A 461,373-nucleotide genomic window follows, 5' to 3' on the forward strand; every position below is an offset into this window, starting at 1 on the left:
ATTAGACCCTATAAAAAGTTCCTCCAAACCGTCTGACCCGTGCGACCCCATAACCACAAGGGAAGCATTGTGTTTTTCGGCAACCTCGTTTACTTCACTGAATACCTTAAAATGTTTAATGACAGGGGTAATCTTGACCCCTTTTAAAAATGGTTTATCGAGGAATTCTGAAAGTCTCTTTTCTGCAAGTTTCAACAGGAATACGGTATGCTCCTGGTAATACCCTTCCGTAGAAGAAATAATGGCCTGGTTGAGTTCTAACATATGCAAGACCAGTATTTCTGAATCGTGTTTCCTGGCTAAAGAAGCAGCAACTTGCAGGGCATTCTCACTTTGTTCGGAAAAATCTAATGGGACTATTATAGTTTTCATATTGTCGATTTTATTACACAAATTTAGTTTTTAGTCATATCCCCGAACATGACCATAATCATCAGATCCGGTTGTAGGAGTCATTCATCCAGGGATAAGGCTTCCTTTTCATCCATAATCCCCTGGTAAAGTCAGGGAAGTCCTGTGGCGCACCGTTATTCTCAATAGACACCTCCGAAAGCGGGGTTACGGCACTCCAACTGGCCGCGTCGTAAACATCTATAGGAGGCGCTATCCCGGCTTTGGCAGATTCGACAAAAGCCTGGAGCACAAAGAAATCCATCCCACCATGGCCTGCTCCTTCTGCATATTCACCGTATTTTTTCCATAAGGGGTGATCGTATTCTGCTAACCATTCCGAGGCGTTCTCCCACTGATGGGCAGGAGATTTATCTTCAATATATATACGATTGCCATCAACCTCCCAGATGCCATTGGCCCCCTGCACCCTGAATCCAAGGGAGTACGGCCTTGGCAGGTTACAATCATGGGTAACGATTATGGTTTCACCATTGGTGGTTTCTATGGTAGAGGTGATCACATCGCCTTGCCTGAACTTCACCTTGGCATTGGGATGTTGCTCTCCCCCGTGCTTTACCACGTAATTATGCAGCCCAATTCCCTTAGTGGCTGTCGAAGTTATAGAGCGTAAACGGTTTCCCCTGTTAATATTGGCCATGACCGCGATAGGCCCCAGGCCGTGGGTAGGATACACGTCTGCATTCCGCTTAACGGAATGCCAGGTTCGCCATCGGGCTTCGGAGATCGCTTTCTCGCCAAATTCCACTCCCCCGCCATAGGGTTGTTTCCCATCGTTGAACTTTACATGCCTCAGGTCGTGTTGGTATCCACATCTAAAATGTACCAGTTCCCCGAATACATCTTGCCGAACCATATTTAATACCGCCATGATATCCCTGCGGTAGTTTACATTCTCCAGTAACATCAGGTGAGTCCCGCTTTTCTCATGAGCTTCTACCAGGTCCCAGCATTCTTCCAGGGTATTGGCTGCAGAAACCTCCAACCCTGTATATTTGCCCGCTTCCATGGTATCTACAGCCATTCGGGTGTGCCATAACCAGGGCGTGGAAATGATCACGGCATCTACCTCCTCCAGGTTGAGGAGCTCCCTGTAATGATACTCGCTCTCACTAAATATTTTTGGCGAATCAGAGCCTTTTTTAAACATCTCTTTCGCTATTTCTATACGGGTCGGATCTATGTCACATAGAGCGGTTACTAAGACATCCTCACGGGCAAGTAGATTTTTTAAGTGATTGGTACCACGGAGTCCCAGGCCGATAAGGCCTACTTTAAGAATTTCTTTTTTGGGAGGGGTCGCTGCATGCAGCATTCCCGGGAGAACATAGATCCCTGCTCCCATCAAGGTGCCATTCCTGACAAATTTTCTTCTGCTTATCATTACGGATCAGATAAATAATTCAGTTTATTAAATTATGAAAATCTCCTGCACAGCAACAGCTATCCTCAATAAAATCCTATTTTTGCAAGCATTAAACACACATTATGACACTTCTATTAATGGCCGCGGGACGCGGTAGCCGATACGGTAAATTAAAACAGTTTGACGGATTTGGTCCTAAGGAAGAATTCCTGATGGAATTCAGTATATACGACGCTTTAGAAAACGGTTTTGAGCACATCGTAGTAATTACTCAGAAAGACAATGTGAACTACCTGAATGAATACCTGAGCTCTCGCCTGCCCAGTGACATTAAATTAGATGTGATCCCCCAGGAATTATCGGATCTTCCGGAAGGAAGCAGTTATTCCGGTGAACGTCCTAAGCCTTGGGGAACTGCCCATGCAGTTTGGTCTGCCAGGAATGTCATCGACAATCCATTCGCAGTAATCAATGCCGATGACTATTATGGTAAACAAGCATTTGAGAATGCGGCGAGATTCATCAGGGATGGTGCCGGGAAGGACAATTATGGCCTGGTAGCTTATACCCTTAGTGATACCTTATCTCCTTTCGGAACTGTTTCCAGGGGCGTATGCCAAACCAAAGGACATATGCTCGAGTCTGTACAGGAACGAACCAAACTACAGCAAGAAGGAGCTGTCGTAAAGGACCATGAGAGTGGAAAGGAATTTACCGGGGAAGAAATGGTCAGCATGAATTTCTGGATCTGCCATCCATCTATATTCAGTCATATCGAATCCGATTTCCGGGAGTTTCTTAAAGACGAAAAAAATATCCAGGGTAGTGAGGTTTACTTACCCTTTGTAATACAGGAAATGCTGCAGGCCGGTGAGGTCTCTGTAGAAGTCATCCCTTCGCAGAGCCAGTGGTTCGGGGTTACATATTCTGAGGACAAAGAATCTGCGGTCAGTCTTTTGCAGGATATGACAGCTACGGGAGGTTACCGATCTCCTTTATGGAATATGGAACAATAGTAATGGACAAGCCGGGCATCCAGGAAATATTTTCAAAGTTTTCAGGTTGCCCGGCTATTTCTGTAAAACCAGTCAACCAGGGCCTTATAAATGCCACTTTCCTGGTTACAGACCAGGATAATAAACAATTCATTCTTCAGCAGGTCAACCGTGAAGTGTTTCCTGAACCCCTGCAGCTAATGCAGAACATTGCAAGGACACTTCCCCTCCTTTCAGACCCGGATTACCATGCCCTGAAACTTTATCGCACCCTTGGGGATGAGCTACTCTACCAGGATCGCCATAAGAATTATTGGCGCCTTTTTTCTTACGTACCCGGTAGCGAGGCTTACGATCTGCCCCCGGAATTAAAAGTTGCTGAAAAGGCAGGCTGGTTAGTCGGTAAGTTTCACTGTTTATTGCAACATGCAGATCCCTCTCAATACCATGTGGTTATTCCGGACTTCCACAGTCTTCAACACCGGTACAGGCAATTTGAAGAGGCCCTGTTACAGGGCAAGGAGGAACGGCTGTCAAAGGTTAAACCCTTGCTTGGCTTCATCACTCATACTGCGGCCATCCTCCAGGAGTATATGTCTGATGAGTTACCAGTGCGGTTATGCCACAACGACACCAAGCTGAATAATATGTTGTTTAGTAGCGATGACAAGAAACCCCTATGCCTCATAGACCTGGACACCCTGATGCCGGGATTCCTTCGTTATGATCTTGGTGATGCACTTCGGACAGTAGTCAACACTGCTGCTGAAGATGAACAGGCGCTTGAAAACATCAGCTTTTCAAAAGAACATTTCACCGCTTTTATTGAAGGTTTAGGACAGCATCCCGTTTTTATGACCGAAGAAGAGAAAAAAGAGATTGCGAATAGCGTTGCCTATATGCCGTTTCTACACGGGTTACGGGCATTGACCGATTACCTAATGGGCGATGTATACTACAAGGTGAAATCTCCGGAACAGAATTTAGACCGGTCCCTGTCCCTATTCCGGTTTGCGGAACTGGCCCTGGCGGAAAGATTATTTATGCAAGGGGTGGTACAGCGAATACTCAGATAAAAATGGTATCACTCTTGGGATAAATAGGCTTTCAGCCCCAGGTATACCCCGTTGCTCCAGCCAAATCCATCCTGTACGGGGTATTCTCCTCCACCGGCTTCAAGAGTCATATCCTCCACATTGTATTTTTCTACGAACTTACCCGTATTAGCATATACTTTTTCATTGAGTGCCACCCAGCGTTCAGCAATAGTCCGGGCAAGATCATCATGGCCATAACGCTCCAGGCCCATAACGGTCATCCATTGTAAGGGAGCCCATCCATTTGGAGCATCCCATTGTTGACCACTGTGGTTAAGGCTGGTCACCACTCCGCCTGCTTTGAGGAAATTCTGACGAATGTAATTAGCTATCTTATCCGCCTGCTCTTGTGTAGCCATGCCCACAAATAATGGATAAACGGTTGCAAGGGAACTAACCGAAGTCGGTTTTTTATCTACCCAGTTGTAGTCTAAAAAGATGCCTTTTTCTTCGTTCCAGAAAACTTCGTTCAGGAATTTTTTCCTGTCCTCCATCCGGTTTTCCAACAGCTGGACGAAAGCGGTATCTTCCGGGAAGGATCGTACTAAAACAGTTTCCATTCCATACATCAACGCATTCAGATCAACCGGTATGATATCTGTAGTTTCTATAGTAGCCATGTTCTTAGCATCGGCAAACCAACGAGTGCTGTAATCCCAGCCGGATTCGGCCCCCGATCGCAGATCCCTGTACATCTTTTCACCCCCTCCTGCTTGTTCTACCAATTCGTAATCTTCACGATAAGACTCTTGCCTTGGGATATGGCTGGCGTCGTAATACCTGTTCATTATCCCATGTTCTGTATTAACACAGTGTAGTATAGGTTTGGAATCTTCACTACACCCTTCCATCCAGAAATTGTATTCTTCACGTAAGGCGTCTCGGTATGTTTCGTAGACCTCATCACCCTTGTGAGCAGCATATAGATTGATCATAAAGGCAAAAAATGGTGGCTGCGAACGGCTGACGTAGTAAGTCCTGTTCCCATTAGGGATGTGCCCTATAGTCTCTACGAGGTAAGCAAAATTATCGAGCATGGACCCGACCAGGTCCAGTTTTCCACTCTCCGCCAGGCCTAGCATGGTAAAGTAGCTGTCCCAGTAATACACTTCACGAAATCGGCCTCCCGGTACAATATAGGGCTCCGGTAGGGGTAACAGTGTACTTCCCTTTTCATCCTTGTCGGCCTTTCGCTCTAAAACAGGCCATAGTGCTTCTACATGTTCGCTGGCAGTTCTGTCCGGATCCGACTTAAAGTCTGTGCTTATCAAGGGTGGAGTCTCAAAATGTTCCAGGATAAATGCCTCGAGGTCAAATCCGGGATCATCTTTTTGCTCCTTGTAGCGTGAAACAATTTCATCATAAGGATATTTTGCGGTGCAATCCACGAAAGTCTTGCCGTCCTCGAACACCTGCTGTAGCTGGACCTCCGCAAAAAGATCTCCTAAAAGCTCATCCGGCGTTTTAATTTCCGGTTGCTCCGCAACCTCTGTAAGTACATTTTGGACTGCGTGGTCAACCTTCTTATCGGTCTCGGTTTTGCACTGGACAAATACTAGAAGTAAGAAGAATAGGTATAGGGATCTCATAGGACATTTCCGTAATGGTTATTCCCTACAAAGTACAGTATTTTTTGACAATGTAATTAGTTAAAAGCGGGGATCCCGGTAATATCTGCCCCGGTAATCAGCAAATGAATATCATGCGTCCCTTCGTAGGTGATTACACTTTCCAGGTTCATCATATGACGCATAATACTGTATTCACCGGTAATTCCCATCCCACCGAGAACTTGCCTGGCCTCACGAGCGATCTTGATCGCCATTTCTACATTGTTCCGTTTGGCCATGGAGATCTGGGCGGTCGTGGCCTTGCCTTCATTTTTCAGTTGTCCCAAACGGAAGGCCAGTAATTGCGCCTTGGTGATCTCAGTGATCATTTCGGCCAGCTTCTTCTGTTGTAATTGTGTGGCAGCAATAGGCTTTCCAAATTGCACTCTTTCTTTGGCATATCGCAGTGCGGTATCATAACAATCCATAGCTGCACCGATAGCACCCCACGCAATACCGTATCGAGCAGAGTCCAGGCACCCAAGCGGTGCACCTAAACCGTTCTTGCCGGGAAGCAGGTTATCCTTGGGCACTTTTACGTTATCAAAGATGAGTTCGCCGGTGGCCGAGGCTCTTAATGACCATTTATTATGTGTTTCCGGAGTACTGAACCCTTCCATACCCCGTTCTACGATAAGCCCGTGAATACGTCCTTCTTCGTTTTTTGCCCAGACTACGGCTATATCTGCAAACGGTGAATTGGAGATCCAGAGCTTGGCTCCGTTAAGGAGGTAATGATCTCCCTTATCCTTAAAATTAGTGACCATCCCACTGGGGTTAGAACCGTGATCGGGCTCAGTAAGTCCAAAGCATCCGACGAGGTCCCCAGTGGCTAGTTTAGGGAGAAACTTCTTCTTTTGTTCCTCTGTACCGTAGGTGAATATGGGGTACATTACCAGGGAGGATTGTACGGAGGCTGTAGAACGGATCCCACTATCTCCCCTTTCAATCTCCTGCATGATCAGCCCGTAACTGATCTGGTCTAATCCTGCCCCTCCATATTCCTGTGGAATATAAGGCCCAAAAGCTCCGATCTCGGCCAGACCTCCCAATAATTCTTTCGGAAATTCAGCTTTTTGCGCATATTCTTCAATAATGGGAGAAACACTTCGTTTCACCCATTGCCGGGTTGCATCCCTGACCAGCTTATGCTCTTCGCTAAGAAGGTCGTCCAGGTTAAAATAATCGGGAGATTCAAAAAGATCGGGCTTCATGTTCCTTGGTTTTTCTCAAAGGTAGCTAAAGAAATATCACATATACAACCCCGCTTGTTAGATTTTAGTATTGAGTTTAGCTTCGCAGGTATTGTGACAGAAGGAGGTGAAAATGATGTACGCCTTTCTCCTTTGTAGGGGAGAACCGGCCATGAGAGTACAAGCCGGATTGAATACCTTTCTGAACACTTTCCACAACGGCTTCGTCCTCCATTTCTACCGTGTCAAGACCAGATCCTGCACCCTGATCTAGTTTGCTCTCATCATAGACATAAGTTCTGAAACTCACTTTACTCTGATCTTCGGAAACAGGCTTGACCACATTTACAGAAAGACCCCAGGGATAAAAGTTAAACATGAGGTTAGGGAACACCCAGAAATAATATGCAGCCACCTTCTTCCCGTGATCCACATGGTCTATGGGTATGTCGAACACCAGCTCTTCATCAGATGAAGCATAGCCAACCTGCAGGGAAATATGATCAAACAATAGGGTATCATAGCTACCGTACTCCAGTACGGAGTCTAATGCCTTATGGACGAAAGGAATATGGAACCCTTCCAGGTAATTATCACAGTACAAAGCCCAGTGTGCGTTTATCACGTAATCACTGGAACGCTCTTTTTTAAGATGAAAATTCTTGATCCCCATATGACCGATACGTTCTTCCATGACCAGCAGTATTTCGCGTAAATCAAAAGCAGGGTCAAGGGATGTAAAGAGATGGGGACCCCAATGGTAGAGATGCAGCTTGGTCAGGTGATCACACTCTGAAGGAAAGGATTTCGCCTGTTCAAATTCGGGCATATACTCAAAAGTACCATCCAGTGCAAATCTTCGGCCGTGGTAGCCGCACACCAGTTTCCTGCTTTTACATGCTTTGTCTATCAGCAGGTTGCCCCTATGGGTGCAGACATTGCTCAGGCAATAGACCTCACCGGTAGCATCTTTGGTGAGTATCAAGGGTTCCGGGAGAAACCCATCCAAAAGGAAAAAGGGATATACCCTGTGTGGGACGGGAACAAGAGATTCATCTCCTATCCACTGCCAGGACCTCCTGAGTATTTTATTCTTAAGCGCTTTAAACACTTTCGGGTCGCGGTAAAAAGAAGCCGGCAGCGTCTTTGCTTTTGTAATATCCGGATCGATATAATAATCGTACAGCATAACCGATTGTTTTTGTACTTTAGGAGAACAACCCACTCAAATGTAACCAATTAATCCCGATTTTTCCGGGGTGATGTAAATGGCTGAAACATCGGAAGAAAAGAAAATGGGATTATGGATGAGCACCTCGCTCGTCGTTGGAAATATGGTAGGAGCGGGTATATTTTTAATGCCCGCTGCGCTTGCTACTTATGGAGGGATCAGCATCCTTGGATGGATCGCTTCGGCTTTTGGTGCCCTTGTCCTGGCCAAGATCTTCAGTAAACTCAGCACACTGATCAGTGACAAAAGTGGTGGGCCCTATGCCTACACTCATATAGCCTTTGGCGATTTCATGGGGTTTATGATGGCATGGGGTTACTGGATTTCTATCTGGGTGAGCAATGCAGCTATCGCCATCGCTTTTGTCAGTGCACTGACCGTTCTTTTCCCCATCCTTGGTGAAAATTCATTACTGGCAGTACTTACCGGGTTAAGTGCAATCTGGTTCCTTACCTGGATCAATACTAAGGGCGCAAGATCCTCGGGTACCATGCAACTGGTCACCACCATCCTGAAAATTGTACCGATCACTGTGGTCATCATTGGTGGATTTTTTTTCTTTGATATCGCTAATTTCAGTCCTTTTAATCCCAGTGAAGAAAGTGGTTTTGGCGCCTTTGTCATCACAGCCAGCATGACGCTTTATGCCTACCTGGGAATTGAAAGTGCAACAGTGTCATCTGGGACTATCCGTAATCCGGAGGTCACCATTCCGAAGGCAACAATGCTGGGTACTGTTATCACCACCCTTTTATATGTTTTCAGTACAGTGGTGATCATGGGGATGATCTCACTGGATAAATTGGAAACTTCCCCTGCACCTTTTGCTGATGCCATGGGGATCATGACCGGGGAATGGGGAAGGCAAGTGGTAGCCGCCGGAGCTGCCATCAGCGCCTTTGGCGCCCTTAATGGATGGATCTTACTGGTTGGGCAGGTCCCCCTGGCTGCAGCACAGGACCGGCTTTTCCCACCGGTATTCGGTAAAACCAATAGCAGCCAGACCCCCTTCCTGGGCGTATTAATTGGAAGTGTACTTACTTCATTAGTGATGTTGATGAATTTCACGGAAGGCTTGGTAGACCAGTTTAAATTCCTGATCCTGCTCACTACAGTCTGTATGCTGGTTCCTTATCTTTTTACCACAGGGGCATTCGTAGTCATTATGATGAAGCGTAAAGTACCCAAAGCACCGTGGTGGCCGATTATAAGTTTAGCCGGCATTGGGTTTATATACTCCCTGTGGAGTATCTATGGTACAGGAGAAAAATCCGTTTTCTGGGGGTTCCTGCTGCTGATGAGCGGCGTTCCTCTCTATGTCTGGTTAAAATGGAAGAGCATTAAAAAATAACTCACATTTTAAGGTAGAAATCAGCGGTTAAGTCGCGATAGGCATCGGTATATACATGTCGTTCTACTTCAATGACTAATTCCTCGGAATGGACAACTTCTTTTAAACGGCTTAGCGAGATCAGGCTCCGGATTATGGGACGGTCCGCCCTTCCTTTTACCCGGCAAATTCTTAGCGGCCATAAACCCAAATCTGCAGCCAGGGAGAGAAAATGTTCTTCGCTCTGATAGGGAATTACAAAAGAACTCTGTCCTGTACCGGATAATAATCGGGAACAACTTTCTAACAGTTCTTCAAAGGACAAGGAACCCGTTTGCCTGGCCTTCATCCTGGCTTCTCCTTTTGTCTTGTCCCCTGTTCCGTGACCACTATGCGGTTCAAAAAATGGTGGGTTACAGACGATCAGGTCGTAAGTCTCCTCCATCTGGTCTACAAATTCGTCCAATCCGGCATGGTAGCAGAACAATCTGTCGCCCCATGGGGATGCTTCAAAATTTTCCACACATTCCTCGTAGGCGTCACCATCTAATTCTATGGCATCGATCAGTTCCGCATCAGAGCGTTGAGCCAGCATTAGTGCGACCAGGCCAGTCCCGGCTCCTATATCGAGGATACTCCGGGGATTATGGTCTAACGAGGCCCACGCTCCTAAAAGCACCCCATCGGTCCCCACCTTCATAGCCGAACGCTGCTGTCTTACACTAAAACTTTTAAAGTGGAAAGGTTTATCCATAGGCGGTCAAAGGTCTTATTTCTCCCGGAATTATAAAAACTCAAAGCGTTCAAGTTTTGACGGATTAACGTTTAACAAAATATTATAAAAACCGAGATAGAAATTCTCCGTAAGTACCCCTAACTTATAGGGACTAAACAAAAATTACCGCTATGAAAGAACAAATCAACATTTTAAGCAAGCTAGGACTAGCCCTGTGCTTTTTATTCGTGCTTGCTTGTAACAACGATGATGGGAACGACCCGTTTGAAGAGACAGATCCTGTAAACCTGGAATCGACTACTTATGACCTCGGGTCCGTAAGTAATCCGGATATTACTGGAACAGCGACGTTCACAAAGAACGAAGACAACACCGTGACCATAGACCTGGCCTTACAGAATACCCCTGACGGTGGGCAGCATCCTGCACATATTCACTTTAACACTGCTGCAGAAGGAGGGGATATTGCCGTGACCCTGGGAACTGTTGACGGTGGCAGCGGGGAAAGCAGCGTAACCATTTCTGCCCTTGATGATGGAACCGCTATTTCCTATGATCAATTACTGGAGTTTGACGGATACATCAATGTGCACCTTAGTGCAGATGAGCTGGGAACCTTGGTGGCCCAGGGAGATATCGGGCAAAACGACCTCACAGGAAACAGCAAGACCTATGAACTGGACAGTAAAGATGTTCCAGATATTTCGGGAACGGCAACCTTTTCAGAACGTATAAACGGGGAAGCCCTGGCAGTTATCGAACTACAGAACACACCTGACAATGGAGAGCACCCAGGGCATATTCACGCCAATACTGCTGCAGAAGGAGGAGCCATACTATTCACCTTTAACCCGGTTGACGGGAATACAGGGGTTAGTGCAACCAATGTTGCCGCATTAGACAGCGGGGTAGAATTTGGCTATGCGGAAGTGCTCGATGTTGATGGGTATATCAACATCCACTTAAGCGCCCAGCAACTTGGGATCCTGGTAGCACAGGGAGACATCGGACAGAACGAATTAACCGGTCAGAGTACAACCTATGACTTAGAAAGTGTTGATGTGCCTGATATTTCAGGTTCTGCCACTTTCTCTCAAAGAGTGAATGGCGAGACCTTAGCGATCATCGAACTGGAGAATACTCCTGATGGAGGATTGCATCCGGGACATATACATGAAAACACGGCTGCTGAAGGCGGAGATATCGCCTTTACTTTCAACCCCGTAAATGGCGACACGGGAATAAGTGTTACGAATATTGCTGCGCTTGACAATGGGACTGCAATCACCTATAGCGCCTTGTTGGAATATGACGGGTATATTAATATCCATCTAAGTGCTGAAGAACTGGGAACATTAGTCGCCCAGGGGGACATAGGGCAGAATGATTTAACAGGAACCACCGTGGTCTATACTTTAGACAGTGTGGATGTCCCTGATATTTCCGGCACCGCTACCTTCTCGGAGCGGATTAATGGCGAAGCATTGGCCGTCATAGTACTTATGAATACCCCGGCAGGTGGAAGTCACCCAGGGCATATTCATATGAATTCCGCAGCAGAAGGCGGAGATATTGCTTTTACCTTTGTTCCTGTGGATGGGGATACCGGGATCAGCCAAAGTAATGTTGCTGCCCTTGACGACGGAACTGCCTTTGGGTATGCTGATGTGCTGACCTATGACGGTTATATCAATATCCACCTAAGTGCCGAGGACCTTGGCACCTTGGTTGCCCAAGGGAATATAGGAAGCAATGTCGGGCATAACGGTGATGGCGTGGTAAACTTTGACGTCACCAATTCCGGTGTAACCGATTATACTTTTAATGGAGGCGGACTGACAGATGCCTTAGATCCGGAGCTGACCCTTACCCGCGGAGCCACCTATACTTTCACGGTGAATGCTTCCGGCCATCCCTTCTTTATTAAGTCAGTACAAGGGAACACCAATGCCAATGCGTATAATGATGGGGTGACCAACAACGGGGAAGAAAATGGAACAGTGACATTTACGGTTCCGATGAACGCACCAGATATATTATACTACAACTGCCAGATCCACTCTGCAATGACCGGAGTGATCAATATAGTTGACTAAGACATGACTAAATAAAAGTAAAAACCCCGGTGTAGACCGGGGTTTTTTAATTCTTAGCAATTAATTATCGAGATAAAGTGCGACCAGGCCATCAGGTGTGCGGACATGGATCTCTTTCTTCTCCCGATCTATACGGGTAATGATCTCGTCACTGACGGGAATCAGCAGTTCTTTGCCTTTATGTTCGGCAACGAACAAGGCTTGAGCAGCCGAATCATTTACTCCTTTAATGGTACCTACGGGACCTAATTCTTCATCCACCAAACTAAAACCAACAACCTCGTGGTAATAGAATTTCTTGCCGGATAATTTTGGAAGCATGGTAAGTGGTAAGTACAATTCGGCCCCAAGGATGGCATTGGCACCCGCTTCGTCATCAATCTCTTCGAACCGGATTCGCAGCAAACTGGATTTCTGTAACAGGGATTTTTCAATAAAAAATGGAACCAGGCTATCTCCCATTGAGATAAACACTGATTCCATTTCTTCGTAAATTTCAGGCTCGTCAGTATCTAGTTTAACTAGAACTTCTCCCCTGAAACTATGTTTTGAAACTACTCTGCCCAGATAGAAACATTCTTCCTTACTAAGCATCGCAATCCTTATTCTTCTTCAGATGAAGCTTTAGTTTCTTCTGCAGCAGGAACATCTTCTGATTGCTCTACCTTGGCCTCTGGCTTAGGAGATTCTTCAACAGCTTCTGTTTCTTCAGTTGCGTCTACTGCTTCTTCAGCCTCAGGAGTTTCAGCTTCTGCAGCAGCCTGTGCTCTTTTCTCGTTCACTTCTTTTTCAGCCTCAAGCGCCTTAGCCCTAGCTTCAGCTTTCGCTTTCTCTAATTCTTCTTCACGCTGGCTAACAGATTTACCTTTCTCTTCTAACCAAGCATTGTATTTCTCTTCTACCTGCTCTTCAGTAAGAGCTCCTTTACGAAGACCTCCCATTAGGTGGTGCTTCAGTAAAACTCCTTTGTAAGAGAGAATCCTCTTCGCTGTTTCTGAAGGCTGTGCTCCATTATCCAACCAACGAACCGCGTCATCAACATTGACGTCTATAGTAGCAGGATTAGTGTTTGGATTGTAGATTCCTAATTTCTCAAGAAATTTACCATCTCTTTTTGCACGCGCATCGGCGGCTACGATCCAATAAAAAGGTTTTCCTTTTTTACCGTGTCTTTGTAATCTGATTCTAACTGGCATATCACATTAATTTGTAGGGTGCCCGACCCAGGGTTATTAATTCTTTCATTCCGCTTTTGAAGGCTACGGTCTGCCAAGTTCTTTAAGCACAGAGTTCCATGCATTTAAGAGGGTGCAAATATAAGTTTTAAAATTAAAGTGTACCTCATGAAATTGAAAGAAATTAGCCAGAGAATTAATTTCGTTTTAACAATTGGCGGAATAAGCTGTTAAATCTATGTAAAACCCCCGTATTTACTTGTGTTTCCGTCATTATCTTTTATCTTATATACAGTGACTGTTGAGAAACAACAGCTAGAATAGAAAGATAAAAATGAAGATAGATAGTATGAAGTATTCAGAAAAGATTACAAACAAATTAAACGACTTATTAGAGAAAACATATGACGCTAAAAAGGGATACGCCTTGGCAGCAGACAAAATTGATACACCAACCGTGCACCGTTTTCTGTATGACAAAGTGAGCCAGAGAGCAAATTTTGCACAGGAATTAGAAAACGAAATGCGAGAACACGGTGAGGTGAAAGAAGGCAGCAGCAGTTTTAAAGGCGATATGCACAGAACCTGGATGAACATTACTTCCAGCTTGTCCGGTGATGACACCGAACGCATACTGGAAGAAGTAGAACGTGGAGAAAAGGCTAGTTTAGAAGAATACAACGACATTCTTTCTGACGAAGAATACAGCTTACAGCCTTCAACCAGGAACCTGCTCACCAAGCAGCGTAACGCCATACAAAGCGCCTTGAATACCGCCAAGGTATATGAAGAAATGGTATCCTAGTCATAAGATACACGACCAATTGATTAAAAATCCGGGAGTTATATTCCCGGATTTTTTATTAGTTGATAACTACTGACAATTCACTTTCTTCAACTTAGGGCAATTATGTAATTTTATAGCCTGCATTACACCCTCTAAGCTTGTATTCATGTACCTGATTTTTGATACCGAAACCACGGGATTACCCAAACGGTGGGACGCCCCTTTCCACGACACTGATAACTGGCCCCGCTGTGTACAGATTGCCTGGCAATTACACGACAATATGGGCCGCCTGGTGGAACACCAGGATTTCCTGATTCGCCCTGACGGTTTTGATATTCCTTATGACGCGGAGAAAATTCACGGCATATCGACCGATCTCGCCAGGGAACAAGGTATACCCCTCGGTGAAGCCCTTGATAAATTTAATGCCGCCCTTGCCAAGGCAAAATTTATAGTGGGTCAGAATGTAGGGTTTGATGTGAACATCATGGGGGCGGAATTCCACAGGGAGGCCATTGAAAACCCTTTGCAAGAACTTCCCGTTCTTGACACCTGTACGGAGGCAACTGCAGAATTATGCCAGATTCCCGGGGGACGTGGCGGAAAATTTAAACTCCCCACCCTAACAGAACTCCACCAGCACTTGTTTGGAGAACCGTTTTCTGAGGCTCACAATGCAACGGCCGATGTTGAAGCAACAACCCGCTGTTTCCTCGAACTCCTGCGCCGAAGACAATATTCGTTACAAACACTGCAGCAAGCCCCGGGTTACTACGAACAATACGAAGAAGTTAACCCCACCGAGATCCCTAAGATCGGGCTGAGACATGTCAACCTGAAAAAGGCTTCCAAAAAAATCGCGGACAAGCTGGGAACCCACGAAGGGCCAAGTATTTCTAAAGAAGAGATACGGGAAAACCTGGAACACCTGGAAGAGGCTCCTTTTGTTCACCTGCACAACCACTCCCAGTTCTCCGTTCTGCAATCCACCATTAAGATCAAGGACCTCGTACAGACAGCCGGGGAAATGGGCATGCCTGCCGTAGCGATTACGGATCACGCGAATATGATGGGAGCTTTCCATTTTGTTCGTGAAGTAAAAGCGTACAATAAAAACGTACAGGAACAAGCCGCAGGAGAAGGAGAAGAAACGACTTCAAAAGAACTTGTGCCTATTATCGGGTGCGAATTCTTTGTCTGCGAAGATCACACCAACAAAAATGTCAAAGACATAGGCTACCAGGTGGTCTTTCTTGCCAAGAATAAAAAAGGATACCACAACCTGGCCAAAATGTCCTCCCTGGCATATACTGACGGGTTCTATTACGTGCCACGGATAGATCGAAAAATTGTGGAGCAATACAAGGACGACATCATCGTCCTTACCGGGAATATTTATGGAGAAGTTCCATCCAAAATTCTGAACGTAGGTGAGAACCAGGCCGAGGAAGCTTTGCTTTGGTGGAAATCCGTTTTTGGAGAAGACCTTTACGTAGAGGTCATGCGTCACGGGCAGGAGGATGAAGACCGCGCTAACCAGGTGCTGATCAGTATGGCCAAGAAGCATAACGTGCCCCTGGTTGCGACCAACAATACGTATTACATGCAGAAGGAGGATGCCGAGGCGCATGATATCCTCCTGTGTGTGAAAGATGGCGAAAAGCAGTCTACTCCAATAGGCAGAGGACGTGGCTACCGCTACGGCCTTCCCAACCAGGAGTACTACTTTAAATCTCCCGAGGAGATGAAAACGTTATTCAAGGATCTGCCGGAGTCTATCCTCAACATCGCAGACCTCGTTGAGAAGATTGAACCCTATGACCTGGCCAGGGATGTGTTACTCCCGGCATTTGAGATCCCCGAAGAATTTAAAGTAGCAGAAGACGAAGAAGACGGGGGTAAGCGAGGAGAGAACGCCTACCTGCGCCACATCACCTTTGAAGGCGCTAAGAAAAGGTATGGCGAGATCACGCCAGAGATAGAAGAGCGGCTGAACTTTGAATTGCAGACCATTGAAAACTCCGGTTACCCGGGATATTTCCTTATTGTAGAGGATTTCATCCGGGAAGCCAGGAATATGGACGTATCTGTAGGACCCGGAAGAGGATCCGCTGCAGGATCGGTGGTCGCATACTGCCTCAAGATCACCAATATAGACCCTATAAAGTACGACCTGCTTTTTGAGCGGTTCCTGAACCCCGACAGGGTATCCATGCCCGATATTGATATCGACTTTGATGATGAGGGAAGAAGCAGGGTTATGGATTACGTTATTGAAAAATACGGAGCTAACCAGGTAGCGCAGATCATTACCTATGGAACCATGGCTGCCAAATCATCTATCAGGGATACTGCCAGGGTACTGGACCTGCCACTAAGTGACGCGGACCGGATCTCGAAGCTGATACCGGCTATGTCTAAGCTTGGAAAGATTTTTGGCATCCCGGAATCCGATCTGAAGAAGAAGTTCCGTTCTGACGATATGGAAAAAGTAAATCATCTTCTTAATATCTCTGAAGGTGACGACCTGGAAGCCCAGACGGTAAACATGGCCAGGATCCTGGAAGGTTCGGTAAGGAATACGGGGATACATGCTTGTGGAGTGATCATTACCCCGGACGACATCACTAAATTTGTACCGGTTTCCACTGCTAAGGATTCCGATCTCTACGTAACTCAATTTGACAACTCGGTTGTAGAAAGTGCCGGCCTGTTAAAAATGGATTTCCTGGGCCTTAAAACTTTGACCCTGATCAAGGACACGGTAAAGATCGTAAAGGCCAAGCACGGTATTTCCCTGGTGCCGGATGATTTCCCGCTGGACGATACAAAAACCTACGAACTCTTCCAGAGGGGAGAAACCGTTGGTGTATTCCAGTATGAATCGCCCGGGATGCAGAAGCACATGAAGGACCTTAAGCCTACGGTGTTTGATGACCTGATAGCCATGAACGCCTTGTACCGGCCGGGACCTATGGAATACATCCCAAGTTTTATTGCTCGGAAGCACGGGAGGGAAGAGATCAGTTATGACCTACCGGAAATGGAAGAATACCTGCAAGAGACCTACGGGATAACCGTGTACCAGGAGCAGGTGATGTTATTATCGCAGAAACTTGCCGGATTTTCAAAAGGTGAAGCGGATGTTCTGCGGAAAGCTATGGGTAAGAAGATCTTTGCCCTGCTTGAAAAACTAAAGCCCAAATTCCTGGATGGAGGGGAAGAGAGAGGACACCCGAGGAATGTCCTTGAAAAGATATGGAAAGACTGGGAAGCCTTTGCGTCTTATGCCTTTAATAAAAGTCACTCTACCTGTTATGCTTATATCGCCTACCAGACAGCTTACCTGAAAGCCCACTACCCGGCAGAATACATGGCTGCAGTGCTTTCTAATAACATGAATGATATTAAGCAGGTGACCTTTTTCATGGAAGAATGCCGCCGAATGGGATTAGAGGTATTAGGACCGGATGTGAACGAATCCTATTACAAGTTCGCGGTAAATAACCAGAATGCCATCCGCTTTGGGATGGGCGCCATTAAGGGCGTGGGCAGGTCTGCCGTAGAAACTATCGTAGCAGAGCGAAAAGAAAACGGGCATTTCCTATCTGTTTTTGATCTGTCCAAGCGAATCGATCTCAGGGCAGCCAACAAGAAGGCGTTTGAAAACCTGGCCTTAGCCGGGGGCTTCGATTCTTTCGGAGACACCCACAGGGCCCAGTATTTCCACGCGGAAGGAGATGGGATCACTTTCCTTGAAAAAGTGATCAAGTACGGCGCCAGGGCCCAGGAAAGTGCAAATTCGTCCCAGGTGAGCCTTTTTGGCAGTGCCAGTGAAGTACAGATTCCCGAACCCGAAGTACCCCCTTGTGAACCTTGGGGAACCATGGAAAAGTTACGAAAGGAAAAAGAGGTAGTGGGGATCTATATCTCCGGGCATCCATTAGATGACTTTAAGATAGAGGTTAAAACCTTCTGTAATGCTGACCTCTCTTGCTTCCAAAACCTACCGGAATACGTGAATCGTGAATTATCATTTGCAGGTGTAATTACTGATGTACAGCACAGGGTTTCCAAGAATGGCAAAGGATGGGGCTTATTTACCGTGGAAGACTATAACGAATCTTTCGAATTCAGGATATTTGGCGAAGAATACCTGAAGTTCCGCCATTTCCTGATGATCAATTCATTCATCTACATCAAGGCCTATGTTCGTGAAGGTTGGACCAACCGGGATACAGGTATGAAAGGCGACCCAAGATTACAGTTCAACAGTTTTATGTTGTTGCAGGACGTCATGGAAAACTTCGCCAAAAAACTAACCATCAACCTGGACATCAACAGGCTGGAGGAGAGTCGCATTCATAAACTGAAGGACATCCTGGTATCTTTCCAGGGGAACCACCCACTTAACTTCTCTATCTATGAGATGGAGGAATCCATAAAAGTGAACCTCTCCAGCCGGAAGCAGAAGATCGGGATAAGCAGTGAATTACTGCAATTACTGGAGGAACAGGAAGTGCATTTTAAACTGAATTGATTAGCAGGGAAGCTCAAATCGCACAGATCCTAATTAACAGCTAAAGCCCTCTCATTAACAATGTCTTAATAGCATAGGAAGAATTGATGGTTATATAGGTAAAATGTATTTGTTTGGAGTAAGAAAAAGCCCGAATATTTGACTAAATTTGCATAATTCGAAAAACTAGATAAAATGGCTTTAGAAATAACAGACGCTACTTTTGACGAGGTAGTATTGAAAAGTGATAAACCCGTAGTTGTAGATTTCTGGGCGGCTTGGTGCGGTCCTTGTAGGATGGTAGGCCCCATCATTGATGAGGTCAGCGAAGAATACAAAGACAAAGCGGTAGTCGGCAAAGTAGACGTCGATGCCAACCAGGAGTTCGCAGCCAAGTATGGCGTGCGTAACATCCCCACAGTTTTAGTCTTCAAAGACGGTGAAATCGTGAACAGACAAGTAGGTGTATCCCCTAAGAAGGTTTACACGGACGCTATTGACGCGGTTCTATAGAACTACGAAATAGCATTTAATATAGGAATCCGGCCGATTGGCCGGATTTTTTTATGCTCGCTCACCCGATGTAAATAACACCCATAAGTTCTTTATATTCGTGCTATGGACCTTTCTAAGGAATTACATAAGGCGGCTTTATTCCCCAACCTTGAACTTTTGGCGAAGCAGATCGTTGAGGGATATATCAGCGGCATCCATAAAAGTCCTTTTCATGGGTTCTCTGCGGAGTTTGCAGAACACGCCATCTACAATACTGGCGAAAGCACAAAACACATCGACTGGAAGCTCTTTGCGCGTACAGATAAGCTTTATACCAAAAAGTACGAGGAAGAAACCAACCTCAGGTGTCATATGATTCTGGACAATTCGGCCTCCATGTATTACCCGGAAATGGAACAGCCTGCGTTAGAGAACTTGAACAAGATGGGGTTTGCGGTACTTGCCATAGCCGCTTTGATGGAACTTTTGAAGAAACAAAGGGATGCTGTGGGTTTGAGCATATTCTCCGATAACTACCATTACTACGCCCCGGACAAAGGAAGTGAACGGCACCGCCAGATGTTACTGAATAAGTTAGGCGAAATGGTCAATACCCCTCAACCTGGTAAAGAAACTGAAATCTATACCTACTTACACCAGATCGCTGAGAAAATTAAAAGGCGTAGCCTGGTATTTTTATTTACAGATATGTGGCAAACCGGGGAGGATGACGAGAAGCTATTTGAAGCACTCCGCCATTTAAAGTACAACAAGCACGAAGTGGTAGTATTCCACTTGCTGGACAGGGACACAGAAGTAGGGTTTAATTTTGGGAGTGGACCTAAGCGATTTCTCGACGTGGAGACGGGTGATTATATCGACCTGTATTCGGATAATGTTAAAGAGGCCTATGAGCGCAAGGTGAATGAATTTTTTCAGCATATAAAATTGCAATGTGCCCGATACCGGATTAAATATGTAGAAATTGATGTAGGGGAATCATTTGCCAAGGTCCTGAATACCTTTATGATAGAAAGGCAGCAATTCGGGTGATAAAATCTTTTTGTGGTTTTTGAATAAAATTGTTTGTCAAATTGAAATAGCAATGTATATTTGCACACGCTAAACGCCACGGTCTGGTAGTTCAGTTGGTTAGAATACCTGCCTGTCACGCAGGGGGTCGCGGGTTCGAGTCCCGTCCAGACCGCAAGAAGCAAAGCCCTTTACACGCAGTGTAAGGGGCTTTTTTCGTTCAGAGCGTTAAAAGCTTGCTTTTATAAGCGAAGGAACGGAAAAAGCCCAACCCAACGCAGTTGGGAAAGGGCTTTGCTCTTGCAGGGCCACCCCCCCAGGGCCGATTTCCGAGCCTGCGAGGAAATGAATCCCGTCATGGTTCGAAGCCTGCCAGGGGCCCATCCTACCGGCACGGGCAGGTAAATTCGAGGTTCGAGGTTCGAAACACGTTATATAAATTTAAACCTCAACGCAGTTGGGAAAGGGCGTGCTAATTGCAGGGCCACCCCATTGGGCCGATTTCCGAGCCTGCGAGGAAATCAATCCCGGGATGGTTCGAAGCCTGCCAAGGGCAGGTAAATTCGATGTTCGAGGTCCGAAACACTTTATAATTTAAACCTCAACGCAGTCGAGCAAAGGGCTTTGCTCTTCCAGGGCCACCCCATTGGGCCCACAGTGGAGCGAAGCGATCACTGTAATCCCGTCCCATAAAAATATAAGCCACTCCCAACGCAGTTGGGAAAAGACTTTGCCTTGCAGGGCCACCCCCAGTGCCGATTTCCGAGCCCGCAAGAAAATTAATCCTGAATGCCCTGATCAATTTAAATGCAGCGGGAAGCATGGGGGGAGCCCCCCGCCCCAATCGCAAGATAGTCGTCCCCACTGCAGGAAACAAGCAGCTAAAAATTGTACCTCAGTGCAAGTTTATTGCAGGGGGAAAAGCGAACTTAAAGGTGGGTGGGGGGGGCGGGTTAAGCCACCCCAGGAATCCATTGGTAGTATATGCTCAAATCACCACTTACAGGACTAATGGTTTCAGGTCCTATATGGGTCCCGAAAGATTGTCTTTAATAGGAATACGTTGGAATTATCGTAAATTCATAAAAGCTAAAACCTAACTTAGAATGAAAATCCCACGATTCATTTATTTCCTTACAGTTTGCGTGATAATGGCCTGCAATCAGGGTACAGAACAAAAGAAAGATGTCACCATAAACAGTGATGAAAATCCAACCCCTACAGTAGTCACTGCTGATATCGAAGCGGGTATTAAAGCCAATATTGCCAGGAAAGTTGAGGAAGACGGGGGGTACTTTCTATTACCGACAGACGAGAAGATCCTGAAGCTGGAGCTTGTTCGTGTACATACCGAATACCTTTCTAATCTGGGTCCTAACCGGCATTTTGCCTGTGTAGACCTGGCCGATGTAAGCGGTGACGTTTACGATGTTGATTTTTTCCTCGAAGGAGAGCCGGGGAGCATGAAAGTTACGGAAACCACCCTCCATAAACTCAATGGCAAACCCATGTATACCTGGAAACAACGCGAGGACAAGACCTGGTACAGGGTGCCCTTAGAAAACGCCTCTTCCGATTTACTTGGCGTAATCGAAGGCGAAGATAGTTTCCGGTTTAATTACGAACTTACACTTCCTGAAATCAAGGCACCTGCCAAACTGTGGCTTCCAGTACCACAAAGCGATCGTTTCCAGGACGTGAAATTGGTATCGCTAACAACCCCAGTTGCTCATCAAATGCTCGAAGAGAGCACCCATGGAAATACCATATTATACATGGAATTCGCACCGATACACAGCGGAAAGAAAATAGAAGTGAATTACGATGTTAAAAGACTGGAGAAACAGCCCTATCTGGAAGATGAATCTCCAACGCGCTATCTGAACGCAAGTGCTCTGATGCCTGTGGGCGACCGCTTCCAGATCCTGGCAGATTCTATCATCGGGGATAAACGCAACGGTGGAACGATTATGCAGGCAAGGGCATTATACGACTACGTTATTGATAATATGCGCTACATTAAAGCCGGAAAATACGGAACCGGAGATGCGGTTTACGCCTGCGATGCCCTCACCGGTAATTGCACGGAATTCCATTCGCTCTTTATTTCCCTGGCCAGGTCAGCGGGAATCCCGTCCCGATTTGCAGTAGGAGCCTCCATTCCCTCAGATCGGGATGAAGGAGGTATTGATGGATATCATTGCTGGGCCGAATTTTACGCGGAGGAAAAGTGGTGGCCAGTCGATATCAGCGAAGCCAATAAATACACTGCGCTTGCCACCTATTACTTTGGCAGGCATCCGGCAAATCGCATAGAATTCAGCCGAGGGCGCGATCTACAGGTTGACCCTGGTCCCCAATCGGGTAGCATCAATTTCCTGGCATACCCGGTTATGGAAATCGGCAATACGCCCGCTTTCCCTGAGACCTTTTTCTCATTCAGCAGGAATGCCGGAACTGGAGATGTAATCAAATGATTAACCTTATCCCTGGACGGAATCTTTAGTTGGATGCTCCTCTCCTTTAGGATGCTCGTCCCCCTCCTTAGAAGGGTGCTCCTCCCCTTTCGGGTGTTCGTCTTTAGCAGGGTGCTCTTCGCCAGTGGGATGTTCTTCCTCAGTAACAGCAGCTTCTTCAGTAGTCTGCTCCTCCCCATCTTGCTTCTTTTGATCCCTGCAGGAACTTAAAGAACCAACAGTGATGAATCCCAGTAGAAGTAAGAATGTGGTAATGGACTTAAGGTTTTTTAGTCGGTTCATTTTGTATATGTTTAGTTGGTTAGTAATGAATCAGTCCGAGTTAATAGTCGTTGCATCTAATAAATATAATGAATTTTGAACCAAATGCATTGGCTCACTTAAGGACAGAATAACTTTTATAATCAATTTTAAGATAGTGAAGTTTCGCGCTGTAGTCAGCGATGGGAATCCGGAAAAGCAGCTTAAATATCCAGAAATTAATCAATCTAATCGATCAACTATACTTAGAGCGTTCCTATTGTCTGTCCAAAATCCGGGGTATCCACCCCGCCCCGATTTCAAGATACTACCACCCACTGCAGGAAAAAAGCAGCTAAAAAAATGCACTTCAGTGCAAGTTTATTGCAGCGGGGAAATCGAACTTAAAAGCGGGGCGGGATCAAACATCCCCCGCGTTAAATTTGCGATTAAATATTCGACCTATTAATGATAAAGTCGAAGCATAAACCAAAAGTCTTCTACGAACGAAATATGCATTAAAGTGATTATCCTGCAGGGATACTCCCATGCTCCTGAGTAGGCGAGGCCATCACCACAATATTCTATCAGAAAACTATAATATTCCGGTAGCCCTGAGAATCCCAATTATTCCAACCCCGATCCAGAAGATATTCAAAATAGTATAAGCCCTGTCCTTTTTGAGGACTGCGGTCCATGACAGGATGAGAGCATCCAGGGTATTTAATGACCATACAAACAAAAATGGACTTTGGTCACCCATCCAGCTCACCAGGGAAAAGCTGAAAATTCGCATCAGAACACCAACCAGCTCAATGACACGGACATATCGCAAAACAAAATTATTAATCAAGTTCATCCATCATTGTTTTCATAATATAATAAATGAGTTCATATCTAATTATTAATCTAGATTCAAAGTGGTAAATATTGCTGCGGTTCATCTAGTCCTCAACATTTTTAAAACTTGGAACAGGAACGGAAGCATTGTAAGGACGACTAAGCCCAGGAATATGAGTCCGTAATTTTCTTTAACCCATGGAATTTCCCCGGTGAAAAATCCTGTAAGGCAGAAAATACTGACCCAGAGGACACCCCCGACGAACGTCTGCCGACGGAAAACACCATAGTTCATTTGCACGACTCCCGCAACAAAAGGAACATAGGTCCGAACAATGGGAAAAAATCTTGATATTATAACCGCCTTTTGCCCATGGTCCTTCATAAAAATCTCCGTTTTTGAATAGGCCCTCCGGATTGTCTTGTAATCCCTTTCTAATATCCAACGCCCGAAAGAGCGCCCAAGGTGGTAATTAAACAGGTAGCCCAGGATCGCTGCAAGTGATAGTAATGGAATAACGATATAAATATTCAGAGGTGAAACTGTGGCTACAACCCCGATTGAAAACAAGAGACCGTCTCCTGGCAGGAAGGGGCATAGAATGATTCCCGATTCTGAAAAAATAATAGCGAAAAGGATTAAATAGGTCAAAACGAGGTTTGCGGTAACCTGTTCAATCAGGTATTCATCTGTATTACCGATCAAATCGATCAAATCCATAACTCACGTATTTTTGGTAAAATATTATTCTTAATATTTACTCATCTAATATAACAGGCAAGAGGAATAAAATACTCAACCTTTATATCATTCAATTCTGAAATTCACTGTCACTATTTTTTGTTGCCTGCAAGTTTTATGCAGTGAATCACTTTAACTTGATACCGGGGTGGGGTTAAGCACCCCCCTTTCCTATCTACTTGAATTTTAAAAAACAATTATTGAACATCTCGAGCGCATTACCAATACAGCCCGGTGGATTAGGTGAACCTTGGTCAAATCTTAACTGTATCTTTTCCCCGGATTCATAGGGTGCGTTATGGCTAATAAATATTACCGTGGAACTTTGATGCCAAATCATTCACTACTCTGGTCTTAGGTTCAGATCACCGAATAAATAAGCAGCAGGTTTAATCCAATAAAAAGAGTTGCCGGCACATGGTAATCAAGGTCATACTGGCGTACTATTTTTTTTAAAACAGCTTTTTTTATGAATACCGGGAATCCTGTCTTAGGTTTCCTGCCCATAGGATATGAGCTCGATGGAAGCGCTTTTAAAGAAAATTGTCTGGTCATCATTCACTAAATAAGGTGTTATAGGAGTACATCAAGGTTACGCTTCGCAGGATGTTGACCGATCAACGAATCCAGAAATTGTAGTGTACCAGCTGTACCATTTCTATATACGTATAGCTTGCAATTTTAGATAAATAAAATCGATATTTATTTTTCGAGTGAAATAAGGAGCTAGTATTGATATTGGCGCATTTATTCTTTAATTCACCGGCAAGTGAAGATCGATAAACTGGTTGATCTGCTCCTGTATATCTTCCAGGTCATCAGTGCTCCAATCATCGCCGTGGCCGCCTTGGTAAACTGTCAAATTGTGCTCAATACCAAAATCTGTCAGTACTTCATCCAACACAATCCCGTTAGACAAGGGAACCAAGGGATCTTCATCACCATAAAATAAGGCGACCGGGCTACTTGAGCTCCTGACATTATAAACAGGGCTGACCGCTTCAGCATAATTGGTGCCTTGGGGATACTGAGATTCATCTACGAAAACGGACAGCGCCAAATTAAAATTCGGGTCCTCTGTATAGAAAGGATCTGTAAAATCTGTAGGCCCTACTATATCCACAACAAATTTTACCTGATCTTCAGTGTCGTAAACAAAATCATACATCAGAGACAAATGAGCACCGGCACTGGTTCCGATCATACCAAATTGCGGCAAAATCTGGTATTCGCTCTTCGCCTCTATAATTTGATTTATTACGCGTCCAATATCCTGAAATTGATTCGGAAATGCCGGAACAAAGGAAGGTCCTATCTCTGCCAAAACATAGTTCATATTGACAATAGCATGATCCGGATGATGTTCCTTGATAAGCTCGATGAATGGTGTCATACTTTCCTTATCTCCTTCAATCCACCCTCCTCCGTGCACCAGAATGATCACCTTGGTCTTTTCAGCGTTTCGATTAAAAGGCAGGTAGATATCGTATTTCTGCAGGGGATGTGACCCGTAGCTGATATTCATTAAAGTTGCTTTCTCTAAAGGAGGTCGCTCCGGTGAATCGGATCTATCCTTCTCTATTCCCCCAATTTCCTCAAAAGAGGAATTACATGAGAAGAAAACTAGACTAAGAATTGTGGTGCAGAATACCGCCAGCTTCCGGTAAGACATAGCATATAGATTTACAGAGAGGTTATTATTAATATAATAATTAAAGATATTCAATCTTTCAACAGTCTCTAAGACAAGTCGATTAAACTGGAGAATTTAACCATTAACAGTAAATAATCGACACAAAGTTCTTGAAATACGCTACATCGAAATCAATCCATTTACGGCTATCATAAACTACTGTTTCGCTATTATATCCATCCGATTTTTGACCAATAGCACCTTTTTGAATAACTGAATTACAGTATTTTTATACAACAGAGCTTTCCCCTACCTAAAAAGGTCCGATTTATATGCCTTCCAAAAGAAAAAATTTTGATGAATTATGGGAGACCATACTGGAAAATCCTGAAAAAGCCATTTCGGAATTTAACCTGGTCTATGTCTACCAGGATCAATTACCCATTGTTAGAAAGCGACTTTCCAAAGATTTTAAGTACCTCATAAATGGACGACCTTTAAAACTGAAAGACCATCTTGAACGGATAGAAAAACTTGTAATTCCTCCAGCATGGCAAGAGGTAAGAATATCAGATCTAGCCAATGGTCACTTGCAAGCCGTAGGCAAAGACAACAAGAAAAGAAAACAATATAAATACCATGAACTCTGGTCAAAGATCAGGAACCAGACCAAGTTTTACAAAATGGCTTCTTTTGGTGCTTCATTACCAAAAATACGTAAACATGTAGATGAGGATCTGGACCAGGAAAACTGGACAAAAACCAAGGTTCTGGCCTTGGTGATCCGGCTTATGGAAGAGACTCATATAAGGATAGGAAGTGAACAATATGCACGTAAAAATAAAACATACGGATTATCTACGCTTAGAGACCGCCATGTGAAAACCTATAAAAATGGTTTAAAATTCGAGTTTACCGGTAAGCGAGGTAAAAAGCATAAGATTACCCTGAGGAATAAGAAATTAATCCGGCTTGTTAATCAATGCGAGGAAATACCGGGATGGGAACTATTCCAGTATTTTGATGTAGACGGAAATAAACACGCTATAGAAAGCGAGCAGGTAAATGATTATATTCAAGATATCAGCGGGGAATCCTATACAGCAAAAGATTTCAGGACCTGGGCGGCTACCATCGTTTTCTTTGAAAGCTTAAAATCATGCGACTATCCGGAGAAAGAGGATGCTAAGCAGAGGAAGATTCTAAAAGCCTATGACGATGCAGCCAGGGAACTTGGTAATACAAGGAATGTCTGCAGGAAATATTATATTCACCCTGCCATTCCATCCAGTTATAATACAGGTGAACTGTTACCCTATTTTAAATTAGCTGACCAGGATACCCAGTCTCAGGATTATTTCACTTCTTCAGAAAAAGCGGTTTTGAAGTTAGTTAGAAATTACCGGCCTGATTTTACGACGAAGTCCTGATTATTTTATTCTACTTCTCACTTCTCTTCGAGACACAAGCATGAAGACCCAATCATTTTACTGAATTTCTGGTAATTTAATATGATGATGCGTTCATTCTGGCTCTGCTAAAATCATCATAGATCTTAACACAAAAAAACCCCTTAGTCTCCTAAGGGGTCAGTTTTTCAGGGATAATGGTCTATTCTACGTTAGACCCAATGTTGCCCTGTACCAGAATTGTTTCCATCTTAGTGTCACTTAAATGAACTTTTACATGACCGTTAAAGCGCAACAGGTCCTCGTAAGTCAGTCTAATGCCAGTTGCTAATTTAGATACCTCTGTTGTACTGGACTGGCAGGAACAGTCTATGGACTTCAGGGTTACCGCTACCTCACCTCCCTTGGCTTCATCATTATAATAAATAAAGGCCGGGTGCACATCTGTGGATGAGTTGTTCAGAGCAACCAACACACTGGTGGTCCCGTCTTTCTTCTCTGTAAAGGTTACGGTACCGGAAACCTTACTGCTACCTACTGGACGTAAAGTATATTCTTTGGATCGAAATACCTCTACAGGTTCATCATCTTTTTGACAAGAACTAAATACAGCAAATACAATAAGTGCTAATACAAGAGTATAGTGTTTCATATTTTAAATGCGAAATTGAATTTTTAATTCGCGCAGTAAATGTCCATGAAAAAACGATGCGATCTTATTCATAATATGTTAAATATTATAGCGAGACGCTGATTAACACACCTATGAATCCATATAGTAATATTTTGGCTGATCATCGGTAAATCATGGTTGTTTTCCATGAGTAATTGCTTAGTTTAAACTTACCCTTATTTATAAATCATTCCCCAATTGTTAAAACTGGCTATAAAGAGGTGGATTAATCTTCCCTTAACCATTAAAATCTTGATTTCTCCTTGCAGCTCTTACTACAAGACCATTATTTTGGATTAACCGCCTAGTAATGGGTCAACTATTGTATAAATTTTCAAAATTTAATCGTATTTTACAGCTACCGTTTCCGATAATTCCATATCTGTTGCTAACCGGATTAAAATTCAGATTGAGATTTTGGTATTTTTATGACTAATGGTTTATTCGGACAAAACCAAACGAACTACTAAATAATTAAGGCTAAATGGTAAGGCAACCTCTATTTATTGGCCTGACCGATGATGATCCGGACGACCGAGAAATTTTCGAGGACGCCCTGGCCCAGATACGACCTCAATCAGAGCTAATCACTTTTCAGCATGGTGGGGAATTGCTGGATTATTTAAAAGACCCACCGGAAATATTACCCGATATTATGTTCCTGGATCTTAATATGCCGGCCATCAGCGGAAAACAATGTCTGAAGGAGATCAGGTCCAGAGAAGAATTCGATAAAATGATTATTGCGATCTACAGTACTTCTACGGCCCAGGATCATATTTCTGAGACATTTGAGATGGGTGCAAACCTTTACATCAACAAACCCAACAGTTTTCACCACCTCATCAAAATCCTTGAAAGGATCCTTGTCACTGATTGGCAGCAGCATGCGGAAGAGGTAAACCGGCAAAATTTTGTATTCAAAGTATAGAGTTTTCTATAGCAGGGATCACTTTAAGGCATAAAAAAACCCCGCAAGCTCTGCGAGGTTTCTTATTTTTTTAGATGGACTTAGTTAACGTTTGACCCAATATTTCCCTGGGCAATAATGTTTTCCATGTCAGTTGCACTCTGGTGCACTTTTAGATGCCCGTTGAAATTAACGAGTTCCTGATAGGTAATCCGTACTCCGTTGTCTAATTTAGATACTTCTGTAGTAGCAGACTGGCAATCACAATCGATAGTGTTCAGCGTGATAGCAACCTCTCCTCCTTTAGCTTCATCGTTGTAATAGATGAATACTGGATGTGGAGTCCTGTCAGCCAGTTTGCTGATTTCAACAAATGCACTCGCTGTACCATCGGATTTTTCCGTAAAAGTAACACTACCGGTTACTCCATCCGGGCCTATGGCTCTTAAAGTATATTCTTCTGATTGTGCTGGATCTTTATCCGCTGCAGAGTCATCTTTGCTGCACCCGGCAAAAACCAAAAGTAACAGCATCAGTAAATAAGGGGCTTTGGTAATTTTCATAATCAAGTTTATTTATTAGCAATTCTCGTTTCAAAAATACGTCAAAAACGATAGTAACCTACAGATCAGGCGTGTATTCACGTATATAATCGATGAACCGCTTCAAAATTACCTCTATACATAATTAACAATGTTCGTTATCGCTAAAAAGAATGCTCTGCAAGCCGAATTTAATATGCACTTCACCGCCAAAAACCCATAGATAACTACTAATCAGCACACTACAATAGAGCTTAATCTTGATTTTTAGTACGCAGGGGCAACAATCGGCTGGCTGTTTTCATTTCCGCGTAGCGAGGATCCTGTATGTAATCCTGTTTCAGCATTTTCACTACCTCTATGCTTAAAAACCCAAATTCACTGACCACTTTTCCATAAATACGGTAAATACCCCTCCCACGAAAATAGAATTTGGCGGCTACGGGAGGAAAAAGCACCACGTCAAAGACGGCTCCTTCCCTGTCCACTAAGGTTGCAAAGAACATTTTTTGACCCTTATGGGTGCGGGTATTCTTCACAGCCACCAGGTAACCGTATATATCGATATGGCGATCCAGGTATTGGGGGAGATCCCGGGTGGTATGTTCATTTTTAGGCATATCCTTCAGAAGTGAAAAAGGACTGCACAGGCAGAAGCCCAGCAATTCTAACTGGGTAAAGGCTAACTCCGGTGCAGTGGTGTGTAAATCAGGTATACGGAAATCCCGCTGCCTTGGCGGGAACAACTTAGGGTGTTCCGGCAAAGGACCTTTAGAAAGGAATAGATGGGCCTGCCACAAGAGTTCGTGCTGGTTCTTAGCTGTAAACCGGAAGGCTTCAATCCGGATCAAGATGCTTAGCTGCTCTACAGATATCGGCACCCTGTCCAGGAAATCTTCAAGAGAACCAAAAGGCCCCTCCTCTGAACGGGCTGCCAGGATCCGGGTCATCACACGAGATTCCAGGTCCTTCAGGTAGATAAAGCCCAGGTAAATATCGGTTCCGTAAATGCAGACCCCTGCCCTGCTCTTATTGATACAGGGACCGTGTACGGTAGCCCCTAACATCTTAGCCTCGTGAACATAGAACTCCGGCCTGTAAAAACCTCCCCCGTTATTGAGCACTGCCACCATATACTCCAATGGGTAATACGCTCGTAAAAAAAGACTTTGATAACTCTCCACGGCATAGGAAGCAGAATGCCCTTTGGCAAAGGCGTAACCGGCAAAACTGGCGACCTGCTTCCATATCTCCTGGATCAACGCTTCATCATATCCTTTCTTACGGCAATTTTCAAGGAACTTATCCTGCACTTTTTGGAACTCTTCACGTGAACGGAATTTACCGCTCATCCCCCTTCGCAATACATCAGACTCACCAAGGCTCAGTCCCGCAAAATAATGCGCCACTTTTATTACATCTTCCTGGTAGACCATCACCCCGTAGGTCTCCGGCATAATCTGCAACATCACCGGGTGGGCCTCTTTCTGTGCCCGCTCTTTATCCCTGTGCCGCAGTATGTATTCGCGCATCATCCCGCTTTTAGCAACACCCGGACGAATGATGGAGCTTGCCGCTACCAAACCCAGGTAGGTGTCCACTTCCAGCTTTTTCAACAACATTCGCATAGCAGGCGATTCTACATAAAAACATCCCATACACTGGGCTGTTTTTATAAGCTTATTGATAACCGGGTCCTGCTTAAAGCTTTTAATATCGTGTATGTCTACCTCCAGCGCCGTTTCCGGTTGATTCTCCCGGGCGATCTCCAGGGCCTCCTTAATCTTGGCTAGCCCCCTCTGGGCAAGTATATCAAATTTATAGAGCCCCACATCTTCTGCGATCACCATATCAAATTGAGTAGTGGGAAATCCTTTAGGAGGCAAATGGGTAGCAGAAAAATAGTGCAATGGTTTTTCACTGATCAGGATTCCGCCCGCATGGATGCTCAGATAATTGGGCATATCCATGATAAGGGAACCGTACTTTAGCACTAGCTGCGACATCTCATCCAGCTGTGCAACATTAAAACGCCCCTCACTGAGGAGATCGATCTCTGCTTTGGGCAAGCCGAACACCTTCCCCAGCTCCCGTATGATTCCCTTTTGTTTAAAGGTTACATAGGTTCCCAGCAGGGCCACATGCCTGAAACGGTTAAATATATACCGGGTCATTTCCTCTCGATCACGCCAGGAAAAATCGATATCAAAATCAGGAGGATTTACCCGGTACAAATTGATAAAGCGTTCAAAATAGAGGTCGAGTTCTATGGGATCCACATCCGTGATCCGCAACAGATAGGCGACGATGCTGTTGGCACCACTCCCCCGCCCTACATAGAAGAAATTCCGTTTCCTGGCATAGCTTATAATATCCCAGTTGATCAGGAAATACGAGACAAACCCCTTTTCCCGTATCAGTGCCATCTCTTTTTCCAAGCGGGCTCTTACCACCTTGTCGGCTTCCGGGTAACGGTACGGCAGGCCTTCCTCGCAGAGTCTTTCCAACAGGGCTTCATCCGCTTCGCGCGATTCCAGGTAAGTCTGCTGGTTCTGAGGTTGCCTGTCCTCGGAAAAATCAAAATGGATACTGCACGACCGCATTAAGCGGTCGGTGTTTTCAAGGATATGAGGAAATTCAGAGAAAGCTGCGGCAAGGTTAGCAATGGGAAACATCTTTTCATTCTCATCCGCCACCTCGTCCCCGGGAAGCTTACTGAGCAAAACGTTATTGTCTATAGCCCTGAGGAGACGGTGCGCGTTAAAATCTCGTTTGTTACGAAAAGTGACGGGTTGTAAAACCACCAGTTTGTCTTTCTCTTCCCTGAGCCGGGAAAACGGCAGTCGCCTCAGGTCGTTTACCGAAATCCCGATAAATTCATTTTCCCGGAATTCGTACTGCTCATTTAACACCACTTTTTCAAATGGGTAAACTACGTAGGCATCAGGAAAAACAGGTGCCCTGCATGGGATAGGTTTACTTGCATGCAGTTGTGCCGATAAAAAATCATTTAACTGTCGGTATCCTTCATTATTTCTTGCAATCCCTACAAAACAAGGATCTACCCCGTTCCTGAAATCGATCCCCAGTAAAGGGCGTATATCAAACTCCTTCGCTTTCCTGATAAAATTGAGTCCGGCCGAGGTGTTATTGATATCGGTCAATACCATTTGAGTTACCTGGTTCTCCTCCGCCAGCCGCAACAGGTCCAGTTCGGAAAAGGTTCCGTAGCGCAGGCTGTAGTATGTATGGCAGTTCAGGTACATAACATGCTTATTGTTTTCGGTGTGCCAGCACAACGGGTGGCTGCCCGTTAAAAGGATTCTGCATTCTCCCGATGGTTTTTGCTCCCATACCGGCGGCTCGTAATACGCTTTTATCACCAAAACGTTCACGGATCCTGTCCATGGCTGCGTAAAGGTTCAGCGCCTCTTCCGTATCCTCGAACAGGTTGATCTGGTAATTTCCCGGAACCAGGTTACTGAAACGGATCCCCACCAGCCTCACCAATAAACGCCTGTTGTAAAGGTTATTGAACAACTCCAGTATCCTGGGGATAAGGATATGATCTGCACTGGTGTAAGGAATCCTGAGTTGCTTGGAGTAAGTATTAAAGTCCGAATAACGGATCTTAACCGAAATACAAGCGGTGAGTTTCTCCCCCCTTCGCAACTGGAAAGCCAGGTTCTCTGTCATTGCTACCAGTATTCCCTTAAGGCGGACGACATCAATGGTATCTTTGTCAAAGGTACGCTCGGTGGAAATCGATTTCCTTTCGTGGAAAGGGATTACAGGACTATGATCTACCCCGTTGGCCCTTTTCCATATCAGCTCCCCGTTAGCACCCAGCACCCGCTGCATAATATCCATCGGCATCTCTTGTATGGTCTTCACCTGCCGGATCCCGAGGTTTCTCAAGGTCTGGTAGGTTTTATCACCTACCATGGGAATCTTCTTGATCGAGAGAGGAGCCAGGAAAGGTTTTTCATATCCCAGGTCTATTTTCAGCTGGTTATTGGGTTTAGCTTCGTTCGTCGCAACCTTAGATACCACTTTATTGACCGAGAGACCAAAAGAAATAGGCAGGCCTGTTTCACGGGTGATGGTTTTACGGAGTTCCGAAGCATATTGGTAACATCCAAAAAATCGGTCCATCCCGGAGAGATCTGCATAAAATTCATCTATGCTCGACTTTTCAAAAAGCGGGACTTTTTCCCGGATGATGTCCGTCACTAATTCTGAATGCTTGGTATAAGTGCCTGCATTACCCCTGATGACTACCGCCTCAGGACAAAGTTCCCGCGCCATTTTCATCGGCATCCCGGAGTGTACTCCAAAACCTCGGGTCTCGTAACTGCAGGCAGCGACTACTCCCCGATCACTGGTGCCCCCTACCAGCAAGGGCTTATTGCGTAATTCGCTGTGAAGCAACCGCTCTACGGATACAAAAAAGGTATCGAGGTCCAGATGTAAAATTGTCTTTTGCATAACCAAAGAAATGGGAGAGCTAAATTATGGAATATTTCCAATTTTATGGATTATTTCCATGTTAAAGTTATGCCGTGGGGAATTGACCTGCAGCTACAAAAAAGAAGGCCCCCGGATTTGTTCCGGGGGCCTTCAAACTACGCTAAACAAAATATTACATTCCTGGAAGTACCACGGCATCTACAACGTGGATGACTCCGTTTGATTGGTTCACATCGGCAATCGTCACTTTTGCAGTGTTACCGTTTGCGTCTTTAAGCACTACATTCTCACCTTTTAACATAGCACTGATTTTTCCACCATTCACCGTGGTGAACTCAGCTTTGCCCATTCCTTTCTTTATAGCAGCGACGATATCTGCTGCACTGAATTTCCCTGCCAGTACATGGTAGGTAAGCACTCCCTGCAGTTTTGCTTTATTCTCTGCCTCTAATAAAGTAGCCACGGTACCTTCCGGCAGTTTATCAAAAGCATTATTGGTAGGAGCAAAGACCGTGAAAGGTCCGGGGCCTTGTAAAGTTTCCACCAAATCCGCTGCCTTTACGGCTGCAACGAGGGTTGTATGGTCTTTGGAATTAACGGCATTAGAAACGATATCCTTGCTCGGATACATTGCGGCACCACCGACCATTTTGGTCATTTCTTCTTTCATGTCCATGCTGTTGCTCATGTTATCCTGTTGAGCAGACAGGGTACTACCGATCATAAATAGAGCGAGAACAGTAGTTTTGTTTAAAATGTTGATGAGTTTCATAATGATAGAATTGTTTTATTGTTACACCCACACTTACGGAAAGTGATAGGGTGAGGTTTTATAAAAACAACTCTTAGGATTAATTTAACATTATGACCCCTGGCATCAATCAAAAGCGAAACCCGTACTGACTCTGAATACAAAAGCGTATACCGCAACCAGGTACATGATAAAACTGAACCAAGCGAAGAATTTGAAATAATGGGTCAATAAAAAATGCCCCAGGTCTCTGAATCCCTCGATATAGATCTCCTTGATAAGTAACATCGTTTTCATAATTATAGGTTTTAAGGCTATAACAACAAAGGCGGTTCCAGAACCTACTGTAAGTGAGGTTTATTTGTTTAAGCGTACAGAAAAACGGGTAAGTGGTAAAAGGAGTATGGAAATCTTTAGATATAGAATGCCGGTAACCAATAGTAGTTTTAAGCACTATTTCTCCCAGACCATTCAGAAGTGTTCTAGCGAAATAAGATGACCAGGATCACAGCAGCAATATAGCCGATGATGGCCAGGAAGCTTACAAATTCGATACTCATGGAATTGCTGAGCTGGGATATAAATTGGAAGATAGTTGTTTTCATTTTTCGTGGGGGTTCTCAATCCTACTGGAACAAAGCTGGTTATACTTCTCAAGATATACTAAGTTTATCGGTAAACGGCATCTAAAAACAGGATGAAATGCGCAATCAGTCGATCTGTTGCTTATTTTTACCGCTTCAATTGCCAAAATGGGGAAAAACGATCCATACGCAGCCCTGCGTTTCAGGGAGTTCAATATTTTTCTGGGAGTTAGGTTTGCCATGGTCTTTGCCTGGACCATGCAGTTTGTTGTTATTGAATGGGAAGTTTACAGCCTTACCAAAAATCCATTGTCACTCGGTATCATAGGCCTTGTAGAAGTGATTCCCGCGGTTTCCCTTGCCCTGGTAGCCGGTCATGTGGTAGACCAGAAAGAAAAAAAGGGATTGTTGCAAAAATGCATCCTGGGCTTTTCAGTGATCAGCCTGGGACTGTTCCTGTTAACCTGGCCTAAGATCACCGAAGGACTGTCCCAGGATCTTGTACTGTACGCCATTTATTTCCTGGTCTTCCTGGGTGGAATTGTCCGTGCCTTCCTGGGGCCAACCATATTTGCTTTATTCTCCCTGCTCATCCCAAAGAAATTTTATCCCAACGCGGCCACCTGGAGCAGTTCTGTATGGCAGATGGGCGCCGTAATAGGTCCTGCTGTAGCCGGTTTTTCTATCAGTTTAATCGGTGTACACTGGTCTATGTGCCTGATCGCGGTGTGTTCGGTTATTGCCTTTCTCCTGTTGGTCCAAATTCCTAAAAAACCCATTCTCAATCCTAAGATTGGGGAACCCATGCGCAAGAGCCTTCGGGAGGGAATCAAATTTGTATGGAATACCAAAATTATTTTAGGGGCTATTACCCTGGATATGATCGCGGTACTGTTTGGTGGAGCCGTGGCCTTGTTACCCATCTTTGCCCAGGATATCCTTAAGGTTGGTGCAGAAGGTTTTGGTATACTCAGGGCTGCCCCGGCCGTGGGAGCTTTCCTGATCATGTTTACCTCGGCCTATTTCCCCCTGGACAGAAAAGCCGGTATTAAGCTGCTGGTAGCGATATTCGGATTTGGTATGAGCATTATTGTTTTTGGGCTCTCCACATGGTTCTGGCTATCCGTATTTGCGCTCTTTATGAGCGGGGCGACCGATGGGATATCGATGATTATCAGGCAGACCATTCTACAACTTAAAACCCCGGATCATATGCGCGGACGCGTGGCTTCTGTCAACTCGATGTTCGTGGGCTCCTCTAACGAGCTCGGCGCCTTTGAAAGCGGGCTTACTGCAAAACTGATGGGGACAGTCACCGCAGTGGTCTTCGGGGGTTGTATGACCGTCGCGACGGTAATCACTACCGGCTTTGCATTCCCTACATTCCGCAAGCTGGACCTTAGGGATGATATGGAGAAAAATTCACAATCCTAAAAATTCCTGGTTTTTTAATATCACGAGGAATACTGCTTCTTTTATTGCTTTAAACCCATTTGAACGTTAATAAATAAATTGCCCGGTCTTCAAGCGAGAGGCAGTTCTCGTTATCTTCTTATGGATTCGGACCTTAGGTTCTCTATACCCTTGAAAGATATTTTGAATCCGGGTAAAAAATAAATAACCCGGATAATGATATCCGGGTTTGTATTCCATATTTTTCAGATTCTTAATCGTCTAATAGATCGATTACCTCCCGCATTTTATTACGGATAGCCTGGGCAAGCTCATTGTTTCCATCTTCATCGCTGGGGGAAATTTCTATAGTCCCGTCATTATTCCCATCCTGGGCCTGGGAAAGATCAATTCCTGCCGCGTCAAAAAATAAGGCGGAAAGATTAAAGTCGATTAACAGGTTCGTTGTAGCATCATTAATGGTCACATCCATCGTAGGATCTTCAAAATCAACTTCAATTTCATCCATAAAGTCATTCCAGTAAATAAATGGGATGTCATTAATGGTACCTTTTATAAGAACAGACTTTTCAAATAATTCACTTGAGCTGTCTGTACTCTTATTAATTTTAAATTCCATTTCTTCATAACGTCCATTGGGCACAGTTACATTAAGAAAAGATATTTGCCCTGCCATTAAATCTAAAGCAAATGGTCCCTCCAGTTCAATTTCATCTTCAGAATCGAAGAAACCGTCATCATCCCACTCTTCATCTTCAACACCTTCCATGTCTGGTTCTTCTACATCTATTTCTAATTCAAACTCAACAAGATTGATAAGGAAATTAGTGATGACCAAGCCGGAATTGGATTGTTTTAACGTGGAAGAGGATTTGTTTGAAGCAGGGTCATTAATAGTTGATTTAGCACTTACGGCCATTTTGCCTTCGCCGTTTCCGGTTTCTTCTTTAGAACATGAAATGAACAGCAGGGTTGAAAGCAACGCAAGACTAAGAGTTTTGTAATTGTTTTTTAATGATAACATTTAGTTTGGGGGATTAATTAATATTAGTTTTATTGAGAAGTAACAACTGTAGTTCAAATTACCCTACTTTTTATTCTTCCTTTTCTTTAACGACCTTAAAATGGATAAAGTATTTATTAGCCTGATAATCTGCATATAAAGACATTTCTGCTCTCCTTTTTACCCATTGCATTATTGACTATGAAAGAAGCTTTTAATATAAATTTTACCGTTAAAAACTCTGGCTGGAATAAGGTAGTGTTCACCTTGGTATTACTTATTATATCGATTTGCTCTTGTACGAATAAAATAGCTCTAAAACCGGTTACCATACAAGAATTTGCATCCTTCGTTGATGAGACCGGGTATATCACGGACGCTGAAAAATACGGGTGGTCCGTGGTACAGACCAGTGTATTCGGGTATAAAGTAGTGGAAGGGGCTAACTGGCGTATGCCCGACGGAAGACACCCGGCTTCCCCCGAGCTCCCCGTAACACAGGTAAGTTACAATGATGCCATGGCCTATTGTGAATGGGCCGGGGTACGTTTACCGACCTACGAGGAATACTGGGCTGCAGTGCAAGAGGATGAAAGGACAATTGTCTCCAACCAGGTACGGCCGATTTCCCCTGTAGACGAAGTAAATATCGTTGGCAATGTATGGGATATCACAAAGACCATTAAAAAGGAGCAGGTAAGGCTGGCAGGCGGCTCCATATTTTGCTCAGAAAATACCTGCCATGGAACCCAACCGGAAAGGGAATTCTTTGTGGATAGAGAGACGGGTAACATTCATATAGGATTTAGTGTGTTCGCGACCAGGGCATTGCCCTAGCCTATTCTGATTCTGAGCTAGTTCGCATACGCCAGAGATTTTTCTCGAAGAGGGTGATTTACAGGGAATCCAACCTTATTCAGCGTTGCTATCCACCTAGGATCACTATATACTGACCTGAAACCAGGATTGTTCATTATGGCTGTAAGTGATGGCTCCTTTATTCTTACGGCATGATCTAACCATTTGAAAACTAAATCAGGCTCCTCTCTTAAAGCATAAATTTCCGCAATATTAGGGGACCCGAAATCAGGATAAGAATTAATCAATTCTGTAAGAATTTCATTCGATTCTTTCTTTTTACCAAGGGCGAATAATACGGGTGCCTGGGCATAAAGCCGCCAAAAATCGTCTGGCTCTTTATTAGCCTCTTCCAGAGCTTGCTCCAATTCCCCCTTATGCAGGAATACCATGCTTAAGGAATGATGGCTAATTGCAGCATTCGGATTATATAATATGTATTTCTTAAGGGCTTCTTCTGCTTTATCGAGATCCATATTAATTAAATATAGGGATCCAAGACTATTATAAATATCAATATTCAATGGGTCAGTTTCAAGGGCCTTCTTTACATTCTGAATGGCCGTCTCGAACAACCCTAGATCTACATAAGTATACGAGGATTTACTTAATACTATAGGGTCATTGGGCTGTACTTCAATAGCTTTTCCCAAGTAGTCCTGAGCTTTCTCAAAATCCCAGTCCATCATGGCCATAAATGCGAGCTTCACATATACCCTTCCATTCTTAGGATCCAATTCCAAAGCTTTAGAATATGACTGATCGGCTAATGCTTTTTTCTGATCAATAGCAGATAAATGGCCGGTAAAAGTCATGATTTCCATCAAATAGGTATTTCCCAATAGCAGCCAAGCCGGAGCATACTCACTATCTATATCCAGAGATTTTCTGACAACTTCTTGGGATTTTAAGATCGCTGCTTTAGTATGCTGACGGTACAAATCCATAGCACTCAGGTAAAGAATATAAGCATCGCTTTTAGCTTGCGGAGCCTTTGGGTCTCCCAATAAATTTAACTGCAGCCGCTTGGTCACAAGCTTAGCAATATCATCCTGTATTTTAAATATGTCGTCCATTTTTCGGTCAAATGTTTCAGACCAGACATGGGCACCGGTTCTAGTATCCACCAATTGAGCAGTAATTCGCACCTGGTCCCCGGCTTTCCGCACACTACCCTCCAGAATATAAGCAACCTTCAGCTCTTCACCAATAGCCTCTATAGTTTTATCACTGTCTTTAAAAGAGAAAGAAGAAGTGCGGCTGATCACTCTTAATTCGGGTATTTGTGCCAGGAGGTTTAAAAGCTCTTCGCTTATTCCGTCTGAAAAGTATTCCTGGTCCCTTTTAGGGCTCAAATCTGCAAAGGCCAGTACTGCGATTGATTTATCAATTCCGGTTTCAACTACACTATGGTGAAGTGCATCGGAAGCTGCATTCACGGGCTGGGCCCTGAACAGGTCGAACAACAAAAGACTTGCAACGAGTACCAGCCCCCCTATAATGATCTTATCTAAGCGGTTGCTGGTGTGACTTGTAATGGATTTTCCAGGAGCAATATTGGAGGTTTTCTTAATACCATCCGGGGTGATCTCGTAAACCCATGAAAATATTAGCCAGACCGGAAATCCTATACCTAAGCAAATTATGATGGATTTCAGTATGTAGGAAGGTGCTTCAAACGTGGCTAGCAGGATAGAGAGTACCTGGACAATGATCCATGAAAAGACCAGGTAAGCCAATGCGGCTTTAAAAACATTCCTGCGCTTTAGTTCCGATAGGTAATTTTTCAAATCCATGCCTAACTAATTTAAGAGAATTTTTTATCAATTGCCTGATAATGAGTTAGAAAAATTACTATAATCGAATTGCGATTACCCAACAAGTCTTTTAATTCCTCACCCATATACTTTATGGAAGTATCACAATTTTTTAATTCCTCCCCTGCATAAATCCTTCGATCAATTGTTAAATATAATTTAATGTTTAATTTTTTCTATAATCTATTAAACATAATGTGTAATTTAGTCCTCATACCGGATACGGGATTTATTATCACAAGGGAAATCAATTGCTATGAAAAATCCTTGCCCGTATCCGTTTCATCAAAATCTTCCCCCGTTTTAATCACTTGCTGATGTCCTTAAATATTTTTGAAAAACCGTTGCAACCCTGTTGCACTGATCCCATGACCGGGTATTTCAGGGATGGGTATTGCAGAACGATGGCAGGAGACACCGGGACTCATGTAGTTTGTGCTAAAATGACAGAGGAGTTTTTAGACTTCACTGCGAAACGCGGGAATGACCTCAGGATTTCGATTCCCCAGTGGAAGTTCCCGGGCCTGAAGGCCGGTGATCGCTGGTGCGTATGTATCAGTAGGTGGCTGGAAGCAGAAGAAGCCGGACTTGCCCCTCCTGTTTTCCCTGAATCAACACATATGAAAGCCCTTGAATACACCACCTTGGGAAAGTTGATGGAAAACGTAATCAGGGAATAGTCTAAAAAACTGCATAAAAAACCCTATCCACTTGTCATGAATAGGGTTGTTGTACCTCGGGTGGGAATGCATTGTGATGCTTCCCTTCGATGTCGTCTTGAAAACCATAAAAGCAAACACTTCGCTTTACTCCAAAAAGAAAGCGAGCTTTCTTTTAAGAAGCTCGCTTGTATTTCCACTCTTTTGTGGTTTATTCGTACCTCGGGTGGGAATCGAACCCACACTCCTTGCAGAACCGGATTTTGAATCCGGCGCGTCTACCAGTTCCGCCACCGAGGCAATTGGGACTGCAAAACTATAAAAAAATTTATTTGCCATCCTAAAATTCGACACCTATTTCCTTTAGCAACACAAATAAATTCCTAAATTTGCACCTCCTTTAATAAAAGGACTTCTAAGGAAGTAAAACTCAAGACCTTAAGTATGCCGTATCAAGTACCGGAACCTAAGATTTTTGGATGTACCCAGAGCACCGTCCTGGCAGAGAAAATCGCTGCCGCTTACGGGGCCGAGTTGGGCAATGTAATCTTCTCGCGCTACAGTGACGGAGAATTTCAGCCCTCTTTCGAGGAATCTATTCGCGGTACCCGGATCTTCATTATTGGTTCTACCAACCCGAGCTCGGAAAACCTGATGGAGATGCTTTTAATGATCGATGCCGCCAAGCGCGCTTCGGCCAGGCATATTACAGCAGTTATGCCCTATTTTGGTTGGGCACGGCAAGACAGGAAAGACAAACCCAGGGTTCCTATCGCAGCGAAGTTAGTTGCGAAAATGCTTGAATCTGCCGGGGCTACCAGGATCATTACCATGGACCTGCATGCAGACCAGATACAAGGCTTCTTTGAAAAACCGGTAGATCATCTCTATGCTTCCACCTTGTTTTTACCATACCTGGAATCCTTAAACCTGGATAACCTCACTATCGCATCCCCGGACATGGGTGGTTCTAAAAGAGCCTATGCCTATTCCAAAGCGCTGGAAAGCGACGTAGTTATTTGTTACAAGCAGCGCGCGAAAGCCAACGTGATTTCCCATATGGAATTGATCGGTGATGTACGCGATAAGAATGTAGTCCTGGTTGACGATATGGTAGATACTGCGGGAACACTGACGAAAGCGGCAGACCTGATGATAGAACGTGGTGCAAAAAGCGTGCGAGCTATCACAACTCATGCCCTGCTCTCCGGCAATGCCTATGAGCGGATTGAAAAATCACAATTGGCGGAATTGATCGTTACAGATTCAATTCCCCTGAAACAACAGAGCGAAAAGATAAAAGTACTTAGTTGTGCAGATCTTTTTGCCGATGTGATGCACCGTGTGCATCACAATACCTCCATCGCATCTAAATTCCTAATGTAGGTACGAGGAGACAAATACGTATTTTAACTATTATATATACATAATGAAATCAATTTTAATCAAAGGATCAGAAAGAGAAAGCGTGGGCAAGAAGGCAACGAAGGCCCTACGTAATGCTGGAAAGGTTCCTTGCGTGGTATACGGAGGGGATAAACCAATACACTTTGCAGCAGATGAAATCGCATTTAAAGATTTAGTGTACACCCCTAACGCCCACACTGTTGAGGTTGATTTAGATGGTGGCGGTAAGATCAATGCCGTTATGCAAGATATTCAGTTCCACCCGGTAACTGACCAGATCTTACATATCGATTTCTACCAACTATTCGATGACAAAGAAGTTACCATGAGAATTCCTGTAAGATTACTAGGAAATGCTCCCGGTGTTCGTAACGGTGGACGTCTACTGTTCAGAAAGCGTAAACTTTCTATCAGGGCGCTACCTAAGGATCTTCCCGATTTCTTCAACGTGGATATCTCCAAGTTGAAAATCGGTGAGTACATCACCGTAGACTCATTGAAACAGGACAACTTTACCATCCTGCACCCGGATTCTACCTTGGTAGTCCAAGTTAAGACCGCAAGAGCAGCGATCGTAGTGGATGACGAAGAGGACGAAGAAGGACTTGAAGGTGAAGAAACCACTGCAGAAGGTGAAGAAACTGCCGAAGCCGCAGCTGGAGAAGCCGCAGCAGAAGGACAGGAGTAAGCCACTGCTCACAATTTTAAAAGCATCCTGGACAGACCATAATTAATGTGTCTGCTTTCAGGATGCTTTTTTATTTTTGCACCTATTAAGACCACTCAATGCGTTCAATTCTTAATTGGCTTTTCAGACATAAAAAGTCGGAAATAGAAAGTACACCACCCATGAAAAAATATCTCTTTGCCGGACTTGGCAATATAGGGGAAGAATACGCCCTTACCAGACACAACATTGGATTCCAGATCATTGACGCACTCGCAAATCAACAAGGTTTCAGCCTGGAAACGGCAAAACTGGGTGAAGTAGGAAGCTTTAAACTTAAAGGACGTACTATTATCGCCCTGAAACCATCTACCTATATGAATCGCAGTGGAAAAGCTGTAAAATACTGGATGGACAAGGAAAACATCCCACTAGAAAACGTTTTGGTCATCACCGATGACCTCAACCTTCCTTTCGGTACCCTTAGATTAAAAACCAAAGGCAGTGATGGCGGTCATAACGGCCTAAAAGACATACAGCAGCTACTGCAGACGACCACCTACAACCGGCTTCGTTTCGGAGTGGGGTCCGATTTTCAAAAAGGACAGCAGGTAGACTATGTCCTGGGAACCTGGAGTGAAGAAGAGGCTAAGGCATTACCCGAACGTATAGACCGCTGTGTGGAACTAGTACAATCATTTGTCAAAGCCGGTGTAAAAAACACCATGAACGAATATAACAACACCTGAATTAAAGGGATTTAAATCCGAATACTCCTGATTCCGAGCGGTTTCCTTCCCGGTCTATGGTGACCACCTTCCAGTAATACACCGTATCAGCTGCGACCGAAACCTTATAACTGGAGGTAGAAGGCCCTAAGGATGCCTCTAAAGTTTCAGGCGGATCGGTATCCGAAAAATAAATCTCGTACAAGGATATGTCGTTGTCCACATCGGCTCCATCCCACTGTAAGGTCACTTCATTATTGATATCACGCACCACAGAAGCTCCTGATTTTGGACTGATTACCGCAGCAGGGAAAGGCGCATAGTTGGTCTGGGATCCTGCATTATAGAATTTCCAGGTGGCACTTGTCGCACTTTCATCAGTCTGGGTATTCCTTGAAATAATAACCCAGGAATAGGGCGTGCCCTTTAATATGGGTAGTTTGGCAGACAGTTGTTCCGTTCGCAACGATTGCCCCACATTGGTCAACAAATTAACCACTCTTAATTCGTAGTCCTTAGTGTTCGCCCCGGCTGCCCAGCGAAACTCTACCTCACTGGTAAGATCAGATAATACTCTCCCTTCCGTACATTCACTATTCTCTAATGGGAACAATAGCGTAGCCGCTTTTGGGGGTTTTGGATCGTCCTTGCCGCAAGCAAAGAGGATAATTGCCAAAAAGAGCATTACCATCTTTTTCATCGCTTTACAATTTTAAATGTTCTGGATCCAGACTGGTCTTCTACCCTGACCAGGTATATCCCGGCAGGCCAACCTGTCAGATCTACTTTCACCTCTCCATCCAGAACCGGGTAAAAGGCTTGTTTAAGAAGGCTACCGCCGGCATCAAAAATGGAGAGCTGTTGCCTCTGCTGTGTTCGGCCTATATAGATTGCCGTCTCGTTAATGAATGGGTTAGGATAGACCAGGTCCGGCCCGGGAACAAATATTTCTTCCTCGTAAATGCCCTGGCACGCCTTATTGGTACTAACCCTTATAAGATTATTCCCTTTCTTAAGTTCAACACTATATTGATCGCCTGTCACTTGGGTCAGCAGTCCGTTCAATTCTATATTATACAATTCGGCTCCGCCCAGCGTTAAATTTAAACGACTGGCATCTGCATTCAGTTGGGAGAAAACAGACAGTGGAGGTGGTTCATCCACCACGACCTCAAAACAGTACGTTTCGTATTCAATTGGGCCATCCGTAGCCTGGATACAAATCTCGTAAGTACCTGAGGACAGTGAGCCCAGCTCATAGTTCGTCATAAAGGATGCACTTTCATTAAGTCCGTTGCCCACCACGGTAACCTGGTAGTCCAGTACCGCTTCTGCCGTGATAAATACCCTGCCGTCATTACTGTTGATACAACTTTCACTATCGACAGAAATTCTGAAGTTTTCCTGTGGTAAACGATAAACGGCACAGCCGTCCGTATCTACTTCCACACCAGGCGGGGTGCCGAGGCAAAGATCGTCTCCATCGTCAAAGATACCGTCTCCATCTGCATCAGGTCTAAAATCTCCTTCTACGCACATATCCAGTGTAAAAGAATTCAATGCACCGCCATCAGCAGGAGCACTGTCAAAAACCGTAAGTTTCCAGGTTCCCACGATAGACTCCCCCTTAAACGAAGAAAGTGAACCCAGTGGTTTCACCCTACCGCTGATTGCAGGGTTATTGCCGCATACCAGGGTTTCCCCATCGTCGTCAAAGACAGCATCCATATTCCTTAATTCACCGCATGTATTAGAAACGAGAACTACGGTGGTTCCTCCCGGTGATTCCAGGCTGACGATCAGATCCCCAAGGAAAGTATGATCAATGTCCAGGGAGACGTCAACATCAGAAACCGGGAGATCTTCAAAGAAGGTAATGGTCGATGTTACGGTAGGCGTACCTGAAGATGAAATGCTCAGGGGCAGGCCAGTAGCCGATTTGCTTTTACAGGATATTGATATGGTAGAAAAACTAAAGGCTGGACCAAAGTTGCCTTCACCACACGAGTTTTTACCTTTAACTCTCCAATAATATGTTTCAGAGGGAATTAAATTCTGCGGCAAGTAGCGCGGAAATATAACCTCTGCCGATTCAACAATCGTAGAAAAACCTGCATCAGTGGCAATCTGTAGCTCGTAACTCGAATTTCCCGGGTCTGCAACCCATTCCAAAGGTACCTGTACGCTTGTTCCGGTGGCACCATCCAATGGTGAATTGAGCGTAATATCGGCGTAGGTATCATTGAGTACCCGGAGCTCCAAGTCTACGCTCCTATTAAGGCTGGCCGATGTACCCGTCACTGTAAAAGGATATGTCCCCGTATTCACCCCGGCTACATTTGTAATATTCAGGGTAACTGCTGTGCTATCCGCTGTTGCGCTTAGTGGCGTAAATACCGCGTTTAATTCCGGAGGAAGTCCACTGGCTGAAAAGCTAACTTCTTCATTGAAGCCGCCAAAATTGAAATAATCAAAAGGGATCTGAAGATCGTCAGGCAGACAAACCTCGTAGGCAAGAGAATCAAATGATAACACGAACTGGGATTCTATTATGTTAAAATCTGCGGCGTTGATAGCAAAGAATATATTGTCATCTGCCTTGACCATGAACCTGCCCTGGCTCGTACTAAGCCCGGGAAGCAGCACTTCGTGATTGCCGTCGTTGGGGACCGCATCTGCAAGCTGGTAAGGATAAGTAAGTCCGCCGTCTAATGATAAGAAAATATCAACAGATTGTGCGTTGACCATCCCCGTATTAGTTCCTGCCACATCCCAGTTAATGGTCTGAACGGATCCGGCCAGGTAAGACTGCTCACTCGCCTGGGTAAGTACGGCAAACGGGCCTGCATCACTGCTCACAGAAATGTTTACGAGATCTGATGCCACTTGGCCTCCCCCCTCGGCATTATCCCGGACCGTCAGGGCAAAATTCAATTCCCTTTCTATACTGGAGACGGTTTCCCAGGCCGAGTTAATCCCCGGGTTTGTCTGTGTAAGGTTCCCCTGCACCACTTCGGTAAGTCGGGGAAAATACCGTGAAGGTTCCGTGGATGGGGGCCGGGATCGAAAATTGGCTCCTCCGGGATTCGTAGGACCAAAGGTGATCGCGGTAACCACACCATTATCGATCTGCTCCCAGGCGTAGGTCAGCACATCGTTCATATCCGGATCCGAGGCGTTTCCTGTCAGTACAAAAGCAGTAGATTTCGGGATCACGAAATCACCGCTCGAAGTAATAACGGGAGGATTATTCGCCAGTGAAGTCAGTACTCCACAGCTCACAGTTTTCAGGTAATTTGTGATCTGAAGGATGCTGTAATAATGAAAATAATCATCGCCATTTCCCTGGACGTTGTTCCCTGCCACGATCCCGGCATAGCCCATGATGGTAGTTCCACTTCCGGGTTCGGCCTGCACTAGCGTGCCTTCAGATTCGAAAGACCAGGTATGGTTTGCGCCAAATTGGTGTCCCAGTTCGTGAGACACGAAATCCAAATCAAATACCGGGCCTTCAGGCATCAATGCCGAAGAATACGCACTTCCTTTCTGATTATCCTTGCACACGGAACCAATAAAACCTGCATTCCCGGAATCATTGTCCCTGTGAAACAGATGCCCGACGTCATAGTCTCCTTCACCTATTAGGTTGCTCAGGGTATTTTGGACTTCAATGTTGAGATTGGATCCATAGGGATCTTTTTCAGGATCATTATAAATCACAAGGTCAGTATCAGCAACCAGTTCGAGGTGCACCGCCAGATCGGTTTCAAAAACTTCGTTTACTGTCGTCAGGGTAGCATTGATCGCCGCAAGCGCATCCTCTATGGTTCCCCCGTGATATTGGGTGTATTCTCCTGTTGCGGAAACAGCGATCCTGAAAGTTCGTAACTGTCCATCATCGACGAGCTTAAAAGCATTCCCTTGTTGTTTGCTGAATTCATCCGTTGTAAAACATAGAAAATCCTGTTCCTGCCCCGCCATATCATCCCGATTATAAACCAGGTATTTATCTGCCGAACCCCGGACCTTTTCCAGGAAAACGTATTTATTAGTATCCGTGTCTATGATCATCCCCTGCATCCCCTTGTGAGAGAAACTGAACCTTATCCTTTCATGATCATTATCCATGTTCTGACCAATAAAAGACCGAATCTCCGGGTACTTTGCCGCGAGGGAAGGTGCCAATACCGAGTTCTCTCTTACCCTGAACCGTGCAAGTTCTCCTTGTGCTGTAGGGATATGGAGAATAAGGCTACTGTTTTTAGCGGTATTCAGCTGCTGCAGTTCATTGCGGAATTCTGATTCAGACAAGCTGAAAAGCTTCGTGCTATCCCCTTTAAACTTCTGTTGTGCTGATGGAAGTGCTTCCATGCCTCCCTCTGCCTGTTTCCAATAACCCTGCTGCGCAGACCCGTAAAAGGAAAGAAATAGTATGGTTATTGATAAAACAAGCCGTAATTTTGTGTTCATCAAGGGAATTTTGAGAGTTTAAAAGTAAGTCTTTTTTATTTTTTCTTAGGTGGTTACAGTCCAAAGCATTTCTAAATACGATAAAGCGCACGCGACCGCCATTACAATTGGCACTTTCGACGGGGTGCATATCGGCCACCGAAGAATCCTTGAAAGACTGATTAACTCGGCAAAAGCCCAGCAACTCAGGTCTACCGTTCTCACCTTTTTTCCTCACCCGAGGATGGTTTTACAAAAAGATGCCGAAATACAACTGTTAAATACCCTGGATGAAAAGATCCAGATCATGGAAAGCATAGGTCTTGATTACCTCATTATCCATCCGTTCACTAAAACCTTTTCCCGTTTATCAGCCACAGCATTTGTACGCGATATCCTGGTTAACGACCTGAGGGCGAAAAAGGTCATTATTGGGTATGATCACCGGTTTGGAAGAAACAGGACAGCAAACATCAACGACCTGATCGCTTTTGGAAATGCACTGGATTTTGAAGTAGAAGAAATCTCGGCACAAGAAATTGACGAAGTATCGGTAAGTTCGACCAAGATTCGAAAAGCCTTGTCTGAGGGAGATATTAAGACGGCAAACGCCTTTCTGGGGTACGAATATATGCTTACCGGGATTGTAAAAAAAGGCAAGGGACTCGGCCGGGAATTGGAATTCCCAACCGCTAACCTGCATATCCCGGAAACTTACAAATTGATTCCTAAAAACGGGGTCTATGTAGTGAAGGGGACTATTGGGGAAAGGACGATTTTTGGAATGATGAATATTGGGTTCAATCCTACGGTAGATGGCACTTCTAAAAGTATCGAGATCCATTTTTTCGATTTTAACGAAGACCTCTATGAAAAGCGGCTACAGGTCGTCATCCTGGACAGGATCAGGGACGAACACAAATTTAAGTCCCTCGCAGAGCTCAAGAAACAACTGGCTGAGGATAAGAAAACTTCCCTCGCCATAATTTCTGCATAAAATGCTGAACAGGCTCTTGTTTCAGAAAATTGACAATAGCCCCCTGATCATCTTCAGGATCTTTTTCGGCATACTCATTAGCGTAGAATGCTACGGCGCTATCCTGACGGGCTGGGTCCGCCGGACCCTGGTTGAACCTGAATTTACTTTTTCATTTATAGGTTTTGAATGGCTGCAACCCTTACCGGGCAACGGTATGTACATCTATTTTTTTGTGATGGGCACCTTAGGCCTTCTTATTACCCTCGGATATCGTTACCGTTGGAGTATGATTGCCTTTACTATCATGTGGACCGGGGTCTACCTGATGCAGAAATCGTCTTATAATAATCATTACTACCTGCTGATCCTCATTTCATTCCTGATGTGCTTTTTCCCGGCCAGCAGAAGTCACTCCTTTGATGCCCGACGAAACCCGGAAATCGAAACGGATTCCATGTATGCCTATGTAAAATGGATCTTTGTGTTTCAGCTGTTGATCGTTTATACCTACGCGGCCTTGGCCAAGTGTTACGCCGACTGGCTGGACCATAGTTTTATCGAGATCCTGATGCGTTCTAAAAAATCATACCCGGTCATAGGCGAAAGCCTACAGCATCCATTCGTTATACAATCCATCCGGATTTTCGGGATTGCATTTGACCTCCTGATCATCCCGGCACTCCTTTGGCGAAAGACACGGGTATTTGCATTTATATGCGCCATCTTTTTTCACCTCTTTAACTCTATAGTCTTCCAGATCGGGATATTCCCTTACCTGGCTCTTGCCTTTACCGTATTTTTCTTTGATGCCGAAACCATCCGCAAGCTGTTCTTCCCAGGAAAAGTGGCATATTCCCTTAAAGATATACGTATTCCGAATAGAAGTTCATGGATGCTGATCGGTGGTATCGTTTATTTTACGATTCAGGTATTGCTGCCGCTCAGGCACCACTTTTTTAAAGACAATGTGCTCTGGACCGAAGAAGGTCATAGGTTGAGTTGGCGGATGATGCTCCGTAGCAGGAGTGGTAATATAAGTTTCAAAGTGGTCAATAAACGCAGCGGGGAGTCTACAACCATTTCGGTGGAGGATTATGTCACCAGGAAGCAAAAGAGGATGCTCGCCACTCACCCTGATTTTATCTGGCAATTTGCACAAAGACTTAAAAAAGAATACGCTGCCAAAGGTGAAGATGTAGCGGTATATGCAAATGCCCTGGTCAGTGTCAATGGAAGGCCGATGCGCAGGCTGATAGACCCAAATACAGACCTTGCAGCTGAAAAATGGTCTCACCTGCAGCACCACGATTGGATTTTACCTTCCAAACTACATTATAATAGGGTTAAAAACAGCAATTAATCTACAATCGGCATGGAGATCGGCTAACGAAGAGCTGTTCTAGCTATTTGATACTGTTTAAGATTGAATTCTACGGGAATTAAAGCTAAATTTGCCGTCAAAATCAGGAAAGATGTTACAATTACAGGTCATACGTGAAGACCAGGGCGACTTAGTAAAAGCTTTTAAAAAAAGAAACCTGGATGCCGCTCCGCTACTGGAGAACGTAAAGAAACTTGATGAAGAACGCAGGAGTCTCCAAACCAGGTTAGATGCTGTACTAGCGGAGTCTAACAGTCTTTCCAAATCTATCGGGGAACTCTTTAAGAAGGGCGAGGTAGAAAAGGCCAATGCTATGAAAGCCAGGACTTCCGAACTTAAAGAGGAGTCAAAATCCCTGAATGAAAGCCTGGGTCAGGCTGCATCCGATTTAGAGGCTGCCCTTTACCTGATTCCCAATGTTCCTCATGAAAGTGTGCCCGCAGGTACATCAGATACAGATAACGAAGAGATTTTCAGGGAGGGAGACATTCCTGTCCTTGGCGAACATGCACTCCCCCACTGGGAACTTGCTAAAAAATACGACCTGATCGATTTTGAGTGGGGCGTTAAGATCACCGGTTCCGGGTTTCCGGTGTACAAGGGGAAATGCGCCCGCTTGCAACGCGCCCTGATCGCGTATTTCCTGGATAAGAATACGGAAGCGGGGTATACAGAATTACAGGTGCCTCACCTGGTAAACGAAGCCTCCGGGTTCGGGACCGGACAATTGCCCGATAAGGAGGGACAGATGTACGAACTGGCCTCAGATCCTCTTTTCCTGATACCGACTGCAGAGGTTCCTGTTACCAACCTGATGCGCGACACCATATTGGACAATAGTGATTTCCCTGTCCGCTATACTGCCTACACCCCTTGTTTTAGACGTGAGGCCGGAAGTTACGGGGCACATGTCAGGGGGTTGAACCGACTTCATCAATTTGATAAAGTAGAGATTGTACGTGTTGAACACCCCGATAAGTCTTACGAGGCCTTGGACGGTATGGTAGAACATGTAAAAACAATTCTCAGGGAACTGCAACTGCCGTTTCGTATACTTAGATTGTGTGGGGGCGACCTGGGATTCACCTCGGCACTTACCTATGATTTTGAAGTGTTTTCTACAGCGCAGGATCGCTGGCTGGAGATCAGCTCGGTATCAAACTTTGAGACTTACCAGGCCAATCGCTTAAAACTGCGTTTCAGGGATGAAGACAAAAAGACAAGACTGGCTCACACCTTAAATGGTAGTGCGCTGGCCCTGCCGCGGGTATTGGCAGGCATCATGGAAAATTACCAGACCGAAGAAGGAATCCGTGTTCCCGAAGTTCTTATTCCTTATACTGGTTTTGATATGATCAATTAAATTTGTCGGCTGCATTCTGCCCGGCCTTTTTATTGTCCTTAACAAACACTTGCTCCAATCTGTGTATCTTTGGAAAAAAGAGCTTTTGCGATTTATTCTCCTACTCATTACCCTATTGCTGATCCAAGTGAGCACTGCCCAGGATGACTTCCTGGCCAAGCAGTATTTCAATGAGGGGAAATTTGAGAAGGCATTGGTATTCTACAAAAAACTGGTAGAGAAGAACTCGCGCCGTACGGATTACGCCGAGGGACTTATTGCCACATACCAGCAATTAGAACGTTACGAAGAAGCAGAAAATTTCTTGTTAGAACTGATCAGAAAAGGCCCTCCATACCCCACCATGTATATCGATCTCGGCTATAATTACCTGCTGCAGGAAGATCAGGAACAAGCCCAATTATATTTTGACAGAGCACTGGGAACGATTGAGAACAATCCAAACTACGGCTACGGGGTTGGACTCCGATTTCAACGCTATACCATGCTGGATAATGCCTTAAAGGCCTATAGCAGGGCTATGGAATTAAACCCCCAGTTAGATTATAAATTCCAGATGGCGCGCATATATGGAGAGCAGGGCAATATAGAAGAGATGTTTGGGGCCTACCTCGACATTGTCGCCAAAGGCAGGGCAGCTAAGACTAATGTACTCAGGAATGTGGAAGATTTTATCAATTCTGACGGGGACAACCAAAATAACCAGATCCTGAAAAAGTTATTATTGAAAAGAGCCCAGCAAGAACCGGATATTCTTTGGAACGAACTCCTGAGTTGGCTGTTTGTACAACAACAGCAATTTAAAAGTGCATTCAGCCAGGAAAAAGCCATCTATAAAAGAGCGGAAGGCGGAACCTTGGAACGCTTGGAAGGATTGGGGAGACTGGCCCTGGAGAAAGGAGCCACCGAAGAGGCAGGCGAAATATTCGAATATATTGAAAAGAACAGCAATGACCCGGTAGAGGTCCTCAATGCCAGGTTATTTCTTATAGAGATCGCATTAGAAAATGCAGACCCTAAAGAACTGAATACCATAGAGGCTCAATTTGAGTCACTGCAATCTGTCTACGGATACCAAGGACACACACTGCAATTACAGGTTGCCTATTCCAACTTCCTTGCCTTCAGGAGAGATAAGCCCCAGCAGGCCATTACCATGTTAAAAAATTGTCTTGAAATTCCCATGGCAAAATATGCCCAGGCATATGTAAAAATGGCTCTTGCAGACATATTGGTTTTTGACCGCAGGTTTAACGAGGCCCTCATCCAGTATTCCCAGGTTCAGAAAGGACTTAAGAATGACGTATTGGGACAGGAAGCCCGTTTTAAAGTGGCCCAGACCAGCTTCTATAAAGGGGATTTTGAATGGGCCCTGACACAACTTGAAGTATTGCGTGGATCTACCTCACAATTGATCGCGAATGATGCCATGCAATTAAGTTTATTGATCTCTGATAATTCCCTGGAAGATTCTACCCAGACGGCGCTTAAAAAATATGCACGTGCAGATCTGCTGGCTTACCAGAACAAAGATCCGGAAGCTATTAAGGTCCTGGACGAGATTCTTACCGACCATAAGGGCGAAAGCATAGAAGACGAAGCCCTTTTTAAACAGGCTGAACTCCTGGAGAAGGCCCAATCCTATGACGCGGCCCGTTTTAATTATGAAAAAATAATCGAATTCTATGGGATGGACATCCTGGCTGATGATGCCATATTTGCGTTGGCCGAACTCTACCGAACGCATTTTGAAAAACCGGAAGTAGCGATGTCACTTTATGAAAAGATCATCTACAACCACCAGGACAGTTACCATTTCCCCGAAGCCCGGAAGAAATTCCGTATGTTGCGGGGAGATCCCGTCAATTAACCTTAACTCTATACTATGTATATCTATAACGTAACTGTGAATGTAGCGGAAGACGCTCACCAAAATTGGCTGCAATGGATGCAGGAAACACATATCCCCGATGTCCTTGCAACCGGTAAATTTACCAATGCCAGGATGTGTCGCGTTTTGGTGAGCGAAGAAACCGGGGGGTTTACTTATGCTATACAATACACCACCAAGGATAAAGCCACCCTTCAGCAATATTACCTGGAAGATGCAGAGAGATTACGCATGGATGTAAACCGGCTTTACGGAGAAAAAGTTGTGGCCTTCAGAACAGAATTGGAAATTATCAGTGATCACCAACATTGAACAAGACCCACTACATCTTCAGTTACGGCACCTTAACCGACAAAGAAATTCAACAGGCACTTTTTAAACGGAAACTTAAGGAAATCCCGGACCAGCTGACAGGATTTCGTATCGCTGAAAGAAAAATGTATGGGCAATACCTGGTCGTCGAAAGAACCGGCGACCTGAAGGACTCTATATCGGGTTCTGCCCTGGTGCTTAAGGAGGAAGAACTGCCGATAGCCGATGCTTACGAAGGTGAGTCCTACAAAAGGATATTGGTAAAACTCAAATCAGGAATTAACGCGTGGGTCTATGTGGAAACCGGGACTCAATAATACTTAATCTCATGGCGGCAAAGGGCAAGAATAAAAAATCACCTAAGCGGTTCAAAACGTATAAGAATAAAGAACCGCAAAGTCCGGTTAAAGCCAAGAAATACCTTGGTCAGCACTTTCTCAAAGACGAAGAGATCGCAGGCAAAATAGCCCACACCCTGGAATTGGAGGGCTACAACAATGTTCTTGAAATCGGGCCCGGTACCGGGGTGATGACCAAGTACCTTTTAGATAGAGATGTTGCATTGGTGGCCATGGATATTGATGAAGAGTCTATTGTATACCTGAACCACAGTTTTCCCCTGGAACATCCAAATTTACTTGCAGGAGGAAAAGATTTCAGGGTAATACAAGCTGATTTCCTTAATTATGATCTGTCCCAATTATTCGGTCAAGAACCCTTTGGGATCACTGGCAATTTTCCTTACAACATTTCTACACAGATCGTATTTAAACTCCTGGAATGGAGGGATCAGGTTCCTGAATTTTCCGGCATGTTCCAAAAGGAAGTAGCCGAGCGCATCTGTGAAAAAGAAGGCAGTAAGACCTATGGGATCCTATCCGTTCTTGTACAGGCCTTTTACGAAGCCAGCTACCTGTTCACTGTACATCCGGAGGTTTTTGACCCTCCACCAAAAATACAATCGGGAGTCTTACGACTTGTTCGCAAGGATAACGAGGCACTGGATTGTGACGAGAAGTTATTCTTCAGGGTGGTAAAAACCGCTTTTAACCAAAGAAGAAAGACCCTGAGGAATAGTTTAAAAGTTTTTGAGCTTTCCGATAATCTCAAAGAAGATATTATCTTTGATCGGCGCCCTGAACAACTGTCAGTAGCAGAATTCATTGCGCTTACCAATAAGATCGCGAATGACACCCTTTAAACTCACAGACGAACTGGTCCTTGAGATCCAGCTACTGATAGACAATCAAAAGGACTCAGAACTTTTGTCGTTGCTGGAGGAGGTGCATTATGCAGATGTTGCAGAGATCATCAACGAACTCAATCCCGAGGAAGCCACCTACCTGATTAAATTACTGGACAGTGACCAGACTTCGGATGTGCTTACCGAACTGGACGAAGATGTCAGGGAACGGATCCTGAACAAACTTTCGGCCAAGGAGATCGCAGGCGAGCTTGAAGAATTGGACACGGATGATGCGGCAGACATTGTTGCCGAACTCCCCAACGAGATTATACAGGAAGTCATCTCAGAGATCGAGGACAGGGAACACGCCAAAGACATCGTGGACCTGTTACGCTACGATGTGAATTCTGCCGGAGGGCTCATGGCGAAGGAGCTGGTAAAAGTGAACGAGAACTGGAACGTATTAACCTGTGTCAAAGAAATGCGGGCACAGGCAGAAAATGTCACCCGGGTCCATTCCATTTACGTAGTGGATGATGACGACAAGTTAAAAGGAAGGCTATCACTTAAAGACCTTCTTACCACGGCCACCACTACCCACATCAAAGATGTCTATATCCCGAAGGTTGATTCGGTGAATGTGAATGAAAAGCCTGAGGATATTGCCAAGATCATGTCTAAATATGATTTGGAGGCTATTCCGGTGGTAGACGAAATAGGGCGCCTGGTAGGCAGGATTACCATTGATGACATTGTTGATGTCATCAAAGAAGAAGCAGATAAAGATTACCAGATGGCTGCGGGTATCTCCCAGGGGGTCGAGGCAGATGACAGTATATGGGAACTCACCAGGGCACGTCTGCCTTGGTTATTTCTTGGGCTGCTGGGCGGGGTCTGTGCTGCGGCTATCATGGGCGGTTTTGAAGAACTGATCAATCAGCATGCTTTACTCTTCTTTTTCACCCCTCTGATTGCCGCCATGGCAGGGAATGTAGGGGTGCAATCCAGCGCTATAATCGTTCAGGGTTTGGCCAATGACGATCTTAAAGGCAGTATCAGCCAGCGACTGATCAAGGAAATGCTCCTTGCCGCTCTTAATGGCGCCGTACTCGCCATAGTACTCTTGTTTTTTACCTGGATCTGGCAAGGAAGTTTTATTACCTCCCTGGCGATTTCCGTTTCCTTGATCGCAGTGATCATCGTTGCAGGTATTATAGGCACTTTCACTCCCTTGTTTCTTCACAAAAGAGGGATAGATCCAGCCATTGCCACCGGCCCGTTTATCACTACCAGTAACGATATTTTTGGGATTCTGATCTATTTCACCATCGCCAAATTGCTATTAGGCATTTAGCCAAAAAGAAAACTCTTATTTTAGAGGCTCTATCCGTCCAGGATGTAAAAACCAATTGCTATTATGAAAGTAAAGGTGGCTGTGATACAGGATGCACCAGTATTCTTTGATAAGGAAAAAACGCTGCAGAAAATTGAATCCCTGGCCGGTGAACAAGCCGATAAGGGTTGCCAGCTATTGTTATTCCCGGAATCTTTCATCCCCGGGTATCCCAGGGGTTTTACCTTTGGAGCATCCATCGGCAGCCGTAGCCCGGAAGGTAGGAAACTGTATGCAGAATACCTGGATAACAGCATAGACCTGGATAAAGACCGGGACAGGCTGGAAAAGATTGCTGCTAAGCATAAGGTTTACCTGGTTATAGGTGTTACGGAACGTGATAAGAACGGAAGGAGCCTCTTCTGTTCCATGCTCTATATATCACCCCATGCCGGTCTACTGGGAGTTCACCGCAAAATTAAACCCACGGGTACGGAAAGGGTGGTATGGAGCGAAGCTGGAGGTGAAAGCCTGGTTTCGTTTGACACCAAAATAGGTAAACTGGGTGGTCTTATCTGTTGGGAGAATTACATGCCGCTAGCCAGGATGGCTATGTACCAACAGGGAGTTGAAATCTACCTGGCCCCCACAGCAGATGCCAGGGAATCCTGGGTGACCAGCATGCAGCATATAGCCCTGGAGGGTCGTTGCTTTGTAATGGGTTGCAACCAATATTTTAACCGGCAGATGTATCCCGAGAAATATCGAGATTTACTCCCGGAAACGCCCGAGGAAATCTGCCCGGGGGGCAGCGTGATCATATCACCCACCGGTCATATCATAGCGGGTCCCCTCTGGAATAAAGCCGGGGTGCTGATCGCAGAATTGAACCTGGACGAGATCAAGGAAGTGAGTTTGGATTTTGACGTCACCGGGCATTATGCACGGAAAGATATATTTAACTATAGCGTGGAAGGACAACCAGCAATGATAAAAGAACCGGATGAAAGCAATTAACCTATCCGAGAAATTCCAAAAATTTAATGCCCAATGGCATCCACACCAGGTCGCGGTCGTTGATGGTATGCAGGTGTTATTAGCCCGATTACAAGGGGAGTTCGTGTGGCATGTACATGAAGAGGAAGATGAACTCTTCCAGGTGATCAAAGGAACCCTTTATATACAATTCAGGGACCGGACAGCCGTAGTAAGGGAAGGAGAGCTTATCGTAGTGCCTAAAGGCGTTGAACATTGCCCAATGACAAAAAACAATGAAGAGGTACAGGTCCTTCTCTTTGAAAAGCTAGGCATTGCCCATACCGGGCAAATTAAGAATGAACGCACTGTCTCTGATTACCCCAAAATCTGATTCTTATGAAAATACTTCACCTGGATACTAATCATCCATTAATGATTGCAGAGTTTGCCAAGATGGGCTATGAAAATCACGAAGATTATACCGGCAACAAAGAAGAAATTGAATCAAAAATAGATCAGTATGACGGCCTCATCATTCGGAGTCGGTTTACTATAGACCGAAACTTCCTGGATAAAGCGAATCGCCTGAAATTTATCGGGAGAGTTGGCGCCGGGCTGGAAAACATTGATACGGAATACGCAAAGTCTAAAGGGATATTCCTGGCTGCCGCACCTGAAGGAAACAGGAATGCCGTAGGAGAACACAGCCTTGGGATGTTGCTTTCACTCTTCAATAAACTGAATAAAGCCGACCGGGAAGTACGAAATGGCAGCTGGGACCGGGAAGGTAATCGAGGGTTAGAACTGGACGGGAAATGTGTGGGGATCATTGGATATGGCAATATGGGCAAAGCCTTTGCGAGGAAATTGAGAGGCTTTGAGGTTGAGGTTATCTGTTACGATATAAAACAGGGCGTAGGTGATGAAAATGCCAGGCAGGTCAGTCTGGACGAGTTGCGTCGCAAGGCAGAAGTAGTCAGTCTGCATGTACCCCAGACACCGGAGACAGTAGGTATGGTCAATGCTGATTTCATCCGCGGCTTCAGGCATCCCATTTGGATCATTAATACGGCAAGAGGTAAATGCATCGTTACTCAGGACCTGATCACGGCGATTGAAAACGGACGGGTGTTGGGTGCAGGCCTGGACGTCCTGGAATACGAAAAAGCCTCTTTTGAAAAATTATTCCAGGACGGTGAAATGCCCGAGGCATTTCGTTACCTGGTGGCTTCAGAAAAAGTACTCCTCACCCCCCATGTAGCCGGATGGACCGTTGAAAGCAAGGAAAAACTTGCCCAGACCATAGTAGATAAGGTGCAACAGCATTTCGCTTCCTGATCTCACGCTACAGCACATGAATTACAGTTTTCCCAGACGCATACCTTTGATGAAAATTTGGTATCTTGGTTAAGCACCCCCTGTTCTATTTTGAACAGGCAACCAACACCAAATAACCAATGAAGATAAAATCAATAATCATCAGGTACGGTATGTATGGCTTAATCACGGGCATCGTGCTATTCCTGCTAGTCCTGGGACTGGGATCCGGCCTGAGTTTCGGCGCCCAGGAAATGGTTGGTTATTCGGTGATCCTGATATCACTGGCATTCATTTACCCCGGCGTAAAGAAATACAGGGATGAGAAACTGGGAGGCTATATTGGCTACCGAAAAGCCACCCTGGTAGGCCTGTTGATCGCGACCTTCAGTGGTATAGGAATCGCCGTTGCCGATTTTATCTATCTCACACTGATCAATCCCGACTTTTTCACTGAATATTCATCCAACATAAGAGCCCAGGGCTATAAAGGGGAAATTCCTGATTATGGCAGTGGTTTTATGGCAGCAATTATGTTCCTGACAGTTATGGCAGCAGGGATCATCGTCGCGGTAGGCTCTGCAATACTGTTGCGAAAAAAAAGACCCAGATGACTTCAGACGCCAAAACACCGGAAGAGTATATCTCTGAAGTTCCTAAAGAAAGAAAACCGTATATGCATAAGCTACGGGAGACAATCTTACAGAATTTACCTGAAGGATTCAGGGAAGAGATGAGTTACGGAATGATCGGGTATGTTGTACCCCATGAGCTATACCCCCCGGGCTACCATGTTAATCCACAATTGCCATTACCGTTCCTTAGTATTGCATCCCAGAAGAACAATCTCGCTCTTTATCATATGGGTATCAACGCCAATCCCGAATTACATGACTGGTGGGTAGCAGAATATAAAAACAGGGTGTCTTCCAAACTGGATATGGGCAAAAGTTGTATCCGTTTTAAAAAACCGGAACTGATCCCGTTTGAACTTATCGGTGAATTGTGCTCCAAGGTGAGTGTAGAGGACTGGATATCTACTTATGAAAACAAAATAAAGAACAACAGGAAAAAATGAAAAACAGAGTTACTGGACTAGGGGGATTCTTTTTTAAATCAAAGGACCCGGATAAGATAAAATCATGGTATAAAGAACACCTGGGACTACCCGTAGATAATTATGGCTGCTCTTTCTGGTGGAAAGATAAAGAGGGTAATGACTGCATGACACAATGGAGTCCTATGGACCAAGAAACTGAATATTTCAAACCCAGCGAAAAACAATTCATGATGAATTTCAGGGTTGAGAACCTGGTAGAATTATTAGAGGTGCTCAGGAAGGAAGGAGTAACAGTGGTCGGGGAAATTGAAGAATACGACTATGGGAAATTTGGATGGGTACTGGATCCGGAAGGCAATAAAGTGGAGTTGTGGGAACCCGTTGACAAAGCCTTTCTCTAATCGAATTTTTTCCTACATTTAATTCATTATTAACCAACTAAACATAACCACCATGTCTGAAGATAACGAAGATAAAGCCAAAAAAGCAGCAGAGGAAGCTAAAGCAAGAGCAGAAGAAGCCGCCAAGGACACAAAAGAATCAGCTGAAAATTTCAAAGAAGAAGCAAAGAAAACTGCTAACGAATTTACCGAAGGATTTAAAAGTGCCACTGGGGACAACAAGAAGATTGTAGCCGGTATCCTGGCTATAATCCTGGGTGGGTTCGGTATTCATAAATTTATCCTCGGCTACCAGAAAGAAGGAATCATTCTATTGGTGATCACCCTGATCGGGATCGTACTCTCTTGCGTGGTGGTCGGGGCCTTTATCTGCATGGCCACAGGATTAGTGGGGCTGATCGAAGGTATCATTTACCTGACCAAATCTGATGAAGAGTTTTACAACACATACCAGGTAGGAAGAAAACCCTGGTTCTGATCATACGGCCGGGAAAATAATTCTCCCGGCTTTTTTTGAAATATTTATTATCGTAATATTGCAATATATAAATACAACATGGGTATTTCCAAAACACAGATCTTTTCATCTCCACAGAACCGGCTGGCCAGTCAGTTTAAAGCACTTGCCCACCCGGCCAGGATTGCCATACTGCAATACCTCAGTAAGCAGCAGGCATGCATCTGCAATGATATTGTGGAGGAGATCGGCCTGGCACAACCAACCATCTCGCAACATCTTAAAGAATTAAAGCAGGTGGGACTGATACAGGGAACTGTGGAAGGAAAGAAAATCTGTTATTGTATAGACCTGCAAGCCTGGAAGGAATTGCAACGCGAATTTCACGCATTTTTTGAAACCGGCGGGTCCTCCTGCTGTTAATGAATTAACGTTATGAATACTAAAGAGTTCTTAGATTTATTATCCAAACACCAGGATAAAAGCCTGCTATTTGAATACTCCCCGGGCCGATTGGTCGGTGCTAATTACCACATCACGGAGGTTAAAAATATTACTGTAGACTCTGTGGATTGTGGTACGGGAACGGATCGCTGGAATGAAACGGTGATCCAGCTCTGGGAGAGCCCGTCAGAGATCGGGAAAACCGATTATCTTACGGTATACAAGGCCAACGGAATCCTGAAGAAGGTAGACCGTTTACGGAAAATGGACCGTGAAGCTGCCGTGAAATTTGAATATGGCAACCAGAATTTCCATACGGCACAGCTCTTTGTCAATTCATTTACGGTCCAAGGTACAGAATTGCGCATTCACCTAAGCGTAACCCAGACAGATTGTAAGGCTAAAGAAAGTTGTGGTATACCGGTAGAGACAGTTACTACCGAGGATAATAGTTGTGCCCCCGGCAGTGGTTGTTGTTAAAGAGAGGAATTATGAATATCCGTTCTATGACCCCTGGAGATTGGCAGCATGTAGCCGAGATATACCGCCAAGGTATCGCTACCGGTGTTGCTACCTTTGAAACGGTTGTTCCAGAATATGATGATTGGGACAGCAAGCACCTTACTGAATGCCGGGTCGTAGCCGAGGATCAGGGCAAGATAATGGGATGGGCGGCCTTATCCCCCGTCTCCAGCAGGTGTGTTTACGAAGGAGTAGCCGAAGTCAGCGTTTATGTAGGGGAAGCTGCACGCGGAAAAGGAATTGGTCGTCTGCTGTTGGCCCTATTAATCCGGGAGAGCGAATCCTGCGGTCTTTGGACCCTTCAATCGGGAATATTTCCGCAGAATACTGCCAGTATTCGCGTGCATGAAGCACTCGGTTTTCGCCTGATCGGGAAGAGAGAAAGAGTAGCTAAACTTAACGGAAACTGGTTTGACAACCTGCTCTTTGAAAAAAGAAGTCAAACAGTGGGTATAGAGTAGCCCTCGGTATGAGGCATCAATTCGCACTGCTAGGCCGTGCCCGGGTTCTCTTGCAGCTTACGCTCCAGTTCTGCCTGGAATTCCTCCATCACAGGTTTCACTGTACTTTCCGGCAGATCGGCAATCTTGATATACATAAGCCCGTCTACCGCGTTATTAAATAAAGGATCCACGTTGAAAGCAACCACTTTGGCGTTCTGCTTGATATATTTTTTGATCAGTACAGGTAACCTCAGCGCACTGGGTTCTATTTCTTCAATGATGCGATCAAACTTATTGAGGTCTGCTTCGGTCTCGTCAAAGACAAATTCTTTATCCGCGTCTTTCAGCTTAACCTTGAATTCCTTTTTGGGCCTTACGTACTGAGCCACATAGGGGTCCCAATAGTTCGATTTCATGAACTCTATCATCAGTGACTTGGAAAAGTTGGAGAACTGGTTGCTGATAGAGACTCCCCCGATCAGGTATTTATGATTGGGATATCGCAAAGTGGTGTGAACAATTCCTTTCCACAAAAGAAATAAAGGCATAGGCTTTTGCTGGTATTCTTTCACGATATAAGCCCTTCCCATTTCGATGGATTGGGACATCATTTTATAGAGTTCCGGTTCAAAGCGAAATAGGTCCTGCAGGTAGAACCCATCTATTCCGTATTTTTCAAAGATCTCTTCCCCCAGTCCCATCCGGTATGCCCCTACTATCTCCTGTGCATCGGCATCCCACAGGAAAAGGTGGTAATAAAATGAATCAAATCGATCCAGGTCTACCGCGTTATTGGTCCCCTCTCCTATAGCCCTGAAAGTTACTTCGCGCTGCCTTCCGATCTCCTGGACGATAAAAGGCATATCCTTCTCCTGTGCAAAGAAAACTTCGTAATTCTTACTTTGCAGTAAGCGACAGTCTTTTTCACGTAATTTTTCGATCTCTCCGAGAATCACTTCTTTTCGAATGGCCGCTGCAATCTTCCTCGGTGGCTTTGGTATTTTAAGCGTAGTGGGCACTTTATCTATCAGGCGTTCCTTCTCGTAAGCATTAGAGAGGATATAGGTCTTTCTTCTCAGGAGTTCTGTGAATTCCTCCAGGTTTTCCTGTTCCTGCTGAACTTTGATCGATATCGGATGGCCGATGCGCACCTTGATGGAGCGGTTGCGTTGGGAGGTCAGTTCTGATGGAAGTTTGGCGGTGCGGAAAACGTCATCAATCTTAGACAGGTAATAAAACAGGCGGCTGTTCCGGGCATGGAAATATATAGGCACTACCGGCACCTCGGCCTTACGGATCAGCTTAAGGGCCGATTCTTCCCAGGGCCTGTCCACGATCAGTTTACCATCCCTGTATGTAGACACTTCTCCTGCCGGGAAGATCCCTAGGGGATGCCCGTCCCTTAAGTGGGTTAAAGCACTCTTGAACCCTGCCACACTGCTTTTAGCTTCCTTATGATTCTCAAAAGGATTAACCGGCATGATATAAGGAGCCAATGGCTCTACGCGGTGAAGCAAAAAATTGGCGATGATCTTGTAATCCTCACGATTCTGCAACATTAATTTCAGGAGCAGCACACCATCTATCCCTCCGAGCGGATGGTTGCTTATGGTTATAAATGCACCGTCTTTGGGTAACCTTTTAAAGTCTTCCTCCGGGACTTCGAACTTAATTTGGTAGTGCTCAAGGATAGCATCCAGGAATTCCTGCCCCTGTAAATGCTTGTGCTTGTCGTAAAAGCTATTGATAGTAGCGATCTTGGTGACCTTCATCAATATCCAGCCCATTAAGGTTCCGATGAACCCATAACGATCCAGGTTGATGGTTTTGGCTACTTCTTTTGCTGAGACTAAACCCATTGATTGCTGTTGCTGTTTCACCAGTAAATATAGGAAAATCACTATAAGGGCTTTCCTAAGTCTGCCACTAATTAAGAATAGTTAGCTATTTGACCACTAATTGGATAGTTTCCCTTCCACGCTGCTCTAAGAGCACTTCTTTCCCATTCTGCAGCGAACTGATGGCTTCAGCATCAAAATGCCTTATGGTATAAAGCGATACCGCTTCATGGCAAGTGATCTTGAATTTTCCCTGCAGCTGTTCCAGGAGTTCCGGAAGACGCCCAAATTTGTTATCGACACAGACCGAAAAGCTGATCGCGGAGTTCTGTATCAGGTCTACCTTCATTTTGTGATCATGTAGCAATTTAAAGAGATCCCCAATACTATCTTCCACGATAAAGGAAAAATCCAGGGAAGATAATCGCATAAGAACCTGGTCTTTTTTCACGATAAAACAAGGGACTTCGGGTTCAATGCCTTCACCTTTCCCTACCATGGTTCCCGGATCTGTAGGATTCAGAAACGATTTTACATGCAGCGGGATTTCCTTACGCTGTAAGGGTTGTAGTGTTTTAGGGTGAATCACAGAAGCTCCGTAAAACGCCAATTCTATGGCCTCCCGGTAAGAGATCCGGTTTAATAAACTGGCCTTTTCAAAATACCTTGGATCTGCATTCAGTACCCCCGGAACATCCTTCCATATGGTGACCGAGGTGGCATTAAGGCAGAAAGCGAGTATGGCCGCAGTATAGTCCGATCCTTCCCTTCCCAGGGTGGTCGTAAAATTATTATCATCACTGCCCAGGAAGCCTTGGGTAATATACAGCTTCCCTTTCTCTATACGATCATTGACCCTTTGTTGGGTTTTGTCCCACTGAACATTGACGTCCCTGTAATTAGAATCGGTCTTTATGTAATCACGCACATCGATCCAGGAATTGGTTATGCCCGATTCGTTCAGAAAGGCACTGACGATGGTAGAGGATATCAATTCTCCGTATCCCACGACCTGGTCATATACAAAATTGTACTTGGGCGATTTATTCCACATTAAAAAACCCTGTATCTCATCAAACAGCGCTTTTACCTCCTTGTAGATCCTATGGTTCATCGTCGGGAAAAGATCGTTGATGATCTCCTGGTGATAATTATGAACCTCAGCCAGTTCGGCCGCAACAGAATCCTTATCCTGGAAATAGGCATCGACTACCCTTTCCATGGCATTGGTTGTTTTCCCCATAGCGGAAATCACCAGGAAAATATTCTCATGCCCGGTAGTTTCCAAGACCTTCAGTAGGTTGCGAACACCATTGGCGTCTTTTACTGACGCACCACCAAATTTAAAAACCCTCATATTCTGTCAATGTAATTTTTAATCCCTTCTTCATCCAACTGTACCACGTCCCAATCGCGCATTACCCGAGCCCCTTTACTTTCATAAAAATCAATTGCCGGATCATTCCAATCCAGGACTTCCCAGCTAATTCGTTTTACGCCCATGGAATGCCCGTAGTTGACAACTGCATTCAGGAGAGCCGTTCCGGCACCACCACCTCGTTCTGCTTCCGTAATAATCAGGTCCTCCAGGTGCAACACCTCCCCTTTCCAGGTCGAATACCGGGGATAGACCAAAGCCATTCCAATAATATCAGACCCTCTTTCGGCTACAAAACAGTGAAATTTTGGATGATTCCCAAAACCATCCTCCTGCATCTGCGCTACACTGACCTCCACGGCCTCCGGTTCTTTCTCATATTCAGCCAGTTCCTGCACAAGGCCGAGGATAGCAGGAATGTCTGATCGATTTGCTTCGCGTATAGTGTACTTCATAATTGTTACAAACATAACACAAAGTTATATTCTGAAAAAAACTTAATCCGACGAAAACGATATAGTTTCACAAAATACCCGATATTTGTGCCCAAAATAAACAAGCCTGCATGGAAAAGAAGAACAAAACTCTTGGTGAATTTATTATTGAACACCAGGCACAGTTCCAGTACTCTTCCGGAGAACTCTCCAAACTTATTAACGCCATACGACTGGCAGCAAAGGTCGTCAACCACGAAGTAAATAAAGCCGGACTTATAGATATCCTGGGTGCTGTGGGCGATACCAATGTCCAGGGAGAAGAACAGCAAAAGCTTGATGTGATGGCGAACAATAAGTTTATCCAGACCCTGAAAAACCGTGAGATCGTCTGCGGGATTGCCTCTGAAGAAGAAGATGATTTTATTCAGGTGAATAGCAACAACCAGCAGAACCAGAATAAGTATGTGGTCCTGATTGACCCACTTGATGGTTCTTCGAACATCGATGTGAATGTATCCGTAGGAACCATATTTTCTATCTATCGACGTGTTACCCCAATCGGCAGCCCGGTAACAATGGAGGATTTCCTGCAGCCCGGCGTTAACCAGGTCGCTGCCGGCTATATTATTTACGGGACCTCTACCATGTTGGTCTATACTACGGGTTATGGTGTGAATGGCTTTACACTGAACCCGGCTATAGGAACTTTCTACCTATCACACCCGGATATGAAATACCCGGAGACGGGAAATATATATTCTATAAACGAAGGGAATTATTCCCATTTCCCTCAAGGGGTTAAGGATTACATCAAATATTGCCAGAAGGAAGAGGGCGATCGCCCTTACACTTCGCGCTACATAGGATCCCTGGTATCCGATTTCCACAGGAACATGATCAAAGGAGGAATTTATATGTACCCCAAAAGCAGTGTAGCCTCTAACGGCAAACTGCGATTGCTGTACGAGTGCAACCCAATGGCCTACCTGGCCGAACAGGCAGGGGGTAAAGCCAGTGATGGTTATAAAAGGATACTGGAAATTCAGCCCAAAGAATTACATGAAAGAGTACCTTTTTTCTGTGGAAGCAGGAAAATGGTAGAGAAAGCCGAAGAATTCATGGCAGCTCACACCTGATTACCCTGTAAAATTTAAAGGACTAAGCCTTAGTGGTTCATAAATCTGATCTCCTGAGTAAAGGTATCCAGGTCTACCCCGGCCTGCACCAGTTTTAGTGCCTTATCAACTACATAACCTACATTAGCGGGTGTAAAACCAAGTCCTACACCAAGGCGTTTCAGCATGCCGGTCTGTTTATCTCCCAAATTGTGATCTGCATAAACCATCCTGGCCAAATCATAGAGTCTTTCCAATCGCTCATCATAGCTGTTGGGTGGGTTTATGGGATGGGAAGCGTAATCTTCAAGAATTTTATTGTACTCATCCTCAGAGATATGAAGATTCGCAGCAAGCCGGTCGAGAAACATCTTTTCCTCCCCGGATATAATTCCATCACTCATGGCAACTCTAACGATCGCGGCAAAATGATCCTGGTTACGTTTTCTGAAACCACTGTCAAACAAATCTAAAAAACCCATATGTACCGTGTTTTAACGAGGTAAATATAATTTTTTTACCAGTCTTGCCGGCCAATTTCATTGAATAAATTAGTCAACGGTAAACCGTCAAGAATTTCTTAGCGTGCACATTTGCCTGCTTCAGTTTAAAGAGATGTAACACACACCCCGTTTGCGGCATATCCCTGGAATAGAGAATTATTGCTTATTTTCATGATGCTATGAAAAACCCTCTTTTAGAATTTACAGATACCGGGATTTATTGCTCCCGGGCCGATATATATCTGGATCCATGGAAACCGGTGAAGCGTGCAATCATCACCCATGGACATGCAGATCACAGCAGGTATGGACATGGGGCGTATATCACCCATCATAAAAATGTCCCCATCATCCGCCATCGACTCGGAGATATTTCCGTGACCGGTGTGGAATGGGGAGAGTCCTTTTCCCGGAACGGGGTACAATTCAGCCTGCACCCTGCAGGTCACATCATAGGTTCATCACAGGTCAGGGTTACTTACAAGGATGAAATATGGGTTTTTTCGGGCGATTATAAGACCGAGGATGATGGCCTGTCAACTCCATACGAGAATATTCCCTGCCATACCTTTATTACCGAATGCACCTTTGGACTACCTGCTTTTAAATGGCTTCCCCAGGAGGAAGTTTTTAAAGATATTAACCATTGGTGGTCACAGAATAAGTCTGAAGGTAAAACATCCATACTATTCGGATACAGCCTCGGGAAAGCACAACGATTACTGAAACACCTGGATACCGGTCTGGGCACCATTTATACCCATGGCGCCATTGAGAATATGAATGAAGTGATCCGTGAGATAACCCACCTCCCCCCTACGAAACGTATTACCCGGGATACCACGAAACAAGAACTTTCCGGCAACCTGGTGTTAGCTCCACCTAGCGCACATGGCAGTCCCTGGATCCGGAAAATGGTACCCTATGTAACCGCCACGGCAAGTGGATGGATGGCCTTCCGCGGAGCCAGGAGACGCAGGGCTGTAGACCGGGGATTTGTACTCAGCGACCATTGTGATTGGCAGGGCTTATTAAGTAGCATAAATGCCAGTGGAGCCGAAAAGGTGATCTGTACACACGGTTACTCCGAGATCTTTTCACGGTACTTGAGTGAACAGGGATTTGACGCGAGGACGGCCGAGACACAGTATGAAGGAGAACTGGCAGAAATGGGAAACAGCAGTACAGAAGAAGACAAGGAAACCCTCGCAGCAGGCGATCAAAATTGATTGCATTTATATTAACAGCTATTACCGGATGAAAGAATTTGCCGCACTTATTAAAGCATTGGACAGCACTAATAAAACCACACTCAAAGTAAGTGCACTGGCAGAATATTTCAATGCGGCGACAGATCCGGATAAGGTATGGGCCATCGCAATTCTTTCGCATAGGCGGCCTCCAAGGCCTGTTAATACCACTTTACTCCGGGAGTGGGCTTCAGAATTAGCGGATATCCCGTTGTGGCTCTTCGAAGAAAGTTATCATATCGTAGGTGATCTTGCAGAGACCATTGCCTTGGTAGCACCTCCCGGCAAAGACACTGTGGATAAACCCCTGCATGAATACCTCCGGGACATGATCTGGCTGAAAGCACGTACGGAAGAAGAAAAAAAAGAATACCTGCTTACTCACTGGACCCAGATGGACTACTACCAGCGTTTTGTGTTTACCAAACTCATAACCGGTGGTTTCAGAATTGGTGTCAGTCAGAAATTAATGACACGGGCACTGTCCCAATCAACCGGCATAGAGGAAGATCTGCTGGCCTATAAATTAATGGGCAACTGGGATCCAGCAGAGATCAGTTTCCGGGAATTGATCCTGGAAGAAAAAGAAGGGGACCGCTTATCAAGACCATATCCTTTTTACCTGGCCTACGCATTGGAAGATGAAATTTCTACGTTGGGAGATATACAGGAATGGTCTGCTGAATATAAGTGGGACGGAATCCGATCACAAGTCATCATCAGGGAGGAGCAATTATTTACCTGGACCAGGGGTGAGGAATTGGTGACCGACCGCTACCCTGAATTTGAACAATTCATAGGTCTCATTCCGGATGGGACGGTATTTGACGGGGAAATACTGGCCTATGATAATGGGGAAATCGGCGATTTTAACCTTTTACAGACCAGGATAGGAAGGAAAAACATTACCGCTGCCTTATTGAAAAAAGTGCCGGTAATCCTCAAAGTATATGACTTGCTGGAATGGCGGGGAGAGGATATCCGGAGATTACCTTTCTCTGAAAGGCGGAATCTTATGGAGAATCTATTGAAGAGCCCGGAAATTGTCGAGGCCAGGGAAAACGGATTGCCCTTACAATTATCAGAAACACTGCCTCTGGATTCCTGGGAAGCTGTTGCAGAAGCCAGGAAGCATTCTCGTGAGATGAAAAGTGAAGGCCTGATGCTAAAACACAAGCATTCGCCTTACCTCGTAGGCCGTAAAAAAGGAGACTGGTGGAAATGGAAGGTAGACCCATTAACTGTTGATGCAGTACTCACCTATGCTATGCGAGGCCACGGCAGGCGCAGCAATCTTTTTACCGACTATACGTTTGCCCTCTGGGACGAGAATGAGGAAGGCGAACGCGAACTGGTAACTTTCGCCAAAGCTTATTCCGGTCTGACCGACGCTGAATTCCGCAAGGTGGATGCCTGGATCAAGAGAAATACCTTAGAGCGTTTTGGACCCGTGCGCAGTGTGACCCCTCATCACGTATTCGAGATCGCATTTGAAGGTATCGCCAGGTCATCACGGCATAAAAGCGGCGTTGCCACGCGTTTCCCACGGATCTTCAGGTGGCGAAAAGATAAAAAGATAGAAGAGGCTAATACGCTGGATGATCTTAAAAACCTTATTCCCTGATGGCTACTAAAAGTACAGACCGGGATAAGGCCTTGTACGCTCTTGCGGAAAACTGGTTCCGGCAACAGCAGTGGAAACCATTCCCGTTCCAGACCAAAGCGTGGAAAACTTTTTTAGAGGGAAAGCACGGTTTACTAAACGCCCCTACTGGTAGTGGTAAGACCTACGCCCTGTGGTTTCCAATCGTATTACAATACCTGAAAGACAATCCCGATTATAAAAATAAACATCCAAAAGGCCTGAAGGCCATATGGATCACACCCCTCCGCGCTCTTTCCCTGGAGATCAAACAATCTGCGGAGCGTGTGATCAGGGACCTGGGTACGCCGCTCACTGTAGGCATCCGTAGTGGAGATACGTCAACTAAGGAGAGGGCGCAGCAAAAACGAAATATGCCCGACTTGCTCATCACCACTCCTGAAAGCCTGCAATTGTTGCTGGCTTCCAAGGGTTACGATAAGCAATTCCGAAATTGTTCAGCCATAGTGGTGGATGAATGGCACGAACTCTTAGGAACTAAAAGAGGGGTGCAGATGGAATTGGGCTTGTCTCGCTTAAAAACGGTAGCACCACAACTTCGAATATGGGGAATCTCTGCAACCATTGGAAACCTGGAGCAGGCCCGCGAAGTATTACTGGGACCGGCTTCAAAAGCCTTGGAGAATTCGGTCCTTATCCGTGCCAGCATCCCCAAGAAAATCAAAGTACAGAGTATCATTCCCGATAAGATGGACAACTTTCCCTGGCGTGGTCACCTGGGTTTGCATCTTATGGAAGACGTAGTTCCCATTATTGAGCGTAGCCGAACCACGCTACTGTTCACCAACACCAGGGGACAGTGCGAGATCTGGTACCAGCGGCTGTTGGAAAAGCACCCGGAACTGGCAGGCCTGATGGCCATGCACCACGGAAGTATCGGTAAGGAAACCCGTATCTGGGTAGAAGAAGCTATCAGGGACGAACGCCTGAAGGCCGTGGTCTGTACCTCCAGCCTGGATCTCGGTGTAGATTTTGCCCCGGTAGAAACCGTAGTACAAATAGGCGGTCCCAAAGGAGTTGCTCGTTTTATGCAAAGGGCGGGAAGAAGCGGGCACAGACCGGGAGAAGAAAGTGTAATTTATTTTTTGCCTACCCATGCCCTTGAACTGGTCGAAGCTTCAGCCTTGAAAAAAGCTGTGGAAACCCAAACGGTAGAGGATCGACTTCCGTTCCTCTATAGCTATGATGTGCTACTCCAATACCTGACCACCCTGGCTGTATCTGACGGCTTTGTACCGGGGGAGATTTTCCACGAGGTAAGAGGGACATTCTGCTTCCAGGACTTGCCTGAAGAACAGTGGCAATGGCTTTTAAACTTCCTGGTGATGGGGAGCCAGAGCTTAAAATCATATGACGAATACAAGAAAGTAGAAGTTGAAGACGGAATTTTCAAGGTCACCAACCGGGGGGTTGCCATGCGTCACCGATTGCAGATAGGCACCATTGTCAGTGATGCCCAGATATCCGTTAAATACCAGAAGGGAGGGTATATTGGTACCATAGAAGAATCCTTTATCTCTAAGCTGAAGCCGGGGGATGTATTTACATTTGCGGGCAGGACACTGGAATTTTTAAGGGTAAAGGAAATGCAGGCGATGGTGCGAAATTCCAGGTCAAAATCAACCAAAACCCCTAGCTGGATGGGAGGGAGATTAACTCTAACCTCGCAGATGTCCGAGTTGCTCCGGGAAGCGTTGTATACGGCCGGAGAGCCTGTTGACCAACAGACGGAAGAAATCCGGGCCCTGGAATCCCTATTCAAGCGACAACGGAAAGAAAGTATTGTCCCCAAACCGAGCGAATTCCTGATAGAAACCTTTAAAACCAGGGACGGGTATCATCATCTCTTCTATCCTTTTGAAGGGCGGTTTGTCCATGAGGCTATGGGCAGTCTACTGAGCTACCGGATCAGCCTCTTAAACCCTATAACATTTTCATTGGCTTTTAACGACTATGGTTTTGAATTACTTTCGGATCAACCCATAGACATGCAGCAAGTGTTAGATAATGATCTTTTCACTATAGAATACATGCACGAGGACCTGCAGAACAGCCTGAACTCCACAGAAATGGCAAGGCGGAAATTCCGGGATATTGCTGTGATCAGCGGGATGGTATTCACCGGTTACCCCAACAAAGGGATTAAAATGAAACACCTGCAAAGCAATTCGCAGTTATTATTTGATGTCTTCCGGGATTATGAACCGGAGAACCTTTTATTTCAACAGGCTTTCCGGGAGACATTTGAACACCAGTTAGAAGAAGGACGGCTAAGGATGGCCCTGGAACGGATCGCTGAGCAGGAAGTGGTCTGGAAAGACTGTAAACAACCCACTCCCCTCTCCTTCCCTATTATCACTGACGGTCTACGTGAAAAATTATCCAGCGAGAAACTAGCCGACCGTATTCAGCGCATGATCGCGAAACTACAGAAATGACTCCGGCAGAATTCGCGAACATTTTTGGTTGCAGGGTTCCCCTTACTACCATAATTTTGCCACATGACCCGCTCACTGCCCATCCAGCAATCCAATTTTGAACTACACCCCAGCGGTGCGCTATATTGGGTAGACCAATCAATGCTACTTATCAGTGATGTACACCTGGGAAAAGTATCCCATTTTCGGAAATATGGCGCGGCGGTTCCGCAGAATGCTATCGCGGCCAATTTCCGCTTACTCGATGCTACAGTCCAGGATTTCCACCCTGAGAAAATATGTTTCCTGGGAGACCTTTTCCATTCCTACCTCAATGGGGAATGGGAGCTTTTCAGCGAATGGGTATCCAAGGTGAAATCAGAGATCATACTGATTGCGGGAAATCACGATATCATCTCTCCTTTAAAATATGAAGGCTTGGGGATAAAAGTGGTTCCCGAACTCGTCATCGGCCAATTTTTACTGACCCACCACCCTGAAGAGCGGGAGGGTCTCTTTAATTTTGCCGGACATATTCACCCTGCCGTTAAGATCAGGGGTCAGGGGAGACAATCCATGAGATTACCCTGCTTCTTTAAAAGTCCCCGGCAGATGATCCTGCCCGCTTTTGGCACCTTTACAGGAATGCATACGCTGGAACAGAAAAATGAGGACGAGGTATTCGCCATTGCAGAGGATCAAGTCATAAAATTATGATATAGCGCTTTGGAACCCCTTGTTTAGCAGTTATATTTGCACAAATTTTCTCCGTTGACCCAGTCCAGTATCAAGGAATTATACTACAAGTCCCCCGAGCTCGGGTTACTCAAGGATGCCATAAGCCTGCCGGTACACCCTATACGGATAAAAGGGTTAACCGGGTCTTCCCTATCGTTCCTCAGCGCAGCACTTTACAAAGAGAGTGATTTACCCTTTTTGTTCATCTTTAATGACAAGGAGGAAGCTGCTTACCACCTCAATGACCTGGAACTGATGGTGGGCAAGAACGAGGTATTATTCTACCCGGGCAGCTATAGGCGCCCATACCAGATAGAAGAAACAGACAATGCCAACGTACTGCTCAGGGCAGAGGTTCTGAACAGGATCAATTCCCGTAAAAAGCCGGCCATCATTGTATCTTACCCGGACGCCTTGTTTGAAAAAGTGGTCACCAGGAAGGAACTGGACAAGAACACCCTGAAAATAAAGCTGGGAGACCAGCTATCACTGGATTTCCTGAACGAGGTGCTTTTTGAATACCACTTTCAAAGGGTGGACTTTGTATCCGGACCGGGTGAATTCTCCGTAAGGGGAGGAATTGTTGATGTCTTCTCATTTTCACATGACGAGCCCTACCGCATAGAATTCTTCGGGGATGAAGTAGATAGCATCCGCACCTTTGACGTCGCCACTCAACTCTCTACAGAACCGGCGAAGAAGATCACCATCATTCCTAACGTTGAGCACAAACAACTGACAGAATCACGGGTTAGTTTCCTGAAATATATATCGGCCAAGACCGTGATTATGATTCAAAGGCCACAGGCGGTATTTGAGCGAATAGATGATTTCTACAAAAAGGCAGAGGCATCTTATAAGGAACAGGACGGAGAAGTACGCCGGCTTTCCCCTTCAGAATTATTCCTGAATTCAGATCTACTGAAGAAGGAACTAAGGGAATTTAAGCATATACAGTTTGGCGATGCCACCCCAGGGGAAACCAAAAGCATGAAGGCCGAATGGGAAGAGCTTGGACAATCGATGACCGAGGTGGAATTCCGCACCAAACCTCAACCCTCATTCAATAAGAAATTTGATCTGCTGATCGCCAACCTGAATGAGAATGAGGAGAAAGGCTATCGCAATTATATATGCTGCGCTTCGGAACAACAAGCCAAGCGACTCCACGATATTTTCGAAGAAGTAGACGGTCGGGTGCATTACCAGACCCTCGTTTTCCCGATTTACCAAGGCTTTGTTGATGAGGACTTGCAAGTGGCCTGCTATACCGATCACCAGATTTTTGAACGTTACCATAAATTCCACCTGAAGAATGGGTACGCTAAGAAACAGGCCATTACGCTGCAGGAATTAAATAAACTGGAGATAGGAGATTACGTGACCCACATTGATCACGGGATAGGGGTGTTTGGCGGCCTGCAGAAAATACAAGTGGAAGGTAAAATGCAGGAGGCCATCAAACTGCAGTACAGCGACCGTGATATCCTCTATGTAAGCATACATTCCCTCCACAAAATATCTAAATATAACGGCAAGGACGGAACCAGTCCGAAGATCTATAAATTAGGATCGGCGGCATGGAAGAACCTGAAACAGAAGACCAAATCCCGGGTTAAAAAAATCGCTTTTGACCTCATACAGGTCTATGCCAAGCGACGATTGGAAAAAGGTTTTCAATACCACCCGGACAGTTACCTGCAGCACGAGTTAGAGGCTTCCTTTATCTATGAGGACACCCCGGATCAAAGTAAAGCCACGGAGGACATCAAGAGCGACATGGAGAGCCAGCGTCCCATGGACAGGCTGGTGTGTGGAGATGTAGGTTTCGGCAAGACAGAAGTAGCCATCCGTGCAGCCTTTAAGGCAGTAGATAACGGTAAACAAGTTGCCGTCTTAGTTCCAACGACCATCCTGGCATTCCAGCATCACCGGACTTTTTCGGAACGTCTTAAGGAGATGCCGGTAACCGTGGATTACCTTAACCGTTTCCGGACCGCCAAAGAGAAGAAAGATGTTTTGGAGCGCCTCACCGAAGGAAAGGTGGATATTATCATAGGTACGCATCAACTGGTTAACAAACAGGTGAAATTCAAAGATCTTGGACTGTTGATCGTGGATGAAGAACAGAAATTTGGGGTATCTGTCAAGGACAAATTAAAATCGATCAAGGAGAACGTAGATGTACTGACCCTTACCGCTACACCAATTCCCCGTACTTTGCAATTCAGTTTGATGGCTGCCAGGGATTTGTCGGTAATCAACACCCCTCCCCCTAACCGTTACCCCATAGAAAGCCAGGTTATCGGCTTTAGTGAAGAAACTATCAGGGATGCTATCAGTTACGAGATCGAAAGAGGCGGACAGGTTTATTTTATCCACAACCGGATAGAAAACATTAAAGAGGTTGCCGGAATGATACAACGGTTGGTGCCCCACGCCAAGGTTGGTGTCGGCCACGGGCAGATGGAGGGCAAGAAGCTGGAGACCCTGATGCTGGCATTCATGAATGGCGAATTTGATGTTCTTGTGTCCACTACAATTGTGGAAAGTGGTCTTGATGTCACCAATGCGAATACCATTTTCATCAATAATGCCAATAATTTTGGTCTGAGCGACCTGCACCAGATGAGAGGACGTGTCGGGCGGAGTAATAAAAAGGCGTTCTGCTACTTTATTACTCCACCTTACGAGGCTATGACAGCCGAAGCCAGGAAACGTATACAGGCATTGGAGCAGTTCACGGAACTGGGTAGTGGATTCAATATCGCCATGAAGGATCTGGAAATCCGTGGTGCGGGTGACATCCTGGGAGGAGAACAGAGCGGTTTTATCAATGATATCGGTTTTGAAACCTACCAGAAGATCCTCGCCGAGGCAATAGACGAGCTTAAGGAAAATGAATTCAAGGACCTTTATGAAGAAATGGAAGGCCCTAAGCGAGATTATGTCAAAGATGTACAGATCGATACGGATTTTGAACTGTTATTCCCAGACGATTATGTGAATAGCACTACAGAACGCCTTAACCTGTATACCCAACTAAACAACATCGAGGATGAATCAGCACTGTCTGAATATGAACAACAACTGGTAGATCGCTTTGGTGAAATACCTTCCCAGGTTGAAGACCTGTTGAATTCTGTCAGGATTAAATGGATCGCTAAGGAAATCGGCCTTGAAAAGGTAGTGATGAAAAAAGGCAAGCTGATCGGCTATTTTATCTCGGACCAACAATCCGGTTTTTACCAATCTGACCGATTCACAAGGGTATTACAATTTGTACAATCACATCCCCAGCAGTGCAAGATCAAAGAAAAAGATACCCGTAAGGGCCTTAGGCTTTTACTTGTTTTTGAAAAAGTGTCTACCATCTCCAAAGCACTCCAGGCCATCAGGCCATTGGAGGCCAGCGCCATGGCAAGTACCGCAGGTTAAAGCATTTTAAGATCCTTGATGGTCTTGAACGCCACATCTACCTGGTCATCATTCACCAGGATGGTAAATTCATTGGTGGTAGAGATCACTTCGTATAAAACAATTCCCTCCCAGGCAAGCCTCTGGAAAATGAAGTAATAGATCCCGGGCACCTGGGTGTTCTCTGCAGGAAGCTTTACGGTTATGGATGAGAGATTTTCGGACTTCTGGGTACATTTCTCATTCTTGAACAATTGCTCCACGGTATCATCAAGCGTATTGCTAACCACGATATTTAATTCGTTAACCCCTCTCGAGGAGGTATAGAAGACATCTTTATTCTTGTTTACCGTCTCTAACAATTCCGTTTGATTTTCAAGGATACTGTCTGAAACCAGGAAAGTAAAATCTGTCAAGGAAGATCGTACGGTAATCTCCCCAATTTCTTTGAGCACTTTTATGATCCGGTGGGTAGCCCGGAATTCCATATCTCCTGAAAGCCGTTTCAGGGCCATTACGATAGCACCATTCCTAACCTCCTTTCCCAATTCCTCCTCGATCTCGGGTTTTACGATTCGCGATAGGGAAGTCAGGTTAATAATTCCCTGGGCCAGGGCACTCTGGAGAAATGGTTTTTTCTTGATATACTGCTCAACAACAGAGGATATTGTTTTCATAGGTTTGCCGGTAAAAGAGCAAAAATAACATTATGTTACAAATAAAACAAACTTTTAAAAATGATAGAAGGCATCCTGCAGGTGTTGCATTTCTGTTTTATCAGCTCTTTCCAGGTAGGTAATAATATCAAATCGGGTTTCCAGGTCTAATTGGTGCTCCTGTATATAATGATCAGCGGCCATGACCAATAATTTAATTTTTTTAGGAGTAACGCTTTTAACCAGGTCATCAAAATAGTCAGAACTTCGATATTTGACCTCCACTATGGCGAGCACCTCGGCCTTTCTTGCGATGATATCAATTTCTGCCTTGCGGTAATAATAATTGGTGGCCAGGATGGTATACCCCTTATCTTTAAGATATTGTACCGCCATAGCTTCTGCCCGGCTTCCTATTTCCCTGTTTTTCATGTTCAGAATTGTTGAAATGATAAAAATGGCGGTAGTTCATCGAAAAAATCAGCATTTAGTCGACCTAATTTATACTAAGATGCTACTTTCATTCGCTCTATACCATAAGATACGCATATTGCTGTAAAAACTCAATACTCAACGCATTTAAGAATTCACCCCATCCTAAACACATGAAGGTTCTTAAAGCCAGAGATTCTATGGAGTATTTTATTAATTGTAATACTGCAACCTTAGCTCTTTACACAACACCCCTGGATGCGACCCGGGCGGCCCACTTGTACAGGAGACTGGGTTTCAGTGCCTCAAAACAAACAATAGACCAGGCCACGGGGCAGAATGCTGCCGTCCTGGTAGACAACCTGGTCACTGAAGCCCTGGCCATGCCCCCACTGGCGGCACCTCCATGGGCTAACTGGAACCGTGACAATTATCCTGCAGACGATGATGCTGCCGGGCAATTGGTGCGATCTCAGCGGCAAGAATGGGCCGTGAGCTATACCGGCGCATTGTTAAATAACAACCTAAGGGACCGTCTTAGTTTTTTCTGGAGCAACCATTTTGTTACCGAACTGGATATCTACGAATGTAATTCTTTCCTCTACGGTTATATCAACTGCCTTCAGCGGAATGCCATCGGCAATTTTAAAACCTTTGTCAGCGAGATCGGTCTTACCGATGCCATGCTGTACTACCTGGACGGGGTATACAACAACGGAAACAACCCCAACGAGAATTATGCCCGGGAACTCTACGAACTCTTTACATTAGGTGAAGGAAATGGGTATACGGAGCAGGATATCATCGAAACTGCCCGTGCCCTGACCGGCTATGTGGAACGGGGCGAGGTTGGATGCTCTGCGGTCACCTTTAACCCTGCGCGCTTTGATGGTGGCAGCAAAACAATCCTGGGCAGAACCGGGAATTGGGGGTATGATGATGTCATTGATATTCTCTTCGAGGAAAGGTCACAGCAAATTGCCGACTTCATCTGTAAGAAATTGTACGAATTTTTTGTACACCCGGACAGTGACGACGACGCAGGGAACGCACAACTTATTATCTCCGGGATGGCTTCAACCTTCCTGTCCAATAATTTTGAAATCGCCCCCGTACTCTCAGAGCTTTTTAAAAGTCAGCACTTCTTTGATGAAGAAGCGCTCGGGGTAATTATAAAAAGTCCTTTTGACATTTACCTCAACTTGCTGAACGAAACCGGTTTTTCTTATGATGACAATGTTTTGATCAATGTTGTTGACGCCAGCGGTCTTTTAGGACAGACCCTGTTTGATCCTCGGGATGTTGCCGGTTGGCAGCGAGACCGCAGTTGGATCAACACCAATTTCATGATCGGAAGGTGGCTTACGGTAGAAGTATTCCTGCAGGCTGCTTTCCAGGCCAACCCAGAACAGTTCAGGGCCTATGCGGTAGCAGCGGTAGGTAATTCCAACAGCAACACCAGTAATCCGCAAATAGTGGTACAGGCCATTGTAGATCACCTACTCCCTAAAGGACTACTGACAACTCAGGATTTTGAGAATGCCCTTTCCGTTTTTAAGATCGAAGATGTTCCGGAAAATTACTACGGTTCAGACTATATACCTGGCGGACTCGGTTTATGGATGCTATCCATAAGTCCTGAAGTTCCTCAGCAGGTTTTTCTTCTCCTGATGCATATCTCCAGACAACCCGAATTTCAACTTAAATAAGCCTACCATGTGTAATCATCCCAAAAACAACAAAGAGGCACACGATGCAGAACATAAGAAATGGAGCAGGCGCTCTTTTTTACAGGCTTTAGGTATTGCCGGGTCCGGATCTATGATGTTGGGTAGCAACCTGCTTTCCGCATCTGCCCCATCCCCACTGACTTCTGCAATTGCCAATGCCGAATCTGATAACATACTGATACTCATCCGCCTCTCCGGCGGGAATGATGGTCTGAGTACAGTGATCCCGATACAGCAATACGATTTATACGCCAATGCCAGGCCCAATATCTATATCCCCGAAAGCAAGGTACTTAAACTGACTGACGATTTTGGGATCCCCACCTATATGAATTCCCTGGAGTCCATGTGGGGCAACGGCCAATTCAAGGCAGTACATGGGGTTGGATATGAGAATCAAAGCCTTTCCCACTTTACAGGATCAGACATCTATGCCAATACAGACCTGACCACCACGGGATTCAGCGGGCTGGATACCGGATGGATGGGTCGCTATTTCGAGAACCTGTACCCGGATTACCTAATCAATCCTCCTGCATCCCCTGCGGCGATACAGATAGGCAATTTTGGCAGCCTGATCTTTGAAGGGGAAGAGACTAATTACGCCTTTGTTACCTCGAATATTGATCAACTGGAACAGATCGCTGAAACAGGGGTGCAATACAGCCTGGACCCTTCATTGTTCAACGATTGCATGTACGGGGACCAGCTCAAATTCCTAAGAGGTGTTGCCAATACTACCTATGAATACTCGGGTCTTATACACGAGGCTTACGAACGTGGTCAGAACCAGGTACAATACCAGGATAATGGTTTTGCGAGGCAACTGGCATTGCTGGCAAGGCTGATCAAAGGAAACCTGGGCACTAAGGTATATATGATCTCTATGGGCGGTTTTGATACTCATGGAAATCAACCCTTGGCCCATGAACGCCTGATGTCTAACCTCTCTATAGCAGTTCATAATTTCTACGAAGACCTGGCTTTTACCCAACAGGATGAAAAGGTGCTTAGCATGACCTTCTCCGAATTTGGCCGACGTATCTATGAAAATGGTTCTAACGGTACGGATCACGGAAAGGCAGCCCCTACACTCTTTTTTGGGTCGGGCTTGCAGGGCAGTGCCTTTGTGGGTGAGCACCCCAGCCTGGATGCACCCAATAGCAGGGGAAATCTGGAGTACACCATGGATTTCAGGGACCTTTACGCCACTGTTTTGGCTGAATGGCTCTGCGTTCCCATCCCACTGGTAGAGCAGCACCTGCTCGATCATCCTTATGCCCCCGTGAACTTAGGCTTTAATTGCAGCGGTGTCCAATTCCCGGATATTGCCTATGACGATGATCCGCCTACGCCACCAAGCAGGGACGAGCCTACGGAAGAGGCGGCCAGCCCGGAGATGCTGGATGCTATTGTTCACAAGCCTTTTTATCCAAATTCTGCCTCACCGAGAATCTATGTAGAAATGCCCTTTAGTGCACACGTCGATATACAGTTGTATAATATTCTCGGTCAGAACGTCGGGACCATATACAACGAGTTCATGTTTGAGGGAACAGCAGAGATCGATATCCGGGCACGCATGCCCATGGGCCTGTCTACAGGGAAATATATTTACAGGATACAAGTACAGGACCGGAAAATGTCCAAGTCGGTCCTGATCTCCTAAACCCTTCCTACTTAACATTACATGCCCCTGTGCTCCGCAAAGGTTTCCCCCAGAACCGCAGCGGGCATGGGGGTTTTTAAATTCATCCTTAAGCTTGGTTCAAGGCCTGAAAAATTGGTTATTTTTGTGCCTTAATCGAAAATAGATGTCCCAGGAAGCAAAAACTCCAAAAAGATATACCATTACAGCAGCATTACCGTATACCAATGGTCCGATACATATAGGGCATTTGGCCGGGGTGTATGTACCCGCTGATATTTACAGCCGGTACCTGCGTTTAAAAGGTCGCGATGTAGCCTTTGTCTGCGGAAGCGACGAACACGGTGTAGCCATCCCCATGAAAGCCAAAAAGGAAGGTGTTAGTCCACAGCAGCTTATCGATAAGTACCATGGGATCATTGCTAAATCCTTTGAAGATTTCGGTATCTCTTTTGATAATTATTCCAGGACTTCTGCAGAGGTGCACCACGAGACCGCCTCAGAATTCTTTAATAAACTCTACAAGGAAGGTGATTTCATTGAAGAGACTACGGAACAGCTCTATGACGAACAGGCGGGGCAATTCCTAGCCGATCGATTTGTTACCGGTACCTGTCCTAAGTGCGGGAACGAAGAAGCCTATGGAGATCAATGTGAACGATGCGGATCTTCACTGAATGCCACGGACCTGATTAACCCAAAATCGACTCTCAGTGGTGGCGTTCCTACTTTGAAAAAGACCAGGCACTGGTTTCTACCCTTAGACCAGTACGAATCATTCCTGAAAGAATGGATACTGGAATCGCATAAGCACGACTGGAAGCCCAATGTGTATGGCCAATGTAAATCATGGATTGACGAAGGATTAAAACCAAGAGCGGTTACCAGGGACCTGGACTGGGGAATCCCGGTTCCTGTAGAAGGTGCAGAAGGAAAAGTTTTATATGTCTGGTTTGATGCCCCCATTGGTTACATCTCTGCAACCAAGGAATGGGCTGCACGGGAAGGGAAAAACTGGGAGACCTACTGGAAGGATGAAGACTCCAAGCTTGTACATTTTATTGGTAAAGACAATATCGTATTTCACTGTATCATCTTCCCTGCCATGCTTAAGGCACACGGGTCATATATTCTACCGGATAACGTGCCCGCCAACGAGTTCCTGAACCTGGAAGGTCAGAAATTATCGACCAGTAAGAACTGGGCGGTCTGGCTGCATGAATACCTGGAGGAATTCCCGGATATGCAAGATGTACTTCGGTATACCCTTACCGTAAATGCTCCTGAGACAAAGGATAACGATTTTACCTGGAAAGATTTCCAGGCGAGGAATAACAATGAGTTGGTCGCCATTTTCGGGAACTTCATCAACCGGGTATTGGTACTCAGCCAGAAATATTACCAGGGAGTTGTTCCCAAGCCGGGTACGCTGAGCGAAACAGATAAAGAAGTATTACAAACCCTGAATACCTTCCCGGTGACCTTGACCGATTCCCTGGAACGTTATCGCTTCAGGGAAGCTTGCCAGGAGTTGATGAATATGGCCCGAAGCGGGAACAAATACCTGGCCGATCAAGCCCCTTGGACAGTAATTAAAGAGGATGCAGAGCGCGTAAAAACCATCATGTACGTAGCCCTGCAGGTAGCAGCCGGGTTGGCAGTTCTCTCTGAGCCATTCTTGCCTTTTACAGCGACTGCATTAAGAAGAATGCTGAATTTTGATAGCCGAGACCCCGGTTCCAATCTATGGGTGGCAGATGCTTCTCCTAAGGAATTGCTCCCTCCCGGCCACCAACTGGGTAGCCCTGAATTGCTTTTCAGAAAGATCGAGGACAAGGAGATACAGGAACAAGTAGATAAACTGGAAACGACCAGGAAAAAGAACGAAACCGAAGAAACAGAAGTGATACCAGAAAAAGACACCATTCAGTTTGAAGACTTCTCAGCACTGGATCTCCGCGTAGGAACCATCCTGGAAGCTGAGAAAATGCCTAAAACAAAAAAGTTACTTGTACTGAAAGTAGATACCGGTATAGACACCAGGACAATTGTTTCCGGAATTTCGGAGAGTTTTGCCCCTGAAGACATCATCGGGAAACAAGTGACTGTTTTGGTTAACCTTGCCGCTAGAAAATTACGGGGTGTTGAGAGCCAGGGAATGATCCTGATGACAGAAAATCAAGAAGGCAAGTTGGTGTTTGTCTCGCCGTCGGAAGCCGGAGTAGGTAACGGGACAACCATAAACTAATGGCGAAAATGGCAAAAATATCCTGGCTACTGATCTTCTTCATGGCCTTTTCATCACTTGGCCTCGCACAGGAGGACACGACCGATGTCAGGGACACGCGCTGGAAGATGCTGACTTATGATGTCGGCAATGTATTCAGGAGTATCGGGTATGCTTATTCCAGGCCCCTGCATTGGGAGAAGAAGCAACTGCTCACCATGGGAGGCATCACCGCCGGAACGGGCCTTATATACCTTGTAGACGATGAAACCTCTCGCTTTGTAAGCAACCAAAGGGAAAGCATCCCCAGGCTCGTCAGGGATTACGGGGAATTATATGGCAGCCCGGAGAACAACTACCTGCTAACCTCCGGGGTATACCTTGCGGGTTTAATTGCCAAGGACGATAAACTGAGGAGAACAGGTGTATTGCTTATCGCTTCCGCCAGTGCAGCCGGGGTATTACAGCAGGTCGCGAAATCGCTCGTAGGGCGTGCAAGGCCAATCAGTGGCTTAGGTAAAGACACCTTTGACCCCTTTAACAGCTCTCGGAATTTTCACTCCTTCCCTTCTGGCCATACCATCCTGGCATTCACCAACGCTTATGCCATTGCAAAGCAATTCAAAAGTCCTTGGGTTAAGGCGGGATTTTATGCCATTGGCCTGGTTCCCGGTGCAAGTCGACTCTGGGATCAGCAACACTGGTTAAGCGACATCGCCTTCGGGGTAGCACTAAGTATTGTGACGGTCGAGTCTATAGATCGATACCTCGACAAACGATATGATAAGAAATATAATGAGCAGGATAAGGAGCTGAGTTGGGACCTGCAGTTCGGTCCAGGGAATGTAGGGGTGATTATTACATTCTGACCGGATGATTAAAATAAAACCAAAGAAGCTCAAGAAAAAATGCTGCGAAAAGTACAAGAAATCGGAAAAGAAGAGATGTAAGCGCTGTCCGTGTTTTGATCTCACATAAAAAAATCGCCTCTTCGGGCGATTTTGTTTTTTGTTAAAGTCCGATCCGGACACTGGGTGTCCCTATCCGGATGCCCGTATTAACCCTGGTTCTAGATGGCCTGTCGTAAGAGCGGTAGTACCCATGGTAATAAAAGGTGGCATGGCTGTAGTAATGGGAACCGTGATGGCAGTGATGATCACAGTATGCGTAATGCTCTTTATAAGCATCCCGTTTACCTTTCATATAGGCGCGATGTGCTTTACGGTCCCGTGCTTTTAATTCCTTTTCATACGCTTCCTGGTCTTCCCAGAAATCGGCCTCGTCAGCCTCTTCTTTGGTAGTAAGGTTCTGCTCGTAAAGTGCATCTTCCCTTCCTCGTTCTTCGTAATACGATATACGATCCTCTTCTGTTTGTTCCTGTGCCATGATCGGGGCCTGGTATCCTATTAGAAGAAGTGCGAGCGGCAGAAGATTTTTTAAATTGATGATCTTATTCATGTTCTTAATTTTTTTAGATTCTGATGTATTAAGAACAATCATAAGGCCTAAAACCCTACTGTAATTTTTTATCTAAAATGTAAGTGCTTGGTAATTAAAGTAGTGAAGCGATCTAATATGGCTTAGCGGCGTTCGTGTCCAGTGGCTACTGCCGGGGTCTTTCCTTTTCCGCTAACTGCGTCGGCAAGGTTCTCCCCTCCTTCGCTGTACTGTATATAAAAATCAGACTGTATATTGTAGATCCTGCCGTGTTCACAGGCATCTGTACACTGGGTTTGCTGGTAATCATATGCCAGTCTTTTACCAGTCATATATACGTGGTAACTTATTGGGTTTTCTGCCTTAAGATCATTTTCGAAATTGCGCTGATCTACCCAGAAATCCCTCTCATCCTCCTCGTGCTTCCAATTCAGTTGGTGTTCCAGCGCTGCATCTGCAGCTGCGCGTTCCCGGTAGAATTCCTCTGTAGGAGCTTCGTCAGGAGTTGCCTGCGCATCCATGTTAGCCGGTGCAACCATAAACACAATAAATAGCAACCAGGCTCCGAGGTGAAGGGATTGGAATTTATTGGTCATATGGGATACGCGGTAATTCATGATGGCAAAAGATGTCTATATAAGTTACAAAAAATCAGTGATTTATACTTGCAAATCAGGCTAAATGTCACTGTTGCCTGTTAAATTACACCATCGTACAAGAATCTGTAATTTGAACTGTTTTTCCGGGAATTGAACGATCATCCTGTTGGAGATAGGCCTTCCGGAAGAAGCGGGGGATTTCTCCTGACCTGCACTACAAAAATACGGGGACAGTCATCAAAAAGTGTGCTATATAAAATAGCTTCTTGGCCCATACCCCCGTAGCGACATCAGATTGCGTTAAAATACTGTTAAGCCCTATAATCATTAGCTTCAGAGGCTAATCATCCACTGATAATTTTGTTGTTTTATCAAATAAAAAGAGGACTCCCAAGGGAACCCTCTTTTGAGATGCAAATTATGCTTTCCCGAGCATTAACAGTTCACTGCATCGCACTTCGGTGACATACCTTTTGACTCCTTCCTTGGTTTCGTAAGTGCGGTGCATCAGCTTACCTTGTACAGCAACTTCACTCCCCTTATGAAGGTAATTTTCCACTATTTCTGCGGTCTTTCCCCAGGCCAACACCTGGTGCCATTGTGTATCCGTCACCTTCTCTCCTTTCCCATTCTTGTAAGACTCATTCGTGGCTACTGAAAATTTAGCCAGTTTACTTCCATTTTCCAGGGCTACGATCTCAGGATCCTGCCCCAGGTTACCAATCAATACTACCTTGTTTCTCAATGCGTTCATCATCTCATTTTTATTAAATTAAACTTCAGCTGTTTCCGCCAGGACCTTCCCGACAATGCAAACCTAAGGCGATGATTTCCCTGCATTTGCATAAGACACATTTACTTACGTCTGTATACGTTTAGAAATAATTGAAAATGTTTAACGCCTGCTATAATAGGCTACTACTCAATATCCTTATATTTTACCCGGGTTTAATTTTTAACTTTGAGCTCAATTAATTTTTGCTAATGAAACAGGAGCTGATCGCTGAAAAACACTTTGCCGGTGAAAATTTCCGGGAAGCAAGACTGCCCAAGGCAGAATATGAGCTATGTACCTTTGATAATTGTGATTTCTCTTCGGGCTACCTGGACAATGCCCGTTTCCTGGAATGTACCTTTATCGATTGTGACCTTAGCAATGCTAACCTCAGCTATTCCCAATTCCAGGAAGCTAATTTTGTACGCTGTAAGATGATGGGGTTGCAGTTCCAGGATTCCGACCCCTTCCTGCTAAGGATTTCTTTTGAAGACTGTGCCCTACGTATGTCCTCGTTCTACGGCCTAAACCTGAAAGGATGGATTTTTAATCGTTGTAAACTAATAGGCGCTGATTTCACAGAAGCAGATCTTAGCTCGGTAAAATTTGACCAATGCAACCTGGATAAAGCTCTTTTTGAGCAGACCGTATTACATCACACCAATTTTGAGACTGCGATCAATTACAGGCTGGATCCCGCACGCAACAAGCTAAAAAAAACGAAATTTTCTCGTGATGGACTTCCCGGCCTACTGCATGTTTATGACATTGTAGTCGTTTAAATTAGTCCTATGACAGGACGAAAATGCAAAGAGTGTTCTACTGCAATCGCCGGCAGGGCCGACAAGAAATTCTGTTCCGATTACTGCCGAAATGCCTATCATAATCAACTAAACAAGGACTCTAATAACTTGTTGAGGAATATCAATAACCGCTTGAGGAAAAATTACCGGATACTCGAGAGTTTCTCCCTTAGGGACGGAAAGACCAGGACCACAAAAAATCGGCTCTTGGACAAGGGTTTTGATTTTGAATATATCACTAACCTTTACACTACAAAAAAAGGTGCAATCTATTACTTTGTTTACGATCTTGGTTATTTACCACTGGACAATGACTTTTTCATGATTGTTAAAAGGGAATAAGCGCTTATGAAGCCTAGATAAAATAAAACCCGGCACTAGGGCCGGGTTATGTTTAAAACTGAGTCTGTACTATTTCCAATTGTGAGAATTTAATTTTAATGCAGCAATCACTATATCTTTCCTGCTTATTTGCCCTACGAGCAATCCTTCACGCATCACGGGCAATCTACGCCTGTTGTTTTTGTGAAATACCCCCGCAGCATCAAATATGCTGATATCGTGTTCAATGGTCTCTACATTCTCAGTCATAAATCGCTCCACGTTCTTATCCAGGATCGGTTGATTAAAATACCGGCTTTCGGATATCTGCTTCATACAATCGGCTTCAGAAATGATCCCAACAAGGAAGCCATTATCATCGAGAACAGGCCCCCCGGAAATATGATGTTTTGCAAAGAGCTCCATAACCTCCAAAATAGATTGATCCGGCCTGAAGGTAACCAGTTTTGTAGTCATATAGTCAGCTACCAATATGGGGGCGTCATATTCTTTTTTCGCTTCTGCCTTGGCTCTACGGCCCTGAAAACTTTTGATTCCCATAGTTGTTTGTTTGAAATTCAGTTAATTTTAAATATAGACAAATTCTGCGGATAATTTAAATAAAGTCGCCAAACAGCTAAAGACTATCATAATTTTATACATTTATCGAATAATTTGACAAGGATGAAGCGATATATCCCATTGCTCAGTCTCCTCCTGCTTTTACTGGCTTTCCTTACCGTGTTCAGCACCCGTATGCCTTCGGACAACTATGGAAATCAGGCTGGGGAGACCGGGTTTTCCACGGAACGAGCATTGAAGCACGTCAAGGCCATGAGCACAGCACCCCATGCCGTAGGCTTCCCTGCGCATAAGGAAGTCCGTAACTACCTTGAACAGCAATTACAATCCCTTGGGCTGCAACCCGTATTACAACAGGGCTACACCGCGGGTGACTGGGGGAATTTAAGCAGGGCCACTAATATTATCGCAAGACTCAATGGATCCGGAAACGGGAAGGCCCTTTTGCTACTATCTCATTATGACAGCAACCCTCACTCTTCTTTAGGTGCCAGCGATGCTGCAAGTGGCGTGGCTGCAATCCTGGAGAGCATGAGGGCGTTTCTGGCCTCAGGGACCACCCCTGTAAACGATATCATTGTTCTCTTTACAGACGCCGAAGAACTTGGACTCAACGGTGCCGATTTATTTGTCAACCAACACCCATGGGCTAAAGATGTTGGCCTCGTACTTAATTTTGAGGCCAGGGGTAGCGGGGGGCCATCCTATATGTTCTTGGAAACCAATGGAGGTAACCAGGCCCTGATACAGGAATTTATGAAAGCCGAGGTCGAGTTCCCTGCTGCGAATTCACTGGCTTACAGTGTTTATAAATTATTGCCCAATGATACGGACCTGACTGTCTTCAGGGAAGATGGGAATATACAGGGCTTTAATTTTGCTTTTATAGACGATCATTATGATTATCATACAGCACTGGATCGCTATGATCGCCTGGACCCTTCTTCGCTTGCACACCATGGAAGTTATCTTTTCCCCTTGCTTCATCATATGAGCCAGGTCGATCTCTCCACCCTAAATGAGGATTCGGATATGGTGTACGTGAATATTCTATTCTTTGGGTTGATCACTTATCCCTATTCATGGATCTGGCCTATGTACTTCCTTGCTGTGTTAACCTACATTTTATTGCTCTCTTTTGGACGGAAAAAACAGCTGCTCTCCTGGAGAGCCATGGCAAAAGGATTTACACCGGCTTTACTGAGCCTCCTGGTTAACCTGCTTATCGGCTATTTCAGTTGGACGGTCATCCTATGGATATACCCGGAATACCGGGACATATTACAAGGTTTTCCCTATAACGGCTATTGGTATATAGGAGCATTGGGAGCCCTGGCAGCATCTTTATGTTTTATTATCTACAGCAAATTTGACACCATCAGTGTCGCAAATAAACTACCCTCTGTTATCCTGATCTGGCTGCTATTATGCGGAGCCTTATCCTATTTTCTTGCAGGTGCAGCTTTTTTTATTTTACCGGTCTTTGCCCTCTTGGCAGGGTTCTTTATTATTCTCCACCCCAAAGAAACCGACCCTATTGTCCTCGCCCTGCTCTGCGTACCGGCAATTTGGATTGTAGCACCCTTTATCGAAGCCCTTCCTGTCGGACTCGGATTAAAATTGTTGATCACCACAACCTTATTTGTAACCCTATTGTTCTATCTGCTGTTACCGCTACTGGATTCTCTTAAACTACATCGGAATTTGGCTTTGCTCGGGTTCATTCTGTTCCTGGGAATGATTGTTGCCGCACATTTAAGGTCCGGATTTTCAGAAGAACAACCGCATCCAAGCAGCTTGGTATATTTATTGGATGCCGATACCGAGGAAGCCTATTGGGCGTCCTATAACCACCACTTAAGCTCCTGGAATACCTCTTACTTTACCCAGACACAGGTGGATGATGCGACAGAAATTCCGATCTTCCCCAGTAAATACCAATCCGGTTTTACGCAGGTTGCTGCAGCACCGGCAAAAAACCTTGGCGTACCCCTGGTAGAAAAACTGATGGATACCCTGGTAAATGGCGAGCGAAAACTCAAAATACTATACCGTCCGCAAAGAGCCGTGAACAGGTTAGATCTCTATACTAACCCGGTACAACTGAACCGGGTTAAGGTCAATGGAGTTTCCCTGGAGGAGCATTATCTGGACAGGCGGGGAAGCCGACTTTTAACCCACTACATCAGTGAGAATGATGTAACCCAGCTAGAGATTGAGCTGCCTGCAAATGCAGTACTGGAACTTTCTTTCTTTGAATCGGCGAACAACCTGTTAACACACCCGGAATTCTCTGTACCTTCCAGGCCGAAAAAAGAGATCCCCATGCCATTTGTATTGAATGATGCCACGGTGATCATGAAAAAAGTGTTGTATGAGTAGCACCATTGCTATAATGGGTTGTGGATGGTTAGGTTTACCTTTGGCCGAAGCTTTGCTGAAAAACGGATGGACCATTCACGGGAGTACCACATCTGAAGATAAAATACAGTCGCTCCTAAATGCTGGGATCACACCCTTCTTACTTCAATTGAGTCCTGACCATATCAAAGGAAATATCGGGCAATTCCTGCAAGGCTCAGAGGTACTCGTAATTAATGTTCCTCCCAGGCTTCGGGCCGAGGACAGTGAAAGCTATTTTGACAAGATGAAGGTGCTTCATAGCGAGATTAAAAAGTCTGGGGTTAGAAAGATCATTTTTGTCAGCAGCACATCGGTATATGGAGATCAAAGTGGAGTATTGGATGAAAAAAGTAAGGCCAGGCCGAATACAGAATCCGGGAGGCATTTACTGGCCTCAGAACAACTCTTTATACAAGATCCCGGTTTACATACTACGGTGGTCCGTTTTGGCGGTCTGATCGGTGGCGACAGGCACCCCGTTTCGCATTTATCCGGTAAAACCGAACTTCGGAATGGAGAGCACCCCGTAAACCTTATCCACCGAACTGATGCTATTTCCCTGGTACAAATCATTATTGAAAAGGAATACTGGAATGCCATCGTCAATGGTGTGGCTCCGGAACATCCTGAAAAGCAGGATTATTACCGGTCTGAAGCCTTGAAACGCGGGCTTACACCTCCTGATTACCAGCAATCTACAGGAGCAAATCCCGGGAAATTAGTTGAATGTAAGTATTTTCCTTATAAAAGGTCCGTATTTTTAACATCGATTTTTAGTTAATTCACAACACTTTTCTACCTTTTCACAACAAACCTTTATGCAAAATCTTAAATAAGGTCCCTTTTTACGGGCATCACGCTATTTCTTCCGTAATTTTAAGTGAATCACAAATTCTACTAGTATCATGGAAAGATTAAATATAAAAGGGAAAATACTTACAGAAATTAAAGTCTTAATTGATCGCAGTTGTCAAAGAGGAAATAAAACGGAAAGGGACAGGGAACTACACCAGGTGCTTATTAAAAAGCATTATAATGCTACTGATGTAAAAATCGATTACCATCGGAAAAGAGTATCTATGGATATCGTCATGGATGATACCACATATAACCCTAAGAAGGTAAATGTGAAATTACCCCTGCTACACGCGAACCTTCTATTCCAGAACCTTCGGGAGTTTTTAAATTCATGTCTTGAGAGCGATCGAAACAGTCTCTCTTTCTACGCTTGGCTATTACGATCGTATTCCGGCAAGGATATGCCGCTTACCACGGTCTGAGGAATAATATCACTACAAAAACTAAAAGGATACCATGCGGGTATCCTTTTTTATTTGACCCCTAGCGATTTAAAGTGATTTTGGGGCAGACTTATTAAAAAAAATAATAGTTTTGGCGCACAAAATTCAGGTAAATGAAAAGGATACTATTCGGATTAATGCTGGCTATAAGCCTAAGTACGTATGCCCAAAGCACTACAGATCTTCAAAATCACTACGAGGCGTTTTATAACGAAATGAAGTTGCAGGGGGATATCAATGGCGTTATAAACGCACTGACCCACCTGAATATTCTCGCGCCAAGCCAGGAGCGCCGGGATACCCTGGCCTATGTATATGCCAACAACAATCAGCATATGCAAGCTCTGAATACTATCGGGATAGAGACCGATGAGAATGATTCAGACCTAGCCGTGCAAGTCAAAGCGATTTCACTTAAGGCTCTGAACCAACCCAAGCGTGCACTGGAGCAATACAGGATACTATACCAACGAGAAGCAGATCCCTACCTGGCTTACGAGATTGCTGACCTGAGGATACAGACCGGAGGGGATGGTGAGGCACTGGAATACATTACTTATGGTATTGCGAATGCAACTGATGATATGATGTATGCTTTTTACGAACGTCAGCAGCCCTACCAGGTACCTCTGAAAGCAGCATTCCTTCATTTAAAAGGACTGGTACAGTATAACATGAATAAGAATAACATTGACAAGGCCATTGCCCTTATGGACGAAGCTTTGGCTATTGATCCTAACTTTAACCTGGCAAGCCTGAGCAAGCAGGCCTTACTGTCCAGGAAAGAAAAAGCAGAGAATCCCGAGGAGTAATTAATCGGTTCAGGGTTTGCGCAACTTCTCGGTCAGCAGACTGTCCTTTTCTTTTTTCAGCAGGATGAGTTTATCCACGACTTCATTCGGAACCGCAATAGAGAGGACGTAATGTGCAATTTTCCATTGCCCGTCCTCTTGCCTCAACACGCCTGAGCCACGGCATAATTTCATTTGGGTATCCAGCAATTCGTCAAACCAGGCGATTTTTCCATCCGGTCCGAGGTAAATATTTCGCTCGAGGGAAGTGAAATTCCACGCTTTACCCCTGTCAAAATAGGGCTTTGAGAATTCCTTAAAGGCCTGATTCCCCCAGAGCTCTGTCGCATCGGTCCCGATGAAGACCGCATCATCGGTCATCAGATCAAAATATCCTTCAAAATCAGCATCGGATGCAGCCTGGTGCCATCGGTCCAATATTTTCCCAATAGCATCTTCAGGATTCATTTGACCAAAGGCCTGCCCACAGGCGAAGATCAAGGCGAGTATTATGACATTTCTATTCATCTAGGAGTAATTCGCTTTCTAAATTATTGTTTAAGATCACATCAAATTGTTCACGCATGGCGTTATAAGAATTAAGCATATCCCTGGTAGGCTTTACTAGGTCTTGCCGGTAGATCAGGGCTGCTTTCACCTTCAGGATATAGGTCTTAAGTACTTTTTGCCTGCTTTTAATTTTTGGGGTATCAAATTGTATGGGATAGGTAGAAGTTTCAAGGGCTTTTTGCTTTTCAATAAGCTCGTCAACGGTCAAAACCAGGTCTTCCCTGTTCTCGGTCTGGTACACCCTCTTGAAAGCCGACTCCATTTCCTGGAACTCCGGCCAAGTTTGTAAAATAACTTCCACCTCCCGGTTTACCGTGTTTATACGGGGCAGGGAATCAGTGGGAAAAGAAGTGAGTTCCTCTCTGTGAGGGAGTGTGGTTTCTTCCCCTTCTTTACAACTTAAGAGCGAGAGAAGACACAAGCAGATCAGTAATATCTTTGGCATGGAACGAAGGTACAAATTTTAATAAAGGCTATCTTTGGGCTCTATTAATAATTACAATATGCATAAATCTATACTCATCTTAGGTGCCTGCGGACAAATTGGCACAGAACTCACCCTGGCTCTTCGTGAGCGATATGGCAACGAACAAGTGATTGCCAGTGACATACGTGAAGGCAGTGGACAATTGATGGATTCCGGACCGTTTGAAATGCTGGATGCCACCAACTATGGAGCTCTTGAAGATATAGTTATGCATTACGAAATTGACGAGGTTTACCTGATGGCCGCGATGCTTAGTGCTACGGCGGAAAAATTTCCGATGAGAGCCTGGAACCTGAATATGAACTCGTTATTTAACGTGCTTAACCTAGCCAAGGATAAAAAGATCAGTAAGGTTTTCTGGCCTTCCAGTATTGCCGTTTTTGGCCCCAACACCCCTAAAGAGAACACCCCTCAACACACCATCATGGAACCAAGCACCGTATATGGTGTCAGTAAGCAATCCGGGGAGCGCTGGTGTGATTATTACCATAAGAAATTCGGCGTAGATGTTAGAAGCGTCAGGTATCCGGGGCTCATCAGCTGGAAAACTGCTCCGGGTGGGGGTACAACCGATTTTGCCGTAGATATTTACATGCAGGCCATAAAGGATGGTACCTATACCTGTTTTGTGTCCGAAGACACCCGTCTTCCAATGATGTATATGGACGACGCTATCCGTGCGACGCTGGCTATCATGGATACGCAACCGGAAAATATCAAAGTGAGATCGTCCTATAACCTGGCAGCCATGAGTTTCAGCCCTGCTGACATGGCGGACAGCATCCAAAAGCATATCCCCGACTTTACTATTGATTACGAACCGGATTTCAGGCAGGCCATAGCGGACTCCTGGCCGAGCAGTATTGATGACAGTAACGCACAGGAAGACTGGGGCTGGTCTCCGGAATTTGACCTGGAGAAGACCACCCGGGAAATGCTTTCCAACCTGAAATAGACTTACTGGGCGAAGATATCAGCAAAATTTTTGAAGCACTTAAACTCCACCATGTACCCGTTAGGGTCCGCGATGAAGAAAGATCGGTGTTCTCCTTTTTTATTTGTTAGGAAAGTTGTTTCTGAGCTGATCTCTTCTTCGCTTAATTCCAGTTTCCTGTAAAGGGAGTTCCAGGTGGATAAATCCACTACTACCCCAATATGGAATGCCGGCAGAACAGAATCTTCGAATTTGTAGGACTTATATGAGAAATTATAGTCTCCGCACTTTGTAAAGGTAATCTGGTTCCCAAAGAGGTCTATATCTAACCAGGTAGTAGTATTGCGACCCTGCCGGGCCCCAAGGGTTTGAACATAGAAATCCCTAGTCTTACTGATGCTGTGACAGGGAAGTGAAAGGTGGAAAGGAAAGTTTTTCATCACTGCTCGTTTTAAATTATCCTTCCCGGGAAGAGCAGAACCGGAAACTCTAAATGGAGATCCGGTGTACTGCTTTATTCTCCTGGAATATATTATGTGTCGTCCGAATCCTCGTCCTGGACTTCAAAGTCAGGGATCGCTTCCGGATCGTCTTCATCGTAATCCTCGTAATCGTCCTCGTCATAATTGGCCATGGTGATCTCTAGCTTCTGACTGATTTTTACCAGGTACTTGGTGTCTTCGGTCAGGACTTCTACAGCTTGTATCCGTTCACCCTGGGCATTCTTAAAAGTTATGATATTGCGGTCGTCATATCCATCCGGATATCGCTCTACCAGTAGTTTTAATACCTCCGGGGTAAGTTTCTTAAAATCTACAATTACTCTTTTTAAATTATCCATAATTACATATCTAAAAGATAAGCAAAAATTAAGGGCGCTACAATAGTTGCATCGCTCTCGATTATAAATTTCGGGGTGTCAAGATCCAGTTTTCCCCAAGTAATCTTTTCGTTGGGCACAGCACCGGAATAGGAGCCATAACTGGTTGTACTATCACTGATCTGGCAGAAATAGCTCCAGAATGGAGTGTCTGTACGCTCCATATCCTGGTAAAGCATAGGTACCACACAAATAGGGAAATCACCTGCAATTCCTCCGCCAATCTGGAAGAATCCAATTCCATTTTCAGAATTATCCGTGTACCAGTCGGCCAGGAAGGTCATATACTCAATCCCGGACTTAACGGTACTTGCTTTCAGCTCACCTTTTAAAACGTAAGAAGCAAAGATATTACCCATGGTGCTGTCTTCCCATCCCGGGCAAATGATAGGCAGGTTCTTTTTGGCTGCCGCATACATCCAGGAATCCTTAACATCTATTTCGTAATGTTCTTCCAGTACACCAGACAGCAGTAGTTTGTACATATACTCATGTGGAAAATAACGCTCCCCTGCTGCTTCAGCATCTTTCCAGATCTTAACGATATGTTCCTGTATTCTCCGGAAGGCTTCTTCTTCTGGAATACAGGTATCGGTAACCCGGTTAAGTCCTTTTTCCAGCAATTCCCACTCGTCCTGTGGTGTCAGGTCCCGGTAATTGGGCACTCGCTTGTAATGTGAGTGAGCCACGAGGTTCATAATGTCTTCCTCCAGGTTGGCCCCCGTACAGGATATGATTTGCACTTTATCTTTCCGGATGATCTCTCCAAAGATCTTCCCGATCTCTGCAGTACTCATAGCCCCTGCAAGGGACACGAGCATTTTTGCCCCCTTATCCAGCTGCTCTTCGTACGCTTTGGCAGCATCTACTACAGAGGCTGCATTGAAATGCAGGTAGTAGCGCTCCATAAATCGAGTGATCTCGCCTTTATTCTTCGTCATTATCGGTGAACTTTTTTATTGTATTTCCGGAACCGCTCCCGGCAATATACGTGTTGTCATAATCATCCTCAACAGCCTCTTCTTCAAATTTATAGCTCAACATTTTATAATAGAGCTTGGCAGCGAGGAAGTCGGAGGACTTCTCCTGTGGGTTAGGACATAATTCCACGATGTCAAAACCAACTACATTCTTTTCTTCAAAAACCCTTTTCAGGAAATCCAGGGTCTCATAATAGAGAAGGCCACCCGGCTCTGGCGTACCGGTAGACGGCATAATGGACGGGTCCAGTGCATCGAGGTCAAAGGTGATGAAAACCTGGTCTGTCATTAATTCGATGACCTTATCCATCCAATATTCATCGCTTACCATCTCGTGGGCAAAAAAGGTTTTTTCCTTATCCATGATGGTAGTCTCGATGCTATCCATACTACGGATTCCCACCTGTACCAGGTTAGTCGTCTGGCTAGCCTCGTATACAGCGCAAGCGTGGTTGTACGGGGTTCCCTCGTAGGATTCCCGTAAGTCTGCATGTGCGTCTATATGCAGGACTGTAAGATCGTCAAAGCATTCATTGAATGCTCTTATACTTCCTATAGAAACTGAGTGCTCACCACCAAAAAGGGTGACGAATTTATTGCGCTTAATATAGTCCTTGGTGGTTGAGTAAACCGCCTTAACCATAGCTTCCGGGCTGGTATCTTCATCGATAGCAGGAGCGAGATAAATACCTTGCTTGTAAACCTCGGTATCGGTTTCTATATCGTATAGCTCCATGTTTTCTGAAGCATCCAGGAAGGCATCCGGCCCCTTGTCTGCTCCTTTGCCCCAGGTACTGGTACCATCATAGGGTATAGGTATTAATACTACTTTGGCTTTCTCCAGTTGTGCGAATTCTTCCGGGATCCCGGCGTAATTCCGAGTTGTTTTCATAACCTAAAATTTGAAGCAGTTCTTCTGCCTTCTGTTGTTCACTAAATACACTTGTTACTAAATTCCCGTCCTTGTCCCGGTCTATTAGGATATGCTTGGGATGAGGGATCAGGCAATGCTGCAATCCACCAAAACCACCAATAGATTCCTGGTAGGCCCCGGTATTAAAAAACCCGATATACAAGGGTTTGTCTCGCCTGTACTTGGGTAGGTAAATAGCATTCATATCCTGCAGACTGTTGTAATAATCGTCACTGTCGCAGGTAAGGCCACCGAGTAAAACACGTTCGTATTCATCATGCCAACGGTTGATAGGCAAGAGGATAAAACGTTTATTGATGGCCCAGGAATCCGGAAGGGTAGTGATGAAAGATGAGTCGATCATATTCCACTTCTCCCGGTCATTCTGTTGTTTCTGGTAGAGCACCTGGTAGATAGCGCCACCGCTTTCTCCAACGGTGTAACTACCAAATTCTGTAAATATATTAGGCACTTCCACGTCTGCCTCCTTACATGTGATATTGATCTGGTTAACAATTTCATCAATCATATAGGCGTAGTCGTACTCAAAAGAAAGTGAATTCTTGGTAGGAAATCCTCCACCGATATTCAGGCTATCCAGGGAAGGACATATCTTTTTAAGACGCACATAGACCCTGAGGCATTTATGCAATTCGTTCCAGTAATAGGCGGTATCCTTAATCCCAGTATTAATAAAGAAATGAAGCATTTTCAGGGTAGCCTGGGAATGTTCCTTGATCTGTCTCTCGTAGAAGGGGACAATGTCCTTATATCCTATACCCAACCTGGAGGTATAGAACTCAAATTTCGGTTCTTCTTCAGAGGCGATACGAATACCTACTTTGTAATCTCCTTCAATCACGTCTGAAAGCAGATCGATCTCCTCGTAATTATCGATGATCGGGATACAGTTGCGATGCCCGCCGTTAATAAGTTTACCGATATTTTCAACGTACTGCGACCTCTTGAAACCGTTGCAAATAACATAGGTATCATCCTTGATCCTGCCTTCAGCTTTCAGATTCTGTACAATATTGAGATCAAAGGCAGAAGAGGTCTCTATATGGATATCATTCTTCAATGCCTCGTTCAGCACATACTGGAAGTGAGAACTTTTGGTACAGTAGGCGTAGTAGTATTTGCCCTTGTAATCGTGCTTTTCTATGGCTTTGGCAAACCAGCCCTTGGCATTCTGTATATTCGTGGATATTTTGGGCAGGTATGTAAATTTAAGCGGACTCTGATATTTCTCAATCAGTTTCTTTAATGGAATATCGTGGAATAACAGGTTATCCTCTTCCAGGCGGAACTCCTCCTGTGGAAAATAATAGGTCTGATCTATCAGATCGCTGTATTTGACGTTCATAGTATTTTTTATTTCCTTTCACCTCCATCTTCATTTCCCACCGGAAACCCGGGAAGCATTAATTATTATATTAAATGATTGGTCAAAGACCAAACTTTCTATGTGCTCATTAATTTTAATGTTGCCCTGATCCATTAAAGTTTAGTACTACTTAATTCACTGTAGTACACACATTTCCCTAAATTAGGAAAAAACCGAGGGATTCCCGTTTTCGGGGCGTAAATGAAATCAAAAAAAATGGAAAAAAGCTTAAATTGAAAAAAATTTAACCGCCGCTTTATAAAGGAATTATCCCGTAGTCATATAAATCCGCTCAGAACCAAAGATCATGAAACAGAACAAGACCAAAAATACCGGTAAAAAAAATATTTGCCAGGGCATTTCCAGGATTATAGTCCTTCTTTTCTTGTCAGTGCTTTCCGTTCCTGCCCTGGCACAGCTAACACCCGGGGTATATTTCTCCAAACAGGGTCATGCCGGGGACAGTATAATCCATGAACTAAAAATAGCAGATGGATATATGGTTCATAGTGTTTATGAACTGGAGCCGGCTAAATTCATTAAAACCCTTGGCGGCCCTTATACGATAGAAAATGAGGTTATAGAGTGGGACCTGGACTTTAATTCTAACCATCCTAATGATGGAATTGAAAACCGAGTTATTCCATTCCGTTTGAGAAATGGAAAACTGAATTTTGAAGGAGAGCTGCCATTGTCTTTCCATCGGGTCAAAACAAAAGAACAGTCCCTTGACGGGACCTGGCTTTTCGCCACCAGGGGTCCGGATACAGGTCAGGAACGAAGGGGGGAGTCTAACCCCAGGAAGACGCTTAAAATCTTGAAGGATGGTCACTTCCAGTGGATCGCTTTCAATAGCCGTACATTTGAATTCTTTGGAACCGGCGGGGGGACCTACCGGGCAAAAGATGGGAAGTACATGGAGCTGATTCGCTATTTTTCAAGGGATCCTGATCGCGTTGGTGCACGGCTCGATTTCACTTTTGAAATTAAAGGTACTGACTGGCACCACACCGGAAAAAATAGCCGGGGGGAACCGCTTTACGAAATATGGGCAAAAAGGAAGTGAGGTTTAATCCCTACGGTTAATATCTGATTTTCCACCGGTTTTCTCCAGGAGACGGATGTTCAGTATTTCTACCTCCTTATCGATAGGTTTAAGCATATCGTACATGTTGAGGGCAACGACACTTGCCCCGTGCATGGCCTCTACCTCTACCCCGGTCTTATAATGCGTTTTTACAGTGATCAGCACTTTTATCTCCAGGCCAGTAATCTCATAGTCGATCCGGGTATGCTCTATGGGCAGAGGGTGACAGTCCGGCAATAACAAAGCGGTATTCTTCACTCCGAGGAACCCGGCAGCACGACTCATAGCGAAGACATCACCTTTAGGCACCTTGCCGTTCTCAATTGCCGCTATAGTGTCCTGGGAACCTACTTTCACTACGGCTTGCGCCAGTGCAGTTCTCAGGGTTACGGCCTTAGCTGTTATATCTACCATGATCTATACTATCTATTAACTTTCCATTGATAAGAATCGTCCTCAAAACACTCCTTTCCAAATACAGGGGCCTTAGCCTTCAATTCTTCAACCACCTGTTCCAATGCTTTAAAAACCGCCTTTCGATGCGGAGCTGAAACAAAAACAAAAAGGCAGATTTCCCCGGTCTTCACTTTACCGATACTGTGATAAATATGAAGGCAGCTTAGTTCAAAATCTCGGAAAGCCGCTTCTTTGATCTCGTGAAATACCTGGTTGGCCATCTCTTCGTAAGCACTGTAATCTATGGCCGTAACGGTCTTCCCGTCAATCTCATCAGCTCTAACCTGCCCCAGGAAAATGTCATGCGCCCCGATCCCGGTCTTGCTCTGGTGTTTGGCAATAGATCCGGCGATAAACTCAGGGCTAATCGCTCCTTTTACAAAGACATTCTTTACGGTGGTCTTTTTCATTTCAGGATTGTTTCTTACGAAGGTAAAGAAGATTTTAGGTTTGCCCTATGGCTAGTTCCAGAAAACCGATAACACCCATAGTAATTAGGTTAATAAAACTTTTGATATTCACAGGCAAGCAAGAGGGACTACACTATATTAAAGACCTAAATATAACTTATGAAAAAGCCGGAACTGATTGTTTTTGATGTCAATGAGACCCTCCTGGATCTTTCTGTGATGAAGTCTGAAATAAATACCGCAGCAGGGGATCAAAACGCCTTTGATCAATGGTTTTCCCAATTGCTCCAATTTGCTATGGCAGAAAGTCTGAGTGGCAATTATATAGATTTTGGCGAGGTTGGAAAGCACACCCTGGAAATGACCTTTACACGACTCGGGAAACAAATTTCGGAAACTGAAATAATTAATCTTCTAAGCATGATTACATCCTTAGATCCACATAAAGAAGTTCCTGCAGCTCTTGAAAAATTAAAAGAAGCAGGCTATAGAATGGTAACCCTTACCAATGGCGGACTTCAAACCCATACACGACAGATGGCGCATTCCGGCCTGGAGCAATACTTTGATGCCCTATACAGTGTAGAAGCCGTCCGGAAATTTAAACCGCATCCGGAAACCTACAATTATGTCCTGGAAAAGGAAAAGTGCAAAGCTTCTGAAACTATGCTGATCGCAGCACATGCCTGGGATTTACTGGGAGCCCAGCGTGCAGGATATAAAACAGGATTTATCAAACGCCAGGGAAAAGTATGGTACCCGGGAGGGATACATCCGGATATGAGGGGAGAGTCACTGGAAATACTGGCGTACCAGTTAACGACATAAAAAAAGCACAGCTTGGGGCTGTGCTTTGAGCGGGAGACCGGGTTCGAACCGGCGACATTCAGCTTGGAAGGCTGACGCTCTACCAACTGAGCTACTCCCGCCTTTGGTTTGTTAACCGGGTGTAAAATTATTGAATCTTTTGAATGTGGCAAGGCTTTTTTGATGCATTTTTTTTAATTACACCTCTTTGAAACTTCTTAGTTGCCGCTGAATAATCTAAGCCGCTTGGCCGAAGGTATTTAGCGTTCGGCAGCCTCCGCTGGTGGCATCTGAACTATCTTGAATGATGCTCATCCTGAAAATACAAAACACCGCTATTCCATAGCCGTATTTATTACCGCCGCCGGGACTGTTCGTAAATAACAACCTAACTCCGGGCAAGAGATAGCTGCGCTGTTCTTGAGAAAGGCTCAGTCTGAAAATACAAAATACCGGCTACGCTGTAGCCGGGTTTTATTACAGCCAGCCGGGGCATAATCAGTAAACCCAAAATCCAGGAAAATGAAGTGGCAAGAGATAGCTCCGCTGTTCTTGACAAAGGCTCAGTCTGAAAATACAAAACACCGGCTACGCTGTAGCCGGGTTTTATTACAGCCAGCCGGGGCATAATCAGTAAACCCAAAATCCAGGAAAATGAAGTGGCAAGAGATAGCTCCACTGTTCTTGACAAAGGCTCAGTCTGAAAATACAAAACACCGGCTACGCTGCAGCCGGGTTTTATTACAGCCAGCCGGGCTCAATCAGTAAACCCAAAATCCAGGAAAATGAAGTGGCAAGAGATAGCTCCGCTGTTCTTGACAAAGGCTCAGTCTGAAAATACAAAACACCGGCTACGCTTTAGCCGAGTTTTATTACAGCCAGCCGGGATTAATCAGTAAACCCAAATCCAGGAAAATGAAGTGGCAAGAGATAGCTCCGCTGTTCTTGACAAAGGCTCAGTCTGAAAATACAAAACACCGGCTACGCTGTAGCCGGGTTTTATTACAGCCAGCCGGGCCTAATCAGTAAAGCCAAAATCCAGGAAAATGAAGTGGCAAGAGATAGCTCCGCTGTTCTTGACAAAGGCTCAGTCTGAAAATACAAAACACCGGCTACGCTGTAGCCGAGTTTTATTACAGCCAGCCGGGATTAATCAGTAAACCCAAATCCAGGAAAATGAAGTGGCAAGAGATAGCTCCGCTGTTCTTGACAAAGGCTCAGTCTGAAAATACAAAACACCGGCTACGCTGTAGCCGAGTTTTATTACAGCCAGCCGGGATTAATCAGTAAACCCAAATCCAGGAAAATGAAGTGGCAAGAGATAGCTCCGCTGTTCTTGACAAAGGCTCAGTCTGAAAATACAAAACACCAGCTATTCCATAGCCGTATTTATTACCGCCGCCGGGACTGATCAGTAAACTGATCTCCCCGGCTCAGCGGTAATAAAAAACGCCTTTGCTGATCGCAAAGGCGTTTTGTGTTTATCTGTAGCCTCGGCAAGAATCGAACTTGCATCTAAAGTTTAGGAAACTTCTATTCTATCCATTGAACTACGAGGCCGCTAAAATGGGAGCACAAAAATAAGATTTTTTTCCAAGTGCAAAGTACTGTCCGGGATAATTTCTCTGCCACTTCCCTATTCGGGTTCAACTTCCACGATCAATTCGATTTCCACCGCGATGTTTCCGGGCAGTGAGCCCATCCCTACGGCTGCCCTGGCATGTTTCCCTTTTTCCCCGAAAACGGCAACCATCAGGTCAGAGAAGCCATTGATTACCGAGGAATGCTCGGTAAAATCAGGTTGGGCATTCACCATCCCCAACACTTTCACAATGCGCTTCACTTTACTTAAATCCCCTAGTTCTGTTTTTAAAACCGACAATTGAGCAACACCTACCCTTTTTGCCGCTTCATAGCCCTGCTCAATGGTTAGTTCTGCTCCTAGCTTGCCCCTGATCGTATTTCCCGCTTCATCCCTGGGACCCTTCCCGGCTAAGAACAGTAGGTTTCCCGTACGTACCACATGCACAAAATTTGCGGCAGGGGTTCCCGGATCTGTTAAGTTGATTCCCATTTCCGCAATCCTGCTTTCAGGATCTGTTCCCGGCTGCCCAAATAGAGGGGAAATAATGCAGAGGAAGCAACAAATACACGAGAGTAGAAGATATCTCATAATTCTAATATTTTTTATCAGGTCCAGCCAAGGTAAAACAGTTCTGCATACCAATCAAGACCACCCGTTAATTCGTCCAATATAAGGGTCTTATGGTGGGATGATTAAATAATTGCCAAATTATTTTTCGATCTGTCACACCAATCATTTTATGCACTATATTCGCCCGCTTTTTTAAAATTCCGAGCACGAAAAATTCATTGACAAGTCAAGACTCCCCCATCGGGAATTTTTTATCCATAATACTATTGATCTTATGAAAAAAATACACAAAGGCTTTACCATGCCAAGCGCAGCCTATTCTGTGCCCCGCAAAGCTATTAAGCGCTACAAACCCATTGATCGCCCACCACAGATCGGGGATGTACTCTATGGGGTTGTAGAGACTATAGGCCAACACAAATCACTGGAAAATAAAGAAGGTCGTATCCATACTATACACCATGGCACCCATGCAATCTTTGTATTTGGAAACCGTTATGCCCCGGACTACTATGAGGGGGTAATACCTGTTGAAAGTGATTTTACCGAAGTAGATCTTCTTGCCCGTTCTGGCGTGGTAGGACAAGTACTATCCAAAAGTGGTATGGTGATCTCTCCTACCCGGATTAAACCTTTGGGATATGCCTGTGACAGTGAAGGGAAGGTGATCAACACCAAAGATTACAGCCTTATCAACCCTAAAGCCACCGAGAAAAAATCTCCCAGGGCCAAACTTATACTAAACATCGGCACTGCGATGAATGCCGGGAAAAGCGCGGCGGCCACGGCTTGTGTCTATGCACTTTCTGTACATGACAAGGAGGTAAGAGCTTCTAAAGTAACCGGAACGGCAAGTCTTAAGGATATCCTTAGCATGAATGATGCAGGTGCTGCCCATTATTCAGATTTTACATTCCTGGGTTATCCTTCAACTTACCTCATCGAGGAAGAGGAAATCCTGGACATCTTCAATAAACTGGATCTTAAATACGCCAATAATAAAGACAACTATTGGGTAGTGGAATTTGCGGATGGTATTAATCAACGTGAAACGGCCATGCTGTTACAATCTCCGGCTGTCAGGGAACGTATTCATAAACTGATCTTTTGTGCAGCCGATTCTTTCGGTGCCATCGGAGGACTACACGTCTTAAAAAATAAGTTCAACCTTGTGCCGGACGCTATTTCCGGGGTGTGTTCCAGCTCTCCTTTGCACATCAGGGAATTGAGTGAATACACGGACATCCCGGTTTTTAACAGCCTGAATGTAGACCCTAAGGAATTGTTCGATATCTTATCTACCCCAAGGAAGAGAAACAAAAAACGACTGGCAGCAGTATGAAAAATTACGGAATAGCAATTCATGGAGGAGCCGGTACCATTTCCAAGACCAATATGAGTAAATGGAAGGCCGAGGCTTATCGGCAGGTACTCAAAAGAGCTTATACCGTGGGGTACCTCACCTTGCACAAAGGAGGGTCTTCCCTGGATGCTGTGACCGAATCTGTTATTGTCATGGAAAACAGCCCCCTGTTCAACGCCGGCAGGGGCGCCGTTTTCACCCATGATGGAGAACATGAAATGGATGCTGCCATCATGGAAGGCAAAAAACTGAAAGCCGGGGGTGTAGCCGGGGTCAGCGGGATAAAAAATCCCATTCTTTTATCCAGGGCAGTCATGCAACACTCCAAGCATGTGATCATCAGCGGGGTACAAGCCCAGGAATTTGCAAGGGAGCACGGCTTAGAGTTTGCCCCAAAGGATTACTTCTACGACGAATACCGCTATAAACAATGGCAAAGGGTTGCTTCTAAAGACCAGGTTACCCTGGACCACGACGAAGAACTGAATAAAAAATTTGGTACGGTCGGAGCGGTGGCCCTGGATAAAAAAGGAAATCTTGCTGCTGCTACCTCAACAGGTGGGATGGTCAATAAAAAATACGGTCGTATTGGCGACAGCGCCTTAGTGGGTATAGGAACCTATGCTAACAATAACAGTTGTGCAATTTCCTGTACCGGTCATGGTGAATATTTTATTCGGGCCGTAGTAAGTCACGAAGTTTCTGCACGAATGCTCTACAAGCACGAATCCCTTAAGGAAGCCTCGGAGCACGTGGTGATGCATGTGTTGCCAAAGATGGGCGGTAAAGGCGGACTTGTGGGTATTGATCAACAAGGTAACATAGTAATGCCATTCAACACCAAAGGCATGTACAGGGGATTCAGGAATTCCCGGAACGAGGAGTACGTCAATATCTTTAAATAAATATGACCATATTACCTTAGGTGGGTATTCTACCGGAAAGCGCTGCCAAATATTGGTCTACATAGAGCGACATTTGCTTGGATTTGTATTGCGCTATATACCTGGGATGGTCAAATACAACCAATTCCCGGAATAGCTGTTCCTCTTTATTAATTTCGTGAAGGAACTTTGCGTTCTTCTTTCCGAGCACAAAACATTTTTCCCGGGATACACCCAGATCTATCATGGCCTTCAGATGCTCAATGACCGGAGTTCTAAGCGCATTGTATAAATCAGCAAAATCGTAATAATTACAGTTTACCCAGTTGCCTTTTTTATTCTCGATCACAAATCCTAGTGGGTACATGGAGTTGATGAAAAACTTCTTATAGAACGCTACCGGGCCTCCATATGCGCGAATCACTTCGTACACGAATACAGAGGAGGGCTCGTGCGAGTTAAAAGAGTCTATTTGTATCCCGCAATCCGAAGCCAGTCTTTTAGTATCGGTGAACGGAATCCCCGTAGCACCGGCGCCCAGCCTTCCAGGGTTTATCCCCAGGATGAGTTCCCTTTCTTCCGCGTCATTGTAGAATTTACGGTAGAACTTTCCTGCGATCTCTCGTATCTCGGGGTTTTCCTTGAAAGGATTCATCACCCTGATACCCCTTGGCAATGATACATCCGGGTCCAGTGAATTGTTATAACGGTTTACACCGTCGGCAAATGTCTGCATGCTCAATATGGCTTTGCCCAAAAATACGGGTTTCGCATTAATCCTCCTTGTGAATGTTCGCGATCAGGTTTGCCACCAGGGCCGTCCACCCGGTTTGATGAGAAGATCCGACTCCACGACCATTATCCCCATGGAAATATTCATAGAATGGGATATAGTCCTTAAAATGCTCTTTCCTGTATTGTTCAGGGTGCAATCCATTTACAGCGCGCTCTCCCTGTTGATCAGCCTTGAATATCCGCACCAGCCTGTTACTGATCTTATGAGCGATCTGCTCCAGGTTTAGTTCTTCTCCTGATCCCGTAGGGTATTGAAATTTTAAATTTTCCCCGCCATATGAATGGTATTCCCTGAGTGCATTGATAAAGAGGTAATTCATCGGGAACCAGACGGGGCCCCTCCAGTTAGAGTTGCCCCCGAAAAGAGGCACCGAAGATTCTGCCGGCTCGTAGTTGATACTGTAATTGTTGCCATCAATATTAATGGAATATGGCTGTTCGTGTTTTTTAGAAAGGGAGCGAATTCCGAAAGGACTTAGAAACTCGGATTCATCGAGCAGTACTTTGACCAGGATAGGCATTCGGTCTTTAGGCACCAACGACAACAAAAGATCATCGCCATCCACATATTCCTGTATCACCGGGAATTTCATGGTTTCCATCCTGTAGCGTTTAAACCATCCCACGCTGGCCTTGAACTTCGGCAGTTTATCCAGGGTCTGTTTCTTAATACAAAGTACCGCCGCCAGGGATAACATACCGGCAATGGAGCGTATCTTGATCGGTACAAACCGACCATCCGGCAATATGAGTTTATCGTAAAAGAACCCTTGTTCCTCATCCCAGGTCCCCACGTTTTCCTGGCTCCGTTTATTAAGGGCTTCCGCAATGAAGACGAAATGTCCAAAATATTTGGTGGCCATATCCTCATAAGCATCATCTTCCAAGGCGATTTCCAGGCTCATCTCTAACATGTTCAGGCAATAGAGTGCCATCCAGGATGTGCCGTCTACCTGTTCCAGGATCCCACCTCCGGGTATCCCTGTGCTGCGATCAAAGACCCCAATATTATCCAAACCAAGGAATCCACCCTCGAAGACATTCTTCTGGCTGCTGTCCAAACGGTTTACCCACCAGGTAAAATTCAAGGCCAGCTTATTGAACATTCTTTTCAGGAATTTAATGTCTCCCTTGCCCGTTTTTTGTTTCTCTATTTGGTAGATCTCGATGGCAGCCCAGGCCTGCACAGGTGGGTTTACATCACTAAATGACCATTCGTAGGCCGGGATCTGCCCATTGGGTTTCATGTACCACTCCTTGGTAAACAACAACAATTGTTTCTTGGCAAATTCAGAATCGATCATCGCCATGGTGACACAATGAAAAGCCGAGTCCCAGGCAGCATACCAGGGATACTCCCAGGCATCCGGCATCAGCATGATATCATGACTCCTCAGGGTTTTCCAGGTATGGTTACGACCGTACCATCGCTCTGGAGGTGGCACAGAATTTTTTTTATCGCCCTCCAACCACTTTTCCACCTCGTAATTATAATATTGCTTGGTCCAGAGCATTCCAGCGAATGCCTGTTTTTGGATCAGGAATTCTTCCCCATCGCAGTTCCCGGCAACCTTTGCATAAAATGAATCACATTCCTTTTGCCTTTCAGCGATTACTGCTTCAAAGTCCTTTCCAAAGGGATCATCAATACTATCTTTACTTAAGCGGAGACGTACTGTGGTACTCTCGCCCGCAGCTAGTTCCCGCTGGTAGTGGGGAGCAAACTTGGTTCCTTTTTTGTTCTCGGTCGCCAGGGAATAGTCTCCTTGTACTACGGCATCGTGGAAAAGGTCTTTTTTATATGGGTGATCGTTTTTATCTCCATAAACTCGTTCCCGGTTAGACTCGTTTTCGGTGAACAGCACATGATCCGGTTTTTCAAAATAAAGGTGATATTCCCCGACATATTCATGGGAGATGGCCACGGTATTGACCGAATCTTTATCCAGGCTGATCAGGGGTTTCTCCTTCATTTCCCTGAAACTCCAGAAGTTCCTGATCCATAAAGTAGGAAGAAGGTGAATAGGCGCGGCCTCCTTTGCGCGGTTAATTACGGTAATTTGAACCAGAAGGTCTTCGGGGCCACTCTTGGCGTATTCGGTAAACACGTCAAAATATGCATCATGATTAAACACCCCGGTATCGAGTAATTCGTATTCCAGTTCATGCCTCCCTCTTTTCTTATTTTCTTCTACCAATTGGGCATAAGGAAATTCTGCCTGTGGGTATTTATAAAGATGTTTCATATAGGAGTGGGTAGGGGTATTCTCCAGGTAGTAGTACAATTCTTTTACATCCTCTCCATGGTTCCCCTGTGGCCCGGTTAATCCAAACAATCTTTCTTTAAGGATAGGGTCCTTGCCATTCCAGAGAGCAACTCCAAAACAGATATTACAATAACGATCGGAGATGCCGGCCATGCCATCCTCTCCCCAACGATAGGTTCTGCTCCGGGCATGATCGTGGGGAAAATATCCCCAGGCATCACCGTTGGCACTATAATCCTCCCGCACAGTACCCCATTGGCGCTCACTGAGGTAGGGCCCCCAATGTAACCAGTCTTCTTTACCATCGTTATAGGCCTGTAATCGCTGGTCCTCTTCAGTGGTTTCTATCATTTGTTTATCCGTTTGTTGTGAAGCCGGGGTAGCAGGTCATTCCACCGTCCACGTATATGGTAGTGCCATTAATGTATTCCGATTCATCTGATGCGAGCCATGCAGCAGCACTTCCAATATCTTCCGGCACCCCGATTCGTTTATAAGGTATTAATTTAAGGAGTTTATTCAATGCCTCTTCCGATTCCCAGGCAGACTGATTTATTTTTGTTTTAATAGCCCCGGGAGCAATGCTGTTACAGCGAATCTTTTGCGAAGCATATTCCTGGCAAATGCTTTCCATCAGCATAACGATGGCCCCTTTAGATGCCGCATAGTTGGCATGGCCAGCCCAGGGGATAATTTGGTGTACCGAACTCATATGAATGATTTTACCCAGGGATTTAGAGACGTCGGGACGCATACCGCGACTCAAAAATTCCCTGATGGCCTCCCGTGCACATAGAAACTGACCGGTAAGATTAACGTCTATCACCTTCTGCCAGTATTCAAGGCTCATTTCGTGCAAGGGTGCATCTTTTTGTAAGCCTGCATTGGGTACACAGATATCTACCGTACCAAAATGACTGATCGCTTTTTTAAACATAGCCTGGACCTGGTCTTCTTTAGAAACATCACATTTGATGGCTATGGCATCCCCACTTATATTATCCTTGCCGATTTTATGGGCAATCTCCTCTGCATCCTCAGGTCTTGAGTGGTAATTTACCACTACGTTAGCGCCATCCTGGCCCAATGCAAGGGCCACGGCCTCCCCTATCCCGGAATTGGCCCCGGTAACGATACAAGTCTGCCCTACCAGTCTTTTATTTGGTTTCTGCATATCTGGAAATTTGAATTAAAGTTAGGAGTATAATTGTTCTCTTTTACAGAAATTTATCGCATATACCCATCAAATCCCCCTCTATTTTAATCATCAGAATTATGAACATAAGATTCATTATATTCACCTGCTCAATGTAACACCCATGGCAAAAGGACTACTGCTTTTTGTAATTGTCTTTATCGTAATTACGCTGCTGCATTCGACCATGATGACGATCTATGACCTAAACCCCATCAAGCGAAGATGGTACCAGAGAATCTTCTGGCATTTTTATTTTGTTTACATGATCATCATGGGCGTTTACCAATGGACGCTTGAGGGAATAGGATGGCTGGCCATTGCCCTGCTGTTCGTTGGGGCTGCGGGAACCTTAGCCATTCTTACGGGGATGTTCAGACCTACAGGGAAATAAAAACTTTCAATTCTTTTCTAAATTGACCGGACCCGGTCAGCATCTTCCCTGTTCTTAGCTGTGCCCCCATTACCCTCCTAAAAATTGGGGAGATCTCCAAGATATCGAAGGTTTAGTTACAAAGCCTCGCACGAAGTTTGGTTCTGAATATATAATAGGGGGGGGACGATTAACCCCTCCCCGGTTTAAATTTAATCTGCTCCCCTGCAGGAAACGTGCAGTATGCTGTTTAATTTTTTAAACAGAAGTCGTGCTGGAAATTTAAGTCCATTTAAGCAGGAGTGTTAAATCGCATCCAATCTCCATTTCTCTAAAACTTAAGTTAAAAAACTACTACAGGGATGTCAAAACATGAAGAAATATATCATGATGGCCTAAATTGGGCAACTTAAACCAAAAAACCCAGCAATGAAGAGATGCATTCTCCTATTCCTGGCACTACTTTGCGGAGTTGTACAAGGGCAGGACAAAACAAAAAAAGACGAAAAAGAAAGTAAAGAAAAGAGTTACGAAGAAATCATCACCAAAGAGGCCAAGACAAAGACCGGCCTGTTTACCGTTCACCAGGTAGACGAAAAGTATTATTACGAGATTCCGGACTCATTGCTAGGACGTGAAATGCTGATGGTCACCCGAATTTCCAAGACGGCAAATGGCCTTGGTTTTGGAGGAGGAAAGCAGAATACCCAGGTGGTCCGATGGGAGAAAAAAAATAAAAAGGTACTGCTGAGACTTGCACAATACGAAAACGTTGCATCAGATAGTCTTCCCATTTATGAAGCAGTAGTGAATTCTAATTTTGAACCTATTATTGCAGCTTTCGAGATCGCTGCGCCACCAAAGGACAATGAGCAGAAGACCTCGCTTATCGAAGTTACTCCATTATTCACAGAAGATGTAAAATCACTGGGGGTATCAGATCGCTACCAGGAGCGGTATAAGATCGGGAAGGTGGATACCAAGCGTTCTTATATTGAAAGCATTAGGACATTTCCCTTGAACATAGAAGCAAGGCATGTAAAGACCTATGAGGCAAAAGAACCCCCTTCTAATGAAGATCTCGGGGCATTTTCCGTAGAGATCAACAATTCAATGGTCCTTCTTCCCAAAGAGCCGATGGAGCGGAGATATTTTGACCAGAGGGTCGGTTGGTTTTCCAGAAGCCAGGTCGATTATGGTTTGCCGGATCAGAAGAGTAAGGAGGTCACTTACCTGGACCGCTGGCGCCTGGAGGTGAAGGATGAGGATAAGGAAAAATTTGAACAAGGAATCCTGGTGGAACCTAAAAAACCTATCGTTTATTATATAGACCGGGCTACTCCTGAAAAGTGGCGCTCTTATATCAAGGATGGAATTGAAGACTGGCAGGTTGCTTTTGAAGCAGCAGGTTTTAAGAATGCCATCCTGGCAAAGGATGCGCCTAGCCCGGAGGAAGACCCGGACTGGTCTCCCGAAGACGTGAGGTATTCCGTGGTCCGCTACCTGGCCTCCCCTATCCCCAATGCCAATGGCCCACATGTCAGCGATCCCCGTAGTGGTGAGATCCTGGAGTCTGATATTAACTGGTACCACAATGTGATGACCTTGCTGCGCAACTGGTATTTTGTACAGACAGCAGCCATTAACCCGGAAGCACAGGGAGTTGCCTTTAAGTACGAGATCATGGGGAGACTGATCCGTTTTGTTTCTTCACACGAAGTGGGCCATACGCTGGGATTGCCACACAACATGGGGAGCAGCGTGGCGTACCCGGTGGATTCACTGAGGTCGGCTTCCTTTACCCAGAAGTACGGAACTGCACCTTCCATAATGGATTATGCCCGCTTTAATTACATCGCCCAACCCGAGGATGAAGGAGTAGCCCTGATGCCTAACGTAGGACCTTATGACTTACATGCTATTAAATGGGGATACAGGCCTATCCCGGATAAAAACCCGGAAGAGGAGAAAGAGATCTTGAACCAGTGGATCCTGGAACGTGCAGATAATCCCATATATCGATTTGGCGCTCAACAATTCTCGGTTATCGACCCATCATCCCAAACGGAAGATTTAGGGGATGATGCTGTAAAGGCCAGTCAGTATGGTATCGCCAACCTAAAACGAATTGTTCCCAACCTCTTAACCTGGACCGCGGAAGATGGTAAAAATTATGAGGATCTGGAAGATTTGTACGATCAGGTTTTCAACCAGTTCAACCGCTACATGGGGCATGTCTCAGCTAATGTGGGAGGAGTTTACAGGTACAATAAGACCTATGAACAAGATGGTGCTGTATTTACTCACGTACCTAAAGCACGTCAGCAGGAGAGCCTGGCATTTTTACAAGAAGAACTCTTTAGAACCCCGAAATGGATGCTGGAAAAGGATATACTGAATAAGATCGATTTTACTGTAGCGGTAGAGAAAATCAGGAGACTGCAATCCAGGACTCTGGATAATCTTTTAAGTTTTGGACGCCTGGCACGTATGATGGAAAACGAAGCGATCAATGGAAGTGAATCCTATAATATTCTCATTTTTATGGATGCTCTTACTAAGGGATTATGGTCTGAACTTGGAACCACTTCGCAGATGGATACTTATCGTAGAAACCTGCAGCGTGCCCATGTAGATCGCTTACATTATTTACTGACTGAAGAACAGGAAGAGATTAGCGGAAGAAGGGGGCGAGGAAGAACCGAAGTGGAGGTAAGCCAATCGGATATCCGGGCTGCTGCAAGGGACCAGTTAAAGAAATTACATAACAGGATCCGTTTAAATAAAAGTAAGGCTACCGGACTGTCAGGAATTCATCTTGAAGATATGCAACAGCGAATTGAAGTTATCCTGGATATGAACGCCTGATATTGATATCGATAATGTTAAGAGCCGGCTACTCAGCCGGCTTTTTTTATGCAATCAATTCGAGAAGAGGCTTCACCAAAAATTGTTAATGAATTGTTAATCCCACTGAATTTTCGTAACTTATCCATCTAGAATAATTTGATCATGAGCCCATCCGATAGACTCTACTATTTCCGACTTCTTTATATGGTCATTGCCATTTGTCTGCTGATGCTTACTTATGCGATATACTCAGCACATGCCCGTGAGATCAAGGAAGAAGTGCGTGTTGCCCTTACTAAGGCCTTGTCCGATACTTTAGCAGACCAGGATAAAGGTTTGGCACGAAAGTAAGGCTATTTATTAATGCTTTGATCTTGTAGTGCTAAGTACGGCCTTAGCTTTCAAGGTCCAGACAACTGAATTCAATTGCCCGTAGTTAAATGACCGGGGATTGCTTAATCCCACCCCGTTTTTAAGTTACTTGCACTCCCTGTAGGAAACGTGCAGAATCCATTAAATAGTTACAAGGTTACATAGGAACATAGGTACAGAGTGAAATAAGGACAACCCATCTCATATATAGTCTGGCAAGGACATACTGCAGACTGCCGACTGTGAACTGCTGACTTTTTCTCCCGGGGGTTCCTAACCCCACCCCGGTTAAAAGATATGTGTGCCCACTGCAATATACTTGCACTTATAATAAAACATCACAGGAGCTATCCCAGTGCATAAACAAACCGGCTGTTCTCCCTAATTAACATTACACCTTCTGTTCCGAAACAACAGCTTTCCATTATTCTTAATTGTTGTAGATTTAGTGGAAATTTTCTATCATGATCACTATCCCATACTGCCGAAGAATTCTCTTCTCCCTATTTTTATTTGCCATTCTCGGCATCTTTAGCCTGACCGCTCAGCATAACTTGCCCGAAGACAACCCCTTGGTAAAGGAACTTACACAGATCGCAATTGTAGAACAGAAAGTAATGATGCCCATGCGTGATGGGATCCGCTTGGCCACGGATATTTACAGACCTAAGACCGACGAAAAAGTAGCGATCATCTTTTCTCGTACTCCTTATAATTTTAATTCCTGGCAGGATGGTGAATTCAAGGATAGACATATTAAAAGTGCTTTAGAAGCGGTAAAGCGGGGCTACGCCTACGTGGTACAAAACGAACGTGGACGCTATTTCTCTGAAGGCGAATGGGATATTCTTGGAATGCCACTTACTGATGGGTACGACGCCTTCAGTTGGATGGCCGAGCAGGAGTGGTCCAATGGTAAGATAGGCACCCTTGGCTGCTCTTCAACAGCCGAATGGCAGATGGCCGTTGCTGCTCTTGACCATCCTTCCCATGCTGCCATGGTACCCCAGGGATTCGGAGCGGGAATTGGTAAAGTGGGCGACTTTACCGAGCAGGGAAACTGGTACCGGGGCGGAGCCGAGCAGCTGCTTTTCTTTGCCTGGTTATACGGGGTAGAGCACGACATCTATAAACCCCGCATTCCCAGAGGAGCAACGCAGGAAGATCTGCTCCGTATCTCCAGATTTTATGACCTGGCACCGGAGAATCCGCAAATCGATATGTCTGAAGCATTATGGCATCTTCCAATAACAGATATGCTTAAAAACATGCATGGTAAGAAAGAGATCTTTGATAAAATGGTAAGGCGCAAGCCCAACGACCCGGCCTGGTATGAAGGCGGACTCTATCATGATACGATGGAATTTGATGTTCCCAGTTTCTGGTTTGCCTCCTGGTACGACGTGTCTATTAGTCCCAACCTTGCTTTGTTTAACCACGTCCGCGAGAATGCTGTATCTGAAGAAGCCCGGGACAACCAGTACCTGGTCATTGCCCCTACCCTGCATTGTTCCTACACCCGTGCTACCGAAAATACTGTAGTTGGTGAACGTTCCGTTGGGGATGCAAGGCTTAATTATGACGAACAGATCTACGCCTGGTTCGACCTCTGGCTCAAGGGAGCAGATAATGATTTTAAAGAAACCACTCCACGGGTACAATACTATACCATGGGTAAGAACACCTGGCAATCGGCTGAAACCTGGCCTCCCAAAAATGTAAAACCACAAGTTTATTACCTGGAATCCGGAGGAAATGCAAATACACTGGATGGCGATGGTACTTTAAGCACTAAGAAACCATCGAAGACCGACAAGGCAGACAGTTTTACTTACGATCCGATGAACCCGGTCACCTCTTATGGTGGAAACGTTTGTTGTACCGGGAACGCTGTTCAAGGTGGTGCTTTTGACCAGCAGGAAATGGAAACCCGGGAGGATATACTGGTCTATACTTCTGAGCCTTTGTCTGAAGGTATGGAAGTGACCGGTTTTATCGAGTCAACTTTATATGTATCCTCGGATGCCAAGGACACCGACTTTACGATTAAACTGATTGATGTTTATCCTGACGGCCGCGCCTATAACCTGGATGAGACCATACAGCGGGCACGTTATCGCGAAGGCTACGATAAGGAAGTTTTTATGGAGGAAGGAGAAATCTACGAGATAAAAATGCCAGACATGGCTACTTCCAATTACTTTGAAAAGGGCCATAGGATCCGTATAGAGATCAGCAGTAGTAATTTCCCTCGTTTTGCCAGGAATCTCAATACAGGCGGGGATAATTTTGATGAATCAGAAGGAGTGACGGCTCACAATAAGGTTCACCACAACAGGAAGTTTTCATCGAAGATCGTGCTACCGGTCAGGAAATAAAAAGTTTGTATTTACTTTCTTTAAAATAGGAAAATAATAAGATATAGCCCCCGGGGTAGCGCTCTGTTACCCCCTGCTATCAATTTAATCGGTTCCACTGCAGTATCCTTGCATCTCCTCTTAAATAATTAGCTCAAGGCCTTGATGATCTAGATAAATCGGCCGTTTAAGAAACGGGGGGCAAACCCCACCCCGTTTTCAAGATAACGGCATTCACTGCACAAAACATGCAGTGGTTTCCTTTGAAATTTGAAACTCTTGAGGCAAGTTGTCAGCTCAAGTATTATGTTAACACTACAATAAAAAGATTCTGCCGGTAGAGTCACCTCGGATCCTTCCTAACCTACATCGTACTTATCAGCAATCCTGAGTACAATTTATGAATATCCATGAAATACCACTGCTTTTCCCGAATCGCTATGCTCTCGGGACCGTAGCGCGTTGGCTTTTTCTTTCTATGCTCCCCCTTCCCGGATCGCAGTGCTCCCGGGATTTCACTTGGGGCTCCCTTCGCCTACGCCCAGGATAGACTTCTCGCCCACCAAACTCCGGGAAAAGAAAAAGCCACTCTTACAAGTGGCTTTTCTATTTTGTTTCCCTCTCGGCTCGAACCAAGGACCCTCTGATTAATCCCGCAGCTGCGGGACTCTAACCAACTTCGCTAATTTTCCATCCGGAATAAAATCAGGGTCGATCAACTTTGTGAGTAATGCCCTGCTTTTTTGACGCTTGATAAATCGTTCCAATTGTTGCGAGTCTCCTCTACTAAGATTTGTCCTAAACACTGCTCTCAGAATCCATGGTCTGTATTTGGAAGTAAAAGAGGTTAAGGGAGTATGATTATGTTGCACTAGTCGCCTCCATGGGTCCTGACTTGAACCTACGTAATACTTATCTGCAATCTCTGAATACAATATGTAGATATAATATGCCATAAAAAAAGCCACTGCTTTTCCCGAATCGCTATGCTCTCGGGACCGTAGCGCGGTGGCTTTTTCTTTCTATGCTCCCCCTTCCCGGATCGCAGTGCTCCCGGGATTTCACTTGGGCTCCCTTCGCCTACGCCCAGGATAGACTTCTCGCCCACCAAACTCCGGGAAAAGAAAAAGCCACTCTTACAAGTGGCTTTTTCCGTTTTTGCTCCCCCTCTTGGGCTCGAACCAAGGACCCTCTGATTAATCCCGCAGCTGCGGGACTCTAACCAACTTCGCTAATTTTCCATCCGGAATAAAATCAGGGTCGATCAACTTTATGAGTAATGCCCTGCTTTTTTGACGCTTGATAAATCGTTCCAATTGTTGCGAGTCTCCTCTACTAAGATTTGTCCTAAACACTGCTTTCAGAATCCATGGTCTGTATTTGGAAGTAAAAGTGGTTAAGGGAGTATGATTATGTTGCACTAGTCGCCTCCATGGGTCCTGACTTGAACCTACGTAATACTTATCTGCAATCTCTGAATACAATATGTAAATATAAAATACCATAAAAAAAGCCACTGCTTTTCCCGAATCGCTATGCTCTCGGGACTGTCGCGCGGTGGCTTTTTCTTTCTATGCTCCCCCCTTCCCGGATCGCAGTGCTCCCGGGATTTCACTTGGGGCTCCCTTCGCCTACGCCCAGGATAGACTTCTCGCTTACCAAACTCCAAAAAATGAAAAAAGCCACTGCTTTCGCGGTGGCTTTTTCTTTCTATGCTCCCCCTCTTGGGCTCGAACCAAGGACCCTCTGATTAACAGTCAGATGCTCTAACCAACTGAGCTAAGGAGGAGTGTTTCCTCATTTTTCAGGTTGCAAATATAGGAGTTTCTATACAATACCCCAATAAAAAATTAAATTTTTAGACCCTATAAAAACTTCTTGATGATGTTCCAGATATCGTTCCCGAAAACAACGACCATCAGTCCCATCAGTATCACAAAACCGATGATCTGGCCGGTCTCCAACACCTTTTCACTAGGCTTTCGCCCGGAGATCATTTCGTATAACAGGAACATCACATGGCCCCCGTCTAATGCAGGGATCGGCAAAACATTCAAAAATGCAAGCCATACTGAGAACATAGCCATAAAACTCCAGAAGAACGTCCAGTTCCAGGTCTGGGGCATCATCTCAACGATCCCTATGGGTCCCTTTACCTGCTTGTAAGCACCAGTACTGGTGTTAAAAATAACCTTAAACTGTTTTACCTGGTCTGTCAGCACCTGTATAGACCTGGAAAAACCGGCCGGGATGGCTTCAAAGAATCCGTATTCTTCTGTCACCCGTAAATCGTCAAAATCCAGGTAAACTCCAATTTTTCCTTCTTCAGGAACTACCAGGGTGGTTTGCTCTATACGGCCATCCCTGTTATAACTGATCGTAAGTTCTTCATTGGGAGATGAGCCAACAACCTTCATAAACTCCTGCACATACTGCACTGGCTCCCCGTTGATCCCTACAATTTCATCACCAGCTTGCAAACCTGCTTTGCTGGCAGCAGAATTTTCAACAATCTCTAACAATCGGGCCTTGGTGCGGTAGGTCATAAAATTCCTGCCTTGTGTCGCAAACACCTCCGCCTTACCTTCGTCAGATAATGGAATCGTCATTTCCTGTCCGTCACGTTTCACGGTGACTTCATCACCTAAGATGATACCAAGGGTGGCCTCGTTGAACTTCTTGGTCCTTTTCCCGTCAACCGCCAGGATCTGGTCCCCTGTCCTTAATCCTAATTTCTCCCCGACACTGTCTACCTGTATCCCGTATTTTAAGCTGTCTGCCGGGATGTAGGTGTCCCCGTTGTTAAAAAGTAAGGCCGAGTAGATAAGCCATGCCAATAAGAAATTCACCGTTACACCTCCCAGCATAATGATCAGGCGCTGCCAGGCCGGTTTGCTCCTGAATTCCCAGGGTTCCGGATCTTTGGCCATCTGCTCCGTATCCATGCTCTCATCGATCATCCCGGCTATCTTCACATATCCCCCTAAAGGCAACCAGCCGATTCCATACTCCGTTTCCCCGATCTTTTTCTTGATCAACGAAAATTTTACATCAAAAAACAGGTAGAATTTCTCCACCTTGGTCTTGAAATATTTGGCTGGCAGAAAATGTCCAAGTTCGTGAAGGATCACCAATATTGAGATGATTAAGACGAACATGACAATTTGTGTGAACAATCCCATGAAACGGTTTTTATATTTTAACGCACAAAAGTACACTTTTACACCCGCTTACAAAAGCATAAAATCTGTACTTACAGGGATTTTATGAAACATTTGGCAGCTACCGCCTGAAAAGAATTTGACCCTTACTGCCACCTGCTGTACCTTTGTAAAAAATTTCAATGCGGGCGTTTTTTGCCAAATACAAGACCTTTGCCCTAGTGATGATATTGCTCTCCGCTGTTATCGTCATCCTTTTCTACAATGCCCTTAAGCCGGAAGAGACCCTGCCGGTCTACCAACCCGCCGATTTTGATGCCCAATTGGTAGACAGCACCATACAGCTGGTCCGGAAATATCACACCATAGCTGACTTCTCCCTGACCAACCAGAATGGGGAAACCATCACCCAGGAAGATTACAAAGACAAAATCTATATCGCAGATTTCTTCTTTACCACCTGCCCCAGCATCTGCCCTATCATGACCAAGAATATGGCCGGGCTGCAGCAAGAACTACAGGATAAGCCCGAAGTTATGCTGCTCTCACATTCGGTGACCCCTGAGATCGACTCCGTACCCAGACTAAAAGAATACGCCCTGGAAAACGGGGTAATTGACCAGAAATGGAACCTGCTGACGGGCCCTAAAAAAGAAATTTATGAACTGGCCCGAAAATCCTACCTGGTTGTACAGGAAGACGGCAACGGTGGGCCATTTGATATGATCCACACAGAAAATTTTGTCCTGGTAGATAAGGAAAGAAGGATTAGGGGTACCTATGATGGTACAGATTCCGAAGATATGAAGAGATTGCTAGCCGATATTGAAATTTTGCGGGAGAGCTATAATGACTGATCTCAAAATAGGAACAGCTAGTTATCGGTATACTTTTCGACCAAATTGGCGTGTATCTTCATCTTTTTCCTGTATTTTTGCCCTTAATTAAATTCAATCTAAATAAGAATTGGAAATCACTGTCGCAGATCTGAAACGTGGAGAGAGAGGCATCATCAAGGATTTTGCCATGGATATTCTTCCCATTAAACTCCTGGAGCTGGGTTGCCTGCCCGGGAACGAAGTAGAGCTAGTGCAACAAGCTCCCTTCAGGGATCCGCTCTATATCAACGTGAATGGTTCGCATATTGCCATTCGCAGATCAGTGGCCCGCCATATAGCGCTGGATCTCCTTGAAGACTTCTCGGCCAGATGAGTAAAAACATCAATGTAGCCCTTATTGGGAATCCGAATACCGGTAAAACCTCCGTCTTTAACCAACTTACAGGATTAAAGCAAAAAGTTGGGAATTACCCCGGAATCACCGTAGAAAAAAAAGAGGGTATCTGCAAACTCCCAAGGGGGGTTAAGGCACATATACTGGATCTTCCCGGCACTTATAGTCTTAACACTACTTCCCTAGATGAAAGTGTTGTCGTTGAATTATTACTGAATAAAAACGATAAGGATTACCCCGATGTAGCGGTCGTTGTAAGTGACGTAGAAAACCTGAAGCGAAACCTCCTGCTCTTTACCCAGATCAAGGATTTAAAGATTCCCGCTATCCTGGTCATCAATATGGCAGACCGGATGTCGCGAAAAGGAATCAGCCTGGATATCGAGTTGATGGAGGAAAAGCTGAACACCAAAATCGCACTGGTAAGTACGCGTAAGAACATCGGCATAGACCGCATTAAAGAACTAATAGCCGATTATAAGAACCTGGATAGTGAGCCTAATGTAAATGCCTCCCTGATCGCACCGGACTATTTTGAGCGGCTTAAAAAGACCTTCCCCAACGAAGACCTGTATAAACTCTGGTTGGTTATCACCCAGGATGTGAATTTTATGCCCATCCAGAAAAAAAGGTTTAAGGAAGAGACCTCGTTCGAGATAAAATCCAAGTCAGAATTAAAAAGGCTGCAACAAAAAGAAACCATCCTCAGGTACCAATTCATCAACGGTATCCTCAAAGAGACTTATAAAGTAGACCTTAAGGCAGCCAAAGGATTCAGAGCTACTTTAGATAAGATCCTCACCCATAAAGTTTTTGGCTACATCATCTTCTTTATGATACTGTTACTGATCTTCCAGGCCATATACGACTGGAGCAGTTACCCAATGGATTTTATCGATGAACAATTTGCGGCGGCCAGTGAATGGGTTAAAGCAACATTGCCCCCGGGCGTATTTACAAACCTAATAGCCGAAGGGATACTTGCGGGTATAGGTGGTATCGTGATCTTCATCCCACAGATCGCATTCCTATTCCTTTTTATTGCTCTCTTGGAAGAGTCAGGTTATATGAGTCGAGTCGTTTTCCTGATGGACCGGGTGATGCGACCGTTTGGCCTGAGTGGAAAAAGCGTGGTTCCCCTGATCTCCGGTACGGCCTGTGCTATTCCAGCGGTCATGGCGACCAGGAATATTGAAAACTGGAAGGAACGACTAATTACCATCCTGGTGACCCCGTTTACCACCTGTTCTGCACGCTTACCGGTATACCTGATCATCATAGCCCTGGTGATCCCCGAAGGCAGGCTTTTCGGGCTTGGCTACCAGGCACTGACGCTTATGGGACTCTACCTGATCGGATTTGCGGCCGCCATTTTCTCGGCCATGATCCTCAATAAAGTGCTTCATATCAAGAGCCGGTCATTCTTCGTTGTAGAAATGCCCAATTACAAGATCCCGCTATTTAAAAATGTGTTTTATACGGTTATCGAGAAGACCAAGAGCTTCGTATATGGTGCCGGAAAGATCATCTTAGCTATTTCTATCGTTCTCTGGTTCCTGGGTTCTAATGGATATTCAGACGATTTCCAGGATGCTGAATCTATCGTCACAGAAAGGATTGTAAAAGAAGGCCTATCAGATCCCAGCAAGGCATATATTGATGAAAAACTGGCCTCATACCAGCAACATTTAAACGATAGCTTACCCGCTGCAAACCCTATGGTCGTCAACCTGGCCCTGGAAGAAAAACAAGATGATTTGCAGGAACGCGTCATCGGGCAGGAAATTGCCAGTTATAAGTTAGAGCACTCCTATATTGGTTACCTCGGCAAAGCTATTCAACCTATTGTGAAACCTTTGGGCTATGACTGGAAGATCGGGATTGCGGTTCTTACTTCCTTTGCTGCCCGGGAAGTTTTTGTAGGTACCCTGGCCACCATCTACAGCGTGGGGAGTGATGAAGAAGAGACGATTAAAAACAGGATGGCAGCCGAAAGATGGCCCGATACAGGGAAACCATTATTCAACCTGGCTTCCGGGATTTCCTTACTCCTGTTCTATGCATTTGCCATGCAGTGCATGAGTACCCTGGCTATTGTTAAACGGGAGACCAACAGTTGGAAATGGCCTATGTACCAGTTGGTGTTTATGAGTCTTTTTGCTTATATTGTAGCGTTAATCGCCTATCAAATCTTAAAATAAATTATTGTGATACAGACGATTCTGATGTACGTAGTTGTAGGCCTTTCGGCCGCTTACCTCACCAAGAAGTTTATTCTTCCAAGATCTGTGTTTGCCTCAAAGAAAAATAGTGGAGGTAAATGCGGAGACAGCAACTGTGGATGCCACTGATCTATACGATATGGGCAATAAATGTGAAGAGTAATAAAGCCCAACCCACTACCAGCAGCAAGCCTCCTAAAGGGGTGACAATTCCAAGGTAATTTTTTTTCGTCCCTATGTGAACACCCAGGGAGAGAGCGTAAATGCTAAATGAAAAAAGCACTGTACCTAATATAAAACAGTAGGCCATATAGGTCTCTACGTCCGAATTAAACCCAAGGTTGAATCCCAGCATCAATAGGACCAGCGCGTGGTAGAACTGATATTTTACTCCCGTTTCAAAGTTCTTCATTGCCGTAGCATCCAGTCGATCCTTTAAACGATGGGCACCAAAAGCGCCAAAAATTACCCCTAACATTCCCAGCAGTGCCCCTGTAAACTGAACGAGCAAAATCATAATCCCATTTTTTAAGCAAGATACAATTCCCTCCGAATTGTACATGAGGAATCACAACTTAGGCAGGCACGGTATTTGGATGATAGAAAAAACCATATTTATAAATTAATTGAAATCCATTTAATGAAAATGCGCATCACGATAACCTTAGCTCTTGCCTCCATACTTATTATCCTGTCAGCTTGCGGCAACAGCAAAAGAACTACTACGAATACTACGGAAGTAAAAGAGACCTTGATTGCGAAGAACCGGATGACGGTATCGTTGCTGGAACAGCTTCGCAGGTTACCCGGGGTGGTGATCAGAAACGGGGTGCCGGTCTTTGTTAAGGCCAGCTCAGAAATTAGTGGAGCAAGGACCTCTGAACCCCTGTACATTTTGGATGGGTATACCGTGGGCAATTCCTTTGCGTCCCTCAACGGGCTGGTAGATAATATAAATATCCACAGCATTGAAGCCCTGTCAGGATCGGATGCTTCGTTCTACGGATCCCGTGGAGCTAATGGTGTTATTATTATAGAAACTCGCTAATCAGAAGGAAATACGGACCTCTTGGTCTGACTGTACACTTAGCACACAATCCTTGAATTTTGGCGGTCCAAATGTTCTCATTTTCCCTTTAGAAAAGGCAAAAGGTTCTTTAGGCACCCCCAATATATTAGTGTCTAACTGGTTGTTCCCATTTTCGTCATGAAAGATAGCCAGGGCGTATTCCCCTGGAGGCAGATCATCTATATCAATTTTAGTGGTCCCTTTTTTGGCCCTTGTACTATCACTTTTGAAAACATGGTCAAATTTGAGAAAACTCTCGGACCGGTCGTAAACCGCTACACTAATATGACCGTTAGAGGTTTTAACTCCGTCTACGGTAATAGAAAGTTTGTTCTGGGAAAATATAGAGATAGGCAGTAAGAATAGAATTGGGATCAAAATTCTCATGTATAGGAATTTCTATGGTTCAATTATCTAAAAGTTATTCTTTATCAGGCAATTCGTTTTGCTCTTTTGCTAATTTTTCGAGTAAGTATGAATAATATTTCCGGGTTTCGACAGTGTCCTTGAAATTCAGAAACATCAAAAGTGAATCCCTGTGAACCACCCTTATCTTCGGATACCTGAGGTTATCAACAAAAACACTGATTTCATTATCAGGATGAATAGAATCCAGGAAGATTCCCTTTTCCACACTCCCGGCTGAAAAACCGTGAAGACGCTCTAATTCGGGTAATCGGTCCACCATGACTACGCTGTCCATCTCTGAAAATGGAAGTTCCCGGTAATATATCCCGGAAAGCACGGTTAGCTTTTCCGGCTTTACGCGAACCCAGTTTTTATAATGCAGTATAAAAGCCCCGATACACAAAAGTATCGAGACGATAATCAGTACATTCCACCCCCAATGAATTTTTCTTCCTTGCATCCCTTTTTACATACGAATTTTTGAGCATCACGGATGCCGATATTGTATCCTGTTCTACTCTGCTGTTTCTGCTTTAGCATATTTATCAAACCAGGCCACTGTATGAGCAATCTTAGTGATGAGGTTACTCGGTTTATTCGCAATCCCATGGCTGGCACCCGGTATTTCTACCAAAACGGTTTCCACCTTCCTCAATTTTAAAGCATGGTATAACTGCTTGGCTTCACTGGGAGGGGTCCTCAGATCATCCATTCCTACCATGACCATAGTCGGTGTTTCCACATTAGCAACGAGAGAAAGGGGAGAAAATTTCCAATAAGCCTCAAAATTTTCCCATGGCTGTCCCGGGAAACGGGTATTGGCATAACCAAAATAGTTGTCGGCCACTAAAGTTTTGCTGATCCAGTTCATTACAGGCTTAGCAACTACTGCAGCTTCAAAACGATCATTTTTCCCAATGATCCAGGCCGTCATGATCCCCCCGGCACTACCCCCGGTGACATAGAGTTGGTCCTCGTGGGCAATTCCTTTAGAAATACAGTAATCCACCCCATCCATCACGTCGTTATAGTCCTCCCCCGGGTAATTGTGATAGAGCAGGTTCCCGAATTCTTCTCCATAACTGGTACTCCCCCTCGGATTTGGATAAAAAACTATATAGCCGGCTGCCGCATAGAGCTGCATCTCTGCAGAAAAGCGGTCGCCATAATTGGCAATTGGCCCCCCGTGATTTTCCACCATGAAGGGATATTTTTTTGCAGCATCGTAATGAGGTGGATAAACCACCCATCCCTGTATCTTGCGTTGGTCAAAAGAAGAGGTGTACCAGATCTCCTCTACTTTTCCAAGCTCAACGGACTGCATCAGGGATTTATTCAGGGAGGTTAGCTTTTTTACTGACTTCCCTTTTTCAAGAATGGCTAATTCTGCCGGGTGTTCCGGGGTCGTATAGGTATAGACGATATCGCCTTTTCCCGAAACACTGAAGGAGCCTCCACCATAGGGCCTGCCTATCGAGGTTCCTCCCAGGTTATCCGCTAACTTATTAATCTTTCCCTGTAAGGAGAGGTAGGCGATCTTACTGTTCCCCTTATCGTCATATCCGATAAACAATCCCTTACTGTCGGCAGCCCAACTCAGCTGGTCAATGCTCCTATCCAGTTCTACAGCAAGCTCTGAAACGGCATTACCGGCTGTATCCATGATACGCACTGTTCTTACCTGGTAGGTCTGCACCTTATCCTTGTATCCCACATAAGCAATATATTTCCCATCGGGTGACACCTGTACGTCGTGATCAGGACCTGCCTGATCCGTCAGGGCTTTTATGCTGCCATCTGCAAGGCTTAGCGCATAAACTTCGCTGTTCCTGAAGTCGTACTCCCAGTCTTCATTCCTATTTGCCGAGAAATAAATGGTTTTTCCATCGGGAGACCAGGAGAGACTGCTCCGGTGCTGGAAATCTCCTGAAGAAACCTGCCGTGCGGGACCCCCGATAGATGGAATCACGAAGATGTGATTGTATCCGGGATCAATATAACCCCTTCCATCAGCTTCATGATACAGACGGTCCGTGATCCGCGGACTCTCAGCCCATTTAGCACCTTCCGGCTTTTTAGGCATTTTTGCGATCACCGGGGCATCTGATTTTACGAACATGGTGAACGCTATTTCATCTCCTGAAGGGGACCAGCTTATTGAGCTTGGGGAAGACGCTAATTGAGAAATCCGCGCTACTTTCCCGCTGTCGATCCAGTAGATAAACAATTCGGCTCCTTCATCGTTACTGCTTACAAAAGCAATACGGTCTCCCGAAGGCGACCAACGAGGGCTGGATTCATTCGTATCGCGCGAGGTGAGTTTCTGATGTGCGCTGCCATCTGTATTGAGAATCCACAGGTCTCCGGCAGCCCTGTCATTCATGATATCCATCCGCATCCTACGGTAAACCACTTGTTCACCATCCGGTGATATCTGTGGATCGGAAACATATTGAAGATCAAAAACATTTTCATAGGAAAAAGCCGGCTTTTCGGCCTGGCCATAGGAAAAAATGAACATCAGGCCAAAAAGGAAAAAGAGTCTAAGGTGCATGGGTTTAATCTTTAATTACAAGAGATAAACATACACAAATGCCGGGCTATATACAAAGCTAATATGTACTGTAGCTGAAAGCCGAAAGGTTTAACCCAGACCGACATCCAAGGTCATCATGATAATAAACCCTCCGATGAATCCCATGGTTGCGAGATCTGTATACTTGTCCTGCTGGGTTTCCGGAATCACCTCCTCTACTACGACGAAGATCATGGCACCTGCAGCAAAAGAAAGCGCGTATGGGAGGATGGGTTCAAAAGTAAGAACAGCCCATGCACCCAGTACTGCCGCAATAGGTTCTACCAGTGCAGATGCCTGCCCGTAAGCAAAACACTTGAACCTGCTTAAACCATGACGCCTTAAGGGCATGGCCACTGCGAAACCTTCAGGGAAATTCTGGAGGCCAATTCCCATGGCCAGGGCCACGGCCCCACCGATACTGGCTCCCTCAAAACCTGCAGCAACACCCCCGAACAACACACCTACAGCTAAGCCCTCAGGGATATTATGAAGAGTGATAGCTAGCGTAAGTAGGGTGGTCCTTCTCCAGGGAGTTTTAATTCCTTCCTTCTCACTTTCCTTAAAATTGATATGCAAATGTGGAAGCACTTTGTCCAGGGCAAATATAAATGCTGCCCCCAGCAAGAAGCCCACGGCAGCAGGGATTACTTTTACAAAGCCTTCCCCCTCGCTCATCTCGATTCCCGGGGCCAACAGGCTCCAGAAACTAGCAGCCACCATAACACCCCCGGTAAAACCAAGCATGGAATCCAGTAGCGCCCTGTTCATCCCTTTGAAGAAAAATACCAGTCCAGCCCCTGCAGCTGTTAATCCCCATGTAAAAAGAGTTGCCAGGAAAGCGGCCAGGATGGGATCAATGGATTCGAAATAGTCTATTATTACGTTCATGATTCTTCAGAAGGTTTTAGGTATAAGTTAGAGGCGATCTGGTGAGAGACCAGCAGTTGTTCCTCGCCGATGCGGATATGCATAGAATTATCAAATTCTTCCTTGTCCAGCACTTCAATCTCCTGCCCCAGGGCAATCTGGTTTTTATCCAGGAATTTTAAAAAGGTAGCGGACGAATCCTTAACTCCTACACACACGCCTTTACCTCCTACCGGCATTTTACTGAGTAACTCCTTATCCCTTTCTTTAAATTCACCGTTCTTCCCGGGGATAGGATCCCCATGAGGGTCAAATTTGGGATGACCCAGCAAGGCATCCAGTCTATCGATCAGTTTTTCACTGTTAATGTGCTCTAACTGCTCGGCGATCTCGTGTACCTCGTCCCAGGTAAAATCGAGTTTTTCCACTAAAAAAACCTCCCAGAGTCGGTGCTTCCGGATGATGGCAAGGGCGCTGTAACGCCCCGTTTCAGTAAGGGATACACCCTGGTATCTTTTATAATTCACCAAATCCTTATCCGACAGCCTTTTCAACATATCAGTAACCGAAGACGGCTTGGTATCCATCTGTTCAGCAATGGCATTGGTCGATATGGTACCCGTCCCCTGCCTTGAAAGATGAAATATCGCTTTCAGATAATTTTCCTCGGAATGCGTCACTGGATTTTAGAATTTATACAAAAATACATTTTTCATCCATAAAACAAATTTTTAGAATCGCCTAAAAATAATCCACTAGCTATATTTATTGGTGCTAATCGAAGATCAGGGATATGAAGCGGAACAAGAATTATTCTGATTGTTCGTTTTTGCTGGCGCCTGCCATATGCCTCTTCTTTGTACCTTTATGGTTTTGCGCGTTCAGCTTATGGATACTTATGATTTTATCATTATTGGCGCAGGTGCCGCCGGACTACTCCTGGCCGATGCTCTCGGGAAAGATCCCTATTTCCGGGAAAAGAAAATATTGTTGCTGGACAAGGACCCTAAAGATCAGAACGACAGGACCTGGTGTTTCTGGGAAAAAGGCGATGGTAACTTTGATACTATCCTCCATAAACGCTGGGATCATATATATTTCGGTGGACAATCTTACGTGCAAAAGCTAAGTCTTACCCCCTATAGTTATAAAATGATCAGGGGAATCGACTTCTACCGGGAATATCTTTCGCGCTTGCAGCACTATGACAACATCACTTTTCTACCGGCTACTGTGGATAAGGTCGTTGAGCAAAAAGATGCTATAACCGTACATACTGATCGTGGAACCTACAGGGGGCAACAGCTGTTTAATAGTATTTTAGAGGCCGATGCCATGTCTTCCCAGCAAAAGTTCCCGGTTTTAAAACAACATTTCCTGGGCTGGGTAGTGAAAACTGAAAGGCCCGTTTTTGATCCCGGGACCGCAACTTTTATGGATTTCTCCATTCCCCAGGAAGGGAATACACGATTTATGTATGTTTTGCCATTCTCCACTACTGAGGCTTTGGTAGAATACACCCTGTTCTCCAGCGAGTTGCTGCCTAAAGCAGAATACGAGAAAGCCCTCAGGGAATACCTGGAAGATAATCTGGAAGCAGGGAATTATACGATACAGGAAAAGGAGTACGGGCAGATCCCAATGACCTCATATGAATTCTGGTCTAAGAATACAGACAGGCATCTTTATATTGGAGTCGCCGGGGGATGGGCCAAAGCGAGTACCGGCTATACCTTTATGCGGACTTACAAGAAGGTGAAGGAATTGATCAACTACCTGAAGACCGACTCCCCGCTGTCTGATTTTGCTCAAAAAGACCGCTATTGGTATTACGATCTTTTACTGCTGGACGTGCTTTATAAGAATAATGGTAAAGGCCACCTGCTGTTCGAGAGCCTGTTCCGGAAATGCGAAACCGATCTTATCTTAAAATTTCTCGATGAGGACACTACTGTTGCAGAGGACCTTAAAGTTATCGCTGCCTGTCCGAAAACTCCCTTTATAAAAGCCCTGTTCGGCCGACTTTTTTTTAGACGGTCCTGAACATCAATTCTTCCCCTACGGCCCTCAGTGATTGTAGTGAATCCCCTTTTATCCCCGATGACAGTAGTTGTTCAAAAGCCAGCTCTGTATAGTTCTTGATCTCTTTTTTAATATTATCCGCCGCCCCACTCTCCAGGTAAATATCTTTAACCGCTCTCACTTTAGGATCTGGCTTGCCCGGTTTTATGGAGAACCAGTGTTGAAGTTCTGTTCGCTGTTCCTGGTCGGACAGTTCGAGTGATTTTAGATAGAGGTAAGTTTTTTTATTTGCAATGATATCTCCGCCAACTTGTTTTCCGAAAGTTTTTGGATCGCCAAAAGCATCCAGGTAATCATCCTGTAACTGGAAGGCAATCCCCAGGTTTAAACCATAGTGATAACAGGCGTCCTGCACTTGTGGAGAAGCTCCGGCCAGGATGGCTCCCATCTTCATTGCAGTACCCACCAGTACGGCAGTTTTGTTGGCTATCATCGTCAGGTAAAGGCTTATGGGCACCTCATCCTGCAATTCAAATTCCATATCGTACTGCTGCCCCTCGCAAACCTCTCTAGCCGTTTGACTGAAAAGCGCTACGAGCAATTTAAATTTTTCCGCGTCATATTTCTCAAAGAGCTGGTAAGATAATATCAGCATGGCATCACCGGAGAGTATGCCCGTCGCCAGGTCCCATTTTTCATGAACGGTCACCTGCCCTCTCCTTACCGGGGCATTATCCATGATATCATCGTGCACCAGGGAAAAATTATGGAATAATTCTAAAGCCACTGCCGCATCCATGGAATCTTCCACATCACCACCCAAAGCTTCCGCTGCCATCAGGGTAAGTGCAGGCCGCAGGCGTTTACCCCCAAGACCCAGGATATAACGCATTGGTTCGTAGAGACCATCAGGCTCACCCGTCTTTATCCCGGTTTGCAGGAAGTCATCAATTGAACTTTTATACTGTAATAGGCTTTCCAAGGCTGCAATTTTTTATCAAAAATACACTAAATGCCTGCAATCAAAAAGGTGAAAATCATTTCCTGTCATCTTCGTAATGTTAACATATTGTAAAACCCTGGAAACTATTTTTGTTTTTATAGTTTCCTGGGCTATATTTGCTGCTTCTATGAAAGAACAAATACTTGAAAAAGCGACCGAATTGTTCCTAAGCAGGGGGTTTAAGAGCGTTACCATGGACGACCTGGCACAGGAAATGGGGATATCAAAAAAAACGATATACACTCATTTCAGTAATAAGACCCAGATTGTCAAGGATAGTGTAATGCAACTTTTTGACCAGATCTCTGCGGGGATAGAGCACATCTGCAGTCTTGGTAAGAACCCGATCGAAGAATTATACGAGATCAAGAAATTCGCCATGACACATTTAAAAGATGAACAGTCCTCTCCCCAGTACCAACTCCAGAAATATTACCCGGCAATCTTTGAAACCATTCGCAAAAAGCAGTTTGAACTGATGCAGGATTGCGTGGTAAAAAATCTGAAAATTGGTATTGAAGAGGGTATTTACCGTGAGAATATCAATATAGAATTCGTAGCACGAATCTATTTTTCTGGGGTAAACAGCATTAAAGATCCCAACCTTTTCCCAGCGCAATTGTTTACCGCGAGAGAAATCATGGATATATACCTTGAATACCACCTCAGGGGGATTGTTACCCCGAAAGGACGGACTATTTTAAATGAAATAATCAATTCTAATCAATTATAATGCAGCGATTTCTCCTATTACTAATCAGCCTCCTCTTCGGACTACTCTTACAGGCACAAGAGGCTACAACCTCCTTTACCCTGGATGAGGCGATAGCTTTTGCTATTGACCATAACTACAGTAGCCTGAATGCGAGTTTGGAAATTGAAGATGCCCAGAAACAAAAATGGGAAACCATTGCCACGGGGCTACCACAGATCAGCGGAAGTGTTAGTTACCAGAACCAGTTAAAACAACCGGTTTCGCTTATCCCGGCCGAATTTTTCGGAGGGGAACCCGGTACTTTCCAACCCATCGTTTTTGGACAGCCGCAACAGGCAACAGCTACGGCGACCCTGAAACAACAGATCTTTGATGGTTCTTACATCGTAGGGGTACAAGCGACCAAGGCTTTCCTGAGTTACAGCCAGAACAACAAAGAAAAAACGGAGCAGGAAGTCCGTAAGGCGGTAGTAGACGCCTACGGGAATGTACTCCTGGCCAGGCAAAGCGTTGATATCCTTGCCAAGAATGCAGCTACCCTGGAACGGAATCTTTTTGAAACCCGGAAAATATATGAAAACGGACTTGGGGATGAAGAGAGCGTAGAGCAGTTACAGATCACCCTGTCCACCATTCAAAGCCAGTTAAAAAATGCTGAGCGATTACAGGAAATCACCTTGCAGATGCTTAACGTGGTGATGGGGCTCCCACTGGACCACCCTACAGGTCTTACCCAGGACCTGGACGACCTGGTTGAAGCCGGTATAGCTCCGCAGCTCCTTGAAAGCGAACTTACTTTAGAAAACAACGTAGACTATAAGTTGGCCAACAACCTCAACCAACAGCGTTATTACGAGTGGAAGCTGGCCAGAAGTCGTGCCCTCCCTACCCTGAATGCCTTTGTCAATTACGGCTCTTCTGCTTTCAGTGAAGATTTCAGTTTTTTTGACGATGAGCAGCAATGGTTTGATTCCTCTGTACTGGGATTCGACCTCAGCATTCCAATTTTCAGTTCCTTTAAAAGGAGCGCAAGCACCCAAAGAGCAAAGATCGCCCTGGAACAGGCTAAGAACCAGCTAAAAGAAACCTCTTCGCAGCTAAAGCTTCAGCTGGATAAAGCCAAAAGCGATTACATCCTCGCTATAGAAAATTACCAGACCAATAAGAAGAACCTGGCACTGGCCGAACGTATAGAGGATAAGAACCAGGTTAAATACCAGGAAGGGATCGCCTCCAGTTTTGAATTGCGACAGGCCCAACTACAATTATATACTACCCAGCAGGAATACCTGCAATCCATGGTAGACGTGATCAATAAAAAAATAGAATTAGAAACAATACTGAACCTTTGATACATAAACTTTCCAACATGAAAAACGTATTATATATACCCCTAGCCCTCCTGCTTCTGGCCGCTTGTGGTGATACTAAAGACCAATCTGTAGACGATATGATCTCTGATGCCAATCTTGAAACCCTACGTACTCGCCGCAGTAGTATTTCAGAACAGCAAAGATCACTGGAGGCAGACATTGCTAAATTGGATTCCGCGATCGCACTGCTGTCTGATGAGGAAAACTATCCATTGGTATCTACAATAGAGGCGACTGTTGCGCCATTTAATCATTTCCTGGAATTACAGGGAGATGTAAAAACAAGGCAGAACGTCCTGGTTTACCCGGAAATGGGAGGAACCCTGGACCGAATCCTGGTTGCGGAAGGTCAGCGGGTTCAGAAGGGACAAGTACTGGCCAGGATCGATGATGGAGGAATGTCGAGCCAGCTTGGCCAACTCCGGACCCAGGCAGAATTAGCCAAAACAACTTTTGAGCGTCAAAAGAGGTTATGGGACCAGAAAATAGGATCGGAGATCCAGTACCTGCAGGCCAAAGCTAATTACGAAGCCCAGAAAGATGCCGTAACACAGGCAGAAAGTCAGTTAGGAAAATCTACCATTCGCGCTCCTTTTTCAGGCATCGTGGATGATGTGATCAAGGATGAAGGAACCGTTGTAGCCCCAGGACCAGGATCTGAAGTTTTCCGTATTGTGAACCTGTCTGATATGTATATAGAAGTAGAGGTGCCTGAACGCTATGTAGGAAGTGTTACCGAGGGGAAGGAAGTAAAAGTCTTCTTCCCGGTTCTCGGTGACAGTATCACCACCCGGGTGAGGACTACCGGGAATTTTATAAACCCCAACAACCGTTCTTTCACCGTAGAGATCCCAGTTCCCAATAAGCAAGGCAAGATCAAACCCAACCTGACGGCCAGGGTAATGATCAATGATTACACTAATGAAGAAGCCATCCTAATCCCCCAAAGTATCATTTCTGAAAACGCGGAAGGCGAGCAATATACCTACCTGGCGGCCGATCCTGAGAATGGGAATGCCATTGCTAGAAGATCGATCATCACCACCGGGCTAACCCAGGGCAATGAAGTGGAGATTCTCAGTGGTTTAAAAGCCGGAGACCGGTTGATCAAAGAAGGAGCACGTAGTGTAAAGGACGGGCAGAAAGTAGAATTATTAAACCAGGAATAGATGAGCAAACAACAAAAGAATGCGAACAAGGAATTCTGGCTGTCTTCCTGGGCCATCGATAACCCTTCGGTTATCTATGTAATGATCGGTTTGTTCCTGTTTATCGGGATCAGTTCATACAACGCGTTACCAAGGGAAGATTTCCCGGAAATCGTAGAGACCAAGGTGTACATCAGCACACCCTACCCAGGGAATACCGCAGAAGACATAGAACGATTAATTACAGATCCCCTGGAAGAACGACTGAAGAATGTCAGTAACCTGGTAGAGATCACCTCCACATCACAGGAAGATTATTCGGTTATCACCGTAGAGTTTGACGAGGATATCTCTGTGGATGCAGCCAAACTGAAGGTCAAAGATGAAGTAGATGCGGAAAAGGCAAGCGAGGATTGGCCCACCTTTAACGGGGCTAAGGTAGAACCCAATGTGTTTGACCTGAACCTGTCTGAAGAATACCCCATCATGAACATCAACTTTACCGGTGATTACCCGGTGGAGAAACTCAAGGAGTTTGCCGAATACATGGAAGATGAGATCGAGGATATGCCAGAGATCAAAAAGGTAGATATTCGTGGTGCCCAGGAAAAAGAAGTAGAAGTAGCGGTAGATATTTATAAAATGATGGCCGCCAAGGTCAGCTTTAACGATGTTATCCAGGCCATTGCCAATGGGAACATGACCATGTCTGCAGGCAACCTGAAAACCGCCAGCCAGAGACGAACCATCAGGGTGCTGGGCGAGATTGAAAATCCTGCCGCCCTGGAGAATTTCGTGGTAAAATCAGAGAATGGTAATGCCGTTTACCTGAAAGATATCGCCACTGTATCTTTTGACGAGGAAGATAAGACCACCTATGCGAGAGAATTTGGTGAGAGCGTAGTCATGCTAGATATTAAGAAGCGAGCCGGGAAGAATGCTATTGCCGCCGCAGACCAGATCAAAGCACTGGTCAAGGACTTACAGGAAAATTATTATCCGGCAGACCTACACATCTCAATTGCAAACGATTCTTCTACACGTACCCTTAACCAGGTAGACGACCTGGTCAACAATATCATCTTTGGGATTCTGCTGGTCGTCACTGTACTGATGTTCTTCTTAGGATTCAGGAATGCGCTCTTTGTAGGGTTCGCTATCCCGATGTCTATGTTCATGTCCTTTATGATCTTATCGGTATTGGGTTACACCCTGAACACCATGATCCTTTTTGGAATGATCATGGGACTTGGGATGTTGGTAGATAATGGTATCGTCGTGGTAGAGAATGTATATCGTCTTATGGAAGACGAAGGCATGTCCAGGATAGAGGCCGCTAAAAAAGGAATTGGAGAAATTGCATTTCCCATCATTATTTCTACCCTGACCACGGTAGCCGCCTTTGTGCCCCTTGGCCTGTGGCCCGGGATCTTTGGGCAGTTTATGATCTATTTCCCCATCACCTTATCCGTAGTACTGGGATCTTCCCTTTTTGTGGCCATTTTCATGAACTCCATGCTGGTCTCCCAGTTTATGGACACCGGGGAGAAAGAACTCACTCGTAAACAATTGATTCGCGTAAGTATCATTCTCGTCGGGCTTGGAGCCTTTATCATGGTTCTCGGTGGCCCCGTAAGAGGGTTTGGTACGGTTATGATCCTTACCGCCATCATGTTCTGGGTTTATAAATATTTTATCAAACGATGGGCAAGTAATTTCCAGAACAATACCATGAGCCGTTTTGAGAATTGGTATGAAAAACGCCTGAAGCATGCGCTTAGGGGCAAAAACGTATACTGGTATTTTGGGGTGACCTTCTTTATGCTTATCGCGGTGTTTATGCTCTTTGGCATGTCTGTGGGAAGCGGACGGACCAAGATCGAATTCTTTCCGGATAATATCCCGAACGAGATATACGTGTATATCGAATATCCGCAGGGTACTTCTATTGAGAAGACTAACGAGATCACCCAGGATATTGAGAGAAGGGTGTACGCTATCGCTAACCGGGATAAGTACACAGACGGCGATGAGAATTACCTGGTGGCCTCAGCGGTTTCACAGGTCGGTGAAGGTGCAGGTAACCCCTTTACAGATGGGGGATCTTCAGCAGAAATGCCCCACCGGGGTAAGGTGACCTTGTCCATGCGCGAATTTAAATACAGGAACGGACTGGATACGGAAAACCTCAGGGCAGAGATACAGCAGGAATTGCAAGGGATTTACCCCGGTGTCGCGTTATCCGTTGAAAAAGACGCTGCAGGTCCTCCTGCGGGCTACCCCATCAATATTGAGCTGGAAGGAAAGGATTACAACCAGCTGATCAACACTGCTGAAGATATCAGGAATTTTATCAATGCTGAAAATATCGCGGGGATAGAAGAACTGAAGATCGATGTCAATAAGGGGAAACCGGCCATGGAAGTGGTAGTAGACCGTGAAAAGGCAGGGGAACTCGGTGTGGCCGTTGGCCAGGTGGGTTCACAGCTCAGGCGTTCTATCTTTGGAGAAAAAGCAGGTGTCTATAAAGAAGAAGGTGAAGATTACGATATCAATGTCCGTTTTAATGAAGACCTGCGGTATAACAAAAATGCCCTTTTTAACCAGAACATCATCTTCAGGGATCCCGCTAACGGGCAGATCAAAGAAATCCCGATCTCTGCCGTTGCATCCCAGCGTAATACCTCTGCCTTCAGTGCCATCAAGCACCGTGACAACGAGAGGGTAGTTACCATATATTCCGGTTTAAAACCGGGCTTTACGGATGCTGCCGCCATCGTAGAAGAGATTAAAAAGGAAATGGAAAGTTTTAAGGGGATCCCGGAGGGAGTAGCCATAGACTACACCGGGCAGATCGAGGAACAGAACAAACAGATGAACTTCTTAGTAGGTGCCTTTTTTGGTGGTCTTGGACTTATACTTTTAATCCTTATCTTCCAGTTTGGCGGAATTTCCAAACCACTGATCATCATGATCGCCATTTTCCTGAGTTTTATCGGGGTCTTTGGCGGATTGATGCTGACCGGCTGGTCTTTCGTGATCATGATGACCATGATGGGAATTATTTCCCTGGCGGGGATCGTGGTGAATAACGGAGTAGTTCTACTAGACTATACCCAGATCCTGATCGATCGTAAAAAGCTTGCCCTGGGTATGGACGATTCGGACATGTTAAGCCGGGACGAGGTAAGGCAGGTCATCGTTCAGAGTGGAAAAGCGCGTTTAAGGCCTGTGGTCCTGACCGCGATTACTACGGTCCTTGGACTGATCCCGTTGGCCATAGGGTTAAACATTGACTTTTTCTCACTGTTCACGAATTTTGACCCAAACATATATGTCGGTGGAGACAACGTGATCTTCTGGGGGCCATTGGCCTGGACGGTGATCTTTGGCTTACTGGTCGCCACTTTCTTAACCCTGATCATCGTACCGGTATTATTCAATATCAGTTACCGGATCAAGATCGGGATGCGGAGAAAGGTCAATGCCCTAAAAAGTGACACTTCATCACTGCAGGATGCCGCATAAGGTTATGGAACACTAAAATAAAAGCCCCGTGGATATCCACGGGGCTTTTTAGGTTTAATTGGTTAGTTAGTGTTCTATTCGTTCTCCGATAATGGGATCGGGAAAACATTGAATATCAGGTCTCCCGTTCTGTCTGTAGGCAGAGTACTGGACAGGTTGTACCTTCTTAGGTCAAACATCCTGTGATTCTCAGCCCAAAGCGAGTAACGCCTTTGCTGTAGCATCTCTGAGGTAAGTCCATCAGCAGTTACAGGACCAGCATAGGCACCCAACCCGGCAGAAGCACGGATAATGTTCAGTGCGGTTTCAGCATCACCAAGGTTACCGGCACCAATACTGGCTTCGGCGTATAATAAGATAAGCTCTTCGTTCCTGATGATATCAATAGGAGAAACGTTAGACTCGTATAAAGCCGTCTGGTAGTCTCCTCCAAGTCCATCCTGGGTTGTAGGGTTTGCACGAAGGGAGGTTTTTTCATCTACCCTTGTATCCCCTGCTTCTGCATCTGCAATCCATGATGGGTGTACAATGATCTGGTCCCCGTTATTATCCTGGATCTTGAACAAACCATTGGTGGCGTCACCGCTGGCCAGGCTGAAAACATGCTTAGGTCCAACATTCAGATCACCATTAAGGTCAAGGTAAGAGTTAGACAGAGCGGTCAGTGCTGCCCCGCTATCTCCGTCGTAAACGGCTGCAAGTGCTGCAACTGCCCTGTTGAACTCGGCAAAGGTTGCCGGAGTATTAAATCCGTCAAATCCTGCCAATGGGAAATTGAACTCTGCTCCTGCGCTGTTCAGATCGCCCTGGGCTTCGTCAATTAGCGCCCGTACCTGGTCCATAGCCGGACCAAAATCCAGGATAGGCCCTAAATTATCAGGATCAGACACATCTATTCGTGCCCTCCCGTAAGATTTAAGTACCTGTATCAGTTCATAAGCCTGTATGGTCTTAGCAAAACCCCTGTATCCGGCTTTTTCAGCCTCGGTCACAGATTCCGTATTCTCCAATGCTTCTAGCAGGATGTTCGCATTCTTATAGCAAGTATAGCGCCCATCCCAAGGAGCCGTGGTATAGAAGGAGTTGTTATCAAGTCCACTACCATTCTTTCCTAGCAGGTCTCCCGTGTTTCGAGGATCTGCATCAAAAAGATAGAGTTCCCTTGCCATGGTACCTGATCCGGTGGTCTGGATCGCTAAGGAGTTTCGCATACTTGCTTCCACTCCTACTACAAGGTTATTTAATTGGTTTTCCGACGCATTGGTCAGGATCCCTGAAAGGCTGGGCCTGTTCGGGTCTACCTGGTCATCAAATGAGCAGGAGACGGTCAGGGTCGCCACCACCCCCATTACTAACAGGGTGGTCTTGGATATATATAAATTAAGTTTCTTCATCGCGATTTTTTAAAAGTTAACATTCAGATTCAGGTAGAACTGCTTGGTGCTTGGGTAAGGTGTTACCTCTATCCCTGAAGAAAGTCCTGCTCCACCATTGGTAGATACTTCCGGATCGTAGCTGCTGTAATCCGTGATCGTAAAGATGTTCCTTCCGGACACCCCTATCTTAACTCCCTCTACAGTATCCCCGAAGAAATCCAGGGCACTTTGTGGAAGACGATAGCTGATCGCAGCTTCTCTTAATCTCAGGTAGCCCGCTGGCTCGATAAATCGAGAAGCGACAAATCCAAGACCTGATCGCTCTATTCCTGCCGGTGTATCCAGGTCAGGAGAAGTTCCCCCTAAATCTGTAAGCAGTGTGGACAGGTTGATATTCTCTCCACCTTTTTTCCAGTGTAATAGGAAAGAAACATCCCATTGCTTATGTATTGTCATCTGGTTAGCAAAACCCATTTGGAAGTCGGGCTCGGCATTACCCAGCTGAGTTGGAGTACCGTCTACGTTCCCCACTAATTGGGTAACAGGCCTTCCTTCTTGTATGTAATAAGTTCCAAGACCTAATCCAAATCCGGCTCCCGGCTGTGGGAAGGCAGGCACTTCTAGCCTGGTCACTTCAGAACGGTTGAACCAGAAGTTCACGTTAGAATTCCAGGTAAAGTTTTCATTGGTGAAAGGATAGGTATTCAATCCTACTTCCAGACCGTAGTTCTTAAGGTCTGCAAGGTTGGTAGTTTCTGTATTGAATCCTGTTGATGTCGGTAGCGCACGGCTTAATAGCAAGTCGCGTACATTACGGTTGTAGTAAGAAACTTCTAAACTCACACGGTCTCCGAAACCTGCGTCTATACCTACCTCGAATTCTGCCGAAGTTTCCGGCTGTACGTCTGGATCACCTTTCAGAGCTCCGATAGAGGATCCTCCGTTTCCACCGATAGACACCTGGTTAAGTCCTGTAAAAGCAGATCCGAAGGTCGCCGGTGTACCAGTCTCTCCGTATGCTGTCCTTAGCTTTAAACGATCTACTAATCCTGGTGTCCAGAATTCAAAGTTATGCAGGTTAACCGCTAAAGATGCCTTTGGAAAACCAAAGAATTCATTAGGGTCCCCGTTCAGGGTAGACTTATCTAGCCTGTACCCTACGGTCCCGATGAACTGGTCGCGATAATTACCTTCCAGCTGTCCAAAATATCCAAACTCTTTTACGGTAGAAGTAGTCTGGTTAATCTGTTGTGCCGCTCCTTGGGAAAGATTCGTCTGGTTAGGGATCAACTGGGTCGCCTGGTTAAAGATCAGGTCGGCCTGTTGCTCCACGTAAGATATACCGGCCTGTGAGGTCAGTGAAAGATCACCATCCATGGCTTCCCTGTTCCAAACAGCGATTCCCTGGTAGTTGAAGTTGGTGAAGTTATTCCTACCCTCACCGATAAATCCATTCTGGTTTCCTCTTTGTGCCTGGTGAATCTCAGGAACGTATACATAGGTTTCGTTTGCCAGGTAATCCAGTCCACCGTTAAAGATGAATCTCACATTATCCCTGTCTGTTTGCAGGAAATTCGTAGTAAAACGAAGTCCCTGGATAAAACGGTTGTTATTGTCTTCGTTCAGGGCAAGATCTCTTACCAGGATAGGGTTTCCTGAATAGTTCGGGTTATCCGGGTAATTCCCTGTATCGTCCGGGAAAAGGTTGATCCATGGACGGGTAAAGGCCAGGGTATAACCGTAGCTCAGTCCACCTTCGTTCTCGTTCCCCGTAAAACTACGGCTGGATCCACTCCTTACATAGTTCGAAGAAATGGAGAAGTTGAACGTCTTAGAGATATCGTGATCAATATTGGCACGAACATTAAAACGGTCGAAGCCTGTATTTTTAATGATACCCTCTTCATCCCTGTAGGAAGCCCCAACATAAAAACGAGTTTTTTCACTACCTCCTTTTGCACTGATCTGCGTATCTGTGATCAAGCCGGTTTCCCCGTAGATCTCGTCCTCGTAATCGATCAAACCGCCGTTGGCAATTGCCTGGTTATAAAGAGCAACCTCGGCAGCTCCGAATGTAGACTCTACATTGGCAGCCGTCCATGGGCGCATGCCCAGCTTATTAATTATGGTGTTGAAACCGGTATCCTGGCTAAAGCTGATATCGGTCTTTCCTAATTTACCACGCTTGGTAGTAATAATTACTACCCCGGCGTTAGAACCGGAACCGTAGATGGCCGCAGCAGAGGCTCCTTTAAGGATCTCGATATTTTCAATGTCGTTCGGATCAAGGTCGGCAATACGGTTGGCCGAGTTTTCTTCGTTCCCCCTGTTTGCACCGGAGGCAAAACGTAATCCAGAAGGAATTTCCCTGTTATTGACAAAGACCCCGTCAATAATATATAATGGCTGGTTATTACCGTTAATAGAAGAGATACCCCGTAAACGAAGTGCGATTCCTCCCCCGGGCGCTCCCGAAGAAGAGGTAATGTTCACCCCTGTTACTTTACCGTATAAGGCTCCATCCAGCGTACTCTGTCCTGTTGTACCTACGAGTTCCTCTGAAGATACTGTAGCCACAGCGTTGGCCAGGTTCCTTCTTTTGATCGAAGTACCCAGACCGGTTACTACTACTTCATCCAATCCTGTTGCGGATTCACCCATCTCTACATTCAGCGTGGTAGCGCCGTTTACCGGGAATTCACTGGTTTCATATCCCAATGAAGAAAAGACTAGTGTTGCAGGAAAGTTTTGCACTACCAGGTCGTAATTTCCATCAAAGTCAGTAGTGGTTCCTGTGGTAGTACCCTTTATAATCACATTGACCCCGGGTAAAGGCTGTCCATTCACGGCATCGGTCACCGTTCCGCTGACCGTCCCCTGTGCAAGGGCGAGGACCGGCAGAAAAAACAGCAGCCCAAGGCACCATTGCAATAGTTGATTTTTGTTCATAATCGTTGATTTGTTATAGTTATTCGCCTACCAATGTAGCGAAGTTTTCGATTATCCAAAAATTTCATTTGTTAATTACATCGTTTGAGAATAGGCGGATACCAGGATAAAATGCCGGTGAAAATTAGCCTTGAGTCCTAGGGGGTGCCAGCAGTTCTTCTTACATTTGCGCCGGTAAATTAAGAAAGCCATTATGTTCAGAAACCATACATGCGGGGCGCTGAGAGCGTCCGATATCGGAAAAGAAGTCACCCTGTCAGGATGGGTACAGAAGCTGAGAGATAAGGGATTCGTGGTTTGGGTAGACCTCCGCGACCGCTATGGAATCGTACAATTAGTATTTGATGAGGAGCGAACTCCGGCCGAATTATTGGACAAGGCCCGGCACCTGGGACGCGAATTTGTCCTTAAAGTACAAGGAAAAGTCATAGAGCGGACCTCTAAGAATCCTAATATTCCTACCGGGGATATCGAAGTACTTGTAAGCGAACTGGAGATTCTGAACAAAGCGATGGTACCTCCTTTTACTATTGAAGACCAGACCGATGGCGGGGAAGACCTCCGTATGAAATATCGTTACCTGGATATCAGGAGAAACCCGGTGAAGAATAACCTTATCTTTCGGCATAAGGTCACCATGGAAGTGCGGAATTACCTTTCAGAACAAGGCTTCATCGAAGTGGAAACCCCTTACCTTATAAAATCCACACCTGAAGGTGCCAGGGATTTCGTAGTCCCCAGCCGGATGAACGAAGGGCAGTTCTACGCCTTACCACAATCGCCCCAGACCTTTAAGCAATTGCTGATGGTTGGAGGCATGGATCGTTATTTCCAGATCGTAAAATGTTTCAGGGATGAGGACCTCAGGGCAGACCGTCAACCGGAATTCACCCAGATTGATTGCGAGATGGCCTTTGTGACCCAGGAAGATATACTGCAGGCTTTTGAAGGACTGACGCGTCACCTGCTGAAGGCCATAAAAAATGTTGATGTTCCTTCTTTCCCCCGTATGACCTATGATGAAGCCATGAGCAAATACGGTAACGATAAACCGGACATCCGTTTTGGAATGGAGTTCGGGGAACTGAACGATGTTGCCCAGCACAAGAATTTCAATGTCTTTAACAGCGCTGAACTGGTGGTAGGGATCGCAGTTCCGGAAGCGGCCTCTTACACCCGTAAAGAGATCGATGCCCTTATTGACTGGGTCAAAAGGCCCCAGGTAGGCGCCAAAGGAATGGTGTATGTAAAATGTAACGAAGACGGAAGTTATAAATCCTCTGTTGATAAATTCTATAACCAGGAAGACCTGGCCGCATGGGCGGATGTCACCGGAGCAAAGCCCGGAGACCTGATCTGTGTACTCTCCGGTGACAGCCATAGTACACGTACACAGCTTAGTGCCCTGCGGATGGAACTAGCCGGCAGGCTCGGGCTGCGTAAAGCCGATGAATTCGCCCCGCTGTGGGTCATTGACTTCCCCCTGCTTGAATGGGACGAGGAAAGCGGTAAGTACCACGCCATGCACCACCCGTTCACCTCTCCTAAACCCGGGCAATTGGAAATGCTTGACAGCGACCCGGCAGCAGTGAAGGCCAACGCCTATGACTTAGTCCTTAACGGGAATGAAATTGGCGGTGGCTCTATTCGTATCCATGACAAGGCCACACAGGAAATCATGTTCAGACACCTTGGATTTACCCCTGAAGAGGCCAAAACCCAATTCGGTTTCCTTATGGATGCCTTCCAATACGGAGCACCACCACACGGGGGGATCGCCTTTGGATTAGACCGATTAGTTGCCATCCTTGGCGGACAGGAAACTATCAGGGATTTTATCGCCTTCCCGAAAAATAACAGTGGAAGGGATGTGATGATCGATGCGCCTGCTAAACTGGATGATGCCCAGTTGGCGGAGCTTCACCTGAAATTGGATACCTAATCGCGGAAAACCTTTAGCGGTTGCGGCAATTTTAATACCTTTAATCGTATAGCCCAAGAATGCCCAATCCGACCAATAAAAGGCTCACCCAATTCCTTAAGTGGAGATATAAGAAAATCTCTGATAAGACCTTTACCCATGTGATGAGCGTTGTGGTAGGTTTTCTTGCCGGGCTGGCTGCGGTTACCATAAAGAACATTACCTATTTTATTGAATCCCTACTGGAGCGAGGTATCGTTTTCTCCAGTAACCAGCTCTATTTTATCCTGCCCGTGATCGGGCTTACCCTGGTATTTCTCTACGTAAAGTATGTACACCGGGAAAGACTGGAACACGCCATTTCCTCTATCCTGTTTGCACTTTCACGAAAGAAAGGAGTAATTGACTTGAAGAAAGTGTATACCCCGCTGATCACCGCTCCCCTGACCGTAGGTTTTGGCGGATCTGTAGGATTACTGGGGCCGGCCGTTGCCTCCGGGGCGGCCATCAGTTCTAATATTGGCAGGTTGGTGCATATCAACACCAAGACGCGATCCCTGCTTATCGCATGTGCCTCCGCCGGGGCTATCGCCTCTATCTTCCAGGCGCCTATCGCAGCGATCATTTTTGCTGTCGAAGTATTTAGCCTGGACCTTACTATGGTCTCCCTTCTCCCTATGCTGCTGGCTTCCATATCAGGTGTGCTTACCTCCTATTTCTTCCTGGGGGATGAGAACCTGTTCAGTTATATCATCACCGAGAAATTTGCCATCGAGGACACCTTTTTCTACATCCTATTGGGGGTAGGTACCGCGATCTCTTCTATCTATTTCACCAAGATGTATTTTGGGATACTGCATCTTTTTAAACCATTGAAAAGCCCTAAGTACCGGTTATTGGCCGGGGGATTAGCCATAGGTGTTATGTTGTACTTTATTCCACCACTCTACGGGGAAGGTTTTGGTTTTATCAATGACCTGCTGATGGGGAACCACGTCTCGGCCCTGGGCGATAATCCCTTTGAACCTTTTATGGATAATATCTGGGTAGTGATCGCTTTGTTATTCGGCATAACCATCTTCAAGGCGGTTGCCATGACCACTACCTTTGCGGCAGGAGGTGCCGGGGGAATCTTTATCCCAACAATGGTCATGGGAAGTGCATTGGGTAATGCCGTAGCCAAGGTGATCAATAATATAGGTCTGAGTTTCGAGGTCAGTGAGAGCAATTTTACCCTGATCGGGATGGCCGGACTTATTGCCGGGGTATTACATGCCCCGTTAACCTCTATCTTCCTGATCGCGGAGATCACCGGGGGCTACGAATTATTCGTCCCGCTGATGATCACTGCGGCTATTTCTTACCTCATCACTAAGAATGCCATTGACTATTCTATTTATACCAGGGAGCTTGCAGAACAGGGAGCGCTGCTCACCCACAACAAGGACCAGACCGTACTTACGCTGATGCAGCTCGACGATGTGATAGAACGCGATTTTAAAAGTGTTCACCAGGAAATGACCCTGGGGCAGATGCTGCATGATACGGTGGCAAAATCGACCCGGAATCTTTATCCGGTGGTGAGTGATAAAGGAGTTATGACCGGAATCGTATTTCTGGACGATATCAGGGAATTTATGTTTGATACCAGCATGTATGAAAAGATCACCGTTTCTACCTTGATGCACCAAGCGCCCGCCTATATATATTATGAGAAGGACTCCATGCAGCAGGTGATGCAGAAATTTCAGGACAGTGGTGCCTGGAATCTGCCGGTAATACGGGAAGGAAGATACCTGGGTTTTGTCTCAAAATCAAAATTGCTTACTGCATACCGCCGAAAGTTGATTAATTTTACGCGATAATATGAAAAAATATACCCGTTACATCATTGCGGCAATCCTCCTGGGCTCCCTGGGGCTGATCATTTACGGATTTACCATCATTGAAGATGATCCGCTCATTGCCAATAAATGTATTGGGTTCGGGACCGTTGGTATCTTCCTCGTGGCCATGCCCCTTTTCCTTATTACGGAAAGCAAAGGGAAGAAAATGAAAGACTATATGCTGACCGAAGAGAACATCCGGAGAATGCAAGGACGAAAGGACAAACAGGCTGAGGATCAGTAATTTCCTCGAATTTATTCTTGCCGCTGCGCTTTTAAAGCCAAAAAATCATACATTCGTATAGTACATTTTTTAATCAATTATTTTTTTACCATGACTGGAACAGTAAAATTTTTCAATGAATCTAAGGGATATGGGTTCATTACAAACGACGACACCGGAAAAGACATTTTTGTTCACGCGACCGCCCTTAACGGTGTAGAATTGAACGAAGGAGACAAAGTAGAATACGAGGAAGAGGAAGGAAGAAAAGGAATCGTAGCTGCACAAGTGCAGGTTATAGGATAAGCATATTTTATTTTGAAAGCATCAGGACCCCGGCATTCAGCCGGGGTTTTTTTATTCCCATCAGTTCAGGTTTCGCTTTTCTATAAAAAACTGCTTCATCAGTGTTGCGGCTTCCTGCTCTAATACCCCACCGACGATCTCGGTTTTCGGGTGTATTTGCCCACCCATTGCAGCGAATCCACGTTGAGGATCATGGGCAGCGAAGACGATCCTTGGGATCTGGCTCCAATAAAGGGCTCCGGCACACATCTGGCAAGGCTCAAGAGTGACGTACAAGGTACAGCGATGAAGGTATTTGCCACCGAGGAAATTGGCTGCAGCCGTAATTGCCTGCATTTCGGCATGGGCCGTAACATCGTGCAGCCTTTCCGTCAGGTTATGTGCCCTGGCTATGATCCTGCCCTGGACCACGATCACCGCACCCACAGGGATCTCTCCAAGCCCATAAGCGACTTCTGCTTCCTGCAGGGCTTTTTTCATAAAATACGTATCGTCCAGGATTCCGTCCATGATGGCAAAAATACATAAATAGGCCTATTTTGCCTTATCCTGAAAAAATGATTTTAATGTACCTTTACGTCTTAACATGGAACTACTGCCCAACATAAATTCGCCCGAAGACCTGAGACAATTAGACCAGGATCAGCTACCTGCACTGGCGGCGGAAATGAGAGCGTTTATTATAGAGGTAGTAGCAGCCAAGGAAGGGCACCTTGGTGCAAGCCTAGGGGTAGTAGAACTCACTATCGCACTGCATTATGTCTACAACACTCCTGATGATCGGTTAATCTGGGACGTCGGCCACCAGGCTTACGGACACAAACTGCTCACCGGAAGGCAAGCAACATTTATCACCAACCGTCAATATGGTGGTTTAAGCGGATTTCCCAAACGCAGCGAGAGTCCCTATGACGCATTTGGAACCGGACATAGTTCCACCTCCATCTCGGCCATTCTCGGGATGGCCATCGCTTCCAGGCTCAGTGGGAAAAAAGATCGCAAACATATCGCGGTGATCGGTGATGCATCTATAGCGAGCGGGATGGCTTTTGAAGGGCTGAACCATGCCGGGGAATCCCCTGCCGATGTGCTGATCATATTGAATGACAATGCCATCGGGATCGACCCAAGTGTAGGTGCTTTAAAAAAATACCTCACTAACGTAAAACAGGGAAGCGCAAAGGATGAAAATATCTTCGAATGCCTGAACTTCCAGTATACGGGGCCTGTAGACGGTCACAACTTACCCCTGCTGATCAAAACCCTTGAACAACTTAAGAAAGTTAAAGGTCCCAAATTACTGCACCTGATCACTACCAAGGGAAAAGGCCTGAAGAAAGCCGAAGAAGAACAGGTGACCTACCACGCCCCGGGAAGGTTTGATAAGCATACGGGAGATTTGATCCGGGGCAGTAAATCTGAAGGACCTCCAAAGTTCCAGGATGTTTTTGGACTGACCTTACTGGATCTGGCCCGTGAAAATGAGCGCATTGTAGGGATAACCCCGGCCATGCCAACGGGCAGCTCCATGAAATACATGATTGAGGCCCTGCCCGACAGGGCTTGGGATGTGGGAATAGCGGAACAACACGCGGTCACCCTGGCAGCAGGAATGGCTGCAGACGGACTTATTCCTTTCTGCAATGTGTATTCTACTTTCCTTCAACGAGCTTACGACCAGGTGATACACGATGTGGCTTTGCAAGACCTGCCGGTCATTTTCTGCTTGGATCGTGCCGGATTAGTAGGCCAGGATGGGGCTACCCATCATGGATTGTACGATATGGCCTACTTGCGTTGCATCCCCAACCTGTACATCTTTGCACCCATGAACGAAATTGAGCTGCGCAACATTATGTATACCGCCCAATTAGGATTACCCCATCCCATCGCTATAAGGTACCCCCGGGGAAAAGGAGTCATCACGGATTGGCAACAAGCCTTCGAAAAGATAAAGATCGGTAAAGGTCAATTACTAAAAGAAGGGAAACAAATTGCCTTCCTGAGCATTGGTGCCGCCGGGAATACAGTAAGCGAACTGCTATCCGGTTACGAGGCAGGAAGCACTCCGGCCCATTATAACATGAGGTTTGTAAAGCCCTTGGACACGGAAATGTTGCACCAGGTTTTCGGGCAATATTCATACGTTATCACCGTTGAAGACGGTTGCAGGGCCGGTGGATTTGGAAGTGCTGTGCTCGAATTCGCCAATGAAAACGGATATAAGAACCCGGTAAAGATCTTTGGCGTTGAAGATCGTTTTATTGAGCAAGGCACAGTAGCAGAATTACAGGCCGAGGCCGGCTTAGACCTGGACACGATAAAGAAATATGTTGAGCAATTACTAGAAATAACTCGCTAGTTAAATGAGAATACTACCAACCCTCCTATTCTGCTTATTTTGCATTATGCTATCCGCCCAGGATACAATCCCGACAGAATCAGAGCCAGATACCACTATTCGCGGAACTATTGTTATTCGTTCTTTCCAGGATAAAGTACGGATTGTACCCAGGGGCGTACGGCTCGGCAATCCCGCCATCAGTTACAAAAAGACCAAACCTCTGTTAGAAAAGGAGAAAAGGTTTCGGGTACCCTCATTCTGGGAAAAGAAGAACGAAATGAGCCTGGGGATGAGCGAGGTCGCTTTTGTTAACTGGAACGCAGGGGGAGATAATGCGATCACCGCCCTGGGAAGAATGAAATTTGAACGTAATTACAAGTTCCGCTACGTCTCCTGGAAGAACCTTTTAGAGATGCGTTTTGGCTGGAATGCACAGGAGGGCAGAAAATGGAGGAAAACAGAAGATGCGATCCGTTTCAGTTCCACCTTTGGCTATCGCCGGGATACGCTAACTAACTGGTATATCACGGTCCGAACCAACTTTAACACCCAGTTTGCGGATGGTTTTAAGTACCCCGATCGCAGCACTCCTATCTCGCGCTTTATGGCACCGGGCTATCTCTTCCTGGGGGGTGGGGCGTCCTATATTTCTGAAAGCGACAATTTTAACCTCTATATTTCCCCCTTAACCCACAAAAGTACCTTTGTGCTGGACAGGGAACTGGCGAATAAGGGAGCGTTTGGTGTGCAAAAAGCAGTCCTTGATTCGGAAGGTAACGTGATTGAACCCGGCAGCAGGTCGCTCACTGAATTTGGTTTCCTGGTGACCAACTCCTGGAAGACCCCGGTTATCAAGAATGTAAATCTAGACCATAGAGTCAGTTTCTATACGGATTACCTTAACGACTTTGGTAATATAGACGTGGACTGGGAAATGAGCTGGGAACTGATCGTCAACGAATACATCAAAACCTCTATAGGCACACATATCATCTATGATGATGACATACTGTTTGATGTAGTTCAGGACGGTGATGGAAACATCATTGATCCGGGCCAACCCAAAATTCAGTTCAAGCAGCTGCTAACCGTAGGAGCCGTCTATATCTTCTGATCAGAGCTGTTTTCCACTAATCTTATTGTGGATATCTACAGCCCCGCTATCTGATAGGCTCGCTACATAAGTACTGGCATTCAGCAAAAGCTCATAATAAGAGCCGGATGTAGACCTGATCGCAGAAGGCAGTGTTCTCAACACCAGTTTATCATAATTACTGGCTCTATCTTCCTTGGTCCGTACCAATGCACCGGTGTAGACTTCTAGTAGATCTGACAATATCTTAAATCCGGCGATCTCTTTTTCTACCACCTCCTTGGATTGGTAGATCCTTTCAACACTCAGGTCAATGATGTCGCTGATCTGGGCCTTGTACTTACTCTTATCAAGGAGAGATACACTGAGATCTCCCTTGAGGATAGCTTCCTCGTTCTCCATAAAGATCCTGGCTGCATCTTGTATCAGGGTATTGATGGCGAGAGCCCGAAGGTAACTGATGCGATCCTCCATAAACGGCATCCTCTGGTATTTCTTGGTATTGATGGTATCCTTAACCAATTTGATCAGGTATTCCAGGGCGTAATCCTCGGGGATAAGTCCAAGGTTGATCCCATCCTCAAAGTCGATAATGGTATAACAGATATCATCGGCGGCCTCAACCAGGAAGGTCAGCGGATGCCTGGAATAGGAAATATCGTCCCCTTTACCCGTGAATCTTAACCCGAGTTCCTCTGCAACTTCCTGAAAGAATGAAGCATCGGACTGGAAAAACCCAAATTTCTTATCTGCGATATGTGTGGTCGGTTTTTTGGGTAGCGACTCTTTGGGGTATTTCATAAATGCGCCGAGCGTGGCATAACTTAACCTGAGGCCGCCGGTCACACCTTCCCGGGAGGCAGTCAGCAATCGGAAACCGTTGGCATTCCCTTCAAAACTCACCAGGTCCTGGTATTTCTTTTCGGTCAGCAGTTCGCGGTATTCTTTTCCCTGTCCGTTCTTAAAAAATTCACCAATGGCTTTCTCCCCACTATGACCAAAGGGCGGGTTCCCAATATCATGTGCCAGGGCAGCAGCAGCTACGATAGCACCCATATCGTTAAAACGGTATCCATGGGTGTCTTGCAGTTGCGGGTGCTTTTTCAGCAATGCCTGACCTACCATTCGGCCAAGACTCCTCCCCACTACGGATACTTCCAAACTGTGGGTAAGCCGGGTATGCACAAAATCGGTTTTGGATAAGGGAATGACCTGTGTCTTATCCTGCAGGCTTCTGAAAGCCGAGGAGAAGATCACCCTGTCGTAATCCACTTCGAAGCCCAAACGCGCCTCATCCTGTTCTGTACGTAAGCGTTTACCGGTATCCCCCTGCCTTCTTAGGGAGAGAAGTTGTTCCCAATTCATAGGTGTTAATTAAGGTCGCAATATACATTAAATCAATGGCAGGTTAAGGAGCAGGTAATATACAAGTAACGTTAAGTTAACCCCATAACCTTTCCCTAACATAATGGTTATAGGGATTTAAAATAGAGCTAACCCCACAGTTACAATGGTGGCTGTTCTTTGCAGCTTGAAAACAATTATGTTGATGAGAAGATTTTTTGTGTTGATGCTGTTGTTAACAGCCGTGCAGATGAGTGCCCAATCTACCGGTACTATTACAGGAAAATTAATTGATAAAGAAGTAAATGATGAGCCCCTGGCGTTTGCCAATGTACTTTTAAAAGGAACTACAAAAGGTACGACGTCAGATTTTGACGGACTCTTTGAAATAGGCAATTTAGAACCCGGTAATTATACCGTGGTATTCAGTTACCTGGGATATGAAACTGTAGAAATGGCCGATGTCCTGGTAGAGGCAGGAAAAGCGACTTCCCTGGAGGTTCCCATGTCTGCTACAGAAGGTGTTGCACTGGACGAGGTAGTTCTCACCACGGTGGCCCGGAAAGATTCAGAAACCGCTCTTTTATTAGATCAGAAAAAAGCTGTTGAGATCAAGGAGAGTATTGGTGCTCAGCAACTGGGAAAGATCGGGGTGTCTGATGCCGCTACCGCCACGACCAAGATCTCGGGTGTTACCACCAGTGAGGCTTCCGGCGATGTTTTTGTCCGAGGGCTGGGAGATCGTTATCTCTCCACTACTCTGAATGGACTTCCCGTTCCGTCAGACGACGTAGAACGCAAAAATATAGACCTGGGATTGTTCCCCACCAGGGTGATTCAGAATGTGAGTGTCAGTAAGACCTACGGGGTAGAATCTACAGCGGACCAGGCGTCAGGAACTGTAAATATCAGCTCCAGGGAATTAGCAGGATCCAATGAATTCAGTATTGGGGTAAATACCGGGATAAATACCAATGTTGCCCAAAATGGCGTCTATGACAATTTTAAATTGTCTCCCAATTCGGCAAATACCGATTTCGGATTTTACGACCAGAGCAGGAACACCCTGCAATTGATCACTCAACAGGGATGGAACACAATTAAGCAGGAAAATCCCGTAGATTACGGTTTTAACCTGGTAGCCGGTAAAAAATTCAAGGACAAGCTTGCTGTATTAGCCACCGCATCTCACAGTACCCGCTATAACTACGGGCAGGGTCTTTTCAGGCAGTACCGATCTAACTTTGTCGATGATACCATCACAGATGCAACTACTTATAATAAAAGGATAGTTAACTCGGGTCTTTTAGATGTCACCTATTTTATCGACGACAAGAATAAACTAAAGTCCAGCACATTCCTGATCAACACCTTGGACGAATCGGTTTACGAAGGTGGCCGGAATGGTGAGGGGACTATTTTTGAAGAAACCGATCCTGCAGAAGGATTGTTCCAGTTTATCCGTGACCAGAATACAAAGCAGACACGTTTACTGGTATCCCAATTATTAGGGACTCACTACCTGTCTGAAAAGAATACCCTGGAATGGGCAGGAGGATACAATTTCGTAAACGCCTCTGAGCCGAACAGGATTCGCAACGAGGTAAACTTCGACCCGGATGGTGATTTCGTACAACTGGGTAGAACCGGAGGCTTTCAGCAACGTAAGTCCAAACAGAATATCGAAGATGTAGAATTCAACGGTTTTATCAAGGATGCGCATAAGATCATCGATGAAGAGGGGAAATCCTTAACCGTGGAATTAGGAGGAAATTACAGGAACAAGACCCGTGACTTCGTCTCCCAGTTCGTCGGTGTTGAAGAGGCTTCTGTGAACACCATCAACCCCTCCTCTATAGACAACCTGGGGGCCATATTTACCCAGGCCAATTTTGACAATGGTCTGTTGCAGTACAACATACTGCAACCGGACCGCTACGAAGGATCCCTTGAATCTAAAGCAGCCTTCGCCGATTTTAATGTCGGCCTGGACCAATGGAACTTTAATGCAGGACTCCGATTCCAGAAAGATGATATTAATGTGACTTATGATGTGGGTAACATTCCGGGGCGGATCGGGACTGCTGATAAAGCATACAGCAACCTGTATCCCAGCCTGAACGTGAAATACAACATCAACGAGGAGCACGCCTTACGTTTGGCTTTGAGTCGAACCATCACCTTACCCGAATTTAAGGAGATCGCGCCATTTGAGTATGTATCACAGACCGGGCAGATCACCCGTGGTAATCCTTCCCTGGAGGCTTCGAGAAGCCTGAACTATGACCTAAAATGGGAATTCTTCCCAAGCAATGGACAGTTGATTTCTGTCTCCACCTTTTACAAACAAATTTCTGATCCTATCAACAAAGTCCAGGACAGGGGCTCTGCCGGTGTATTCTCTTACTTCAACTCTGGTGACCAGGCCGAAGTGTTCGGTTTTGAAGCGGAGACCAAGATAGCCTTGGTCGCCCCCGGCTATAATGAGGAAACAGGAAATTCTGAAGGTTATGGTTTGGACCTGACTTTCAATGCAACCCGCATGTGGCATCAACAGGACCTGAAGGAGGTACGCGATGCTGATGGGACTTTCATCAGGACCTTTCAATATAAAGGACTTGATGAAACAGGCCTGCAGGGTGCATCAGACTGGATCTTAAATACCAGTCTTAATTTCACCAGTGGTGGAGAATTCCCATGGGATGCCTCTCTTACCGCGAATTACGCCTCTGACAAGATCTTTGCACTTGGTGCGCCGGAGATCCAGACCCAGAGCGAGACCTTCTATAACGATGCCATCGTTGAGAACGGATTTGTTGTGCTCGATGCAGTTCTGAGTAAAGACCTGGACAAGCATTGGAGCATTCGTCTTACCGGGCGAAACCTATTGAACCCGGAGATCAAAAGAACCCAGCTGGTCAGACCGAGTACCACAGGAATTGAAACCGAACAAGTGGTTAGATCCTACACGGCAGGCTCACAGATCAGGTTAGGGGTTAATTACAAGTTTTAATGACTTTTAACCTAACTACTAACTTTTTACTACAAAGAATCATGAAAAAATACATTACAAATATAAGCCTGGCCTTAACCCTGTTGGGGGCCATTGCACTTACAAGCTGCAGCAGTGACGATACTACTGTAGACCCTGTTGCCCAAGCCACTTGTTCTGACGGAATACAAAACGGGAGCGAAACCGGTGTGGACTGCGGAGGCAATTGCGCCAATAGCTGTACCGATGAAAATAGCACCAACCTTTCGGGGGAGCAGGAAGAAGACCGAACCCTGGATCCTTCCCAGACGTACTCCCTAACAGGGACCTATAGTATAGCAGCTGGCGCGACCTTAACCATTCCTGCTGGCACCACCATCATCGCACAACAAGGGACAGATAAATATATTGTTGTAAAGAAAGGCGGATCGATCAATATAGAAGGAACGGCTAATGATCCCGTAGTGATGACCTCACAAAACGGTCAACCCGGGGACTGGGGGGGACTTGTGATCGCCGGAAACGGAGTTACCACTGAAGGCACGGACGCTGTTGCCGAAGTAGGTGGTATTGTTTACGGAGGTAGTGATAATGATGACAATTCCGGAAGTATTAATTACCTGGTTATAGAAAACGCGGGGGCACAGATCAACGCCGAAGCCCAATACAACGGTCTTACATTATATGCCGTAGGTTCTGGAACAAGCATCAATAACGTGGGGATCCTTAATGGTACGGACGACGGGGTTGAATTCTTCGGGGGAGCTGTCAGCGTCACTAACCTTTACCTTGAGAATAACGAGGATGATGCCATAGACTGGACCGAAGGATGGAATGGGACCGTTACCAATGCCTATGTATTGCACACCATTGCCGGATTCTCAACTGTAGTAGAAGCAGACGGTGTTAACAACAATCCAAGTATTGTGAACCTCACAGCGGTTTCCACTGAGGGCGGAACTGCCCTGCAGTTTAAAAAGGAATCAGGAGCTACCATCACCGGTCTTTCTTTAACCGGTTATGTAAGGTCTCTAGACATGAGGGATAACGGACCTTTAGCCAATATCCAGATCGAAGGGCAGGATGCTGATCCTACGAAGACTTATTTAGAGGAAGCAACAGTAAACATTTCAACTTTCGCCTGGGTGGGTTCAGACATCGAAGTGCAGACCGAAGCCTTGCCTTCTTCAGTTACTGCTGACCTGACCCTGGACGCCAGTAAGATTTATCGCTTAACGGGGAGCATGAGTGTAGAGGCCCCGGCGAAACTGACGATCCCCGCAGGAACTAATATTATTGCAGACGCTGATGGTGGTGCTTCTACAGACACCTATATCGTAGTGAAGAAAGGCGCCCAGATCGACATACAAGGAACAGAACAAGATCCTGTGGTGATGAGTTCTACCAATAGAATGCCCGGCGATTGGGGAGGCCTTGTGATCCTTGGAGACGCTGAAACAACCGAAGGAGTTGACGCCGTGGCTGAAGTAGGTGGTTTTACTTACGGAGGGACCAATAATGCCGATAACTCGGGATCTATCAGTTACCTGGTGATCAATTATGCAGGTGCCCAGATCAATGCAGAGTCGCAGTACAACGGGCTAACCCTTTATGCGGTAGGATCAGGGACCACTATTGACAATGTCGCCATCCTGAATGGAACAGATGACGGGGTAGAATTTTTCGGAGGGACGGTTAACGCTACCAATTTCTACCTGAAGAACAATGAAGATGATGCCGTAGACTGGACCGAAGGATGGAACGGGTCACTGACCAACACACGGGTGATACATGACATACAAGGTTTTTCGACCGCAGTTGAGGCAGATGGAATCAATGGAAATCCCTCATTGACCAACTTCACTGCCATTTCTACTCAGAATGGAACGGCACTGCAGTTTAAGAAAGAGTCCGGTGCCACAATCACTAATCTTTACCTGGAAGGCTATGCGACCATCGTAGATATGAGGGATGGCGGTGCACTCGCTAATGTACAGATAGACGGGCAGGATGCCGTTGCAGACGGTGATTACTCCGGGGGGACCCAGGTTTCTGCCGAGACATTTGCCTGGGTAGTTGAATAATAATATTCTATTAAGCCCCATAAAAAAAGCCCCTTCTTCAGGGGCTTTTTCATCTATAAATTTTTAAGCTCAATCTCGTATAACTAACTGGGTTGCATTATTCCATTCCTGAACACTAGCGATGGCATTATTGTCAAAATCGACTTCCCTCAGTTTATCCTGGCCCCAAAAGAACCATTTTCCGGTTTTGACCCCATTCTCATAGGTTCCGATAGATCTTTTATTTCCACTCTCGTCGTAACTGATCCATTTTCCATGTAATTCTCCCTTAAGATTATAGGTCCCCATTTGACTTATCTCACCATTATCATGATAATAAACCGCTTCTACAAGGCTCTTATCCTTGATGACTTTTATTTCCTTATCTTTTTGTGAGAACCCCAGGTTAACTACTAAACAAAAGGCACAGAAGGCAATCAGCTTTTTCATATTAAATAGATTTGTTGTATAAAGATAACGGTTTTTAACCTTAAATACATATTTAGTTAACGTTAAATTTACATTGAACTTCTTAATGACTGTATTACAGATCTTTAATTAACCACCACCCCGCTTTTTAATAATTATTTAATATTCCAATTACATTAAAGACACGCTTAAACGCCATCTTTATCCCGTATTTAAATACCTTCATAAGCATTTCATATCCATTAGTTTTTGTCAACATTAATTGTAGAAATGCATAAGACCGCCCAGGCCAGGCGGTCTTTTTATTTCCCTTTTTTAATGTTTAGGATACGTTTACTTAACATAGAAACATGTTCTTTGCGGCGACAAAAACTGATAGGGTAATGAAAATCAACACATTATCATTGTGCCTGATTTTGCTCGCCACGAGCATTCAGGCACAGGAAACGAATTCCCCGGCATTCGGAAAAGGACTATTCAACCTGGTAGGAAAGGACAGTACCTGGACCATGAAGATTGGAACCCGGATGCAATTCCTGGCGATTGCGAACCTAGATGAGAACGAGGAGGGGGTTTTTAGCGACGCTGAGTCCAGTTTTCTGGTACGTCGTGCGCGACTCAAATTTGACGGTTTTGCTTACAGTCCGAAATTAAAATACAAAATTGAACTCGGATTATCGAACAGGGATATTTCCGGCGCTTCTCAATATACCAGTAACGCTCCACGATATATCCTGGACGCTGTAATCATGTGGAATTTTTTCGAGAATTTTGAACTTTGGGTAGGCCAGACCAAACTTCCCGGGAATATTGAGCGTGTCATATCCTCCGGAAACCTATCGCTGGTTGACCGTTCCCTGGTCAACAGCCGTTTCAATATAGACCGGGACATGGGTATACAGCTCAGGCATCACACCTTTTTATCCGATAAATTCCTGATCCGGGAAAAACTGGCTATCTCCCAGGGAGAAGGCAGGAACGTGACTACGGGGAACGAAGGGGGGCACCAATTCACCGCACGTCTTGAATTGCTGCCCTTCGGAGAATTTGAAGGAAAAGGAGATTACAGCGGTAGTGACCTGGTTAGAGAAAAAAGCCCGAAGTGGATGATTGCTGCCACTTATGATACCAACCAGGATGCCGTAAGGACCCGCAGTAACCTGGGTTCTTACATGGATACCGATACCGGACTTTACAGTACGGACATCAACACCCTGTTTATAGATACCATGTTTAAATACAATGGATTTAGTTTTATGGGGGAATACGCAGATCGTACTGCCGATAACCCGATAGCGGTAAATTCTGATGGCAGCCCTACAGGGGACGTAGTGGCGGTAGGTGATGGACTTAATTTGCAGGCGGGTTACCTGTTTCCCTCTAACTGGGAACTGACAGGACGTTATACAAATATTGTATTTGACCAGCAGATTACAGGATCACAGCCAATATCACAGTACACATTGGGACTTTCTCGTTATATTGTAGGTCATAAATTGAAGGTACAGAGCGATATAAGTTACCTGGCTGAAGATGGCGATAACGACGAACTGATGTACCGACTTCAATTTGATATTCATTTCTAAAATAACCTTTAGGTAACATTATAAGCCGAATCACTTTAGATATTTGCAAACTGATTTTTTGATACTATGGACAATATTTATTTACTGATCGTTATCGCCCTTGCCGCCCTCGCTATTGCAGACCTGGTCGTAGGTGTGAGTAATGACGCCGTAAACTTCCTGAATTCCGCTATTGGCTCTAAAGCCATCTCTTTCAGGACCATTATGATCGTCGCCAGTGTGGGAATTGCATGTGGTGCTATTTTTTCCAGTGGGATGATGGAAGTGGCCCGGAAAGGAATCTTTAACCCCGGCGAGTTCTATTTTAACGAGATCATGTTCATCTTTATGGCAGTAATGATCACCGATATCCTGCTGCTGGACTTTTTTAATACCCTGGGACTTCCAACATCGACAACGGTTTCCATAGTTTTCGAATTATTGGGAGCAGCCGTAGCCATGTCTATGATCAAGATTTTTGCCGATGGTGGTACGCTAGGTCAGGTCGTGGATTACATCAACACTGCTAAAGCTGCGGAGATCATATCCGGGATCCTGCTCTCGGTGGTCGTCGCCTTTACTATTGGAGCATTGGTACAGTGGGTCTCTCGTCTATTATTGACTTTCGACTTTGAGCGTAAAGCCAAATGGGTGGGTGCATTGTTCGGGGGAATGGCTCTGACTGCCATCAACTACTTCATCTTTATGAAAGGTATAAAAGGAACCCCTTTTGCAGACCAGACATTTGATATTATCGGGGGTATGAAGATCATTAATTTCCTGGAAAGTCAGGTATTGCTCATCGTTTCCGTGAGCCTGGTATTCTGGTTTTTATTTTCCATTGCCCTGGTCCAGATCTTTAAGATCAATATTTACAAAGTAGTCATCGGGGTTGGTACTTTTGCATTGGCCCTGGCATTTGCCGGGAACGACCTTGTAAACTTTATCGGGGTACCGATCGCGGCCTACCAGTCTTATGTCGCCTGGGCGGCATCTGGGGTTGAGGCTACAGAATTCAGCATGAACGTCCTGGCGACCAAAGTTCCAACTCCAACAGTATTGTTATTTCTATCAGGCCTTGTTATGGTGGTTACCCTTTGGCTATCTAAAAAAGCACGGTATGTTGCTGATACGGAAATCAACCTGGCTCGTGAAGGAGAAGCCAAAGAACGATTTAACCCCAATTTCCTGTCTCGCTCACTGGTTCGTTTTGCTATGCTAAGCGGGCAGTATTCTGCTGCTGTACTACCACAATCAGTACAGAAGAGAATAGAGAAAAGGTTTAGCAAACCGGTCATTAAGCTCACTAAAGGAAAGAAGCACGAGTTACCGGCATTTGATATGGTTCGAGCTGCTGTAAACCTGATGGTAGCAGGAATCCTGATCTCTATTGCTACGTCCTACAAACTTCCCCTCTCTACTACATATGTAACCTTTATGGTAGCCATGGGTACATCTCTCGCGGATCGCGCATGGGGTAGCGAAAGTGCGGTTTACAGGGTAGCGGGAGTTCTTAACGTGATCGGGGGATGGTTTATGACCGCGATTATCGCCTTCCTTGCTGCAGGAACAATCTTAACTATTATCAGTTTCGGGAAAGGTGCTGCTATTGCCGTACTGCTGTTCGCTGCCGTACTATTATTGGCAAGGAATTACATCTCCTATAAGAAAAAATCTTCCGAAGGTAGAGCCGAGGATAGCATACAGCGCGCCGAGAGCAGTTCTATACAGGGTGTGATCGAGGAGAGCGCCAAGAACATCTCTAACGTGGTTAAGCGTAGCAATAAGATCTACACCAACTCTATTAACGGCTTGGCCAAACAAGACCTGGATCACCTCAAGAAAAACAAGAAACAGGTAGCCAAGCTTTCAGCGGAAGTTGAAGACTTAAGAGACAGCATATTCTATTTCATCAAGAACCTGGACGAAGGTAGCGTCGGAGCCAGTAATTTCTACATCAATATCCTTGGGTACCTGACCGATATGACCCAATCCCTGGAGTACATTGCCAAGGTAAGTCATAAACACGTACATAATAACCATAAAAAGCTCAAATACAACCAGATCAAAGAGCTTAAGGAAATTGACCAGAAACTGGATGAGGTGCTATCGGCTACTAAAGCTGCTTTTGATGATCGGTCGTTTGATCGCATCGGGAAGATCCTGGCAGGCAAACACGAACTGTTTGAGATGGTTTCTCAAAAGATCGAGACCCAGGTTGCCCGTACACGTACCGAGGAATCGAGTCCTAAGAATACGACATTGTATTTCTCTTTATTGTTGGAGACAAGGGATCTTATGGATGCAACCATGAACTTACTTGATCTTTACTATAAGGAATATGATGAGACCGTTACTCCAGCTTTTATAGAGGAGAAGAACAGTTAATTCATCTAAGAAACTAGGATCCTAAGGGTAATGGCTAGAAGATAGTCATTACCCTTTTTTTATGATCTCACCGGGCAATGATCACCATCAGCATGCACCAGAGTACTAAAGTGATGAATATCATTTATTTACCGCCACCCTCCCCCTAATTTAGGAATCGTTAAACGCAGTAAATAATTTTCAATCCTTTAAATAACAGATCATGAAAAAGTTACTTCTCGGCTTAATTGCTTTTGGCCTGGCCAGCCACTCCTATGCCCAGATTATACAGACTGAACAATTAAAAGAAGTTGTTGTGGAGGCGATGAATTACAAATACCTCAACCAGCTGGATAACTCGGAAGCCGCAATCCCGGTACAGATGCTGGAACGTAAGGTGGCTGCCTATGATGTTACCCAACAGAGCTTTTATGAAGACGATTTTGACTTTTACACGGTTTCCTTTTACATCCCTGAAGGTAAGATCGTAGCTGTTTATAATCCCCAGGGACAGGTAACCAGGACTATAGAACGTTTCAATGACGTTGCCTTACCAAGAGCTATACAGGAATCCTTATATAAGCGTTTTCCAAACTGGCAGGTGGCTAATGACACGTATAAGGTCAATTATCATGAGACCAAAGGGGTCAAGAAAAGCTATAAGATCAAATTAGTGAATGGTGATAAAACCATGCGCGTAAAAATGACCGAGGACGGCCAGTTTCTATAATATTTCCATTCCCCTGGCATGACCTTAGTGGCGTTCATCCGGACGCTGAAGAGCGATCTCCACCTAAGTGGAGGTCGTTTTTACAGTGTTAGCGATAGAAATTCATCTCGTCCATATAACGGAATACCGATCCCGGCAGCATCGGGCGAATATCTTTCCCCTCCTTGTGCTGCTTACGAATAAAGGTGGAGGAGATCTCCATAATAGGCGCATCCACCCTGTGGATACGCGGGCTGTATTGAAATTGTTCCGGGATGTCGCCTTCCGAGACCCTGGGATAAATGAATAACTCACATTGCTCCAGTATCGCCTCATAATTCTTCCATTTATGAAAGCTTTTCAGGTTGTCCTCTCCCATCAGCAGTGAAAATTCGTGGTCCTGCCCATATTTTTCCTGTAGGTGCACCAGCGTATCTACGGTATAATTGGGTTGCGGCAGATCAAATTCGATCGTACTCACCTTCAGGTTCGGATAATCCTGAATAGCTTCGACCACCATCTGGTAGCGATGGTTGTTATCGAGAAGGCTTTTTTTCTGTTTAAACGGACTTTTCGGGGTAACTACGAACCAGACCTCATCCAAGTCCGTGAATTCAGCCATATAATGTGCAATGACCAGATGGCCGATGTGAATTGGGTTAAAAGTTCCGAAATACAGCCCGGTTTTTTTCATATTTGATAGTCGTCTTTATTCTTCTACAGATAGTTCCAAAGATATGTAAATATCTACTCCTTCTTTTAAGCAAAGGGAGGTGGTTCCCGCAGAAACGAAGGGAGAGACAAACTCCCCTTTCTTGCGCTTGCAGCGCAATTCATTCCCCTCTTCAACTGAAGAGGGGAGCTGTACACCAATATTCCTCTAGCCAAGCTTGGTCTTGAATTCTATATAATTTAAGGTGGGTGAAAATTAGTTCCATAAACTGAAGAATAATCTGTGCTGGAGAACTCCCCTTTCTTCCGCCTGTGGCGGAATTCATTCCCCTCTTCAACTGAAGAGGGGAGCTGTGTGTGGACAGCCCTCCTGCCTCAAGTAATATTAAAATAGAGAAACAACGACTCTTTCATTCTAAGCAAACTCCCCTTTCTTCCGCCTGTGGCGGAATTCATTCCCCTCTCCGGCTGAAGAGGGGAGCTACAGTCATTTAAGTTCACGTATAACAGTAGGAAATCCAGCTCCTCCCTTTAAGCAAAGGGAGGTGGTCCGAACCGTGTGAGGAGCGGAGGGTTTGCTATCCAGCTTCTGCTGCTTTGTTTATACAGACCGGGCATTCATCTTATGTGGATGAAGCGTAGAAAACTACATAGCCGTAAAGAATTGCAGGGTTTGAGAAGAAAGTTAAGAAAAAACCTGACTCCTGCGGAGGCCTTTTTATGGAAACGGATAAAAAGTCGGCAGCTAGCAGGAAGGAGGTTTACCAAGCAACATAGTATTGGTCCCTATGTTATTGATTTTTACTGTGCATCTGAAAGATTGGTCATTGAATTAGATGGTCAACGGCACAATGATCCTTTGATACAGGATTATGATTACCACCGGACAAAATTTCTGGAAGGTAAAGGATTCCGTGTGGTGCGATTTGAGAATATAGTGGTGTTTGAGCGGGTTGAGCAGGTGCTGGAGGAGATTAGGGAGTATTTTGGTCAATATGAGTAAACATTTGAGACAAACTCCCCTTTCTTCCGCCTGTGGCGGAATTCATTCCTCTCTTCAACTGAAGAGGGGAGCTGTGTGTGGACAGCCCTCCTGCCTCAAGTAATATTAAAATAGAAAAACAACGACTCTTTCATTCTAAGTAAACTCCCCTTTCTTGCGCTTGCAGCGCAATTCATTCCCCTCTTCAACTGAAGAGGGGAGCTGCGTGTGGACAGCCCTCCTGCCTCACTTAATATGATATATGTAAGAACAAGTTACTCACTGTACGGGCAAACTCCCCTTTCTTCCGCCTGTGGCGGAATTCATTCCCCTCTTCAACTGAAGAGGGGAGCTGCTTTCTAAAAACTCTTGGGTATTAATGTTATTTAGAATCCGGCTTTTTTGCTCCCACAAAATCCGCGACTAACTGGTGGGCTTCATCGAGGGCGGTGTCCAGGTCGTAGTTCTTGATGATCTTATCAAATTGGGGAGCTGTAGCGAGTTCTACCGACGCTTTAGCGATCCGCATGTTGATCTTTTCATCACTTTCCGTGCTGCGCTTCTTTAATCGGATTTTCAATTCATCCACACTAGGGGGCTTTACAAAAACGGCCAGGGTAACTTCAGGAAATTTCTTCTTGATGCGCAATCCGCCAGCCACATCAATGTCAAAAATCACATTCTTACCTTCTGCCCACAACCGTTCTACCTCGGTCTTCAGAGTACCGTAAAAATTATCGCGGTACACTTCTTCCCATTCCAGGAAATCTTCCTTCTTAATGTGCTGTTTAAACTCGTTGATCGACATGAAATAGTAATGCTCTCCATGCTTCTCACGGATACGGCGGGGCCTGGAGGTTGCAGACACAGAAAACGCCAGGTTGAGTTCCGGCTGTTCTAAAAGATGTCTTACGATGGTGGTCTTTCCACTGCCCGAGGGGGCTGAGAATACGATGAGTTTTCCTCCTTCCATTACAATACGTTCAGCATTTGTTCCTTAATCTTCTCCAGTTCGTCTTTCATCTGCACCACTAATTGCTGCATTGGGGCATAATTGGCCTTAGACCCGATCGTATTGATCTCGCGCCCTATCTCCTGCGAAATGAAGCCCAGCTTTTTCCCGTTAGAATCATCGGAATTCAGGGTCTCGGTAAAATAGTCCAGGTGGTTGGCCAGCCGTACTTTCTCTTCGGTGATATCGTATTTTTCCAGGTAATAGATGAGTTCTTGTTCAAAACGGTTCTCATCAACTTCAGCCTTAAGATCAGCTACGGCTTTGACTAAACGTTCCCGTATGGTAGCAAGTCGGTCCGGATCCATTTGTTTTACCTGGGACAACAGCGATTGCAGGTTCGCAATACGGCTATTAAAATCGGCTTCGAGTACTTTGCCTTCTTCAGATCTGAATGTGTTGATCTCTTCAAGGGCTTTTTCCAAAGCTTCCCTAATCTGTTCAAACTCGGTTTCATCAATGTCCTCCCGATCTGTTTTTAAAACATCCGGCATACGCATGGCGATCTCCAGCAATCGAATCTCATCACCCGGGACAATACTTCCCAATTGTTCCATGTATTTCCGGACCACCTGGTCATTGACCTCCGAGCTGGTTTCATCGCCGTTAGCCTCTACATACAAGCTAAAATCTACCTTACCCCTTTCCAGGGCATCTGCGATCAGCTTACGCAATTCTAATTCTTTTTCCCTGTAAGCAGAGGGAATGCGCGCAATGACATCCAGGTTCTTACTATTCAGAGACTTAAGCTCAACGGTGATTTTTTTGGTGGGGAGCTGAATTACATGCTTCCCGAAACCTGTCATGGATTGAATCATAGCTGCTTTTTAGAATCGCAAAAATATACAAAATGCACGGGTTGCCATGGAAAAAGACAAATCTCCTACAGTTCGCGCACCCAGATATTGCGGTAACTCACCCTGCTATTGTCCCCGTGATCCTGTAACCGGATCGGTCCTTTCCCATGGGCGGGGTTTTTGGGCCAGCCAATATAAGGGGTGGTTCCCTTGATCTCTACGTGATCCTGGACCAGCACACCATTGTGCAATACCGTGATAGTTCCTGATTTAATTTTCTCCCCGGCATCATTAAAATGGGGTGCATGGTAAATGATATCGTAAGTGTTCCATTCACCACTGGGTACTGAAGCCTTAGCTAAGGGTACATGTTGCTTATAGATAGATGCTACCTGCCCGTTAGTATAGGTATCATTATTGTTATTATCCAAAACCTGTACTTCATAAAGCCCATTGAGGAATACACCACTGTTGGCCCTGTTCTGACCATCCCGCTGTATTTCGGCAGGTGAGCGCCATTCAATATGTAATTGGATATCCCCAAACTCCTGCTTGGTCTGTATATCACCGGTTTTATCCTTAACGGTCATGCTCCCATCCTCATTGAGGTGCCACTTTACCTCGGAGCTGTCACTGACCATTTCCCAGGCGTCAAAATCACTCCCGTCAAAAAGCACTATGGCATCACTTGGCGCCCCGTCTTGCCCATTGGGATCTACCGTAGGTGGGACAGGCTCATAAACCTCTGTCGCTTCCGGGGTGGTGGGTTCTTCACCACTATATTCCTCGTAGGTGATGACTTGTTCAGACCCTTCTTTCTTTTCAAGGGGATCCACTTTCACTTTTTCCTGGCAAGACCCCATACCCAGGGCAAGCAGTAATACTAACAAATACCGCATAGAGATCACTTAAGTTCTTTAATCTTGATATTCCTGTAGGCTACCCGGTCTCCATGGTCTTGTAGACCTATCTTACCCGTAGCCTGTTTACCAAACCCTTCCCAGTCGGCAAATTTAGACTTGGAAACCATCACATTCCATAGTTCATTGGCAACCGGGAATTCTGTCACCTGCTCCCCGTTGAGTTCCACGCTACCTCTTTTAGCTTCCTGGTCTACTGTGATCACCATGGTGTTCCATTCCCCCGCGGGTTTGGTCACGTCTTTATCAGGGGCTACCATATCATAGAGTGCCCCGGCCTGGTGGGTTAACCCATTCTTGGCGTCCGGGTGGCGCTTGTTGTCCAGTACCTGGATCTCCGGACCGGTTTCATAAGGCTGTGGGTACTTCTCGTCTTCCTGTACACCCCAGAAAACTCCACTGTTTCCACCCTCAGCGATCTTCCACTCCAGCGACAGCACGAAGTTGGTATATTCCTTATCTGTAACGAGGTTATAACTTTCTCCATCGGGCCTGTTCTTAGGCGGGTCAAAAACCATGGCACTATCCTGCAGTTTCCAGCTATCCGGAACCCCATCCATCCTGTAGCCCTTCCAGCCATCAAATGAAGTGCCGTCAAAAAGGACGACCCATTCCCCCTCGTCATACGTGGTTGCACCTGTACTCATTGTTACTTCTTCTTTGGCTTCAGTAGTTTCTGTCTGTTTCTCTTTTTCTTCTTTACAAGCGAAGATTACGGTACCTGCGAACAGGCAAAGCATTAGTTTTTTCATTTGGTTCCTAGTATTTTTTTAAGCATTTCTTGGTCTATATCACCCCCGGCGAAATCGTCAAAGGTTTTTTCGGTGGCTTCAATAATATGGTCGGCGATGAACTTAGCGCCTTCCCGGGCTCCTTGCTCCGGGCTTTTGATGCAGCATTCCCACTCCATCACCGCCCAGACGTCACAACCGTATTGGGTGAGTTTGGAAAAGATAGTCTTAAAGTCGATCTGCCCGTCACCCAGGGAGCGGTACCTGCCGGCCCTGTCTCCCCAGTCATTATAACCTCCAAAGGCTCCCTTTTTACCCGTGGGGTTAAACTCGGAGTCCTTTACATGGAAAGATTTTATGAATTCGTGGTAATGGTCTATATAAGTGATGTAATCTAATTGCTGCAATACAAAATGACTGGGATCGTAAAGTATGTTCACTCGTTTATGGTTGCCCGTAGCTTCCAGGAAGCGCTCAAAGGTATCCCCGTCATGCAAGTCTTCACCAGGGTGTATCTCGTAACAGATATCCACCCCATCGTTGTCAAAATGATCCAGGATAGGCATCCATCTTTTAGCCAGTTCTTCAAATCCCAGTTCTACCAATCCAGGTGGTCTTTGCGGCCAGGGGTGCCAGGTATGCCAGAGCAATGCACCGGAGAAGGTGGCATGTACATTAAGCCCTAACCTCCTGCTGGCTGTCGCCGCTTTCTTTACAGTATCTACCGCCCATTCTGTACGGGCTTTTGGGTTGTTCTTTACTTTGTCCGGCGCAAAATTATCAAACATAAGATCATAGGCCGGGTTCACCGCGACCAATTGTCCTTGCAAGTGGGTGGAGAGTTCTGTGATCTCCAGTCCATACGAATTAACTTTACCCTTTAATTCATCACAATACGTCTGGCTTTCAGCAGCTTTATCCAAGTCTATCAGGAAGTTTTCCCAGGTAGGAATCTGTATCCCTTTATAGCCCAGGCCTGCTGCCCATTGGCACATACCGTCCAGGGAATTAAACGGGGGTTTATCGTCTACGAACTGCGCCAGGAACACAGCCGGTCCTTTAATCGTTTTCATAGTATATGTCTATTGATATATTCAGATTGGTTAATGAGAATTGTTATTTAGAATTTAACCCTATATTTATTCTGTAGGTTGCCGCAGTGATCGGCAAGTCATAAATATAGGAAATACGTAATAATTTGAGCTCTGATCACACTCCTTTAATCTGGTGTCTGAGCATAAAAAATGTGATAATTAGAACTTATACGGTTTTATTATTAGTAACAGCCATACATGAATAACGCATCAGCCAGAAACCTGTGGGGTGATTTTTTGGATACCCACATACAATACGCATTTGCCGAAGAACCCAAGGTAATTGCCCTGAGCGACGAAGCTGTCGTAGCAGACACTCTTTTGAGGGAAGTTTTATCAGGAAACAAGAAAGCTATATCCCATTCGCTCTTAGGGCTTCAACTGCGAAAGCAAGCCCTGCCAAGAATTGGCGATTTCACCATTCTCACAGATAGTAATGATAACGCTAAATGCGTCCTCCGTACGGTTGCCGTACGGCTGGTCCCTTTCTTCAGTATACGGGAATCCTATGCGAAGTTATCCGGGATCAGTTCCCTGGAACATTGGAAGAGCCTGCATTGGGAATATTTTGAGAGGGAACTCAAGCCCTATGGCAGGAAACCTGTTCATAGTATGGTCGTGGTCTGCGAGATCTACGACAAGGTTTTTGAGCGATAGAACATAAAAAAAACCCGCAATTCTAGTTGCGGGTTTTTTTCTTAATGAGGTGTTTTATGCATCCAGGTCTACCCAGACATTACCCTTCTTGTTAGATTCCACCGTAGCCTCTATAAAATTGAGACCGCGAACCCCATCTGTCATCGTTGGGAATTCCCCGTTATTGTAGTCTTGATTCCTGATAGCCCGGGCTACACCGAGGTAAATATTAGCCATGGCATCAAAGATTCCTTCCGGGTGTCCTGCAGGCAACTTAGTACCATCCAGGGACAACTTAGAATTGTACGCATTCCCCGGCTTATAAACCTGAATGGGCTCATCATCGCTGAGGCGATAGAGATAATTGGGCTTTTCCTGCTCCCAGACCAAGGCAGCTTTTTCACCATAGATCCTGATGGCTAAGCCATTCTCTTCCCCTGTGGCTACCTGGCTGCTGCGGATCACTCCCTTTACATGTTTCCCGGCGCGGATCAGTACTGTTCCATCCACATCCATCTGGTTATCATCGTAGAGGTAATTAAAATCTGCCAACAGGGATTTAATCTTTATCCCGGTGGTATATTCAATCATATTAAATGCATGCACCCCGATGTCTCCCATACAGGAACTAATCCCCGCTTTTTTAGGATCCAGCCTCCAGACCGAGGCCCTTTTCGCAGGATCGTGGATCACGGGATTGATCCAGCCCTGATAATAACGTGCATCTACTTTATGGATCTTTCCTAATTCCCCTGCCTTGATCATCTCCCGCATTTGTCGCACCATGGGATAGCCCGTATAGGTATGGGTAAGGGCAAATACCACCCCCGCCTTTTTATGAGCTTCTTCCAGGATCTTCGCCTCTTCGTAAGTGGTAGTCATTGGCTTTTCACAGATCACGTGGAAACCGTGGTCCAGTAATTTTTTAGCCATGGGGTAATGCAGGAAATTGGGGGTCAGGATAGAGCAAACCTGGATCCGCTCATTCTCCGGAAGTTTCATTTCTTCTTCCACCAGGGTATCAAAATCCTTATAGATCCGGTTGGTAGGAATATCGATCTCTTTTGCAAAATCGAGGCTCTTCTCGTGGTCAGGGTTGAAAACCGCTCCTACAATTTCATAGTTGTCATTGATATGGGCTGCAACCCGGTGCAATACCCCGATGAGAGAGTCGCCTCCGCCGCCAAGGATACCTAATCTTATTTTCTTTGCCATGTTTTTCTTTTTAGTGGGGCCTCAAGATAAAAATTCCTCAGGATTTATATTCGATCTGCTCATTTTTAAAGAAGATCGCAAAAAGGATCATTACCAACAGGGCAAATCCTGCAGGGTACATCCAGATCTCTTCCCAGACATGGGTTCCGTCCGGTCTGAGGAACTCGTCCGCAATCTGTCCGGCGACCCAGAACCCGATCAGCATCCCCACTCCATAGGTGGCGAGGGTAATTAGGCCTTGAGCAGAACTTTTAAATTTCTCCCCAGCTTTACTGTCCGTATAGATCTGCCCGGACACGAAGAAAAAATCATAACATATCCCGTGGAGCGCTATCCCTATCAATAGCATAAACGCCAGCTCGCCCGCATCGCCATAGGCGAACAACAGGTAACGAACAGTCCAGGCCAGCATCCCGAAAATCAGGGTCATTTTAAACCCGAACTTCTTAAAGAAGAATGGCAGTAATAACATAAAGACAACTTCCGAGGCCTGACCTATGGTCATTTTACCCGTGGGGTTATCCATGCCTATCTCTGCCAGGAAGGGATTGGCGTTCTGGTAATAAAAGGCCAGTGGAATACAGATAAGGATAGAAGAGATAAAGAATATCAGGAAGTTCCTGTCCTTTAAAAGAGCAAGGGCGTCCAGTCCCAGCATGCTTGAGATGCTGATCTTTTCATCCTTATCTACTTTAGGCGGAGTCTTGGGAAGCGTAAAACTGAACAGTCCTAAAATACCGGAGGCTATAGCCACCATAAGGAAGGTATTTCTCAGCATACCTTCTGCCCTGGCCTCGACGGAATCCCATAGGAAAACGTAAGAGATGATGAGTCCGGCGGTGATCCAACCGATGGTTCCGAATACCCGCACATAAGAAAACTCCTTGGCCGGGTCTTTCATCTGCCGGAACGAAATAGAATTCACAAGGGCCAGTGTGGGCATATACAGTATCATATACCCGAGTACATAGGGATAAAAATCCCCGAAGTCTACAGACTGGTACATCTGGTACATCAGGACAGCACCCACCAGGTGCAGCACTCCCAATATTCTTTCGGCGTTAAAATAGCGGTCTGCCACGATGCCTATGATAAGAGGAGCAATGATGGCGCCCCAGGATTGAGTAGAGAATGCCATCGCAATCTCACCTCCCGAAGCCTTTAGGTTGTCGCCCATATAGGTGCCTAGGGTTACAAACCATCCTCCCCAGATGAAGAATTCCAGGAACATCATGAAGGATAATTGAAATTTTAACCGGAGCGTCATAATCTTTTGTTTAGTTGGTTATCTGAATTGGGTTGTTATCGTTTATAGAATATATAATCAAGGACCAGTGGTTCCAGGTCGTTGTTCCTGAAATCAACAGCGATCTGGGCCCGGTGATTTGTAGAATGGTTAATGATATGGAACAGGATATCCCTGATGGTATTGGTATAAGCTCTGCCCTCCGTGTTGACATAATCTATCCGCTGTTCAAGATTATCGGTATTGGTGATAATCTCAAATGAAGTGCGCTGGTTTTCGTAATGCAACTCTCCCCAGTCGGCAACATCCTGTTCCTGCCACACCTTGTAGGTCGCCGGTTTTTGCATGATCCGGGCATTCCAGAGGTGGTGGGCATTGAGGATATGACTGAAAAGAGTCTGACTTTTATCGGGTACACTACCCAACTTCTGACACTCCTCTATCAACCTTTTGTTACAATAGAAATTATAGTCGAACAGTTGATTTAAAAAAACCTTCATACTGTATGCTGCTTATTACTTAAGGTCTTGTGCTGCCTTGAGCAGAAGATCTTTGGTCGCCATGATCCCGGCTTCTTCTCCCATTTTGTCTCCTTCATATTCTACGCCGATAAACCCGGTATAGCCGGCATCCTTGACGATTTGGAGCACCCTGCTGTAGTCTATTTCTGTTTCGTTCCCCGCTTCGTCAAAATCATGTGACTTAGCGCTGACGGCTTTAGCATAGGGCATCAATTCTTTTACGCCTTTATAAATATCGTACTGTTCTTCACAAGTCCACGAACCGTCATCGCCGTAATTTCTTTTGATACAGAAGTTACCGAAATCAGGCAGCGTTCCGCAGTTCTCCATACCGACTTTCTCCATGACCTCTGCCAGTTTTTCAGCATTAGAAGACAGCCCACCGTGGTTCTCGACCAGGATGTTGATATTTTTATCTTTAGCATAGGTAGCCAGGCCGGTGAGTCCGTCTACAGAATTGGAAACCCATTCCTCCGGGTTTTCACTGCCGGAAAGATTCACCCGGATCGCATGACAGCCCATTGCAGCAGCAGCGTCTACCCACTTATAGTGGTTCTCTATCGCCTTTTTCCGGGCAGCAGCATCTGAAGTAGCCAGGTCTCCCTGCCCGTCTATCATGATCAAAACATTTTTCAGACCATGTTTTTCTGCAGCGGCATTAGACTTATCTACAAAAGCAGCCATAGCCTCCGCTGAATAATTTGCAGCTTTTAGTTCTTTATCATATAATTGGCTTACGTATTCCAGTCCGCTGAAACCCCACGCTTTTGCTTTCTCTGCAAACGAATAGGGATCTGCCCCATCTTCATTGATCATACGGTGCATGGACCATTGTGCAAGTGAAAGCTTAAAAAAAGGATCCACCGTTTCCGTAGTCAGCGCTTCCTTAGGTTTTTCGTCATCTTTCTTTTCTTCTTTACAGGAATTGAATACGAGCAACGCTATTGAAAAAAATGTCAAGGATGCCCTTAGTACTAAATTGTTTTTGATCATGGTGTTTTTGCTTAGTCTTATAAATATTTGGTTATGATTCCGGGCATGGTAAATCCGGCCCTGTTTCTACTGAAAAATAGTGGCCCAGCTTGTTAAGCTTTCAATTACGGGGTTTTCACTATTCCTAAAATACCCCTGAGAACACTGCGAACTTAGGGGAAATAATGAATTTTAAATGTAGAAATTTTATTTAATATTTAATACTTTTAGCAAATAAACAATCCCAAACATGAGTAAATTCTATTACAATGAAGAGCAGGAATCGTATGATGCGATTGTTGTAGGAACAGGTATCAGTGGAGGCTGGGCCGCGAAAGAATTGTGTGAAAACGGCTTAAAGACACTAGTCCTGGACCGGGGACGCATGGTAAAACACATCGAGGATTACCCTACAGCCAACATGGATGACTGGGATTTCCCGAACCGCGGAGAATTACCCAGGGAAGAAAAAGCCAAGCAGGAAAAACAGGCGAGGACCGGGTATACGGTAAAAGCTCCCCATAATTTCTGGTTTGTAAATGACCTGGAACACCCTTACAACGAAACCAAACGATTTGACTGGATGCGTGGATACCACGTAGGGGGGCGTTCTATTATGTGGGGACGTCATAGCTACCGCTGGAGTGACCTTGATTTTGAAGCCAATCGTCGGGATGGGATTGCCGTAGACTGGCCGGTAAGATATAAGGACATAGCCCCCTGGTATGATAAGGTAGAATCCTTTATCGGGGTAACCGGTGAAAAACTGGGATTATCACAATTACCCGATGGGGTTTTTGAGCCCATGATGGAACTGAATTGCGTGGAACAGCAATTCCGCGAGCGTGTAGGGGAAAATTTTGACGGCCGAGTGGTTACCGCCGGGCGTGTTGCTCATATAAACAGTGATAAACAATATGATGGACGTATCCGTTGTCAATACAGGAACAGATGTATTCGCGGATGTCCTTTTGGGTCCTACTTCAGCAGTAACTCCTCTACCCTGCCTGCAGCAGAGCGTACAGGTAATATGACCCTTAGACCGGATTCTATTGTTCACGAAGTAATGTACGATCCGGATACCAAGCGAGCTACAGGGGTCAAAGTGATTGACAGGCTCACCAAAGAAGAATTCGAGTTCAAGGCCAAGGTAGTATTCCTATGTGCCTCTTCTATCGCTTCTACTTCTATCCTGATGCAATCTAAATCTGACCGCTTCCCGAACGGGATGGGGAACGATTCTGACCAGTTAGGACGAAATATCATGGACCATCACCTCGGGGTGGGCGCCAGTGGTAAGATCGAAGGATTTGACGATAAATATTACAAAGGAAGAAAACCAAACGGGGTTTATATTCCGCGATTCCGTAACCTGGGAGGCAGCTCTAACCGGAACGACTACATCCGCGGCTACGGCTACCAGGGAGGTGCCGGCAGGGGCAATTGGACAGATGCTATTGCCGAAATGTCTCACGGTAAAGCCTTGAAAGAAGCCATTATGAAACCTGGTGGCTGGACCATGGGCATAGGCGGTTTTGGGGAAGTTTTGCCCTACGAGGACAACCGCATGACCCTGGATTACGATAAATTGGACGGCTGGGGATTACCCACAGTGACCTTTGATGCCGAATTCAAGGAGAATGAATGGAACATGCGGAAGGATATGCAGGAACAAGCCGTTGAAATGCTGGAAAAAGCAGGGGCTAAGGATGTGCAAGGTTTTGACAACCCGGGTGCCCTGGGTCTTGGGATCCATGAAATGGGAACTGCCCGAATGGGAAGGAATCCCAACACCTCGGTGCTGAATGGCTATAACCAGGTACACGCCGTGCCTAACGTCTTTGTCACCGACGGAGCATTCATGACCTCGGCCTCTTGCGTAAACCCTTCACTGACCTATATGGCGTTTACCGCCAGGGCCGTAGACCACGCCGTAAAAGAACTTAAAAAAGGAAACATCTAATGGACAGAAGAAAAGCACTCAAAAATATGGGGTTATCGCTGGGTTATGCCGTGGCGACACCAACCCTGATAAGCCTGATGCAAAGTTGCCAGCAGGAGAAAGCCATGGTATGGACGCCCGATTTCTTTTCCCAAGAAGAAGGCGCCGCAGTGACCAAACTGGTGGATATCATCCTGCCGAAAACCGACACCCCTGCAGCTTCTGAAGTCCAGGTTCACTTATTTATCGATCGCCTGGCGAACGAGGTAATGGATAAGGAAAAGCAAGATCTATTTAGACTGGGGATGAGCAGGTTTATGGAAGAAGCCGTACGTGTTTCCGGAAAGGAGAAGGCGGAAGATTTGGAAGCAGAAGACCTGGAACCCATACTGGCAGAAGCCTTGAAAAACACTAAGGAAGAGGAAGTGCAGATGTTTGAAAGCATCACCAATTACCAGGAGGCGGTCTCCCAGGGGAAAGCTGTTACCCTGGATGACGGGATTGCCCGCTTCTCTTTTGCAAATAACCTTCGCGGTTTAACGATATGGGGCTACAGTACTTCAGAATACATTGGGGAAGAAGTACTGGCATATCTCCCGGTTCCCGGGCAATACATAGCCTGTGACGATGTGGAAACCCTTACGGGGGGAAAAGCATGGTCTATCGGGATATCTAATTATGAATAGACGAAATTTTATACAGACAAGTGCCCTTTCCGGCGGAGCGATCTCCTTGGGAGGGGCATTTGCCTTTGGTGCAAATTCCCCTGTCAGGGCCAAGCATGAATTCGGCCTGCGTTACGCCCCGCATTTGGGAATGTTCAAAGCAAACGCAGGGGATGACCCCATTGAACAGCTTAAATTCATGGCAAAGCAGGGATTCCGTGCATTTGAGGATAACGAAATGGGCAGTAGGACAGTAGAGGAACAGCAACGGATAGCCGACACACTTAAAGAACTAGGGATAAGCATGGGGGTTTTTGTCGCCCATACCATTTACTGGAATGAAGCCAACCTTGCCTCAGGAGATCCGGGGAAGCAGGAGGAATTTCTGCAAGAGATCAAAGCGTCTGTCGCTGTAGCCAAAAGAGTAGGCGCAACCTGGATGACCGTTGTTCCGGGACATACGGATCCCAGGCTTGCTATGGGCTACCAGACCGCTAATGTGATTGACAGCCTTAAGAAGGCCAGTGCTATCCTGGAGCCCCACGGATTAGTAATGGTCCTGGAACCTTTAAACTTTTACAATCATCCCGGCCTTTTCCTTACCGGTTCACCCCAGGCTTACGAGATTTGCCAAGCCGTTAACTCCCCATCCTGCAAGATCCTCTTTGATATTTACCACCAACAGATACAGGAAGGCAACCTGATCCCCAATATGGTACGATGCTGGGACGAGATCGCCTACATACAGATCGGCGATAACCCGGGCAGGAACGAGCCCACCACCGGGGAGATTAATTATAAGAACATCTTCAGCTGGCTGCACCGCAAAGGATACGATGGTATACTGGGGATGGAGCACGGGAATTCCAAACCAGGCAAGGAAGGGGAAATAGCCGTCATACATGCCTATAAAGAAGTAGATGTGACCGCCTAATCTGAAACACTCAGACTGTACACCTTGCCGTTCTTAGAAATTAATTGGCTGTTCTTTCACAGCAATTTAACGACTCCTTTAGAAAGAATGCCATAGCTCTCCACGTCTAATGAAGGGCTATGGAAACCTATATCCTATTTCTTGCCGTGTACGCGGTACTGCTCTTACTGGGAAAATTAATGTACCAGGCGTTTAAAAAGTGAGCTGTCTGGGCGAAAATGTGCTCATTAGGTTTAAATTTTAACGTTATCCGGACGTCCGGGCTACACCTCTTTTGCGTATATACCTCAATATCAACTTAAACCCCGCAGCATGGACGTTTCGGTTCTCCTACTTTTTATTTACATCTTCTTATTAGTGGCTTCTTACCAGGCTTTCAGAGGTTTTATTTCAAAATAAGCCGGGAAGAACTACTGTTCTTTCGCCTTGTAGAACACATAAAACTCGCGGGAAAAAAATACCCCGGGCGATTTCGTTGTGCAGGCACATTGAAATGACCGGGGTATCCTGATCAAGAATAAACACTAAAGCTTAAGAACCGCACATCAGGCAATCGTCATCTGCCTGGCCTTCTTTGGCACGTGCAATCAGCATCTTCATTTCTTCAGGGCTCATCGGGCTGGTATCTGCCTCTTCAGAAGCCACCGGAGTTGGCTTTACGTCCATAGCGGCCGTTACTTCTTTAGGCGGAGCAGCTGCAACTGACATTTCAGGAACCGCAGTTTCTTCCGGAGCTTCTTTCTTCTTACTGTTATCCAGGGTGAACTTAATGGCATCTACTGCCGCTTTGGTCCTCAGGTAATACATCCCTGTCTTTAATCCACTCTTCCAGGCATAGAAATGCATAGAGGTCAGCTTGGAGTAATTGGCATTTTCCATAAAGAGATTCAGCGACTGGCTTTGGTCGATAAAGTATCCCCTGTGGCGACTCATATCAATGATGTCTTTCATACTCAGTTCCCATACAGTCTTGTACAGCTCCTTGATTTCCTCAGGGATGCCGTCAATATGCTGAACAGAACCGTTCGCACGCATCAGCTCCTGTTTTAAGTCCTCATTCCACAGGCCTAGCTCTACTAGGTCTTCTAACAGGTGTTTGTTAACCACGATGAATTCACCGGACAGTACTCTCCTGGTATAAATGTTTGAAGTATAAGGCTCAAAACACTCGTTGTTTCCAAGGATCTGCGAGGTAGAAGCGGTTGGCATCGGCGCCACTAAAAGGGAGTTACGAACCCCGTGCTTTTTAACGCTTTTGCGAAGTTTTGCCCAGTCCCATCTTCCGGACAGTTCTTCATCCTTAATCCCCCAAAGGTTATGCTGGAACTCTCCCTGGGAGATTGGCGATCCTTCATAGCTCTGGTAAACCCCTTCTTCCTGAGCCATTTCCATGGAGGCGGTAACAGCTGCAAAATACAGGGTTTCAAAGATCTCCTGGTTCAAAGTCTTTGCCTCATCACTGGTAAAAGGAAGGCGCAGCATAATAAATGCATCTGCCAGTCCCTGCACTCCTAACCCAATAGGGCGATGACGCATATTAGAATTTTCAGCTTCCTTGATCGGGTAGTAATTTCTATCGATAACCCTGTTCAGGTTTTTAGTCACGCGTTTGGTGACCCTGAATAATTCTTTATGATCAAACTGCCCGTTCTTAATAAACATTGGCAGTGCGATAGACGCCAGGTTACAAACCGCTACCTCGTCCGGGGAAGTGTACTCCATGATCTCGGTACAGAGATTAGAAGAACGGATGGTTCCCAGGTTCTTCTGGTTACTCTTGCGGTTGGCAGCATCTTTATAGAGCATGTATGGGGTTCCGGTTTCTATCTGGGACTCCAGTATCTTTTCCCAAAGATCTCTAGCCTTGATTGTCTTACGCCCTTTTCCTTCGGCTTCGTACTTCAGGTAGCGCTCTTCAAATTCCTCACTGTGGTGGTCATATAGTCCCGGGCACTCGTTAGGACACATCAGGGTCCATTCCTGGTTAGCCTCTACCCTTTTCATAAAAAGGTCCGGCACCCACATGGCGTAAAAAAGATCTCTTGCCCTCATTTCTTCTTTCCCGTGGTTCTTCTTCAGATCCAGGAAATCAAAGATATCTGCATGCCATGGTTCTACGTAAATGGCGAAACTTCCTTTTCTTTTCCCTCCTCCTTGGTCTACATAACGCGCTGTATCGTTAAAGACTTTTAGCATGGGTACAATCCCGTTAGATGTTCCGTTAGTACCGGCGATATAAGAGCCCGTAGCCCTGATATTGTGGATAGAAAGTCCTATCCCCCCGGCAGACTGGGAAATCTTGGCCGTACTTTTCAGCGTATCGTAAATCCCGTCAATACTGTCATCTTTCATCGCTAACAGGAAGCATGATGACATCTGTGGCTTAGGAGTACCGGCATTGAAAAGCGTTGGGGTAGCATGCGTAAAGAACTTCTTAGACATCAGTTCGTAGGTCTCCTTGGCTGCCTCTAAATCATCCAGGTGTATCCCGACAGCAACACGCATCAGCATATGCTGCGGACGTTCGGCGATCTTACCATTGATCTTCAGCAGGTAAGAACGCTCCAGGGTTTTAAATCCAAAGTAGTCGTACCCAAAATCCCGGTTATAAATAATGGTACTGTCCAATTCGGCTGCATTATCAGAGATCACCTTAAAAACCTCATCAGACACCAGTGGTGCTTTTTTACCAGTTCGCGGATTTACATATTCATAAAGATCCTGCATGGTTTCCGAGAAGGATTTCTTGGTATTCTTATGCAGGTTAGAAACGGAAATACGGGCAGCTAATTTGGCGTAATCCGGGTGTGTCGTGGTCATGGTAGCAGCGATCTCTGCTGCCAGGTTATCCAGTTCCGAGGTAGTTACCCCATCGTATAATCCTTCAATGACGCGCATGGCGACTTTTACTGGGTCTACGAGTTCGTTTAAGCCATAACATAACTTACGAACACGGGCCGTGATCTTATCGAACATAATCGGCTCTTTTCTTCCGTCTCTTTTTACTACGAACATGTGTTTAGTTGATTTTAGGTGATACGTTGCTTATGTCGTACTTCGGCAGGAAGCACAACCGGGATCTATATTGAGAGCATATCTCCCTTTTAGGGGGGTGTATGCGGATGGATTGTTTACTATTTAGAAATCTGCGTCGAAGCTGATCTTTTGTGCATCGGAATCCTGGTCTTTATTCAGTACACCGGCTTTCTGGTATTCAGAAACCCTCTTCTCAAAGAAGTTGGTTTTTCCCTGCAGGGAGATCATATCCATAAAATCGAATGGATTGGTCGAATTATATACTTTCTCACACTCCAATTCAACCAACAGGCGGTCTGCCACGAATTCCAAGTATTGGGTCATGAGCTTAGCATTCATCCCGATAAGACTTACAGGAAGCGACTCGGTGATGAATTCGCGCTCAATGTTCAACGCATCAACAATGATATCGGTAATACGGGATTTAGGCACTTTATTGACCAAGTGTTTATTGTGAAGGTGCACGGCGTAGTCACAATGCATCCCCTCGTCCCTTGAAATTAACTCGTTAGAGAAGGTTAAGCCGGGCATTAGGCCCCTCTTCTTCAGCCAGAAAATAGAGCAGAATGCTCCTGAGAAGAAAATCCCTTCTACTGCTGCAAATGCGATCAACCTTTCTGCAAAACTGGGAGATTCTATCCATTTCAGGGCCCAGTCTGCCTTTTTCTTAATCGCGGGGAAGTTCTCTATAGCTGTGAAAAGAATATTCTTTTCCTTTTCGTCTTTTACGTAGGTATCGATTAGCAGTGAGTAGGTTTCCGAGTGGATGTTCTCCATCATGATCTGGAAGCCATAGAAGAACTTAGCTTCCGGGTACTGCACTTCGTTTACAAAATTTTCCGCAAGGTTTTCATTTACTATGCCGTCTGACGCCGCAAAGAATGCCAATATGTGTTTGATGAAATACTTTTCATCATCCGATAGTTTATTATTCCAATCCGCAAGATCCTGGTGCAGGTCTATCTCTTCGGCGGTCCAGAAACAAGCTTCGCATTTCTTATACCACTCCCAGAGATCATGATGCTGAATAGGGAAGATCACAAAGCGACCTTCGTTTTCTGTTAAAATGGGTTCTACTGAAGATGATGACATAATCAATGCGTTTTAGTGTTAGTATGAAGTGCGAAAAGTTGTTCGTGTTGGGATAACAAAGATTTAAAAAAGGGTTCAATAAGAAAACCCAATTTCTCGTAATTGGTCTTAAAGTTTTTAACAGAATTTGTTGAAATCCACCCTCGGCAAGGAAGTTTACTAGGCCTGCGGGATGCATGGCAGTCTTAATAGAATTCTACAGAAAAAATTCGAAGCAGAATAAACCAAATAGTCGGTATTTTTATACTTTTTGGTTTATTATTATCATCCTAGCTTAAAGCATATTGTCATCTTACTTGAAGAAAGACAAAATGGTTGTTTGCAAATGGAATGGGAATAGCAGCGGAAGGTGTAAAAATCTATCAAACCGTACGATCCAAGAGGTTGCGTTGAAAATTTGTTATCACGACAAATGGATCTGCTGAACTAGGTAGTTCCCCCGAAACCTATATCCCGCAAATACCATGGCCAAAACTAGTTGGTCTGGTTATCCTGTTCGTGCAATTGCAACCATGGGATTCTGTTAAAACAGATGTGCCACCCTAGGATAAGCACTCCCTTCAGGATCGTACTTTTGGTTTGATAGTTATATAATTATCGGCTTCCCTGGAGATGCCGGATCGCTCTTGGATGAAATCTCACCGGTTGAGCGTTTGTTGAAAATGGATATTCGTAATAATCTTCTTCAGGGCCTGTTTTCTGCATTGGCGATCAGTTCCGTTTCATCGGCCGCTATTACTAATTTTGATTTCTGCTGATCCTCCAATTGCCTCTCGGTGATTGCTGCTAAGATCAGGGTGATGATCAAAATACAGAACAGTATCGCACACTTCTTCATCAGTTCCCAGATTCGTTGGTCATTTTTTTGACACGCTGTGTATCAAGGGGAATCTTTGGAAGATCAAATGTAACCGATACTTCCCCGTTTTTAAGGGCATTTGTATAATCTGCAGTAAATATTGTATAGATGGCGGCAATAAAAAGGGGATAATATTCTCAAGCAGAACAACCTACATTTCTTTTACGCTATATACAGCACTTAAAGCCGGTCTTTAATGCCCTCGTGACTACTTGCTATCCGATATTCGCTCTGTAAGCCTTCCCTATACTCATCCATACAAGAAAATGTTCCTTCCACATATCTTTTGTAGGTACACTATTAACTCCTTCATATATTTGACTATCTTTCCTCTAAACAATTAAGTCTCATGCTTGAAGCCGTACTTGTAGACGACGAGAAAAAGGCATTACAAAGCTTGTCCTGGGAGCTGACAAACTTCAGTGAAGAAATCCATGTTAAGGCTTCCTTTACTGATCCGTTTGAAGCCCTGGAGTACCTGGAAAAACAAAGTCCCGACTGCTTATTCCTCGATATTGAAATGCCTAAGATGGATGGGTTCCAATTCATTCAGAAAATTAAAAAACGCGATTTTCCCGTCGTAATCACCACGGCCTATAACCAATACGCTATTCAGGCTCTGAAGAACGAGGCCCTGGATTACCTGTTAAAGCCGATAGATGGAGACGACCTGAGAGAGACCATTCAGAAGATCAAAAAATTCCATACCCGTAACCTCAGCACGGATAAGCTGGAGAAATTACTGCTCAATTTTAACAGCAATCCCGTTCATAAAAAGATCACCGTGAATACAGATGGGAAACTCATCTTCCTGACTGCCGACGAAATCCTCTATGCTGAATCTGACGGAAATTACAGCACACTTTTCCTGAAAGACGGGCAACGGATCGTACTTACGAAAAAGCTCAAAGAAGTCAACCTGATATTGCCTGCCGATATCTTTTACCGCATCCATAATTCGTATATCATCAACCTCTCTAAGATCAAGGAATTCATTAAAACTGACGGATACGTGGTTTTAGTTTCGGGACACAAGATCCCAGTTTCCAGGCAGAAGAAGTCAGATTTCTTAGATATGTTATAAATCAAAGCGATGAAGTTCTCTTTATCCCGGAACATATTGTTTCTTTTACTGCTGCTTCCCGGAATTTCAGTTTACGCCCAAGAGGGTACGGGCGAGTTCTTAAAAAAGACAGACAGCATCCTATTGGCCAAGCCAACCACCTACCTGGAGTTAGACCAAGTATTTGCTCCCTACCAGAAAGATAGTGTTCTCCTGACTTACCTCGTTAAAAGATCTGCCGCTGTAGAATATTTTGATGGCCTGGCCTATGCCTATAACCAACTGGGGGTACGCTCAAGGGACCTGTCCAATCATTCACAGGCCATACGCTATCACCAACAGGGCCTGGAGGCAGCTATAGAAGCCAATAATATGGAACTCCGTATCCAGAGCCTCAACATGCTGGGGTTGGATTACCTTCGGAGCAATGCTATTAAATCTGCTTTGGATTACAGTAAGGAAGCGCTCTACCTCGCACGCTCAATCAACCACCCGTCTCCCGTCATTAAAAGTACCATGAATGCCTCCCTGAATATAATCGGGAATATTTACCGCACCCTGGAGCAATATGACCTGGCCATAGAATTATTCCGGGAAGCGGTTGAACTTGAAATGGAATTAGGCAATATCCCCCAGGCAGCGATCAACCATGCGAGAATCGGGGAATCGCTGGAGGCCATGGGCGAACTGGAAGAAGCCCTGGAGAATTACAATAGGGCACTAGGCCTGAACGAGATGGTAAGTTCTGACCAGGTACAAGTGATGAGTAATTTTGGCATCGCACATGTGTATGTGCACCAGGATAAGTTACAAGAGGCCCTCGGGCTATTTAACTCCATCCTCCCCCTGGCCGAAGAATGGGGAGATAAGGAAATGATCTCTGCCATATATATCAATATCGGCTGGACGTATATACATATGGATCAACACCAGCAAGCTTTACAATACCTGGAATGGGGTTTAAATATGGCCGAAGAATACGACATCTACGGTAATATTTATACCGCAAAGGCCTTTATGCACGACCTCTACGAGAAGGAGGGGGATTTTGAGAATGCACTTGAGTATTACGAACAAGCGCAGACCATCCGCCGCAAGATCTCTAACGAACGGAATACCCGCTACGTGTACGACGTGATCTCGCGGGCCGAATCTGAGGAGCGGACCAACCAAATCGAGTCCCTGGCCCAGGAAAACGAATTGGTAAAACTGAGGCTAAAAAGAAACCAGAACACCCTAATCATCAGCACCCTCGTCCTCGCGCTTTTCCTCCTTATTTTATACGTGTTCTACCGGCAATTCCAGCTGAAAAGCGACAAGAAATTGCTCACCCTGGAACAAACCATGCTCCGCAGCCAGATGAATCCACATTTTTTATTCAACTCGCTCAACTCCATTAAGTTATACATCATCAATAACGAGAAGAAGAACGCGGTACATTACCTGAATAAGTTTTCCAAACTGGTGCGTAAAATTCTCGACGCTTCATCAGTTAAGGAGATCTCCCTGGCCGAGGAATTAGAAACGGTGAAATTATACATGAATATTGAGAACATTCGGTTTAATAACGAGATCAATTTCACGGTACGCATCGACCAGGAAATAGACCCACACCAGGTAAAAGTGCCATCGCTCATCTTACAGCCATTCCTCGAAAATGCATTATGGCATGGGCTCTCATCAAAAGAAGGGGAAAAGAATATCGAGTTATATATCTCCCGGGAGAACGATAAGTATATGCAGATTGCCATTACCGACAACGGTGTTGGTCGCGATGCCTCTGAAGAGCTGAAGAAAAGCAGGGTATTGAAGCGAAAGTCCCTGGGGATCGACATCACCAAGGCGCGGCTACGGAATTTTTCCAAAGCCTACCGTAATTCGTTTGAAATTGATATTATCGATTTGTTTGATCGCATGCGTCACCCATCCGGGACCCGGATCATCCTGCATATCCCTACTTCCTAAGGTGTTCTTCGGCTACTTTTTCAAGCTCGGTATACCAATCATGTCCAAATTTGCGAACCAGTGCATCCTTTACAAACTTATAAACGGGCACCTGTAATTCTGTGCCCAGGCTGCAGGCAGGATCGCAGATCTGCCATTTATGATAATTCACCGCGGTAAGCTCCGTGTATTCCCTGACACGTACCGGGTACAGGTGGCAGGAAACCGGTTTTACCCAATCCGTTACCCCGTCCTTGGCCGCTTGTTCAAGACCACATAGGGCGGTGCCGTTTTCCTCGAAAGTTACGTAGGCGCATTCTTTATTGTTGACCAGGGGAGTTTCCCAATCACCATCGGTGCCTTTAACAAAGGTCCCCTGCTGCTCTATAGCAGTTATCCCCTCGGGTCTCAGGTAGGGTCTTACCTTGGGATAGATTTCCCTCAGAATTTCGGTTTCTTCTTTTTCAAGGGGAGCACCGGCTTCACCTTCTACGCAACATGCCCCTTTGCAAGCGCTTAAATTGCATACAAAATCGTTCTCGATGATCTCTTCAGAAACTATGGTTTTTCCCAGTTGAAACATACCCCTTAATTTAAGTCGGCCAAAGATACCGCTTTGTTGTTGTTAACACAGTAATAATTTAATGGTTTCGTAATCCAAGCCTGCTGCTTTCACGTACCTTTGTCGACTTTTAAAATTAATTGCTATGAATTTAGACGTTCGTGAAATAGCTACCACTACCATGGTACTCTTTGCCGTCATCGATATCCTGGGCGGAATCCCTGTCATTGTCAGTTTACGAAACAAGGTAGGTCATATACAGTCCGGAAAGGCAACCATAGTGGCTGCCTGTATCATGGTCGCTTTCCTCTTTGTCGGGGAAGAGATCCTGAACCTGATCGGGATAGATGTAAACTCTTTTGCCGTGGCGGGTGCATTCATCATTTTTTTCCTGGCCATAGAAATGATTTTAGGGATCTCCCTGTATAAAGATGACGAACCGGAGAGTGCCTCTATTGTTCCCATAGCATTTCCGCTGATCGCAGGTGCGGGAACCCTTACTTCTTTATTATCTTTGCGGGCAGAGTATCACGTGGAGAATATCATTGTCGCCATTATACTGAACACCATTTTTGTATACCTGGTATTAAAGTCGTCCGGACGTATTGGACGCTTCCTGGGGAGGAGCGGATTAAGTGTTATCCGCAAAGTATTTGGTGTGATCCTGATGGCCATAGCTGTAAAATTATTTGCAGCCAATGTGCACCAATTATTCGCGATACAGGAGAACCTAGCAACCCTAAAGTAGTTATGAACAAATACCTGAGTATAATTTTAGTCGTACTGGCACTGGCTCTTATTGCCTACAATGTAACGGTGGTGAATTTTAATGATCCGCTGCAGGGCGACAGCACTATTGCCATTATCGGGATCGTGGCGGCACTCAGTGCCATCGTGCTTATCCTGATCTTCAATACTTCTAAGAAGATACAGAAAAAGATAGAAGAGGATTAATCCTGCCGAATCATAGGAGTTTCGGGCTGCTCCAGTTGCAACACTTTCTGCAGCATGGGGTCATTTTCGGCTTTAATTCGAGCCTGTTGGTTGGGCCCGTATAATTGTGCTGCCAGGGCGGCTTTCAGGTATCCTTTAATCCGCTCCTCCATATCGTAATACCGGAGGTTCAGCTTTTGTACCAATGGCCATCGTTCTGCATAGTTGATGAAGTTCTCAAAAAGAATATCATCCACATTGAAACTTTGCATGAATTCCTGTTCACTCATCTTTACATAGCGGGTCCTGTCTTCTTCCAGGTGGTCAAAGATGAACCTGGAGAATAAACCGAATGAACTGTCCAGGCTTTCTACAGCCTCTTCTTCATGAGAGCCTATGGGTACAAAAACATCCGGGATGATCCCTCCCCCACCGTAGACCACTTTTCCTTTAGGGGTCTCAAAGCGGAGCGAGTCGGCCACCTTTATACTATCAGCCTCCATTAACTCCCCATTATTATAACGGTTCATAAATCGCTCGTAGTAATCCTCAGTACCGTTATCATAACTTTTCTGGATAGAGCGCCCTGTAGGTGTATAATACCTGGAAACGGTCAGTCTGACTGCAGATCCGTCGCCCAGTTCCATTTCTCGTTGCACGAGTCCTTTCCCAAAGGATCGTCGCCCGACAATGGTTCCTATATCGTTATCCTGCAAAGCCCCGGCAACGATCTCGCTCGCCGATGCGGAACGCTCATTGATCAGAACATAGACTTGTTTATTCTCAAAACTCCCTTTTTTAGTGGCATAGGTCTTATCGATCTTGCCTTTTTTGTTCTTGGTAAAAAGAATGAGTTTGCCATCCTGCAAGAACTCGTCAGACATTTTCTGTGCGATGCCAAGGTAGCCCCCCGGGTTATCCCTCAGGTCGAGAACCAGTTTTTGAGCACCTTTCTTCTGCAGGTTTCGTAGTGCCCTAGTAAATTCTTTATAGGTAGATTCAGCAAAACGGTTCACTTTGATATACCCCAAATCCTCATCCAGCATATATTGTGCCTCTACACTACTCAGGGGAATCCGGTCTCTCCGGATATCCACATCAAATGTTTTGTCTCCTGTTTTCCTATAGATCTTAAGTTTAACAGAGCTGCCTTCTTTTCCTTTAAGCTTACTGACGATGTCTGCGCTGGGCAGCCGTTTCCCGTATAAGGTATCTGTATTCGCCATCAGGATACGGTCACCGGGTTTAATCCCTTTTTCTTCGCTGGGACCGTTCTGAACTGCACGGATTACCGCAATAGTATCTTTGTACATATAGAAGTTGACTCCTATCCCTACGAAATCGCCTTTCATATTCTCGGATACCTGTTTCATATCTTCTTTAGGGATGTATACCGAATGCGGATCCAGCTTGTCCAGGATATTGTTTACCGTAACATCTACTATGCTGTCCGTATTGATATCGTCTACGTATTCATAGTCGATATAATCTATCAGCCGATTTAGCTTGTCTTTTTTGGAATTGGTTGTGAAGAGTTTTTCTGGACTGTCGTTGAAATTCAGTTTACCGCCAAGAAAGATCCCGCATGCCAAGGCAAGGGCAACAACTGTAGGCCATAAATAATACTGTTTTTTCATCGATCAGGTTTTAGATCACTCTCTCCTCGATCACCGGGAGGTGCTGCAGTTCTACACCTGCTCTTTGCAGGAATTTTAGCCCGGAATCGTCTTTATACGCTGTTTGATATACCACACGTTTTATGCCAGACTGGTGAATTAGCTTACTGCATTCCTTGCAGGGAGACATGGTGATGTACAGGGTTGCCCCCTGGCAACTCTGGGTAGAAGATGCCACCTTTAATATAGCGTTGGCTTCGGCATGCAGTACATACCATTTTGTATACCCTTCTTCATCTTCACAAAAGTTCTCGAACCCCGTGGGAGTACCGTTATAACCATCAGAGATGATCATCCGGTCCTTTACGATGATGGCTCCTACCTGCCGGCGAACACAATAGGATAATTTACCCCATTCATACGCCATCCGTAAATAAGCCTTGTCGTATTTTGCTTTTTTCCCCTCGTTCATAAAGGTAATTCGGGTTGTGGGATTCTAATTGCTACTAAGATACCTGCTTTAAGATCGCTTCACAAACCCCTAACGGTTAATTTTTAATTAAAACACGCCTTCCAATTAGGGAACGTATCAATCAGCATCGGTATTGTGGCCAATCCTATAATTATCGCTCCCACAGTAATATACCACTTGGGTTTAACTTTAAACAGTGAGCGGAAAAGAAAGTTAAGTCCAAGGACCACGAGCAGGATCACCAGCTGTGACAATTCTATCCCTGTGGCAAAACCAAGTAGTGGTCCGGCCTTAGATGCCTCACCGGCCATCAGCATATTGAAGTAATTGGAAAAACCGAACCCATGGATCAGCCCAAAGAATGCCGCGGACAGGCTGTGCATATACAAATCCGTCTTATCTGCATCCCTTTGGGTATACAGCATACTAAGCACTGCGGTAATGACAATGGTGATCGGAATCAGGAATTCTATGCACTCAGCGGGCACCCGGAAGAGTTCATAGACCGAAAGTGCCAGGGAGGTACAATGAAAAACAGTGAATACAGTGGCCAGGAATAACACTTTTTTCCAGCCTTTAAAGGTAAACGGAAGGGCCAGTGCCGCGAGGAAGAGGATATGGTCATAAGCCCCCGGATCCATAACGTGCTTATAGCCCAACTCTACATAAAACCCAAAATCTCCCATGGTCTATTATTTACGGTCAGTTATTTATATTACTCAGAGCCCTCTTTCGCGCTGTATCTGCTCATAGGCTTTCTGCACTTCTTTAAATTTTTCCTCCGCACCTTTTTTAATCGCTTCATCTTTAGTGATGACCCGGTCCGGGTGGTATTTTTTCGCCATAGTACGGTACGCACTTTTCACTTCATCATCTGTGGCCGTTCGCTCTATTTCGAGAATCTTATAGGCGGTATCGGCCGATTTTATGAACATGGCCTTTATACTCTCAAAATCGTGCGACCCAATCCGGAGATACCCGGCGATCTCTGAAAGCTTGGCGATCTCCGCAGGGCTTGCAGATCCGTCTGCCTGTGCGATCCCGAAAAGGAAATGCAACAATTGCAGCCTTACTTCGTAGCGGGTACGCTGGTTGAGGAAGGCGCAGATATTCTGGGCAGAAATCTCACGCTTCTTAACAACATCGTTAAATGTGCGAAAGATCGCATTGGCTTTTTCCTTTCCATAGGTGCTTAAAAAATATTGCCGGACATAGTCGAGCTCTCGCTGGCTAACCTGCCCATCAGCTTTGATCACTATAGAACAGAGAGACAGCAGGTGTAATTCAAAATCGGATGGTGAGACCTGTTGCCTGGTGAAATCACTGAAGACTGTCCTGCCTCCCCCGGACCTGGTTTGTGAATCCAACAGGCTTCCCAGGAAAAAACCTATTAATGCCCCGGGCAGTCTAAAGAAAAAATAGCCCAGGATGGCCGCTATCCATTTGATCATATGTCTCTAAAAATTTAGGCAAATATAGGACATTGCAGAGGATTTGAAGGTCGGTTTCAGTAGGAAGCACAGACTGGGTAAAGTGCTCTGAATTGGTTATCTTTGTAGCCTGAAATATAAAAAAAAGAGCATATGTATCCTGCAGAATTAGTAAAACCGATGAGAGAAGACCTGGCGTCTGCCGGTTTCCGTGAATTATATACCGCTGAAGAAGTGGAAAAAGCTATAAACCAATCCGGTACCACTTTAGTCGTAGTGAACTCGGTTTGTGGTTGCGCAGCCGCTAACGCACGCCCGGGAGCTAAGATGAGCCTGGACAACAGCAAGACCCCAAGTCAGTTGGTTACTGTATTTGCCGGGGTAGATACCGAGGCCGTAAATGCAGCCCGTGACCTGATGGTGCCATTCCCTCCGTCATCACCCAGCATGGCATTATTTAAAGACGGCGAGCTGGTGCACATGATAGAGCGTCATCATATAGAAGGAAGACCTGCAGAACTTATCGCAGAAAACCTGAAAGAAGCCTATAACGAATTCTGTTGATTAGACAGGGAGTAATGTCCTCTGTACAGAAAGCATAATTTGGTTAAAAACCGTTCGTATCCGGGCGGTTTTTTATTTTTGAGTTATGAGAAAAATATTCGCCTACCCGTTAACGGTGGTTTATTTTATCTTTTTCGGTTTGCTGTTACTGATCTTCCACCCTATCCAGTGGGTTTGCCTGAATATTTTTGGATATGAAGCGCATAAGAAGAGTGTAAGCATTATGAACCTGGGTATCCTCCGGTTAACCCATTTGTTAGGTACGCGATATTCTTTTGAGAAGGAAATTGAATTACCCGATGACAGGCCTTTAATTCTCGTAGCCAACCACCAGAGTATGTACGATATTCCCATGATCATCTGGTTTTTACGTGCCTGCCATCCAAAGTTTGTCAGTAAAATGGAATTGGGAAAAGGAATCCCGAGTGTTTCGTATAATTTACGCCATGGCGGATCTGTCCTTATCAACCGAAAGGATTCGAGGCAGGCCCTGACAGAGATCTCAAAACTGGGCAGGTATATTGAAGAAACCAAAAGAGCCGCGGTCATATTTCCGGAAGGCACCCGCAGCCGCGATGGCAACCCCAAGAAATTCCAGCTGATGGGACTCCGAATTCTGATGAAAACGGCACCTTCTGCTCTGGTTGTTCCCATTACGATCAACAATTCATGGAAAATGCTACGGTACGGGAAATTCCCCCACGGTATCGGGAGTCATTTAAAGATGCAGGTGCATGCCCCTATAGAGCAGAACAGTGATCCGGAAGCCCTGCTGGCCAAAGTAGAAAAGAAAATTAAAGACAGTATAAAGAATAGCTGATGAGCGACGCAGAGATCGTAGAGCAAACCATCGCCTTTGTAAAGGAAACCCTTATGGGAGCTGAAGGCGGACACGACTGGTTCCATATCCGACGCGTTTTCAATAATACCTTACTGATTGCCAAGGACGAGAAAGTGGATATCCTGGTCGTTAGCCTGGGAGCCCTGCTCCATGATATTGCAGACGCAAAATTTCACGGGGGAGACGAAAAGATCGGACCCAGAATAGCTCGTGAATTCCTCAATTCTTTAGGTGTTCCCAAAAAGACCATCGCCCACGTGGTCAAGATCATAAAACATATTTCCTTTAAGAACTCCCTTTCCAAAGCTAAAAGGCCCTTTAATTCCAAGGAGCTGCAGGTGGTCAGGGATGCGGACCGGCTGGATGCCATAGGTGCGATCGGGATAGCCCGGGCATTTAATTACGGGGGCTTTAAGAACCGGACCTTGTATGATCCGGATATTCAGCCCAAGTTGAATATGAGCAAGGAAGAGTACAAAAAATCTGAAGGACCAACCATTAACCACTTCTACGAAAAGCTATTGCTGCTCAAAGACGGAATGCAGACCAAAACCGGTAAGAAAATAGCGGAAGTCCGGCACCAGTTCATGCTGGATTACCTTCAGCAGTTCTATGACGAATGGAATGGTCGTCTCTAGTATTTTTTCAAATACCTATCTTAATTTTTAACCCGCTGTATCTCCGAATCCGGACATTGAATTTTTGTGTATCTTCAGCATTCACCAAAAATGAATGACCAGCCATGCAGCGAAGAAAGTTTATAAAAAATGCAGCCGCTACTTCTGCGGCTTTTTCTATAGTTCCCAGTTATGTGCTTGGGAAGGGACATGTACCACCCTCTGACACCCTTTACGTAGCCGCTTTTGGCGTCGGGGGAAGAGGAGCCGGGGTAATGAACGGCCTAGACCGTACCGGGAAGGTGAAATATGTAGCATTTTGTGACGTAGACCAGCGCAGGGCTGCAGACACTTATAAGAAGTACCCCGATGTAAAACGCTATACTGACTTCCGCGATGTCTATGACAAACAGCTGAAGGATATTGATGCTATCATGGTGGCAACCCCTGATCACAACCATGCGAGTATCGCCCTTCCTTTTATGCGGGCTAAGAAACACGCCTACGTGGAAAAACCCCTGACTCACACCATTCGCGAGGCACGCTTGATGACCGAGGCGGCCCGGGAAAACGGGATCGTCACCCAGATGGGGAACCAGGGTGCGTCCAGTGATGGCAGCCGTGAGGCACGGGAATGGATAGATAGCGGGGTCATCGGCAAGATAGAACGAGTCGATTGCTGGACCAACAGGCCGGTATGGCCACAAGGAGTACCGGTGCCTACAGAAAAACACCCTATTCCTAAAGGCTTGGACTGGGATCAGTGGTTAGGACCTGCAGCAATGCGAGATTATAACGATGCTTACCTCCCATTTAAATGGCGAGGCTGGTGGGACTTTGGAACCGGCGCCTTAGGGGATATGGGATGCCATATCATGGAAACTCCATTCAGCGTTCTAGACCTCGGTTACCCTACCGAAGCTGAAGCCAGCTGTACCACGAACTGGGTAGGTGATTTTGTCGAGGCTGATTATAACGAATCGTGCCCTTCATCTTCAATTGTACGTCTAAAATTCAATACGCCTAACCACGGGCCTATAGGCCTTAATTGGTATGACGGCGGAATTATGCCCGATCTGCCGGACGAATTAAAAGACGGGGAAACCATTGGTGATACCGGTGGAGGTACTATCTTTTACGGATCAAAAGGGATACTGGTAACCGATGTATATTCCAGGAATGCTCGAATTCTACCTTCCAGCATGATGGACCTGCTGAATAAGCCTAAACCTTACCTGGAACGGATAGAAGGAGACACTGACGGACACCAGAAGAACTGGGTTGAAGGATGCCTGAACGGAACGGCTACTTCCTCGGATTTCAAAAAGTCGGGCCCACTGACAGAGGCTGTTCTTATGGGGAACCTGGCGATCAAAGCTTTTCAGCATAAAGAGCTGAAGCCCGGCAAGAAATTAGGGGATTGGGATCCTTTCAATTACCCCGGTAGAATGAAACTGAAATGGGACGGAGAAAACATGAGGGTCACCAACTATGACAAAGCCAACGATTGGGTTCGTGGCGAATATCGCAAGGGCTGGGAACTCAGCTAAACCGAATTACGACTATTACGCTATATCAAGGGCGGTTCAGAATAAACTGAGCTGCCCTTTTTTATACTGATGGTGCAGGCTATTATCTAAAGGAGGAAAAGACCGGTCCTGGAAATACTGTTTTTTGGCCAGTTTCACCATGTCGTGAATTTGTTTGGCCAGGATTCCATCACCTTTATTTCGTAGTCCGAACCTACTGTCGTTCAAACTTCCCCCATGACATTCTGCTATCTGGTGCAATACTTTATCCGCCTTGTCAGGCATGGCTTTCCTGATCCAGTCTGTAAAGATCTGTCCTATGGCTCCGTTTAAGCGAACCACCGTAAAGGAAAAAGACCTGGCACCATGATCGGCAACAGCCTTGGCCAGGGGCAGAGCCTCGTGGCTGTTGATGCCCGGGATAATAGGGGCCAGCATTGCGTTTACCGGGATATTATTGTCGGAGAGCTCCTGTATAGCCTGAAGTCGCTTTGCTATAGTAGCTGTCCTGGGCTCCAGGATCCGCCTGGTCTGTTCAGATAGCGAAGTAACAGAGATGTTGACCCCTACCAGCTTGTGTGCCGCTAATTCTTTCAGCAAGTCCAGGTCCTGAAGTATCCTGGAGTTCTTTGTGATGATCCCGACGGGATGACGGTATTTCAGGAATATTTCCAGGCATGCCCTGGTAAGCCTGAATTTTTCTTCTGCCGGTTGGTAGCAGTCCGTATTGCCGGATAATACTATAGTTTCAGCTTTCCAATTCTTAGACCGCAGCTTATCCTCTAACAAAGCCGGGGCATTTTCCTTAACCAGGATACGGGTCTCAAAATCCAGCCCTGCACTATACCCCCAGTATTCGTGCGAATTCCGGGCATAGCAATAAATGCAGCCGTGCTCACACCCCTGGTAGGGATTCAGGGACCAGTTCATCCCCACATCCGGGCTGGTGACTTTATTCACAATAGTTTTTGGGAAAATCGGCAGGTATTGTGTTTTTCCCGGGCCCAGGTCTTCACCTTCAGCACGCATGTATTCCAGGAAATCATCCCTGGTCTCATAGCGATGCTGCAGGAATTTGTTATCGGGATTCTGCTGGGCACCACGGCCTTTGTGGAAGCTGTCCGGATTCATTTATTGGATTTATTCCAAAATTATGGATTATTTCCAATTTACAGCATATGTTCGTGTTAAATCTGGACTTTGAGAAATTCACTTCCCTTCAAGTTGGTAGGAAGGGACACAGGTACATAGTTACAAAGGGACATAGGTACATAGTTACAAAGGGACATAGTTACAATCCGCCCGAATGTGCCGTTCGGTACGGGGGGGGGTTACAGCTCGCCTGTCCTGAGCGATGATATGATAAATGGTTCTCGACTCCCCGCCCGACTGAACGTCGTTCGGGCGGGCGCTCGAACTGACATCTGATGATTGATTCTGAGAATTAGCCGAAGGGCTCGAACTAACAGAGTAGATGCTAGCCGAAGGACTTGAACGGAAAGTTTATGCTCGGTTCTTAGAATTAGCCAAAGGACTACGCAATGACGGCTCATGATTTTTTGAATTAGCTAATCTGAAGACTGAAATAGATAACAAACAGCTCAACATGGCTCAAAGTGGGAAATCAACTTGCACTCAGTAAGTAACCATGAATACAGTCACTTCGAGCGCCTGCCTGCCGGCAGGCAGGGAGTCGAGAAGTATTACTTACCGCATTTCCACTTTTACCAACTGCTTCTTAGAACCTCTTTTCGCGTAAAAGAGCAGCTCTTCATCTTCGCGGTCCACCAGGGGTTTGGAGACCATCAATGGTAGCCTGGCCTCTTCGTTATCGATGATCTTTTCATAGCCCATCTTGCCCTGATCATCCAGGCGAATGACAAAGACATTGCGGTTACGACTGAATCCCTGTTTAAAAATGAGTCGCTCCCGGTTCAGCAATTGCGGGTTTTCCGAAGCAGTGCTGATAAAGAAATAGGTGGTGCCGCCAAGGGTATATGAACTGTAAGAGGCATAGGCCCCATCGCCCTGGGTTACCTCTGTTTTATTAATATTACGCGCCCAGACCATATCACCGTTAGAATCCAGTTTAGCGCTTACGATGTCGTTATGGTGAAAACGTTCCACCCGCAGCCGACCCCCGCTGGAATTCGCCTGGGTACTGGTAGTCACAAAATATTCCTCGGCATTGAACAGGATGGAATTATCCGGGCTAATACTAACATTCTTAAAAACGAGATCTTTGACAAACTTGGCATTCTCTTTTCCAAATTTATCAAACATGAATTGCGGAGAGAAGGGATTGTATTTCCGTGAGCGGATTTCTAGGGTTTGTGGGTCTACCTTAAAATAGGACAGCCCATTGTAGCGGTTGTCCTTGCGGTCTGCATAGAAACCGACGCAGATTACATCTCCCTTATGCAGCAGTGGTTTCAGGGATTCACTGTATTTATCCTCGATATCAAAAGTTTGCACCTGGTGCCCGCTGCCATCCAGTTTAATCAGTTCGTACTGGAACTTGCGTTCTAAGGCAGAAAAGCGTTTTTTCTTATAATAGGCTTTCCCCACGATAAACACCTGCTTTAAATCGGCCGAAACAGCTAGGTTCTCAAAGGCGTAATTCTTGTCTTCTACCTCTTCAGAGAAATCGTGCTCCATGATTTTCCTGAGCGAAGTATCAAACACGTGGATCGCATGCTTATTCATTTTATTCTTCTTAAAATGCGTACTGATCACAAAGGCACTTTTGGCCTCATCGAAAAGCACGGTAGTGGTAAAACCCGAATTAAAGTTGCGGTTATAGTAATTGCGGTCTAAAGGGTTCTTAACGAATTCTGAGGCAACGCTTAGCAGTTTCTCCACTGTAAACTGGTCCTTCCCGATCGGACTCCTGTGTACTACGTATTCGTAGGCCAGGGCTTTGGGGTTATATTCCAGGAAGAGCATATACAGCTGCCCGTTATTTACATACCCCTCTACGAACTCCTTACCTTTCAGCTTATAGTTCACTTCGGAGACCAGGTTAAGGTCACTATCGTACTGCTCTATAAAGTATCCTTTTGGCGTCAGGATGAGACCGGTATAATACGCCCTGACCAGCAGGTATCCCCCGGAGCCATCTTCGGCCATGGAGAGCAGGTTAGAATATCTGTATTTGTCGTTGAATTTTTCGCCGAAAGTATAGTTGACAGGCATATCCTGGGCATTGCCAAAGGCACATACCACGACCAGCAGAAGTAGGGCTACTCGGTTTCTCATAGAGGTTTGGTTTGGGCAACGGTGTTCTCAGGCCCCGGGGAAATCCGGCTTTCGTTTTTCCAGGAAGGCGGTAGTGCCTTCTTTGAAATCCTCGGTCCCAAAGCATTTTCCAAACGCTTTAATCTCGGCCTGGTAACCATCCGCATCATACTTAAAACCAGTATTTACTGCTTTTATTGCATGACTGATCGCAACCGGGGAGTTCTTTGCGATCTTCTCGCCAATTTTCCGGCAGAAGTCCTGTAGTTCTTCTAAGGCGCAAACGTGGTTAACAAGTCCGTATTCCAAAGCCGTTTCTGCAGAGATCATGCCGGCCGTCATGATCATTTCCATTGCCCTTCCTTTCCCGATTAACTGAGGTAAGCGCTGAGTGCCCCCATAACCAGGTATCAGCCCCAAGGAAACCTCGGGCAATCCCATTTTCGCATTAGAACTGGCAATCCTGAAATGGCAGGCCATAGCAAGTTCAAGTCCACCGCCAAGGGCATAACCATTAACCGCCGCGATAACGGGTGTTTTAAGATTTTCCACCAGGTCAAAAAGGTCTTCTTGTCCTTTCTGCGCTAATTTTTTCCCTTCCTTTTCAGAGAACCCGGAGAATTCGGCAATGTCCGCTCCTGCCACAAAAGCTTTTTCACCGGAACCGGTGATAATAATTACGCGAATTTCGGGATCAGATTCTAAGGCCATAAAAGCATCATGGAGGTCTCCTATGGTAGCCTTATTGAGGGCGTTCAGCTTATCGGGCCGGTTAATAGTGATAGTTGCTATAGGTGCGATGGCTTTGATAAGAATGTTTCCGAAATTCATGTTCAATGTTATTTAAGTTATACTTCTTTAGGGAATAAGACCGTGAAGACGGTTCCTTTTCCTTGCTGAGATGTAAAGGTAATGCTCCCTTTATAGGTTTCCACTATATTTTTAACCATTCCGAGCCCTAGTCCCATTCCACTGCTTTTGGTGGTGAATTTTGGTTCGAACACCTTATCCCTGACATCGTCCCCTATCCCGATGCCATTATCCGCTACGGAGATCTTCACAAATTCGTTTTCGGTAGAGACGGTTACCAGGATACGCGGATCCTTAATTTCGGGAACGGCCTGAATAGCGTTTTTCACCAGGTTGGTTACCACCCGGATCAATTGTGTGCGATCTAATTTTGCTATGATCTTTTCTTCATTGGCAATAAAGTGGATATAATCTTCATTAAAGATGTCCAAAGCCAGTTTAACGATCTTTACTACATCCAGGGTCTCATTCTGTTGGGCCGGCATTTCGGCAAAATTAGAGAATGCAGAGGCGATACTGCTCATGGTATCGATCTGCTGTATCAGGGTTTTGGCAAACTCCCTGATTTTCTGGTCTGCCTTCGGATCTTCCGGGTTAAAACTACGTTCAAAACTTTGAACACTAAGGCGCATGGGGGTCAGCGGGTTTTTGATCTCGTGGGCAACCTGTTTAGCCATCTCCCTCCATGCCTGTTCTCTTTCACTCCGGGCCAGTTTTGCGGCACTTTGTTCCAGCTCATCGATCATGGCGTTGTAAGCATCAATCAGTTTTCCTATTTCCTGGGAGGGCTTTTCTACAAAGATTTTTTCATTGCGTTTGGTAAAATCTGTCTTTCCCATCTTATCGGAGATGGTCTGGAGCGATCGCGTAATATAGGTAGAGACGATGTAGGCCAGCAAGATGGCCATGAACAGCATCACGAGGTATACCCCGCCAAGCCGCATCAGGAATTCTCTCAATTCCATATCGTTAAAGGAGTTATCCTCAAAGTAAGGCAGGTTGAGGATCCCGATAGGTTTAAACCTGGGGTCCAGTATATAGGTATAGGACGCCAGGTACTTATCCCCTGCTGCCGTATTGTCTTCTACAAAGCGTTTATCAACACTTTCTTTAAGCCGGTTTAACACCTCGGCATCCAGGCACATGGAAAGGGAATCGACCGTAAGCTGTGGCCGGGAGCTTCGGACCAGGTCGCCTTCCAGGTCGTAGATATTGAAGTTTACGTTCTGTACATCTGCGATCCGGTAGATCTCGTCTTTAAAAATATATTGGAGGTTCTCTTCGGTGACCGGGTAGGTGGTTTCCTGGAAGGTATAAGCGATACTTTGTTGTATCTGCTGTTCTTTTCGTTCCAGTCTACCGCGGTGGTAATCTTTAGATTGTTCCCGGTATTGATAGAGGGTTACCCCTGCGATCAGTACGGAGGCCATGACCACCAACAATATCATGGTAACGAAAATGCGTGATCTGAGCGAAATCTTTTGGAGCAAGGTTGCAGGCTTTGGGTTTAAAGATAGCAAATATCGAACCAGGTTGGTTCGAAGTTCGAAGTTCGAAGTTCGAGGCCCACCTTCAGCACGTACGGGAGGGTTGGCAAGAAAGTATTCTGGTCTAATTTTTGCCCATTCCACTGCTTGATTGCTGCAGTGGTTCGAGTTATCTTTTGGTCATGGGGAGGGGGCTTTCCCCAAAAAGGAATAAGCGGAATTTACAACCCCTAAAGTGCTGGCATCTCAAACTAATCCTTACGGATGCGGTTATAGAGGCGTATCCCCAGCATCAGCATTACAGCCAGGACAAAGATACCCACAACCCCGTAGATCCAGTTGAATGCATTTTTTAAAATGGCCAGGAATACGATTGCGAACAGCAACAGCGTAGCCCCTTCATTCCAGATGCGCATAAAACGGGAGGTGTAAACCACCTCATCGCGTTGTAGCTTTTTGTAGATCATATGCGTTTTGAGATGATATGCGATCAGCAGTACCACGAACCCCAGTTTTACCTGCATCCAGGATTGGGTCACCCAAGAGGGCATAAGGTGTAACAACCACAGGGCAAAGAATACTGCCAGGATAGCGGAAGGCCAGGTGATGATATTCCATAACCTCCGGCTCATCAATTTTAATTGGCGGGAGAGGATATCTTTTTCTACCCCACCTTTCTCTACGGCTTCAATATGATAGATGAATAAGCGCGGCATATAGAACAGCCCGGCAAACCAGGTAATCACGAAGATCAGGTGCAGCGATTTAATGTAGTTGTAGTAATCCCCCATATCGGGGGTTAAAGTTAATTGGTTTCAGGCAGAAAAACTATCCGGGACATAAAGGTTCAGGGGTTACCTGAATCAAACTGGCTTTCCTTTCTTCCCATTCAATAGATCTAAGAGAAAAAAAACTACCTTAGTAACTGTTCCCCTTACAATTTTAGAATCGTATAATTTAACATGTACACTATGAAACAATTATGGTTTGTACTGCTCTGCTGTTTAGTATTAAGCAGCTGTGCAGAAGAAAAGGAAATGGAGGAAACAGTAGACCTCGAGGCCGAAAAAACGGCATTGATGGAAACCAGCAGGGAATGGGCCAAATCCAAATCCCACGAAGAATACCTCAGCTACTGGCATGAAGATGCCGTGTTAATGCCACAGGGACGACCCGCACTCCGGGGTCACGAGGAAATTATGGAAATGCTCAAGGAAACAGACAGCATTCCCGGCTGGTCCGTAGATTGGGAGCCTTACGAGGTCCATATATCCGAATCCGGTGATATGGGGTACTTGTTAGAGCGAAGCCTTTTTACCTGGAACGACTCGACCGGCCAATTGGTAAAAAATTATATGAATGCGGTCACGGTCTGGAAGAAGCAGCCTGATGGCAGCTGGAAGAACGTGGTAGACATAAATAACTCGGATCCGACGATGAGTTCGATTCGGTGAGAGTTGGCGCCCTTCGACTACCCGCCCGAACGACGTTCAGTCGGGCGGGCGCTCAGGGCAGGGTTAGCGGCCTGCCCGAATAGGCCAGAGGCCTGGGCGGGTTAGCGATTAGCGGTTTGCAAAAAAATGCAATAGTTCTGTTGTTTGCCAATACGGCTGCTTGATTTTTGCAGTGACCAGACCTATCTTTTGGCTTGGGGAGGGGGCTTGTCCCCAGGAAGCTGCTGCTAGTTGGCAGTTTGCGATTGGTGGTTTGCCGCCGGCCTGCCTTTCATCATTTCGGGCATTTGGGGATTGTCCATAAAAAAACCCAACGCATTCCAGGGAGCGGAACACGTTGGGTTTTCAGTTTCAATTAACTACTTACTATTCTTGTAAATAGAGGTAATTAAGTTCAAGGGCGTTAAATGCCTTATTGAATTCGGCCACTTCCTTGTCGACCAATTCATTAAAAGCCTTTAATTCCTTTTCAATCGCGGCAGTCAGCTCTTGCTTTACAGCCTTATCCTGCGCTGTCGGAGGAAAGTCGTCCATGCCTACCAGGCTATTCAGGTGAGCCAGTTTATTGGTCAGCCTAATTGGGAAATTCAAAGGATCCTGCCCACTCCTGTTCTGGGTCTGGTAAAGGGCTTTCTCTATCTCCTCAAAATCGGAGATCATTTTATCCGCTTTCTCCACCAATTCCTTCGTGGCTTCTTTCCCTTTGTATTGCTTCTTAAAAGCTTTTAGTTGTTCATTGATCTTCCTGATCTTCTTAATGCTCTGGTGTGCTTCATCCACCGTTGCATTCACTTCAGTAATGAACTCATGTTGTGCTTTCATATCAGCAACAGACACCTCTGCCCTGGGATCTGGGATGATCTTAAATGGCTGGGTGCTGCTCTGCCCGTTCACCGTAAGATGCACCTTGTAATCCCCCGGTGTGGCCTGTGGCCCGTCCAGGTTTGCCCACCAAAGGATCATTCCCTCTAATTCCTCTGCTCCTTTACCACGGGTATCCCAGACATGGGTATTACCTCCTTTCTTCACTTCCAGCTTTTTCCCTTTCTCTTTCGCGTTATTAGAATAGGTCGATAAAGTATCTCCCTCCATATTAGTGTAGGCCAATGAAACGCTGTCTTTTTCTGAAAAATCTTTAAGGTAAAAATGCGTCACTACTCCTGCAGGGTGGTTCTGCCCTTCTGTTTTGGATGGTTCGCTCATGGCCCTCCCCTTTGTGCGATATGCAGGCTTTGGCTGGTATAATACCATGTCCTTACCCTTCATGGATGTATCCAATTGGTGCAGAATGGACAGGTCGTCCAGGATCCAGAGGCTTCGCCCCTGGGTGGCTACGATCAGGTTATTATCCTTAATGGCAAGGTCTGTAATCGGCACTATAGGCAGGTTCAGCTGGAATGGCTTCCAACTGGCCCCGTCATTAAATGAAATATACATCCCGGTTTCAGTCCCGGCGTACAGCAAACCTTTTTGCTTAGGATCTTCCCGTACTACACGGGTAAAATGCTCTGACGGAATCCCGTCAGTGATCAAGGTCCAGCTTTTACCATAATCAGAGGTTTTGTAGAGGTAAGGAGTAAAATCTCCCAGCTTATAACGTGTAGCTGCAACATAGGCAGTGCCCTCGTCAAAAGCAGAAGCGTGGATACTGTTCACCATGCTCCATTCCGGCATGTTAGACGGAGTAATATTCTCCCAGCTCTCTCCTCCATTTTTGGAGATATGGATCAGGCCATCATCACTACCAACCCATAGCAATCCTTCTTTCAAAGGGCTTTCGTCTGCCGCGAAGATGGTAGCATAATATTCTACCCCGGTATTATCCTGGGTGATTGGACCACCGCTCGATTTCAGTTTCTTCGGGTCGTTCCTGGTCAGGTCATCACTCAGTAATTCCCAGCTCTCCCCTTCGTTGGTCGAGAGGTGAACATGGTTAGAAAAGGTGTACAATTTATTTGGATCGTGTTTACTGAAAATGATAGGGAAATTCCATTGGAACCTGTACTTCATCCCTTCCGCACCGTAACCCATAGGGTTATCCGGCCATACATTGATAGCGCGAGTGGTGCCGTTCTCGTGGTTTACACGTGTCAGGAAACCTCCGTAACTACCGCCATAGACGATATCATTATTCTCAGGGTCGACCGCGATATGAGCCGATTCACCCCCTGCTGTTTCCTCCCAATCGGATTCGGAAATGCTTCGACCGTCAGAGCGGTGTTTAATCCGGATAGTGCTGTTATCCTGTTGTGCCGCATAAATGCGGTACGGGAATGCATTATCAGTGGTTACCCTGTAGAATTGAGCGGTGGGCTGGTTGTGGTAGGTACTCCAGTTTTCACCACCATCATAAGAAACCTGTGCTCCCCCATCATCCCCGATGATCATCCTTTGCGAATCTTCCGGTGCGATCCAAAGATCGTGGTGATCCCCGTGAGGCGCATTAAAAGTTTCAAAAGTTCTACCACCGTCGGTAGACCTGTGGTAACGTACATTGAGAACGTAAACCTTGTCCTCATCTTCGCTATCGGCATATACACGGGTGTAATACCAGGCCCTCTGTCTTAGCTTTCGCTCATCGTTCACCTGCATCCAGGTTTTACCGCCATCGTCAGAACGATAGAGTCCACCTTTTTCCTTATTTTCCACGATGGCCCAGACACGATCGCCATTCTTAGGGGAGACCGTAACGCCTATGATTCCCAGGGTGTCTTTTGGAAAGCCTTTATTATCTGAAATCCTTTCCCAGTTCTCTCCACTGTCGGTGCTTTTCCATAGTGCAGAGCCCTCGCCCCCACTGCTCAGGCTGTAAGGAGTTCTCTGAACCCGCCACGTACTCGCATATAAGTTACGCGGGTTGGTTGGATCGATGATCAGATCAACCGCCCCGGCCATATCATTGGCAAAAAGTATTTTATTCCAGGTTTTACCGCCATCGGTGGTTTTATAAACACCTCGCTCATCTGTAGCTTTATAGATATTGCCCATTACTGCAGCGTATACAATATCAGGATTGTCCGGGTGAATTCGCATTCGCGATATATGCCTGCTCTTATCCAGCCCCATGCTTTTCCAGGTCTTCCCTGCATCTACAGACTTCCAGACTCCGTATCCTGAAGAAACATTCCCCCGGACGGTCTTCTCTCCACCGCCAACGTAGATCACGTTATGATCAGAATCGGCCACAGCCACAGAACCTATACTCCCTCCAAAATAACCATCAGAGATATTGCTCCATGTGTTACCTCCATCCGTGGTCTTCCAGACACCACCCCCGGCGGCGCCAAAATAGAAAAGATCTGGCTGCCCGGGCACCCCGGTCACCGCAGCCGATCGGCCACCCCTGAAAGGGCCTACCAAACGGTATTCCATGCTGGAGTATAATTCCTGTGGATATTGATCTGTTTGAGATTGATGTTTTTTTCTTTTCTGTGCCGAGAGGGAGAACGGCAACAGCATAAGGAGCAGCATTAATGCACTGAGCCTGAATGCAGTAGTTTTCATAGAGTGGTTTTTCGTGAATAGTAAGCTTTAAAAGTAAGGAAAAAGACAGAATTGGAGTATCCGTATTTTTTCATCCACTGCTCGGATATGATCCTGGGGGTTGGTTTGGAGTTTGGGGTTTGGGGTTTGGGGTTTAGGGTTTGGGGTTTAGGGTTTGGGGTTTGGGGTTTGGGGTTTAGACCCTTCGTCTTCCCGCCCGTACCGGACAGTACGTTCGGGCGGGCGCTCAGGGTTTGGAATTTGAGGTTCGAAGTTAATTGCTGGAGGCAGGTATCGAACTGTTTCCCTTCATCGCCTCCCAATACGCGTGCAGGCGAGCAACAAATTGTTCGGGATTTTCTGCATAAAGTCTTCGTCCCAGGGACCAGGCTTTTGATTGCAGCTGACTTCTTTCTTCGTGGACCAACCCTGCTACTAAACGATGCCCGGCAAGATTTGTCGCCTTACTTTCTTCGGATTTAAGGATTTGTTGCAAGACAGCGAGATCATGATCCAGGCCCAGCAAATCAGACAGTTCGCCCAGCGCGGTTTCCCAGGCCATCATAACCGGCGGCCATATCATCTGCAGGTAGCCCAGCTGGTAATAGAGATCTTTCACTCTTTTGCGCCATTCGTGCAAATGTTCTGCGGTGGTATCTTCCCTGGCTACTCCCCTGTTGGTCATCCCCCGTCCGTAAGCTTTCACCATTCCGGCAGCAAAGGCACTAAAATCTTCGTGTTCCAGGTTCCAGCGGTGCACTGTCTCCTTGATCGCCTTTATGACCATGAGCACCTGCTCCGTTGTCCTATGTGATCTGATGATATTAAGCTGCTGTTGATGCCTCTTCTGTAATTGCTCCTTTATTTCCTGAAAGCCCGTATCGGGAAAAATGTCGGGATGTCTATCCCCGAGCAAGGTGATCGACTCGACCAAAACCGCGCTGTCCCGCGCATCGGACAAGAGCCTGGCTGCATCCCTCAGGGCTCGGTTGGCATTTTTATAGGTTTCTTCATTCATCCCGGAACGCACCAGTCGAAGCAGAGCTCTTAATTTCTTAAAATCCTTACGGGTTTCGTGTAGCCCGACATCCAATGATTCTGCATGCTGCAAGAAGTGTTCCGCATGGTCCAGTAATAGGAGGGCAAGTCGCTTTGTTCCCTTTTCGGGGGTTTCATCTGGATTATAATGTAGAATGATCGGGTCGTCCATAGCAGTGAATTAAAGGTAGGTTTTTTTGTAATTGGTGGCAAGGAAGTTGGTTGGCGGTTTGCAGTTTGCAGTTTGCAGTTTGCAGTTTGCAGTTTAGTTGAAAAAACAAATTATGAATTCAAAGGTTTTTCAGCCTCGCTGCCGGTTTCCTGCAGTGAGCATACCTAAATTATAAGCGGGGCGGGGTTAAGCGACCCCAGTTTTGAAACCGTATTTCCTGGTTTTTGGTAAGGAATTCTTCACGCCCGTAATCTTTGACCTGGTAATCCCCGACAAATCACATTTTAACTGGAAAACGCATTAGTTTATTTCCTAATAGTGTTCAACATATCCCTATTTAATACAGACCTTTAGACTCATGAAAACCATCGATCCTAAAATCATCCGGCAGCTCTTCATTCTCTCCCTGATCGTATTCATCGGGCTACTGATCATGAAGAATATGATGCCGTACCTGTCCGGGGTACTTGGAGCAATCACTATATACGTTCTGCTCAGAAAGCCCATGGCCAAGTTGGTCCGAAAAGGATGGCATCCCGATCTCGCGTCCGGTTTACTGATGCTGGCCTCATTTATCTGTATACTGATTCCTGTTGGCGGATTATTGATGATGCTGGGGAATAAAGTAAGTAAGGCTGTACAGAATTCGGAACGTTTTGTAAATGCGCTACGAGAACAGCTGAAATATGTTGAGGACAAGGTGAACTATGATCTTACTGCCCAATTAGACAGCGAGGCTTTCAGCGGATGGGTTTCTAATAACCTGCAGAGTGTCGCCAACAGTACTTTTGAAATCCTGATCTCGCTGGTGATCATGTATTTCCTATTGTATTATATGCTGACCAATCGCAGTAAACTCCGGGAATCATTGTATGAATACATTCCCATCGGCGAGGACAACCTGAAAATGATTGGCAAGGACGTTAAAGAGATGGTACGTGCTAATGCCCTGGGGATACCCCTGGTTGCCATTGCCCAGGGAATCGTAGCGTTGATAGGATTTCTCATCTTTAAAATAGACAGCCCCTTCTTCTGGGCCGGGATGGTGGCCATCGGTTCTATGATCCCGTTCGTTGGAGCGCTGCTAGGGACTATTCCCGCTTTTATCCTCACCTTGTCTGCAGGGGATGATTTCGCGGCTTTCGGGATCCTGATCTATGGCCTGGTGGTGGTTGGTTCTACGGATAACTTTATCCGGCTGTATGTACTTCGCCGGCTGGATAATGTTCATCCCCTGATCACGCTTATCGGGGTACTGGTCGGGGTGCCGCTGTTTGGTTTTATAGGGTTAATCTTCGGTCCTTTGCTTCTCAGTCTTTTCCTTGTGATCGTCAGGATCTATAAGAAGGAATACGGGAGGCAGGAGACTCTGTAGTTCAAGGTTCGAGGTTCGAAGTTCGAGGTTCGAGGCCTACCTTCGGTAGGTAAATTCGAGATTCGAAATATCCTATTATTTAAAGATGGCTTCCGGCTGGGCAGAGAACTTTTCAAAATTTTCATAAAAGGCGCCTACGTGCCTGGCATCCATCAGGGCGTGGTGTACCTGTACGGATAGGGGCATCAGTTTCTTATCCCCTTCATTAAATATCTTACCCCAGCTGATCCGCGGCACACTGTCGTGCGGGTGATAATGCATGGCATGCTGAATTGCCGTGAAGCGTATCCAGGGGATTGCTGAAAGAAATAGGTAGTCATCTCGTCCGGGTTCATCCTCCATCACCGGGTCAGTTTTCATTTTTTCAATATGTGCAGCAGCTTCCTTAAGGAAGATTCCCGGATCCGGGTTGTAGGGAACCGTACAGAAACTGAAGACATCGGTAGCTGCTGTGGGAACAGTAAAAGAAGGATGCACGGCCTGGTGCTCTACGACTTCTTCTCCCCGAATCCGCCGGCGGAATTCGGTTACTTTATTAGCTGCCTTGGACAGCAGGTAAACCAGCCCAGTGTGAACAGAAATACTCTCTTTTTTAAAATAAGGCAAAAGTCGGGTCACCTCAACATTAGCGGTAATGCTGAAATGCGGATGGTTCATGGCATTAAAAAAATCAAAGTGTTTCTTTCGGTGGGGATTGCTAAAGCTAATCTTTTTCATGGATGAGGTTTGGAATGGTCTAAAGGTCTAGAAAATCTGACAATCCTGGAAGATGAAAATCTAATCCCTGCATGTTTTCTGCAAGCTGGTCACCTAAATTAACACCGGGGAGGGGTTTGGAAAACCCCGAGTCTCCAGGAATAAACTTTAAAAATGCAAGTTTGCTGCAGTGTGCTCTCTTAACTTACGACCGGGGAGGGATCGTTGATCCCCTGAACTCAAACTCCAAGGCATTTCTTCTCCTACTACAAGTTTCCTGCAGGCAAAACATTTAGTTTATAACCGGGGCGGGGTTTAGCAAACCCCGGTTTAATCAAGATAAAAATTGGTCCATGCATGTTTACTGCAGGGGAGACCTGTATCTTATGATCGGGGTGGGATAGTCGATCCCCTGTGCCCATCCACCATATTATTTCTACCCCTGCAAGCTTTTTGCAGCCTGGGCACTTAACTTATCACCGGGGCGGGATCATTGATCCCCGGTTTTCACCCTTAAAACCAAGCTTTTTATTCTGGCACTTCCTGGCTACAGAAGGCCCCAAGCTTCAACATTATACAGGTTAATATAAGTCGATATCCCAACCCATGAGACCACTCGTTTAGTTCTCAGAATTACCGAATCCGCCAAACACGCTGTATATCAATTACTTACGAAACATGAAGGAAAAATCCTCTTTTTCACGTCAATTTCCCTAGCGAAACCACAAATCCACTCCGAATCTACTGCCTAGTTTTGCACCAAAGAAAGACTGAATTAGTTTATAGTGCCTACGAGAATATATTGGCAGGGCAAATGAAGGTTTTTGACATGAACAGTCCCTGCTTTTTCGTAGCATGCTAATTATAAGTATTAAAAGGGAAGATCAGGCACCCAGTGCCTTTTTATATACACTTTGTTTGAATGTCCGCGAGTAGTGTTCATTCAAAAAGATCTGAATTATAGGAGCCGGAGCCCCTCCGGACCGGTTTATGATTACCCGTCGGTTCCATTTTCAAACTCCAACCGGGTAGTTCATCGTACACCGTAAGGTATTCCGTGCCCCCTTCCCTTTTTACTACCCTTTCTTATTATTAACATAAAACATTTAAAATGAAACACCTACAATCATTTAAATCACTGGCTTTGGCCGGATGCGTAGTCATGGGATTGGCATTTCAATCATGCGAAAACAACGACGATAATACCGATACGCGGGTAGAGGACTTTGCCTCTTTTACGGTATCTGATCAAACCCTTTCCGCAGATAACAAATTAACCATCGCCCAGGCGACCTTCCCTGAAGACGGCTGGATCGTGATCCACCCGGATAACGGCAGTGATGCACCGGACCAGTCGACCAACCTGAACGAGCCGTTATTGGTCTCTGAAGCCATCGCTACTGATATCGAGGTAACGCTGAAAGACGATGTAACCATAGAAGACGAACAGAAGCTATGGGTAGTCCTTTATAAGGATGACGGTACTTTAGGTACTTTCGAATATGACGGTCAGAATGGATTGGATATGCCTTACATGAACGATGACAACCAGTTGCTGACGGCCTCCTTTATTGTCAATGTAGACGCCGAAGCAAACGCTACCGGTTCATTTACCGCTGAAGACCAGGATATTGAAGATAATACCCTGATCGTAAGCGAAGTGACTGTAGACCAGGACAGCTGGGTAGTCGTACATGCCGATAACGGGGAAGACGGACCTGTAGTTCCCGAGATCATTTCAGAACCCGTATTCCTGGAAGCAGGGACCTACAATGATGTGGAAGTAAGCCTGAACAATTCGGCCAACATCAAAGAAAACGATAAGCTCTGGATTATGCTGCATTCAGACAGTGGCGTAAGCGGAGAATACGAGTTTGACGGGGAGAACGGTTTAGATCTACCTATTGAAGATGCTGAAGGAAATGTAGTAACATCTTCTATAACTGCCCTGACCGTAGAAGCTGTAGCGTCTTTTGAAGCTGCTGACCAGGTGATCTCCCAGAATACCGTGATCGTAAGTTCTGCCACTTTCAACCAGGACGGATGGATCGTGATCCATAAGGATAATGGTATGGGCGGACCCGTTGTACCGGAGATCGTTTCCGAACCTAAATATGGTGAAGCAGGAACTGCCACCGATGTTGAGGTACAGCTGGATGATGATTACAGCTTTACCGATGGAGAAACCCTTTGGGTGATGCTGCATACTGACAACGGAGTAGAGGCCGTATACGAATTTGACGGTAACAACGGGCTGGATACACCTATCCTTGACGATGCAGGTAATGCAGTAACCTCAGCTATAGTCATCAGTGCTGCTTCAGTGACTGCTGTAGACCAGACCGTGACTGAAGGAAAAGTAATGATTGATGAAGTTGTTGCTGCTGTAGACGGATGGATCGTAATTCACAACGATGATGGCATGGGCAACATGGTATTGCCAGACATTATCGGGAAAGCGAAAGTTACCGCCGGAGTCAATTCTAACGTAGAAATCACACTGGATGAAGGTGTCAATATCACCTCCGGACAAAAGTTATTCGCTATGTTACACATAGATGGTGAAAACCCGGACGAATATAACTTCCCAGGAGCTGACATTCCAGAAGTATTCGGATTTGCAGGAGACAACGCCAACGTGATTGTTACTGAAATTACCGTACAATAATCCCGGTTAATTAGCTAAACTGGATCATCGGAAATCCCGGACCTTTGGTTCGGGATTTTTTGTGCCCGGTCACCTCGAGCGCTTCGGCAAGCTCAGGACAGGCTTTCGAGTGGCATTCATGTTTTGAGTTTTGATTGGTTCTGGACTACGCTCGAACTGACATATCATGATCAGAAATAAATTCTAGTTGCAGGGCTCGAAGTGACAGTTTATGCTAGTTTTATGTCATGTATTCCAACTCAATCTCGAACAAGGCCACTTTCTCCCCATGGTAATGATCGGGTAGTCCGCTGGTATCCTGCATGGTAAACATGCCCAGGAAATCAAAGCCACAATCCTTGTAATGCTGAATCAATCGTTGGTTATCGCCCAAAGTATCCAGTCGGATATAGCGCTTGCCGTGTTCCCCGGCATAATCATGAGCCCAATCCACGATAGTCTGCACAAAATTATGCCCTCGGAAGTCGGGGTTTACAGCGATCCGATGGATATACACCGCCGGGTCTGCATTCCGTTCTTCCCAGATCTGCTCGTCGGTAAAGGTGGTAGCCCAGACGCAGGCTATCTGGCCGTTGAAAAGCAATTTCCACTGGCGGTTTTCTGCAATCTCTGTCCGGACCATATCCGGGTCAAAGTCGGGCCAGACCACGACCGTCTTCTTGCTCCGCTGGTAGGCCGATGCCTCCCGGTAGAGGCGGAAGATCTCATCGAAGTCAGCGTGGGTCGAATTCTCTATTTGCATGCTGTTTGTTAGTGGGTGTAAAATTCCGCAATCCATTCGGTGGATGCAACCCGGTTCTTGCTTTTTTAAAGGGACATAGGTACATAGGGACAAAGGGACACAAGTTTATAAGGATTGTCTGACCTTCGAACCTCGAACTTCGAACCATTAAAGTATTGTTAAGCTGTAAGGTAGTGACACTTATTTCGTCTAACTTTGTAATGAAAAGATTAAACAAAACTGATCGCGGTTGTTCCGCTGTCCTATAAAATATTACACATGAAATTATTAGAACCCTTTAATCTGAAAGGATTACAACTTAAAAACAGTATGGTTATGGCGCCGCTTACCCGCGCCAGGGCCGAAGGCAACGTGCCCAACCAGCTGATGGTACAATACTATGCCGAGCGGGCCACCGCCGGGCTTATCATTACCGAGGGCACCGCGCCTTCTCCCAATGGCCTGGGTTACGCCCGTATTCCCGGCATCTATACCCGCGAACAGATAGAGGGTTGGAAGATGATCACTACGGCCGTGCATGAGAACGACGGAAAGATCTTTTTACAGCTGATGCATACAGGGAGGGTATCCCACCCGGAGAATATGGAAAAGGGCGCTAGGGTGGTAGCCCCTTCTGCAGTGCGACTCAACGGGCAGATGTATACAGACACCAAAGGCCCCCTATCCTACCCCGAACCCGAAGAAATGACTTTGGCCGATATCTCCCAGGCCCAGGACGAATTCCTGCAGGCTGCTATCAATGCCATCGAAGCCGGTTTTGACGGGGTGGAGATCCACTCTGCCAATGGTTACCTGGCCGACCAGTTCCTGAATACCGCTACAAACAAAAGGCATGACGCCTACGGCGGCTCTATAGAAAACCGCACCCGCTTTACACGCGAGATTACCGGGCAGATCGTAAAGGCTATCGGAGCTGAACGAGTAGGGATCAGGCTCTCTCCTTATAGCACCTTTAACGATACCGAGGTCTTTGATGGCATGGAACGGCAGTTCCTTTACCTGGTTGATGAACTTAAACAGTATGACCTGGCCTATGTCCACCTTGTAAATAACACAGCACTGGGTTCCCCGGACGTGAACGAGGACATCTTTAAACAGATTCGTAAAAGATACAAGGGTAACCTGATCATGAATGGAGGGTATGATAGAATCAGCGGCGAAGAAGCCCTGATCCGCGAGGAAGCAGACCTGATCTCCTATGGTCGGTCCTTTATCGCCAACCCGGACCTGCCCTATCGTTTTTCTTACGATCTGCCCCTGAACCACCCGGACCCGGATACTTTTTACACCCCCGGTGAAAAAGGCTATACCGATTACCCGGCCTGGGCAGAAAGCCAGGTTGCAGAAGTACAGTAAGGTCACCCGGACGGTCCAACATGTGGGTGACCCCACAACCCCCGGAAGTCACATGGGTCTGAAGGGGGTTATCATAACCCTCCGAAGCTCCACCAGGAGCGAAGGAGGGTTTTTCTTTACGGCTAATTCGCGATTTGTGCCTACCTGCGGGCAGGCAGGGTTCGCGGTTTAATATTAGGGCACGCATAAATATCTAAATAAAAACGAGACCCGTTTTGAGTCTCGTTATTATGGTGCTTTGTAGTGCTATAAGCAGCTTTAGGCTTACCCTATGGTCAAAAGTCCTATTCCTTCAGATAGACCAGCTTTTCCAGGCGGGCCAGTTCTTTCTCGTCTACGTACTTGCCGATCTCTGCACGAAACTGCTCCATGTTCTTGTACGGGCGGTATTCTTCAAACTCGTGCGCCATACGGTCGCCTACTCCCGGAAGGGCTTTGATGTCTTCTTCAGAGGCCGTGTTCAGTTCTACAGGCACATACACGTAGTTCAGGTAGCGGGCAACTTCCTCTTCATCCACGTACTTACCGATCTCGCGTTTAAACTGGGCCACACTGGTATACGGGCGGTATTCCTCAAACTCGTGCGCCATGCGGTCGCCCACCCCGGGGATCATTTTAAAATCGGCCTCAGCGGTGGTGTTCAGGTTCAGGGGGATAAACATTTTCTTGTAGAGTTCTTCCTTATTCACCTCATCCCCCAGCATCTGGTCCAGTTCGTTCATGCTGAGCAAGGGTTTCTTTTCCATGATCCCGGCGATCAGGTCTGCGGAGAGTCCCGCTGCTTCAAGGTCGGCTTCCGTAGCCAGGTTAACGTTCAGCACCGCAGTGCTGGCAGTGGCTTCGGTTTCGGTCACCTCCATGGAATCCTGTGCGGCGGATTCGCCGGTTTTATCTTCTGCTTTCTGCTCTTTACAGGCAGTGAAAAAGAGGCCCAGCAGGGCAGCGGTAAAAAAGTAATGTTTCAATGTTCTCATGTATGTTGTTTTAATAGAATTAGGTAAACGTATCCAATCAATGCAAGCACGATCATGCTCCCCGGTGCCAGGGTGGGCAATGCCCCGGACAGGCTGTCGACAAACAGGTGCCAAGCGCTGGCCGTAGGCTGCATTTCCTGCTCAAACTCGTAATTCGCCCTCAGGTGCAGGAAAGTGCCGTAAAGCCCGCTAAAGACCGTGAGGACCAGTACCGTTTTAAAAAGCAGCACGGACACCCGTGACCGATGCAGCAGCAGTACAAACACCAGCGACAAGGACGACCCGATGCACAGCAAGGGGATCAGTTGGTTCAGGTCTTCGTAATGATCGAGCAGCACCAGTTCCAGGGCGGTCCCCAGCATCATAAAGAGCAGGGTGACTACCAGGACCGGTAATGCCTTTATCGGCTTGTTGATCAACATTCGTTCTCGCATTCCGGGGATAAATGTAAGCAGGGAAATCGAGTTTTAAAAGTTATTTAGAACTTTTCTAAATAGCATCGCTTACAACTAGGTTCAGAAGGTGTACTGAAGACTGGTTATCCGGGTAAGCCGGGCTGTTTTCATAAAGAAAAATACAACTGTAAATGTCGGTGCGAGCCCTTCGGCTACATCCAGTCTGTGACTTACTTATGTCAGGTCGAGCCCTACGACTAGAACTTAATACTTATTATGAACTGTCAGTTCGAGCCCTTCGGCTACATCCATTCTGTGACTTACTTATGTCAGGTCGAGCGGAGTCGAGACCCCTTTTGGAGGTTCTGCCTTCACTTGCTCAGAACAGGCTCGAGTCGAGAACCGTTTAAGAGGCATCATACCATCAGTTCTCGACTCCGCTCGAACTGACATAATTTAAAATGTCCTAAAACATGACCAGGCAGAACTGACATCATCACTCCAACCCCCTCAGGAATCCTTTGAACTTTTCCGTGTTATAATCCGCCATCCCCTTGTGCTGCAGTACCAGCCTGCCTTTTTTATCGATAACAAAGGTAGCCGGGATACTCCCGGTCTGGTACTGGGCCGGTAAGGGTGCTGCCAGTTCGTAGATGGGCAGGTCATAGCCTTTGCGCTTCATAAAATCCTTCGCGGTCTGAAAATCCCGGTCCTGGGACAGCAGTACAAAGACCACTTCATCTCCCATCTCCTCGTATAGATCTGCTATACCGGGCATTTCCGCGATACAGGGCGGGCACCAGGTCGCCCAGAGGTTTAAGAAAACTACTTTCCCCTCCAGCTCTTCCAGGGCAATCAATTTTCCTTCCGTATCCCGCAGCAGCAGGTTTCCATCCGCTTTGGGGTATTCCGTTGTGGATTCTTTGTCAACAGAAGGATTCATCAGGCCGGTGGCCAGTATTCCCCTTTGGGCAAAGCCTATCACCTCGGTGTGTTTGCCGGTGGCGTACAGACCAAGGGCTATCAGGGCGACCAAGCCGTAGAATATCCAGTCTTTTGTTTTTTTACTCATGTCGTATTCCGATTTGGTCGCTTAGAGGGACAGGCTTTTGTAGCCTTTATTCTGCAAGCGAAAGTTATGAAGAATCCCGTTCTCTACTACTTTTATTCCTTTGGGCAGGCTGCCTGCATCTACCTTGAACTTTTTCAGGGAGAATCCACAGGCAACAATGGTCACCCCTTGTGCTTCTGCTTCCTGCAAATAAGGTGTCATCTGCTCTTTATCAGTAAGATCCCCGATATGCTGCCCACAGACAATCACCTGGAAGTCGCCGAAAAGCTTTCCTTGCTCTTCGTGTAATGCCTTGGCGGTAAGCAAAATCGGTTTTAACTGCGGTATTTTCTTGGTAAGTACCACATAATTATGAACAGTAATATCCTGCGCCTGTACAGGGCTTGAGAACAAAGTAGTAAGAGCTAGTATAAGACTTATATATAAGGTTTTCATGATATTCAGATTTAAGAGTTAATAGTGTTTTTTGTATCGTTCAGGAGGAAAAATAAAAGCCCCCCGAGAATAGCGATGTTTTTAAATAAGGGTCCCAGGGTGGTGATCTGTCCCACCTGGACAGTCAGGGTAATCGGGATCAGTACTGCTATTAGTACAGCTGCCGTATAGCGTGGCTTGATGTTCAGTAAGAACAGTGCGGCGGCTAACAGCATCACCACCCCAGATAAAAAAACCAGGGATTGAGGTTCGCCGAAAAAATAGGCGATTCCCTTAAAGTTGGCCTGTTCTATCCGAGCCGCGGTTTTCCCGGGTTGCAACAGGTGGTTACCCCCTGCTACCAGGAAGATGCCGCTCAGCATAGCCCGCAACAGGTGGACCGAAAGCCGACTTGCTTTGATGTGTGTATGCATCTTTAAGATTTTAAGTACGTAATAAGGAGTAAGCGTACGCCCGGCAGCTTTAGTGTGCCATGACGTACAAACCATGAAGTAGTACTAGCTGAACCGTGGAGGTGGTGCATTCACCTCGTTAAAAAAGGAGTAACGAGCCTGGAAAAAAGAAATGATCTGCCGGCTCTTGGGAGGGGTAGTAATGGATAGCACAGGAGCTTCCGGCAATTGCAGGCTGGTAGTACAAGGGATGCCTAACTGTAAAATGGATACCGGGCTATCCGCAGTATCGCTGTAATTTGCATGGTGGTTTCCCAAGCGGTCAGCACTGTACCGGTTTTTACAAAACGGGTTCTCTACCTGCACAGCCCCATCGCTAACCAGGGGGATTAGTACCTTGGCCTGCATTGCAGTAAGGTTGGCAGCGAGGGCCAGCAGGAGAACTATTGCTTTGAATTTAAAACCACGCATCATACGCGAAATTAGGGTTTCATAAAGGTTGCGTATGTAACGTATGTTACATATAATGTCTTGAAAGATATCTCCGTTGACGACGATATTTTGCTCTTGATAATGAGATAGTAAATGTGAAGTTGAAGATTGTAGAGTGAGCTGTTGCTAATGATAAATAATAAACGCCTTTATTGATATTGATACTTTTTTGCATTGCTCAAAAAAGTATCCAACCCGCCCGTACCGAACGGTACGTTCGGGCGGGAAAACGCTAGGCTGCATTTTCCTTTCTGCATTTCTACGGCCTCGCGCTCTGCGCTGTCCGATACCGGCAATAATGTTTTTTACCTAAAGATAAATTTCCGTCCTCCCCCTCTTCCCGGACAGCTTCTGGGACCTCTCAGCCTTGAACTGCAACGAAAAGAAAATGATGCCGGCCAAGCTTTTTTGATGATACTGCTCCCTCTCTCGTTGGGAGAGGGTTGGGGTGAGGGATTTAAACAATAATTCAAAAATCATCAAAACATCCCCCTCGCTACTACTCATGGGATTCGTAGTAGCTCTGCCCCCTTGAAAGGGGGAATACATAAATTGAACCTTTGGATTAACTACGCCTTGAATTGCTAATAAAGAAAGTGATACTGTTGAGAATTCATGAAGTTGGGGAATGCCTTTTCTTCAGTATAGGCTAAGGGAACTTGGAATGGTACTCGAAAATGGCGAAGCCATTTTTGGCCAAGTTTCCGTGCCGGTTTTGCGCAGCAAAAATACATACAGAAAAGGCAGAAGAGGCCCTTTCTTTGCTTCGTTTCTTTGGGCCAGCAAAGAAATGAAGAGAAAAAGAATAGCACGATTTGATTACATATGATTACCCAGTGTATGCTCCAGAAGAATACGTCAACTCATAACTATGCGAATACACCTCAAAAACAATCCCAAACGGATCCTCCACATAACACATTTTAAACGGCTTTTCATCCGGGTAGTATTCCCGGATCGGCATGCGCTGCTTGCCGCCAGCGGCTTTAATCTTTTCTACCAGGCCTTCGATGTCCGGGTCCTGTATGCAGAAATGGAACAGCCCGGTGTTGAAGGGTTGAAAATCCGGGGCTTCCTTTTTGCCCTGCCCTTCTTTAAAGGCAAAGAGTTCAACCCCAATCCCGTCTGAAGTAGCCAGGTGTGCGATCTCGAAACTGCCCCAGCCGGAACCGAACACATCGATACACATTTTCCCGATAGCGGTCTCGGTCTCCTCCTCTACGGTAGAAGGTTCCATGATTACGTACCAGCCCATGATCTCGGTATAGAAGTCCACGGCTTTTTGAATATCGGGCACGGTAAGCCCAATGTGTGAAAACGAACGGGGGTATGCGGCTTGCTTTGTCATCTGTAAAATTTTTACAAAGAAAGTCCAACCCCCTCTTTTAAAGGGCCAGTATTCCCCTAATTATTAACGCGATTTCTGAATACCTTGTGTACATCCGGGCTTAATGAAATCAATATCAGGCCGGGCTGTATAATATCTCATTCTTCTTCAGGAAGCCTGGGACCGTTGATGACCTGCCCGTTCTGGTAAAGCGTAAGGCTACTCACATTTCCCTGCTCATCCCTATTGAATGTGATCTGAGCAGGAACCACTTTCAGGTAGAACTCGGTTTGGGATTTCGGGAAAATATCAAACTGCGGCTGGCCGGTGGCTTGGGCCTTCAGCTGTTCTCCATGTTTGGTTACCGTAAGTATAAAGTTTGGCGCAAGCGCGTACTTCCCCTCGTAAGATTGCAGGACCTCAGCTGAAATGCTTACCTCCTTGACCAGCTCTTCGGTCTTTACGCCCAGCTTTTGCAGCATTTTAATCCCGTTAGTATTCCCCGGGTTCATTTCCACGGACTTTTTGTAATTCTCGATTGCCTTATCGTTCTCTCCCATCTCCATCATGGCTTCGGCATAGCTGTCATAGACATTAAATGATTCCGGGTGGGCAGCTATATTGAGTTCAAAAACTGCGGCGGCGGCCTCGGTTTCACCCCTGCTTAACAGCTGGTAGCCTATCATATTCATCTCGTTCTCGGAGCGTTTATAGTCATCTGATTCCTTCAGCTGCTCATACTGCTGCAGGGCTGCCTCCAGTCCGTCCTGGGCTATCCAGTCTTTCAGGGAATACGCCAGGGATCGCTTTGGTGCCTCGTAGGGCTTATCGTGGAGAATCGCCAGCATGGATTGTGTGATATTATTCAGGGGAGCACCGCCCGTATTATTCAGCAATACTACCAGGTTCTGGTTGTCCGGTTCCCTTACGATCAGGGTATTGAAGCCGTTTATTCCGCCCCCGTGTTCTATCACTTCCACACTATCACCAGAAATGCCTACCGGCATTTTGCGCACAAACCAGCCGTAAGCATAGTGGCCGCTCCCGGCCGCTACCTGGGGCTTAAACATCAGTTTGGTGTATTTTTCAGACAGGACACGGTTTTCATACAGCGCAAGGTCCCATTTGTGCAGGTCCTCCGCGGTGGAATACAGGGAGCCGGCCGCGTAGGGAATGGACATATCCAGGTAGGGCGCATTCACATACCCACCATCTCCTTTTTCATAGCCGGTGGCCCGGTTTTTTAAAATGGTCTTATGCAGGTCAAAGCCTGTATCCTCCATCCCCAGGGGCTCTAAGATCTTCTCCTCCAGGTTTTTTTCATAGCTCTTGCCGGTAATTTTTTCCACGAGTACTCCCAGGAGGAAGTAACCCGAATTACTGTAGGCGAATTGCTCCCCGGGGGTGAACTGCAGGGTAGAATCGGCAAAAACTTTGACAAACTCTTCCGGGGTAAAGGGGTCCCGGGACATCCCCTCGAAGAAATCGGGAAATGCGGTATAGTTAGGGATCCCGGAAGAATGTGTTAAGAGGTGGTGGGTGGTAATGGTACTCCCAGTGCCCTCGGGGTAGTCGGGCAGGTAGGTGGTGACCGGCGCATGCAGGTCTATCTTCCCTTCCTCTGCCAATTGCAGGATGAGTGCAGCAGTAAACTGCTTGGTGATAGAGCCCAGGCGGTGCTTGGTATCGGCCTGGTTGGGAATATCCCACTCCATATTGGCCTGCCCTGCTCCACCTTTATAAATGGCCTCCCCCTGCTCCGCCACTAAGGCCGAACCATTAAAATACCCATAGTCGTGGTATTGATTCAGTAGGGTTTGCAGTTGTTCGGTTTTGGTCTGTGCCGAGCCTATCAGAAGGAATAAAAAGAAGCAGCTGAAAAAGGTTAAATTTTTACGGGTGCAAGGTGCTGAGTTGGTCATGATTGGTCTGTTTATATAGTTAGACTTCCTAATTAGGAGATTGTTACAATTTAAATTCAGTGAGCTGTCAAATCTCGGCGAATGTTATTGGCTGCCGGTAACCATAACAGCTACCTTGATTGCTAGTTGCTTCTATTCCTATAATATCCTTTATTGCTTAGACCGGTTCAGTACCACCCCGGTTTGCTCAGCGTTTTGCTCTGCCTCGCACCAATTCCTTACCTGTTGCTCCAGGTAACTCCAGGGCATGGTGCCCTGCTCCAGGTAAAGGCTATGGAATTTCTTAAGGTCAAACTTATCCTGCAGGCAATCCTCGGCCATGGTTCTTAGCTTACTGATCTGCAGCCAGCCAAAGCCATAGGTCATCAGGTTCACCGGGATGGAGGCACCGCGGTCTACCAGGTATTCTGCATCTTCCCGTTCAAACTCAGGGTCTACAGATAGGATATATTCAATAGCTTCTTCCTTGCTCCAGCCCTTGGCATGAATCCCGGAATCGAATACGAGGGCCGTGAGTTCCGGGAAGAAGAGAGTTCCCATTTTGCCTTTTTCGGAGGTATAAATTCCCATTTCCAAGGCTAGTTTTTCGGAATAAATCGCCCAGGCTTCAGAATAACCGCTGCGTACGTAATACCTTGAAAACGGATGCTTATTGAGCTCCCGGGCATAGGTAGCCTCTATGTGATGCCCCGGGATGGTTTCATGGAGCGTATTTCGTTCCACTAAACCGAGTGAAATATTTTCCGGGGGCATGGTCTTCATATAGAAGATCGCGGGTTGTGAACCATCCATAGGAGCCTCCTGGTAATGTGGTGCCCCCTCTAACTGTTCTATTTTCGGCATAGGTTGGATCACTACATTTGCTTTCGGCATATAGGAGAAATAGTCGGGCAATTTATCTTTAGCCATTTGCAGAATATGACGGCCATGGGCTAATACTTCCTCTTCACTTTTAAAAAATAGCGACTGATCTGTTTGGTATTCCTCTTGCAGCTGCTGTAGTGTGTTAACCCCATAGATCTGCTGTCCCAGTTGTAGCAATGTTTTCTCTCGTTCTGCCACCATCTCTAAACCTTTCTGATGCAAAGTATCCGGGGAGATGTCCGAACCCAAAATTCCTTTAATCAGCGCCCGGTAACAATCAGCGCCATCCGGGATACTTGCAAGGGATATCTCTGGCCTTGCAGATGGCAGGTACTCTTGCCGTAAGAACTGCCGGTAATTTTCCAGTTCGGGCATAATTTCCTGCTCTACAATCTTCCTGAGCGCTTGCCTGAAGACCAGTGAAGAATCGCGCAAGGCAGGGAGGTAAAAATTATTATTCTCAATGGGGCCATTGATCAGGTAATCCAGCTGTTCTATGGACGTTTTCACTACTGGAGCCGGTAGGGCATAACCGTGTTCCAGCCCATATTTATTATTGGCTAAGTCGTTTCGGATGTACTGCGGGATCTTCTTCCATCGATCCAGCGTGGCTTGCCTGCTAGCTTCATCCCCCACCGGTTGTCTCTGACCTAATTTTAAAAACGGGCTGTGAAAGAAGGCTTCCTGGGCATTGATATTCCATGTTTCCTGTTTACAAACCCGCTTTACCCGGCTGGCCTCCAGCTCGTCTTTAAGTTTTATATAAACCGGGTAATCACTTCCGGTGGTATCCAGCTGGTGCAGTAATTCCCAGATAGAATCCTCTACCCGTTGAAAACGTGCGATCCCCTGCATGCTGTTGTCTGAAAGCCGGCTATGATTGGCACCAGGCTGCCCGTCAATGGTGGCCCATTCCGGGTAATGATCAAAGTAGGCTTGCAGGTAATCATTCGCGAGCTTATCTATATTGAAGCTTTGATCACCGGGATTTTCTTTGTTGTCCTTACAGGCGGTCAGTGATAGAATGAGAATGGAAAAAAGGCATATAGAAGCCCGGCATAGGGGGTTAAGCTTTTCCATGGCAGGTCTGCTTAGGTTACTGATCCGGGGAACATTGATGCTCATAATAAATATAGAAAAAATTCTTTAATGTGGGCGGGTGGGATAACAGGGACATTGGGACATAGTTACAGAGAGACAAAGGTGACAAGGATGACGATGGTGACGATCGTGATAACTGTGACAAAAGGACAGATCTTAACTCATCCAACTTCGAACTTCAAACCTCGAACCTCGAACATTCCCCCCCCCCCCGCCTGTAACAATTCCAAATCCTTCTACTCTTTTGTCATATTACCTATATTTATATAAACCACCAACACATGAAATTCACCCTAAGCCTGTTAGCATTCCTGCTGCTGATCTCCTGCGGGAAGGAAGCCAAAAAGAACAGCGCGGAAGAAGCCAGCCAGTACTTGGAAAACCACTTATACCGGGAATACCACCTGGCCAGTGAAGGGGTGCAGCCCGATACCCTTCTTAACGAAATGCAAAAGCACCATGTTGTAGGCACTAGTATAGCCGTATTGCACGATGGGAAAATCCAATGGGCCAAGGGATACGGCCTGGCCAATGACCAGGCCCCGGTAGACAGCACTACCCTATTCCAGGCGGCATCTATCTCTAAACCCATCGCCGCACTGGCGGTACTGAAGTTGCTGGAAGATGGAAAAGTGTCGCTGGACAGTAACGTGAACACCTACCTCAAAACCTGGAAACTCCCTGGAAACAAATTCACCCATGACAAAAAAGTAACCCTCCGGCAGCTGCTTTCTCATACAGCCGGTACCAATGTGCATGGCTTCCCGGGTTATACGGAGAAGGATTCTATGCCAACAGGTATCGAAGTTTTAGAAGGCAAAGGAAATACGGATGCGGTGGTGTTAGATACGGTGCCCGGCACCCGTTATAGATATTCCGGGGGTGGGTATACCATCGTGCAGCAAGTGATAGAAGATGTAAGCGGAATGACTTTTGAAACCTATATGCAGCAGCATATCCTGGAACCCCTGGGGATGCATCGCAGCACCTATGCGCAGCCTTTACCGGCAAACCGGGAGGCCGAGGCCAGTGCAGCCTTTGACGGCCAGGGCAACAAGATCAATAACGGCTGGCATCACTACCCGGAACAGGCCGCAGCCGGCTTATGGACCACCCCTTCAGACCTGCTTCGGTACGTACAGGAAATCCAGGCCATCCGTGCAGGGAAAACAAACGGCCTGTTACAGCCCGAGACCGTGAACATGATGTTGGCTGAAAACGAGCATATGCATGGCCTGGGCCCGTCTTTGGAGAAAATTGGAGACACCCTTATCTTTTCACATGGGGGCAAGAATGCCGGTTACACCAATGTTTTTATGGGGTTTGCCGACCAGGGGAAAGGTTTGGCCGTCCTGACCAACTCGGACAAGGGGGGGCGTATCTTGAGTGCCATCTCCCGGGGCGTCTCGGATTACTACAACTGGGGTATCTATAAACCCCAACTACTGGACACCATCTCCTTGCCCGACTCTTTTTTAGAACAATTCACCGGCAACTACACCTATGTATCCCAGGTGCCCGGCGCAGGCGGTGATTACAACATGTCTGTACAACTAAGAGAAGGGCAACTACACATCCTGGATATACCTGAGAGCACCACCTATTCTTTTGTAGCCACAGACTCCCTCCACTTCCGAGACCTGCAAAAGAACGCCCGCATCCATTTTGATGAGGGCCCGGTGCTTTGGTGGAATGGGAGGTTTGAGTTTAGGAGGAGGTGAGATTGATCCTTTTTCGAGAATTAGTTGGGTTTGCCGTTGGCTTTTTTACGGGGTGTGTTTTTACTAAAATACGGTGAGAAGTTCAATGTTTGGGCTGGAATAGTATTGATTCTTGACTCGGAGAGTACAGATACCCCCCTGAATGATATAGTGGAGCAGGTACCTAGTACGTTATAGCGGGAGAGCAAAAATGACGCACCTCAAAACAATAACGCGAACTTTGAACTTTTCAGCTCACAACCCAGTGAAAGCACAGTGCATTGTACTCGTGATTCCCCATAAGCGCCATGGCATGCCCTTATTCCACCATAGTGCGTACAATCTCTAAAGTCTCAGGAATCTTTGGGCCACGGTCAATATAATCTCCTACAAAGAAGGCCTTCCGGTCTTCATGGGCGAATACCCCATCCTTCTTTTCATAGCCTAGCTTTAACAAAAGCTGCTGTAATTCATCCGCGTGGCCATGAATATCTCCTATGAGATCGAATTTATTTATAAATCCGAAATTACTATTTCTAAGGTAAATAAGGTATGTGCCGATCAATATATATGTGAGCAGCAAATATGATAATATTCGTTTGTAAATGACTATTTTCGATAGTCTAACCACCAACATATTTATGAAAGAAAAGGAGTTATTCACAGATATTACTAAGGAAAATATATTAAAAGCAATACACACGGTTGATCATGAAGGATATCCTTCTAACCGAAAATCTACTTCTTACGATCTTGTTTATCAGAACAAGACTTATCCTCCAAAGTATTTAACATCATTAGCTGGGTATTTCTCTAACGAATATTTTATACCTCATAGTCGATTTAGTGGAGGAGAAAATAGTGCTTGTTTTTCTATGCTACGAGATTTTGGGTTTCAAATTCTCCCAAAATCACAAACTACAGATATAGAGGAGTCGATACCAGTATCGGGCATCCACCTAAAATATACGAACCACGCTATTCCAAATCCATTGGATGAGGAGAAATTAAACGATCTATTTGATCAGTACGTTGAGGTTTGTCTAAATACCGATTGGCTATCAGTTCAGGAAAGTTACAAGCTCAAATTTGGTCGATGGATAGATGATCATATCGATTTTGATAGTCAAACCGATGAAGAAATAATAGCAAAATGTATTGAATCTCAGGAGCAAGTGTATTATGAGAACAGTTCGGTAAAAGGCGTCAATTTTATAGTGAGTAATCTAAGGTTTCGCGACCATTTTATCTCTTTGTTTGATGTACAACTACTTCGTAAACTTTATGATGATGAATTATTGGAGAATGAAGAGTTTAAAAAGAGTGAACTCAGTTATCCGAAATTTAGTTCTTGGGCGGGCACATTGATTCCTCATAATTATAAGCCCTATGCTAATGAGAGTTTGATTAATTGTATTGCTTATCTATTTAACCTTAATGAATATCATAAATCAGGATTAAAAGGATTTAATCTTGCAAACACATGTTTAAATGAAATCGCCAGTAGTCTTCTTGATAATAAAAAAGAATCACTACATAAGTTGGTAGAATTGTTATTTCCAGAGGATTCAGAACTACGGGAAGTAGACTTGTCGTGGCTTGTACAAGATTTTATACTATATCTGCACAGGGAAGTTTTACAAGAAGAAGTGAATTATTATTGGGTCAATCAAGGATCTTCCTACAATAATGAATTGGAGAGAGGCATTATTGCTGCACCTGATAGTAAACTTCATCATCATAAGCGATTAAAGGATCTTAAGGAAGGGGATATTTTAATCCACTATTCTGAGAGTGCAGTGCGTGCAACTTCAGTGGTATCTAAAGAATATACCATTGGCCCAAGACCTTATAACTTGGAACAATATGCAGAAGAAGATGTTATACTTGTCGGAGTCGGTTATGATGTTTTAGATTCTCCAATTCCAATAGCTAAGGTCCAAGATGTTTTTATTAATAATCGACAAATACTTCCTAAGAAATATAGTCCATTTACAAACAATCTGAAAATTAACCAAGCCTACTGCCTGAACTTCACCAAAGATGGCTTTCAAGCGCTGTTTGAATCAGGGGGTAACCCGGGGGGAGATAATGTACCTCATATAAATTATGGCAAACATAAAAACATGGAATTTCCATTAAATCAAATCTTATACGGACCTCCTGGCACCGGAAAAACTTACGCGACCAAGGAATTAGCCGTTCGAATAGCGAAGCCTAATATCGAGTTAGATGCTATAGAAAATGACAATGATAAAAGGCAACTGGTATTAAACGAATATGAAAAACTGGTCAACGATAGGCAGGTTGTCTTTACTACTTTCCATCAATCATTCAGTTACGAAGATTTTGTTGAGGGAATTAAACCTACCCTTTCAGCTGGAGAAGATGAAGGAAGTGATAATGTCCATTATGAAATTAAGGCAGGACTTTTGAAAGAGATAGTTCAATCGATCAAGAATAAACAGGAGCTTCAATTGATGTCTGATAGGAATTTTAACATCCCTAAAGAAAAATTTCAGAAACCAATTAATAAAATTTCTTTAGGAAATTCACAGGTTAGCGCTGACGAGGCGATATATCAATATTGTATAGAAAATGATAGAATAGCTATTGGATTTGGCGAGGATATTAATTTTGAAGGAGTTGAAAGCGTTTCTGACATTCGTAAACGCTTTAAAGAAGGTGGCATTGAAGTAAAAGGGGCCAACGATTTCAATGTCACAGCGATGGAGCGCTTCATTCTCTCTATGAAAAGTGAGCAGTTGGTATTTGTGTCTAACGGAACTTTTAAATTACGTGCTATAGGCGTTATCGAAGGAGATTATTTTTTAGATAAACAGGCGCCTATACCTTACAAACAATTTAGACCAGTAAAATGGTTGTACACAGATTTAGATTTACCAATTAAAGAAATTTATGGGAAACTTTTTTCGCAACAGACTATCTATCAAATCTCTCCGGGTCAAATTTCTGCTGGTAGCTTCAGGCTGAAAGAAAGAAATGAACACGTTCCTAGCAATCAAAATCATATCCTAGTTATTGACGAGATTAACCGAGGTAATGTATCTGCTATATTCGGGGAACTTATAACATTAATAGAAGAGGATAAAAGAAGTGGAGCGGTAGAAGAAGTTTCAGTTACCCTTCCTTATTCACGAGAATCTTTTTCTATTCCTAAGAACCTTTACATTATTGGTACAATGAACACTGCAGATCGAAGTGTGGAAGCCCTGGATACAGCGCTAAGGAGACGTTTCAGTTTTAAGGAAAAGATGCCTAATCCTAATCTATTGAAAGGGAAAGTAATTGGGAGCCTCGACCTATCTACAGTTTTGGAAACGATCAACCAACGCATTGAACAATTGATTGACAGAGATCATACCATTGGGCATTCCTATTTTTTTAAGGTACAAAATACCACAGATTTGGCTCATGTATTTAATGACAAAGTCGTCCCCTTGTTGCAAGAATACTTCTATGGGGACTACGGCAAAATAGGATTGGTTTTAGGAAAAGCCTTTGTGACAAAATCCAATGGCAGTAAAGTGAGCTTTGCTGATTTTGATTATGATACCATCGATTTTGACACTCCAGTATATACATTAAAAAAGATTGATGCCGATGGCATAATAACGGCCTTAAACATCCTCTTAGGTAATTCTGTACAGGAGCATGCGGAAGCCTAGAATCATTTCGGTTTTTGAACACGAGCGATTACGGATTGGTGATAAAGGGTTTACCCAAGTGCACCTAGATGCCATGTTGCGGTTAAATGACTATCACCTAGGCGCTTATTTTGAGCCCATTTCTAAGGGGGTCAAGTTTAGTCAGTATGTAGGGGTAATCCAAGTAGATGGACTTATCATAGAAATTCACCCTAAAGCCGACAAAGATGAGGATAGTACACCTTGGCGTGGTGTTCTGTTGAATATGCTAAAGGCCTGTGGAAAATTAAAGGCTTCCACCACCGGTGCAGCAAACGTGAATCGCCGCCATTTGAATCTATTAGAGGTCTACTTTGAGTTCTATTTACGAGAGATAGAGGGGCTTACTCGAATGGGGCTTATTAAGCAATATCGTAACGAAACGAAAAACGTAAAGGCCCTAAAAGGGAAGCTAGAATTCGCAGGCAATCTACGGCAAAACCTCATCCACAAAGAACGATTTTACACTACTCACCAAGTGTATGATACTAACCACCTCTTACATCAAGTCTTAAATCATGCCCTTGAGATTGTAGAAGAGTTCACTAAAGGCACTCGCTTATACGATTTTGTGAAACGGGTTCAATTAAATTTCCCAGAAGTGGATTCGCGCAGAATTTCGGCAAAACAGCTTTCTAAGATTAAACTCAATCGTAAATCAGCGCCTTATAATTATGCCTTAGAATTAGCCCGACTCATCATACTTAATTACTCGCCCGACATCAAAGGCGGCCAGGAGCGTATGCTTTCCCTTTTGTTCGATATGAATGAGCTTTGGGAAATATATATCTATAAGCAAGTACTTAAGGCCGTACAGGGTACGGATATAAAGGTCATTCCTCAAGATTCCAAACCATTTTGGGGTCCTAATTCCTTGAGGCCTGATATTGTACTTCAAAAAGATTCTAAAACCTATATTATTGATACTAAATGGAAGCGCCCCATGAATAAGTCGGCCTCCATTCAAGACCTACGCCAAATGTACGCCTACTGCAGGTTTTGGAATGCAGAGAAAGCTATGTTGCTTTATCCTGGTACTCCTACTAATCAATCTTTCAAAAAGTATGAAACTGATGATTACCATAAGAATGGAGAAGAATATCCCGCCCAGGTGGAGCATGCATGTAAGTTGGGGTTTGTTTCAATTTTAAACCCCAACGATCAGTTAGACGATATGATCGGATCAAAGGTTTTATATCTTGTTGACATATAACATTTTAAATTTTCATCTTCAAATATTACATATATCATTTCTCCCAAATTTATTATATGGTTCTGATTATAGATTACACTGCGACTAATAAAAGATTAACTCTACTCGCGTAGTAATTTATCCAGAATGGCTTTGGACAGGCGTTTAATTAAAAAAAACCAAGTATCAATTCCATAAAAATAATGAGATTTATATGTTTTTATTATCAAATGATCAATTATTATTAGTTTTATTAAAAATTATTCAAAAATAACTGTGTTTTTTTGATTTAGGGTATTGACAAAGCCCTATTAAATAGAGAGGTTACTTAATGTATTTTAATCACCGGATTTAGCAGGCTAGTGCAGAATCATTACTACAAAATATCATCATTATGGGAAAAAACTGGAATTCAAAAACGAACAGTTGGAATGAAATTAAGAGTAAGGACGTGCTCAAGAAAGTTGAATTATGTGAACAATATAAATCTATGGGATTGTCTGTAAGTGAAATTTCGATAAAGCTAGGATTGAGTAAATCAAGAGTTTATGAGTATCTAAGAAAATAATAAAGTTTTTGGGGGTTTATAACCATTATGTACGGTGTTCGAAATGTGATCATTCCACAAATATAATACGGTACTATAATATCGAGATTCGTCCCAAACCTGGAGTATCTGAATCTGTTATAGAATGGAACTATTGCAAGGATTGTGAGTCTTTGACAAAATGGTTTATGGGAGAAGGGAAAATACATATTCCGCTAATTTATTCCATTAATTACTCCAAAAAGGAATGGAATATATCAGAACTCAATTATCTCTTACAACAAGAAGAAGAAAAATTAATAGAGATTCTCGAAAGAATTGAGTACTATTCAAGGAGATTCCTGATCAAGATTCTAAATACAGTGAAATTAAATATATTGGAAAAAGAAACAAGAGATCTAGGTAGGCGCCTTATTGAATTAAAGGATGATATCCATGTATCAACTAAAAATGTAAAGTACTTTGAGAATCTAAAACCATCCCCCAAATGTTTAGAATGTGGTAACGAAAAATTACAAGACAAACCTATTCATAAATGTGGAGGAGAAATACAGGTTGTTACTGATCAAACTTTAAGAATAGTTCCCTCAGAAATTATAGATTTTATTTATGAATATGACAATTATGGCAATGTTATCAAAGTGGAAGCTGGGGGAGGGTTAAACAACCCTATATTTATAGCATAATGGCAATTAATGTTATAGGTGAAAAATCAGATAGCAGCGATATTAGAAAGTTATAAACCCATTTAGCTGCTATTGAGCTATTCTGAACGAAGGACTTCATTAAATGTCCGTTTAAAAATTCTTTGCGTTTCCAATCCCCTTAGATAGGATAAAAAGAATTCCTGATCATCTGGAAACTCCTCTCGAGAATCAATGAATTTTCCCATAAAGTGATCAAATACCCGATTTTTACCGTCCTTATTAATTCTATTTATAGATTGATTTTTCATTTGAATAAAGTTTGGTGTTTCTAATAACAAACGAACAACCTGTATAAATATTGAATATAATCTACAAAAAGCAAATATTTAAGCTGAAATTATTACGAGTATTATTTCAGTCAATTAATATTGATAAATTTATTATAATAATATTCTACAATCAATCCAGTTAAATTAATATTGGAACAGCCACATACTTATGTCGTACCCAATACATACACTTAAGGAATAAGAGAAACTTCCCCTTCAAATTAGTATGTCTTGACCCCTAGAAAACACTGCAAAATTAAGTTGATTAAGAAACTATCCAAAGTAGTATGCCCAGCAGGCGGTATATTTCAAAAAGGCAAAACCTATCCGGAATTAGTAGCTCACATTGCCAGACAAAACGATTATTATCTAGACCCGGACATACCGTTTGCTACACAGGAACGGGAATTATTTCTGGCCCTCCACCCCCGAGATCTCTGAGGGTTAAATGTCATTCAGAGGAAAGAATTGAATAAACAATTAATGGCCAAGGGTCTTACGCCTAAAGAATCAGCTTCTATAGAAGCAATGAGTACTCTGGGGGTTGCCCATAAAGCTTCGTCATTTTACTCTGAGAAAATAATAGTTGCAAAGATTGAGTATTGTTGCGTTATTCGTAGAAAATAAAATATATGTCACAGATAATTTATCTTAAACAAGAAACCGAAGATCCTATTTATTGTTTGAAGACCGGAGATCAGATTCTCAAATCCGACAACCAAGGCCTTCAAATTAATCAATACTTACAGGGTTTTATTATTCTAGGAGAAACAGTAGAATATATGGTTCCAGATTTGCAGTCAAAATGGGATTCCTATTATGACAATGATGAGCTAGAAGAACCCTTTAATGACTTTCTTAATAGTCTATCAGATGACTATGTGATATTCCATATTGATTCTAGTTCCGGAGCATTACTCGAACATTCTACTTTGATATTTAAATTTTAATTAAACTATAAGCTGGGGCCTTAAACTCCAGCTTGTTTTCATACAGCATTCCTTATCGAAATAATACAATTTCCTTAAAAATCACCACCATGGCTTTAATGAACGATCTTTCTTCAAACGCAACTGATGGAGAAATACGCTTTGCAAATCTTATAAAAGATGTTGATGATGATTATTCGGAATTCAATCCAAGATTATACTATGAACCCAACGGGGTTGGTGAATCACCAGATTTTGCCATGTATAGCAATCAACATGGCGTAATACTATTTGAAGTCAAAGATTTTTCAATTGGCGTAATTGAAAACTTCAACTACAATGAAATGAGACATTTGGGATATGGTGATTCCCAGCTACTATCATTTGAAAAATGTCAGACTTTTAACAGCTACAAGAATGAGTTTAAAAAAGCCTTATTGGGTAATGATAAAGGAATACCAGTTGCGAAAGTTTTCGTGTTCCCTAATTTATTTGCTGATGAAATTGACGAAAAATTCGGAATTGATCTCATTACACCCTTAAAGGGATCAGACAGAGAAGAAAAAAGGCTTGCGTCTAAATTTATTTTCGCAGATGAATTTGAGGATATAGAACAGTTGTTTGCAAAGTTTAATAACATAAAAAGGTTTCGCTATAATGAATCTGATCGGTCTAGGGAAATAGCAATTGATAAAATCACTCGTAAAATTCAGTCTCCAGTTATTTCTAAGGGTAGAGATGGAGGCATACAAACTGCAATGTTTGATTTTAACCGTGGTCAAAATGAAATTTTTGTACTTAGTAAATACCAGGAGAATACCTTAAATAAGTGGTTAAACAAGCCCGGTTATCGGTTCTTAAAAGGGAATGCAGGAACCGGAAAGACTGTGCTGATCATTGCTCGCGCACAATACCTTGCAGAGAGGATTCCTAATTGTAATATTCTAATCACCTATCACTCTTCCTCCCTAGATGGGGTATTTAGACATTTGGCAGAAAAGTACCCGCTTCAGATAAAAACTCAACGAATCATTCAGTTTTGTTATCATAAAATTAAGGGGGATAGTGTGGAGGATAAAGACTGGTCACGATATAAGAAAGAGTGTTTAGAAATTTTACAAGAAGATGAACTTCATCCTCTTCGTGGATTTTATGATTTTGTTATGGTTGATGAAGGACAAGATTTCTGTGCTGACCTGGGAGAAATTATTGATTTGATCACCAAAGGTCAGAATCATAAAGACAAAAATGTATTGGTGGCTTTTGATAATAAACAGGCTATAAATGAGAAGGAGGCCGTAGATACTGTAAAAACTTTTGCAGGTAAGCAAAGAGGACGAGTTAAGATTCTGGATGATTCTTTCCGCTCTCCAAAGGAAATCACCATACGCGCCCAGCGTTTAATAGAGGAAGAAATTCAAAGCGTCAGAAGTGTACCAGATGCCTTTATTCATAGAGAAGTGAATTCCTTTGCGGACGTAATGATCGAGGTAGATAAGCTCATTACCAAGCTTCTATCGAGCGACCGATTCCCTGTGGAAAAGAAAGATATAGCCATAATTTATCCAAGCCTAGGGGTTATGCATCACCGTGTCGATAAAGAGATAAAAAAACTATCGCATCCATATCAGAAACATCACAGAAAACAAATTATACGACCCGACACCCCATCTATCAAGGTATTGAGCTCCTCCTATTGTAAAGGTTTAGATTTTAAGGTGGTTTTTCTGATCTACTTTGATGAAATCACGGAACATGGAGAAGAGGTAATTCATAAGAAAGCGAAACATCATTTATACGTAGCGCTAACTAGGGCCTTGCATTATGTAGTGGCTGTAACATCAAAGCGTAGCGATTTAATGAATCTTATCATTCAACCGATTGAAAAGAAAGAATCTGCCTAAATACTAGTAGACCGCTTCGAGATAGGAATTTTTCAATTCTTCAAGTTCTCTTTGATAACGAGCAATAAAATGGTGTATCTCTCCTTTCATTCTCGATGAAGAAAAATTTTGCTGATGGTGATGATCTTTATTCGCATGACAAAGAACACATAAGCACTCAAGGTTATCATAACGATTATCTGTTTTATCCCCATTAATGTGATGTGTGTGCCAATACCTCCGGTCCATTATCGATCTTGGAGTTATACCACAGGATTCACAGGTGAATTTCCGTGATGTACGATACAGCTTACTAATACGATTGTGATCTTTTGGATATCCAAAAATATCGACTTCAATTCCTTCGCTTTCTTCCTCCAACTTCTCAATTAACAAGTTGAAATCTTTTGTGTCATATATATCTTCATCATTTTCTAAAGCCGCAATCTGACGCCTGCAATTAGCGCATAATTCAAGCGTCTCATCTTTATATAACTCATCGGACTGAATATCTCGAATATCATTTTTAGCGGCATTGGACCATTCATATCTTTTTTTAAAACGACCATCCTGAATGAATGATTGAATTGTAGTACATTTAATAAGGTGAAATTTTGGAAGCTCTTTCGGTCCACCATTATACCGTACATAGGCATGACTAATAAACATATAACCTCGGTATTGGGTTCCCTCATAATCAAGATAAATACCGTCTTCCCTAAACTCAATGGAGCCCTCCCGGAATGCTTTTTCGAAGTCAACGCCTTTGATCAGGCGATATCCTGAACCTATTTGCACCTTAGGATAGCCCCTCTCATCAAGGAACTTATCCAGATTTGTAAACTTATAAATTGCCATTCTCCATTTGTTTTAAGACGGTATTAACTAGAGAATCACTAGACGTGATGATGCGAAATTCCACCCTTCTCGATAATTCATTATCCGGCGGTTGGTTACTCAATGCTGTAAGTTGCTTGGAATCATCCAAAGTTCTTCCAAATGATAATCCATTCGCTGTTAACCAAAATTGTAGTTTGCGTTCCTCCTCGGGAGAAAGATTCTGATAGTATTCCATTTGCCTGAAGTATTTCAGAACTTCTGCAGATCGTTCCTGAGATAGCCGGACGTTGCCGATATAAGGGTCTCTGTCATATGATGGCGCAGGCACCGTATCTGTATGCCCTTCTATTCGTATTTCTGAAATTCGTGATCTGTATTTTTCTTGCCTTAACACGTCAAAATAGCGGGGTAGAAATTGGTTCAGAATCACCGCAAAATCTCTTCGGATATTTGCTTTTCCTAATTCGAAAAGGACGTCGGGGTTAGTAAATTTGATTGAGAGATCCTTGTCTAATTCAACCTCCCATTTCGCAAAATCGTCTTTAAACTCCTTCTCCAATTCCGCGTATAGATTTTCTTTGGTCGCTTTAAATTCTTCAAAAATGATATCTCTCCTTTCCTGCTCTTTTTTAACTTCAAGGATATAAGAAATGGCAATAAACATAAAAATGACCATGAGTCCGGTCATGATATCCGATAGAGATACCCAAATATTTTCTTCTCCTTTCTTGTTTTTAGATAGCATATTTATACCGTTGCGTGTTTTTCAATAATGCGTTGAATTAAACCATCAAGGTTTTGCAATGTGTCATTTAGACGGTTATAGAATTCAGCATTGATATTCTCTAAATCTGCATTTAATGCTTCACTTCCTCGAGCTATTATACCAACACCTTCTTCCAGTTGTTTTTTGGTGTTATTCCAGAACACCTCATTAATATCTTTTATCTCATCGATCTCCTCCAAGCGTATTAGAAGTTTGGCTACGCTATCGCTGAAATTCATTTGATTCCTTACCCAGTGATTTAATTTGTTGGTGGTTTCATCAAATGCCTCTGTATTCTCCTCCAAGGTATCTATGGTTGAACTTAGCTGATTGATGATATTCTGGAATTTGGTGTCATCCACCATGACCTCTTGCAGGGCCTCAATGAGTTTTGTCAGGTGACTGTTGTCATCGGTGAGCTTAGCGGTATTTTCGGTAATTTCTGTAATTGCAGCTGAAGAAATTTCGAACTCCTCAGACACTTTTTCAAATTGATTTGTGAGCTGGGTAATCATGGATTTGTTTTCCTGCTGCCAGGTGTTCATCTGCTGTACACTATTATTAAGCTCTTTGAAATTTTCTTGTATAAGCTTTTCAACAATAGCCGTCATTTGCTTATTAAACTCTTCCGTCGCAGACTTCATAACTTCAACCAGGGCCTCAGTGTTATTTTTGGCTAAAAGCTCGGAGAATTCATCGAATTTTCTGCTGATGAGCTGGCTATTGGCTGCAAGCGTCTGAACGAGATCTATTCTGAATTTCTTGTCCAGTTCTACATTTTCTGATAATGTTTCCCTTAACGTATGAAGTTCAGATTTTAAACTGCTTTGATCTTCCCCGTTAATGGCCTTACTTACTTCCTTCAGGGATTCTCTCTGTTCATCCCTCAATTTCTCCATTTGGGTAAGTAAACTGGTTTCGTCATTACCACCTAAAAGCCGTCGTACCTTTTCTAAAGACTCAGATTGGTCTTTCAAATGCTTTGTGTTGTCATGAGCAACATTCCTGAGCTTCGTCAGATGCGTAGACAAACTTTCATTATTATCACTTACTAATGCAGTGGTTAGTGCTTTGAAATGACCATTTGTGATTTCTTGACCGTCTTTAGTAAGCGTAATAAGTTCCTGAAGCGCGGCCAGTTCATCTGTTGCCTTTGGCGGTTCATCGGACTCTACGGCTCTCAAAACTACCTGTGATATCTTACCGAAAACTAATGAAAGGACGACCCCGGCTATGGAAGTAGTAAAAGCTGTTTTGAGCCCGGTTAATAGCGCCGGTATACTTTCTGTGATGCGATCAACATCAAAACCCCTTAGTCCAAAATAGATTCCGACGAAAGTACCAAGCACACCCAAGGTGGTGAATACTGAGGGGATGCTATCATAAACATAAGGGTTAACACCATCGGTACCCAGTTTACTGAGACGCCAGATGTAAAATGTTGAGAAGAGGATCCAAATAAAGAGTAGAAAATAGCCAATTAGCATATAGCCAGGCATTTCAAATAAGGTGTTCATAGAAAATCAGGTGGTGTTAATGATTATTTATGGCTCAGCACTTTTAGAAAATGCTTTCTAAAGTACCGAAAATAATCATATAATTTATTAGCTATAAGAAAAATCCTATGCCTTTTTGATGAATGGTTAAATTGAAGGATAAACGGAATTAACTCCCTAGACCATCAACCTTTCTAATCGATCTTTGGTAGCTTCCCAATTTGGATATACTTCAGAAAGAAGTTCAAAAAAGGCAGGACTATGGTTGAGGTATTTCAAATGACAAAGTTCATGTACGATCACATATTCAATGCATTTTTTAGGCGCTTTAATCAATTCCAAGTTAAGATGTATTCTTCCGTTTTTATCACAGCTCCCCCAGCGTTTATCCATCCAGCGGTATACCAAATCAGGTTTCTTTCCATATAATTTCTCTGCTAGATGTGCTTTCTCTTCTAATAAATTGTGAAAGTGATAATCTGCTTTCATCTTATACCAGGCTTTTAGGATTCGCTTTACAACATCCTTATTTTCCGGGTTCTTAGCATAAACATGAAAATACCCCCCACTTAATCTGACACACTGTGAAGTTCTTTTATGTATTTTAAGCCGGTACTGTCTACCCAAATATAAATGCGTTTCCCCACTCACATATTTCCTGGGAGGGGTGAGCGGGTGAAATGACAGAAAGAAATCCTGTTGGCGAAGAATCCAGCTGGCCTTTTTTTGGACTTTTTCTTTAATTTTTTTAAGGGCACTCCCCTCAGGCGCAATCACTTTGACCGACTTATCCGGATGCACTTGAATACCCAATGTCTTTCGGTTTGCAAAATCTAATTGAAACTTAATTATCGTGTTCCCGTATTGAATGCTCTGCTCTGACATCTACTGAAATTTACGAACCGCTACCTTCAAACAATCATCTACTAACTTATCGATAACCTCCCATTTGACATCCAGTCGATGTTCTTTTAATAGTTCGTATACGCGATCTCCGGCATCAATGGTGATTTCCCCTAAAATTCCTTTGTTGGGCTCATCCCAACCAACAATCATACTCCCATTCTGGCGTGCCTTTTTTAATATTACTTCTTCCACGGTAAGACTTACCTTTTCATGTAGATCAGTTTTTAAGAGATCAGGCTCATCAAAGGCATCTTTACTAAAATTATAGAAGGCAAGTGCTGCCTCCTTTCCTTTTAGAGCTTCAGGGGCATCGTCTGAGCGGCCATGGTGAAATTTTTCTTCTAATTGACGGGCACGTTTAAGATACTCTGCCTCTTCTATACGCTTTTGGTGGTAGGCCTCAATAGTTTCCTTAATGAGTTGGGATAGCTTCTTATAATAAATCGGGTCGTCCTCCATTTTCATGGAAATTGCCTTTATGGTTCTACTTGCTATATGATCTGCCTTAGCAGCTTTACCAACGACTTTCTCCACTTCGGCTTCCCTCGCCTCTTTATTAAATATATCTACTTGCCCTGTGATTTTCAGAACATCTCCTTCTGTAGATATATGATTATTAATGAGTTTTTGAATTTGAGGCTCAAATTCTTTATAGGACAGATCATCATTATATCGCCGTTTAACATCTACCCGCAGCTTTAAGAAGAATCGTGCGTCTTTTTTATATCTATCAATTTTATCCTGAGGAGTATTTGTCACATATTCTACCGAAGCCAAGGCTACTTTCAAAAGCCTTGAATATGCACTTAACTTTTCATAAAATCTATTACGAATATCTTCGGGAGCCAAGTACTCCTCATAAGCAGTTGCCTCAAGGTTCCGACCTTTTAAGGATGCAAATACATCCCAAAGTTCACTGTGGGCCTGGGGAAGCTGGTCCGTAATTTCAGACACCTTGGTCAGCGTACCTTCGAGTTCTTCTTCCTCAAAGCCTGCCAACCCACTATATGTACTCAAGGCACTGTCCAGATTTTCTAGATTGCCGTAATAATCAATAATGTATCCGTAATCTTTTCCAGGATAAACCCGATTTACACGGGCGATTGCTTGGAGTAAGGTGTGTTCTTTTAAGGAACGGCAAAGATATAGTATGGTGTTTCTAGGTGCATCAAATCCAGTTAAAAGCTTAGCCACTACAATGATAATTTCTGGATGCTCCCGCTTTTTAAAATTTGAAATCACATTTTTCTCAAATTTCTCAAGATCACCATACTTATCAATCATGGCCTCAAAGTATTCATCTTCTAAACGCTTATCCTCATTTACATTATAAAAACCATCTTCAGTTCCCTCTCGTTGATCGGATCGGGTTACAATGACTTCCGAGCTGACTAGGCCAATTTCATCCAGATGTTTTTTATACCGTAGCGCAGCCTTAATAGAAGGTGCTACAAGCTGGGCCTTGGGTTTGTAGGCATCGCCTTCTGTTTGAAAGAAATCTTTATAGTGCTCCGATATATCCCAGGCTCTGGCATATATGATTTTTTCGGTCTTATTCAGCTCATTAACCGTATTCACTTTTCGCTTGAGATTAGCCTTCCCGTACTCACTCAAGGGTTCTGCCAGTTTATCGAAGTATCGGTTAATCGGATCTTCATCTACGGTCATCTTATTATGGCGCCCTTCATATAAAAGCGGTACCACCGCACCGTCTTCCACTGCATCTTTCACCGTGTAGGGTATGCCAATATATCCCCCGAACTTTTGTGCAGTGCTTTTTTCCTTTTTCATCAATGGCGTACCGGTAAAAGCCAGAAAACATGCATTGGGGAAGACCCGCCTCATACTCACATTAAAACTGCCGTACTGAGTCCGATGGCCTTCATCTACTAGCACAAATATATCCGCCGATAAAAAAGGTTGCTTACACTGGTTTACTGCAGCTTCAAATTTGTTTATAATCGTGGTAATTATAGCATCACTTTTATCTTGCAATAGCTCAGTTAGATGCTTCCCGGTTTTAGCCTGCTTAACTTCTTTCTGACATTTTTTAAAAGTATCTGAAATTTGATCGTCCAGATCAATACGATCAGTTACTAGTAAAATTTTGGGATTAGTTATCTCTTTGCTTGTGGCTAATAATTGTGCAAGCATTACCATTGTTAAAGATTTACCACTTCCCTGAGTATGCCAAATCACGCCCCCCTCTCTTTTCCCAGAATTGTTAAAACCGGAAACTCGCTCAAGCGTTTCCCCAACTGCGAAGTATTGTTGATAGCGTGCGATTTTTTTAATCCCGGCATCATAAACAATGAAATTTCGCATCAAGTCCAACAAGCGCTCAGGACGACATAAGGAATACAAGAGTTCGTCTTGTTTGGTGACTGTTCGCTCTTCCTGTTCTAAACCGTCAAAATACCTTTTGGCATAATGAAAGCCGAAAGTACGATCTGAAAATAGCTTTCTTTTCTGTTCTTCACTAAGCGGCTGATTTTTAATTTCGGTTATTTCATAGGAGAAATCTTCTTCCTCAGTTTCATTTCTAAACTGTTCTTTCCATTTAGCCCAAAATTCCTTGCTGGTCCCGGTGGTCCCGTAGCTCCCATCGTTGGTTGCAATGGAAAGGAGTAAATTGGAATAATGGTATAGAGAACGAATACCGTCCTTACTAAAATTGCGAAGGTGCTGTTCTACGGCCAATTCGGTGGGAGACTTGGTCCCTCTCAAAGCCGGACTTTTACATTCAATTACCACCATAGGGATACCATTGACGAACAAAATAATATCCGGGCGATAGGTATCCGATCTTCCTTCCCTTAAAACACTAAATTCTTCGGAAACATGATAGGTATTATTTTCGGGGTTTTCCCAATCCACATATTGAAGGGTATGACTCTTTTTATCCCCATGAATACTTTGCTCCATTGCCTTGCCAAGGGTGATCAGATCATAAAAGGCAGCATTGGCATAAAGAAAACCTTCTTGAATTGGGAGATCTTTTAAGGCAAGCACAGCAGAATTAATGTTAGATTCTGAAAATTTATATTCCCGGCCTTTTCTGGATATAACATTCATCTCCCTTAGCTGCTTTTTCAGGATTGGCTCTAGAAGCACTTGCGACTTCTTCCCGCCACGAAGCTCCAGAGCTTCGTTTGGTGTTAGATAAGTGTACCCGAGATTAATTAAAAACTGCAGGGCCGGAACCTGAGAGATGTGGTCTTCTCTAAACGATGGTGTATACATAATCTAAACTTTAAGCCCTAAAAAGTATTCTTCAATAAAATCCCAACGTTCTTCTGAAGTCATTTCTGTACCAAAGAACTCATGCATAAGCTGCACTCCGGTCAAATGACGCTGATAGATATCTTCAAGCAATTCATTCTGATAATTGCCATAGGCCTCGGAACGCAGGCGGAAAGGATCATTAATACGTACATAAATTCTCGGATTTTCGCCTCCGGAAACTTCATAAGACCCAAGATCTAGTATTTCCAGAATCTGACCGATTTTCACATAGAGGTACTTTTGCGCCGAGTCTTTAGTGAGGTACTTAGTGACATGTTGCCTGGACTGGAAGGTCGAATTTATTTTACGCCTCAGTTGGCTTTCAAGCCACTTCCAGGCCCCATTAACTACCCGGTACTGGAATTCGTTTTTGTCTTTGTCTCTTTTTACCTGTAAGAAATTCGCTTCCGGGCGAACATCATCCAGTCGGAGATTGGGGTTGCTGCCACGCTTCTGACTGAATAAGGGGAGGATATAGTCGGCCAGCCGTTCGGCTTCATCTTTACCCATACCTCCTGAAACCAGCTGAAAGATGAAATCTTTTTTAGTGAAAAACCCCTCAAGATTAAAGAAAGCCCTGGAAAACTGAAGGAAGTACTCCTTGATTCGGGAGACCGTTAAACCTCCACTCTGGTTTATTGTTAGTTCAACCTTAAGTTTCGGTTTCAGGGTGAAATTTTCATAAAGCTCTTCTTTGAAAAAATTTCGTTTAATGATTCCGAATGACTTATCACTGAAACGCTCTTCCCAGATTTGATCCAGTTCCAGCTGTAGGATTAGTTTTTTCTTTTCTTTAAGGGGCGGATAGGGAATAACCCTGTAGCAATCCCTGGGCATTGCAGCCTGAAGGGCAGGAAAATCATCTTCCGAAATGCTGGCAAATACCCTGGCAAACAGGTTTTTCGGCCGGGCTATTAAAACGGGAATCCTGCTGTATTTCGCATTCAAGTCCTTTTCCAGCAACATCAAAGCATTTTTAACTTCATTCTGTAAACGATCCGGTTCATCCTCATTGAAAATATGGGCAAAGTCGTCTGCAGAAAGCAGCATGTTCTGTTTCCTGGAATCGTCATAGAGGGCGATCAGCCGTCTCATAACTTCCCGTAATTGCCAGTTGTGGGTGCGGTTGAGGCCGTGAAGCACATTGATAAACTGAAAATCCCGCTGACTGTAATCTACCATGGCGGTTCCACTCAAACCGCGTTTACGGGCAAGGCGACCAATTTCCTGAATATAATCCGTTAACAGACCGGTGGGAGCAAGGTGATAAATTTGGGTGATGTCATCTATATCCACACCCATCCCGAAGGCCTTAGTGGATACCATGGTGACCACTTCCTCTTCTTTAAAAACCCGGTAGGATTCTTCCTTGCGATCCCGGTCTAATCTTCCGTGGTAGGGGTGAGGGTGCAAGTCTTTTTTAGCGGCTTCGCGGATGATTTCAGAGACATGATTGGTGTAAGGGCAGTACACAATGGTCTTTTTACCGGCCGCTTCAAATTCTCCGATTCGCTCTGCTGCAAGTCGTACTTTCTGAGTCTGAAGATTCCCGGTGATTTCCCGTTGCCGGATGTCGAATTCAATATCATCACGGCGCGCATACCCGATATATTTTTTTGCGGAACGGATCTGCAGACTTTTAATGGTTTCAAAAACCACATCATGACGATCACCATAGGGAGCGGTGGCAGTCAGGGCCATGACTACAAATTTTAAAGGGTTGCCATTGGCGTCCTGACCATACTTGCGGATACGGCTGATATGGTATCCGAGATACCAGTAATCTACCCGGAAATCACGCCCCCAGGTGGTTACGGTATGGGCTTCATCCACGATATATAATCCCAATTTTCGGTCACCCAGAAAATGACTGATATCATAGGAGAGTAGTAACTCGGGTGCCAGGTAAAGCAAATCTATTTCTCCCTGCTGAATACTGTCCAGTACTTCTTCCCTCTGAATTATGGTAATGTCGGAGTTAATATAAGCCACCTTCTGATAACCGGCCTTGTTCTTCAATTGTTCCACCTGATCTACCATGAGGGCTTTCAGCGGGGTAACCACAATACTTAGAGCTCCGTATTTTTCTCCGATATACATGGCCGGCATCTGGAATAACAAAGATTTCCCGGCACCAGTGGGCGCAGTGAGAAAGATATCCTGCATCTGCTGCTCCCGAAGATTTCCATTTTCATATTCCTCTATGGCTGCTTCTACAATTTCGGCCTGACTGATTTCAATGGTTTCTTTGGATATATCCGGATCCGCATACACTTTAAGGCTGCGGAAAGAGTCACTGTTCCAGTGTTTTTTAAGTAATGCATTTAATTCCGGACGGGAGGCTTTGGTAAGGTCGTAGGTAAGTCGGGAAAGCCGGGTGGCAATACCCAGTTTCTTCAGATAATCCAGAATCAGGCCCAGTTGCTCCTTAGCACCGGCATCAACCTTGGTGGCATTATCTACCAGAAGGTGCACCTCTTCCGGAGACGAGGAGCGAATCTTCTCCAGCTGATGCATATAATCCCGGGCATCGTAGTTAAATATGAAATGTGAATCGTTGATTTCAGACTCGGGCAGGGTTGGCAGTGATTTATATTCCCATGGTTGTGGTTCAAAAACTGAGATTACTTCCGCCTTGTCCAGCAACTCCCCATCTCTGTATTGCACAAAGGTGTAACCATTAATATGCAGGGTGGAAGCAATAAGCTGTTGATATTCCGCCTCTTCTATATTTTCGCCTTTTTCTGCCTCCTCTTCCAGATTAGGAAGTTCCAGATCCAGGTTATTAAAGGCAAACTGGTGAACGCTGAAATCCAGAATTTTTATCTTCTTTTTCTTCAGGACAAAGGGCGGAATCTCTTCAAGGGCCAGGATCAGGGCTTCGTAAGAAATGAGGCCTCCTGAATCCTGCATAAATTTTTCCAGAAGTAACTCCTTGCTCTCATCAGAGAAGAGAACTTCGCTTTGAATTATGCCCTCCTTCCAGAAATCATAATCCAGAAATTCCCCGGCCATTGAATCCGGAAGATCTGATAAGCGAATACCTTTCAGGGTTACTATCGTATCAGCGGAAGTATGTATTTTAAGTTGTTCCTCTATTAATTGAGTGATTGACATGGTGGTTAAAATTTAAATTAATTGTCAACGTATAGGGGAACGTTTTCTAGAAGTTTGCTTAGATATTTAATTCAAATGCTTTTCGGCAGCAACAGCAGCTTCATAGGCTAGTTTGTTTGGATATCGGGTAAGCGCAGTTATCCGGCCCTTTCCGCTTTCACCTACCTCTGAATTAAATTCGAAAGTGACGTTTAGATATACCTCATTACATAGGTTCATATTGACGGTTACGTCTTTTAAAACGCTCAACTCACCCTTAGTTTTCTCGTAACATATCGAATAAATGTTTTCCAGGTCCTTTTCAAATTCCCTTCGCTGGGCTGGACTCAGATTTTTAAGTATCTCGTATTCTTTCTTCATGATGTCTTTACACGGGTTTTTCCGGTTAACAGCTGTTGCATCAGGCCTTTTTTCTGTTCTTGCAGGAGCTCCAACGACTTGGCGTAATAATTGATTTCCTGATCAATCGTATTTAGTAGATCAGCTATTTTATCTTGCTCTTTAAGAGTGGGTATTGTTAATTTAAGATTAAAAAAATCTTTAATTCCAATATTGAGTAAACCATGAGCCCTACCACCTTCTTGAGCAATTTTCATCAAATTTTTCACCAATAGCCCTCCTTCGAAATAATTAAGTAGAAAGTCCGAATTCACATTCTTTTTAAGAGAAAAGCATATATAGAGCGTAGTAACCACAGCCTTATCTAAATGGTCAAGACGTTTAAAGGCTCCCATTGGATACCCTTTTGAATAACTTTTATTATATGCAAAATCACCGCGCTTTATTAAGTAGTACCCTGAAAGAGTTTTACTTGCTACGCGTTTATTAAAAAAGTCTTCTTGTCTGATAAACCCCCGCTGAGCGGATATAGTGACGACGTTATCGTTAAGTTCTGTGTTCTTAGTAGTAATTCTTTCGGTGATTTCACCTAAAGTTATTTCCTCCCACTCCCCCTCAAACCCCGGCAGGCGTTTCTTCCCGGTGAGCAGTTGCTGCATCAGTCCTTTTTTTCGGACTTCAAGTTTCTCGATGAGCTGACTCACCTTGTCAATGGCTTCATCCCAGGTGGAGAGAATCTCGGCGATTTTGCGTTGCTCGGGGAGGGGGGGGAGGGGGATTGTTATTTTTAATAAGTCTTTTGTGTATATCGCCGCCACGCTAGTAGTTCCAGTAGCTATTCTTCTTAATATTCTTAGTGAATTATCGCTGTTTAGGCAATAATTCATAAAAAAACTATTCTCTACATGATGATTAAATGTTAGCCTAAGTAAATTGGAATTATATAAAGCATTTTTTAATTCATTCTTCCATATTGCTACCTTACCAACTAATTCAAGGGTGTTTCTAGTGTTGAAAAGTATATCTCCATATTTTAGAAAGTCTTCATGATTCACCGTTTGACTTTCATCTAAGTATTCTATTTTATCTGTAATAATATTTCCCCTACCTACGTTTCCCATCTTTATTAAGGGCGTGTCTGAAATTACATCTGTATTTGCATAATTTCCACCTAGACGATATTCTTCCAGAACTTCTTTAAGGGTAAATATTTCCCAATCATTAGGTATCCATCCCATTTTGGTTTTTTTGAAGCCGTCTCTAGTTTCAGAATTCTCCTTATTTAGATTTATTACTTCCCTCATAATTAATTAAACTTCTCTTGTACGTAGGACATCAATAATGAAAAATCAGAAAGACGTAAGCTTTCAGGAGTAGGTACTTTAACCCCTCCACCTAATTCCTCAATCGAAAAATGAATCTCGCCTAGTGCTGAGTTTGATAGGTGAATGGTTAATATGCATTTGTTTTCATTTTTAGTCAAATGAAAAAAATATCTTATATGAGTAAGTTCCTCATATTCATTTTTCTTCCGATATTCTCTGAAGGTGTTATAGAGAGGGCGCGGAGAACCGCAATATGATTTATTGTTATTTTCAATCAGATATCCAGCAAACTCAACGCTTACGTTATTATAACTGGCCAATTCTAATATCAAACCTTTAATTCTGGTATCAATCGCCAAAAAGTATTCTTCAAGATTCATAATAATCCTAAGGTTTTTAGGTGGCTATCTAACTGGGTTTCCAGGCTGCTTAGCTCCGATTTCAACTTGGTAATTTTCTTTTGCGTAGCCTGAATATCTACAGGCTCCTCTTCCTCAAAGGTGTCCACATAGCGTGGAATGTTCAGATTGTAGTCATTCTCTTCAATCTCCTCTTGGCTCGCCACATAGCTGTATTTATCTATCGTATCCCAGTTGCTATAAGTGTCATAGATTTTCTGGATATGTTCGTGGGTGAGCTGGTTCTGATTCTTCCCGCTTTCATACTCATTACTAGCGTCAATAAACAATACTTCAGTATTTTCCCCTTTATTCTTGTCAAATACCAGAATACAGGCAGGAATGCCGGTACCAAAAAAAAGGTTTGCCGGAAGACCAATGACGGCTTTCAGCAGATTCTCCTTCATGAACTGCTTTCTGATTTTCCCTTCCGAACTGCCCCGGAATAACACCCCATGCGGTAATACTACCCCGGCTCGCCCGTGTTCATTCAAGGTTTCAATCATGTGGGTGAGGAAGGCATAGTCCCCCTTGCTCTTGGGAGGTACGCCACGGTGAAAGCGGTTGTAACGATCGGAGGTGGCATCCTCTGCACCCCATTTGTCCAGGGAGAAAGGTGGATTCGCTACGACGATATCAAACTTCATCAGGGCATCATTCTCTTTCAGTTTGGGATTGTTCAATGTGTCTCCCCATTCGATATGCGCATTATCCATTTCATGCAGGAACATGTTCATTCGCGCAAGGGCCCAGGTACTCCCGTTAATCTCCTGTCCGTTCAGGGAGATGTTCTTCGATCCTACTTCATCGGCTACTTTCAACAACAAAGAGCCTGACCCACAGGTGGGGTCACAGACCCGGTCACCGGACTCCGGTTCCACCAGCTTCGCCAGCAGGGTGGACACCTGGGCCGGGGTATAGAACTCCCCGGCTTTTTTGCCTGCGTCTGAAGCGAAATTCGCAATGAGGTATTCATAGGCGTCCCCAATTACATCATTGCCCTGCAGGTTGGAAGGTCGCAGATCCAGGCCTTCAAAATCGCCCAAAAGATTTTTCAGTCGCCGGTTCCGGTCTTTGGTCTGCCCCAGATTAGGTTCTGAATTGTAATCGATATTCCGGAATACCTTTTCCAGCTTGGAGCGGTTGGCGTCCTCAATATTTTCCAGTGCAATGTTAATCAGCTCCCCTAAATTGTCCGCGTTGCGGTTCTGATAAAGGTAATCGAATGAACTGTTTGCCGGTACCTGAAAGCGTTCATGGGCCATGGCCCGCTCTACCCGTGAATGATCACCGTTATATTTCTCCATATAAGCCTGACGCTTTTCCTTATTTACATCAGTAATGTATTTCAGGAAGAGCATGGTGAGGATATAGTCCTTGTATTGGGTAGCATCTATAGTGCCACGGAAGGTGTCGCAGGCCTTCCAGACTTTTTGATTAATTGTGGCTTGTGTAAGTTTCTGTCCCATGTTTTTACTTAATGATTTGATTAATCACCCCTTTTTTGAATGTAATTCTGGCTTTTAAAATTTGCTGACTCAGAGTAATTTGCTGGTCTAATAAATCTAATAATTGCACGATATGTAGTTGTTTTTTCATTTCAGGTATGGCTATTGATATCTGTTCTAATTCTTTTTTAGGGATAGACGTAATGGTTACTCCGGCGCCTATACTTTTTAACTGATGCTGTATACGATCCGAATTTAAATAGGCTGCTAAGTACTTACCGTGAATCAATTCGGGATTAGTCCTTATAACGTAAAAGAGCGAAGAGGCAACTGCTTTTTCAAATTCCTCCTCATACGCCCAGGCAAATATTCGCAATCCTTTCCCAGCCAAAATTACATCATTGGGTTGCAACAAATACTTCTCCTCGCATGGCTCTGACAGGTAACTATTAGAAAATAAGTCTGGAGTTGCCCATTCACTAAAATGACTTGCCTGCAGATACTTTACTACACCTTGTGAATTGGCCGACAAGTGCGGGCCAAATCGGATCGAAGCAATTTCTCCTAAAACTTGCATCATTGATATTATGATTATTTACGTCAAACATAACATATTTTTTTAAAAAGTAGAGCATTTCTAATATTTTATTTTTCCGTAGGGGATTTCAAATTTCACTATTTGAGTTCTGAAAGTGAATTTCTAAGACGCATTATCAATATCTGCTGTAGGTTTTATCTTTCAATATAGATAAATTTCCTATTTTCAGCTCATAAAGTAGAATTTAAACTCAATATTTTAAACTCTCTTTCGTTCCTCTTTCACCAAACCAACTAACCAATATGAGCGAACTCATTTATCCGGAGAGGGGTTCTGACCACTCCCTTTCTACAGATAAGACTTGCGTAGGAATTGATTTAGGAACTACTTATAGCTTAATGGCGGTGGTAAATTCCGAAAACGTAGATTTCTCTCGCAGCAACAAAATCCCCGTGCAATTTGCTCGTATACCTCAACACAGTCCCTTTGAACATCAACCCACCATCGAAGATGAAAAGGTCGCTTCTATCGTAGCCATTCACGATGGCAGACCATTTGTAGGTAACAATTTATATCATCTTAAAGGTCATCCGGATTTTCAGTATAGAAGAAATATTTTTTATCACTGGAAAACCGAAATGGGAGTTGATCATCACCCCATGTATCCTAATGCAATAATTGATAAACTGGATATGCCCTATAAAGTGGCCGGTGGAATCCTCAAGTATATGAAGGTTAACTATGGCGTTACTGTGGACCAGCAATTGGGAAACGCTGTTATAACGGTCCCTGCTTCCTTTCAGGTAAGCCAGCGCAAAGATACGCTCAAAGCAGCTGAAATGGCCGGGATTACAACTGAGTCAAATATGCTTATAGATGAGCCCAATGCTGCTTTTTTGGGGTATTTTAATCGGCTATCAGAATCGGACAAACAAAATTGGGCTTCGCGAGTTAAAAATCAGAATGTTCTTGTCATCGATTTTGGCGGTGGAACTTTAGATCTTTCGCTATTAAATGTAGACTTCAGAAAAGACACCGGCATAACCATAAGCAATAGGGCCATCTCCCGGTATAATGATTTAGGAGGACAGGATTTTGACATGATCATTGCAGAAGAATATTTATTCTCTCAGGCCGCTGCTAAAATAGAGTCTTTAGAGGGTTATGACATGACCGAAGTACAACAATCCTTACTTCCACAATTAGCCATCATTGCAGAAGATCTCAAGAAAAAGCTTTCGGATCAAATTGCCCTAAAGGCTGTAGAACAAGATGCCACTGCTCTTGATCTAAGTGCTATTCAGGTAAGTCGGGAAGACAATATTCTTGTTTTAAATAATGAACAGGTAGATCTGGGTAGAATCTCCTTGAATGGGGAACAGTTTGAAACCCTATTTAAAAAAATCTTCACGGGTAAAACATATAAATTCAAATACCAAGATAAAACCATACGAACCATCAGTGCCTCGATTAATGAAATTCTTGACAAATCCGAGTTGCCGTTAGATGAAGTACATTTTGCCCTCATGGTAGGCGGGAGTAGTTTAAATCCATTCCTAGCGCCTTACTGCAGCCAAAAATTACATTCCGCTGAAATTCTAAGCAGTCATGAACCAGACAAATTAGTGGCAGAGGGAGCTGCGGTATATTCATACTTTTTGCACGTACACCATATTTCATTGATTAGTCCAATTACTAGTGAAACCTTGGGAGTCCGTTTAAAAGGAAATCGCTTTTTTCCACTGATCGAACGTGGTCAATCGCTTCCCCAGGACATCTGTTTCCCAGAGTTTAAGCTGCAAAATAATTTACAATCAGAGGTGGTCATACCTGTGTGCATTAATGAGGCAGCTTACCTCGTAGGGGAGATCAGATATGAATTAGATCGGTTTTATGATATCAATACATCGATAAAACTGAAAGCAAGTGTTACTGCAGACAAGGTGTTCTGTTTACAAGTTTATATTGACGAATGTCTCCTGGGTGATGCAGAGTTTGATAACCCGTATGCTATTGGACAGCTTTCGGAAGATGAGTTAAAAGTATATAAGCGAAAGTCAGAAATGCACACCGCCATTCAAAACAAACAGACTAAAAAAGAGAGGATGGCTTTACGGGATTTGATTTGGTTACACAATGAGGTAAATAATCATCAGGGAACCTTGGAAAGCTGTGAAAAATATTTGCTGCGTTTTGACGATCAGGACCCTTATGTATGGAACATGAAATATATTGCTAATTCCAGACTTGGTCGAAGGCAAGCCGCCTTAAATGCCTTAGAAAAAGCGATCGAAATTGAACCTAATGTACCATCCATACGCTATAATTACTCCTTGATACTCGAAAAGGAAGATCCGAAGAGGGCATTGGAGTATTTGAATAATCTGGAACCTTCATTAAAGCATGATGAAAGCATTCGCATCAAGCAAGTTTTGTTAAAGCTTAAGTGCGATATTCCTTGTGAAATTGAAGTGCAAGAAATTATCCGGAAATACCATACAAATCCGCTTATCTTTTCAGACCACACCAAACGAGTTATGTTACCCGCCATATTTAAGCATGCGGGGGAATCATATTCATATATCTCTCCCAAAGTCAAAAAGCAAAAAGATGACGAAGGAAAATATATAGATACTAAAAACTTACCAATTTAATTATGTTCCTAGTACCCTATAATCAACTATCACCAGACCAGAAAAGCATCATCCGTAGAATTTCCAGGGAAAAGCAAAATCTGTTTGTAGAAGGTCCTCCGGGATCTGGGAAGACACTTATCAGTCTTTACACACTCCGAGATATTATCCAAGAAACGAGTATACGCCCTTTGCTGCTGATGTACAATCACAGTCTTTACGGGTATTTAAAAACAGCGATGGAAGCCCTAGATATTACTGATAATATAACCATTGCCACTAAGGATAAATTTTTCTGGGATCTTGGTAAATATCACGGCGTGCGTTACGAATGGGACGAACCTTATGATCGAAAGTACGGTCAAATACTACAGCAGTTAAATAGAATAGATTTAACCAAGCAATATGATATTACAGTGGTAGACGAGGTACAGGATTTGCGACCTGATGAATGGAAGCTAGTGCAAAAACTTTCTCATCGCATAACTTCTTTGGGAGATTTTAACCAAGGCGTCTATGAAACTAAGTTAGATCGTGGTCAGGTGGTTGGAAACGGAATGGAAGCCCAGCTATCTGAAATTTTTCGTTTTCATAAAAATATCGCGAAGCTTGCAAATGCCTTTTCACGAAAAAAAGGGAATTTAGAGGGCCAGGTTACTAAAACCTCTGCACAACAGCCAAAAATCCTCGATGTTCAAGCCTCTAGAAAAGTTGATACCGTTTCTGAAATACTAGACAGCCTTAAGCAAAATAGACAGCGAATAGGAATAATTTGTCCGGACAAACAAGTTCTTCAAGAACTTTCCAACGCATTAAAACAAAAAGGCGTGGAGCATAATTATTATATCAGGAATAAGGATTTAAGAGACCATGATTTCCAATCTAATACACCTCTGTTAATTACAAGTTTTAGCGCCAAGGGACTGGAGTTTGAGCATGTGATCATTTACGGCTTTAGTCAACATAATTCTCTTGTTAAGGGCTTACGATCTGAAGGAAGACTGAATGATGTTATTTATGTAAGCCTAACCAGAACAAACTCTAATCTTTACTTAATAAATACCCCCGATACCATTCCCGAATTGAAAAATCTAAAAGTTGAAAAGGAGGTAAATCCATCCGATTTTGATATTGATGATCTTTTCTAATTGCTGTATATGACCAACTCAGAACTTTACATTAGTCTTCAGGAAGCTGAATTTCTGTCCTTTCAAAAAATATTAATTGTACCCCTTCATCGTGTCAATGTGGCCAAGCGACAGAAAGAATGGAGCATAAAAATAAAATTTCTACCAGGCAGTTCTTTAGAAAATAAAGGTAATCTTATCATTTTCAGAAACGCTGTTCTCCTGTATGAAATTCCTGAAAAAGAAGAGACTCTCTTTACTCAACATTACTGTATACCCAAGGGTTTGTTAAGCTTTAAAGATGTAAAAGTCCGAGATGTGGAGGTAAACGAAAGTTCAAACGCACCTTCATTAGCTCTTTCTATAGCAGAAGGAGAAAAAGATGTAATTACTGAGCATTATGGCAAAATAAATAATGCGGTGACACAGCTTTACAGACTAGCACTAGACAATATCGATTACAAAAAGAATTTTCCTGACTGGTATCAGCATTTGTTAAATTGGAGACCCCTACATAGAAATTTAATTATCGCTTTAGTGAAAAGCAATCAATTCCCTTCATTGGATCTCCCGGTTGTAAAGCCTAATTATTTCTATCGCTATGCCTGGTTTGGAAAGTTCTTTAAAGAACAAGCGATTCAGCTAGGGGGAGGAGAATATTCAAAAGAAGAAATACATAAAATTAGTGATTGGTTAAAGCAATTTCTAGATGTTATGGCTATAAACGACATCAAGATAGCATTAACCAACCCTCCGGAATTAGTTGCTGAAGCGATTGATTTATTTCTGGGTTATTATATCGCCATAACAACTGTAGAAGAATATCCTTATGATAGTTTTCTAAACAATGTCCAAGCGATTTATAATAAATGGACCGGCAAACCCTGGGGGCTAGGAATATTATGGGCGGTTTTTTTCCGCTCCCTTTACGAAGATAGACTTACTTACATCCACCCTATAAATTCGCTCCGTACGGAAGTATTAAAAATCGATCATGAATTGTATTCTTTAATGGAATCTGAAGCTAATGAAAATGAATTTTCGGCAATACCCATAGTAGATATGGATTTTGAGATTAAAGAGCAGGTAAGTGAATATCTTCAACTCAGAGAAGGATCTAAGTCATCGCCTGATTTAGTTGAAAAAGAAAAAATAGTGTCACTATTCTGTTCCAAACTTTGGAAGCCAGGACTGTCATCCCTTGGGTTTGAGGTACGTTCAGAACACGATTCACTTTTTAAGCATGCTAATACATGTTTTATTAAAAATGGCAGCATTCATCTGAAGGAGGTATCTGACCAGGCAAGGGTGACCTATTATTGCTATCCAGACTCTCCACTACTCAATACTTTAAAAAAGAAGAAGATTAATGCTCAGCCATTGGATAAACTAATTAATAAGTCTAAGCGCGTTTTAGTGGGGTTTCTTTCTGAAAGTAATTTTAAAGGAGAATTAATAAACATATACTCTGAGGTCCTCAATGCTATAAAGGATCATAAGATAGAACGTATCATAATGGTATGGCTTCGTCATTCCGAGGCAGAAGAGTTGCAGACTACTGATTTTGATTTGGAGAAAAGAAAATGGACTCAGCAGTTCCAAACAATATTTGCAGGGATTCCAATAGACCTTTTGGTTAAAAATGAGAGTGTTCAAAAAGATTTGGAAATAAAAAGAAATCTTAAACACTTACTCGGCAGCTACAAGATTAATCAACTAGAAGTGATCGACGAAAATTTTGACGAGGAGAAAGCTGCTTGGTTGCTCCAAATTAATACGGAATATTTTATTACAGAAGACGGTATAGAGAATTATATGTTCTTGAATTCAGCTCCTGCTTAAATTTCCCAAGCGTGGTAGACATTGCTTAATTAAATTGGTATATAGAGAATTTTAAAGTAGTATTTACATTCAACATGCTTAATAAAAACAATATACAACCAACTAACTGGAAACTCTCAAAGTCTACTTTTCTGAAGGGAAACCAATGTGTTAAGGCTTTATACCTCAATAAGCATCACTGGAATGAGGGTACACCTCCGACGGCAGAACAGCAAGAATTATTTAATAGAGGCCGGAAATTTGAAGCAAAGTTTCGCTCGGAATTTTTTGGTCAACAGGTCGATATAACAAAGGTTTTAGGAAAGAATTTCAAGTACTATAAAGGGTATACAGAGGAATATCTTATAAAGCATGACAAGGGTATACTTTTCGAGGCCACCTTTATTGAAGATGAAGTTATGGTAATGGTGGATGTTTTAAAAAAAAATCAAAATAATAGTTATGACATTTTTGAAGTTAAGCTGCATACAGAATTAACCCAAGTAGTTTGGGAGGATTTGGCCATTCAAAATTATGTACTTCAAAAGGCGCTGGGAGATAAAATTAATTCTTTTCATATAGTGTATCGAAGTTCAGAAGGAGAATATATTATTAGAGAAGTTCGGGAAGAACTCAAAAATCTTGAACTGAATATATCTGAACTCTTGGAAAACTATAAGTCCATCCTCCAGCAAAAAGAGATTCCGGATAAGGAAATGGGAGCTCAATGTGAGTCACCTTATCCCTGTAATTTCAGAGAATTCTGCTCTCAATTCTAATATTTTAGCATTTAAAAAGGTAAGTCGTCGTCATCGTCATCCTCAGAGTTAGAATTACTGGTACAACAGGGCTTTTCATGCTCCCCATACCAACCAGATAACTGAAGATAACAGCGTTCTTCTTCACCGTTAGGAGACCACCATCTCGCAAGAGAGACACGTACTATAGTGCCTGCAGGAATTATGTCTATTGGACTTTGATAACCTACATATGAGATAATATATCTTGGTATAGCTCCCACGGTATAAGCACATCTGCTGGAATATTCATATCGAACTTTTTGATCATAATCGTTTCGGATTAAATCCTTATCTGGAATCCAGAACCCTACGCTTCTTTCTGGCAAACCATGGCTCTTAGAAATGTAGCCACTTCCAGCGCCGGTCCACTGCAATAATCCTTCAAAGAGTTGGTTTGGATGTCCAAAGTATGTTCTTTTCTTTGCTTTATCTCTTAAATACTTTTCCAAAACTGGCGCAGGACAATTCTGAATGAACCTAAAATTTTGAGCTCTTATATCTTCAACATGTGGCGGGATACAATGAGCTACAGGCTCATAATTTATTTCATATATATCGCCTACATTTAATTCCGTGTTGATTGGTTGATTATAACCTTGTTCGTTTAAAAGGCGAACCATTTGACCGTTCCATAATACACCCCCTACACAGGCTGCATTGGACATCCGTGTTTTTGCTATTATTATTACTTTCATTAGAGATGTGAAATTTGAAATCCCAACTGGTTTAATTTACTTCCAACTATGGAGCGATGGCAAGCTTCGGGTTCTTCTTCCACACAAAAAAGGACTACATTATTTGCGCCAATTTCATCAAGTTTATCAATAAACTGATCGAAATTATATTTCTGCAAAACTCTATTTTTGTAGGCTATGGTAAAGATCTTTCCTAATTGTTTCCGAGACCGTTTCTGATCACCTGCCATTGCATCAGCATCTTTCTGTAATTGTCTTATTTCTTTCGTTGGGGCAAGGTCAATGACATGTTCATAATTAATATTTAATTCTTGCAATTTGGTTTGGAGTTTATTGCTATTCACAAAAGCATATTGAGCGCCCCGCACACCTCTCCGCTGTCGAATATCCACGAAGGTATCGATATTATTCTCTATTAATTTCCAAAAAAAATCCTCCGCAGAGGAATTGTACACGCCTATAGTATAAAAGTTCATCAATAAGATTTTCGTGAAGTAAAGTCGGTTTGATTTCCAAAAAGGTCTGTAGTTCCTTTTCCTTTAGTAAGTTCATTCATTACCAACTCTTGTGATTTGAGTTGGTAATTCTTTGTGATATGATTCATCGAAATATTATGGCTCAATAATTCCTGACCTATTAATTTACTGCGATGACATTCCTCTGGTTTGGATTCACTACACATCACGGCTATTTTGATCCCCTTCTGATTTGCTGTTAGTAATCTCTTTAACCCTTGTTTAAAGAATTGTTTTTTCTTTATCAAATCGTAAACAACTTTCCCCTCAGAATCGTAACAGCTTCGATCTTCCGGTAATCCCCCCAATTGATCACCCACAAATACGTAGGTAACCCCAACGCTCTTCAACGACGCTTGAAGTTCACTCTGATTGAATTGCGGATTCCATTTTGAGAATGGTTTAGAACGCACATCAAGAAGAAAATCAATCGAGAAATTTTGAAGTTCATGTATGAAATCTTCAATTTTCTTATTGCCATGCCCAATGGAATATAGCGTTGTATCTTTCATCTTTGGTTATACGAATATAATCGCAATAGTTGAATATTAAAAAACCTGATCAAGGGGAGAACAAACTAATTTGAGAACTTATTATTTATCCTATTCAAATTTATTTATTATTCGCCGAATTACCATATAGACAAAAGGTGAAAATAAATGTAGCAGTATGAAGTTTTTATACAGCTTGGCCTACAATTTTTTTTCCTGATTTAGAAATGCCTTAAACAATTGAAACACGATGTTGCTAGTTGAAAGGTGAACTTAGTAGTATTCAGCTGGCGGTTAATATTTTTAAGTTTGGTGTCTAATCTTTATTGATTTGCTAAGTACCTATGAAACTTCGGCCAATAGTGAGTATATGGATCACCACTCTTAAAGACCACGCCACCGTCCGCACCCAATTGGTCCGTACCAACTTTGCCATATTCACCTGGTCCGGACCCTTAGTAAATCGGGTGTGCAGCGGGCCCTGGTAGATGGCGTCAATTCTTGCAAGATTCCGGATAAGTAGCTAGCAAACAATCCGCTATCTTAGTCACAAAACTTTCTGTGAAATTTCTACGCTACCTTCTACTTCTTAATACTCCCCTCTCCTGCTCCACTCCTGCTCCTACGCGGAACGCGCGGTTCGCAGTTCGCAGATTGCCCGTACCGAACGGCACATTCGGGCGGGTTCGCAGTTTGAGCATGCCTGATTATGGTTACCCCTTTTCTGGTTAATCTAATAGGTAGTACACCCTGGCAGATAGTGTCAATTCCTGCAGGTTTCAGGATATTTAACTCATAAACAATCTTCTATCTTAGTCAAAAAATTATTTTGAAATCATACTGTCCATTCCTGATTCTTCTATGTTTCTTTTCCTGCTCCACCCCTGCTCCTACGCAGCGCGCTTCGGAGCACGGGGGTGATCGCGGAAGCGATGAAAACACCACAACTGCCGACATCCGCTACCTGGCCTTGGGTGATTCCTATACTATTGGTGAAAGCGTCTGCGATGCCTGCAGCTTTCCGGCACAACTAACCGAGGCGATCAAAGAAGAACGGAATTTCACCGCTCTGGACCTAAAAATTATTGCCCGTACCGGGTGGACGACCACCCAATTGCTAACCGCCATTGAGCAGGAAGACCCCGACACCAATTATGACATGGTGACCCTCCTCATTGGAGTCAATAACCAGTTCCAGGGGAAGGATTTTTCCCTCTACGAGTCCGAGTTTGAAACTCTCTTACAAAAGGCTATTCAATTCGCCCAAGGGGATGTCGCCAATGTCATCGTGCTCTCCATCCCGGATTATGCGTTTACCCCCTACGGGCAAAACACTTCGGATCCGGAACGAATCTCTACCGAACTGGATGCCTATAACGCTTATGCCGCACAAGTGGCGCAGCAGTACCAGGTAACCTTTCTGAACATCACGGATATTACCCGGGAAGGGCTGGATAATCCCAGCCTGGTAGCTAGTGATGGGTTGCATCCCTCTAAAGAGGCGTATGGGAGGTTTGTTGAAAGGCTACTTCCTATTGCGTTGGATAAGATTAAGGATTGATTTTGTACTTCGTACGCGGTTTCATATTCCTACTTTTTTGCATTGCCCAAAAAAGTATCCAACCCGCCCGAACGTACCGTTCGGTACGGGCGGGAAAACGCTAGGCTGCATTTTCTTTTCTGCATTTCTACGGTCTCGCGGTCTGCGCTGTCCGATACCGGCAAAAATATCTTATACATAGAAAGGAGTTTCTAACCTTCCCCTCTTCCCGGACAGCTTCCGGGAACCCTCAGGACTTGATTTACTACGGATATAAAATGATGCCGTTTTTGACAGAGGATGAATTGTAGGGTACCCTTTTCCGTGGCTGTAGTGAAAGAGGCCGTTAAGAATTTTTGAAGCCTTGGAGAAAATTTAGGCCGATTGAGCGGTTTTTGAAACGAAGGTTTCAAAAAACACCTAGTGAAAAGGCGTCTTTTCTTTTGTTTCGTTTTCTTTGGACGAGCAAAGAAAATGAAATGTAAGATTCATTACACCTGTATTCAAAAAACATGCTATTAGGGCAGAGAGGAAAACGCAGGGTAGAAGTTAGGGTAAGCAGATAAACCCGCCCGCGCAAACGAATTAGTCTGGCCAGGAACGTTCCGTTCGGAATAAGAGGGAAAACTCTAGGCTGCATTTTCTTTTCTGCACTTCTCAGGTCTGCGCTGTCCGATACCGGCAAAAATATCCTATACATAGAAAGTAGTTTCTAGCCTTCCCCGCTTCCCGGACAGCTTCTGGGACCAGAACTGCAACGAAAAGAAAATGATGCCGGTTGTCCATTATTTGAAAATTGAACTCCCTATCCGGTAATCCGGCAGTTGCGGTAAAGGGAGGGTTTGTAAGCGTGTAGAGCACCCTGAAACGACTATTTCCGCTTTGCAATAAAAGTTCCATTAGGCTGGATAACCCTTAGCTGTTTTATGGTGCCGTTATCATCGGAGACGAATTCTGCGAAAAATCCTTCTTCTGCACCGATAGCGAACCTCTCTTGGTCTAATGGGATAAGGTCGTACTCCCTCTGACCGGGAACAAACATTACCAAACCATCCCCCTTAAGAAATATCCTGACAGCAATACCTGGGAGCTCATACGAGCCTTCGTAGACTTGTAGGGTAGCTAGTGGAATTTCCACAGTTTCATATTCCCGGGTGAATTCTATAGGCTGGTCCAGGGTCCGCTCCAGTTTCATCTTTACTGAAGCTATCTCCCCCGTTTCATTCATGGAAAAACTCGTTTTAAATGGGACTATGTTTACGGTATCTGGCTTATTATTTAAGAATGGTATAGGCTGAAATACGTCATAATGCTGGGGTTTAAGGTAAGAGGATCCATGAGGAGTTTTAAGGATCAAAGAATCAGATCTGACCGATACCTTTATTCCCCCGTAACCAGGGTGGTGAAAGGTCCCCGTATAGTCCGCCAGATCATGGGTAGGGCCTGCGATGGTTCCTGCTATTTCTTTCGGTGTTTCCTCCTCTGCTTCATCATCCGCGCCGGAATTCTTCAGTATTTTACTTATCCAATCTATTTTATCCAGCTGTAACATGCGGTCTGCAATAAGGTTTCTTACCATCGGTAAGGCCATGGTGCCTGGTCGGTTAGCCAGTATTACTATTCCTATGCTATCCGTGGGATATAAGGCGACATATGCGTTAAACCCATCTATACCTCCACTATGACCCACCCTGTAATGCCCGCGGTATGAACTGATTCCCCACCCATATCCATACGTATTATTATGAATATAAGGACTCTCACTACTTGGCATTCCACTTCCGGATACCGCATGGGAACTCATGGCCTCCGTCACGTAATTCTCAGGGATCAGCTGCTTGCCGCGGTGCTTCCCCTTATTTACCCAGGTCAGCAACCATTGGGTCATCTCTCTTGCGCTACTATTAATACTGCCTGCCGGGCCCATAGCCGCGATATCATAATAGGGCACAGGGCGAAAAATACTGTCCTGCACCAACTCGTAGCCTACCGCTGTGTTTTCAGACTCCTTTAATGCTCCTATGGTCAGGTTGGATCGCGTCATTTCCAAAGGATCAAAGAAACGCTCCTGTATATTCTGCTCCCAACTTTTCCCGGTGATTCGTTCAGCAATCACCCCCTGGACCAGGTACATAAAATTATTATAATGCCATTTTTGCCGCAGTCCTGTGAAAGGCTCTAAGTATTGAATCCGTTGGATCAGGCTATCCTTGCTTTGAGTGGGAAACAAATACCAGGCGAGATCATGTCTCGGAATTCCAGTCTGGTGTGTCATCAGGTCCTTGATGGTGACATTATTGTTCAATTCCGAATTGTAGAACCGCAATTCCGGGATATAATCCCTGGGATTATCATCAAAATCAAGTTTGCCTTCCTGTCTCAATAATCCAAGCAACGCCCCGGTAAACGCCTTACTGCAGGATCCAATGGCAAAAAGGGTGTTCTGGTCTACCGGAATTTTCTTTTCGACATCCCTGTAGCCATATCCCCCTGAGAGGATGACTTTATCCTTTTCTACCACAGCTACACTAAAACCAGGGGTTTTAGTCACCTCCAGAATTTTTTTGAATTCCTTATCCAGGTTCTTGAGTCGAGGATCTGCCTGTGCGTTTCCATTCTGAAGAAATAAAAATAATCCCAAGCATAGTACAGCTAATTTCATATGTCTGATTTAAAAGATTTATAGCGGGTGGAGAGAATGAGTTATAAAGAAAGGACAACGCCTGTTTACTTTCGAATGATCTGGAGTGACCGGTGGAATTGAATGTTCATGAAATTCTTCAGAAAAAGAAGGTTGCAACTTATAAGAAGTGAATTCCATTATGGCCCGTTGGTGTAGCAGAAGTCGGGGGTAACCTTCTAATTTCCCGGAATATACAAAAAAATCTATATTCAGGAGCCCAGAATAGAACTTTTAATCTATACCGCTAAGGTTGCCCTAATAAGACAGCGGATGAGGATCCCTTTTATGGTTATGACTTTTTGATGAATTGCCCAAAATGATTTATAGCCGCTCTCCTTACCTCGAACCTCAAACCTCGAACCTCGAACTACCATACTAATCCTTCTCCTCAAGATACTCCATCACCACCCGGTAAGTATCTTCGATCAAACTACTCCCGAACAACCGGTCATTATTCATAAAAATCGCAATATCCAACGACCGTTCCCGGTGGTGGATCACGAAGGTGTTTGCACCAAATGCTCGGCCCCCATGTAAGGCGAGATCACCGGCCACTTCCCAGCCCTTGGCATAATGTGCAGTTGTCCCTGCAAAGAATTTTATATCCGTTTCGGACCCTGGGATGGGAATATTGTCTGCCTGGAAGATCAAATCGTGGGTCTCCGGGGAAAAGATTTTCCTATTTCGCAGCGCCTGGGTATAGGCAAAATAGTCGCTGATGCTGGTGTACATTCCCCCTGCTCCTAATAGACCGTACAGGAAATGTCCATCTACCTTTTGCCACTGCCCAAGGCTGTCCTTTTCATAACAAAAAGCGCGTTTCTTGATCTCGATGGGCCGTGCCAGGTTAAAGAAATGGGTGCGGTTCATCCCTGCCTTTTTAAAGATGTGCTCCTCGGCAAATGCGGCAAAATCCTGCCCGCTCACCTTTTCCACGATGGCCGCCAGCAGTTCGTAAGTGCCGTTGTTGTATTGCCACTCGGTTCCGGGTGTTAATGGCGAGGGTGGATTCTTTTCATAATAGGCCACCACATCCTTATTCTCTGCAATCTTTGTGCTGTCCCACTCGCTGAAAAATGCATCTTCGGCATCCGCCAGCCCGCTGGTGTGATGCACTAATTGCTCAATGGTCACATTTTTAAAAATCTCAAAGGGATAGATGGAATAGACCGTATCGCTGAGCGAGAGTTTCCCCTGGTCTACCAATGCCAGGACCGCCAGGGCCGTAAACTGCTTACTGACCGACCCCATCCGCATATTGGTGTTCATATTGATGGGTTCTTTGCGCTCCAGGTCTCGCAAGCCGTAGCCCTTCCCCACCAGGATTTCCCCGTCATAGGCAACCATCAGCGCCGCCCCCGGTTCGCCCGGCTGAACGACTTGCGCAAAAATTGAATCCAGCCGGATCTCCAAAGCCGCCAGCAGTTCTTGTTCTTGTACTTGTTTTTTCTTGCTGTCTTGTTGGCAGGATGCGATGACCAGCAGTAGTAGTAGGGATAGTAGTTTTTTCATCGGTTTGTTATTAGAGGGGGAGGGATGTATTAAAGATATTGAATTTTGGTTTGCGGTTTGCGCCTGCCTGCCGGCAGGCAGGGTTGGCGGTTTGCAGTTTGGGCCCTTCGACTACCCGCCCGAATGTGCCGTTCGGTACGGGCGGGCGCTCAGGGCAGGGTTTGGGGTTTGCAGTTCGGGGGTTTGGAGTTTGGGGTTCGGGGTTTCTGGTCTAAAATTTACTGACAAAAAATAACAGCTTCAGAAATAAAAGAGAGGCACGTATTGGCAAAACACCTCTGCATCCCAGATAGCTTCGGGGGCCGGAATTGCGACGAAAAGAACATGATGCCATTGTGAAATCGTTAAGCTAGGGAATGCCTTTTCTTCAGTATAGGCTAAGCAAACTTGGAATGCTACTCGAAAATGACTAAGCCATTTTTGGCCAAGTTTGTGTGCCGGTTTTGCGCAGCAAAAATACATATAGAAATCGAAGATTCACGAGCTCCTATGAAATTGAACATGTGCGAGTAAAAGGCAAGGAAGGCCCTTCCTTTGCTTCGTTTCTTTGGGCCAGACTCATACCATGCATCGCAGCTTGGCTGAAATGCAATTCAATGAAAAAACGATTAATAGTGTTTCTTGGTTACATCGAATTCTGATTAATTCGCTTCTTATCCGGCAAGGTAGGCGTAGAACTACGGGGAAACCTATCCCGAAACCTTGGTGAGGGCAACAGCTCATCGTTAGAAAATTTGGTTTTACTGAGAAAAAATTCGTTATTGTTGTTCTAACCGACCAAACCTTACCATGAAATACACCGCTTCCCTAGGCGCACTTCTGGTGTTTTGTTTTATTTCCTGCTCCAAGGATAATGCCCCACAGGAACCCGTAACGACTAAGGATTCGCCCACCATTAGTACTTCCGAAGTAAGTGAAACCAGTTATTATTCGGTCATGATCGGTGGCACTGTCCAAAGCGACGGCGGGGCAGAGATCACCGAAACCGGGGTATGTTACGGACTGGAACCGGATCCTAAGCGTACTGATAATTACCAGGCAACCCCATCAGCTGCTAAAGAGTTCAAGCTCGCCCTGGAAGGTTTGGAAACCAACACGGTCTATTTTGCACGCGCCTACGCCGTCAATAGCGAAGGTACCGGCTATGGAACGGTAAAGGAGTTTAAAACCTTAAATGCAGCCGCAAGTGTAGCGACGACCGGACTTTCTAAGGTCTACGAAACCGAAGTAACAGCTAAGGGAGAGATCACCGAAGAAGGAAACAGCGAAGTATCTGCCCGTGGATTTTGCTGGAGTACTTCTCCCAGCCCTACCCTGGACGATGATAGCCTGCAAAGCGGGGAAGGACCCGGCATCTTTGAGGAAACAATAACCGGTTTAACCCCTGGTACTACCTACTATTTACGAGCTTATGCGGTCAATGCCGATACGACCTCCTATAGCGAATCCATAGAATTTACCACCCTTACAGAGCAGGTGGCTTTTGAAGGGGATGTGGTCCTGCAAACTCAGGATGAAGTAAATGTTTTCGGGATGTCAGGCTATACGACGATCACGGGAAATCTCTTTATCGGCTATGACTGGGGAACCGAGTCTTCCATAAGGGATTTGGGACCACTTTCAGACCTGAGACAGATAGGAGGTGACCTGATAATCAGCAACAATACCTCCCTGAAAAATTTTGAAGGCCTGGGTAAGCTGCGGAGTGTTCAGGGTTCCATGGTCTTGCGATGGAACCACCAGTTATCCGACCTCACGGCCCTATCAGCCCTAACCGAGCTGGGATCTTTAATCATCAACCGGAACAACAGCCTGGCACATCTTGATGGTTTAGAGTCGCTGCTGCGTATACAAGATCGTTTTTACCTGGATGGAACTTCCCTGGTACAGGTCAATGCACTCTCCGGGATCACCTATATAGGAGGTGATATTCATATTGGATTTAATGCAGCTTTAGTAAGTATAGAAGGGCTTCAGGGCATTACCGAAATCTATGGAAACTTGACATTGGAGGCGAATACCCAACTGGTTTCGCTACAGGGTTTGCAAAATGTGACTAAGATAGCCGGTAACCTTGTTACCTACCAACTGGACCAACTAACGGATTTCAAAGCCCTGGCTTCCCTCTCCGAGCTTAACGGTGAGATCAGGGTAAGCTGGAATCAGAATTTAAAGAACCTGGATGGACTACAAGGCCTAAGCGCACTTTCCCGACCTATAGAAATCGGGAACAATCCCGGTTTAGAGAATTTAGAAGGCCTGAATAACCTGCTATCAACCGGCGACCTGCTTATCCATAATAATTCATCATTAAGCTCCCTACAGGGGTTGGAGGCCTTGGTACAGGTAGGAGGCAGCCTGGAGATTTCGGACCACCCACAATTAACCAATTTATCAGGGCTTGGAAAATTAGGTGCCGTTTCAGGAAACCTGGAAATTACGGCCAATGACCAAATCACCTCCCTTTCAGGATTGAAGCAGCTGGAATCCGTGGGCGGGAGACTTGTGATTGCCGACAATAGCAACCTATTGAATTTTGACGGTCTGCAAGCCCTTGTACAGCTGGGGGGCGACCTGTATATCGGAAATAATTACAAGCTGCACTCGATTACTGCCTTGCACGGACTCGAGGCACTTCCGGGAGGGCTTACTTTAAGCAATAATACTGTTTTGGACAATCTAGGGGGATTTGGAAACATTCGCACATGCCATGGCATGTATATCACACGGATGGGCGCCCTGTCCACCCTGGATGGATTTCAGGACTTGGAGGAAATATCAGGGAATGTCACTATTATTAACAATACTGGATTGAACGACTTCTGCGCGCTGCAGGCGGCCCTCAATAATGCGTTCACCAAATCGTTCAACGCCAGCTCCAATGCCTATAACCCTACTTTGGCTGATGTACAAGCCGGTAATTGCCGGCCTTAGACTGGAGGGATTATGAACTTTTGAATCCTGTATTGCATAGTTGGGCAGGTGCCGGTCGGACAGGCCGGCAGGCAATTGCGAACCGCCAACTATTCCTCCTCAAGATACTCCTGAACCAGCTCGTAGGTATTCCCGATAAGGCTACTGTTGAATAACCTATCATTATTCATAAAAATCGCAATATCCAAAGGTCGTTCTAGCTCGTGGATCACGAAGGTGTTTACGCCAAACCAATCGCCGCCATGGACCGCGATGTTCCCGGCAATCTCCCAGCCTTTGGCGTAATACGCAGTCTTGCCTTCCAAGAACTTGATGTCTGTTTGGTCTGTGGGAATAGGAAGGCTGTCGAGCTGGAAGATCAGGGCATGCGTTCCCGGCGAAAAAATGCGCTTCTCCCGCAGTGCCTGGGTGTAGGAAAAATAATCCTGCACACTGGTATACATCCCCCCTGCCCCGAGCAGGCCATTCAGAAAATGCCCGTCCACTTTTTGCCACTGCCCAAGGCTGTCCTTTTCATAACAAAAAGCGCGTTTCTTGATCTCGATAGGCCGCGCCAGGTTAAAGAAATGGGTGCGGTTCATCCCCGCCTTTTCGAAAACGTGCTCCTCGGCAAATGCCGCAAAATCCTGCCCGCTCACCTTTTCCACGATGGCCGCCAGCAGTTCGTAAGTGCCGTTGTTGTATTGCCACTCGGTTCCGGGTGTTAATGGCGAGGGTGGATTCTTTTCATAGTAGGCCACCACATCCTTGTTCTCTGCAATCTTTGTGCTGTCCCACTCGCTGAAAAATGCTTCTTCGGCATCCGCCAGCCCGCTGGTGTGATACACTAATTGTTCAATGGTCACATTTTTAAAAATCTCGAAGGGATAGATGGAATAGACCGTATCGCTGAGCGAGAGTTTCCCCTGGTCTACCAGGGCAAGCACGGCCAGGGCGGTGAACTGCTTACTCACCGATCCCATCCGCATATTGGTGTTCATAGTGATAGGTTCTTCGGTCTCCAGGTTCCGTAGCCCGTAACCCTTTCCGAGCAGCAGTTCCCCGTCATAGGCAACCATCAGCGCCGCCCCGGGTTCCCCCGGTTGGATGACCGTTCCAAACAGCGAATCCAGCCGGATCTCCAGGGCCGCCAACCGTTCTTGTTCTTGTACTTGTTTTTTCTTGTTGTCTTGTTGGCAGGATGCGATGACCAGCAGTAGTAGTAGGGGTAGTAGTTTTTTCATCGGTTTGGTTTTAGAGGGGGGAGGGATGTATTAAAGATATTGAATTTTGGTTTGCGGTTTGCGGTTTGCAGTTTGGGCCCTTCGACTACGCTCAGGGCAGGGTTTGGGGTTTGGGGTCTATAATGAAGTGTTAGTTCGAGTCTTTCGTCTACACCTTGGCTGTAACTCTATTCTGTCAGTTCGAGCGGAGTCGAGAACTGTTTCAAGACCATTCTAATTTACGCTGAACAATTTCAGGCGAGAACTCATCTGAAATCGGCCTTTGGAATCACCTCTCGACTCCACTCGAGGTGACAGCCTATGACCTCGAACTTCGAATTTACCTGCAGGAGGTAGGCATCAAATCTCGAACTAGCAAAACATCCCCCTCACTCCTGCTCATGTTATTCGAAGTAGCTCTGCCCTCCTTGACAGGGGGAATTCCCGAAATTAAGCCTCATACATCTGGCTATTAAATGGTTCCTCTGGAAGTAGCTTCCGAAAAGCTTTATAATGGGGAACTGGCATCATTTTCTATCCGTAGCAAATCAAGTCCTGAGGGTTCTAAAAAGCTGTCCGGGAAGAGAGAAGGGATAATTGCTGATATTAAGTGGTAGCTATTGTTACAGGTATCGGACAGCGCTGAACCCGAAGGCATAGATTTCAAAGATGAAATGCTTTGCATTCACGAATACCTCAGACTAAATAGAAGTGCCATGAGTAAAAATGCAGCCTAGCGTTTTCCCGCCCGTACCGAACGGCACGTTCGGGCGGGTTGGATACTTTTTTGATCAATGCAAAAAAGTATCAACATAAAATCAAATTGACTCTTCAAATTAGCAATAGCATTAAGAAGGCTTCTCATAATCCTTATCTTTAAGAAGCCCCGAATAAAAACGGCAACTCAATGAAAAAATTCGATAATATCATAATTGGTTCCGGACAAGCCGGTACCCCATTGGCCTTTACCCTGGCCTCCAAAGGCCAGTCCGTGGCCTTTATAGAAAAGGAACACTATGGCGGCACCTGCCTGAATACCGGTTGCACCCCTACCAAGGCCTACGTGGCCAGCGCCAGGCGGATCTGGGACAGCAAGCACGGGGACGAGCTGGGCATCTACATCCCGGAAGGCGCCACTGCCAACCTGCACAATATCAAAGCCCGGAAGGATTCGCTCATCACGGGTTCTGTAGACGGGATCAAAGACGGCATTAAGAAGAACAACAAGATCACCGCCTACTGGGGGGAAGTCCGCTTTACAGGCAACAAGGAAGTGTTTGTAAACGGGGAGACCCTTACTGCAGACCGCATCTTTATCAATGTGGGGGGACGCCCCCGCATCCCTGGAGCCTATGCCACAGCCGGGCCACTGACCAACAAATCCCTCCTGGAGCTGACCGAGCTCCCGGAACACCTGGTGGTGGTCGGGGGTGGGTATATCGGGCTCGAATTCGGACAGATGTTCGCCCGTTTCGGCAGCAAGGTGACCATCGTGGAACGCGGCAGCCGCATCATTGACAAGGAAGACGAAGATGTATCAGAAGCCATACAGGAGGCCCTGGAAGCGGATGGGGTGAACTTCCGGCTCAACGCCACCTGTATGGGGGCAAAACGGCTGGAGAACGGGCAGGTGGAGGTGACCGTGAATTGCGATTCGGGCGCACCCAAGGTGACCGGTTCCCACGTACTGCTGGCCATTGGCCGCAACCCCAATGGGGATCTGCTGAACCTGGAGAAGACAGGTGTAAAAACGGATGAGCGTGGATTTATCACTGTAAATGATACCCTGGAGACCAATGTGGAGGGCATCTATGCCCTGGGCGACTGCAACGGGGAAGGGGCCTTTACCCATACTGCCTACAACGATTTCCAGATCGTACAGGACCAGCTCTTCGGCGATGGCCAACGCAGGCTGTCGGACCGGATCACTACCTACGGGCTCTTCGTTGACCCGCCCCTCGGCCGAGTGGGGATGACCCTGACCCAGGCTAAGGAGTCAGGCAAGAAGATTTTAACCAACACCCGCCCCATGAGCAAGGTGGCCCGCGCCAAGGAAAAAGGCGAGACCCGCGGGCTGATGCGGGTGATCGTGGACGCCGATACTGAAAAGATCCTGGGTGCCAGCATTCTCGGCACCGGGGGCGACGAAGTGATACAGGGCATCACCAACCTGATGTACGCCGGGGCCTCCTATAAGGTGCTGCGGGATTCAGTGCAAATTCATCCGACGGTTAGTGAACTATTACCCACATTATTAGAAGGTCTAAAAGCTCCGGAATAGTTCTGGGGCTCGTCCTCCGAAGCTTTAGCGAAGGGGGGCAGATTCACCCGACGGTGAGTGAGTTATTACCGACCTTATTGGAAGGGTTGGAGGAAGTTTGATGGAGAACTCCCCCTTGGAAGGGGGAGGAGATTCTTTCGCGAAAAGCGAAAGGATCGGAGGGGGATGTACTTCCAGTTATAGTAAAGCATACCTCGTGCTGCCTGCGAAAGGATTGGAGGGGGATGTTCATGAATCGGTCAAGATTACATTGAAGGCCCTGACGGAACTTCTTAAAAACATCCCCCGCCTTGGTAAACCAAGGCTGCCCCCTTCAAAGGGGGAATCCCTCACCTCAGCTTTTGTATCACTTGTTCAATGCTCAACAATACACTGAACATTTCTTGCTTTATCTCTTGGTTACTAAAACGGATGATTTGAATGCCATAATTTGAAAGTCGTTTGGTTCGTTTCGAATCGTATTCGAAAGTCTGATCATGAATACTCCCATCAATCTCTATGACCAGCCTGATTTCATGGCAATAGAAATCAACAATATAATCCAATAGTGGAACTTGCCTATGGAATTCTACACCTAGTGCTTTCTTCTTGAGATGTTTCCACAATATAATTTCAGGAATAGTACTGTTCTTTCGTAGTTCTCTTGCATATCTTTTCAAGATCGGATTATATGGAATCAGCTTATTTTTCATTACGATAGGAAATTAAGCATCGCTCCTGCAAGTAAGTAGCACTAAACATCCTATAACCACTTTAATATTACTTCTGATTATCAGATCCTTACAAATTAACTGTGAAAAATCGACAAAATACACCCCCTTTGTCATTCATCGAGAAATGATAAATGGCGGCAATATGATCTGGCTGTTGTCGTTTTAAAATGCAGCGGTATTAATTTGAGCCGGACTAACCACCCGTAATGCCGCGACCAGACCATCAAGCCCCGTAAAACGGGTGATTACTAACATACTGAACCCCCAAATCTCAGATGGAGAAGAACCTTAAGATCAATGGATTTTACTACAAGAAGAACGATAAACCTATTGAACACCACGAACGTGAAATGCTGATCCGCGACCTGATGAAAGTAGTCAAAAAACACGGGTTTGAATTCTTTGGCTACTATAACTTTGTCTCTGATGAGGACGTAAACCTGCTGGATCTCAATTTAAAGGCACCTAAGGTTAGGTCATAATCTTAGTATTATTTTCTATTATCTTTATTAGAATTTCAATACTATATATTGGATTAAAATCCACAATCCAGTCAATTCTGCTAAATCAAATAATCATAATTTGATAAGACGGCATTCTTTTCTGGTCATGACAAAGATCATTTTTACTCTAGACGCACTTGTACTTTACTAAGGTAATTACAGGTCCAAGTTAGCATCGGTCTATAATTGCATAATTTCTTAATTTATTTTCTATATTTTTATTATCTTATAGGAGTTATAAAAAGTCTCCCCACGTGCATAAGAATTAAATTTCCTCCCTTAAAGGACAATACTTAAAAGTATTTACCAAATTTTGAGACTTTAGATGACGATAAAAGGCCATACATGTATCCTTTCCGTTATTTGGATTTTTCTGTCCATAAAAGTTGGATTTACACAAGTTCAGCCTGACAGTAATCTGATTACCCCCTTATTCACCCAGACAACCCCTATGCGAGTTAAATTAAGCTATTCTAATAGGCTTATAAAAAATTTAAAGACACGGAAATATCTACCTATAAAAATCTTTTACCAGGATGAAGAACGAGGCTGGAAGAAGCTGAATGCCAAAATTAGAGCAAGGGGTAAATATAGAAGACTTAATTGTTATTTTACTCCCATAAAATTAAAAATTAGAGAATTAAATAATGTTTTTAAAAGCTCTACTCATTTAAAGTTGGTACTGCCATGTAAGCAGGAAAAGGATGCGAATGATAACGTCATTAAAGAATATCTTGCCTACAAACTATATGAGCATATATCACCTTACCATTTTAAGACTCGACTTATTTCCCTAGAATATGAGGAAATTAGAAGAAAAAAAACAAAGCATCATAAACTAGCAGGATTTTTTATAGAACATCATAAAAACTTGGCCAAAAGATTAGATTGCCGGGTTCTTGAAAGATTTGTACATCCATTAGAACAAGAATCATTGACGGCTATTCGAAACGCTATATTTCATTATATGATTGGCAATACCGATTATTCTACAGCATACAAACATAATCAGAAATTGCTCTTTCATAACAAAAATACTATTCCTGTACCTTACGACTTTGATATGTCTGGATTTGTAAATGCCAGTTATGCAGTAGTTTCGGAAATTCCTGGGGAAGAAATAAATATTAAAACTGTAAAAGAACGTCGTTATCGTGGATTTAAGAGAAATCCCCAGTTGTTCGAGAAGGTCCGTTTAGAGTTCCTTAAGTCTAAGAGCCAACTAATACAAATAGTTCAAGATCATAAAATTTATTTTGAACATCCACAGGAGTATAGAGAAACTTTAAAATATTTAGAAGATTTCTATGAAATTATTGAAAATGAAAAGCGTTTCAAAAGAAACATAATACAGGTGGCCAGATCTAAGTAACTATACCATGTAAGACCGAATGGGTCTTCTTTTATTGATATAACGTACTAAATGTCGGTAGTATTTAATGAATCCAAATACAGTTATTGATATTGCCAATATAGGGGCTGATTTAAGTACAATCCCATTTTTAAATAGCCATAGTGTAATCCCAACCATAATTATAGAATATAAAAAGATGATCACTTTTCGAACGGTTCTGTAACTGATATCCAACCTATTATCGAGATACATAAATAAAGCACTACCTAGAACGCTCAATACAAATGTAATAGCGAGAATCAGCCAGAATGAAACTTGATACATAAACTGATTCTTTAATAACATCGCCAATATATTTGCATGAATCACTAATCCATGCATATCAGGAATACTTTTACCGGCGGTAATGCTATTTAGCGGGGTGAAATGTTTATCCTCAACGTCAAATCGATTGCCGATTGGGGTTCCAAGATAGCCCACGAGCACAATTTTATCTTTTACAAAATTGTAATTCTCAAGATTATTTATTTCATGAAAATCAAAGGCTAAAAAGCTATTATAATTCCCATAATAGCGTATCACTCTTGAATCATTTAGTTTATTACCTATAGATTCAATTTTTCGGGAATTTCCCTCTGCAACCTTTTTAAATATTTCAAATGCAAAAGAACTGTACTTTGCCCCGTCTACCTCTTTCAATCCTTCAAACTCCCTGACAACATTCATGTCAGTGCCAAAATCAAAATTTACATACCCTTGAGATCCATTAGTCCTAAAAACTGGATGATTTTGAAGGAGTTTTCCATCCTGAATCACCAAAGAGTTCACAATCCTTGAATCCGCAAGAACTTTTGCCAATATAGAATCAGACTGAAATTCCTTGACCTCATGAAAAATTACATCCACCCCTATAACTTTCGGATCAGCCTCTAGTAATTGATTGAGTAGATTGGCAATCGCTCCACGATCTTCTTGAGCGACATTAACTAATATTATATCGTTCTCAAGCTGATCAAGTTTGCCCATTTCTTCAGAATAGTATACATCTAAAAAACTAAAATCCTTCAAAGCATTCACAAGCGGGTTGAAAAAATTGATATTAAAAAAGATCAACCCCAATAAACCTATTGAGATAAACGCTAATATGGTGTTAAAAAATGCATCCCTAAATAGTAACAGCCTTTTATCTTTTTTTCCCATTGTGTTTCAAATCGAACAATGTATGAGTGATTATTTTACTTAAGATTGCCTTGGAAACAATATTTAAAATCTGTACAAAGAGTTTCGCTAATCTCTTCATCAGAGTAGCCTAATGCTTTAAGATATTCACTTAACGCGTAGAGTTGTGATTTTAGTTCTTCAAATTCCTGTGCATTAAGCAGCTTAAAACTGTGATATTTCAGCTTTTTTAAATTTGGGAATGGATCTGACGCTACCCCCCATTGAAATGATGAGCCTTTCTGTAGAAATATACCATCCACATAGAGTAATAATGAATTTCCGGTGATTCCAAATTTGAAAAGTTGACCAGATTGCAGATTTTCCAGAAAAAAATAATTCATCGTTGTTTTTTCAGGAATTACCCAGGAAAACTCGATCTCAGGAACAAACATATTAACCTTGTTCGCAGGTGAAAGTAGCAAGGGGGTCATACCTTCCCTATACACTACTCCAATATGGTCTTTTACTTTATCCTGTTCTGTGAATTGTTTCCATAAGTAAGAAAAATATTTTCGCATAAAAGACTCCTCAGGAGTTTCAAGACGGTATTGCCTTAAATCAGAATAAACATATACTTCAGATTTTTGTATTTCATAAATATTTCCCTCAGGACCAACTAACAAAACATAATCTTCTTCCTTTAATTCTAAAGTATCTCCTGGTGAAACTAAAGCTCCTTTAAACACCGGGCTATTCTGATTTATTACAGGCTCGCCCCGAGCTTTGAGAACACAATAAGCAGTTTGGCTAAAACTTTCAACTGTACTCAATATGGCTATTACAGTTGTTAGAATAAAAACAAGATTTATTTTCCCCATAATAAATATTCACACCAGCGATTAAACTTCCTTATGTGCCAAATTTGAGCTTCTCAAGAATTCTTCATGAATTTTCTAAACCTTTCGGTTGTCCTGATAAGTTGTTGCCCTTCTAAATTAATAAAACTTAATACCGAGTAATCCTCATTCATTAGAATTATTAATCTTTGGGTTCCCTTAGTAAGTACAAATTGAGTATGGGGAATAAACCCATTTGTAAAAGAATCTTCCCAGTCGTATGAACTATCTTGATTTAGCATGTTCAGCATCCGTTTTATCGTAGTCTTTTCTGGCTGATTAGCTGACGAAAGTTTATTAGAAAACTCGTTTGTAGTGCCTTCAATTAGTGTAGGTGTAATATGAAACTTATGTACCTCAGGAGAAGCACTGAGCACTTCATATTTATCAGAATTAAGAAAATTGATCAGCTGTCTGGGTGTTCCATCACCAACCTCCTGGTCAACCTCAATTGTACCCCAATCCAAGCATTGGCAAGAAAGCATGCATAATATTAAAATCAGGAAATAAGATGAGTTTTTCATAATATCAACTCCTACGAATATCTAATACCATCAAAGCCATACTGCCTTTTACAAACTCTGCTTTAAACCCCATTTGATCATCCTGTAATAATATTTCCTCTCTAGGGATCAGCTGATCCTTGAAGGTTATGTATAACCTATCAGTTAATGTGCCTTGCAAATTTTGCAGCTTTTCTATGGCAGCATCGATATCAATTTGTTCGAGTGAAAAAATTACTATAGTGTAATCAGAGGGCACCATCTTGTTTAACCGGAAATAATAATTTTCCTTTGGAACTACAACTGATGTATTTTCTTCACTTATGAAGGGACTTATATTCTTTTTATTTGGAAAAAGCAGGTTTACTGTGTCTTTATCTGCTCCAATCACATATACATAAGAAGGTGTACTAACATTAGCATACATCCGGTACCTTGTATTAATAGGGAAGATTCCTTCAGTTCGGTAATCACCAATGCTCTGTGGAATGCTATCGGCCACAACATCTTGAAATCCCAAAACACTCTCACCATAATCCCCAGAAAGTTTATCGACATCCATGGTCGTACCATCCCTCAACCTTAAATCTAACTTTCCGGCAAGCTTCTTAGTTTCTTTTTTTTCCGGAGCAACCGGAGGTATCATCTCATATGCATAGGGAGTGTAGTTGATAAAGTCAGGATAGCGTACCCAGATAAACCCGTCATTCCCCCATTCGTTTCCCCAACTGTTCACGATTTCAAAAGCACCTCCATATTTTTCATCATCATAACCCACCACACACATTGCATGCCCACCAGTTATACCTAAAGAATCAGGTTCAAATACATTGCTAGCGCTATAGAAGGAGTTTTCTACCTTAAATCCAATAATTACAGGATTCCCATTAGTCAGTGATCGTTTAACGGATTCCAATTTTACCTCATCACTTTCGTCCATCTGAAAAAGCCGTACATAATCACGTAAGCGATTTTCCTGGGCTTTGAGTTTTATACTATCTGGAATTGCCGTGTCGCACATAACATCATAGTCTCGCAAATATGGTGTCCCTTCGTCAACCATTACCTTAAGTGCTTTATCAATATAAGCGCCTCCCTGGCAATTATAATCGTCATCCCTATTGGCGTTTAAATACACAAATACTGGAGCGAATGTATTCTCAGAAATCCGAGCTTTATCCTTTAAGTTTTTCTGTCGCGCATTAATCATAGTTCTACCATAATATGCACTGGACCATCCTACACAGGTGCCGTAACCCCCTTGATCTCTAATCTCAGGAACAAAAGCTTTTAAAGATGCCATAGGTATATCGGACACGACATCTTGAAAGGCAAGGTTTCTCGCTTTCATAGGTGTTGATGCGTATGCTTCATCATCAAACAGAAGGCCTGTCGGTTTTTGGCCAAGGGCATTGTTAATTGAAAAGATGACAACTAATAGGGAAATAATGGCTTTCATCAGGCGGTTTTTTTAAGTTATCTTTAACAAATTAGTAAATTCTAAACTATTTTCACAAAAAAAATAGAATATAATCATCTCTTATTGTGTAATTTACATGGGATAAATTAGAATTTTGCAATTATCTCCAGCTCATCCTAATGTCAACAAAACTGTTTATTCCTTAGAATTTCTAACATTCTTCAAACCAATCTGCTACTCATTTTCAGACAACATTCATTATTACTTCGTGTGACTAACAAAACGAGAAGAGTAATGCAATTATCATAAAGATCTTATGGCTGGAGATCCAGTTTACAGCAACCTAATCTCACTTCACCTGTAGATTCTTAGAAAATACTTGTTGTTCAGCAGAACCTGTAGAGCTCCAACAGCTTTCTGGAGTTAAATCTCAAGTCGCCGAAGGTGGCTTCTTAGAGTGAAACTTTCCAGTTAAGACATAAACTGTCAATTCAAACCCTCCGTCTCCCGGTACCCGGGAGACACCCCCCTTTAACTAAAGGGAGGAGCTGCATTCCTAATCACCTTACAGAGTAGTTCCCTCTCCGTCTCCGACGAGTGAACGTAGAGAACGAGAGGAAGACGCAGGGCTGGCCCGCCCGTACCGAACGGCACGTTCGGGCGGGGGTGAGGGCCGGGCCCTAAAGGGCCGTTTGAGGTTTGATGTTTGGGGTTCGATACTCGTGGGTAATTATAACCCTTTCTGTCCCTCGCCTGCAAGGCGGCCAAATAAACCCTCCGTCTCCCACTCCCCGGGAGACACCTCCATTTAAATAAAGGGAGGAGCTGCGAGCAAGTAGACCTCGAACCTTGCCCTGAGCGCCCGCCCGCCTGAATGGACCCAGTCCGGGCAGGAACGTACCGTCCGGTACGGGCGGGAAGTCGAAGGGCTCGAACATCGAACCTCGAACTTGTACAACATCCCCCTCGCTACTACTCATTGTATTCGTAGTAGCTCTTCTCCCCTTGGAAGGGGGTATCCCCATCCTCAAATAGCGACCCCGCCCAAGCCTTGCGGCTTATTCGGGCAGGCCGCCAACCCGCCCGCTCGAACCTCGAACTTCGAACTTTAAAGCTACCCCACCTTACTCGGCAGCAACCCAAACTTCTCCTTAAAACTTTTGGTGAAATAGGACAGGTTAGAATATCCGACAGAATACGCGATCTCTGAGACCGAGCCCACCTTGTTTTCCAGCATTTTCCTGGCTTCGTTCAGCCTGATCTCCACGATCAGCTGGTTGGTACTCTTATCGGTCAGGGCCTTCAGTTTGCGATGCAGCTGCGAGCGACTAAATCCTACCGTCCTGGCGATATCTTCGACGGACAGTAACTCGTCATCCAGCCTCTCCCGGATCACTTTAAAAACCTGCTGCAAGAACTTGTCGTCCAGAGATGTCAGCTCCAGGTCATCCACCAGTATGCTGTCCAGCTGCTTAAATTGCTCCCAGATCTTTCGCCTGGCTTCTACCAGGTTCCTTGCACGGAGCAGTAGCTCGTCCGCACTGAAAGGTTTAGTGATATAGGCATCTGCCCCCTGGGTCAGTCCCTCCATCTTGTTGGCTTGTCCTGCTTTGGCCGTCAAAAGGATGATTGGGATATGGCTGGTCTTGTTGTTGTTCTTCAGGCTATGGCAGAGCGCATACCCATCCTTGCCGGGCATCATCACATCGCTGACGATCACATCCGGGATATGCTCCAGTGCCATTCGCTCTCCCTGCAAACCGTCCCTAGCCAGGTTTACCCTGTATGCCCCCTCCAGGATTCCTGCCACGTAGGAACGGAGATCTTCATTGTCTTCAACAACAAGGGCCAGGGGCAGTTCATTATTAAGAGGAGTACCTAGTTCCACTGCCGGAAGTTCTGTATGAATTTCATCCGGGGAAGTCTTTGGCCCAGGAGAGAGGTCAGTATCGAGCTCTCCCTGCAAGATATTTGCAGATACGGGAAGCCGGACTTTAAAAGTGGTACCCTTACCCTTATGGCTGTTTACGCTGATCTGCCCGCCGTGCAGGTCTACCAGCTCTTTTACCAGGGCAAGACCAATTCCACTACCTTTTTCTTCGGTTCCTTCTACCCGGTAGAAACGGTCAAAAATATGTTGTACCGCTTCCTGGTCTATCCCTTTCCCCGTGTCCGAAATAGAGAGGACCAGGTGTTTCTCCTCGAAAACAACGCCCACGGTCACAGCTCCGCCGGGGGGCGTAAACTTAAAAGCGTTTGACAAGAGGTTACTCACGATCTTCTCCAGCTTGTCCCGGTCATAGCAGGCTTGGTCCATCTCATGCGGGAAACTGGTATTCAGGCTGATGTTTTGCCGTTCGGCCATACTTTCAAAAGAATAGACCAGGGCCCTGAGGTAGGCAATGATCCCCCCTTGCTTCAGTTGTAAATGCACATTACCGCTTTCTAATCTTGAAAGATCCAATAATTGATCTACGAGCGACTGTAGGCGTATTGCGTTCTTCTTAATCATTTCATGTGATCTTGCCGGTAAAACCACGGCCTTTCCCGGTTCTCCAGGCTTGGCCTGCTGCAGCGGTCCCAGGATAAGGGAGAGCGGTGTCCTGAACTCGTGGCTGATGTTCGCAAAGAAGCGGGTCTTCACCTCGTCCAAATCACGAATTCGTTGCATTTCTGCTTGTGAACGCTCAAAAGATAATTGATCCTCGGCCGCTTTTTTACGTAATTGCTGTTGCCTGAAGGCAATTCCGAAGGAGTAGGCAACTATCTGTATCAAAATGCCAAAAGTATAGGGATCAAAACCCGGGTTTATGATTTCTTCAGACCAGAGTCCTCCCAGGAGGGTACAGGTGGTCGCCAGTATTGCTCCAATCCCGAAGTAGCGGGCAAAAGGGTCCTTTTGCATTGCTATAGCCGTAGCGAGGACCAGCCCCAGTATAGAAAAGAAAATAATGAAATAATAGTGGTATCCGGTGTCCGTAGTCATGATCTCAGGATTCCAGAAATTTACATATAGAATGGTGATCACCAGCTTTACGATCATGAGTATAGGAAGCGCCAGGAGGAACTTGTCCAGGAGCGGAAACTTTTCTTTAGACTTTATAAATGCTCTCCCAAAAAACCAGAACGTATACAACATACTGTTGGGAATAAGCAGCCATACTGTGAACCGCCATTGCGGGTATTCCCCCAACAAGAATTTGGTGTCTAGGCCTACCGTCATCACCTGGGTAAGGGTACAGAAGAGCAGCCAGAGAGAAAACCATAGAAAGATTCTCTCTCGGGTATACACCCACATGAGAAAATGGTATAGCAGCGTGATAAAGCTTATGCCCAGTACAAACCAGAGAAAAACAATATTGGAAGGGTTAACGGGGAAGTAATCCGCATAAGACGGGTGTCGTAACGATAGGTTAAAATAAGGCCAATACCCGAAACTGTTAGAGGTCACGCGGATTATAAATGTAGCCGTCTCCCCTGCTTCGAGATCAAGTCTAACCCGGTTAATATTCCAGGGTTCAGGGATCTCCCGTTCAGAAGCCGGGTAATCTACCCCTGTTTTGCTGTGCCTCTGCAGCTCGCCATCAACAACTTTAAACACATCGACATTCCCGTTGCTACGATCCCAGAAAATACTATTCATAAGGGGATCTTCCAGGTGTAATTCCCAGCCTTGGATTTCCCTGTCGCTGTGTAGCAAGACCTTTCCCCAATATACCGTCGAAATCTCCAGGTTTTCACCCAACTCGGCCCTCTTCACAAAATCTCCAGCGGGTTTTTGATGTACCTCTTCCCAGCTTAACTTACCCTCCTCGTCCACAAGTATATCCAGGTGTTCCATTAAGGGCTGCACCGGGTAGTCCGGGTTCACCTGGTACACTTCCTGCCCGCTAAGCCGGAATACTGCACAGCAAAGCAGCAGCAAAAAGCTGCTACTCCAGGAAAACAGGTATGGTTTGGTGCCGGTCATTGCTATAAAGTTCACGACACCCAGTGGGGCAGGCATCGTGAACCTCGTAAAAAAGTTACTAAAATTCTTCCAGACCTTCCATCAAGATGGTGTATATCCCGGTCTCTTCATCAAAACAGATCGTAAGCTCATCCGGATACATCCCCGGAGTCTGGTAGGCTTCGGGCCTTCGGATCTCGTAAGACACACGTTCTTTAGTGAGCAGGAAATCCCGGGTCACCATGGGTTCCAGGAAATTCATTAACCCGTTATATTTACCGTAAATAAAGGTGTAAGTAAAGATCCCGGTACCAGCGATCTCGGGCGAAAGTAGGTCGATGATATGCGCTCCCATCCGTGGCACTCCCCCGGGAGTCTCCAGGTACATAGGCGGCAGGTTGATCCCCGGTAGCGGTTTATTGAACTCGGCTTCATCGGTTGGCCCGATGCCGTCCCGTTCGGCCATGGAGATCATGTAAAAGTGGATATCAAAATGCGGCAGGTCGTACACCCCGGGTGGTTCGTGTCCCATTTCATTCCAGTCCAGCGTTACATGGTCATAGGGCGCAACAGGTTTTCCCCCGGGTAATTGTAAGACGGTTTCATGCGCGTGGGCATGGCCGCTTGGCAGGTTCTCCAAGGCAGCTTTGGTAAACTGTATTCCAATGGCCAGTGGGTTCCCGTAGTGATCAGTCTTTACAATGGTCCAGGCTTGCCCGTCCCCTATATTTACTTTTTCGCCAGTGTATTTAACTTGTTGTTCTTCGTGGTCGTACTCGGCTCCTTCCCCGTAATACTTGCAACCCTGAAATGCCAATAGGCAAAAAAGCAGGGTTATGAATTTAATTGTTCTCATAAGGCTTTCATTTTGTGGTTTACCTAAAGGTTTCCAATTATTCCCGGAAAGATTAACCCAATTGTTTCACCCTATAACACTGTTGTTGCAGCAGCTGGCGGATGCGACAAAAGTGGTATCCCCTGCAACCCTTCTATTAAAGCTTACAAGCTCGCTACACTAGTTTTATAACATCCTTTAAAACCATACGATTATGAAACGAAACGAATTTTTTAAGTCGACCCTGGCTTTCGGTGTAGGGATGATGGCCATACCCCAGTTAGCCACCGCCGGGATCAAAAAGACTTTTGGTAAAAAGCAACCGAGGATAATAAGGTCTTCGGACGGGGAAGCTCATAATGTGCTGGGCGACCATATGACCTTTAAGCTTACCGGGGCAGATACTAACGGGGCCTTTACCCTGATCGAAGAACTGAATGAGCCCGGGACTATGATTCCCATGCATGTACATGACGATGAGGATGAAGTCTTCAAGGTACTTGAGGGCCAACTGGAACTCACGGTAGGTGGAGAGACCACGGTATTAAAAGCAGGAGACCTGGCCTATGGTCCCAAGGGAGTTCCCCACAGCTGGAAAGTAGTGGGAGATGAAAAAGCCCGGGTCATCCTTAGCGTTTTCCCTTCCGGTATCGAAGAGATGTTCCGCGAACTGGGCGCTATGCCCCCGGGGCCTCCCAATTTTGAAAAGGTCAGCGAGATCTGCGGCAGGTACAATATTCGCTTCGTGTAAGATTTAGGTAAGCAATTCGGGGGAGCTGCTTACCTATCGCAACAGCACTCGGTGAGGGTGCTGTTTTTTTGTGAGATGTTAGGTCGAGCCCTTGGGCTACATCTAGGCTGTAGCTTTATTCTGTCAGTTCGAGCGGAGTCGAGAACTTGTCATGTGAGTCTATTAAATGGGTCTCGACTCCGCTCGACCTGACAGCTGATAACATCGAACTTCGAACCATGCCCTGAGCGCCCGCCCGAACGTACCGTCGGTACGGGCGGGAAATCGAAGGGCTCGAACCTCGAACTCCTTCACCCTCCGTCTCCCGCTCCCCGGGAGACACCCCCCTTTAACTAAAGGGAGGTGCTGCTAGCAAAATTCAAAATAATGTTTTCCTCTCTCCCCTTCCGTCTCCGACGACAGAACGAGAGGAAGACGCAGGGCTAGCCCGCCCGAACGTGCCGTACGGTACGGGCGGGGGTGTGGGATTTCGAACCTCGAATTTACCTACCGAAGGTAGGCCTCAAACCTCGAACCTCGAACCTCGAACCCTGCCTGCCCGCCCGTGCCGGTCGGACGGGCCGGCAGCCCTCACCCCTTATACCGCTCCAGCACCTGCCTGACGTTTTTATACTTTTCCAGGAGCAAGCGCGCCTGGCCTTCCTCCATTTGCAGTTCTTCCATCAACATCTTAATCCCGCGGTTGACTAGTTTATTGTTAGACAATTGCATGTCCACCATCTTATTGCCTTTTACCCTGCCCAGGCTGATCATCACCGAGGTGGAGATCATATTGAGGGCCAGCTTCTGGGCCGTTCCCGCTTTCATACGGGTACTGCCGGTAACGAATTCGGGTCCTACTACCAGTTCTATAGGGATATCTGCCGCTGCAGACAGTGGTGATCCTGCATTACAGGAAATACTGCCGCATAGCACCCCGTGCTTCCGGGCCTGTTCCAGTCCGCCAATCACGTAAGGAGTAGTGCCCGATGCGGCTATCCCGAGCAGCACATCATTCTCATCAATAAAATAATGTTCCAGGTCTTTCCAGGCCTGCAGTCGGTCATCTTCGGCATTCTCAACCGCCTTGCGCAATGCTTTATCCCCTCCGGCGATCAGCCCGATGATCCAGTTGTCGGGCACCCCGAAAGTAGGGGGGCATTCAGAAGCGTCGAGCACTCCCAGTCGCCCGCTGGTTCCGGCACCGATATAAAAGAGCCTCCCGCCCTTCTTCATCTTGGCAACGGTGGCATTCACGAATTGTTCGATCTGGGGCAATGCTTGTTCAATAGCGGCCGGCACAGATTTGTCTTCCGTGTTCATGTCTCGCAGCAACTCGGCTACGCTCTTTTGTTCCAGGTTATCGTACCTGGAGGCCTGTTCTGTAGTAGGTTTTGTAGTATCCATTTATTTTTTGCGGATGATGATAAGGCCCAGGATTGTCAGCAATCCATTGAGCGCAATGTTGATAAAGCCCAGGTTAAACTGGTAGGTGTTTTCCAGGAATACACCGAGTCCATAAGTGATAAAGGGGGCCAGTAAACAGACCAGGGGAACCCATTGGTCCTTGACTTTCTGTTTGGTGAACATCCCGTACACAAACAGTCCTAACAGGGGTCCGTAGGTATATCCGGCCACCTCGAAGATCAGGGAAATAACGTCCCCCCGACTGTTGGCAAAGAGCATGATGATCAGGAATACGATGCCTGAAAAGCCGAACAACACCCAATTCTTATATTTCTTCCTGACCTCCGTTGGTTTATGCGATATATCCAGAAAATCGTAGGTAAAAGAGGTGGTAAGGGCCGTTAAGGACGAATCTACGCTGGAAAAAGAGGCGGCAATGATCCCTAGTATAAAGAAGACACCTGCAGCGATCCCCAGGTGGTTCAGGGCCAGGTTTGGAAAAAGGGTGTCGGTATCCAAGAGCATCCCATCTGCTCCCCTGGGTAAACTGATCCCATTGGCATCGGCATAGAGGTATAAGAGCACCCCAAGGCCCATAAAAAGGAACTGGGTTGCAGCCAGGATCAGGCTATAGGTCAGCGTATTCTTCTGTGCGTCCCAAAGGTTTTTGCAGGTCAGCGTCTTTTGCATCATATTCTGGTCCAGCCCTATCATAGCTATGGCCACCAGTATACCTGCGATGAATTCCTTATAAAAATTATGACTGGATAAACTCCCCCATTCAAAGACGTCAAAATAAGGGTGGGTCACCACTTCGGTCACGGCCTCAGTAGCGGAGAAATCCAAGGTATTAATGATGGTGATGGTGGTAATGATAGCCCCCGCCAGTAAGAAGATGGTTTGCAGGGTATCGGTCCAGACAATGGTCTTGATCCCACTCTTATTAGAATACAACCACACCAGGACCAGGATGATGATAACGGTCACCGCAAATGGGATCCCGAACTGGTCAAAGAAAGCGAATTGCAAGATCTTGGCTGCCAGCAGCAATCGCAACGCAGCTCCAAAGGATTGAGAGACCAGGAAAAATAAGGATCCTGTTTTATAGGTCCTGGAACCAAATCGGTTCCCCAGGTAGGTATAGACCGACACCAGTTTCATCCGGTAGTACAATGGGATCAGCACAAAGGTGATAAAGAGGTAACCAGCTACATTCCCCAGTATGAATTGAAAAAAATGAAAGTTGTGGTTGCCTACCATCCCCGGGAGGGAGACAAAGGTGACCCCGGACAGCCCGGCACCGATCATCCCGAAAGCCACGAGGAACCAGGGCGATTGCCGGTCCCCGGTAAAATAAGACTCCTCACTCCGGTTCCTCGAAGTAAAGTGACTAATGGTCATCAACAATAAAAAATACGCGGCAAGAATGGCTAAGATAAAGTAAGGATTCACAGTGCTGTAATTTTAGTGTTGCAGGTCTTTGGTAGCGTAAATTTTATTTCCCTGATAAGAATTCGGCCGGCCTTGTGGGCCAGCCGAACCTCGTCAACTAAGAAATCAGGAATAAATAAACACAATCTAAAGTTTGGTTGGTTAATTAGCCGGGTTTGCCGGCGTATTGGTATTGTTATCCCTTTCAGCGTTCGGGTAAGGATAGTAATTCCTGTTCCTTTCCGGATCTGCTGCTCCTGGTCCCGGGCGGTTAAACCGGCGACTGTCTTCCAGGGCAAGGCCTGTCAGGTATAATTCGATTCTCCTGTTCTTGTAGATCTCGTCCAGGATAGCATCCTGGTCTGCCGGACCCGAATAAGGGGGCAGGTCTGCTCCTAAACCAAAGGCATCGGTAGCCGCAGTTTTAGTACGTACGGTGTTCAGTTCGTTCACCGCTTCTCCCAGGTCGCCGTTCCTGGCATGAGCTTCTGCTTTGATTAGCAGCATTTCACCGGGCAGGTAAACTGGGATCTCGTCCAGGTTGTCATCGTAGAATCCTACTACCTGGTAGTTAGGGCTGGGCGCATTAAGGTCGTCCGCAGTGACGTAAAAAGGCACCCGGTCGTCATCGGTTTCAGGAGCCAGGGCTGGTGGCAGACCAAAAGAAAGGTCTTTCGCCTGGGTCACGTTCTGAGATCCGAACCAAAAGGCTAATGGGTTAGGGATTGCCGCATCAAATTCCCATATCGATCTTACACCCAGGTCTACCTGGTCTGCCGCCGTAATGGCTGCGGTGTAATTCCCGGCCATCAGGTTAAAACGGGCCAAAAGCGCATTGATACTGTTTTCCAGGTCTACCGACTGAAAGACATCTGCAGAAACTTCTGCAGCGATTCCCGCTTCTGCATAACCTTTAGCCTCTTGCAGGTCGGCAATAGCCGATTGCAAAACCGTGCTGCGATTCTCAAATGTTGCATTGGTTTCAATCTCCAGCGGAAGTTGTTCAAAATACTGTATCAGGGTTCCGTGTACCAGGGCCCGGTAGAATAAACCGTAGGCTTTTAAGGAATTGGCAGTAGCCGTATCGTCTGCTGCTTGCTCCGCAGCATCGATAATGGTGGTTGCCTCCTTCCTGGCCAGCATTCCCTGCGTCCAGATATTGTTCAGCAGTTCGTTTCCACCGTTTATATCATCCCCGCCGAGCAACAATTCATTTTCGCCCAGGTTACCCGGGTTTAACAGGCGCAGCTCGTCAGTATTTAAACCGGCGATATGGGTTTTGGTATAGATCATCCCGGCCCTGTCTGTACTCCAGCGTTGCTGAATCCCGTTGATCAGTTTTACCAGGTTCTCGGTACTGTTCACTACATCCGGTTCCAGGGTAGAGTTCGGATCCAGGTATTCCGTATCACAGGACTGGGTAAGCAGTACAGCGAAACTGAGAAATAAGATGCTTATATAATTTTTCATTTCGTACAAATTAAAAGTTAGCGCTGAGTGATAAAGCAAAGGTGCTTGGAATTGGAACGTTTCCAAAGTTCACGGCACGCAATAAGTTAGACTGCCCCCCGGCATTGGTCTCCGGGTCATAGCTGAAGAAGTCATCAAAAGAGATAAGGTTCCGGCCGATCAGGGATAAGCGGACATTCTCCAAATTGTCATTGAATAAGGAAGGCCAGACATAGCTTAAAGACACTTCCCTCAGCTTTACAAAAGAACCGTCTTCCATACGGAATTGCTCAATCGGGTAGATACCGGCGATGTATCCCCGCGGTAATTCCCCCGTCAGTTCCTGCTCGGCAAGCCTGCCAAGACCTACCCCCTGCCGCGTTCTTTTATCCGCGTCAAAGATATCGAAGCCTTGTACCGCTTCCCACAGCATAGAGAAAGAGAAGTTCTTGTAATCCAGGTCTGTTCCTACCCCCAGTATATAATCAGGGTTAGGGTCACCGATAATAGTCCTCAGCACGTCTCCGGTGGGTTGCCCATTGGCATCACGTTGTGGTGTGCCGGTAGCCAGGTCCCCTCGTTCCGGTTGCGGAACTCCAACAGGTGATCCATTGGTAGAAGGCCCGGTCAGCAGCAGGTTTCCATTGTCATCCCTGGCAAAATAGGTTCCGTAGAAGACACCCAGTGGCTGTCCTTCCTGTACTACAGGTGGTGCACCGGCAACGTTGGCAATGGTGATATCCCCGCCAATAGTGCTTAGCACTTTGTTCCGGTTACTACTGAAATTAAAATTCATATTCCAGGTCAGGTCTTCGGTCTTAACCGGGGTAATCCGGGCGTAAAGCTCCACCCCGTTGTTCCTCATGGTCCCCACGTTTTCTGTACGGGCAGACCCGCCGATAGAAGGTGCCAGTACGCGGCTTACGATCAGGTCCTCGATGTTCTGGCGGTAGAAGGTAAACAATAGGGATGCCCTGTTGTCAAAGAAACTGAGGTCTGTACCGATCTCGAATTCCTTGGTTCTTTCCGGTACCAGGTCCTCATTACCCAGCCTGCTGTTCTGTTGTAAGGTAGATTGCCCTAAGAAATCACGCGGCCTGTAACTTCCAAATCGCTCGTAAGGAGCAATAGCGGTAAGGTTACCTGCTTCCCCGTAAGACGCTCTTAGCCTGGCCGAATTCATAAAGGAGTCCGAATTCCAGTATTCCTCGTTAGAGAGTACATAAGAACCGGAAATTTTTGGGTAAAAATTAGAGCGCTTATCCACGTCAAAGTTCGTTGCCCCGTCAATTCGACCCGCCAGGGTTAAGAATAACTTATCGTCGTAGGACAGGGTTTCCTGTAAGAAGAAACCAAAGATGTCCAGGTTAGAATCGATTGGATTGGTCTGTAATTCAATGGTTGGGTTACCAGACGCATCCAGGCCTCTTCCCTGGGTCCCGTCAAAGGTCAGTTCGCTGGACTGGAAGCTGTAGCCTGCCGTGGTACTCGAATTCAGTGATGCGGTGATATCCGTATCATAGGTCAGGTTGATGTCGTAGTTCCAGTTAAATACTTTGGCTTCAGCATCTCCAAGGTAGCCATCGTTAAAATAGGCCGGGTTTACGTTTTCATAAGGATAGACCGGGATGAGGATATGTCCTTTCTGGTTGTAGGTGTCCACCCCAACGATCTGGTCTATGGTTACATTCTTTATCGGCTTTAACCGCAGGTGCAGGTTAGGGATAAAGTGGTTTACATCCTGGGTGATATCAAAGGTCTCGATGATCGTAAGTGGGTTCACCCTTGTGTTTTCCACGGCTAATAAGTTACCGTTAGCATCTCTCCGGGTGATGTCGAACACGTTATTGGTAATATTCACCGCGTTGATCGGGCTCCAGAAAACGTTTCCATCCGGTTTTTCATCAGACTGGCTGTTCGCAAAATACAGTCCGACATCATAAGACAACCAATCGGTCACCGTATGGCTGAAATTTACGCGGGTAGAGAAACGGTTGAATTTAGTGTTCTTGATGATCCCTTCATTGGTAAGGTAACCTACGGATGCGGAATAATTCATGTTCTCATTCCCATCTTTGATAGAGAAGTAATTATCTGTCCCGAACCCGGTCTGGAAGATCTCGTCCTGGTAATCGTAACGCGTGGTACTGAACTTATCGGTAGATAAATACCGGAAAGGAGTCAGCGCGTTATTATCGTTCGGGTTAAATCCGAAGATCGGCCACAGCCTTCCTGAAAGCGGACTGTCCGGGATGGTTTCAAATTCCTCCCCCCTGAGGTTCAGATCCAGTTTCTTGCGAATGGTATTGACATTAAAGGTCGATTTATAGAAGAGGGCCGGGCCATCTTCCATCTCCCTGCCTTTCTTGGTGGTGATGATCACCACCCCGTTAGATGCCCTGGAGCCGTAGATCGCGGCTGCAGCGGCACCGTTAAGGATGTTGATGTTATCAATATCGTTAGGATTGATATCTACCATACGGTTCTGCCCGGGAGCAGCATCACCTGCACTCACGTTAAGGTTGGTAACATTCGTGGTCAGGTTACTAGTGACCACCCCGTCTATGACGTATAAAGGCTCTGATGAACCCTGGATGGTACTGGGACCCCTTAAACGGATAGAAAATCCCCCGGCCGGATCCCCGGAATTCTGGGTGATCTGTGCCCCGGGAACTTTCCCCTGAAGTGATGAGGTAACGCTTGGCTGGGAGGCTTTGACCAACTCGGCCGATTTTACCGTGGTAATGGCATTACCTAATTTCTTACGTTCCTGGGTGATGGAAGAACCTACGACGATCACCTCGTCCAGTGCGTTAGAATCTTCCGTCAGGGTGATCTCTAAAAACTGGTCTCCCCCGGCTAGTACTACGGATTTGGTCTGGAAACCGAGGTAACTCACCTGGAGTGATTTTCCATCCGGCGCTTCTACTTGGATACTGAAGTTACCGTCAAAATCGGTAGTACTCCCTTTGGTGGTTCCCTTGATCAGGATTGTGGCTCCCGGCAAGGGGACCCCGTCATCGCCCATCACTTTCCCCGAAATAGTCGCCTCTTGTCCAAACATGGCCTGGACGAAAAAGACCAACAGGAAAGCTGGCAGCAAGAAATACGTTTTTTTCATAATAGTGTATTCAACTGGTTGAGCTCAAACTTATAGCATTTTTCCTAAACTTTCAATTTTTTAACGCAAGTATTTCTTGCAAAAACAGCAAATTAACTGGTTTTTGCTGTTTTATATTATTTATATGCTGTTTTTATTGGCATAACGAAATATTGATTATCTTGTCTTTCTAAAAGAAAATCCTCTGGAAAAGACGCAACGCCATCAGGTGATCCTGAGTGAAGTACAGATACACAACCGGGTGTTACTGGCAGACCTGGCACGAATCCTGGATGTCTCCATGGATACGGTTCGCCGCGATGTAAAGGAACTGGATGCGGAAAAGAAACTTCGCAAAGTTCATGGGGGAGCTGTATCAAACGGATTCAATATTTATACAGACACTACCCGGGAGGTGTACCACCAGGGTGAAAAAACCCTGATCGCGCAGAAAGGGGTATCCCTGTTACAGGATGGGGACGTAGTCCTGATTACCGGCGGATCTACCAACCTGGAATTGGCACGCTGCCTGCCCCGGAAAATGAACCTCACCTTTTTTACACCCAGTTTGCCCATGGCGATCGAATTGCTGAACCGTGCTCCAAGTGGCTACGAAGTGCACCTCATCGGCGGTAAACTTTCCCGGGATTCGCAGCTGGCCACCGGGGGTAATTCTATCAATGTGCTGGCAGACATCACTGCAGATATTTGTTTCCTGGGAACCGGGTATATAGATGTGGAGAAGGGAATAACAGAGGTGGACTGGGAGATCGCCCAGATGAAAAAAGCCATGATTGCATCGACCAAAAAATTAGTATCCCTGACCATTTCGGAAAAACTGGGAACTAAGAACCGCTATAAAATTTGTGATGTTAAAGCCCTGCACACCCTGGTCACCGAGCTGGAACCAGGTTCTGAGGAGCTGGACGCTTATAGGAAGCAAGGGGTGGAGATTCTTTAGTTGTCACTTCTTGCCTTTCGTCAGGCTCTGGACAAGCTCCGTCGAGAGGCCTCTCATATTTCTTTTCATTACTAAAATTCCAGAAATAAAAGGCATGGATTTAAAAGGATGCACTCTATCGGTCACTTCGAGCGGAGTCGAGAAGTACGGTAAATTCTAAGATCATATAAGGTTCTCAACAAAGCCGGCCCTGAGCAATTATTAACAGATCCTTCTTCTGGTTCTCGACAGAGCTTGTCCTGAGTGATAGTTTACAAAAACATAAAATTGGTTCTCGACGGAGCCTGAAACGGTTCTCGACTCCGCTCGAACTGACATAATATATACCATTCTAAGAACTAGCCGAAGGGCTCGAACTGACAGAATAGAGTTACAGCCTAATTGCAGTCGAAAGACAAGCTCCGTCGAGAGGCCTCTCATATTTCTTTTCATTATTAAAATTCCAGAAATAAAAGGCATGGATTTAAAAGGACGCACTCTACTTGTCACTTCGAGCGGAGTCGAGAAGCGACCCCAACGCTTATTCTTTATTCTTAAAATGCGAAGCATTTTTACACTCTGATAAAATCTTAAGAAGCTCTTCTTCTCCCGAAGCTAGAGCCATCTTTTTCTTATGACTCCATTTCTTTAACTTTTTCTCAAAAAACACAGCACCTTCAAAATTTAAAAAATCTTGTTGGAAGATGAGTCGGATTGGACGTCTAGAATAGGTATAGGCTAAAGGATTTAATCCACAGCTATGTTCATAATATCTTCTCGTAAGATTATTGGTAATACCCGTATAGATCGTATTGTCTACACAAAGAATCATATAAACACAATAGTTCTTCATCGACATATCTATTTTTCTTTGAATGTAGGGCTTGACACTGCAAAAATCTTGCAGTTTAATTATTGTCTACTCAGCCCATCCTGAGAATCAAATCAGGTGTCTACACCAGGTTGTCCATGCAGCCGTCCTCAGCAAATTGGTACAATGATTACGGTTCTTGACGGAACTTGTCTTGAGCGTTGGTATATAGAAATATAAATGGTTCTCGACAGAGCCTGCCCTGAGCAACTGAAGGCAGAACCTCCAAATGGGGTCTCGACTCCGCTCGACCTGACATAAGTCTCACAGAATGGATGTAGCCGAAGGGCTCGCACTGACAGATTATGAGTAATTCTATTAACTAGCCGGAGGGCTCGAACCTCGCATTTACCTACCCGGTTGTGCCGAAGGTAGGCCTCGAACTGCCTTGTTATAATCTATGAGTTCCCTCTCCCCCTCCGTCCCGCGATACTCGCGAGACACCTCCCTTTATCCAAAGGGAGGAGTTTTTTGACCATGATTCATCATCGACCTTCGAACTTCGAACTTCGAACTAAGACTCCACAGCTTCCCTGCCCAACAAATCCTGTTTTACTTCTTTTCTTAAATAGTACCCGGTAACAATGGTCGATAAGAGATCGGCAATGGGGAAAGAGATCCAAACGCCCAGTTCACCTAAATATAACGGCAAAATCAGGATCAGGGGGATAAAGAAGAATCCTTGCCTGGTCAGGGTCAGCAGTAATGCCGGGGTGGCTTTCCCGATCGCCTGGAAATAGGCTGCCCCAATTAATTGTATGGCAATAATAGGCGTAGCGGCAAACACCCAGCGCATAGCGGCGGGGCTATGCTCTAACACAAAGGCGTTAGTAGCCAGGTCTGCTGCACTCATCCCCGGTTGGTCGCTCAGGAAGAGCCCGGCGATCTCTGCCGGGAATACCATCAGCAAAATAAAGACCAGCGTAGCCAAAGCTGCTGCATACTTAATTGCAGTACTGATACTCAGCCGTACCCTGCCCCATTTTTCAGCCCCGTAATTAAAGCTGGCGATGGGTAAAAATCCCTGGGTGACCCCGAAAACAGGAAAGAGGGCAAACATGAGCATCCGCCCAATAATGGCATAGACCGCAACCATAGCTTCTCCGCCCAGTCCAAAGAGGATATTGTTCATCAGCAGGTATACCACGCTGGTGACCGCCTGTCGTGAAAGCGTCACAAATCCAAGAGAGGAAATCTCGCGCAAAATGGGCAAATTCAGTCCAAAATCCCTGAATCGAAGCTTTAATTCGGAGTTCTTGGATAAAAAGAACCAAAAAACGTAAGAAAAGCATAAAAAGTAACTCCCGGTACTTGCCCAAGCTGCACCATGCATACCCCAGTCCAGTACATAGATAAAAATATAATCCATCAGCAGGTTACCGACAGAGGGGATGATCATAGCGATCATGGCAAATTTCGGTTTACCTTCGGCCCGGATCACGGTATTCCCCATCATACAAAGTGCCAGGAAGGGCACCCCGTACAAGACGATGGTGTAATAGATCTTGGCAGGGGCAAAAATTTCACCTTTCCCCCCGAAGGCAGGGATCAGGCTGTCTATAAAGTAGAGCCCGAGGATCACCATGACGATGGTGACCAGCAGGGTCAGGGTAATTTGGTTCCCAAAGGTTTTTAGCGCCTTTTCTTTATGGTTGGCCCCGAGGGCACGGGAAAGAATACTGCTCCCCCCTATCCCGATAGACATCCCGAGGGCAGCGATAAAAAAGGAAACCGGCAATACCACGTTGATTGCGGCTATGGCAATAGAGCCGATCCAGTTCCCGACAAAAATACTGTCTACCAATACATTGAGGCTCATCACCAGGATACCGATAGAGGCTGGGACCGCCTGCCTCACCAGCAGTTTGCTGATCGGTTCTGTACCAAGTTGTTCGGCAGACACCCTGGCCATCAGGCAGGGAGCATATTATGTTCTTCCCAGTCCGATATCCACTGGGCCATTACACCAACCCAGTCGTCCCTGTCGTTCAGGCAAGGTATGTGCTTATAGGATTTTCCACCGGCTTCCATGAATTCTTCTTCTCCCTCCATAGCGATCTCTTCCAGAGTCTCCAGGCAGTCAGATACAAAAGCAGGAGTGATCACGGCGAGCTTGGTCTTGCCCACTTTGGGTAAGCGTTCAAACTCGTAATCCGTATAGGGTTTTAACCATGGGTCTCCAGCCAGTCGACTTTGAAAGGAAGTACTGACCTGGTCCTCTGCAAGCCCAAGGATATTCCTGATGGCTTCCGTGGTAAAGTAACATTGGTGGCGATAACAGCTGTGATGTGCGATGGAATTAATACTGCAACAACTACCATCAATCTTGCAATGGTATTTGGTAGGATCTGATTTGCGGATGTGCCTTTCAGGTATACCGTGGTAGGAGAATAGCACATGGTCGTAATCGAAGCCGGCGAGTCCGTCCGCTATGCTCTTGGATAATACTTTAAGGTAATTGACATTCTTATAGAAAGGAGGCAGGGTAGTGATCTTCAGGTCAGGGAAGAATTTCTCCCGGTCTTCCATGGCTTTCACCACGACGGTTTCGTAAGAAGACATGGCGTAATGCGGGTATAGTGGTACCAGCAATACTTCGTCTACTCCTTTAGATTGTAATTCCTCCAATCCCTTCTTTATGCTCATGGTCCCGTAACGCATTCCCAGGGCAACCGGTAGTCTAGTCTGCAGCTGCACTTTTTTCTTAAAGCGTTCCGAGATGACGATCAGGGGAGATCCTTCATCCCACCAGATCTTGCTGTAAGCTTTGGCCGATTTTTTAGGCCGGGTCTGCAAGATGATTCCCCTGACAATTATATTGCGCAATAGCCTGGGAACATCGATCACCCGTTCATCCATCAGGAATTCGTCCAGGTAAGGTTTTACATCTTTAGGGGTGGGACTTTCCGGGGATCCCAGGTTGACGAGTAGTACTCCTTTCACAACTTTTCTTTTTTGAAAAACAAAAATACCAATTAAGAGGCAACTATCCTTCAGACCCCCTCTAAATACTTTAGATGCAGCTATCGAGAAAACTAATTTAATGGATAAAGCACCTCTAGCCCATTAGTATTTTTAATTTATAGTGCTATGCTAGAGGAGTTTTTTCAACGTGAGGCGATGATTTATACGCTGGGTACCTTTTTAGGATTAGTTATCCTGTATTTTGTGGTGATAGGTATCCTAAGAAAGCTGGGTAAAAATCCCCAGAATATCATTCCCACAGACACCGTTAAAAAGACGGCAAAGCCTATATTTCTCATCTTCTTCTCATTCTTATTGAGGATGAAAGCGCTCCGGGAACTTACAGGGCTGGAAGATTACGCTTACTATTTTAAAAAGGGCAGCTCCATACTCTTGATTTTTGCCATCACCTGGCTGATCATACAGGTTATCACCCTGACCAAAGACCTGGTGGTTCAACAGTACGATATGAATACGGAGAACAACCTCAGGGCCAGGAAGGTCTATACGCAGTTCAACATCCTGGAGCGTATCGCGGTCTTCCTCCTTATAATTCTTGCCCTGGGTATCGCCCTGATGAGCTTTGAAAGTATCCGGGAGATCGGGGTCAGTATCTTTGCTTCTGCAGGGGTGGCCGGGATCATCATCGGCTTCTCCGCACAAAAAATGATAGGAACTATCCTGGCAGGGATACAGATCGCCTTAACCCAACCCATAAAAATTGATGATGTGGTCATCGTAGAGGGAGAGTGGGGACGAATAGAAGAAATACGCCTTACCTACGTGGTGATCGCCATTTGGGATAAAAGAAGACTGGTTGTCCCTACCACCTATTTTATCGAGACTCCTTTCCAGAACTGGACGAAGACCTCTTCCGATATCCTGGGAACCGTTTACCTTTACCTGGACTACACTGTCCCTTTTGACCAACTGCGTGATGCCCTGACTCGCATTTTGGAAAACACAGAGCTGTGGGATAAAAAAGTCAACAATATACAGGTGACCGACTCCAAACCACATCATGTGGAAGTGCGCGCCCTGATGAGCGCTAAAGACTCACCAACCGCGTGGGACCTGAGGGTCCACGTACGCGAACAACTCATAACCTTTCTACAATCTAATTACCCAGACAGCCTCGCCAAAACACGTGTTTTCCTGAAAAATCCTGAAGGACAGGGAAATACAAAAGACAATTAGTCGTTAATATTAATATGTAAACTTATTTTACTATGCGCTGGCTACTCCCCCTATTGTGGACCTGCTTTATAATTCCCTCCTGGTCGCAAGATAACAACAGCTTGCTATGGGAAATTTCCGGGAATGGATTGGAACAGACTTCTTACCTCTACGGCACCATGCACGTCAGTAAGAAGATCGCCTTTCACCTGGATGATGTTTTTTATGATGCCCTTGACCAGAGCGAGGTCATTGCCCTGGAATCTGATCCGGCTACCTGGCTGGAAAACGATTCTGAAACCGGCACCCTGAGCAGGGCAGGAAAAATTGGATTCAACCCTAAAGGATTCTATACCGATGCTTTTGCTATGAGGGCACCGGGTAAAAAAGATATTGCCAATTTCATCGCTTCCGAAGATGGACTGGTTAACAGCATTCTCTACCGAACAGATCAATATGCTCAGGATTTTGAAGAAGACACCTACCTGGATATGTTTATATACCGGGCCGGCAGCAAATTTCATAAACCCATACTTGCCCTGGAAGACCTGGAAGAATCCGGTACGCTGGTCGCCTTGGCCAGCATGAATGCCATGAAAAAGAAGCCGGATGCCTGGTTACAAGAGCGAATTCAGCAAGGAAACCTGATGTCCCTAATGCAGGATGCTTACCGCGAACGAAATATTTCCCTGCTCGATTCTATCGACAAAGCCATGTATACCGACCATTACCTGGAGAACATGTTGTATATCCGGAACCGGAACATGGTGCATAAACTGGATTCCGCCATCCGTCATCAAAAAGTATTTGCCGGTATCGGTGCTGCGCACCTGCCGGGAGAAGAGGGTGTCCTGGAATTGCTTCGCAGTAAGGGTTACCAAGTAAGACCCCTGGTTTCTGCGAGCAGTAAAAAGGGCCAGGAGCTGAAACATAAATTTGTACAGACCTTCCGGGAACCTCATGGGTACCCACAAACTACGGACGATGAATTCTTTAGTCTTGATCTCCCCGCACCCTTATATCCTGTAGTTGAAAAAGCCCATACCACTTATATCTCGCCGGATCTCCCCAACGGAGCCTACCTTATGGTACACCGCATACCTACCTACCGCTTCCTCAACCCGGAAGCTGCCTTGGAGATTCACGACCTGGAGGATATGTTATTTGAAAATATCCCGGGAACCATCTTGGAAAAAACCATAATTGAGAAACAAGGCTTTAAAGGGCTGGACCTGAAGAACCGTCTAAAGAATGGTGACCACCAGCACTACCAGATCTTCCAGACGCCACTGGAGATCCTGGTATTTAAGCTGGCCGGAGAAGGGGATTATTCCGCTCGTTTTGGCCCAGCCCTTTTTAACAGCCTCCGCTTTAATATACCGGATGAGAAGAAAATTTCACTCCGTTCAGGCTTTAATAGCTTCCAGGTCAGTATGCCCGGGCTTCATCGTTTTACCAATCGTTTTCGCCATGGGAACAGGCAATTGGAAGGTTATGATTTTGCGAATGGAAACTATTACTTCTTGCACAAAGTAACACTGAATGACTTCGACTATATAGAATCCGATGCATTTGAATTGAAACAGATTCAATCAAGGTTCTACCAGGCCTATGGCATTAATGGTGAATTTTTGGAGGAGTCTCCGAATAGCCTGGTCTCATCTGCTAATTTCAACGATGAGCAAGGGAAGCGGGTGTATCTCAAAACCTTAAAACAAGGCAACGATTACTACTTGCTTGGCAGCTTGGGCAGAGACGAAACAGCAGCGCAGCATTACCTGGATTCATTCCGGCTTAGTGCAACGAATTACCCGGAAGAATTTGAAAAGATCAGGGACACCGCCATGTTGTTTACTACGGTATCCCCCGTTATGCCAAAAAAATTCGTAGAGATCAGTGGCCAGGGATATACCCGTAAGAAGCAAAAAGACTACATGCCTTATACCAAAAAGACGGTCTACCAGTATAAGAACAATGAAGCGATCACGGTCTTGCTCAATAAGAGCCATGAATTCATGACTATAGCTTCTATAGATTCGGCCTGGGCAGGTCGTAAAAGACGATATGCGAAGAAAACATTTCAGGTAAGTGAAACTATATCTCGGACGCATCCCGAAGGACATCACGAACTCCAGATGACGCTTACCGATACGGCCAGCAGTCGATTTATACTAGTGAAGAATGTGATCAAAGGAAGTCTGCTCTACGAGCTGAAAGCGGGGGGTGACAGCCTGCAGCCTTTAAGTCCTTTTGTAAAGGAATTCTTTGATAATTTCAGACCTATGGACACCCTTGTAGGACGAGAACTGACAGAAGATAAGACGAACGATTTTTTCTCGGCACTAAGAGCAAATGATAGTATTGTCCTGGACGGTTACAGGTACCTGCTTTTTACAGAATCCCATGCAGACAGCCTGATGCAAATACTTTCAACTTTCGAATTCCCGGAAGACAAGGCACATATCAGGACGCATTTACTGAGGCAGTTAGGACGAATGGAGCTACCTGAAGTGGAAAAATTCCTGCTGAATTATTACGAAGAATCCTATTCGGATGCAATGGCACAGTCTAAGATACTGCAGGCCATCACCCAGAAGAATAGCCAAGATGCTGCGGAACAGTTAATGAGTTTGTTGTCTAAAGACCTGCCCCTGGCCTCTAATGTGTATGAGATCAATAAGATCTTTGCCCCTTTCAGGGATAGCCTGCCCATGGCCAGGGAATTATTCCCGGAGCTGTTGGCATATCACCCTATAGAGGAATACAAGGAGCCCGTATTAGCCTTATTATCCGGCTTACTTTCCAAGGAATTAATTCGGCCAAAACATTATAAAAAATATAAAACTGCCATGCTGAATGATGCACGGATGCAGTTAAAGCGGCAGTTGGCCCTGGAGGCGGAGCCGGGACAGAAGCAAAGCAGGAAACAGCGGCAATTCAGGAAGTTACTGCATGACTACGTAATTGTACTTTTCCCTTTCCGTTCTGATAAAAACGTATCTGCCTTTTTTGAGAAATTATCATGGGTAGAAGATGCCAGGATACAGGCACGTATGATAGCACTGAAAGCAGCGGTAAATGAAAATATACCAAATAGTATCATCACAGACTTAGCCCAAGATAAAAATAGTAGGATCTTATTATATGAGATGCTCGACGAGGCTGGACATTTATCTTTAATCCCGGACGAATATCGCAAACCCGAAGCGCTGGCCGAAGCCGCCCTCTTCGAGGATTCGACCTACCATCCTGACTTTGATACCGTTCAGTATATCGAATCTAGGACCATTGAAAATGACGGTAGTTCATATACGGCCTTCTACTTTAAGAAGAAAAATAAGCTAGACTATTACAAGGATTTTAAAATGCATGTGGTCATTTACAAAGCCGGTGAATTAGCGGGTATTGACCCGGTATACCGCAATGATGGTTTGCGAATTGCAGACATAGAATCGGATGCAGAAATTATGGATAGGGTTACTGAAGCCTTCCTGATCAGGGATCGTCCCCGGGCCGTGGTTTTTGACCCTGATGCCTACCACGGGTATGCGCAATTTGGATATTAAAATGTATTTTTAGGGTCAAATCCGGCCCATGAAAAAACTACTTATTCCCATTCTTTTTCTTTTAGGTTGCACCACCTCCTGGTCACAGGCCATTGTGTGTTCTGATGCAGACCGGCAAAAATTTGAAGAGAAAGTCCAACAACTGCACCCCCTTATACAAGACGACTACGGGCAGACCCTGGTTGCCATCGGAAAAACTTTTATGGGCACCCCTTATGTAGCCAAAACTCTGGAGGTTGGAGACAAAGAATCATTGGTGGTAAACCTGCATGGCCTGGATTGTACCACTTTCGTGGAAAACGTATTAGCCTTTGGAATACTGAAGGAACAGGGCACCCGGAGCTTTCATGATTATACAGACGCCCTGGAAACTATTCGTTACAGGGATGGAGCGTTGGATGGGTACGGGTCGCGCCTGCATTACTTTACGGATTGGATTGCCGACAATGAAGCAAAAGGACTGGTAAAAGACATAACCGGTAAGATTGGCGGAGTGATCGTCAGCAAGCCTATAAATTTTATGAGCACCCACCGTGATCTCTACCCCTTATTGGCAGACGATGCCAATTACGAGCAGGTAAAGGCCGCAGAAAATCGACTAAACAGCAAAGAGCTCTGTGTTCTACCCCAGGAAGCCATTGCAAAGAATGAAAGCAATATTCAGTCTGGGGATATTATCGCCCTGGCAACCTCGATAGATGGGCTCGATGTTACCCATACCGGGATCGCTACCCGCGAGGCCGATGGTCGTATCCATCTGCTGCACGCTTCCACGGGCTCAATGGAGGTAGAGGTATCAGCACTTCCCCTGGCGGATTACCTGAAAAAGGTAAATAAAAATACCGGTATAATCGTGGTGCGCCCTCTTAAACCATAATTTCTAAAGTTACAATTTTGGCCGGTTTTGATTTTGGATCGAAATCTATAGTCGGAATAGCACATTGAATATTTTTTACGAACTGCATGTTTCCTGCAGTGAACTCGATTAACTTGAAACCGGGGCGGGGTTAAGAGACCCCGGTTCTTAAGGTCAGCAGTACAGAGTTGGCAACCTGCAGTCTGTCCCTGCCAGGTGAGTTGTACCTATGTCCCTATGTACCATTGTCCCTATGTACCATTGTACCGTGTAACCCTGTAACCCTGTAACCCCCGCCCGTACCGGACGGTACGTTCGGGCGGGCTGTAACCCTGTAACTAATAAAATAACCGGGGAGGGGTTAAGAACCCCGGTTTTCAGTTGGCAGTTTCCAGTCAGCAGTAGGCAGCGGTCAGTTAGCAGTACGATTATGGATGTTGTACTGATTTCGGGGTTCATCATTATAGTAAAGCTTTCGGTCCCTTGTCCCATCTATCAACCTTGTCACCAATTTGCACCTATGTTTTCGTGTTTGCGGTTTGCGGTTCGCGGTTTCCAGGAAATCCACCCCACGGTTTCAGCGTATATCAGTTTTCCATGCATGTTTTTTGCAGCATAACGCCTTAACTTATGAGCGGGGCGGGGTTAAGAACCCCGGTTTTCAGTTTGTAGTTTCCAGTTAGCAGTAGGCAGCTGGCAGTAGGCAGCCCGCCCGACTATGACTTGAACGGGTTTGCAGTCTACAGTCTGTCCCTTCCAGGTGAGTTGTCACCTTGTCCCTATGTACCTATGTACCTCCCGCCCTTCTGCCTGCGGCAGGCAGGAGGGCGGGCTGTAACTCCTACTTATCCAAAGTCCTCCCCAGGCAATACTGTATTCCGCCCAGCAGGTGTTTTTGAAAATCGGGATTGTCATATGCTTCTTCGGTATGGCCCAGCCCGGTGTAAAACGAGCGACCTCCTTCAAATTGATGATACCAGGCTATAGGGTGCTCTCCTCCATTCTCCCCTCCACTGTAGCTGCTCTCATCCAACTTGAGCAACACGTTCACCTGTGGATTCAGGTCCTTAAAATTATACCATTCATCCGTGTGTGTCCAGTTATCTCCAAGGTGGGCTGTAGCCGGGTGATTTTTATCCGCAACGATCAGCTGGGCTTCCTGAACTTCGGGGTGACTTTTAAAATAAGCCCCTACCAGTTTTCCGTACCAGCCCCAGTCGTATTCGGTATCCGTGGCGGCGTGGATTCCCATAAAATTCCCTCCATTCTTGATATAATCCTGGAATACTTCCTGTTGGGACGAGTTAAGAACATCTTGTGTGGTACTCAGGAAGATCACTAATTGATACTTAGACAGCCCGTCTTTAGTAAAAAAGCCCGAATCCTCTGTCTGTGTTACCGTAAACTTGTTGGAACCACCCAGGCTTTTTATGGTATTGACCCCTTTTTCTATAGAGCTATGCCTGTACCCCAAGGTCTTTGTAAAGACCAGTACAGACGCGGTAGTATCCTCACTACCTGTTCCGTCTTGTGGCGGTGGAAGTGTATCATTCTGCCCTATATCTCCCAGGTCAGGATTAGGCTCATCGGCGCATCCGAACAGGCCGATGGAGATCAAAAATATCATTGATAGGTAAAGAAATGAGGTTTTCATAGTGTTGTAGATTTGAGTTTTTCTGCGTAGGTGCAGTTACCTCTAAAGTTCCGAAGCGGTTGGCATTAAATTGAAACCTATCGATAGAATTAATTGTCCTGGAAAAAGAGAATTAATGGTAGGAGATTCTGTCTGCTAGGAGGTGATGCGTGATACTCCCGGATGAGAGAGCATTAATTCCTAATACTGCAAGTTTTCGGCAGTAGAAATATTTAACTTGAGACTGGGGCGGGGATTAGTCCCCCTTTTATTCCCATGGCTCAAATGATATTCAGTCCATCAGGCCATCCCTTTGTCACCTTATACCTCTGTAACTCCAAGCCCGTTGTCCTAGGCGCAAAGAGCTCCAAACATCACCTACCCCCCCAAAGACATAATATACTTTTTAGGCGTAGTACCGTATTTCTTTTTAAAGGAAGCGATAAAGTGGCTGGAAGTGCTGTACCCCACTTTAAGGCCTACTTCGTTCACATTATATTGCCCGGTCTCCAGCATTTTGCGGGCGTATTCCATTTTATAGTCGAACAGAAAACTATACACAGAATCCCCGTAAATCTGTTTAAAGCCCTCTTTAAGTTTCTTAAGGCTAAGACCGATCTCCTCTGATAATTCCTGCAGGCTCGGTGGTTCGGCCATACGGGAGATCACGATCTCCTTGGCTTTCCGAATGCGTTTCACATTGTCTTCATCGACCAGGAAAGGGCATTGCTCCCGGTCAAAATCTTCGTTCTTATTAAAATACAGAGCCATCAGTTCATATACCTTTGCCTTGAGGTAGAGGTCCTTAATGGAAGGGTGCAGGTGGTAATTCATTATCTGGCTCAGAACAACGGCAATGGCCGGGCTGACCACCTCCTGGGCATAGTATTTCTTATCCTTATTCTCCGATGTCAGGAAATGAATGTAATCAGCCTCCTTGGAAAAAAGCGAGTGGAACTTACGCAGGGTCATTAATACCGAGATCATCCAGCTATTTGGGCTGAGATCTACGTTCATTGGGAGGTCCAATTGGGTGTTGTACAACAAGAGGGAGTTTTCGTCAGAGATATCCAGGGCATAACGCCCATCGTTAAAAATAAACTTAGCATGCCCCTTAAGACAGAAGTGAAACTGTATATGGGTGCTGTCTACCTGCCGTTTTACCTTCTGCTGGGATCCGCTTTCATTCTGTAATTTGAGTACGGAAAAACCTTCATCTACAATCACTTCTTCGACTGAACCTAAAGCGACATTTTTTGTGGATTCCATCGATTCCATATAATGTATTTTATTTAGAATTATTCTAAATAGAAAGGTGCTGAGCCCTGCTATTTACTGTAAAAGTAGCTAATTCTGGGCGACTTAGCTCCTTTCGATATAAAAAGTTCCTCCAGCGTTATTTTTGCAACACATGCCATTATAATTTTGTGCCCGACCGATAGGTGATGTATGACTAATTACAACATTTCTAAACACAGCTCTTTCTATACTGTAGGCCTCAGTTACCTGAAGGCCGATGCCGAAGTCAGGGGAATGTTCAGTTTGGACACCGCTGCCAAGGACGCATTGCTTCAACAGGCACAGGCAGATGGTATTGAAGGACTGCTGCTTATCTCCACATGTAACCGTACTGAACTGCACGGTTTTGCACAGCATCCCTACCAGCTGATCAAACTGCTATGCGATCACACCAACGGAAATGTTGAAGCTTTCCAGGAAGTAGCCTATATACACAAGAACAACGAAGCCATAACTCACCTCTTCAGGGTGGGTACCGGCTTAGATAGCCAGATACTGGGAGATTTTGAGATCATCAGCCAGATTAAACAGGGTTTTTACCACTCCAAACAATACGGACTGACCAATCATTTCCTGGAACGCCTGTGTAACGCGGTGATTCAGGCCAGCAAGCGTATTAAGAATGAAACTGATATCAGTAGCGGCGCCACTTCTGTAGCCTTTGCCTCAGTACAATACATCCTTAAGAACGTGCCGGATATTTCTGAAAAGAATATACTGCTCTTCGGTACCGGAAAAATTGGACGAAATACTTGCGAAAACCTGGTAAAGCATACGGATAACAAACATATTACCCTGATCAATCGCACCAGGAATAAGGCGGAGAAAATTGCGGGGAAATTCAACCTGGTGGTAAAAGACTACGGCGATCTGCAAACCGAGATCCGCAAAACCGATGTATTGGTCGTGGCTACCGGAGCACAATCTCCAACCATCAACAAGTCTTTGTTGTATTGCCGCAAACCCCTGCTTATCCTGGACCTTTCCATTCCTAAAAATGTAGCCGATGACGTTGCAGAATTAGAGGGCGTCAAAGTATTGCACCTGGATGCACTATCACAGATGACCGATGAAACCCTGGAGAAGCGTAAAAAGCACGTCCCAAAAGCAGAGGAAATCATCGCCGAAGTTCAACGCGATTTTACCAACTGGCTTGAAACCAGGAAATTTGCCCCGGTGATCAAGGCCCTGAAAAAGAAACTCAAGACCATGAAGGACGAAGAGCTCGACTTCCAGTCTAAGAAATTGGGCGATTTTAATGCGGAACAGGTAGACCTGGTCTCCAATCGCATAATTCACAAGATTACCAGGCACTTTGCTAACCACCTGAAACATGCAGATATCGATTCTGATGAAAGCCTGCAGCTGATCAAAGAAGTTTTCCAATTAGAAGAAGGATTGCAATGAAAAAAGTGATCCGGATGGGTACACGCGACAGCGAACTTGCGCTGTGGCAGGCAAATACCGTAAAAGACAGGCTGGAATCCCTTGGATATCAATGCGAGTTGGTACCGGTCAAATCGACGGGAGACCTGCAACTCGATCAACCCCTATACGAACTGGGTATCACAGGCATCTTCACCAAAACCCTCGATGTAGCCATGATCCGTGGAGAGATAGATATTGCCGTTCACTCCATGAAAGATGTTCCCACTGCCCTGCCCAAGGGAATCGTTCAGGCAGCTGTCCTGCCCAGGGCCAATCCACGAGACATCCTGGTGCATAAAGGAACCGATTTCCTCAATACCGAAGGAAAGGTTGCCACGGGCAGCCTGAGGCGAAAAGCACAATGGTTGCATCGCTATCCTTTGCACGAAATGATGCCTTTGCGTGGCAATGTTAATACCCGGCTACAGAAATTACAAGACAACGATTGGAATGCCGCCATATTTGCCGCCGCAGGTTTACAACGCATAGATAAATTACCCCAGCAACATACCGAATTACAATGGATGATCCCGGCACCCGCCCAGGGTGCCATGATGGTGGTCGCCATGGAAAAAGACCAGGAATGCCTGCAAGCACTGGCAGCACTTAACGATAAGAATACTGAAATCTGCACCCGTGTAGAACGAGATTTCCTCCGCGAACTGGAAGGGGGTTGTACAGCCCCTATAGGAGCCCTGGCAACCCTCGAAAAAGAAATACTCCATTTTGAAGGGGTACTTCTGTCCCTGGACGGAACACAACGTATTGCAGTAAAAGAGCAATGCAACCTGGTGAAGCTTGAAGGTTTTGGTAACCGCTGCGCCCAACAGGTCCTTAAGCGGGGAGGCAAGGAGTTGATGTTAAAGATCAGGCAGGAGATGAATCAATCAAAATCTTAACTCCCAACAGCCGCCATGATCAGGATCCTCTCTACGAAAAAATTGACAACCCCCCAGAAGACTCCATTATTAGCAGCAGGCTATAAAGTGGAGGATTACGACGCTATTACCACGGTCCCGCTAGAATTTAAATTCGACGATAAGGCTGATTATCACATTTTCACCAGCCAGAATGCCGTTGAGGCCTATGTAAAAAACACCCCCTCGGCAGTTGGGGATAATATGTCACCTCGAGCGGAGTCGAGAGGTGTTTATTGCGTCGGTGACAAAACCAAATTCCTCCTGCAGCAAAATGGCTTTAATGTGCTGAAATCGGCCGAAAATGCAGCAGAATTGGCAGAATTCCTTGTGAAAAACCATAAAAACGATTCCTTTTTGTTTTTTTGCGGGAAAAGAAGGATGCCGACACTGCGCGAGGTTTTTGATGAAAATAATATGGAGCTTCATGAAGTTGAGGTGTATGATACCGTTCTCCAGGGCAAGTCATTTCCTCAATCTTTTGATGCTATCCTGTTCTTTAGCCCTTCCGGGGTTGAGAGCTACTGCAGGGAAAATGACCTGCATAACACTTTTGCGTATTGTATTGGCCCAACAACGGCCCATGCCGTGCGTCTGTATACGAACCATATCTGTATTGCCGAAGAACCCACTGTAGAAGCAACGGTGAAGGCCGTACTTGATAATCCCCCTGCCCTGACAGAATAAGGCAGGAAAAAATAAACTATGATTAAGAACGATCTATTTTTACGCGCTTTAAAAGGAGAAACCGTTGAACGCCCCCCGGTATGGATGATGCGACAGGCCGGAAGGTACCTGCCCGAATTCATGGCAATTAAGAAGGAATACGACTTCTTTACCCGCTGCCAGACTCCGGATCTCGCTTCCGAGATTACCGTACAGCCCATCAGGCGGTATGGTATGGATGCAGCAATCCTGTTCAGTGATATCCTGGTGATCCCCCAGGCAATGAACATCGAAGTTCAGATGAAACCCGATTTTGGACCTTACCTTCCCAACCCTATCCGCACGGCAAAGGACGTGGAGGAAGTAATAGTCCCTAATGCTGAAGAAAGCCTGGGCTATGTGATGGATGCCATTAAGCTGACCAAAAAGAAACTGGATAACGAGATCCCATTGATCGGTTTTGCCGGTTCTCCCTGGACCATTCTATGCTACTGCGTGCAGGGGCAGGGCAGTAAGAACTTTGACAAGGCCAAGGCCTTTTGTTTTACCCAACCTGTTGCGGCTCACCAATTACTGCAGAAGATCACGGATACTACTATAGATTACTTAAAAGCCAAGGTCCGTGCAGGTGTAGATGCGGTACAGGTATTTGATTCCTGGGGCGGGATGCTGTCACCGGAAGATTACACCGAATTTTCCTGGAAATACATTCAGCAGATCATCGATGCCCTGAAGGATGAAGCCCCGGTCATCGTCTTTGGAAAAGGGTGCTGGTTTGCTTTAGGGGACATGGCGAAATCCGGTGCTTCTGCTTTAGGAGTAGACTGGACCTGCTCTGCAAGGAATGCCCGGTACCTCAGCGGGGGACAGATTACCCTGCAAGGAAATTTTGACCCGGCGAGACTGCTTTCCCCACCGAAGGAGATCAAAAGAATGGTCACTGAAATGATAGACGCTTTTGGTAAAGACAGGTATATTGCCAACCTCGGCCACGGTATACTTCCCAATATCCCTATAGAGAATGCCGGTGCGTTTGTAGAAGCGGTAAAAGAATACAGGCAAAAATGAAAGAAACCTTCTTCCATTACATACAGGAATTACAGGACCGCATCTGCGAACGACTGGAACAGGTAGACGGGAAGGCAAAATTCCGTGAAGATCCCTGGGAGAGACCTGAAGGAGGCGGTGGCAGAACCCGGGTGTTGGAAAATGGAGCGGTACTTGAAAAAGCGGGGGTTAACATATCCGGGGTGCACGGACCCTTACCTGCCAGCATGCAGGCTTACTTTGGTGTAGACGATGTGGATTTTTTCGCATGCGGACTCAGCCTGGTCATTCATCCCGTGAATCCAATGGCTCCTACTGTACACGCAAACTGGCGCTATTTTGAGATGTATGACAAGGAAGGACAGATCGTGGATCAATGGTTTGGTGGCGGGCAGGACCTGACCCCCTACTATCTCTTTGATGAAGACGCCCGTCATTTTCACCAAGTATGTAAGAAGGCCTGTGATGCCCATGGGCCCGATCTGTACGAGAAGTACAAGAAAGCCTGTGATCAATATTTCTGGAACAGCCACAGGGATGAAGCCCGGGGGGTGGGAGGATTATTCTTTGATCACCTGAAGGAAACAGCTGAAAGAAGTATGGAGGATTGGTACAATTTTGTCACCCAGGTAGGCGACAGTTTCCTGGATGCCTATATTCCCATCCTTGAAAAACGGAAAGACTTGCCTTACTCAGATGTAAACCGAACCTGGCAGGAGATCAGGCGAGGTCGCTACGTAGAATTTAATCTCGTACATGATAAGGGCACTTTGTTTGGCCTGAAGACCAACGGGCGGATAGAGAGCATCCTGATGAGTCTTCCCCCGGCCGTACAGTGGAAGTACGATCACCATCCTGCTCCCGGCAGTGAAGAAGAACGATTACTTAAAATTCTGAAACACCCAAAAAACTGGGTATAAGTCAAAGACCATGAAACAGAAGATATACCAGGTAGACGCGTTCACGGATACTTTATTTAAAGGAAACCCGGCTGCTGTCTGTATCCTGGACAACTGGATTCCCGACGAACTTATGCAGCAGATCGCTGCGGAAAATAACCTTGCCGAAACGGCCTTTGCCGTACCTAAGGGTAATGTTTATGAACTCCGATGGTTTACCCCGGTTGTCGAGGTCGATCTCTGCGGGCATGCTACTCTTGCTACCGCCTTTGTCCTATTTCACCATTATGGAGCAGATGGCAACACGATTAAATTTGAATCACTTCGTAGCGGGGAACTATCCGTAGAACGATCCGAAGATGGGTGGCTGACCCTGGATTTTCCCAAAGACATTTTTCAGCCCGATTACCCTTCTGACGAGATTATCCAGGCCCTGGGAAAAAAGCCATTCGGTTGTTATAAAGGAAAAACTGATTACCTCTACATTTACGAAGAACAGGAAGACATAGAAGCATTGGATCCTGATTTCTTCAGGCTCAGCAAGCTCGATGGCCGTGGAATCATCGTTTCAGCTCCGGGCGTTGATTGTGATTTTGTTTCTCGCTTTTTTGCTCCGCAGTCCGGCATAAATGAAGATCCCGTAACCGGATCTGCACATACAACTCTTACCCCCTATTGGTCAGAACAATTGGTAAAAACCAAGATGGTGGCAAAGCAGCTCTCCCCAAGAGGTGGATACCTTAAATGTGAGCTGTCCGGGAACAGGGTCCGTATTTCCGGGCAGGCGGTCCTCTATCTACAAGGCGAAATAGAAATACCCTAGATTCTTTTACAGCAGCTTCTGATTTAGATCTGCATTTAAGAGCTCTTTTATAAAATCCAGGCGGAATTGTAGCGGCTTAATTGCGAATTGACTACTTTAATCTGCCTTAAAAATGATACGCATATGTACCCATTACGCAGAAGCAGAAGACTAAGGAAAAGCGAAACAGTTCGTAGGCTCGTCCGAGAAACACACTTAAATCCATCAGATTTCCTGGTGCCGCTTTTTATTGTTGAAGGAAAGGGAGTGCGTGATGGCATCCCCTCTATGCCCGGATATTACAGGTTAAGCCTGGACCAATTGGCTAAAGAGGTTCGCGAACTGTGGAGCCTGGGATTGAGTTCTGTACTCCTGTTTATAAAAGTTCCGGATGACCTGAAAGACAATATGGGCAAGGAAGCGATCAACCCTAACGGGCTGATGCAAATGGCTATAAAAACGGTTAAAGATACCTGCCCTGATATGGTCGTGATGACAGACGTAGCCTTGGATCCTTATTCGATCAATGGGCATGACGGGATTGTTGAGAACGGACGCATCCTTAACGACGAGACTGTAGATGTCCTGGCCGAAATGAGCATTACCCATGCCGAGGCAGGAGCAGATTTTGTTGCACCCAGCGATATGATGGATGGCCGTGTACTGACCATCAGGGAGGCCCTGGAAGAAGAAGGCTACCACAACACCGGAATTATGAGCTACAGCGCTAAATATGCCAGTGCATTTTACGGCCCATTCAGAGACGCATTAGACTCTGCACCCGTGGATAAAGGTGACATTCCCAAGCATAAGAAATCGTACCAAATGGATCCGGCCAACCGTCTAGAGGCGCTGAGAGAAGTTAATATGGATGTGGATGAGGGCGCAGACATTGTTATGGTTAAACCCGGCCTGTGTTACCTGGATATTGTTCGCGAGATCAGGGATGCCGTGGAGGTCCCCCTGGCCGTTTACCAGGTTTCCGGGGAATATGCCATGCTGAAGGCAGCGGTGGAAAAAGGATGGTTAGATCATGACCCGGTTATGTTAGAACAACTTGTTTCTATTAAAAGAGCCGGTGCCGACATCATCGCCAGTTATTTTGCCAAAGAAGCAGCCCAATTCCTGCAATAATGAGAAAACCAAATGGTATTTTTTTAAATAATATACTCTTCGGTATCATTATTTTCCACTTTTCCTGCCAGGCCTACGCCCAAGGGGGTTTATTATACTCCAGCCCCCAAGAACAGGGGATAGACGGTGTAAAAATTCATACCGCTGCCGACAGCATAATCAGCAATGGTATTAGAAAACAAGCCTTTCCCGGGGCCCAAATGCTGGTGGCTAAAAACGGACATATCATTTTCCACGAAGTGTACGGTTATCACACCTATGACAGCGTACAGCAAGTAAGCAAAAATGATATTTATGACCTGGCTTCGGTAACGAAGATCATGGGACCTTTACCTGCCCTAATGAAATTGGTAGAGGAAGGCAAGCTGGAATTGGATGTTCCATTTTCTCGTTACTGGAAACCCTGGAAAAGACGGAAAGACAAGCGTGATATCACCCTGCGCGAATTACTGGCTCACCAGGCCGGTATGCAACCCTATATCGTATTTCTTAACGATGTCCTGGAAGACGGTAAGCCTAAGAGACGTTTCCTGCGCACTACTCCTTCCAAACGATTTAACACCCAGGTATATGATTCCATCTATGTAAAGAACCGGTTTCGACGTAAGATGTTCCGGAAGATCAACAGGTCTCCTGTTAAAGCGGAGAAGGAATACCTTTATTCCGGACTCGCCTCGCTTATTTACCCGGAGGTCATTGCTGAGATTACAGGTCATTCCTACGAATACTACCTGAGAAAAAATTTCTATTTGCCGCTTGGCTGCGCTTCCCTGGTATTTACGCCTGAGAAGATAGGATTCCCCAACACCATTGTTCCGACCGAATTTGACACACTGTTTCGTCATGACCTGACACAGGGATGGGTGCATGATGAGAATGCCTCGCTTTTAGGCGGAGTTTCAGGTAATGCCGGGCTGTTTGGTACGGCACAGGATTTGGCCAGGATGATGCAGTTTTACCAAGATTTTGGCAGCTTTGACGGGGAGCAATATTTGAAAGAGGAAACCGTAGAGGAATTCACCCGGGTACAGTTCCCGGACAATGCAAACCGGAGAGGCCTGGGATTTGACAAACCCCTGCTCAATAATTCGGAGCTTCCGTTGGCAGAAGCATACCCGGCTCCTGCTGCAAGTCCCGGCAGCTTTGGGCACAGTGGATTTACCGGTACCTTTGTTTGGGCTGATCCTGAAAACGAGCTGGTTTTTATCTTCCTCTCTAACAGGGTCTACCCGGACAGGAAACACCGCATGTTGTACGAGCTCAATATAAGAACAGCACTCCATCAACTGTTCTATGAGAGTCAACTTTCATCGTATTAGCAGAAAAAGTCTGCGCATATTATTAGTATCTTGCCTGTTAAATACTAGCCAATGGGATTATTGTTCTTTTATGCTTTTATCTCGATCTTCTTCTCCTTTCTCTGCTCTATACTCGAAGCGGTATTACTGAGCATTACCCCCACCTTTATTAATGTGAAGAAGAAGGAGGGAAAATCATACGCCGTAATACTTGAAACCCTTAAGAAAGATGTTGATAAGCCTCTTATCGCCATACTTACTCTGAATACCATTGCCCATACCGTTGGTGCAATCCTGGTGGGTGTGCAAGCCAAAGTAGTTTATGCCAATCGTTATGGCAGCAGCACCACCGAAGTCATGGGGGTAGAATTCTCAGAAGAATTAATGGTGGGTGTGGTCTCTACGGTTATGACCTTGTTAATCCTGATAGCCTCCGAGATCATCCCTAAAACCATCGGAGCCACATTTTGGAAGCAACTGGCTAATTTTGCAGCTCGGACCCTGAATATCATGGTTTGGTTATTAAAATGGACTGGGATTCTTTGGGTTCTGCAGCTGTTTACCCGCCTTATCGGGGATAAAAGTGCGCATGGCAGTGTATTGAGCCGCGAAGATTTCTCCGCAATGACAGAAATCGCTGAAGAAGAGGGAGTCTTTGAGAAGAATGAAAGTGCAGTCATTCAGAACCTGCTTCGATTTAACGAGGTATGGGTCAAAGACATTATGACTCCAAGAGCAGTAATGAAGATCGCCAACGAATCTATGACCATTGGGGAGTTTTACGAGAAAAATCCAAAAATGCGGTTCTCGCGAATTCCGGTTTACGGGGAACGCGTTGATACGATCACGGGCTTTGTACTGAAAGACAACATCCTGGAGGGAATGATTGATGGTAATGGCGATATCCCACTGGCTGAAATCCGGAGAGAGCTGCTGGTTACCAAAAGAAACACCCCCATCCCGCAGTTATTTGATACCCTGATCAACAAAAGGGAACATATTGCCTTAGTAGTGGATGAATACGGCTCTGTCAGTGGCCTGGTCACCATGGAGGATGTCATTGAAACCTTGCTCGGTCTGGAAATCATGGACGAGAGTGATAACGTAGCCGACCTGCAATCACTGGCCCGCAAAAACTGGGAAGACCGTGCAAAGCGCAGTGGAATTATAGAATAGATCAGTCTCTTTCCATGATAAACGAGGGGGCGAAAGGAAAAGTTATCCGCTCTGTTAATACTCCCGCTTCCGTTATAAGCAAAACCCCACCCCTGACCTCGGTCTCCTGGCGATCTTCAAAATAACCCACGGCAAATAAATTGCTGCCGGGAAGAAAGCTGACAAAGGTTAACCTGATCTTCTGAGAAAGTTCTTCGGAAACCGTCCTTTCAATCGATGGCATATCCAATATAGTATTTCCGGCGCCTGTAAAATCATAAATGGCAGGTCCAAAAGGCACGGGTGCGGGCTGTGCATAGAAATGAGTATAATACAATCGTCCTGCTTGCAGGATAGCATCGACAGGACCCGGTTCAAAAAAACGATTTACATTAAATCGCGTGATTTCCAAGAGCTGCACGGTTCTAAGATCATACACAGCCAGGTTGTAATCATTATCGTTAGTCCTGCTTATAATGGCTAAGTTCCCTGATTCCTCTATGATTATACTAGCTACCCCGCTACCTAAGTCTAATTGTTGCTGTACTATTTTTTCATCCGTATTTATAATGCTCAGCTTATAATTTCCATCACTGGCCAGGTAAGGCACTAGTAAACGGTTTGTAAGGTAAATAGGATCATAGGCTTCTTCGATATTGAATGCAATACTGAGATCAGATTTTACCATAGTTACAATATCCTGTATCCGGACAGACAGGTTTTTGGTCCCCCGGGGACTGTAATAGGCCAGGAATAGTTGTTCGGATGATGCCGCTCCCCAGGTCACCGAACGTTCCTCTGAAATCGTATAGAAATCTTGCAAATACACGGGAGTTTCTCCTCCTGCGCCTAACTGCAGCGCAGAGAATTTCCCATTTGCTATACTGAAAAATGTGAGTAGATCACCATCTCGCCTCAATGTTAGGTAATTGGGGGGAAGCTGGAGTTCAGTGCTCAAGTTGAGCAGTGTGCCGTCGTTTACACTGCCCTGGTAATTAAATCGATAAACAAATTCAAGATCTTCGCCTATCACCGTCAGGTCCGGTAAGCTGACTTCATCTATTATACCTTGTTCCAGATCGTCCGACTGGCACCCCATAAGAAACAGTCCTAAGAAAATGGGGGCCAGCAGGGATCTCATAGCTTTTTTCTTTAAAGATAAATATATTTTGCTCTGGAATCGACCGGGCTGCTCCCGGGTTGCAAGGTCTTTACAGCAAATCATTGTACATTTAGTTCAACAATTAATTACGCCACAGCAGATCCCTTAAGAAAGCAGTACATGTTAAAGAAGATAGCACTTGACAAAATTCTCTTCCTCGATATTGAAACAGTTCCGGAGTTTAAAAATTACGATGACCTGGACGAGGAGAAAAAAGAGCTATGGGCCCATAAATCCCGCTATCAGAGAAAAGATGAACTCACTGCCGAGGAATTTTATGAAAGTGCGGGAATCTGGGCCGAATTTGGTCGTATCATCTGTATCTCGGTCGGTTACTTTGTCCTTAAAGGCGATCAGAGGAATTTCAGGGTCACCACTTTTCACGGAACAGAGATAAAGATCCTTAAAGAATTTAAACAACTGCTCAACCAACATTTCAGCGGACCTCAGCACCTCTTATGTGCGCACAATGGGAAAGAATTTGATTTCCCATATATCGCCCGCCGTATGATTGTACACCAGCTATCACTCCCCTATAAATTAGACCTGTTTGGAAAGAAACCTTGGGAAGTACCTCACCTGGACACCATGGAACTTTGGAAATTTGGTGATTACAAGCATTACACTTCGCTGAAACTCCTGGCAAATATTTTTGGGATCCCGTCCCCCAAAGAAGATATTGATGGAAGCATGGTCCGTGATGTGTATTACGAAGATCAAGATCTTGAACGGATTATTACTTATTGCGAATTGGATGTGGTCACCCTCGCACAGGTATTCCTCAGGTTACGGATAGACGATTTACTTGACGATGCAGAGATCAGGAGAGTGTAGTAACATCAGCTGTTATAGCGTAATTGCACATAGACGGGGAAATGATCCGAAAAGCCTCCGAGATATTTTGGCCCAGCAAAGGTGCGGAAAGGGTTGCCCCGGAAGCGACCACTCCACGCGGTGAGAAAATGCCTGTCATAGATATCCGCTCTCAGGAAGCCTAAAGTTCCCCTTTCGTAATTGAGAAGGCTGTTAGAGATCAGGATCTGGTCAAACAATCCCCACTCACTTCGGTAGTTTGCACTTCCCCTGTCCGGGGTCAGTAATTTATCCATAGGATTGTACAGCTTCCCCTTTTCTTTCATCACTTGGATGCTATGCGCTTTCGGCCCGTCATTAAAGTCGCCCATCACCACAAAATTAGCATCCGGATACTTGGAGCGGATGGCATTCATTTCATCGGCGATAAGGGTTGCTGCGGTTACACGCTTATAGCGCGTCTCTTCCTCTCCTTCCCGGCGCGATGGCCAATGATTGACATAGATATGCAAATGCTGCCCGTGCAATTTACCATGTACATACAGTATATCCCTGGTCCTGTCCCGTTCACCATTGGTATTGTTCACCATGAGTCGGATAGGCCTCGAGTCTAACAGCTTAAAACTCTTTTTACAATAAAGTAAGGCAGTGTCTATACCGCGCTCATCCGGGGAATTATAATGTACAATACCGTACTTTTCTTTCCGGAGTGGATCTGTCATTATAAGATCATTCAATACACCCTTATTCTCCACTTCAGCTACCCCCAGGAGGGCGGGGGCCTTCTCTGTTGGGTTGCTCCCGATTCGCCCTATGGTCTTTGCCAGCTTTCGCAGTTTATTCCTGTACCGTCTCCTGGTCCAGCGATTACGCCCCCCCGGTGTAAAATCATCATCGAGGATATTTTGATCGTCCGCGGTATCAAACAAATTTTCAAGGTTATAGAACGCAATCGTGTGCAGCGGTAGTTTATCTTTAGATTTATAGAATTTCAGGGCCATGAGGACACGATTGAGTCCCTAAATTTACAAAAAACGATACTTCAAGAATGCTTAGATTTGTACATTACCGAGGACTATGTTAGAAAAGAAAACTACAGATTTAGAAAGTGCTGTTCTGGTGGGAGTAATTACCCAGCAGCAGAAAGAAGATAAAGTTCAGGAATACCTGGACGAATTAGAATTTCTCACCTATACTGCAGGAGGGGAAGTTAAGAACCGTTTTGTTCAGCGGATAGACCTGCCCAACCCCAAGACTTATATCGGGAGTGGGAAAATGGAAGAAATTGCATCCTATGTTAAAGAGCACGAGGTAGGTGCCATTATTTTTGACGACGAATTAAGTCCCGCTCAGCAGAACAACATCGAAAAGATGCTTAAAATAAAGGTGTTAGACCGTACCGGTCTCATCCTGGATATATTTGCACAACGGGCGCAGACCAGCTATGCCCGTACCCAGGTAGAATTAGCCCAGTACGAGTACCTGCTCCCCAGGCTTACCGGTATGTGGACTCACTTAGAGCGGCAGCGTGGTGGTATCGGGATGCGCGGACCGGGGGAGACCGAGATTGAAACTGACCGTAGGATTGTCAGGGACCGTATTTCTTTACTTAAAAAGAAACTCAAGAAGATTGACCGCCAGATGGAAACCCAGCGTGGAAACCGTGGTGCCTTGGTTCGTGTGGCCCTGGTCGGGTACACCAACGTAGGAAAGTCTACCCTGATGAATGTAATCAGCAAGAGCGAGGTTTTTGCAGAGAACAAACTATTTGCTACCCTGGATACCACGGTACGTAAGGTTGTGATCGGGAATTTGCCCTTCCTCCTCAGTGATACCGTAGGGTTTATCAGGAAACTGCCCACACAGTTGGTAGAGAGTTTTAAAAGTACCCTGGACGAGGTAAGAGAAGCAGACCTGCTACTGCACGTCGTAGACATTTCTCACCCCAATTTTGAAGAACATATCGCATCGGTCAACGAAACATTGAAGGATATAGACAGTGTTCAGAAGCGAACCATTATGGTCTTTAATAAAATAGACCAATACGAGCACGAAGTAATAGAGGAAGATGACCTGGTAACAGTAAAAACAGGCAGACACTTCACTATCGCTGATTGGAAACATACCTGGATGGAAAGGCTGGGAGACAATGCCGTATTTATCTCCGCACTGAACAGGGAAAACATAGAAGAATTCAGGAAAAGGGTTTATAACGAGGTGAGAGACATACATGTAAGCAGGTTTCCTTACAATAATTTTCTCTACCCGGAGAACCTGGATGCCTACTCCGAAGACGCTGAATAGGGTTGTTCATCGAGAAAATTTACCTTTCATATTATTCACAACAAACACCGGTAGGTTCACAACAAAATTTGAGCTCAACAGGGAAATGATCGTATATTTACTCCAGTGATTAAGTGATAGTGTTTATACCCAAATCTGACCTGAAACTTAAATTACCACGCTAGGAACCCAAATCTGTATTAGCGTACAAGTAAAGAGCCCAACCAAAGGCAAATGACCTACTAATAAAAAACCCGCTCGATGAGCGGGTTTTTTTATGCGTGCTGTGCAGTTAAATCAGAATGAATAACTGAGTCCCAATCTCCAATACGTCTGTAGTTCGTTGTCTACCGTCTCAAAGGTAGTATCGGTTTCACCCAAGGTATTAATAGCGTAATTAAGCGCTTCCTGTTTACTATTTCTCAAACCAAAATCAAACCCTACCCCGATCATTTTCCATAAAGTATAGGCAAAAGAGTTAGACCAGGTCCAGTTAGACAGGTCACCGCTTTCGTAACTCTGGAAGAGCGAGAGGTTACTCTTAAAACTGATGGCGCCAAGCTGCCGGGTGTAATCTGCTACCACCTTTGCCCCCAGGGAGGAATTAAAAATGGTATCCTCGCTGCTGAAAACAAAGTTGTAATTCAGCGGATGGATTACAACAACCAGGTTATCCATGGGTGTCCATGTTCCTCCCACACCTAAATCAAGGTAGCCCGGGTCATTGAAATTACTGAGTATCGTAGTCCGATATTCCCCCAAAGCAGAGGCCGCAAAGGTTTTGCTGATGTTTCGTCCATAGAGGGAAGAGATATTGAACACATCAGTGGCCTGCCGAAATTCATCAGAATCCGTTGGGTCATCTTCGTTGTCCAACTTTACCCATTGAAGGTTCAGGTTGGCTGAATTTCGCCAGAAGAAATTCTCTTCTTTCAGGTTGGCATAGGCATTTACGGATACCCCGATATTTCCTGACGAATTATTGGGCACCCCCTGTGCATACCAGTTGTTGAAGTTCGCAATGTTCACCCCAATGGTTCCAAATGCCCCTTTTCTCCAGCCGGGCATGGCATCAAGTTTAGCCTGTATGGCATCAACCCTGCCTTGAATTGCTGAGATCGAATCTTTCTTTTCCGCTTTGGCTGCCCTTAATTCTTCTGCAGTTTGGCCAAAAGTGAGTACAGTACCGGCCAATAAGGCCAGCAGCAGCAGATAATTTTTCATATGATTAGTCTTAAAAAGTGTGTTCTTCTTAAAGATAAGGAATATGCAGAGACAGCTTTGTGCTGTATTCCTATTTTCTCTTGACCAAAGGGACAGATGAACAGGCTTCGCCATACATCACGCTCCTGGCGACCTGCTGAATTTTGTTGGTTGCCCATATATATGCATTGGGCGGTACAGGCTTATTACTACAGCCCTTAATAATCACTGGTTTATCCTGCAGGTGACTGACATCCAGGGATTCGATCACGCTCTGGTAAAGGCTGGTCTCCAGCTCTTCCAGGCTCCCGACCACTACTTTTTTTGCATATGGTTGCAAGCGGGTACTAACCAGCATATAGGCCCAGCCGGGAATAATAGCGTCTGAAGAACAATGCAGTGCAACGTAAGCATCCTGGTAGTCCGGCCATTGATGTGCTTCTACCTGAGCTCTGAAATCTTTTTCCTTCAGAATAATGCCTTCGTAAAGCCAATCAGCTATATCCATAGACACCCTCCTGCCTTGTGGATAGTAATCCTCAAGGTCAAAAGTGACTAATTTACTCTGGGATACCCTGTTGATGATCTCTTCAGCCATGCTTTTGATTTTCCTGTTTCGAGACTAAAGCATCCCGAGTTCTAACTTGGCCTCTTCACTCATTAATTCCTGGGTCCACGGCGGATCAAATGTAATCTCTACTTCTGCATCCGAAACCGCATCCAGGGACTTCACCTTCTCCTCAACCTCTACCGGGAGAGTCTCAGCGACAGGGCAATTGGGAGAGGTCAGGGTCATCAGGATCTTCACCTCCCGGTCCTCGTTGACAAAAACGTCGTATATAAGTCCTAATTCATAGATGTCTACCGGGATTTCCGGGTCATATATGGTTTTAAGGACCTTTACTATTTTTTCACCCAGCTCCTGGGTGTCTATGGTAGTCTCACTCATGATTTCTTAATTTAATTGTGTCTGGTAAGCAACGGCGTACAACTTTAACTGCTTGATCATACTGACCAGGCCGTTAGCCCTGGTGGGTGACAAATGCTCCTTCAGTCCTATCTCGTCTATATAAGCCGTATCCGCTTCAATAATATCCTTAGGCTTCTGGTGACTAAAAGCCCGGACCAGGATCGCGATGATCCCTTTAGTGATGATGGCATCACTGTCTGCTGTAAACACCAGTTTATCTCCCTCTAATTCTGCGTGAACCCACACCTTACTTTGGCAACCTTTTATCAGGTTATCATCCGTCTTGTAGGCCTCGTCTATCAGTGGAAGGGATTTACCCAGTTCTATCATGTATTCGTAGCGCTGCATCCAGTCGTCAAACATGGAAAATTCGTCTACGATTTCCTCTTGTATCTCTTGTATGCTCATTACATGCAAAAGTACGACATCTATTGTTCGGATTCAACTATAACTGCAAGGGACTGCATTTTACTAATCAAGGACTTAAGAGCATTTGGCGCCTTGTTCTGATCAAACTCGGGGGATTTATACGATTTACCACCATGACAAACACGAAGTTGTGCTATTGCCGTTTTATCCACCGCAGCATCATCGATATAGGTATGAATTTCAGGCAGTGTTTTTAATTCAATACCGGACAGTATATTACGCAATTCCGACCACGTTTCTACGGGTAGCTCGCTTTCTGCAGCCACCTGCCTGTCCCTGCTATGAAACACCTTGATAACCGGTTCTTGCAGGGCTATTTCATAATAATACCCACGAGAACTTGCGGTATAATACACCCGGAGTGGTTTATCCTGTTCCTGGGCCATAGCTCGATGACTTATCCCTAAGCCTAAAATAAACATGACGATCAGTAAATACTTCATGGGGGTCTTATCTTTTATTTAAAATACGAAAAAAAGGCGCCCAATGGACGCCTTAAGCTCAACGGATAATCCAAAACCTGTAGAGCAATTAAATTTATGATCGTGTACAGACCGATATTTTCGATAATTCATTTTGCAGTTTTACTCCTGCTTTATATTGGTAAAACACTGATTTACCAATATTTGAAAAAGTAAGTTACAAAATTATTAACATAAAATTAAGAGTATCGATAAGAATTTTGATTTCTGGGCTTTCAATACCATTAAAGCAATAAGGAAGCCCCGAAAAATTCCCTTTTCTTTACAAGGCTAAAAAGCTGTTCCGAGGCCCCCCGGAAGCGAAAATGGAGCGCATCCTGCTTTTCTGCCCCTCGGAAAACATGTACATACAGCCATCGTCCACATAATCCATATAATTCATCGTCATGTCGTTAGATCGGCAGTTTACCGTTGGGTAACTAGGACAACCGTAATTAGGCCCGTCAGAAGTAGGTGTATCCGCTACAAAATCATCCTGTCGGCAGCGACCGTCGCCCCAAATATGTCTCAAGTTCACCCAATGTCCAACTTCATGGGTTGTGGTCCTACCCTGGTCAAATGGTGATTGCACATAGCCGGTATCTCCAAAAAATTGTGGCCCCACAACTACACCATCGGTATCAGGACTTCCACCCGGAAATTGTGCGTACCCCAGGATTCCACCACCAATATTACATACCCAAATATTGAGTTTATTCTGTGGATCTACAGGGTCTGATCCACCACTGGAGGATCTTTTCATGGCGTCGTTGGTTCCCCATGATGTTTTTGTAGAAGACTTTCTGATGGTCTGTACCAGGTTGAAACTAAAGTCAGAATCTGCCACGAGATCAGCGAACTCGGCAGGTACACCACTTACATCACTGTTCTGTGCATTAAAATCGTCATTGAGTATTTGGATCTGCGATGCAATCTGGGCATCCGATATGTTTTCCTGTGGATTGTTGACATTATATATCACATGGACAACCACCGGGATATTGATCACTCCTAACCCATCGTCTTCCGGTGGTGGAGGTGGATTCTCTCCCCCTCCGTTACCATTTCCATTACCGCCGCCGGCTTTATCGGGCTTCTTGGCAGCCATCCATTTCCGTGAATTCTTCTCTATATTGTACATACGTTGCTCCAGCCCCGGGTTTTTACGAAGCTTTTCATTCAGGACCCGCATAGTAGCACAGTATTTTGTGCCGTTTTTTGAGGTGAATGGGCTTACATCGTCCGTGTATAAATAAAAGTCGCTCATATCTACCTCAACCTCCTGTGCGGATTGCTGGAGGTCGTTAGGCGTTTCTTTCTGACAGGAAACCACCATTAAGGCCATCCCTAAAATGGCCAGTAAGCATTTCTTCATGTTTTTTAGATTTAGATTATTAATTCTCGTTGGAATATAGAATTAATATCACAAATTCATAATGAAATGTTAAAAAATTCGATTAAATGCAAATACTTGAAAACAACTTATGAAAAGAAATTTGACCTGAAAACAGCCGGCACCATGGCGGAGTACTAATAAGATAATTAAGAAAAGGTGTGTTCAGAAGGGACTTACAATAACATGCTTTTAGCTTTAACAACTCCGTCGACCAGGCGGTCAACTTCTTCCATGGAGTTGTAAAAACTGAAGCTCGCTCTAACCGTACCGGGAATCTGGTAAAAGTCCATTATGGGTTGTGCACAATGATGTCCTGTACGGACGGCTATTCCCATTTTATCCAAAAGGGTTCCGATATCATAGGGATGGATGCCGTCTATGTTAAAAGAAATAACAGAGGTCTTTTCCGCTGCGGTTCCATAGATTTTGAGACCCTCTATGGCCAACAGCTTCTTGGTTGCATAAGACAATAATTCATGCTCATACTGGGCTATGGCATGCATACCAATTGCATTCAGGTAATCCAGGGCAGCGCCAAAAGCTATCCCCCCGGCTATGTTCGGTGTACCGGCTTCAAATTTATGGGGCAGGTCTGCATAGGTGGTCTTTTCAAAAGTCACCTCGGCAATCATTTCTCCCCCGCCCTTATAAGGAGGCAGCTTTTTCAACCATTCTTCTTTACCGTAAAGCATCCCGACCCCTGTAGGGCCACAAAGCTTGTGTGCAGACACGGTATAAAAATCCACATCCAGTTTCTGCATGTCTGCTCTGATATGAGGAGCAGCTTGCGCCCCGTCTATCAATACTGCTGCTCCTGCCTGGTGCGCCAGCCGTATAATCTCTTCAACCGGGTTAATGGTCCCCAGGGCGTTAGAAATATGGTTGCAGAAAACAAGTTTTGTGCGATCTGACAGCAGTTCCTCGTAGGCCTGCATTTCCAGTTCTCCCTCCTGGTTCATCGGGATCACCTTTAATAGAGCACCGGTCTTCTCACACAACATCTGCCAAGGCACTATGTTGGAGTGGTGCTCCATGGCAGAAACCAGGATTTCATCACCACTGTTAAGCAATGAACCGAAACCGTTAGCGACCAGGTTGATGGCCTCCGTGGTTCCGGAGGTAAAAATAATCTCGTGGGTATGCCCGGCATTAAAATGAGCGCGAATCTTCTCCCTGGCCTGCTCGTAGGCATCAGTAGCTTCCTGGGACAAGGCATGCACCCCGCGATGAATGTTCGCGTTGTAACGGCTATAGTAATCTACAATCACATCGATCACCTGTTTTGGAGTCTGTGAAGTAGCTGCATTGTCAAGATATACCAAGGGGTAACCATTCACTTTCCTTTCCAGGATAGGGAAATCTTTTCTGATGGCGGTTACATCCAGGGTAGTGGCTTGCATGCTATATATTTTGCTTGATTAAAGTTCAAATCCGAGGCGGACCCCCAGTTTTGTCGCGATAAGTTTATTGATACGTTTCTTAAGCTCAGGAATGCGTACACTCTGCAAAACATTATTGGCAAAAGCATACATCAGCAAAGCGCGAGCTTCTTTCTGAGGGATCCCCCTCGTCTGCAGGTAGAATAAAGCATCCTCATCTAACTGCCCGATGGTACAACCGTGAGAACATTTTACGTCATCGGCGAAGATCTCCAACTGTGGCTTGGTATTGATGGTAGCCTTATCGCTCACCAGCACATTATTGTTCTGCTGGAATGCATTGGTCTTCTGGGCAATCTTATCTACGATGATCTTCCCGTTAAAGACCCCGGTGGAGTTCTCCCCGTAGATTCCCTTGTAATCCTGGTGACTCTCACAATTAGGCTGCCTATGGTGTACCAGGGTATGGTGATCCACATGCTGCTTGTCTCCGAGTATGGTAACCCCTTTCATGGTAGAGTTGATATGCTCGCCGTTCTGAAAGAAATTCAGGTTGTTCCTCGTCAGTTTTCCTCCAAAAGAAAAGGTATGTACACTTACATTACTGGTATTCTTCTGCGAGATATACGTATTGTCTATCATAGAAGCGGCAGCGTTGTTGTTCTGCACCTTGTAATAATCAATGATAGCACTTTTATCCGCGAAGATCTCGGTGACGGAATTGGTAAACACTTCGTTTTTAGTCAGGCTTTGATGGCGTTCAATGACCTGCAACTCCGCATTTTCTTCTACCACGATAAGATTCCTGGGTTGAAGCAGTAAAGAAGCCTCGTTCCCCGTAGCAAAATGGATGATCTCTACAGGTTTTTTAGGCATTTTATTCTTGGGAATATAAATATAGGCCCCTTCCCTGCTGAAAGCTGTATTCAGCGTGGTCAGCGACTCTTCCTTAGAAGCTACCTTATTAAAGTAGAGATCCATTACCTGCTGGTACATGGGTTTTGTCAGTGCAGAACTCATTAAGCAGATATCTACACCGTCATGGGTAGTCTCCGAGAGATAAGAACTGTATATCCCATCGATAAAAACAATTTTATAGGTATCAATCTCGTGCAGGAAATATTTTTTCACCTGGCTGTATTCCAGCGTGTTTTCCTCTTTCGGGAAGATGCTGAAATCCACCTTTTGTAAACTGTTGAGCGAAGTATATTTCCAGGCCTCGTCCTTTTTACTCGGGAAGCCTTTGCTTTCAAAGTTCTTAATGGCTTCTGAGCGGATGTCGTGAATCGGATGTTCCACGTCTATCGTATTCTCAAAGGCCATAAAAGAAGAGACCAATTTATCTTTCAAATCCATAATCATTCTGTGTCTTCAACTGCAGGTGCATATAGAGGCGCCTATGACAGGTGCCCGGACCTGCTACAAATTTATACTGCTGATTCCTGCTTTAGCCAGTCGTACCCTTTTTCTTCTAATTCCAGGGCGAGGGCCTTATCACCTGATTTCACGATCTTTCCGTCGTGAAGTACATGTACAAAATCCGGAACGATGTATTCCAGCAAGCGCTGGTAATGGGTAATGACGAGCACGGCGTTATCCTTGCTACGCAGTTTGTTCACCCCGTTCGCAACGATCCTTAAGGCATCGATATCCAGCCCGGAATCGGTTTCATCAAGGATAGCCAGTTTAGGCTCCAGCATAGCCATTTGGAAAATTTCGTTCCGCTTTTTCTCTCCCCCGGAAAATCCTTCGTTCAGGGATCGTGAAAGGAACTTACGATCAATATCCAACATCTCGGATTTCTCGCGAATCAGTTTCAGCATTTCATTGGCAGGCATGTCTTCCATCCCCCTGGCCTTGCGTGATTCGTTAATGGCCGTTTTCATAAAATTAGTTACAGATACCCCGGGTATCTCTACAGGGTATTGGAACGACAAGAAGATTCCTTTATGCGCCCGCTCTTCAGGTGCAGTATCTTCCAGGTCTTCGTTCTCAAAGAAAACGCCACCTTTGGTGATCTCAAATTCTTCTTTACCCGCAATTACTGACGCAAGGGTACTCTTACCGGAACCGTTAGGCCCCATGATAGCATGTACTTCTCCGGCATTCAACTCCAGGTTAATCCCCTTCAGGATTTCCTTATCTTCTACCTTGGCGTGTAAATCTTTAATTTTCAGCATTACTCTGTTCTGTTTATTTATGTTTAGCCTACTGATCCCTCAAGGCTGATTTCTAATAATTTCTGTGCCTCTACCGCGAATTCCATCGGAAGCTTATTCAGTACTTCCTTACTGAATCCATTCACGATCAGGGCTATAGCTTTTTCCGTGTCTATCCCACGCTGGTTACAGTAAAAAATCTGGTCCTCACCAATTTTACTGGTCGTCGCTTCGTGTTCTATCTGGGCAGTCTTGTTCTTGGTCTCGATATATGGGAAGGTATGTGCACCACATTCATTTCCCATAAGGAGAGAATCGCACTGTGAAAAGTTCCTGGCGTTCTCCGCCCTGCTGTTCACCTGCACCAATCCACGATAGCTGTTCTGGGATTTCCCCGCGGAGATCCCCTTGGATATGATCGTACTCTTGGTATTTTTCCCCAAGTGGATCATCTTAGTTCCCGTATCGGCCTGTTGGTAGTTATTAGTCACCGCGATAGAGTAAAATTCCCCTATCGAGTTATCCCCTTTCAGGATACAGGAAGGGTATTTCCAGGTAACTGCAGAACCGGTTTCAACCTGGGTCCAGCTGATCTTGGCATTCTTTTCGCAAATACCTCTCTTGGTCACAAAATTATAGACTCCGCCTTTTCCGCTCTTATCACCGGGGAACCAATTCTGTACGGTTGAATATTTTATTTCAGCGTCATCCAGGGCGATAAGTTCTACCACCGCCGCGTGCAGCTGGTTTTCATCCCTGGAAGGCGCAGTACACCCTTCCAGGTAACTTACGTAACTTCCTTCATCGGCAATCACCAGGGTACGTTCAAATTGCCCGGTTCCGGCCTGGTTGATCCTGAAGTAAGTTGAAAGTTCCATCGGGCATCGAACCCCTTTTGGAATATAGCAGAACGATCCGTCAGAAAACACGGCCGAGTTAAGTGCGGCATAGAAATTATCTTTCTGTGGCACTACAGTCCCGATATATTTCTTGACCAGCTCCGGGTGTTCTTTGATCGCTTCAGAAATAGAGCAGAATATAATTCCTTTTTCTGCCAGCGTCTTTTTAAAAGTAGTGGCAACAGATACAGAGTCCATCACGATATCCATCGCAACTCCTGCCAACTTCTTCTGTTCGTCCAGGGAAATCCCCAAACGCTCAAATGTAGACAGCAATTCGGGGTCTACCTCATCTAGGCTGTTATACTTAGGCTTCTTATTCGGAGCAGAATAGTAAGATATCGCCTGGAAATCAGGCTTGGTGTAATGCACATTAGCCCATTCCGGCTCTACCATTTCTTTCCAGTAACGGAAAGATTCCAGTCGCCATTCCGTCATCCATTCCGGCTCTTCCTTTTTCTTGGAAATGGCCACGACGATCTCCTCGTTAAGACCATTTGGAAAGGTCTCCGATTCAATATCCGTGTAGAAACCATACTCGTATTCCTTGGTTTCTAACTCCTTTTTTAATTCTTCTTCAGTGTATGCCATTTGTTTTCATTTTCACTAACAGGTGCCGATTTTAATAATCAGTGCCTACCAGGTCATTAATTACAGGGAGAAACTTTCACCACATCCACAGGTCCGCTGGGCGTTCGGGTTGTTGAATACAAAACCCTTACCATTGAGACCCCCTGAATATTCCAATACCGTTCCTACCAGGTACAGGAAACTTTTTTTATCAACTAAAATTTTAACCGCGTTATCTTCAAATAACTTATCGGTTTCAGCAATTGTATTATCAAACTTCAATTCGTAGGAGAGGCCGCTGCAGCCACCGCTCTTTACGCCAACCCGGACATAGTCCCTGGCGGCATCAAAGCCCTCTTCACTCATAAGCGCCACCACTTTGTTTTTGGCTGTATCAGAAACTTTGATCATAATTAAATGGATTAATTCTAAATAGGCCACAAAGATAGGGTAAATACAGTGTTTAACCATAGGCACTAACATTAATATAACGAATAAGGGGATAAACTTTACTTATATATAAAAGCCTTGGTTTTAAAGGGGAAATGTTCAGAATATGACAATAAAACTATCCTTGGGATGCGTACTAAAAAAAACGACAGCCCCCTGCTAAAAGCAACGGGCTGCCGATTCTGCTCTTGATATACCTATGAATTAATCATCTGTCATATCTTCCATATTCTCCTCGATCTCCTCTTTTGCTTCTTTCATTTCTTCCCTGGCTTCTTCGCCGGCTTCACGGGCCTCGTCAATTTCTTCCCCCATATCCTCAAAAGCATCATCATCTTCAATGGTGCTTTCAACTTCAATTTCTTTCTCTTTGGTCTCCCGGCAAGAGCTGATTGTGCCCAGCATAAAAACTCCCAGGCAGAGTGTTATTAGTACTTTTTTCATTAGTGTTTATGTTTTTAGTTAGAAAAATGTAAAGTACAAATATTCAATAGGATAGCCAAACTAATTCCTGGATCGTCTCCCGGATCGCAGGCGTATGACAAAGCCATCGGTAGCTCCTTTATGGTGGGTTCCTACCCAGTCCGGGCTTGCAGATTCGCCCACCAGCAGTATGTCTTTATTAGAAACCTCAACCGCACTAAATCCAAGGTCCATCCCCGACCCTCCATAAGAGCCTTTCCAGATCAGTTCGCCTTGTTGATTAGTTCTGATCACCCAGGCATCATTCTCCCCGTAATTCATATGCAGGTGTCCATCAGAACTATTAGAGTAACCGCTGATGATCAGGTCCCCGTTACTTCCCGTATTTATGCTTCTGGCAGTATCAAATCCAGTTCCCCCTATGCTTCGCTCCCACAACAGGCTGCCATTGTCATCTATTTTTATAATCCATACATCAGATTCACCATAGTTCACACTCACATCACCATCGCCATTAATGCTGTTCCCTACGATGACATAGCCTCCATCTTCAGTGGCCGCGATATCATAAGATATTTCAATCCCACTTCCGCCATAAGATCGTTCCCACAACAGCTCTCCTATATCACTGATCTTCAGAACCCAGAAATCATAACTGCCTTTACTTCCGGAAACATCAAAATCGTCGCTCTCCGAAAAGCCCGTTATTACAAAACCTCCATCCCGGGCTTTAGCCACTGCATGTGCGCGGTCGTTATTGCTGCCTCCAAAATACCTACGCCACTGAAGCTGACCATCCGGCCCTAATTTGGTAGCCCAGAACTCTCCAACCCCGTGGCGGGTAAGGAAAGGCGCTTTTCCGTCGTTGCCCTGGCCATTGGCTGCAGTTACATCGAGAAATCCCACAAAGAAAAATCCCCCATCGTCAGTCTGCACAAGGTCATAGGCGTGATCGTGACCGACATAGCCAAAACTTTTTTGCCATTCCACGTTTCCTGATTCATCCAGTTTCAGGATCCAGTTATCGTGAAATCCTTCATTATTGCTCGCATCACCATCGTCGCTCATGGCATAGCCTATCACGGCATAACCGCCGTCTTTGGTCTGTACCAGTGATTGCCCAAGGTCTTCCTTGGTACCACCGTAAGAGCGACTCCAGCTGACCGTCCCGGAAGCATCTGCTTTCATCAGCCAGAAATCCGTTGCTTCTGTCACCTTCCCGCTCAATTCGCCATCTGTACTCCGGGAATAACCAAGGGCTGCAAATCCCCCATCAGTGGTACTGATAACCGCATGAAAGCCATCTTCGGCAGAACCACCATATAGCTGCATCCAATCAGTCCCACCACTGAATACCGAAACCTTCCTTTCGGCCACTTCATCATCTGCAGGCAGAAGATCAGCACTGCATCCATACAGCAGCAGTAGCCATCCTAAAATAAATTTTTTCATCATTAGAATAAGGTAAACCTAAGAACCCGCACAGGGTTTATAGGGATTTTTTCACAACAAACAGGCCGGAATCAATATCCCCAAGCAGCAGCTTCCCACTTTCAAAATAAGGGTAAACGCTCCACAAACCATTAAAAACAGTACTGTTAGTGGCTGGGTAGGTGTCAAAATATCCCAGCTCGGATATGTCCGAGTTGCCAATGCCGGAAATATCGAGTACACGCAAACCCGCGGTATAATTAGCCAGGTAATAACGATCTCCGAGAACATAGCCATTATGATCGATCGCCGGACTAGGCCCGGTATAGCTCATATGCAGGGAAGGCTGGTCCAGGTCAGTAAAATCGAACACAAGGGTCCTTGAATCAAAACCAAAATTCACCTCGTCTAATTCATCTCCCAGGATAAAGAATTTCTGATCCTCAGTAAACCATCCCTGGTGCGTATACGCTGTATTTGGATAGGCTAATGTAGATAAGGTAACAGGGTTTGCTGTATCCGTAACATCAGCGATCACCAGGCGGTCCTCGTTCGCACCGATCAGTATTTCTCGCCCCTGGTAATCCGGATCTGGCCCTGAATAGCTCACTACCTGTACATCGTGCATATACCCTTGTTCCCCGTAACCCCCTGCCAATTGTGGATTTAACGGGTCCGATATATCGATAAAATGAACTCCCCCACTGTAGATGTCGTTCCTCGCAGTCCCAACTGCGTACGCCATTTCAAGACCGGGGACTATGGCAATATTATGAGCATTACCAAAACCAGTATATCGCGCATCTGCCGTGAAAGTGACAGGAGGGTTATCCACATCGCGTAATTTGGTGAGGTCAAATACCTGCATACCGTGATTCTCTGCTTCAGAGACTATAAAGACGTAATTATCATGGACTTTTAAATCACGCCAGGTACTCGCCTGAGTAGCCGTGGGCAGCTTCCCCAGGTAAACCAGTTGCTCCTCGTCCGTAATATCGACAAAAGCCGTCCCATTATCCACTCCTACTAAGGCATACTCCCTTGTTGTGACAGGGTCTGTCCAACCCCAAATATCGTTACCGGCAGTCGCACCCATATCCTGCAGGGTTACCCTCCCTATGAGATCGTAATCGTTACAGGGATAGGTCCCGGCAAAACCATCTTCACATGGGGTATAGCTTACCGGGTCTTTCACAACCTCATTTCCGTCCCCATCCGGGTCCGGGGTGGGATCATTTAAGGAGTCGGTTTTAGAACAAGAGAAAGCAAGAATAAAAAGCAGGAAAAATTTAAGGCTGTACTTCATAGCAGGGAAACCCAATTAAAGCAGGGTTTATCGCAATAAAGATAAGATATATATGATATCCTCCTTATTTTTGCAGCATGTTAGAAGATAAGAATCAAGAGAAAACTCCATTAGAGTCCATGGGCGAATTTGGCCTGATCGACCACTTGACCAAAGGGTTTAAACCGTCACAGGAATCCACCATAAAAGGAATCGGGGACGATGCTGCAGTACTGGATTTTAAAGATCACAGGACGGTAATAAGTACCGACTTACTGGTAGAAGGCGTGCATTTTAACCTCGCCTATATGCCTTTAAAACACCTTGGGTATAAAAGTATCATGGTCAATCTTTCAGATATCTATGCTATGAATGCAGAAGCTACCCAGGTTACTGTATCCATCGCCGTATCTAATCGATTCCCGTTAGAAGCACTGGAAGAGTTTTACGAGGGTGTAGCCATGGCGGCAAAGCTTTACGATGTTGACGTGGTGGGTGGCGATACCACTTCTTCTACCAAGGGAATGCTGATCAGCGTAACGGCCATTGGAAAGGTGAAGGAAGATGGGATAGTTTATCGCAGTGGTGCCAAAGAGCACGACCTCCTCGTGGTTACGGGAGACCTCGGTGGCGCATACCTTGGATTGCAGGTGCTGGAACGGGAAAACGAAGTTTTTAAAGTAAACCCTAACCACCAGCCCGATCTTGAGCCCTACAGCTATGTTGTTGAAAGGCAATTAAAACCGGAAGCACGCAAGGATATCATAGGGCTATTGAAAGAACTGGATGTAAAACCTACTTCGATGATCGACATCAGCGACGGACTCTCCTCGGAGATCCTTCATCTTTGCAAAGAAAGTGGGGTAGGTTGTCATGTATATGAAGACAAAATTCCCCTGGATCCTACGGTCATCTCTGCCTGTGAGGAATTTGGCCTGGACAGTACCTTAGTGGCGATGAGCGGAGGGGAGGATTATGAATTACTATTCACCATTGACCAAAAAGAATTCCCGAAAATCAAGGGCAATCCGAACCTGACTGTCGTGGGGCATATGACGGCCGATAAGGAAAATGCTTACTTGATCTCCAGGAATGATGCTCAAATTCCAATCACCGCACAGGGTTGGAACACGTTTGCCAAAACATAAGCAGGGTCGCTATTAAGCGATCCGGTGTCTTTTCTGATACAGGTTCTCCAATGTTCTGTTGATATCCTGTAATTCTGGTGTCAAAGTAGAAAGGTTACCACTTACGTCTGTGGTTACTTCTTTGTTACAATGAACGCACTTGTACTCTTTGATGTGGGAAGTTACCTTCTTGGAAACCGTGTAGTGGTGACCGAAGATGTTGCAGAATACTTTTTTCATAAGGAAGGTTTTTAGGTATGCAATGGTAGATTTGGGGACTGCCGATTACAATAGTTGAACATAATAGTTTTGTCGAATAATAGTAAGTTTTAGTCTACTTATCAATTAACGAACAGAATTACCGGATTATTGAGTCATCTGGCTGATTTTTAGATTTTTTCGATGAATCGCATTATTAATAATAAAATAAGACGGCTATACGCTGTGTTAATGAACTCCTGAAATCCACTTTTTCATTAACTTCCGCCCTTATTTATTCTCATGAGATTCACAAAGGAAACTTTGGTCACCGCTTTTGCATTATTCTCCTTATTCTTCGGTGCGGGAAACCTCATCCTGCCACCCCAGTTAGGGTTTTTGTCCGGGGAAGGATGGTGGCTCGTCGCTTTGGGCTTCTGCCTTTCTGCTGTTTGCATTCCCGTACTGGGCATTCTTGCCCACGCCCGTATTCAGGGCGGTCTTTTTGAATTTGCCAGCAAGGTGTCCCCACTCTTCAGCCTGGTATATTGTATCCTGATCTACACCATATCCGTGGCCTTGCCATCACCGAGGACCGCTGCCGTAACCCATGAAATGGCTATTGAACCTCTTTTTGGCAGTTCACCCTTATTCACCAGCGTGTGCTATTTTACTTTAGTTTTCGTCTTCGTGATCAACCGATCCAGGTTATTGGACCTGATCGGTAAATGGCTGACGCCGGCCATTTTACTCATTCTTCTTCTGGTCATCGGGATAAGTATATACGATTTTCCATTAAATTTTGGCAGCACGGGTTTCAATAGTCCGTTTTCTCACGGTGTATTGGAGGGATACCAGACTTTTGACGCTATCGGGGCAGTCGTTGTCGGGGGTGTGATCATCGTTTCGATTAACCTGCAGAAAAAAGATAGAACCTACGAACTGAAAAAACAACTTATCGGCAGGGCCGGGTTCCTGGCCGGCCTAGGCCTGTTGAGCATTTATACGGGTTTGATTCTTAGCGGGGCACTCCTGCATGAATCTTTCCCTGCAGACATTAGCAGGACAGCATTGCTCACGGGTATCAGCCAGGTAACCTTAGGAAAAACAGCCAATATATTCCTCAGCCTGCTCGTAAGCCTGGCGTGTTTCACCACGGCAGTTGGCATTGTTACCGGCGCCTCTGATTTTGTACGATCGCGCTTTCCAAATCAACCTAAGTCGTATCTCTATACAGCCCTTACAGCTTGTTTGCTGGGCATACTGGTAGGACAGCTCAATGTTGGGATCATTATAGACCTGGCATTGCCTGCCCTGATGTTTATCTACCCGGTGACCATTGTACTCATTTTACTCAATGTCTTACCGGAGCGATTTGCTTCTCCTTTGGTTTTTCGATCTGTGATCATCACCACTATTCTTTTCAGTACTCCCGACTTCATCAACAGCCTGGGATTTATTGGTCTCAGCGAGCGGTCTGCGAATTGGATTCCTTTAAGCGGGTATAGCCTGGGATGGGTTTTACCGTCTTTCCTAGTCTTCCTGGGAGGCAACCTGTTTAGTCGAAAAAATGATTGGAAAAAGCAAGGGGGTTAAATAACCCCCCCTCCCCTTGATCGTAAGATAGCCGGATTGCCTGCAGTAAGCTTGCAGCTGCAGCGTTTTATAAATACGATACAAAAAGAAAGGAGCAAAACCTTATATCAGATCCTGCTCCTTAATAAATTAAATCTCTATAGTAAGAGAATCCTTTTACTTGTTCATGATCTCTTCAATCTCTTCTGCCTCTATAGGTATATCTCTCATCAGGTTAAAGGGCTCACCCTGCTCCTGTACAACAACATCGTCTTCAAGGCGTATTCCAAACCCTTCCTCAGGGATATAGATTCCCGGCTCCACAGTGAATACCATATTGGCATTCATCGGTGTTTTTAACGGGCCGTAATCATGGGTGTCTAAACCAATATGATGGCTGGTGCCATGCATAAAATACTTCTTGTAGGCAGGCCAGTTTTTATCTTCATTCTGTACGTCTGCCTTATCCAGCAACTTCAGCCCCAATAATTCTGACGTCATCAGTTTTCCGACTTCCTTGTGATACTCGGCCCAAAGGGTACCTGGCACTAACATTTTGGTAGCATCATTCTTCACCCGCAGAACAGCGTCATAAACCTCGCGCTGCCTCTTGGTAAATCTTCCGTTCACCGGGAATGTCCTGGACAAGTCACTGGCGTAATTGGCGTAGGTGGCCCCCACATCCATCAGGATGAGATCCCCATCCTGGCACTGGTTCTTGTTCTCTACATAATGAAGCACGTTAGCATTATTTCCCGAAGCGATAATGGGAGTATATGCGAAGCCCCTGGAACGGTTAGACAGGAATTCGTGCATCAATTCTGCTTCTATCTCGTATTCCCAAACTCCAGGCTTCAGGAATTTCAATACCCGCCGTATCCCTTTTTCAGTGATATTGCAGGCCTGCTGCATAATCTCCAACTCTTCCGGCTCTTTGGTTCCCCTGATTTCCTGCAGGATAGGATTGCTCCTCCCCCAGCTGTGCGCAGGAAAGTCTTCTTTTACTTTAGCGATAAAGCGATCTTCCCTGGTCTGAGTCTCCACGGACTGGCGATAGTGCTCGTTGGTATTGAAATAGATCAGTTCCGCTTCGGTCATCAGGTCATAAAAGACCTTATCAAACTCTTTAAGCCAGTACACCGTTTCTATCCCGGAAACCTCGGTTGCTTTTTCCTTGGTTAATTTTTCTCCTTCCCAAACCGCTATATGATCATTGGTTTCTCTTACAAATAAGATCTCACGGTGTTTCTTTTCAATGGCATCGGGGAAAAGTAATAGTTTGGTCTCCTCCTGGTCTGCACCGCTTAGGTAAAAAATATCGCGTTGTTGCTGAAAAGGCATGGTGCTGTCTGCGCCAATTGGGTATATATCGTTCGAATTAAAAACGGCTAGGCTTTTAGGACGCATGCGGTCCATGAATTTTTTCCTGTTCTTAATAAATAGTGAATTCGGTATCTGTGCGTATCTCATGTACTTAAGTGGATTTTGCCAAAAATAGCTATTCGTCCCAAGTCCGCAAAACCCGGGAGATCATTTCCACGAACCTTCACAGCCGTCTCCGGGATCTATAAAGTCTTTTTGATTTTAGCATTCTTTTCCACGAAGCATACGATCTCCTTAGCGATATTCTTACTCGTCGCTGCCTCCAATGCTTCCAGGCCCGGGGATGCATTAACCTCTAATAACAAGGGCCCATTGTGAGAACGAACCATGTCTACCCCGGCAATACCCAGCCCCAGGTGTTTTACCGCTTTCAGAGCCATATGTGATTCCTGGGCGGTAGGGATGATGGCTTCTGCAGAACCTCCGCGATGCATGTTGGAACGAAAATCCCCGACCGCACTAAACCGTTTCATACTCCCTACTACTTTTTGCCCGACGACAAACAAACGCAGGTCTTCGCCATTAGACTCCTCGATATATTTCTGTATTAAAATATCGGTATCCAGGTGGTTCAGGGTATCGACAATAGATCTTGCCGAACGTGTTGTCTCTGCCAGGATTACTCCTATTCCCTGGGTACCTTCCTGCAACTTGATGATCACCGGCGGTCCTCCTAACAAATCTATCTGTTCTTCTAAGGTCGAAGGATTAACAGTGATAAGGGTAGGGACAATAGGGATCTTCTTGCGTGACAGCAGCTGTAACGTCTTCACCTTATTCCTGGCCCGGGTGATACCTCCTGAACTTGCCGAAGAAAAAATACCATTCAGTTCAAATTGCTTGACTACCATGGCACCGTGAGCGGTTACCTTGGTACCTATCCTTGGAATGATGGCATCAAAAGAGTGGGTGATCTCATCCTTATCCAGGAAAATCCTGGGAGCTCCGTTCCCGAGTTGTACTGAACAGCGCATGTGATCTATCAACTCTATATAATGATCCCTACGCTGCGCTTCTTCCGCGATGCGATGCGTGGAATATACATTCCGACTGACTGATAATAGTCCTATATCCATGAGAAATCCAAAGGCAGTTTGTCTCCCTAATATCCGATAAATAAATCACAGTCAGCACTTTAAAACTCCAAATTCCATATCTTAGGATACAGCCGCAAGATATTTGTTTAATTTTTTTACATTTTTATTAAACGCATTATCTTTGCAATGCTATATTATACTGGTTCTAAATACGCCGCCACGAACTGCAAAGTTTGTTAATAATAGGCCAGTAACCTATTTTTGTAAAAACTATCTAAACGAATGAGTGCATTAATCTCCTCTTCCATTGCCAGAAAAGTGGTAATGGCACTTTCCGGTCTTTTTTTAGTCCTCTTTTTAGCGCAGCACTTTACCATTAACCTTACGTCTGTAATTGCACCCGACACTTTTAACGAGTGGTCGCATTTTATGGGGTATAACCCATTGGTACAGTATATTCTTCAACCCATCCTGGTCGCGGGAATCATTATACATTTCGTAATGGGGATCGCCCTGGAGATCCAGAACAACCGATCGAGGAAGATCGGTTATGTGCGATATAATGGTAGCGCCAACGCTCCCTGGACATCGCGGAACATGATCGTTACCGGCTTAGTTGTACTCGCTTTCCTTGGATTGCACATGTACGATTTCTGGGTGCACGAGATGGCCTACAAATACCTGGAAAGCAATCCCGAAGACCCAACACGCTATTACGCGGAAACCGTTGAAAAATTTGAACCTATCTGGCGAACCGTAATTTATGTTATCGCCTTTGTGCTTCTTGCAATGCACCTCTGGCACGGCTTTTCTTCTTCTTTCCAATCTATGGGATGGAATAACAAGTACAGCGCCGGACTTCAGACTTTTACCAAAATATACGCGATAGCGATCCCTGCCGGGTTCATATTTATCGCACTTTATCATCACTTTAACCCTATAACTCATTAAGTATGGGCATCCTCGATTCTAAAGTTCCATTAGGGCCGCTGGCCGATAAATGGACCAAACATAAGAACGAAATCAACCTGGTAAACCCTGCCAACAAACGTAATATTGACGTCATCGTGGTCGGTACCGGTCTTGCCGGAGGTTCAGCTGCAGCTACCCTTGCAGAACTCGGTTATAACGTAAAAACATTCTGCTATCAGGATTCACCCAGGCGTGCACACTCTATCGCAGCCCAGGGGGGAATCAATGCAGCAAAGAACTATCAAGGAGACGGGGATTCTAATTACCGTTTATTTTACGACACTATAAAAGGAGGAGACTACCGCTCCAGGGAAGGAAACGTTTATCGTCTCGCCGAAGTGTCCTCAAATATCATTGACCAATGTGTCGCACAGGGAGTTCCCTTTGCAAGGGAATACGGGGGCTTACTGGATAACCGTTCCTTTGGAGGGGTTCTGGTATCCCGTACTTTTTATGCCAAGGGACAAACAGGACAACAACTCTTACTCGGGGCATATGCCGCGATGAACCGCCAGATCAACCGCGGGAAGATCAAGGCATACAACCGGCATGAAATGCTGGACCTTGTTCTCGTAGACGGTAAAGCCCGTGGGATTATTGCCCGCGACTTAGTAAGCGGCGAGATTCAGAGGCACTCGGCTCATGCCGTAGTACTGGCCAGTGGAGGATATGGCAATGTATTCTTCTTGTCGACCAATGCCATGGGAAGTAACGTCATGGCTGCATGGCGGGCACACAGAAGGGGAGCCTTCTTTGCCAACCCTTGTTTTACACAGATACACCCTACCTGTATCCCTGTATCGGGAGATCATCAATCCAAGTTGACACTGATGTCAGAATCGCTCAGGAATGACGGGCGAATCTGGGTACCGGCTAAAATGGAAGATGCCGTTGCGATCAGGGAAGGCAAGTTAAAGCCAACGCAGATAAAAGAAGAAGACAGGGATTATTACCTGGAACGCCGTTACCCGGCATTCGGTAACCTGGTCCCCAGGGATGTTGCTTCAAGGGCAGCCAAAGAACGATGCGATGCCGGTTTTGGAGTGAACAAAACAGGTGAAGCGGTTTACCTGGATTTCTCGGCAGCTATCATGAGGTATGGTAAAGAAAAAGCGCTAACCTCTGGAATTAAGGATCCTTCTGATGACACGGTAAGAAAGCTGGGGGAAGAAGTTGTTGAAGCTAAATACGGGAACCTTTTCCAGATGTATGAAAAGATCGTGGACGAAAATCCCTATAAAACCCCGATGATGATCTATCCGGCGGTTCACTATACCATGGGTGGACTTTGGGTTGATTACAACCTGCAAACTACCATCCCGGGATGTTACGCCGCAGGGGAAGCTAATTTCAGCGATCACGGTGCCAACAGGCTGGGAGCTTCTGCATTGATGCAGGGACTTGCAGATGGTTACTTTGTATTGCCGTACACCATTGGCGATTATCTTTCTGATGATATTCGTACCGGGCCCATCTCAACCGAAAGCCCGGAATTTGAGCACGCGGAAAAAGAAGTTCGCGAGCGCATTGAAAAATTGATGTCCGGAAAAGGAAAGAATTCGGTCGACTACTACCACAAAAAACTTGGAAAGATCATGTGGAACAAGTGTGGGATGGCGAGAAATGCTGAAGGCCTTCAGGAGGCGATCAAAGAAATCTCCGAGCTGAGAAAAGACTTCTGGGAGAACGTCAAAGTACCCGGCGAATCAAAATCGATGAACCAGGAACTGGAGAAAGCCGGGCGAGTTGCCGATTTCCTGGAGCTAGGTGAACTTTTTGCGAAAGACGCCCTTCACAGGCAAGAATCCTGTGGTGGACATTTCCGGGAAGAGTACCAGACTCCTGAAGGTGAAGCCCTGCGTGATGATGAGAACTTCAAATATGTCGCGGCCTGGGAATATAAAGGAGAGCCTAAGGACGCTGAGCTGCATAAGGAAGAGCTCGTCTATGAAAACATAGAGCTGAAAACCAGAAGTTATAAATAAAAATACCCGGCCCTGTGATGTGATTTACAGGATCGATTAAATAGCAGTACTAAAGAAAATAGTATGAATCTCAATTTAAAAGTTTGGCGTCAGAATGATGCCCACGCAAAGGGGAAGATGGTAGACTACTCTATCAGTGGTATTGACGGGGACATGTCTTTCCTGGAAATGCTGGATATCCTGAACGAGAACCTCATCAACGAAGGGAAAGAGCCGGTAGAGTTTGATCACGACTGCCGGGAGGGAATCTGTGGCAGCTGTTCCCTGCAGATCAACGGGGAGCCCCACGGACCGGATAAGTTTATAACGACTTGCCAGCTGCATATGCGTAAGTTTAAGGATGGTGATACCATCGTTATTGAACCGTTCAGAGCTACTGCGTTCCCGGTAATCAAAGATCTTGTAGTAGATCGCAGCTCGTTTGATCGTATACAACAGGCAGGAGGTTATATCTCCGTAAATACCTCGGGAAACACCGTGGATGCCAACGCCATCCCTGTGCAGAAAGAAGCGGCAGATACGGCAATGGATGCTGCAACTTGTATTGGATGTGGTGCTTGCGTAGCCGCCTGTAAGAATGCTAGTGCCATGTTATTTACTTCAGCAAAAGTTTCGCAGTTCGCCTTGCTACCTCAAGGGCAGGTTGAAGCCACGGAGCGTGTAAAGAATATGGTGAGACAAATGGATCTTGAAGGATTCGGTAACTGTACCAATACCGGGGCATGTGAAGTTGAGTGCCCTAAAGGGATCTCTCTGGAAAATATCGCACGAATGAATCGCGAATATCTAAAGGCCAACCTTAAAGGCTAATCTTTTAATTTTTAGAATATTTTTAAAGCCATCTACACCCTTTACGGGATGCAGATGGCTTTCTTATTTTGACTCTCTCCGGGCACTCCGGGGCATCTATAGACCAATGTGATCCCCTCCGCTTCCTATATTTAACACTTGTTAGAAATCTTATTAAACTTTTAACCTTAAGCGGCTATATTTTAAAAGGGTCTTAACGGACTTTCCCCTTACTGCAATGTATATTCATAATGAAATTATTTACTAATCATTACAGACACATATAACATGAAAAAGATAGCAATATTAGCCACTAACGGATTTGAAGAAATTGAGCTTACCTCTCCTTTGCAGGCCATGAAGAACGAAGGCTTCGAGGTAGACATCGTAAGTGAAGAATCCGGACATATAAAAGGATGGAATGACGGCGATTGGTCTAATTCCTATTCGGTTGATAAAACTTTGGACCAGGTTAAGGCATCAGATTATAATGCATTAATGTTGCCTGGCGGGGTAATTAACCCGGATAAATTGAGAAGGAACGATCAAGCCCTTGAATTTGTACGGGATTTCTTTAAGCAAGAAAAACCTGTAGCCGCGATATGCCACGCGCCTCAAATACTGATCAGTGCAGGGGTAGTTGAAGGTCGTAAAATGACTTCCTTTAATTCTATCAAAGATGACCTGGTAAACGCCGGAGCAAATTGGGTAGATGAAGAGGTTGTAGTAGATCAAGGCTTTGTAACCAGCAGGAATCCTGATGATCTCCCTGCATTTAATGCCAAGTTGGTCGAAGAGATCAAAGAAGGGAAGCACGAAGAACAACACGCCTAATCACAGGCCCTCAATCCATAAGAACCCGTTGTCTTGCAACGGGTTTTTTTATGTGCAATTCGCTACTTTTAAACTTCAGCAAAAACTTGGATTATGACGTTCGACTTGACTTCTAAATTACCCGGCTTAGAACCTTCAATTTTTACCGTAATGGGTGCAATGGCCCGGGAACATAATGCGGTAAACCTATCCCAGGGATTCCCTGACTTTGAACCGGATCCGGAATTACTCGCCCTGGTGGATGCTGCCATGCGCACCGGTTATAACCAATATGCGCCCATGGCAGGGATCTACTCCCTTCGTGAGGTCCTTTCCAAGAAGATCAATACACTTTATGACCACTCTTTTAATCCTGATTCCGAAATTACGGTAACCAGCGGGGCGACTCAAGCCATATTTACGGCTATTACAGCTTTTGTTAACCCGGGTGATGAAGTAATCCTGATCAGGCCGGCCTACGATTGCTACGAGCCCGCTATCCACCTCAATGGCGGCAAAGTGGTTTCCGTACAAATGAAGGGAAAAGATCATAATATCGACTGGGAAGAATTTCGTTCTGCGATAACGACCCGCACCCGCATGGTGATCATTAATACCCCTCACAACCCCAGCGGAAGAATCTTTTCCCAATCGGATATGCGAGCCCTGGAACAGGCACTGACCAATACGGATATTCTTTTGCTGAGCGATGAAGTTTATGAACATTTGGTATTTGATGGCAAACAACATGAAAGTGTGGCCCGTTATCCCGGTCTGGTATCACGTGCTATGATCTGTGTGTCCTTCGGAAAAACCTTTCACACAACGGGGTGGAAAATGGGCTATTGTGCAGCCCCGGACTACCTGATGTCCGAGTTCCGAAAGGTGCACGAATTTAACGTGTACTGTGCCAACCACCCTATTCAGCATGCTTTGGCCAGCTACCTGGAAGAACCGGGGCGTTATCTCGGTTTGGGACCGTTTTTCCAGCAAAAGAGGGATTTCTTCCTCAATGCAATCGCCGGAACACGATTTAATTTCACCCCCTGTGAAGGCACTTATTTCCAGTTATTGGATTACAGCCGTATTTCTGAGGAAACGGATACCGATTTTGCCCGAAGGCTGATAACGGACTACGGGCTGGCCAGCATCCCGATTTCTGTGTTTAATGAAAACAGGGAAGATCACCGGCAGTTGCGCTTTTGTTTTGCCAAAAAAGAAGAAACCCTGACCCGAGCAGCAGAGATTTTGCATAAGATCTAATCAAAGGAAGCGTAGACCAGCTGCATAAACTCTTCTATTTTTGATGGTTCCAGCCAACGGGTGACCACCACCAAGTTCCTTTCCTGGTCTATCACGATAAAATTCCCGCCAAATCCAGCCGCATAAAAGATATGTTCGGGAAGTTCATCCCAATGCCTGTCGCCTTTACTGTTCAGCCACCACATATAGCCATAATTATGCTCAGGTGCAGAGGGAGTGAGCGCTTCCTGTATCCAATCCGTGCTAATTAAGCGCTGCTCTTCCCATACTCCGTTATTCATAAAAAGCAGCCCAAAGCGTGCCATGTCCTCGGTATTGATGAATATTCCAGCTCCCGAGTGACCACCTCCCGTAACCGACTTCATCTTATAACCGTCTATCTCTGTCCACGCATGGTCATAACCAAACCACCTCCAGGTGGTAGAGGCTCCAATCGGATCCATGATCTTTTCTTTGAGAACAGTAGGAAGCGGTTTGCGCCAGGTATGTGTCAAAGCATAGGCCAGGACGTTAACACGTACGTCATTATATTCCATTACTGTGCCCGGCGGATTCAGTGCCCTGTTCTTCCACTCATCGATCCCGCCTTCCCTAGGCGGTCTGTCCGCCCAGTCATATAATCCCCACAATTGACCGGACCAGTCCGAATTCTGTTGTAGCAGGTGGCTCCATTGTACCTTGGCATTATGAGATCCCTCAAATGTGCCATCCCAGATATAGGCAGACACCTTATCCGAAGTTTGTTTTATAAGTCCATGGTCTACCGCCAGCCCAGCTACAGTGGACAAGAAACTTTTGGTGACGCTGAAGGTCATATCCACCCTGCCGGTGTCTCCCCACTGCCTGACCAGGTATCCATCCTTAAGTATCATCCCGGTCGGACCTCCTCTTTTCTTGGTCGGCCCCAGGATCTCGTGGTATGGCTCCCGCTCGAATCCTTTTAAAATTGCCATCCGCAGATCCCGAGACCCGCTGTATTCATTATTCTCGGCAAAAGAAACCGCTTTTTCCAAAGCGCCCGCGTCTATTGCCATCTCTGCCGGTTCTTTTTGTTCCCAGGGCGTGTCTTTTCCCGGGAAATACGTCTGGGCGCTCACGAGCCCGGAGAACCCCAGCAATAGCAGGAGTACTGATTTTTTGATTGCTTTCATGAAAATTATTGAGGATTCAAATTACGTAAATCTGTCTTCATCACCCAGTCCATTTGCCGGTCGTTCCCAATATAATAGGGATGCATCCCACTTTTTACAAACCCGTGCTTCTCGTAAAAACGGATAGCATCCTTATTCTCTTCCCAGACCCCTAACCATAAGTATTCCTTACCCGCTTCCCTGGCCATTTGTTTGACATGGGAAAGGACTTCCGCTCCAATTCCAAGACCCTGGTAATCTTTTAAAACATAGATGCGTTCCAGCTCCATCCCGCTTGCTTCGCGCAGGTCTGTTTGGGCATTGCCTGTATTTAATTTCATATAGGCCACCAATGCATCTTCCCGGTAAATGAAATAGAAACTAGTGGCTGTTTGCGCTAATTCCCTTCCCAGGGTCTCCAAAGAAAACGCCTTGTCAAGGTAGGTTTTAAAATCCTGGGGCTCATTCTGAGCTTCAAAAGCTTGCCGGAAAGTTTCCCTGGACATGCTGCTGAGCAATTCCAGCTGGGCCAAAGTACATTTGCTGTAAGTAAGTGCGGATGCCATATCAAAAGCTCTAAAATAAAAAAAGGAGCAATACGGTGGGTATTACTCCTTTTTCCAATCAATCATATTCTGCTTCAGAACATGAATAATTTTTTGGCCAGCATCAGCAGCCCGCTTAAAAAGTTGCTGCGATACACTTGAATTTCTTCTTCGGCATGGTGGTTTTGATGTTCCATAAGCGATAAGTTTAGGTTAAGATCTGGGATATTCAGCTATTAACTTAAACTATCGGGTTTTGGTTTTATTGTAAGCCCGTTAGGCTGAAGGGTGTTAAAATCGTGATTTTGTCATCAAATTCGATGAACGGTAATCATAACTGCATTTCGGGGATATTTCCTTCTACAATAAGTGATCCTTCTGTAGCTTGCTTTATATCTTCCACGCTTACACCCGGCGCTCTTTCTAAAAGCTTGAATCCTTCCGGGGTAACTTCAAGAACCGCCAGGTTGGTCACTATTTTCTTCACACATTGCACCCCTGTCAATGGCAGTGTGCATCGCTTCAGCAGCTTGGATTCACCCGCCCTGTTGGTATGCATCATGGCAACGATAATATTTTCAGCAGAAGCAACGAGATCCATAGCACCTCCCATTCCTTTGACCATCTTTCCGGGAATCTTCCAATTCGCAATATCCCCGTTTTCTGCAACCTCCATAGCCCCGAGAATAGTGAGATCTACATGCTGCCCCCTGATCATTCCGAAGCTCAGGGCAGAGTCAAAAAAAGAAGCTCCCGGGAGCGTGGTTATGGTTTGTTTCCCGGCATTGATAATGTCGGCATCTTCCTCTCCCTCAAACGGGAAAGGTCCCATTCCCAGAACTCCATTCTCACTCTGGAATTCAACACTGATATCGTCGCGGACAAAATTGGCGACAAGGGTAGGTATTCCTATTCCCAGGTTGACATAATAGCCGTCTTTTACTTCCTTGGCTATTCGCTTTGCTATTCCGTTCTTATCCAGCATTAGTTTCTTTTTCTTACAGTGCGTTGTTCTATTCTCTTTTCATAATCCTTCCCCTGGAAAATTCGGCTGACGAAGATCCCGGGAATATGGATTTCGTTAGGGTCCAGCTCACCTGCGGGCACTAATTCTTCAACCTCGGCCACGGTAATCTTGGCCGCACCGCACATGCTGGGATTAAAATTACGGGCCGTACCTTTAAAAATCAGGTTCCCGGCTTCGTCCCCTTTCCACGCCTTTACCAGAGAAAAGTCGGCTTTAAAAGCCTCCTCTAAAACGTACATTTTCCCATTGAACTCCCTGGTCTCTTTTCCCATGGAAACTTCGGTGCCATATCCGGCAGGCGTGTAGAATGCCGGGAAGCCTGCCTGCGCAGCCCTGCACTTTTCCGCCAATGTCCCCTGGGGCGTGAGTTCTACTTCCAATTCCCCGCTGAGCATCTGTCTTTCAAATTCTTCATTCTCTCCTACGTAAGAAGAGATCATTTTATTGATCTGCCGCTTCTGTAAAAGCAATCCAAGGCCAAAATCGTCCACTCCTGCATTATTGCTGATGCAGGTAAGATCCTTGACTCCCAGCCGGACCAGTTCGGAGATCGCGTTTTCAGGGATGCCGCACAAGCCAAAGCCGCCAAGCATGATGGTCATGCCGTCTTCAACCCCCTTAAGGGCCGTACTTACGTCAGCTACTGTTTTTTTAATCATATCTGCTAGTCTGTATTCACCCTAATATTTACGGGCAAGCTTAGGTTACTAAAATAAGATTTTATGGTGTAATAGCCTTGGAACAACCTCATCTAAATACAATGAAACTGCTTTGCAGGCAGGAATGCTTTAGCGGGAAAATTAAAAATCCAGGTCGTCCATATCATCCTCCAGGTCAGCCTCAACTTCGGTCTCTTCCGGTAGCTTATTACAATCTACTACTATAGAAAGGTCTTCGGGTTCTGTAAACTCCTCCTTGGATATTGCCAAATCCGGTTCATTGTAATTCTTCTTCATATACAATGCCCAAATCGGTAAGGCCATGGATGCTCCCTGCCCATAGGTAATACTCTTGAAGTGAACAGACCGCTCTTCACCACCGACCCATACACCTGTAACCAGGTTAGGCACCATGCCGATAAACCAGCCATCACTATTGTTCTGGGTAGTACCCGTCTTACCGGCAATAGGGTTGGTAAATTCATAAGGATACCCGGTGATAATTTCTTTATATACCGTTACATCTTTACTGCCCGTAGTACGCAATCGGGTTCCGGATCCACCTTCAGTTACCCCTTCCATAAGTTTAACCATGGCATAAGCTACGTCCTTACTGAGCACATCCTTGGTTTCGGGTACGTATTCGTAGAGTACGGTCCCATTCTTATCTTCGATCCGCGTGACCATAACGGGTTTCACATACACCCCCTGGTTGGCAAATGTACCGTATGCACCCACCATTTCGTATACATTAAAATCCGTGGTCCCCAGGGCGATAGAAGGTACCGGAAGAATTTCCCTGTTTAAACCCAGGTTCTTGACAATAGACACCACGGGTTTAGGCCCCACCCGGTCTATTAACTGGGCCGTGACCGTATTCACCGAATTGGCCAGAGCTTTTTTAAGGGTATACATATTACCGGAATATTTTCCATCAGAATTCTTCGGGCACCAGGCCTCAATATTTCCGTGTTTCCCGGCTTCTATACAGTACTGGCTGTCCGGCAGTGAATCGCATGGCGATAAGCGCAACTGGTCTATAGCCGCGGCATAAATAAAAGGCTTAAAGGTAGACCCTGCCTGCCGAGCTCCCTGTATGACATTATCGTACTGAAAGTGCTTATAATTCACTCCGCCAACCCATGCCTTTACATGGCCCGTCTGCGGTTCCATAGACATCATAGAAGTTCGGAGGAAGGATTTGTAATACCGTATAGAATCTAAAGGGGTCATAACCGTATCCTTTTCCTTAGTCTCGGCATTCCAGTCAAACACGGTCATCTCTGTTTCCTTCTCAAAAGAAGCGCGAATTTCCTTCTCAGATTTTCCTGCTGCTTTCATCCCGCGCCACCTACTGGAATTCTTCATGGCACGTTCAATTATGTTATCTATTTCTGGTTTTTCCAGGTCGAGGAATGGTGTGGTGGGGTTCCTCGCAGGGGTGTTCTGTACAAAAAATTCTGCCTGCAACCTCTTCATGTGTTCGGATACAGCTTGTTCTGCATGATTCTGCATGCGCGAATCAATGGTAGTATAGATCTTTAGTCCATCCAGGTACAGGTTCCATTTATCACGTTCTCCTTCAAGAGCCGGTTTTGGGTTTTCGGCGATCCAACGGTTCATAAAGCCTTGTAGGTACATCCGGAAATAGGTGGCCAGGCCTTCCCTGTGTGATTCCGGGCTGAAGTTAATATTCATCTCCAGGGCCTGCAGGGAGTCTTTTGCTTCGGTTGTGATATAATCGTATTTGGCCATTTGCGCCAGTACGGTATTTCTCCGGTTCAGCACTAATTCTTCTCGCCTGATGGGATTGTAGAGCGATGAATTCTTCAGCATGCCAACAAGGACAGCAGACTCTTCTGTTTTCAAATCTTTTGGTTCTTTCCCAAAATAGATCCTGGCCGCAGATCGTATCCCGTCTGCGTTGTAATTAAAGTCGTAGATATTCATGTACATGGCGATGATCTCCGACTTGGTGTACTGCCGCTCCAGCCGCGTTGCGATCACCCATTCTTTCACCTTCTGTACGGCCCTGCTTAACACATCGCCCGAAGCTCTTTTGGTAAAGAGTAATTTTGATAACTGCTGGGATATGGTACTGGCCCCACCCCTTGTTCCAAGAAAGACAATGGCCCGCAAAGTCCCCCATGCATCGATCCCGGAATGATTGTAATAACGCACATCTTCGGTTGCGATAAGGGCCTCGACCAGGTTCTGTGGAAGATCGTCATAACCTACCGGCGTACGGTTATCGTCCAGGTAGAATTTACCCAGGGTTTGCCCATCGACAGAAATGATTTCCGTGGCCAGGTTGGTCTGTGGGTTCTCCAGGCGCTCAAAAGTGGGCATTTCTCCAAAAGCTCCCCAGGAGGCGAGCATAAATATCAGTACTATAGAGAAAATTCCTGCCGCAAACAGCAACCAGAACCATTTAACAAAAGTTCTGAAAGACCTTGCCGGCTTTTTTTTCTTTGCTTTCGCCATTACTTTACTCTTGCTTTTCTATTTCTAATCCAACATCCGTTATCCCCGGTAATTCCACAACACCTTCTACTTCCCCGTTCTTTCTCATCGCGTGTTGCAGGGTGAGGGTATATTCTCCTGTGTTCGGGAAGATCATAGCCTCCTTAAACCACAGCTTATTTTCTTTTATACTACCCTGCCCTTTTCCCAGCCAGGTTCCGTCCGGGCGGGCCATTTCATACTCCAGCGTATCTACAGAAGTCTCCCCCTTTGGAGTATTCAACGCAGCAATTACGAACAAATTGCTATACGGGAAACGATCGTCGTTCCGGATATTGAAATACAGGTTATGAGGTTGTATAGTATCTGGGGCCATGAATGTGAATTTCATCAGTTCATCCTGGTCCCAACTGGCATCGGTAGTAGGCTTGCTCTGGGTATACACCAGTTTGTCATTGCAAGAGATAAAGGCCATGGTGCACAACAGGCCTAACAGGAGATTACGCATTTTTAGAAGCCTTATTTCTGTTATTTCTTCCTTTCTTCTTATTGTTTCGTCGCTTGCTCTTTCTTTTTGGACGATCAAAACGGGTAAGACTGTCCTGACCTACCACATTTTCAAAAGCGGTTTCGGCCGGAGTTTCATTTTCAGAAGCGTACTCTTCCAGGCTGGCTACCTTTTCTTTCTTCTTATTCTTCTCCGCTATCTCGTGTACCTGTTTCTTGGTCAGGGCATGCCAATTAGCCGGTTCATCCTTATAAGAAAACCAGAGTGTGCCTTTAAAAATATCGGTCTTCTGGCAAAAGGCCAATCCTTTTTCGGTGAAGAGTTTAGTGTCCTGGGCAGGGAAATCTTTGAGCGCATCCATATAGACATCAAGCTCGTAATTAAGGCAACATTTCAATTTGCCGCATTGCCCGGCGAGTTTTAAGGGATTCAATGAAAGTTGCTGATACCTTGCCGCTGCGGTACTTACCGATCTAAAATCGGTCAGCCAGGTAGAACAGCATAGTTCGCGCCCGCAAGATCCAATCCCACCGAGGCGTTGTGCCTCCTGCCGGTACCCGATCTGCCGCATTTCTATACGAATCCCGAAGGCCTTGGCCATATCCTTGATCAACTGCCGGAAATCTACCCGCTCTTCTGCGGTATAATAGAAGGTAGCTTTAGAGCCGTCTCCCTGGAATTCCACATCAGAGATCTTCATCTGAAGGTTGAGGATGATGGCGATCTCGCGCGAACGCTTCTTGATTTCCTCCTCCTTATCCCTGCAACGCTGCCATTTATCAATATCTTTCTGGGTAGCCTTTCGGTATATTTTTGGAAGGTTGGGATCTGTATGATCCTCTTTTTTCTTCTTCATCTGCACCTTCACCAAGGGTCCCGTCAGGGTAACCATGCCGATATCATGACCGGCCTTGGCCTGGGTGGCAACCATATCGCCTATAGAAAGGGAAAGATTTTCTGTATTGCGGAAAAACTCTTTCCTACTGTTCTTAAAACGCACCTCGACGCAATCAAAAGGCTGCTCCCCTGCCGGGAGAGACATGTTTGAAAGCCAATCAAATACTGTTAATTTGTTACAGCCATCTGATCCGCAAGTACCATTGTTCTTGCAGCCACGGGGCTGTCCTCCTGTGGCGGTCGTACAACTGCTACAACCCATATAGTATATCTTGAATCAGGTGAAGCCCTGAGGCCTTACCCGACGTAGGTTCATAAATAATTCACTCGTAAAGATACGATAAATTGCTTCGCATCTAAAAAGTACTATGCCTTATTACGACACGGGTGCCAATCCCCCTCAACCATCCGTAGCAGCAGCTGTTCAGCACCAAAAGAAGCCTTACGGACTGGGCACTGCCCTAGCGTTTAAATTTCAGGACTTCTGATCTTCCCTTCTTAAAAATCTTATTACTCGCCTCTTTCCCCCTGCGCAATTCCTTCTGTTCTTCGTAAGGAAGGGCGTGGATTTCCTTACAGTTATCAGAGCAGCATTGATCCATTTTCTGCGCACAGGAATCACACTGTATGAATAACAAATGGCAGGCCTCGTTTGCACAATTTACGTGGGTGTCACAAGGTTCACCGCATTGGTGGCAGTGAGAGATCACATCTTCAGAAATTCGTTCACTGCGGCGATGGTCAAAAACAAAGTTCTTCCCCATGAACTTATTCTCCAGCTGCTGCTGCTGTACCTGCCTGGTATATTCTATGATTCCGCCTTCCAGCTGGTACACTTGTTTAAAACCTTTGTGCTTGTAGTAAGCGCTGGCCTTCTCACAACGGATTCCCCCGGTGCAGTACATGACCAGTTTCTTATCTTCCTTATGCGCTTCCAGGTCCTTTTCAATGATATCCAGGGAGTCCCTGAAGGTATCCACATCCGGGGTGATGGCATTCTTAAAATGCCCGATTTCACTCTCGTAGTGATTTCGCATATCCACCAGGATGGTATCCGGATCATCGATAAGTTTATTGAATTCTTCGGCATTGACGTGAACCCCTTTATTGGTCACGTCAAAAGTGCGGTCATTAAGCCCGTCCGCAACGATCTTGTTACGAACCTTGACTTTGAGTTTCAGGAAAGACTTGTTGTCTTGTTCTATGGCGATATTAAGACGGACATTCTCCAGGAAACTAATGCTGTCCAGGTGCTTTTTAAATGCCTCGAAATTAGGAGCGGGAACAGAAAGCTGGGCATTAATCCCTTCATGGGCGACATAAATTCTCCCGAGTACATCCAGTTCGTTCCACCGGATAAAAAGGTGATTCCTGAAAATCTGTGGATTGCCAATGTGTGCGTATTGGTAGAACGAGATAGTCAACCGTTCCTGGTTGGCCTGCTCTATGAGCTCTTCGCGTTCTTTCGCACTTAAAGTATTGTACAGTTGCATGCTATACTAATAATTAAGTTGTCGTTAAATAATGTGCAAAAATAGGGATTTTAAAACAAAAAAGCCCCGATTTCCCGGGGCTCTCTTGCTGCCATTAATCAGCGTCCTTTTTCATAGCGGTCAGATCTTCTTTTTCACAGAATTCTACGGACCTTTTATGGCTGCATCTTAAAGAACCACCCTAAGCCGGGCAGTTCAAAAAACGAGTGACCAACTAACACTCAATTCATAGATACAGGCTTTCCAAAAAGGTTGCGCCGCTGGTTGTTATATGCAAAAAGAAATGGTATTTTAGCTTTCTGAATTTTACAAAAGAATGGAAACGAAGAACAGCGAAAAAGAAGCGAAATTAAAAGCCCTTAAACTGACCCTTGACAAATTGGATAAGACCTATGGCAAAGGGGCGGTCATGAAGATGGGAGACGATATAGTACAGGATGTGGAGGTGATCTCTTCAGGGTCACTGGGTCTTGATATCGCATTAGGTGTAGGGGGTTATCCCAGGGGCAGGGTCATCGAGATCTACGGACCGGAATCTTCGGGTAAGACCACGCTAACCTTACACGCTATCGCGGAAGCTCAGAAAAAAGGTGGAATTGCCGCCTTTATCGATGCCGAGCACGCGTTTGATCGTTTCTACGCTCAGAAATTGGGAGTAGACATAGATAATTTGATTATCTCACAACCCGATCACGGGGAACAAGCCCTGGAAATTGCCGATAACCTGATCCGTTCCGGCGCTATTGATATCGTGATTATTGACTCCGTGGCTGCCCTGACCCCGAAAAGCGAAATTGAAGGTGAGATGGGAGATTCTAAAATGGGATTACACGCAAGGCTGATGTCACAGGCATTGAGAAAGCTTACCAGCTCTATCAGTAAGACCCATTGTACGGTCATCTTTATTAACCAGCTGCGGGAAAAGATAGGGGTGATGTTCGGGAACCCGGAAACTACTACCGGGGGTAATGCCCTTAAATTCTATGCCTCTGTGCGACTGGATATCCGCAGGTCTACCCAGATCAAAGATACTGATGGAGGTGTACAGGGAAATAAAACACGTGTTAAAGTGGTGAAGAACAAAGTGGCTCCACCGTTTAAAACGGCAGAATTTGATATCATGTACGGGGAAGGGATCTCGAAGATTGGAGAGATCATTGACCTTGGAGTTCAATACGAAATCGTTAAAAAGAGCGGATCCTGGTTCAGTTATGGCGATACTAAACTAGGCCAGGGACGCGATGCGGTTAAGAACCTGCTGATTGATAATCCCGAATTGCTGGACGAATTGGAAGGCAAGATCAAGGATGCCATCAGCGCTTTATAACATTAACTTCCATGGGGCCAGGCAACTGAGCCCCTTTTTTTTTGAAGCAACCATTGACCGAAGATCGCATCTAAGGTTAAACAAATATATAACGTATGAAGCTGAGAAAAACTTGGTTTTGTTGGTTGCTGATCTCCCTGTTCATGGTGAGTTCGTGCGATATTAGCGATGATAGGGCAAACTTCCATTTTATTTCGCTGAACATTTTAGAGGCAGAACTGCCGGAATCGTTTAACCTGAACGAGACCTACGAGATTAAGGTAACCTACCTGCGTCCTAACGGATGTTCTATCTTTGAGGGATTCGATATCAGGAAAGACGACCTGACGACAAGAACGGTAGTTGCCGTAGGATCTGAGTTTGAAGACCAGGGTTGCACACAGGCAACAGAAGAAGTACAGACTTTCTTTAACTTCATCTGTCTATACGACCAAACATACACCTTCCGGTTTTACGCCGGGGAAGAAGAAGATGGCACCCCTATCTTTTTAGAATACGAAGTACCGGTAAATCAGCAGTCAGGAGATAATCAGTAGTGAACTAAGGCGGTCAACTTGGATCTGGAAGAACTAATAAACCAATGCAGGAAGGGTAGCAGGCAGGCACAGGAATCTTTATATAAAAAGTATTCCCCGGTGCTCTATGGCATCTGCCTGAAATACTCACGCAATAAAACGGAGGCAGAAGATAACCTGCATGATAGTTTCATTGTCATCTTCGATAAAATTGCTCAGTTCAAATTTAAAGGATCTTTTGAAGGTTGGATGAAACGCATCACGGTCAATACCGTATTGCAGAAATATCGCAAGGAAGTCTATATGAATGTGGTGAACGAAAATTCCGAAGGAGAGGAAGAAGAACCCGCGTTCTATGACGAGATCAACCTGCAGACACTACTGGGTTATATCCAGGAATTGCCCCATAAGTACAGGCTGACCTTTAACCTGTATGTATTGGATGGATTTACCCACCAGGAGATTAGCGAAAAGCTGGGGACCTCTGCAGGCACTTCCAAATCTAACCTGGCCAGGGCACGCGCTATTTTAAAAGAGAAAATTAAAAAGGCGAAGATCAATATCGCTTAAACCACATGAGTCATGAAGAAAAATAATCTGGATAATTTGTTCCAAGACAGGCTGAAGGATTACGAGGAATCCCCTCCGGAAGGGATGTGGGAAAGAATTTCGGGAACCCTGGACCAGCAAAAGAAGAAGAAAAGATTATTAGCGCTCTGGTGGAAATTAGGGGGAGTGGCTGCCGTATTGGCGTTATTTATCTACCTGGGGCTGAGGCCCGGTAGTACGGATCCCGATCTAATCCTTACCGATACAACAGAACAGGCTCCCGGGGAGCAGAAGGAACAAAAGCCTGTACAGACAACACCAACTAATGCTGTAGCAGGTTCCGCACAAAAATCTACTCCTATAACCAATACACCTGCCAGGCCTGTTGATGAAGTACGGGGAAATCAATTGAGTGGCATTGAAGGGAAAAACTCCAAGGGTAAACGCAACGCCACCCTGGCCCGCACTCTGCAAGACATTCCACAAAGACCCGGGAAGAAGAACGGTGATGAAGCGGCCAGAAAGCTGCAGTCTTCCTTAGCTTCAGTTTCCGAAAATGCTGAAAACCGTCAGGAAAATAACAAAGCATTAGCCACAGAGGGAGAAGATGACAACCGGCAAGGCATAAATAAATACCAATCGGAACAAAGTTCAGATATTGCTGAAAATCAGAATGTTGAATCCATAAAAGAACCAGAAAAGGAACGTTCCATCTTTGAAGTAGTGGATGCAGACAAAGAAGAACTGGCACAACAGGAAGAGAGTCGGAAATGGTCCGTGGGGCCGCGTGTTGCCCCGGTCTTTTTTAATTCTTTCGGACAGGGTTCTCCCATACACTCCAGCTTCACTGCCAATTCCAAATCAGGGAGTGTTAACGTGAGCTACGGGATAGCTGTTTCGTATAATCTCAGCCCCAAACTGAAAATACGTTCCGGCCTTCATAAAGTAGATTACGGCTATGACACCAATGACGTTTCCTTCTCCGCATCCCCCATTGCCGGGGAACAAACAAAACTGGATCATATCGTTTACAACAGGACCTCCAGGAACCTCGTAGTAAGAAGCGAAGCTGTCACTAAAGAGCAACCTTCAGCAGGGTTGGCCGATGTGAGTGCCCAAAGCCCGGGGAAGTCCGGACGTATGAACCAGCAATTCGGTTACCTGGAAGTTCCCCTGGAGATCAACTATGTACTCAGTGACCGCAAACTCGGCGTGGATCTCATCGGTGGGGTCAGTACCCTGTTCCTGACCGATAACTCGATTATACTTGAAGCCGAAGGAAGCCAGACCCTCGTAGGAGATGTCAACAATATTAATAAGCTCAATTTCAGCACTAATATCGGACTCGGGTTCTATTATCGTCTTGCGCCCAGCATCCAACTGAATATAGACCCGGTATTCAAGTACCAGCTCAATACCTTCTCCGATACTGCAGGTTCCTTTAACCCTTATTCCCTGGGTGTTTACAGCGGCCTGAATATCAGGTTCTGACAGGTTCAGGTATTGGCTGCCTCGTATCTTGCTGTAAGTCATTGAGGAAGATCTGCCGCACTTGCAGGCTTAATTGACTCTTATCTTCTTCTTGCAACTTGGCAGTATCGATAAATGGATGGACATTAACCCTCAGCGGTCCCGGCCTGCCTTTGGCCAATGTAAAAGGCAGTCTTTTTTTATTATCTAAAAATGTGATGGGCACCAGGCGGATCTGGTGAGCGATAGACATACGGAAGGCTCCTTCCTTAAAATTGTCGAGCAGCACGGATTCTTCCGGGACCCCTCCTTCGGGAAAAATACAGATACTCAGCCCCTGGTTCAACCTCTTCTGAGCGCGGCGGTATACTCCCATCCGGCTCCGACTGTCCTCACGATCAACCATGATGCATACTCGTTTATAAAAGAACCCGAAGAGCGGGATATTGACCAGCTCTTTCTTTCCCACGAATACGAACGGACTTTTACTCACACGTAGCATCAACATAATGTCCAGCATGCTGGTGTGATTAGCCACAAGCATATAACTTTCTCCCTTTACCAGTTTCTCCTTATACCTGATGCGGGGCGGGCAGCCCATGCCGTATAATATAAAAGGAGCCCAGATGTTCCGGGCCAACCAAAAAAACTGTTTATAGGTGCGTTCAGATAAGGTGGTGAGGATCAGGAAAGGTAGAGCGATCAGGATAGGAACTGCGACCAGGATATAGAACCAAATGTGGTAGAGAACTCCCCCGATTTTTAAAAGGGCTTTACGCATGGAATCAAAAGTAACAATTTTAGCAAGGTTTTAGATAATCTGTTACTTTTGTCTTTTCCAAAAAAACGCAGATGGCAAGAATCCTGACCGGCATACAGAGCACCGGAACTCCTCACCTTGGGAACATCCTCGGAGCGATTATCCCCGCAATTAAAATGGCAAAGGATCCCGCGAATGAATCCTATCTTTTTATCGCAGACATGCATTCGCTCACCCAGATAAAGAACGGGGATACCCTGAGACAGAATACTTTTGCAACAGCTGCCACCTGGTTGTCTTTTGGTTTAGATGTAAACAAAACAGTTTTTTACCGGCAGAGCGATGTCCCTCAGGTTACCGAACTATCCTGGTACCTGAGTTGTTTCTTCCCCTACCAGCGACTTACGCTTGCGCATTCATTCAAAGATAAGGCCGACAGGCTGGAGGATGTCAATTCAGGGCTTTTCACTTACCCTATGTTAATGGCTGCAGACATACTGTTATACGACGCCAATATAGTGCCTGTAGGCAAGGACCAGTTACAACACCTGGAAATGACTCGTGATGTCGCTTCAAGGTTCCACGCACAACTGGGGGAAACTTTTGTCTTACCCGAAGCACAGGTCCAGGAAGAGACTATGTATGTTCCGGGTACGGATGGTGAGAAAATGAGTAAGAGCAAGGGAAACCTTATCGATATCTTCCAGACCGACAAAAAACTGCGCAAGCAGATCATGGGAATCAAAACGGACAGCACCCCGCTGGAGGATCCCAAAGATCCGGATACAGATAACGTATTTGCCCTGTATAAAATCCTAGGCAGCCCCGAACAAGTGGCCGAGATGCGAGCGAACTATACCGGGGGCAATTACGGCTATGGTCATGCCAAGCAAGCTTTATTTGAACTGATCTGCGAGCGTTTTAAAGAACCCAGGGAAAAGTTCGAATATTACAAGGCACACCCGGAAGAGGTGGAAGAAGCTCTTTCTTTAGGTGCAGAAAAAGCCGCCTTGGTTGCCTCAGAAGTACTGGAAAGAGTCAGGGAAAAGCTGGGATATTGACAATAGATCTCTTTTTTTCAACTTACTCTTAGATATATTCAAAACCGACCGTGTGGTCGGTTCTATTTTTTTCACCGGTCACTTTCCCCTAGCAAGCCCCGGTATTAAACGGCATTTTATCGACCAAAGCACAATTTTTTCACGCCGTACACTTTTCAGGACATCAAAACATACCACCGGGTTTGTATGGAGCTCAGGCCAGTTCAAAAAATTTTCCCGGTAAAGGACAGATAACCCCTTTCATTTCCAGCTCTAAGAGCAATCTTGAACATGCCGACACCGGAAGTCCGCAATGAATGGCAATTTCATCTAACTGTTGCTTCCCTTCTTCTGCCAGGTAATCCACAACTTGCTGCTCTACCGGTTTAAGACTTACGAACAACTGCTGTTGTATTGCCCTGGACTTGATCCGGGCAGTATCCCAGTTCAGCATTTTAACCAAGTCTTCTGCAGAAGAAAGTAAATGTGCCTTATGGGTTTTGATCAGGGTATTACACCCACGGCTGAAGACATCCGTGGTCCTCCCGGGAACAGCGAATACTTCCCGGTTGTAGTCCGCGGCGAGATTGGCTGTGACCAGGCTCCCCCCTCTTTCCCCCGATTCTACCACTACGGTGGCATGGCTTAACCCGGCGATGAGTCGGTTTCTTTTTAAAAAATTTTCTCGCAGCGGCAGGCTTTTACTCCATTGTTCCGTGAAAAATCCGCCGTTTTTCATCACGCTATCCCTGTAAATACCATGCTCCGGTGGGTAAAGCCGGTTTAGGCCGTGCGCCAGGCAGCCTATGGTCTGAAGTCCATGGGCCATAGCAGCACGTTGCACGCAGATATCCACCCCGTAGGCAAAACCACTGACAATAACCGGGTTATGAGTAGCCAGTGCTTCTATAAAGCTATGACAGAATTCCCTTCCCCGGCCGGTCATGCTCCGGGTGCCGACAACACTGATCACCTTCTTCCCCCTCAGCTTTATGTCGCCCATATAAAAAAGAATAATTGGAGCATCCACGCAGTGATAAAGCTTTGCCGGGTAATCTGGCTGCTGGTAATAATAATAACGGATGTTGCGTTTCCTGAGAAACTCCATTTCCTTTTCCGCAGCACGGGCATGAACGGGATCATGAAGCCCGGATAACATTGCAGACCCGATCCGGTCAATTTTCAGCAGCTTGTGCATTTTATCGGTAAAAACCGCGGCAGGGCTGCCACAATGGGCGATTAATTTTTTCGCACTGATGTCTCCTAAATTAGGAATATGCTGCAATCTAAGCGCTGCAAAGAGCTCATTTTCGGGCAACTCCGTGCTTTCGGAGCCTTTATTCACATTCGGATGATCCATATCTGTTAATAAAAAGTTATCGTTTCTGCTTTTACTCACTGCAAAAATTTTCCATCTTTGTAGTTATGAGTGCAGCATTTTATATAGAAGAACTTCTTTACCGTTATAATTGTGTCGTTGTACCGGGCTTCGGTGCCTTCCTGACACAAATGAAATCTGCTGTACTGCACAAAACAACCAATACTTTTGATCCACCGTCTAAAGTGATCTCCTTTAACCAGCAATTGGACAGCAATGACGGCCTGTTGGTTTCCTACATCGCCCATGCAGAGAATACCACTTATGACGAGATGTTAGAAGCCCTCTCCAAAAAGGTGAAGGAGTGGAAACAGGAGCTGGAGACTCAGAAATCCCTGAAATTTGGAAATCTCGGTGAGTTCCGCCTGAATCGCGAAGGCAGGTTGTTGTTCCGCCCGGCCAACCAGGTGAATTTCCTGACTGCATCTTTTGGATTAAGTTCAGTGGTTTCTCCACAGGTGACCAGGGAGGCCCTGAAAGAAGAGGTGCAGGAACTGGAAGAACGTATCCCTTTTATCATCACTCCGGAGGAGCGGAAAAAAAGCAATTTCCGGCCTTACTATAAATACGCAGCCATCCTATTATTGGCTTTCTCTACGGGAGTGACGGGATTCAGGATGTACGAGACCTCTGTTGAAAACCAACAGATCGCAAGGCAACAGACCCAGCAATTGGTGCAGAAAAATATACAGGAGGCCACATTTTTCAGTGCAGCTCCGCTAGAATTACCTGCCATAAGCCTGAATGTCACTAAAAAACCTGCTACTCCAAAACATCACGTTATCGCAGGAGCGTTCCGCTATAAAGCCAACGCGGATAAGAAGGTTCGACAATTAAAGCGAAAAGGCTTTGATGCTGCTGCTTACCTGGGTACCAACTCATTTGGACTCCACCAGGTAGTATACGCCAGTTTCGTGGATTCGCAAGAAGCCCTAGACTACCTTATGGACGTTAAGGAGAATGTTTCCAGGGATGCCTGGTTGCTTTCCAAGAAGTAATCTCCCTTATTTAACCATCCCCGCATTAATGTATCGGCTCCGAATTTCTGTTGGATAGCTTCACTTGTGCCAACATTTGAACTTATCTTTGCACAAAATTTTTAATCCATGGAGCCTAAGACGCCGAGTGAATCACGAACTATAATGACAGACCTGGTCCTGCCCAGCGAAACTAACCCCCTGAACAACCTGTTCGGCGGGGAATTACTGGCCAGGATGGATCGCGCAGCAAGTATTGCTGCAAGGCGCCATAGCCGGAGGATCGTAGTTACGGCATCTGTTAACCATGTGGCCTTTAACCGATCTGTCCCCCTGGGAAGCGTGGTTACGGTAGAAGCAGCGATATCGCGGAACTTCAGGACTTCTATGGAGGTGTTTATCGATGTCTGGATAGAAGATCGCTTTAGCGGGCAACGAACTAAAGCCAATGAGGCTATTTATACCTTTGTGGCCGTAGACGACACCGGGAAACCTACCGAGGTACCGCCCCTGGTCCCCGAAACTCAACAGGAAAAAGAACGTTATGCCGCTGCACTCAGGAGAAAACAGCTCAGCCTTGTACTGGCAGGAAAAATGAAACCGGCCGAGGCTACAGAACTGAAGGCACTTTTTGTTCCATCCGAATAAAAAGATGGCCCGTCAGAAACGGGCCATTGTAGTTTAGAAATCGAAATTGTCCGGGTCCGGGCCAAACCGGCTACCCTTATCCATAGCGTCGAGCTTTTCCATATCCTCAGGTGAGAGTTCAAAATCGAACAGTTGCGCATTGGCAATAATACGGTCTTTTTTAGTCGATTTTGGGATAGTGATCACCCCTTTCTGAAGATCCCACCTTAAAACCACCTGGGCAATGGTCTTGTTATATTTATCGGCAAGTACCGCAAATTCCTCTTTCTCAAAGATATTCCCCTGCATCATCGGAGACCAGGCTTCATATTGAATCTTATGCTTATTGCAGAAGTCGATCAGCTCTTGTTGTACCAAGTATGGGTGGAATTCCATCTGGTTGACCATAGGTACTATATCTGCAGAATCCATAAGGTCTTCCAAATGATGTTGCAGAAAGTTACTCACCCCTATAGCTCGTACCTTCTTATCTGCATATAACTTTTCCAATGCTCTCCAGGTTTCCTTGTATTTCCCGTCTACCGGCCAATGTACCAGGTAGAGATCCAGGTAATGCGTACCCAGCCTTTCCAGGCTGGCTTCAAACGCTTTTAAGGTATTTTCATATCCCTGCTCACTGTTCCATACCTTGCTGACCAGGAAAACCTCTTCTCGCCTAAGCCCACTCTCTGAAATTCCCCGACCCACACCTTCTTCATTGTTATAGGCAGCCGCAGTATCAATATGGCGATAGCCGGCATCGAGTGCCCACTTCACGGCATTCACAACTTCCTGCCCATCGTCTGCCAGGTAGACTCCTAATCCAAAATAAGGCATGGCTACTCCATTGTGCAGCTTAAATGTTCCCTGTAGATCTGTTATCTGGTGTTTCATATACTGTTCTTTTTTTATAGCCTGTAAATCCATTCTTCCGGATTCAGCCTTGTGGCATCCCTGTAGAGGTAGAATTTAAGTTGTGTCAACCCGCTGGCCCGGTTGGTGAAGATCTCTCCCAATTCTTCTTTTGCCGCGACCTTGTCTCCCTTCTTTACGTACAAATTAGAAAGGTTGTAGTAGGTGCTGATATAATTTCCGTGTTTGATCTGTACGCCCTTATTTCCCCCCGGAACTGCTAGAATAGCTATCACCTCACCCTGAAAAACAGCCCTGGCCCTGGCCCCTTCATCGGTGGCAATGATAACCCCGTTGCTCTGGTGTTTAATCCCCGGGTAAACCGCGTCCTTATAAACTCCGAATCCCTGTCTTTTTATCCCCTTTTCTACCGGCCAGATCAACTTCCCTTTATTGGCAGAAAAGCTATTGGCCACCAATTCTGCTTCAGGGGTCAAAACGAATTTAGAATTGTCACCGCTGCTTTTGCCGGCCTCCCTATTGGCCGTGACTATAGCAGAGCGAATTAATCTCTCTATCTGCTGATCTATCTTTCGCGCTTCTTTTTGTTTGGCCTCTATAGTTGCGGCGTATTTACTTTCATTCTGCCGTATCGTCTTGAGTAAAGCCTTCTGTTCTCCGATCTCTTTCATCAGTTGGTTTTTCACCTTCTGGTTTTCGGCTACCAGGGCATCTTTAGCTTTACGCTGTTCGGCCAGGGATTTATTAAGTTCTGCCAATTCTTCCGTCTTGGCAACAATTGCCTCTCCCTGTTCTTTCCGGAATTGGGTATACTGCTTCATGTATTGCAGCCTTTTAAACGCCTGGAAAAAACTTTCGGCAGATAACAGGAACATCAGCCTGTTCTGTTTGGCCCTGCTCTGGTAGGAACGACGGATCATCCGGGCGTAATCTTCTTTTAAAACTTCCAGGTCTTCCCTGAGTTTACTGATCTTGCGAATATTGGCATTCACTTGCCGGCTAAGAAGGTTAGACTCCTGGTTGGTTACCCTGATCAATTGCTGGCTAACCACGATCTTGCGATCCAGGGACTCCAGCTGATCAACGATATTCCCCTTCTTCTTTTTTTGGACAGTGAGCAGCCGATTCATTTCAGCGATCTCTTTCTGAAGCCTTTCCCTGCGCGCCTCCAGGGCTTTCTGCTCGCTGGACTGGGCATGTGATTGCAAACTGAGCAGCGTAAATAAAACGATCAGTATTTTCAAAAGATGTGACCCCCTACTTCTCATATTATTTCAACACGATCTCATTAAAACCATTCGGTATTTTAAATGGGAAATTCAAACTGCGATTCACCTCGAGGCTCTTATATTCCAGCTGAATATTATTCTGCTTGTCACCCTCTATAACGGTAATACCCACTTCTTCGGGTAACATCCTCTTAGAAATTTCCTGGTAATTCTTATAGCTGACCTGTAGCAATCGCGCTTCCAGGGGTTGGGCGATCTGTTGAAAGGCCAACATAAAGAATTTCGGCTCCATATTGTACTCGGTTTTCAGGACTCCCCGCTCAGAACCGGGTCTTAGCAAATAACTGCCCGATGTTGCCGATAAGTTGTATTTATCTTCCCTAAGGTCGTATAAAGCCTGGCCCAACAACAGGTTCTGTATCTTCTCAAAATCCAGGGATGTTCCCAACAGTTCACTGAAATAGCTATAGCCCCCGTCAAAGTACTCGTTTTCTAATTTATTGTAGAATGAAACTCGTTCCGGGGTGATATACGCCTTCACTACTCCCAACGGAGCGCTTATCCAGATCACCTTGTCTTTCTCCATACGCAGGCTCACGGTCACGCTCTGGGTGGCGTCACCATCCTGGTAAGTAATTCGCATCCTCCCGCTCAGGGTTTTGAAATCCGGCAGGTTTTTATAGTGATTTTTTATAACTGTTTTCGCGGAAAGCTTGGTATTCACCTTTCCATCCAGGGCTACCCTGGAGGAAGAACAGGAAAAAAGTATTCCTGAGCACAAAATCGCCATTGCCAAACGAGTTGTGTATAGATATAGTTCTTTCATAGCATTAAGAACCTTTTTTAGTTTTACTAAGATACATATTTGCCTTTACAGGATTTCCAACTGCCTCGTAAGCCAGTGCCAGTTCCCTGTAGAACTGTAGTTCGAGTTTTGCATCCTCAATCAGGTAACCCAGGCCTTCTTCCAATACCTCGATAGCCTCCTTATTCTTTCCATTCCGTTGCAGGGCTAAACCGTATGCATAATAGAAAAAAGGAATGGCGGGATAAATTTCCAGTGCCTCCTCCGCCTCGGTTTGCAGCTGTAAATAATCCGCAGATTGTATATACCGCTTTAAGCTTTTTATCGCTGCATTTTGTGGGGTTTCCTCCAACTTAATTTCCGGCTCACCCCCTGTTTCTGCAAGTGCTATTGAATCTTCCAGCTGTCTCTGCAACCGGACCTGGAAGGCACTGCTCTGCACCTGACTAAGGATTTCCAGTGATTCCTGGAATAAGCCCTCCCTGTATAGGGCAAGAGCAAGCTTTTCCTTAAACTCGGGCTCAGACCAAGGCAAACGATCCTTCAGGAGGGCCACAGGGAGGCCCTGCCGGCCTTGAATTCGCGCCAAGGTCTGGATATACCAAGCGTTGCCCGGTTCTCCCACTACGGCCTCCAGGGCAGACTCCCTGGCCTTTACCAGTGCACCCTGTTCCAGGTATACCCTGGCCAGTTCATGATCTACCACTGCCATACCCGGCTGCAATTCCTTACATTCAATAAAGGCTTTTTGTGCTTTATCAAAGTTCCCTATCCCTTTTTGTTTTAACCCTTCAAAAAAAGATTCCTGGAAAGCATCGGTATATATTTCGAGGGACAAGGCAGCACTTTCCTGTTCAGGCTCTTGCCCATAGCAGGGCCACAGGAACAGAAACATTCCCAGAACCGTCAGTAAACAACTGCTGTATTCCCTTTGCATTACCTCTTCTTCTATACCCCTGGGGGCATTTGCTTCTCTCAGTTCTTACCGGTGCTTCCGAAACCACCGCTCCCACGGCTTGTTTCTGAAAGCTCTTCGGTCATCTCCCATTCGGCCCGTTCATGCCTGGCGATAACCATTTGGGCTACCCGGTCCCCATTTTCAATGGTAAATGCCTCATTACTGAGGTTTACGAGAATGATCCCGATCTCTCCCCTGTAATCAGCATCAATCGTGCCAGGTGTATTTAAAACTGTGACCCCTTTTTTGGCGGCCAGACCGGACCTGGGTCGCACCTGTGCTTCAAAGCCTACTGGTAATTCCATATAAAGCCCGGTTGGAATAATGGCCCGCTCCAGGGAGTTGAGGACCACTGCTTCTTTCAGGTTTGCCCTGAGGTCCATCCCCGCCGAGGCCATGGTTTCGTAACTGGGCAGGGCATGGGACGAACGATTAACGATCTTGATCTTCATCTAAATTGTTTTAAAAATATTTGTTGTAATCGCTCTTTTTCCAATCGGTAGACCATAAAAAGGAATACCAGGAACAAGATAGTTCCAACGATCAGGTTACGGTCAAAAACGTAAAAAGAAAGTACGGAAAAGAGAATAGAAATTGAGCCGTAAAAGATAATTTTTCTGAAGTTATAGGGCACGGGGTAATACTGCTGTCCAAAATAGAACGAAAGACCCAGCATAGTCCCGTATGCTGCCAAAGTAGCAATCGCCGAGGCATAGTAGCCGATCTTCGGTATGAACATAACGTTGATCACAATAGTGATAACCGCCCCTACTATAGATATTAGGGCACCAAACCGGGTGCGGTCCGTCACCTTATACCACACGGAGAGATTGTGGTAGATCCCCAGGCAAAAACCTGCCAGTACAATTATGGGAACTACCGGCATGGCTTCCCAGTAAGCTCCATCGATGATAATAACTTTGAGAATGTCGGCATAGACCACTACGCCAAGGAGGATAACACTTCCCAGGACTACGAAATAATTGGTGATCTGCGCATAGGCTTTCTGCGGGTTCTCAGAATTGGCATGACTGAAGAAAAAGGGCTCTATTCCCAGCCTGAAAGCTGTGGCAAAGAGGGTCATAAAGAGTGCCAGTTTATAGCAAGCCGAATATTTCCCTATTTCACTCTTAGCGATATCCTCTGGCAGTAATTCTGATAGCAGGATTCGGTCAAAAACCTCGTTTACCGTAAAAGCGATCCCGGCAATCATGACCGGCAATCCATAACGCATCATTGATTTAAACATGCGTTGATTAAATACGTATGGCCTGCGGAAATAAAGGCGGGACATGATCAGCAACGTAATGGCACTGGCCAAAAGGTTAGAAATAAAGATGTAGGATATTTCAAAATCGGGCACGTAAAGGCTGTCAAAAATCGTCGTTCCTCCTGTTGCGAGTTTTGGCAACAAGAGCAGGAAGAAGAGATTGAGTCCAAGGTTAATCGCCACATTCACGATCTTGACCACCGCGTAGCGCATGGGTTTCTCATTGGCCCTTAGCCATGCAAAAGGCACAATTGCCAATGCATCCAGCCCCAGTATGTAGATAAAGTAATTAAAATACTCCGCATCAATATTGAGGATACCCACCAATGGGTCTTTCAGCAAAAAGCCAGTCAATACAAATAAAGCCGTAGAGCCAAGGAGGCTGATCAGGGCCGTGGAGACCACTTCTTTCTTTTGTTCTTCCTTGTTGTAAAATCTGAAGAATGCAGTTTCCATCCCGTATGAGAGGATCACGTTGAAGATGGCAAACCATGCGAAAATAAGGGTGACTTCCCCATAAGCCCCCGGCTCCATTACACGAGTGTAGAGCGGGACTAAAATGAACGAAAGCATTCGCGGTAGTACCGTGGCCAAACCGTATATAAAGGTTTGCTTAAAAAGTTTCTGAAATAAGCTCAAGTCCGCCTCTGTTAGGTAGTCATTAAAAGTAGGTATTTAATACCTGCCAGCAAAGCTGCAGTTATGAATCATAAACGGGCAGGCAAAAATTTATTGTGTTTACAGAAACCCACTGCTGTCCATAAAAAAACCCCGCGAATGCAGGGTTTTAATCAATGGGATAAATTATTTGGATTATCCGTTCAGCGCTTCCGCTCCACCAACGATCTCAAGGATCTCGTTAGTAATGGCGGCTTGCCTTGCCTTGTTATAGGTAAGTTTAAGCTGATCTCTTAATTCCTTAGCATTATCGGTCGCCTTGTGCATAGCGGTCATCCTCGCTCCGTGCTCACTGGCAAAAGAATCGCGAATCGCCTTGTACAACTGCGTCTTTAAGGTCTTAGGAATAAGTTCTTCAACGATCTCTTCTTTAGAAGGTTCAAAGATATAGTCGGTGCTCAGTTGAACTTCCTGTTCCAATGGTTTAATGGGCAGGAACTGCTCTGTCAGCACTACCTGTGTAGCTGCGTTCTTAAAATGGTTATAAACGATTTCTATTTTATCGTAAGCACCTGAACTGAATTTTTCCATCAGCTCTTCAGCGATCGCGGCCACCTGGTCAAAAGTCAGTTCGTCATAAACTTTACTGTGGTCGTTAACCACGGCATGTCTTTTAGACAGCAGATCTTTCGCCTTTTTCCCTATGGTAACAAAATCGACCTTCTTATCGGCGTATTTGTCCTGCGCAAGAGCTACACTCTGTTTCAGTACATTGGTGTTAAATGCACCACACAATCCCCGGTTGGAGGTGATTGCAACGATGAGCACTTTATTGACCTCTCGCTGTTCTGAAAACTGCCCTCCGGAATTCTCATCCAGGCTGGCACTCAGGTTCTGCAGCAGTTCATTCAGTTTATCCGCATAAGGACGCATGGCCGTAATGGCATCCTGCGCCTTTTTCAACTTTGCAGCAGATACCATCTTCATGGCACTGGTGATCTGCATGGTCGAATTAACCGATGTGATCCTGTTACGTATTTCCTTTAAATTCGCCATACACTATGGTTCTTTGGAAGGCTGCCCGGTGTGGTTAAACCCGCACCGGTAGCTACTCCCGGCTCTTACTAGTTTCTATATTTAGCAGAAAGTTCTTTTGCGACCTCTCTGAGGGTGTCAGTAATTTCGTCTGTCAGTTTACCGGCCTTCAGCTGATCCAGGGTATCCCTGTGCTTAGCGTTCATGAACTGCAGGAAATCTCTTTCAAATTCTTTCACTTTCTCTACCGGCACATCGCGCAGCAGGTTTTTAGAACCGGCGTAGATAATTGCTACCTGGTCTTCAACAGTGAAAGGATCGTTCTGTGCCTGTTTCAGGATCTCAACGTTCCTACGTCCCTTTTCAATAACATTCAGGGTTGCGGCATCAAGGTCGGAACCAAACTTGGCAAAAGCTTCCAGTTCACGGAACTGTGCCTGGTCAAGTTTCAGGGTACCTGCCACTTTCTTCATCGATTTGATCTGTGCTGATCCACCTACACGGGATACAGAGATACCCACGTTGATCGCCGGACGAACACCCTGGTTAAAGAGGTCCTGCTCCAGGAAGATCTGACCGTCGGTGATAGAGATCACGTTGGTAGGAATATAAGCCGAAACGTCACCCGCTTGTGTTTCAATGATAGGAAGTGCAGTCAGAGACCCTCCTCCTTTTACCATAGGTTTTAACACCTCCGGAAGATCGTTCATATTCTTTGCAATTTCGTCGTCATTGATCACTTTCGCTGCACGCTCTAGTAAACGTGAGTGCAGGAAGAATACGTCACCTGGGTATGCCTCACGTCCCGGTGGTCGTCTAAGCAGAAGGGAAACCTCACGGTAAGCAACCGCCTGTTTAGATAAATCATCATAAATGATCAGTGCAGGACGGCCGGTATCACGGAAATACTCCCCGATAGCTGCCCCTGCGAAAGGTGCATATACCTGCATTGGCGCAGGGTCTGATGCATTTGCCGCCACGATGGTCGTGTACGCCAAAGCACCTTTATCTTCTAATGTCTTTGCGATAGCCGCAACAGTAGAAGCTTTCTGTCCTATAGCGACATAGATACAGTAAACCGGCTCGCCGGCATCGTAAAATTCTTTTTGGTTCAGGATGGTGTCAATACAAACCGTAGTCTTACCGGTCTGGCGGTCACCAATTACCAACTCACGCTGTCCCCTACCGATCGGGATCATGGCATCAATCGCCTTGATTCCTGTCTGTAACGGCTCGTTAACCGGCTGCCTGAAAATAACTCCCGGTGCTTTACGCTCCAGGGGCATTTCATAAGTATCACCTGAGATAGGTCCTTTACCGTCGATTGGGGTTCCAAGGGTATCCACAACACGTCCTACGATTCCTTCTCCTACTTTGATAGAAGCGATCCTCTGGGTACGCTTTACAGTGGCGCCTTCTCCGACCTCCTTAGAAGGTCCTAAAAGTACAACCCCGACATTGTCTTCCTCCAGGTTCAGGACGATCCCTTCAAGTCCACCTTCGAACTCAACAAGCTCGCCGTACTGGGCATTTGAAAGACCGTAAACCCTGGCGATACCATCACCAACCTGCAATACAGTTCCTACTTCATCCAGGGAAGCGGTAGCTTCGAACCCTGATAATTGCTTCTTTAAAATTGCTGATACTTCAGCGGCTTTTACTCCTGCCATTTTCTATTAGATAAATACAGTAGACCGGAAAGTTCCGGCTTACTATAGGTTATAGACTATTCGTAAATTCTCTTTTAATATTATTCAGTTGCGTCGCGATGCTGGCATCGTACTGCATATCCCCTATCCTCAGGACAAATCCTCCAAGGATCTCCTCGTCCACTTTGTTGGTTAGGGTAACTTTATTTTCTGTCATGGAAGCGATCTGCTTCAAGGCCTTCTTTTCTATGTCCTCGGTCATAGGAACAGCGGTGGTAATCACAGCTTCTTCCTCTCCTTTTTTCTCCTTGTACAAGACCAGGTATTTGAATGCCACTTCTCTCAGCATTCCAATCCTTTTGTTGTCAACAAGCATAGTCAGTACGCCTTCGGTCATAGGGTTCATCCCCTCAAACAGCGCGATCAAAGCTTCTTTTTTAGCAGATCCTTTAATCACGGGGTTCCCCAGCATATCCTCAACCCCTTTATTCGAAGAAACGGTCTGCACGATCTGTTGCATATCCTGCTCAACAGCATCGGCCACCATCTTCTCAAGGGCCAGGTCCAGGATTGCCCTGGCGTATCGTATTGCGGCTCTGGAATCGTTCATGAGCTTATGCGTTCATTTTTATATCTCCCAACAAAGAATCAACCAATTCCAGTTGCTTCTTGTTTTCAGACAATTTTTCTTTAAGCACCTTTTCGGCAATGGCTACGGAAAGCTCTGCCACCTGGTTCTTGATATCTGCAACAGCGGCCTTTTTCTCACTTTCAATAGTGAGTTGCGCCTGCTTGATCATCTTATCCCCTTCTACCTTGGCCAGGTCACGGGCATCGGAAACAATCTTTTCTTTAATCTCCCTTGCCTCCTTCAACATAGACTCTCGCTCTGCCCTGGCTTCTTTCAGTAACTTCTCACTGTCTGCAGTAACATTCTGCATCTCTCTCTTGGCATCCTCTGCTGCAGCAAGTGCACTACGGATTCCTTCTTCACGGTCGTTTACCGCGTTGAGGATGGGTCCCCATGCAAACTTTCTCAGTAACCCCAATAAGATGAGGAACAATACGGTCATCCAGACGAACAGGCCTAACGAAAAATCGGATAATAGCTTTTCCATATGTTTTTATTTTATGCTTTTAATTTTTAAAAAGGCAAGGGCCACAACCAACCGTTATGGCCTGTTGCCTCATTTTTTGGATTACACTGCGAACAGGGCAGCGAAACCGATTCCTTCAATAAGCGCCGCTGCAATCAGCATCGCTGTTTGAATTTTTCCGTAAGCCTCAGGCTGGCGAGCGATCGCCTCCATTGCAGAGCTACCGATCTTACCGATTCCGAAACCGGCTCCGATAACTACTAAACCTGCACCTACCATAATTGGAATTTCCATAATGTATATAGTTTAAAAATTAAAAAAAATTCAATCTACTACTGCCACCACCAGGTAACAGACACTCCTTATAAATGAGCGATTTCCCCTTCGTGCTCCTCGTGGTGTTCTTCCGAGGCAAAACCGAAGTACAGGGCAGACAACATCGTAAAGATATACGCCTGCAATAGGGCCACCAACACTTCTATCAACGAGATAGCAAATGCCAGTGCAAATGATAATGGGCTACCGATCCAACTCTTAAAAATGAACATCAGCCCGATAAGACTCATCAATACAATGTGTCCGGCGGTCATGTTCGCATACAAACGTATCAGCAGCGAAAAAGGTTTAACTATGGTTCCCAGCAATTCGATAGGAACAAGAATAATGTACAATGGAACTTTTGCGTACCATGGCATGGTATCTCCAAGTGGATCAAAAAGGTGTTTCCAGTATGTTTTGGTCCCCGTAAAAGAGGTGATCAGGAATGTCATAAGTGCAAGTGCGAATGTAATCGCGATGTTCCCTGTCACATTGACTCCCAGCGGAGTTAAGCCAAAAATGTTCAGGAACCAGATAAAGAAGAAAATGGTCAGCAGGAAAGGCATATACTTGCGGTAACGCTTCTCCCCGATATTTGGCCTGGCGATCTCATCCCTGATATAAAGCACGATCGGCTCCATAAAACGACCAAACCCTTTAGGCATGTTATTGTTCTTGGCATAAGACCTGGCAAGGCTGCTGAAGATCCACAGGATCAGAAGACCGGTAATGAAAATCATTACTACGTTCTTGGTTATGGAAAGATCGAGCGGCTTTTCATTGAGAACCTTGTGCTCCTCATTGTAGCGGATCTCACCATCTGCATTGGTCTCATAGATCTTGTTATGGTATAACTTATAGTAAGAACCGTCTACTTCGGCCAGGGTTTCTCCATGGTGGAACCTGGATGATGAAAAGACTTTCAGGCCTTCATCCCAAAGAATAACCGGTAACGGAACATCTATATAGACATGCTCGCCGTTATCTTTAGTATAAGAAAATAAAGAGAAGGAGTGAGAATCTTTCAAGTGATGCTCAATGTATTCCTTGATCTCTGTCTTCTTGTCTTTTTCAGGTGCTTCTCCAGCTTCTTTTGCATCCTTCGCGAAGCCTGTGAAGCTCATCAGAAGTGCAGAAACAATTAGAAATTTACTCAGTAATGTATTTCGCATAATGCCCTTACGTATAGGTCCCTAAAAATCCGTGCAAATGTAAGCTATTATCTCAAAAAGGGAAAAGCATTTTAGCTTTATTTTAAGCTGGTGAACGACAGGGTGCTTAGCGCTGCTCATTTTCCATATTGCGAAGTATCCTGGCAACCCAGACTGTTTCCCAGACCAGGCTTAGTACGTAAGGGATAAAAAATGCGGCAAATTCCGTACGGGACATCTCCCCGTCGGCCAAATAAGATGGGTAAAAAAGTAAGAAAAAAACCAGGAATTTTAACAGGCTGCCCCCCATAAACAGAAAACCGATCTGCGAACTCAGCCTGTACCTTAACAAGTATAAGGCGCAGAAAATTACAAACGCCAACACCAAGTTAACCACGTAACAAAGAATAATCTGGTTTCCGAAAAGCGGGAGTTCCAGCTTGTTCAGAATAAAAAGGTGAATAGCAAATGCCACCCCCATCAGGAGGACGGCGCCTAGCAGGAAAGCTGCCAAGGCATTCTTATTGCCCATACTAATACTTGATTTTTTTGATCTGCCTTAGCACCACCCATAGCGCCAATCCAAGGCCCAAAAGTGTCCCGATCAAAGTGAATATTTTTTTTTCATTCTCATAATGGGCGTCCAACCATTTACCTCCTTTTGCTCCGAGGTATATGATGATCCCCATTTCAGCGGCTATGCCGGAAAGTAAGGCTACGTTCCTAAGGGTGCTGTTCTTCTTATCAGGTTGCTTTGGCTGCTTCATTGCTGTTGCCCCTCAGCGGAGCTTTAAATGTGGATGATTTGGACGGGTTTTGCTCAGATGCCGTCTTTACAGAATTCTCGCCTTTCCCTTTCATATTACAGTTGGCATTGAAAGTTGCGCCAGGTTCCACAGCTAATTTAGCGACGGAAACAGTGCCTTCAATGACCGCAGATGATTTCAGGGTAAGTAATTCGGAAACCTGTAATTCACCGTTGAAATTACCTTCAATATCAGCGTTCACACATTCTACCTTGCCATGGATATATCCATCTTTGCCTATGACCACCTTTCCTGAAGTCTTCACGTTCCCATCGAGCTTCCCATCTATACGGAAATCAGCTTCAGAAATGATATCTCCCTTTATCTTGGTGTTTTTTCCTATTCGGTTCGGTTGCGCGCCTGTGTCGTTCATAGCTCTGGGTTTTTTGTTGTCTGAAAACATGGATTAAGGTTTTGGGGTTGAAATAAATTGCTGGTAGTCAGCCAGGTTCTTGTGTACTTGGATGGTTTTATAATTATCGGACAAAATTACAAAATTCTCAAAATCAATGCGGTAATCCCTATTGATTTTTAAAAGTTCAACATAGCCTAAGGCAAAATCCCTTGACTTAAACCCATGAACCACGACAAATTCTCTCTCCAGGTCATAGATATCAACAGAGACCTTATTATTATAACTCAGTTCCTTTACAGAATTTTCCAGGCGGCCCTTTAATTCCATAGCCTTAGTATGTAAATTCCTCCTGAACGGGTAGACCACTTTCCAGTTCCCCTGTCCTGCCGGTATATCTTCACTGGTGAATTCTCTCGGTTCCAGCTTAGGAAGCTGTTCCGCCACAATTTCCTGGGCTTTTTTCCCTTCGGGCAGGTTGGGATAATTGAGAGCAACGTAGTTCAGGGCCTCCCTGAATTGTTCAAATCCCTGTAGCCGACCTATCGCATTCGCCTTAAGCAACTCGAACTTCGCCACGATAGGTTCTCCCGTGTACTGGTTAATGTTTTCCTCGGCCCCGGTAATGGTTTTCAGGTATTCCTGTTGTTCAAAAAGTTCATAGAGCGCTGTATACCTGGCCTCGGGGCTGTCCTTATCCCCTTCCAGAACGGCGCGGGGATTCAGCAGCAGTTCCGCGTAACGAGATGAAGGATGTTCCGAAATAATTCGCTTTTTCATCGCTTCCGCCAGTGCCGGGGACGATTGTTCGTAGATCTTGTACAGGTTGTACTTAGAAGGCAGCACCAGCCGTTCTTCGGGCGTATTGTCCAGAACCGCTTCCAGTTTGGCTGCGGCAAGGTTGTACTCCCTGAACTTCTCCTTGTAAATTAATCCCAACTGGTAATTGGCAAAATTCCGTTCTTTTTGCAGACTGTCTATAACAGATTGATCCTGGGGAACCCTGTCCATATAAAATTCAAGAGAATAGAGTTGCTCTTCGGGTATGATCTCGCCGGGCCCGGCCTGGTCTGCATCAGCTATAGCGCCGGCATCTTCCCTGCCCAACACCTTGTTCTTATTGCTCCATCGCCAGTTATCCTCCAGTTCCCGTTCTCCCCATTTATTCCTGAATTCGTTTCTACCGTATCCCAAGGTTGTGATGTTATAGAAATAAAACTTCCCCTGGTTCTCTTTTCCTCCTTTAGACTTCCCGAATTGTGCAAAACCGGCGGCCTGCTTCTGACTTTCAACCTTTTCACGGGCTTCGGCCGCAGCTTTCAGCTGGGCAATATGATCCCCAAAATAGGTCAGGCGATCATCTATACTCATTTCGTAGATCCCAATTACACTATCGGCATAGGCAACCTGTGTTTCGTAATTGACAACTTCCTCCAGGTTATCCCTTTTCTTCTTAAAGGTGCGGAATTTCTTGGTATTCTCAGGGAGGTTGTTCAGAACACTATCGTAATAAGCGCCTGCCAATGGGTATTGGTTCTTATCAAAATAAAATTCGGCTAGCCGCTCGTAATTCAAGGCATTTAATTGTGAGCTGCCATTGAGGTCCCGTAATGACTTATTATAATAGGATATCCCAAGGCTGTCTTCCTGGTAGGCCATGTGATATTCACCAAGCTGGTGATAGATCTTTCCCAGAAAAGGCCTGTTCTCCCTATTATCTTCCATCCGGCTGAGCCATTCTAACAATTCTTCCCTCCTCTCCGGGCTGGTTTCGGTATTTGCGATCTGCTGCAGTTGAGCGTTGACGTAATAGATCCTGGGTGAACTGCGATTCAGTTCTATGACCTTGTTGAATGCGTAATTGGCACTATCCGGATACCCGAGCTGCTCATACAATTGCCCTATGATGTAATAATATCTTCCCTTTTCCGGTTTTTTCCCGGTGTAAGCCGCGGCGATCTTTAACTGCTGAACGGCAGTGTCCGGAACATTCAGGTTAATGTAGGCCTGTGCCATCATTGCCCTGGCATCAGCGTATTCCTGGTCCTTAAGAGATTCATATTGCAAAAGACGTTTCAGGTTCTTAAGCGCCAGCTCCTCGTTCTCCAGACGGATATTCGTCTTTTCCCTCCAGATCGTAGCTTCATTCAGTTTATCACTATCGGTATATTTCCTAAGGATATAATTAAAAGCCTCCAGGGCAGGGATATAACGTTGGTCAAAATACCGGGCCTTTCCCAATAATAGGAACGCCTCATCGGTTTGTGGATTTCTTTCAATTCCCCCAATTTCCATACTATGCTTCTGAATGGCTTTGGTGGCCTTTTCTTCTGCAATTAAAAAATTAGGATTGTTATCTTCAGAATCCAGCTTAATCTCTTCGGTAACTTCCATCCGCTCTACGGGGAGGATTTCCCAGTAATTATCCCTGTACGCTTCGTTTAGGGTTTCCCTTCCTTTTTCAAAGGCGATGCCCCCATTGTACAAGGTGTTGTACTGGGTATTCAGGGCGTGCCAATTGCGGTTGATGAATGCATCTTTCTTCGTAGAACAGGCATGGAATAGCACAGCCCCTAATGCGATGAATAATGTAATCTGGTAACGAAGCTTCAAATCGTACGGTATCTGTTCGTAATCTTAACTGAAAATACGCTTCTTTATTATACCCGGGCTCCGCTAAATATTGCTTTTTCAAGCTGTGGGCTCCCGGGGCTGCATCCTTAAGTTCTATTCGCCAGCTAAATATCCTAGTACTTGTATTAAAGAAGTGATCTTTTTGATAATGTGTATCCCCAACTGCATAGAGCTGCATTTTGAGCTAATTTTTTACTCCTTAGTCATTAATTATAGTTCCAGCTTTTCTTAGTTTTGCAACAAATTTGAGAAAATGGTTGATTTTCATCCTCTGGAAGTGACACAGGTTAAAACCCTTACCCCTGATTCTGTCGCAATAACATTTGGCGTTCCCAAAGAACTGGTACAGACATTCAATTTTTCTGCAGGCCAGTATATTACTATAAAAAAAGAATTGCGAGGCAAGGAATTGAGAAGGCCTTATTCTATTAGCTCATCCCCTAAGAAGGACTCACTGACCATTGGGGTGAAACAAGTAGATAAAGGAGGATTTTCTGCCTACGCTAACCAGAAAATTAAAGTGGGTGATGTCCTGGATGTACTTCCTCCACAGGGACGATTTATTTTTAAACCCGCTGCCCAGCCCAGGAATATTGTTGCTTTTGCCGCCGGAAGTGGTATTACCCCAATTATGAGCATTGCACGCACTGTCCTGGAAAGCAACCCTAAGAACACCATGGTCTTGCTCTTTGGGAATAAATCTTATAAAGACACCATGTTCTATACGGACCTGGTTAAGCTGCAATTAGAGTACCCGGATCGATTTTTCCTTTATTTCACCCTGACCGAAACCCGGGAAGAAGATTCCCTTTTTGGAAGGATAGATACCGCGAACGTAAACTACGTGTTGAATAACAAACACGCAGACACAATCTTTGACGATTATTATATCTGCGGACCGGAACCGATGATCAACCTGGTCACGGACATCCTTACCGAGAAAGAGATCCCGGAACACAAGATCCATTTTGAGCTGTTTACAACGACGGAGATCAGCGATGAACTCCCGGAAAAAGTAGATGGAAAAACGAAGTTATCCGTCATGCTTGATGATGAGAGCTTCGAATTGGAAATGGATAAAAACACTAAGGTACTGGATGCCGTTCTCAAGGAAAACATAGACGCTCCTTATTCTTGCCAGGGTGGGGTATGTAGTACCTGTATCGCCAAGGTTACGGAAGGTTCTGCAGAAATGGTCAAGAACCAGATCCTTACAGACGGTGAAATCGCGGATGGTTATATCCTGACCTGCCAGGCACACCCAACAAGCCAAGTACTTAAAATAGATTATGATGACGTATAAAGCTTAGCTATTTAGCTTTGCAAACAAACTACATGGTCGGTTTTCCTCTTTAAAAATGGAAAACCGACTTTTTTTTTGACCTACACCCGATATATCAATCCCTTCATCCCTGTACAATTCCATACCCTGAAATAACCTGAATGTCGAGTCAGACCAGCAAGTCTGTTTACACTGATGCGATAGTTATAATAGTTACCGGATTAATTTTTACGCTTAAATTTATAGGTAACTCTTATCAATCGTACAATGAGCCTTGAAATAGCACTGATTTTTATCATCATCCTCGGGATCATTATTCTTTTTGCCTTCGAGGTCTTCCCGGTGGATAAGATTTCCTTTTGCCTTATCGGAACTTTGCTATTACTGGGCCTGGTAACCCCGGACGAGGCGATCAGCGGGTTCTCTAACAGGGCAACGATCACTATACTGTGCCTGATGATCATAGCAGTGGCCCTGGAACAGAACGGGGTGATCACCTGGATGGCGAATGGCTTAAAGCGGGTAAAGAATTGGCCCATATACTTTATTATTCCCCTTTTTATGCTGATCACCGGGAGCATTTCAGCATTTATCAGCTCCACTGCGGTAGTCATCGTCTTTATAAAGATCATCACCGAACTTTCGGAAAAATACCAGATCTCTGAAAGCAGGCTGCTATTACCAATTTCATTTTCCAGTATCCTCGGTGGTAGTTGTACCCTCATGGGAACCTCCACCAACCTCATTGTAAACTCTATATACATTACCCGCACCGAGGAAAGGATAGGATTCTTCGAGTTTTCGTGGATGGGACTCATCTTTTTGATTATCGCTGTTATCGTAATCACAATACTCTACAAAGTTCTCCCGGCGGAGACCGATAAAAACCTGGAAGATCAATACGATCTCGACAACTATATTCTTACCCTGGAGATAGCTCCGGACTCCGCCCTGGTGGGGAAGGCTATAAGGGATACCCCTTTTAAAGACGAGGATCACCTTACACTACTGAAATTAAGCAGGAAAGGACGGGATAAGAATATCCTGGCGGGAAGCATAACATTACAAGCGGGAGACCGTATTAAGCTCTCCTGTGATTTGGATAACCTTATGCGCCTGAAGAAAAGCAAAGATTTTCTTATAGCCCCGGAAGAAGAAGTGGTGATGGAGGGCACTACGACCAAGATAAAACAGGTCGGGGAGGTGGATAAGGATAAAACCACCGTAGCTCCCGGTGAGATACTTTTGGTAGAGATCATGATGCTGCCCGGTGCACGCTTCCTGGAAAAAACATTGAAAGAGGTCCGTACCATCCTGGCAAACATAGCTACGCCTATCGCCATAAAACGAAGGCAACGCCGGGTTTTCCGAACAGACCGGCTGTTGCGCTATAATATTAATCCCACTTACCTGCGAGTAGGTGACCGTATCCTGGTGGAAATTGAAAAAGAAAAGATCAGCGACCTGGAGGTTTACGATAACATCGCTATACTGCAGCAGTATGAGACCCCTGTTCATTCCGGCTATAAACGCTGGTTGAGCATGGCTATCCTGGGAGGGGTGGTCCTTTTGGCCGCCAGCGGGATGCTCAATATCCTGAGCAGTGCGATTACCGGCTGCCTTGCATTATTACTGACCAATTGTATCACCCTGGAGAATGTATATAAAAAGATCAACTGGTCCGTGATTTTTTTACTGGCAGGAATGATCCCCCTGGGCGTAGCAATGCACAACACCGGGGCGGACGACTGGCTTACCCTGAAATTACTGGGACTGATGCACGGGCAGGATTCATTGATTTCCATCGGCCTGTTGTTCCTGGTGACCATGCTGATCAGCGGGGTAGTCTCTAATAATGCCACGGCCATTATCATGACCCCTATAGCCATTTCACTCGCCACGGGAATGGACCTGCCCGTAAAGCCCTATGTACTGGCTGTGATGTTCGCCTCCAATTTCAGTTTCTTTACACCGGTAGGCTACCAGACAAATGCCCTGATATATAGTATGGATCATTACAATTTCAGGCACTTCCTGATCCTGGGCGGGGTTATATCAATGTTACTTTGGATCGTTGGAAGTTTCTTACTCAATTCAATGATCCCCTGAAGTCAGGCTAACATTCTTACCGAGAATGGACAAAGCGTGCTCATAGCCTATACTAAAGGCCAGCTCTAACCCTTTTTTATCCAGAACCCCGATCCTATCGAGGTTAGGAGGCTCAAATAGAAGGTCGCAGTTTTTCATCTTCTGATGATTGATGGCATAGATCATCAAGGCCGAAGTCCTGTTAGCCAGCTGGAAAGAAGAACTGATCTCCTTTTTTTCCAATTTCCGGATCTTAGCCACATTACTGCCAATAAGGTAATCACAGGACGATAGAGGTTCTAAAGGGAAATTATTCATGATCCCTCCATCCGCATACAAATATTCCCCGATCTGTACAGGGCTGAATACCGGGGGCAGGGCAGCCGAGGCCAGCAATGCCTGTATCAGGGGTCCGCTTGAAAATACCTCGGCAGTTCCCAGTTGTAAATTCGTGGTAGTCACAAACAGCTGCTTGTAGAGTGATTCAAAAGAATCTTGAGGAAAAAATGTGCGAAATACTTTATAATACCGGTCGGTATCTAAGAGTCCGGGTTTCTGAATGGTGAGGTAATGGTAGCTGAAAAGCGAAGTACTCTTGAAAAAATTCCGAATGGTATCATTGTCTTTACCCGCAGCATACAGGGCCCCGACTAGGGCTCCTGCGCTGGTGCCGGAAATCATATCGATCTCTATCCCGTATTCATCCAGGGCTCTTAATAATCCTACATGGGCCAGCCCCCTCACTCCTCCGCCGGACAGCACCAGTCCTACTTTTTTTCCTCTCAGGTTATCCAGTGTCAAGTTTTCTTGTCCCTCTCCCATTATTCCATACGATCTAGTATATCACGAAGCATTTCCATCTGGAAGGCTCCGACGAAGGGGTTATCAGGAGAGCCGTTGGAAAGTATAAGATAGAACCCCAGTTTAGAAACTTTCCATTCGCGGCTTGTCTGATGTTCTAAAAGGTCTACCTTATAATAATAGCGAAAATGCTTCTTACTATCTATCCCGAGGCTTTTACAGACTGTCAGCGCCCGTCGAAGGGCCAGGTTAATCTCGGCTTCATCCTCAAAACCATAGCGCAACAACAGATTGGCGCTATACGTCAATCCACTGTAATCCAAGGCCTCTTCAAAAGCATCGAGGATGGCCATTCTCCTAAGGTCGTATTGAGTGATGATCTTCATTATTACATGGCTTTATTAATTTCTCCTATTATAGCATTCTTATCCATAACTCCGGAAGTTCTCCAAACAATTTCGCCATTTTTAAAAAGTATCATAGTAGGAACTCCCCTTACCTGGTACCGGGCCGCTAACTGTTGGTTCTTATCCACATCAATTTTGAGTATCCTGGCTTTCCCATCTACTTCTTTTGCCACATCCTTTAAAATAGGGGCAAGGGCTTTACACGGACCGCACCAGTCCGCGTAAAAATCGACCAGCACCGGCTGTGCTGAATTCACCAATTCATTGAAATTTCCTTTCATTAATTCTAATTTCTAATCAAACGTATTTTTCAGTTTTTGAAGGATGGCCTTCTGCTCTTCGGTCAGGTTCACAGGTAATTTTACGGATAAGGTAGCAAAAAGGTCACCATATTGCCCCGCTTTTCCATAAACCGGCATCCCTTTACCCCTGAGCCTTAAGGTCTGCCCGTTCTGTGTGCCTGCTTTTAACTTCATTTCTACCTTTCCGCTCAGGGTGGGTATTTGCTGCTTGCCTCCTAGAAGCGCATTAAAAAGATCGACTTCTACATTCATGTAAAGATCATCCCCCCTTCTTTCATATACCGGGTGCTTCTCCACCGCTATATTCACATACAGATCACCGGCCTGCCCTTGGGTTCCTTTCTGTCCTTTTCCCTTTGCCCGTAACTGCAGCCCTGAATAGGCCCCGGGCTTGATCTTCAATTTAATAGATTTCCCTTCAACCTCCAGCATTCTCTGGGTGCCGTTATAGGCCTCGTGCAAGCTGATCGTGACGGTCCCGGAAACATCCGCAGCCGGCCTGGCATATCTCCTGCCCCGACCTGTACTTCCACCGCCGAAAAAATTTTCGAATATATCAGAGAAGTCACCCCCGGAAGAAGCGCCTCCAAAAGGATCTCCCTGGGTATACTGCCCGCTGTATTGTTGTTGATATTGCCTGCGTTGTTCACGCATCTTCATAAATTCATCGTATGAACTACCCGATTGCTGAAATTGTTCCCAGTCAGAACCTAGGGTATCGTATTGCCTGCGCTTTTCGGCATTTCCAAGAACGCCATAGGCTTCAGAGATCGCTTTAAAGCGTTCTTCTTTATCCTTGTCCCCTTTGGTTTTATCCGGATGAAATTCCGTCGCTAGTTTTCGGTAGGCCTTTTTAATTTCTTTATCGGTGGCCGACCTACTCAATCCAAGTTCTTGATAATAATCTTTGTGCGCCATGAAGTACCAATTAGCACCCTCTAATTTCCATCTTATATACCAACTATCTTACCTTAATTACAGAGTGTTTTATCGCAAATAATCAGCTTCCCTGCCTAGATACAGCTTTCGTGAATTAGTCAAAATACTACTCTGAATTTACAAAAAATTGAACAGTTAACGGTGGGGGTGTCCATGATATAAATCATTCCCGGGAAGTGTGGACGGCTTAGGCACTTAAAGTAAGCAGGCCAGGGTGTAGAAGAGATACCCACTATACAGAATACAGCAGGCAGCCAGCAGGTAAAATATCTTTTTCATAGCACTGATTTAAAGATGTACAATAGTATTACAAACAATGTACCAAAGTGTGCGCAATCCTGCCCGAAGTGTCCCCTATTGAGCGCTGTGAATAGACATAGTGCAACAGAACACCAGCTTTTATGTTAAAGTCATGTAATTCCGTAATTAGTTTACTCTGATTACGACCAAACCAATTGGTGGTTTTTATCGTAAGTTTACACGCATACGATTATCATTAGTATTACACCAACACTAATACAAAACCAGATATATTATGGCTGATTCATATTACGATCCTGCAGATCTCAGAAAATTCGGGAAGATTACCGAATGGAGCGAAGAACTTGGCACAAAATTCTTTGATTATTACGGCAAAGTATTCGAGGAAGGTGCCCTTTCTGCCCGTGAAAAATCATTGATTGCCCTGGCAGTCGCCCATGTGGTAAAATGCCCTTATTGTATCGACGCTTATACCAAGGATGGCCTGCAACGCGGAATTACCAAGGAAGAAATGATGGAGGCTGTACATGCAGGGGCCGCCATAGAGAGTGGAGCAACGCTGGTCCACGGAGTTCAGATGATGAACAAATACAACAAATTATCCATGTAGCATTTACCGGTATAACTCCGGTGTAAAAAATATTTTTATGGCCACCAAGTCACTGAAAGCCAGGCATGATGAACTGGCTGCCACAGACAGGCAACTAGACATCCTTAACGGGGGTATTTTTGAAGAAGGGGAGCTCCCTTATTTTAAAGATAAAATCGCAAAAACAGGTCACTTTCCTCTCCGGCCCAAGAAACTGGAGATCCTGCAGATCAATGTAGGGTATATGTGTAACCAGGTATGTGAACACTGCCATGTAGACGCAGGTCCGGATCGGAAAGAGATCATGACCCGTGAAACCATGACGCAATGCCTGGAGGTAATCCGGAATACAGGAGCACACACCCTGGATCTTACCGGGGGAGCCCCGGAGATGAACCCTGATTTTCGCTGGTTCGTCGAAGAAGCTTCAAAAGCAGGTATACAGGATTTTATAGTTCGGTCTAATCTCACCATAATAAGAGCGAACAAGAAATACCACGATTTACCTGAGTTTTTTAAGAAGCATAATGTTCATGTGGTGTCCTCCATGCCTCATTACACCCGTGGCAAAACGGACAAACAACGTGGCGACGGGGTGTTTGACAAATCAATACAGGCACTGAAAGACCTCAATGCCGTAGGCTATGGTATGCCGGGAAGCGATTTAAGATTAGACTTGGTTTATAATCCCTCCGGGGCTTTTTTACCCGGGGACCAGGTTGCCATGGAAAAAGATTTCAAGAAGGCCCTGGACGAAGATTTTGGTATACAGTTCCATAATCTATTCGCTATTACCAACCTACCCATCGCCCGATTCCTGGATTACCTTTTAGCATCGGAGAATTACGAAGATTACATGTATTCGCTTGTAGAGGCGTATAACCCTGCCGCAGTGGAAAACGTTATGTGCACCAACACCATTTCTATCAGCTGGGACGGTTGGTTATATGATTGTGATTTTAACCAGATGCTTGGCCTGAAGGTAGACAGCAAGGTAAAACACATCTCCGATTATAATGAAGACCTGCTAAACGACAGGAATATCCTGATTTCACAGCACTGTTATGGTTGCACAGCAGGTGCAGGAAGTAGCTGCCAGGGTACTGTAGCATGATGAAATGCACTTGGTCGGATTTTATTTCCGACCAAGTGGTCGGTCGACCCTGGCCTTCACCCGGCATTTGATCGGATTTTCTGCCACTGAACGAATATTTTCTTCTCTACATCCTAAAATCTTCCTGTCATCACAAGATCGGGAGTTCTTTGTAAGAGACTCAAGAGTCTGTTTTGAACCCAAATCCCAAATCTCATGGATAAGACACTTAAACGCATGGCCACCATGCACAGAATGCAGGTAACAGGGCTTGAATTATTCTACCAAAACGGGTATTACAATACCAGTATTGATGATATCCTTAAAGCACTTGGCTTGTCTAAAGGTGCATTTTACTACCACTTTGACTCCAAGGAAGACTTCTTTATAAGCATAGTGCAGAACCTCGTAGTGCAGAAGTTCTACAGTCACATGATAGAACCCATTGAAGGTCAGGAAGATCCCTTGAACAATATTCTGAATACTTTTGAAAATTCCCTGGCCACAGCAGAACATAACAGCTTGGACCACGGTTTTATGCTGTCTAATTTTATAACGGAATTCAATGGTAAGAACCCGGTAATAATGAAGTACCTGAAGGACATTTACCAGATATGGGAAGTTAACCTGGTTTCTTTGCTGCAAAAGGGAAAATCTGACGGTTATGTGGCCAGGCACGTGGACAGCGAAGGAGTTGCCTCTTACCTGACAGCCTCCTATATAGGAATAAGGACCCTGATGGTAGAAGGAAATTCCAGGACTTTAAGATACCAGTACATCCAGCAATTGCGCCAGTATTTTAAAATGTTGGCACAAAAAGAAATGGCCTGATCATCCAGCTGTGATTTCCTTGATCTTTTCCAATACAGCTGCAGGACTAATGGTGTTCATGGCATTTTCGTAACCCTCCGGAACTTTGTTCCCGTATACCGAGGTAGGAATCCCGGGATACTGAGACCGGTCTGCCAGTAAACTATATTCAGCATCCTGCCCAAACGGGTAGAACCCGGTATAAGGATGTGTAACACCCCATAGGGTTAAAGTGGGAATTCCGTACATGGCTGCGAGATGGGCGTTACCACTGTCCATGGCCAGCATCATATCAAGGCAGGAAATCAATGCCAGTTCTTCCTCAAATGACCCCTTGCCCACCAGGTTGGTACAATGCTCATATTTCATTTCCCACTGACTCAGTAATTGACCTTCCTGTTCTCCTCCTCCAAAGAGAAAAATACTATACTTCTCCCCCTTTGTAAGTTGCGCAACCACTTCTTCCATTTTATCCAGAGGGTATTGTTTCCCGGGATATGCAGCAAAAGGGGCAACACCAATCCATTTTCTCTTATCTGACCCGATAAGATTATTCAGCCCAGCGGGCAACGGCTGCCGCTTTAATACATCGGTATTTCTGAGCTCAAGGGGAAACCCCAGCTTCTCAAATACTTCGGTGTATCTTTCGAAAGTGGTTTTTAAAGGCGAAAAATCCTTTTTGATTGTAGCGGTAATCGCTTTCTTCCCCGGCCTGCCTTTATCGATCTGGCGAAATGGGAAGGCATTAAAAAGGGTGAAAAGTCTCAGGAGGTGAGTTCGTAGAACGCCGTGCAGGTCTGCTACGGCCATGGGATTCAATCTGGAAATATCACGGGCCAATCTCCAAATACCAAGAATACCTCTATGTTTACCCTGCAGGTCTGCGGTAAAAACCTGAACCCCGGGAACCTGCCGGATGATCTTTCCGAAAAACGGCCGGGTCACAAATGTGAGTGGGATGTCGGGGTATTTCTTCCTGAATGCAAGGATTACAGGGATGGTCATCGCCACATCACCCATAGCCGATAAACGCAGGATGACAATGGGCTTCTCTTTATTTTTGCCCACGAAGCACGGGATTAAGCTCATCGTCATTGTACATCTTCATCTGCTTATAGACTTTCATGTACTTATTTCCATTCTCTATATCGTTCAGAAGCTGGTCTATGGCTGTCGAAAGATCCTTTCGCTGTTCCAGTAATATTTGAAGTTTTCCCTCGCAGGCTTTACGATGATCCCCCGTGGCATCAGAACGCTCGGCCTCTTCTTTCATGTGGTAGATCTTAAGGGCCAGGATAGACAAGCGGTCTATGGCCCATGCGGGGCTTTCAGTATTAATGGTCGCGTCATCTTTAATTTCTACCGATTGGTATTTTTGCAGGAAAAAGGAATCGATATACTCCACAAGGTCTGTTCTTTCCTGGTTACTGGCATCGATCTTCCTTTTCAGTTCCAGTGCAGCTACGGGATTAATCTCCGGGTCACGGATAAGGTCTTCAAAATGCCATTGCACCGTATCTATCCAGTTTTTCCTATAGAGCAGGTGTTCAATATCTCCTGCAGGATAAGGATTCTTAAGTTCCTGGTCTACCCGGTCTATTACATGGTATTGCTCTATACTTTCTTCAAATATGCGATTTGCGATTTGGCTGAACGGCATCTTTTTATCCTTTTGCCGCAAAGATACTTTTTATTTCAGAACTGTTTCAAGAAGCAGCACTCCGAAGGGAATCAGTACTGAGAGAACCAGGGTAATTTCCTTGATCTTGTGTCTCCTGATAATCTCTACATACTTGGCCAGGAGGGTTGCTGCCGGAAAAAAAGTGATCAGAACGGGATAGCGGCCGGGTCCGGTTTCCAGCAGCGTGATCACCAGGCCAACCGCCACGGAGATCACAACCAAACGCAAGGTAATAATTCGGCCCATTCCCAACTGCCCCAGTTTGAGGAAGGCAAGAAACCCGGTAAATACAATCAGGACGATATACGCGATAAGCTTTGTACTATTCTGCCAGGAGGCGTAGAACTGCAGGTCAAAATTCCAGATAAAATGGAAATGTTCGCCAAAAAACGATTCCTTGCCCAAAAGGATCAAGAAACTCCAGCTGATCAAAGCAACCGTTACCGCTCCCGCCAGTGGAAGCAACCAGTTCCTGATATTCTTGGGGTCGTAGAAATAAATGGCGACATACAGCACCACCATGTATAATAAAGCCCATTGATAAAACAGGCTGGCCAGGGCTATCCAAAGAGAAGCATCGTATATTTTTAGTTTTATGTCTTTGGCGGTTTTCAGGCTTATCGCTCTCCTTGTAGCCAGGAGCAGGAAAAACCCACAGAAAATGGCATTATTATCGATTAGAACCTGGGGGAAGATCACGAAGAGCATGGTGTAATAGAGCATCGCATAAGAATTACTTCCCATGATCTGGTTGCGTTTCACGATGAAATCAACCACAAAAACACTAAAAAGCAGTAAAGAGAGAACTAAGGTTTGCCCCAATACCTGTTCAGGTTCGTAAGAAATGTTGAAAAAGAAAAAATGGGTAATCCAATAGAAGAAAAACAGGAAGCCCATCAGGATGATATAGTTTATCGGCTTAGTTTTTCCAAAAACACTTGAAATCATCCCCGGTTTTTATATTTTTGTGCTGTAAATATAACCAAGATGAAAGCATTTTTTGAAGGCATTGAAGATTTATTCGTAAACGTCCTTTTTGCGCCTTTAGATTTTTTGAGGTTCATGGACAGCTGGTGGCTTGCTAATACCCTGAATTGGATATTTGTAATCATAGGGACGATAGCCATGGTCTATTGGCTGAAGCAATTGAAAATTTTCAATGACCGGGAGGAAGAGGACAAGAGTATCACATCTCACAGTTACCTTTAATCGTCTGAAAAGAGTATAAAATATAAACCCGCCGGATTGGCGGGTTTTTTTATTACAGATCAAATCCAATATCATCCCGGTAATATACCCCGTCAAATGATATTTTTTCGGCTTCCTTGTACGAGCTCTTCAGGGCATCCATAAAGTTGTCCCCAAAGGCGGTCAATGCAAGTACCCTGCCCCCGTTGGTCACTATCTTTCCATGCTCTGTCGTAGTGCCTGCATGAAACGGAATTGCATCCTTTACCTCATCCAGTCCTGATATCACTTTTTTCTTTTCATACCCCCCGGGGTAACCCCCGGAAACCAACATTACTGTAGTAGCCGAACGAGGGTCAATCTCGAGCTCTACAGAACCAAGTCTTCCTTCTGCAAGTGCCTGGAACAATTCAACCAAATCATTCTTCACCCTGGGAATAACCACTTCGGTTTCCGGGTCACCAAGACGTACGTTATATTCAATTACCTTGGGATCATCCCCTACTTTGATCAGGCCGATAAAAATAAAACCGACATAAGGAATCCCGTCCTTTTTAAGCCCTTCTACCGTGGGTTTAACGATACGGGCGTGTATTCTTGCCTCAAAATCCTTATCGGCAAAGGGAACCGGGGAAACAGCTCCCATACCGCCGGTATTAAGACCGGTGTCACCTTTACCGATACGCTTGTAGTCTTTTGCCATCGGCAGCACCTTGTAATCATTCCCATCAGTTAGTACAAAGCAACTGAGTTCAATCCCTGACAGGAACTCTTCGATCACTACGGTGCGACTTGCCTCGCCGAACTTAGAATCGACCAACATGGCCTCTAATTCATCCTTGGCTTCCTGTAGATCGTCCAGGATAAGTACGCCTTTCCCAGCCGCAAGTCCGTCTGCCTTTAGTACATAAGGTGGGTCTAAAGTTTCCAGGAATGCCTGCCCGGCTTCCAGTTCTCCGGCTTTAAAACTTTGGTAGGCCGCGGTGGGGATGTTGTGCCGGTACATGAATTCCTTGGCAAACTGCTTACTTCCCTCAAGGGTAGCAGCCTGTTTCTGTGGTCCGATAACAGGGATGTTATTCAACTGCTCATCTCCGAGGAAGAAATCATGAATACCTTGTACAAGGGGAACTTCCGGGCCAACGATGACCATTTCTACCCCGTGTTGCAGAACCGCCTTCTTTACTCCTTCAAAGTCTTCTACAGATATATCGAGATTGGTTCCGAGTCCTGCGGTACCCGCATTTCCGGGCGCTATAAAGAGTTGGCTACATTTGGGACTCTGATCTAGTTTCCAGGCCAGCGTATGTTCACGCCCTCCTGAACCGAGGATAAGGATATTCATATGACTAAAGTTTGGGGCAAAAATACAGTAAGCGGTCTAAAGAACAGGTGAATCCACCCGAATTTTAGACCGCTTACGTTTATTGAGAATTATTAATTCTATTTCCTGTTCCGGCTACTGAAATCGCGATGCTCCGTTTTCTCCAACTCTTCCTGGGAAAGCGTTTTAAAATAATCGAATGTTTTGCGCATTCCTTCTTCCCTGCCCACCTTAGGTTCCCACCCTAGGATCTCCTTGGCTTTAGTGATATCGGGCTGGCGTTGCATAGGGTCGTCTTTCGGCAACGGCTTATAAACTATTTTCTGGTCTGTCCCCGTGAGCTTGATAATTTCCTCTGCGAAATCCTTGATGGTGATCTCGTGTGGGTTCCCGATATTCACCGGCATGGTGTAATCGCTCATCAGCAAACGGTAGATCCCTTCAATCTCATCATCCACATAACAGAAAGAACGGGTCTGGGAGCCATCACCGAACACGGTAAGGTCTTCTCCCCGGAGGGCCTGTCCCATAAACGCAGGAATTACCCTGCCATCATTTAACCTCATCCGCGGACCATAGGTATTAAAAATCCTGACAATCCGCGTATCCAGTCCATGAAAACGATGATAGGCCATAGTGATGGATTCCTGGAATCGTTTCGCCTCGTCATAAACTCCCCTGGGGCCGATAGTATTCACATTTCCGTAATATTCTTCGGTCTGCGGATGAACCAAGGGATCCCCGTAGATCTCCGAAGTAGATGCGATGAGAATTCGTGCGCCTTTTTCTTTAGCTAGTCCAAGCAGGTTATGCGTCCCCAGGGCGCCAACCTTCAGGGTCTGGATCGGAATTTTAAGATAATCTATAGGGCTAGCCGGTGAGGCAAAATGCAGGATATAATCCAGCTTTCCGGCCACATGCACAAATTTGGTCACATCGTGATGATAGAACTCAAACTCGGGCAGCTTAAACAGGTGCTCAATGTTCTTCAGGTCTCCTGTAATCAGGTTATCCATCCCGATCACGTGAAAGCCTTCATTGATAAAACGATCACAGAGATGTGACCCCAGGAATCCGGCAGCACCGGTGATTAATACTCTTTTCATATAATTACCTTAAACTTCATGATTGGCACTAAGGTCAAGCTATATTTTGACATATCGTCAATGGGCAGACTGCACTATTTGTGACTCTTGTGCTCCTTCCCCAATTCGGTAATATACAAACCCTATATCGTTCAGGAGATTTTTGTCCAGGATTCCGCGGCCATCAAATACAAATGCTGGCTTCTGCATATTGTCGTAAATCCTATTCCAGTCATAATCCTTAAACTCCTCCCATTCGGTCAGTACTGCAACGGCATGGGCATCTTTACAGGCCTCGTATGGATCCTGGAATACTGTGAGTCCTTGCCTGTTTTCATCAGAAGAGCGAGTATTCAGGTAATCCAGATCGGCGTACATTTGCTCCTCTTCTACTTTTGGGTCATATGCAGCGATCTGTGCCTGTTCGTTCAACAGGTCATCCGCCACGTAAATGGCTGCAGATTCCCTGGTGTCATTGGTATCTTTCTTAAAAGCCCAGCCCAGGAAAGCGATTTTCTTTCCTGATACCGTGTTATAAAGTGTACTGACGATATTATTGGCAAAGCGTCTTTTCTGGTGGTCGTTCATTATGATCACCTGCTCCCAGTAATCAGCCACCTCGTTTAAACCGTAGGTCTTCGCGATATATACCAGGTTCAGGATATCCTTCTGGAAACAAGATCCTCCGAATCCTACCGATGATTTCAGGAATTTAGGACCGATCCTACTGTCCATCCCTATGGCCTTAGCTACTTCATTTACATCAGCCCCTGTTTTCTCACATAACTCGGACAGCGAATTGATGGAAGATACCCGTTGAGCTAAAAATGCATTGGCTGTAAGTTTTGAGAGCTCTGATGACCATACATTGGTGGTCAGGATATTCTCTTGTGGAACCCATTGTGAATACACATTTACAAGTTCCTGAATAGCTCTTTCCCCCTCCTCTGAGGTTTCTCCTCCGATCAGCACTCGGTCAGGAGCATGAAGATCCTGAATTGCCGTTCCTTCGGCCAGGAATTCTGGATTGGAGAGTATCTGGAAGTTTACATTATTCCCGGTATTTTCAAGGATGCTTTTAATAGCAGAGGCTGTTCTTACTGGCAGGGTTGATTTCTCAACGACAATCTTATCGCTTTTAGCCACTCGCGCAATTTGCCGGGCGCACAACTCGATATACTTCAGATCCGCGGCCATCCCTTTACCTTTCCCGTAGGTCTTGGTGGGGGTGTTTACCGAAATAAAGATCATATCGGCATCTTCTATAGCCTGGTCTACTTCTGTAGAGAAGAATAAGTTCCTGCCTCGTGCTTCTTCTACTACCTGGTCCAGCCCCGGTTCGTAAACCGGTAATTTACTGAGGTCCTCATGGTTCCAGGCTGCGATTCGCTTTTCATTAATATCTACTACGGTAACTTTGATATCGGGACATTTCTGTGCGATTACCGCCATGGTAGGCCCACCGACATAACCTGCTCCAATACAACATATATGTTTTACTGCCATCTATTATCTTGCTTTAATTCAATATACTGGTTAATAATGTCAACAAAAATAAGGGCGATATACATACCCTACAATTAATTCTGTTTAAAGACCGGTTTACGGGGTAAAAATGTACTCAATAGCGCTCTTTTAGAACTTCTCCAGGCTACGATATGCCTTATACACCTCTTGAAAATATTACCGTGGTAACCGTTTTAAAAATGATCCTGAGATCCAAGGTGATAGACCTGTTTTTAATGTAGTAAAGATCGTACTCCAATTTCCTTACTGAATCTTCCAGGTTTTCTCCGTATTTGTACTTTACCTGTGCCCAACCTGTTATTCCCCGTCTAATTAGGTGCCTGGCGTTATAGAAGGGTATTATACTGTTCAACTGAGTAACGAACACCTTCCGTTCCGGCCTGGGTCCTATAAATTGCATATCCCCCTTTATAACAGAAATGATTTGCGGCAATTCATCTATTCTGAAAGCCCTTAGCATTTTTCCTACCGGGGTAATCCGGTGATCATTCACGGTAGCCATTTTTGCACCGGCTTGTTCAGCATCCACCACCATTGACCTGAATTTATATATTTTAAATTCATTACCATAACGCCCTACTCTTTTCTGGGTATAAAAAAGCGGGCCGCGGTTAAAGAAAATGTTCAGTACATATACAAAAGGCACACAGATTACAAAGATTATCCCGACAAAGAGGGATAAGAAGAAATTTACGGAAAAACTGAACACTTTCTGTAAGTATCGGATCTTCTTATTCCTCAGTTGGAGAATTTCATAAAAGCTGTCATTGTGAGACCGAATAGGAAGGGCTTCATAAGTGTTCTCATAAAAGGAAGTAAACGAGAGCACTTCTTTTCCTTTAATAATAGACCTCAGTAATATCCGTTCAAGGTCAGGAGGAAGGCTGCTGTAACTCTTGGTATTGATGATCCAGGCATCTATTTTTTCTGTAGCTGCTAGAAAGGTGTTTTTATTCTTCAGTGTATGTTGATCCGTGGAAAAGGTCAGTTTCACATTGTAAAAAGTTTCCATCTCTTTTCCATTGATCGTTGCTATATCCTCTTTCAGGTTTTTCTCTGTCTGATCGTCGTAGATATACAAAACATTCTTGGTAACCGGGATGAGCCTGAACACATTTCCGAAAAAAAAGCGCCATAAACCGATTTCTATCGGGGTGAGTATAAGAAAGATGAGCAATGGAATTCTCCAGAAGCTCGCGTCAAAGAGCAGTACTGCTCCTACAAACATGACAAAGACATAGATTGCTGTAATGTATAATGACTGCGAGAGGATGTGCCTTCGTTTGGCAACCTTCTCCAGATTATAAAAATCCAGGATATAAGCAAATGTGAAATAAACGAGAATACCGAAAGAAAAAGTAAAAACCTTTAAATTAAAAGAGATGAACTCCTTATCAATCGCGTGGTTGACCAGCACATTAAGCGAGGCGAGTACAATCAAAAAGTCTCCTATGAGGAGCATTGATTTTCTTTCGATTGAATTCAGGATTGCCGGCCTTGCCATGCTTATAAATTATTTGAAATAGGTTCTTAATTTGAGAAAAACAGCCGAGCAAAGATAGAACACTGATCGGAGAATAGAGAGACCTTCTACTTCCCGGTAGATCCTCCATTCGTATTTTAAGAGATCCAGCTTATTAGAAGAAATAGAATTTGATGCATCCCTATAAGAGGCCATCACCTCCTGAAGCCCATATCCATCGGACTTTTTAAGCAACTTCAGCCACAACGCAAAATCCTGTCTTTTCCTGATTTCAGGCATGTATTCTTTGCCGTAATACCGAATATCGTACATGGCCGTAAGACAGCCGATGGGATTTTTATAAAGTGCCGATTTATACGTTACTTTTTCCTTGGCCTTAAACACCTTCTGAAGCTTTTCTCCACTTTCATTCATGGTGTCGTATGAGGTAAAAGTAAAAGGGTAATTATTGAAAATCATGAAGGCCAGCTGTTTCTCTATTTTCTCCGGGTACCAGGTATCATCACTATCCAGGAAGGCAATAAAATCTCCTGTAGCCGCCTCTATTGCCGTGTTCCTGGCCACTCCCGCCCCCATGTTGGTGCTAAGCCGAATGTAGCGAACCCTGTTATCCTTTTCCGCGTAAGACTTAATAATATCAGCACTCTGATCCTGCGAACAGTCGTCTACTAATAAATGCTCCCAATTGGAGTAGGTTTGGGCTTGGACAGATTGGAGACAATTGGTAATATAAGCAGCTGCATTGTGTACCGGGGTCACTACAGATACCTTGAATTGATTATTATTTGCCCAATTTTCCTCCATTCCTATCTTCAAAGTTTTACGTTGTCAACCTGAAAAGGCTCGCTCTTGCCACAGCCCCTGAATATTCCCATGACCATTTTCTCATAACTGCTTAGTGTCGGGTTAAAATCCTGGTATATAAAAACTTCATTCCCATATTGAAATGTGTTTTCTTTTGAAAAGGTGAAATCCCATCCATCAAAACCATGCTCAATGCGCTCCGGGGGTAATTGTTCCTTTTCCGACTCCAAGGGAAAAGCGTGAAAAAACATCCTGCACCCAAAAAGGTTTTCTACCTGCCCCCCTTTATACCGAAACCGAAGGTATATCCTTGCCTCGTTTTCAAATGGAGTGGTAATCACCTCGGTAAGGACCAAGTCCTCACGGATTAGCTTGGAACCTGAAAAGTGAATGGCTGAACTTTGATTATCATAAAGTTCCAAAAATGCTTTGTACTGTTTGTTTTCTTCCGGATTGTTATAGAATACGAAGTATTTACCAAATTGTTTATTCCTGTTAAAGGTCTTGGGCAGCCCATAGGTAGTCAACTGTTTATTATTTCCCATCTCGGTAACTAAAATAACATCATCGGATCTCAAGGTATCGTAGACTTTGTTGAGTTCAGTTGTCAGGTTGAATCCATTGGTTTCTGGAAATGAAGGCAATTGTAACATCTTACTGTAGCCTAATTCTTCTTTGTCCGCCTCAACATCAATTAGTACTAGTCTCTGCCTGTCAGACTGCTTAACACTCCTAACAGCTTCCATTATATTTTCTTTAGAACTCGGAAATATTTTAGTGAACATATTGTTGGAAAACAGGAATATTGGCAAGAGCAATACCAAAAAAAATATGCCAATTACCCATTTACCACCATTATTTTCCCGGTACCAGTTGGTTTGACGAATATGGTTGCGAATGATATCAATAAACACCCCGGTAAGCATAACTAAAAATGGAAGAAATGGAAGTATATTCCGGTCTATATACACCCGTTGTTTAACTATGGCCCATACGGTAAGCAGGAATACCAATAGTAATGCTCCCCAGGTAAATCGCTCCTTCTTATCTGCCCACTTTAAACCGAAAAAACAAATCGCCGGGAACAGGAATAGTAGCCCCCCTAGTGAGGGTATAAGCTCTCGGTATACACCCCTCAGGTTATAAAGCTTATAATTCTCTACTATAACACCCTTATTCCCAGTGGCATATTGCCAAAAATTAGAGAAATAGTCGTGGATGATTTTGCCAAATACTTCTTTCCCGGCAAATAGATCCCAGTTTATCAACCCGAAAAACAACAGGGATGTCAATAGTAGAGTAATCAAACTTTTAAGACGTTTCTCCAGCCCTTTAAACTGCAGAACCATTTGAATGGTTATTAAGAGGAGAATGAATAGGCATGAAAATTTTAGTGAAATTGTCAAAGCAAATAATAGTCCCCCCAGGCTGATAATGAACCAGCTGGGCCTGGGGTTTTCCCTGATGTATAGGTAATACCACAGCAACAGGTTTATCATGGAGAGCAATAATGGTTCTATATAGAACACGGAGCGTTGTTCCAGGAATAGAGTATTGATCCCCACCAGGGTAACCACCATGAACATAGCGGTAGTGTACTTTTTCCGCCATAAATAAATCACTAGTGGGATAAAGGTGATAAACATGAAGATCACCGCCTGCATTTTGAGGTAGTGGTGAAAATAACGCAGGTTAGGATCCTGCATATTGGCAGCAAGTTGACTACTACGTGTTTGGTAATTTTCAACCAAGTAATTGTAACCGGGATAGTCCCAGCTTTCCACATAAATATTACCTCCCATATGCCCGATCATACCCACCAAAGCACCTGGATAGAACAGGTAGGTAAATAATCGAGGGCCATTTAAAGCCCTGTATACCGTATTTTCGGGAGTATATTTTGGGTGAACCGTAGAGATCGTGAAATACTCGTCTACCGTGAAATTATCAATATGGTTCTTGTTATAGTTCAGCTGAAATAGAACTGTCGTCAGAAATAGTAATCCCAGGGCAAGAATCAGGGTGAATTTCTTGCTTATAAAATTTAAAAATGGTCGATCTGTCATAAATTCAAGGATTATCGGCTTTGGCTAGGATACAATAGATAAAGAATAACTGTAAGAAGCCGTTGAGATCTTCCTTTATAATTTCTTTATCAAATAACTCATTCATATCATCGACAAACAACAACATCAGCCTTTCCACTTGTTCCTTACTCATCCTGCCCCGTACATTAAGCGTCTGGCAATCCGTCTCGTACTCATGCTCTAGAATAAGGGTTGATTGTAAACCTATGGCTTCGACCAAATAGTTGATATCTATATTCGTGTCTAATTCTATTTTAAGCCCGAGTTCCGGAACTTCTTCTGCCTCCAGTGGCGGCACCTCGGCTAAGGGGTAAAAGCGTAGTCTTATATCTGAAAACGATGCTTGGGACCGGATATATTTCTCGGAATCCTCTTCCCGCATTCTCAGCTGCTCTATTACTTTCTCCTTGGTGTATCCCCTCTTTGCAATATCCCGTTTAAGTTTCCAGTATAACCTCAAATCTTCCTCGGGCTCCACAAAGACTTTGAGATCAAAAAGATTTCTCTTGGCGGCGATGTAGAATGGATGCAGACCTTCAAAAATAACGAGCTTCTGGGGGTGTATCTTGAAGGGTTCGGTAAACTTTCCCGTTCCGTGATCATAGAGCCTTCTTCTTATTGACTTCCCGGTTCTTAACAACTTTAGTTGCTTAATATCTTCGTGTAGATGATTCGCTTTCGGGGATAAATGCGTCAAATCATTCCACCGGTCATGACCTCGTTCCCAACGATGCATATCATCTCCCCTTATTATAGTAACCTGTGATTTGCCGAAAAGTGCTGTTAGCAATTCTGTCAGGGTAGACTTCCCTACACCCGAGTCTCCCCCTATCCCTACCAGGAAGGGCTTGGTGCGTAATTTCTTATTGATGTTTTTACCGATACCCGCCTTTAATATCCATATCACATTAAGAACCAGAACGGTCTGTAATAAGGTGAAAGATAAATTTACCAATAGAGCCGGTTCAACAATTCCCCATTTCATTAGCTCCTCATAAATGGAAAATCCACGTTCGGTCCAAAGAAATACATAGCCATAGTCTGATGTTGGCAGCAAGCCAAAAAATAACAGGAAAGCAAATTGTAAGGCCAGGACCGGGATATAGGTGAGTTTCTGTTCCTTAATGTTGAAATATATAAGAAATGGCAGGATCCAAAAATACCAGCCTGGTTGGGGAGGGATAAACAATAATAAAGTGGCAAAGGAGAATCCGATAAACATCACAAAAAGATCCTTACTGAATCTCCTGAACCTGCTTGCCACCGCAAGAATAATAAGGTATACGGCAGGGATGAGATAGAATTGCAACTGGCTCAGAGTGGTAATGCCTGCACTCCACACCTTGGATTGTTCCTGGTTGTGATACACCATGAGCCTGTACGAATCGTTAGTGAGGAAGGGTAGGCTCGGAATAAGAAAAGTAAGTCCCATTATAGAGAGTGCTACCAGTATTCTCATCACCCTTCCCTTTGGCTCAGCCTTCCAAAGAAAGAGGAGTACAAAGGGAATCGTTAATACCAGGTTGGTTTTGGTGGCTAACCCCAGGCCTAGTACCGCAGCTGATAACCAGAAGCGGTTTTTGATCAGCAAATATGTCGCCGCGAACAGGAATGCGATAGGAATAACATCAAACTGACCATGAATATATGAGATATAGATCAGGACAGGCGACCACCAATAATACCTTAGAAGTTTCTCGTTCTTCTGCCCGAGCCAGCGAGACAGGATCAGGAGCACCAAAGTATCCGCTAGGAGCAGCGGTATCCTGATAAAAAATGGAGAAAGTGCTGCAAGCCCACCTCCAAGTGCACTTAAAACGTACAGCATGAGTGGAGGATATGGAAATGCATCGGTGATCCCTTGCTCAAAAAAATAGGTGTATGGATCCTGTAATCCTGAGGAAAGAAAATAAGTAACAAACGGAATAAAGGCATTAGACATCAGCCTCCCCGCAAATAGGAAAGACAGCACAATTTTAAACAACAGTCCCCAGGCATAGAGGGGATGCTGAAGGATACTGAGCTTAAATTTTCCTTCTTTATCCCGAAAAATTCTGTCTAGCTTGCTATTTATTGCCATCGCTTCACGTTATAGTGTTTGGTACAAATAGCGTCTAGGTGCAATTCTCTTTGTTCGAGCAAAGCCTTGTACTGTTCTATTTCTTCATCTCTACCTTGTAATTCAGGAGATACCAGGCAAAGTTTAAACCCTAAATCCTTAAGACGATCATGCGTTTTCTTTTCAAGGGGTAGCTTGGTAAAACAATCGATCCAAACCCAATTCACCTTCCCTGCCATGCTTTCTATGGTATCCAGGCCTTCAAACTCAGAATACCTCAGCGCGATCCTATCTTCCCCAAGGGAAACAAGGGAACGTATCATGGGAAATGAACTATCGAGAAAAAAATACCTGGAAATTCCATAATTTGAAAGCAACTCAAGGATTTTGTGCTCTATCCGTTCACTTTTAATATTTAGTATCATAGTACCATGGTGGTACTCCTTTAAATAGGTTTCGAAATCCTCGCCTTTCAAAAATGGATCATGGGCTAAATGGATACTGCCATCTTCACTATCTCGCAGATCAATTTCAACCCCAAAATTCTCAGGGAGTTCTCGAAGTTCTTCAAGGGTATTCACCCGGTGAGCGATATACTCCATTCTTGCTATAGGGTTTTTTTAAGTTTTCGGCTGAACTCGATCGTCCTTTTAATGAATTTCTTTTTCGCGCTCAATCCAGTATTCCAGCTGGAGGAACCGTGAATACGTTCGGGAAAGACAACATCAAACCTGATAAGCTTAATCTTTTTTTTACGGGCCAGGTATAAGGCATAAAGATCCAGTGAAAAGTCATGGGGGGGCTGCTCCCAGCTCTCATAAAAAGAGCGATGAAATATGTTCGGCTGGGCATTGATATCATACAATCTTTCACCCAGGTAAACCGTTTCAAAGAAACTCATCCCCGTAGTGAAAAACTGGTCAAAGATAGGTCTGCCCTTGCGCTTCCCTTTAACATAGATGTTTTCTTCCTCCTGTTCTTCGATAATATTAAGAGCCCGGATTACATCCCCGGGATCTGTTTGCATATCAGCGTGGGTCCAACCAATATAAGTGCCCTTTGCAGCCTCAAGACCGGAAAGTATCCCAAAGCCGTAGCCTTTATTTTGTGTAACGTGGACCATCCTGGCAAACGAAAAATTCGGTAATACGGTTTTAAGAACTGCTTCTGAATTATCTGTTGAACCATTATTCACCATTAGGACTTCTATGTCCTTCCTATCGATCACTTTTGAAAATGCATCCAGCAATAGTGGAATATTTGCACTTTCGTTATAGCAGGGTATTACTATAGATAATTTCATATAACACTAGTTTTAAAGACCCAAAATTTCTGCCCGATGAAGTTGAGCACGGCACTCAGCCCGGTGGCGCAGAGAAAAGCAAAGATGATGCTTTCAAACCATATGAGGCATAAGTGATTGGTCCCGATATTCAACCCCAGGGTGATGCCGTAAAGTATAAGAAACTTCATCAACTGCTTCCCTGAAAATTCTTTAGCCTCAAAGGTCCAATATTTATTCAGAACAAAAGCAACCATGGTTCCGGTTAAAAATGAAACTCCCTTGGCAATATTGGGTCCCAAATAGGGGTATAAGGCCAAGTAAACCAAATAATCAACCAGGACCGCTGTTACCCCTGAAACACCAAATTTCAAGAGTTGTTTCCGAGTTGTTGTACTTACCGCCATGGCTGAGGGAATTGTGAGTAAGATTGATCCAGTGCTTTTTGGTCTTCTTCAGCAACCATAGGATCCTTCTGAAGCGTATAAGGGTGCCATTTCACTTTGTGAAAGAAACTCTGCCAGTACTTATATGTCAAGTAATCATCCGGTGTTCCCCATCCCAGGTAGTGATCCACCTCAAACGCCTTAACCTTCAGACCCATTTCTACTAATTCACCAACACAACTATCCACGTAAAATTCGCCATTTATACGTTGATTCTTAGCTTTTAAATTTTTTAATGCTCCAGTGAAATACGCTGCTTTTCGAAAATAAAATGTTCCTACTATGGCGTGATCCCCTGAAGGGTTATCGCTTACAGGAACCTTTACGCTTACTCCTTGGACCAAGCCAGAATCATCGGTTTTCACCCAGCCGTACATTTGTGGGTTCCTGGCACTGCTGGGATGTCCTCTGAAGGTCCATACTATAGCATCTACTTTTTCATCTTCCAATAGTTCCTGATAGCTTTCCTGGTTATATATAACACCGTTGTCGCAGGCACCGATCAACAGCGGGAGTTGATCATCTTGTTCTTGCAATCCCAGGGCGCAGGTACTCGCCTGCCCGTCCGTGACCTGGTTTAATGGCACTATCCGAGCCTCCGGGTAAAATTCCCGAAGACTGCGTTCCAGGGGGTATTGTTCTAAATGTTCCTCAAGGCAAACGAAGGTATTACGCCCGGAGGCCGGGAGATAATTTGCAGCCTGAACAATCATGGGTTTGCCTCCAACTTCGATCAGCGGTTTTGGATCAGCATACCCTGCCTGCGTAAAACGGCTACCTCTGCCCGCCAACGGAATAAGGTTAAGACAGCCATCATCAAGAGGTTCTTTTACCGCCTTCCAGTCTGCGATTGCCCTGAAATAGTCCGAGAATCCAAGATACTCCTCAACATCCTGCGGCGTACCCCATTGTAACATGTGCTGTACGTCATAAATAGACACTTTAAGCCCGTCCTGCACCAACAAATTATAAATCAGGCTCACATAGAATTCCCCTTTCAGGTCAATTCCCTTTTCTATAAGTTCGGAAAAGTATTTCTTCACATAGCTGCCTTTCCGGAAATAATAGGTCCCCATAGATGCATACTCCTGCATCCTATTATCGGTAAACGGCTCTTTTTCCTTAATCTCCAACATCCACTGTTTATCATCCCGCATAAATGCATAATTGGTAGTTCCCAGCATATGGGGATGAAAACCTTTGTAAGCGGGAACTGCACCGTCGGCTTTGCGGTCGCGCGTGTGTTTTAAAAAATCACTATAATCCCAATAGCATGAAAAGTCGCAATAATTGACAATGACCTCTTCCTCATCTGCAAGGAGGTCTGCAACCTGTAAAACAGCGTAGACCGGGCCTTTTTTATGGGGTGGAATTTCCCGGATTACCCCTCCTGGAGCTATCCTCATCAGTACCTCCCTCATGTTGGTCTCCTGCAGGTGCTTACTGTTGCAGATAAATATAAAGTCGGTTTCCCCGGGAAACATTTTAACCACATGCTCTATGATTGGCATCCCGTCTATTTCTATCAAGGGTTTCGGGGTGGTATAACCGGCTGCAACAAAACGATTGCCCATTCCGGACATGGGAATTACTATTTTCATTGAATTGTTTGAATTGAAAAAATTTTCAGGGACCCATCCTCCCAGACAGGTTTTATATTTTTAAAGGCTTGGTCATAATTGGTTTCAATGACGATATAATCTATTGAATACAGGCCTGCTAATGACTGCCACTTTTTTGGTGTTATTTCTCGAAAATACGCTAACCCCTGTTCACCTTCTTGACGACTTCCATAAAAGGATTTATATCGATTACTATGTTCTTCTATTTTTGATTCTGCAAAAGGAAATTCTTTGGAAACAACAACGTTCCTTTTCCCAATTAATCGAATGTCGGTATTGAGCGCATCCGAATATGCTTGAAAAACCGCGTCAGGTGGGGTATTTCTCACAAAAGTAAAAAAATTCGACTTCCTTTGAGATATCTGAGTAAACGGATGGTCAAGATAAATGATGCTCGATATAAATAAACTGACAAAAAGGAGTCCTACAATACCTTTAGAAACAGGAGGGATTTCCCAGCTTCTAGGGTTTTTAACAATGTATCCAATCATAATCATCCAGCAGGCAAGTACAGACCAAAATCCGAATATTGTAAATCTTGATGGCCCTAAATAGGCAATAAGTTTGACTGGAATAATATCTATGAAAAGGTATTGCAGTCCGATAGAAATTACATATCCCAAAAAGGCAAGGGAAGCAGAAATAGCTAATTTGTAAAAACGTCTGTACAACCCATAAAATAATGGAATAAGTATTAACAGTGCTATTATAGAGAATATAGATTCCCATGGGAAAAATACATTGCTATAAGAAGGCACATGGTAATGCCATGGATGTCTCTCTCTTACGTAATATTCAATAAACAATTCGGTGTTCAATGTAGCGGAGCTCTTAAACATCACGGTAACAACTATTCCTGAAAGTAAAACTGCTCCGAATAGTTCCATCATCTTGCCGTAGCAATTTTTAATCCAAGGCATTAAGAATATTCCGTAGAAACAAGCGGTTAAAAGCCCCATAACAGGGTGGAGCAGAGTACCTAATACAATTAACGAAAGATAAAGCCAACGACCAGCCAGCCTACGCTCCCACAGTATTATTCCTATAAAACTGACAAACATACTGAGGTTAGCTGGATATAATGAGGCATTATACGGAAGCCAATTGCCAACCGCCAAAATCCTATTAAGATCTTTTGACAACACTACAATCGCAAGTAATATAGCTAAATAAGGCGCCAAATGAAATACCTTCTTAGTTGGTAAGAATCTTTGTAGAAATACGATGATTACACCAAAAATTACCGGGGGGTATAGGGTTAGCATAAGTACCTTTATGATAAAGAGCCAAGAATACCATGGTAGATTGAACAACAAAGGAGGGAGCGCAACAAAGTATCCGTATATCCATCGTGGATTTTTTTCAAAAGATGCCTGGGTGAAAAAATCATTTACAAGTAAATCGGAATTGAATAGATGAATCCAGAATGGCATCATATCCTGCTCAGCCCAGGTATAAGCCGTGGGGTTTTGAAGAAAAGTAAGAAACCCAATGAATCCAAGGAAAAAAAGATAAGTGTTCCATAGGTTTTTATCTTTAAACCATGCCATTTTTCCGGCCATTCTATTCATCATCTTTGTTGTCGATATTTTTCAGCTTCCCAATTCCCCAAGTACTTAATTTCTTCATGTGACAGATGAACCAGGTTGTCTTTAAGATAGTCAGCTATAATCATGTTGTTTTTAAGGACATCTTCTATCATTTTTGCCTTTTTCAAGTCGGCAGCTAAAATATAAAGTTGATCCTTTATTAAGATTAGTTTAGGGGGCTCATGATACTTCTCGGCAAAGATTATTAGTGCATTAGCATCCAAATGCTCAGAGACCAAGATTTTATACCCACAGAAAACATAGCCGTCCGGTGAGAAAGGCGGTTCTTCTGCAAGCTCTGGGCGATTCTTTAGCAATTCAATTATAGTAGCATCTTCTGAATGATAGACGGATAACCTGTGGTTAAAGGCCTCTTCATAAATAGAAGAAATTTCGGAAACACGACGATAGCGGGCAAGATCCAATCCCGAGATGTTTTCAGCTGACAACACCACCTCTTCCATCAGTTCCTTGACTTCATCAAACTTATCTGAACTAATAATCAGACCATGATTCTGTAAAAAAATCACTTTTGGTAAAATTCCGTACTGAAGTACATACTCTTCTAATTGATCACGTAGAAGTAATGCCAATTCTATACCTGGGGTCTCATAAGGAATCAACAGACTACGGGGGTATAATTGTGATGTTGCTTCTTCCCAGTTTTTACTGCTTGTCAAAACGTTAACGGCTATAGAATGCACATGGCAGGTATAACGATATAACAAGGCGTGGAGGTAGGTCTCAATAGAAGGTCTATCTTGACCAAGAACTATTGATTTAGCCAATAACTCACCGGCTCTTTTATCTTTATCCCTTTTATCTTCGGTATTCTTCACAGAAGGGTGATTTAACACGTTGAGCACTGCTGCCGTTTTAACCCCTGTGTAACCTCTACCCTCTTGCAATTCAGATAGTAAATATCCTGAGGCTTTAATGAGCATGGTTTCCCCATATTTAACAGAAGTATTGCCGCCTCCGGCCTGCACTAGGTCAAATCTTTCTCCCGCATAGGCCGACATCCTGATCAATTTGTCAATTGCTTCCTGCTCCATTATAATTGAATTTCAATAAAAGATCTAATTTCCTTAACAACTGCTGGAACGTTCCTTTTCTCAGCATTCCTGTTCAGCCAAACTGCTCTAATATTCATTGCCATAGCTCCTTCTATATCCTTCTCCCAACTATCTCCTATCATTAGGGCCTCGGTTGAATTACAGTTGAGTTTCTGTAAAGCTCGCGTAAACATGTAGGGGTGTGGCTTTTCAATGCCTACTTCTTCACTACTCACCATAAAGTCTAAGATTTCAGTGAGTTTTAACCGTTTTAATTTCCGGTATTGAATATGTGCCGTTAGGTCTGTTAATAAGCATATTCTGCCTCCTTTAGCCTTAACCATTTCTAACCACTCCATTACTCCCTCATCCAATACTAGGTGATTAAGAAATGTATCCCAGTAACAGTCGTAAAAATAAAGTCCATGGTGTAAAGAAGCCCCTTCTATTCTTTCCAACATTTTTTGAAAATAAAGAAGGCGGTTGTGTGATGCGGCCTGGGAAGGCAGTTCTAAATGGGTCTGTTTTCTAGCCAAAGTGAAGACTGATTCAGCCGCTTTCCGATTTAAGTCATAAAGTCTATGAAATTCATCGTAAACCGTATTCATTGCCGCTTTGTGAGGAACGTCATAAGCATACAGTGTGTTATCCAGGTCGAGAATAATGTTATTTTGCTTCATGGATAATTCGCTTATAAAAATTTAACAATTTCTTTTCTTCCTGGTCCCAATTAAAAATATCCACGGCTGCATTCCGACCAATTTCTCCCATTTTACTAGCTAACGCCCTATCACTAATTAGACGCGCTATGGCCCCCGCGATTGCTTCAGGATTATTAGGATCTACAAATAGGGCACAATCCGTGTCCTTAAGAAGAGTTCTCCAGTATGGGAAGTCTGATGCAATTACCGGTATTCCGGCGGCCATATATTCAAACATTTTAACCGGGATACTATCTAAATAACTGATCGTCGGCTCCAATACCACCAAACCCGCGACTGAACGCTGCATTACCTGGTTGACCTCAGTTCTTGACAGAAACCCCAACTCCTCTACCTGGCTCCAACCCCTTACTGATACTGCCCGATTTCTCAAATCCTCATTTTCAAATTTTCCTCCAAGTAAAAGTTTCCCATTGTCCAGATATGACATGGCCTCAACAATTTGTAAAATTCCACGAACCTTGGAAATAGCTCCTACATAGCATACGGCGTCTTCCTTTTCTCCTAAAACCTCGGCATTATTAAACTCTTCAAGAAACGGGAAATTCTGAACCTCTATAACAGTCGGATTCACCTTTAAGAATCGATCCCGAATATGCGGTGTTGCTGCAATAATTCCTGAGAGTTTTGCCGCTATGTGGTTTTCGTATCGTTCAAATAAGTACGATAGGGCTTTCCGTAACCATGAAGGAAGATAAGCCTTGGTTAAAAGTTGTCTAGGGACATCTTCATGAGTATCATAAATTACTTTTTTACCTTTTGCTATAAGTTTTTTTCCTACACCCAGGAGCTCCGGATCATGAAAATGATAAACACTGGCCTCAATTGCCAGGGCCTGTTGGTACATTTTTTTTCGAAATTTCAGCAAACGCTCTTTTCTGTTAACTGGTCGCCCTATATCCCAGAATATTACTCCGTCCTTTTCTTCATTACCAAGTCCATCGGCTACTACTAGATGAACTCGAAAACTCGCCTTGACTAAGGACCGGCATTGCTTAATAAATATTCTGGTGTCATAACGGTGATGTACCGTTGATATATGGCAAATTTCAATCATTCTTTTCTCGTATTAAAAAAATGGATATTAACAATAAGGCAAGAGCTCCGTGGGTAAGGAATACTGTAAAGATAGAGGAACTTATAAAAGAAAAAATGACCAGTAAGAATAAGCCAAAGTAGCGTGATGGTATTTTTAGGTTATTCAGAATCATAAAGTAGGAAGATACCAGGCCGATATTTACTAGTACGCCCAGGGCTCCAAAATTCATATATCCGTCAGAAATTATCCCGTTGTTAGCAGCCATATCCGGGCGGTTAAAATAGGTTTCCCCTATGATGTACTCATGACGAATTTGATAGGGGTAATCAACAAAAGCTCCTAATACAGACTCTGACCAGTACATATAGTTATCCTTGAAGAAATCCAAATATGTAATATCTAAAAGAGTAGGAAGAAAATGCACCCTTCTGAAGGTCAGTATCCAAGGGTAATCATATCCCGCAACAGCAAGCATCAGACATATGATAATAAACAGTGAAGAATACAGAAGAATCCTGCTGACAGATTTCAGATAGGTCCATCTATAAAATATCAATACAACGATTAAGCCCAGGTATACCGTTTTATGTGCTCCAAAGAGATAAAAAAGGACCAGGTAAAGAACGCCAACAAAAGCGAGCAATTTGTTTCTTAGCTCTAAAGAGAATACGATGATGAGCGGGATTATTATTTTAGTAAACAAGGAATAGGTATAACCAAAATATACATTAGAGAGGCCTGCCATAGAGCTCCTGGTTTTGTATACGTCCAATAACAGTAAGTTCTTTAAGTTTATGTGCGGACCATATACCAAAAGATAGGGGATGGTCCCTATTACCGTGATCAGCAAAAGCACCAGGAGTCCCTGTTTTTTATTCAATACAGGAATGCTGGTAATACTGAACTTCAGCTTAAGCATAAACCAGCTGACAAAAAAGAACAGTTGGTGATACAGTAGAAGTTGTGATGGGTACATCCCTTCGGATATAAAAGCGATGAGGGAAGGAATGGTTAACAGGATAAAGAAAAGAGATAATATTATAAACCCCAGTTTCCTGTGATCAATTCTGGTCAAAAATCGAACATTGAGACCAAAAATCAATCCGGCCAGAACTAAACGAAGAAAAGAAAAGTTGAACTCTCCATCCTTAAGTTCAGCGATATACTCCCAGTAAAAATAGTATTTGATCTCCGCATGGTACAACCACAAGAGGAGTAGGAAATAAATGGTGAAATATGTCGATATGGATGGCCTGATCTTCAATTCTTAATAGCTTTTCGCGTTGCAAAGATGAGTGATGACAGAAAAGCAAAGAAGGAAATCCCAGAAAACCTGTTCAAAATACTTTCAAACAATGCATTGATAAAAAATATTAGTACTATAGCCAGCGCTAAGTATTTGTCTGTTCCTGTGTAAGAGTAGGCTCTTTTAAAAAGCATGAGGAATATGGCGACAAGCAGGAATAATCCAAAAATGCCGTTTTCTATCCAGGTCTGGAAAAATTGGTTATGTGAGTTCAGTTCATCGCGTAAGGGGAAACGGTATTCCTTTTCAATATATTTTTGGTTGAGCGCTGCCTGTGCATTGCCAACACCATATCCAAAGAATGGGTTTTCGGAGATTAGATCCAAGGATGCATCCCAGCTTAAAAGCCTGGTAGCATATCCATACCTGGCTTCCTTATCCAGGGTAAATTCATTCTTAACAACTTTACCCACACTCTCTGAGACCCTGGGATTAAACAAGCTCAGGGTATAAATCCCCAGTGCAAGACACCCTAAAAATATAATTTTATAGAGTGCTGATGTTCTAATAATCAGGACCCGGTAAATCAATAAAATAGTCAGAACAATTAGTGATGCCTTATTAGATATGAGGAAAAGCAGCAGAGCGAAAAAAAGTATGAATACCACTCTTTGTTTTATCGGAAAGAGGTTTTTTTGAAATAACAGAATACTCGTGCCTACGGTTAAGTACAAACCAAAATATACGGTTTGATGAAAAACGGAGAAGTGTTTCCCAAAAAAATAGTTACCCCCGTAAATGACTGATTCCATAAACGATTTTCCTTCTATAAGCTCAGGTTGGAACCGGAATATGCCGGGGCCAATCTCGATAGAGCGATATACGGCAATGAGAAGGCAGCAAATTCCCGAAACTAACAAACCCCATAGAAAAACCTTCATTAATAATATGTAGTCTTCCTTAGTGAAACGGTGTAGATAAAATAGTACAGGAAAGATGAGTAAGGAAAGCTTATGTTCTAAATATTTAAGCTCCCCGTTAAAGGTGAGGAATAGACCGACGGCATATACTAGGTAAAGTGCCGGCAATAAAATAAGACCCCAATGCATCTTTGGTTTATACTGCTGAAAACTGGATAGAGATAAAACCGCCCATAACAGAATGGCCCAGGTTGCCCATTTCTGTTCAAACGGAATCAGGAAAACATACACCAGGACCCCGCTGAAGTACAGCCTGTCTGTGTTTATTCCAAAATCGACTAATCTCTTCATTACTTCCTCCTTAGTTATCTGCAACACTTAGTTTAGCGAGTGTTTTGTACTCCAATAGGAAATAGAGGCTGTAAAGTATGACCTCGTGAATAACATAAACGTATAATAAACTAATGATATCCAAATCGAACAGGTACACACAACATCCTAGTGTTATAAAAGTGGTAATGAAATACCCGAATTGCCATACCGACGCTATTTTTAAATCGTTGGTGGCGTTGAAAATTGCAGATAGTGGACTGGCAACTAATTTAAATACAAAACTAAATGCCAGTATACTCGCAAAATTTCCTGAACGAATCCAGGAATCACCAAATACAATACTGAACACAAATGGGCCAAATAAGAACAACACTATCCCGATCACTGTACCCATTGAAAAAAGGACCAAGGCCGACTTTAAAAAGAAAGTTTTACATTCTTTATAACGCTGTTGATTTACGAGGTCAGCTATCTTCTGGTAAAAAACATCTTTATAAGAGGTCCCAATAAGGCCTAATGGAGCACTGAGGACCATGTAAGTAAGCCCGTAATACCCAAGATCGTCTTTACTGTAAAATGCTGTTAAGACCAATATAAGCGCCTGCATCGAAACTGTATTAAGTAAAGAAGGTCCAATCCCGAATTTTGGGAAATCCTTATATTCAATCGCAACTTCTTTAAGTTTCCGAATAGGAATAAAAGACGCTCTTATTCCTGATTTTTTAAAAAGATAGAGCCATGACCCCAGGGTGCCTAAGATTTTAGCCAGGACAAGACCATAAATTGTGATTCGTGCAAATCCAAATCCTAGGGCCGTGCCAATATATCCTATAGCTTGCATAACTTTCGCATAAGCATTGTACCGGAAAGTTTTATGCCTGATTGATAAATTGGTAAATGCACTCCAGATCCCAAAAAAGAGCACATATAATGGAACAAAGTATATCAGTGCCCCCAGGTCTGAAGGAAAATACCTGTAGTAGCCGAAGAAAGCTAGCTGCAGGATTATGGCGTAAGCTAACGTCAGGTATATACTCAGTGCGAATAACCTCATCGCCCGTAATTCTGACCTAGGCAAAACGATGGCCATATGATATTTTCCTCCTACCCCAACGGCAAATATGGTGGCGAGTGCAAAAAAGGAAGTATAGCTGGCAAAGTCTGATTCAGAGTACAGACGAGTAAGAAGTGGGGTCGCCAAAAAAGGCAGTATCTGTGCAATTCCGGTCCCCATCATTTGGGACGAAACATTCCTGGTAAATTCAGATTTTACTACTCGGGCCCAGAATTTTGTCAAAGCATGTTATGGCTTGTGGTTAAATATGTTTAACAATTAAACTAATCAAAGAAACGGGTGGTATGATCCTTTTCTACCCACCGGTGTCGCCTCTCGAATATCATGTACGATCTCTATAGCCGTTCTCGCAGCTTCCAAGCCATATCCTTTCCCATTTAAAATATCCTTGTAGACCATGGTATGCAAGTCCGTGAATCCCCCGCTGAATTCCAGTTCCTCTCCATCGATGGTTATAGATCTGAAAGTAGTTTGCCCTTTATCCTTAACTTCTTTGGGCAGGTAATCCGCATTGATCGACAAGAACCACCGAACCCTGGCGTTTTCAAATTCCAGGTATCCCGCTGCCCTGTCGTGTTCGTGCACATGTACGGTATTTTCCTGGACATCCCCGAAAATCCAGGATAACATATCATAAAAATGTACCCCGATATTAGTGGCAATCCCTCCTGATTTAGACAAGTCTCCTTTCCAGGATGTAAAATACCAATGTCCCCGGGACGTAAGGTAGGTGAGGTCTACCTCGAATTTATTGTCTTTTTTCGCCTGCTTCACTTTCTCTTTAAGAGCAATTATACTGGGGTGTACCCTCAATTGGAGTATGTTGTATATCTTCTTACCCGTATTCTCTTCTACCTTCTGTAGTTTATCCACATTCCAGGGATTCAACACTAAGGGTTTTTCACAGATCGCGTCAGCACCACTCCGCAAGGCAAACCTGATATGGGCATCGTGTAGGTAGTTAGGAGAGCATATACTTACAAAATCCAGGTAGGTATCCTTTTCGTATTTCAGTTTTTCAATGTGACGATCAAAACGTTCAAATTCGACGAAAAAATCAGCTTTTGGAAAATATGAATCTATGATTCCAACACTATCTCCTTTGTCATAGGCGGCTAGCAGTATATTGTCTGTGTCCTTGATTGCTTTCATATGCCTTGGAGCAATGTACCCGGCAGCTCCGATCAGTGCAAATTTCTTCATCCGTTAATGGTTTTTATCAGTTGGTCTGTTATATAATTAATTTCTCCTGTCTCCAGGTATGGGTTCATAGGGAGGCTCATTACTTCAGCTGCACATCGCTCACTCACAGGAAAATCTCCGGTCTTATGACCCAGGTAATTAAAGCATTCCTGTAAATGCATTGGAATGGGATAGTGTACTGCCGTTGGAATGCCCTGCCTGCTCAATGCATCCTGAACCTTCTGACGGTTTTCTATCCTAATCGTATACTGGGCCCAGACCGAACTTTGCTGGTCCATGATCCTAGGTAATATTATCCCTTTATTTTCAAGATTCCTGTTATATGACTGGGCTACATTCTGCCTTCTTCTTATATCTTCCTCGTAGTGCTTTAATTTTACCTTAAGAATTGCAGCCTGCAGATTGTCAAGCCTCCCCCCCATGCCTATATACTTATGAGTATAACGAGCCACTTGTCCGTGGATCCTCATGGCCTTCATCTTTTCATAAACCTGTTGATCATCTGTGAAAACAGCTCCTCCGTCCCCAAAACAACCAAGGGGTTTCGCGGGGAAAAAACTAGTACAACCTACGTCACTGAGATTACCGCTTCTCTTTCCTTTATACAGAGCCCCAAAACTCTGGGCACCATCCTCTATGACGTACAGACTGTGTTTTTTTGCAATTATATTGATAGCATCCATATCCGAAAGCTGGCCGTAAAGAGATACGGGCATAATAGCTTTGGTGCGATCCGTTATTGCTGACTCAATTTTCGTGACATCAATATTGTAAGAGTTCTCATCAATGTCTACAAAGACAGGAATTGCCCCTAAACAGGCAATTGTTTCTGCAGTAGCTATAAATGTAAATGGGGTGGTTATCACCTCATCACCGGCTTTAATTCCAAGGGCCATCATTGCCAATAAAAGAGCATCGGTTCCGGAGGAGCAGGTAAGCGCATATTCTGAACCTACAAAATTGCTGAGGTTATTTTCCAGTTCTTCCGTTTCCTGCCCCAGGATATAACGAGCAGAAGACATGACCTCAAGAGCTGCTGCCTTTATCTCTTCCTCGTGTTCCCGGTAGGCCAGCGGTAAATTTGCAAAGTCTATATTCATTTTTAACTAGCTGATACGTGATACACAATTATTATTTAGCCGGTAAAGCTGCTGGCTTTCCGGGCAAACGGCCTCTCCTGATTCATCAAAATTCAACCGGTGACCAAATTCACTGACCCATCCAATCTGTTTCCCTGGGTTTCCCACGACCAGGGCATAATCCGGTACCGCTTTAGTGATCACCGCCCCTGCACCGATTAAGGAGAACTTCCCGATAGGATTTCCACATACAATGGTAGCATTAGCGCCAATAGAAGCGCCCTTTCCTACCCGTGTTTCCATATATTGGTCCCTGCGGATAACTGCACTTCGTGGATTAATAACATTGGTAAAAACCATTGAAGGGCCTAAAAACACATCATCCTCACAGATAACTCCTGTATAGATAGAAACATTATTCTGGACTTTGACATTATTTCCCAGTTTCACCTGGGGCGAAATCACAACATTCTGCCCGATATTACATTTTTCTCCTATATAACAATCCGGCATAATATGTGAAAAATGCCAGATCTTGGTATCCTTGCCTATTACTGCTCCGTCGTCAATAACTGCAGTTTCGTGTACAAAATAATTTCTTTGAGTCATGCTTAAACTTGTCTATTGTAAAACACTATTCTTAGGACGGGCCGCAAAGGTAGGGTAATTATTATTTCTTATGAGCTGAGTCCCCTCTTCCAAATTATTATCCTTCAGGATCTGACCGGCAAAATCAAACCAGGTCATCGGCTTCCCATCCGTGAAATGATGTATCCCGTATTCCTTGGAGCCTGTCATTATTAAGTCCAAAATATATGTCGCTAGATTATTAGCGTTCGTCGGGGTGCCTGTTTGGGCATCCGTTATATACAGTGTCTCACCTTTATGGGCTTTTTCCAGGATTTTAATGTAAAAATTATCTCCGTATTCCGAATACAGCCAGGAAGTCCTGACGATAAAATAACGGCTCATGTATTGCTCTACATACTGCTCCCCTTTTAATTTGGACTTTCCGTACTCGTTGATGGGATTTGGAGGGTCTGAGGGCAGGTATGGCCCAGCTTTCTCCCCGTCAAACACATAGTCTGTAGAAATGTGAATAAGAACTACAGATTTTTCATGACAGCTCCTTGCCATGATTCCCACCGCTTCCGCATTTATTTCAAAAGCCTTTTCAGAATTTTTTTCTGCCGCCTCTACGTTGGTATAAGCAGCACAGTTTATGCAGTAATCATAAGCATTTCCTTCAAGCAGATTATCAATAGCTGCTTTATTTGTGATGTCTAATTCTTGCTGTGAACGAAAGTCGAATACCATATCATCCCAGCTTTCTGCTGCAGCCCTGAGGCACTGTCCAAGTTGGCCGTTTGCCCCTGTCACCAGTACGCTTTTCATAAATGCAGGTCTTTGAATAGGGGCAAGAGCTTGTCCTTACCTGATAAAATGAGCTGATCGTGGTCAAATTCCCAGTCTATATCCAGATAAGGGTCGTCAAAGCGTATCCCTCGCTCTGCTCCGGGATTATAATAACTGTCGCATTTATACAAAAAATGGGTGTTTTCTTCCAGGGCAAGGAATCCATGGGCAATACCTTTCGGTATAAAAATCATTTCCCCGGTATTTCCCGATAGCTTCTTCTTATAATGTTTACCAAAAGTGGGACTACCAGGACGTATATCAACCAGAACATCCAGGACCGATCCCTGAGCCACCCGTATCAATTTTGATTGTCCATGGGGTGAAGCCTGATAATGTAAGCCTCTCAACACTCCCTTATAGGAAACAGAGTGATTATCCTGGACAAAATTGATTTGTAATCCTGTTTTCTCTTCAAATTCACGCTGATTAAACGCTTCATAAAAATGTCCCCTTTCATCTTTAAAGACCTGTGGATCTATTAGGAAACATCCCTGTATTGAAATTTCTTCTACATGCACACCAATTGCCGGTTATAAGTTCATTAAATATTCTCCATAACCACTCTTTAAAAGAGGTTCTGCGAGCTTATGAAGCTGTTTTTTATCGATATACCCTTTCATATAAGCAACCTCTTCAATAGCACCGATTTTCAAACCCTGCCGTTCTTCTATCACCTCGACAAACTGTCCAGCCTGCATTAGTGAGGAAAATGTTCCGGTGTCCAGCCAGGCTGTTCCCCGATCCAGGATGCTTACCTGCAACCGGCTCTTTTCCAGATATGCCCTATTGACATCTGTTATCTCGAGCTCTCCTCTTGCACTGGGCTGAATATTCTTAGCAATAGTTATCACTTCATTATCATAGAAATAGATTCCGGGAACGGCATAATTGGACTTTGGATCCCGTGGTTTTTCTTCGATACTTATCGCTTTTCCATTTGCATCAAATTCTACAACACCGTAACGCTCAGGGTCCTGCACGTGATACCCATAAATGATTCCGCCTTCCGGATCGGTGTTCGACTGCAGTAATTCAGCAAGTCCTGAGCCGTAAAATATATTATCTCCCAGGATAAGGGCAACCTTATCGCTGCCAATAAACTTTTCTCCAATAATAAAAGCTTCGGCAAGACCTTTGGGTTCATGCTGTACTGCATATGAAAAGCGACATCCCAGCTGAGATCCATCCCGGAGCAGTTTTTTGAAAGCATCTTCATCTTCCGGCTTGGTGATAATCAGGATATCCCGTATACCTGCAGAAAGCAAGGTTGCCAGAGGATAGTAAATCATCGGTTTATCATACACCGGCATCAGTTGTTTGCTCACCGTCAGGGTAATTGGATATAAGCGCGTTCCGGTTCCCCCGGCTAATATTATGCCTTTCATCAACTGCGATTTATCATTTAATTATCCTTATAGTTCCTATATTCCCCAGACCGGATCTGTTCTACCCAAGTTTGATTGTTCACGTACCAATCAATAGTCTTGCTTAGGCCACTTTCAAAATCATGTTCAGGTTTCCAGCCAGTCTCCCGCATTAATTTTGATGCATCTATTGCATATCTCTGGTCGTGCCCGGGCCGGTCCTTTACAAATCTTATCAAATTTTCCGAGCTGCCCTCCGGCCTGTTCAGCTTCTTATCCATCAAGGTACAAATCTGCTTAACGAGGTCTATATTTTTCCACTCGTTATTACTGCCTATGTTGTAGGTTTCCTTTCTTTTTGCCTCGTGAAAAATAAGATCGATTGCCGCTACATGGTCTTCTACAAAAAGCCAGTCCCTGGTATTTTTTCCATCTCCATAGATAGGAACAGGTTGGTCAGACATAATGCGTTGTAGGCACAAAGGCAACAGTTTTTCAGGGAACTGGTTAGGGCCATAATTATTAGAACAGTTACTGATGATGTACGGAATACCATAAGTTTCACCATATGCCCTGACAAAGTGATCAGAGGAGGCCTTGGATGCAGCGTAAGGCGAGTTGGGAGAATAAGGGCTATCCTCTGTAAAATAACCTTCCGCTCCCAGGGAACCGTATACTTCATCAGTACTTACATGATAAAAAAGCTTATTAGTGAAGTTGCCGGACCAGGTTTCCATAGCCGCTTCTAATAGGTTGGCCGTACCCCTTACATTGGTATCCAGAAATACCATGGGATCCTCAATGGAGCGGTCTACATGTGATTCTGCAGCCAAATGAATTACGGCATCAAATAGGTGTTCGTTAAAGAGCAGCTTCAGATAGTCCTCATCCCGGATATCTGCCTTATGGAACGTATAGTTTGCCGTACCCTCAATATCCTCAAGGTTGTATAAATTCCCCGCATAAGTCAGGGCATCGAGGTTATGTATACTATATTCCGGGTATTTGGTAAGCATCCTTCTTACAAGATGTGACCCAATAAATCCAGCGCCTCCTGTAATTAAGATTTTCATAATTCATGGATTAATGAACTCGCCGAGGATTTTAACTCTTCTTACAACATTTCTTTTGACTTTCTATTCAGGTACTGTAGAAATGCAAAAAGAAAGAATCCCGATACCAGAATTAGTGGTATGACTACAATATTCTTTCCGAAAAATGCTTTTTGTACTTGTTGTGGCATTCCAAAATTAAGGATGTTAATTGGCTCCTTCTGTTGTTGCAACTCGAGCCGCTTACGCTCAATGTCCCTCATCAGGCCATTCTTTAAATTCAGCAATCCCGTAACGTCAAATGGCTGGTCTTCACTGACAACAAAACGACCCGACTGGTTTTCGTTATCCGGCTTCATCATTCTTTCCGAATAAGATGCAATCATCTCATCGATCTGTTTTACAAGGTTTTCATTGTTCTCGATACGTGCCTGTGCATTTGCCCTATTCGTCTCTACAACTTCTTTAAAATAGCTGTTGGAGTTAATATATGCAGTGAGCTTTTTAGCGATCTCATGACCCGTTTCTCGGTTCTTATAGAAATAAGTAATCTTGTGGTTCAGAGTGCTCTTATTGTATATCTCGGAAAGAAGTACATCACTGACCAGGTCCGTGTTCTGAAATTTTTCTAATAATTCCAGGTATAATACTTCGTCTTCAAGGTTTTCAGCAACCTCTTGAGTCCCCATCGGTTCTATGGTAATTTCAAAATACTCCAGGTCGGCAACATCTATCCCAATCGGTTTAAAGAAACTCTCATCCTCAGCTTTTATATTAGCCTGTATTTCATCTATAACATCGTACAGATAATTTTTACTTTCAATATAAGGCTTAACAATAACCTCGGTCTTTAATTTTTTCGTCACTACCTGGTTCAGTCCGTAACCCACCAACAAACCAATTACAACCAGTACTGTAAGGGGGATTATATTTCTTTTTAAAAACAGGAATATTCTCAGGATACCTATAAAAATACTTGTCAGCCCTTGGTTTATTAACTTAAAAAGCTGCCCCAGATCTATCTCATCTGAGCCTTCTTGCCTGTTGTTTGACGTGTTCTGCTCCATCAGTGCGAATTAAATATCTGTTCTAAAATCTTGTCCGTGATCAAATAGGTGGGTTTTACCCCTGTGGTGCCCAGGCCGCCTGAAGCCAGGGTGCTTCCCGTTTCCAAGGGGTTATCCGATGCGTAATACGCGTAACGTACTTTCACATCGTCTCGGATGCTCTTGCGGATCTTGGAGGCCGACTGTATGGCTTTCTGGTAATGCACCCCTTCCATCTCCAGCCCGATGACACCCCAGGTAGAATTGTGGAAGAATTTCAGGATGTCTTTATTCTGTAAAGAGGTTCCCAATACTGTAACCATAGTACCTTCTAATACTTTTAGTCCATTACCACGGAAATCTTCCGCTGATAACTGATTCTCAAAAGGGTAGTTGTCTGCCGTGCCCTCAAAAATATGAGCGGACGGAATCATCAGGTCCCCTTTACCCCCTTCCAGGATACCGGCCTTCCCCATAATGGAGATCGAAGCGATATTCATAAAGACAGGTGCTTCGTGCTTTACTTTGTAAGGTTTTAATAATTCGTCTATGGTCTCGTAGGCCTGTTCTCCGAATGCGTAATCCATGACAAAGATCACAGGCATCTCCTCTTCCGCCAAGTCCGGGGGCAATTTATAATTACAATGATCCATATCCATTTTGGCAAGGTCAAAGATCTGTATATCAATATTGGTACCGGACTCGTCATTGATGAAGGTCATCCCGTTCTTTTTCGCCGCGTTGATCACCTTCTGTCGCAACTCCTGGTTGACGTCCGTACTCAGGGCTTCATAGATCTCCAGGCTGTTCCTGTCCGGGAATTCCTTAGCCAGCACTTGCTTGGCAAAAATAGAATTCATCACCGAATGCATATTGGCACTGATGATGTGGATAGGGCGCTTAATGAGTCCTTGCTGATGCAGGGTCCTTTTGATGGTGTTCGCCCAGCGCTCCCCGTGAATGTGATGCCCCAGGCGCTCCCGCAAGAGGGTGCTGAAGGTGATAGCCCTCTTTTCCCCTCCTATCTCTTCCTCTATCGCGTGTTTCCCGAGCCAGTAAATAATCTCCAGGAATCTTTCGGGACTTTCTGCCGTCGCCAGTTTCTTGTGCATCGCCATGGTCTCTGTGAATGGCCTTCCGAGGATACTGGCAGTATGCACCAGGGCACGCTCACGCTCGGCCTGGCTCAGTTCGTCTTTCTGTACCAATTCCTCCAGCTTCTGCCAGTCGCGAATAGTCTTATCGGTATCTTCAATCAATACCCGCCTACTGATCTTCTGGGATTCTATAAAAAGAAATGTCAGGTGGGTCAGGATATCGTAAATATCTGAACGGCCCCTGGTGATCTCTATATTCATCTGCTCATCGTCTATGCGATAACAGTTCCTTCTTCGTTTTGGAGGCACTATGGGTTCAAAATGCGTATCGGAATACCCCTCGTCAGAGGTTAGGTTGATAAACCGGCACTGCTCAATTCCTGCTGGTAATCGCTCCAGCACATAGATCAAACCATTAAATTCGGCTTTGTCCTCGGCAACAGACCCGTAAATCTCCGGTCGCAACTGGAGTAGAGCATTTTTCAAGGTTTCTCCTGACACGCCCATGGGCTTATAAAAACCCCTGTTAAATAGGTGGCGCATGGTTATATACAGCCGCTCGATGGCATTGGTGGATTCCTGTGCCCGGGTAGTATCTTTAACTTTTTCCATAGAGTACATTCGGTAAGATGCCGCTAAAGTACAGTTTTTAATAAATATATAGGGGAAAACAAGCAGCTTTAAGGGGATAAGCTGCTATAATTCAAAGCTTAGTTCTCTGCTTTGAACCTGAGAATATCATCAGCAGCAGACCGATCGTTATATAAGCGCTGGACCTTGTTCTGACCGCCGAGTTTCCCGATGGATTTCATATAATCCCGGAACCCTCCTTCGCGTATACGGCTTATTTTAAGCGGCTGCAGGACCTTTCCTTCAATCAGGTCAAAATAATAACTATTCTGTCGCTGTAAAGACCGGTCCAAAGTCTGCCTGAAGCTTTCCATATCCGCAGGTTCTTTTGAAAATTCTATTAACCACTCGTGATAAGGTAATTCATCTCCTTCCGGGGTAATCTGTGGTGCCACCGTGAATTCATTGACCTGGGCAGCACTGGCTTCAACCGCCTCCTGCATCGCCTGCTCCACTTCCTTTGCGATCACATGTTCGCCGAAGGCTGAAATAAAATGCTTTATCCGCCCGGAAACCACTACCCGGTATGGATCCAGTGAAGTAAACTGAACGGTATCTCCAAGGTTGTAAGCCCACAGCCCTGCATTAGTGGAGATGATCATCACGTAATTGACCCCTAACTCTACATCTTGCAACAGTAAGCGTCGCGGGTTTTCCTTAAAAAATTCATCTGCCTTTACAAACTCGTAAAAGATGCCCGAGTTTAGCAGTAACAGTAAGCCTTTTTCCTTTTGCGAATCCTGGTAGGCAAAAAAGCCTTCACTGGCCGGGAATAATTCAATACTGTCCACCCTGCGCCCAATCAGGGCTTCAAACTTGGCGCGGTAAGGTTCGTAATTGACCCCGCCGTAGATGAACAACTGGAAATTCTGGAATAGCTCCCCTACTTTCTTCCCTGTTTTTTGCTGTAAACGCTCAAAGTACATCTGCACCCAGGAGGGTATCCCCGCAATAACTGCCATATCTTCGTGAAGGGTCTCTTCGACAATCGCATTTACCTTGGTCTCCCAGTCCTCTATACAATTCGTCTCCCAGCTAGGCAGCCTGTTCTTCTGGAGATAATCGGGCACATAGTGGGCCGATATCCCGGAAAGTCTTCCCAGCTTTATGCCGTTCTTCTCGGCGAGTTCAGGGCTTCCCTGTAAAAAGATCATTTTGCGATCCACGAAAGCCGAATTGCCGGTCTCATGAATATAATGAAGGATGGCATCACGTGATGCTTCTACCTGGTACTTTATAGACGGGCCGGTTATGGGGATGTACTTAGCTCCGGAAGTGGTCCCGGAAGTTTTGGCAAAATAGAGCGGTTTACCGGGCCATAGAATATCGGGTTCCCCGGCCACAGACCTTTCTACATACGGCTTAAGTTCTTCGTAATCGCGTATGGGTACTCTTGAAGTGAAATCTATATGATTTTTAATCTGGTCAAAACCGTGATCCTTCCCAAATGCCGTATTTTTTGCAATACCCAGAAGTTCCCGGAAGACCTTATCCTGGGTCTTATGGGGTTGTTTTGCCCAACGAGCTGTCTTTCGGACTATCTTCCGTGCAAATATTCTGGCTGCAAAAGCTTTGACAGACATAAACGGGATTTAAAATTCTATGTAATTTGACGGGTCTACAGGCGTACCTTCTTTCCACAATTCAAAATGCAGATGTTCTCCCGTGGTCAGGGAACCAGTATTGCCCACAGAGGCGATCACTTCGCCCACGCGTACAATATCCCCCTGCTGCTTATAAAGAGCACCATTATGCTTATATACCGAAAGGTATCCATCTTTGTGCTCCAGGATTACCACATAGCCGGTATCGGCGGTCCACTCGGCAAAAACAACGCTGCCGTTAGCCACAGCTTTCACAGGAGTGTCCTTAGCGGCCACCACATCAATGCCGTAATGCTTTATCTGGGCATTATAAGAGTCAGAAATCGTTCCACTAACCGGGGAGAAGAATGTTATCTCCGTGCTGCTTTCATCCCGTTGAAATACGTTGTATTTGTCTTCCAATGCAACTTCTGCCCTTAGCGCCGAATCCTGGGGAATAGGCGTTAAATCAACAGTACTGGGGTCTATTTTGAAGGATTCGTAAATAGAATCCGGCCGTACTTCGCTACTGGCAACCTCGCCCCTCAACACCATTCTTATCCTATCTAAATACCTATTGGTATAATTAAGTGCAGTGACCAGGGAATCCGTTTTAAAGGTGAGTTCAGTAGCCTGTCTTTTTAAACGGGTTGAGGAGTAGCCGGGAATATACTCTCGTAACGGCGTAAAGGCGATCAGTAAGGTAGTAAGAGCGATCAAACCAATAATAGCCAGTGAGCCTGTCACAAATACATTGAGACGGCTCAGCTTAAAGGAGATCTTCTCCTCAAAGGTGCTTTCGTTCAGGATAACCAGGCGATACTTATGCAGTAACTTCCTCCTGATTTCCTTCCTTTTCTTTCCTTTTGGGGCCATAAAGCACAAATATAAGGTTCAGTCTGAATATCGTGCGCTCTGCTCCTTAAATTTATGAAATTTAAGAGCGCCCCAATACATTAGGGCCAATGTAGGGACATAATCGCTTTTCAATTTTACAACCAAAACCACTTGACAGAATTAACGCTGTTGTAATTGGTTTTTTAGTACCTTTGTAATCCATTTAAAGATAATTACATGGTATCACTTATTCCATTTTTGGCCATCGGGCCATGGCAGATTGCAGTCGTTGTTGTACTGGTTCTTCTATTGTTTGGCGGTAAAAAGATCCCTGAACTTATGAGGGGTCTGGGCAGCGGTATTAAAGAATTCAAAGATGCTTCCAAAGAAGACGAAAAAGTGGAAGAAAAGAAAGAGTCTTAGACCAGAATGCCATAAAAAATTCAGAAACATCCCAACCCGGGATGTTTTTTTTTGGGGGTCCGGTGGGTATTCAGTCAGAGATTCCAACCAGTACTAAGTAATGATCTCAGCTGTTGAGATTATTTCACTAAAATATTGGGCCTTTCCTACTACAGAATTATAGCAACGGCAACAGCTCATGCGGCTTTAGCTCACCGTCACATCTGCTAGTTTCAATTTCACAACAATTTTTCTGTCACGTCAGTCGTTTTGTTTAACCTTGTGCGCACACAAATCAGGATTAATTAAACAAATTGAACTAACAGTAATATACCTTGTTCCCCAATATAAGAATTGCCTTATTTATAGGTTTATCTATCTTATGCCTGTTTGCCTGTAATATGCATTCCTTGAATGCTCAAGAAGGGCAGCCAGCTGCATTTGAAATTGATGCCGAAATAATCTCCGGTAACCGTACCATCGGGATGGACGATTGGTTCCCGGGAGAGTCAGGGCAAGGTGTGATCAGCCTCGACCAGCTTTTCAGCTTTCAATCCAATATCAGCAAGAAAAAGAACCGGGCATTTGAAGCACTCATGCGATTTCCCAATGGTAGCGTTCAGAATGGTCGAATCTGGTTGGAAGGGAGGTACGGCCACGACCATGTCGCATCCGGGGGCTGGGACGATGACACTGTGTTTGATGAAAGCCAGGGGCACAACCCAAAAAATTGGAAGGCAGACAGTAACGGGCTGCCGGATAAAACCGATATACAGGATACCTATATGCACATCCGGCGCGAAGGCACCGGCTTAAAGGATTCATTGTGGATCGTTGGTGCTGTCAGTACTATTGATAATGGCGGGACGCATTATATCGACGTAGAATTCCTAATTGACCAGCTCCAATTAAAAGGGAATAACTTCAAAACATCCGCCCCTGACGACGGTCACACATCCTGGAAATTTGACGGCGCAGGTAATATAATTCAAACCGGCGACCTGACTGTAGGACTTAACTTCACCGCTTCTACCATCGTGAATTTAGAGGTATGGATCTGGGTATCCCTGACAGACTATTTATCCAACCGAGGCTTTGGGTACATCGATTATGTCAGCGCTTCCCCGGGTTCTACATTCGGATATGCCATGATCGATATCGGTTCAGCCGGATTTACGGGTATAAACAACAATTTTACAGATGCCCCACCCTGGGGAGTCTTTGATTCAAAAGCTGAGCCTACTTACGCTTACGCACCGGAATTACTAACAGAATTCGGAATTAACCTCAGCAAACTGGGACTGGACCCGGTGATGAATTTCCCGGGGGTTGGTTTGTGCGATTTTCAATTCAAAACTGTACTGTTTAAAAGTCGAATCAGCAATAGCATGCGTTCGGTCCTAAGAGATTTTGCAGGCCCCTACCAACTCAAGGAAGCTGAAGAAGCTCCGCCGGCTGACAACACCATCATTCCCCCGGGGAATTTTCAGAGTTGTCTGACTGATGAAACCCTAACACTGAAAGCCGCGGTTAACGAGGCAGATGCGATATACCAATGGCAAGCTGTAAGTCCGGGGGTGAGTTTTCCCGGTGGGGAACGAATCCTGCTAGGTATCGGTCTTAACGAAGTACAGATCAATAGCCCCGGGGAATACAACCTGGTTATCAGTCAGAGCGGTGTATGCGCCAATGAACCAAATCCACCATACTCCATAGCTATTGGTGCAGAACCCTGTGCCAGGGATGATGACTACCTGGTTCAAATGGAAGAATCCCAGGTATTCGAAGTATGGGAAAATGATCTTGACCTCGAGGGAGACCTCGATCAAAATTCGGTCACGACTACAGGGTTACTTCAGCCTTCTAACGGAACAGTGGACATCGCAGGAACCGGGGAAATCACCTATACTCCCAATTCCGGTTACAAAGGTCCTGACAGCTTTGAATACCGCATATGTGATGCTAACGGACTTTGTGATACAGCAACGGTACGTTTGGAGATCATAGACCCTATTCCCCCACCCTTCCTCGATTCGGATGCCGACGGGATCTTTGATAAGGACGACCTGGATGACGATAATGATGGAATCCCGGATACAGAGGAACAAGGGGTGATCATGGACAGGAACCAGCCGGCATGCGGGGGAGAAACGCCACTTGATTTCAGTAATGACGCAATACTGATCTCGGGGACTGACAAGCAGAAAGGTGCTGTGTACCGGGTATCAGAAGTGAGCCCGGGAGTGGATGCCCTGATTACGATCTCGGACATCTACAATGCTACCATCACCGCTATCGATTTTAACGACACCGATCCCCATGCTTTCCGACCGGAATCTGCCTTCAGTTTCAAGGATGCAGGAGACCAGGGATTGATCGAATATAAAATACGCTTTGTAAAAAGTAACAGCTTCAGTCCTGTGGTGATCGACAACTTCTTTATGAATTTCAACGATATTGACGGTACTCCCCAGTATGCCGAGCAAACCTGGGCAGATAAACCGACGAACTATGTATTATCTGACCCTACTGAACTGAGTATGTACAGTGACGGTAAATGGATCGTGGGCACCTCCGGTACAAAAACTTACGGCGGGGCAAGCAATGCTAACCCACAGACCAATTTCGGGGTTCATTACACCTCTAAATCCGAGATGACCGTGAGGGTTGGAGCCATGGCGCGAGTCGCAGGCGCTAAGTCCCTGCGCAGGCTACACCATATCGAATTCTTGTGTGTGACCAACTACATTAACCCGGTCCGATATATGATGGATGCTGACTTTGATGGGGTGCCCAACCACCTGGATCTGGACAGTGATAATGACGGGATATTCGATGCGGTTGAAGCCGGGCATGGGGTGGATCACACCCGGGGAATCCTAAACGGTTCTTTCGGTGATAACGGAATGGCCGATACCGTCGAGACTACTAACGATTCCGGGATTCTTAATTATACCCTGAGCGATTCGGATGCTGCCGGCTTAATGGATTACCTGGAGAACGACAGCGATTCTGATGGTTGTAGTGATGCTAACGAGGCGCATTTTAAAACTGATGCAGACGGGGGAGACAATCCCTTTTACGGAACCGGCTCACCCCCCTTGATCAATACAGATGGCACAGTGCGCTTTGCCCCTTACAGACTACCCCTGGATAATGACGCTAATGGAATTTATGACTTCCGTGAAGCCACGGCACCGACCATAACACGTCATCCAGAAAACCAAATAAGCTGTAAAGGAGAGAATGTAATATTTAGTGTTGAAGCGGATCAAGCGAGCCAATACCAGTGGCAGGTCTTTGATGGCGACGCATGGACTAATTTGGTAAACGATACGATCTACCAGGGTACAGATACGGATAGTTTACAGATACTAAACGCCCCTTTAAATTTGAACGGAAAAAGTTTCAGGGCCTTAATGTCCGGAGCTTCGTTCGTCTGTGATATCAATTCTAATCCGGCCACCCTTAACCTGCAACCAGGCCCGGAAGTGAAGGCCAATGCGTCTTCTTTATCTATAAGTTCCGGTGACTTCGTTACCCTGACGGGAACGGGGGCCGAGAGTTATACCTGGGACCATGGTATCACGGATGGTGAACCAATTCAATTGTTTGCGACTACAACCTTTACCGTTACGGGTATCGGGGCAGACGGTTGTACAAATACCGATAGTACAACCATCGAAGTTAATGCCCTTTCAGACCTGGAACTGGGCAAATCTGCGGATAATACCACGCCGAATGTCGGTGATGAAATCACCTTTACCATAACAGTCACAAACCATGGTCCGGATAAAGCAACCAACGTCAGGATACTCGACAATATACCAATTGGTTTCATCCCGGTTTCCGCAGCGAATAACGGGACAATTTCCGGTAATAAAATAGAATGGTCCTTAGCCGAAGTTGCCGTCGGACAACAGCAACTAACCTATAAAGCACGGGTTAACCCTCCCACTGGTACAGCTGGAGAATTCCGGAATATGGTACAGGTGACCGCGTTAGATCAGCAGGATCCTGATTCTGACCCCAAGAACGATGATGGGGACCAGAGTGAAGACGATGAGGCTCAATTCACAATTCCAACACCAACAGCTGATTTGATGTTGACAAAAACGATAGACAAGAACGAGGCCACCGTAGGGGAGCTTGTCGTATTCACCATAAGCGTTCGTAACCAGGGGCCGTACTCGGCCACCGGGATAAGTATTTCAGAAAACATCCCGGCGGGCTATGAGCTGCTAGCTGCCACCACTACTACAGGAGACTACTCCCAGGAAACTTCACGATGGAATATTTCAGAATTACTCAATGGTGAGTCGGCAACATTAGTTGTAGAAGCCACTGTTAATCCTACTGGTCCGTATAACAATTCTGTCAGTATAATCGAATTGGACCAGGCAGATACAACGCCCGGGGATAATTCGGCTTCATCCGGGATAGAGACCGTGAAATCCCAGGCTGATCTTGAATTGGAAAAACTGGTAAGCAAAAGCGATCCCAATGTTGGCGATACTGTGGTTTTTACTATAAACATAAAGAATAACGGACCGGATACGGCCACTAATGTTCTATTGATCGACCAACTTCCGCCAGGCTTAGAATTGATTTCTGCCCCCGGCGCCGAGATAGACGAAAACCTCATCCAATGGCATATCCCGGAAATCCCGGTTGGCCTAAAAACCCTTTCGTATGAAGTTCGGGTACTGCCGTCCACAGGGCTAGCCGGGGAATACAGGAATATTGCAGAAATAGCCGCAACAGACCAGGCAGACCCGGACTCCCAACCCGGGAACGATGATGGGGACCAGGACCAGGATGATGAAGATGGCGTTGCATTGACCGTACCCATGGCGAAATTAGTGCTGACCAAAGAAGTAGAGACCACCGAGGTCCGTATAGGAGATTCAGTTACTTTCACCATTACCCTCAGTAATAGTGGTGATCGGGAGGCTACGAATATTGTAGTACAAGACGAATTGCCTTCCGGCTATGCCCTGGAATCAGTCATTGTCAGTACCGGAAGTTTTGATAGCTCTTCCTGGTCTATTCCCGTATTAGCTCCCGGGCTAAGCGCTACCCTGACCATGATCGTCCAGGTAACAGATGGGGGGGATTATGAGAATATCGCCCAAATAACCTATGCCGACCAATTGATCGATCAGGGCGGGCAGGATATGGATACCGCTATAATCAATTTTAAAGAGGACTGCCTTGTTGTCTACAACGAGTTTTCCCCAAATGACGACGGACTAAATGATGTGCTGTATATAGAATGCATAGAACAATACCCGAACAGTCGATTGCAGGTCTTTGACCGCTGGGGTTCAAAAGTTTTTGATGAACCCGGGTACGATAACAGTTGGAGAGGTATTAATAAGTCTAAAACAAGTTACGACCCGGAAAAGGAATTAAGCACAGGCACTTATTATTACATCCTGAGTTTAGGTGATGGAAAAACACCGGACAGGACCGGTTGGCTTTATATAAGTCGATGAAACTAAAATCCCGGAAGAATATTAAATGACACTACCCCTCACACATACAACCCTAATACTAATACTGTTTGGTATATTTGTTTGCCGGGCACAGCAAAATCCCCAGTATACCCAGTATCAATTTAATCCTATGACCGTTAATGCCGGCTACACCGGCTCTAGGGGAGATCTGACCTTAATGGCCCTTTATCGCAGCCAGTGGTCAGGTATAGAAGGATCGCCCCGTACCATGACTTTTAGTATCGAATCTCCAATACAGGGTTTTGATGGTTTAGGCCTCTCTGTAATACAGGATGAACTGGGTCCGTCACAGGAAACGTATATGGACGCCAATTACGCCCACACATTAATCCTCAACTCTTCCGGTGCCCGTTTGGGCCTGGGCATCAAAGCTGGTGTAAGGTTATTGTCCATAGATTGGTCCAAGGGTAGGTTCCGGGATCCGGAAGCAGTATTCAACACCAATATCAACAGTAAATTACTTCCCAACCTGGGCGTAGGGAGCTTTTTCTATAACCAGAGATCCTACCTAGGGTTTTCAATTCCCAACCTGATCCCTAATGTGCGCTACGAGGAATTTAAGGAGGCAGAAGAAACCGAAAGATTGCAGTATTACCTCATAGGAGGACATGTATTCCAATTAGCGGAGGACATCAAATTTAAACCTTCATTTTACTTAAAATTTGTGCAGGGTAACCCCTTATCGAAAGACATTTCTGCTAATTTCCTATTCTATGATACTCTAAGCCTGGGGGCGAACTATCGTTTTGAAGAATCGCTGAGCGGGGTCCTGGGTATGCAGGTAACTCCTAATATCATCTTTGGATATGCGTATGATTACAACACCAATGAACTTAATGTTTATAATTCGGGTTCTCATGAAATCTTTTTAAGATACCAATTGGTATCAAAAAATACCATCTTAAAATCGCCTCGTTTCTTCTGATATTCATCCCTGAACACCCTGCGGAGAAGAATTTGAATTTCCTGCTATAACAGTATAAATTGATTTAGGTAATTCATCGATCAACCACATTAAAACGGTATACACGACAAAAAAGCCTCGTTTCACAACAAAAAATAATCCAGGCATAGGGTTATTCCTAATTTCAGCGTTACCTAAGGAGTGGGTACTAATATTATACTCCATATTCCTGGGTACACATTTTTATAATTGCCAACAACATTTTTCCCCGACAATATAGCAATGAAGATAAACATCACTTTTATCCTGGCCCTCACCGCACTGTTGCTGGTGCATTCCGGTTTTGCACAGACTCCGGTCAATTCCTCCGTGGAAGCGAATAATGGAATAGCGTCAGTTTCATACGCTTCTCATGATGCGCGCACAGGCCGAACCAATGGTGACGAGCGGGATAATGAAGATTTCATCGATGAAGCTAAGAGGTATAAGATTCTTACCCGGAAATTTGACCACCTGCCCGAATACAAAAATGGATATTATATTGTTGCCGGAGTATTCGGAGAGCGTTCCAATGCCAGGAAATCAGTCAGGAACTTAAATAATAAAGGGTTTGAGGCCGATTTCATCTTTAATCCTTCTAATAAGATGCACTACGTGTTCCTACAACATAATGCCCGTTGGCAGGACGCGATAGAAGCCTGCAATTCCAAACTGGATAACAGCTATGGTTCCACGACTTGGATACTGCAAATGGCAAACCCGGTTCAGGATCGTGAATCTTTGGTTAAAGCAGCTGTGGAAACCGAACAGATGGTACTAAGGCGCGAATTACAGGAGGTTCAGGTTCCCAATACGGCACTGAAGAAGAAAATAGCCCAGGTAAAAGAACGTGATCTCAATACGCCGACCACCGTTAAAGAGTCTTTTCTGAAGGCCAGCAGCCCTTCGGCATATGACGATAGTCCTACGTCTAAACTCCTCATGAAAGCCGACCAGTATTTTAACAAAATGTGGTATGCAGAGGCGGCGGAACTGTATGAATTGGCATTAGAAGATAGCGAAAACCATTCTTTCAAAACCATAGAACGAGTAGGAGACGCCCATTACTACAACACCAATATGGAACGGGCCTATTACTGGTATGATATGTTGTACGACAAGTACAAGAAGGAAATGAGCACAGATAATATATTTAAATACGCACATTCACTGAAAGGTACCGGTAAATACAGCCGGGCAAAGCGCCTGATGCGTCTTTACAATAAGGAACTCGAGAAACAGGATCAGAACCGCAACGGTAACATCCGCAGGGAGACCCGGGGTGAAGTGGTTTTAGACAATATCCTGAACAGTGAAAGCCTGATGGAGGTCAAGAACCTGGACATCAATTCCAAATATTCAGATTTCAGCCCCATGAGATACGGGGAAGATCAGCTACTTTTTGCCTCCGCCGCAGATTCTTCTTTTTTCAGCACCCGGAGATACAAATGGAACAACCAACCCTACCTGGACCTGTACGTGGCGAAAATGAATGAAGAAAGCCAGGAAGTAAGGGATGCGGTTAAATTTGACAAGACCGTAAATACCAAATACCACGAAGCCTCTGTAACCTTCTCCCCTGATCAGAAAACCATTTACTTTACAAGGAATAATTACGGGAAAAAACTGAAGAGGGATAAACACGGGGTAAACCACCTAAAAATATACCGATCGGTTAAAACCGAGAAAGGATGGACGGAAGCGGAACCATTATCATTTACAAGTGATGATTATTCTACCGGTCATCCTGCCTTGAGCCCGGACGGAAAACAGATGTACTTTGTCTCTGATATGCCCGGTACCATAGGCGCCACCGATATCTTTGTTGTGGACGTACGGGAAGACGGCAGTTTTTCAGATCCCAGGAACCTCGGCCCGGAAATCAATACAGACCGGAAAGAGATGTTCCCTTTTATCAATAATGACAAACTCTATTTTTCATCAGACGGGCATGTTGGCCTGGGTGGACTGGACATTTTTGAAGTAGCCTTTAACCAGGAAGATGGCTTCCTGGAAGTCAGGAATATGGGCCGTCCTGTAAACAGTAACAAAGACGATTTCTCTTTTATCATTGATGAGGAGACACAGAAAGGATTTTTTGCCTCTAACAGGAGCGGAGGGAAAGGAGACGACGATATTTATTCCTTCAAGAAACTGATCCCGGAAGAGGTCAACGAGAATGCCATTGCCGGTATCGTAACCGAGATCGTCAACGGGGAAGTGGTCCCAGAAGCCCTGGTAACCCTCCTGGACGAAAACAACAGGACACTGAAAGAGGTGGTGACCGAGGCCGATGGATCTTTCGTATTTGAAGAACTGGATGGGAATACCAAGTATTCCATAAAGGTCAGTAAAGAGAGTTATTTTGAAAGTAATTCGGTCGTAAGCACCCTGGATAATCAACGGATAGACACCTCTGTTGAGCTGAAAAAACTGGAAGAACTGATCGCAGTGGAAGACGGGATCCGTAAAATTAAAATGGATATGATCTATTTTGATTTTGACAAATTCAATATCCGTCAGGATGCATCAGAGGAGTTGGACAAACTGGTCGCTATCCTCAATGAGTACCCCAGTATGGTGATAAAGATCGAATCGCATACGGATTCCCGTGGGCCTAAGGTTTATAATACTTACCTATCTGACAAAAGAGCTAAGTCTACAAGGGATTACCTGGTTTCCCAGGGAATTGATCCTAAGCGTATACAGAGTGCTATAGGCTATGGTGAAGACCGACTGCTCAACAATTGTGATGGCAGTGTGAGATGCAGCAGTCAGCAGCACCAGCTGAACAGGAGATCCGAATTTATCATCGTGGATATGTAAGAATTCATTTTAAATATCAAAGATTAAATCCTTAACCAACCTAAGCCGTGCAAAGAAATTTGGACGGTTTTTTTATTTACTTACCACACTGTGCCGCGGCCCGGAATGACCTTTAACCACTTTAACCCCTTGTTTTGCAACAAATTAAAGGGTCTTGAATACTTTAACTATCTCATTTAGAGTTATATATACTCATACCGGTTACCCCCCATGAAGCAGTTTGCGATTATTAGAGAGCTTTACCTGAACGCCTTCAGGGATATCGGTAATTTCCTGGTGCGAAATTACTTCAGGTTATTCTCCTGGTTCTGTTTTATGTTGTTCGCTATTGTCTTGTACGCTTTTGTATATCGCTTGATGACCGGCTATGCTTTTTAAGCCTGCCCGAGTCATAAAAAAACGCCCTCAGAGGGGCGTTTTATATTTTTTAATCACAAGGGGCGCTCGATCATTCAGCCGTCTTAAAACGGCTTATATAAGCCTTCAGCTCTACATGGCTGTCTCGGGTTTGGCGGTCTTGAATTCCAGGGTCTTCAGAATAGCCTCCAATTCGAACATATAGTCCCTTTTATTGGTTGATGGTGCAAAGGTAAACCCTTCCAGTACCACCTTGCGGTTATTATCCGGGTCATCTATGATATAGGTCAAGAAAGGCCCTGCCATGGGGTAATTTTCTATCTCCCAGATTCCCCTGACCTCAAGAGCGTCCATCCCGGCCACCTGGGTGGAATACACATGGGGAGCAAAAGCCTTTTCCGTAGAGAGGTAAGTCGTTTTCCCGGGGATATCCGGTCCAGGCACAAATTTCTTTCCGATAGAATCGCGCATTTTCACAATATCCTTCACCAGGGTGGTATCGTTGTCAAAATAATCTGCCGGCATGGTGTAAGCGAGGATATTCATGGTGCCTTTCTGAATTTCGCGATCTATCCATACAAAATTCTCTTCTTCCTTACCTACTTTATAGATAAGGGGCAGATCCAGGCTTAATCCAAATTTATCTCGTAGTACGGTCCCTTTATTAAGAGAGCGCCTGAACCTGCTCTGGGTTTCCTCAATTTCCTGTTGCTTAAAGGCAGCGATCATGGGTTCGGCTTCCTTTTTCAGGTTTTCGATAAGCTGATCTTTACTAGGTGCTTTCACCACAGCCACGATCTGAGGCCTGGCGTATACATCCTTTTTAAAATGAGCGACACTCACACTATCTATACTGACAAACAGAACGGAACGCCTGTGCCTGGTAGTCCCTGTGAATACGCGTTGTGGCATATGCTCTATGTTAAAAAGCGGCTCTTCCCAGGTCAGCCCTACGGCCGGTGCGGCAAAAATAGCGCGAACACTGTCTCCTACAGCACTTTCCCATAGTTGATTTTCCATAACCACAGAAAGGTTATTGATGGAACCCAGGGATTCCGGTTTGTATTTTTTCTTTTCTTTCTCTTCGCATGCGGTGAATAAGAAAAGTAAAGCCAATAATGTTCCCAGGTATTTCATTTTCGTTTTGTGTTTAAGAAGAGCATTCACATAATTTAAGGCGGGTACCGGGAATCAGGTTATTATTCCGCAACCCGTTCCATTTCTTTAGGTTATCAATTGTTATGCCAGGATATTTCTGTGATATGGTCCAGAGCGAATCCCCTTTTTGTACTACATGGGTCTTAGCCCCACCGGATGAACCGGAATTACCCGAAGAACGCGGTGTTGTTGTAGTTACCGGGTTCCTGGCGAATATAGTAAGTCTCTGGCCTACCCTGATATTATTGCTCCGAAGGCCGTTCCATCGTTTAATCTGGCTAACTCCGACCCCGTATCGCTCTGCGATCTTCCCGAGGTAATCCCCGCTGCGCACCTTATACCTGATCCGTTCCTCGGCTTGAACCAGTTGGGGAATCGGTTTTTCACGTTCGGCCAGTTCCTTTTCCACATGGGCGTAAATCGCCGGTTCGTTATTGACGAATTTGCCAACGGCCCATTTGGGCAGGCGAAGCACATGGGTCTTTCCTTCAATCTTAGGGATGATGTTCAGTTTATAAGAAGGGTTCAGGGTTTTCAGGTCTTCCTCGCTCACCCCGACCAACTCCGAGATTTGCTCAAAAGTGATCATCTGTTTTACGTGTACCGTATCGGTTTCAAAGTAAGGCCGATCAGCCTTTTTGATCTGCAGTTTGTGCTCATCTGCGTATTCAAAAAGATACATGGTCGCTAAAAATGCCGGGACATAACCCGCCGTTTCCCTGGGCAGGTTCCTCCTGATGTTCCAGTAATTCTTCTGTCCTCCCGATCGTCGTATGGCCTTGTTAACGTTCCCGGGGCCCGAGTTATAGGCTGCAAGGGCCAGGTCCCAGTCCCCGAATATATCGTATAGTTTGGACAGGTATTGGCAAGCTGCTTCCGTAGATTGGATGGGATCACTGCGTTCATCCACATAACTGCTCACATCCAGCTTATACATTTTACCGGTCCCGTACATAAACTGCCAGAGCCCGGTAGCACCCACCCGTGATTTTGCCCTTGGGTTCAGCGCAGATTCTACAATGGCCAGGTATTTGAGTTCAAGGGGAATATTGTATTTATCCAGGGCCTGTTCAAACATGGGGAAATAGAACTGGCTGCTGGTTAGCATTCGTTCCATCAGGCCTCGCTTTCGCAAAAGGAAGGAATTGATCACGTTTTCCAGCGAAGGGTTGTACTCTACGTTAAAAGGTGTCTTCTCGTTTAACAGGGCCAACCTTTTCTTAAGGGTCTCCGTATCAACGGCTTTATAGGCCGGGTCCACGGTGTCCAGGTTAATAACTGTTTCCTGTATTTCGTTATAATACGAGGCGTTCTCACTTAACTCCTTCAACCAGAGGCTGTCGTATTTTGCGGCTTCTGCAAAGTCCTCCAGGAGATACCCTTCTCGTCCCGATGTCCCGCTGACTCCCTCTTCTCCCGGGAGTACAACTTTTTTCAATTCGAGCTGTTCAAGCTCGGCTTCAGCAATGGCAATACTATCGGTCAGTCTTTCCTTATCTGACTTCTCGTTCCGCTCACTGTCTGCCTGTTGAGCGAGGACGGGAAAAGAGAGTAGCAGCAAGGCAGTACTCCAACGGATATTGAGTTTTGTGTTCATGTAGCTTTTCTTTGATTCAGAGCGGGTTACTAAAATCGGGTTTTTTCCTGAAATTCAGAAATATCTGCCATCCCGGGAAATAAGTAGGTGTACTACAGCTAATAACGTGATGCTTACGCTGTTATTGCGGCTATTCCAGGGAGGGTTTTCCCTTCCAGGCTCTCCAGCATAGCACCGCCCCCGGTAGAGACATAGCTTACCTTATCTTCAAATCCAAATTGCTTTACGGCCGCAACGGAATCACCACCGCCAACCAGGGAAAAGGCCCCGGCCTTTGTGGCCTCGTCTATATAATTACCTACAGCAATAGTGCCCTTGGCAAAGTTTGGCATTTCAAACACACCAACAGGACCGTTCCAGAGGATGGTCTTTGATTTCAGGATGACTTCTTTAAAACGTTTCAGGGTTTCAGGACCGGCATCCAGTCCCTGCCAGCCTTCCGGGATTTCGTTTACGGCTACTACCTTAGTATTGGCATCGTTACTGAAATCATCCGCGGCCACAACATCGACCGGTAGATGTACCTCTACTCCTTTTGTCTTTGCTTTCTCTAGAATTTCCATGGCCAGGTCCTGCTTATCGTCCTCACAAATAGAGTCCCCTACTTTCCCCCCTTGTGCTTTCACAAAAGTGTAGGTCATACCCCCGCCGATAATCAGGTGATCAATCTTATCCAGGATATTCTCTATAATCGTGATTTTCGAAGAAACTTTGGCTCCTCCCAGTACAGCAGTGACGGGTTTCTCCCCGGTCTCCATCACCTTTTTTATGGCGGCGATCTCCTTGGCCATCAGGTAGCCAAAACACTTGGCACCTTCAAAATACTGGGCGATGATGGTTGTGGAGGCATGCGCCCTGTGCGCGGTTCCAAAGGCATCATTTACATAAATATCCCCCAGCTTTGCCAGTTCCTTTGCAAATGCAGTATCGCCGGATTCCTCTTCTGAATGGAACCTTAGGTTCTCCAAAAGCAGTATCTCACCGCTTTTCAGTTCTTGAACGGCCTTTTGTGCTTCTTCCCCAATACAGTCCTCTACGAATTTAACCCTGACCCCTAGAATCTCGGATGCCTTATCAAGCACGTGCTTTAGGGACATGTCCGGGTTAGACTTCCCTTTGGGCCTACCGAGGTGACTCATCAAGATCGCACTTCCTCCATCTTCAAGAATCTTAAGAATTGTAGGGCGGGCAGCCTCTATCCTGTTCGTATCTGTTACCTCGAAACTATCATTCAGTGGTACATTGAAATCTACCCTTATGAGCGCTTTCTTTCCATCAAAGTTAAAATCATCTATAGTCGTCATCGCTGTATATTTAATTAAGAAAAACAAATGTAAAGATTTATGCGGGCTACATGAAGTGACGCCAGTATTTATTTGGTATGCAGAAAATATCAAATACCCTATCTTTGGCCCCTATGAAGTTTAATGAAGTCCTGGGATTAACGCACATAAAACGTCACCTTACCACTAGTGCAGACGCAGGGAGAATTCCCCATGCGCAATTGCTGGTCGGCCCGGAGGGTAGCGGCACCTTGCCCATTGCCCTGGCCTATGCGCAATACTTGCTTTGTGGTAATACAGGAGGAGAAAACGAACCTGATTCTTCGGCTTGTAACAGCAAATGCAATAATCTTACACACCCGGATCTTCACTTCGCATTCCCTGTGGCTAAAAGGGATAAGGATCACCCGGTTAGCAGCCATTTCTTACCGGAATGGAGGGAATTCCTGAAAGAACAGCCCTACGGGAACCTGTTTGATTGGTATCGCTTGATTGGCATTGAAAAAAAGCAAGGCAGGATCGGGGTGGATGAAGCCCACGATATCGTTAAGAAATTATCCCTGAAATCTTACGAAGGAGGATACAAGGTAATGATCATCTGGATGGCGGAAGCGATGAATATAGACGCCTCTAATAAACTGCTGAAACTGATTGAAGAACCCCCGGCAAAAACAATATTCCTTTTTATAACAGAAGACGAATCACAATTGTTGCAGACTATTCGTTCGCGTTGCCAGCTGATCCACTTCCCCCCCCTGGCCGAAGAGGCTATCGCAGACGCCCTTGTAGCCAATGGTCTAGAAAGGCAGGAAGCCCTGAGACTCGCACACGAGTCTAACGGGAACTACAATAAGGCCCTGGACCTGATGAACCATGATTCCGAGGACCTGGTTTTTGAAAAATGGTTTATTCAATGGGTCCGCTCTGCCTTTAAAGCGAAAGGCAATAAGGCCGCCATTCACGATCTGATCCTCTGGAGTGAAGAGGTCTCCAGGACCGGACGTGAGACTCAGAAAAATTTCCTTCGCTACTGCTTAACCGTGATACGCCAAGCCATGCTTTTGAATTATAACGCTGCCCCGCTGGCTTACCTGCGTATGCATTCGGAGGATTTTAAACTGGAGAAATTTGCTCCTTTTGTTCACGAAAATAATGTTGAAGCCCTGGTCAGTGAACTGGAAGATGCCATGTACCACATAGAACGCAATGGCAATTCCAAGATAATTTTTACAGACCTATCTATAAAACTCACACGGCTGTTACATAAAAAAGCCGCCTAAACCATGCATAATATGAATCCATTTTTGATGTATACCACAGAGATACTCATCCTGATTTTCCTCATCATCACCTTTTTGCAAAGTGCTATTGATAAAGTGATCGACTGGTCCGGGAACCTGGGCTGGTTGACGGGTCATTTTGAAGCAACACCCCTGGCCAAAATGGTTCCGGTTCTGCTGATGACAGTCTTATTAACGGAGATGGCCGCGGGAATATTCTGTGCCGTTGGGATCTACCAGATCGTTGTGGAAGGAGAAAAGACCATGGCCTTTTACGGCGCGGTTCTGTCCTGTATAGCGTTACTGATGCTTTTATTCGGGCAGCGCCTGGCAAAGGATTACGAAGGTGCAAAGACAATCGCCGTTTACTTTATCCCTGCCATATTCTTGGTTTACCTGCTACAGGCAGTTTAATACAGCATTTGCAGCAAATAAAAAAGGGCCATAAAGGCCCTTTTTCTTTTACGTAATAAATACTTATTCGCTCTTGTAGGCTTCGTTCAGGACTTTCAGGATATCCTCGGTGAGGTCCTTGTCCTCTTCACCGTATAGAACACTTCCGCCATCACCGCCTCCAAGGATGAATGTATAGCCGTTGTCTTCGCCATATTCACGAACTACTTTCCGTACTTTATTGACCAAGCTATCCATTTCTGTCTGGCCCTGCATCTGCATCTGTTGTTCTGCCATTTGCAACTGCTGCCCGATCTGCTGTCCGCGCTGTTGAAGCTTCCCGTATTCTTCCTGGGCTTTCTGCTGTGACATTTTCTGAGCCTCTGATTGGAAAGCCTGCGCCTCTGCCTGGAAGGCTTGTGAAATACTGTCTCTTTTCTTGGTGAGGCTATCTGTACGCGTTTTATACTTTGCTTCGATATCCATTTTTTCCTGGTATCCGTCCATCAGCTTTACGCTGTCGACATATCCGATCTTTTGCTCCTGGCAACCGATCAATCCAAAAAGGGCAATTGCAATTAAAAAGTGTTTCATAAGGTTTAGTTTAAGGACGCAAAAATAAAAAAGCATTTACAAAGATAGGCTATGTTCGGGTAGGGAATAAAGTTCGCTCGCATACCCCCAGAACCTCCCATAGAATACATCTATGGTTTTTTAATTAAACATATATTACTTCTATTAAAAAGGGGCGCTGTATTCAGGTGTTTCCGCGGTTTTCTCAAAAGCAGACAGTGAATGGCTCCCTTGAAGCGGGAAAAGCCGGCAAAACGCCTTATTTACGCTTTAAAGCTCTCGCTTTAATAGATAGACTACGGAAGAATACTCGCCCGTACTCCTGGCGGCCAGATTAGATTTTAGTCCGTTCCATAGCCCATGTAAAAAGCGATTTCTCCCATGTTTATACTTTTCAGACAAAAGTGATACATAGAAAGCATCAAAGATCAGCGGTTTTTCTTTCACCACCTTGAATCCATGTTCTTGGAAAATTTGATGAACGGCCTTACGTGAAAAATGCCAGATATGCCGGGGCACATCATACGCCGCCCAAAATTCCTTATAATGTTCCGCATCTTTCGAATTGAAATTCGGAACTGCCACGGTTAAAAGTCCATCGCGACTTAAAAGCAATTCGAGTTGTTGAATGGTATTTTCCAGCTCCGTCAAATGCTCCAGCACATGCCACATGGTAATTAAATCAAATTTCTTACCCTGCAGCTGGTCTAATGAATCTACCAAGGCTACCCCTTTCCGGGAAGCATTATTTCTGGCCGTAGCATTAGGCTCCATCCCGGTGCACTTCCAGGATTTCCCCTGGGCATATTTAATCCAATCCCCGGAACCTGCTCCAATATCCAATAGGTTTCTGCCTGAATTTATATAGGGAGCCACCATCCTCATTTTTCTATACAGCATAAACCGCTTTACCAATTGGTATATTTTATCCAGGACTGAGGCATTAGAATCAGAGTGCGAAATATACTTACCCTTATAATAACCTTCGAGTTTATCCGGCACCGGAAAAGTCCGGAGCAGATCTAAATCAGCATTTCGGAATAAAGCGAATTCCTCGCCGCTCAAAGCATGATCTTTCAGCTTTAAGTATTGCTCATTAAATTCCAGGTCTTTAGCCGAAGAGACTTTCATTTAGGTTCTATAATTAGAAAGCAGGAAGGTTGCGCCCTCCTGCTTTAATATATGTTCCACGTGGAACAATTTGATGTTATCTTCCAAGGAAAACAAGTAATACGCTAATATCACTCGGAGAAACTCCACTTATGCGAGATGCCTGTGAGATTGTCACAGGGCGTATCTTCTCCAGTTTTTCACGTGCCTCGAAAGACAATGACTTTAGTTTACGATAATCAAAGTTTTCAGGAATATTAATATTTTCCAACCGCTGCAATTTATCTGCGTTCAACTTTTCCTTCTCGATATAGCCGGAATATTTCACCTGGATTTCTGCCTGTTCCATCACCTCTCTGTCCAATTCGTGTTCTGCAACAAATCCGGATACTTTTTCCAACTGCAGCATATGCTCCATGGTTACCTGGGGCCTTGCAAATACTTTAAACATTTTATCTGCTTGTCCTACTGTAGAAGAATTTAATTCTTCCAGTATAGGGTTAATCTCCTCGGGCTGGTAACTAGTATTCTTAAAGAATTCCACAAATTCTTGTGATTGCTGCGCTTTCTTCTCCATTCGCCTCATTCGATCTGCACTCGCTAAGCCGATGTCAAAACTCCTGGGGGTCAGCCTCAGATCGGCATTATCCTGTCTGAGTAATGTTCGGTATTCCGCCCTGGAGGTAAACATACGATATGGCTCTTCGGTACCCTTGGTAATCAGGTCATCGATCAGTACGCCAATATAGGCCTCATCTCTTTTAAGAATAAACGGATCTTTTTCCTGAATTTTAAGATGAGCATTTATCCCGGCCATCATACCCTGGGAAGCAGCCTCTTCATAGCCGGTGGTTCCATTGATCTGGCCTGCGAAATACAGGTTTTCTACCAATTTAGTCTCCAGTGTATGTCGTAATTGTGTGGGCGGGAAATAATCATACTCTATAGCGTAGCCCGGGCGGAAGAACTTTACCTTCTCAAACCCTCGCACTGAACGCAATGCCTTAAACTGTATATCTTCGGGTAAAGAGGTGGAGAAACCATTCACATAGACCTCCACGGTATCCCAACCTTCGGGCTCAACAAATAATTGGTGACTGTCCTTATCCGCAAAACGGTTGATCTTATCTTCAATAGATGGACAATACCTGGGCCCAATACTCTTAATCCTGCCGTTAAACATAGGCGAACGATCAAAACCCTCCTTAAGTAGCTCGTGAACTGTCGCGCTGGTATGCGTCATATAACATTCCCTCTGTTGCTTAAGCAAAGGCGTATCGAGAAAAGAAAACCGTTCGGGATTATCATCACCGGGCTGAGGTATCATTTTGCTATAATCCAGGGATCGACCATCCACCCGTGGCGGTGTCCCTGTCTTCATCCGGCCACTTTCAAAACCTAAAGATACCAGTTGTTCGGTAATACCGGTAGCCGCTCTTTCACCCGCTCTTCCTCCACCGAATTGTTTATCCCCGATATGGATAAGCCCATTTAAAAAAGTGCCGTTGGTCAATACTACAGCCTTAGCTCTTATTTCTAATCCCAACGAGGTTCTGACCCCCACTACCCGATTCTTTTCAATGATTAGTCCCTGAACCATTTCCTGGTAGAAATCCACATTCGGCGTACCTTCAAGCATCAGCCGCCATTCCTCTGCAAAACGCATCCTGTCATTCTGGGCACGCGGACTCCACATAGCAGGCCCTTTGGACTTATTCAGCATTTTAAACTGAATAGCAGATCTATCTGTAACTATTCCACTATAACCTCCCATAGCATCCATCTCACGCACAATCTGCCCCTTGGCTATACCGCCCATTGCAGGATTGCAAGACATTTGCCCTATGGTCTGTAAATTCATGGTAGCAAGCAAGGTTCTACTGCCCAGATTAGCGGCAGCAGCTGCTGCTTCCGCCCCGGCATGGCCACCACCTACTACAATAACATCATATTCCTGATCAAACATATCTAACTTCATTATTGTTCCACGTGGAACATTCCCAATTTCTCATTTTCTTTGTCACGCATCTGCTGTTTTTCAGCCTTGGTTTTATCTCCGAAACCCATCATATGAAGAAGCCCATGGCACATCACACGTCTCATTTCTTCTTCCTGATCAGCTTGTAGATCTTTTGCATTTTCCTCAACCCTGTCCACTGATATAAATACATCTCCAAATACATTTCCAGAGTCACCATACTCAAAGGTGATGATATCTGTAAAATAATCATGGCCCAAATGATCCAGGTTGATAGCCAATAATTGATCATCGTCACAGAAAATAAAATTCACTGACTCTAATTCATGATTTTCACTATAGATGACTCTTTCCAACCATTCGGTATATTTCTGCTCGTCTTCCAGGGTAAAATCAGTCTGGTAGTGATATTCTATCATTGGCCTTAAAATATTCTTTGATGCGTATTTTCAAATTTTCCCGCAAAGGTAAGGCTTGCCTATTTAATATTTCTATTTCAGGGCCATAATTCTCCAGTTCCCTGGGTCTCGTAGTTATCGGTGTATCAAAGACTTGCTTATTGCTCCTGCTTTCCCTTTCTTGCTTCTCTCCTTGCTCTAATGCGGCATTTTCCAGCTTAAGCAGCTGTTGCTTGATCATATTCACTTTATTCATGCCTCGCTCTGTAATACCGTTCTCCAGCAAATCATTTTCAAAATCCTCCATTTGACGCAATAATCGCTGTGTCAGCGACCTTTCTTCCCTGCCTATCATGTCTTCCAATTGCTTTTCTAACTGCTGCCGCAACCGTTGCTGTTGCTTATAAATCTCGTAGATCTCTTCCAGGGATTGCTCGTTTGAACCCTGACCGGAATTACTGCCGTTCTCACCGCCATCGCCCTCGCCTTCCCCGGATCCATTTTCGCCTTTACCATCCTTTCCCTGGCCTTTTCCAGATTATTCACCTTCCTTCCCCTGTCCCGGTTCTTTGCCTTCTCCCTGCTGTCCTTTTCCTTTGCTGCCGAGTTGACCCATTTGTTGTTGCAATTCTCCTTGTCCCTTAATTATATCGGGCAGTTGAAATCCTTCTTCCTGTGAGCCGGAGCCCGGACCTTGTTGTAAGCTTTGCTGCATATTCTCCAGTATATTTACCAAAAAATCGGCAAGGCTATTTGCAGCTGTAATCACATATTGCTGGTATGAAGCTCCCTGGTAAACCTGGGTTTCCGCGAGGCTAACGAGTGTCTTGTCCATATTATAATACACCTCTCCTATTTGCTCGTTTACAAATTCGGTTAATTCAGACCTTCTAAGTGACAATGCAAATAAACTATCATCCACATGAGTAAATAACTGTTGTAGTTCCTGCTGATCTTTTACAAGTTCCCCGTAAGGTGCGAGATCGGATTCCCGCTGTGACAAAGCATCGTAGAGCCGTTCTTGCTTAAACGAAAAACTTAATAGATTATCCAGAATCTGACGTAACATTTCCGCATCCTCGGCCATGCCTTCACTACCCCCACCTGCCGTACCGGCCTTTTGCAGAGACTCGGCCATTTCCTTCAGCTTCTGCGCAGCAGATTCCTGTTTTTGAGAAGCTTTTTTACGATCCTCCTCCTTTGCTGATTTATTCTCCGGGCTTTGTGACTTTAGTTTATCTAAGGCATCTTCTTGGTCCTTTTTTATATCCTCTTGTCTGCCTTTGTCAAATGGCAGATCCAAAGGTTTCTTTAGTTCCTTGTTATCCCTGTTTAAGGATTCCATTTCCTGGGCCGCTTTGATAAAATCCTTATTTAATTCCTCTTGAAGAGGTGCTAGAGAATCTGCCTGTTTTCCTGATTTTGCCAGGCCCTGTTGTTCTTCTGCTTGCTTCTCTAACTTAAACCCCAACTGAGCCGCCTTTTCAGTTACATAGTAACGTTTGGTCAATTCTAACAGTTGTTCCAAACTTCGAGCGTTGTTATTTTGGTTCTTCGCCAATTCTTCAAGACGATTCTGCAGATCTTCTTTATCAATCTTATCCGCCACATTATTCAATTCTTCCAACAGACGCTCGTTTTTCCGGGCCAACATTTCTTGTCTTTCCAGGCGTTCCCGTAATAATCGGTTCTCAGCGTCTCCCTTATCCATGGATTGCAGGTTATCCTTTAATTCCCTGGAAAACTTACCCATCATTTCTTCCTGACGTTCCTGTTTTTTCAGGAACTCGGAAATCTTCTGTTGGTCGTTAAACTCTAATACGTCCTTTTCCTTCTGCTGATTATTTAGTTCCTCCAGTACCTCTCTTTGGTCTTTTAGATTCTCCAGGGTTTTACCCAGCTTCTGAATCGTATTATTCTGCTGTTCTAATCGCTTGTCTCTTATTTCATTTTCACCCAGTATTTTTAAAGAAAAAACCTGGCTTTTACTCGTTTTACCGTTACGTAGACCGTCATTATCTTTCACGGTAAAGTAAAGCTCATAGGTGACTCCATCTTCCACCTCTAACCCGCTTGGCCACAAATAGAAGAAATCCTGCTGTAAGGCTGAGGGCTGTTCCAAAGTTAAATATTCAGGCATATCTTCCTGTCCCTCAGGATAATATGTTATACCCAAATGGCTGAGACCATGGTCATCAGAAACCTTACCCATAAAGTAGTTTAATTGGGGATTAATAGAATCCCTCTGTTGGCTTACTTCTATTTGGGGATAGGCATCCGGCACGACTTCAAGCTTGTATTCAAGTTCTTCGAAACTGTCCACATTTGCATTGGAGGTAACAATCCGGTATTCACTGTCCCTGAATATCCTCTTATTAAAATTGAAGCGATCAGCCTCTCTGATAAACCGGGCCAGGGTGTCTTCAAAGGATATTTGTATATCATCGGTGTGTTCTGCCCTGATATTCCATTCAACCAGGGTTCCTTCGGGTATCCTGGCATTTCCTGTGCTCCTGATCAGCTCATTTTCCCTGTCCAGGTACTCGGGGTACACGAGTTGAAGACTAAAATCCTGTATTTCCGGGATGTCTAAAGCTTTTAATTCATAATCTTCTGAGCGAATTCCACCAGCTGTAAAATAAAAACTGGAGTTCGTTTGTGGTGGTTTCAAAGTATAACTATAAACTTCATTTTCTTCCTGCATCAGGATATTCCTGCCATTGAGCACCAGGATCATATTCTCCGGTCTTACTTCCCCTTCAGTGGTTACCTGTATCCGAACAGGCTGGTGCTTCAATACGTTTAAATCCATAGGCTGAACAACAAACGCGAAGGGAGCCGGCGGTTCATAGTAGGTTGTATAATCCACTACCCTTTTATAGGAGGCTGTAAAAGAATCTAAGTTTCCCGAGAGCCATACAATGGCTGCGATAAGCAATGGTATCAGCAGGTATTTCGCATTCTTAAAAACTTTCCTGAACTCGAGCGCATTCTCAAAAGGCACATGTTTTAATGCAGCCGAACGTTGCTCTATACTGGCGATCAGTAATTCACTTTTCTGATCATCCTCTACCAGATCTAACAAATTAACCAGCTTGTCTCCTACCGTACTAAAATGTTGTCCAATGATCCGCGAGGCATCCTTTTCCGTGATTCCCTGTTGAATTTTCAGTAATCGTAGCAAGGGGATCAGTACATAGTACAGCAAGAGGGCTGTTGTTAGCAGCACAAGACCCCAGAATAATACAGACCTCAGTACCGTATTTAACCAAAGGAAATACTCCAGCCCCATTACCAACAACAGGTATAATAAAACTAGTACTGTAGAAAGAATTATTCCTTTTACGATCATGCGCAGGTAATACCTACGCATAAATCGGTTCAACTGAGCCTTTATATACTTGTACGTTTCCAGGGGTCTGAGTTTTGTACTTAGCAAGATAGTTGTTGTACCAGGACGTATCCTTAAAAAATGTGTTAAATATCCCCTGAAAGGCCTAGGCTGCCTGACAGGGGGATTGGCTGATGATCCGGTTTTATGCTACGATGCTAAGGCTTATCTTTGCGGGCAAAACCAGGAAGAGATGAACAAGAGAACCAGGGTGCGATTTGCGCCGAGTCCTACGGGACCGTTACATATAGGGGGAGTTAGAACCGCTTTATTCAATTACCTGTTTGCAAAGAAAGAAGGGGGCGACTTCATCCTGAGAATCGAGGATACGGATCAGAACCGCTACGTGGAGGGTGCGGAAGCATATATCGTGGAAGCGCTGTCCTGGTGCGGAATCCAGTGCGATGAAGGTCCGCATGTAGGAGGTGATTACGGCCCGTACCGCCAAAGTGAACGCAAGGCTATTTACGCCAAATATGCTGATCAACTAATACGGGAAGGTAAAGCCTATTACGCTTTTGATACCGCGGAAGAACTGGATGAACACCGTAAAGATCACGAGGCCAAAGGCAAAACCTTTATCTACAATTGGCACAACCGTGAAAAACTGAGAAATTCACTCTCCCTTTCAAAGGAAGAAACTTCCCAACTACTTGATGAGGGAACGGAATATGTTATCCGTTTTAAAAGTCCCGCAAAGGAGAGCCTAGAACTCCATGATATTATACGGGGACAGATCACCATTGATACCGCCACCCTTGATGATAAAGTATTGTTTAAAAGTGACGGTATGCCTACCTACCACCTGGCTAATATCGTTGATGACCACTTAATGGAGATCTCACACGTTATCCGTGGCGAGGAGTGGCTTCCTTCCTTAGCGCTCCATCAATTGCTATACAATGCTTTTGGATGGGAAGCCCCGCAATTTGCACATTTACCGCTGATCATGAAGCCGGTCGGCAAAGGGAAACTGAGTAAGAGAGATGGTGAAAAACTCGGTTTCCCGGTCTTTCCCCTGCAATGGGGAGAATCACGGGGGTATAAGGAAGATGGCTACCTTCCTGAGGCAGTAATTAATTTCCTCGCCTTACTTGGATGGAATCCCGGAACGGAACAGGAAATATTCAGCATGGAAGAACTGATGGCCCAATTCTCGCTGGAACGTGTCAACAAATCAGGAGCGAGGTTCGACCCTGAAAAAACCAAGTGGTATAACCAACATTACATTCAGCAACTAAGCGCCGCAGATCTCGCACGCCGATTTCAGCCCCTATTGAATGACATCCTGGATGAGAAAGGCAAAGCGCTGCCCGGTATTGAAACTATAGAAAAGGTTGTTGCACTGGTCAAAGAACGGGCCAGTTTTATACAGGATCTCTGGCCATTGACCTCCTATTTCTTCATCGCCCCGGAATCTTATGATGAGAAGGCCGCTAAAAAACAGTGGAAAGATGGAACCCCGGGCATTCTTAAGGACGTTCTCAAAGTGCTGTTATCTGAAAATGACTTTTCGTCAGAACCCATAGAGAAGGCTGTAAAGGAACATATACAGGAACAGGGATTGTCCTTTGGACAAGTAATGCCTCCTTTAAGACTCGCAATTGTGGGTGCCATGCAAGGTCCCCACCTCTTTGATATCATTTCCCAGATCGGGGCGGAAGAAACCAGAGAACGGATCGAAAAAGCTATTGACACTTTGTAGGCCAGAAAGATCTTTAAATACAGAAAGGCGCATCGCGGTAATCGGGATGCGCCTTTCTTTTTTGCCGCAGTGTAACAAAACACGAAATTAACCTACTGATATTACGAACTCTGCGTATATTAAACCACCTTAAACAATCAATCATGATGAATTTCCTATTAATTCCGATCGTAATTTTCGGAATCCTCCTTTTGCTGGCCTCTTTTTTCGTGGTCAAACAGCAAACCGCTGTTATCGTAGAACGTTTTGGACGATTCCTGAGCATCAGGAATTCCGGTTTGCAAATGAAAATTCCGTTGGTAGACCGTATCGCGGGACGTGTGAGCTTGAAGATACAGCAATTAGACGTCATCGTGGAAACGAAGACCCGTGACGATGTTTTTGTTAAACTTAAGATTTCCGTACAGTACGTTGTGATCCGTGAAAAAGTCTACGAAGCTTTTTACAAGCTGGAATACCCCCACGAGCAGATCACTTCATACGTGTTTGACGTGGTCCGGGCAGAGGTTCCTAAGATGAAGCTGGATGATGTCTTTGTTAAAAAGGATGATATCGCTATTGCCGTTAAGGCTGAACTGCAGGATGCGATGCTGGATTACGGTTATGACATCATTAAAACATTGGTCACAGACATAGATCCGGATGCACAGGTTAAATCGGCCATGAACCGTATCAATGCTTCTGAACGCGAGAAAATAGCAGCCCAATTTGAAGGGGACGCAGCCCGAATTCTTATCGTGGAAAAAGCCAAGGCCGAAGCGGAAAGCAAAAGGCTCCAGGGCCAGGGTATAGCCGATCAGCGTCGTGAAATTGCTCGTGGACTTGAAGAATCTGTCGAGGTACTGAACAAGGTAGGGATCAATTCACAAGAAGCCTCTGCGCTTATCGTTGTGACACAGCACTATGATACATTACAATCTATCGGTGAAGAGACCAATACCAATCTTATACTACTTCCTAATTCCCCACAAGCTGGTAGCGACATGCTGAACAATATGGTGGCCTCTTTTACCGCCAGTAACCAGATTGGAGAGGCCATGAAAAAGCAGAAAAGATCCAAGGACAAAGAATAGCAAAAAAAGACCCTAAAGTATATTATACTGAAGGGTCTTTTTATAATGTCTTAATTACGAGTTATTTAACTCACTTTTTTCAGGAATTTCCTAGCCACAAGGGTAGCAAATACTTTCTGTATAAGCCCTCCCATACCGCCTAACAGGCTGGTGGGATATAACTGGCTCTTAGCATTCTGATAGCTCAATTTCAGGTTCTCCCGGTCTATTGCCCGCTGCAATTCCAGTATCTTCAGATCGTGGTTAATCTCTGCTATGGATTCATATCGTTTAGACATATCTAATCGTCAAAATAAAATTCAGAAAATTTCTTTAACAGCGGCCTGTTGATACGGTCTCTCAGGAGGTAGAAAAGTATTCCCACCAAAACGTAAAACCCACCAACGATCAGGAAGCCCTGGAATGTATTATCCAGTAACTGCCCTATTCCGTAAGAGGCTGCAAGTGAAAGGAATAACAGGGCGATGAAAGCGATGACTCCCACAACCAGCATTTTTGAGAAAGACATAATTCCCTGCATCAGGAACTTAAATGCCTTAAGTTTATAATATTCTGCGCTCGTATCTATATATGAGCGAGCGGTCCGGTCGGCCTCAGCGATGTTATCCTTTAGTTCTTCGAACGCCATGCTTTATTATTTCTGCAATTCTGCATTCTTTTTACGTAGGTCGGCTAATTTACGCTCCAGGGTCCCGATGATGTCATCAGCCTTATAGCTCATGGTAGAAATTGTTTCATCTAACCTTCGGTCAAAATCAGCCTTCTTTGCATCGGCAGTTTTAGTCAGTTCATCTGCAGCCTTGTGCAAGCGAACATTTAAGTCATCCCTAGTTTTCAGGGCGCCATCTTTAAGTCTTCTCCTGGTCTCCTCACCTTTATCAGGGGCATACAAGATTCCGGCTATTCCACCGATTGCAGCTCCGGTTAACAAAGCCAGTAAAACGTTTCCACTATTGTTATTCATGATCTATTAAATTTTATGGTTAATATTCCTTTAATCCGAACATTTAAGATACGACCTAAAAAGGAAAGAATGTGTTAAGCGGCAGTTATTATTTTTTACTGATAACTGATTTTCAACAACATCCCGTGTTTCTCAATGTTCTTCGAGGACAATGTAATAACAAAGCTGTAGCCTCTTTAATCATATCCAATGAAAAACTATCGGAAAACCGCTAAATACCCGAATTTCAGCACGAGAATTGCAATAGAACGGAATATATCCCCCAAAAACAGAAAGGATCCCGGTTTGGGATCCTTTAAAGCATTTATGTTTACGGATTTTTTAGGACTGGTCCTTTAATTTGGCCCATGTATCTCTCAGGGGCACCGTCCTGTTAAACACCAATGTACCTTCCGTACTCTCCTTGTCTATATTAAAATAGCCCAAGCGTTGAAACTGGAATCGATCGCCGATTTCAGCACCCTTTAAACTCGGCTCAACATAGGCCGTGATTACTTTTAGGGATTCGGGGTTGATAAAATCTGTATATTCTTTCTCCTTGTCAGCATCTGGGGTTTCGTGGCTGAATAAGCGGTCGTAAAGACGAACTTCTGCCGGGATGGCATGGGCGACAGATACCCAGTGCAGGGTCCCCTTAACCTTCCTCAGGCTTTCTTCTGTTCCGCTCCCACTCTTGCTTTTTGGGTCATATGTACACTGAATTTGCGTAATATTCCCATCGGTATCTTTAGTGCAGGATTCGGCTTTAATGATATAACCATTTTTTAAGCGGACCTCCCCGCCTAACTTCAGTCTGAAAAATTTGCGGTTCGCTTCTTCCCTGAAATCTTCCTTTTCTATATACAATTCTCTTGAAAATGGAACTTCCCTTTCCCCCGCCCCGGGGTCCTCGGGGTTATTTTCCGCTGTAAGCCATTCTTCTTTGCCTTCGGGGTAATTGGTGATAACAAGTTTAACCGGGTCAAGAACCGCCATAACCCTGGGCGCTATCTGGTTCAAATGTTCCCGTACGTGAAACTCTAATAATGATACGTCTACCACATTGTCTCTTTTAGCGATCCCTATAGTATCTGCAAAATTCCGTATGGATTCCGGGGTATATCCCCTTCGTCTCAAGCCGGATATGGTAGGCATCCTTGGGTCGTCCCAGCCATTGACAACCCCCCTGTTTACAAGCTCCAGCAATTTCCTTTTACTGACTACGGTATGACTGAGGTTACGCCTTGCAAATTCACGTTGCTTTGGCCTTACCTTGCCTTCTTCCACAACCTGGTCTAAAAACCAATTATACAACTCCCTGTGAGGTGCAAACTCCAACGTACACAGCGAGTGAGAAACAGACTCGATATAATCGCTTTCCCCGTGTGTCCAGTCGTACATCGGATAAATACACCAATCGGTATTTGTGCGGTGGTGCGGCTTGTGCAGCACGCGGTACATGATAGGATCACGCATCAGCATGTTGGTGGCCGCCATATTGATCTTAGCTCTCAGCACGTGGGTCCCCTCCCCGTGTTTCCCTGCTTTCATCTCTTCAAACAATGCCAGGTTCTCTTCCACGGAACGGTCCCTGAACGGGCTGTTGGTACCGGGTTCTGTCGGTGTTCCCTTCTGCTGGGCCATGGCTTCTGAAGATTGACTGTCCACATAAGCTTTTCCGTCCTTGATCAGCATAACGGCCCAGTCGTATAGTTGTTGAAAATAATCAGAGGCGTAACATTCCTTATCCCATTCAAATCCCAGCCATTCTACGTCTTTGCGGATCGCCTCTACGAACTCCTTTTCCTCCTTAGAGGGATTGGTATCGTCAAAGCGAAGATTGACCGGGGCTCCGTAGCGAAGGCCGAGTCCAAAATTCAGACAGATAGAGCTGGCATGCCCGATGTGAAGGTATCCATTGGGCTCCGGTGGAAAGCGAAACCGGAGATCGTTTTTAGAGAATCCTTTCTCCAGGTCTTCTTCAATGATATGTTCTATAAAATTCAGCGAGCGTGGCGCATCTTTCATAAGCTATATTTTCAAGCTGCAAAGTTAGCAAAATTGCGTTCATAGCGTCCATAATTAAAGCCGCAGCCTACAAGAATTGCGATTTCACAACATAAATCTACCGTACTACAACATTAAATTCCCATCACTTCGATTAAGTGTCATATTTGTTAGGCATACAGGTAAGGGTTAATAAGTTCTCCCCGACAGCGATAAAATTCCCAGCTGTTCAGAATCAGACCTTTGACCAAAATACATACGAGTAAGAGTAGTCCCAAAACTACAGCCAGCTATGAAACAATTTATACAAACCATATTCCGAGTCTCTTTCAGCATTCTACTGTTCTTTGGTTGCCTGATGGCATCTGCCCAGACACTGAAGAAGCCGGAAGCTGCCCCCAACCAAACTCCACCCGCAGGAAGTAGTCCATGGGTACAGGCTTGTGCCTCTGCTTCATTCAATGATTACTGGGTGAACTTTAGCTGGAGCCCACCACTGGTCAACTCAGATAATGAATTCATCCTGGAGCTGTCCGATGCAGACGGAAATTTTTCAGACCCGGTAGAATTAGTAAGAGAAGGCAGTAAGAATACCGTTTTTGATTTTTACTTTCAATTCCAGGTGCCACCGGAAACACGGGGAGAAAACTACCGCTTCCGTGTTCGTAGTACAAGTCCTGCATTGACAAGCCCGGTATCTGATCCACATCCCATGTATTACCTCTCTGTCAACTCCGGCTTAAAGATCCGGCAGCAGGGCGAAGCAGATTTTGGTGATGGAACTGCGCAGATCTGTGACGGAAACTCAATCACACTAGAAGTATACGACCTGGCCACTGCCGGGACATATCAATATAATTGGTATCGCAGCGGAACGCTCATTGCTGAAAAAAGCGATCGTATTACCGTTACCCAGGCCGGGATGTATAATGTAGAGATCGATTATGGGTCTTGTTCCGGATCCGGTAATACCCTATCCAATATCATGGACATAACCGTGGGAAGCAGTCTTGGGATTGCCATTAATCCCCCGGCTAAAACGGAGCTTTGCGAAGGCGATCTTCAAACATTAGAGGCCAATATCAGTGGTAGCGGTCTTACCTACACCTGGTATAAGAACGGAAGTCCCGTTAGCACACCAACCATAGATGACCATATGTATACCGTTGATGCCTCTGTCGCCGGATTTGAAGGCGATTACCAGGTAGAGGTTTACGGGCCAGGAGCCTGCGTAGAGCGATCAGCCCCTGTCACTATAACCAATGCCGGTAATATTACAGCTAGCCGGGCTAACGACGCCAACATGGTCATCCTGCCGGGTAACAGCTTAAACCTGAGCGTGCTTACCAACGCCAGCAATCCAAGCTTCCAATGGTACAAAGACGGATCCGTGATCAGCGGGGCTACCAACAGTACCTTTACTATTAATGATGTAGCTGATCAAGGAACCTATTACGTAGAGGTCACCCAGACCGGCGGAGCCTGCGCATCGGCAACTGCGATTTCCGACTCAACCGTCGTCGTGGCACCGGTCTCGTTTGAAATCGTTACAGATTATATCGGCAGTTATGCCCCTTGCGAGAATACCAGTACCGCATTAGAAGTTACACAGATCAACGCCATAGAAGATTCCGGGAACCGGACAGATGTTACTACAACTCTGAAAGATTCATTCACTTACCAATGGTATAAGGATGCATCTGTTGTAGCGGGAGAAACATCTGCTTCGATCAGTTTGGTCAATGTAACAGAGAATGGAAATTATACGCTAGAGGCCAACTTAGAATCCTATTCCAGCACCTCTGCAGCTTTAGAGGTTAGACTGCTGGTCAGTGAAACACTTACTATAGAAAGTACAGGACTGGTCAGTTGTGGAGAAGGTGAGATCATTACTATCAGTACGGATACTGACCTGAACGGGCAAACATTCAGCTGGACCCGGGATAATGAAATAGTGAGTAATAGTGATCAGTCATTAAATGTTACAGAAGCAGGTACATACCAATTGGTATTAGAGCGGAATGGATGCCCCTTACCTTCTAATGAAATTGTGATTTCACCTATTGACGAATCGCTGATAACCTTGGACCAACCGGGATCTATTGTCTTCCCGGAAGGGAGTTCTAAAACCGTCACGGCTAGTGGAGGAGATTCTTACCAATGGTATGACAGTTCTAATACTGAAAGAAGCAATTCCTCCTCTATGACCTTTACAGAAGAGGGCTCTTATTTACTGGTTGCCTCCATCGGGAACTGTACTATTACCAGGTCACTGAAAGTAGAATACCTGGATACCTTTAAAGTTCCTAATGTAATCTCGGTCAACGGTGATGGCATCAATGACCAGTGGGTGATCCCGAATTCCTATTCCAATAAAACGGACGTTTCCGTGATCATTTATAACGAAAGGGGTGAGGAGATCTTCAACCAAACAGATTATAAGAATAACTGGCCGGAATCAACCCGCGTTTTTCCCAAACAGAACATGGTGTTCTATTATAAGATCAAGAACGCTAACAGCATATTAAAGCAAGGCACAATAACTATTATCCGATAAACCAACCATGAAAAAGGGTATCCTTTTCTTATTTCTATGCATGGCAGCATTAACCCGGGTGGGAGCCCAGGACGAAAGTCCGTTCATCACTTATGATGTTCCCTCCCAGAACCTGTTAAAGTATAACCGCTTCCTGATCAACCCTACCTTTTCTACGGTACGGGAAGACAAATCATACTTTAATTTGTTACACAGAAACCAATCAGTACAATTTGACGATAATAATCAAATGTACTTCCTGAGCTACAGTGGTCGTATCAGTGACCGGACCGGGCTAGGACTTAGCTTGTATACACAGCGTGAAGGACTTGTCAGTAACTATGGTGTCTTGGCTAACTATGCCTATGGAATAAAGCTCAACGATAAGAGCAACTTTACCTTCGGAGCTAACGTATCCTATTATAACAGTGGATTTGATGAGAGCAGGGCTAATTCTGTAGAGAACGATCCATTCCTAAACGGTTTCCAGGATAATTCCTTACTGTCCTTCCAGCCAGGATTCAACATATCCTATGGTCATTTTGACTTCGGAGTTTTTGCAGAAAACCTGTTTGATTACAACCTAAAGGCCAATACCTCTATTACCACCTTTGATGAGAAGACCTTTTCCGGTCACCTGCAATACACCCATGCATTTAACAATGCTGCCGGTGTGTTCGAGGAAGGCAGGGTAATGCCGCTTGCCAGGGTGCGAAAAATGGGGACAGAAGAATTGGCCCTGGGTGGAAGCCTGATCCTGGACCTGCCTAAACTAGGCTGGTTACAAGGAGGTTATGACAGTTTTTACGGCGCATCTGCTGGTATCGGCTTCAACCTCAACCGAAGACTTTCCTTAGGATACACTATGGAGAAAGGCCTGTCTGACAATACCGATAATTTTGGACTGACCCACGAGATCTCTTTTGCCTACTCCTTTACCCCTAACCTGACCGAGGACCGTGTAATGCTCGAAGATAACAAAGACCTACTGGTCTCTGCCGAGGAAGATGAAGAGTTGAGCCAGACAGATAAGGATGCCGAGATCGCCGAGCTTAAAAGAAGGCTTGCCGAAAATGACGAAATCCTGGCCGAATTGATCTACCGACAAGATTCGGTTGAAAGAGCACAGCAACAAGAACTGGAGCGTCGTTTTGAAATGGTAATGCGGATGGTGCGTAATGAAACCGGAGGTCAACGCCCCGACCTGGAAGAAAAAGCCAGGCAACAATACTTTATCAATAACGAGAAAGCGCAGGTTGCAACCAAGGAGGAAACCAAAAGACCGGCAATAATTAAACCAACCGGTATTCCAGCTGCAAAGGCCAGAGAGAAGGTTATCGTTTCAGCTGAAATAGCAGAAGCATCCAGGGATAATATCCATCCGACCATAACAAAACGCAAGGCCGCAAAAAGCAGGACCTTCCGTGACCTGCAGGATGTTGAGCAGGGATTTTATGTAATCGCCAATGTTTACAAGGGTGGTAAGTATATGAACAAGTTCATCAGTACCTTACAGTCTGATGGTATAGACGCCGGTTATATTGATAATCCTCGCAATGGGCTCAAGTACGTTTACCTTCAGCGATTCAACAGCAAGGAAGAAGCTATGCGGGCATATAATACCGGCCTAGACGGGAAATACGACGGAGACTTATGGATCATGAACGTAGACAATCGCTACTCCAATGAAGCTTATGCCGCTAATGCTAATAAAATAAAAGAAAAATCAGCAGAATATGAGAATAATGTGTTGCAAAAGAACGTCATAGCCCGTGATAAGCTGGCTGCTTCCGAAAGCCAAAAGGAACCTCGGGTGGGCCGGAAAGGCTCCGAGTATTACATTATTGCCAACGTTTTTGCCAATCCTAATAATGCCAACCGTTTTGTCAGGCTGTTGAATGCGCAAGGACTGAGCGCCAGCTATTTCATAAATCCGAAAAATAACTATCGGTATGTCTACCTGAAAAGACACGATTCCTGGAATAATGCCTTGATCTCTTACTATTCCAAACTAGATGCTTCCTATGATGACAAAATGTGGATCATGAAGGTGAATCCTAATCTTCTTAGTTGATGAATAAAAAACTATCCATAATATTTATTGCTGTATTATTTCATTTGGGCCTCACCTCTGTGCTGGCCCAAGTGAGTTGTCCGGACAATGACAATCCCATTGCAGCTTTAATTGCGGATAGTTCCAATTCAATTGATGGAGAAATAGTCACCTGCCCGGATGATGGTTCTTTATTACCTCGCCTTTTCCTGTGCGGGGCCAGCGATTCCGACGCTCTTTCTGTGACATTTTCCAATACGTCCGGTATTACCTGGGAGCTGCTCGATGAAACCAGTTGCAGCAGCGCGGCTTCCGATTGTGCCAACAAAAATGCTCAATGCACATGGTCAGCGGTCGGAAATGGCGCTAACTACATAGCCCAGGACGCAGGGAAATATCGCATCAGTGTTAATTATCAAAACGGCTGTTTTGAACGCTTTTACTTTGATGTCTTTAAAAACCCGCTTGCGCCGCAGACAGATGTCAAAGATATCATGTGTGGAAACCCGGGAGAAATCACGGTTACCAATGTTCCGGCCAATTACGAATTTCAACTTCTCGATGACGCAACCGGAAATATTCTTGTTCCTTACAGCGCTAACAATGGTCCATTATTTCCTATAAATAACGAAGGGACTTATGCCGTGGAAATCCGGCAATCCGGAGTTAGCGGAGGATGTGTTTTCAGGCTGGATAAGCTCGATATCCGCACTCGTAATTTCCAGGTACAAACCTCCGTAACCGATGCGGTCTGCGGGGATTTTGGTTCTATCAGTGTGGATGTGCTGGATGCGGATCCTCAATACTATTTTAACCTCCGGGAATTGGGATATAGTCTGGATGATTACATTCCGACTTCAGAAAGCAGCTATACTTTTGAAGGTCTTAGGGGAGGCGATTATGAGCTGGAAGTGTGGACGGATGACGGATGCTATTACACGGAACAACTTCAGGTACAAAGCGGAAGCCCCTATGAAGTAAACGCGGTGATATCACAACACATCACCTGCCGGGAAGGTAACATACAAATGCAAACTAACGGGACGCCCAAAGGTGGTGTGTCTTACGCAATCTGGTCCTATGAAGATAAGGATGGTAATCTGGTAACTTCGTATCCAACCGTTAATGATATACCTAATTCTGAATTCCAGACCAGTGTGATATTTGATATCGTTGACGAGGGTATTTACACCTTTGTAGCTATCGACAAAGCGAACTGCGCCGTAGTGACCAATAAAGTTCGCATAGAGCTGTTTCCAAGTGTGGATTACACCTTTACAGAAACCGATGAAACCTGTTTTGGTAATGCCGATGGCCGAATTGATTATACCATTATAGATGATAACGGGTTCAATGTAGAATTCCGTCTCGAATATCCAGATGGCACCACCTTACTGAGTACTTCGGGGGTGTTTACCAACCTGCCACAGGGAGATTATATCGTATATCTGGTTCAGGCCAAAGGAGGTGGCGAATGCGAGTTCCCCCAGGATCATACCATAGCGGGGCCTGATGCGGAAATTACGGCTGACGTAGTTATGACGCAATCGTTTACCTGTGACCAGGACGCTATACTGGAAGTCCAGAACGCAGTTGGTGGAACAGCGCCCTATACTTATAGTCTTGACGGGGTGAATTTCAGTGGAAGTGCCGCATTCAATGGATTACAGGACGGAACTTACACCATTAGTGTACGTGATGCCCAGGGGTGTGCCTATACGCTCAGCCCATTTACCATCGATCCTACCTCCGGACCCCAGGATATCGATTTCAGTGCTTCGGTCCAGACCTGTGCTGATCCGGATCCGGACGTTACCCTGAATGTAACCGGGGGAAACGGTTCGCTGAAATTCGAAATAATTGCCCCAGCTTCGGCTGTAATCGATAACGGGAATAATAACGTCTTTAGCGATTTGTCTGCCGGCACCTATACCTTTCGTGTTACCGACTCTCAAAATTGTTCCTACCAGGAGAATTTTACCATTTCCCCTGTTACCCCTATCGCAGCGGATGGATCACTGGTGAACCCCGTAAGTTGCGTAGGTGCAGCGGATGGAGCAATAACTTTCGCCATTAATGGTTTTTCAGGCACTTATAGTTATACCTTAACCGGGGGGTCTTCTGCAGCAGGTATCAGCCTGGCACAACTTGATTTTACCGGCTTATCAGCAGGGGATTATACCCTTACGGTAACTGATGAAAATACCCTGTGTACGGCTTCTGCAACCATAACGGTTCCTGAACCGGCCAATGTTCTTGCCGCGAACCTTAACGTTTCTCCTATAACCTGTGCTTCGGACGGATCTGTATCCGTTTCGAGCAGCGGGGGATGGGGATCATACAGTTACACCCTGTTACAACCTGATGGTACTCCACTGGGACCTCAAGCAGTTAATTCTTTTGATAACCTTACCCAGACGGGCACATACAACCTTACGGTAACGGACGCCAACGGATGCAGCACAGCTGAAAATTTTGATCTCAGTTCTCCGGATATCCCTGTCGTGAACCTGGTTCCTACCCACGGAGACCTTTGTTATGACCCCAGTAGCGGGATGAGCCTCACGGCCAGCGCCAGCGGAGGTCTGCCACCTTATTCTTACAGTATTAACGGAGGGCCGACACAATCATCCGAAGTATTTGACGGACTGACCCCCGGCAATTACACGGTAGAGGTATATGATTCTTATAACTGCTCGGCAAGTTCCGCTTCTTTAACTGTTGCTCCCCAGCTTACCATCAGCACCTCCGTAGTGAAAGAATTGGACTGCTCGGCAAGCCCGGAAGCGGTAATCAATGTTACTATTAATGGAGGATACCCCGGTTTTACATACCAGGTCAATTCAGGGGGTAGTACAGCCATAGCAGGGAATAGTTTTTCATACAGTACAGCCAGCCCCGGAACATTTATCTTTGAAGTAACAGACCAGCAGGGATGTACCATCAGCAGCAGTGTTACTATCTCGGCGGACGATCCACTTACCGCCGTCCACAACACTTCTGACCCTACATGCCATGGAGAAAGTGATGGATGGGTAGAAATAGTCGTGGATGCCGATACCGGGACACCACCCTACCAAATAAACTTTGATGGAAATGGATTTAGTTCCCAGACGGTATATACCAATTTAGCAGACCAGACATATTCCTATACGGTCAGAGACGACAAAGGATGTGAATTTACGGACAGTTTTACACTCGTTGAGCCCGCGAAGATTGATGCAGATGCTGTCATTGTACAGGATTTAAGGTGTGACATGGATGCCACCATCGAAGTTCAGAACCTGAGTGGAGGCACTGCGCCTTTCCAATTCAGCATCGATGCGGTCAATTACGGTCCTTCATCGACTTTTAATGGTCTTACTGCCGGGAAGTACCGCATCTTTATTATGGATGCCAACGGTTGTTACTTTGAAACCAATGAATTAGACATTAAAGAGCCCGACGGCCCGGATCGGCTGCATGTAAATAACAATCCGGAAATTAGCTGTCCTTCTGAAACGGCAGATGTACGTTTACATGTGCATGGGGGAGAAGCTCCCTATATGTTTGACCTGATTTCTCCTTCCAGTACGCCGGCAGACCTGGTAGACGATGACGAAGGCTGGTTCTACGACCTGCCTGCAGGCAGCTACCGTGCTATGGTTACAGATGCCAATGGCTGTACATTTGAAGAAGATTTCACCTTGGCACCCCTGAACAAGATACAGGTTTCAGGTCAGGTGACCAGCAACGTCAGTTGCTTTGGTGGCAGTGACGGTGCTGCTACTTTTTCCATCTCAAATTTTGACGATAAATACCACTACTCTTTTAACGGAGCGGCCCTGGTTACAGACGAGAATGCCCCGGAAGTGGTCTTTACAGGTCTTATGGCCGGAAACCATGTCCTTGAAGTGACGGACAAGAAGACTAACTGTGTGATAACGGAAACGGTTATCATTTCCCAGCCCAATACCTCGCTCGATTTCACGTTTATGGCGACTCCAAAGACTTGTGCAGAAGGGGCTTCTGTAAATCTCTCGGCCAGTGGAGGTTGGGGAACCTACAGTTATGAACTGATACTTCCTGACGGAAGCTCTACGGGCTTACAATCCAGCGGATATTTTACCGACCTTACCCAGGAAGGTGATTATGACCTGAGGGCCTATGACCAGGAAGGTTGTATGGTAGAGAAACAACATACGGTAAGTCCGCCGGCCGCCCCCGTTGCGACGGTAGATCTCACAGCTTCCCAACTGTGTTATTCATCAACGGCCGGGGCAGATGTCACCATTGCGGTAAGCGGGGGAACCGCTCCGTATGTTTACCAACTCCGCCGAGATGCGGGTGCCTGGACTGCGACCAAAACAACGAATACCTTTTCAGATCTTGTCCCGGGAAATTACGAGTTCCGGGTCATTGACAGTGGAGGTTGCGAAGATGTTGTATCTATCACCATAGCCGGGGAACTCACAGCCAACGCTACCCTTCTCAAGGACAATGATTGCTCGGCATCTCCCGATGCTGTTATTGATCTGGCGACCAACGCAGGTTACGGTCCGTACACCTATGAAATAAATTTCAATGGCGGCGGATATGTGCCGGTATGCGATTGTTTCCCTTACACTACCTCGACAGCCGGAACCTACCAGTTCCGGGTAACCGACAGCCAGGGATGTGTGGGAGAATCCAATATCGTGACCGTCTCTCCTGCTGTGAGTCCACAAGCGACAGAAACGGTAATTGATGCCAGTTGCTTTGGCAACTCGGATGGCATAGTGGAGATCATAATTGACACCAGCTTCGGATCGGCGCCTTATCAGGTTGATTTCAACGGGGGTGGTTATAGTTCACAAACTGTATACAGCGGTCTCAGCGTCGGCACTTATAATTACACCGTAGTAGATGACAAGGGATGTACATTTACAGGTTCAGCAACAGTAGCCGAGCCGGATGATTTCCTCGCCGACGTAATACCCACCAATGTAAGTTGCGATCCGGGTGGTAGTGGGGATATTCTAGGCCGAATAGATATAGATATATCGAGTGGGGGAGTGGGTGATTTATATTTTACCCTTTACGACAACCAGAATAACATCGTGAATACCGCTGGACCACTGACCAATTCAGACCACGTTACATTTAACAACCTCGATTTTGGTGATTACTACGTTCGCATCGTGGATCAAAATGGCTGTGAATACTACGAAGACCCCGTGCGTATCCTGGCCAGTCCTTTCCTAAGTCTGAACACCGTAACCACCGCTGATTGTCTGTCCGGAGGGACAGCTACCCTGACCGCTGACGGAGGATCAGGAGATTACGATTTCTGGATCTATGGTACCGCTACGGGGCCAGACACGGAAACAGTGCTCAGCCCCACCTCTGAGCAGGCAGTATTTAATGGACTAAATCCAGGTCAGACCTATTTTATTCAGGCGGTTGACAACTCCAATGGCTGTAACAGTTATGTAGAGGTGGTTGTGCCTACCGTTTCCAGTATAGACGTCGTTAGTGAACCACTTGTAGAGGATTATAGCTGTAATGCCGCGATGGATGGAAGCATCACTTTCCAGGTGGAGAATTACGATGCTGCTGTATCAAATATTCAATACACCCTGATGGAAGCTATAACCAATAACCCGGTTGCAGGGTATACGGGAACTGTTCCTACAAAAGCTGATGACTCCCCGACGGATCCAGTAACTTTAAGTGGTCTGAACGCCGGGGATTACGTGTTATTGATAGAGGAAGTTGAGAGTCCTTTTTGCGCCAATGTATACGAATTCAGAATCATTGAACCACTGCCGATCAGCCTGGATATCCTGGACCAGGAGAACGCTAATTGTAATGAACTGGCTAACATTACCGTTAGGGCCCAGGGCGGTGAAGGCGGATTTCAATATGCCTTTGTTCCTGCAGGGAATGCTGCCTCGGGCTATAGCAGTAGTGCCTATGCAGAATTAGACCCTGCCGTCAGTACGGACTGGGATATCTGGACACGTGATGCAGCCGGTTGTGAGTTTGGGCCTACACCTGTCAGCGTGGCTACGGACCCCGGACCGATGATCAGTTCTACCGTTCCGAATGAGTGTACCGCTACCGAAGGCAATTTCACTATTGAAATTCAGTTGGATCAAGCGGGGATTGCCCCTCATACTTTAAGCATAAACGGGGGTGCATTTCAGAGTACATCCCTCGTTAATTCAGGGGACATCATGAATATCAACAACCTTAGTTCGGGAACCTATGACCTTGTGGTACGGGATGTCAATGGTTGTATTACCGCTACGGAAAACGTCATCATTTACACCCCGTCTTCACTAAGCGCAGAGGTAACCGAACAACCTACCTGCCTTGGTAATGACGGGCAAGTCCTGATTACGCCTTATGGCGGCTCCGGGGTGTACACCTACGAACTATTCGATAGTTCCGGGTTGAGTGTTACCGGAAGTCCTCAAATATCACCACTCTTTACCAATCTCGCTGCAGGAGTATATGATGCCTATGTATACGACGGTTTGGGAAGTGGATGCGATTCTAAAGTGAGTGTTGAACTCGAAATCCCTACCAATGTTTCCTTTACCGCCAGTAAAGAGGATGTGAGTTGTTTCGGGGGATCGGATGGTCGCATCTCTGCCGTCCTGGACGCCGGCATGGACAATCCCCCTTACCTGTATAATCTGTATGACAGCAGCGGTTTAATCCTACTCGCAGGTCCGCAATCAAATACCTCGTTTTCCAATCTGAGCGCTGGGGACTACATCATAGAAGTGATCTCTTCCCGGGGCTGTAATGCCTTGGAAGCGGTGACCATTGATCAACCAGATGACTTGGTGGCAGGAGCTTCGGCAACAGCGTTCAGCTGTAACGCGGATAATGCAGTAAATGAAGCAGTGATTACGGTTACTGCCGTAGGAGGGACCGCTCCGTACCAGTACAGCAGGGATGGCAGCAATTGGTTTAATGCCAATACTTTCAGTATTGCCGATAATGGAACCGTCCAAACCATAGATGTTTTTGTCCTGGATGCTAACGGGTGTTCTAGCACCACCAGCATAGACATAGATCCATTACCAAACATTACCGATGTAAGCTTCACACAGGTAACTCCGCTTACTTGTGCTAATGATGAAGTACTTCGTCTCACGGTAACCGGAGGATCCGGAGAATACTTGTTTGAACAGCTTCCCCTGGGCTCGCAAACCCGATCTCCGGGACCCGGTGTTTTCAGTGCAGATTTCAATCTTCCTCAACCCGGGGATTATCAATTCCAGGTGACTGATCTCGGTACAGGCTGTGTCTTCTATACCGCATCCTACAATGTGGCCGTAGTTGATTTGATCGAAGTGACTTCCCAGGCCACTGTACCCGTAAGTTGTTACGGGGTCATGGACGGGGAATTGCAGTTCCAGGTAGACAATTATACCGGCAACTATACCTACCAGGTATTTGATATAGCGGGAAATCCGCTTACCGGGGTACTGATTGGCGATACTTCCGTTAATCCACGTGTGGTCAGTGGTCTCCCTGCAAATATGCAATTTGTAGAGGTCATTGCAACGGATAGTCCATTTTGTGGAACGATTTCTAATAATGTGACTATTGCATCCCCGGGTGCTCCTCTTGATCTGAATCTCATCGCCAATACCAATGCCAATTGCAACTTCGGGGCACAGGTCAGCGTAGCTGCTACAGGCGGCAACCAGGGATATAGTTATGCTTTTATGCCTGCAGGATCTATCCCGGCACCTGCTGACTTCGGAAGTGATGCCATTGCAACCCTCAATCCCGCGGTTTTCCCTGCCGACTATGATATATATGTGCAGGACAATAAAGGTTGTACTCATTTTATAACAGTGACTGTTAACGAAGATCCGCTCCCTACGGTAACGGCACCTGCCTTTACCAGTGACCAGTGTACTTCCGATGGATCATCGTATTCCTTTTCGGTGACAGGAACCGGGGTAACACCCTTGGAATATAGTATTGGGAATGGTTACCAAGCTTCCGAAAGTTTTACCGTTACTGCCCCGGGCACCTACACGGTAACTGTCCGTGATGCAAATGGATGCACAGCGACAGATACCCTGGTCATAGAAAGTCCGCTCGCTGTATCAGCAGCGGTCGGCGTACAGCCCAGCTGTAGCCTGAATGACGGCGAGATTATTGTTACTGCAACAGGAGGGTCTAATTCATACGCATTTGAACTTTTTGACAGTGGAATGACTCCCCTGGCAGGTCCTCAGCCCGGGAATACATTTTCCGGCCTGTCCCCTGGAGATTATTTTGTAATGGTCTACGATCAGAGCGGGTCCGGTTGTAGCAGGCAGACAAATGTTGCCCTGGAAACCCCTACTCCGGTTGATTTCACATTAACTAAATATGATATTTCCTGTAATGGGGCGGCAGACGGGAGGTTAGAAGTAGACCTGGCTGTTACGAATGATAACCCACCCTATACCTTCATTCTTGATGATGGGGTCAACCCTCCGGTAAGCCAGGATACCAGGATTTTTAGCGCCCTGGATGCCGGAACCTACACCATTACGGTGGTTTCTGATCGCGGATGTTCGGATGTTCAGAGTTTTGATATCATAGAACCAGCGATGTTGGATGTCACTGCCACAGCGACCGCCTTTACATGTAATTCGGACAATAATGTCACTCAGTCGGTAGTGACCATATCACCCTCAGGAGGTACTTTGCCTTATACTTACAGTCTGGATGGAGTCAGTTTTACGGAAACCGATACCTTCCTGGTAAATGATACCGGTGCAGTACAGCATTTAAATATCACCTTAAGGGATGCCAACGGTTGTGAAGCAGCCTACCCGATCACACTCGAACCTTTAAACCAGTTTTCAGCAGTCGTGAACCAGCTCAGTCCAATACATTGTGGCGGCGATGAAATTGTAGAGGTCCGCGTTTCAGATGACGGAAATCCTTCTAATACATATACTTTTGAGCTCCTTCCAGTAGGGAACCCGGATGGGGCTTTTATCAGCAACCCGTCCAATACGGTGGCTGAGTTTAGCCTGGCCGAAGTGGGTAATTACGTGTTTCGTGTAACCGATGATGCTACGGGATGTAGCTTTACTACAGCCGCTTATGATATTGTTCCTTATGACCTGATCGAAGCCACAGCCGTCGCCCTGACTCCCATTCAGTGCTTTGGGGACACTACTGGGGAAATTGAGATCGAGGTTGCCAATTATACAGGATCATATGACTATACCCTCCTGGACGCCATGGGTAACCCAACTGCGGTCTCCGGAAGTGGAGACACTTCCAGTGGGCCTTTACGGATCACAGGATTAGCTGGTGGGGCCTATTCGGTCGAGATCAGGGCCACAGTCCATCCATTCTGTGACGATATTACAAATACAGTAACCATCAATGCTCCGGAAAGTGCATTAAATGTAAGTCTTTCGGAAACCGCCAATGTACAGTGTACTGATGACAAGGGAGAAATCCTTGTTCAGGTAAGTGGGGGTTATGCCCCATACGACATCGTCCTGACGCATACAGCGGACGGTACCACTTACACCCGGAATGCTTCGACAGCCGTCACTTTCGGCAACCTTAGTGCGGGAACTTATTCAGCACAAATTACCGACGCGCAGAACTGCCTCACAAGTATGAATATTACCCTGGACAGTCCAACCCCGATTACTGCCGGTATATCAGCCTCTGCAACTACCCTGGCCTGTTTTGAAGAAGAGAATGCTTCGGTAACGGCCATTAACCCACAAGGGGGCTCGGGAGGGTACCAGTTCAGTCTCAATTATTTTGACCCTGGGGGTGCTTTACTGTTTACCAGCGCTCCGGGGCCCAATCCTCAGTTTGAGAATCTGGGGGCGGGTACATACAGTATCACCGTTACAGATGGTTGGAACTGTGCTGTTGAAACTACCCGGGTCACTATTGACCAGCCAACAGAAGTGATTGGCAGGCTTCGTCAGCTCAGCGCCCTGAGTTGTACTCAGGATGCCAGCCTGCAACTCAGTGCTGAAGGTGGTAATGCCCCTTACGAATTTAGCGATGACGGGATTTCTTATGTCCCATTTACATCAGGGAATACCCAGGTATTTACCTTTGGGCCGGGAAGTTATACGTTTTATGTGCGCGATGCGAATGGCTGTGTCTCCAGCCTGAGTAACCTGGTTAATGTAGAAGCACTAATACCGCTTACGATAGATCTAGACCTGTCGGCGGCGACAATCAATTGTTCCGGGGAGAGTACTGCATTACTACGAACCCGCGCCAGTGGCGGACTTGGAAATTATTCTTACGAACTGTATAACGATGTCGCCCTGACCAGTCTAATTGCAGGCCCCCAGAATTCCGGGGATTTCAGCAACCTGCCTGCAGGCAGTTATTTTGTACGCGTACAGAGTGGGGATTGTACTGAGGTTAGTTCGGAAATAGTCATCGCAGAACCCATGCCGCTACAGGTAGATGAGGCGTCTCATACGAATATTAGCTGTTCTGGATCGGAAAACGGTAGCATCACTGTATCGGTAAGCGGCGGAACCGGTGAAATATTTTATGCTATCAGTCCCAACCTGGATAAGTTCAGTCGTAACAATACGTTTACAGGCCTCGCCCCGGGGATATACGATGTGGTAGCACAGGATGTGAACGGGTGTTTTATCCCCTTCCAGTTTACCATCACAGAACCAACGCCCCTGGAGGCCTTTTTTACGACCTTACCGGAGGTTTGTGCCGGGGAAGAGGACGGAAGTATCTCCCTGAGCATATCGGGCGGTACAGCGCCATACAGGACTGCATTCAATGCTAACGATGATAATGATTTTGTAAACGGTCAGACCGAATTTAACAACCTGGCTGCCGGTACCTATGTCATCTTTATCAGGGATGCCCAGGATTGTGAGACCAACGTGATCGTCGAGGTAGAAGGCGGAGTTAACCTGAACGCTATGATCAGCCCGGTTTACAAATGCAGCGGGCCTGTACCGGATAATTACCTGGATATTCTGCTCGAAGATGAGACCGTATCCGGCGATGTGATGTATGCCCTGGATTCTACCGATCCTGCTGATATGCAATTGGAGCCTGATTTCAGGAATATTCCTGCGGGGGATCACTATATCAGTATTTCTCATGCCAACGGCTGCCTCAGGGTCATTGATTTTACCATTGATGCCTTTGAACCACTCCACATTGCACTCGAACAGAATAATCTCAACGAGATTACGGCCATAGCCAGCGGTGGCGGAGGAGAGTACACCTTCACTTTTGACGGGCGTAACAACGGGGAGAAGAACACTTACTTCATCAACAGGAGCGATACCTATACCGTAACCGTGGAAGATGCCAATGGGTGTACCATGTCTGCCGAAATTGCGATGGAATTCATTGATATTGAGATCCCCAACTTCTTTACGCCTGACGGGGACGGTAATAATGACTTATGGATACCACGGAATTTGGAAGGCTTCCCCAATACGTTAATTATCATCTATGATCGTTATGGGAGAGAGGTCTATCGTATGGACAATAAGAACCAGGGATGGGATGGTTTCTACAAGGAAACCGAAATGCCGACCGGGGACTACTGGTACGTGATCAGACTAAGAGGAGAGGATGATCCCCGGAAATTTGTAGGCCATTTTACGCTATACCGATAGCGCCCGCCGGGTTATCATTATCCTCTTTCAAAACGGCTTCCTTTCCACTGTTGAAAAAATGAAATTCATATAAAATAGCCATTGATGCTATCAAACCGGCGTTTCACAACAAAAAATATTTCAGGTTACTTCTTCTACCTAATTTCATCCTGTGTAGTGCAAATAATCACGAGCTCAACCAGCCAATACCGGGATTTTTACATAGCGGCATTTTAGCCCTACCCCCCAAATAACGCCATGTAATTGCAAATAACAGAGTCCTGCGATGATTATATCACTGCTATATATGTTTTTCAAAACTATTTACGTTGTGATCAAAAGAAATAACCTTGCAAGATTTTTATTATCCGCAACACTATTGATTAGTGTTGTGGGGTTTGCACAGGAGTATAACAATTTTGAGGTTCGTTACCAAACCAACCTCAAGGGGGACCTTACGTTTATCGCGAACAACATCCTTAACCGGGATGGAGGTTCAGGAAGTACAGAGCCGGAAGATGCGTACAACGCAACCGGCAATTCATCCACGTATAACGATTGGATGAATATGCAGTATATCGATGTAGATGGAGACCCGTCTACCTTCAGTTCAAGCAGTGCCACATTTACCTTTCCCAACAACAGTTGTAACCTGATCCGATATGCCGGTCTCTACTGGTCTGCCACCTATCCCAGCGAACAGGCGGGGCAGGCACTGGGAACCAACAGGCAGAACGATTTTAACCAGGTCAAGCTAAAGGTCCCCGGTGGATCTTATGTCGATATAACAGCAGACGAAGTGCTCTTTGACGGTTTCACCAACGTTGATCCTTCTATCACCCAGAATAGTCCGTATGCTTGTTATGCGGACATTACTGCGTTATTGACCGGTCTGGCCAACCCTGAAGGAGATTACACCGTCGCTAATATGAGGGCAGTGACCGGGTCACTTTCTCCGGGTGGAGGAGCCGCTGCCGGATGGACCCTCGTAATCGTATACGAAAACCCTTCCTATACCGGGAAAAAGATCACCACTTTTGACGGTTTCGCCAGGGTACGTGCCGGGGAGCAGGTAGATATCAATTATACCGGATTTAATACAATTCCAGTGGGGCCGGTACGCGCCCGCCTAGGGGTTGCCGCTTTAGAAGGCGATAACCGTATTAAAGGGGATGAGCTTCACATCAGCGCCGCGAGTGTTGGCGGCTTTACCCGGCTGGAAAATGCCGTAAATCCTAAAGACAACTTTTTCAACAGTAATATTACCATAGACGGTGCCATTAGCACCAACCGAAATCCCAACAGTGTAAATACCCTGGGTTACGATTCTGATATCTTCCAGGTACAGAACGGAGGAAATTCGGTGATCCCAAACAATGAGACCGCGGCGACCCTGAGGTTCACTTCAGACGGGGATCAATATTATCCCTTCTTTCAATCATTCAATGTTGAGGTCATTGAACCTAACGTGGTGGTGGAAAAGAAGGTGGAAGATATTGCCGGAAACGATATTACAGGTATGGGAGTCAACCTGGGGCAGACCCTGGATTATGTCCTCACCATTCAGAACATTGGCAATGACGATGCACAGAATTACAGTCTGCGGGATGTGTTGCCGACCAACGTCACCCTAGATGAAGCTAATATCTCTACTTCCGGGGGAGTCAATTATACCTATGATGCCCTTTCGCACGAAATTACCTTTACTGTAGATGACAATAAACTAGAGGAAGGAGATCCGCCGGTCAGTATACGCATGCGGGTACAGGTGGCACAGAACTGCTATGATTTTGTTAATGCGTGTTCCGATATTATTGAGAACGTCGCATTCTCTACCTATATGGGGGTATTAAACCCGATAACGATTACAGACGACCCCAGTGTCAACGATTTTGACGATTGTGGATTCACCAATGCCGGGGCAACCAATTTCCTGTTGGATGACCTTACTGCCTGTGATTATAGCAGGACGATACAAATGTGCGGTGGCAGTGCCACCCTGGATGTAGGTGATGGTTTTGATTCTTATACCTGGTACGTGGATGAGAACAATGACGGGATGCTGGATGCGGGCGACACGGTCATTACCGATGGAGATCCTGATAATGATCCAAGCACCCTTATTGTAACCGAATACAGAACCTACATTGCTGATAAATATACCTCGGACCCATGTAAAGATTACCAGGAGATCATCACGGTTGAGCCTTTCGGAACAGGCCATACCAACCCTATTATCGACCTGATCAACGATACTACTAATACGGTTGAAGGAGAAGTGGTTGTCTGCCCGAATGATGGGGAGGAACTACCTACGGTATTCTTATGTGGGCTGAATGACACCGAATTGCTGTCCGTAAACCTTCCGGACGCCTTAAGTATTCAATGGGACCAGCTGGATACCGCAAGTTGCGGATCTCCGGGACCTGATTGTGCCAATAAGATTGCCGGTTGTACCTGGAATAACGTGGGTAACGGGAACGATTTTGTCGCCTCGGACTCAGGGGAATACCGCATTACCATTAACTACGAGAACGGATGTTTTACACGCTTTTACTTTAACATCTTTAAAAATCCACTTGATCCTCAAGTCAATACTCGTGATATTATCTGTGCCACGCCCGGTAACATTACCGTTACCAATATGCCTGCGGATTATGAATACCAGTTGATAGACCAGTCTACCGGTACTATCCTGGTTCCTTACAGCGCTAATAACGGGCCTTCATTCACCATTAATACAAATGGTGCCTACGAAGTGGAAATGCGCCAAATCGGGGTGACCGACGGTTGTATCTTCAGATTAGACAATATTGGTATCCTGCTCAGGGACTACCAGGTAGATATTTCCACCAAGGACACAGATTGTAACGGACTTGGAGAGATCTCCATTTCTGCACTCGATGTTGAACCACAGTATTATTATGAAATTTCACAAGGCGGGGTATCTGTAGATACTTTTGGACCCTCGGACGATAACAATTACACTTTCCAGAACCTCACTGATGGGGTCTATGATGTATTGGTGACTACAGACGATGGTTGTTCTTATACAGAACAGCTTACCATCTTTGATGTGACCAACCTCGCAGTGAACGCTTCAACCACGAAACCCATCGATTGTACAGATGGGGTCATCACAGTGAATGGTTCCGGTGGATTCGCCGGTCCGGGATACCAGTACGCCATCTGGAGCTATAACGGGGTAGATCTTTACCCTAACGTTGCCTCAATTCCGGCTGCAGCTTACCAGGGCACGAACGAATTCTACTTTACCAACGGGGAAGAAGGAGATTACGAATTCGTAGTAGTAGACGGGAATAACTGCTCTGCCATTTCCAATATCGCTTCCATAGCTATTGCTCCTGCAGTAGACTATACCATCGCCACATCCGATGAACAATGCTTTGGAGATGAAGACGGTACGCTGACAGTCAATGTAACCAACTATAATGGGTATTCGGTTAATTACGAGATCACCCGCCCTGACGGTTCAAAAAACAATAACAATTCTGGTGTCTTTACAGACCTGGAGCAGGGCAATTACACCCTGACCATGACTGCTGATAATGGTACAGACAGCTGTTCTTTTGATACACCTTTCACCATAGGAGGACCTGTAGATGCAGTTTTTGGAGACGGGGTACTTATACAGCACGACGGATGTAATGGTGGAGGGATCATCGAAGCACAGAATGTCACAGGCGGAATTTCTCCTTACGAATACAGTATTGACCAGGTGAATTACATCTCCGGTCCGGGT

Annotated in this window: 386 protein-coding genes and 5 tRNA genes (2 of these 391 only partly in view); 162 read left to right on the forward strand and 229 right to left on the reverse strand. The window is 45.1% G+C overall.

Annotated features, from left to right (window positions below; all coding sequences use genetic code 11):
• Together PP178_RS01780 and PP178_RS01785 are read right to left on the reverse strand one after the other, a co-directional pair.
• Positions 1 to 372, reverse strand: the start of a protein-coding gene (locus PP178_RS01780; RefSeq protein WP_272592588.1) for a universal stress protein. It extends 459 nt beyond the left edge of the window; the window shows 372 of its 831 coding nt (coding positions 1-372); the start codon lies at positions 370 to 372; its stop codon lies beyond the left edge, outside the window.
• A gap of 61 nt (positions 373 to 433) precedes the next feature.
• Positions 434 to 1,795 carry a Gfo/Idh/MocA family protein gene (locus PP178_RS01785; protein ID WP_272592589.1) on the reverse strand — a complete coding sequence of 454 codons (1,362 nt, stop codon included), beginning with the start codon at positions 1,793 to 1,795 and terminating at the stop codon, positions 434 to 436.
• A gap of 104 nt (positions 1,796 to 1,899) precedes the next feature.
• Here PP178_RS01785 and PP178_RS01790 point away from each other — a divergent pair, with 104 nt between their 5' ends.
• Both PP178_RS01790 and PP178_RS01795 read left to right on the forward strand, forming a co-directional pair.
• Entirely contained in the window at positions 1,900 to 2,793 is an 894-nt protein-coding gene (locus PP178_RS01790) for a nucleotidyltransferase family protein (RefSeq protein ID WP_272592590.1), read from the forward strand.
• Complete coding sequence (locus PP178_RS01795) at positions 2,775 to 3,848, forward strand: phosphotransferase enzyme family protein (protein ID WP_272592591.1); 1,074 nt, start codon at positions 2,775 to 2,777, stop codon at positions 3,846 to 3,848. The genes PP178_RS01790 and PP178_RS01795 overlap by 19 nt, the downstream gene beginning before the upstream one ends.
• Before the next feature lie 8 nt (positions 3,849 to 3,856).
• On the opposite strand, the gene treF is transcribed toward PP178_RS01795, so the two are convergent.
• The 3 genes from treF to PP178_RS01810 form a co-directional block, all read right to left on the reverse strand.
• On the reverse strand, positions 3,857 to 5,458 hold the full coding sequence (gene treF / locus PP178_RS01800; protein WP_272592592.1) for an alpha,alpha-trehalase TreF: 1,602 nt from the start codon (positions 5,456 to 5,458) through the stop codon (positions 3,857 to 3,859).
• Between the two features lie 56 nt (positions 5,459 to 5,514).
• Positions 5,515 to 6,693: an acyl-CoA dehydrogenase family protein gene (locus PP178_RS01805; RefSeq protein WP_272592593.1), complete on the reverse strand. Its 1,179-nt coding sequence runs from the start codon at positions 6,691 to 6,693 to the stop codon at positions 5,515 to 5,517.
• A 76-nt stretch (positions 6,694 to 6,769) separates the two neighbouring features.
• The gene (locus PP178_RS01810) at positions 6,770 to 7,861 is read right to left on the reverse strand and encodes an aromatic ring-hydroxylating oxygenase subunit alpha (protein ID WP_272592594.1); all 1,092 of its coding nucleotides are present in this window, start codon (positions 7,859 to 7,861) and stop codon (positions 6,770 to 6,772) included.
• Between the two features lie 79 nt (positions 7,862 to 7,940).
• Between PP178_RS01810 and PP178_RS01815 the strand changes: the two genes are divergently transcribed.
• The gene (locus PP178_RS01815) at positions 7,941 to 9,254 is read left to right on the forward strand and encodes an amino acid permease (protein ID WP_272592595.1); all 1,314 of its coding nucleotides are present in this window, start codon (positions 7,941 to 7,943) and stop codon (positions 9,252 to 9,254) included.
• A gap of 1 nt (position 9,255) precedes the next feature.
• Here PP178_RS01815 and PP178_RS01820 read toward each other — a convergent pair whose 3' ends face one another.
• Positions 9,256 to 9,987 carry a tRNA1(Val) (adenine(37)-N6)-methyltransferase gene (locus tag PP178_RS01820; RefSeq protein WP_272592596.1) on the reverse strand — a complete coding sequence of 244 codons (732 nt, stop codon included), beginning with the start codon at positions 9,985 to 9,987 and terminating at the stop codon, positions 9,256 to 9,258.
• A gap of 152 nt (positions 9,988 to 10,139) precedes the next feature.
• Here PP178_RS01820 and PP178_RS01825 point away from each other — a divergent pair, with 152 nt between their 5' ends.
• Complete coding sequence (locus PP178_RS01825) at positions 10,140 to 12,065, forward strand: CHRD domain-containing protein (protein ID WP_272592597.1); 1,926 nt, start codon at positions 10,140 to 10,142, stop codon at positions 12,063 to 12,065.
• A gap of 60 nt (positions 12,066 to 12,125) precedes the next feature.
• On the opposite strand, the gene rimM is transcribed toward PP178_RS01825, so the two are convergent.
• Together rimM and PP178_RS01835 are read right to left on the reverse strand one after the other, a co-directional pair.
• Positions 12,126 to 12,659, reverse strand: a complete 534-nt coding sequence (gene rimM / locus PP178_RS01830; RefSeq protein WP_272592598.1) for a ribosome maturation factor RimM — start codon at positions 12,657 to 12,659, stop codon at positions 12,126 to 12,128.
• A gap of 8 nt (positions 12,660 to 12,667) precedes the next feature.
• Positions 12,668 to 13,261: a 30S ribosomal protein S16 gene (locus tag PP178_RS01835; protein WP_272592599.1), complete on the reverse strand. Its 594-nt coding sequence runs from the start codon at positions 13,259 to 13,261 to the stop codon at positions 12,668 to 12,670.
• Positions 13,262 to 13,589: 328 nt separating this feature from the next.
• Between PP178_RS01835 and PP178_RS01840 the strand changes: the two genes are divergently transcribed.
• From PP178_RS01840 to PP178_RS01865, 6 genes are all read left to right on the forward strand, one after another.
• A complete protein-coding gene (locus tag PP178_RS01840) occupies positions 13,590 to 14,045 on the forward strand; it encodes a ferritin-like domain-containing protein (protein WP_272592600.1) in 456 nt (151 codons plus the stop codon).
• Positions 14,046 to 14,193: 148 nt separating this feature from the next.
• Positions 14,194 to 18,570: a DNA polymerase III subunit alpha gene (dnaE, locus tag PP178_RS01845; RefSeq protein ID WP_272592601.1), complete on the forward strand. Its 4,377-nt coding sequence runs from the start codon at positions 14,194 to 14,196 to the stop codon at positions 18,568 to 18,570.
• 174 nt (positions 18,571 to 18,744) lie between these two features.
• Positions 18,745 to 19,062: a thioredoxin gene (gene trxA / locus PP178_RS01850; RefSeq protein ID WP_133642474.1), complete on the forward strand. Its 318-nt coding sequence runs from the start codon at positions 18,745 to 18,747 to the stop codon at positions 19,060 to 19,062.
• Positions 19,063 to 19,167: 105 nt separating this feature from the next.
• Positions 19,168 to 20,097, forward strand: coding sequence for a DUF58 domain-containing protein (locus tag PP178_RS01855; protein WP_272592602.1), 930 nt, complete (start codon positions 19,168 to 19,170; stop codon positions 20,095 to 20,097).
• Positions 20,098 to 20,177: 80 nt separating this feature from the next.
• Positions 20,178 to 20,251 (forward strand) — tRNA-Asp (locus tag PP178_RS01860).
• A 976-nt stretch (positions 20,252 to 21,227) separates the two neighbouring features.
• The gene (locus PP178_RS01865; RefSeq protein ID WP_272592603.1) at positions 21,228 to 22,553 is read left to right on the forward strand and encodes a transglutaminase-like domain-containing protein; all 1,326 of its coding nucleotides are present in this window, start codon (positions 21,228 to 21,230) and stop codon (positions 22,551 to 22,553) included.
• Between the two features lie 6 nt (positions 22,554 to 22,559).
• Here PP178_RS01865 and PP178_RS01870 read toward each other — a convergent pair whose 3' ends face one another.
• The 4 genes from PP178_RS01870 to PP178_RS01885 all read right to left on the reverse strand — a co-directional run bounded on the left by PP178_RS01870 (position 22,560) and on the right by PP178_RS01885 (position 26,047).
• Positions 22,560 to 22,835, reverse strand: a complete 276-nt coding sequence (locus PP178_RS01870) for a hypothetical protein (RefSeq protein WP_272592604.1) — start codon at positions 22,833 to 22,835, stop codon at positions 22,560 to 22,562.
• Positions 22,836 to 23,388: 553 nt separating this feature from the next.
• Positions 23,389 to 23,652: a hypothetical protein gene (locus tag PP178_RS01875; protein ID WP_272592605.1), complete on the reverse strand. Its 264-nt coding sequence runs from the start codon at positions 23,650 to 23,652 to the stop codon at positions 23,389 to 23,391.
• 81 nt (positions 23,653 to 23,733) lie between these two features.
• Positions 23,734 to 24,354 carry a VTT domain-containing protein gene (locus PP178_RS01880; protein ID WP_272592606.1) on the reverse strand — a complete coding sequence of 207 codons (621 nt, stop codon included), beginning with the start codon at positions 24,352 to 24,354 and terminating at the stop codon, positions 23,734 to 23,736.
• 775 nt (positions 24,355 to 25,129) lie between these two features.
• Positions 25,130 to 26,047: an alpha/beta hydrolase gene (locus PP178_RS01885; RefSeq protein ID WP_272592607.1), complete on the reverse strand. Its 918-nt coding sequence runs from the start codon at positions 26,045 to 26,047 to the stop codon at positions 25,130 to 25,132.
• A 293-nt stretch (positions 26,048 to 26,340) separates the two neighbouring features.
• Here PP178_RS01885 and PP178_RS01890 point away from each other — a divergent pair, with 293 nt between their 5' ends.
• On the forward strand, positions 26,341 to 27,438 hold the full coding sequence (locus PP178_RS01890) for a DNA topoisomerase IB (protein WP_272592608.1): 1,098 nt from the start codon (positions 26,341 to 26,343) through the stop codon (positions 27,436 to 27,438).
• Between the two features lie 181 nt (positions 27,439 to 27,619).
• Here the strand turns inward: PP178_RS01890 and PP178_RS01895 are convergent, their stop codons facing one another.
• Entirely contained in the window at positions 27,620 to 28,069 is a 450-nt protein-coding gene (locus PP178_RS01895; RefSeq protein ID WP_272592609.1) for a hypothetical protein, read from the reverse strand.
• 505 nt (positions 28,070 to 28,574) lie between these two features.
• Here PP178_RS01895 and PP178_RS01900 point away from each other — a divergent pair.
• Positions 28,575 to 29,021, forward strand: a complete 447-nt coding sequence (locus PP178_RS01900) for a response regulator (protein ID WP_272592610.1) — start codon at positions 28,575 to 28,577, stop codon at positions 29,019 to 29,021.
• Positions 29,022 to 29,101: 80 nt separating this feature from the next.
• Here PP178_RS01900 and PP178_RS01905 read toward each other — a convergent pair whose 3' ends face one another.
• The 6 genes from PP178_RS01905 to PP178_RS01930 form a co-directional block, all read right to left on the reverse strand.
• Positions 29,102 to 29,563, reverse strand: a complete 462-nt coding sequence (locus PP178_RS01905; RefSeq protein WP_272592611.1) for a hypothetical protein — start codon at positions 29,561 to 29,563, stop codon at positions 29,102 to 29,104.
• Positions 29,564 to 29,796: 233 nt separating this feature from the next.
• On the reverse strand, positions 29,797 to 32,808 hold the full coding sequence (locus PP178_RS01910; RefSeq protein ID WP_272592612.1) for a DNA polymerase III subunit alpha: 3,012 nt from the start codon (positions 32,806 to 32,808) through the stop codon (positions 29,797 to 29,799).
• Positions 32,809 to 32,815: 7 nt separating this feature from the next.
• Entirely contained in the window at positions 32,816 to 34,030 is a 1,215-nt protein-coding gene (locus PP178_RS01915) for a DNA polymerase Y family protein (RefSeq protein WP_272592613.1), read from the reverse strand.
• Between the two features lie 154 nt (positions 34,031 to 34,184).
• Complete coding sequence (locus PP178_RS01920; protein WP_272592614.1) at positions 34,185 to 34,784, reverse strand: fasciclin domain-containing protein; 600 nt, start codon at positions 34,782 to 34,784, stop codon at positions 34,185 to 34,187.
• Between the two features lie 105 nt (positions 34,785 to 34,889).
• The gene (locus tag PP178_RS01925; protein WP_272592615.1) at positions 34,890 to 35,060 is read right to left on the reverse strand and encodes a DUF6747 family protein; all 171 of its coding nucleotides are present in this window, start codon (positions 35,058 to 35,060) and stop codon (positions 34,890 to 34,892) included.
• A 185-nt stretch (positions 35,061 to 35,245) separates the two neighbouring features.
• On the reverse strand, positions 35,246 to 35,368 hold the full coding sequence (locus PP178_RS01930; protein WP_272592616.1) for a hypothetical protein: 123 nt from the start codon (positions 35,366 to 35,368) through the stop codon (positions 35,246 to 35,248).
• Positions 35,369 to 35,515: 147 nt separating this feature from the next.
• Here PP178_RS01930 and PP178_RS01935 point away from each other — a divergent pair, with 147 nt between their 5' ends.
• Positions 35,516 to 36,781 carry an MFS transporter gene (locus PP178_RS01935; protein ID WP_272593609.1) on the forward strand — a complete coding sequence of 422 codons (1,266 nt, stop codon included), beginning with the start codon at positions 35,516 to 35,518 and terminating at the stop codon, positions 36,779 to 36,781.
• A 232-nt stretch (positions 36,782 to 37,013) separates the two neighbouring features.
• On the opposite strand, the gene PP178_RS01940 is transcribed toward PP178_RS01935, so the two are convergent.
• Positions 37,014 to 37,784: a hypothetical protein gene (locus PP178_RS01940; RefSeq protein ID WP_272592617.1), complete on the reverse strand. Its 771-nt coding sequence runs from the start codon at positions 37,782 to 37,784 to the stop codon at positions 37,014 to 37,016.
• 180 nt (positions 37,785 to 37,964) lie between these two features.
• Here PP178_RS01940 and PP178_RS01945 point away from each other — a divergent pair, with 180 nt between their 5' ends.
• Positions 37,965 to 38,600 (forward strand): SUMF1/EgtB/PvdO family nonheme iron enzyme, encoded by a 636-nt coding sequence (locus PP178_RS01945; protein ID WP_272592618.1) that lies wholly within the window; start codon positions 37,965 to 37,967, stop codon positions 38,598 to 38,600.
• A gap of 17 nt (positions 38,601 to 38,617) precedes the next feature.
• Here the strand turns inward: PP178_RS01945 and PP178_RS01950 are convergent, their stop codons facing one another.
• Positions 38,618 to 40,417, reverse strand: a complete 1,800-nt coding sequence (locus PP178_RS01950) for a tetratricopeptide repeat protein (RefSeq protein ID WP_272592619.1) — start codon at positions 40,415 to 40,417, stop codon at positions 38,618 to 38,620.
• 338 nt (positions 40,418 to 40,755) lie between these two features.
• On the opposite strand from PP178_RS01950, the gene PP178_RS01955 reads away from it, so the two are divergent.
• A complete protein-coding gene (locus PP178_RS01955; protein ID WP_272592620.1) occupies positions 40,756 to 41,118 on the forward strand; it encodes a DUF2237 family protein in 363 nt (120 codons plus the stop codon).
• Between the two features lie 197 nt (positions 41,119 to 41,315).
• Here the strand turns inward: PP178_RS01955 and PP178_RS01960 are convergent.
• Positions 41,316 to 41,397 (reverse strand) — tRNA-Leu (locus PP178_RS01960).
• A gap of 144 nt (positions 41,398 to 41,541) precedes the next feature.
• Between PP178_RS01960 and PP178_RS01965 the strand changes: the two genes are divergently transcribed.
• From PP178_RS01965 to pth, 3 genes are all read left to right on the forward strand, one after another.
• Positions 41,542 to 42,483, forward strand: a complete 942-nt coding sequence (locus PP178_RS01965; protein ID WP_272592621.1) for a ribose-phosphate pyrophosphokinase — start codon at positions 41,542 to 41,544, stop codon at positions 42,481 to 42,483.
• 43 nt (positions 42,484 to 42,526) lie between these two features.
• Positions 42,527 to 43,192 carry a 50S ribosomal protein L25/general stress protein Ctc gene (locus tag PP178_RS01970; RefSeq protein ID WP_272592622.1) on the forward strand — a complete coding sequence of 222 codons (666 nt, stop codon included), beginning with the start codon at positions 42,527 to 42,529 and terminating at the stop codon, positions 43,190 to 43,192.
• Between the two features lie 98 nt (positions 43,193 to 43,290).
• Positions 43,291 to 43,920, forward strand: a complete 630-nt coding sequence (gene pth / locus PP178_RS01975; protein WP_272592623.1) for an aminoacyl-tRNA hydrolase — start codon at positions 43,291 to 43,293, stop codon at positions 43,918 to 43,920.
• 1 nt (position 43,921) lies between these two features.
• Here the strand turns inward: pth and PP178_RS01980 are convergent, their stop codons facing one another.
• Entirely contained in the window at positions 43,922 to 44,599 is a 678-nt protein-coding gene (locus tag PP178_RS01980; RefSeq protein ID WP_272592624.1) for a hypothetical protein, read from the reverse strand.
• Positions 44,596 to 48,369, reverse strand: a complete 3,774-nt coding sequence (locus PP178_RS01985; RefSeq protein ID WP_272592625.1) for a reprolysin-like metallopeptidase — start codon at positions 48,367 to 48,369, stop codon at positions 44,596 to 44,598. Before PP178_RS01985 ends, PP178_RS01980 begins: the two co-directional genes overlap by 4 nt.
• 49 nt (positions 48,370 to 48,418) lie before the next feature.
• On the opposite strand from PP178_RS01985, the gene PP178_RS01990 reads away from it, so the two are divergent.
• The 18 genes from PP178_RS01990 to PP178_RS02075 all read left to right on the forward strand — a co-directional run bounded on the left by PP178_RS01990 (position 48,419) and on the right by PP178_RS02075 (position 62,433).
• Positions 48,419 to 49,345: a bifunctional riboflavin kinase/FAD synthetase gene (locus PP178_RS01990; RefSeq protein ID WP_272592626.1), complete on the forward strand. Its 927-nt coding sequence runs from the start codon at positions 48,419 to 48,421 to the stop codon at positions 49,343 to 49,345.
• Position 49,346: 1 nt separating this feature from the next.
• The gene (locus tag PP178_RS01995) at positions 49,347 to 50,687 is read left to right on the forward strand and encodes an HTTM domain-containing protein (RefSeq protein WP_272592627.1); all 1,341 of its coding nucleotides are present in this window, start codon (positions 49,347 to 49,349) and stop codon (positions 50,685 to 50,687) included.
• A gap of 112 nt (positions 50,688 to 50,799) precedes the next feature.
• Positions 50,800 to 52,071: a serine--tRNA ligase gene (gene serS / locus PP178_RS02000; RefSeq protein ID WP_272592629.1), complete on the forward strand. Its 1,272-nt coding sequence runs from the start codon at positions 50,800 to 50,802 to the stop codon at positions 52,069 to 52,071.
• Between the two features lie 85 nt (positions 52,072 to 52,156).
• Positions 52,157 to 53,941, forward strand: coding sequence for a tetratricopeptide repeat protein (locus PP178_RS02005; RefSeq protein ID WP_272592630.1), 1,785 nt, complete (start codon positions 52,157 to 52,159; stop codon positions 53,939 to 53,941).
• 15 nt (positions 53,942 to 53,956) lie between these two features.
• A complete protein-coding gene (locus PP178_RS02010) occupies positions 53,957 to 54,274 on the forward strand; it encodes a DUF4286 family protein (RefSeq protein WP_272592631.1) in 318 nt (105 codons plus the stop codon).
• On the forward strand, positions 54,271 to 54,591 hold the full coding sequence (locus PP178_RS02015) for a gamma-glutamylcyclotransferase family protein (protein WP_272592632.1): 321 nt from the start codon (positions 54,271 to 54,273) through the stop codon (positions 54,589 to 54,591). The genes PP178_RS02010 and PP178_RS02015 overlap by 4 nt, the downstream gene beginning before the upstream one ends.
• Positions 54,592 to 54,602: 11 nt before the next feature.
• Positions 54,603 to 55,475, forward strand: coding sequence for a 16S rRNA (adenine(1518)-N(6)/adenine(1519)-N(6))-dimethyltransferase RsmA (gene rsmA, locus PP178_RS02020; protein WP_272592633.1), 873 nt, complete (start codon positions 54,603 to 54,605; stop codon positions 55,473 to 55,475).
• Entirely contained in the window at positions 55,462 to 56,814 is a 1,353-nt protein-coding gene (gene mgtE, locus PP178_RS02025; RefSeq protein ID WP_272592634.1) for a magnesium transporter, read from the forward strand. The genes rsmA and mgtE overlap by 14 nt, the downstream gene beginning before the upstream one ends.
• A 63-nt stretch (positions 56,815 to 56,877) precedes the next feature.
• Positions 56,878 to 57,810 carry a carbon-nitrogen hydrolase family protein gene (locus PP178_RS02030; RefSeq protein WP_272592635.1) on the forward strand — a complete coding sequence of 311 codons (933 nt, stop codon included), beginning with the start codon at positions 56,878 to 56,880 and terminating at the stop codon, positions 57,808 to 57,810.
• A complete protein-coding gene (locus PP178_RS02035) occupies positions 57,797 to 58,162 on the forward strand; it encodes a cupin domain-containing protein (protein WP_272592636.1) in 366 nt (121 codons plus the stop codon). The genes PP178_RS02030 and PP178_RS02035 overlap by 14 nt, the downstream gene beginning before the upstream one ends.
• A 5-nt stretch (positions 58,163 to 58,167) precedes the next feature.
• A complete protein-coding gene (locus tag PP178_RS02040; RefSeq protein ID WP_272592637.1) occupies positions 58,168 to 59,109 on the forward strand; it encodes a 2-hydroxyacid dehydrogenase in 942 nt (313 codons plus the stop codon).
• 119 nt (positions 59,110 to 59,228) lie between these two features.
• Positions 59,229 to 59,702 (forward strand): DUF4199 domain-containing protein, encoded by a 474-nt coding sequence (locus tag PP178_RS02045; protein ID WP_272592638.1) that lies wholly within the window; start codon positions 59,229 to 59,231, stop codon positions 59,700 to 59,702.
• A complete protein-coding gene (locus tag PP178_RS02050; protein ID WP_272592639.1) occupies positions 59,699 to 60,166 on the forward strand; it encodes a DUF1801 domain-containing protein in 468 nt (155 codons plus the stop codon). Before PP178_RS02045 ends, PP178_RS02050 begins: the two co-directional genes overlap by 4 nt.
• On the forward strand, positions 60,163 to 60,549 hold the full coding sequence (locus PP178_RS02055) for a VOC family protein (RefSeq protein WP_272592640.1): 387 nt from the start codon (positions 60,163 to 60,165) through the stop codon (positions 60,547 to 60,549). The genes PP178_RS02050 and PP178_RS02055 overlap by 4 nt, the downstream gene beginning before the upstream one ends.
• Positions 60,550 to 60,601: 52 nt before the next feature.
• Positions 60,602 to 61,027 (forward strand): TM2 domain-containing protein, encoded by a 426-nt coding sequence (locus PP178_RS02060; RefSeq protein WP_272592641.1) that lies wholly within the window; start codon positions 60,602 to 60,604, stop codon positions 61,025 to 61,027.
• 78 nt (positions 61,028 to 61,105) lie between these two features.
• On the forward strand, positions 61,106 to 61,429 hold the full coding sequence (locus PP178_RS02065) for an ArsR/SmtB family transcription factor (RefSeq protein ID WP_272592642.1): 324 nt from the start codon (positions 61,106 to 61,108) through the stop codon (positions 61,427 to 61,429).
• A gap of 12 nt (positions 61,430 to 61,441) precedes the next feature.
• Complete coding sequence (locus PP178_RS02070) at positions 61,442 to 61,930, forward strand: DUF6428 family protein (protein WP_272592643.1); 489 nt, start codon at positions 61,442 to 61,444, stop codon at positions 61,928 to 61,930.
• 11 nt (positions 61,931 to 61,941) lie between these two features.
• Positions 61,942 to 62,433, forward strand: a complete 492-nt coding sequence (locus tag PP178_RS02075; RefSeq protein WP_272592644.1) for a GNAT family N-acetyltransferase — start codon at positions 61,942 to 61,944, stop codon at positions 62,431 to 62,433.
• 29 nt (positions 62,434 to 62,462) lie between these two features.
• Here PP178_RS02075 and PP178_RS02080 read toward each other — a convergent pair whose 3' ends face one another.
• From PP178_RS02080 to PP178_RS02090, 3 genes are all read right to left on the reverse strand, one after another.
• Positions 62,463 to 64,274 (reverse strand): lysophospholipid acyltransferase family protein, encoded by a 1,812-nt coding sequence (locus PP178_RS02080; protein WP_272592645.1) that lies wholly within the window; start codon positions 64,272 to 64,274, stop codon positions 62,463 to 62,465.
• 85 nt (positions 64,275 to 64,359) lie between these two features.
• Positions 64,360 to 65,610: an aspartate kinase gene (locus tag PP178_RS02085; RefSeq protein ID WP_272592646.1), complete on the reverse strand. Its 1,251-nt coding sequence runs from the start codon at positions 65,608 to 65,610 to the stop codon at positions 64,360 to 64,362.
• Positions 65,607 to 66,086 (reverse strand): GNAT family N-acetyltransferase, encoded by a 480-nt coding sequence (locus PP178_RS02090; protein ID WP_272592647.1) that lies wholly within the window; start codon positions 66,084 to 66,086, stop codon positions 65,607 to 65,609. Before PP178_RS02090 ends, PP178_RS02085 begins: the two co-directional genes overlap by 4 nt.
• Positions 66,087 to 66,196: 110 nt before the next feature.
• On the opposite strand from PP178_RS02090, the gene fbp reads away from it, so the two are divergent.
• The gene (gene fbp, locus PP178_RS02095) at positions 66,197 to 67,204 is read left to right on the forward strand and encodes a class 1 fructose-bisphosphatase (protein ID WP_272592648.1); all 1,008 of its coding nucleotides are present in this window, start codon (positions 66,197 to 66,199) and stop codon (positions 67,202 to 67,204) included.
• A gap of 29 nt (positions 67,205 to 67,233) precedes the next feature.
• On the opposite strand, the gene PP178_RS02100 is transcribed toward fbp, so the two are convergent.
• Entirely contained in the window at positions 67,234 to 67,665 is a 432-nt protein-coding gene (locus PP178_RS02100; RefSeq protein ID WP_272592649.1) for a tellurite resistance TerB family protein, read from the reverse strand.
• Positions 67,666 to 67,865: 200 nt separating this feature from the next.
• On the opposite strand from PP178_RS02100, the gene PP178_RS02105 reads away from it, so the two are divergent.
• The 5 genes from PP178_RS02105 (at position 67,866) to mfd (ending at position 77,192) form a co-directional block, all read left to right on the forward strand.
• Positions 67,866 to 68,915 (forward strand): ligase-associated DNA damage response exonuclease, encoded by a 1,050-nt coding sequence (locus tag PP178_RS02105; RefSeq protein ID WP_272592650.1) that lies wholly within the window; start codon positions 67,866 to 67,868, stop codon positions 68,913 to 68,915.
• 28 nt (positions 68,916 to 68,943) lie between these two features.
• The gene (locus PP178_RS02110; RefSeq protein ID WP_272592651.1) at positions 68,944 to 70,560 is read left to right on the forward strand and encodes an ATP-dependent DNA ligase; all 1,617 of its coding nucleotides are present in this window, start codon (positions 68,944 to 68,946) and stop codon (positions 70,558 to 70,560) included.
• Complete coding sequence (locus tag PP178_RS02115) at positions 70,560 to 73,037, forward strand: ligase-associated DNA damage response DEXH box helicase (protein ID WP_272592652.1); 2,478 nt, start codon at positions 70,560 to 70,562, stop codon at positions 73,035 to 73,037. The genes PP178_RS02110 and PP178_RS02115 overlap by 1 nt, the downstream gene beginning before the upstream one ends.
• A 63-nt stretch (positions 73,038 to 73,100) precedes the next feature.
• Positions 73,101 to 73,733 (forward strand): ligase-associated DNA damage response endonuclease PdeM, encoded by a 633-nt coding sequence (gene pdeM / locus PP178_RS02120; protein WP_272592653.1) that lies wholly within the window; start codon positions 73,101 to 73,103, stop codon positions 73,731 to 73,733.
• A 120-nt stretch (positions 73,734 to 73,853) separates the two neighbouring features.
• Complete coding sequence (gene mfd, locus PP178_RS02125; protein ID WP_430974698.1) at positions 73,854 to 77,192, forward strand: transcription-repair coupling factor; 3,339 nt, start codon at positions 73,854 to 73,856, stop codon at positions 77,190 to 77,192.
• Here the strand turns inward: mfd and PP178_RS02130 are convergent.
• Complete coding sequence (locus PP178_RS02130; RefSeq protein WP_272592655.1) at positions 77,189 to 77,848, reverse strand: aspartate kinase; 660 nt, start codon at positions 77,846 to 77,848, stop codon at positions 77,189 to 77,191. The genes mfd and PP178_RS02130 overlap by 4 nt on opposite strands.
• Positions 77,849 to 77,902: 54 nt before the next feature.
• Positions 77,903 to 78,259, reverse strand: a complete 357-nt coding sequence (locus PP178_RS02135) for a YraN family protein (RefSeq protein WP_272592656.1) — start codon at positions 78,257 to 78,259, stop codon at positions 77,903 to 77,905.
• A 200-nt stretch (positions 78,260 to 78,459) separates the two neighbouring features.
• Between PP178_RS02135 and PP178_RS02140 the strand changes: the two genes are divergently transcribed.
• The 4 genes from PP178_RS02140 (at position 78,460) to PP178_RS02155 (ending at position 84,733) form a co-directional block, all read left to right on the forward strand.
• Positions 78,460 to 79,968, forward strand: coding sequence for a DUF1800 domain-containing protein (locus PP178_RS02140; RefSeq protein ID WP_272592657.1), 1,509 nt, complete (start codon positions 78,460 to 78,462; stop codon positions 79,966 to 79,968).
• Between the two features lie 7 nt (positions 79,969 to 79,975).
• A complete protein-coding gene (locus PP178_RS02145; protein WP_272592658.1) occupies positions 79,976 to 81,658 on the forward strand; it encodes a DUF1501 domain-containing protein in 1,683 nt (560 codons plus the stop codon).
• A 145-nt stretch (positions 81,659 to 81,803) separates the two neighbouring features.
• Positions 81,804 to 83,885: a methionine--tRNA ligase gene (gene metG / locus PP178_RS02150; protein ID WP_272592659.1), complete on the forward strand. Its 2,082-nt coding sequence runs from the start codon at positions 81,804 to 81,806 to the stop codon at positions 83,883 to 83,885.
• An 8-nt stretch (positions 83,886 to 83,893) separates the two neighbouring features.
• Positions 83,894 to 84,733: a phosphatase PAP2 family protein gene (locus PP178_RS02155; protein ID WP_272592660.1), complete on the forward strand. Its 840-nt coding sequence runs from the start codon at positions 83,894 to 83,896 to the stop codon at positions 84,731 to 84,733.
• Between the two features lie 142 nt (positions 84,734 to 84,875).
• Here the strand turns inward: PP178_RS02155 and PP178_RS02160 are convergent, their stop codons facing one another.
• The 3 genes from PP178_RS02160 to PP178_RS02170 form a co-directional block, all read right to left on the reverse strand.
• On the reverse strand, positions 84,876 to 85,322 hold the full coding sequence (locus tag PP178_RS02160; RefSeq protein WP_272592661.1) for a hypothetical protein: 447 nt from the start codon (positions 85,320 to 85,322) through the stop codon (positions 84,876 to 84,878).
• A 122-nt stretch (positions 85,323 to 85,444) separates the two neighbouring features.
• Positions 85,445 to 85,918 carry a hypothetical protein gene (locus tag PP178_RS02165; protein WP_272592662.1) on the reverse strand — a complete coding sequence of 158 codons (474 nt, stop codon included), beginning with the start codon at positions 85,916 to 85,918 and terminating at the stop codon, positions 85,445 to 85,447.
• 400 nt (positions 85,919 to 86,318) lie between these two features.
• On the reverse strand, positions 86,319 to 86,654 hold the full coding sequence (locus tag PP178_RS02170; protein WP_272593610.1) for a single-stranded DNA-binding protein: 336 nt from the start codon (positions 86,652 to 86,654) through the stop codon (positions 86,319 to 86,321).
• Positions 86,655 to 86,884: 230 nt separating this feature from the next.
• Here PP178_RS02170 and PP178_RS02175 point away from each other — a divergent pair, with 230 nt between their 5' ends.
• Positions 86,885 to 87,457: a pentapeptide repeat-containing protein gene (locus PP178_RS02175; protein ID WP_272592663.1), complete on the forward strand. Its 573-nt coding sequence runs from the start codon at positions 86,885 to 86,887 to the stop codon at positions 87,455 to 87,457.
• 9 nt (positions 87,458 to 87,466) lie between these two features.
• On the forward strand, positions 87,467 to 87,820 hold the full coding sequence (locus tag PP178_RS02180; RefSeq protein WP_272592664.1) for a hypothetical protein: 354 nt from the start codon (positions 87,467 to 87,469) through the stop codon (positions 87,818 to 87,820).
• Positions 87,821 to 87,889: 69 nt separating this feature from the next.
• Here PP178_RS02180 and PP178_RS02185 read toward each other — a convergent pair whose 3' ends face one another.
• Positions 87,890 to 88,360 (reverse strand): CBS domain-containing protein, encoded by a 471-nt coding sequence (locus PP178_RS02185; RefSeq protein WP_272592665.1) that lies wholly within the window; start codon positions 88,358 to 88,360, stop codon positions 87,890 to 87,892.
• Positions 88,361 to 88,483: 123 nt separating this feature from the next.
• Between PP178_RS02185 and PP178_RS02190 the strand changes: the two genes are divergently transcribed.
• The 4 genes from PP178_RS02190 to PP178_RS02205 all read left to right on the forward strand — a co-directional run bounded on the left by PP178_RS02190 (position 88,484) and on the right by PP178_RS02205 (position 92,897).
• Positions 88,484 to 90,763 (forward strand): M20/M25/M40 family metallo-hydrolase, encoded by a 2,280-nt coding sequence (locus PP178_RS02190; protein WP_272592666.1) that lies wholly within the window; start codon positions 88,484 to 88,486, stop codon positions 90,761 to 90,763.
• Positions 90,756 to 91,565, forward strand: coding sequence for an SDR family oxidoreductase (locus PP178_RS02195; RefSeq protein WP_272592667.1), 810 nt, complete (start codon positions 90,756 to 90,758; stop codon positions 91,563 to 91,565). The genes PP178_RS02190 and PP178_RS02195 overlap by 8 nt, the downstream gene beginning before the upstream one ends.
• A gap of 124 nt (positions 91,566 to 91,689) precedes the next feature.
• A complete protein-coding gene (locus tag PP178_RS02200) occupies positions 91,690 to 92,064 on the forward strand; it encodes a hypothetical protein (protein ID WP_272592668.1) in 375 nt (124 codons plus the stop codon).
• A 134-nt stretch (positions 92,065 to 92,198) separates the two neighbouring features.
• Positions 92,199 to 92,897: a hypothetical protein gene (locus PP178_RS02205; RefSeq protein WP_272592669.1), complete on the forward strand. Its 699-nt coding sequence runs from the start codon at positions 92,199 to 92,201 to the stop codon at positions 92,895 to 92,897.
• Positions 92,898 to 92,906: 9 nt separating this feature from the next.
• Here PP178_RS02205 and PP178_RS02210 read toward each other — a convergent pair whose 3' ends face one another.
• Together PP178_RS02210 and PP178_RS02215 are read right to left on the reverse strand one after the other, a co-directional pair.
• The gene (locus PP178_RS02210; protein ID WP_272592670.1) at positions 92,907 to 93,404 is read right to left on the reverse strand and encodes a nuclear transport factor 2 family protein; all 498 of its coding nucleotides are present in this window, start codon (positions 93,402 to 93,404) and stop codon (positions 92,907 to 92,909) included.
• Positions 93,397 to 93,891 (reverse strand): hypothetical protein, encoded by a 495-nt coding sequence (locus PP178_RS02215; RefSeq protein WP_272592671.1) that lies wholly within the window; start codon positions 93,889 to 93,891, stop codon positions 93,397 to 93,399. The genes PP178_RS02210 and PP178_RS02215 overlap by 8 nt, the downstream gene beginning before the upstream one ends.
• 58 nt (positions 93,892 to 93,949) lie before the next feature.
• Here PP178_RS02215 and PP178_RS02220 point away from each other — a divergent pair, with 58 nt between their 5' ends.
• Positions 93,950 to 94,888: an NAD-dependent epimerase/dehydratase family protein gene (locus PP178_RS02220; RefSeq protein ID WP_272592672.1), complete on the forward strand. Its 939-nt coding sequence runs from the start codon at positions 93,950 to 93,952 to the stop codon at positions 94,886 to 94,888.
• Positions 94,889 to 94,890: 2 nt separating this feature from the next.
• On the opposite strand, the gene PP178_RS02225 is transcribed toward PP178_RS02220, so the two are convergent.
• The 5 genes from PP178_RS02225 to PP178_RS02245 form a co-directional block, all read right to left on the reverse strand.
• Positions 94,891 to 95,307 (reverse strand): VOC family protein, encoded by a 417-nt coding sequence (locus PP178_RS02225; RefSeq protein ID WP_272592673.1) that lies wholly within the window; start codon positions 95,305 to 95,307, stop codon positions 94,891 to 94,893.
• 92 nt (positions 95,308 to 95,399) lie between these two features.
• Positions 95,400 to 95,708 carry a hypothetical protein gene (locus PP178_RS02230; RefSeq protein ID WP_272592674.1) on the reverse strand — a complete coding sequence of 103 codons (309 nt, stop codon included), beginning with the start codon at positions 95,706 to 95,708 and terminating at the stop codon, positions 95,400 to 95,402.
• A gap of 2 nt (positions 95,709 to 95,710) precedes the next feature.
• Positions 95,711 to 96,688, reverse strand: coding sequence for a deoxyhypusine synthase family protein (locus PP178_RS02235; protein WP_272592675.1), 978 nt, complete (start codon positions 96,686 to 96,688; stop codon positions 95,711 to 95,713).
• On the reverse strand, positions 96,675 to 97,619 hold the full coding sequence (gene speB, locus PP178_RS02240; protein ID WP_272592676.1) for an agmatinase: 945 nt from the start codon (positions 97,617 to 97,619) through the stop codon (positions 96,675 to 96,677). The genes PP178_RS02235 and speB overlap by 14 nt, the downstream gene beginning before the upstream one ends.
• Positions 97,531 to 99,006 (reverse strand): arginine decarboxylase, encoded by a 1,476-nt coding sequence (locus tag PP178_RS02245; RefSeq protein ID WP_272592677.1) that lies wholly within the window; start codon positions 99,004 to 99,006, stop codon positions 97,531 to 97,533. Before PP178_RS02245 ends, speB begins: the two co-directional genes overlap by 89 nt.
• Positions 99,007 to 99,334: 328 nt before the next feature.
• On the opposite strand from PP178_RS02245, the gene PP178_RS02250 reads away from it, so the two are divergent.
• Positions 99,335 to 100,093 carry a hypothetical protein gene (locus tag PP178_RS02250; protein WP_272592678.1) on the forward strand — a complete coding sequence of 253 codons (759 nt, stop codon included), beginning with the start codon at positions 99,335 to 99,337 and terminating at the stop codon, positions 100,091 to 100,093.
• A 3-nt stretch (positions 100,094 to 100,096) separates the two neighbouring features.
• Here the strand turns inward: PP178_RS02250 and moaC are convergent, their stop codons facing one another.
• Complete coding sequence (gene moaC / locus PP178_RS02255; protein WP_272592679.1) at positions 100,097 to 100,528, reverse strand: cyclic pyranopterin monophosphate synthase MoaC; 432 nt, start codon at positions 100,526 to 100,528, stop codon at positions 100,097 to 100,099.
• Between the two features lie 8 nt (positions 100,529 to 100,536).
• Entirely contained in the window at positions 100,537 to 100,980 is a 444-nt protein-coding gene (locus tag PP178_RS02260; RefSeq protein WP_272592680.1) for a molybdenum cofactor biosynthesis protein MoaE, read from the reverse strand.
• A gap of 159 nt (positions 100,981 to 101,139) precedes the next feature.
• On the opposite strand from PP178_RS02260, the gene PP178_RS02265 reads away from it, so the two are divergent.
• Entirely contained in the window at positions 101,140 to 101,808 is a 669-nt protein-coding gene (locus PP178_RS02265) for a haloacid dehalogenase type II (protein WP_272592681.1), read from the forward strand.
• Between the two features lie 28 nt (positions 101,809 to 101,836).
• Here the strand turns inward: PP178_RS02265 and PP178_RS02270 are convergent.
• From PP178_RS02270 to PP178_RS02280, 3 genes are all read right to left on the reverse strand, one after another.
• Positions 101,837 to 101,909: transfer RNA gene (locus PP178_RS02270), tRNA-Gly, on the reverse strand.
• A 1,366-nt stretch (positions 101,910 to 103,275) separates the two neighbouring features.
• A tRNA-Arg gene (locus PP178_RS02275) sits at positions 103,276 to 103,347 on the reverse strand.
• 76 nt (positions 103,348 to 103,423) lie between these two features.
• On the reverse strand, positions 103,424 to 103,960 hold the full coding sequence (locus PP178_RS02280) for a RidA family protein (RefSeq protein WP_272592682.1): 537 nt from the start codon (positions 103,958 to 103,960) through the stop codon (positions 103,424 to 103,426).
• 256 nt (positions 103,961 to 104,216) lie between these two features.
• Here PP178_RS02280 and PP178_RS02285 point away from each other — a divergent pair, with 256 nt between their 5' ends.
• A complete protein-coding gene (locus tag PP178_RS02285; protein ID WP_272592683.1) occupies positions 104,217 to 105,284 on the forward strand; it encodes a hypothetical protein in 1,068 nt (355 codons plus the stop codon).
• Positions 105,281 to 106,210 carry an isoaspartyl peptidase/L-asparaginase family protein gene (locus PP178_RS02290; protein ID WP_272592684.1) on the forward strand — a complete coding sequence of 310 codons (930 nt, stop codon included), beginning with the start codon at positions 105,281 to 105,283 and terminating at the stop codon, positions 106,208 to 106,210. The genes PP178_RS02285 and PP178_RS02290 overlap by 4 nt, the downstream gene beginning before the upstream one ends.
• A gap of 16 nt (positions 106,211 to 106,226) precedes the next feature.
• On the opposite strand, the gene PP178_RS02295 is transcribed toward PP178_RS02290, so the two are convergent.
• From PP178_RS02295 to PP178_RS02305, 3 genes are read right to left on the reverse strand one after another with little or no spacing between them, the layout of a single operon-like run.
• A complete protein-coding gene (locus tag PP178_RS02295) occupies positions 106,227 to 106,925 on the reverse strand; it encodes an SMUG2 DNA glycosylase family protein (protein WP_272592685.1) in 699 nt (232 codons plus the stop codon).
• Positions 106,926 to 106,962: 37 nt separating this feature from the next.
• Positions 106,963 to 109,602 carry an MGH1-like glycoside hydrolase domain-containing protein gene (locus tag PP178_RS02300; protein ID WP_272592686.1) on the reverse strand — a complete coding sequence of 880 codons (2,640 nt, stop codon included), beginning with the start codon at positions 109,600 to 109,602 and terminating at the stop codon, positions 106,963 to 106,965.
• Positions 109,603 to 109,606: 4 nt separating this feature from the next.
• On the reverse strand, positions 109,607 to 110,425 hold the full coding sequence (locus PP178_RS02305) for an SDR family oxidoreductase (RefSeq protein WP_272592687.1): 819 nt from the start codon (positions 110,423 to 110,425) through the stop codon (positions 109,607 to 109,609).
• A 145-nt stretch (positions 110,426 to 110,570) separates the two neighbouring features.
• Between PP178_RS02305 and PP178_RS02310 the strand changes: the two genes are divergently transcribed.
• The 4 genes from PP178_RS02310 (at position 110,571) to PP178_RS02325 (ending at position 116,419) form a co-directional block, all read left to right on the forward strand.
• Positions 110,571 to 110,840, forward strand: a complete 270-nt coding sequence (locus PP178_RS02310) for a hypothetical protein (RefSeq protein WP_272592688.1) — start codon at positions 110,571 to 110,573, stop codon at positions 110,838 to 110,840.
• Positions 110,841 to 111,248: 408 nt separating this feature from the next.
• On the forward strand, positions 111,249 to 113,687 hold the full coding sequence (locus tag PP178_RS02315; RefSeq protein WP_272592689.1) for a zinc-dependent metalloprotease: 2,439 nt from the start codon (positions 111,249 to 111,251) through the stop codon (positions 113,685 to 113,687).
• A 144-nt stretch (positions 113,688 to 113,831) separates the two neighbouring features.
• Positions 113,832 to 114,020: a hypothetical protein gene (locus PP178_RS02320; RefSeq protein ID WP_272592690.1), complete on the forward strand. Its 189-nt coding sequence runs from the start codon at positions 113,832 to 113,834 to the stop codon at positions 114,018 to 114,020.
• A gap of 485 nt (positions 114,021 to 114,505) precedes the next feature.
• Positions 114,506 to 116,419, forward strand: a complete 1,914-nt coding sequence (locus PP178_RS02325) for a CocE/NonD family hydrolase (RefSeq protein WP_272592691.1) — start codon at positions 114,506 to 114,508, stop codon at positions 116,417 to 116,419.
• Between the two features lie 626 nt (positions 116,420 to 117,045).
• On the opposite strand, the gene PP178_RS14775 is transcribed toward PP178_RS02325, so the two are convergent.
• The 4 genes from PP178_RS14775 to rseP all read right to left on the reverse strand — a co-directional run bounded on the left by PP178_RS14775 (position 117,046) and on the right by rseP (position 119,580).
• The gene (locus PP178_RS14775; protein ID WP_430974687.1) at positions 117,046 to 117,354 is read right to left on the reverse strand and encodes a GIY-YIG nuclease family protein; all 309 of its coding nucleotides are present in this window, start codon (positions 117,352 to 117,354) and stop codon (positions 117,046 to 117,048) included.
• A gap of 240 nt (positions 117,355 to 117,594) precedes the next feature.
• Positions 117,595 to 117,903 carry a GIY-YIG nuclease family protein gene (locus PP178_RS14780; RefSeq protein WP_430974688.1) on the reverse strand — a complete coding sequence of 103 codons (309 nt, stop codon included), beginning with the start codon at positions 117,901 to 117,903 and terminating at the stop codon, positions 117,595 to 117,597.
• A gap of 210 nt (positions 117,904 to 118,113) precedes the next feature.
• Positions 118,114 to 118,187, reverse strand: a tRNA-Asn gene (locus PP178_RS02330).
• A gap of 76 nt (positions 118,188 to 118,263) precedes the next feature.
• A complete protein-coding gene (rseP, locus tag PP178_RS02335) occupies positions 118,264 to 119,580 on the reverse strand; it encodes an RIP metalloprotease RseP (protein ID WP_272592692.1) in 1,317 nt (438 codons plus the stop codon).
• A gap of 161 nt (positions 119,581 to 119,741) precedes the next feature.
• On the opposite strand from rseP, the gene PP178_RS02340 reads away from it, so the two are divergent.
• From PP178_RS02340 to feoB, 3 genes are all read left to right on the forward strand, one after another.
• On the forward strand, positions 119,742 to 120,416 hold the full coding sequence (locus tag PP178_RS02340) for an SCO family protein (protein WP_272592693.1): 675 nt from the start codon (positions 119,742 to 119,744) through the stop codon (positions 120,414 to 120,416).
• Positions 120,417 to 120,525: 109 nt separating this feature from the next.
• Positions 120,526 to 120,771: a FeoA family protein gene (locus tag PP178_RS02345; RefSeq protein WP_133642618.1), complete on the forward strand. Its 246-nt coding sequence runs from the start codon at positions 120,526 to 120,528 to the stop codon at positions 120,769 to 120,771.
• Positions 120,768 to 122,993 carry a ferrous iron transport protein B gene (gene feoB / locus PP178_RS02350; protein ID WP_272592694.1) on the forward strand — a complete coding sequence of 742 codons (2,226 nt, stop codon included), beginning with the start codon at positions 120,768 to 120,770 and terminating at the stop codon, positions 122,991 to 122,993. The genes PP178_RS02345 and feoB overlap by 4 nt, the downstream gene beginning before the upstream one ends.
• A gap of 151 nt (positions 122,994 to 123,144) precedes the next feature.
• Here the strand turns inward: feoB and PP178_RS02355 are convergent, their stop codons facing one another.
• Positions 123,145 to 123,531: a DUF423 domain-containing protein gene (locus PP178_RS02355; RefSeq protein WP_272592695.1), complete on the reverse strand. Its 387-nt coding sequence runs from the start codon at positions 123,529 to 123,531 to the stop codon at positions 123,145 to 123,147.
• Positions 123,532 to 123,660: 129 nt separating this feature from the next.
• Here PP178_RS02355 and PP178_RS02360 point away from each other — a divergent pair, with 129 nt between their 5' ends.
• Complete coding sequence (locus PP178_RS02360; protein WP_272592696.1) at positions 123,661 to 124,062, forward strand: TonB-dependent receptor; 402 nt, start codon at positions 123,661 to 123,663, stop codon at positions 124,060 to 124,062.
• Here the strand turns inward: PP178_RS02360 and PP178_RS02365 are convergent, their stop codons facing one another.
• The 5 genes from PP178_RS02365 to PP178_RS02385 all read right to left on the reverse strand — a co-directional run bounded on the left by PP178_RS02365 (position 124,063) and on the right by PP178_RS02385 (position 128,616).
• Positions 124,063 to 124,470 carry a DUF2141 domain-containing protein gene (locus PP178_RS02365; protein WP_272592697.1) on the reverse strand — a complete coding sequence of 136 codons (408 nt, stop codon included), beginning with the start codon at positions 124,468 to 124,470 and terminating at the stop codon, positions 124,063 to 124,065.
• Positions 124,471 to 124,504: 34 nt separating this feature from the next.
• A complete protein-coding gene (locus tag PP178_RS02370) occupies positions 124,505 to 124,951 on the reverse strand; it encodes a hypothetical protein (RefSeq protein ID WP_272592698.1) in 447 nt (148 codons plus the stop codon).
• A gap of 54 nt (positions 124,952 to 125,005) precedes the next feature.
• Complete coding sequence (locus PP178_RS02375) at positions 125,006 to 127,045, reverse strand: S9 family peptidase (RefSeq protein WP_272592699.1); 2,040 nt, start codon at positions 127,043 to 127,045, stop codon at positions 125,006 to 125,008.
• A gap of 90 nt (positions 127,046 to 127,135) precedes the next feature.
• On the reverse strand, positions 127,136 to 127,957 hold the full coding sequence (locus PP178_RS02380; RefSeq protein WP_272592700.1) for a ZIP family metal transporter: 822 nt from the start codon (positions 127,955 to 127,957) through the stop codon (positions 127,136 to 127,138).
• Complete coding sequence (locus tag PP178_RS02385) at positions 127,954 to 128,616, reverse strand: metal-dependent transcriptional regulator (RefSeq protein ID WP_272592701.1); 663 nt, start codon at positions 128,614 to 128,616, stop codon at positions 127,954 to 127,956. The genes PP178_RS02380 and PP178_RS02385 overlap by 4 nt, the downstream gene beginning before the upstream one ends.
• 187 nt (positions 128,617 to 128,803) lie before the next feature.
• On the opposite strand from PP178_RS02385, the gene PP178_RS02390 reads away from it, so the two are divergent.
• Positions 128,804 to 129,979 (forward strand): lycopene cyclase family protein, encoded by a 1,176-nt coding sequence (locus tag PP178_RS02390; RefSeq protein ID WP_430974699.1) that lies wholly within the window; start codon positions 128,804 to 128,806, stop codon positions 129,977 to 129,979.
• On the opposite strand, the gene PP178_RS02395 is transcribed toward PP178_RS02390, so the two are convergent.
• Positions 129,966 to 130,940: a polyprenyl synthetase family protein gene (locus PP178_RS02395; RefSeq protein ID WP_272592703.1), complete on the reverse strand. Its 975-nt coding sequence runs from the start codon at positions 130,938 to 130,940 to the stop codon at positions 129,966 to 129,968. The genes PP178_RS02390 and PP178_RS02395 overlap by 14 nt on opposite strands.
• A gap of 148 nt (positions 130,941 to 131,088) precedes the next feature.
• Between PP178_RS02395 and PP178_RS02400 the strand changes: the two genes are divergently transcribed.
• The 4 genes from PP178_RS02400 to PP178_RS02415 are packed head-to-tail and all read left to right on the forward strand — an operon-like array spanning position 131,089 to position 137,725.
• Positions 131,089 to 131,694 (forward strand): TetR/AcrR family transcriptional regulator, encoded by a 606-nt coding sequence (locus PP178_RS02400; RefSeq protein ID WP_272592704.1) that lies wholly within the window; start codon positions 131,089 to 131,091, stop codon positions 131,692 to 131,694.
• Positions 131,694 to 133,028, forward strand: a complete 1,335-nt coding sequence (locus PP178_RS02405) for a TolC family protein (protein WP_272592705.1) — start codon at positions 131,694 to 131,696, stop codon at positions 133,026 to 133,028. The genes PP178_RS02400 and PP178_RS02405 overlap by 1 nt, the downstream gene beginning before the upstream one ends.
• A gap of 17 nt (positions 133,029 to 133,045) precedes the next feature.
• Entirely contained in the window at positions 133,046 to 134,218 is a 1,173-nt protein-coding gene (locus PP178_RS02410; protein ID WP_272592706.1) for an efflux RND transporter periplasmic adaptor subunit, read from the forward strand.
• Positions 134,219 to 137,725: an efflux RND transporter permease subunit gene (locus PP178_RS02415; protein ID WP_272592707.1), complete on the forward strand. Its 3,507-nt coding sequence runs from the start codon at positions 134,219 to 134,221 to the stop codon at positions 137,723 to 137,725.
• A 74-nt stretch (positions 137,726 to 137,799) separates the two neighbouring features.
• Here the strand turns inward: PP178_RS02415 and PP178_RS02420 are convergent, their stop codons facing one another.
• Together PP178_RS02420 and PP178_RS02425 are read right to left on the reverse strand one after the other, a co-directional pair.
• Entirely contained in the window at positions 137,800 to 139,119 is a 1,320-nt protein-coding gene (locus PP178_RS02420; RefSeq protein ID WP_272592708.1) for a RagB/SusD family nutrient uptake outer membrane protein, read from the reverse strand.
• A 9-nt stretch (positions 139,120 to 139,128) separates the two neighbouring features.
• On the reverse strand, positions 139,129 to 142,050 hold the full coding sequence (locus PP178_RS02425; RefSeq protein WP_272592709.1) for a SusC/RagA family TonB-linked outer membrane protein: 2,922 nt from the start codon (positions 142,048 to 142,050) through the stop codon (positions 139,129 to 139,131).
• Positions 142,051 to 142,243: 193 nt separating this feature from the next.
• On the opposite strand from PP178_RS02425, the gene aspS reads away from it, so the two are divergent.
• The 4 genes from aspS (at position 142,244) to PP178_RS02445 (ending at position 146,386) form a co-directional block, all read left to right on the forward strand.
• A complete protein-coding gene (aspS, locus tag PP178_RS02430) occupies positions 142,244 to 143,992 on the forward strand; it encodes an aspartate--tRNA ligase (RefSeq protein ID WP_272592710.1) in 1,749 nt (582 codons plus the stop codon).
• Positions 143,993 to 144,051: 59 nt separating this feature from the next.
• Complete coding sequence (locus PP178_RS02435; protein WP_272592711.1) at positions 144,052 to 145,836, forward strand: chloride channel protein; 1,785 nt, start codon at positions 144,052 to 144,054, stop codon at positions 145,834 to 145,836.
• Between the two features lies 1 nt (position 145,837).
• Positions 145,838 to 146,101 (forward strand): hypothetical protein, encoded by a 264-nt coding sequence (locus tag PP178_RS02440; protein ID WP_272592712.1) that lies wholly within the window; start codon positions 145,838 to 145,840, stop codon positions 146,099 to 146,101.
• 90 nt (positions 146,102 to 146,191) lie between these two features.
• Positions 146,192 to 146,386 (forward strand): cold-shock protein, encoded by a 195-nt coding sequence (locus PP178_RS02445; RefSeq protein WP_272592713.1) that lies wholly within the window; start codon positions 146,192 to 146,194, stop codon positions 146,384 to 146,386.
• Positions 146,387 to 146,446: 60 nt separating this feature from the next.
• Here the strand turns inward: PP178_RS02445 and PP178_RS02450 are convergent, their stop codons facing one another.
• The gene (locus PP178_RS02450; RefSeq protein ID WP_272592714.1) at positions 146,447 to 146,896 is read right to left on the reverse strand and encodes a nucleoside deaminase; all 450 of its coding nucleotides are present in this window, start codon (positions 146,894 to 146,896) and stop codon (positions 146,447 to 146,449) included.
• Positions 146,897 to 146,972: 76 nt separating this feature from the next.
• Between PP178_RS02450 and PP178_RS02455 the strand changes: the two genes are divergently transcribed.
• A complete protein-coding gene (locus PP178_RS02455; RefSeq protein WP_272592715.1) occupies positions 146,973 to 148,748 on the forward strand; it encodes a 1-deoxy-D-xylulose-5-phosphate synthase in 1,776 nt (591 codons plus the stop codon).
• A 4-nt stretch (positions 148,749 to 148,752) separates the two neighbouring features.
• Entirely contained in the window at positions 148,753 to 149,844 is a 1,092-nt protein-coding gene (locus PP178_RS02460) for a DUF3078 domain-containing protein (RefSeq protein WP_272592716.1), read from the forward strand.
• Here PP178_RS02460 and dgt read toward each other — a convergent pair whose 3' ends face one another.
• On the reverse strand, positions 149,845 to 151,188 hold the full coding sequence (dgt, locus tag PP178_RS02465) for a dGTP triphosphohydrolase (protein ID WP_272592717.1): 1,344 nt from the start codon (positions 151,186 to 151,188) through the stop codon (positions 149,845 to 149,847).
• A gap of 184 nt (positions 151,189 to 151,372) precedes the next feature.
• On the opposite strand from dgt, the gene PP178_RS02470 reads away from it, so the two are divergent.
• Positions 151,373 to 154,180: a TonB-dependent receptor gene (locus PP178_RS02470; RefSeq protein ID WP_272592718.1), complete on the forward strand. Its 2,808-nt coding sequence runs from the start codon at positions 151,373 to 151,375 to the stop codon at positions 154,178 to 154,180.
• Between the two features lie 41 nt (positions 154,181 to 154,221).
• On the forward strand, positions 154,222 to 156,243 hold the full coding sequence (locus PP178_RS02475; protein WP_272592719.1) for a hypothetical protein: 2,022 nt from the start codon (positions 154,222 to 154,224) through the stop codon (positions 156,241 to 156,243).
• Positions 156,244 to 156,312: 69 nt separating this feature from the next.
• Here the strand turns inward: PP178_RS02475 and PP178_RS02480 are convergent, their stop codons facing one another.
• Positions 156,313 to 156,672 (reverse strand): toxin-antitoxin system YwqK family antitoxin, encoded by a 360-nt coding sequence (locus PP178_RS02480; RefSeq protein ID WP_272592720.1) that lies wholly within the window; start codon positions 156,670 to 156,672, stop codon positions 156,313 to 156,315.
• A 362-nt stretch (positions 156,673 to 157,034) separates the two neighbouring features.
• On the opposite strand from PP178_RS02480, the gene PP178_RS02485 reads away from it, so the two are divergent.
• The 3 genes from PP178_RS02485 (at position 157,035) to PP178_RS02495 (ending at position 161,313) form a co-directional block, all read left to right on the forward strand.
• Positions 157,035 to 158,237, forward strand: coding sequence for a porin (locus PP178_RS02485; protein WP_272592721.1), 1,203 nt, complete (start codon positions 157,035 to 157,037; stop codon positions 158,235 to 158,237).
• Between the two features lie 66 nt (positions 158,238 to 158,303).
• Positions 158,304 to 160,604 carry an inorganic phosphate transporter gene (locus PP178_RS02490; RefSeq protein ID WP_272592722.1) on the forward strand — a complete coding sequence of 767 codons (2,301 nt, stop codon included), beginning with the start codon at positions 158,304 to 158,306 and terminating at the stop codon, positions 160,602 to 160,604.
• A gap of 202 nt (positions 160,605 to 160,806) precedes the next feature.
• On the forward strand, positions 160,807 to 161,313 hold the full coding sequence (locus PP178_RS02495; RefSeq protein WP_272592723.1) for a nicotinate-nucleotide adenylyltransferase: 507 nt from the start codon (positions 160,807 to 160,809) through the stop codon (positions 161,311 to 161,313).
• A gap of 88 nt (positions 161,314 to 161,401) precedes the next feature.
• Here PP178_RS02495 and nadD read toward each other — a convergent pair whose 3' ends face one another.
• Positions 161,402 to 161,986 (reverse strand): nicotinate (nicotinamide) nucleotide adenylyltransferase, encoded by a 585-nt coding sequence (gene nadD, locus PP178_RS02500; protein WP_272592724.1) that lies wholly within the window; start codon positions 161,984 to 161,986, stop codon positions 161,402 to 161,404.
• A gap of 609 nt (positions 161,987 to 162,595) precedes the next feature.
• Between nadD and PP178_RS02505 the strand changes: the two genes are divergently transcribed.
• Positions 162,596 to 162,967 (forward strand): endonuclease domain-containing protein, encoded by a 372-nt coding sequence (locus PP178_RS02505; RefSeq protein WP_272592725.1) that lies wholly within the window; start codon positions 162,596 to 162,598, stop codon positions 162,965 to 162,967.
• 361 nt (positions 162,968 to 163,328) lie between these two features.
• On the opposite strand, the gene gmk is transcribed toward PP178_RS02505, so the two are convergent.
• The 5 genes from gmk to PP178_RS02530 form a co-directional block, all read right to left on the reverse strand.
• Entirely contained in the window at positions 163,329 to 163,919 is a 591-nt protein-coding gene (gene gmk / locus PP178_RS02510; protein WP_272592726.1) for a guanylate kinase, read from the reverse strand.
• Complete coding sequence (locus PP178_RS02515; RefSeq protein ID WP_272592727.1) at positions 163,919 to 164,776, reverse strand: YicC/YloC family endoribonuclease; 858 nt, start codon at positions 164,774 to 164,776, stop codon at positions 163,919 to 163,921. The genes gmk and PP178_RS02515 overlap by 1 nt, the downstream gene beginning before the upstream one ends.
• 65 nt (positions 164,777 to 164,841) lie before the next feature.
• A complete protein-coding gene (locus tag PP178_RS02520) occupies positions 164,842 to 165,654 on the reverse strand; it encodes a 3-keto-disaccharide hydrolase (protein ID WP_272592728.1) in 813 nt (270 codons plus the stop codon).
• A gap of 5 nt (positions 165,655 to 165,659) precedes the next feature.
• The gene (locus PP178_RS02525; protein WP_272592729.1) at positions 165,660 to 166,427 is read right to left on the reverse strand and encodes a 3-keto-disaccharide hydrolase; all 768 of its coding nucleotides are present in this window, start codon (positions 166,425 to 166,427) and stop codon (positions 165,660 to 165,662) included.
• Positions 166,424 to 167,479 carry a sugar phosphate isomerase/epimerase family protein gene (locus tag PP178_RS02530; RefSeq protein ID WP_272592730.1) on the reverse strand — a complete coding sequence of 352 codons (1,056 nt, stop codon included), beginning with the start codon at positions 167,477 to 167,479 and terminating at the stop codon, positions 166,424 to 166,426. Before PP178_RS02530 ends, PP178_RS02525 begins: the two co-directional genes overlap by 4 nt.
• Positions 167,480 to 167,698: 219 nt before the next feature.
• Between PP178_RS02530 and PP178_RS02535 the strand changes: the two genes are divergently transcribed.
• Positions 167,699 to 168,157: an ASCH domain-containing protein gene (locus PP178_RS02535; protein ID WP_272592731.1), complete on the forward strand. Its 459-nt coding sequence runs from the start codon at positions 167,699 to 167,701 to the stop codon at positions 168,155 to 168,157.
• A gap of 54 nt (positions 168,158 to 168,211) precedes the next feature.
• Here the strand turns inward: PP178_RS02535 and PP178_RS02540 are convergent, their stop codons facing one another.
• Genes PP178_RS02540 through PP178_RS02555 form a run of 4 tightly spaced genes read right to left on the reverse strand, consistent with a single transcriptional unit; the run spans position 168,212 to position 172,111 of the window.
• Entirely contained in the window at positions 168,212 to 169,351 is a 1,140-nt protein-coding gene (locus tag PP178_RS02540) for a Gfo/Idh/MocA family protein (RefSeq protein ID WP_272592732.1), read from the reverse strand.
• 37 nt (positions 169,352 to 169,388) lie between these two features.
• Entirely contained in the window at positions 169,389 to 170,618 is a 1,230-nt protein-coding gene (locus tag PP178_RS02545) for a nucleoside permease (protein WP_272592733.1), read from the reverse strand.
• Between the two features lie 35 nt (positions 170,619 to 170,653).
• Positions 170,654 to 171,097 (reverse strand): DinB family protein, encoded by a 444-nt coding sequence (locus tag PP178_RS02550; protein ID WP_272592734.1) that lies wholly within the window; start codon positions 171,095 to 171,097, stop codon positions 170,654 to 170,656.
• Positions 171,098 to 171,112: 15 nt separating this feature from the next.
• Positions 171,113 to 172,111: a sugar phosphate isomerase/epimerase family protein gene (locus tag PP178_RS02555; RefSeq protein WP_272592735.1), complete on the reverse strand. Its 999-nt coding sequence runs from the start codon at positions 172,109 to 172,111 to the stop codon at positions 171,113 to 171,115.
• Between the two features lie 229 nt (positions 172,112 to 172,340).
• On the opposite strand from PP178_RS02555, the gene PP178_RS02560 reads away from it, so the two are divergent.
• Genes PP178_RS02560 through PP178_RS02570 form a run of 3 tightly spaced genes read left to right on the forward strand, consistent with a single transcriptional unit; the run spans position 172,341 to position 175,631 of the window.
• Positions 172,341 to 174,053 carry a GMC oxidoreductase gene (locus PP178_RS02560; protein WP_272592736.1) on the forward strand — a complete coding sequence of 571 codons (1,713 nt, stop codon included), beginning with the start codon at positions 172,341 to 172,343 and terminating at the stop codon, positions 174,051 to 174,053.
• A complete protein-coding gene (locus PP178_RS02565) occupies positions 174,053 to 174,718 on the forward strand; it encodes a gluconate 2-dehydrogenase subunit 3 family protein (protein ID WP_272592737.1) in 666 nt (221 codons plus the stop codon). The genes PP178_RS02560 and PP178_RS02565 overlap by 1 nt, the downstream gene beginning before the upstream one ends.
• Positions 174,711 to 175,631, forward strand: a complete 921-nt coding sequence (locus PP178_RS02570) for a TIM barrel protein (protein ID WP_272592738.1) — start codon at positions 174,711 to 174,713, stop codon at positions 175,629 to 175,631. Before PP178_RS02565 ends, PP178_RS02570 begins: the two co-directional genes overlap by 8 nt.
• A gap of 531 nt (positions 175,632 to 176,162) precedes the next feature.
• On the opposite strand, the gene PP178_RS02575 is transcribed toward PP178_RS02570, so the two are convergent.
• The 3 genes from PP178_RS02575 to PP178_RS02585 form a co-directional block, all read right to left on the reverse strand.
• Positions 176,163 to 178,646 (reverse strand): ribonucleoside-diphosphate reductase subunit alpha, encoded by a 2,484-nt coding sequence (locus PP178_RS02575; protein WP_272592739.1) that lies wholly within the window; start codon positions 178,644 to 178,646, stop codon positions 176,163 to 176,165.
• 123 nt (positions 178,647 to 178,769) lie between these two features.
• Positions 178,770 to 179,759, reverse strand: coding sequence for a ribonucleotide-diphosphate reductase subunit beta (locus PP178_RS02580; RefSeq protein ID WP_272592740.1), 990 nt, complete (start codon positions 179,757 to 179,759; stop codon positions 178,770 to 178,772).
• 685 nt (positions 179,760 to 180,444) lie between these two features.
• Positions 180,445 to 180,597: a hypothetical protein gene (locus tag PP178_RS02585; protein ID WP_272592741.1), complete on the reverse strand. Its 153-nt coding sequence runs from the start codon at positions 180,595 to 180,597 to the stop codon at positions 180,445 to 180,447.
• A gap of 370 nt (positions 180,598 to 180,967) precedes the next feature.
• On the opposite strand from PP178_RS02585, the gene PP178_RS02590 reads away from it, so the two are divergent.
• Both PP178_RS02590 and PP178_RS02595 read left to right on the forward strand, forming a co-directional pair.
• On the forward strand, positions 180,968 to 181,702 hold the full coding sequence (locus PP178_RS02590; RefSeq protein ID WP_272592742.1) for a LytR/AlgR family response regulator transcription factor: 735 nt from the start codon (positions 180,968 to 180,970) through the stop codon (positions 181,700 to 181,702).
• A 9-nt stretch (positions 181,703 to 181,711) separates the two neighbouring features.
• Positions 181,712 to 183,646 (forward strand): tetratricopeptide repeat protein, encoded by a 1,935-nt coding sequence (locus tag PP178_RS02595; protein WP_272592743.1) that lies wholly within the window; start codon positions 181,712 to 181,714, stop codon positions 183,644 to 183,646.
• Here the strand turns inward: PP178_RS02595 and PP178_RS02600 are convergent.
• Positions 183,636 to 184,208: a DUF3109 family protein gene (locus PP178_RS02600; protein WP_272592744.1), complete on the reverse strand. Its 573-nt coding sequence runs from the start codon at positions 184,206 to 184,208 to the stop codon at positions 183,636 to 183,638. The two genes, PP178_RS02595 and PP178_RS02600, sit on opposite strands and share 11 nt — an antisense overlap.
• A gap of 124 nt (positions 184,209 to 184,332) precedes the next feature.
• Between PP178_RS02600 and PP178_RS02605 the strand changes: the two genes are divergently transcribed.
• The gene (locus tag PP178_RS02605) at positions 184,333 to 184,935 is read left to right on the forward strand and encodes a MarC family protein (RefSeq protein WP_272592745.1); all 603 of its coding nucleotides are present in this window, start codon (positions 184,333 to 184,335) and stop codon (positions 184,933 to 184,935) included.
• 2 nt (positions 184,936 to 184,937) lie between these two features.
• A complete protein-coding gene (locus tag PP178_RS02610) occupies positions 184,938 to 185,141 on the forward strand; it encodes a hypothetical protein (RefSeq protein ID WP_272592746.1) in 204 nt (67 codons plus the stop codon).
• Here the strand turns inward: PP178_RS02610 and PP178_RS02615 are convergent.
• The 4 genes from PP178_RS02615 to PP178_RS02630 all read right to left on the reverse strand — a co-directional run bounded on the left by PP178_RS02615 (position 185,138) and on the right by PP178_RS02630 (position 188,659).
• Positions 185,138 to 186,757 (reverse strand): S41 family peptidase, encoded by a 1,620-nt coding sequence (locus PP178_RS02615; protein WP_272592747.1) that lies wholly within the window; start codon positions 186,755 to 186,757, stop codon positions 185,138 to 185,140. The two genes, PP178_RS02610 and PP178_RS02615, sit on opposite strands and share 4 nt — an antisense overlap.
• Before the next feature lie 10 nt (positions 186,758 to 186,767).
• Positions 186,768 to 187,208: a deoxycytidylate deaminase gene (locus tag PP178_RS02620; protein WP_272592748.1), complete on the reverse strand. Its 441-nt coding sequence runs from the start codon at positions 187,206 to 187,208 to the stop codon at positions 186,768 to 186,770.
• 83 nt (positions 187,209 to 187,291) lie between these two features.
• Complete coding sequence (locus tag PP178_RS02625; RefSeq protein WP_272592749.1) at positions 187,292 to 187,894, reverse strand: HupE/UreJ family protein; 603 nt, start codon at positions 187,892 to 187,894, stop codon at positions 187,292 to 187,294.
• Between the two features lie 33 nt (positions 187,895 to 187,927).
• A complete protein-coding gene (locus tag PP178_RS02630) occupies positions 187,928 to 188,659 on the reverse strand; it encodes a tellurite resistance TerB family protein (protein ID WP_272592750.1) in 732 nt (243 codons plus the stop codon).
• A 132-nt stretch (positions 188,660 to 188,791) separates the two neighbouring features.
• Between PP178_RS02630 and PP178_RS02635 the strand changes: the two genes are divergently transcribed.
• The 4 genes from PP178_RS02635 to PP178_RS02650 all read left to right on the forward strand — a co-directional run bounded on the left by PP178_RS02635 (position 188,792) and on the right by PP178_RS02650 (position 192,210).
• A complete protein-coding gene (locus tag PP178_RS02635; protein ID WP_272592751.1) occupies positions 188,792 to 189,202 on the forward strand; it encodes a BrxA/BrxB family bacilliredoxin in 411 nt (136 codons plus the stop codon).
• Positions 189,203 to 189,287: 85 nt separating this feature from the next.
• The gene (locus tag PP178_RS02640; protein WP_272592752.1) at positions 189,288 to 190,022 is read left to right on the forward strand and encodes a lysophospholipid acyltransferase family protein; all 735 of its coding nucleotides are present in this window, start codon (positions 189,288 to 189,290) and stop codon (positions 190,020 to 190,022) included.
• Positions 190,022 to 190,681 (forward strand): HD domain-containing protein, encoded by a 660-nt coding sequence (locus PP178_RS02645; protein WP_272592753.1) that lies wholly within the window; start codon positions 190,022 to 190,024, stop codon positions 190,679 to 190,681. Before PP178_RS02640 ends, PP178_RS02645 begins: the two co-directional genes overlap by 1 nt.
• A 104-nt stretch (positions 190,682 to 190,785) precedes the next feature.
• Positions 190,786 to 192,210 carry a Gfo/Idh/MocA family protein gene (locus PP178_RS02650; RefSeq protein ID WP_272592754.1) on the forward strand — a complete coding sequence of 475 codons (1,425 nt, stop codon included), beginning with the start codon at positions 190,786 to 190,788 and terminating at the stop codon, positions 192,208 to 192,210.
• A 36-nt stretch (positions 192,211 to 192,246) separates the two neighbouring features.
• On the opposite strand, the gene PP178_RS02655 is transcribed toward PP178_RS02650, so the two are convergent.
• The 5 genes from PP178_RS02655 to PP178_RS02675 form a co-directional block, all read right to left on the reverse strand.
• The gene (locus PP178_RS02655) at positions 192,247 to 193,320 is read right to left on the reverse strand and encodes a PA0069 family radical SAM protein (protein WP_272592755.1); all 1,074 of its coding nucleotides are present in this window, start codon (positions 193,318 to 193,320) and stop codon (positions 192,247 to 192,249) included.
• 576 nt (positions 193,321 to 193,896) lie between these two features.
• Complete coding sequence (locus PP178_RS02660; RefSeq protein WP_272592756.1) at positions 193,897 to 195,447, reverse strand: hypothetical protein; 1,551 nt, start codon at positions 195,445 to 195,447, stop codon at positions 193,897 to 193,899.
• 27 nt (positions 195,448 to 195,474) lie between these two features.
• Positions 195,475 to 196,257: an enoyl-CoA hydratase/isomerase family protein gene (locus PP178_RS02665; RefSeq protein ID WP_272592757.1), complete on the reverse strand. Its 783-nt coding sequence runs from the start codon at positions 196,255 to 196,257 to the stop codon at positions 195,475 to 195,477.
• A gap of 17 nt (positions 196,258 to 196,274) precedes the next feature.
• The gene (locus PP178_RS02670; RefSeq protein ID WP_272593611.1) at positions 196,275 to 197,684 is read right to left on the reverse strand and encodes a sensor histidine kinase; all 1,410 of its coding nucleotides are present in this window, start codon (positions 197,682 to 197,684) and stop codon (positions 196,275 to 196,277) included.
• Between the two features lie 290 nt (positions 197,685 to 197,974).
• The gene (locus PP178_RS02675) at positions 197,975 to 198,514 is read right to left on the reverse strand and encodes a CopD family protein (protein WP_272592759.1); all 540 of its coding nucleotides are present in this window, start codon (positions 198,512 to 198,514) and stop codon (positions 197,975 to 197,977) included.
• A gap of 180 nt (positions 198,515 to 198,694) precedes the next feature.
• On the opposite strand from PP178_RS02675, the gene PP178_RS02680 reads away from it, so the two are divergent.
• A complete protein-coding gene (locus PP178_RS02680) occupies positions 198,695 to 199,177 on the forward strand; it encodes a YybH family protein (protein ID WP_272592760.1) in 483 nt (160 codons plus the stop codon).
• A 366-nt stretch (positions 199,178 to 199,543) separates the two neighbouring features.
• Here PP178_RS02680 and PP178_RS02685 read toward each other — a convergent pair whose 3' ends face one another.
• Positions 199,544 to 202,681 (reverse strand): WD40/YVTN/BNR-like repeat-containing protein, encoded by a 3,138-nt coding sequence (locus PP178_RS02685; RefSeq protein WP_272592761.1) that lies wholly within the window; start codon positions 202,679 to 202,681, stop codon positions 199,544 to 199,546.
• A gap of 253 nt (positions 202,682 to 202,934) precedes the next feature.
• Positions 202,935 to 203,870 carry a CHAD domain-containing protein gene (locus PP178_RS02690; RefSeq protein WP_272592762.1) on the reverse strand — a complete coding sequence of 312 codons (936 nt, stop codon included), beginning with the start codon at positions 203,868 to 203,870 and terminating at the stop codon, positions 202,935 to 202,937.
• A gap of 358 nt (positions 203,871 to 204,228) precedes the next feature.
• Here PP178_RS02690 and PP178_RS02695 point away from each other — a divergent pair, with 358 nt between their 5' ends.
• Positions 204,229 to 205,245 (forward strand): AI-2E family transporter, encoded by a 1,017-nt coding sequence (locus tag PP178_RS02695; protein ID WP_272592763.1) that lies wholly within the window; start codon positions 204,229 to 204,231, stop codon positions 205,243 to 205,245.
• 75 nt (positions 205,246 to 205,320) lie between these two features.
• On the opposite strand, the gene PP178_RS02700 is transcribed toward PP178_RS02695, so the two are convergent.
• On the reverse strand, positions 205,321 to 205,962 hold the full coding sequence (locus tag PP178_RS02700; RefSeq protein ID WP_272592764.1) for a chloramphenicol acetyltransferase: 642 nt from the start codon (positions 205,960 to 205,962) through the stop codon (positions 205,321 to 205,323).
• A 1,090-nt stretch (positions 205,963 to 207,052) separates the two neighbouring features.
• Here PP178_RS02700 and PP178_RS02705 point away from each other — a divergent pair.
• Positions 207,053 to 208,609, forward strand: coding sequence for a DUF7282 domain-containing protein (locus PP178_RS02705; protein WP_272592765.1), 1,557 nt, complete (start codon positions 207,053 to 207,055; stop codon positions 208,607 to 208,609).
• Positions 208,610 to 208,829: 220 nt separating this feature from the next.
• Here the strand turns inward: PP178_RS02705 and PP178_RS02710 are convergent, their stop codons facing one another.
• A complete protein-coding gene (locus PP178_RS02710) occupies positions 208,830 to 209,351 on the reverse strand; it encodes a GNAT family N-acetyltransferase (RefSeq protein WP_272592766.1) in 522 nt (173 codons plus the stop codon).
• A 258-nt stretch (positions 209,352 to 209,609) separates the two neighbouring features.
• Here PP178_RS02710 and PP178_RS02715 point away from each other — a divergent pair, with 258 nt between their 5' ends.
• Positions 209,610 to 210,707, forward strand: coding sequence for an alkene reductase (locus tag PP178_RS02715; protein ID WP_272592767.1), 1,098 nt, complete (start codon positions 209,610 to 209,612; stop codon positions 210,705 to 210,707).
• A gap of 284 nt (positions 210,708 to 210,991) precedes the next feature.
• On the opposite strand, the gene PP178_RS02720 is transcribed toward PP178_RS02715, so the two are convergent.
• From PP178_RS02720 to PP178_RS02760, 9 genes are all read right to left on the reverse strand, one after another.
• Complete coding sequence (locus PP178_RS02720; RefSeq protein ID WP_272592768.1) at positions 210,992 to 211,681, reverse strand: helix-hairpin-helix domain-containing protein; 690 nt, start codon at positions 211,679 to 211,681, stop codon at positions 210,992 to 210,994.
• On the reverse strand, positions 211,678 to 212,115 hold the full coding sequence (locus tag PP178_RS02725) for a hypothetical protein (protein WP_272592769.1): 438 nt from the start codon (positions 212,113 to 212,115) through the stop codon (positions 211,678 to 211,680). The genes PP178_RS02720 and PP178_RS02725 overlap by 4 nt, the downstream gene beginning before the upstream one ends.
• 457 nt (positions 212,116 to 212,572) lie before the next feature.
• Positions 212,573 to 213,148, reverse strand: coding sequence for a TlpA family protein disulfide reductase (locus tag PP178_RS02730; protein ID WP_272592770.1), 576 nt, complete (start codon positions 213,146 to 213,148; stop codon positions 212,573 to 212,575).
• 21 nt (positions 213,149 to 213,169) lie between these two features.
• A complete protein-coding gene (locus PP178_RS02735; RefSeq protein ID WP_272592771.1) occupies positions 213,170 to 213,583 on the reverse strand; it encodes a DsrE family protein in 414 nt (137 codons plus the stop codon).
• A gap of 11 nt (positions 213,584 to 213,594) precedes the next feature.
• Positions 213,595 to 213,996, reverse strand: a complete 402-nt coding sequence (locus tag PP178_RS02740) for a DoxX family membrane protein (protein WP_272592772.1) — start codon at positions 213,994 to 213,996, stop codon at positions 213,595 to 213,597.
• Positions 213,997 to 214,080: 84 nt separating this feature from the next.
• Positions 214,081 to 214,449 (reverse strand): hypothetical protein, encoded by a 369-nt coding sequence (locus tag PP178_RS02745; RefSeq protein WP_272592774.1) that lies wholly within the window; start codon positions 214,447 to 214,449, stop codon positions 214,081 to 214,083.
• An 847-nt stretch (positions 214,450 to 215,296) separates the two neighbouring features.
• Positions 215,297 to 215,815: a lactoylglutathione lyase family protein gene (locus PP178_RS02750; protein ID WP_272592775.1), complete on the reverse strand. Its 519-nt coding sequence runs from the start codon at positions 215,813 to 215,815 to the stop codon at positions 215,297 to 215,299.
• A 137-nt stretch (positions 215,816 to 215,952) separates the two neighbouring features.
• On the reverse strand, positions 215,953 to 217,716 hold the full coding sequence (locus PP178_RS02755) for a serine hydrolase (RefSeq protein WP_272592776.1): 1,764 nt from the start codon (positions 217,714 to 217,716) through the stop codon (positions 215,953 to 215,955).
• A gap of 150 nt (positions 217,717 to 217,866) precedes the next feature.
• Entirely contained in the window at positions 217,867 to 219,660 is a 1,794-nt protein-coding gene (locus PP178_RS02760; protein WP_272592777.1) for a DUF885 domain-containing protein, read from the reverse strand.
• Positions 219,661 to 219,962: 302 nt separating this feature from the next.
• Between PP178_RS02760 and PP178_RS02765 the strand changes: the two genes are divergently transcribed.
• Positions 219,963 to 221,402 carry a serine hydrolase domain-containing protein gene (locus tag PP178_RS02765; protein WP_272592778.1) on the forward strand — a complete coding sequence of 480 codons (1,440 nt, stop codon included), beginning with the start codon at positions 219,963 to 219,965 and terminating at the stop codon, positions 221,400 to 221,402.
• A gap of 298 nt (positions 221,403 to 221,700) precedes the next feature.
• Here PP178_RS02765 and PP178_RS02770 read toward each other — a convergent pair whose 3' ends face one another.
• Positions 221,701 to 221,964 carry a metallophosphoesterase gene (locus PP178_RS02770; RefSeq protein ID WP_272592779.1) on the reverse strand — a complete coding sequence of 88 codons (264 nt, stop codon included), beginning with the start codon at positions 221,962 to 221,964 and terminating at the stop codon, positions 221,701 to 221,703.
• Positions 221,965 to 222,022: 58 nt separating this feature from the next.
• Between PP178_RS02770 and PP178_RS02775 the strand changes: the two genes are divergently transcribed.
• The 5 genes from PP178_RS02775 (at position 222,023) to PP178_RS02795 (ending at position 230,636) form a co-directional block, all read left to right on the forward strand.
• Entirely contained in the window at positions 222,023 to 225,070 is a 3,048-nt protein-coding gene (locus PP178_RS02775; protein ID WP_272592780.1) for an AAA family ATPase, read from the forward strand.
• On the forward strand, positions 225,057 to 226,301 hold the full coding sequence (locus PP178_RS02780; protein ID WP_272592781.1) for an McrC family protein: 1,245 nt from the start codon (positions 225,057 to 225,059) through the stop codon (positions 226,299 to 226,301). The genes PP178_RS02775 and PP178_RS02780 overlap by 14 nt, the downstream gene beginning before the upstream one ends.
• Positions 226,302 to 227,015: 714 nt before the next feature.
• Positions 227,016 to 227,513 carry a hypothetical protein gene (locus PP178_RS02785; protein WP_272592782.1) on the forward strand — a complete coding sequence of 166 codons (498 nt, stop codon included), beginning with the start codon at positions 227,016 to 227,018 and terminating at the stop codon, positions 227,511 to 227,513.
• Between the two features lie 922 nt (positions 227,514 to 228,435).
• The gene (locus PP178_RS02790; RefSeq protein WP_272592783.1) at positions 228,436 to 228,753 is read left to right on the forward strand and encodes a hypothetical protein; all 318 of its coding nucleotides are present in this window, start codon (positions 228,436 to 228,438) and stop codon (positions 228,751 to 228,753) included.
• A gap of 89 nt (positions 228,754 to 228,842) precedes the next feature.
• Positions 228,843 to 230,636 carry a hypothetical protein gene (locus PP178_RS02795; RefSeq protein ID WP_272592784.1) on the forward strand — a complete coding sequence of 598 codons (1,794 nt, stop codon included), beginning with the start codon at positions 228,843 to 228,845 and terminating at the stop codon, positions 230,634 to 230,636.
• A gap of 3 nt (positions 230,637 to 230,639) precedes the next feature.
• Here the strand turns inward: PP178_RS02795 and PP178_RS02800 are convergent, their stop codons facing one another.
• The 11 genes from PP178_RS02800 to PP178_RS02850 all read right to left on the reverse strand — a co-directional run bounded on the left by PP178_RS02800 (position 230,640) and on the right by PP178_RS02850 (position 245,115).
• On the reverse strand, positions 230,640 to 231,473 hold the full coding sequence (locus tag PP178_RS02800; RefSeq protein WP_272592785.1) for an HNH endonuclease signature motif containing protein: 834 nt from the start codon (positions 231,471 to 231,473) through the stop codon (positions 230,640 to 230,642).
• Positions 231,460 to 232,200, reverse strand: coding sequence for an OmpA/MotB family protein (locus PP178_RS02805; RefSeq protein ID WP_272592786.1), 741 nt, complete (start codon positions 232,198 to 232,200; stop codon positions 231,460 to 231,462). The genes PP178_RS02800 and PP178_RS02805 overlap by 14 nt, the downstream gene beginning before the upstream one ends.
• Before the next feature lie 2 nt (positions 232,201 to 232,202).
• Positions 232,203 to 233,738, reverse strand: a complete 1,536-nt coding sequence (locus PP178_RS02810) for a hypothetical protein (RefSeq protein WP_272592787.1) — start codon at positions 233,736 to 233,738, stop codon at positions 232,203 to 232,205.
• Between the two features lie 156 nt (positions 233,739 to 233,894).
• On the reverse strand, positions 233,895 to 234,602 hold the full coding sequence (locus PP178_RS02815) for a M48 family metallopeptidase (RefSeq protein WP_272592788.1): 708 nt from the start codon (positions 234,600 to 234,602) through the stop codon (positions 233,895 to 233,897).
• A complete protein-coding gene (locus PP178_RS02820; protein WP_272592789.1) occupies positions 234,603 to 237,866 on the reverse strand; it encodes a type I restriction endonuclease subunit R in 3,264 nt (1,087 codons plus the stop codon).
• A 3-nt stretch (positions 237,867 to 237,869) separates the two neighbouring features.
• Positions 237,870 to 241,025: a helicase-related protein gene (locus tag PP178_RS02825; RefSeq protein WP_272592790.1), complete on the reverse strand. Its 3,156-nt coding sequence runs from the start codon at positions 241,023 to 241,025 to the stop codon at positions 237,870 to 237,872.
• A 66-nt stretch (positions 241,026 to 241,091) separates the two neighbouring features.
• Entirely contained in the window at positions 241,092 to 241,385 is a 294-nt protein-coding gene (locus tag PP178_RS02830; protein ID WP_272592791.1) for a hypothetical protein, read from the reverse strand.
• Positions 241,382 to 242,668: a restriction endonuclease subunit S gene (locus tag PP178_RS02835; RefSeq protein ID WP_272592792.1), complete on the reverse strand. Its 1,287-nt coding sequence runs from the start codon at positions 242,666 to 242,668 to the stop codon at positions 241,382 to 241,384. Before PP178_RS02835 ends, PP178_RS02830 begins: the two co-directional genes overlap by 4 nt.
• Positions 242,669 to 242,670: 2 nt before the next feature.
• Complete coding sequence (locus tag PP178_RS02840; protein ID WP_272592793.1) at positions 242,671 to 243,069, reverse strand: hypothetical protein; 399 nt, start codon at positions 243,067 to 243,069, stop codon at positions 242,671 to 242,673.
• A complete protein-coding gene (locus tag PP178_RS02845; RefSeq protein ID WP_272592794.1) occupies positions 243,066 to 244,556 on the reverse strand; it encodes a type I restriction-modification system subunit M in 1,491 nt (496 codons plus the stop codon). The genes PP178_RS02840 and PP178_RS02845 overlap by 4 nt, the downstream gene beginning before the upstream one ends.
• A gap of 4 nt (positions 244,557 to 244,560) precedes the next feature.
• Positions 244,561 to 245,115: a restriction endonuclease subunit S gene (locus PP178_RS02850; protein ID WP_272592795.1), complete on the reverse strand. Its 555-nt coding sequence runs from the start codon at positions 245,113 to 245,115 to the stop codon at positions 244,561 to 244,563.
• A gap of 260 nt (positions 245,116 to 245,375) precedes the next feature.
• Here PP178_RS02850 and PP178_RS02855 point away from each other — a divergent pair, with 260 nt between their 5' ends.
• The 4 genes from PP178_RS02855 to PP178_RS02870 all read left to right on the forward strand — a co-directional run bounded on the left by PP178_RS02855 (position 245,376) and on the right by PP178_RS02870 (position 251,433).
• Positions 245,376 to 247,727 (forward strand): Hsp70 family protein, encoded by a 2,352-nt coding sequence (locus tag PP178_RS02855; RefSeq protein WP_272592796.1) that lies wholly within the window; start codon positions 245,376 to 245,378, stop codon positions 247,725 to 247,727.
• A 2-nt stretch (positions 247,728 to 247,729) separates the two neighbouring features.
• Positions 247,730 to 248,854 (forward strand): AAA family ATPase, encoded by a 1,125-nt coding sequence (locus PP178_RS02860; protein ID WP_272592797.1) that lies wholly within the window; start codon positions 247,730 to 247,732, stop codon positions 248,852 to 248,854.
• A 9-nt stretch (positions 248,855 to 248,863) separates the two neighbouring features.
• Positions 248,864 to 250,675, forward strand: coding sequence for a hypothetical protein (locus PP178_RS02865; protein WP_272592798.1), 1,812 nt, complete (start codon positions 248,864 to 248,866; stop codon positions 250,673 to 250,675).
• Between the two features lie 74 nt (positions 250,676 to 250,749).
• Positions 250,750 to 251,433, forward strand: a complete 684-nt coding sequence (locus PP178_RS02870; protein WP_272592799.1) for a hypothetical protein — start codon at positions 250,750 to 250,752, stop codon at positions 251,431 to 251,433.
• A gap of 11 nt (positions 251,434 to 251,444) precedes the next feature.
• Here the strand turns inward: PP178_RS02870 and PP178_RS02875 are convergent, their stop codons facing one another.
• From PP178_RS02875 to PP178_RS02885, 3 genes are read right to left on the reverse strand one after another with little or no spacing between them, the layout of a single operon-like run.
• On the reverse strand, positions 251,445 to 252,149 hold the full coding sequence (locus tag PP178_RS02875) for a dual OB domain-containing protein (protein ID WP_272592800.1): 705 nt from the start codon (positions 252,147 to 252,149) through the stop codon (positions 251,445 to 251,447).
• Positions 252,149 to 252,625 (reverse strand): DUF488 domain-containing protein, encoded by a 477-nt coding sequence (locus PP178_RS02880; protein WP_272592801.1) that lies wholly within the window; start codon positions 252,623 to 252,625, stop codon positions 252,149 to 252,151. Before PP178_RS02880 ends, PP178_RS02875 begins: the two co-directional genes overlap by 1 nt.
• Positions 252,625 to 253,176, reverse strand: a complete 552-nt coding sequence (locus PP178_RS02885) for a DUF488 domain-containing protein (RefSeq protein ID WP_272592802.1) — start codon at positions 253,174 to 253,176, stop codon at positions 252,625 to 252,627. The genes PP178_RS02880 and PP178_RS02885 overlap by 1 nt, the downstream gene beginning before the upstream one ends.
• A gap of 808 nt (positions 253,177 to 253,984) precedes the next feature.
• Between PP178_RS02885 and PP178_RS02890 the strand changes: the two genes are divergently transcribed.
• Positions 253,985 to 254,716 (forward strand): SGNH/GDSL hydrolase family protein, encoded by a 732-nt coding sequence (locus PP178_RS02890; protein ID WP_272592803.1) that lies wholly within the window; start codon positions 253,985 to 253,987, stop codon positions 254,714 to 254,716.
• Between the two features lie 850 nt (positions 254,717 to 255,566).
• Here PP178_RS02890 and PP178_RS02895 read toward each other — a convergent pair.
• Positions 255,567 to 257,357, reverse strand: a complete 1,791-nt coding sequence (locus PP178_RS02895; RefSeq protein WP_272592804.1) for a serine hydrolase — start codon at positions 257,355 to 257,357, stop codon at positions 255,567 to 255,569.
• Positions 257,358 to 257,753: 396 nt separating this feature from the next.
• A complete protein-coding gene (locus PP178_RS02900; protein WP_272592805.1) occupies positions 257,754 to 258,890 on the reverse strand; it encodes a serine hydrolase domain-containing protein in 1,137 nt (378 codons plus the stop codon).
• A gap of 789 nt (positions 258,891 to 259,679) precedes the next feature.
• Between PP178_RS02900 and PP178_RS02905 the strand changes: the two genes are divergently transcribed.
• Positions 259,680 to 261,824, forward strand: coding sequence for a fibronectin type III domain-containing protein (locus PP178_RS02905; protein ID WP_272592806.1), 2,145 nt, complete (start codon positions 259,680 to 259,682; stop codon positions 261,822 to 261,824).
• Between the two features lie 89 nt (positions 261,825 to 261,913).
• On the opposite strand, the gene PP178_RS02910 is transcribed toward PP178_RS02905, so the two are convergent.
• Complete coding sequence (locus PP178_RS02910) at positions 261,914 to 263,047, reverse strand: serine hydrolase domain-containing protein (protein ID WP_272592807.1); 1,134 nt, start codon at positions 263,045 to 263,047, stop codon at positions 261,914 to 261,916.
• Positions 263,048 to 263,933: 886 nt separating this feature from the next.
• Here PP178_RS02910 and PP178_RS02915 point away from each other — a divergent pair.
• Positions 263,934 to 265,307 (forward strand): mercuric reductase, encoded by a 1,374-nt coding sequence (locus PP178_RS02915; RefSeq protein WP_272592808.1) that lies wholly within the window; start codon positions 263,934 to 263,936, stop codon positions 265,305 to 265,307.
• Between the two features lie 329 nt (positions 265,308 to 265,636).
• Here the strand turns inward: PP178_RS02915 and PP178_RS02920 are convergent, their stop codons facing one another.
• Positions 265,637 to 265,999, reverse strand: a complete 363-nt coding sequence (locus tag PP178_RS02920; RefSeq protein WP_272592809.1) for an endonuclease domain-containing protein — start codon at positions 265,997 to 265,999, stop codon at positions 265,637 to 265,639.
• Positions 266,000 to 266,295: 296 nt separating this feature from the next.
• Here PP178_RS02920 and PP178_RS02925 point away from each other — a divergent pair, with 296 nt between their 5' ends.
• Both PP178_RS02925 and PP178_RS02930 read left to right on the forward strand, forming a co-directional pair.
• Positions 266,296 to 266,502, forward strand: a complete 207-nt coding sequence (locus PP178_RS02925; RefSeq protein WP_272592810.1) for a hypothetical protein — start codon at positions 266,296 to 266,298, stop codon at positions 266,500 to 266,502.
• 346 nt (positions 266,503 to 266,848) lie between these two features.
• Positions 266,849 to 267,895, forward strand: a complete 1,047-nt coding sequence (locus PP178_RS02930) for a hypothetical protein (protein WP_272592811.1) — start codon at positions 266,849 to 266,851, stop codon at positions 267,893 to 267,895.
• Here PP178_RS02930 and PP178_RS02935 read toward each other — a convergent pair whose 3' ends face one another.
• The 6 genes from PP178_RS02935 to PP178_RS02960 all read right to left on the reverse strand — a co-directional run bounded on the left by PP178_RS02935 (position 267,896) and on the right by PP178_RS02960 (position 276,662).
• On the reverse strand, positions 267,896 to 269,077 hold the full coding sequence (locus PP178_RS02935; protein WP_272592812.1) for a CHASE2 domain-containing protein: 1,182 nt from the start codon (positions 269,075 to 269,077) through the stop codon (positions 267,896 to 267,898).
• A 35-nt stretch (positions 269,078 to 269,112) separates the two neighbouring features.
• On the reverse strand, positions 269,113 to 269,916 hold the full coding sequence (locus PP178_RS02940; RefSeq protein ID WP_272592813.1) for a hypothetical protein: 804 nt from the start codon (positions 269,914 to 269,916) through the stop codon (positions 269,113 to 269,115).
• 53 nt (positions 269,917 to 269,969) lie between these two features.
• On the reverse strand, positions 269,970 to 270,458 hold the full coding sequence (locus PP178_RS02945) for a hypothetical protein (RefSeq protein WP_272592814.1): 489 nt from the start codon (positions 270,456 to 270,458) through the stop codon (positions 269,970 to 269,972).
• Positions 270,459 to 270,462: 4 nt separating this feature from the next.
• The gene (locus tag PP178_RS02950) at positions 270,463 to 271,896 is read right to left on the reverse strand and encodes a C1 family peptidase (RefSeq protein WP_272592815.1); all 1,434 of its coding nucleotides are present in this window, start codon (positions 271,894 to 271,896) and stop codon (positions 270,463 to 270,465) included.
• A gap of 1,075 nt (positions 271,897 to 272,971) precedes the next feature.
• Positions 272,972 to 275,827, reverse strand: coding sequence for an ATP-binding protein (locus PP178_RS02955; RefSeq protein WP_272592816.1), 2,856 nt, complete (start codon positions 275,825 to 275,827; stop codon positions 272,972 to 272,974).
• Between the two features lie 58 nt (positions 275,828 to 275,885).
• Positions 275,886 to 276,662 (reverse strand): DUF5602 domain-containing protein, encoded by a 777-nt coding sequence (locus tag PP178_RS02960; protein WP_272592817.1) that lies wholly within the window; start codon positions 276,660 to 276,662, stop codon positions 275,886 to 275,888.
• A gap of 193 nt (positions 276,663 to 276,855) precedes the next feature.
• Between PP178_RS02960 and PP178_RS02965 the strand changes: the two genes are divergently transcribed.
• Positions 276,856 to 277,392 carry a quercetin 2,3-dioxygenase gene (locus PP178_RS02965; protein ID WP_272592818.1) on the forward strand — a complete coding sequence of 179 codons (537 nt, stop codon included), beginning with the start codon at positions 276,856 to 276,858 and terminating at the stop codon, positions 277,390 to 277,392.
• A gap of 570 nt (positions 277,393 to 277,962) precedes the next feature.
• Here PP178_RS02965 and murQ read toward each other — a convergent pair.
• The 4 genes from murQ to PP178_RS02985 form a co-directional block, all read right to left on the reverse strand.
• Entirely contained in the window at positions 277,963 to 278,778 is an 816-nt protein-coding gene (gene murQ, locus PP178_RS02970; protein WP_272592819.1) for an N-acetylmuramic acid 6-phosphate etherase, read from the reverse strand.
• Positions 278,779 to 280,230: a sodium:solute symporter gene (locus PP178_RS02975; protein ID WP_272592820.1), complete on the reverse strand. Its 1,452-nt coding sequence runs from the start codon at positions 280,228 to 280,230 to the stop codon at positions 278,779 to 278,781.
• Positions 280,231 to 280,371: 141 nt separating this feature from the next.
• Complete coding sequence (locus tag PP178_RS02980; protein ID WP_272592821.1) at positions 280,372 to 281,679, reverse strand: RagB/SusD family nutrient uptake outer membrane protein; 1,308 nt, start codon at positions 281,677 to 281,679, stop codon at positions 280,372 to 280,374.
• Between the two features lie 10 nt (positions 281,680 to 281,689).
• A complete protein-coding gene (locus PP178_RS02985; RefSeq protein WP_272592822.1) occupies positions 281,690 to 284,779 on the reverse strand; it encodes a SusC/RagA family TonB-linked outer membrane protein in 3,090 nt (1,029 codons plus the stop codon).
• Between the two features lie 208 nt (positions 284,780 to 284,987).
• Here PP178_RS02985 and PP178_RS02990 point away from each other — a divergent pair, with 208 nt between their 5' ends.
• The gene (locus PP178_RS02990; protein ID WP_272592823.1) at positions 284,988 to 285,719 is read left to right on the forward strand and encodes a DeoR/GlpR family DNA-binding transcription regulator; all 732 of its coding nucleotides are present in this window, start codon (positions 284,988 to 284,990) and stop codon (positions 285,717 to 285,719) included.
• A gap of 520 nt (positions 285,720 to 286,239) precedes the next feature.
• On the opposite strand, the gene PP178_RS02995 is transcribed toward PP178_RS02990, so the two are convergent.
• The 3 genes from PP178_RS02995 to hemH form a co-directional block, all read right to left on the reverse strand.
• A complete protein-coding gene (locus PP178_RS02995) occupies positions 286,240 to 286,551 on the reverse strand; it encodes a GIY-YIG nuclease family protein (RefSeq protein WP_272592824.1) in 312 nt (103 codons plus the stop codon).
• 532 nt (positions 286,552 to 287,083) lie between these two features.
• Entirely contained in the window at positions 287,084 to 288,481 is a 1,398-nt protein-coding gene (locus PP178_RS03000; RefSeq protein ID WP_272592825.1) for an MATE family efflux transporter, read from the reverse strand.
• Positions 288,481 to 289,512: a ferrochelatase gene (gene hemH / locus PP178_RS03005; RefSeq protein WP_272592826.1), complete on the reverse strand. Its 1,032-nt coding sequence runs from the start codon at positions 289,510 to 289,512 to the stop codon at positions 288,481 to 288,483. The genes PP178_RS03000 and hemH overlap by 1 nt, the downstream gene beginning before the upstream one ends.
• 147 nt (positions 289,513 to 289,659) lie before the next feature.
• Between hemH and PP178_RS03010 the strand changes: the two genes are divergently transcribed.
• Genes PP178_RS03010 through PP178_RS03020 form a run of 3 tightly spaced genes read left to right on the forward strand, consistent with a single transcriptional unit; the run spans position 289,660 to position 295,152 of the window.
• Positions 289,660 to 290,730 carry a mechanosensitive ion channel family protein gene (locus tag PP178_RS03010; protein ID WP_272592827.1) on the forward strand — a complete coding sequence of 357 codons (1,071 nt, stop codon included), beginning with the start codon at positions 289,660 to 289,662 and terminating at the stop codon, positions 290,728 to 290,730.
• A gap of 32 nt (positions 290,731 to 290,762) precedes the next feature.
• Positions 290,763 to 294,275 carry a TraB/GumN family protein gene (locus PP178_RS03015; protein ID WP_272592828.1) on the forward strand — a complete coding sequence of 1,171 codons (3,513 nt, stop codon included), beginning with the start codon at positions 290,763 to 290,765 and terminating at the stop codon, positions 294,273 to 294,275.
• A 28-nt stretch (positions 294,276 to 294,303) separates the two neighbouring features.
• Positions 294,304 to 295,152 (forward strand): N-acetylmuramoyl-L-alanine amidase-like domain-containing protein, encoded by an 849-nt coding sequence (locus tag PP178_RS03020; protein WP_272592829.1) that lies wholly within the window; start codon positions 294,304 to 294,306, stop codon positions 295,150 to 295,152.
• Positions 295,153 to 295,972: 820 nt separating this feature from the next.
• On the opposite strand, the gene PP178_RS03025 is transcribed toward PP178_RS03020, so the two are convergent.
• Both PP178_RS03025 and PP178_RS03030 read right to left on the reverse strand, forming a co-directional pair.
• Positions 295,973 to 296,785: a ThuA domain-containing protein gene (locus PP178_RS03025; protein WP_272592830.1), complete on the reverse strand. Its 813-nt coding sequence runs from the start codon at positions 296,783 to 296,785 to the stop codon at positions 295,973 to 295,975.
• 357 nt (positions 296,786 to 297,142) lie between these two features.
• Positions 297,143 to 298,033 (reverse strand): AraC family transcriptional regulator, encoded by an 891-nt coding sequence (locus tag PP178_RS03030; RefSeq protein WP_272592831.1) that lies wholly within the window; start codon positions 298,031 to 298,033, stop codon positions 297,143 to 297,145.
• A gap of 180 nt (positions 298,034 to 298,213) precedes the next feature.
• On the opposite strand from PP178_RS03030, the gene hemA reads away from it, so the two are divergent.
• From hemA to PP178_RS03075, 9 genes are all read left to right on the forward strand, one after another.
• Positions 298,214 to 299,470, forward strand: coding sequence for a glutamyl-tRNA reductase (hemA, locus tag PP178_RS03035; protein WP_272592832.1), 1,257 nt, complete (start codon positions 298,214 to 298,216; stop codon positions 299,468 to 299,470).
• Entirely contained in the window at positions 299,467 to 300,390 is a 924-nt protein-coding gene (gene hemC / locus PP178_RS03040) for a hydroxymethylbilane synthase (protein WP_272592833.1), read from the forward strand. Before hemA ends, hemC begins: the two co-directional genes overlap by 4 nt.
• Before the next feature lie 15 nt (positions 300,391 to 300,405).
• On the forward strand, positions 300,406 to 301,095 hold the full coding sequence (locus PP178_RS03045) for a uroporphyrinogen-III synthase (protein WP_272592834.1): 690 nt from the start codon (positions 300,406 to 300,408) through the stop codon (positions 301,093 to 301,095).
• A gap of 18 nt (positions 301,096 to 301,113) precedes the next feature.
• Positions 301,114 to 302,142 (forward strand): uroporphyrinogen decarboxylase, encoded by a 1,029-nt coding sequence (gene hemE / locus PP178_RS03050; RefSeq protein ID WP_272592835.1) that lies wholly within the window; start codon positions 301,114 to 301,116, stop codon positions 302,140 to 302,142.
• Complete coding sequence (gene hemF, locus PP178_RS03055; protein ID WP_272592836.1) at positions 302,139 to 303,041, forward strand: oxygen-dependent coproporphyrinogen oxidase; 903 nt, start codon at positions 302,139 to 302,141, stop codon at positions 303,039 to 303,041. The genes hemE and hemF overlap by 4 nt, the downstream gene beginning before the upstream one ends.
• A 10-nt stretch (positions 303,042 to 303,051) precedes the next feature.
• Positions 303,052 to 303,843 carry a PhzF family phenazine biosynthesis protein gene (locus tag PP178_RS03060; RefSeq protein ID WP_272592837.1) on the forward strand — a complete coding sequence of 264 codons (792 nt, stop codon included), beginning with the start codon at positions 303,052 to 303,054 and terminating at the stop codon, positions 303,841 to 303,843.
• 123 nt (positions 303,844 to 303,966) lie between these two features.
• On the forward strand, positions 303,967 to 304,956 hold the full coding sequence (hemB, locus tag PP178_RS03065; protein ID WP_272592838.1) for a porphobilinogen synthase: 990 nt from the start codon (positions 303,967 to 303,969) through the stop codon (positions 304,954 to 304,956).
• Positions 304,956 to 306,275 carry a serine hydrolase domain-containing protein gene (locus tag PP178_RS03070; protein WP_272592839.1) on the forward strand — a complete coding sequence of 440 codons (1,320 nt, stop codon included), beginning with the start codon at positions 304,956 to 304,958 and terminating at the stop codon, positions 306,273 to 306,275. The genes hemB and PP178_RS03070 overlap by 1 nt, the downstream gene beginning before the upstream one ends.
• 51 nt (positions 306,276 to 306,326) lie before the next feature.
• A complete protein-coding gene (locus PP178_RS03075; protein WP_272592840.1) occupies positions 306,327 to 307,430 on the forward strand; it encodes a CNNM domain-containing protein in 1,104 nt (367 codons plus the stop codon).
• Position 307,431: 1 nt separating this feature from the next.
• Here the strand turns inward: PP178_RS03075 and PP178_RS03080 are convergent, their stop codons facing one another.
• A complete protein-coding gene (locus PP178_RS03080; protein ID WP_272592841.1) occupies positions 307,432 to 308,550 on the reverse strand; it encodes a hypothetical protein in 1,119 nt (372 codons plus the stop codon).
• A gap of 141 nt (positions 308,551 to 308,691) precedes the next feature.
• Between PP178_RS03080 and PP178_RS03085 the strand changes: the two genes are divergently transcribed.
• Positions 308,692 to 309,405 carry a 3'-5' exonuclease gene (locus tag PP178_RS03085; protein WP_272592842.1) on the forward strand — a complete coding sequence of 238 codons (714 nt, stop codon included), beginning with the start codon at positions 308,692 to 308,694 and terminating at the stop codon, positions 309,403 to 309,405.
• Between the two features lie 5 nt (positions 309,406 to 309,410).
• Here PP178_RS03085 and PP178_RS03090 read toward each other — a convergent pair whose 3' ends face one another.
• A complete protein-coding gene (locus tag PP178_RS03090) occupies positions 309,411 to 310,385 on the reverse strand; it encodes an endonuclease/exonuclease/phosphatase family protein (RefSeq protein ID WP_272592843.1) in 975 nt (324 codons plus the stop codon).
• 76 nt (positions 310,386 to 310,461) lie between these two features.
• Between PP178_RS03090 and hflX the strand changes: the two genes are divergently transcribed.
• Positions 310,462 to 311,688: a GTPase HflX gene (gene hflX / locus PP178_RS03095; RefSeq protein ID WP_272592844.1), complete on the forward strand. Its 1,227-nt coding sequence runs from the start codon at positions 310,462 to 310,464 to the stop codon at positions 311,686 to 311,688.
• Between the two features lie 276 nt (positions 311,689 to 311,964).
• On the opposite strand, the gene PP178_RS03100 is transcribed toward hflX, so the two are convergent.
• From PP178_RS03100 to PP178_RS03165, 14 genes are all read right to left on the reverse strand, one after another.
• Positions 311,965 to 312,891, reverse strand: a complete 927-nt coding sequence (locus tag PP178_RS03100; protein WP_272592845.1) for a DUF3078 domain-containing protein — start codon at positions 312,889 to 312,891, stop codon at positions 311,965 to 311,967.
• Between the two features lie 70 nt (positions 312,892 to 312,961).
• Complete coding sequence (locus PP178_RS03105) at positions 312,962 to 313,468, reverse strand: DUF2480 family protein (protein WP_272592846.1); 507 nt, start codon at positions 313,466 to 313,468, stop codon at positions 312,962 to 312,964.
• Positions 313,469 to 313,492: 24 nt separating this feature from the next.
• On the reverse strand, positions 313,493 to 313,819 hold the full coding sequence (locus PP178_RS03110) for an SUF system Fe-S cluster assembly protein (RefSeq protein WP_272592847.1): 327 nt from the start codon (positions 313,817 to 313,819) through the stop codon (positions 313,493 to 313,495).
• Between the two features lie 6 nt (positions 313,820 to 313,825).
• Positions 313,826 to 314,248 carry a SufE family protein gene (locus PP178_RS03115; protein WP_272592848.1) on the reverse strand — a complete coding sequence of 141 codons (423 nt, stop codon included), beginning with the start codon at positions 314,246 to 314,248 and terminating at the stop codon, positions 313,826 to 313,828.
• Positions 314,249 to 314,268: 20 nt separating this feature from the next.
• The gene (locus tag PP178_RS03120; protein ID WP_272592849.1) at positions 314,269 to 314,712 is read right to left on the reverse strand and encodes a hypothetical protein; all 444 of its coding nucleotides are present in this window, start codon (positions 314,710 to 314,712) and stop codon (positions 314,269 to 314,271) included.
• Positions 314,713 to 315,013: 301 nt separating this feature from the next.
• A complete protein-coding gene (locus tag PP178_RS03125) occupies positions 315,014 to 316,105 on the reverse strand; it encodes a zinc metalloprotease (RefSeq protein ID WP_272592850.1) in 1,092 nt (363 codons plus the stop codon).
• A gap of 194 nt (positions 316,106 to 316,299) precedes the next feature.
• Positions 316,300 to 317,526 carry an aminotransferase class V-fold PLP-dependent enzyme gene (locus PP178_RS03130; protein WP_272592851.1) on the reverse strand — a complete coding sequence of 409 codons (1,227 nt, stop codon included), beginning with the start codon at positions 317,524 to 317,526 and terminating at the stop codon, positions 316,300 to 316,302.
• Between the two features lie 18 nt (positions 317,527 to 317,544).
• The gene (sufD, locus tag PP178_RS03135) at positions 317,545 to 318,861 is read right to left on the reverse strand and encodes a Fe-S cluster assembly protein SufD (RefSeq protein ID WP_272592852.1); all 1,317 of its coding nucleotides are present in this window, start codon (positions 318,859 to 318,861) and stop codon (positions 317,545 to 317,547) included.
• 71 nt (positions 318,862 to 318,932) lie between these two features.
• On the reverse strand, positions 318,933 to 319,685 hold the full coding sequence (gene sufC / locus PP178_RS03140) for a Fe-S cluster assembly ATPase SufC (RefSeq protein ID WP_272592853.1): 753 nt from the start codon (positions 319,683 to 319,685) through the stop codon (positions 318,933 to 318,935).
• Between the two features lie 23 nt (positions 319,686 to 319,708).
• Positions 319,709 to 321,154 (reverse strand): Fe-S cluster assembly protein SufB, encoded by a 1,446-nt coding sequence (gene sufB, locus PP178_RS03145; protein ID WP_272592854.1) that lies wholly within the window; start codon positions 321,152 to 321,154, stop codon positions 319,709 to 319,711.
• Positions 321,155 to 321,214: 60 nt separating this feature from the next.
• Positions 321,215 to 321,544, reverse strand: a complete 330-nt coding sequence (locus PP178_RS03150) for a HesB/IscA family protein (RefSeq protein WP_272592855.1) — start codon at positions 321,542 to 321,544, stop codon at positions 321,215 to 321,217.
• Between the two features lie 243 nt (positions 321,545 to 321,787).
• A complete protein-coding gene (locus tag PP178_RS03155; protein WP_272592856.1) occupies positions 321,788 to 322,027 on the reverse strand; it encodes a hypothetical protein in 240 nt (79 codons plus the stop codon).
• 60 nt (positions 322,028 to 322,087) lie between these two features.
• The gene (locus PP178_RS03160; RefSeq protein WP_272592857.1) at positions 322,088 to 323,461 is read right to left on the reverse strand and encodes a hypothetical protein; all 1,374 of its coding nucleotides are present in this window, start codon (positions 323,459 to 323,461) and stop codon (positions 322,088 to 322,090) included.
• A gap of 34 nt (positions 323,462 to 323,495) precedes the next feature.
• On the reverse strand, positions 323,496 to 324,743 hold the full coding sequence (locus tag PP178_RS03165; RefSeq protein ID WP_272592858.1) for a choice-of-anchor B family protein: 1,248 nt from the start codon (positions 324,741 to 324,743) through the stop codon (positions 323,496 to 323,498).
• A gap of 77 nt (positions 324,744 to 324,820) precedes the next feature.
• Between PP178_RS03165 and thiL the strand changes: the two genes are divergently transcribed.
• The gene (gene thiL, locus PP178_RS03170) at positions 324,821 to 325,870 is read left to right on the forward strand and encodes a thiamine-phosphate kinase (protein WP_272592859.1); all 1,050 of its coding nucleotides are present in this window, start codon (positions 324,821 to 324,823) and stop codon (positions 325,868 to 325,870) included.
• A gap of 12 nt (positions 325,871 to 325,882) precedes the next feature.
• Here thiL and PP178_RS03175 read toward each other — a convergent pair whose 3' ends face one another.
• A complete protein-coding gene (locus PP178_RS03175; RefSeq protein ID WP_272592860.1) occupies positions 325,883 to 326,089 on the reverse strand; it encodes a hypothetical protein in 207 nt (68 codons plus the stop codon).
• Positions 326,090 to 326,350: 261 nt separating this feature from the next.
• Between PP178_RS03175 and brnQ the strand changes: the two genes are divergently transcribed.
• Positions 326,351 to 327,643, forward strand: coding sequence for a branched-chain amino acid transport system II carrier protein (gene brnQ / locus PP178_RS03180; RefSeq protein ID WP_272592861.1), 1,293 nt, complete (start codon positions 326,351 to 326,353; stop codon positions 327,641 to 327,643).
• A 156-nt stretch (positions 327,644 to 327,799) separates the two neighbouring features.
• Here the strand turns inward: brnQ and PP178_RS03185 are convergent, their stop codons facing one another.
• Both PP178_RS03185 and PP178_RS03190 read right to left on the reverse strand, forming a co-directional pair.
• Positions 327,800 to 329,092, reverse strand: a complete 1,293-nt coding sequence (locus tag PP178_RS03185; protein ID WP_272592862.1) for an aminopeptidase P family protein — start codon at positions 329,090 to 329,092, stop codon at positions 327,800 to 327,802.
• Positions 329,093 to 329,187: 95 nt separating this feature from the next.
• The gene (locus PP178_RS03190; RefSeq protein WP_272592863.1) at positions 329,188 to 330,081 is read right to left on the reverse strand and encodes a RimK family alpha-L-glutamate ligase; all 894 of its coding nucleotides are present in this window, start codon (positions 330,079 to 330,081) and stop codon (positions 329,188 to 329,190) included.
• A 243-nt stretch (positions 330,082 to 330,324) separates the two neighbouring features.
• On the opposite strand from PP178_RS03190, the gene PP178_RS03195 reads away from it, so the two are divergent.
• The 5 genes from PP178_RS03195 to PP178_RS03215 all read left to right on the forward strand — a co-directional run bounded on the left by PP178_RS03195 (position 330,325) and on the right by PP178_RS03215 (position 335,864).
• Positions 330,325 to 330,993 (forward strand): succinate dehydrogenase cytochrome b subunit, encoded by a 669-nt coding sequence (locus PP178_RS03195; RefSeq protein ID WP_272592864.1) that lies wholly within the window; start codon positions 330,325 to 330,327, stop codon positions 330,991 to 330,993.
• Positions 330,994 to 330,995: 2 nt separating this feature from the next.
• Positions 330,996 to 332,999, forward strand: coding sequence for a fumarate reductase/succinate dehydrogenase flavoprotein subunit (locus PP178_RS03200; RefSeq protein ID WP_272592865.1), 2,004 nt, complete (start codon positions 330,996 to 330,998; stop codon positions 332,997 to 332,999).
• 63 nt (positions 333,000 to 333,062) lie between these two features.
• A complete protein-coding gene (locus PP178_RS03205) occupies positions 333,063 to 333,809 on the forward strand; it encodes a succinate dehydrogenase/fumarate reductase iron-sulfur subunit (protein ID WP_272592866.1) in 747 nt (248 codons plus the stop codon).
• 267 nt (positions 333,810 to 334,076) lie between these two features.
• Positions 334,077 to 334,622, forward strand: a complete 546-nt coding sequence (locus PP178_RS03210; protein WP_272592867.1) for a type 1 glutamine amidotransferase domain-containing protein — start codon at positions 334,077 to 334,079, stop codon at positions 334,620 to 334,622.
• 93 nt (positions 334,623 to 334,715) lie between these two features.
• Complete coding sequence (locus tag PP178_RS03215) at positions 334,716 to 335,864, forward strand: methionine aminotransferase (RefSeq protein WP_272592868.1); 1,149 nt, start codon at positions 334,716 to 334,718, stop codon at positions 335,862 to 335,864.
• Here PP178_RS03215 and PP178_RS03220 read toward each other — a convergent pair.
• From PP178_RS03220 to trhO, 8 genes are all read right to left on the reverse strand, one after another.
• Positions 335,861 to 337,015, reverse strand: a complete 1,155-nt coding sequence (locus PP178_RS03220; protein WP_272592869.1) for a serine hydrolase domain-containing protein — start codon at positions 337,013 to 337,015, stop codon at positions 335,861 to 335,863. The two genes, PP178_RS03215 and PP178_RS03220, sit on opposite strands and share 4 nt — an antisense overlap.
• A 5-nt stretch (positions 337,016 to 337,020) precedes the next feature.
• Complete coding sequence (locus PP178_RS03225; RefSeq protein ID WP_272592870.1) at positions 337,021 to 337,560, reverse strand: GNAT family N-acetyltransferase; 540 nt, start codon at positions 337,558 to 337,560, stop codon at positions 337,021 to 337,023.
• A 310-nt stretch (positions 337,561 to 337,870) separates the two neighbouring features.
• A complete protein-coding gene (locus tag PP178_RS03230) occupies positions 337,871 to 338,524 on the reverse strand; it encodes a CoA transferase subunit B (protein WP_272592871.1) in 654 nt (217 codons plus the stop codon).
• Entirely contained in the window at positions 338,524 to 339,225 is a 702-nt protein-coding gene (locus PP178_RS03235) for a CoA transferase subunit A (RefSeq protein WP_272592872.1), read from the reverse strand. Before PP178_RS03235 ends, PP178_RS03230 begins: the two co-directional genes overlap by 1 nt.
• 141 nt (positions 339,226 to 339,366) lie before the next feature.
• A complete protein-coding gene (locus PP178_RS03240) occupies positions 339,367 to 341,709 on the reverse strand; it encodes a transglycosylase domain-containing protein (RefSeq protein ID WP_272592873.1) in 2,343 nt (780 codons plus the stop codon).
• A gap of 4 nt (positions 341,710 to 341,713) precedes the next feature.
• The gene (locus tag PP178_RS03245) at positions 341,714 to 342,196 is read right to left on the reverse strand and encodes a gliding motility lipoprotein GldH (RefSeq protein WP_272592874.1); all 483 of its coding nucleotides are present in this window, start codon (positions 342,194 to 342,196) and stop codon (positions 341,714 to 341,716) included.
• Complete coding sequence (locus tag PP178_RS03250) at positions 342,189 to 343,355, reverse strand: PSP1 domain-containing protein (RefSeq protein WP_272592875.1); 1,167 nt, start codon at positions 343,353 to 343,355, stop codon at positions 342,189 to 342,191. Before PP178_RS03250 ends, PP178_RS03245 begins: the two co-directional genes overlap by 8 nt.
• 199 nt (positions 343,356 to 343,554) lie before the next feature.
• Complete coding sequence (gene trhO, locus PP178_RS03255; RefSeq protein ID WP_272592876.1) at positions 343,555 to 344,586, reverse strand: oxygen-dependent tRNA uridine(34) hydroxylase TrhO; 1,032 nt, start codon at positions 344,584 to 344,586, stop codon at positions 343,555 to 343,557.
• Positions 344,587 to 344,902: 316 nt separating this feature from the next.
• On the opposite strand from trhO, the gene recA reads away from it, so the two are divergent.
• From recA to PP178_RS03275, 4 genes are all read left to right on the forward strand, one after another.
• Positions 344,903 to 345,913, forward strand: a complete 1,011-nt coding sequence (recA, locus tag PP178_RS03260; RefSeq protein WP_272592877.1) for a recombinase RecA — start codon at positions 344,903 to 344,905, stop codon at positions 345,911 to 345,913.
• A gap of 95 nt (positions 345,914 to 346,008) precedes the next feature.
• Positions 346,009 to 346,449 carry a hypothetical protein gene (locus PP178_RS03265; protein ID WP_272592878.1) on the forward strand — a complete coding sequence of 147 codons (441 nt, stop codon included), beginning with the start codon at positions 346,009 to 346,011 and terminating at the stop codon, positions 346,447 to 346,449.
• An 18-nt stretch (positions 346,450 to 346,467) separates the two neighbouring features.
• A complete protein-coding gene (locus PP178_RS03270) occupies positions 346,468 to 346,998 on the forward strand; it encodes an RNA polymerase sigma factor (RefSeq protein ID WP_272592879.1) in 531 nt (176 codons plus the stop codon).
• A 12-nt stretch (positions 346,999 to 347,010) separates the two neighbouring features.
• Positions 347,011 to 348,468 (forward strand): outer membrane beta-barrel protein, encoded by a 1,458-nt coding sequence (locus tag PP178_RS03275; protein ID WP_272592880.1) that lies wholly within the window; start codon positions 347,011 to 347,013, stop codon positions 348,466 to 348,468.
• Here the strand turns inward: PP178_RS03275 and PP178_RS03280 are convergent.
• Entirely contained in the window at positions 348,458 to 349,228 is a 771-nt protein-coding gene (locus PP178_RS03280; RefSeq protein ID WP_272592881.1) for a lysophospholipid acyltransferase family protein, read from the reverse strand. The genes PP178_RS03275 and PP178_RS03280 overlap by 11 nt on opposite strands.
• 71 nt (positions 349,229 to 349,299) lie before the next feature.
• Here PP178_RS03280 and trpS point away from each other — a divergent pair, with 71 nt between their 5' ends.
• Positions 349,300 to 350,268, forward strand: a complete 969-nt coding sequence (gene trpS / locus PP178_RS03285) for a tryptophan--tRNA ligase (RefSeq protein ID WP_272592882.1) — start codon at positions 349,300 to 349,302, stop codon at positions 350,266 to 350,268.
• Between the two features lie 193 nt (positions 350,269 to 350,461).
• Here the strand turns inward: trpS and dprA are convergent, their stop codons facing one another.
• Positions 350,462 to 351,646 (reverse strand): DNA-processing protein DprA, encoded by a 1,185-nt coding sequence (dprA, locus tag PP178_RS03290; RefSeq protein WP_336298513.1) that lies wholly within the window; start codon positions 351,644 to 351,646, stop codon positions 350,462 to 350,464.
• 26 nt (positions 351,647 to 351,672) lie between these two features.
• Between dprA and PP178_RS03295 the strand changes: the two genes are divergently transcribed.
• Both PP178_RS03295 and PP178_RS03300 read left to right on the forward strand, forming a co-directional pair.
• Positions 351,673 to 352,623: an SPOR domain-containing protein gene (locus PP178_RS03295; RefSeq protein WP_272592883.1), complete on the forward strand. Its 951-nt coding sequence runs from the start codon at positions 351,673 to 351,675 to the stop codon at positions 352,621 to 352,623.
• 108 nt (positions 352,624 to 352,731) lie between these two features.
• Positions 352,732 to 353,250 (forward strand): acyl-CoA thioesterase, encoded by a 519-nt coding sequence (locus tag PP178_RS03300; protein ID WP_272592884.1) that lies wholly within the window; start codon positions 352,732 to 352,734, stop codon positions 353,248 to 353,250.
• A gap of 33 nt (positions 353,251 to 353,283) precedes the next feature.
• Here the strand turns inward: PP178_RS03300 and PP178_RS03305 are convergent, their stop codons facing one another.
• The 16 genes from PP178_RS03305 to porW all read right to left on the reverse strand — a co-directional run bounded on the left by PP178_RS03305 (position 353,284) and on the right by porW (position 368,003).
• Positions 353,284 to 354,123 carry an aldo/keto reductase gene (locus PP178_RS03305; protein ID WP_272592885.1) on the reverse strand — a complete coding sequence of 280 codons (840 nt, stop codon included), beginning with the start codon at positions 354,121 to 354,123 and terminating at the stop codon, positions 353,284 to 353,286.
• 14 nt (positions 354,124 to 354,137) lie between these two features.
• Complete coding sequence (locus tag PP178_RS03310; protein WP_272592886.1) at positions 354,138 to 355,370, reverse strand: murein hydrolase activator EnvC family protein; 1,233 nt, start codon at positions 355,368 to 355,370, stop codon at positions 354,138 to 354,140.
• A 1-nt stretch (position 355,371) separates the two neighbouring features.
• Complete coding sequence (locus tag PP178_RS03315) at positions 355,372 to 356,157, reverse strand: DUF4292 domain-containing protein (RefSeq protein ID WP_272592887.1); 786 nt, start codon at positions 356,155 to 356,157, stop codon at positions 355,372 to 355,374.
• Positions 356,158 to 356,161: 4 nt separating this feature from the next.
• A complete protein-coding gene (locus PP178_RS03320; protein WP_272592888.1) occupies positions 356,162 to 357,073 on the reverse strand; it encodes a tetratricopeptide repeat protein in 912 nt (303 codons plus the stop codon).
• A 38-nt stretch (positions 357,074 to 357,111) separates the two neighbouring features.
• Entirely contained in the window at positions 357,112 to 357,546 is a 435-nt protein-coding gene (gene dut / locus PP178_RS03325) for a dUTP diphosphatase (RefSeq protein WP_272592889.1), read from the reverse strand.
• Positions 357,543 to 359,003 carry a lipopolysaccharide biosynthesis protein gene (locus PP178_RS03330; RefSeq protein WP_272592890.1) on the reverse strand — a complete coding sequence of 487 codons (1,461 nt, stop codon included), beginning with the start codon at positions 359,001 to 359,003 and terminating at the stop codon, positions 357,543 to 357,545. Before PP178_RS03330 ends, dut begins: the two co-directional genes overlap by 4 nt.
• A gap of 174 nt (positions 359,004 to 359,177) precedes the next feature.
• Positions 359,178 to 360,038 (reverse strand): ATP synthase F1 subunit gamma, encoded by an 861-nt coding sequence (gene atpG, locus PP178_RS03335; protein ID WP_272592891.1) that lies wholly within the window; start codon positions 360,036 to 360,038, stop codon positions 359,178 to 359,180.
• A 68-nt stretch (positions 360,039 to 360,106) separates the two neighbouring features.
• Positions 360,107 to 361,687 (reverse strand): F0F1 ATP synthase subunit alpha, encoded by a 1,581-nt coding sequence (atpA, locus tag PP178_RS03340; RefSeq protein WP_272592892.1) that lies wholly within the window; start codon positions 361,685 to 361,687, stop codon positions 360,107 to 360,109.
• A 49-nt stretch (positions 361,688 to 361,736) separates the two neighbouring features.
• Positions 361,737 to 362,276: an ATP synthase F1 subunit delta gene (gene atpH, locus PP178_RS03345; protein ID WP_272592893.1), complete on the reverse strand. Its 540-nt coding sequence runs from the start codon at positions 362,274 to 362,276 to the stop codon at positions 361,737 to 361,739.
• A gap of 4 nt (positions 362,277 to 362,280) precedes the next feature.
• Positions 362,281 to 362,784: a F0F1 ATP synthase subunit B gene (locus PP178_RS03350; RefSeq protein WP_272592894.1), complete on the reverse strand. Its 504-nt coding sequence runs from the start codon at positions 362,782 to 362,784 to the stop codon at positions 362,281 to 362,283.
• 81 nt (positions 362,785 to 362,865) lie between these two features.
• Positions 362,866 to 363,057: an ATP synthase F0 subunit C gene (gene atpE, locus PP178_RS03355; RefSeq protein WP_133642782.1), complete on the reverse strand. Its 192-nt coding sequence runs from the start codon at positions 363,055 to 363,057 to the stop codon at positions 362,866 to 362,868.
• Between the two features lie 68 nt (positions 363,058 to 363,125).
• A complete protein-coding gene (gene atpB, locus PP178_RS03360) occupies positions 363,126 to 364,253 on the reverse strand; it encodes a F0F1 ATP synthase subunit A (protein WP_430974690.1) in 1,128 nt (375 codons plus the stop codon).
• 106 nt (positions 364,254 to 364,359) lie between these two features.
• On the reverse strand, positions 364,360 to 364,764 hold the full coding sequence (locus PP178_RS03365) for a DUF6168 family protein (protein ID WP_272592896.1): 405 nt from the start codon (positions 364,762 to 364,764) through the stop codon (positions 364,360 to 364,362).
• 1 nt (position 364,765) lies between these two features.
• The gene (locus PP178_RS03370; protein WP_272592897.1) at positions 364,766 to 364,999 is read right to left on the reverse strand and encodes an AtpZ/AtpI family protein; all 234 of its coding nucleotides are present in this window, start codon (positions 364,997 to 364,999) and stop codon (positions 364,766 to 364,768) included.
• Positions 364,977 to 365,441: a bactofilin family protein gene (locus tag PP178_RS03375; RefSeq protein WP_272592898.1), complete on the reverse strand. Its 465-nt coding sequence runs from the start codon at positions 365,439 to 365,441 to the stop codon at positions 364,977 to 364,979. The genes PP178_RS03370 and PP178_RS03375 overlap by 23 nt, the downstream gene beginning before the upstream one ends.
• Before the next feature lie 3 nt (positions 365,442 to 365,444).
• On the reverse strand, positions 365,445 to 368,003 hold the full coding sequence (gene porW, locus PP178_RS03380) for a type IX secretion system periplasmic lipoprotein PorW/SprE (protein WP_272592899.1): 2,559 nt from the start codon (positions 368,001 to 368,003) through the stop codon (positions 365,445 to 365,447).
• Between the two features lie 274 nt (positions 368,004 to 368,277).
• On the opposite strand from porW, the gene PP178_RS03385 reads away from it, so the two are divergent.
• Together PP178_RS03385 and PP178_RS03390 are read left to right on the forward strand one after the other, a co-directional pair.
• The gene (locus PP178_RS03385; protein ID WP_272592900.1) at positions 368,278 to 369,327 is read left to right on the forward strand and encodes a 2Fe-2S iron-sulfur cluster-binding protein; all 1,050 of its coding nucleotides are present in this window, start codon (positions 368,278 to 368,280) and stop codon (positions 369,325 to 369,327) included.
• Between the two features lie 246 nt (positions 369,328 to 369,573).
• Complete coding sequence (locus PP178_RS03390) at positions 369,574 to 371,415, forward strand: SLC13 family permease (protein WP_272592901.1); 1,842 nt, start codon at positions 369,574 to 369,576, stop codon at positions 371,413 to 371,415.
• Here PP178_RS03390 and PP178_RS03395 read toward each other — a convergent pair.
• The 4 genes from PP178_RS03395 to PP178_RS03410 are packed head-to-tail and all read right to left on the reverse strand — an operon-like array spanning position 371,401 to position 373,822.
• Positions 371,401 to 372,216: a patatin-like phospholipase family protein gene (locus PP178_RS03395; protein ID WP_272592902.1), complete on the reverse strand. Its 816-nt coding sequence runs from the start codon at positions 372,214 to 372,216 to the stop codon at positions 371,401 to 371,403. The two genes, PP178_RS03390 and PP178_RS03395, sit on opposite strands and share 15 nt — an antisense overlap.
• Entirely contained in the window at positions 372,216 to 372,581 is a 366-nt protein-coding gene (locus PP178_RS03400; RefSeq protein WP_272592903.1) for a hypothetical protein, read from the reverse strand. The genes PP178_RS03395 and PP178_RS03400 overlap by 1 nt, the downstream gene beginning before the upstream one ends.
• Before the next feature lie 2 nt (positions 372,582 to 372,583).
• Positions 372,584 to 372,883, reverse strand: a complete 300-nt coding sequence (gene trxA, locus PP178_RS03405; RefSeq protein WP_272592904.1) for a thioredoxin — start codon at positions 372,881 to 372,883, stop codon at positions 372,584 to 372,586.
• A gap of 12 nt (positions 372,884 to 372,895) precedes the next feature.
• On the reverse strand, positions 372,896 to 373,822 hold the full coding sequence (locus PP178_RS03410; protein WP_272592905.1) for a J domain-containing protein: 927 nt from the start codon (positions 373,820 to 373,822) through the stop codon (positions 372,896 to 372,898).
• A 556-nt stretch (positions 373,823 to 374,378) separates the two neighbouring features.
• Between PP178_RS03410 and PP178_RS03415 the strand changes: the two genes are divergently transcribed.
• The 3 genes from PP178_RS03415 (at position 374,379) to PP178_RS03425 (ending at position 376,617) form a co-directional block, all read left to right on the forward strand.
• Complete coding sequence (locus PP178_RS03415; RefSeq protein ID WP_246903927.1) at positions 374,379 to 374,714, forward strand: arsenosugar biosynthesis-associated peroxidase-like protein; 336 nt, start codon at positions 374,379 to 374,381, stop codon at positions 374,712 to 374,714.
• 37 nt (positions 374,715 to 374,751) lie between these two features.
• Positions 374,752 to 375,807 (forward strand): arsenosugar biosynthesis radical SAM (seleno)protein ArsS, encoded by a 1,056-nt coding sequence (gene arsS, locus PP178_RS03420; RefSeq protein ID WP_272592906.1) that lies wholly within the window; start codon positions 374,752 to 374,754, stop codon positions 375,805 to 375,807.
• Between the two features lie 195 nt (positions 375,808 to 376,002).
• On the forward strand, positions 376,003 to 376,617 hold the full coding sequence (locus tag PP178_RS03425; RefSeq protein ID WP_272592907.1) for a TetR/AcrR family transcriptional regulator: 615 nt from the start codon (positions 376,003 to 376,005) through the stop codon (positions 376,615 to 376,617).
• Here PP178_RS03425 and PP178_RS03430 read toward each other — a convergent pair whose 3' ends face one another.
• From PP178_RS03430 to PP178_RS03440, 3 genes are read right to left on the reverse strand one after another with little or no spacing between them, the layout of a single operon-like run.
• A complete protein-coding gene (locus PP178_RS03430) occupies positions 376,618 to 377,664 on the reverse strand; it encodes a glycosyltransferase family 9 protein (RefSeq protein ID WP_272592908.1) in 1,047 nt (348 codons plus the stop codon).
• Positions 377,651 to 378,256 carry a DUF4254 domain-containing protein gene (locus PP178_RS03435; protein WP_272592909.1) on the reverse strand — a complete coding sequence of 202 codons (606 nt, stop codon included), beginning with the start codon at positions 378,254 to 378,256 and terminating at the stop codon, positions 377,651 to 377,653. Before PP178_RS03435 ends, PP178_RS03430 begins: the two co-directional genes overlap by 14 nt.
• 30 nt (positions 378,257 to 378,286) lie before the next feature.
• Positions 378,287 to 379,225, reverse strand: coding sequence for a hypothetical protein (locus PP178_RS03440; RefSeq protein ID WP_272592910.1), 939 nt, complete (start codon positions 379,223 to 379,225; stop codon positions 378,287 to 378,289).
• A 39-nt stretch (positions 379,226 to 379,264) separates the two neighbouring features.
• On the opposite strand from PP178_RS03440, the gene PP178_RS03445 reads away from it, so the two are divergent.
• Positions 379,265 to 379,486 (forward strand): DUF6341 family protein, encoded by a 222-nt coding sequence (locus PP178_RS03445; RefSeq protein WP_272592911.1) that lies wholly within the window; start codon positions 379,265 to 379,267, stop codon positions 379,484 to 379,486.
• A 52-nt stretch (positions 379,487 to 379,538) separates the two neighbouring features.
• Here PP178_RS03445 and purD read toward each other — a convergent pair whose 3' ends face one another.
• The 29 genes from purD to PP178_RS03590 form a co-directional block, all read right to left on the reverse strand.
• Complete coding sequence (purD, locus tag PP178_RS03450; RefSeq protein ID WP_272592912.1) at positions 379,539 to 380,810, reverse strand: phosphoribosylamine--glycine ligase; 1,272 nt, start codon at positions 380,808 to 380,810, stop codon at positions 379,539 to 379,541.
• A 98-nt stretch (positions 380,811 to 380,908) separates the two neighbouring features.
• On the reverse strand, positions 380,909 to 381,895 hold the full coding sequence (locus tag PP178_RS03455) for a UDP-glucuronic acid decarboxylase family protein (RefSeq protein WP_272592913.1): 987 nt from the start codon (positions 381,893 to 381,895) through the stop codon (positions 380,909 to 380,911).
• A gap of 57 nt (positions 381,896 to 381,952) precedes the next feature.
• Positions 381,953 to 383,380: a UDP-glucose 6-dehydrogenase gene (locus PP178_RS03460; RefSeq protein WP_272592914.1), complete on the reverse strand. Its 1,428-nt coding sequence runs from the start codon at positions 383,378 to 383,380 to the stop codon at positions 381,953 to 381,955.
• Between the two features lie 157 nt (positions 383,381 to 383,537).
• Entirely contained in the window at positions 383,538 to 384,905 is a 1,368-nt protein-coding gene (locus PP178_RS03465) for a sugar transferase (protein WP_272592915.1), read from the reverse strand.
• A 9-nt stretch (positions 384,906 to 384,914) separates the two neighbouring features.
• Entirely contained in the window at positions 384,915 to 385,700 is a 786-nt protein-coding gene (locus PP178_RS03470; protein ID WP_272592916.1) for a glycosyltransferase family 2 protein, read from the reverse strand.
• Entirely contained in the window at positions 385,697 to 387,754 is a 2,058-nt protein-coding gene (locus tag PP178_RS03475; protein ID WP_272592917.1) for a hypothetical protein, read from the reverse strand. The genes PP178_RS03470 and PP178_RS03475 overlap by 4 nt, the downstream gene beginning before the upstream one ends.
• Before the next feature lie 4 nt (positions 387,755 to 387,758).
• Positions 387,759 to 389,855, reverse strand: coding sequence for a hypothetical protein (locus PP178_RS03480; RefSeq protein ID WP_272592918.1), 2,097 nt, complete (start codon positions 389,853 to 389,855; stop codon positions 387,759 to 387,761).
• The gene (locus tag PP178_RS03485) at positions 389,846 to 390,436 is read right to left on the reverse strand and encodes a hypothetical protein (RefSeq protein WP_272592919.1); all 591 of its coding nucleotides are present in this window, start codon (positions 390,434 to 390,436) and stop codon (positions 389,846 to 389,848) included. Before PP178_RS03485 ends, PP178_RS03480 begins: the two co-directional genes overlap by 10 nt.
• A 5-nt stretch (positions 390,437 to 390,441) precedes the next feature.
• Complete coding sequence (locus PP178_RS03490; protein WP_272592920.1) at positions 390,442 to 391,137, reverse strand: glycosyltransferase family 2 protein; 696 nt, start codon at positions 391,135 to 391,137, stop codon at positions 390,442 to 390,444.
• A complete protein-coding gene (locus PP178_RS03495; protein ID WP_272592921.1) occupies positions 391,134 to 391,523 on the reverse strand; it encodes a GtrA family protein in 390 nt (129 codons plus the stop codon). The genes PP178_RS03490 and PP178_RS03495 overlap by 4 nt, the downstream gene beginning before the upstream one ends.
• Positions 391,514 to 393,163: an NTP transferase domain-containing protein gene (locus tag PP178_RS03500; protein WP_272592922.1), complete on the reverse strand. Its 1,650-nt coding sequence runs from the start codon at positions 393,161 to 393,163 to the stop codon at positions 391,514 to 391,516. The genes PP178_RS03495 and PP178_RS03500 overlap by 10 nt, the downstream gene beginning before the upstream one ends.
• Positions 393,160 to 394,758, reverse strand: a complete 1,599-nt coding sequence (locus tag PP178_RS03505) for a hypothetical protein (protein WP_272592923.1) — start codon at positions 394,756 to 394,758, stop codon at positions 393,160 to 393,162. Before PP178_RS03505 ends, PP178_RS03500 begins: the two co-directional genes overlap by 4 nt.
• Entirely contained in the window at positions 394,755 to 395,828 is a 1,074-nt protein-coding gene (locus PP178_RS03510; RefSeq protein ID WP_272592924.1) for a class II aldolase/adducin family protein, read from the reverse strand. Before PP178_RS03510 ends, PP178_RS03505 begins: the two co-directional genes overlap by 4 nt.
• A complete protein-coding gene (locus PP178_RS03515) occupies positions 395,828 to 396,508 on the reverse strand; it encodes an HAD family hydrolase (protein WP_272592925.1) in 681 nt (226 codons plus the stop codon). The genes PP178_RS03510 and PP178_RS03515 overlap by 1 nt, the downstream gene beginning before the upstream one ends.
• Complete coding sequence (locus PP178_RS03520) at positions 396,495 to 397,607, reverse strand: glycosyltransferase family 4 protein (protein ID WP_272592926.1); 1,113 nt, start codon at positions 397,605 to 397,607, stop codon at positions 396,495 to 396,497. The genes PP178_RS03515 and PP178_RS03520 overlap by 14 nt, the downstream gene beginning before the upstream one ends.
• Positions 397,600 to 398,853, reverse strand: coding sequence for a hypothetical protein (locus PP178_RS03525; protein WP_272592927.1), 1,254 nt, complete (start codon positions 398,851 to 398,853; stop codon positions 397,600 to 397,602). The genes PP178_RS03520 and PP178_RS03525 overlap by 8 nt, the downstream gene beginning before the upstream one ends.
• Positions 398,850 to 400,106, reverse strand: coding sequence for an O-antigen ligase family protein (locus PP178_RS03530; protein ID WP_272592928.1), 1,257 nt, complete (start codon positions 400,104 to 400,106; stop codon positions 398,850 to 398,852). Before PP178_RS03530 ends, PP178_RS03525 begins: the two co-directional genes overlap by 4 nt.
• A gap of 10 nt (positions 400,107 to 400,116) precedes the next feature.
• A complete protein-coding gene (locus tag PP178_RS03535; protein ID WP_272592929.1) occupies positions 400,117 to 401,385 on the reverse strand; it encodes a lipopolysaccharide biosynthesis protein in 1,269 nt (422 codons plus the stop codon).
• Between the two features lie 45 nt (positions 401,386 to 401,430).
• The gene (locus PP178_RS03540; RefSeq protein ID WP_272592930.1) at positions 401,431 to 402,366 is read right to left on the reverse strand and encodes a Gfo/Idh/MocA family protein; all 936 of its coding nucleotides are present in this window, start codon (positions 402,364 to 402,366) and stop codon (positions 401,431 to 401,433) included.
• Positions 402,363 to 403,466 (reverse strand): DegT/DnrJ/EryC1/StrS family aminotransferase, encoded by a 1,104-nt coding sequence (locus tag PP178_RS03545; RefSeq protein ID WP_272592931.1) that lies wholly within the window; start codon positions 403,464 to 403,466, stop codon positions 402,363 to 402,365. Before PP178_RS03545 ends, PP178_RS03540 begins: the two co-directional genes overlap by 4 nt.
• 6 nt (positions 403,467 to 403,472) lie before the next feature.
• Complete coding sequence (locus PP178_RS03550; RefSeq protein ID WP_272592932.1) at positions 403,473 to 404,054, reverse strand: acyltransferase; 582 nt, start codon at positions 404,052 to 404,054, stop codon at positions 403,473 to 403,475.
• 12 nt (positions 404,055 to 404,066) lie between these two features.
• The gene (gene rfbD, locus PP178_RS03555) at positions 404,067 to 404,840 is read right to left on the reverse strand and encodes a dTDP-4-dehydrorhamnose reductase (RefSeq protein ID WP_272592933.1); all 774 of its coding nucleotides are present in this window, start codon (positions 404,838 to 404,840) and stop codon (positions 404,067 to 404,069) included.
• Complete coding sequence (gene rfbC, locus PP178_RS03560) at positions 404,837 to 405,382, reverse strand: dTDP-4-dehydrorhamnose 3,5-epimerase (protein ID WP_272592934.1); 546 nt, start codon at positions 405,380 to 405,382, stop codon at positions 404,837 to 404,839. The genes rfbD and rfbC overlap by 4 nt, the downstream gene beginning before the upstream one ends.
• A 12-nt stretch (positions 405,383 to 405,394) precedes the next feature.
• Entirely contained in the window at positions 405,395 to 406,249 is an 855-nt protein-coding gene (gene rfbA / locus PP178_RS03565) for a glucose-1-phosphate thymidylyltransferase RfbA (protein ID WP_272592935.1), read from the reverse strand.
• 17 nt (positions 406,250 to 406,266) lie between these two features.
• Positions 406,267 to 407,301 carry a dTDP-glucose 4,6-dehydratase gene (rfbB, locus tag PP178_RS03570; protein WP_272592936.1) on the reverse strand — a complete coding sequence of 345 codons (1,035 nt, stop codon included), beginning with the start codon at positions 407,299 to 407,301 and terminating at the stop codon, positions 406,267 to 406,269.
• Between the two features lie 41 nt (positions 407,302 to 407,342).
• Positions 407,343 to 408,347, reverse strand: coding sequence for a hypothetical protein (locus PP178_RS03575; protein ID WP_272592937.1), 1,005 nt, complete (start codon positions 408,345 to 408,347; stop codon positions 407,343 to 407,345).
• Positions 408,347 to 410,035 (reverse strand): DUF6909 family protein, encoded by a 1,689-nt coding sequence (locus PP178_RS03580; protein WP_272592938.1) that lies wholly within the window; start codon positions 410,033 to 410,035, stop codon positions 408,347 to 408,349. The genes PP178_RS03575 and PP178_RS03580 overlap by 1 nt, the downstream gene beginning before the upstream one ends.
• Before the next feature lie 98 nt (positions 410,036 to 410,133).
• Positions 410,134 to 411,636, reverse strand: a complete 1,503-nt coding sequence (locus PP178_RS03585; protein WP_272592939.1) for a GH3 auxin-responsive promoter family protein — start codon at positions 411,634 to 411,636, stop codon at positions 410,134 to 410,136.
• Positions 411,637 to 411,645: 9 nt separating this feature from the next.
• Positions 411,646 to 412,512: a M23 family metallopeptidase gene (locus PP178_RS03590; RefSeq protein WP_272592940.1), complete on the reverse strand. Its 867-nt coding sequence runs from the start codon at positions 412,510 to 412,512 to the stop codon at positions 411,646 to 411,648.
• 198 nt (positions 412,513 to 412,710) lie between these two features.
• On the opposite strand from PP178_RS03590, the gene tatA reads away from it, so the two are divergent.
• From tatA to PP178_RS03615, 5 genes are all read left to right on the forward strand, one after another.
• The gene (gene tatA, locus PP178_RS03595) at positions 412,711 to 412,896 is read left to right on the forward strand and encodes a twin-arginine translocase TatA/TatE family subunit (protein WP_272592941.1); all 186 of its coding nucleotides are present in this window, start codon (positions 412,711 to 412,713) and stop codon (positions 412,894 to 412,896) included.
• A gap of 389 nt (positions 412,897 to 413,285) precedes the next feature.
• Positions 413,286 to 418,373 carry a gliding motility-associated C-terminal domain-containing protein gene (locus PP178_RS03600; protein ID WP_272592942.1) on the forward strand — a complete coding sequence of 1,696 codons (5,088 nt, stop codon included), beginning with the start codon at positions 413,286 to 413,288 and terminating at the stop codon, positions 418,371 to 418,373.
• 25 nt (positions 418,374 to 418,398) lie between these two features.
• The gene (locus tag PP178_RS03605; RefSeq protein WP_272592943.1) at positions 418,399 to 419,319 is read left to right on the forward strand and encodes a PorP/SprF family type IX secretion system membrane protein; all 921 of its coding nucleotides are present in this window, start codon (positions 418,399 to 418,401) and stop codon (positions 419,317 to 419,319) included.
• 261 nt (positions 419,320 to 419,580) lie between these two features.
• Positions 419,581 to 422,163 (forward strand): OmpA family protein, encoded by a 2,583-nt coding sequence (locus tag PP178_RS03610; RefSeq protein ID WP_272592944.1) that lies wholly within the window; start codon positions 419,581 to 419,583, stop codon positions 422,161 to 422,163.
• A 210-nt stretch (positions 422,164 to 422,373) separates the two neighbouring features.
• Positions 422,374 to 422,541 carry a DUF6747 family protein gene (locus PP178_RS03615; RefSeq protein ID WP_272592945.1) on the forward strand — a complete coding sequence of 56 codons (168 nt, stop codon included), beginning with the start codon at positions 422,374 to 422,376 and terminating at the stop codon, positions 422,539 to 422,541.
• 111 nt (positions 422,542 to 422,652) lie between these two features.
• Here the strand turns inward: PP178_RS03615 and PP178_RS03620 are convergent, their stop codons facing one another.
• The 3 genes from PP178_RS03620 to PP178_RS03630 all read right to left on the reverse strand — a co-directional run bounded on the left by PP178_RS03620 (position 422,653) and on the right by PP178_RS03630 (position 426,579).
• Complete coding sequence (locus PP178_RS03620) at positions 422,653 to 423,657, reverse strand: DUF4837 family protein (protein WP_272592946.1); 1,005 nt, start codon at positions 423,655 to 423,657, stop codon at positions 422,653 to 422,655.
• 13 nt (positions 423,658 to 423,670) lie between these two features.
• Positions 423,671 to 425,275: a LysM peptidoglycan-binding domain-containing protein gene (locus tag PP178_RS03625; protein WP_272592947.1), complete on the reverse strand. Its 1,605-nt coding sequence runs from the start codon at positions 425,273 to 425,275 to the stop codon at positions 423,671 to 423,673.
• A gap of 113 nt (positions 425,276 to 425,388) precedes the next feature.
• Positions 425,389 to 426,579, reverse strand: a complete 1,191-nt coding sequence (locus tag PP178_RS03630) for a phosphoglycerate kinase (RefSeq protein ID WP_272592948.1) — start codon at positions 426,577 to 426,579, stop codon at positions 425,389 to 425,391.
• A gap of 113 nt (positions 426,580 to 426,692) precedes the next feature.
• Between PP178_RS03630 and PP178_RS03635 the strand changes: the two genes are divergently transcribed.
• Complete coding sequence (locus tag PP178_RS03635; protein WP_272593613.1) at positions 426,693 to 427,838, forward strand: DNA polymerase III subunit; 1,146 nt, start codon at positions 426,693 to 426,695, stop codon at positions 427,836 to 427,838.
• 12 nt (positions 427,839 to 427,850) lie between these two features.
• Positions 427,851 to 428,252, forward strand: a complete 402-nt coding sequence (locus PP178_RS03640; protein ID WP_272592949.1) for a DoxX family protein — start codon at positions 427,851 to 427,853, stop codon at positions 428,250 to 428,252.
• Positions 428,253 to 428,315: 63 nt separating this feature from the next.
• Here the strand turns inward: PP178_RS03640 and PP178_RS03645 are convergent, their stop codons facing one another.
• The 6 genes from PP178_RS03645 to PP178_RS03670 form a co-directional block, all read right to left on the reverse strand.
• Positions 428,316 to 428,825, reverse strand: a complete 510-nt coding sequence (locus tag PP178_RS03645; RefSeq protein ID WP_272592950.1) for an OmpH family outer membrane protein — start codon at positions 428,823 to 428,825, stop codon at positions 428,316 to 428,318.
• A 249-nt stretch (positions 428,826 to 429,074) separates the two neighbouring features.
• Complete coding sequence (locus PP178_RS03650) at positions 429,075 to 429,935, reverse strand: class I SAM-dependent methyltransferase (RefSeq protein WP_272592951.1); 861 nt, start codon at positions 429,933 to 429,935, stop codon at positions 429,075 to 429,077.
• 76 nt (positions 429,936 to 430,011) lie between these two features.
• The gene (gene mnmG, locus PP178_RS03655; protein WP_272592952.1) at positions 430,012 to 431,880 is read right to left on the reverse strand and encodes a tRNA uridine-5-carboxymethylaminomethyl(34) synthesis enzyme MnmG; all 1,869 of its coding nucleotides are present in this window, start codon (positions 431,878 to 431,880) and stop codon (positions 430,012 to 430,014) included.
• An 11-nt stretch (positions 431,881 to 431,891) separates the two neighbouring features.
• Entirely contained in the window at positions 431,892 to 432,311 is a 420-nt protein-coding gene (gene ybeY / locus PP178_RS03660; protein ID WP_272592953.1) for an rRNA maturation RNase YbeY, read from the reverse strand.
• A complete protein-coding gene (locus PP178_RS03665; protein WP_272592954.1) occupies positions 432,286 to 432,678 on the reverse strand; it encodes a hypothetical protein in 393 nt (130 codons plus the stop codon). The genes ybeY and PP178_RS03665 overlap by 26 nt, the downstream gene beginning before the upstream one ends.
• Positions 432,679 to 432,828: 150 nt before the next feature.
• On the reverse strand, positions 432,829 to 435,675 hold the full coding sequence (locus PP178_RS03670; RefSeq protein WP_272592955.1) for a DUF4175 family protein: 2,847 nt from the start codon (positions 435,673 to 435,675) through the stop codon (positions 432,829 to 432,831).
• Positions 435,676 to 435,874: 199 nt separating this feature from the next.
• Here PP178_RS03670 and gltX point away from each other — a divergent pair, with 199 nt between their 5' ends.
• Together gltX and PP178_RS03680 are read left to right on the forward strand one after the other, a co-directional pair.
• Positions 435,875 to 437,386 (forward strand): glutamate--tRNA ligase, encoded by a 1,512-nt coding sequence (gltX, locus tag PP178_RS03675; protein ID WP_272592956.1) that lies wholly within the window; start codon positions 435,875 to 435,877, stop codon positions 437,384 to 437,386.
• Between the two features lie 143 nt (positions 437,387 to 437,529).
• Positions 437,530 to 438,459, forward strand: coding sequence for an SPFH domain-containing protein (locus PP178_RS03680; RefSeq protein WP_272592957.1), 930 nt, complete (start codon positions 437,530 to 437,532; stop codon positions 438,457 to 438,459).
• 65 nt (positions 438,460 to 438,524) lie between these two features.
• Here the strand turns inward: PP178_RS03680 and PP178_RS03685 are convergent, their stop codons facing one another.
• The 4 genes from PP178_RS03685 to PP178_RS03700 all read right to left on the reverse strand — a co-directional run bounded on the left by PP178_RS03685 (position 438,525) and on the right by PP178_RS03700 (position 441,430).
• Complete coding sequence (locus PP178_RS03685) at positions 438,525 to 438,737, reverse strand: DUF6327 family protein (RefSeq protein WP_272592958.1); 213 nt, start codon at positions 438,735 to 438,737, stop codon at positions 438,525 to 438,527.
• 2 nt (positions 438,738 to 438,739) lie between these two features.
• A complete protein-coding gene (locus PP178_RS03690) occupies positions 438,740 to 439,087 on the reverse strand; it encodes a phage holin family protein (protein ID WP_272592959.1) in 348 nt (115 codons plus the stop codon).
• Positions 439,088 to 439,093: 6 nt separating this feature from the next.
• The gene (locus PP178_RS03695; RefSeq protein ID WP_272592960.1) at positions 439,094 to 439,423 is read right to left on the reverse strand and encodes a YtxH domain-containing protein; all 330 of its coding nucleotides are present in this window, start codon (positions 439,421 to 439,423) and stop codon (positions 439,094 to 439,096) included.
• 321 nt (positions 439,424 to 439,744) lie between these two features.
• Positions 439,745 to 441,430 (reverse strand): glutamine--tRNA ligase/YqeY domain fusion protein, encoded by a 1,686-nt coding sequence (locus PP178_RS03700; RefSeq protein ID WP_272592961.1) that lies wholly within the window; start codon positions 441,428 to 441,430, stop codon positions 439,745 to 439,747.
• 271 nt (positions 441,431 to 441,701) lie between these two features.
• Between PP178_RS03700 and PP178_RS03705 the strand changes: the two genes are divergently transcribed.
• From PP178_RS03705 to PP178_RS03720, 4 genes are all read left to right on the forward strand, one after another.
• Positions 441,702 to 443,966 (forward strand): Ig-like domain-containing protein, encoded by a 2,265-nt coding sequence (locus PP178_RS03705; protein WP_272592962.1) that lies wholly within the window; start codon positions 441,702 to 441,704, stop codon positions 443,964 to 443,966.
• Between the two features lie 7 nt (positions 443,967 to 443,973).
• Positions 443,974 to 446,019, forward strand: coding sequence for a PorP/SprF family type IX secretion system membrane protein (locus tag PP178_RS03710; RefSeq protein WP_272592963.1), 2,046 nt, complete (start codon positions 443,974 to 443,976; stop codon positions 446,017 to 446,019).
• Complete coding sequence (locus tag PP178_RS03715) at positions 446,019 to 457,631, forward strand: T9SS type B sorting domain-containing protein (protein WP_272592964.1); 11,613 nt, start codon at positions 446,019 to 446,021, stop codon at positions 457,629 to 457,631. The genes PP178_RS03710 and PP178_RS03715 overlap by 1 nt, the downstream gene beginning before the upstream one ends.
• Positions 457,632 to 457,941: 310 nt before the next feature.
• Positions 457,942 to 461,373 carry the beginning of a T9SS type B sorting domain-containing protein gene (locus PP178_RS03720; RefSeq protein ID WP_272592965.1) on the forward strand. Its footprint extends 10,008 nt past the window's final position, so the window shows 3,432 of its 13,440 coding nt (coding positions 1-3,432); it begins with the start codon at positions 457,942 to 457,944; its stop codon lies beyond the right edge, outside the window.

Origin of the sequence: Zeaxanthinibacter sp. PT1 (assembly GCF_028464225.1) — a bacterium.
Taxonomy (GTDB): Bacteria; Bacteroidota; Bacteroidia; order Flavobacteriales; family Flavobacteriaceae; genus Zeaxanthinibacter.

Coding starts and splice junctions, on each gene's coding strand:
- PP178_RS01785 (WP_272592589.1), bottom strand. CDS start 1,795: ATGATAAGCAGAAGAAAATTTGTCAGGAATGGCACCTTGATGGGAGCA.
- PP178_RS01790 (WP_272592590.1), top strand. CDS start 1,900: ATGACACTTCTATTAATGGCCGCGGGACGCGGTAGCCGATACGGTAAA.
- PP178_RS01795 (WP_272592591.1), top strand. CDS start 2,775: ATGGAATATGGAACAATAGTAATGGACAAGCCGGGCATCCAGGAAATA.
- treF (WP_272592592.1), bottom strand. CDS start 5,458: ATGAGATCCCTATACCTATTCTTCTTACTTCTAGTATTTGTCCAGTGC.
- PP178_RS01805 (WP_272592593.1), bottom strand. CDS start 6,693: ATGAAGCCCGATCTTTTTGAATCTCCCGATTATTTTAACCTGGACGAC.
- PP178_RS01810 (WP_272592594.1), bottom strand. CDS start 7,861: ATGCTGTACGATTATTATATCGATCCGGATATTACAAAAGCAAAGACG.
- PP178_RS01815 (WP_272592595.1), top strand. CDS start 7,941: ATGGCTGAAACATCGGAAGAAAAGAAAATGGGATTATGGATGAGCACC.
- PP178_RS01820 (WP_272592596.1), bottom strand. CDS start 9,987: ATGGATAAACCTTTCCACTTTAAAAGTTTTAGTGTAAGACAGCAGCGT.
- PP178_RS01825 (WP_272592597.1), top strand. CDS start 10,140: ATGAAAGAACAAATCAACATTTTAAGCAAGCTAGGACTAGCCCTGTGC.
- rimM (WP_272592598.1), bottom strand. CDS start 12,659: ATGCTTAGTAAGGAAGAATGTTTCTATCTGGGCAGAGTAGTTTCAAAA.
- PP178_RS01835 (WP_272592599.1), bottom strand. CDS start 13,261: ATGCCAGTTAGAATCAGATTACAAAGACACGGTAAAAAAGGAAAACCT.
- PP178_RS01840 (WP_272592600.1), top strand. CDS start 13,590: ATGAAGTATTCAGAAAAGATTACAAACAAATTAAACGACTTATTAGAG.
- dnaE (WP_272592601.1), top strand. CDS start 14,194: ATGTACCTGATTTTTGATACCGAAACCACGGGATTACCCAAACGGTGG.
- trxA (WP_133642474.1), top strand. CDS start 18,745: ATGGCTTTAGAAATAACAGACGCTACTTTTGACGAGGTAGTATTGAAA.
- PP178_RS01855 (WP_272592602.1), top strand. CDS start 19,168: ATGGACCTTTCTAAGGAATTACATAAGGCGGCTTTATTCCCCAACCTT.
- PP178_RS01865 (WP_272592603.1), top strand. CDS start 21,228: ATGGCCTGCAATCAGGGTACAGAACAAAAGAAAGATGTCACCATAAAC.
- PP178_RS01870 (WP_272592604.1), bottom strand. CDS start 22,835: ATGAACCGACTAAAAAACCTTAAGTCCATTACCACATTCTTACTTCTA.
- PP178_RS01875 (WP_272592605.1), bottom strand. CDS start 23,652: ATGAACTTGATTAATAATTTTGTTTTGCGATATGTCCGTGTCATTGAG.
- PP178_RS01880 (WP_272592606.1), bottom strand. CDS start 24,354: ATGGATTTGATCGATTTGATCGGTAATACAGATGAATACCTGATTGAA.
- PP178_RS01885 (WP_272592607.1), bottom strand. CDS start 26,047: ATGTCTTACCGGAAGCTGGCGGTATTCTGCACCACAATTCTTAGTCTA.
- PP178_RS01890 (WP_272592608.1), top strand. CDS start 26,341: ATGCCTTCCAAAAGAAAAAATTTTGATGAATTATGGGAGACCATACTG.
- PP178_RS01895 (WP_272592609.1), bottom strand. CDS start 28,069: ATGAAACACTATACTCTTGTATTAGCACTTATTGTATTTGCTGTATTT.
- PP178_RS01900 (WP_272592610.1), top strand. CDS start 28,575: ATGGTAAGGCAACCTCTATTTATTGGCCTGACCGATGATGATCCGGAC.
- PP178_RS01905 (WP_272592611.1), bottom strand. CDS start 29,563: ATGAAAATTACCAAAGCCCCTTATTTACTGATGCTGTTACTTTTGGTT.
- PP178_RS01910 (WP_272592612.1), bottom strand. CDS start 32,808: ATGTACCTGAACTGCCATACATACTACAGCCTGCGCTACGGAACCTTT.
- PP178_RS01915 (WP_272592613.1), bottom strand. CDS start 34,030: ATGCAAAAGACAATTTTACATCTGGACCTCGATACCTTTTTTGTATCC.
- PP178_RS01920 (WP_272592614.1), bottom strand. CDS start 34,784: ATGAAACTCATCAACATTTTAAACAAAACTACTGTTCTCGCTCTATTT.
- PP178_RS01925 (WP_272592615.1), bottom strand. CDS start 35,060: ATGAAAACGATGTTACTTATCAAGGAGATCTATATCGAGGGATTCAGA.
- PP178_RS01930 (WP_272592616.1), bottom strand. CDS start 35,368: ATGAAAACAACTATCTTCCAATTTATATCCCAGCTCAGCAATTCCATG.
- PP178_RS01935 (WP_272593609.1), top strand. CDS start 35,516: ATGGGGAAAAACGATCCATACGCAGCCCTGCGTTTCAGGGAGTTCAAT.
- PP178_RS01940 (WP_272592617.1), bottom strand. CDS start 37,784: ATGTTATCATTAAAAAACAATTACAAAACTCTTAGTCTTGCGTTGCTT.
- PP178_RS01945 (WP_272592618.1), top strand. CDS start 37,965: ATGAAAGAAGCTTTTAATATAAATTTTACCGTTAAAAACTCTGGCTGG.
- PP178_RS01950 (WP_272592619.1), bottom strand. CDS start 40,417: ATGGATTTGAAAAATTACCTATCGGAACTAAAGCGCAGGAATGTTTTT.
- PP178_RS01955 (WP_272592620.1), top strand. CDS start 40,756: ATGTCCTTAAATATTTTTGAAAAACCGTTGCAACCCTGTTGCACTGAT.
- PP178_RS01965 (WP_272592621.1), top strand. CDS start 41,542: ATGCCGTATCAAGTACCGGAACCTAAGATTTTTGGATGTACCCAGAGC.
- PP178_RS01970 (WP_272592622.1), top strand. CDS start 42,527: ATGAAATCAATTTTAATCAAAGGATCAGAAAGAGAAAGCGTGGGCAAG.
- pth (WP_272592623.1), top strand. CDS start 43,291: ATGCGTTCAATTCTTAATTGGCTTTTCAGACATAAAAAGTCGGAAATA.
- PP178_RS01980 (WP_272592624.1), bottom strand. CDS start 44,599: ATGAAAAAGATGGTAATGCTCTTTTTGGCAATTATCCTCTTTGCTTGC.
- PP178_RS01985 (WP_272592625.1), bottom strand. CDS start 48,369: ATGAACACAAAATTACGGCTTGTTTTATCAATAACCATACTATTTCTT.
- PP178_RS01995 (WP_272592627.1), top strand. CDS start 49,347: ATGCTGAACAGGCTCTTGTTTCAGAAAATTGACAATAGCCCCCTGATC.
- serS (WP_272592629.1), top strand. CDS start 50,800: ATGTTACAATTACAGGTCATACGTGAAGACCAGGGCGACTTAGTAAAA.
- PP178_RS02010 (WP_272592631.1), top strand. CDS start 53,957: ATGTATATCTATAACGTAACTGTGAATGTAGCGGAAGACGCTCACCAA.
- rsmA (WP_272592633.1), top strand. CDS start 54,603: ATGGCGGCAAAGGGCAAGAATAAAAAATCACCTAAGCGGTTCAAAACG.
- mgtE (WP_272592634.1), top strand. CDS start 55,462: ATGACACCCTTTAAACTCACAGACGAACTGGTCCTTGAGATCCAGCTA.
- PP178_RS02030 (WP_272592635.1), top strand. CDS start 56,878: ATGAAAGTAAAGGTGGCTGTGATACAGGATGCACCAGTATTCTTTGAT.
- PP178_RS02035 (WP_272592636.1), top strand. CDS start 57,797: ATGAAAGCAATTAACCTATCCGAGAAATTCCAAAAATTTAATGCCCAA.
- PP178_RS02040 (WP_272592637.1), top strand. CDS start 58,168: ATGAAAATACTTCACCTGGATACTAATCATCCATTAATGATTGCAGAG.
- PP178_RS02045 (WP_272592638.1), top strand. CDS start 59,229: ATGAAGATAAAATCAATAATCATCAGGTACGGTATGTATGGCTTAATC.
- PP178_RS02050 (WP_272592639.1), top strand. CDS start 59,699: ATGACTTCAGACGCCAAAACACCGGAAGAGTATATCTCTGAAGTTCCT.
- PP178_RS02055 (WP_272592640.1), top strand. CDS start 60,163: ATGAAAAACAGAGTTACTGGACTAGGGGGATTCTTTTTTAAATCAAAG.
- PP178_RS02060 (WP_272592641.1), top strand. CDS start 60,602: ATGTCTGAAGATAACGAAGATAAAGCCAAAAAAGCAGCAGAGGAAGCT.
- PP178_RS02065 (WP_272592642.1), top strand. CDS start 61,106: ATGGGTATTTCCAAAACACAGATCTTTTCATCTCCACAGAACCGGCTG.
- PP178_RS02070 (WP_272592643.1), top strand. CDS start 61,442: ATGAATACTAAAGAGTTCTTAGATTTATTATCCAAACACCAGGATAAA.
- PP178_RS02075 (WP_272592644.1), top strand. CDS start 61,942: ATGAATATCCGTTCTATGACCCCTGGAGATTGGCAGCATGTAGCCGAG.
- PP178_RS02080 (WP_272592645.1), bottom strand. CDS start 64,274: ATGGGTTTAGTCTCAGCAAAAGAAGTAGCCAAAACCATCAACCTGGAT.
- PP178_RS02085 (WP_272592646.1), bottom strand. CDS start 65,610: ATGAGGGTTTTTAAATTTGGTGGTGCGTCAGTAAAAGACGCCAATGGT.
- PP178_RS02090 (WP_272592647.1), bottom strand. CDS start 66,086: ATGAAGTACACTATACGCGAAGCAAATCGATCAGACATTCCTGCTATC.
- fbp (WP_272592648.1), top strand. CDS start 66,197: ATGGAAAAGAAGAACAAAACTCTTGGTGAATTTATTATTGAACACCAG.
- PP178_RS02100 (WP_272592649.1), bottom strand. CDS start 67,665: ATGGGTTTTTTAGATTTGTTTGACAGTGGTTTCAGAAAACGTAACCAG.
- PP178_RS02105 (WP_272592650.1), top strand. CDS start 67,866: ATGAAAAACCCTCTTTTAGAATTTACAGATACCGGGATTTATTGCTCC.
- PP178_RS02110 (WP_272592651.1), top strand. CDS start 68,944: ATGAAAGAATTTGCCGCACTTATTAAAGCATTGGACAGCACTAATAAA.
- PP178_RS02115 (WP_272592652.1), top strand. CDS start 70,560: ATGGCTACTAAAAGTACAGACCGGGATAAGGCCTTGTACGCTCTTGCG.
- pdeM (WP_272592653.1), top strand. CDS start 73,101: ATGACCCGCTCACTGCCCATCCAGCAATCCAATTTTGAACTACACCCC.
- PP178_RS02130 (WP_272592655.1), bottom strand. CDS start 77,848: ATGAAAACAATATCCTCTGTTGTTGAGCAGTATATCAAGAAAAAACCA.
- PP178_RS02135 (WP_272592656.1), bottom strand. CDS start 78,259: ATGAAAAACAGGGAAATAGGAAGCCGGGCAGAAGCTATGGCGGTACAA.
- PP178_RS02140 (WP_272592657.1), top strand. CDS start 78,460: ATGGAGTATTTTATTAATTGTAATACTGCAACCTTAGCTCTTTACACA.
- PP178_RS02145 (WP_272592658.1), top strand. CDS start 79,976: ATGTGTAATCATCCCAAAAACAACAAAGAGGCACACGATGCAGAACAT.
- metG (WP_272592659.1), top strand. CDS start 81,804: ATGTCCCAGGAAGCAAAAACTCCAAAAAGATATACCATTACAGCAGCA.
- PP178_RS02155 (WP_272592660.1), top strand. CDS start 83,894: ATGGCAAAAATATCCTGGCTACTGATCTTCTTCATGGCCTTTTCATCA.
- PP178_RS02160 (WP_272592661.1), bottom strand. CDS start 85,322: ATGAATAAGATCATCAATTTAAAAAATCTTCTGCCGCTCGCACTTCTT.
- PP178_RS02165 (WP_272592662.1), bottom strand. CDS start 85,918: ATGAATTACCGCGTATCCCATATGACCAATAAATTCCAATCCCTTCAC.
- PP178_RS02170 (WP_272593610.1), bottom strand. CDS start 86,654: ATGAACGCATTGAGAAACAAGGTAGTATTGATTGGTAACCTGGGGCAG.
- PP178_RS02175 (WP_272592663.1), top strand. CDS start 86,885: ATGAAACAGGAGCTGATCGCTGAAAAACACTTTGCCGGTGAAAATTTC.
- PP178_RS02180 (WP_272592664.1), top strand. CDS start 87,467: ATGACAGGACGAAAATGCAAAGAGTGTTCTACTGCAATCGCCGGCAGG.
- PP178_RS02185 (WP_272592665.1), bottom strand. CDS start 88,360: ATGGGAATCAAAAGTTTTCAGGGCCGTAGAGCCAAGGCAGAAGCGAAA.
- PP178_RS02190 (WP_272592666.1), top strand. CDS start 88,484: ATGAAGCGATATATCCCATTGCTCAGTCTCCTCCTGCTTTTACTGGCT.
- PP178_RS02195 (WP_272592667.1), top strand. CDS start 90,756: ATGAGTAGCACCATTGCTATAATGGGTTGTGGATGGTTAGGTTTACCT.
- PP178_RS02200 (WP_272592668.1), top strand. CDS start 91,690: ATGGAAAGATTAAATATAAAAGGGAAAATACTTACAGAAATTAAAGTC.
- PP178_RS02205 (WP_272592669.1), top strand. CDS start 92,199: ATGAAAAGGATACTATTCGGATTAATGCTGGCTATAAGCCTAAGTACG.
- PP178_RS02210 (WP_272592670.1), bottom strand. CDS start 93,404: ATGAATAGAAATGTCATAATACTCGCCTTGATCTTCGCCTGTGGGCAG.
- PP178_RS02215 (WP_272592671.1), bottom strand. CDS start 93,891: ATGCCAAAGATATTACTGATCTGCTTGTGTCTTCTCTCGCTCTTAAGT.
- PP178_RS02220 (WP_272592672.1), top strand. CDS start 93,950: ATGCATAAATCTATACTCATCTTAGGTGCCTGCGGACAAATTGGCACA.
- PP178_RS02225 (WP_272592673.1), bottom strand. CDS start 95,307: ATGAAAAACTTTCCTTTCCACCTTTCACTTCCCTGTCACAGCATCAGT.
- PP178_RS02230 (WP_272592674.1), bottom strand. CDS start 95,708: ATGGATAATTTAAAAAGAGTAATTGTAGATTTTAAGAAACTTACCCCG.
- PP178_RS02235 (WP_272592675.1), bottom strand. CDS start 96,688: ATGACGAAGAATAAAGGCGAGATCACTCGATTTATGGAGCGCTACTAC.
- speB (WP_272592676.1), bottom strand. CDS start 97,619: ATGAAAACAACTCGGAATTACGCCGGGATCCCGGAAGAATTCGCACAA.
- PP178_RS02245 (WP_272592677.1), bottom strand. CDS start 99,006: ATGAACGTCAAATACAGCGATCTGATAGATCAGACCTATTATTTTCCA.
- PP178_RS02250 (WP_272592678.1), top strand. CDS start 99,335: ATGAAACAGAACAAGACCAAAAATACCGGTAAAAAAAATATTTGCCAG.
- moaC (WP_272592679.1), bottom strand. CDS start 100,528: ATGGTAGATATAACAGCTAAGGCCGTAACCCTGAGAACTGCACTGGCG.
- PP178_RS02260 (WP_272592680.1), bottom strand. CDS start 100,980: ATGAAAAAGACCACCGTAAAGAATGTCTTTGTAAAAGGAGCGATTAGC.
- PP178_RS02265 (WP_272592681.1), top strand. CDS start 101,140: ATGAAAAAGCCGGAACTGATTGTTTTTGATGTCAATGAGACCCTCCTG.
- PP178_RS02280 (WP_272592682.1), bottom strand. CDS start 103,960: ATGAGATATCTTCTACTCTCGTGTATTTGTTGCTTCCTCTGCATTATT.
- PP178_RS02285 (WP_272592683.1), top strand. CDS start 104,217: ATGAAAAAAATACACAAAGGCTTTACCATGCCAAGCGCAGCCTATTCT.
- PP178_RS02290 (WP_272592684.1), top strand. CDS start 105,281: ATGAAAAATTACGGAATAGCAATTCATGGAGGAGCCGGTACCATTTCC.
- PP178_RS02295 (WP_272592685.1), bottom strand. CDS start 106,925: ATGCAGACATTTGCCGACGGTGTAAACCGTTATAACAATTCACTGGAC.
- PP178_RS02300 (WP_272592686.1), bottom strand. CDS start 109,602: ATGATAGAAACCACTGAAGAGGACCAGCGATTACAGGCCTATAACGAT.
- PP178_RS02305 (WP_272592687.1), bottom strand. CDS start 110,425: ATGCAGAAACCAAATAAAAGACTGGTAGGGCAGACTTGTATCGTTACC.
- PP178_RS02310 (WP_272592688.1), top strand. CDS start 110,571: ATGGCAAAAGGACTACTGCTTTTTGTAATTGTCTTTATCGTAATTACG.
- PP178_RS02315 (WP_272592689.1), top strand. CDS start 111,249: ATGAAGAGATGCATTCTCCTATTCCTGGCACTACTTTGCGGAGTTGTA.
- PP178_RS02320 (WP_272592690.1), top strand. CDS start 113,832: ATGAGCCCATCCGATAGACTCTACTATTTCCGACTTCTTTATATGGTC.
- PP178_RS02325 (WP_272592691.1), top strand. CDS start 114,506: ATGATCACTATCCCATACTGCCGAAGAATTCTCTTCTCCCTATTTTTA.
- PP178_RS14775 (WP_430974687.1), bottom strand. CDS start 117,354: ATGGCATATTATATCTACATATTGTATTCAGAGATTGCAGATAAGTAT.
- PP178_RS14780 (WP_430974688.1), bottom strand. CDS start 117,903: ATGGTATTTTATATTTACATATTGTATTCAGAGATTGCAGATAAGTAT.
- rseP (WP_272592692.1), bottom strand. CDS start 119,580: ATGGGATTGTTCACACAAATTGTCATGTTCGTCTTAATCATCTCAATA.
- PP178_RS02340 (WP_272592693.1), top strand. CDS start 119,742: ATGCGGGCGTTTTTTGCCAAATACAAGACCTTTGCCCTAGTGATGATA.
- feoB (WP_272592694.1), top strand. CDS start 120,768: ATGAGTAAAAACATCAATGTAGCCCTTATTGGGAATCCGAATACCGGT.
- PP178_RS02355 (WP_272592695.1), bottom strand. CDS start 123,531: ATGATTTTGCTCGTTCAGTTTACAGGGGCACTGCTGGGAATGTTAGGG.
- PP178_RS02360 (WP_272592696.1), top strand. CDS start 123,661: ATGCGCATCACGATAACCTTAGCTCTTGCCTCCATACTTATTATCCTG.
- PP178_RS02365 (WP_272592697.1), bottom strand. CDS start 124,470: ATGAGAATTTTGATCCCAATTCTATTCTTACTGCCTATCTCTATATTT.
- PP178_RS02370 (WP_272592698.1), bottom strand. CDS start 124,951: ATGCAAGGAAGAAAAATTCATTGGGGGTGGAATGTACTGATTATCGTC.
- PP178_RS02375 (WP_272592699.1), bottom strand. CDS start 127,045: ATGCACCTTAGACTCTTTTTCCTTTTTGGCCTGATGTTCATTTTTTCC.
- PP178_RS02380 (WP_272592700.1), bottom strand. CDS start 127,957: ATGAACGTAATAATAGACTATTTCGAATCCATTGATCCCATCCTGGCC.
- PP178_RS02390 (WP_430974699.1), top strand. CDS start 128,804: ATGGTTTTGCGCGTTCAGCTTATGGATACTTATGATTTTATCATTATT.
- PP178_RS02400 (WP_272592704.1), top strand. CDS start 131,089: ATGAAAGAACAAATACTTGAAAAAGCGACCGAATTGTTCCTAAGCAGG.
- PP178_RS02405 (WP_272592705.1), top strand. CDS start 131,694: ATGCAGCGATTTCTCCTATTACTAATCAGCCTCCTCTTCGGACTACTC.
- PP178_RS02410 (WP_272592706.1), top strand. CDS start 133,046: ATGAAAAACGTATTATATATACCCCTAGCCCTCCTGCTTCTGGCCGCT.
- PP178_RS02415 (WP_272592707.1), top strand. CDS start 134,219: ATGAGCAAACAACAAAAGAATGCGAACAAGGAATTCTGGCTGTCTTCC.
- PP178_RS02420 (WP_272592708.1), bottom strand. CDS start 139,119: ATGAAGAAACTTAATTTATATATATCCAAGACCACCCTGTTAGTAATG.
- PP178_RS02425 (WP_272592709.1), bottom strand. CDS start 142,050: ATGAACAAAAATCAACTATTGCAATGGTGCCTTGGGCTGCTGTTTTTT.
- aspS (WP_272592710.1), top strand. CDS start 142,244: ATGTTCAGAAACCATACATGCGGGGCGCTGAGAGCGTCCGATATCGGA.
- PP178_RS02435 (WP_272592711.1), top strand. CDS start 144,052: ATGCCCAATCCGACCAATAAAAGGCTCACCCAATTCCTTAAGTGGAGA.
- PP178_RS02440 (WP_272592712.1), top strand. CDS start 145,838: ATGAAAAAATATACCCGTTACATCATTGCGGCAATCCTCCTGGGCTCC.
- PP178_RS02445 (WP_272592713.1), top strand. CDS start 146,192: ATGACTGGAACAGTAAAATTTTTCAATGAATCTAAGGGATATGGGTTC.
- PP178_RS02450 (WP_272592714.1), bottom strand. CDS start 146,896: ATGGACGGAATCCTGGACGATACGTATTTTATGAAAAAAGCCCTGCAG.
- PP178_RS02455 (WP_272592715.1), top strand. CDS start 146,973: ATGGAACTACTGCCCAACATAAATTCGCCCGAAGACCTGAGACAATTA.
- PP178_RS02460 (WP_272592716.1), top strand. CDS start 148,753: ATGAGAATACTACCAACCCTCCTATTCTGCTTATTTTGCATTATGCTA.
- dgt (WP_272592717.1), bottom strand. CDS start 151,188: ATGAATTGGGAACAACTTCTCTCCCTAAGAAGGCAGGGGGATACCGGT.
- PP178_RS02470 (WP_272592718.1), top strand. CDS start 151,373: ATGAGAAGATTTTTTGTGTTGATGCTGTTGTTAACAGCCGTGCAGATG.
- PP178_RS02475 (WP_272592719.1), top strand. CDS start 154,222: ATGAAAAAATACATTACAAATATAAGCCTGGCCTTAACCCTGTTGGGG.
- PP178_RS02480 (WP_272592720.1), bottom strand. CDS start 156,672: ATGAAAAAGCTGATTGCCTTCTGTGCCTTTTGTTTAGTAGTTAACCTG.
- PP178_RS02485 (WP_272592721.1), top strand. CDS start 157,035: ATGAAAATCAACACATTATCATTGTGCCTGATTTTGCTCGCCACGAGC.
- PP178_RS02490 (WP_272592722.1), top strand. CDS start 158,304: ATGGACAATATTTATTTACTGATCGTTATCGCCCTTGCCGCCCTCGCT.
- PP178_RS02495 (WP_272592723.1), top strand. CDS start 160,807: ATGAAAAAGTTACTTCTCGGCTTAATTGCTTTTGGCCTGGCCAGCCAC.
- nadD (WP_272592724.1), bottom strand. CDS start 161,986: ATGAAAAAAACCGGGCTGTATTTCGGAACTTTTAACCCAATTCACATC.
- PP178_RS02505 (WP_272592725.1), top strand. CDS start 162,596: ATGAAGCGTAGAAAACTACATAGCCGTAAAGAATTGCAGGGTTTGAGA.
- gmk (WP_272592726.1), bottom strand. CDS start 163,919: ATGGAAGGAGGAAAACTCATCGTATTCTCAGCCCCCTCGGGCAGTGGA.
- PP178_RS02515 (WP_272592727.1), bottom strand. CDS start 164,776: ATGATTCAATCCATGACAGGTTTCGGGAAGCATGTAATTCAGCTCCCC.
- PP178_RS02520 (WP_272592728.1), bottom strand. CDS start 165,654: ATGCGGTATTTGTTAGTATTACTGCTTGCCCTGGGTATGGGGTCTTGC.
- PP178_RS02525 (WP_272592729.1), bottom strand. CDS start 166,427: ATGAAAAAACTAATGCTTTGCCTGTTCGCAGGTACCGTAATCTTCGCT.
- PP178_RS02530 (WP_272592730.1), bottom strand. CDS start 167,479: ATGAAAACGATTAAAGGACCGGCTGTGTTCCTGGCGCAGTTCGTAGAC.
- PP178_RS02535 (WP_272592731.1), top strand. CDS start 167,699: ATGAATAACGCATCAGCCAGAAACCTGTGGGGTGATTTTTTGGATACC.
- PP178_RS02540 (WP_272592732.1), bottom strand. CDS start 169,351: ATGGCAAAGAAAATAAGATTAGGTATCCTTGGCGGCGGAGGCGACTCT.
- PP178_RS02545 (WP_272592733.1), bottom strand. CDS start 170,618: ATGACGCTCCGGTTAAAATTTCAATTATCCTTCATGATGTTCCTGGAA.
- PP178_RS02550 (WP_272592734.1), bottom strand. CDS start 171,097: ATGAAGGTTTTTTTAAATCAACTGTTCGACTATAATTTCTATTGTAAC.
- PP178_RS02555 (WP_272592735.1), bottom strand. CDS start 172,111: ATGATCAAAAACAATTTAGTACTAAGGGCATCCTTGACATTTTTTTCA.
- PP178_RS02560 (WP_272592736.1), top strand. CDS start 172,341: ATGAGTAAATTCTATTACAATGAAGAGCAGGAATCGTATGATGCGATT.
- PP178_RS02565 (WP_272592737.1), top strand. CDS start 174,053: ATGGACAGAAGAAAAGCACTCAAAAATATGGGGTTATCGCTGGGTTAT.
- PP178_RS02570 (WP_272592738.1), top strand. CDS start 174,711: ATGAATAGACGAAATTTTATACAGACAAGTGCCCTTTCCGGCGGAGCG.
- PP178_RS02575 (WP_272592739.1), bottom strand. CDS start 178,646: ATGTTCGTAGTAAAAAGAGACGGAAGAAAAGAGCCGATTATGTTCGAT.
- PP178_RS02580 (WP_272592740.1), bottom strand. CDS start 179,759: ATGTCATCATCTTCAGTAGAACCCATTTTAACAGAAAACGAAGGTCGC.
- PP178_RS02585 (WP_272592741.1), bottom strand. CDS start 180,597: ATGAAGAAGTGTGCGATACTGTTCTGTATTTTGATCATCACCCTGATC.
- PP178_RS02590 (WP_272592742.1), top strand. CDS start 180,968: ATGCTTGAAGCCGTACTTGTAGACGACGAGAAAAAGGCATTACAAAGC.
- PP178_RS02595 (WP_272592743.1), top strand. CDS start 181,712: ATGAAGTTCTCTTTATCCCGGAACATATTGTTTCTTTTACTGCTGCTT.
- PP178_RS02600 (WP_272592744.1), bottom strand. CDS start 184,208: ATGTTTCAACTGGGAAAAACCATAGTTTCTGAAGAGATCATCGAGAAC.
- PP178_RS02605 (WP_272592745.1), top strand. CDS start 184,333: ATGAATTTAGACGTTCGTGAAATAGCTACCACTACCATGGTACTCTTT.
- PP178_RS02610 (WP_272592746.1), top strand. CDS start 184,938: ATGAACAAATACCTGAGTATAATTTTAGTCGTACTGGCACTGGCTCTT.
- PP178_RS02615 (WP_272592747.1), bottom strand. CDS start 186,757: ATGAAAAAACAGTATTATTTATGGCCTACAGTTGTTGCCCTTGCCTTG.
- PP178_RS02620 (WP_272592748.1), bottom strand. CDS start 187,208: ATGAACGAGGGGAAAAAAGCAAAATACGACAAGGCTTATTTACGGATG.
- PP178_RS02625 (WP_272592749.1), bottom strand. CDS start 187,894: ATGGGAGATTTTGGGTTTTATGTAGAGTTGGGCTATAAGCACGTTATG.
- PP178_RS02630 (WP_272592750.1), bottom strand. CDS start 188,659: ATGATCAAATGGATAGCGGCCATCCTGGGCTATTTTTTCTTTAGACTG.
- PP178_RS02635 (WP_272592751.1), top strand. CDS start 188,792: ATGTATCCTGCAGAATTAGTAAAACCGATGAGAGAAGACCTGGCGTCT.
- PP178_RS02640 (WP_272592752.1), top strand. CDS start 189,288: ATGAGAAAAATATTCGCCTACCCGTTAACGGTGGTTTATTTTATCTTT.
- PP178_RS02645 (WP_272592753.1), top strand. CDS start 190,022: ATGAGCGACGCAGAGATCGTAGAGCAAACCATCGCCTTTGTAAAGGAA.
- PP178_RS02650 (WP_272592754.1), top strand. CDS start 190,786: ATGCAGCGAAGAAAGTTTATAAAAAATGCAGCCGCTACTTCTGCGGCT.
- PP178_RS02655 (WP_272592755.1), bottom strand. CDS start 193,320: ATGAATCCGGACAGCTTCCACAAAGGCCGTGGTGCCCAGCAGAATCCC.
- PP178_RS02660 (WP_272592756.1), bottom strand. CDS start 195,447: ATGAGAAACCGAGTAGCCCTACTTCTGCTGGTCGTGGTATGTGCCTTT.
- PP178_RS02665 (WP_272592757.1), bottom strand. CDS start 196,257: ATGAATTTCGGAAACATTCTTATCAAAGCCATCGCACCTATAGCAACT.
- PP178_RS02670 (WP_272593611.1), bottom strand. CDS start 197,684: ATGATATTGTTGGTGGTCATGGCCTCCGTACTGATCGCAGGGGTAACC.
- PP178_RS02675 (WP_272592759.1), bottom strand. CDS start 198,514: ATGGGGGATTACTACAACTACATTAAATCGCTGCACCTGATCTTCGTG.
- PP178_RS02680 (WP_272592760.1), top strand. CDS start 198,695: ATGAAACAATTATGGTTTGTACTGCTCTGCTGTTTAGTATTAAGCAGC.
- PP178_RS02685 (WP_272592761.1), bottom strand. CDS start 202,681: ATGAAAACTACTGCATTCAGGCTCAGTGCATTAATGCTGCTCCTTATG.
- PP178_RS02690 (WP_272592762.1), bottom strand. CDS start 203,870: ATGGACGACCCGATCATTCTACATTATAATCCAGATGAAACCCCCGAA.
- PP178_RS02695 (WP_272592763.1), top strand. CDS start 204,229: ATGAAAACCATCGATCCTAAAATCATCCGGCAGCTCTTCATTCTCTCC.
- PP178_RS02700 (WP_272592764.1), bottom strand. CDS start 205,962: ATGAAAAAGATTAGCTTTAGCAATCCCCACCGAAAGAAACACTTTGAT.
- PP178_RS02705 (WP_272592765.1), top strand. CDS start 207,053: ATGAAACACCTACAATCATTTAAATCACTGGCTTTGGCCGGATGCGTA.
- PP178_RS02710 (WP_272592766.1), bottom strand. CDS start 209,351: ATGCAAATAGAGAATTCGACCCACGCTGACTTCGATGAGATCTTCCGC.
- PP178_RS02715 (WP_272592767.1), top strand. CDS start 209,610: ATGAAATTATTAGAACCCTTTAATCTGAAAGGATTACAACTTAAAAAC.
- PP178_RS02720 (WP_272592768.1), bottom strand. CDS start 211,681: ATGAGAACATTGAAACATTACTTTTTTACCGCTGCCCTGCTGGGCCTC.
- PP178_RS02725 (WP_272592769.1), bottom strand. CDS start 212,115: ATGCGAGAACGAATGTTGATCAACAAGCCGATAAAGGCATTACCGGTC.
- PP178_RS02730 (WP_272592770.1), bottom strand. CDS start 213,148: ATGAGTAAAAAAACAAAAGACTGGATATTCTACGGCTTGGTCGCCCTG.
- PP178_RS02735 (WP_272592771.1), bottom strand. CDS start 213,583: ATGAAAACCTTATATATAAGTCTTATACTAGCTCTTACTACTTTGTTC.
- PP178_RS02740 (WP_272592772.1), bottom strand. CDS start 213,996: ATGCATACACACATCAAAGCAAGTCGGCTTTCGGTCCACCTGTTGCGG.
- PP178_RS02745 (WP_272592774.1), bottom strand. CDS start 214,449: ATGATGCGTGGTTTTAAATTCAAAGCAATAGTTCTCCTGCTGGCCCTC.
- PP178_RS02750 (WP_272592775.1), bottom strand. CDS start 215,815: ATGACAAAGCAAGCCGCATACCCCCGTTCGTTTTCACACATTGGGCTT.
- PP178_RS02755 (WP_272592776.1), bottom strand. CDS start 217,716: ATGACCAACTCAGCACCTTGCACCCGTAAAAATTTAACCTTTTTCAGC.
- PP178_RS02760 (WP_272592777.1), bottom strand. CDS start 219,660: ATGGAAAAGCTTAACCCCCTATGCCGGGCTTCTATATGCCTTTTTTCC.
- PP178_RS02765 (WP_272592778.1), top strand. CDS start 219,963: ATGAAATTCACCCTAAGCCTGTTAGCATTCCTGCTGCTGATCTCCTGC.
- PP178_RS02775 (WP_272592780.1), top strand. CDS start 222,023: ATGAAAGAAAAGGAGTTATTCACAGATATTACTAAGGAAAATATATTA.
- PP178_RS02780 (WP_272592781.1), top strand. CDS start 225,057: ATGCGGAAGCCTAGAATCATTTCGGTTTTTGAACACGAGCGATTACGG.
- PP178_RS02785 (WP_272592782.1), top strand. CDS start 227,016: ATGGGAGAAGGGAAAATACATATTCCGCTAATTTATTCCATTAATTAC.
- PP178_RS02790 (WP_272592783.1), top strand. CDS start 228,436: ATGTCACAGATAATTTATCTTAAACAAGAAACCGAAGATCCTATTTAT.
- PP178_RS02795 (WP_272592784.1), top strand. CDS start 228,843: ATGGCTTTAATGAACGATCTTTCTTCAAACGCAACTGATGGAGAAATA.
- PP178_RS02800 (WP_272592785.1), bottom strand. CDS start 231,473: ATGGCAATTTATAAGTTTACAAATCTGGATAAGTTCCTTGATGAGAGG.
- PP178_RS02805 (WP_272592786.1), bottom strand. CDS start 232,200: ATGCTATCTAAAAACAAGAAAGGAGAAGAAAATATTTGGGTATCTCTA.
- PP178_RS02810 (WP_272592787.1), bottom strand. CDS start 233,738: ATGAACACCTTATTTGAAATGCCTGGCTATATGCTAATTGGCTATTTT.
- PP178_RS02815 (WP_272592788.1), bottom strand. CDS start 234,602: ATGTCAGAGCAGAGCATTCAATACGGGAACACGATAATTAAGTTTCAA.
- PP178_RS02820 (WP_272592789.1), bottom strand. CDS start 237,866: ATGTATACACCATCGTTTAGAGAAGACCACATCTCTCAGGTTCCGGCC.
- PP178_RS02825 (WP_272592790.1), bottom strand. CDS start 241,025: ATGTCAATCACTCAATTAATAGAGGAACAACTTAAAATACATACTTCC.
- PP178_RS02830 (WP_272592791.1), bottom strand. CDS start 241,385: ATGAAGAAAGAATACGAGATACTTAAAAATCTGAGTCCAGCCCAGCGA.
- PP178_RS02835 (WP_272592792.1), bottom strand. CDS start 242,668: ATGAGGGAAGTAATAAATCTAAATAAGGAGAATTCTGAAACTAGAGAC.
- PP178_RS02840 (WP_272592793.1), bottom strand. CDS start 243,069: ATGAATCTTGAAGAATACTTTTTGGCGATTGATACCAGAATTAAAGGT.
- PP178_RS02845 (WP_272592794.1), bottom strand. CDS start 244,556: ATGGGACAGAAACTTACACAAGCCACAATTAATCAAAAAGTCTGGAAG.
- PP178_RS02850 (WP_272592795.1), bottom strand. CDS start 245,115: ATGATGCAAGTTTTAGGAGAAATTGCTTCGATCCGATTTGGCCCGCAC.
- PP178_RS02855 (WP_272592796.1), top strand. CDS start 245,376: ATGAGCGAACTCATTTATCCGGAGAGGGGTTCTGACCACTCCCTTTCT.
- PP178_RS02860 (WP_272592797.1), top strand. CDS start 247,730: ATGTTCCTAGTACCCTATAATCAACTATCACCAGACCAGAAAAGCATC.
- PP178_RS02865 (WP_272592798.1), top strand. CDS start 248,864: ATGACCAACTCAGAACTTTACATTAGTCTTCAGGAAGCTGAATTTCTG.
- PP178_RS02870 (WP_272592799.1), top strand. CDS start 250,750: ATGCTTAATAAAAACAATATACAACCAACTAACTGGAAACTCTCAAAG.
- PP178_RS02875 (WP_272592800.1), bottom strand. CDS start 252,149: ATGAAAGTAATAATAATAGCAAAAACACGGATGTCCAATGCAGCCTGT.
- PP178_RS02880 (WP_272592801.1), bottom strand. CDS start 252,625: ATGAACTTTTATACTATAGGCGTGTACAATTCCTCTGCGGAGGATTTT.
- PP178_RS02885 (WP_272592802.1), bottom strand. CDS start 253,176: ATGAAAGATACAACGCTATATTCCATTGGGCATGGCAATAAGAAAATT.
- PP178_RS02895 (WP_272592804.1), bottom strand. CDS start 257,357: ATGAAATTAGCTGTACTATGCTTGGGATTATTTTTATTTCTTCAGAAT.
- PP178_RS02900 (WP_272592805.1), bottom strand. CDS start 258,890: ATGAAAAAACTACTATCCCTACTACTACTGCTGGTCATCGCATCCTGC.
- PP178_RS02905 (WP_272592806.1), top strand. CDS start 259,680: ATGAAATACACCGCTTCCCTAGGCGCACTTCTGGTGTTTTGTTTTATT.
- PP178_RS02910 (WP_272592807.1), bottom strand. CDS start 263,047: ATGAAAAAACTACTACCCCTACTACTACTGCTGGTCATCGCATCCTGC.
- PP178_RS02915 (WP_272592808.1), top strand. CDS start 263,934: ATGAAAAAATTCGATAATATCATAATTGGTTCCGGACAAGCCGGTACC.
- PP178_RS02920 (WP_272592809.1), bottom strand. CDS start 265,999: ATGAAAAATAAGCTGATTCCATATAATCCGATCTTGAAAAGATATGCA.
- PP178_RS02925 (WP_272592810.1), top strand. CDS start 266,296: ATGGAGAAGAACCTTAAGATCAATGGATTTTACTACAAGAAGAACGAT.
- PP178_RS02930 (WP_272592811.1), top strand. CDS start 266,849: ATGACGATAAAAGGCCATACATGTATCCTTTCCGTTATTTGGATTTTT.
- PP178_RS02935 (WP_272592812.1), bottom strand. CDS start 269,077: ATGGGAAAAAAAGATAAAAGGCTGTTACTATTTAGGGATGCATTTTTT.
- PP178_RS02940 (WP_272592813.1), bottom strand. CDS start 269,916: ATGGGGAAAATAAATCTTGTTTTTATTCTAACAACTGTAATAGCCATA.
- PP178_RS02945 (WP_272592814.1), bottom strand. CDS start 270,458: ATGAAAAACTCATCTTATTTCCTGATTTTAATATTATGCATGCTTTCT.
- PP178_RS02950 (WP_272592815.1), bottom strand. CDS start 271,896: ATGAAAGCCATTATTTCCCTATTAGTTGTCATCTTTTCAATTAACAAT.
- PP178_RS02955 (WP_272592816.1), bottom strand. CDS start 275,827: ATGACCGGCACCAAACCATACCTGTTTTCCTGGAGTAGCAGCTTTTTG.
- PP178_RS02960 (WP_272592817.1), bottom strand. CDS start 276,662: ATGAGAACAATTAAATTCATAACCCTGCTTTTTTGCCTATTGGCATTT.
- PP178_RS02965 (WP_272592818.1), top strand. CDS start 276,856: ATGAAACGAAACGAATTTTTTAAGTCGACCCTGGCTTTCGGTGTAGGG.
- murQ (WP_272592819.1), bottom strand. CDS start 278,778: ATGGATACTACAAAACCTACTACAGAACAGGCCTCCAGGTACGATAAC.
- PP178_RS02980 (WP_272592821.1), bottom strand. CDS start 281,679: ATGAAAAATTATATAAGCATCTTATTTCTCAGTTTCGCTGTACTGCTT.
- PP178_RS02985 (WP_272592822.1), bottom strand. CDS start 284,779: ATGAAAAAAACGTATTTCTTGCTGCCAGCTTTCCTGTTGGTCTTTTTC.
- PP178_RS02995 (WP_272592824.1), bottom strand. CDS start 286,551: ATGAAGAACTATTGTGTTTATATGATTCTTTGTGTAGACAATACGATC.
- PP178_RS03000 (WP_272592825.1), bottom strand. CDS start 288,481: ATGGCCAGGGTGTCTGCCGAACAACTTGGTACAGAACCGATCAGCAAA.
- PP178_RS03010 (WP_272592827.1), top strand. CDS start 289,660: ATGCTAGAGGAGTTTTTTCAACGTGAGGCGATGATTTATACGCTGGGT.
- PP178_RS03015 (WP_272592828.1), top strand. CDS start 290,763: ATGCGCTGGCTACTCCCCCTATTGTGGACCTGCTTTATAATTCCCTCC.
- PP178_RS03020 (WP_272592829.1), top strand. CDS start 294,304: ATGAAAAAACTACTTATTCCCATTCTTTTTCTTTTAGGTTGCACCACC.
- PP178_RS03025 (WP_272592830.1), bottom strand. CDS start 296,785: ATGAAAACCTCATTTCTTTACCTATCAATGATATTTTTGATCTCCATC.
- PP178_RS03030 (WP_272592831.1), bottom strand. CDS start 298,033: ATGGAATCCACAAAAAATGTCGCTTTAGGTTCAGTCGAAGAAGTGATT.
- hemA (WP_272592832.1), top strand. CDS start 298,214: ATGACTAATTACAACATTTCTAAACACAGCTCTTTCTATACTGTAGGC.
- hemC (WP_272592833.1), top strand. CDS start 299,467: ATGAAAAAAGTGATCCGGATGGGTACACGCGACAGCGAACTTGCGCTG.
- PP178_RS03045 (WP_272592834.1), top strand. CDS start 300,406: ATGATCAGGATCCTCTCTACGAAAAAATTGACAACCCCCCAGAAGACT.
- hemE (WP_272592835.1), top strand. CDS start 301,114: ATGATTAAGAACGATCTATTTTTACGCGCTTTAAAAGGAGAAACCGTT.
- hemF (WP_272592836.1), top strand. CDS start 302,139: ATGAAAGAAACCTTCTTCCATTACATACAGGAATTACAGGACCGCATC.
- PP178_RS03060 (WP_272592837.1), top strand. CDS start 303,052: ATGAAACAGAAGATATACCAGGTAGACGCGTTCACGGATACTTTATTT.
- hemB (WP_272592838.1), top strand. CDS start 303,967: ATGTACCCATTACGCAGAAGCAGAAGACTAAGGAAAAGCGAAACAGTT.
- PP178_RS03070 (WP_272592839.1), top strand. CDS start 304,956: ATGAGAAAACCAAATGGTATTTTTTTAAATAATATACTCTTCGGTATC.
- PP178_RS03075 (WP_272592840.1), top strand. CDS start 306,327: ATGGGATTATTGTTCTTTTATGCTTTTATCTCGATCTTCTTCTCCTTT.
- PP178_RS03080 (WP_272592841.1), bottom strand. CDS start 308,550: ATGAGATCCCTGCTGGCCCCCATTTTCTTAGGACTGTTTCTTATGGGG.
- PP178_RS03085 (WP_272592842.1), top strand. CDS start 308,692: ATGTTAAAGAAGATAGCACTTGACAAAATTCTCTTCCTCGATATTGAA.
- PP178_RS03090 (WP_272592843.1), bottom strand. CDS start 310,385: ATGGCCCTGAAATTCTATAAATCTAAAGATAAACTACCGCTGCACACG.
- hflX (WP_272592844.1), top strand. CDS start 310,462: ATGTTAGAAAAGAAAACTACAGATTTAGAAAGTGCTGTTCTGGTGGGA.
- PP178_RS03100 (WP_272592845.1), bottom strand. CDS start 312,891: ATGAAAAATTATCTGCTGCTGCTGGCCTTATTGGCCGGTACTGTACTC.
- PP178_RS03105 (WP_272592846.1), bottom strand. CDS start 313,468: ATGGCTGAAGAGATCATCAACAGGGTATCCCAGAGTAAATTAGTCACT.
- PP178_RS03110 (WP_272592847.1), bottom strand. CDS start 313,819: ATGAGTGAGACTACCATAGACACCCAGGAGCTGGGTGAAAAAATAGTA.
- PP178_RS03115 (WP_272592848.1), bottom strand. CDS start 314,248: ATGAGCATACAAGAGATACAAGAGGAAATCGTAGACGAATTTTCCATG.
- PP178_RS03120 (WP_272592849.1), bottom strand. CDS start 314,712: ATGAAGTATTTACTGATCGTCATGTTTATTTTAGGCTTAGGGATAAGT.
- PP178_RS03125 (WP_272592850.1), bottom strand. CDS start 316,105: ATGAAGAAATGCTTACTGGCCATTTTAGGGATGGCCTTAATGGTGGTT.
- PP178_RS03130 (WP_272592851.1), bottom strand. CDS start 317,526: ATGCAAGCCACTACCCTGGATGTAACCGCCATCAGAAAAGATTTCCCT.
- sufD (WP_272592852.1), bottom strand. CDS start 318,861: ATGGATTTGAAAGATAAATTGGTCTCTTCTTTTATGGCCTTTGAGAAT.
- sufC (WP_272592853.1), bottom strand. CDS start 319,685: ATGCTGAAAATTAAAGATTTACACGCCAAGGTAGAAGATAAGGAAATC.
- sufB (WP_272592854.1), bottom strand. CDS start 321,154: ATGGCATACACTGAAGAAGAATTAAAAAAGGAGTTAGAAACCAAGGAA.
- PP178_RS03150 (WP_272592855.1), bottom strand. CDS start 321,544: ATGATCAAAGTTTCTGATACAGCCAAAAACAAAGTGGTGGCGCTTATG.
- PP178_RS03155 (WP_272592856.1), bottom strand. CDS start 322,027: ATGAAAAAAGTACTAATAACACTCTGCCTGGGAGTTTTTATGCTGGGC.
- PP178_RS03160 (WP_272592857.1), bottom strand. CDS start 323,461: ATGATGAAAAAATTTATTTTAGGATGGCTACTGCTGCTGTATGGATGC.
- PP178_RS03165 (WP_272592858.1), bottom strand. CDS start 324,743: ATGAAGTACAGCCTTAAATTTTTCCTGCTTTTTATTCTTGCTTTCTCT.
- thiL (WP_272592859.1), top strand. CDS start 324,821: ATGTTAGAAGATAAGAATCAAGAGAAAACTCCATTAGAGTCCATGGGC.
- PP178_RS03175 (WP_272592860.1), bottom strand. CDS start 326,089: ATGAAAAAAGTATTCTGCAACATCTTCGGTCACCACTACACGGTTTCC.
- brnQ (WP_272592861.1), top strand. CDS start 326,351: ATGAGATTCACAAAGGAAACTTTGGTCACCGCTTTTGCATTATTCTCC.
- PP178_RS03185 (WP_272592862.1), bottom strand. CDS start 329,092: ATGAGATACGCACAGATACCGAATTCACTATTTATTAAGAACAGGAAA.
- PP178_RS03190 (WP_272592863.1), bottom strand. CDS start 330,081: ATGGATATAGGACTATTATCAGTCAGTCGGAATGTATATTCCACGCAT.
- PP178_RS03195 (WP_272592864.1), top strand. CDS start 330,325: ATGAGTGCATTAATCTCCTCTTCCATTGCCAGAAAAGTGGTAATGGCA.
- PP178_RS03200 (WP_272592865.1), top strand. CDS start 330,996: ATGGGCATCCTCGATTCTAAAGTTCCATTAGGGCCGCTGGCCGATAAA.
- PP178_RS03205 (WP_272592866.1), top strand. CDS start 333,063: ATGAATCTCAATTTAAAAGTTTGGCGTCAGAATGATGCCCACGCAAAG.
- PP178_RS03210 (WP_272592867.1), top strand. CDS start 334,077: ATGAAAAAGATAGCAATATTAGCCACTAACGGATTTGAAGAAATTGAG.
- PP178_RS03215 (WP_272592868.1), top strand. CDS start 334,716: ATGACGTTCGACTTGACTTCTAAATTACCCGGCTTAGAACCTTCAATT.
- PP178_RS03220 (WP_272592869.1), bottom strand. CDS start 337,015: ATGAAAGCAATCAAAAAATCAGTACTCCTGCTATTGCTGGGGTTCTCC.
- PP178_RS03225 (WP_272592870.1), bottom strand. CDS start 337,560: ATGGCATCCGCACTTACTTACAGCAAATGTACTTTGGCCCAGCTGGAA.
- PP178_RS03230 (WP_272592871.1), bottom strand. CDS start 338,524: ATGCTGGATAAGAACGGAATAGCAAAGCGAATAGCCAAGGAAGTAAAA.
- PP178_RS03235 (WP_272592872.1), bottom strand. CDS start 339,225: ATGATTAAAAAAACAGTAGCTGACGTAAGTACGGCCCTTAAGGGGGTT.
- PP178_RS03240 (WP_272592873.1), bottom strand. CDS start 341,709: ATGGCGAAAGCAAAGAAAAAAAAGCCGGCAAGGTCTTTCAGAACTTTT.
- PP178_RS03245 (WP_272592874.1), bottom strand. CDS start 342,196: ATGCGTAATCTCCTGTTAGGCCTGTTGTGCACCATGGCCTTTATCTCT.
- PP178_RS03250 (WP_272592875.1), bottom strand. CDS start 343,355: ATGGGTTGTAGCAGTTGTACGACCGCCACAGGAGGACAGCCCCGTGGC.
- trhO (WP_272592876.1), bottom strand. CDS start 344,586: ATGCAACTGTACAATACTTTAAGTGCGAAAGAACGCGAAGAGCTCATA.
- recA (WP_272592877.1), top strand. CDS start 344,903: ATGGAAACGAAGAACAGCGAAAAAGAAGCGAAATTAAAAGCCCTTAAA.
- PP178_RS03265 (WP_272592878.1), top strand. CDS start 346,009: ATGAAGCTGAGAAAAACTTGGTTTTGTTGGTTGCTGATCTCCCTGTTC.
- PP178_RS03275 (WP_272592880.1), top strand. CDS start 347,011: ATGAAGAAAAATAATCTGGATAATTTGTTCCAAGACAGGCTGAAGGAT.
- PP178_RS03280 (WP_272592881.1), bottom strand. CDS start 349,228: ATGCGTAAAGCCCTTTTAAAAATCGGGGGAGTTCTCTACCACATTTGG.
- trpS (WP_272592882.1), top strand. CDS start 349,300: ATGGCAAGAATCCTGACCGGCATACAGAGCACCGGAACTCCTCACCTT.
- PP178_RS03295 (WP_272592883.1), top strand. CDS start 351,673: ATGAGTGCAGCATTTTATATAGAAGAACTTCTTTACCGTTATAATTGT.
- PP178_RS03300 (WP_272592884.1), top strand. CDS start 352,732: ATGGAGCCTAAGACGCCGAGTGAATCACGAACTATAATGACAGACCTG.
- PP178_RS03305 (WP_272592885.1), bottom strand. CDS start 354,123: ATGAAACACCAGATAACAGATCTACAGGGAACATTTAAGCTGCACAAT.
- PP178_RS03310 (WP_272592886.1), bottom strand. CDS start 355,370: ATGAGAAGTAGGGGGTCACATCTTTTGAAAATACTGATCGTTTTATTT.
- PP178_RS03315 (WP_272592887.1), bottom strand. CDS start 356,157: ATGAAAGAACTATATCTATACACAACTCGTTTGGCAATGGCGATTTTG.
- PP178_RS03320 (WP_272592888.1), bottom strand. CDS start 357,073: ATGCAAAGGGAATACAGCAGTTGTTTACTGACGGTTCTGGGAATGTTT.
- dut (WP_272592889.1), bottom strand. CDS start 357,546: ATGAAGATCAAGATCGTTAATCGTTCGTCCCATGCCCTGCCCAGTTAC.
- atpG (WP_272592891.1), bottom strand. CDS start 360,038: ATGGCGAATTTAAAGGAAATACGTAACAGGATCACATCGGTTAATTCG.
- atpA (WP_272592892.1), bottom strand. CDS start 361,687: ATGGCAGGAGTAAAAGCCGCTGAAGTATCAGCAATTTTAAAGAAGCAA.
- atpH (WP_272592893.1), bottom strand. CDS start 362,276: ATGAACGATTCCAGAGCCGCAATACGATACGCCAGGGCAATCCTGGAC.
- PP178_RS03350 (WP_272592894.1), bottom strand. CDS start 362,784: ATGGAAAAGCTATTATCCGATTTTTCGTTAGGCCTGTTCGTCTGGATG.
- atpE (WP_133642782.1), bottom strand. CDS start 363,057: ATGGAAATTCCAATTATGGTAGGTGCAGGTTTAGTAGTTATCGGAGCC.
- atpB (WP_430974690.1), bottom strand. CDS start 364,253: ATGCGAAATACATTACTGAGTAAATTTCTAATTGTTTCTGCACTTCTG.
- PP178_RS03365 (WP_272592896.1), bottom strand. CDS start 364,764: ATGGGCAATAAGAATGCCTTGGCAGCTTTCCTGCTAGGCGCCGTCCTC.
- PP178_RS03370 (WP_272592897.1), bottom strand. CDS start 364,999: ATGAAGCAGCCAAAGCAACCTGATAAGAAGAACAGCACCCTTAGGAAC.
- PP178_RS03375 (WP_272592898.1), bottom strand. CDS start 365,441: ATGTTTTCAGACAACAAAAAACCCAGAGCTATGAACGACACAGGCGCG.
- PP178_RS03385 (WP_272592900.1), top strand. CDS start 368,278: ATGGTTGATTTTCATCCTCTGGAAGTGACACAGGTTAAAACCCTTACC.
- PP178_RS03390 (WP_272592901.1), top strand. CDS start 369,574: ATGAGCCTTGAAATAGCACTGATTTTTATCATCATCCTCGGGATCATT.
- PP178_RS03395 (WP_272592902.1), bottom strand. CDS start 372,216: ATGGGAGAGGGACAAGAAAACTTGACACTGGATAACCTGAGAGGAAAA.
- PP178_RS03400 (WP_272592903.1), bottom strand. CDS start 372,581: ATGAAGATCATCACTCAATACGACCTTAGGAGAATGGCCATCCTCGAT.
- trxA (WP_272592904.1), bottom strand. CDS start 372,883: ATGAAAGGAAATTTCAATGAATTGGTGAATTCAGCACAGCCGGTGCTG.
- PP178_RS03410 (WP_272592905.1), bottom strand. CDS start 373,822: ATGGCGCACAAAGATTATTATCAAGAACTTGGATTGAGTAGGTCGGCC.
- PP178_RS03415 (WP_246903927.1), top strand. CDS start 374,379: ATGGCTGATTCATATTACGATCCTGCAGATCTCAGAAAATTCGGGAAG.
- arsS (WP_272592906.1), top strand. CDS start 374,752: ATGGCCACCAAGTCACTGAAAGCCAGGCATGATGAACTGGCTGCCACA.
- PP178_RS03425 (WP_272592907.1), top strand. CDS start 376,003: ATGGATAAGACACTTAAACGCATGGCCACCATGCACAGAATGCAGGTA.
- PP178_RS03435 (WP_272592909.1), bottom strand. CDS start 378,256: ATGCCGTTCAGCCAAATCGCAAATCGCATATTTGAAGAAAGTATAGAG.
- PP178_RS03440 (WP_272592910.1), bottom strand. CDS start 379,225: ATGATTTCAAGTGTTTTTGGAAAAACTAAGCCGATAAACTATATCATC.
- PP178_RS03445 (WP_272592911.1), top strand. CDS start 379,265: ATGAAAGCATTTTTTGAAGGCATTGAAGATTTATTCGTAAACGTCCTT.
- purD (WP_272592912.1), bottom strand. CDS start 380,810: ATGAATATCCTTATCCTCGGTTCAGGAGGGCGTGAACATACGCTGGCC.
- PP178_RS03455 (WP_272592913.1), bottom strand. CDS start 381,895: ATGAAAAGAGTATTAATCACCGGTGCTGCCGGATTCCTGGGGTCACAT.
- PP178_RS03460 (WP_272592914.1), bottom strand. CDS start 383,380: ATGGCAGTAAAACATATATGTTGTATTGGAGCAGGTTATGTCGGTGGG.
- PP178_RS03465 (WP_272592915.1), bottom strand. CDS start 384,905: ATGGCAAGGCCGGCAATCCTGAATTCAATCGAAAGAAAATCAATGCTC.
- PP178_RS03475 (WP_272592917.1), bottom strand. CDS start 387,754: ATGACAGATCGACCATTTTTAAATTTTATAAGCAAGAAATTCACCCTG.
- PP178_RS03480 (WP_272592918.1), bottom strand. CDS start 389,855: ATGGCAATAAATAGCAAGCTAGACAGAATTTTTCGGGATAAAGAAGGA.
- PP178_RS03485 (WP_272592919.1), bottom strand. CDS start 390,436: ATGGAGTATATCGCTCACCGGGTGAATACCCTTGAAGAACTTCGAGAA.
- PP178_RS03490 (WP_272592920.1), bottom strand. CDS start 391,137: ATGAAATTATCTATAGTAATACCCTGCTATAACGAAAGTGCAAATATT.
- PP178_RS03495 (WP_272592921.1), bottom strand. CDS start 391,523: ATGGCGGTAAGTACAACAACTCGGAAACAACTCTTGAAATTTGGTGTT.
- PP178_RS03500 (WP_272592922.1), bottom strand. CDS start 393,163: ATGAAAATAGTAATTCCCATGTCCGGAATGGGCAATCGTTTTGTTGCA.
- PP178_RS03505 (WP_272592923.1), bottom strand. CDS start 394,758: ATGATGAATAGAATGGCCGGAAAAATGGCATGGTTTAAAGATAAAAAC.
- PP178_RS03510 (WP_272592924.1), bottom strand. CDS start 395,828: ATGGAGCAGGAAGCAATTGACAAATTGATCAGGATGTCGGCCTATGCG.
- PP178_RS03515 (WP_272592925.1), bottom strand. CDS start 396,508: ATGAAGCAAAATAACATTATTCTCGACCTGGATAACACACTGTATGCT.
- PP178_RS03520 (WP_272592926.1), bottom strand. CDS start 397,607: ATGATTGAAATTTGCCATATATCAACGGTACATCACCGTTATGACACC.
- PP178_RS03530 (WP_272592928.1), bottom strand. CDS start 400,106: ATGAAGAGATTAGTCGATTTTGGAATAAACACAGACAGGCTGTACTTC.
- PP178_RS03540 (WP_272592930.1), bottom strand. CDS start 402,366: ATGAAGAAATTTGCACTGATCGGAGCTGCCGGGTACATTGCTCCAAGG.
- PP178_RS03545 (WP_272592931.1), bottom strand. CDS start 403,466: ATGAATATAGACTTTGCAAATTTACCGCTGGCCTACCGGGAACACGAG.
- PP178_RS03550 (WP_272592932.1), bottom strand. CDS start 404,054: ATGACTCAAAGAAATTATTTTGTACACGAAACTGCAGTTATTGACGAC.
- rfbD (WP_272592933.1), bottom strand. CDS start 404,840: ATGAAAAGCGTACTGGTGACAGGGGCAAACGGCCAACTTGGACAGTGC.
- rfbA (WP_272592935.1), bottom strand. CDS start 406,249: ATGAAAGGCATAATATTAGCCGGGGGAACCGGAACGCGCTTATATCCA.
- rfbB (WP_272592936.1), bottom strand. CDS start 407,301: ATGAAAATCTTAATTACAGGAGGCGCTGGATTTATTGGGTCACATCTT.
- PP178_RS03575 (WP_272592937.1), bottom strand. CDS start 408,347: ATGGAGCAGAACACGTCAAACAACAGGCAAGAAGGCTCAGATGAGATA.
- PP178_RS03580 (WP_272592938.1), bottom strand. CDS start 410,035: ATGGAAAAAGTTAAAGATACTACCCGGGCACAGGAATCCACCAATGCC.
- PP178_RS03585 (WP_272592939.1), bottom strand. CDS start 411,636: ATGTCTGTCAAAGCTTTTGCAGCCAGAATATTTGCACGGAAGATAGTC.
- PP178_RS03590 (WP_272592940.1), bottom strand. CDS start 412,512: ATGGCCCCAAAAGGAAAGAAAAGGAAGGAAATCAGGAGGAAGTTACTG.
- tatA (WP_272592941.1), top strand. CDS start 412,711: ATGGTATCACTTATTCCATTTTTGGCCATCGGGCCATGGCAGATTGCA.
- PP178_RS03605 (WP_272592943.1), top strand. CDS start 418,399: ATGACACTACCCCTCACACATACAACCCTAATACTAATACTGTTTGGT.
- PP178_RS03610 (WP_272592944.1), top strand. CDS start 419,581: ATGAAGATAAACATCACTTTTATCCTGGCCCTCACCGCACTGTTGCTG.
- PP178_RS03615 (WP_272592945.1), top strand. CDS start 422,374: ATGAAGCAGTTTGCGATTATTAGAGAGCTTTACCTGAACGCCTTCAGG.
- PP178_RS03620 (WP_272592946.1), bottom strand. CDS start 423,657: ATGAAATACCTGGGAACATTATTGGCTTTACTTTTCTTATTCACCGCA.
- PP178_RS03625 (WP_272592947.1), bottom strand. CDS start 425,275: ATGAACACAAAACTCAATATCCGTTGGAGTACTGCCTTGCTGCTACTC.
- PP178_RS03630 (WP_272592948.1), bottom strand. CDS start 426,579: ATGACGACTATAGATGATTTTAACTTTGATGGAAAGAAAGCGCTCATA.
- PP178_RS03635 (WP_272593613.1), top strand. CDS start 426,693: ATGAAGTTTAATGAAGTCCTGGGATTAACGCACATAAAACGTCACCTT.
- PP178_RS03640 (WP_272592949.1), top strand. CDS start 427,851: ATGAATCCATTTTTGATGTATACCACAGAGATACTCATCCTGATTTTC.
- PP178_RS03645 (WP_272592950.1), bottom strand. CDS start 428,825: ATGAAACACTTTTTAATTGCAATTGCCCTTTTTGGATTGATCGGTTGC.
- PP178_RS03650 (WP_272592951.1), bottom strand. CDS start 429,935: ATGAAAGTCTCTTCGGCTAAAGACCTGGAATTTAATGAGCAATACTTA.
- mnmG (WP_272592952.1), bottom strand. CDS start 431,880: ATGTTTGATCAGGAATATGATGTTATTGTAGTAGGTGGTGGCCATGCC.
- ybeY (WP_272592953.1), bottom strand. CDS start 432,311: ATGATAGAATATCACTACCAGACTGATTTTACCCTGGAAGACGAGCAG.
- gltX (WP_272592956.1), top strand. CDS start 435,875: ATGAACAAGAGAACCAGGGTGCGATTTGCGCCGAGTCCTACGGGACCG.
- PP178_RS03680 (WP_272592957.1), top strand. CDS start 437,530: ATGATGAATTTCCTATTAATTCCGATCGTAATTTTCGGAATCCTCCTT.
- PP178_RS03685 (WP_272592958.1), bottom strand. CDS start 438,737: ATGTCTAAACGATATGAATCCATAGCAGAGATTAACCACGATCTGAAG.
- PP178_RS03690 (WP_272592959.1), bottom strand. CDS start 439,087: ATGGCGTTCGAAGAACTAAAGGATAACATCGCTGAGGCCGACCGGACC.
- PP178_RS03695 (WP_272592960.1), bottom strand. CDS start 439,423: ATGAATAACAATAGTGGAAACGTTTTACTGGCTTTGTTAACCGGAGCT.
- PP178_RS03700 (WP_272592961.1), bottom strand. CDS start 441,430: ATGAAAGATGCGCCACGCTCGCTGAATTTTATAGAACATATCATTGAA.
- PP178_RS03705 (WP_272592962.1), top strand. CDS start 441,702: ATGAAACAATTTATACAAACCATATTCCGAGTCTCTTTCAGCATTCTA.
- PP178_RS03710 (WP_272592963.1), top strand. CDS start 443,974: ATGAAAAAGGGTATCCTTTTCTTATTTCTATGCATGGCAGCATTAACC.
- PP178_RS03715 (WP_272592964.1), top strand. CDS start 446,019: ATGAATAAAAAACTATCCATAATATTTATTGCTGTATTATTTCATTTG.